Source organism: Roseateles sp. GW821-FHT02E12 (genome assembly GCF_059421665.1).
The window spans coordinates 335,965-790,730 of sequence record NZ_JBWKVK010000004.1 but is presented as its reverse complement, the minus strand read 5'-3'; the positions used below and the strand labels follow the sequence as shown (position 1 = coordinate 790,730).

At 66.6% G+C, this 454,766-nt stretch carries 409 protein-coding genes, 1 tRNA gene, 3 pseudogenes and 4 riboswitches (2 of these 417 only partly in view); of the genes and pseudogenes, 208 read left to right on the top strand and 205 right to left on the bottom strand.

Annotation, left to right across the window (positions count from 1 at the left end):
* Positions 1-36: the end of an adenosylcobinamide-GDP ribazoletransferase gene (gene cobS / locus AC07V5_RS26395; protein ID WP_495118599.1), read on the top strand. The gene continues 726 nt to the left of window position 1, outside the view; only the last 36 of its 762 coding nucleotides appear in the window; the start codon falls outside the window, past its left edge; it ends in the stop codon at positions 34-36.
* Positions 36-557: a histidine phosphatase family protein gene (locus AC07V5_RS26390; RefSeq protein ID WP_495118598.1), complete on the top strand. Its 522-nt coding sequence runs from the start codon at positions 36-38 to the stop codon at positions 555-557. Before cobS ends, AC07V5_RS26390 begins: the two co-directional genes overlap by 1 nt.
* On the opposite strand, the gene AC07V5_RS26385 is transcribed toward AC07V5_RS26390, so the two are convergent.
* From AC07V5_RS26385 to AC07V5_RS26360, 6 genes are all read right to left on the bottom strand, one after another.
* On the bottom strand, positions 527-1,726 hold the full coding sequence (locus tag AC07V5_RS26385) for an acyltransferase family protein (protein ID WP_495118597.1): 1,200 nt from the start codon (positions 1,724-1,726) through the stop codon (positions 527-529). The genes AC07V5_RS26390 and AC07V5_RS26385 overlap by 31 nt on opposite strands.
* Before the next feature lie 7 nt (positions 1,727-1,733).
* The gene (locus tag AC07V5_RS26380) at positions 1,734-3,734 is read right to left on the bottom strand and encodes a S9 family peptidase (protein WP_495118596.1); all 2,001 of its coding nucleotides are present in this window, start codon (positions 3,732-3,734) and stop codon (positions 1,734-1,736) included.
* 82 nt (positions 3,735-3,816) lie between these two features.
* Positions 3,817-4,671, bottom strand: coding sequence for a Tim44 domain-containing protein (locus AC07V5_RS26375; protein ID WP_495118595.1), 855 nt, complete (start codon positions 4,669-4,671; stop codon positions 3,817-3,819).
* 57 nt (positions 4,672-4,728) lie between these two features.
* Positions 4,729-5,433 carry an SDR family NAD(P)-dependent oxidoreductase gene (locus AC07V5_RS26370; protein WP_495118594.1) on the bottom strand — a complete coding sequence of 235 codons (705 nt, stop codon included), beginning with the start codon at positions 5,431-5,433 and terminating at the stop codon, positions 4,729-4,731.
* A complete protein-coding gene (locus AC07V5_RS26365; protein WP_495118593.1) occupies positions 5,434-6,024 on the bottom strand; it encodes an RluA family pseudouridine synthase in 591 nt (196 codons plus the stop codon). It lies immediately after the preceding gene.
* Positions 6,024-6,926, bottom strand: a complete 903-nt coding sequence (locus AC07V5_RS26360) for a DMT family transporter (RefSeq protein ID WP_495118592.1) — start codon at positions 6,924-6,926, stop codon at positions 6,024-6,026. Before AC07V5_RS26360 ends, AC07V5_RS26365 begins: the two co-directional genes overlap by 1 nt.
* 63 nt (positions 6,927-6,989) lie before the next feature.
* Between AC07V5_RS26360 and AC07V5_RS26355 the strand changes: the two genes are divergently transcribed.
* A complete protein-coding gene (locus AC07V5_RS26355) occupies positions 6,990-7,976 on the top strand; it encodes a quinone oxidoreductase family protein (RefSeq protein WP_495118591.1) in 987 nt (328 codons plus the stop codon).
* Positions 7,977-7,995: 19 nt separating this feature from the next.
* Here AC07V5_RS26355 and AC07V5_RS26350 read toward each other — a convergent pair whose 3' ends face one another.
* The 3 genes from AC07V5_RS26350 to lspA form a co-directional block, all read right to left on the bottom strand.
* A complete protein-coding gene (locus AC07V5_RS26350) occupies positions 7,996-9,462 on the bottom strand; it encodes a sensor histidine kinase (RefSeq protein ID WP_495118590.1) in 1,467 nt (488 codons plus the stop codon).
* A 64-nt stretch (positions 9,463-9,526) separates the two neighbouring features.
* Positions 9,527-10,351, bottom strand: coding sequence for a DUF2189 domain-containing protein (locus AC07V5_RS26345; protein ID WP_495118589.1), 825 nt, complete (start codon positions 10,349-10,351; stop codon positions 9,527-9,529).
* Positions 10,323-10,814, bottom strand: a complete 492-nt coding sequence (gene lspA, locus AC07V5_RS26340) for a signal peptidase II (RefSeq protein ID WP_495118588.1) — start codon at positions 10,812-10,814, stop codon at positions 10,323-10,325. The genes AC07V5_RS26345 and lspA overlap by 29 nt, the downstream gene beginning before the upstream one ends.
* A 113-nt stretch (positions 10,815-10,927) precedes the next feature.
* Between lspA and AC07V5_RS26335 the strand changes: the two genes are divergently transcribed.
* Positions 10,928-11,434 (top strand): DUF1269 domain-containing protein, encoded by a 507-nt coding sequence (locus tag AC07V5_RS26335; RefSeq protein WP_495118587.1) that lies wholly within the window; start codon positions 10,928-10,930, stop codon positions 11,432-11,434.
* Positions 11,435-11,580: 146 nt separating this feature from the next.
* Here AC07V5_RS26335 and ileS read toward each other — a convergent pair whose 3' ends face one another.
* The 10 genes from ileS to AC07V5_RS26285 all read right to left on the bottom strand — a co-directional run bounded on the left by ileS (position 11,581) and on the right by AC07V5_RS26285 (position 24,380).
* Entirely contained in the window at positions 11,581-14,403 is a 2,823-nt protein-coding gene (ileS, locus tag AC07V5_RS26330) for an isoleucine--tRNA ligase (RefSeq protein ID WP_495118586.1), read from the bottom strand.
* Between the two features lie 72 nt (positions 14,404-14,475).
* Positions 14,476-15,492 (bottom strand): bifunctional riboflavin kinase/FAD synthetase, encoded by a 1,017-nt coding sequence (locus AC07V5_RS26325; RefSeq protein WP_495118585.1) that lies wholly within the window; start codon positions 15,490-15,492, stop codon positions 14,476-14,478.
* 5 nt (positions 15,493-15,497) lie between these two features.
* Positions 15,498-16,235, bottom strand: a complete 738-nt coding sequence (locus AC07V5_RS26320; protein WP_495118584.1) for an RNA pseudouridine synthase — start codon at positions 16,233-16,235, stop codon at positions 15,498-15,500.
* Complete coding sequence (locus AC07V5_RS26315; RefSeq protein ID WP_495118583.1) at positions 16,232-16,780, bottom strand: DUF3617 domain-containing protein; 549 nt, start codon at positions 16,778-16,780, stop codon at positions 16,232-16,234. The genes AC07V5_RS26320 and AC07V5_RS26315 overlap by 4 nt, the downstream gene beginning before the upstream one ends.
* 16 nt (positions 16,781-16,796) lie before the next feature.
* Positions 16,797-17,924 carry an acyl-CoA dehydrogenase family protein gene (locus AC07V5_RS26310; RefSeq protein ID WP_495118582.1) on the bottom strand — a complete coding sequence of 376 codons (1,128 nt, stop codon included), beginning with the start codon at positions 17,922-17,924 and terminating at the stop codon, positions 16,797-16,799.
* Between the two features lie 15 nt (positions 17,925-17,939).
* Positions 17,940-19,139 (bottom strand): acyl-CoA dehydrogenase family protein, encoded by a 1,200-nt coding sequence (locus AC07V5_RS26305; protein WP_495118581.1) that lies wholly within the window; start codon positions 19,137-19,139, stop codon positions 17,940-17,942.
* A 149-nt stretch (positions 19,140-19,288) separates the two neighbouring features.
* The gene (locus tag AC07V5_RS26300) at positions 19,289-20,194 is read right to left on the bottom strand and encodes a PEP-CTERM sorting domain-containing protein (protein ID WP_495118580.1); all 906 of its coding nucleotides are present in this window, start codon (positions 20,192-20,194) and stop codon (positions 19,289-19,291) included.
* A 171-nt stretch (positions 20,195-20,365) separates the two neighbouring features.
* Positions 20,366-23,155: an XrtA/PEP-CTERM system TPR-repeat protein PrsT gene (gene prsT, locus AC07V5_RS26295; protein WP_495118579.1), complete on the bottom strand. Its 2,790-nt coding sequence runs from the start codon at positions 23,153-23,155 to the stop codon at positions 20,366-20,368.
* Between the two features lie 86 nt (positions 23,156-23,241).
* Positions 23,242-23,889 (bottom strand): retropepsin-like aspartic protease family protein, encoded by a 648-nt coding sequence (locus tag AC07V5_RS26290; RefSeq protein WP_495118578.1) that lies wholly within the window; start codon positions 23,887-23,889, stop codon positions 23,242-23,244.
* Positions 23,890-23,891: 2 nt separating this feature from the next.
* Positions 23,892-24,380 (bottom strand): YajQ family cyclic di-GMP-binding protein, encoded by a 489-nt coding sequence (locus AC07V5_RS26285; RefSeq protein ID WP_495118577.1) that lies wholly within the window; start codon positions 24,378-24,380, stop codon positions 23,892-23,894.
* A 37-nt stretch (positions 24,381-24,417) separates the two neighbouring features.
* Between AC07V5_RS26285 and murB the strand changes: the two genes are divergently transcribed.
* Both murB and AC07V5_RS26275 read left to right on the top strand, forming a co-directional pair.
* Positions 24,418-25,497: a UDP-N-acetylmuramate dehydrogenase gene (gene murB, locus AC07V5_RS26280; RefSeq protein ID WP_495118576.1), complete on the top strand. Its 1,080-nt coding sequence runs from the start codon at positions 24,418-24,420 to the stop codon at positions 25,495-25,497.
* A complete protein-coding gene (locus AC07V5_RS26275) occupies positions 25,497-26,312 on the top strand; it encodes a DNA ligase (protein ID WP_495118575.1) in 816 nt (271 codons plus the stop codon). The genes murB and AC07V5_RS26275 overlap by 1 nt, the downstream gene beginning before the upstream one ends.
* Before the next feature lie 189 nt (positions 26,313-26,501).
* Here the strand turns inward: AC07V5_RS26275 and argG are convergent, their stop codons facing one another.
* Genes argG through AC07V5_RS26260 form a run of 3 tightly spaced genes read right to left on the bottom strand, consistent with a single transcriptional unit; the run spans position 26,502 to position 28,653 of the window.
* Positions 26,502-27,815 carry an argininosuccinate synthase gene (gene argG, locus AC07V5_RS26270; RefSeq protein WP_495118574.1) on the bottom strand — a complete coding sequence of 438 codons (1,314 nt, stop codon included), beginning with the start codon at positions 27,813-27,815 and terminating at the stop codon, positions 26,502-26,504.
* A 14-nt stretch (positions 27,816-27,829) separates the two neighbouring features.
* Positions 27,830-28,096, bottom strand: coding sequence for a GNAT family N-acetyltransferase (locus AC07V5_RS26265; RefSeq protein WP_495118573.1), 267 nt, complete (start codon positions 28,094-28,096; stop codon positions 27,830-27,832).
* Positions 28,093-28,653, bottom strand: a complete 561-nt coding sequence (locus AC07V5_RS26260) for a YaeQ family protein (RefSeq protein WP_495118572.1) — start codon at positions 28,651-28,653, stop codon at positions 28,093-28,095. The genes AC07V5_RS26265 and AC07V5_RS26260 overlap by 4 nt, the downstream gene beginning before the upstream one ends.
* 103 nt (positions 28,654-28,756) lie before the next feature.
* On the opposite strand from AC07V5_RS26260, the gene AC07V5_RS26255 reads away from it, so the two are divergent.
* A complete protein-coding gene (locus tag AC07V5_RS26255; RefSeq protein WP_495118571.1) occupies positions 28,757-29,419 on the top strand; it encodes a hypothetical protein in 663 nt (220 codons plus the stop codon).
* Between the two features lie 82 nt (positions 29,420-29,501).
* The gene (locus tag AC07V5_RS26250) at positions 29,502-31,541 is read left to right on the top strand and encodes a M3 family metallopeptidase (protein WP_495118570.1); all 2,040 of its coding nucleotides are present in this window, start codon (positions 29,502-29,504) and stop codon (positions 31,539-31,541) included.
* On the opposite strand, the gene AC07V5_RS26245 is transcribed toward AC07V5_RS26250, so the two are convergent.
* The 5 genes from AC07V5_RS26245 to AC07V5_RS26225 are packed head-to-tail and all read right to left on the bottom strand — an operon-like array spanning position 31,513 to position 36,290.
* The gene (locus tag AC07V5_RS26245; RefSeq protein WP_495118569.1) at positions 31,513-32,451 is read right to left on the bottom strand and encodes a YeeE/YedE thiosulfate transporter family protein; all 939 of its coding nucleotides are present in this window, start codon (positions 32,449-32,451) and stop codon (positions 31,513-31,515) included. The genes AC07V5_RS26250 and AC07V5_RS26245 overlap by 29 nt on opposite strands.
* The gene (locus AC07V5_RS26240) at positions 32,448-33,575 is read right to left on the bottom strand and encodes a patatin-like phospholipase family protein (RefSeq protein ID WP_495118568.1); all 1,128 of its coding nucleotides are present in this window, start codon (positions 33,573-33,575) and stop codon (positions 32,448-32,450) included. The genes AC07V5_RS26245 and AC07V5_RS26240 overlap by 4 nt, the downstream gene beginning before the upstream one ends.
* Positions 33,576-33,627: 52 nt before the next feature.
* Positions 33,628-34,134 (bottom strand): cupin domain-containing protein, encoded by a 507-nt coding sequence (locus tag AC07V5_RS26235; protein ID WP_495118567.1) that lies wholly within the window; start codon positions 34,132-34,134, stop codon positions 33,628-33,630.
* 43 nt (positions 34,135-34,177) lie between these two features.
* Complete coding sequence (locus AC07V5_RS26230; protein WP_495118566.1) at positions 34,178-34,960, bottom strand: 3-hydroxybutyrate dehydrogenase; 783 nt, start codon at positions 34,958-34,960, stop codon at positions 34,178-34,180.
* Between the two features lie 10 nt (positions 34,961-34,970).
* On the bottom strand, positions 34,971-36,290 hold the full coding sequence (locus tag AC07V5_RS26225; protein ID WP_495118565.1) for an NAD(P)/FAD-dependent oxidoreductase: 1,320 nt from the start codon (positions 36,288-36,290) through the stop codon (positions 34,971-34,973).
* 86 nt (positions 36,291-36,376) lie between these two features.
* Between AC07V5_RS26225 and AC07V5_RS26220 the strand changes: the two genes are divergently transcribed.
* Positions 36,377-37,321: a LysR family transcriptional regulator gene (locus AC07V5_RS26220; protein ID WP_495118564.1), complete on the top strand. Its 945-nt coding sequence runs from the start codon at positions 36,377-36,379 to the stop codon at positions 37,319-37,321.
* A gap of 10 nt (positions 37,322-37,331) precedes the next feature.
* Here the strand turns inward: AC07V5_RS26220 and AC07V5_RS26215 are convergent, their stop codons facing one another.
* The 12 genes from AC07V5_RS26215 to AC07V5_RS26160 are packed head-to-tail and all read right to left on the bottom strand — an operon-like array spanning position 37,332 to position 49,778.
* Entirely contained in the window at positions 37,332-37,700 is a 369-nt protein-coding gene (locus tag AC07V5_RS26215) for a YbaN family protein (protein WP_495118563.1), read from the bottom strand.
* 8 nt (positions 37,701-37,708) lie between these two features.
* A complete protein-coding gene (locus AC07V5_RS26210; RefSeq protein WP_495118562.1) occupies positions 37,709-38,479 on the bottom strand; it encodes an ABC transporter ATP-binding protein in 771 nt (256 codons plus the stop codon).
* Between the two features lie 5 nt (positions 38,480-38,484).
* Positions 38,485-39,609 (bottom strand): succinylglutamate desuccinylase/aspartoacylase family protein, encoded by a 1,125-nt coding sequence (locus AC07V5_RS26205; protein ID WP_495118561.1) that lies wholly within the window; start codon positions 39,607-39,609, stop codon positions 38,485-38,487.
* Positions 39,610-39,611: 2 nt separating this feature from the next.
* Positions 39,612-40,298: an ABC transporter permease gene (locus AC07V5_RS26200; RefSeq protein ID WP_495118560.1), complete on the bottom strand. Its 687-nt coding sequence runs from the start codon at positions 40,296-40,298 to the stop codon at positions 39,612-39,614.
* On the bottom strand, positions 40,295-40,987 hold the full coding sequence (locus tag AC07V5_RS26195) for an ABC transporter permease (protein ID WP_495118559.1): 693 nt from the start codon (positions 40,985-40,987) through the stop codon (positions 40,295-40,297). The genes AC07V5_RS26200 and AC07V5_RS26195 overlap by 4 nt, the downstream gene beginning before the upstream one ends.
* 12 nt (positions 40,988-40,999) lie before the next feature.
* Positions 41,000-41,788 (bottom strand): transporter substrate-binding domain-containing protein, encoded by a 789-nt coding sequence (locus tag AC07V5_RS26190; protein ID WP_495118558.1) that lies wholly within the window; start codon positions 41,786-41,788, stop codon positions 41,000-41,002.
* Positions 41,788-42,573 (bottom strand): ABC transporter substrate-binding protein, encoded by a 786-nt coding sequence (locus tag AC07V5_RS26185; protein ID WP_495118557.1) that lies wholly within the window; start codon positions 42,571-42,573, stop codon positions 41,788-41,790. Before AC07V5_RS26185 ends, AC07V5_RS26190 begins: the two co-directional genes overlap by 1 nt.
* Before the next feature lie 19 nt (positions 42,574-42,592).
* Complete coding sequence (locus AC07V5_RS26180) at positions 42,593-43,549, bottom strand: alpha/beta fold hydrolase (protein WP_495118556.1); 957 nt, start codon at positions 43,547-43,549, stop codon at positions 42,593-42,595.
* Entirely contained in the window at positions 43,546-44,283 is a 738-nt protein-coding gene (locus AC07V5_RS26175) for a sulfurtransferase (RefSeq protein ID WP_495118555.1), read from the bottom strand. The genes AC07V5_RS26180 and AC07V5_RS26175 overlap by 4 nt, the downstream gene beginning before the upstream one ends.
* Before the next feature lie 25 nt (positions 44,284-44,308).
* Positions 44,309-45,430: an HD-GYP domain-containing protein gene (locus AC07V5_RS26170; protein ID WP_495118554.1), complete on the bottom strand. Its 1,122-nt coding sequence runs from the start codon at positions 45,428-45,430 to the stop codon at positions 44,309-44,311.
* The gene (locus tag AC07V5_RS26165) at positions 45,427-47,451 is read right to left on the bottom strand and encodes an ATP-binding response regulator (RefSeq protein ID WP_495118553.1); all 2,025 of its coding nucleotides are present in this window, start codon (positions 47,449-47,451) and stop codon (positions 45,427-45,429) included. Before AC07V5_RS26165 ends, AC07V5_RS26170 begins: the two co-directional genes overlap by 4 nt.
* The gene (locus AC07V5_RS26160) at positions 47,448-49,778 is read right to left on the bottom strand and encodes a response regulator (protein WP_495118552.1); all 2,331 of its coding nucleotides are present in this window, start codon (positions 49,776-49,778) and stop codon (positions 47,448-47,450) included. Before AC07V5_RS26160 ends, AC07V5_RS26165 begins: the two co-directional genes overlap by 4 nt.
* Positions 49,779-49,917: 139 nt before the next feature.
* Here AC07V5_RS26160 and AC07V5_RS26155 point away from each other — a divergent pair, with 139 nt between their 5' ends.
* The 5 genes from AC07V5_RS26155 to feoB all read left to right on the top strand — a co-directional run bounded on the left by AC07V5_RS26155 (position 49,918) and on the right by feoB (position 58,474).
* Positions 49,918-51,084: a response regulator gene (locus AC07V5_RS26155; RefSeq protein ID WP_495118551.1), complete on the top strand. Its 1,167-nt coding sequence runs from the start codon at positions 49,918-49,920 to the stop codon at positions 51,082-51,084.
* A gap of 8 nt (positions 51,085-51,092) precedes the next feature.
* Entirely contained in the window at positions 51,093-52,358 is a 1,266-nt protein-coding gene (locus AC07V5_RS26150; protein WP_495118550.1) for an urea ABC transporter substrate-binding protein, read from the top strand.
* Between the two features lie 71 nt (positions 52,359-52,429).
* Positions 52,430-56,224 carry a hybrid sensor histidine kinase/response regulator gene (locus tag AC07V5_RS26145; RefSeq protein ID WP_495118549.1) on the top strand — a complete coding sequence of 1,265 codons (3,795 nt, stop codon included), beginning with the start codon at positions 52,430-52,432 and terminating at the stop codon, positions 56,222-56,224.
* Positions 56,225-56,349: 125 nt separating this feature from the next.
* Positions 56,350-56,610, top strand: coding sequence for a FeoA family protein (locus AC07V5_RS26140; protein ID WP_495118548.1), 261 nt, complete (start codon positions 56,350-56,352; stop codon positions 56,608-56,610).
* On the top strand, positions 56,603-58,474 hold the full coding sequence (feoB, locus tag AC07V5_RS26135; protein ID WP_495118547.1) for a ferrous iron transporter B: 1,872 nt from the start codon (positions 56,603-56,605) through the stop codon (positions 58,472-58,474). The genes AC07V5_RS26140 and feoB overlap by 8 nt, the downstream gene beginning before the upstream one ends.
* On the opposite strand, the gene AC07V5_RS26130 is transcribed toward feoB, so the two are convergent.
* The 9 genes from AC07V5_RS26130 to AC07V5_RS26090 all read right to left on the bottom strand — a co-directional run bounded on the left by AC07V5_RS26130 (position 58,471) and on the right by AC07V5_RS26090 (position 65,452).
* The gene (locus tag AC07V5_RS26130; protein WP_495118546.1) at positions 58,471-59,430 is read right to left on the bottom strand and encodes a peptidylprolyl isomerase; all 960 of its coding nucleotides are present in this window, start codon (positions 59,428-59,430) and stop codon (positions 58,471-58,473) included. The genes feoB and AC07V5_RS26130 overlap by 4 nt on opposite strands.
* Positions 59,431-59,468: 38 nt before the next feature.
* Entirely contained in the window at positions 59,469-60,281 is an 813-nt protein-coding gene (locus tag AC07V5_RS26125) for a sulfite exporter TauE/SafE family protein (RefSeq protein ID WP_495118545.1), read from the bottom strand.
* Positions 60,278-60,736 (bottom strand): EVE domain-containing protein, encoded by a 459-nt coding sequence (locus AC07V5_RS26120; protein ID WP_495118544.1) that lies wholly within the window; start codon positions 60,734-60,736, stop codon positions 60,278-60,280. The genes AC07V5_RS26125 and AC07V5_RS26120 overlap by 4 nt, the downstream gene beginning before the upstream one ends.
* Positions 60,737-60,969: 233 nt before the next feature.
* On the bottom strand, positions 60,970-61,269 hold the full coding sequence (locus AC07V5_RS26115) for a cell division protein ZapA (RefSeq protein ID WP_495118543.1): 300 nt from the start codon (positions 61,267-61,269) through the stop codon (positions 60,970-60,972).
* Complete coding sequence (locus tag AC07V5_RS26110) at positions 61,266-61,478, bottom strand: DUF904 domain-containing protein (protein ID WP_495118542.1); 213 nt, start codon at positions 61,476-61,478, stop codon at positions 61,266-61,268. The genes AC07V5_RS26115 and AC07V5_RS26110 overlap by 4 nt, the downstream gene beginning before the upstream one ends.
* 15 nt (positions 61,479-61,493) lie before the next feature.
* Positions 61,494-62,138 carry an endonuclease III gene (nth, locus tag AC07V5_RS26105; RefSeq protein ID WP_495118541.1) on the bottom strand — a complete coding sequence of 215 codons (645 nt, stop codon included), beginning with the start codon at positions 62,136-62,138 and terminating at the stop codon, positions 61,494-61,496.
* Positions 62,139-62,160: 22 nt separating this feature from the next.
* Entirely contained in the window at positions 62,161-62,805 is a 645-nt protein-coding gene (rsxB, locus tag AC07V5_RS26100; protein WP_495118540.1) for an electron transport complex subunit RsxB, read from the bottom strand.
* Positions 62,806-62,813: 8 nt separating this feature from the next.
* Positions 62,814-64,133, bottom strand: coding sequence for a polyhydroxyalkanoate depolymerase (locus tag AC07V5_RS26095; protein WP_495118539.1), 1,320 nt, complete (start codon positions 64,131-64,133; stop codon positions 62,814-62,816).
* Positions 64,134-64,264: 131 nt separating this feature from the next.
* A complete protein-coding gene (locus AC07V5_RS26090; RefSeq protein ID WP_495118538.1) occupies positions 64,265-65,452 on the bottom strand; it encodes an amino acid aminotransferase in 1,188 nt (395 codons plus the stop codon).
* 115 nt (positions 65,453-65,567) lie between these two features.
* Between AC07V5_RS26090 and uvrB the strand changes: the two genes are divergently transcribed.
* The 9 genes from uvrB to tsaD all read left to right on the top strand — a co-directional run bounded on the left by uvrB (position 65,568) and on the right by tsaD (position 74,230).
* Positions 65,568-67,697 (top strand): excinuclease ABC subunit UvrB, encoded by a 2,130-nt coding sequence (gene uvrB / locus AC07V5_RS26085; protein ID WP_495118537.1) that lies wholly within the window; start codon positions 65,568-65,570, stop codon positions 67,695-67,697.
* Between the two features lie 185 nt (positions 67,698-67,882).
* Positions 67,883-68,416 (top strand): Fe-S cluster assembly transcriptional regulator IscR, encoded by a 534-nt coding sequence (gene iscR, locus AC07V5_RS26080; RefSeq protein WP_025563988.1) that lies wholly within the window; start codon positions 67,883-67,885, stop codon positions 68,414-68,416.
* 24 nt (positions 68,417-68,440) lie between these two features.
* Positions 68,441-69,661 carry an IscS subfamily cysteine desulfurase gene (locus AC07V5_RS26075; RefSeq protein WP_495118536.1) on the top strand — a complete coding sequence of 407 codons (1,221 nt, stop codon included), beginning with the start codon at positions 68,441-68,443 and terminating at the stop codon, positions 69,659-69,661.
* Positions 69,662-69,693: 32 nt separating this feature from the next.
* A complete protein-coding gene (gene iscU / locus AC07V5_RS26070; RefSeq protein ID WP_495118535.1) occupies positions 69,694-70,089 on the top strand; it encodes a Fe-S cluster assembly scaffold IscU in 396 nt (131 codons plus the stop codon).
* A gap of 1 nt (position 70,090) precedes the next feature.
* On the top strand, positions 70,091-70,414 hold the full coding sequence (gene iscA, locus AC07V5_RS26065) for an iron-sulfur cluster assembly protein IscA (RefSeq protein WP_422015086.1): 324 nt from the start codon (positions 70,091-70,093) through the stop codon (positions 70,412-70,414).
* Positions 70,415-70,474: 60 nt separating this feature from the next.
* Entirely contained in the window at positions 70,475-70,993 is a 519-nt protein-coding gene (gene hscB, locus AC07V5_RS26060; RefSeq protein ID WP_495118534.1) for a Fe-S protein assembly co-chaperone HscB, read from the top strand.
* A 3-nt stretch (positions 70,994-70,996) separates the two neighbouring features.
* Positions 70,997-72,841: a Fe-S protein assembly chaperone HscA gene (gene hscA, locus AC07V5_RS26055; RefSeq protein ID WP_495118533.1), complete on the top strand. Its 1,845-nt coding sequence runs from the start codon at positions 70,997-70,999 to the stop codon at positions 72,839-72,841.
* Between the two features lie 10 nt (positions 72,842-72,851).
* Positions 72,852-73,190: an ISC system 2Fe-2S type ferredoxin gene (gene fdx / locus AC07V5_RS26050; protein WP_495118532.1), complete on the top strand. Its 339-nt coding sequence runs from the start codon at positions 72,852-72,854 to the stop codon at positions 73,188-73,190.
* Positions 73,187-74,230 carry a tRNA (adenosine(37)-N6)-threonylcarbamoyltransferase complex transferase subunit TsaD gene (gene tsaD, locus AC07V5_RS26045; protein WP_495118531.1) on the top strand — a complete coding sequence of 348 codons (1,044 nt, stop codon included), beginning with the start codon at positions 73,187-73,189 and terminating at the stop codon, positions 74,228-74,230. Before fdx ends, tsaD begins: the two co-directional genes overlap by 4 nt.
* On the opposite strand, the gene AC07V5_RS26040 is transcribed toward tsaD, so the two are convergent.
* Positions 74,227-74,622, bottom strand: coding sequence for an Hsp20/alpha crystallin family protein (locus tag AC07V5_RS26040; RefSeq protein ID WP_495118530.1), 396 nt, complete (start codon positions 74,620-74,622; stop codon positions 74,227-74,229). The two genes, tsaD and AC07V5_RS26040, sit on opposite strands and share 4 nt — an antisense overlap.
* Positions 74,623-75,013: 391 nt before the next feature.
* On the opposite strand from AC07V5_RS26040, the gene rpsO reads away from it, so the two are divergent.
* From rpsO to AC07V5_RS25920, 24 genes are all read left to right on the top strand, one after another.
* The gene (gene rpsO, locus AC07V5_RS26035) at positions 75,014-75,283 is read left to right on the top strand and encodes a 30S ribosomal protein S15 (RefSeq protein ID WP_056271446.1); all 270 of its coding nucleotides are present in this window, start codon (positions 75,014-75,016) and stop codon (positions 75,281-75,283) included.
* 222 nt (positions 75,284-75,505) lie between these two features.
* Positions 75,506-77,662 carry a polyribonucleotide nucleotidyltransferase gene (gene pnp, locus AC07V5_RS26030; RefSeq protein ID WP_495118529.1) on the top strand — a complete coding sequence of 719 codons (2,157 nt, stop codon included), beginning with the start codon at positions 75,506-75,508 and terminating at the stop codon, positions 77,660-77,662.
* Positions 77,663-77,686: 24 nt separating this feature from the next.
* The gene (locus AC07V5_RS26025; RefSeq protein WP_495118528.1) at positions 77,687-78,673 is read left to right on the top strand and encodes an NAD(P)H-quinone oxidoreductase; all 987 of its coding nucleotides are present in this window, start codon (positions 77,687-77,689) and stop codon (positions 78,671-78,673) included.
* Positions 78,674-78,683: 10 nt separating this feature from the next.
* Complete coding sequence (gene tpiA / locus AC07V5_RS26020) at positions 78,684-79,427, top strand: triose-phosphate isomerase (RefSeq protein ID WP_495118527.1); 744 nt, start codon at positions 78,684-78,686, stop codon at positions 79,425-79,427.
* A 59-nt stretch (positions 79,428-79,486) separates the two neighbouring features.
* Positions 79,487-79,873, top strand: coding sequence for a preprotein translocase subunit SecG (gene secG, locus AC07V5_RS26015; protein ID WP_495118526.1), 387 nt, complete (start codon positions 79,487-79,489; stop codon positions 79,871-79,873).
* 112 nt (positions 79,874-79,985) lie between these two features.
* Positions 79,986-80,070 (top strand) — tRNA-Leu (locus AC07V5_RS26010).
* Positions 80,071-80,291: 221 nt separating this feature from the next.
* Positions 80,292-80,651 carry an NADH-quinone oxidoreductase subunit A gene (locus tag AC07V5_RS26005; RefSeq protein WP_495118525.1) on the top strand — a complete coding sequence of 120 codons (360 nt, stop codon included), beginning with the start codon at positions 80,292-80,294 and terminating at the stop codon, positions 80,649-80,651.
* A gap of 30 nt (positions 80,652-80,681) precedes the next feature.
* Positions 80,682-81,158, top strand: coding sequence for a NuoB/complex I 20 kDa subunit family protein (locus AC07V5_RS26000; RefSeq protein WP_046113908.1), 477 nt, complete (start codon positions 80,682-80,684; stop codon positions 81,156-81,158).
* Positions 81,159-81,168: 10 nt separating this feature from the next.
* On the top strand, positions 81,169-81,765 hold the full coding sequence (locus AC07V5_RS25995; protein WP_495118524.1) for an NADH-quinone oxidoreductase subunit C: 597 nt from the start codon (positions 81,169-81,171) through the stop codon (positions 81,763-81,765).
* Positions 81,766-81,768: 3 nt separating this feature from the next.
* The gene (locus tag AC07V5_RS25990; protein ID WP_495118523.1) at positions 81,769-83,025 is read left to right on the top strand and encodes an NADH-quinone oxidoreductase subunit D; all 1,257 of its coding nucleotides are present in this window, start codon (positions 81,769-81,771) and stop codon (positions 83,023-83,025) included.
* Entirely contained in the window at positions 83,022-83,531 is a 510-nt protein-coding gene (locus AC07V5_RS25985; protein WP_495118522.1) for an NADH-quinone oxidoreductase subunit NuoE family protein, read from the top strand. Before AC07V5_RS25990 ends, AC07V5_RS25985 begins: the two co-directional genes overlap by 4 nt.
* Positions 83,532-83,538: 7 nt before the next feature.
* A complete protein-coding gene (nuoF, locus tag AC07V5_RS25980) occupies positions 83,539-84,870 on the top strand; it encodes an NADH-quinone oxidoreductase subunit NuoF (RefSeq protein WP_495118521.1) in 1,332 nt (443 codons plus the stop codon).
* Between the two features lie 17 nt (positions 84,871-84,887).
* Positions 84,888-87,194 (top strand): NADH-quinone oxidoreductase subunit NuoG, encoded by a 2,307-nt coding sequence (gene nuoG / locus AC07V5_RS25975; protein ID WP_495118520.1) that lies wholly within the window; start codon positions 84,888-84,890, stop codon positions 87,192-87,194.
* 14 nt (positions 87,195-87,208) lie between these two features.
* Positions 87,209-88,306, top strand: coding sequence for an NADH-quinone oxidoreductase subunit NuoH (nuoH, locus tag AC07V5_RS25970; RefSeq protein WP_495118519.1), 1,098 nt, complete (start codon positions 87,209-87,211; stop codon positions 88,304-88,306).
* 10 nt (positions 88,307-88,316) lie between these two features.
* Complete coding sequence (gene nuoI, locus AC07V5_RS25965) at positions 88,317-88,805, top strand: NADH-quinone oxidoreductase subunit NuoI (protein ID WP_477895074.1); 489 nt, start codon at positions 88,317-88,319, stop codon at positions 88,803-88,805.
* 54 nt (positions 88,806-88,859) lie between these two features.
* The gene (locus tag AC07V5_RS25960; RefSeq protein ID WP_495118518.1) at positions 88,860-89,498 is read left to right on the top strand and encodes an NADH-quinone oxidoreductase subunit J; all 639 of its coding nucleotides are present in this window, start codon (positions 88,860-88,862) and stop codon (positions 89,496-89,498) included.
* Positions 89,495-89,815, top strand: a complete 321-nt coding sequence (gene nuoK, locus AC07V5_RS25955; RefSeq protein WP_088481271.1) for an NADH-quinone oxidoreductase subunit NuoK — start codon at positions 89,495-89,497, stop codon at positions 89,813-89,815. Before AC07V5_RS25960 ends, nuoK begins: the two co-directional genes overlap by 4 nt.
* A 7-nt stretch (positions 89,816-89,822) precedes the next feature.
* The gene (gene nuoL, locus AC07V5_RS25950) at positions 89,823-91,877 is read left to right on the top strand and encodes an NADH-quinone oxidoreductase subunit L (protein ID WP_495118517.1); all 2,055 of its coding nucleotides are present in this window, start codon (positions 89,823-89,825) and stop codon (positions 91,875-91,877) included.
* A 21-nt stretch (positions 91,878-91,898) separates the two neighbouring features.
* A complete protein-coding gene (locus tag AC07V5_RS25945) occupies positions 91,899-93,374 on the top strand; it encodes an NADH-quinone oxidoreductase subunit M (protein ID WP_495118516.1) in 1,476 nt (491 codons plus the stop codon).
* A gap of 20 nt (positions 93,375-93,394) precedes the next feature.
* Entirely contained in the window at positions 93,395-94,876 is a 1,482-nt protein-coding gene (gene nuoN, locus AC07V5_RS25940; RefSeq protein ID WP_495118515.1) for an NADH-quinone oxidoreductase subunit NuoN, read from the top strand.
* A gap of 7 nt (positions 94,877-94,883) precedes the next feature.
* The gene (locus AC07V5_RS25935) at positions 94,884-95,198 is read left to right on the top strand and encodes a DUF2818 family protein (RefSeq protein ID WP_495118514.1); all 315 of its coding nucleotides are present in this window, start codon (positions 94,884-94,886) and stop codon (positions 95,196-95,198) included.
* Complete coding sequence (locus AC07V5_RS25930) at positions 95,185-95,766, top strand: NUDIX domain-containing protein (RefSeq protein WP_495118513.1); 582 nt, start codon at positions 95,185-95,187, stop codon at positions 95,764-95,766. Before AC07V5_RS25935 ends, AC07V5_RS25930 begins: the two co-directional genes overlap by 14 nt.
* Positions 95,767-95,862: 96 nt before the next feature.
* A complete protein-coding gene (locus tag AC07V5_RS25925; RefSeq protein ID WP_495118512.1) occupies positions 95,863-97,053 on the top strand; it encodes an efflux RND transporter periplasmic adaptor subunit in 1,191 nt (396 codons plus the stop codon).
* 14 nt (positions 97,054-97,067) lie between these two features.
* Positions 97,068-100,301 carry an efflux RND transporter permease subunit gene (locus AC07V5_RS25920; protein WP_495118511.1) on the top strand — a complete coding sequence of 1,078 codons (3,234 nt, stop codon included), beginning with the start codon at positions 97,068-97,070 and terminating at the stop codon, positions 100,299-100,301.
* On the opposite strand, the gene AC07V5_RS25915 is transcribed toward AC07V5_RS25920, so the two are convergent.
* Together AC07V5_RS25915 and AC07V5_RS25910 are read right to left on the bottom strand one after the other, a co-directional pair.
* Positions 100,279-101,682, bottom strand: a complete 1,404-nt coding sequence (locus AC07V5_RS25915) for an FAD-binding oxidoreductase (protein WP_495118510.1) — start codon at positions 101,680-101,682, stop codon at positions 100,279-100,281. The two genes, AC07V5_RS25920 and AC07V5_RS25915, sit on opposite strands and share 23 nt — an antisense overlap.
* The gene (locus tag AC07V5_RS25910; RefSeq protein ID WP_495118509.1) at positions 101,679-102,080 is read right to left on the bottom strand and encodes a DUF2069 domain-containing protein; all 402 of its coding nucleotides are present in this window, start codon (positions 102,078-102,080) and stop codon (positions 101,679-101,681) included. Before AC07V5_RS25910 ends, AC07V5_RS25915 begins: the two co-directional genes overlap by 4 nt.
* A 21-nt stretch (positions 102,081-102,101) precedes the next feature.
* On the opposite strand from AC07V5_RS25910, the gene AC07V5_RS25905 reads away from it, so the two are divergent.
* Positions 102,102-103,400: a YihY family inner membrane protein gene (locus AC07V5_RS25905; RefSeq protein ID WP_495118508.1), complete on the top strand. Its 1,299-nt coding sequence runs from the start codon at positions 102,102-102,104 to the stop codon at positions 103,398-103,400.
* On the opposite strand, the gene AC07V5_RS25900 is transcribed toward AC07V5_RS25905, so the two are convergent.
* Positions 103,372-104,325 (bottom strand): Bug family tripartite tricarboxylate transporter substrate binding protein, encoded by a 954-nt coding sequence (locus tag AC07V5_RS25900; protein WP_495118507.1) that lies wholly within the window; start codon positions 104,323-104,325, stop codon positions 103,372-103,374. The genes AC07V5_RS25905 and AC07V5_RS25900 overlap by 29 nt on opposite strands.
* A 31-nt stretch (positions 104,326-104,356) precedes the next feature.
* A complete protein-coding gene (locus AC07V5_RS25895) occupies positions 104,357-104,917 on the bottom strand; it encodes a helix-turn-helix domain-containing protein (protein WP_495118506.1) in 561 nt (186 codons plus the stop codon).
* Positions 104,918-105,016: 99 nt separating this feature from the next.
* Between AC07V5_RS25895 and kbl the strand changes: the two genes are divergently transcribed.
* Complete coding sequence (gene kbl, locus AC07V5_RS25890) at positions 105,017-106,213, top strand: glycine C-acetyltransferase (RefSeq protein ID WP_495118505.1); 1,197 nt, start codon at positions 105,017-105,019, stop codon at positions 106,211-106,213.
* Positions 106,210-107,151, top strand: coding sequence for an NAD-dependent epimerase/dehydratase family protein (locus AC07V5_RS25885; protein ID WP_495118504.1), 942 nt, complete (start codon positions 106,210-106,212; stop codon positions 107,149-107,151). The genes kbl and AC07V5_RS25885 overlap by 4 nt, the downstream gene beginning before the upstream one ends.
* On the opposite strand, the gene AC07V5_RS25880 is transcribed toward AC07V5_RS25885, so the two are convergent.
* Genes AC07V5_RS25880 through AC07V5_RS25840 form a run of 9 tightly spaced genes read right to left on the bottom strand, consistent with a single transcriptional unit; the run spans position 107,141 to position 116,888 of the window.
* Positions 107,141-108,157, bottom strand: coding sequence for a DUF4438 domain-containing protein (locus AC07V5_RS25880; protein ID WP_495118503.1), 1,017 nt, complete (start codon positions 108,155-108,157; stop codon positions 107,141-107,143). The genes AC07V5_RS25885 and AC07V5_RS25880 overlap by 11 nt on opposite strands.
* 18 nt (positions 108,158-108,175) lie before the next feature.
* On the bottom strand, positions 108,176-108,946 hold the full coding sequence (locus tag AC07V5_RS25875; protein WP_495118502.1) for a hypothetical protein: 771 nt from the start codon (positions 108,944-108,946) through the stop codon (positions 108,176-108,178).
* A 2-nt stretch (positions 108,947-108,948) separates the two neighbouring features.
* Entirely contained in the window at positions 108,949-109,449 is a 501-nt protein-coding gene (locus AC07V5_RS25870; RefSeq protein WP_495118501.1) for a hypothetical protein, read from the bottom strand.
* Positions 109,450-109,461: 12 nt separating this feature from the next.
* Complete coding sequence (locus AC07V5_RS25865) at positions 109,462-110,547, bottom strand: hypothetical protein (RefSeq protein ID WP_310270269.1); 1,086 nt, start codon at positions 110,545-110,547, stop codon at positions 109,462-109,464.
* Between the two features lie 40 nt (positions 110,548-110,587).
* The gene (locus AC07V5_RS25860; RefSeq protein WP_495118500.1) at positions 110,588-111,271 is read right to left on the bottom strand and encodes a hypothetical protein; all 684 of its coding nucleotides are present in this window, start codon (positions 111,269-111,271) and stop codon (positions 110,588-110,590) included.
* Positions 111,272-111,301: 30 nt separating this feature from the next.
* Complete coding sequence (locus AC07V5_RS25855; protein WP_495118499.1) at positions 111,302-113,269, bottom strand: hypothetical protein; 1,968 nt, start codon at positions 113,267-113,269, stop codon at positions 111,302-111,304.
* 28 nt (positions 113,270-113,297) lie between these two features.
* On the bottom strand, positions 113,298-114,560 hold the full coding sequence (locus tag AC07V5_RS25850) for a hypothetical protein (RefSeq protein ID WP_495118498.1): 1,263 nt from the start codon (positions 114,558-114,560) through the stop codon (positions 113,298-113,300).
* A 41-nt stretch (positions 114,561-114,601) separates the two neighbouring features.
* Positions 114,602-115,663 carry a hypothetical protein gene (locus tag AC07V5_RS25845; RefSeq protein WP_495118497.1) on the bottom strand — a complete coding sequence of 354 codons (1,062 nt, stop codon included), beginning with the start codon at positions 115,661-115,663 and terminating at the stop codon, positions 114,602-114,604.
* Positions 115,664-115,691: 28 nt separating this feature from the next.
* A complete protein-coding gene (locus tag AC07V5_RS25840; protein WP_495118496.1) occupies positions 115,692-116,888 on the bottom strand; it encodes a hypothetical protein in 1,197 nt (398 codons plus the stop codon).
* A gap of 408 nt (positions 116,889-117,296) precedes the next feature.
* On the opposite strand from AC07V5_RS25840, the gene AC07V5_RS25835 reads away from it, so the two are divergent.
* Together AC07V5_RS25835 and AC07V5_RS25830 are read left to right on the top strand one after the other, a co-directional pair.
* A complete protein-coding gene (locus AC07V5_RS25835) occupies positions 117,297-117,791 on the top strand; it encodes a helix-turn-helix transcriptional regulator (protein WP_495118495.1) in 495 nt (164 codons plus the stop codon).
* Between the two features lie 70 nt (positions 117,792-117,861).
* Positions 117,862-118,674: a MipA/OmpV family protein gene (locus AC07V5_RS25830; protein WP_495118494.1), complete on the top strand. Its 813-nt coding sequence runs from the start codon at positions 117,862-117,864 to the stop codon at positions 118,672-118,674.
* On the opposite strand, the gene AC07V5_RS25825 is transcribed toward AC07V5_RS25830, so the two are convergent.
* Positions 118,671-118,979 (bottom strand): Mpo1-like protein, encoded by a 309-nt coding sequence (locus AC07V5_RS25825; RefSeq protein WP_495118493.1) that lies wholly within the window; start codon positions 118,977-118,979, stop codon positions 118,671-118,673. The genes AC07V5_RS25830 and AC07V5_RS25825 overlap by 4 nt on opposite strands.
* 328 nt (positions 118,980-119,307) lie before the next feature.
* Between AC07V5_RS25825 and AC07V5_RS25820 the strand changes: the two genes are divergently transcribed.
* Positions 119,308-120,768, top strand: a complete 1,461-nt coding sequence (locus AC07V5_RS25820; protein ID WP_495118492.1) for a flavin-containing monooxygenase — start codon at positions 119,308-119,310, stop codon at positions 120,766-120,768.
* Here AC07V5_RS25820 and AC07V5_RS25815 read toward each other — a convergent pair.
* Positions 120,753-121,550, bottom strand: coding sequence for an alpha/beta fold hydrolase (locus AC07V5_RS25815; RefSeq protein WP_495118491.1), 798 nt, complete (start codon positions 121,548-121,550; stop codon positions 120,753-120,755). The two genes, AC07V5_RS25820 and AC07V5_RS25815, sit on opposite strands and share 16 nt — an antisense overlap.
* Positions 121,547-122,836 (bottom strand): O-acetylhomoserine aminocarboxypropyltransferase, encoded by a 1,290-nt coding sequence (locus AC07V5_RS25810; RefSeq protein ID WP_495118490.1) that lies wholly within the window; start codon positions 122,834-122,836, stop codon positions 121,547-121,549. Before AC07V5_RS25810 ends, AC07V5_RS25815 begins: the two co-directional genes overlap by 4 nt.
* Positions 122,837-123,076: 240 nt before the next feature.
* On the opposite strand from AC07V5_RS25810, the gene AC07V5_RS25805 reads away from it, so the two are divergent.
* Positions 123,077-123,541, top strand: a complete 465-nt coding sequence (locus AC07V5_RS25805; RefSeq protein WP_495118489.1) for a CBS domain-containing protein — start codon at positions 123,077-123,079, stop codon at positions 123,539-123,541.
* 72 nt (positions 123,542-123,613) lie between these two features.
* Positions 123,614-124,711, top strand: a complete 1,098-nt coding sequence (gene aroC / locus AC07V5_RS25800; RefSeq protein WP_495118488.1) for a chorismate synthase — start codon at positions 123,614-123,616, stop codon at positions 124,709-124,711.
* 98 nt (positions 124,712-124,809) lie between these two features.
* Here aroC and AC07V5_RS25795 read toward each other — a convergent pair whose 3' ends face one another.
* Positions 124,810-125,415, bottom strand: a complete 606-nt coding sequence (locus tag AC07V5_RS25795) for a hypothetical protein (RefSeq protein ID WP_495118487.1) — start codon at positions 125,413-125,415, stop codon at positions 124,810-124,812.
* Positions 125,416-125,739: 324 nt separating this feature from the next.
* Between AC07V5_RS25795 and AC07V5_RS25790 the strand changes: the two genes are divergently transcribed.
* Together AC07V5_RS25790 and AC07V5_RS25785 are read left to right on the top strand one after the other, a co-directional pair.
* A complete protein-coding gene (locus AC07V5_RS25790; protein ID WP_495118486.1) occupies positions 125,740-126,912 on the top strand; it encodes an efflux RND transporter periplasmic adaptor subunit in 1,173 nt (390 codons plus the stop codon).
* Positions 126,913-126,922: 10 nt separating this feature from the next.
* A complete protein-coding gene (locus AC07V5_RS25785) occupies positions 126,923-130,162 on the top strand; it encodes an efflux RND transporter permease subunit (protein ID WP_495118485.1) in 3,240 nt (1,079 codons plus the stop codon).
* Positions 130,163-130,327: 165 nt separating this feature from the next.
* On the opposite strand, the gene AC07V5_RS25780 is transcribed toward AC07V5_RS25785, so the two are convergent.
* The 3 genes from AC07V5_RS25780 to AC07V5_RS25770 form a co-directional block, all read right to left on the bottom strand.
* A complete protein-coding gene (locus tag AC07V5_RS25780; protein ID WP_495118484.1) occupies positions 130,328-130,885 on the bottom strand; it encodes a dihydrofolate reductase family protein in 558 nt (185 codons plus the stop codon).
* 150 nt (positions 130,886-131,035) lie between these two features.
* Positions 131,036-131,560, bottom strand: coding sequence for a hypothetical protein (locus tag AC07V5_RS25775; protein WP_495118483.1), 525 nt, complete (start codon positions 131,558-131,560; stop codon positions 131,036-131,038).
* Positions 131,561-131,676: 116 nt separating this feature from the next.
* Entirely contained in the window at positions 131,677-132,567 is an 891-nt protein-coding gene (locus AC07V5_RS25770) for a LysR family transcriptional regulator (RefSeq protein ID WP_495118482.1), read from the bottom strand.
* Positions 132,568-132,639: 72 nt separating this feature from the next.
* Here AC07V5_RS25770 and AC07V5_RS25765 point away from each other — a divergent pair, with 72 nt between their 5' ends.
* From AC07V5_RS25765 to AC07V5_RS25735, 7 genes are all read left to right on the top strand, one after another.
* Entirely contained in the window at positions 132,640-133,956 is a 1,317-nt protein-coding gene (locus AC07V5_RS25765) for an MFS transporter (protein ID WP_495118481.1), read from the top strand.
* A gap of 11 nt (positions 133,957-133,967) precedes the next feature.
* A riboswitch (TPP riboswitch) is annotated at positions 133,968-134,091 on the top strand.
* Positions 134,092-134,177: 86 nt separating this feature from the next.
* The gene (gene thiC, locus AC07V5_RS25760) at positions 134,178-136,058 is read left to right on the top strand and encodes a phosphomethylpyrimidine synthase ThiC (protein WP_495118480.1); all 1,881 of its coding nucleotides are present in this window, start codon (positions 134,178-134,180) and stop codon (positions 136,056-136,058) included.
* A complete protein-coding gene (locus AC07V5_RS25755) occupies positions 136,058-137,059 on the top strand; it encodes an FAD-dependent oxidoreductase (RefSeq protein WP_495118479.1) in 1,002 nt (333 codons plus the stop codon). The genes thiC and AC07V5_RS25755 overlap by 1 nt, the downstream gene beginning before the upstream one ends.
* Entirely contained in the window at positions 137,052-137,255 is a 204-nt protein-coding gene (gene thiS / locus AC07V5_RS25750; protein ID WP_495118478.1) for a sulfur carrier protein ThiS, read from the top strand. Before AC07V5_RS25755 ends, thiS begins: the two co-directional genes overlap by 8 nt.
* A gap of 5 nt (positions 137,256-137,260) precedes the next feature.
* Positions 137,261-138,049: a thiazole synthase gene (locus AC07V5_RS25745; RefSeq protein WP_495118477.1), complete on the top strand. Its 789-nt coding sequence runs from the start codon at positions 137,261-137,263 to the stop codon at positions 138,047-138,049.
* Positions 138,046-139,608 (top strand): PfkB family carbohydrate kinase, encoded by a 1,563-nt coding sequence (locus AC07V5_RS25740; RefSeq protein WP_495118476.1) that lies wholly within the window; start codon positions 138,046-138,048, stop codon positions 139,606-139,608. The genes AC07V5_RS25745 and AC07V5_RS25740 overlap by 4 nt, the downstream gene beginning before the upstream one ends.
* Positions 139,601-140,239, top strand: a complete 639-nt coding sequence (locus tag AC07V5_RS25735; RefSeq protein ID WP_495118475.1) for a PEP-CTERM sorting domain-containing protein — start codon at positions 139,601-139,603, stop codon at positions 140,237-140,239. Before AC07V5_RS25740 ends, AC07V5_RS25735 begins: the two co-directional genes overlap by 8 nt.
* Before the next feature lie 11 nt (positions 140,240-140,250).
* Here the strand turns inward: AC07V5_RS25735 and AC07V5_RS25730 are convergent, their stop codons facing one another.
* On the bottom strand, positions 140,251-141,183 hold the full coding sequence (locus AC07V5_RS25730) for a LysR family transcriptional regulator (protein WP_495118474.1): 933 nt from the start codon (positions 141,181-141,183) through the stop codon (positions 140,251-140,253).
* A gap of 106 nt (positions 141,184-141,289) precedes the next feature.
* Between AC07V5_RS25730 and AC07V5_RS25725 the strand changes: the two genes are divergently transcribed.
* On the top strand, positions 141,290-142,303 hold the full coding sequence (locus tag AC07V5_RS25725; RefSeq protein WP_495118473.1) for a zinc-binding alcohol dehydrogenase family protein: 1,014 nt from the start codon (positions 141,290-141,292) through the stop codon (positions 142,301-142,303).
* Positions 142,304-142,307: 4 nt separating this feature from the next.
* The gene (locus tag AC07V5_RS25720) at positions 142,308-142,754 is read left to right on the top strand and encodes a DUF6196 family protein (RefSeq protein WP_495118472.1); all 447 of its coding nucleotides are present in this window, start codon (positions 142,308-142,310) and stop codon (positions 142,752-142,754) included.
* 6 nt (positions 142,755-142,760) lie between these two features.
* On the opposite strand, the gene AC07V5_RS25715 is transcribed toward AC07V5_RS25720, so the two are convergent.
* From AC07V5_RS25715 to AC07V5_RS25705, 3 genes are all read right to left on the bottom strand, one after another.
* A complete protein-coding gene (locus AC07V5_RS25715) occupies positions 142,761-144,302 on the bottom strand; it encodes a hypothetical protein (protein WP_495118471.1) in 1,542 nt (513 codons plus the stop codon).
* A 57-nt stretch (positions 144,303-144,359) separates the two neighbouring features.
* Positions 144,360-145,598, bottom strand: a complete 1,239-nt coding sequence (locus AC07V5_RS25710; protein ID WP_495118470.1) for an HD-GYP domain-containing protein — start codon at positions 145,596-145,598, stop codon at positions 144,360-144,362.
* A 90-nt stretch (positions 145,599-145,688) separates the two neighbouring features.
* Positions 145,689-146,504 carry an NRDE family protein gene (locus AC07V5_RS25705; protein ID WP_495118469.1) on the bottom strand — a complete coding sequence of 272 codons (816 nt, stop codon included), beginning with the start codon at positions 146,502-146,504 and terminating at the stop codon, positions 145,689-145,691.
* 84 nt (positions 146,505-146,588) lie between these two features.
* On the opposite strand from AC07V5_RS25705, the gene AC07V5_RS25700 reads away from it, so the two are divergent.
* Complete coding sequence (locus tag AC07V5_RS25700) at positions 146,589-147,368, top strand: substrate-binding periplasmic protein (RefSeq protein ID WP_495118468.1); 780 nt, start codon at positions 146,589-146,591, stop codon at positions 147,366-147,368.
* 16 nt (positions 147,369-147,384) lie between these two features.
* On the opposite strand, the gene AC07V5_RS25695 is transcribed toward AC07V5_RS25700, so the two are convergent.
* From AC07V5_RS25695 to gcvT, 5 genes are read right to left on the bottom strand one after another with little or no spacing between them, the layout of a single operon-like run.
* A complete protein-coding gene (locus AC07V5_RS25695) occupies positions 147,385-148,773 on the bottom strand; it encodes an L-serine ammonia-lyase (RefSeq protein ID WP_495118467.1) in 1,389 nt (462 codons plus the stop codon).
* A 20-nt stretch (positions 148,774-148,793) separates the two neighbouring features.
* Positions 148,794-149,018 carry a hypothetical protein gene (locus AC07V5_RS25690; protein ID WP_495118466.1) on the bottom strand — a complete coding sequence of 75 codons (225 nt, stop codon included), beginning with the start codon at positions 149,016-149,018 and terminating at the stop codon, positions 148,794-148,796.
* Between the two features lie 10 nt (positions 149,019-149,028).
* Positions 149,029-151,917 carry an aminomethyl-transferring glycine dehydrogenase gene (gene gcvP / locus AC07V5_RS25685; RefSeq protein ID WP_495118465.1) on the bottom strand — a complete coding sequence of 963 codons (2,889 nt, stop codon included), beginning with the start codon at positions 151,915-151,917 and terminating at the stop codon, positions 149,029-149,031.
* 19 nt (positions 151,918-151,936) lie between these two features.
* Positions 151,937-152,311 (bottom strand): glycine cleavage system protein GcvH, encoded by a 375-nt coding sequence (gene gcvH, locus AC07V5_RS25680; protein ID WP_495118464.1) that lies wholly within the window; start codon positions 152,309-152,311, stop codon positions 151,937-151,939.
* Positions 152,312-152,329: 18 nt separating this feature from the next.
* Positions 152,330-153,442, bottom strand: coding sequence for a glycine cleavage system aminomethyltransferase GcvT (gene gcvT, locus AC07V5_RS25675; RefSeq protein ID WP_495118463.1), 1,113 nt, complete (start codon positions 153,440-153,442; stop codon positions 152,330-152,332).
* Positions 153,443-153,469: 27 nt separating this feature from the next.
* Positions 153,470-153,584: riboswitch (glycine riboswitch) on the bottom strand.
* A gap of 19 nt (positions 153,585-153,603) precedes the next feature.
* A riboswitch (glycine riboswitch) is annotated at positions 153,604-153,700 on the bottom strand.
* Between the two features lie 78 nt (positions 153,701-153,778).
* On the opposite strand from gcvT, the gene AC07V5_RS25670 reads away from it, so the two are divergent.
* Positions 153,779-154,615: a hypothetical protein gene (locus tag AC07V5_RS25670; RefSeq protein ID WP_495118462.1), complete on the top strand. Its 837-nt coding sequence runs from the start codon at positions 153,779-153,781 to the stop codon at positions 154,613-154,615.
* Here AC07V5_RS25670 and AC07V5_RS25665 read toward each other — a convergent pair whose 3' ends face one another.
* From AC07V5_RS25665 to AC07V5_RS25650, 4 genes are all read right to left on the bottom strand, one after another.
* On the bottom strand, positions 154,616-157,876 hold the full coding sequence (locus AC07V5_RS25665; RefSeq protein ID WP_495118461.1) for an amidohydrolase family protein: 3,261 nt from the start codon (positions 157,874-157,876) through the stop codon (positions 154,616-154,618).
* Positions 157,877-157,941: 65 nt separating this feature from the next.
* Positions 157,942-160,512, bottom strand: a complete 2,571-nt coding sequence (locus tag AC07V5_RS25660) for an ATP-binding protein (RefSeq protein ID WP_495118460.1) — start codon at positions 160,510-160,512, stop codon at positions 157,942-157,944.
* Between the two features lie 83 nt (positions 160,513-160,595).
* Positions 160,596-161,495 carry an aspartyl/asparaginyl beta-hydroxylase domain-containing protein gene (locus tag AC07V5_RS25655; protein WP_495118796.1) on the bottom strand — a complete coding sequence of 300 codons (900 nt, stop codon included), beginning with the start codon at positions 161,493-161,495 and terminating at the stop codon, positions 160,596-160,598.
* Positions 161,496-161,512: 17 nt separating this feature from the next.
* Positions 161,513-162,382: a lysophospholipid acyltransferase family protein gene (locus AC07V5_RS25650; protein WP_495118459.1), complete on the bottom strand. Its 870-nt coding sequence runs from the start codon at positions 162,380-162,382 to the stop codon at positions 161,513-161,515.
* Positions 162,383-162,530: 148 nt separating this feature from the next.
* Between AC07V5_RS25650 and AC07V5_RS25645 the strand changes: the two genes are divergently transcribed.
* Together AC07V5_RS25645 and AC07V5_RS25640 are read left to right on the top strand one after the other, a co-directional pair.
* Positions 162,531-163,127, top strand: coding sequence for an NAD(P)H-dependent oxidoreductase (locus AC07V5_RS25645; RefSeq protein WP_495118458.1), 597 nt, complete (start codon positions 162,531-162,533; stop codon positions 163,125-163,127).
* A 90-nt stretch (positions 163,128-163,217) separates the two neighbouring features.
* Complete coding sequence (locus AC07V5_RS25640) at positions 163,218-163,664, top strand: universal stress protein (RefSeq protein ID WP_495118457.1); 447 nt, start codon at positions 163,218-163,220, stop codon at positions 163,662-163,664.
* Positions 163,665-163,689: 25 nt separating this feature from the next.
* Here AC07V5_RS25640 and AC07V5_RS25635 read toward each other — a convergent pair whose 3' ends face one another.
* The 7 genes from AC07V5_RS25635 to AC07V5_RS25605 all read right to left on the bottom strand — a co-directional run bounded on the left by AC07V5_RS25635 (position 163,690) and on the right by AC07V5_RS25605 (position 171,241).
* On the bottom strand, positions 163,690-166,359 hold the full coding sequence (locus AC07V5_RS25635; protein ID WP_495118456.1) for a bifunctional acetate--CoA ligase family protein/GNAT family N-acetyltransferase: 2,670 nt from the start codon (positions 166,357-166,359) through the stop codon (positions 163,690-163,692).
* A 67-nt stretch (positions 166,360-166,426) separates the two neighbouring features.
* Entirely contained in the window at positions 166,427-167,425 is a 999-nt protein-coding gene (locus tag AC07V5_RS25630; RefSeq protein ID WP_495118455.1) for a S1C family serine protease, read from the bottom strand.
* A gap of 83 nt (positions 167,426-167,508) precedes the next feature.
* Positions 167,509-168,342, bottom strand: a complete 834-nt coding sequence (locus tag AC07V5_RS25625; RefSeq protein ID WP_495118454.1) for a universal stress protein — start codon at positions 168,340-168,342, stop codon at positions 167,509-167,511.
* 35 nt (positions 168,343-168,377) lie between these two features.
* Positions 168,378-169,400 carry an alcohol dehydrogenase AdhP gene (adhP, locus tag AC07V5_RS25620; protein WP_495118453.1) on the bottom strand — a complete coding sequence of 341 codons (1,023 nt, stop codon included), beginning with the start codon at positions 169,398-169,400 and terminating at the stop codon, positions 168,378-168,380.
* A gap of 121 nt (positions 169,401-169,521) precedes the next feature.
* Positions 169,522-169,698, bottom strand: a complete 177-nt coding sequence (locus AC07V5_RS25615; RefSeq protein ID WP_495118452.1) for a YgaP family membrane protein — start codon at positions 169,696-169,698, stop codon at positions 169,522-169,524.
* A 374-nt stretch (positions 169,699-170,072) separates the two neighbouring features.
* Positions 170,073-170,789, bottom strand: coding sequence for a hypothetical protein (locus AC07V5_RS25610; protein ID WP_268154676.1), 717 nt, complete (start codon positions 170,787-170,789; stop codon positions 170,073-170,075).
* Positions 170,786-171,241: a helix-turn-helix domain-containing protein gene (locus AC07V5_RS25605; RefSeq protein ID WP_088481204.1), complete on the bottom strand. Its 456-nt coding sequence runs from the start codon at positions 171,239-171,241 to the stop codon at positions 170,786-170,788. Before AC07V5_RS25605 ends, AC07V5_RS25610 begins: the two co-directional genes overlap by 4 nt.
* A 107-nt stretch (positions 171,242-171,348) precedes the next feature.
* Between AC07V5_RS25605 and AC07V5_RS25600 the strand changes: the two genes are divergently transcribed.
* The 30 genes from AC07V5_RS25600 (at position 171,349) to AC07V5_RS25455 (ending at position 203,848) form a co-directional block, all read left to right on the top strand.
* On the top strand, positions 171,349-171,627 hold the full coding sequence (locus tag AC07V5_RS25600; protein WP_088481203.1) for a DNA-binding protein: 279 nt from the start codon (positions 171,349-171,351) through the stop codon (positions 171,625-171,627).
* A gap of 339 nt (positions 171,628-171,966) precedes the next feature.
* Positions 171,967-172,623 carry a hypothetical protein gene (locus AC07V5_RS25595; RefSeq protein ID WP_373716400.1) on the top strand — a complete coding sequence of 219 codons (657 nt, stop codon included), beginning with the start codon at positions 171,967-171,969 and terminating at the stop codon, positions 172,621-172,623.
* Between the two features lie 568 nt (positions 172,624-173,191).
* Positions 173,192-175,255, top strand: coding sequence for a hypothetical protein (locus AC07V5_RS25590; protein ID WP_268149265.1), 2,064 nt, complete (start codon positions 173,192-173,194; stop codon positions 175,253-175,255).
* On the top strand, positions 175,252-176,241 hold the full coding sequence (locus AC07V5_RS25585) for an AAA family ATPase (protein WP_268149263.1): 990 nt from the start codon (positions 175,252-175,254) through the stop codon (positions 176,239-176,241). Before AC07V5_RS25590 ends, AC07V5_RS25585 begins: the two co-directional genes overlap by 4 nt.
* The gene (locus AC07V5_RS25580; protein ID WP_268149261.1) at positions 176,238-177,638 is read left to right on the top strand and encodes a hypothetical protein; all 1,401 of its coding nucleotides are present in this window, start codon (positions 176,238-176,240) and stop codon (positions 177,636-177,638) included. The genes AC07V5_RS25585 and AC07V5_RS25580 overlap by 4 nt, the downstream gene beginning before the upstream one ends.
* A gap of 180 nt (positions 177,639-177,818) precedes the next feature.
* Positions 177,819-178,418, top strand: a complete 600-nt coding sequence (locus AC07V5_RS25575; protein WP_144397099.1) for a hypothetical protein — start codon at positions 177,819-177,821, stop codon at positions 178,416-178,418.
* Between the two features lie 116 nt (positions 178,419-178,534).
* Positions 178,535-179,080, top strand: coding sequence for a Wadjet anti-phage system protein JetD domain-containing protein (locus tag AC07V5_RS25570; RefSeq protein ID WP_495118451.1), 546 nt, complete (start codon positions 178,535-178,537; stop codon positions 179,078-179,080).
* 162 nt (positions 179,081-179,242) lie between these two features.
* Entirely contained in the window at positions 179,243-179,602 is a 360-nt protein-coding gene (locus tag AC07V5_RS25565) for a hypothetical protein (RefSeq protein WP_268149257.1), read from the top strand.
* A gap of 85 nt (positions 179,603-179,687) precedes the next feature.
* On the top strand, positions 179,688-181,004 hold the full coding sequence (locus AC07V5_RS25560) for a TolC family protein (RefSeq protein WP_088481198.1): 1,317 nt from the start codon (positions 179,688-179,690) through the stop codon (positions 181,002-181,004).
* A complete protein-coding gene (locus tag AC07V5_RS25555) occupies positions 181,001-182,182 on the top strand; it encodes an efflux RND transporter periplasmic adaptor subunit (RefSeq protein WP_088481197.1) in 1,182 nt (393 codons plus the stop codon). The genes AC07V5_RS25560 and AC07V5_RS25555 overlap by 4 nt, the downstream gene beginning before the upstream one ends.
* 13 nt (positions 182,183-182,195) lie before the next feature.
* On the top strand, positions 182,196-185,363 hold the full coding sequence (locus tag AC07V5_RS25550) for an efflux RND transporter permease subunit (RefSeq protein WP_088481196.1): 3,168 nt from the start codon (positions 182,196-182,198) through the stop codon (positions 185,361-185,363).
* Positions 185,360-185,701 (top strand): P-II family nitrogen regulator, encoded by a 342-nt coding sequence (locus AC07V5_RS25545; RefSeq protein WP_268149253.1) that lies wholly within the window; start codon positions 185,360-185,362, stop codon positions 185,699-185,701. The genes AC07V5_RS25550 and AC07V5_RS25545 overlap by 4 nt, the downstream gene beginning before the upstream one ends.
* Before the next feature lie 39 nt (positions 185,702-185,740).
* Complete coding sequence (locus AC07V5_RS25540) at positions 185,741-186,082, top strand: zinc ribbon domain-containing protein (RefSeq protein ID WP_378990667.1); 342 nt, start codon at positions 185,741-185,743, stop codon at positions 186,080-186,082.
* A 113-nt stretch (positions 186,083-186,195) separates the two neighbouring features.
* The gene (locus AC07V5_RS25535) at positions 186,196-186,630 is read left to right on the top strand and encodes a hypothetical protein (protein ID WP_268149251.1); all 435 of its coding nucleotides are present in this window, start codon (positions 186,196-186,198) and stop codon (positions 186,628-186,630) included.
* The gene (locus tag AC07V5_RS25530; RefSeq protein ID WP_378990665.1) at positions 186,627-187,025 is read left to right on the top strand and encodes a hypothetical protein; all 399 of its coding nucleotides are present in this window, start codon (positions 186,627-186,629) and stop codon (positions 187,023-187,025) included. The genes AC07V5_RS25535 and AC07V5_RS25530 overlap by 4 nt, the downstream gene beginning before the upstream one ends.
* 32 nt (positions 187,026-187,057) lie before the next feature.
* Positions 187,058-187,789: a hypothetical protein gene (locus tag AC07V5_RS25525; RefSeq protein WP_268149247.1), complete on the top strand. Its 732-nt coding sequence runs from the start codon at positions 187,058-187,060 to the stop codon at positions 187,787-187,789.
* On the top strand, positions 187,779-189,074 hold the full coding sequence (locus AC07V5_RS25520) for a hypothetical protein (RefSeq protein ID WP_158218120.1): 1,296 nt from the start codon (positions 187,779-187,781) through the stop codon (positions 189,072-189,074). Before AC07V5_RS25525 ends, AC07V5_RS25520 begins: the two co-directional genes overlap by 11 nt.
* Before the next feature lie 301 nt (positions 189,075-189,375).
* On the top strand, positions 189,376-189,693 hold the full coding sequence (locus AC07V5_RS25515) for a hypothetical protein (protein ID WP_144397096.1): 318 nt from the start codon (positions 189,376-189,378) through the stop codon (positions 189,691-189,693).
* A gap of 144 nt (positions 189,694-189,837) precedes the next feature.
* Entirely contained in the window at positions 189,838-190,188 is a 351-nt protein-coding gene (locus AC07V5_RS25510) for a CzcE family metal-binding protein (RefSeq protein WP_144397095.1), read from the top strand.
* Positions 190,189-190,343: 155 nt separating this feature from the next.
* Positions 190,344-190,724 (top strand): DUF2946 family protein, encoded by a 381-nt coding sequence (locus AC07V5_RS25505; RefSeq protein ID WP_088481193.1) that lies wholly within the window; start codon positions 190,344-190,346, stop codon positions 190,722-190,724.
* A gap of 107 nt (positions 190,725-190,831) precedes the next feature.
* Positions 190,832-192,133 carry a TolC family protein gene (locus tag AC07V5_RS25500; RefSeq protein ID WP_088481192.1) on the top strand — a complete coding sequence of 434 codons (1,302 nt, stop codon included), beginning with the start codon at positions 190,832-190,834 and terminating at the stop codon, positions 192,131-192,133.
* Between the two features lie 12 nt (positions 192,134-192,145).
* Positions 192,146-193,771, top strand: a complete 1,626-nt coding sequence (locus AC07V5_RS25495) for an efflux RND transporter periplasmic adaptor subunit (protein ID WP_268149242.1) — start codon at positions 192,146-192,148, stop codon at positions 193,769-193,771.
* Positions 193,772-193,784: 13 nt separating this feature from the next.
* Positions 193,785-196,964 carry a CusA/CzcA family heavy metal efflux RND transporter gene (locus AC07V5_RS25490; RefSeq protein ID WP_088481190.1) on the top strand — a complete coding sequence of 1,060 codons (3,180 nt, stop codon included), beginning with the start codon at positions 193,785-193,787 and terminating at the stop codon, positions 196,962-196,964.
* A gap of 97 nt (positions 196,965-197,061) precedes the next feature.
* Positions 197,062-197,745 (top strand): heavy metal response regulator transcription factor, encoded by a 684-nt coding sequence (locus tag AC07V5_RS25485; protein WP_088481189.1) that lies wholly within the window; start codon positions 197,062-197,064, stop codon positions 197,743-197,745.
* The gene (locus AC07V5_RS25480; protein ID WP_088481188.1) at positions 197,742-199,133 is read left to right on the top strand and encodes a heavy metal sensor histidine kinase; all 1,392 of its coding nucleotides are present in this window, start codon (positions 197,742-197,744) and stop codon (positions 199,131-199,133) included. The genes AC07V5_RS25485 and AC07V5_RS25480 overlap by 4 nt, the downstream gene beginning before the upstream one ends.
* 30 nt (positions 199,134-199,163) lie before the next feature.
* A complete protein-coding gene (locus tag AC07V5_RS25475) occupies positions 199,164-199,355 on the top strand; it encodes a hypothetical protein (RefSeq protein WP_088481187.1) in 192 nt (63 codons plus the stop codon).
* 32 nt (positions 199,356-199,387) lie between these two features.
* Positions 199,388-199,750 carry a cation efflux protein, CzcI family gene (gene czcI, locus AC07V5_RS25470; protein WP_088481186.1) on the top strand — a complete coding sequence of 121 codons (363 nt, stop codon included), beginning with the start codon at positions 199,388-199,390 and terminating at the stop codon, positions 199,748-199,750.
* A 162-nt stretch (positions 199,751-199,912) separates the two neighbouring features.
* Positions 199,913-202,618, top strand: coding sequence for a heavy metal translocating P-type ATPase (locus AC07V5_RS25465; protein ID WP_268149236.1), 2,706 nt, complete (start codon positions 199,913-199,915; stop codon positions 202,616-202,618).
* Between the two features lie 55 nt (positions 202,619-202,673).
* On the top strand, positions 202,674-203,114 hold the full coding sequence (locus AC07V5_RS25460) for a DUF6328 family protein (RefSeq protein WP_241516792.1): 441 nt from the start codon (positions 202,674-202,676) through the stop codon (positions 203,112-203,114).
* A complete protein-coding gene (locus AC07V5_RS25455; protein WP_088481183.1) occupies positions 203,111-203,848 on the top strand; it encodes a ZIP family metal transporter in 738 nt (245 codons plus the stop codon). The genes AC07V5_RS25460 and AC07V5_RS25455 overlap by 4 nt, the downstream gene beginning before the upstream one ends.
* A gap of 86 nt (positions 203,849-203,934) precedes the next feature.
* Here the strand turns inward: AC07V5_RS25455 and AC07V5_RS25450 are convergent, their stop codons facing one another.
* The 5 genes from AC07V5_RS25450 to AC07V5_RS25430 all read right to left on the bottom strand — a co-directional run bounded on the left by AC07V5_RS25450 (position 203,935) and on the right by AC07V5_RS25430 (position 208,990).
* Positions 203,935-205,797, bottom strand: a complete 1,863-nt coding sequence (locus tag AC07V5_RS25450) for a hypothetical protein (RefSeq protein WP_158218119.1) — start codon at positions 205,795-205,797, stop codon at positions 203,935-203,937.
* The gene (locus tag AC07V5_RS25445; RefSeq protein ID WP_088481181.1) at positions 205,788-206,282 is read right to left on the bottom strand and encodes an ABC-three component system middle component 2; all 495 of its coding nucleotides are present in this window, start codon (positions 206,280-206,282) and stop codon (positions 205,788-205,790) included. Before AC07V5_RS25445 ends, AC07V5_RS25450 begins: the two co-directional genes overlap by 10 nt.
* On the bottom strand, positions 206,279-207,355 hold the full coding sequence (locus tag AC07V5_RS25440) for an ABC-three component system protein (protein WP_088481180.1): 1,077 nt from the start codon (positions 207,353-207,355) through the stop codon (positions 206,279-206,281). The genes AC07V5_RS25445 and AC07V5_RS25440 overlap by 4 nt, the downstream gene beginning before the upstream one ends.
* A gap of 78 nt (positions 207,356-207,433) precedes the next feature.
* On the bottom strand, positions 207,434-207,880 hold the full coding sequence (gene flgB, locus AC07V5_RS25435; RefSeq protein ID WP_088481179.1) for a flagellar basal body rod protein FlgB: 447 nt from the start codon (positions 207,878-207,880) through the stop codon (positions 207,434-207,436).
* Between the two features lie 63 nt (positions 207,881-207,943).
* Positions 207,944-208,990 (bottom strand): porin, encoded by a 1,047-nt coding sequence (locus tag AC07V5_RS25430; protein ID WP_088481178.1) that lies wholly within the window; start codon positions 208,988-208,990, stop codon positions 207,944-207,946.
* Positions 208,991-209,362: 372 nt separating this feature from the next.
* On the opposite strand from AC07V5_RS25430, the gene AC07V5_RS25425 reads away from it, so the two are divergent.
* The 4 genes from AC07V5_RS25425 (at position 209,363) to AC07V5_RS25410 (ending at position 212,981) form a co-directional block, all read left to right on the top strand.
* Positions 209,363-210,955: a tetratricopeptide repeat protein gene (locus AC07V5_RS25425; protein WP_158218118.1), complete on the top strand. Its 1,593-nt coding sequence runs from the start codon at positions 209,363-209,365 to the stop codon at positions 210,953-210,955.
* A gap of 94 nt (positions 210,956-211,049) precedes the next feature.
* Positions 211,050-211,658 (top strand): mechanosensitive ion channel family protein, encoded by a 609-nt coding sequence (locus AC07V5_RS25420; protein ID WP_193466476.1) that lies wholly within the window; start codon positions 211,050-211,052, stop codon positions 211,656-211,658.
* Between the two features lie 22 nt (positions 211,659-211,680).
* Complete coding sequence (locus AC07V5_RS25415; RefSeq protein WP_088481176.1) at positions 211,681-212,451, top strand: hypothetical protein; 771 nt, start codon at positions 211,681-211,683, stop codon at positions 212,449-212,451.
* A 62-nt stretch (positions 212,452-212,513) separates the two neighbouring features.
* Positions 212,514-212,981 (top strand): hypothetical protein, encoded by a 468-nt coding sequence (locus AC07V5_RS25410; RefSeq protein WP_088481175.1) that lies wholly within the window; start codon positions 212,514-212,516, stop codon positions 212,979-212,981.
* A gap of 19 nt (positions 212,982-213,000) precedes the next feature.
* On the opposite strand, the gene AC07V5_RS25405 is transcribed toward AC07V5_RS25410, so the two are convergent.
* The 11 genes from AC07V5_RS25405 to AC07V5_RS25355 all read right to left on the bottom strand — a co-directional run bounded on the left by AC07V5_RS25405 (position 213,001) and on the right by AC07V5_RS25355 (position 224,133).
* Entirely contained in the window at positions 213,001-213,243 is a 243-nt protein-coding gene (locus AC07V5_RS25405; RefSeq protein ID WP_144397093.1) for a hypothetical protein, read from the bottom strand.
* A gap of 94 nt (positions 213,244-213,337) precedes the next feature.
* Entirely contained in the window at positions 213,338-213,475 is a 138-nt protein-coding gene (locus AC07V5_RS25400) for a hypothetical protein (RefSeq protein ID WP_163334438.1), read from the bottom strand.
* Positions 213,476-214,808: 1,333 nt separating this feature from the next.
* Complete coding sequence (locus AC07V5_RS25395; RefSeq protein ID WP_088481172.1) at positions 214,809-216,128, bottom strand: MFS transporter; 1,320 nt, start codon at positions 216,126-216,128, stop codon at positions 214,809-214,811.
* A gap of 61 nt (positions 216,129-216,189) precedes the next feature.
* Entirely contained in the window at positions 216,190-216,540 is a 351-nt protein-coding gene (locus AC07V5_RS25390) for a DUF6488 family protein (protein WP_268149226.1), read from the bottom strand.
* Positions 216,541-216,573: 33 nt separating this feature from the next.
* Positions 216,574-217,359 (bottom strand): HupE/UreJ family protein, encoded by a 786-nt coding sequence (locus AC07V5_RS25385; RefSeq protein WP_088481170.1) that lies wholly within the window; start codon positions 217,357-217,359, stop codon positions 216,574-216,576.
* 24 nt (positions 217,360-217,383) lie between these two features.
* Positions 217,384-218,634, bottom strand: coding sequence for a TolC family protein (locus AC07V5_RS25380; protein ID WP_088481169.1), 1,251 nt, complete (start codon positions 218,632-218,634; stop codon positions 217,384-217,386).
* The gene (locus AC07V5_RS25375; protein ID WP_088481168.1) at positions 218,631-218,948 is read right to left on the bottom strand and encodes a DUF3240 family protein; all 318 of its coding nucleotides are present in this window, start codon (positions 218,946-218,948) and stop codon (positions 218,631-218,633) included. The genes AC07V5_RS25380 and AC07V5_RS25375 overlap by 4 nt, the downstream gene beginning before the upstream one ends.
* A complete protein-coding gene (locus AC07V5_RS25370) occupies positions 218,941-222,042 on the bottom strand; it encodes an efflux RND transporter permease subunit (protein WP_495118450.1) in 3,102 nt (1,033 codons plus the stop codon). The genes AC07V5_RS25375 and AC07V5_RS25370 overlap by 8 nt, the downstream gene beginning before the upstream one ends.
* The gene (locus AC07V5_RS25365) at positions 222,042-223,163 is read right to left on the bottom strand and encodes an efflux RND transporter periplasmic adaptor subunit (protein ID WP_268149219.1); all 1,122 of its coding nucleotides are present in this window, start codon (positions 223,161-223,163) and stop codon (positions 222,042-222,044) included. The genes AC07V5_RS25370 and AC07V5_RS25365 overlap by 1 nt, the downstream gene beginning before the upstream one ends.
* Positions 223,164-223,235: 72 nt before the next feature.
* Entirely contained in the window at positions 223,236-223,703 is a 468-nt protein-coding gene (locus AC07V5_RS25360) for a hypothetical protein (RefSeq protein ID WP_268149217.1), read from the bottom strand.
* A 148-nt stretch (positions 223,704-223,851) separates the two neighbouring features.
* Complete coding sequence (locus AC07V5_RS25355; protein ID WP_493164230.1) at positions 223,852-224,133, bottom strand: metal/formaldehyde-sensitive transcriptional repressor; 282 nt, start codon at positions 224,131-224,133, stop codon at positions 223,852-223,854.
* Between the two features lie 84 nt (positions 224,134-224,217).
* Between AC07V5_RS25355 and AC07V5_RS25350 the strand changes: the two genes are divergently transcribed.
* Positions 224,218-225,312: a nickel/cobalt efflux protein RcnA gene (locus AC07V5_RS25350; protein WP_268149214.1), complete on the top strand. Its 1,095-nt coding sequence runs from the start codon at positions 224,218-224,220 to the stop codon at positions 225,310-225,312.
* A 180-nt stretch (positions 225,313-225,492) separates the two neighbouring features.
* On the opposite strand, the gene AC07V5_RS25345 is transcribed toward AC07V5_RS25350, so the two are convergent.
* The 4 genes from AC07V5_RS25345 to AC07V5_RS25330 form a co-directional block, all read right to left on the bottom strand.
* On the bottom strand, positions 225,493-225,897 hold the full coding sequence (locus AC07V5_RS25345; protein WP_088481166.1) for a YkvA family protein: 405 nt from the start codon (positions 225,895-225,897) through the stop codon (positions 225,493-225,495).
* A 79-nt stretch (positions 225,898-225,976) separates the two neighbouring features.
* Positions 225,977-226,438: a MipA/OmpV family protein gene (locus AC07V5_RS25340; protein WP_088481165.1), complete on the bottom strand. Its 462-nt coding sequence runs from the start codon at positions 226,436-226,438 to the stop codon at positions 225,977-225,979.
* Positions 226,401-228,341 (bottom strand): FTR1 family protein, encoded by a 1,941-nt coding sequence (locus AC07V5_RS25335; protein ID WP_495118449.1) that lies wholly within the window; start codon positions 228,339-228,341, stop codon positions 226,401-226,403. Before AC07V5_RS25335 ends, AC07V5_RS25340 begins: the two co-directional genes overlap by 38 nt.
* A gap of 57 nt (positions 228,342-228,398) precedes the next feature.
* Complete coding sequence (locus tag AC07V5_RS25330; RefSeq protein WP_378990653.1) at positions 228,399-230,702, bottom strand: heavy metal translocating P-type ATPase; 2,304 nt, start codon at positions 230,700-230,702, stop codon at positions 228,399-228,401.
* 96 nt (positions 230,703-230,798) lie between these two features.
* Between AC07V5_RS25330 and cadR the strand changes: the two genes are divergently transcribed.
* Entirely contained in the window at positions 230,799-231,251 is a 453-nt protein-coding gene (gene cadR, locus AC07V5_RS25325) for a Cd(II)/Pb(II)-responsive transcriptional regulator (RefSeq protein ID WP_088481162.1), read from the top strand.
* A 284-nt stretch (positions 231,252-231,535) separates the two neighbouring features.
* On the opposite strand, the gene AC07V5_RS25320 is transcribed toward cadR, so the two are convergent.
* The 18 genes and pseudogenes from AC07V5_RS25320 to AC07V5_RS25235 all read right to left on the bottom strand — a co-directional run bounded on the left by AC07V5_RS25320 (position 231,536) and on the right by AC07V5_RS25235 (position 251,501).
* Positions 231,536-234,700 carry an efflux RND transporter permease subunit gene (locus AC07V5_RS25320; RefSeq protein WP_268149209.1) on the bottom strand — a complete coding sequence of 1,055 codons (3,165 nt, stop codon included), beginning with the start codon at positions 234,698-234,700 and terminating at the stop codon, positions 231,536-231,538.
* Complete coding sequence (locus tag AC07V5_RS25315) at positions 234,697-236,232, bottom strand: efflux RND transporter periplasmic adaptor subunit (RefSeq protein ID WP_088481160.1); 1,536 nt, start codon at positions 236,230-236,232, stop codon at positions 234,697-234,699. The genes AC07V5_RS25320 and AC07V5_RS25315 overlap by 4 nt, the downstream gene beginning before the upstream one ends.
* 4 nt (positions 236,233-236,236) lie before the next feature.
* Positions 236,237-237,523 (bottom strand): TolC family protein, encoded by a 1,287-nt coding sequence (locus tag AC07V5_RS25310; protein ID WP_088481159.1) that lies wholly within the window; start codon positions 237,521-237,523, stop codon positions 236,237-236,239.
* 91 nt (positions 237,524-237,614) lie between these two features.
* The gene (locus AC07V5_RS25305; protein ID WP_088481158.1) at positions 237,615-238,022 is read right to left on the bottom strand and encodes a hypothetical protein; all 408 of its coding nucleotides are present in this window, start codon (positions 238,020-238,022) and stop codon (positions 237,615-237,617) included.
* Between the two features lie 166 nt (positions 238,023-238,188).
* Entirely contained in the window at positions 238,189-238,476 is a 288-nt protein-coding gene (fliE, locus tag AC07V5_RS25300; RefSeq protein WP_088482370.1) for a flagellar hook-basal body complex protein FliE, read from the bottom strand.
* A 132-nt stretch (positions 238,477-238,608) separates the two neighbouring features.
* On the bottom strand, positions 238,609-239,112 hold the full coding sequence (locus tag AC07V5_RS25295) for a DUF2231 domain-containing protein (protein WP_144397091.1): 504 nt from the start codon (positions 239,110-239,112) through the stop codon (positions 238,609-238,611).
* Entirely contained in the window at positions 239,109-239,939 is an 831-nt protein-coding gene (locus tag AC07V5_RS25290) for an FAD:protein FMN transferase (RefSeq protein WP_088481156.1), read from the bottom strand. The genes AC07V5_RS25295 and AC07V5_RS25290 overlap by 4 nt, the downstream gene beginning before the upstream one ends.
* Positions 239,940-239,943: 4 nt before the next feature.
* Positions 239,944-240,480 (bottom strand): FMN-binding protein, encoded by a 537-nt coding sequence (locus AC07V5_RS25285; protein WP_088481155.1) that lies wholly within the window; start codon positions 240,478-240,480, stop codon positions 239,944-239,946.
* Positions 240,480-241,373, bottom strand: a complete 894-nt coding sequence (locus AC07V5_RS25280) for a DUF6662 family protein (RefSeq protein WP_268149199.1) — start codon at positions 241,371-241,373, stop codon at positions 240,480-240,482. The genes AC07V5_RS25285 and AC07V5_RS25280 overlap by 1 nt, the downstream gene beginning before the upstream one ends.
* A gap of 106 nt (positions 241,374-241,479) precedes the next feature.
* Positions 241,480-241,884, bottom strand: a complete 405-nt coding sequence (gene cueR / locus AC07V5_RS25275; RefSeq protein WP_268149197.1) for a Cu(I)-responsive transcriptional regulator — start codon at positions 241,882-241,884, stop codon at positions 241,480-241,482.
* 5 nt (positions 241,885-241,889) lie between these two features.
* Complete coding sequence (locus AC07V5_RS25270; protein ID WP_268149195.1) at positions 241,890-244,340, bottom strand: heavy metal translocating P-type ATPase; 2,451 nt, start codon at positions 244,338-244,340, stop codon at positions 241,890-241,892.
* 120 nt (positions 244,341-244,460) lie between these two features.
* A complete protein-coding gene (locus tag AC07V5_RS25265; protein WP_268149193.1) occupies positions 244,461-245,330 on the bottom strand; it encodes a TIR domain-containing protein in 870 nt (289 codons plus the stop codon).
* Positions 245,331-245,360: 30 nt separating this feature from the next.
* Positions 245,361-247,730: pseudogene (locus tag AC07V5_RS25260) on the bottom strand (copper-transporting P-type ATPase); the annotation flags it as partial.
* A 113-nt stretch (positions 247,731-247,843) separates the two neighbouring features.
* The gene (locus tag AC07V5_RS25255) at positions 247,844-248,080 is read right to left on the bottom strand and encodes a DUF2933 domain-containing protein (protein ID WP_268149191.1); all 237 of its coding nucleotides are present in this window, start codon (positions 248,078-248,080) and stop codon (positions 247,844-247,846) included.
* 57 nt (positions 248,081-248,137) lie between these two features.
* Positions 248,138-248,395, bottom strand: coding sequence for a heavy-metal-associated domain-containing protein (locus tag AC07V5_RS25250; protein WP_268149189.1), 258 nt, complete (start codon positions 248,393-248,395; stop codon positions 248,138-248,140).
* Between the two features lie 102 nt (positions 248,396-248,497).
* Positions 248,498-249,220, bottom strand: a complete 723-nt coding sequence (locus tag AC07V5_RS25245) for a DUF305 domain-containing protein (RefSeq protein ID WP_268149187.1) — start codon at positions 249,218-249,220, stop codon at positions 248,498-248,500.
* A gap of 129 nt (positions 249,221-249,349) precedes the next feature.
* Positions 249,350-249,724 (bottom strand): four-helix bundle copper-binding protein, encoded by a 375-nt coding sequence (locus AC07V5_RS25240; protein WP_268149185.1) that lies wholly within the window; start codon positions 249,722-249,724, stop codon positions 249,350-249,352.
* Between the two features lie 511 nt (positions 249,725-250,235).
* Positions 250,236-251,501 carry a type II restriction enzyme NmeDI-related protein gene (locus AC07V5_RS25235; RefSeq protein WP_268149183.1) on the bottom strand — a complete coding sequence of 422 codons (1,266 nt, stop codon included), beginning with the start codon at positions 251,499-251,501 and terminating at the stop codon, positions 250,236-250,238.
* A 164-nt stretch (positions 251,502-251,665) separates the two neighbouring features.
* Here AC07V5_RS25235 and AC07V5_RS25230 point away from each other — a divergent pair, with 164 nt between their 5' ends.
* The 3 genes from AC07V5_RS25230 to AC07V5_RS25220 all read left to right on the top strand — a co-directional run bounded on the left by AC07V5_RS25230 (position 251,666) and on the right by AC07V5_RS25220 (position 255,203).
* Positions 251,666-253,705, top strand: coding sequence for a multicopper oxidase domain-containing protein (locus AC07V5_RS25230; RefSeq protein WP_268149181.1), 2,040 nt, complete (start codon positions 251,666-251,668; stop codon positions 253,703-253,705).
* Positions 253,692-254,678, top strand: coding sequence for an NAD(P)/FAD-dependent oxidoreductase (locus AC07V5_RS25225; protein WP_493164241.1), 987 nt, complete (start codon positions 253,692-253,694; stop codon positions 254,676-254,678). The genes AC07V5_RS25230 and AC07V5_RS25225 overlap by 14 nt, the downstream gene beginning before the upstream one ends.
* 96 nt (positions 254,679-254,774) lie before the next feature.
* Positions 254,775-255,203: a hypothetical protein gene (locus AC07V5_RS25220; protein ID WP_268149177.1), complete on the top strand. Its 429-nt coding sequence runs from the start codon at positions 254,775-254,777 to the stop codon at positions 255,201-255,203.
* 35 nt (positions 255,204-255,238) lie between these two features.
* On the opposite strand, the gene AC07V5_RS25215 is transcribed toward AC07V5_RS25220, so the two are convergent.
* The 9 genes from AC07V5_RS25215 to AC07V5_RS25175 form a co-directional block, all read right to left on the bottom strand.
* Positions 255,239-255,934, bottom strand: a complete 696-nt coding sequence (locus tag AC07V5_RS25215; RefSeq protein ID WP_268149175.1) for an undecaprenyl diphosphate synthase family protein — start codon at positions 255,932-255,934, stop codon at positions 255,239-255,241.
* Positions 255,931-256,548: a hypothetical protein gene (locus tag AC07V5_RS25210; RefSeq protein ID WP_492688344.1), complete on the bottom strand. Its 618-nt coding sequence runs from the start codon at positions 256,546-256,548 to the stop codon at positions 255,931-255,933. Before AC07V5_RS25210 ends, AC07V5_RS25215 begins: the two co-directional genes overlap by 4 nt.
* Before the next feature lie 266 nt (positions 256,549-256,814).
* Positions 256,815-257,207 carry a hypothetical protein gene (locus AC07V5_RS25205; RefSeq protein ID WP_492688346.1) on the bottom strand — a complete coding sequence of 131 codons (393 nt, stop codon included), beginning with the start codon at positions 257,205-257,207 and terminating at the stop codon, positions 256,815-256,817.
* 323 nt (positions 257,208-257,530) lie between these two features.
* Positions 257,531-257,971 (bottom strand): DUF411 domain-containing protein, encoded by a 441-nt coding sequence (locus AC07V5_RS25200; RefSeq protein WP_492688348.1) that lies wholly within the window; start codon positions 257,969-257,971, stop codon positions 257,531-257,533.
* Positions 257,972-258,038: 67 nt separating this feature from the next.
* Entirely contained in the window at positions 258,039-258,629 is a 591-nt protein-coding gene (locus tag AC07V5_RS25195) for a cupredoxin domain-containing protein (RefSeq protein ID WP_492688350.1), read from the bottom strand.
* 71 nt (positions 258,630-258,700) lie between these two features.
* Complete coding sequence (locus AC07V5_RS25190) at positions 258,701-260,125, bottom strand: multicopper oxidase family protein (RefSeq protein ID WP_492688351.1); 1,425 nt, start codon at positions 260,123-260,125, stop codon at positions 258,701-258,703.
* Positions 260,126-260,151: 26 nt separating this feature from the next.
* On the bottom strand, positions 260,152-261,627 hold the full coding sequence (locus tag AC07V5_RS25185) for a TolC family protein (protein WP_495118448.1): 1,476 nt from the start codon (positions 261,625-261,627) through the stop codon (positions 260,152-260,154).
* A 778-nt stretch (positions 261,628-262,405) separates the two neighbouring features.
* Positions 262,406-262,879, bottom strand: a complete 474-nt coding sequence (locus AC07V5_RS25180) for a hypothetical protein (RefSeq protein WP_493183878.1) — start codon at positions 262,877-262,879, stop codon at positions 262,406-262,408.
* A 118-nt stretch (positions 262,880-262,997) separates the two neighbouring features.
* The gene (locus AC07V5_RS25175; protein WP_268149155.1) at positions 262,998-263,342 is read right to left on the bottom strand and encodes a copper-binding protein; all 345 of its coding nucleotides are present in this window, start codon (positions 263,340-263,342) and stop codon (positions 262,998-263,000) included.
* Positions 263,343-263,493: 151 nt separating this feature from the next.
* Between AC07V5_RS25175 and AC07V5_RS25170 the strand changes: the two genes are divergently transcribed.
* From AC07V5_RS25170 to AC07V5_RS25155, 4 genes are all read left to right on the top strand, one after another.
* Positions 263,494-264,171: a heavy metal response regulator transcription factor gene (locus tag AC07V5_RS25170; RefSeq protein WP_492688355.1), complete on the top strand. Its 678-nt coding sequence runs from the start codon at positions 263,494-263,496 to the stop codon at positions 264,169-264,171.
* Positions 264,172-264,236: 65 nt separating this feature from the next.
* A complete protein-coding gene (locus tag AC07V5_RS25165; RefSeq protein WP_495118447.1) occupies positions 264,237-265,667 on the top strand; it encodes a heavy metal sensor histidine kinase in 1,431 nt (476 codons plus the stop codon).
* Between the two features lie 92 nt (positions 265,668-265,759).
* Positions 265,760-266,053, top strand: coding sequence for a CopK family periplasmic copper-binding protein (locus AC07V5_RS25160; RefSeq protein WP_492688357.1), 294 nt, complete (start codon positions 265,760-265,762; stop codon positions 266,051-266,053).
* 74 nt (positions 266,054-266,127) lie between these two features.
* The gene (locus tag AC07V5_RS25155; protein WP_492688359.1) at positions 266,128-266,484 is read left to right on the top strand and encodes a DUF305 domain-containing protein; all 357 of its coding nucleotides are present in this window, start codon (positions 266,128-266,130) and stop codon (positions 266,482-266,484) included.
* A gap of 102 nt (positions 266,485-266,586) precedes the next feature.
* On the opposite strand, the gene merR is transcribed toward AC07V5_RS25155, so the two are convergent.
* A complete protein-coding gene (gene merR, locus AC07V5_RS25150; protein WP_492688360.1) occupies positions 266,587-266,985 on the bottom strand; it encodes a mercury resistance transcriptional regulator MerR in 399 nt (132 codons plus the stop codon).
* A gap of 77 nt (positions 266,986-267,062) precedes the next feature.
* On the opposite strand from merR, the gene AC07V5_RS25145 reads away from it, so the two are divergent.
* The 3 genes from AC07V5_RS25145 to AC07V5_RS25135 are packed head-to-tail and all read left to right on the top strand — an operon-like array spanning position 267,063 to position 267,918.
* Positions 267,063-267,404, top strand: a complete 342-nt coding sequence (locus tag AC07V5_RS25145) for a mercuric transporter MerT family protein (RefSeq protein WP_492688362.1) — start codon at positions 267,063-267,065, stop codon at positions 267,402-267,404.
* A gap of 11 nt (positions 267,405-267,415) precedes the next feature.
* Positions 267,416-267,694: a mercury resistance system periplasmic binding protein MerP gene (merP, locus tag AC07V5_RS25140; protein WP_492688364.1), complete on the top strand. Its 279-nt coding sequence runs from the start codon at positions 267,416-267,418 to the stop codon at positions 267,692-267,694.
* 26 nt (positions 267,695-267,720) lie between these two features.
* Positions 267,721-267,918 (top strand): GDCCVxC domain-containing (seleno)protein, encoded by a 198-nt coding sequence (locus tag AC07V5_RS25135; protein WP_268149454.1) that lies wholly within the window; start codon positions 267,721-267,723, stop codon positions 267,916-267,918.
* Between the two features lie 279 nt (positions 267,919-268,197).
* Here AC07V5_RS25135 and AC07V5_RS25130 read toward each other — a convergent pair whose 3' ends face one another.
* The 6 genes from AC07V5_RS25130 to AC07V5_RS25105 all read right to left on the bottom strand — a co-directional run bounded on the left by AC07V5_RS25130 (position 268,198) and on the right by AC07V5_RS25105 (position 275,241).
* Positions 268,198-270,018 carry a 2Fe-2S iron-sulfur cluster-binding protein gene (locus tag AC07V5_RS25130; RefSeq protein WP_492688365.1) on the bottom strand — a complete coding sequence of 607 codons (1,821 nt, stop codon included), beginning with the start codon at positions 270,016-270,018 and terminating at the stop codon, positions 268,198-268,200.
* Positions 270,015-270,707, bottom strand: a complete 693-nt coding sequence (locus AC07V5_RS25125; RefSeq protein ID WP_492688366.1) for a PepSY domain-containing protein — start codon at positions 270,705-270,707, stop codon at positions 270,015-270,017. Before AC07V5_RS25125 ends, AC07V5_RS25130 begins: the two co-directional genes overlap by 4 nt.
* 68 nt (positions 270,708-270,775) lie before the next feature.
* On the bottom strand, positions 270,776-273,484 hold the full coding sequence (locus tag AC07V5_RS25120; RefSeq protein WP_495118446.1) for a TonB-dependent receptor: 2,709 nt from the start codon (positions 273,482-273,484) through the stop codon (positions 270,776-270,778).
* A 242-nt stretch (positions 273,485-273,726) separates the two neighbouring features.
* The gene (locus AC07V5_RS25115) at positions 273,727-274,152 is read right to left on the bottom strand and encodes a hypothetical protein (RefSeq protein ID WP_492688368.1); all 426 of its coding nucleotides are present in this window, start codon (positions 274,150-274,152) and stop codon (positions 273,727-273,729) included.
* A 149-nt stretch (positions 274,153-274,301) separates the two neighbouring features.
* The gene (locus AC07V5_RS25110; protein WP_492688370.1) at positions 274,302-274,601 is read right to left on the bottom strand and encodes a hypothetical protein; all 300 of its coding nucleotides are present in this window, start codon (positions 274,599-274,601) and stop codon (positions 274,302-274,304) included.
* Between the two features lie 235 nt (positions 274,602-274,836).
* Positions 274,837-275,241, bottom strand: a complete 405-nt coding sequence (locus AC07V5_RS25105) for a hypothetical protein (protein WP_492688372.1) — start codon at positions 275,239-275,241, stop codon at positions 274,837-274,839.
* A gap of 446 nt (positions 275,242-275,687) precedes the next feature.
* Between AC07V5_RS25105 and AC07V5_RS25100 the strand changes: the two genes are divergently transcribed.
* Entirely contained in the window at positions 275,688-276,530 is an 843-nt protein-coding gene (locus AC07V5_RS25100; protein WP_492688374.1) for a class I SAM-dependent methyltransferase, read from the top strand.
* 12 nt (positions 276,531-276,542) lie between these two features.
* On the opposite strand, the gene AC07V5_RS25095 is transcribed toward AC07V5_RS25100, so the two are convergent.
* The gene (locus AC07V5_RS25095) at positions 276,543-277,841 is read right to left on the bottom strand and encodes a hypothetical protein (RefSeq protein WP_492688375.1); all 1,299 of its coding nucleotides are present in this window, start codon (positions 277,839-277,841) and stop codon (positions 276,543-276,545) included.
* Complete coding sequence (locus AC07V5_RS25090; RefSeq protein ID WP_492688377.1) at positions 277,825-278,139, bottom strand: helix-turn-helix domain-containing protein; 315 nt, start codon at positions 278,137-278,139, stop codon at positions 277,825-277,827. The genes AC07V5_RS25095 and AC07V5_RS25090 overlap by 17 nt, the downstream gene beginning before the upstream one ends.
* Before the next feature lie 99 nt (positions 278,140-278,238).
* Here AC07V5_RS25090 and AC07V5_RS25085 point away from each other — a divergent pair, with 99 nt between their 5' ends.
* Entirely contained in the window at positions 278,239-278,898 is a 660-nt protein-coding gene (locus AC07V5_RS25085; RefSeq protein WP_495118445.1) for a hypothetical protein, read from the top strand.
* 81 nt (positions 278,899-278,979) lie between these two features.
* Complete coding sequence (locus tag AC07V5_RS25080) at positions 278,980-279,384, top strand: hypothetical protein (protein ID WP_492688380.1); 405 nt, start codon at positions 278,980-278,982, stop codon at positions 279,382-279,384.
* A 150-nt stretch (positions 279,385-279,534) separates the two neighbouring features.
* Here AC07V5_RS25080 and tnpC read toward each other — a convergent pair.
* The 11 genes and pseudogenes from tnpC to AC07V5_RS25025 all read right to left on the bottom strand — a co-directional run.
* Positions 279,535-280,506, bottom strand: a pseudogene (gene tnpC, locus AC07V5_RS25075) (IS66 family transposase); the annotation flags it as partial.
* A 64-nt stretch (positions 280,507-280,570) separates the two neighbouring features.
* Positions 280,571-281,863: a group II intron reverse transcriptase/maturase gene (gene ltrA, locus AC07V5_RS25070; RefSeq protein ID WP_495118444.1), complete on the bottom strand. Its 1,293-nt coding sequence runs from the start codon at positions 281,861-281,863 to the stop codon at positions 280,571-280,573.
* Positions 281,864-282,369: 506 nt separating this feature from the next.
* Positions 282,370-282,996: pseudogene (locus tag AC07V5_RS25065) on the bottom strand (transposase domain-containing protein); the annotation flags it as partial.
* Between the two features lie 76 nt (positions 282,997-283,072).
* Positions 283,073-283,402: an IS66 family insertion sequence element accessory protein TnpB gene (gene tnpB, locus AC07V5_RS25060; protein WP_495118443.1), complete on the bottom strand. Its 330-nt coding sequence runs from the start codon at positions 283,400-283,402 to the stop codon at positions 283,073-283,075.
* The gene (tnpA, locus tag AC07V5_RS25055) at positions 283,399-283,749 is read right to left on the bottom strand and encodes an IS66-like element accessory protein TnpA (RefSeq protein ID WP_495118442.1); all 351 of its coding nucleotides are present in this window, start codon (positions 283,747-283,749) and stop codon (positions 283,399-283,401) included. Before tnpA ends, tnpB begins: the two co-directional genes overlap by 4 nt.
* A gap of 339 nt (positions 283,750-284,088) precedes the next feature.
* Positions 284,089-285,411: a hypothetical protein gene (locus AC07V5_RS25050; protein ID WP_492688381.1), complete on the bottom strand. Its 1,323-nt coding sequence runs from the start codon at positions 285,409-285,411 to the stop codon at positions 284,089-284,091.
* 104 nt (positions 285,412-285,515) lie between these two features.
* Positions 285,516-289,508, bottom strand: a complete 3,993-nt coding sequence (gene eruA / locus AC07V5_RS25045; RefSeq protein WP_495118441.1) for an NACHT domain-containing antiphage protein EruA — start codon at positions 289,506-289,508, stop codon at positions 285,516-285,518.
* A gap of 41 nt (positions 289,509-289,549) precedes the next feature.
* The gene (locus AC07V5_RS25040; protein ID WP_495118440.1) at positions 289,550-290,521 is read right to left on the bottom strand and encodes a tyrosine-type recombinase/integrase; all 972 of its coding nucleotides are present in this window, start codon (positions 290,519-290,521) and stop codon (positions 289,550-289,552) included.
* Between the two features lie 405 nt (positions 290,522-290,926).
* Positions 290,927-291,262, bottom strand: a complete 336-nt coding sequence (locus AC07V5_RS25035) for a helix-turn-helix domain-containing protein (protein ID WP_492688386.1) — start codon at positions 291,260-291,262, stop codon at positions 290,927-290,929.
* A 486-nt stretch (positions 291,263-291,748) separates the two neighbouring features.
* A complete protein-coding gene (locus tag AC07V5_RS25030; protein WP_492688388.1) occupies positions 291,749-292,126 on the bottom strand; it encodes a hypothetical protein in 378 nt (125 codons plus the stop codon).
* Positions 292,123-292,647, bottom strand: coding sequence for a hypothetical protein (locus AC07V5_RS25025; RefSeq protein WP_495118439.1), 525 nt, complete (start codon positions 292,645-292,647; stop codon positions 292,123-292,125). The genes AC07V5_RS25030 and AC07V5_RS25025 overlap by 4 nt, the downstream gene beginning before the upstream one ends.
* 223 nt (positions 292,648-292,870) lie before the next feature.
* Between AC07V5_RS25025 and AC07V5_RS25020 the strand changes: the two genes are divergently transcribed.
* The 9 genes from AC07V5_RS25020 to AC07V5_RS24980 all read left to right on the top strand — a co-directional run bounded on the left by AC07V5_RS25020 (position 292,871) and on the right by AC07V5_RS24980 (position 306,412).
* Positions 292,871-293,356, top strand: coding sequence for a BPSL0761 family protein (locus tag AC07V5_RS25020; protein ID WP_495118438.1), 486 nt, complete (start codon positions 292,871-292,873; stop codon positions 293,354-293,356).
* A 655-nt stretch (positions 293,357-294,011) separates the two neighbouring features.
* On the top strand, positions 294,012-296,129 hold the full coding sequence (locus AC07V5_RS25015) for a TonB-dependent receptor (protein WP_493164255.1): 2,118 nt from the start codon (positions 294,012-294,014) through the stop codon (positions 296,127-296,129).
* Entirely contained in the window at positions 296,129-297,187 is a 1,059-nt protein-coding gene (locus tag AC07V5_RS25010) for a PepSY-associated TM helix domain-containing protein (protein WP_492688393.1), read from the top strand. Before AC07V5_RS25015 ends, AC07V5_RS25010 begins: the two co-directional genes overlap by 1 nt.
* A gap of 374 nt (positions 297,188-297,561) precedes the next feature.
* A complete protein-coding gene (locus tag AC07V5_RS25005; protein ID WP_495118437.1) occupies positions 297,562-298,605 on the top strand; it encodes a DNA-binding protein in 1,044 nt (347 codons plus the stop codon).
* Between the two features lie 179 nt (positions 298,606-298,784).
* Positions 298,785-299,528, top strand: coding sequence for a hypothetical protein (locus AC07V5_RS25000; protein WP_495118436.1), 744 nt, complete (start codon positions 298,785-298,787; stop codon positions 299,526-299,528).
* Between the two features lie 408 nt (positions 299,529-299,936).
* On the top strand, positions 299,937-301,226 hold the full coding sequence (iteA, locus tag AC07V5_RS24995) for an anti-phage ATPase IteA (protein WP_495118435.1): 1,290 nt from the start codon (positions 299,937-299,939) through the stop codon (positions 301,224-301,226).
* Positions 301,192-303,495, top strand: coding sequence for a S8 family anti-phage peptidase IteS (iteS, locus tag AC07V5_RS24990; RefSeq protein WP_495118434.1), 2,304 nt, complete (start codon positions 301,192-301,194; stop codon positions 303,493-303,495). The genes iteA and iteS overlap by 35 nt, the downstream gene beginning before the upstream one ends.
* A 263-nt stretch (positions 303,496-303,758) precedes the next feature.
* On the top strand, positions 303,759-304,556 hold the full coding sequence (locus AC07V5_RS24985) for a S1 family serine peptidase (protein ID WP_495118433.1): 798 nt from the start codon (positions 303,759-303,761) through the stop codon (positions 304,554-304,556).
* A gap of 278 nt (positions 304,557-304,834) precedes the next feature.
* The gene (locus AC07V5_RS24980) at positions 304,835-306,412 is read left to right on the top strand and encodes a hypothetical protein (protein ID WP_495118432.1); all 1,578 of its coding nucleotides are present in this window, start codon (positions 304,835-304,837) and stop codon (positions 306,410-306,412) included.
* A 149-nt stretch (positions 306,413-306,561) separates the two neighbouring features.
* On the opposite strand, the gene AC07V5_RS24975 is transcribed toward AC07V5_RS24980, so the two are convergent.
* Positions 306,562-307,413, bottom strand: coding sequence for a BrxR family transcriptional regulator (locus AC07V5_RS24975; protein ID WP_495118431.1), 852 nt, complete (start codon positions 307,411-307,413; stop codon positions 306,562-306,564).
* A gap of 168 nt (positions 307,414-307,581) precedes the next feature.
* Between AC07V5_RS24975 and AC07V5_RS24970 the strand changes: the two genes are divergently transcribed.
* The 5 genes from AC07V5_RS24970 to AC07V5_RS24950 all read left to right on the top strand — a co-directional run bounded on the left by AC07V5_RS24970 (position 307,582) and on the right by AC07V5_RS24950 (position 317,057).
* Positions 307,582-308,922, top strand: a complete 1,341-nt coding sequence (locus AC07V5_RS24970; protein ID WP_495118430.1) for a hypothetical protein — start codon at positions 307,582-307,584, stop codon at positions 308,920-308,922.
* On the top strand, positions 308,919-309,686 hold the full coding sequence (locus AC07V5_RS24965) for a hypothetical protein (RefSeq protein ID WP_495118429.1): 768 nt from the start codon (positions 308,919-308,921) through the stop codon (positions 309,684-309,686). The genes AC07V5_RS24970 and AC07V5_RS24965 overlap by 4 nt, the downstream gene beginning before the upstream one ends.
* 7 nt (positions 309,687-309,693) lie before the next feature.
* Complete coding sequence (locus AC07V5_RS24960) at positions 309,694-314,589, top strand: coiled-coil domain-containing protein (RefSeq protein WP_495118428.1); 4,896 nt, start codon at positions 309,694-309,696, stop codon at positions 314,587-314,589.
* Positions 314,582-315,691 (top strand): Wadjet anti-phage system protein JetD domain-containing protein, encoded by a 1,110-nt coding sequence (locus AC07V5_RS24955; RefSeq protein ID WP_495118427.1) that lies wholly within the window; start codon positions 314,582-314,584, stop codon positions 315,689-315,691. The genes AC07V5_RS24960 and AC07V5_RS24955 overlap by 8 nt, the downstream gene beginning before the upstream one ends.
* Positions 315,692-315,929: 238 nt before the next feature.
* Entirely contained in the window at positions 315,930-317,057 is a 1,128-nt protein-coding gene (locus AC07V5_RS24950; protein WP_495118426.1) for a HEPN-associated N-terminal domain-containing protein, read from the top strand.
* A gap of 47 nt (positions 317,058-317,104) precedes the next feature.
* Here the strand turns inward: AC07V5_RS24950 and AC07V5_RS24945 are convergent, their stop codons facing one another.
* A complete protein-coding gene (locus AC07V5_RS24945; protein ID WP_268153650.1) occupies positions 317,105-317,971 on the bottom strand; it encodes a lysophospholipid acyltransferase family protein in 867 nt (288 codons plus the stop codon).
* A gap of 760 nt (positions 317,972-318,731) precedes the next feature.
* Between AC07V5_RS24945 and AC07V5_RS24940 the strand changes: the two genes are divergently transcribed.
* The 12 genes from AC07V5_RS24940 to AC07V5_RS24885 all read left to right on the top strand — a co-directional run bounded on the left by AC07V5_RS24940 (position 318,732) and on the right by AC07V5_RS24885 (position 332,796).
* Positions 318,732-319,667, top strand: coding sequence for a hypothetical protein (locus AC07V5_RS24940; RefSeq protein ID WP_495118425.1), 936 nt, complete (start codon positions 318,732-318,734; stop codon positions 319,665-319,667).
* 750 nt (positions 319,668-320,417) lie between these two features.
* The gene (gene dgoD / locus AC07V5_RS24935) at positions 320,418-321,566 is read left to right on the top strand and encodes a galactonate dehydratase (protein ID WP_495118424.1); all 1,149 of its coding nucleotides are present in this window, start codon (positions 320,418-320,420) and stop codon (positions 321,564-321,566) included.
* Entirely contained in the window at positions 321,566-322,462 is an 897-nt protein-coding gene (locus tag AC07V5_RS24930; RefSeq protein WP_495118423.1) for a 2-dehydro-3-deoxygalactonokinase, read from the top strand. The genes dgoD and AC07V5_RS24930 overlap by 1 nt, the downstream gene beginning before the upstream one ends.
* Before the next feature lies 1 nt (position 322,463).
* Positions 322,464-323,081: a 2-dehydro-3-deoxy-6-phosphogalactonate aldolase gene (locus tag AC07V5_RS24925; RefSeq protein WP_495118422.1), complete on the top strand. Its 618-nt coding sequence runs from the start codon at positions 322,464-322,466 to the stop codon at positions 323,079-323,081.
* 47 nt (positions 323,082-323,128) lie between these two features.
* Complete coding sequence (locus AC07V5_RS24920) at positions 323,129-325,525, top strand: beta-galactosidase (RefSeq protein WP_495118421.1); 2,397 nt, start codon at positions 323,129-323,131, stop codon at positions 325,523-325,525.
* A gap of 5 nt (positions 325,526-325,530) precedes the next feature.
* Positions 325,531-326,436 (top strand): SMP-30/gluconolactonase/LRE family protein, encoded by a 906-nt coding sequence (locus AC07V5_RS24915; protein ID WP_495118420.1) that lies wholly within the window; start codon positions 325,531-325,533, stop codon positions 326,434-326,436.
* Between the two features lie 19 nt (positions 326,437-326,455).
* Entirely contained in the window at positions 326,456-327,430 is a 975-nt protein-coding gene (locus AC07V5_RS24910; protein WP_495118795.1) for an arabinose ABC transporter substrate-binding protein, read from the top strand.
* 1 nt (position 327,431) lies between these two features.
* Positions 327,432-328,943, top strand: coding sequence for an L-arabinose ABC transporter ATP-binding protein AraG (gene araG / locus AC07V5_RS24905; protein WP_495118419.1), 1,512 nt, complete (start codon positions 327,432-327,434; stop codon positions 328,941-328,943).
* Between the two features lie 2 nt (positions 328,944-328,945).
* Positions 328,946-329,926, top strand: a complete 981-nt coding sequence (gene araH / locus AC07V5_RS24900) for an L-arabinose ABC transporter permease AraH (protein WP_495118418.1) — start codon at positions 328,946-328,948, stop codon at positions 329,924-329,926.
* Positions 329,919-331,079 carry a glycoside hydrolase family 53 protein gene (locus tag AC07V5_RS24895; RefSeq protein WP_495118417.1) on the top strand — a complete coding sequence of 387 codons (1,161 nt, stop codon included), beginning with the start codon at positions 329,919-329,921 and terminating at the stop codon, positions 331,077-331,079. Before araH ends, AC07V5_RS24895 begins: the two co-directional genes overlap by 8 nt.
* On the top strand, positions 331,076-331,846 hold the full coding sequence (locus AC07V5_RS24890) for an SDR family oxidoreductase (RefSeq protein ID WP_495118416.1): 771 nt from the start codon (positions 331,076-331,078) through the stop codon (positions 331,844-331,846). Before AC07V5_RS24895 ends, AC07V5_RS24890 begins: the two co-directional genes overlap by 4 nt.
* Positions 331,843-332,796, top strand: coding sequence for a LysR family transcriptional regulator (locus AC07V5_RS24885; RefSeq protein WP_495118415.1), 954 nt, complete (start codon positions 331,843-331,845; stop codon positions 332,794-332,796). The genes AC07V5_RS24890 and AC07V5_RS24885 overlap by 4 nt, the downstream gene beginning before the upstream one ends.
* Before the next feature lie 42 nt (positions 332,797-332,838).
* Here AC07V5_RS24885 and AC07V5_RS24880 read toward each other — a convergent pair whose 3' ends face one another.
* Entirely contained in the window at positions 332,839-335,799 is a 2,961-nt protein-coding gene (locus AC07V5_RS24880; RefSeq protein ID WP_495118414.1) for a P-loop NTPase fold protein, read from the bottom strand.
* Between the two features lie 471 nt (positions 335,800-336,270).
* Complete coding sequence (locus AC07V5_RS24875; RefSeq protein WP_495118413.1) at positions 336,271-336,906, bottom strand: hypothetical protein; 636 nt, start codon at positions 336,904-336,906, stop codon at positions 336,271-336,273.
* A 111-nt stretch (positions 336,907-337,017) separates the two neighbouring features.
* Between AC07V5_RS24875 and AC07V5_RS24870 the strand changes: the two genes are divergently transcribed.
* The 3 genes from AC07V5_RS24870 (at position 337,018) to AC07V5_RS24860 (ending at position 340,177) form a co-directional block, all read left to right on the top strand.
* Complete coding sequence (locus tag AC07V5_RS24870; RefSeq protein WP_495118412.1) at positions 337,018-337,914, top strand: AraC family transcriptional regulator; 897 nt, start codon at positions 337,018-337,020, stop codon at positions 337,912-337,914.
* Positions 337,911-339,332 carry a dihydrolipoyl dehydrogenase gene (locus AC07V5_RS24865; protein ID WP_495118411.1) on the top strand — a complete coding sequence of 474 codons (1,422 nt, stop codon included), beginning with the start codon at positions 337,911-337,913 and terminating at the stop codon, positions 339,330-339,332. The genes AC07V5_RS24870 and AC07V5_RS24865 overlap by 4 nt, the downstream gene beginning before the upstream one ends.
* 77 nt (positions 339,333-339,409) lie before the next feature.
* On the top strand, positions 339,410-340,177 hold the full coding sequence (locus tag AC07V5_RS24860; RefSeq protein ID WP_495118410.1) for an SDR family NAD(P)-dependent oxidoreductase: 768 nt from the start codon (positions 339,410-339,412) through the stop codon (positions 340,175-340,177).
* Positions 340,178-340,180: 3 nt separating this feature from the next.
* Here the strand turns inward: AC07V5_RS24860 and AC07V5_RS24855 are convergent, their stop codons facing one another.
* Positions 340,181-341,191 (bottom strand): zinc-dependent alcohol dehydrogenase family protein, encoded by a 1,011-nt coding sequence (locus AC07V5_RS24855; RefSeq protein ID WP_495118409.1) that lies wholly within the window; start codon positions 341,189-341,191, stop codon positions 340,181-340,183.
* Positions 341,192-341,270: 79 nt separating this feature from the next.
* Here AC07V5_RS24855 and AC07V5_RS24850 point away from each other — a divergent pair, with 79 nt between their 5' ends.
* Complete coding sequence (locus AC07V5_RS24850; RefSeq protein ID WP_495118408.1) at positions 341,271-342,173, top strand: LysR family transcriptional regulator; 903 nt, start codon at positions 341,271-341,273, stop codon at positions 342,171-342,173.
* Between the two features lie 10 nt (positions 342,174-342,183).
* Entirely contained in the window at positions 342,184-342,954 is a 771-nt protein-coding gene (xth, locus tag AC07V5_RS24845; protein WP_495118407.1) for an exodeoxyribonuclease III, read from the top strand.
* Positions 342,955-342,969: 15 nt separating this feature from the next.
* Here the strand turns inward: xth and AC07V5_RS24840 are convergent, their stop codons facing one another.
* The 4 genes from AC07V5_RS24840 to AC07V5_RS24825 all read right to left on the bottom strand — a co-directional run bounded on the left by AC07V5_RS24840 (position 342,970) and on the right by AC07V5_RS24825 (position 345,263).
* Positions 342,970-343,179, bottom strand: coding sequence for a DUF4287 domain-containing protein (locus tag AC07V5_RS24840; protein WP_495118406.1), 210 nt, complete (start codon positions 343,177-343,179; stop codon positions 342,970-342,972).
* Positions 343,180-343,237: 58 nt separating this feature from the next.
* On the bottom strand, positions 343,238-343,879 hold the full coding sequence (locus tag AC07V5_RS24835; protein WP_495118405.1) for a CatA-like O-acetyltransferase: 642 nt from the start codon (positions 343,877-343,879) through the stop codon (positions 343,238-343,240).
* A 90-nt stretch (positions 343,880-343,969) separates the two neighbouring features.
* Positions 343,970-344,212, bottom strand: a complete 243-nt coding sequence (locus AC07V5_RS24830) for a hypothetical protein (RefSeq protein ID WP_495118404.1) — start codon at positions 344,210-344,212, stop codon at positions 343,970-343,972.
* Positions 344,213-344,534: 322 nt separating this feature from the next.
* The gene (locus AC07V5_RS24825) at positions 344,535-345,263 is read right to left on the bottom strand and encodes a helix-turn-helix transcriptional regulator (protein WP_495118403.1); all 729 of its coding nucleotides are present in this window, start codon (positions 345,261-345,263) and stop codon (positions 344,535-344,537) included.
* Between the two features lie 87 nt (positions 345,264-345,350).
* Between AC07V5_RS24825 and AC07V5_RS24820 the strand changes: the two genes are divergently transcribed.
* Both AC07V5_RS24820 and AC07V5_RS24815 read left to right on the top strand, forming a co-directional pair.
* Complete coding sequence (locus AC07V5_RS24820) at positions 345,351-345,767, top strand: DUF4902 domain-containing protein (protein ID WP_495118402.1); 417 nt, start codon at positions 345,351-345,353, stop codon at positions 345,765-345,767.
* Positions 345,768-345,835: 68 nt separating this feature from the next.
* The gene (locus AC07V5_RS24815; RefSeq protein ID WP_495118401.1) at positions 345,836-346,387 is read left to right on the top strand and encodes a PaaI family thioesterase; all 552 of its coding nucleotides are present in this window, start codon (positions 345,836-345,838) and stop codon (positions 346,385-346,387) included.
* Here AC07V5_RS24815 and AC07V5_RS24810 read toward each other — a convergent pair.
* Genes AC07V5_RS24810 through edd form a run of 3 tightly spaced genes read right to left on the bottom strand, consistent with a single transcriptional unit; the run spans position 346,384 to position 349,395 of the window.
* The gene (locus AC07V5_RS24810) at positions 346,384-346,929 is read right to left on the bottom strand and encodes an MOSC domain-containing protein (RefSeq protein WP_495118400.1); all 546 of its coding nucleotides are present in this window, start codon (positions 346,927-346,929) and stop codon (positions 346,384-346,386) included. The two genes, AC07V5_RS24815 and AC07V5_RS24810, sit on opposite strands and share 4 nt — an antisense overlap.
* A complete protein-coding gene (eda, locus tag AC07V5_RS24805) occupies positions 346,926-347,549 on the bottom strand; it encodes a bifunctional 4-hydroxy-2-oxoglutarate aldolase/2-dehydro-3-deoxy-phosphogluconate aldolase (RefSeq protein ID WP_495118399.1) in 624 nt (207 codons plus the stop codon). The genes AC07V5_RS24810 and eda overlap by 4 nt, the downstream gene beginning before the upstream one ends.
* A 16-nt stretch (positions 347,550-347,565) precedes the next feature.
* Positions 347,566-349,395 carry a phosphogluconate dehydratase gene (edd, locus tag AC07V5_RS24800; protein WP_495118398.1) on the bottom strand — a complete coding sequence of 610 codons (1,830 nt, stop codon included), beginning with the start codon at positions 349,393-349,395 and terminating at the stop codon, positions 347,566-347,568.
* 197 nt (positions 349,396-349,592) lie between these two features.
* Between edd and AC07V5_RS24795 the strand changes: the two genes are divergently transcribed.
* Positions 349,593-350,216, top strand: coding sequence for a gamma-glutamylcyclotransferase (locus AC07V5_RS24795; RefSeq protein ID WP_495118397.1), 624 nt, complete (start codon positions 349,593-349,595; stop codon positions 350,214-350,216).
* Between the two features lie 15 nt (positions 350,217-350,231).
* Here the strand turns inward: AC07V5_RS24795 and AC07V5_RS24790 are convergent, their stop codons facing one another.
* On the bottom strand, positions 350,232-350,840 hold the full coding sequence (locus AC07V5_RS24790) for a nucleotidyltransferase family protein (RefSeq protein ID WP_495118396.1): 609 nt from the start codon (positions 350,838-350,840) through the stop codon (positions 350,232-350,234).
* A 418-nt stretch (positions 350,841-351,258) separates the two neighbouring features.
* On the opposite strand from AC07V5_RS24790, the gene pdxH reads away from it, so the two are divergent.
* Both pdxH and AC07V5_RS24780 read left to right on the top strand, forming a co-directional pair.
* Positions 351,259-351,894 carry a pyridoxamine 5'-phosphate oxidase gene (gene pdxH / locus AC07V5_RS24785; protein ID WP_495118395.1) on the top strand — a complete coding sequence of 212 codons (636 nt, stop codon included), beginning with the start codon at positions 351,259-351,261 and terminating at the stop codon, positions 351,892-351,894.
* A gap of 152 nt (positions 351,895-352,046) precedes the next feature.
* Positions 352,047-354,389 carry an autotransporter-associated beta strand repeat-containing protein gene (locus AC07V5_RS24780; protein ID WP_495118394.1) on the top strand — a complete coding sequence of 781 codons (2,343 nt, stop codon included), beginning with the start codon at positions 352,047-352,049 and terminating at the stop codon, positions 354,387-354,389.
* A 60-nt stretch (positions 354,390-354,449) separates the two neighbouring features.
* Here the strand turns inward: AC07V5_RS24780 and AC07V5_RS24775 are convergent, their stop codons facing one another.
* From AC07V5_RS24775 to AC07V5_RS24765, 3 genes are read right to left on the bottom strand one after another with little or no spacing between them, the layout of a single operon-like run.
* Positions 354,450-356,177 carry an ATP-binding response regulator gene (locus AC07V5_RS24775; protein WP_495118393.1) on the bottom strand — a complete coding sequence of 576 codons (1,728 nt, stop codon included), beginning with the start codon at positions 356,175-356,177 and terminating at the stop codon, positions 354,450-354,452.
* 41 nt (positions 356,178-356,218) lie between these two features.
* Positions 356,219-356,701: a DUF3299 domain-containing protein gene (locus AC07V5_RS24770; protein WP_495118392.1), complete on the bottom strand. Its 483-nt coding sequence runs from the start codon at positions 356,699-356,701 to the stop codon at positions 356,219-356,221.
* Positions 356,702-356,755: 54 nt separating this feature from the next.
* A complete protein-coding gene (locus AC07V5_RS24765; protein WP_495118391.1) occupies positions 356,756-357,460 on the bottom strand; it encodes a helix-turn-helix transcriptional regulator in 705 nt (234 codons plus the stop codon).
* Positions 357,461-357,587: 127 nt separating this feature from the next.
* Between AC07V5_RS24765 and AC07V5_RS24760 the strand changes: the two genes are divergently transcribed.
* Entirely contained in the window at positions 357,588-358,016 is a 429-nt protein-coding gene (locus tag AC07V5_RS24760) for a VOC family protein (RefSeq protein WP_495118390.1), read from the top strand.
* Here the strand turns inward: AC07V5_RS24760 and AC07V5_RS24755 are convergent.
* The 4 genes from AC07V5_RS24755 to AC07V5_RS24740 are packed head-to-tail and all read right to left on the bottom strand — an operon-like array spanning position 357,988 to position 363,839.
* Positions 357,988-359,199 (bottom strand): ABC transporter permease, encoded by a 1,212-nt coding sequence (locus AC07V5_RS24755; protein WP_495118389.1) that lies wholly within the window; start codon positions 359,197-359,199, stop codon positions 357,988-357,990. The genes AC07V5_RS24760 and AC07V5_RS24755 overlap by 29 nt on opposite strands.
* Complete coding sequence (locus AC07V5_RS24750; RefSeq protein WP_495118388.1) at positions 359,196-359,837, bottom strand: ABC transporter ATP-binding protein; 642 nt, start codon at positions 359,835-359,837, stop codon at positions 359,196-359,198. Before AC07V5_RS24750 ends, AC07V5_RS24755 begins: the two co-directional genes overlap by 4 nt.
* Positions 359,837-360,373 (bottom strand): peptide-methionine (S)-S-oxide reductase MsrA, encoded by a 537-nt coding sequence (msrA, locus tag AC07V5_RS24745; protein ID WP_495118387.1) that lies wholly within the window; start codon positions 360,371-360,373, stop codon positions 359,837-359,839. The genes AC07V5_RS24750 and msrA overlap by 1 nt, the downstream gene beginning before the upstream one ends.
* Positions 360,374-360,383: 10 nt before the next feature.
* Positions 360,384-363,839, bottom strand: a complete 3,456-nt coding sequence (locus AC07V5_RS24740; RefSeq protein WP_495118386.1) for a DUF748 domain-containing protein — start codon at positions 363,837-363,839, stop codon at positions 360,384-360,386.
* A gap of 37 nt (positions 363,840-363,876) precedes the next feature.
* Here AC07V5_RS24740 and AC07V5_RS24735 point away from each other — a divergent pair, with 37 nt between their 5' ends.
* Entirely contained in the window at positions 363,877-364,668 is a 792-nt protein-coding gene (locus AC07V5_RS24735) for a YdcF family protein (protein WP_495118385.1), read from the top strand.
* Between the two features lie 161 nt (positions 364,669-364,829).
* Here the strand turns inward: AC07V5_RS24735 and ubiD are convergent, their stop codons facing one another.
* A complete protein-coding gene (ubiD, locus tag AC07V5_RS24730) occupies positions 364,830-366,368 on the bottom strand; it encodes a 4-hydroxy-3-polyprenylbenzoate decarboxylase (protein WP_495118384.1) in 1,539 nt (512 codons plus the stop codon).
* A 220-nt stretch (positions 366,369-366,588) separates the two neighbouring features.
* Here ubiD and AC07V5_RS24725 point away from each other — a divergent pair, with 220 nt between their 5' ends.
* The 18 genes from AC07V5_RS24725 to tolA all read left to right on the top strand — a co-directional run bounded on the left by AC07V5_RS24725 (position 366,589) and on the right by tolA (position 381,261).
* Positions 366,589-367,434: a lytic transglycosylase domain-containing protein gene (locus tag AC07V5_RS24725; RefSeq protein ID WP_495118383.1), complete on the top strand. Its 846-nt coding sequence runs from the start codon at positions 366,589-366,591 to the stop codon at positions 367,432-367,434.
* 8 nt (positions 367,435-367,442) lie between these two features.
* Positions 367,443-367,555, top strand: a riboswitch (ZMP/ZTP riboswitch).
* A 59-nt stretch (positions 367,556-367,614) separates the two neighbouring features.
* Positions 367,615-368,868 carry a serine hydroxymethyltransferase gene (gene glyA, locus AC07V5_RS24720; protein ID WP_495118382.1) on the top strand — a complete coding sequence of 418 codons (1,254 nt, stop codon included), beginning with the start codon at positions 367,615-367,617 and terminating at the stop codon, positions 368,866-368,868.
* Positions 368,869-368,891: 23 nt separating this feature from the next.
* Entirely contained in the window at positions 368,892-369,335 is a 444-nt protein-coding gene (gene nrdR / locus AC07V5_RS24715) for a transcriptional regulator NrdR (RefSeq protein WP_495118381.1), read from the top strand.
* Between the two features lie 146 nt (positions 369,336-369,481).
* Positions 369,482-370,030: a GspH/FimT family pseudopilin gene (locus AC07V5_RS24710; protein WP_495118380.1), complete on the top strand. Its 549-nt coding sequence runs from the start codon at positions 369,482-369,484 to the stop codon at positions 370,028-370,030.
* 98 nt (positions 370,031-370,128) lie between these two features.
* Positions 370,129-370,605: a type IV pilin protein gene (locus tag AC07V5_RS24705; protein ID WP_495118379.1), complete on the top strand. Its 477-nt coding sequence runs from the start codon at positions 370,129-370,131 to the stop codon at positions 370,603-370,605.
* Between the two features lie 2 nt (positions 370,606-370,607).
* Positions 370,608-371,195: a pilus assembly FimT family protein gene (locus AC07V5_RS24700; RefSeq protein WP_495118378.1), complete on the top strand. Its 588-nt coding sequence runs from the start codon at positions 370,608-370,610 to the stop codon at positions 371,193-371,195.
* Positions 371,186-371,923, top strand: a complete 738-nt coding sequence (locus AC07V5_RS24695) for a PilW family protein (protein ID WP_495118377.1) — start codon at positions 371,186-371,188, stop codon at positions 371,921-371,923. The genes AC07V5_RS24700 and AC07V5_RS24695 overlap by 10 nt, the downstream gene beginning before the upstream one ends.
* Positions 371,923-373,233: a PilX N-terminal domain-containing pilus assembly protein gene (locus tag AC07V5_RS24690; protein WP_495118376.1), complete on the top strand. Its 1,311-nt coding sequence runs from the start codon at positions 371,923-371,925 to the stop codon at positions 373,231-373,233. The genes AC07V5_RS24695 and AC07V5_RS24690 overlap by 1 nt, the downstream gene beginning before the upstream one ends.
* A gap of 13 nt (positions 373,234-373,246) precedes the next feature.
* A complete protein-coding gene (locus tag AC07V5_RS24685; RefSeq protein WP_495118375.1) occupies positions 373,247-374,560 on the top strand; it encodes a type IV pilus modification PilV family protein in 1,314 nt (437 codons plus the stop codon).
* 20 nt (positions 374,561-374,580) lie between these two features.
* Positions 374,581-375,612 carry a bifunctional diaminohydroxyphosphoribosylaminopyrimidine deaminase/5-amino-6-(5-phosphoribosylamino)uracil reductase RibD gene (gene ribD / locus AC07V5_RS24680; RefSeq protein WP_495118374.1) on the top strand — a complete coding sequence of 344 codons (1,032 nt, stop codon included), beginning with the start codon at positions 374,581-374,583 and terminating at the stop codon, positions 375,610-375,612.
* Between the two features lie 24 nt (positions 375,613-375,636).
* A complete protein-coding gene (gene ribBA / locus AC07V5_RS24675) occupies positions 375,637-376,734 on the top strand; it encodes a bifunctional 3,4-dihydroxy-2-butanone-4-phosphate synthase/GTP cyclohydrolase II (protein ID WP_495118373.1) in 1,098 nt (365 codons plus the stop codon).
* Positions 376,735-376,752: 18 nt separating this feature from the next.
* The gene (gene ribH / locus AC07V5_RS24670) at positions 376,753-377,226 is read left to right on the top strand and encodes a 6,7-dimethyl-8-ribityllumazine synthase (protein WP_495118372.1); all 474 of its coding nucleotides are present in this window, start codon (positions 376,753-376,755) and stop codon (positions 377,224-377,226) included.
* On the top strand, positions 377,223-377,711 hold the full coding sequence (gene nusB / locus AC07V5_RS24665) for a transcription antitermination factor NusB (protein ID WP_495118371.1): 489 nt from the start codon (positions 377,223-377,225) through the stop codon (positions 377,709-377,711). Before ribH ends, nusB begins: the two co-directional genes overlap by 4 nt.
* A 7-nt stretch (positions 377,712-377,718) precedes the next feature.
* Positions 377,719-378,897, top strand: a complete 1,179-nt coding sequence (locus tag AC07V5_RS24660) for a pyridoxal phosphate-dependent aminotransferase (protein ID WP_495118370.1) — start codon at positions 377,719-377,721, stop codon at positions 378,895-378,897.
* The gene (gene ybgC, locus AC07V5_RS24655; protein WP_495118369.1) at positions 378,894-379,292 is read left to right on the top strand and encodes a tol-pal system-associated acyl-CoA thioesterase; all 399 of its coding nucleotides are present in this window, start codon (positions 378,894-378,896) and stop codon (positions 379,290-379,292) included. The genes AC07V5_RS24660 and ybgC overlap by 4 nt, the downstream gene beginning before the upstream one ends.
* The gene (tolQ, locus tag AC07V5_RS24650) at positions 379,289-379,963 is read left to right on the top strand and encodes a protein TolQ (protein ID WP_495118368.1); all 675 of its coding nucleotides are present in this window, start codon (positions 379,289-379,291) and stop codon (positions 379,961-379,963) included. Before ybgC ends, tolQ begins: the two co-directional genes overlap by 4 nt.
* The gene (gene tolR / locus AC07V5_RS24645) at positions 379,964-380,398 is read left to right on the top strand and encodes a protein TolR (RefSeq protein WP_495118367.1); all 435 of its coding nucleotides are present in this window, start codon (positions 379,964-379,966) and stop codon (positions 380,396-380,398) included. It begins immediately after the preceding gene.
* Positions 380,398-381,261, top strand: coding sequence for a cell envelope integrity protein TolA (gene tolA / locus AC07V5_RS24640; RefSeq protein ID WP_495118366.1), 864 nt, complete (start codon positions 380,398-380,400; stop codon positions 381,259-381,261). The genes tolR and tolA overlap by 1 nt, the downstream gene beginning before the upstream one ends.
* 18 nt (positions 381,262-381,279) lie before the next feature.
* Here tolA and AC07V5_RS24635 read toward each other — a convergent pair whose 3' ends face one another.
* The 5 genes from AC07V5_RS24635 to AC07V5_RS24615 form a co-directional block, all read right to left on the bottom strand.
* Positions 381,280-382,563 (bottom strand): response regulator, encoded by a 1,284-nt coding sequence (locus tag AC07V5_RS24635; RefSeq protein ID WP_495118365.1) that lies wholly within the window; start codon positions 382,561-382,563, stop codon positions 381,280-381,282.
* A gap of 93 nt (positions 382,564-382,656) precedes the next feature.
* On the bottom strand, positions 382,657-383,169 hold the full coding sequence (locus tag AC07V5_RS24630; protein WP_495118364.1) for a DoxX family protein: 513 nt from the start codon (positions 383,167-383,169) through the stop codon (positions 382,657-382,659).
* Positions 383,166-383,882, bottom strand: a complete 717-nt coding sequence (locus tag AC07V5_RS24625; RefSeq protein WP_495118363.1) for an HvfC/BufC family peptide modification chaperone — start codon at positions 383,880-383,882, stop codon at positions 383,166-383,168. The genes AC07V5_RS24630 and AC07V5_RS24625 overlap by 4 nt, the downstream gene beginning before the upstream one ends.
* Complete coding sequence (gene bufB / locus AC07V5_RS24620; RefSeq protein WP_495118362.1) at positions 383,879-384,724, bottom strand: MNIO family bufferin maturase; 846 nt, start codon at positions 384,722-384,724, stop codon at positions 383,879-383,881. Before bufB ends, AC07V5_RS24625 begins: the two co-directional genes overlap by 4 nt.
* Before the next feature lie 27 nt (positions 384,725-384,751).
* The gene (locus AC07V5_RS24615; RefSeq protein ID WP_495118361.1) at positions 384,752-385,012 is read right to left on the bottom strand and encodes a BufA1 family periplasmic bufferin-type metallophore; all 261 of its coding nucleotides are present in this window, start codon (positions 385,010-385,012) and stop codon (positions 384,752-384,754) included.
* Between the two features lie 100 nt (positions 385,013-385,112).
* Here AC07V5_RS24615 and AC07V5_RS24610 point away from each other — a divergent pair, with 100 nt between their 5' ends.
* Both AC07V5_RS24610 and AC07V5_RS24605 read left to right on the top strand, forming a co-directional pair.
* Entirely contained in the window at positions 385,113-385,703 is a 591-nt protein-coding gene (locus tag AC07V5_RS24610) for a sigma-70 family RNA polymerase sigma factor (protein ID WP_495118360.1), read from the top strand.
* Positions 385,700-385,894 carry an anti-sigma factor family protein gene (locus AC07V5_RS24605; RefSeq protein ID WP_495118359.1) on the top strand — a complete coding sequence of 65 codons (195 nt, stop codon included), beginning with the start codon at positions 385,700-385,702 and terminating at the stop codon, positions 385,892-385,894. Before AC07V5_RS24610 ends, AC07V5_RS24605 begins: the two co-directional genes overlap by 4 nt.
* Here the strand turns inward: AC07V5_RS24605 and pcp are convergent, their stop codons facing one another.
* A complete protein-coding gene (pcp, locus tag AC07V5_RS24600; protein ID WP_495118358.1) occupies positions 385,895-386,557 on the bottom strand; it encodes a pyroglutamyl-peptidase I in 663 nt (220 codons plus the stop codon).
* Positions 386,558-386,692: 135 nt separating this feature from the next.
* Between pcp and AC07V5_RS24595 the strand changes: the two genes are divergently transcribed.
* The 14 genes from AC07V5_RS24595 to AC07V5_RS24530 all read left to right on the top strand — a co-directional run bounded on the left by AC07V5_RS24595 (position 386,693) and on the right by AC07V5_RS24530 (position 403,260).
* A complete protein-coding gene (locus AC07V5_RS24595) occupies positions 386,693-389,227 on the top strand; it encodes a GspE/PulE family protein (protein ID WP_495118357.1) in 2,535 nt (844 codons plus the stop codon).
* On the top strand, positions 389,224-390,954 hold the full coding sequence (locus AC07V5_RS24590) for a GspE/PulE family protein (protein WP_495118356.1): 1,731 nt from the start codon (positions 389,224-389,226) through the stop codon (positions 390,952-390,954). Before AC07V5_RS24595 ends, AC07V5_RS24590 begins: the two co-directional genes overlap by 4 nt.
* A 16-nt stretch (positions 390,955-390,970) precedes the next feature.
* A complete protein-coding gene (locus AC07V5_RS24585) occupies positions 390,971-392,203 on the top strand; it encodes a type II secretion system F family protein (protein ID WP_495118355.1) in 1,233 nt (410 codons plus the stop codon).
* Positions 392,204-392,351: 148 nt separating this feature from the next.
* A complete protein-coding gene (locus AC07V5_RS24580) occupies positions 392,352-392,726 on the top strand; it encodes a type II secretion system protein (RefSeq protein WP_495118354.1) in 375 nt (124 codons plus the stop codon).
* The gene (locus AC07V5_RS24575; protein ID WP_495118353.1) at positions 392,726-393,175 is read left to right on the top strand and encodes a prepilin-type N-terminal cleavage/methylation domain-containing protein; all 450 of its coding nucleotides are present in this window, start codon (positions 392,726-392,728) and stop codon (positions 393,173-393,175) included. Before AC07V5_RS24580 ends, AC07V5_RS24575 begins: the two co-directional genes overlap by 1 nt.
* 37 nt (positions 393,176-393,212) lie before the next feature.
* A complete protein-coding gene (locus AC07V5_RS24570) occupies positions 393,213-393,797 on the top strand; it encodes a prepilin-type N-terminal cleavage/methylation domain-containing protein (protein WP_495118352.1) in 585 nt (194 codons plus the stop codon).
* Positions 393,798-393,799: 2 nt separating this feature from the next.
* Entirely contained in the window at positions 393,800-394,594 is a 795-nt protein-coding gene (locus AC07V5_RS24565; protein ID WP_495118351.1) for a type II secretion system protein, read from the top strand.
* Between the two features lie 41 nt (positions 394,595-394,635).
* Positions 394,636-395,043, top strand: coding sequence for an agglutinin biogenesis protein MshP (locus AC07V5_RS24560; RefSeq protein WP_495118350.1), 408 nt, complete (start codon positions 394,636-394,638; stop codon positions 395,041-395,043).
* A complete protein-coding gene (locus AC07V5_RS24555; protein ID WP_495118349.1) occupies positions 395,040-398,693 on the top strand; it encodes a DUF6701 domain-containing protein in 3,654 nt (1,217 codons plus the stop codon). Before AC07V5_RS24560 ends, AC07V5_RS24555 begins: the two co-directional genes overlap by 4 nt.
* Complete coding sequence (locus tag AC07V5_RS24550) at positions 398,693-399,676, top strand: hypothetical protein (protein ID WP_495118348.1); 984 nt, start codon at positions 398,693-398,695, stop codon at positions 399,674-399,676. Before AC07V5_RS24555 ends, AC07V5_RS24550 begins: the two co-directional genes overlap by 1 nt.
* Positions 399,676-400,362 (top strand): PilN domain-containing protein, encoded by a 687-nt coding sequence (locus tag AC07V5_RS24545; RefSeq protein WP_495118347.1) that lies wholly within the window; start codon positions 399,676-399,678, stop codon positions 400,360-400,362. The genes AC07V5_RS24550 and AC07V5_RS24545 overlap by 1 nt, the downstream gene beginning before the upstream one ends.
* Complete coding sequence (locus tag AC07V5_RS24540; RefSeq protein WP_495118346.1) at positions 400,359-401,078, top strand: hypothetical protein; 720 nt, start codon at positions 400,359-400,361, stop codon at positions 401,076-401,078. The genes AC07V5_RS24545 and AC07V5_RS24540 overlap by 4 nt, the downstream gene beginning before the upstream one ends.
* The gene (locus AC07V5_RS24535; RefSeq protein WP_495118345.1) at positions 401,075-401,467 is read left to right on the top strand and encodes a hypothetical protein; all 393 of its coding nucleotides are present in this window, start codon (positions 401,075-401,077) and stop codon (positions 401,465-401,467) included. Before AC07V5_RS24540 ends, AC07V5_RS24535 begins: the two co-directional genes overlap by 4 nt.
* Positions 401,464-403,260, top strand: a complete 1,797-nt coding sequence (locus AC07V5_RS24530) for a secretin GspD/PilQ domain-containing protein (RefSeq protein WP_495118344.1) — start codon at positions 401,464-401,466, stop codon at positions 403,258-403,260. The genes AC07V5_RS24535 and AC07V5_RS24530 overlap by 4 nt, the downstream gene beginning before the upstream one ends.
* Here the strand turns inward: AC07V5_RS24530 and selD are convergent, their stop codons facing one another.
* Entirely contained in the window at positions 403,261-404,334 is a 1,074-nt protein-coding gene (gene selD / locus AC07V5_RS24525; RefSeq protein ID WP_495118343.1) for a selenide, water dikinase SelD, read from the bottom strand.
* 29 nt (positions 404,335-404,363) lie between these two features.
* Between selD and AC07V5_RS24520 the strand changes: the two genes are divergently transcribed.
* From AC07V5_RS24520 to phnE, 3 genes are read left to right on the top strand one after another with little or no spacing between them, the layout of a single operon-like run.
* Positions 404,364-405,191, top strand: a complete 828-nt coding sequence (locus AC07V5_RS24520) for a phosphonate ABC transporter ATP-binding protein (RefSeq protein ID WP_495118342.1) — start codon at positions 404,364-404,366, stop codon at positions 405,189-405,191.
* Positions 405,182-406,009: a PhnE/PtxC family ABC transporter permease gene (locus AC07V5_RS24515; RefSeq protein WP_495118341.1), complete on the top strand. Its 828-nt coding sequence runs from the start codon at positions 405,182-405,184 to the stop codon at positions 406,007-406,009. The genes AC07V5_RS24520 and AC07V5_RS24515 overlap by 10 nt, the downstream gene beginning before the upstream one ends.
* Before the next feature lie 2 nt (positions 406,010-406,011).
* The gene (phnE, locus tag AC07V5_RS24510; RefSeq protein WP_495118340.1) at positions 406,012-406,824 is read left to right on the top strand and encodes a phosphonate ABC transporter, permease protein PhnE; all 813 of its coding nucleotides are present in this window, start codon (positions 406,012-406,014) and stop codon (positions 406,822-406,824) included.
* Here phnE and AC07V5_RS24505 read toward each other — a convergent pair.
* The 7 genes from AC07V5_RS24505 to AC07V5_RS24475 all read right to left on the bottom strand — a co-directional run bounded on the left by AC07V5_RS24505 (position 406,821) and on the right by AC07V5_RS24475 (position 414,342).
* Entirely contained in the window at positions 406,821-408,653 is a 1,833-nt protein-coding gene (locus tag AC07V5_RS24505) for a right-handed parallel beta-helix repeat-containing protein (RefSeq protein WP_495118339.1), read from the bottom strand. The genes phnE and AC07V5_RS24505 overlap by 4 nt on opposite strands.
* Positions 408,654-408,765: 112 nt before the next feature.
* Entirely contained in the window at positions 408,766-409,647 is an 882-nt protein-coding gene (locus AC07V5_RS24500) for a DMT family transporter (RefSeq protein WP_495118338.1), read from the bottom strand.
* The gene (locus tag AC07V5_RS24495; RefSeq protein WP_495118337.1) at positions 409,644-410,132 is read right to left on the bottom strand and encodes a methylated-DNA--[protein]-cysteine S-methyltransferase; all 489 of its coding nucleotides are present in this window, start codon (positions 410,130-410,132) and stop codon (positions 409,644-409,646) included. The genes AC07V5_RS24500 and AC07V5_RS24495 overlap by 4 nt, the downstream gene beginning before the upstream one ends.
* Entirely contained in the window at positions 410,129-411,580 is a 1,452-nt protein-coding gene (locus AC07V5_RS24490) for an Ada metal-binding domain-containing protein (protein ID WP_495118336.1), read from the bottom strand. Before AC07V5_RS24490 ends, AC07V5_RS24495 begins: the two co-directional genes overlap by 4 nt.
* A gap of 63 nt (positions 411,581-411,643) precedes the next feature.
* A complete protein-coding gene (locus AC07V5_RS24485) occupies positions 411,644-412,393 on the bottom strand; it encodes a substrate-binding periplasmic protein (RefSeq protein ID WP_495118335.1) in 750 nt (249 codons plus the stop codon).
* 48 nt (positions 412,394-412,441) lie between these two features.
* Positions 412,442-413,215, bottom strand: coding sequence for a LytR/AlgR family response regulator transcription factor (locus AC07V5_RS24480; RefSeq protein WP_495118334.1), 774 nt, complete (start codon positions 413,213-413,215; stop codon positions 412,442-412,444).
* Positions 413,212-414,342 (bottom strand): sensor histidine kinase, encoded by a 1,131-nt coding sequence (locus tag AC07V5_RS24475; protein WP_495118333.1) that lies wholly within the window; start codon positions 414,340-414,342, stop codon positions 413,212-413,214. The genes AC07V5_RS24480 and AC07V5_RS24475 overlap by 4 nt, the downstream gene beginning before the upstream one ends.
* A 137-nt stretch (positions 414,343-414,479) precedes the next feature.
* Between AC07V5_RS24475 and AC07V5_RS24470 the strand changes: the two genes are divergently transcribed.
* Genes AC07V5_RS24470 through AC07V5_RS24460 form a run of 3 tightly spaced genes read left to right on the top strand, consistent with a single transcriptional unit; the run spans position 414,480 to position 420,164 of the window.
* Complete coding sequence (locus AC07V5_RS24470; protein WP_495118332.1) at positions 414,480-415,877, top strand: phosphomannomutase/phosphoglucomutase; 1,398 nt, start codon at positions 414,480-414,482, stop codon at positions 415,875-415,877.
* Positions 415,861-417,165 carry a 3-deoxy-D-manno-octulosonic acid transferase gene (locus tag AC07V5_RS24465; RefSeq protein WP_495118331.1) on the top strand — a complete coding sequence of 435 codons (1,305 nt, stop codon included), beginning with the start codon at positions 415,861-415,863 and terminating at the stop codon, positions 417,163-417,165. The genes AC07V5_RS24470 and AC07V5_RS24465 overlap by 17 nt, the downstream gene beginning before the upstream one ends.
* Positions 417,162-420,164 carry a fused MFS/spermidine synthase gene (locus AC07V5_RS24460; protein WP_495118330.1) on the top strand — a complete coding sequence of 1,001 codons (3,003 nt, stop codon included), beginning with the start codon at positions 417,162-417,164 and terminating at the stop codon, positions 420,162-420,164. Before AC07V5_RS24465 ends, AC07V5_RS24460 begins: the two co-directional genes overlap by 4 nt.
* On the opposite strand, the gene AC07V5_RS24455 is transcribed toward AC07V5_RS24460, so the two are convergent.
* The 5 genes from AC07V5_RS24455 to AC07V5_RS24435 are packed head-to-tail and all read right to left on the bottom strand — an operon-like array spanning position 420,154 to position 426,490.
* Complete coding sequence (locus AC07V5_RS24455) at positions 420,154-421,491, bottom strand: serine hydrolase (protein ID WP_495118794.1); 1,338 nt, start codon at positions 421,489-421,491, stop codon at positions 420,154-420,156. The genes AC07V5_RS24460 and AC07V5_RS24455 overlap by 11 nt on opposite strands.
* Before the next feature lie 25 nt (positions 421,492-421,516).
* Entirely contained in the window at positions 421,517-422,929 is a 1,413-nt protein-coding gene (locus AC07V5_RS24450) for an efflux transporter outer membrane subunit (RefSeq protein WP_495118329.1), read from the bottom strand.
* 19 nt (positions 422,930-422,948) lie between these two features.
* Entirely contained in the window at positions 422,949-424,532 is a 1,584-nt protein-coding gene (locus AC07V5_RS24445) for a DHA2 family efflux MFS transporter permease subunit (RefSeq protein ID WP_495118328.1), read from the bottom strand.
* A 15-nt stretch (positions 424,533-424,547) separates the two neighbouring features.
* Positions 424,548-425,639 (bottom strand): HlyD family secretion protein, encoded by a 1,092-nt coding sequence (locus AC07V5_RS24440; RefSeq protein WP_495118327.1) that lies wholly within the window; start codon positions 425,637-425,639, stop codon positions 424,548-424,550.
* Entirely contained in the window at positions 425,636-426,490 is an 855-nt protein-coding gene (locus tag AC07V5_RS24435) for a pirin family protein (RefSeq protein WP_495118326.1), read from the bottom strand. Before AC07V5_RS24435 ends, AC07V5_RS24440 begins: the two co-directional genes overlap by 4 nt.
* Before the next feature lie 100 nt (positions 426,491-426,590).
* Between AC07V5_RS24435 and AC07V5_RS24430 the strand changes: the two genes are divergently transcribed.
* Positions 426,591-427,535: a LysR family transcriptional regulator gene (locus AC07V5_RS24430; RefSeq protein WP_495118325.1), complete on the top strand. Its 945-nt coding sequence runs from the start codon at positions 426,591-426,593 to the stop codon at positions 427,533-427,535.
* Between the two features lie 238 nt (positions 427,536-427,773).
* Positions 427,774-428,397 (top strand): PEP-CTERM sorting domain-containing protein, encoded by a 624-nt coding sequence (locus AC07V5_RS24425; RefSeq protein ID WP_495118324.1) that lies wholly within the window; start codon positions 427,774-427,776, stop codon positions 428,395-428,397.
* Here AC07V5_RS24425 and ligA read toward each other — a convergent pair.
* Positions 428,394-430,427, bottom strand: a complete 2,034-nt coding sequence (ligA, locus tag AC07V5_RS24420; protein WP_495118323.1) for an NAD-dependent DNA ligase LigA — start codon at positions 430,425-430,427, stop codon at positions 428,394-428,396. The genes AC07V5_RS24425 and ligA overlap by 4 nt on opposite strands.
* A 115-nt stretch (positions 430,428-430,542) precedes the next feature.
* Here ligA and AC07V5_RS24415 point away from each other — a divergent pair, with 115 nt between their 5' ends.
* Positions 430,543-432,087 (top strand): methyl-accepting chemotaxis protein, encoded by a 1,545-nt coding sequence (locus tag AC07V5_RS24415; protein WP_495118322.1) that lies wholly within the window; start codon positions 430,543-430,545, stop codon positions 432,085-432,087.
* A 30-nt stretch (positions 432,088-432,117) separates the two neighbouring features.
* Positions 432,118-432,636, top strand: a complete 519-nt coding sequence (locus AC07V5_RS24410; RefSeq protein WP_495118321.1) for a hemerythrin domain-containing protein — start codon at positions 432,118-432,120, stop codon at positions 432,634-432,636.
* Between the two features lie 54 nt (positions 432,637-432,690).
* Here AC07V5_RS24410 and AC07V5_RS24405 read toward each other — a convergent pair whose 3' ends face one another.
* Positions 432,691-433,389 carry a Crp/Fnr family transcriptional regulator gene (locus AC07V5_RS24405; RefSeq protein ID WP_495118320.1) on the bottom strand — a complete coding sequence of 233 codons (699 nt, stop codon included), beginning with the start codon at positions 433,387-433,389 and terminating at the stop codon, positions 432,691-432,693.
* A 345-nt stretch (positions 433,390-433,734) separates the two neighbouring features.
* Between AC07V5_RS24405 and AC07V5_RS24400 the strand changes: the two genes are divergently transcribed.
* Positions 433,735-435,597, top strand: a complete 1,863-nt coding sequence (locus AC07V5_RS24400) for a carbohydrate-binding module family 20 domain-containing protein (protein WP_495118319.1) — start codon at positions 433,735-433,737, stop codon at positions 435,595-435,597.
* Here AC07V5_RS24400 and paeA read toward each other — a convergent pair.
* The 4 genes from paeA to smc all read right to left on the bottom strand — a co-directional run bounded on the left by paeA (position 435,587) and on the right by smc (position 444,400).
* Positions 435,587-436,888 carry a polyamine export protein PaeA gene (gene paeA / locus AC07V5_RS24395; protein ID WP_495118318.1) on the bottom strand — a complete coding sequence of 434 codons (1,302 nt, stop codon included), beginning with the start codon at positions 436,886-436,888 and terminating at the stop codon, positions 435,587-435,589. The two genes, AC07V5_RS24400 and paeA, sit on opposite strands and share 11 nt — an antisense overlap.
* A gap of 33 nt (positions 436,889-436,921) precedes the next feature.
* The gene (locus tag AC07V5_RS24390; protein WP_495118317.1) at positions 436,922-439,648 is read right to left on the bottom strand and encodes a putative bifunctional diguanylate cyclase/phosphodiesterase; all 2,727 of its coding nucleotides are present in this window, start codon (positions 439,646-439,648) and stop codon (positions 436,922-436,924) included.
* A gap of 178 nt (positions 439,649-439,826) precedes the next feature.
* Positions 439,827-440,888, bottom strand: a complete 1,062-nt coding sequence (locus tag AC07V5_RS24385) for a cell division protein FtsZ (protein WP_495118316.1) — start codon at positions 440,886-440,888, stop codon at positions 439,827-439,829.
* Positions 440,885-444,400 (bottom strand): chromosome segregation protein SMC, encoded by a 3,516-nt coding sequence (gene smc / locus AC07V5_RS24380; RefSeq protein ID WP_495118315.1) that lies wholly within the window; start codon positions 444,398-444,400, stop codon positions 440,885-440,887. Before smc ends, AC07V5_RS24385 begins: the two co-directional genes overlap by 4 nt.
* 162 nt (positions 444,401-444,562) lie before the next feature.
* Between smc and queF the strand changes: the two genes are divergently transcribed.
* The gene (gene queF, locus AC07V5_RS24375; RefSeq protein ID WP_495118793.1) at positions 444,563-445,003 is read left to right on the top strand and encodes a preQ(1) synthase; all 441 of its coding nucleotides are present in this window, start codon (positions 444,563-444,565) and stop codon (positions 445,001-445,003) included.
* A gap of 83 nt (positions 445,004-445,086) precedes the next feature.
* Positions 445,087-445,326, top strand: coding sequence for a F0F1 ATP synthase subunit C (atpE, locus tag AC07V5_RS24370; protein WP_495118314.1), 240 nt, complete (start codon positions 445,087-445,089; stop codon positions 445,324-445,326).
* Between the two features lie 8 nt (positions 445,327-445,334).
* Here atpE and AC07V5_RS24365 read toward each other — a convergent pair whose 3' ends face one another.
* The gene (locus tag AC07V5_RS24365; RefSeq protein ID WP_495118313.1) at positions 445,335-446,006 is read right to left on the bottom strand and encodes a cupredoxin domain-containing protein; all 672 of its coding nucleotides are present in this window, start codon (positions 446,004-446,006) and stop codon (positions 445,335-445,337) included.
* Between the two features lie 62 nt (positions 446,007-446,068).
* Between AC07V5_RS24365 and AC07V5_RS24360 the strand changes: the two genes are divergently transcribed.
* A complete protein-coding gene (locus tag AC07V5_RS24360; RefSeq protein ID WP_495118312.1) occupies positions 446,069-446,395 on the top strand; it encodes a YkgJ family cysteine cluster protein in 327 nt (108 codons plus the stop codon).
* Positions 446,396-446,401: 6 nt separating this feature from the next.
* Here the strand turns inward: AC07V5_RS24360 and AC07V5_RS24355 are convergent, their stop codons facing one another.
* Complete coding sequence (locus tag AC07V5_RS24355) at positions 446,402-447,616, bottom strand: tetratricopeptide repeat protein (protein ID WP_495118311.1); 1,215 nt, start codon at positions 447,614-447,616, stop codon at positions 446,402-446,404.
* Between the two features lie 271 nt (positions 447,617-447,887).
* Here AC07V5_RS24355 and pulA (AC07V5_RS24350) point away from each other — a divergent pair, with 271 nt between their 5' ends.
* The 3 genes from pulA (AC07V5_RS24350) (at position 447,888) to AC07V5_RS24340 (ending at position 452,945) form a co-directional block, all read left to right on the top strand.
* Entirely contained in the window at positions 447,888-451,481 is a 3,594-nt protein-coding gene (gene pulA, locus AC07V5_RS24350; protein WP_495118310.1) for a pullulanase-type alpha-1,6-glucosidase, read from the top strand.
* A gap of 11 nt (positions 451,482-451,492) precedes the next feature.
* Positions 451,493-452,041: a PEP-CTERM sorting domain-containing protein gene (locus tag AC07V5_RS24345; RefSeq protein WP_495118309.1), complete on the top strand. Its 549-nt coding sequence runs from the start codon at positions 451,493-451,495 to the stop codon at positions 452,039-452,041.
* 130 nt (positions 452,042-452,171) lie between these two features.
* On the top strand, positions 452,172-452,945 hold the full coding sequence (locus AC07V5_RS24340) for a substrate-binding periplasmic protein (protein ID WP_495118308.1): 774 nt from the start codon (positions 452,172-452,174) through the stop codon (positions 452,943-452,945).
* Here the strand turns inward: AC07V5_RS24340 and pulA (AC07V5_RS24335) are convergent.
* Positions 452,942-454,766 carry the 3' portion of a pullulanase-type alpha-1,6-glucosidase gene (pulA, locus tag AC07V5_RS24335; protein WP_495118307.1) on the bottom strand. It continues 881 nt past the right edge of the window, so the window shows 1,825 of its 2,706 coding nt (coding positions 882-2,706); its start codon lies beyond the right edge, outside the window; the stop codon is at positions 452,942-452,944. The genes AC07V5_RS24340 and pulA (AC07V5_RS24335) overlap by 4 nt on opposite strands.

The window sequence follows — 454,766 nt, the reverse complement described above, 5'->3', positions numbered from 1 at the left end:
ATCGCCGTGCTGCTCGTCTTCACGGCGTCGGTTTGATGGCGGCGTTCACGATCTGGCGCCACCCCAGGCCGCGGGGTGCCGAGGGCCGCTGCATCGGTGCCCGCACCGACCTGCCGGTGGACCGGCGCAAGGCCAAGCGCCTGGCACACCGCATTCGCACGCACGCGCGGCGCCATGGGCTGCCTCGCGAGGTTGTCACGTCGCCGCTTGCCCGTGCTGCGGCAGTAGGCCGTTGGCTGAAGCGCTGGGGGTTTCGCTGGACGGTCGACTCGGCGCTCGCCGAGATGGACTTCGGCCGCTGGGACGGTAGGCCTTGGAGCGACATCCCGCCGGCCGAGTTCGAGCGCTGGATGGCTGATTTCTGCGGCTTTGACTTCGATGGCGGTGAGTCGCTGAATGCGCTGCTGGCGCGCGCGGCCGCCTGGCAGCCAGGTTGTGCGCTGGCCGTCGGGCATGGCGGCTGGATCAACGCCCGGCGGTGGCGCGGCGGCCCACCTGAGCCTGCCACGTGGCCAAAGCCGCTGGCCTACGCCACCTGCCTGTCCGCCGACCGCTGAAGCCGACGGCGCAGCGCTGCCGTCACGGTCGTCGTGGCCCGCATCGCCGGGGCCTCGATGAAGTGATAGCTCGCGTGGCTGGCCAGCACGACCACCGGCGCCAGCGCCAGCACCCAGCCCCAGTGCACCGCCACGGGCAAGGCCGCGCCCGGTTTGTCCACCCCGAGCACAAAGTGGAAGAGGTAGAACAGCAGGATGCCGTGCAGCAGATAGATGCTGTAGGCCGCCTCGCCCAGCAGGCGCGAGACCGGATGCAGCAGCAGGCCGAAGAGGCTGTTGCCGCAGGCGATCAGCACGAAGGCGACGGCGAGCAGCGCGAGTGCGCCGTAGTCGGTGGCCTGGGGAAACAGCGTCACCGCGGTAGCCAGGCAGCCGAGGATCAACACGCTGGCCACGCGGCTTGCAGCCCAGCGGCACAGCAGCTTTGAGCGGCAGCCCACGGCGGCCGCCATGCCGCCGGCAAAGGCCCAGAGATGCACTGGCAGCGCATGCCAGTTCAGCAGCGCCGCGGTCGACACCAGGGCCAGCAGCAGATAGGGCCAGCGTGGCAGCACGCCCACCGTCAACGCCAGCAGGGGCAGGGCGCCGTAGAAGAACCATTCGTAGGGCAGGGACCAGGTCACGCCCGCGACGACGATCTTGGTCAGCTCGACCTGGTTGATCGGCGGGTTGCCATACATCGTGAAGCCCAGCCAGCGCAGCGCCTGCCTGGCGACGGTGCGGGCAGGGTCATGCAACTCGCCGCCAGACAGCACGGCCACCGTCGTGAACAGCAGCAGCATGACGAAGAGATACAGCGGCACGAGGCGCAGCACGCGCGACACGAAGAGCTTGAGCCAGTCCAGCGGGCGCTGACGTGCGTCGATGAGCTTCGAGAAGAACAGGAAGCCCGTGATCATGAAGAACAGGGCGACGCTGCTGTGACCCAGGTGGGTGTAGAGCTGCGAGGGCGGTTGCTTCCATTCGCCGCTGTGGGAATAGAAATACCAGATGCAACCGTGGTGCAGGAAGACACCCAGGGCCAGGTAGCCGCGCAGCCCGTCGATGCTCGCGAAGCGGCCGGCGACGGGCGGCGCGCTGGAGCGCCAATTCAGCAGCGCCGCCGTGGCGAACGCCAGCAGCAGCGCCGCGACCGCCGGCAGCGGGCTGACCGGGCCGAGCAGGTTCAAGCCGGGCCTACTTCAGCACCGTCTGCTGCATGAACAGCACGGTGGCGTAGAACTGGTAGTCCTGGTTGTCCTTCTTCTGGAAACCATGGCCCTCGTTGTCGGCGCGCAGGTACCAGACGGGCGTGCCGCCCTGGCGCACGGTCGCGACGATCTGCTCGGCCTCGGTGTAGGGCACGCGCGGGTCGTTCTTGCCCTGGATGACGAACAACGGCTTCTTGATCTTGGCCGCATTGGTCAGCGGCGAGATCTTGTCCAGGTGGGCCTTCATCGCCGGGTCGCGCTCGTCGCCGTACTCGACGCGACGCAGGTCGCGGCGGTAGCTCTCGGTGTTGTTCAGGAAGGTCACGAAGTGCGAGATGCCGACGACGTCGATGGAGCCGGCGATGCGGTCCGCGTAGTTCGTCGACACGGCCAGCGTCATGTAGCCGCCGTAGCTGCCGCCGGTGACCAGCACGCGCGAAGCGTCGAGGTCGGGCTGGGTGGCGATCCAGTCGAGCAGGGCGCCGATGTCCTTGACCGAGTCCTCGCGCTTGAAGCCGTTGTCCATGGCCAGGAAGCTCTTGCCGTAGCCGCTGGAGCCGCGCACATTGGGCTGGATCAGCGCCATGCCCAGTTCCTGCACGTAGTAGGCGCTGCGGCCGAGGAAGCCGAAGCTGGCCTGTGACTCCGGGCCGCCGTGGATGGAGATCAGCACGGGGCGCTTGCCGGTGAACTTCTTGGGCGGTGCGGTCAGCAGGCCCGAGATGGCCGTGCCGTCGAAGCTCTTCCAGCGCACGATCTTCTGCTCGCTGAAAGCCGAGGTGTCGAGGCCGGGTGCCGCTGCCGCACGGGTCCATTGCTGGACCTTGCCGTCCGAGCCCAGCGAATAGATCTGGCTGGGGCCTTGGGCGTTGCTGATCGAGAAGGCCAGGTCGCCGCTGCCGTGGTGGTAAGCCGCCGCACCGACGTTCCCGTTGGGCAGGGCAGCCGGGGCGGGCACTTCCTTGGCCGTCGTGGCATCGAAGAAATGCAGCTCGTCACGGCCGTCGACGTTGAACTGCGCCGCCAGTTTGCTGCCGTCTTCGGTCTGCGTGACGCCGCTGACGTCCCAGGCGATGTGGCTGCTGACGCGGTCGATGCGGCCGCTGGCGAGGTCCAGCTTCATCAGCTCGCGGAACTCGCCGGCGCGGTCGCTGGCGATCCACAGCGTGCGGCCATCGGGTGCCCAGCCGGTCGGCGAGTAGCTGGCCTTGGCCTCCTGGCTGCCGGCGCTGGGCGCGACCTGCTTGGGCACGCCGCTGGCGAGATCCAGCATCCAGATCTGTGACTCGTTGGCGGATAGATAGCGCGTCAGCGAGATCAAGCGCTCGTCGGGCGAGGGGCGGCCTGCGAACCAGCCGCCGCCGTCCAGTTCCGCCAACTTGCGGCGGCCTTCCGGCTTGGTCGGGTCCATCAGCCACAGCGTCGTCGTGATCTTGGTGCGCGTGCCGCCCTGGGCGGTGCGGTCGATGGGCACGGACGAGTAGATGAGCTGGCCGCTCTTGCGCAGCCAGCTGTTGATCGAGTGGCGCTCGTCGGGGCTGGTCAGCAGCACGGGCTGTGCGCCGGCCTGGTTCAGCGGCAGACGGTAGATCTGCGCCACCTCGTTGCCGCCCGTGGCGCGCTCGAAGACGATGTACTGGCCGTTGCGCGGCTCGTAGGTGGCGCGCGTGACCGGGTCGACGCCGTCGGTCAGTTGCTCGCCGTCGGTCAGCGGCGTGGTCACGCGGAAGATCTGCGCGGTGTTCGCGCCGGCCTTGCGGTGGCTGACGAGCATCTCGCGCTGGGTGGGGTGCCAGTCGGAGAAGGCGTGGCCGCGGAAGTCGTTGTAGCGGCCGATGGCATCGGCCAGGCTCTGTGGCACCGGCGGGATGCCCTGGGCCAGCAGGTTGGCATTGGGCGCGACGATGGGCGTCGGTGCGGGCGAGGACGCGCACGCAGCCAGCAGGGCCGTGCCGAGGGCGCAGAGGGAAAGACGCAAGCGAATCATGTGGGGCCTCAAAAGGGAATGGGCGCTCGAAGCGCCCATTCTCGACGGGGTTGGACTCGGGTCTAACCCGCTGTGACTTGCGTCATGCGGTCTGCTGGATGCCGGCGATCAGCCAGCCGTCGCCGGACTTGGCCAGATGCCAGATCTCGTCGAAGTTCTCGGCCGCCTGCTCGCTCTTCTCGCGCACCAGGCCCCAGAAGCGCACGGAGACGATCTGTTGGCCGTCCTCCGTGGCAACGTCGACGACGCGGGCGTCGAGCTGCAGCACCTCGGTGCGTTGGGCCAGGCCGCCGCGCTCCAGCAGATCGTGCTGGATGCTGGCGTACATCTGCGGCGTCGTGAAGCGGCGCAGATCGGCCTGGTCACCGGCGTCGTTGGCGGCCTGCAGGCGGATGAAGACCTGCTTGGCCAGCGGCTCGAAGCCAGCGGTGTCGAAATCTGCCGGTACGGCGGCTGCAGCAGCAGCCGTGCCGGCGGTGGCGGCCGGTGCATTCCACGCCGGCTCGGCCTCGCGGAAGTTGACGCCGTTGGCACCTGCCAATTGCGGCTTGGGAGCGGCAAAGCGGCGCACCAGGAAGCGAATGACAAACACCGCCACCAGGCCCAGCAGCACCATCGTCATGATGCTGGCCAGTTCGCCGCCAAAGCCGAAGTGGCTGGCCAGCGCGGCCAGGCCCAGGCCGGCGGCCAAGCCGGCGATGGGGCCGAGCCAGGAACGCTTGGGCGCGGGGGCAGCCGCCGCGGGTGTCGCGGCGGCCTGTTTGCCCGGAGCGGCCTGCTGGGGCGCGGGTTGCTGGGCCGGAGGTGTCTGCGGCGCAGTCTGCGTGGGCACGCTGCGCTTCATGCCGCCGCCGGAGAGGCGTTTGGCCTCGGCGTCCTGCATGGGGAGAGCCAGGGTCAACGCGACGGCAAGGGTTGCGGCGAGGATGCGGTTCAAGCGAGTCTCCAATGAGTTGGAATGCGAGTCCGAAAGCTGGGGCTCGACTCAGTATTTTCAAGCATCTCGGATATCGGAAACTACGGTTTTTCCGAAGTCTGGCCGCAAGACAAACCGAACAATGGCCGCCGCCGTGTCCTCGGCGGTCTGCAATTGGCCGCCGTCCTTCAGCCCCTGGAAGCGGGTCTGCTCGGGAAAGAGGGCTGGGTCCGCACCGCGCAGCTGAACCTGCATGTCGGTATCGATGACGCCAGGCGCCAGCGACACGACGCCCACGCCCGGCTCCTCGAGCGCGAGCGCCCGGCTGAGGTGGTCCAGCCCCGCCTTCACGGCGCAGTAGGACGCGCTGCCCGCCATCGCGCGGCGGCCCAGCCCGGAAGAGATGTTGAGGATGCGCCGCGTGGGCACGCCCGCCGTCTCGGCCAGGAAGACACGGCTCAGCAGCGTCGGCGCCTCCAGCCCCACGCGCAGCGCCGCGGACAGGCCGGCCAGGTCGGAGGCCGCCAGCGGGCCGGGTTCGCTGAGCAGCGCGGCGTTGTTGACCAGCGTGGCGCTCTGCCAGCCCGTGTTGGCGCGCAACCAGGTCTGCAGGCGCTCGGCGGCGGGCAAGGGGTCGGCCAGGTCCAGCGCCCACTGCTCGGCGTTGAGCGCCGCGTTCTGGCGGCGGGCGATGCCGATGACCGTATTGCCGGCGACGGCCAGTTGTTGAACGAGGGCGGCGCCGAGGCCGCGCGAGCTGCCGGTGACGATGTAGAGATGCATTCAGAACTCCGCAGGGCTGATGAAATGCTGGCCGCCGATCAGCAACTCGCTGGCATGCAGCAGCAGGCGAGGGCTGGCGGCGGCGATGTCGGGTGCAGCGTAAAGCGTGTCGCCCAGGATGGCATGGCCGACGGCGGCGAGGTGCACGCGCAACTGGTGGGTGCGGCCGGTCAGGGGTTCAAGGGCAACTCGCGTGTGAGCGCCTTCCAGGCCCAGCACACGCCAGCGGGTCAGCGAGGGCTTGCCGCGGTCCCGATCGATCTGCTGACGCGGGCGATTGGGCCAGTCCGCGCCGATCGGCAGGTCGATAAGGCCTTCGCCGTCGAGATGGCCCGCAACGATCGCGACGTAGACCTTGCCGACGCGGCGCTCGGCGAACTCGGCGCTGAGCTCGCGCTGGGCGTCGGCACCGCGCGCGAACAGCAGCAGGCCGGAGGTGGGTTGGTCCAGCCGGTGGACGATCAGCGCATCCGGGTAGATCGCCCGCACGCGCGCACTCGCGCAGTCCGGCTCCGTGCGCCCGGGCACGCTGAGCATGCCGGCCGGCTTGTCGATGACGACCAGGCGGTCATCCACGTGCAGCAGCCGCATCAGCGTGACGACACGAGGATGCCGGCCGCGATCAGCACGAAGGCCAACCCGTGGTACCAGGCCGGGGCGACACCCAGCAGTGCCGTGGAGATGACGGCCGCGAACACGGGCGTCAGGTTGACGAAGAAGCCAGCAAGCGCCGGGCCGGCCTCGGCCACGCCCAGGCCCCAGCAGCGGTAGGCGATCAGCGACGGGCCGATGGCGACATAGACCAGCACGGCGACGAGCATCGGGCTCCAGTGGATGCTTGCTGGCGCGACGGCCTGTTCCACACCGGCCGCCACGCCCGAGAAGACGACGCCGAACATCAGCTGCGCCATCAGCGCCTCGGCCCAGTTCCAGTCCGGCTTCTCGCCCGGCCGCAGCCCCGGCGCCGGCCGCGCCAGCATCCACGAGTAGACGGCCCAGGTGAAGATGGCCACCAGCATCAGCAGGTCGCCCGGCACGAAGTGCACGGCCAACAGCGCCGCCGGGTCACCGCGCGCGATGACGACCGCCACGCCGGCCAGCGACAGTGCGGCGCCGGCCAACTGGCTGCGCTTGGGCTTCACGCCGTAGAACACGGCGCCCACGCCGATCATCCAGACCGGCATGCTGGCGGTGATGAGCGTGACATTCAGCGGCGACGAGGTGTGCAGTGCCAGGTACTGCAGCGAGTTGTAGCAACCCATGCCCAGGAAACCCAGCCAGGCGAGGCCTCGCCAGCGGGCCAGTGCCTCGCGCGGGTTGGCCAGCAGCCGGCGCGCCAGCGGCGCCAGCAGCAGGAAGGCGAGCCCCCAGCGCAGCGCGTTCAGCGCCATCGGCGGGATGTCGTCCCGCACCATGCGGCCGATGACGGCATTGCCGGCCCACAGCAGGGGCGGCAGCGTCAGCAGCAGGGCAAGGCGTGGGGTCAGTTTCATCAGGCGGCAGCGCGCTCGGCAAAGGGCTGGCACGATACCGGACCTTGCAACAGGAGACGCCGCATGAGTGAAAAGGCCGTGGTCATCGAAGCCCCTGGTGGGGCCGAGCAACTCAAGCTGGTGGACGTCGAGGTGGGCGCGCCCGGCGCCGGCGAGATCCGCATCCGCCACGAGGCCTGCGGGCTGAACTACATCGACGTCTATCACCGCAACGGCACCTACCCGCTGGCCCTGCCGGCCCGCCTGGGCATGGAGGGCGCGGGCGTCGTCGAGGCGGTGGGCGAGGGCGTTTCCCACCTGAAGGTTGGTGATCGCGCGGCCTACGCCAGCAACCCGCCTGGCGCCTACGCCACGGCCCGCGTGATGCCGGCCAAGTGCGTGCTGAAGCTGCCCGACACGATCAGCTTCGAGACCGGCGCGGCCATGATGCTCAAGGGCCTGACGGTGCAGTACCTGCTGCGCAAGACCTTGCCGCAAGGCGGGCTGCAGGCCGGCGACTTCGTGCTCTTCCATGCTGCTGCGGGTGGTGTGGGTCTGATCGCTTGCCAGTGGGCACGGGCCCTGGGGCTGCAGCTGATCGCCACGGCGGGCAGTGACGAGAAGTGCCAGCTCGCGCTGGAGAACGGCGCGTCGCACGCGATCAACTACCGCAGCGAGGACTTCGCCGCACGCGTGCGCGACATCACCGGCGGCCGTGGCGTGAAGGTGGTCTACGACTCGGTGGGCGCCGACACCTGGGAGGGCTCGCTGAACAGCCTGGCGCCCTTCGGCTTGCTGGCCAGCTTCGGTGCGGCATCAGGCCCGGTGCCGCCGTTCAGCATCGGTACGCTGGCGGCCAAGGGCTCGGTCTATGTGACTCGGCCGACGCTGTTCACGCACATCGCCACCCACGAGGCCACGCAGGCCATGGGCGACGACCTCTTCAGCATGGTGGACAGCGGCCAGGTCAAGATCCGCATCGACAAGCGCTACACGCTGTCCGACGTGGCCGAGGCCCACCGCGATCTTGAAGCGCGCCGCCTGATCGGCAGCGCCGTGCTGCTGCCCTGAGACAGCCGGTTGCGGCGCCTCAGAGGATGCGCCGCAGCGCGATCTCGAAGCTGAAGCAGGAACCCAGGCCGGGCGCGCTCTCGACGCTGACGGCGCCGCCCATCAAGGCCACCAGGCGCTGCACGATGGTCAGGCCCAGGCCCGTGCCGCCGTAGCGCCTCGTGATGCTGCCGTCGGCCTGGATGAAGGGGTCGAAGATCTGGCCGATCTGCTCCCGCGTCATGCCGATGCCGGTGTCGGTCACGGACCCGCGCAGACGCAGGCACGAGGGCGGGTCGTCTTCTTGCACTTCGGCCAGGGCGATCTCGATGCGCACCTCGCCGTGCTCGGTGAACTTCAGCGCGTTGCCCACGAGGTTGATCAGCACCTGGCGCAGGCGCAGCGCGTCGCCCACCAGCCAGGACGGCACGCCGGGCTGCACGCGGGTGTGCAGCTGGATACGCTTTTCGTGGGCCTGCAGCAGCAGCGGTTGCAGCGCTTCGCCCAGGCAGTCGTGCAGGCTGAAGGGGGTTTCTTCGATGACGATGCGGCCGGCCTCGATCTTGGCCACGTCCAGCAGGTCGTTGATGATGGTCATCAGCCCCTTGGCGGACTGGTGGGCCATGCCGATGAAGCGGCGCTGGCGCTCGTCGAGTTCGGTCTGCAGCACGAGTTCGGTCAGGCCCAGCACGCCGTTCATGGGCGTGCGGATCTCGTGGCTCATGTTGGCCAGGAAGGAACTCTTGGCCTGGCTGGCGGCCTCGGCGGCCTCGCGCGCGGCGACGAGGGCGGCCTGGCTGGCCTTGAGGTCGGCGATGTCGCGTGCGTTGAAGAGCATCACCGTGGCACCGGTAACGGGGTCGCGCATCGGCCGCGCGTCCAGCGCATGCCAGCGCAGGCCGGCCAGGGTCTGCAGCTCGACGTCCTGGCGGCAGGCCTCGCCGCGCAGCACGCGGCCGAGGATGTTGTCGGCGTCTTGGGCGTGGGCGAAGAGGCGGGTGAACTCGGTGCGGTCGGCGGCCGGTGGCGTGTCGCCGAAAGTGAGCGCTGCGGCCGGATTGCGCATCAGCAGCTCGCCCTGGGCCAGGCCGAAGACGGCGATGCGCACGGAGGTGTGCTGCAGCGCCTCGACGCCGCGCAGCAGGCCGAAGTCGGCGCCGCCGCCCAGTGATTCGGCTGCGAACAACATGACCTGGCGGCGGTCCGGTGTGCGCATGCCGCGTGAGACCAGCATCACCGTCGTCGGCTCGCCCTTGGGGTAAAGCGTCCACTGCTCGCGGACGATCTTCCCCTGGGCATGGTCGGCCGCCGTGACGGCCAGGCGCTCACGCACCGCGTCGCCATGCTCGGAGAAATCGCGCGACAGGAATTCTTCCGCGCTGTCTGCATGCCAGAAGCGCAGGGCAGCAGCGTTGGCCCAGAGGTTGCGCTGCTGTTCGGGGTCGAAGACCCACAGAGGGACGTCGAGCCAGTCGTAGTGGCTCAGGCTGGCGAAGTCGAGGAGCATGGGGGGTCGGAAGCGGAGCGCGATTGTCACCGTTTGTCACAGGTGCTCCGTGTGAACTACTGCGCTATCCGGTGGCGGGCAGACCCAGGGCCGCTCGGTAGGCATGCCAACTGGCGTGGCCCAGCCAGGGCCCGACGACGAGGAGGCCGGCGAAATACGGCAGCATCGCGAGCACAACCAGCGTCGTCACGACGACGCCCCAGAACAGCATGACCAGCGGCTGGGTCAGGCAGAGCTTGAGGCTGGCCAGGCCGGCGGTGACCGCGTCGGTGTCGCGGTCCAGCAGCAGCGGCATGGCGATGACGCTGACCGCGAAGATCAGGCCGGCGAAGACGGCGCCGACGGCGAGGTAGGCGGCGATGAAGCCGAGGTTGTCGGGGTTCAGCAGTTGGTGCAGCGAGCCAGCGAAGTCCGGCATGCCGCTGAAGCTGACGGCAAAGACGACCAGCGCCGCCCGGCCCCACAGCATCTCCAGGATGAGCAGCACGAAGCCGAAGATCGCGATCTGGCGCACGTTGGCCAGCCAGGCGCCGAGCGCGTCCTCGATGCTGGGCGGCTCACCGCGCTCCAGGCGCAGGCTGACCTGGTAGAGCCCGAGGCACAGCAGCGGCCCGAGCAGCAGGAAGCCGGCACACAAGGCCAGCGTGTAGATGGGTGCATGGCGGAACACCATCAGCACGGCCAGGCCCATCAGCGCGAAGCAGGCGCCGAAGAAGCCGCCGATGGCGGGTGCGCGCCGCAGGTCGGCCCAGCCCAGTTCGAGCCATGTCAGCGGCGCCAGGAAGGGCAGGTGCCGCAGCGGCGGGCCGAGCTCGACGGCGGGTTCGGGAACGTAGGGCGTGTAGCCGGGCGGCGTTTGCTCAGGTGCGTCGGACACGACGGAGTTCATCCAGGATCAACAGGATGGCTCCGATGGTGATCGCACTGTCGGCGACGTTGAAGGCGGGGAAGTACCAGCCGCCGGCGTGGACCTGGATGAAGTCGACGACGTAGCCGTGGATGGCGCGGTCGATGACGTTGCCCAAAGCGCCGCCGAGGATCAGCGTCAGCGCCCAGGCGAACGTCTTCTGGTGGCCGTGGCGGCGCAGCATCCAGATGATGAAGCCGGCCGCACCCAGGCCCAGGGCCAGGAAGAACCAGCGCTGCCAGCCCGAGGCGCCGTGCAGGAAGCTGAAGGCAGCGCCATAGTTGTGCGCGCGCACCAGGTTGAAAAAGCTGGTCACCGGGTGGGTATCACCGAGCTGGAAGCTGCCGATGACGAGGATCTTGGTGAGCTGATCGGCCACGATGATGACGGCGGCGATCAGCAGCCATTGGGTCAGGCCGGCGGAGGCAGAGGAGCGGGAGGCCATGGGCAGCAGTGGAATGCGAGGGGCGTCAATGTAACTTGCCGGCCGCACGGGGCTTGTAGGCGCACGAGAAGCGGCGTAGAAGTGGAGTCCTCCCGTTGATCCTGGAGGAGACCATGCGCAAACGCATCTACTGGTTGCTGCCCGACCTGGGCAGCGCACGGCGCACGATGGACGAGCTGTTGCTGGCCCGCATCACCGAGCACCACATCCACTTCGCGGCCAACGAGGGCGCTTCCATGGACGGCCTGCACGCCGCCAATGTGCTGCAGACCTCCGACTTGGTGGAGGCCGCGCAGACCGGCGCGCTGATCGGCTCGGGCCTGGGCGCCGCGGGCGGCGTGGCGGCCGCCTTCGCCGTCAGCGCGGCGTCGCCGGCGGCCGTGGTCATCGGCCTGGCCATGGTGGGCGCCATGCTGGGCACCTGGTCGGCCAGCATGATCGGCAGCTCCACACCAAGCCGGCGCCTGAAACGCTTCGAGAAAGCGATTGCCGACGGCCAGTACCTGCTCATCGTCGACGTGCCACGCACACGTGTCACCGAGATCGAGCAGTTGCTGGAGCGCACCCACCCCGAAGCGCACTTCGAGGGCATGGAGCCGAACGTTCCGGCGTTTCCGTGAGCCTCTCGCTCAGCCTTGCGCGCTGAACGCGGGCAAGGCTGATCGGTCCCGCGGGGGGGGGGGGACGGCGATGCTCGCGGGGAATGCCCCGCTCGCACATCGCCAGACGGGCCTGCTTGGGAGCGGCCCGGCGCTCGGCCCGTGGGTCAGGCGATGGTGCGGGTCTCGCCCGCGCCGTGCAGGTTGCTGTCGCAACGCCCGCACAGCGTCGGGTGGGCCGCGATGCTGCCGACGTCGGCGCGGTAGTGCCAGCAGCGCTCGCACTTGGCGTGCGCGCTGGGCGTCACGACCACACCGAGCTGAGCCGCCGACACCAACTTGACCGCGGACGTGATGAACACGAAGCGCAGGTCCTGGCCCAGGCTGCGCAGCAGCGCCTCGTCCTGCTCGTTGACCTGCAGCACCAGCTCGGCCTGCAGCGAAGCGCCGACGGCGCCGGTCACACGCACCGCTTCGATGGCCTTGTTGACCTCGTCGCGGATCTCGTGGATGCGGGTCCACTTGGCCAGCAGGCCGGCGTCAGTCGTACCGAAGTTCCAGTACGTCTCGGTGAAGATGCTCTCGCCCTTGGCGAACACCGCCCAAGCTTCTTCGGCCGTGAAGCTGAGGAAGGGCGCCATCCAGCGAAGCATGGCGTGCGTGATCTGCCACAGCGCCGTCTGCGCCGAGCGGCGAGCCAAGCTCTTGGGCGCCGTCGTGTAGAGACGGTCCTTCAGCACATCGAGGTAGAAGGCGCCGAGGTCTTCGGAGCAGTAGACCTGCAGTTTCGAGACGACCGGGTGGAACTCGTAGCGCTCGAAGTGGCTGAGGATGTCGGCCTGCAGCTCGGCGGCACGGGTCAGTGCGTAGCGGTCGACTTCCAGCAGCTGTTCGGGCGAAACGGCATCCGTCGCCGGGTCGAAGTCGCTGACGTTGGCGAGCAGGAAGCGCAGCGTGTTGCGCACGCGGCGGTAGCTGTCCACCACGCGGGCCAGGATCTTGTCGTCCAGGCCCAGATCGCCCGAGTAATCGGTCGCAGCCGTCCACAGGCGCAGGATCTCGGCGCCGTACTTGTCCGACACGGCCTGCGGCGCGACGACGTTGCCGTCTGACTTGCTCATCTTGCGGCCCTTGCCGTCGACGACGAAGCCGTGGGTCAGCAGGCCCTTGTAGGGCGCGCGGCCGTAGAGCGCGCAGGCGATCAGCAGTGACGAGTGGAACCAGCCGCGGTGCTGGTCGTGGCCTTCGAGGTACAGGTCGGCCTCGGGGCCGGTCTCGTGGCCGGCACCCTTGTGGCTGCCCTTGAGCACGTGCTCGAACGTGGAGCCGGAGTCGAACCAGACGTCCAGGATGTCCTGGCCCTTGGTGTAGTGCTCGGCCTCGGCGCCCAGCCACTCGGCCGCGTCCAGCTTGGACCAGGCCTCGATGCCGTTCTGTTCCACCAGTTGGGCGGCACGCTCGATGAATTCCAGCGTGTTGGGGTGCGCCTCGCCCGTGTCCTTGTGCAGGAAGATGGGCAGCGGCACGCCCCAGCTGCGCTGGCGCGAGATGCACCAGTCGGGCCGGCCGGCGATCATGTCGTGCAGGCGGGCGCGGCCGTTCTCGGGGTAGAAGCTGGTGGCTTCGATGGCGGCGAGTGCCGTCTCGCGCAGCGACTGCGGGGCCTTGCTCGTCGTGAACAGGCCGTCGCCGTCATCCATGCGCACGAACCACTGCGCCGCAGCGCGGTAGATGACGGGCGACTTGTGGCGCCAGCAGTGCGGGTAGCTGTGGGTCAGCTTGCTCTGGGCCATCAGGCGGCCGGCGTCCAGCAGCGTTTGCGCAACGACGGGATTGGCCTTCCAGATGTGCTGCCCACCGAACAGCGGCAGGTCGGCCGCGTAGGCGCCGTTGCCCTGCACCGGGTTCAGGATGTCGTCGAAGGCCAGGCCGTGGGCCACGCAGGAGTTGAAGTCGTCCAGGCCATAGGCGGGCGACGAGTGGACGACGCCGGTGCCGTCGTCGGCCGTTGCGTAGTCGGCCAGGTAGACCGGGCTTTCGCGGTCATAGCCGGGGTGCACGTGGGCCAGCGGGTGCTTGAACTTCAGCAGCTCCAGCGAGCGGCCGGGCGTGGTCGCGACGACGTTGCCTTCCAGCTGCCAGCGCGCCAGGCACTTCTCCACCAGCGCTTCGGCGACGACGAAGTAGCCCTTGGGCGTGTCGACCAGCGCGTAGGGCAGCTCGGGGTTCAGGTTCAGCGCCTGGTTGGCGGGGATGGTCCAGGGCGTCGTCGTCCAGATGACGGTGAACGCTTCCTTGGCCAGCGGTGCGACGCCGAAGGCTGCTGCCAGCTTCTCGGGCTCGGCCGACAGGAAGGCGACGTCGACGGCGGGCGACTGCTTGTCGGCGTACTCGATCTCGAACTCGGCCAGCGACGAGCCGCAGTCGAAGCACCAGTAGACGGGCTTCAGGCCGCGGTAGACGAAGCCGCGCTCGAACAACCGCTTCAGGACGCGGATCTCACCGGCCTCGTTGGCGAAGTCCATCGTCTTGTACGGGTTGTCCCACTCGCCCAGCACGCCCAGGCGCTTGAAGTCCGCGCGCTGGCCGTCGATCTGCTCGGTGGCGTAAGCGCGGCTCTTGGCCTGCACCTCGTCGCGCGGCAGGCCGCGGCCGAAGGTCTTCTCGATCTGGTTTTCGATGGGCAGGCCGTGGCAGTCCCAGCCCGGGATGTAGGCCGCGTCAAAGCCCGCCAGCTGGCGCGCCTTGACGATCATGTCCTTCAGGATCTTGTTCGCGGCGTGGCCGATGTGGATCTGGCCGTTGGCGTAGGGCGGGCCGTCGTGCAGCACGAACTTCGGGCGGCCACAGCTGGCGTCGCGCAGGCGCTTGTAGAGGCCTTGCTCGTCCCAGGCCTTGACCCAGCCCGGCTCGCGCTTGGGCAGGTCGCCGCGCATCGGGAAGGGCGTGTCGGGCAGGTTGAGCGTGGAACGGTAGTCCGGGGTGGTCATGGCATGCGGCCAGGCTGCGGGCCTGGCGGTCGAGAAGCGGGAAGGGCGGAATGAGAGCGGCGGGGAGCCGCTTCAAATTCGGTCGCGCGTGGTCTGGCGACGCTGGGCCGCGTGGGTGGCCAGGAAGGCGCGAGCTGCCTCGGTGTCGGCGGCAATCGCGGCCGTGAGCGCGTCCAGCCCGTCGTACTTGGCTTCGTCGCGAAGTTTGTGCAGCAGTTCCACGCGGGCGAGTTTACCGTAGCCCCCCTCCGCGCTGAGGGGCCAATCCAGGCAGTGGACTTCCAGCAGCACGCGGCCGGCGTCTTCGACGGTGGGCCGGCGCCCCAGGCTGGCGACGCCCGGCAGCGGCTCGGGCGCGAGGCCGTGCACGTGGACGGCGAAGATGCCGTGCGCGGCCGGTTTGTCGTGCGGGAAGCGCAGGTTCAGCGTGCGGAAACCGTCGGCGGCGCCAGGCGCGGTTTCGCCCAGCTGGCGGCCCAGCTTGCGGCCGTGCGTGACATGACCCGAGATGGCATAGGGCCGGCCCAGCAGTGATGTGGCTGTGGCCATATCGCCCGCAGCCAGCGCGTCGCGCACGGCCGAGCTGCTGACACGCAGGCCGTGCACCTCGTAGCTCATCATGCGGGCGACGTCGAAGCCACGTGCCTGGCCGGCGGCGTCCAGCGTCGCGTAGTCGCCCTGGCGCTTGGCGCCGAAGCGGAAGTCGTCGCCGACGAGCACGTAGCGCGCGCCCAGGCCCTCGACGAGCACCTGGCGGATGAAGTCCTGCGCCGGCAGGGAGGCCAGCGCTTCGTCGAAACGCAGGATGACGACCTGGTCCACGCCGCAGCGTTCCAGCTCACCGAGCTTGTCGCGCAGCGCGGCGATGCGGGCGGGCGCCAGCTCGGGCCTGCCGGCCTTGGCGGCGAAGAAGTCGCGCGGATGCGGCTCGAAGCTCAGCACGCAAGTCGGCAGCCCGCGGTGGCGGGCCTCGGACTGCAACAGCGCCAGCATGGCCTGGTGGCCACGGTGCACGCCGTCGAAGTTGCCGATGGTCAGTGCGCAGGCGGGGGCGATGCCGGGGTGGTGAAAACCTCTGAAAACTCGCATGGAGCCTATTGTCCCCAGACCTCGGCGGGGCTGGCGATCCAGCGCCATTCACCGGGCTTGAGGTCTGCGGGAATCGTCAAGGCACCGAACTGCGGCCGGTGCAGAGACTCAACCCGATTACCTACGGCAGCCACCATGCGCTTGACCTGGTGGTACTTGCCCTCCACCAGCGTCAGGCGCAGTAGCGTCTCGTCGACGATCTCGGCGCCTTCGGCCTTGCTGATCTCGGGCGGGCGCTGGAACTTGCTTGGCACCTTGCTTTCGGGCTCCTTCAGTTCGACGCCCGCCAGCAGCTGCTCCACCATCGCCGCCGTCAGCGCATGCTTGCAGCGCGCCTCATACACCTTGGGCACATGGTGTTTGGGCGAGGTCAGCTTGTGGATCAGCGTGCCGTCATCGGTCAGCAGCAGCAGGCCGGTGGTGTCCTCGTCCAGCCGGCCGATGGGCTGCACACCGCGCTCGCGCAACGGCGGCGGCAGCAGGCTCAGCACGCTGGGGTGGTGCTTGGGTTTTTGCGAACACTCGTAGCCGGCGGGCTTGTTCAGCAGCACCAGCGCCTTGTCGAAGACCGGCCATTCCAGGCCATTGATCGTGAAGCGCAGCCCCTCGGTCTCGAACTCGGTGTCGGGTTCTTCGACCACCTCGCCATTGACCATGACCTCGCCGTTCCACACCAACCCGGCGCACAGGCGCCGCGTCCCGAAACCCTGACTGAACAGGATGTGAGAGAGCCGCTGCTTCACTTGGTCCGGGACTTCGTCGGCTGCACATCGCCACAGTCGGCGCCCAGCCAGCGGCCTTCGCCGCTGACCTTGGTCGTTTCCGTCTTGCCCTGGCGCTCCCGGCGGATGGTCACGTCGTTCGTGAAGCCGTCGCTGCCGCGCAGCGTGATGATGGCATCGCCTTCGGAGGCCGGGTCGGTGCAGACGAAGTGCGTCTGGATGACGCTGCCGCTGCGCTTGACGTCCTGGGTGCAGCTGCCCTGGTGATTCACCGGCGCCATGTTGCGCTCGGCCTGCTCCTTGGTGACGCAGGTCTTGAGGCTGATGACGCCACCCGCCATGTTCACGCTGACGCCGCGCTGGGCCATCATCTGCTCGACCATTTTTCGCTGCTCGGCCGGCATGTTCTCCATGGCCTTCTGCGCCTGCGCCATCTGGGCCTGGCGCGCCGGATCGAGCTGGGGCGTCTGTTTGAACTCCCACAGCCCGGGTTTCATGGTCTGGGCTTGGCTGGAGATGGGGGAGATGCCGGCCAGGGCGGCCAGCAGGAGCAGGGTGTACTTCATCGGGTGACCTCCGCGGTCAGGCAAACACCCCCGCAGTGTCCTGCATCCGGGCGCTGACTTCACCGAGGTGATGCATGGTGTCGCCCCACTGCATCTCCATGACGGTCAGGCGCTTGAAGTAGTGGCTGCCGGCGTATTCGTCCGTGACGCCGATGCCGCCGTGGAGTTGCGTGCACTGCTGGCCGACGAAGCGCATCGAATTGCCGAGCTGTACCTTGGCCTGCGAAAGCGCGCGGCGGCGCACGGCCGGCGCGTCGCCCAGGCGCAGCGTGGCGTAGTAGCTCATCGAGCGGGCCAGTTCGAGCTGCATCTTCACGTCGGCGATGCGGTGCTTCAGCGCCTGGAAGCTGGCGATGACGACGCCGAACTGCTTGCGCGTGTTCATGTACTCGACGGTCAGCGCCAGGTATTTCTCCATGACGCCGATCGCTTCAGCGGCTTGGGCGGCGATGCCGATGTCAGCGGCCAGCTCCAGCAGTGCGAGGCCCTGCTCGGGGCCGGCGATGAGCTGGGCGGGCGTGTTGTCGAAATGAACTTCAGCGGCGCGGGAGCCGTCGTAGATCGAATAGGGCCGCGTCTGCACGCCTGCCGCCGAGCGCTCGACGAGGTAGAGGGCGATGCCCTGTGGCGCGTCGTCAGAACCAGCAACGCGGGCCGGCACGATGAAGGCGTCGGCCACGTCGCCTGCGGGCACCAGGCTCTTCACGCCGGTCAGTTTGCCGTCGACGGCGCGCGTGGTGACCCGGTTCAACCGGTAGCGCGACTTGGACTCCTGGTGGGCCAGCACGACCAGCGCTTCGCCACCGGCAATGCGCGGCAACCAAGCGGCTTGCAGCTCGTCAGGCGCGTGGCTCAGCACGGCCGGGGCGATCAGCGCGCCTTGGGCTACCGGCTCCATGACGAGGCCGCGGCCGAGTTCTTCCATGACCACCATCGCCTCGACGGCACCGAAGCCGAGGCCGCCATGGGCCTCGGGCACGGCCAGCGCGGTCAGGCCCAGGCCGGCGAGGCCGTCCCATGCGGCGCGGTCGAAACCACCGGCGCGCTCGACTTGCGTGCGGCGCTCGAAGGTGTAGTCCTTGTCGACGAAGCGGCGCACGGCGTCGCGCAGGGCTTCCTGGTCTTCAGAGAAATCGAAATCCATGTCTTGTCCCTCAGCTCAGCCAAGCACCGTCTGCGCGACGATGTTGCGTTGCACTTCGTTGGAGCCGCCGTAGATCGTGGTCTTGCGGACGTTCAGGTAGTTGCCGGTCAGCGGGATGGCGTGATCAGCCCCACCCAGCCAGGTGCCGCCCAGCCACTGGTCGCCCTGCCAGCCGGCCTCCATGGCCTCGTGGATGTAGGGCAGGGCGAGCGGGCCGCCGGCCAGCATCATCAGTTCGGTGTAGCGCTGCTGTAGTTCGCTGCCGCGGATCTTCAGCAGGCCTGCGACGTCCAGCGGCTGCTTGCCGGTGCGCTCGCCGGACAGCACGCGCAGCACCATCATTTCCAGCGCGACGACGTCGACCTCGCACAGGGCGATCTGGTCGCGGAAGCGGGCGTCGTCCATCAGGCCCTCGGCCTTGGCGATGCGCTTGAGCCGCTCCAGCTCACGCTTGGCGCGGTTCACATCGGCGATGTTCGTGCGCTCGTGCGAGAGCAGGTGCTTGGCGTAGGTCCAGCCCTTGTTCTCTTCGCCGATCAGGTTCTCGGCCGGCACTTCGACGTTGTCGAACCAGACCTCGTTCACCTCGTGCTCGCCGTCGAGCATGATGATGGGCTTGACGCTGACGCCGGGCGTCTTCATGTCAATCAAGAGGAACGAAATGCCGGTCTGCGGCTTGCCCTCGGTCGAGGTTCGCACCAGGCAGAAAATCCAGTCGCCGTACTGGCCCAGCGTCGTCCAGGTCTTCTGGCCGTTGACGATGAACTTGTCGCCCTGGCGTTCAGCGCGGCATTTCAGCGAGGCCAGATCCGAGCCTGAGCCGGGCTCGCTGTAGCCCTGGCTCCACCACACCTCGCCGCTCATGATGCCGGGCAGGAAGCGCTGCTGCTGCTCCGGCGTGCCGAAGGCCATGATGACCGGCGCCACCATCACGGGCCCGAACGGCACGATGCGCGGCGCGCAGGCCAAGGCGCATTCCTCTTCGAACAGATGGCGCTGCACGGCGTTCCAGCCGGGGCCGCCAAACTGCTTGGGCCAGGCCCAGCCATGCCAGCCCTTGGCACCAAGGATCTTGGCCCAGCGCTGCAAGTCGTCCTTGTTCAGGCGCAGCGCATGGCGCACTTTGTGGGCGATGTCGGCCGGCAGGTTGGCGCGCACCCATTCGCGCACCTCGGCGCGGAAGGCCAGCTCCGCTTCGGTGAAGTTGAGGTCCATGTCTCGCTTCATTGTCATGATGGGAATGACGAGCTTTTAGCACGGTCGTTCGCATCCTGGCTGTCCGGGCAGGGACAGTGAAGCGAGGGTTGGCCAGAAAAGCAAAAAGGCACTCCGAAGAGTGCCTTTCAAAGCCGAGCTGAACCTGCTCAGGCGGTCTTTGCCTTGCGACGGCGCAGGCCGGCAACACCCACCAGCGCGACGCTGGTCAGGGCCAACGTGGCAGGTTCGGGCAACTTGCCGATGTTGGTGCCACCGCAGACGCCGGCAGTGTTGGTGCCGGACGTGCACTTGGTGCCCGCAACCGAGTAGAGCTTGAAATAGTCGTCGCCCTGGTTCAGGTTGCTCGTCGTGCCCTTGACGGTGTCGGAGGCGCCGGTGAAGGCGTTGTTGTAGGCGGTGATCAACCACCAGCTGGAGGCCTTGCCCTGCCCGTTCACCACGTTGGTGGGGTTCGAGATGTCGTAGCCCGCGTTGTAGTTGCCGACCAGTTCCCAGCCGGCCATCGTGCCACCGGAGACGCCGCCGAGAGCCGGTGCGGCCGAGGGGACGGTGGTGCCCGTCCAGCGGAACAGCGACATGTCGACCTTGATGCCGGAGGTGTTGCCGCTATCAATCAGGCTGCCCGCACTGCAAGCACCTGTAGTTTGGTTGTAGGTGCCGCCGCTCGTGCACAGCGCATTGGAGGTGTAGCCCAAGCCGATGTTGGTCAGCGTGACGGAAGCGTTGAAGCCGAGCAGCACGCCTTCGGTCTTGCCGTAGTTGTCGATGGCGTGACCCGGCGTATTGCCGGTGTCCGAGCTGATCCCGAAGCCACCACCGTAAGAGGTGAGCGTCGTGGCAGCCCACGTCGCGCCGCTGGCCACGCCGGACGTGGCAGTGTTGTTGGCAATGGTCACACCGGACAGGCCGACAGTCACGCCAGCGACGCTGGCGTCCGTGACTCCGCTTGTGGCGCTGGTGTTGAAGGTGAAGTCTGCGCGGGCGGACGTCGACAGCCCAAGCACGGCCGTCAGGGCGAGCAGGGCAAAGAGACGGGTGGTTTGAGTTTTCATGAAGACTCCGTTCGGGTGTCAGCGGGTGTCGAGCGTTTCTGTAACTTGTTAAGCAAACCGTGTGCCATTGCCGAAAAACCTTTGAAATTCAACAACTTCGCGGCTTATGTCCAAGTTCTATGGGACGGAGTGTAAGCAGGTTCGACACTGCTGACACCTCGCTGCGGCCCCTCAATTGAGGGTGCTGAGCAGCTTCTTGGCCCCATCCAGCATGACAAATGGCGCATTGCTGCGCAGTGCCTCGTTCAGTTCCTGCTTCGCCTCGCCGTTGCGCCCCGCCTGCGCGAGCGCGACTGCGAGGTGGTACCGGATGTCCGGCTTGTCGGGAGCTCGCAGCCTGGCGTCGCGCAACAGTTGCAACGCGCGGTCGGACTTGCCGGCGCGATGGTTGGCCCAGCCGGCCGTGTCGAGGTAGACCGGATTCTTCGGCGAGGTCTTGAGGGCCGCCTCCGCAACGTCCAGGGCCGTTGGGTCCTTGAGCTCAATCAGCACGTTGGCCAGGTTGTTCAGGGTGTTGCCATCGTTCGGCGCGGCCTTCAGTACCGCTTCGTAGTGCTTACGGGCCATCCCGTAATCCTGGCTGCGGACCTGCAACTCGGCGATGGCGCTATGGACGCGTGTGTCAGACGGGTTCTTCTTCAGCCAGGCTTCACCGAGTTCCACCGCAGCCTTCAGTCCGCCCTGTACGGCCTGTGCCCGCAGGAGGCGACTGATCGAGTTGGACGATTTCTCGATGTCGTGCGCTTTGCGCAGCGCCTCCAGGGCGGGGCCGTTCTGGCCGCGGCGCTGAGCCAGATCGGCCATCAAGTTGTAGCCGATGGCGGCCTTGGGCGCAGCATCCAGGACCTGCCGGGCCCGCTGCTCTGCCTGCGCGAAGTTTCCTTGCGCCAGTTCGACGCTGGACAGCATGGCCAGCGCCGCGACGTCATTGGGAGCCCCGCTGAGTGCCTTGTCCAGCGTGTAGGCGGCGCCCTTGAGGTCTTCCGAGGCGACTTGCTGGCGGGCGATTTCCACCAGGCGCGGCGTATCGAAGGCGGCCCGGCGGGATGCGTTGACCAGAGTGGCTCGCGCGCCAGCGGCGTCACCGTTGGCCAGTTGCGCAGCGGCATACGCTTGCAGGGCTTCGACGTCCTCGGGGAGCTTGGCCAGCAGGGACTTCGCAGCCTCGAGCGCCCGCGCCGACGCCCCTTTGCGCAGATGCCAGGCCACAAGGGCGTAGTTGGCCCGCGTTTCGCGCTGGCTGCTGGCCGAGGCAGCGCTTTCCAGCCACTTCAGGGCTTCATCGTCCTTGCGCCAGAGTTCGTGAAGCAAAGCCAGCTCAAACAGGATGCTGGGGTTGCGTTCGTCTTCCTTGAGTGCCGCACGCAGTCGTTTGTCGGCAGCCGGGAAATTCCCCGTGACAGCGTCGACCCGTGCAAGCCCCAGCTTGGCGTCCAGCTGACTTGCATCGAGCTTGAGCGCCTTCTCGTAGCCGGCGCGGGCGCCTGCATAGTCCTGGGCCTGCCCCTTGGCGTAGGCCTGGATCATCACGAAGGTGGCATTGTTGGGATTGCCCCGGGCCAAGGTGTCGGCCACTGCGAGGGCCTTCTGGATCTTGTTGTCGCGCAAGTAGACGGCCACCAGTGCCAGCCCGGCTGACGTCTGTTTGGAGTCGGCCTTGAAGGACTTCTCGAGTTGCTCCTCGGCCATCGACGACTGGCCGGACTGCAACAGCGAAACGCCGAGTGCCGTGCGGAACTCGGTGGAGTCCTTGGTCTTCAGGGCGTCCTGCATCAATTGCACGGCACGGGCGTGGCCGCCCTGTCTCATGTGCGCCGAAGCAAGCATCAGCAGGGCCTGGCCATCGGTCGGCCGCACCTTGACGTAGGCGTCCAGCAGCTCGATAGCGCGGTTGACGTTGGGCTCAGCAATCGCGATCTGCGCCAGCAGCTTGTTGAGCGGGCTGCCAGGTTGCTGCTTGGCGGCGAGCTCCAGGTAGGGGCGTGATTTCTCCAGCTCGTTCAAGCTGTAATGGGCCAGTCCATTGAGCATCAGCAACTGCGTGCGATAGCGGATGGCATCGATGGGCACCGGGTCCAGCAGGTCGGTGATCCGCTTGAGCGCGGCCTTTGCTCCTGCCGAATCCCGCGCTCGTTCCGCCAGCAAGGCGCGGAGGTAGGCGGCCCGAGGATCATTGGGCTTGGTCTTCTGGAGCTCGTCGACGTCAGCCAGCGCCTCGGCGTCGCGGTTCAGGTCGATCAAGAGGCCGGCACGCGCGAGGCGTGATTCCAGGTGCGCGGGCTGGATCTTCAAGGCTTGGTCGTAGCCAGCCAGTGCCTGCTTGGAATCGCTGTTCGCATGGAAGATCGAGGCCCGCTGGTACAGAACCTCAGGATCCTCCGGCGTCAGCTTGAGGGCCTGGTCGGCGGCCGCCAGCGCTTCCGTGAACTGCCGGTTGCGAATGCGCAAGGGGACTTCGGCGGTCCAGCTGTTGGCATCGGCCGTGTTGAGTGCCCGCGCAGCCTGAACCGAGGCGAGGGCCGCCTTGCCGTCTCCCATGTCGGATTGGGCGGCTGCCCGCTGCAGGAGCAACTGCTGCTGGATGCCCGGCGGCAATCCCGAGGGCTGCAGCCTTGGCTCATCGAGCACCTGAGGCTGCTTGCCTTGGGCAATCATGGCCGCTGCCAGGGGTACCGCGACTTCTGCCCGGTTCACGCCCATCCGAATCGCTTCGCCGAACTCGAACTCCGCGGCCGCCGGCTCGCTATTGGCCAGCAAAGCCTTGCCCAGCAGCACGTGCACCGACAACTGGCTCTTGTCGGCCTGCAACGCGTTCTTGAGCTGCACGATGGCGCCCGGGATGTCGCGTTTCTCGTAGCGCTGCAGCGCGTCTTCATAGAAGCGCGAGGCCTTGGCGGCATCCTGCGCCTGTACCGCGGGCGCGGCGGCAAGCAGCAGGGTGGCCAGCAGGCCAGAAAGCAAGGCAGGGCGTGAGGCTGAGCGAGGGGTCATCTAGGCGGGCCGGCTAGGGTGGGCGCCGGATTCTTGCAGAAGCCCGCCTCGCTGGCTCAGTACCGCAGCTCCAGAGTCATGACGTCGTTCTCGCGCCGCATCTGAAATCGGTTCAGGAAGCTGTTGCCCAGCAGCACATAGCTCATCGTTCCGGGGATGACGATGGCTTCGACGTCGCGCACTTCGACGTCGCCGATGCGGACGCTGGTGAGCTGGAACTGGTAGGCGGGCACCACGCCGTTGGCCGTCTGCGTGACGATGCGCTTGCCGTACATGTAGCGCAGGCCGAGCTTCTCCGCCTCGATCTGGCTGATGGAGATGCTGGTCGCGCCGGTGTCGACGAGGAAGCTCGTGACCTGGCCGTTGATCATGCCAATCGTCGTGAAGTGGCCGCCCGAGCCCATGGGCAGGATGATCTGGCGCGGCGGCGGCGTCAAAGCGACGACGCGGCCGGGTGCCGCGCCGAGGGTCAGGGTGTGGCGCCGGCCGCCGTACTCGACGACGGCGCGGCCATCCTCGAGTGCGATGAGCTTGACGCCCTTGGCCGTGGCGCCCACTTCGAGGGTGCGGGGATCGCCATCGATGATCAGCAAGGCCGAGCGTGCGCCCAGCATGCCGTTGAGCTGCACCTGCGCAGGCGGCTGAGCCTGGGCCATGCTCAGGCCACAGGTCAGCAGCAGCGACAGGAGCGTGAAGCGATGCATGCTCAGTCGCGGAAGTTGTTGTACGTCAACGGCGTGTCGCTGAAGCTCTTCTTCAGATGGGCGATGGCCGTCTGCAGGTCGTCGCGATTCTTGCCGGTCACGCGTACCGCGTCGCCCTGGATGCTGGCCTGGATCTTGAGCTTGCTTTCCTTGAGCGAGGACACGATCTTCTTGGCGAGGGTGGCCTCGATACCTTCCTTGATCTTGTAGACCTGGCGCACTTTGTCGCCGCCGAGCTTCTCGACCTTCTCGGCCTTGTCGAGGAAGCTGATGACAACGTCCTGCTTGGTCAGCTTGCCGTAGAGCACGGCCTCGATCTGCTCGAGTTGGAAGTCGCTGTCACCGGTCGAGTGGATTTCCTTGTCCTTGAGCTCCACCTTGGCGCCCGTGCCCTTGAAGTCGAAACGGGTGCCGATTTCCTTGATGGCGTTGTCCACGCCATTGCGGATCTTGACGTGGTCGGGTTCGAGAACGGTGTCGAAACTGGGCATTAGCAGGGCCGGTAGATGAATCGGCGAAAATTTTCCCATGTCCGCCGCCTCTGCACGCTCCGTCCCCCCCTCGAATGAACCCCCCGGTCTCCTGATCGAGACCGACGTCAACCTCAAGCCCTACAACACCTTTGCCCTGCCGGCCATCGCGCGCCGCCTCGTGCGGATCCGGGAGGCGGCCGATGTGCGTCGCGTCGTCGATCACCCGGAACTCGGCCGCGCGCCCAAGTTCGTGCTGGGTGGCGGCAGCAATCTGGTGCTGACACGGGATGTGGAAGCCGTTGTCCTGAAGGTGGAAATTACCGGCATCCGGTTGCTGGAGGAGCGCGACGACGCCTGGATCGTCGAAGCCGGTGCCGGCGTCGTCTGGCACGAGCTGGTCAGCTGGACGCTGGACCACGGCTATCCGGGGCTGGAGAACATGGCGCTGATCCCAGGCACCTGCGGCGCGGCACCCGTGCAGAACATCGGCGCCTATGGCATCGAGGTCAAGGACAGGCTGGAGGCCGTCGAGGTGATGGACCTGATCACCGGCCGGCCGGCGCTGCTGCCGTCCGAGGTGTGCCGCTTCGGCTACCGCGACAGTGTCTTCAAGCACAGCGACTTTGGCGGCCTGGCCGGCAAGAGCGTCATCACGCACGTGCGGTTCCGGCTGCCCAAGCCTTGGCAACCGGTGCTGGGCTATCTGGAGCTGGAGCGCAAGATGGCCGAGACCGGCATCGCTGCGCCCAGCGCGCGGCAAATCTTCGATTGGGTGGTGGCGGTGCGCCGCGCCAAGCTGCCCGACCCGGCGGTCATCGGCAATGCGGGCAGCTTCTTCAAGAACCCGGTCGTGACCGCCGAGCAGTGCCGGGACATCATCGGCCGCGACCCCGGTATCGTTCACTATCCCATGCCTGACGGAAGCGTGAAGCTGGCCGCCGGGTGGATGATCGACGCCTGCGGTTGGAAGGGGAAGACAGTGGGCGGAGCGGCGGTCTACGAGAAGCAGGCCCTGGTGCTGGTCAACAAGGCCGACGCGCGTGGCGCCGAGGTCGTGACCTTGGCGCGTGCCATCCAGGAAAGCGTCTATGGGCGCTTTGGCATCCGGCTGGAGCCGGAACCGGTGGTGCTCTGATGCTGACGCGGCGCGCCCTGCTGGCCCTGCTCGGCTCGGTCGGGTTGCCGGTATCGGCGTTGGAGCCGCTGCTGGCGCGCAATGCACCGGCAAATGTCGACCCAAGGCTGTATCTCGTCAGCGAGAAGCTGGACGGCGTGCGTGCGCTGTGGGACGGACAGAGGCTGAAGTTCCGCAGTGGGCGGACCGTGGCGGCGCCGGCCTGGTTTCTGGCTGCCTTACCCAAGCAGCCGCTGGACGGCGAGCTGTGGATTGCTCGGCGCAGCTTCGACACGCTGTCCGCGGCGGTGAGGCGAGCCGAGCCCGTGAATGCGGAGTGGCGCCGCGTGAGCTACCGCGTGTTCGAGCTGCCGGCGGGCGAGGGCAGCTTCGAACAGCGCGCCGAAAAGCTCAAGTCCATGGTGGGCGGTGTCGTCGTGCCGGTCGACCAGATGCGGCTGTCGACCCATGCGGCACTGCGCGACAAGCTCAGGGAGGTCGTCGCCGGCGGCGGCGAGGGTCTGATGCTGCACCGTGCCGACGCGCCACTGGCCTCGGGCCGCAGTGACCTGCTGCTCAAGCTCAAACCACAGGCGGATGCGGAAGCCCTCGTCGTCGGCCACGAGCCTGGCAAGGGGCGCTTCGCCGGCCTGCTCGGTGCGCTGGAACTGCAGACGCCCGAAGGCATCCGCTTCAAGCTGGGCACGGGCTTCAGCGAAGCCCAGCGCCGCAATCCGCCCCCGATCGGCGCAACGGTGACTTATCGCTATCGCGACCTGACGCCGAGCGGCAAGCCTCGCTTTGCGAGCTTCATCCGGGTGGCCGACGAGTTCTGAAGCGCCCGCTCACGCCAAGCCGCAGGGCTTGTCCTCGGGCCGGGCTCACAGCCAGCGCAGCAGGGTTTCAAGCCAGCGGGGCAGCGGGCGGCTCGGGATGTAGTTCTGGCGGTATTGGCTGTGCATGGTCAGGCTCCAACGAAAGTGCTGTAAGTTTATACAGCGCTACTGGATGCCTGACCAGTGTTTTCACTCCAGCCGGGGCAGGCCGCCGCCGGCCAGCAGGCCCACGCCGGTGTAGACGCCCAGCTTGCCGCGCGTGTCGCTGATGTCCAGGTTGCGCATCGTCAGTTGGCCGATGCGGTCGGCCGGGCTGAAGGCGCCTTCGACCTTTTCCATGCTCAGGCGCTCGGGCGCGTAGGTCAGGTTCGGGCTCTTGGTGTCCAGCAGCGAGTAGTCGTTGCCGCGGCGCAGTTCGATGGCGACTTCGCCGGTGATGGCGCGGGCAATCCAGCGCTGGGCGGCTTCGCGCAGCATGATGGCCTGCGGGTCGAACCAGCGGCCCTGGTAGAGCAGGCGGCCGAGCTTGCGGCCGTTGTCACGGTACAGCTCGATGGTGTCTTCGTTGTGGATGCCGGTGACGAGGCGCTCGTAGGCGATGTGCAGCAGCGCCAGACCGGGGGCCTCGTAAATGCCACGGCTCTTGGCTTCGATGATGCGGTTCTCGATCTGGTCGCTCATGCCCAGGCCGTGGCGGCCGCCGATGACGTTGGCTTCGGCCAGCAGGGCCACCGGGTCGCTGTACTCGACGCCGTTCAGCGCGACGGGCATGCCTTCCTCGAAGCGCACCGTCACGGCTTCGGCCTTGACGACCACGTCGTCACGCCAGAACGCCACGCCCATGATGGGGTTGACGATCTTGATGCCGCTGTTCAGGTGCTCCAGGTCCTTGGCCTCGTGCGTGGCGCCCAGCATGTTGGAGTCGGTCGAGTAGGCCTTCTCTGCGCTCATCTTGTAGGCGAAGCCCTTCTCCGTCATGAAGGCCGACATCTCGGCGCGGCCGCCCAACTCGTCGATGAAGGTCTGGTCCAGCCAGGGCTTGTAGATGCGCAGGGCCGGGTTGGTCAGCAGGCCGTAGCGATAGAAGCGCTCGATGTCGTTGCCCTTGTAGGTGCTGCCGTCACCCCAGATGTGCACGTCGTCGGCCTTCATCGCGGCCACCAGCATGGTGCCGGTCACGGCGCGGCCGATGGGCGTCGTGTTGAAGTAGGTCACGCCCGCGGTGCTGATGTGGAAGGCGCTTGCTTGCAGCGCGGCAATGCCTTCGGCCACCAGTTGCGCGCGGCAGTCCACCAGCACGGCCTTCTCGGCGCCGTAGAGCATGGCCTTGCGCGGGATCTCGTCGTAGTCCGGCTCGTCGGGCTGGCCCAGATTGGCCGTGTAGGCGTAGGGCAGGGCGCCCTTGAGCTTCATCCAGTGCAGGGCAGCCGACGTGTCGAGGCCGCCGGAGAAGGCGATGCCGACCTTTTGGCCGGCGGGGACGGATTGCAGGATCGTGGACATGGTGCGTTCTTCTCTCAAGCGACGAGGTTCTGCCACTCGGGGTGGCGCTGGATGTAGACGTGGACGTAGCTGCAGGCCGGCACGACCTTCAGCCCTTGGCTGGAAGCCCATTGCAAGCCGGCCTCGACGAGCTGGGCCGCCAGGCCCTGGCCGCGGTACTGGCTGGGCACGCCGGTGTGCGTGAAGACGACGCGGCCGCCGCTGTGCTCGTAGTCGAGCACGCTGACGGGCGTGGTCGGCAGCGTGAAACGCTGATGCTCCGGCTCATGTTGCGGCGTCATTCGGTGGGCGCCTTCAGCACAACGGGATGAATCTCGACCGACGCGTCCGCGGTCGACACGTAGATGCTGCCGTCCTGGATGCTGATCTGCAGCTGCATGCTGCGCTCAGCCAGGGGAATGAGGGCTTGCGACTGCTCTGCCGGGATCTGCCAGACCGTCAGGCGGGGCGCACGCGTCAGCTTGTTTTCAATGCCTGCCCACCACACCGGCGTGCTGGACGCGAAGCTGTAGACGCTGACGCGGCGGGCGCGGCCGTGGGCCTTCATCAGGCGGCGCTCGTCGGGCTGGCCGAGGTCGATCCAGTGCTGCAGCTCGCCGGTCAGGTCCAACTGCCAGAGGTCGGGTTCGTCCACGTCGGACAGCCCCTTGGTGAACTCGAGCCGGCCGTTGAGGTCGTCGGCTGTGACGTTCAGCGCGTAGGCCAGTACGCGGATCATCATGCGCTCGTCGGTCTCGCTCGGGTGGCGGGCAATCGTGAGTGCATGGTCGCCGTAGACATGGCGGTCCATGTCGGCGATCTGGAGCTGGGCTTTATGGATGGTGGCTTTGAGCGCCATGCGTAAGTCGTTACAGAGAGCAGCCAACGATTATCGCGGCGAAGCCTCGTGGCATCATTCCGTCTCCTGCTTTGAACCTTCGCAACCCAGTTGCGCCCTCTTCATGAAACGCATCCTTCTTCCGCTGGCCCTGGTCGTCGCCTTCTCCGCCCAGGCACAGATCACGAACAACACCAAGGCCAAGGTCGACCCGAAGAACAACAAGGTCGCCAACCCGGTTGTCGAGAAACCCAAGGCCAAGCTGATGAGCCGCGACGAGTTGCGCGCCTGCATTGACCAGCAGGAAGCCAACGGCAAGGAAGCCGAGGCCATCAAGGTCGAGCAGGCCTCCTACAAGGCCAATGCCGACAAGCTCAAGGGCGAGAAGGCCGCGATCGAAACCGGCGAGGCCGCGCTGGCCAAGCAGGTCGCCGAAGTCAAGGCCGAGCGCGACGGCATCCTCAAGGCCCACGAGACGCTGACCGCCGAAGCCCCCAAGCTCGAGAAGGCCGAACTCAAGGCCCGCAACGAGGCCTACCAGGCACGCACGACGGCCTTCGGCCCGATGGTCGACGCCGTGAAGGCCGCCGACGCCGAGCAGGCTGTCAAGCGCAAGGCTTTCTCCGACAAGGTCGACGCGCTGGACGCCCAGTTCAAGGCCATCGAAGAGCGCACCGAGAAGCACTTCGACGGCAACGACAAGTGGAAGGCTGAGTGCCAGAACAAGGCCTACGACGAGAACGACGAGAAGGCCATCCGCAAGGAAAAGGCGGCCGCGGCCAAGTGATCTGCGCCGTTCACTGACGACTGAAAGCGGGCCGCCTCCGGCAGGAAGCGGCCCTTTTTGTTTCTTGCCAGGACGCACCCGCATGAGCAACCCGCTGCTGCAGGACTGGGCAGGCCCACACGGCCTTCCCCCCTTCGCCGACATCACCCCGGCGCATTTCCAACCTGCCTTTGACACCGCGCTGGCCGAGCACCGCGCCGAGATCGACGCGATTGCCGCCCAGGCCGAGCCGCCGAGCTTCGCCAACACCGTTGCCACCTTCGACGCCAGCGGCCGCCGGCTCACGAGGCTGGAGCATCTGTTCTACACGCTGGCCGCGTCGGCCACGTCGCCCGAGCTGCAGGCCGTGCAGCGCGCGCTGGCTGCACCCTTGGCCGAGCACAACAGCGCGGTCTACATGCACCAGGGCCTGTTCACGCGCATCGATGCGCTGTTCGAACAGCGCGAGCGCCTCGGCCTTTCGGCTGAACAGCGCCGGTTGCTGGAGCGGGTGCACCTCGATTTCCTGCGCGCCGGCGCCCGCCTTGCACCCGCGGCACGCGAGCGCTATGCCGCCGTCATGGCGCGCCTGGCCGAGCTCAACACCCGCTTTGCGCAGAACGTGCTGGCGGCCGAGAGCGGCTACCAGCTGCGCCTCACCACCGAGGCCGAACTCGCCGGCCTGCCCGGTTTCGTGCGCGCCGCCGCGCGCCAGGCAGCCATCGACCGCAAGCTGTACGACGGCGTCCACGTCATCACGCTGTCGCGTTCGCTGATCGTGCCCTTCCTCGCCTTCAGTGCACGGCGCGACCTGCGCGAGCAGGCCTGGCGCGCCTGGGTCGGGCGTGGTGACGACACGGGTGACACGGACAACCGCGCCATCTGCCGCGAGATCCTCGAGTTGCGCGCCGAGCAGGCCCGGCTGCACGGCCATGCCTGCTACGCCGACTACGCGCTGGAAGACACGATGGCGCGCAGCCAGGCCGCCGTCATGGGCCTGCTGGAACGCGTCTGGCACCCGGCCCTGACCGCACAGGCTCGCGAGCGTGAAGCGGTGCTGGGCGCGATGGCCGCCGCCAGCGCGACGCACGAACTCGAAGCCTGGGACTGGCGCTTCTACGCCGAGCAGGCCAAGCGCGCCCGCTTCGAGCTGGACGAGGCCGAGGTCAAGCCCTACTTCTCGCTGGACCGCATGGTGAGTGCGATGTTTGACTGCGCGAGCCGCCTGTTCGGCCTGCAGTTCAAGCCGCGGCCCGACATCGCCGGCTACCACGCCGACGTGCGCGCCTACGAGGTGTTCAACGCCGATGGGTCCGTGCGCGGCCTGTTCCTGCAGGACAACTTCGCACGGCCCACCAAGCGCAGCGGCGCGTGGATGAACGCCATGCGCAACCAGAGCCGCGCTCTCGGCAGCACGCCCGTCATTCTGAACAACAACAACTTCGCCCGCGGTGCGGCGGGCGAGCCCACGCTGCTCAGCTTCGACGACGTGCGCACGCTCTTCCACGAGTTCGGCCACGGCCTGCACGGCTTGCTGAGCAGCGTGGAGCACGAGCGCCTGGCCGGCACCCAGGTGCTGCGCGATTTCGTCGAGCTGCCGTCCCAGCTCTACGAGCACTGGATGGCCGAGCCCGAGGTGCTGAAGAAATTCGCCCGCCACTGGCAGACCGACGAGCCGCTGCCCGATGCCTTGCTGGCCAAGCTGCAGGCCGCCCGCCAGTTCGGCCAGGGCTACGAGACGCTGCGCTACACGGCCAGCGCCATCGTCGACATGGCCGCGCATGCGCTGCCGGTGGCACCTGGCGATGTGGTCCGCTTCGAGCGTGACACGCTGGCCGAGTGGAAGCTGCCTCACGAGGTCGGCATCAACCATCGGCTGACGCACTTCCAGCACCTGTTCAGCAGCGCAGGCTACGCGGCGGGCTACTACGTCTACCTGTGGGCCGAGGTGCTGGACTGCGACGCTTTCGACGCCTTCGTCGAGGCTGGCAATGTGTTCGACACGGCTGTGGCTGCGCGGCTGCGCGAGTGCATCTACTCGGCCGGCAACAGCGTCGAGCCGGGGGCGGCCTTCCGCGCCTTCCGCGGCCGCGACCCGGTCGTAGAGCCCATGCTCAAGGACCGGGGCTTGCTGCCGGCCTGAGGGCTGGCCGTGTCGCCAATCTGGCCAACGCGATGACGGCGCACATCGTCGCGAAGGCCACCCAGGCATAGGGCCACAGCAGCGGCAGGCCGAGCAGGATCAGGCCGTCGTTGCCGCCGGGGATCAGCAGGCTGCCCCAGCCCATCAGCAGGCCGCCGGCCAGGCAGCGCGCAACGCCGGTGGCCGTCCAGCGGTGGCCCTTCCACAGGCCGGCGCGCCAGCCGCCAAACATCGCGCCGGCCAGCAGGCAGGCGAAAAGACCGGTGCGCGTCGCGGCTTGCATCGTCATGCCGTGGGCCAGTTCGGCCAGTGCGTCGGTGTAGGCCCAGGGGCCTTCGAGCAGCAGCAGCGCGAGAAAAGCCAGCCCGATGGACACGGTGGCGACATGCGGGGTCCACCAAGGCTGGCGCCAGCGGGCCACGGCGCGCCACAGCGCAAAGCCCGCGAATGCCAGCCCCAGCGCGGCGGGGGCCAGCCACAGGGGCGAGCCCGCCGGCTGAGCCTGCGGCCGGGCCGCGGCGAACAGCCCGTCGACGCTGGCGCAGCCGACGTAGAAGCCCAGCGGCGTGGCCAGGTAGGCCCATTCGCCATTGCCCAGCCGCGCGATGGCGCCGAACACGCAGGCCTGGTTGACGAAGGCGCCCAGGCCCAGCAGCGCCGAACCGAGCACGGTCCATCCGGTCAGCGCAAACGGTGTGGGCAAGGCGGGCTGGGGCAGTTGCAACAGCCGGAGCAGCAGCAGGCCGCCGGCCACCCACAGCGAGGCTTCGAGCAGGCTGCGCAGGCGGCTGGCCTTGCGCTGGTCCACCAGCTCGCTGACGGCCGCCACGGTGCAGGTGGCGCCGCGCTGGATGGCCGCACCCATCAGCAGCGCGCAGGCCGCGGCGCCGATGAACGCGAACGGGTTCATGCCGTCTCAACCTCGCCCAGCACATGCTCGATGACGCCTTCGATCGGGTCCACCGGCGCATGCCATGGCGCGCGCTCGATCATGCGGCGCGCGTCCACCAGGCCGGCCAGGCGGCGAGCCTTGACGCCGGCGGGTGTGAAGTCGATGTCCTTGGTGTGGTCTTCGCCCTCGATGCGCGGCGCCAGCAGATGGGCCACGTGCATCGTCGTGCCGCAGCCCCAGGCGGTGAGCTCCTTGGCGGCCTTCTGCTGCGCGGGCGACAGCAGTCCATTGAGCTCTCGGATGATGTGGCGCAGCCGGTGGATCTGCTTCTGGCGCGTGATATGGCTGTCGGCTCGGCTGGCGTACTGAATGTCCTTCTGCCGCCCCATCACCTGCCAGATCGACTCGGGCTGCGGCGCCGTCTGGTGCCACACGTTGACGGCAAAGATCAGCGCGTCGCGGCGCGGGTTGTCGTCCAGCACGGCCTCGATGGGCGTGTTGGAGTACAGGCCGCCGTCCCAGTAGGCCTCGCCGTCGATGCAGACGGCCGGGAAGGCCGGTGGCAACGCGCCCGAGGCCATGATGTGCTCCAGGCCGACCGGCTCCTCGCGAGAGTCGAAGTAGCGCATCTGTCCGCTGCGCACATTCACCGCGCCCACGGTGAGGCGCATGCCGCCGTGTTGCAGTTGCTCGAAGTCCACCAGCTCACGCAGCGTTTCGCGCAGCGGGTCGGTGCTGTAGTACGAGGCCTTGTCCACGCCCAACTTGGCCTGGCTGCCGCGCAGTGCGGCCAGGTTGGGTTCGAAGAAGGCGGGGATGCCGCGCATCACCGTCGTCATGTTGGCCAGCAGGTTGCCCATGCCCAGCCAGTCCAGCGGGCCGGCCAGGGTGCTCTGGTGCTCGACGTGGCGCCAGAAGTCGTTCAGCCTTTGCATGCGCCGCTCGGGCGGGTTGCCGGCAATCAGCGCGGCGTTGATCGCGCCGATGGAAGTACCGATGACCCAGTCCGGCTCGATGCCGGCCTCGTGCAAGGCCTCATAGACACCGACCTGGTAGGCGCCCAGCGCGCCGCCGCCTTGAAGCACCAGCACGACCTGGGGGCGTGCGGCGGAGGGGGGAGAGGAGGATTTCTTGGCGGGCATGGCTTGTCTCGGCTGGGTTGGCGTGGTTCGGTCGGCGGGCGGGGCCGCGGGCTTACATGTGTTCCTTCATCGTGGTGGGCTTGCCGTCGTTGACGATGTCGGCGATGGTCAGCTCGACCGGCGCGTTGGTGCTGTTCTTCCACCAGTGCTTGGTGCCCAGGAACTCGCGCGAGATGTCGCCGGCCTTGTGCAGGATGGGCACGCCGCACTTGCTGGAGTGCTCGTGGATCTCGCCGCTGTTGACCATGATCAGCGCAGGCCGGTCCTCGTGGCTGTGGAACGGCACGACGCCGCCGGGCGCGATCGTCATGTGGCGCAGGCGCAGACGGCGCTGGTTCAGGTGCACGTTCTCCTTGGCCAGGTCGATGGACGACAGCTCGGTGTCGGTGACGCCGACGGGCGCGGTGGCGGCGTCGGCCAGCGCGTTGGCCATGACCTTGTCGGCCGGGCATTCGCCGGCGTGGGCAGTGCCGCCCGCCAGGCTGGTGACGAGGGCGGCGATAGCAGCCACGAGGTGGCTGAGGCGTGAAGTGCGGGTGCGGATGATCGAGGTCTTCATGGTGGGCTCCTTGGGGGTGGGGGTGTGGGAACTGCGGGAGAAATCACTGCGCCGTCCAGCCGCCTTCGATGGGCAGCACGGCGCCGGTGATGGAGGCGGCATCGTCGGAACACAGGAACGACGTCAAAGCGGCGACCTGTTCGACGGTGACGAACTGCTTGGTGGGTTGGGCGGCCAGCAGCACGTCGCGGATGACGGCCTGCTCGCTGATGCCGCGGGCGCGGGCGGTGTCGGGGATCTGCTGCTCGACCAGCGGCGTCAGCACATAGCCTGGGCAAACGGCGTTCACCGTGATGCCGGCCTCGGCCAGCTCCAGCGCCACCGCCTTCGTGAAGCCGGCAACGCCGTGCTTGGCGGCGACGTAGGCCGACTTGTATTTGCTGGCCACCAGCGCGTGCGCCGAGGCCACGTTGACGATGCGGCCCCAGCCCTTCTTCTTCATCGCCGGCACGGCCAGGCGCGTGGTGTGGAAGCCTGCGCTGAGGTTGATGGCCAGGATGGCGTACCACTTCTCCACCGGGAACTCGTCGACCGGCGCCACGTGCTGGATGCCGGCGTTGTTGACGAGCAAGTCGATGGCGCCGAACTCGGCGATGGCCTTGCCCATCATGCGTTCGATCTGGTCGGGCTGGCTCATGTCGGTCGGGTCGTGCCGCACCTGCACGTCGTGCTGCTCGATCAGGTCCAGGCGCAGCTTTTCAATCTCGTGCACGTCGCCAAAGCCGTTCAGCACGACGTTGGCGCCCTGGGCCGCGAGCGAGCGGGCGATGCCCAGGCCGATGCCGGACGTGGAGCCGGTGACGAGGGCGGTCTTGCCGATGAACATGATGGGTCTCCTAGCGGGGTGTGGTGGGGGAGGGGGCGCCGCCGCGGTCGACATCGGTCGTGCGGGTGAAGCGCAGATGCGTGATGTCGAGCGGGAAGAACAGGCCCCAGGTCCACTCGACCCAGATGCGCGTCTTGCGGCCCAGCGTGGGCATGCGCAGCAGGTAGTAGCCTCGCCACAGCAGCCAGGCGGGCAGGCCCGACAGGCGCAGGCCGAAGAGCAGCGCCACGCCCTTGAGGTGACCGGTCGTGGCCATCATTCCGCGTGCGGCGTAGGCAAAAGGCTGTGTGGGCTGGCCGTTCAGGTGGCGCAGCAGGTTGCCGGCCAGTGCGTGGGCCTGGGCGACGGCGAACTGCGCCGTCGGCGGGCTGATCTGGCCGTCGCGGGCATTGGGTTGCGCGGCGCAGTCGCCCAGCGCCCACAGGGCCGGCTCGCCCTGCACGCGGCCATCGGCCTCGGTAGCGATGCGGCCACGCTGCATCGGCAAGGCCAGCGCCTCCACCAGCGGATTGGGGCGGGTGCCGACCGTGCAGATCACCGTGGCGCTGGGCAGCGTCTGGCCGTCCGCCAGCTCCACCGCATCGGCATGGATGCGGGCGGCCCGGGTGCCGCAGCGCACCTGTACGCCGCGGCGCACCAGCGAGCGCTCGGCCGCATCGCCCAGCGCTGCCGGCAGCTCGGGCAGCAGGCGCGTGCCATCGTGCAGCAGGCTCACGCTGAAGCCGTCGGCGCGCGTTCTCGGGTAGTGGCGGCTGGCGCTCTTGACGAAGTCGGCCAGCGCACCGGCCACCTCGACGCCGGAGAAACCACCGCCGATGATGACGAAATGGCTAAGCGCCCGGCGCACAAGCGCGTCGTCGCACAGCTCAACGCGGGCCAGCGCCTGCAGCACGCGGTTGCGGATGTGCATCGCGTCGCCCACCAGCTTCAGCGGCAGCGCGTGCTCGGCCATGCCGGGCAGCAGGTCCAGGCGTGCCCGCTGGCCCAGCGCCAGCACGAGATGGTCGTAGCCGACCTCGAGCGGGCCGTGCAGCGTGTCGCACGTGAGGCGCTGTGCGGCCTTGTCGATGCGGCTCACGGCGCCCATCACGAAACGCACGCCGGGCAGCATCTCGCGGATGGGCGCCACCACATGCTCGGGGAACACGCCGGCGCCCACCACCTCGGGCAGCATGGGGTTGAAGGTGGTGTAGCTCTCCTCGCTGATCAGCAGCAGCTGCCAACCGGCGGGCAGGCGGCCATGCAGGGACTTGGCCAGCGTGGTGCCGGCAAAACCGCCGCCGATGATGGCGAGCGTGCGGACTGGCGGGTTAGGTTTTGCGGTGAGCATGGCGGCCTGCGGCGGCTTGGATTGGCGAAGGCCGCCAGTGTCTGGATCGCCACCCATGCCGGGAAATCTCATCAATTCATGGGCTGATGCGCCGTGGTTATCGCGGCCGGTGTAAGGAAGCGGCCGGCCTGTGCGACGCGCACGCCATGGAGCTCTACCAGATCCGCTACTTCCTGGCCGTGGCCGAGACGCTGAACTTCACGCGTGCGTCGGAGCGGTCTTTCGTGTCGCAGCCGGCGCTCACCAAGGCCATCCAGCGCCTGGAGGAGACGATCGGCGGGCGGCTGTTCGACCGCACCAAGAACTCCGTTCAGCTCAGCGAGCTGGGGCAAGCCATGCTGCCCAACTTCCGCCAGATCTTCGACACCGCCCAGGCGGCCCGCGAGCAGGCGCGCCGCTTCAAACGCGAGAAGCGCGAGGTGGTGCGCGTCGGGGTCATGTGCACCATCGACTTCCACCAGGTGCTGCCGGGCTTCGTCGACAGCCAGGACCGGCACGCCATCGAGCTGCATTTCCGCGAGGGCAACCTGGAGGCGCTGACCGACGAGCTGGACCGCGGCGACGTTGACATCGGCATCATGTGCTCGCCCTACGAGACGCCGCGGCGCTTCGACGCCCGGCTGCTGTTCCGCGAGGACTACGTGGTGGCCATCGGCGAAGACCACCGCTTCTACGGCCGCGAGGCCATCACCATGGCCGAGCTGGACCGCGAGCGCTACTGCGAGCGCATCTACTGCGAGTTCTCGAGCTACATCGAGCGCCTGCTGGACGAGCGTGGCGTGCGGCTGGAGGTGGTGCAGCAGTCGCACCGCGAGGACTGGATCCAGGCCTTCGTGCGGTCCAACTTCGGTGTGGCCTTCATGCCCCAGTCCATCGCCGATGCCGCCGGGCTGATGCATGTGCGCACGGCCGACTGCCCCATCGTGCGCGAGGTCAAGCTGCTGGTGCAGTCGGAGCGGCCGATCAGCGTGGCCCAGCAGGCTGTCATCGACTCACTGGTCGCGCACGACTGGCAGCCTGCCGCCGCCTGAAAGTGGTGGGTCAGACGTCGGGGCGGCGCCACAGCCAGATCGCCACCGCAGCCATCACGGCGGGCACGGCGATCTTGACAGCCAGCGGCAGCGACGTCAGTGCAAGCACGACGGCGCTGACCGTCATCATCACGCTGGCCAGCCATTTGGCGCGCCGCGGCACGGCGCCGTGGTCGCGCCAGCGCCGGATGGCGGGGCCGAACTGCGGGTGGTTCAGCAGCCGGGCCTCCAGCGCCGGCCAGCCCTTGCCGGCCGCCCAGGCCGCCAGCAGCACGAAGGGCACGGTGGGCAGCACGGGCAGCACAACGCCGATCAGTGCCAGCGCGATGCTCAAAAGGGCCAGCGCACGCCACAGCAGTCGCGCCAGTGCGGGCGGCATCGCGCGGCCTACTTCAGCCCACCGCTGAGGAACTGTTGCAGGCGCTCGCACTGCGGGCGCAGCAGCATCTCCTTGGGGTTGCCTTCCTCTTCGACCTTGCCCTGGTGCAGGAACAGGCAGTGGTTGGAAACCTCGCGCGCAAAGCCCATCTCGTGGGTCACGACGATCATCGTGCGGCCTTCCGCGGCCAGGTCGCGCATCACCTTCAGCACCTCGCCCACCAGCTCCGGGTCCAGCGCCGACGTGGGCTCGTCGAACAGCATGACCTCGGGGTCCACGGCCAGCGCGCGGGCGATGGCCACGCGCTGCTGCTCGCCGCCCGACAGCTGGGCCGGGTAGACGGTTGCACGGTGCGAGACGCCGACGCGTGCGAGCAGTGCCTGGGCGCGCTCGATGGCCTCGGCCCGGGGCTTGCCCAGCACGTGGATGGGCGCCTCGATGACGTTCTCCAGCACCGTCATGTGGGCCCAGAGGTTGAAGTTCTGGAACACCATGGCCAGCTTGGCGCGCCAGAGCTGCAGCTGCTTGGAGTCTGCCGCCTTCAGGCTGCCGTCGCGGTCGCGGATCAGCTTGAGCGCGTCGCCGCACAGGCTCAGCTCGCCTTCGTGGGGCTGCTCCAGCAGGTTGAGGCAGCGCAGCAGCGTGCTCTTGCCGGAGCCGCTGGAGCCAATCAGCGTGACGACGTCGCCGGCCTTGGCGGCGAAGGAGATGCCCTTGAGCACCTCGCGCTCGCCGAAGCGCTTGTGGATGTTGGTGGCTTGGAGTTGGATGTCGCTCATCTTGTTCACGCCCCCAGCAGCTTGCCGGTGCGCAGCGCCTCGCGGCCCGCGACCTTGGCAACACGCATGCCGGCGTTCGCGAAGCGCAGGAAGTCGCGCGCGAAGAACAGGCCGTCTACAGGGCTCTTCAATTCGGTGACCTCGGCCGTGATGGGGTCGATGACATGGGCCAGCACTTCACCCTCGCGAACCTCGGCGCCGACCTCCTTCAGGAAGGTCAGCACGCCGGGCACGGGCGACTTGATCGGCATGCTGCCGGCCAGTGGGCGGGCGTCGCCGACGGCGTCTGGCAGGGCCGGTTTGTCGCCCGCGATCAGGCCGCGCCAGCGCAGGAAATCGATGATGTTCTTCGCGTCTGCCGCAGCCAGTTCGTGGGTCACATCGGTCGCGCCGCGCAGCTCGACGGTGACGGACAGGCACGCCTGCGGAATGGGGAAGCGAGCGCCCTGGCCGTTGAAGTGTTTGTCCCACTTCCACCAGACCTGGGAGCAGGCCTCGTCGAACGGGTTGTCGCCCGAGTCCTGGGCCAGCAGCGTCACGCGCGAACGCAGGAAGCGCGCCAGCGGCTCGCAGTCGGGCCAGCAGGGCGTCTCGGTGTAGAGGTGCATCAGGGCCTGCGCGTCGCAGTGCAGGTCCAGCACGATGTCGGCGTCGCAGGACAGGCCGAGCAGTGCGCGGCGCAGCGACTGCAGCTCGGTGTCGACCGGACCAGCCAGCACGGCGCGTTTGAGCGCGCGGCGCAGGATGGAAACATTGGTGGCCGCGTCGGCGCCGAGCTGCGACTCGACCTCGGTGGCCACGGCGGCGATCTGGTCGGGGTAATGGCGGTTGAAGTTCTCACCCGACATCAGCTCGAAACGGCCCAGGTGCGCGTGCAGCAGGAACTGGCTGACGCCGATGGGGTTGGCCATGGGCACGACGACGATCTCGCCGCTGATCTGGCCGGCGGCTTCCAGCGCGTCCAGCTGCAGGCGCAGGTGGTGGGCGACGAGCATGCCGGGCAGTTCATCGCCGTGCAGGGAGGCCTGGATGTAGGCCTTCTGGCCGCCTGGTTGGCCGTAGTGCAGCGAGACCAGTTCGCGCTGGGTGCCTGGGGCGGGGGAGATTAGCGGATGACGAAAGATTTGCATGATCAACGGCTCATCATGGGCTTCAGCCAGCGACTTTCAGCCCAGCGGAACAGGCCGACGAGGCCCAACGTGAGCACGAAATAGAAGGCGCCGGCGGTGATGAAGGCCTCGAAGGGAAGGTAGTACTTGGCGTTGACCGCGCGAGCGGCGCCGGTCACGTCCAGCAGCGTGACGACGCTGGCCAGCGACGTGCCGTGCAGCATGAAGATGGCCTCGTTGCCATAGGCCGGCAAAGCGCGGCGCAGCGCGGCGGGCAGCACGATGCGGCGCAGCATCAGGCCGCGGCTCATGCCCAGAGCCTTGGCGGCCTCGATCTCGCCGGCGGGCAGCGCGCGGATGCTGCCGGCGATGATTTCGGTCGTGTAGGCCGCCGTGTTCAGCGAGAAGGTCAGCCAGGCGCAGAAGCTGGCCGACGACAGCCAGGGCCAGGCGACGCTCTCGCGCACCGCATCGAACTGCGCCAGGCCGTAGTAGCAAAGGAAAAGCTGCACCAGCATGGGCGTGCCGCGGAAGACGTAGGTGTAGGCCCACACCAGCCGCGACGGCCAGCCCTTGGAGACGGTGCGCACCAGCGCCAGCGGCACGGCCAGCAGCAGACCGCAGCTCAGGGACAGCGCGAGCAGCTTCAGCGTGACGCCCAGTCCCGTCAGATACAGCGGGAAGTTCTCGCCGATGGATTCGAAGTTCACAGGCGCCCCTCCTTCACGCCGATCGCCAGGTGGCGCTGCGCCCAGCTGAAGCCGAGTTCGGACAAGCTGGTGAAGACGAGGTAGATCAAGGCCACGGCGAGGTAGAAGCTGAAGGGCTCGCGCGTGTTGCCGGCGGCCTGCTGGCCCCGCGTCATCAGGTCGGACAGGCCGATGACCGACACGATGGCCGTGCTCTTGATCAGCACCAGCCAGTTGTTGGAAATGCCCGGCAGCGCGTGGCGCAGCATCTGAGGCAGCGTGATGCGCCACAGCACCTGGCCCGGGCTCATGCCGTAGGCCATGCCCGCCTCGCGCTGGCCCGGCGGCACGGCCAGGAAGGCGCCGCGGAAGGCCTCGGTGAGGTAGGCGCCGAAGATGAAGCCGATGGTCAGCACGCCGGCGACGAAGGGGTCGATGTCGATGTAGTCCTCGTGGCCGAGCATGGGCGCGACCGTGTTGATGGCGAGCTGACCGCCATAGAAGACGAGCAGCATCAACACCAGGTCAGGCACACCGCGGATCAGCGTCGTGTAGGTGCCAGCGATGGCCCTGGCAACGCGCGAGCGCGACAGCTTGGCCAGCGCGCCGCTCAGGCCGAGCAGCACCGCGATGGCAAGCGACGACAGCGCCACGGCCAGCGTGACGGCAGCGCCTTCGAACAGGCTGGGAAGGAATCCGTGCAACAACATGGGAACAGGCCTTCAGCGCGGAGGGCTGACGAGGTCGAAGCTGAAGTAGCGGTCGTTCAGGGTCTTGAGCGCGCCGGTGCTGCGCAGGGCGGCCAGGGCGTCGTCGAGGCGCTTGCCCAGCGTGGCGGCGTCGGCCTTGCGCAGCCCGACACCGATGCCCTTGCCGTAGTAACGCTCTTCCTTGGCGAAGTCGGGCCCGACGAAGCCGAAACCGCGGCCATCGGCATGGTTGAGGAAGCCGAACTGCGCGATGACGGCGTCGACCAGCGTGCCGTCCAGGCGGCCGGATTTCAGGTCCAGGAACACTTGGTCCTGCGTCGCATAGCGCAGCACCTGGCTGTCTTTGAACTGCTCGGCCAGGAAGCGCTCATGGATGGTGCCGCGCTCCACGCCGATGCGCTTGCCCTTCAGGCCGGCCGCGGTGACCTCCAGCTTCGTGTCGCCGCGCATGACCATGCGCGCCGGCGAGAAGTAGTAGGGCGACGAGAACGCGATGACCTGCTGGCGCTCGGGCGTGATGGACATCGAGGCCATGATGGCGTCGATCTTGCGCGACTGCAGCGCCGGAACCAGCCCGTCGAACTCCAGGATGACGGGCGTGCATTGCACGGCCAACTTGGCGCACAAGGCTTGTGCAATGTCGACCTCGAAGCCCTTGAGCTGGCCGTCGGTGCCGATCTCGCTGAAGGGCGCGTAGCCGACGGCGAAGCCGATGCGCAGGCGCTGGACGTTCTGAGCACGGGCCGCCGTCGCGGCCAGCGCAGTCGCGGCGACAGCGGCCAGGGCTGAGCGGCGTCGCATCACTGCTTGGCGCGCGGCGCGATGTCGTAGTCGAAGTATTTGTCGGCCAGCTTCTTGAAGGTGCCGTTGGCCTGCAGCGCGTCGATGGCGGCACTGAACTTCTTGCCCAGCGTCGCCTCGTCGGCCTTGCGCATGCCCACGCCGGTGCCGACGCCGAAGATCTTGTCGTCCAGGATGGCCGGCCCGGCGAAGGCGAAGCCCTTGCCCTCGGGCTTCTTCAGGAAGCCGAAGTCGGCGGCGGGCGCGTCCATCAGCGTCGCGTCGATGCGGCCGGACTTCAGGTCCAGGAAGACCTGGTCCTGGCTGCCGTAGCGCACGATCTCGCTTTGCTTGAAGGTGGCGGCCGCGTAGGTTTCGTGCGTCGTGCCGCGCTGCACGCCGATCTTCTTGCCCTTCAGGCCTGCGGCCGTGGGGTCGAGCTTCACGCCGGTCTTGGCCACGAGGCGGGCCGGGGTGTTGTAGTAGGGCTTGGAGAAGGCGATGACCTTCTGGCGCTCTTCGGTGATGGAGACGCTGGCGAAGATGGCGTCCACCTTGCGCGACTGCAGTGCGGGGATGAGGCCGTCGAAGTCTTGCTGCACCAGCGTGCACTGGGCCTTCATCTCAGCGCAGTAGGCCTGCACGAGCTCGATCTCGAAGCCCTTCAACTTGCCGTCCGGGCCGATCTCGGAAAAGGGCGGGTAGGCGCCTTCGACGCCGATACGCAGCTTCTTCCACTCGGGGGCCTGGGCCTGGGCCAGCGAGGCGGCGGCCAGGAGGGTCAGGGCAAGGAGGCGGGTCTTCATGAGGGGTCCTTCGTGGGGATCAAGGTTGGACTTGAGGTAGCCAGTCGCGCAAGGCCGCAAGGGTAGCAGCCGGGTCCTCCTCCTGAGGCACATGGCCAAGCTTCGGGAAAACCACCAATCGGCTGTTCGGAATGCCTTTTTCGAACTCGCGGCCCCAGCGCAGCGGGATCAGTCGGTCGCGTTCGCCCCACAGGATGAGGGTGGGCACCTTGATCTCGGGCAGGCGCGCGTAGGGGCCGGGTGCGAGCTGGTCCATGCGCCGCATCAAGGCGACACGGTTGCCTTCGCGCAACGTCAGCTCGTAATAACGGTCCACCAGCGCGGCGGTGACATGGCTGGGGTCGCCATAGACGTCGAGCACGCTTTCCTCGATGGCGCGGCGCGGCAGCAGCCAGCGCATGGGCTCGCGCACCACTGGGATGCGGGCGATGCGAAAGCCCAGCGGCATGGAATCGGGCTGAAAATCGAAGCCGGCGGCGTCGACGAGCACGAGGCCGGCGACACGGGCCGGTTCGGCCAGGGCGACCTGCCAGGCGATCTCGCCGCCCAGCGAGTTGCCGCCCAAGATGGCCCGGCCCACGCCGAGGCGGGCCAGCAGGTTGCGCACGAAGGCCACGTAGCGCTCGTCGCTGTAGTTGCTGTCGGCATTCGGCCCCGTCAGGCCGAAGCCGGGCAGGTCGAAACTGATGACACGGCGGGTGGCCTTCAGCTCGGCGACCCAACCTTCCCAGGTGTGCAGGCTGGCGCCGGTGCCATGGATGAGGACGATGGGCAGCGGATCGCTGCTGGGGCCTTCATCGCGGTAGTGCACGAGCAGGCCGTCCAGCTCGACGAAATCCGACGGCGGCGGCGCCCAGCGCGGCACCAGGCTTTCCAGCGAGCGGTCCGGCGCCTTGCTGACGGCAAAGCCCAGGGCCGCCAGCATCAGCAGGATGCCGACGATCTTCAGCGACCAGTCTCCGAATCGGTTGCTCATGTCGGGCTCAGGTCGGCGTTGACGCCCCTGCGATCGTCGAAGACGAAGCAGTTGCCGTGATAGTGCTTGCCCCCGGTGTCCTCGAAGTATTTCAGGATGCCGCCGTCCAGTTGCCAGGCCGTCAGGCCCTGCTCCTCCAGCACCATGGCCGCCTTCTCGCAGCGGATACCGCCGGTGCAGTAGCTCACCACGGTCTTGCCAACGAGTTCGTCGCGATGGGCAGCCAGTGCCTCGGGAAAGTCGCTGAACTTGTGCAGCCGCCAGTCGACGGCGCCGTCAAACGCGCCCTCGTCCACCTCGAAGCCATTGCGCGTGTCCAGCAGCACGATCTCCCGGCCGTCGTCGTCATGGCCCTGGTCCAGCCAGCGCACCAGCGTCGCCGGGGCCAGCGCGGGTGCGCGCGGGGCCTGGTCGGGGCGCACGGTGGGCCGGTTCATGCGGATGATCTCGGGCTTGACCTTGACCTTGAGCCGCTGGAAAGGCTGCACCTCACTCCAGCTTTCCTTCGGTCTAAGCGAGGCAAAACGGGCGTCGCTGCGGAGCTCGTTGACCCACGTGTTCACGGCGTCGGCCGGCCCGGCGAGGAAGAGATTGATGCCTTCCTCGGCGAGCAGCACGGTGCCCTTGAGGTTCAAGCTCTCGGCTCGCGCGTGCAGACGGTCGCGCAGCGAAGGCGTGTCCGTCAGCGAGACGAAGAGGTAGCAGGAGATGTTGAGGATGGGGCCGGACTGCATGAGGCGGCGGATTATCGCGGCGGGCTCAGTCCGCCCATCTTGATGCGATGGCCTGGACTTCTTCGAGGCAGGCGTTGAGGGCATCGACGACACGCGGGTCGAAATGGCTGCCGGCGCCATCGCGGATGAAGTCCATGGCCTCGTTGTGCGTCATGGCCTGCTTGTACGGCCGCACGCTGATGAGCGCGTCGTAGACGTCGGCCACGGCCATCAGCCGCGCCGCCAGCGGGATGTCCTTGCCGGCCAGGCCGTCCGGGTAGCCGCTGCCGTCCCATTTCTCGTGGTGGTGGCGGGCAATCTGCTTGCCGAAGTGCAGCATCAACCCGGCATCGTCGCCCAGGCGGTCAACGGCGCGCTGCAGCAGGTCGGCGCCGTGCTCGGCGTGGGTCTTCATGATCCGCCATTCGTCGGGCGACAGCTTGCCGGGCTTGAGCAGGATGCCGTCGGGGATGGCCACCTTGCCGATGTCGTGCAGCGGCGCGGCCTTGGCCAGCTCGTCGATGGCAAATGCGGTCAGGTCGGCCGGGCCATCGGGCTGGGCAGCGATCCACTGTGCCAGCGTGCGCACGTATTCCTGGGTGCGTTGGATGTGGTTGCCGGTGTCGGCGTCGCGGAACTCGGCCAGGCCGACCATGACGAACAGCGTCGTGTCGCGCAGCCGCTCCACCTCGCGCCGGCGTGCGTCCAGCTCGCCGCTCAACTGGGCGTTGTGGCGCAGCAGGCGGTCCTCGGCCAGCTTGAGCTGCAGATGGGTGCGCACCCGGGCCAGCACGGTGGCGGGGTTGAAGGGCTTGTGGATGAAGTCGGCGCCGCCGGCCTCGAAGCCGGCGCTTTCGTCCTCGGGCCGCGTCAGCGCCGTCAGGAAGATGACGGGCACCCGGCGCGTGGCAGGGTCGGCCTTGAGTTGGCGGCAGACCTCGTAGCCATCCAGCTCCGGCATCATCACGTCCAGCACGACAAGATCGGGCGCCTGGCGGCGGCAGATCTCCAGCGCCTTGGCACCGCTGACAGCGAGTTGCACGCGGTAGTCGGGCTTGAGCACTTGGGCCAGCAGCGTCAGGTTGGCGGGCGTGTCGTCGACGACGAGCACCGTGGCCTGGGACGAGACCGGGGGCGGGGCGGCGATCGCAGGCAGCATCAGTGTCATGACTGTTTAGCGTCCTTGGTGTCGCCGCGCAGTGCGGCCTGGGCCTCGTCGAAATCAAAGCGCTGCATGGCGCCGGCCAGGGCCTTGGCCTGGCGGGCGGGCAGGGCCTCGATGAAGGCAGACTCATGTTGCTCCCACAGCGTCAGCGCATTGCTGTCCGCTTCGCCGAGCAGGGTGTCGAGTTCGCTGATCAGCGTGGCCGGGTCGGTGCCTGGGACGGTCGGATTGGCCACCTCGGGCAAGGGCAGGTCAACGGGCAGCGGGCGGTCCACGTCCAGCAGGCGGCGCAGCGTGTGCGGCAGCAGCGGCTTGGCGCACAGCGTTTCGGCGCCCTGGCGCTGGGCGCGTTCGCGCAGCACCGGCGTGTCGAACGCGCTCAGCAGCACGGTGCGGCGAGCTCGCGGCGGGCCACTCTGGGCCAGGCGGGCCAGCAGTTCGCTGCCTTCCATGTCGGGCAGCACCCAGTCGATGACGAGCAGGTCATAGGGTTGGCTGGCCGGTACGGCCACCAGCCGCGCCAGTGCCTGGCGGCCCTGGGTGAGCAGGTCGACGCGGGTGGCCGGTGCCAGGGCCTGCAGCAGCGCGACCAGCGTCTCGTGGCCGCCGCTGTGTGCGGCCTGCACGAGCAGCACGCGGCGTGCCTGCGGCGCAGGCGGCAGCGTGAACTCGGGGCAGGGCGCTGGCGGCAGCGTCAGCTCGAACTCGCTGCCACGGCCCGAAGCGCTGCGCGCCGACAGCGTGCCGCCCATGCGCTCGGCCAGTGCCCGGCAGATGGCCAGCCCCAGGCCCGTGCCGCCAAAGCGCCGCGTGGCGCCGGCCTCGGCCTGGGCGAAGGGCGTGAACAGCCGGGCAAGCTGCTCGGGCGCCAGCCCCACGCCGCTGTCGCGCACGCGCACCACCCAGCCACCGGCGGCGTCCAGGCTGGCGCTGAGCTTGACCTGGCCAGCCGGCGTGAACTTGACGGCGTTGACCAGCAGCTCGGTGAGGAGCTGGGTCAGGCGCACCGCGTCGCCGCGCCGCGCGCCGGCTGCGCCCAGCAGCTCGGGCGAGGCGATGTCGCAGAGCAGCTCCAGGTGCTTGGACTGGGCGGCCGGGCGCACGGCGTCAAAGGCGTGGGCCAGCAGCTGTTCGAGGTGCAAGGGGTCGGCGGCCAGCTGCATGCGGCCCGCGTCGAGGTCGGCGTAGTCCAGCAGGCCGTCGATGAGCCTGACCAGGGACTCGCCGGCCTTGGCCACTTCCTGCAGATGCCCGCGCTGGTCGGCTTGCAGGCGGCCCTGCAGCAGCAGCCTCGTGAGGCCCAGCACGGTGTTCATCGGCGTGCGGATCTCGTGGCCGATGTTGGCGAGGAAGTCGGACTTGGCGCGCGACGCTGCCTCGGCCGCGGCGCGTGAGCGCTCCAGCTCGGCCAGCCGGGCCGTGACCAGATCGTCGGTCGTGGCGAGGGCGCCAGCGGCCGGCGCGAGCTGGGTCAGCCGCGAAAGCTGGCGCGACAGGCCCCACAGCGCCACGCAGAACATGGTCTGGCACAACGCCAGGTTGGCGATCAGCGGCCAACCCTCGATGAGCCAAGGTGGCGGCGAGCCAAAGAAGCGCAGCAGCGTGGGCGGCGCCAGCATGACGACGAGCAGGCTCAGCGAGATCAGCAGCGCCTCGCGGGCGCGCCAGGTCGTGAACAGCAGCAGGCTGCCACCCATGGCCCAGGGCGCAAAGCTGCCCAGCGTGTACAGGCCGGGCCCCGGGTCGGGGCGCAGCGTGAAGACCAACATGGTCAGGCTGAAGTACAGCGCCAGCAGCGTGACGCCGGCGCGCTGCCATAGCCGCAGCTTTTCAGGCAGGCGCCAGACGAGCAGGGCCAGGACCGTGAAGGTGGTGGCGATCAGCGGGTAGGCGATGCGGTCGCTGGGCTCGATGACGCCCATGGCGGTCTCGCTGGCCCAGGCGAACAGTGCTGACGCGACGATGACGGTGAACAGCCAGCGCGTGCCGAACGGGCCCAGGACGACGATGGCCGGTGCCCTCATGCACCACCCTGCTGCTGGCGGTTCAGCGCAACGGCGGCGGCGTCGAAGTCCAGCGCGGCCAGCGCCTGGTCTACGCGCTGCTGCTGCGCGGGCGCCAGGCCGCTGTAGGCCCCGTGGGCCTGCCACCAGTCCAGCGCCCGGCTGTCGCTCTGGGCAATCAGGCGGCGCAACTCGTCCACGTTGCCGGGCCCCTGGGGTCGTGGTGCCGCGCCATCCCAGGTGTGGGCCAGGGCGGCCTCGATCTCGGCCTGCAGCAGCGCCAGCCCGGCCTTGACCGCGTTCAGCTGTGGTTCGGCATTGACCGCGTCGGCATCGGCGGCGCTGCGTTCCAGCGCCAGGGCCGCTTGGTGCAGCGGCTGCGCGCCCAGCGTTGCGGCCAGGCCCTGCAGCGTGTGGGCAGCGCGGCGCAGTTCGATCCAGTCGCCGCCGTGCAGCCAGCCGGGCCAGGCCGCCAGGCCATCGGCGTATTGGTCGGCAAAGCCTTTCAGCGTGCGGCGGTAGAGGGCCGACTGGCCGTCGAACTGGCGCAGGCCGAGCTGCAGGTCCAGCGTTGGGCGCAATGCCGAAAGTGGCGTCGAAGGCCTGGTGAGCGGGCGATAGATCTGCAGCTCCCGCACGAGGCGGGCCACGTCCAGCGGCTTGGCGATGTGGCCCTGCATGCCGGCGGCCAGGCACTGGGCCTTCTCCTCGGCCAACGCATGGGCCGTCATCGCGAGCACGGGCAGGTTCTCGAAGCCGGGCAGCTCGCGCAGCCGGCGCGTGGCGCTCAGGCCGTCGAGCACGGGCATCTGCAGGTCCATCAGCACGAGGTCGTAGGCCTCGGGGCCGCCGGCCTGCAGCCGGTCCAGGCCTTCCTGGCCGTTGCCTGCAACGTCCACCTGGGCACCGCGGCTGCTGAGCAGGCGCAACGCGATCTCCTGGTTGATGGGGTGATCCTCGACGAGCAGCACCCGAAGGCCGGCCAGGGAATGCGCATCGACGCTGGCGGGCCGGTTGCCCGGCACGTCGCTGAGCAGGCGGCGCAGCTCCCCGGCCAGCAGGGGTTTCTGGCACAAGGCGCGGGCACCGAAGGCGCGGGCCTGCGACGGCTCGTCATCCCAGCCAGGCGGGCTCAGCACCGCAATGCGCAGCGCCGGGTACTCGCGGCGCAGCTGGGCCAGCAGCTCGGCACCGGTGGCGCCGGGGCCGGGCAGCAGCCAGTCCAGCAACAGCCAGTCGAAGGGCCGGCCGGCCTGGCGGGCTTCGGCCAACGCGGTCAGCGTGCCGGCAACATGGGTGCTGGCGGCCAGGCCGGGGCCGAGGCCCAGGTGGCGCAGCAGGGTCAGCGTTGCCTCGCGGCCGTCGGCATGGGCCTTGGCGAGCAGCAGGCGCTGGGCTGGCAGCGGCGCTGGCGGCGTGCCCAGCGGGTCCAGCGGCAGCGCGAGGCGGATCTCGAAGCTGCTGCCCTGCCCAGGCTGGCTCTGCACATCCAGCGTGCCGCCCATCAGCTCGACGAGGCGGCGGGTGATGGTCAGCCCGAGGCCCGTGCCACCGTAGCGCCGCGGAATGGAGGCGTCGCCCGGCCTGAACTCGTGGAACAGGCCGGCCAGTTGCTCGGCGCTCATGCCGATGCCGCTGTCCTGCACCGTGATGAAAAGCGGCACGCGGCCCGGCTCTTCGCCGGGGTGGGCGGACAGGCGCAGCAGGACCTGGCCCGAGGGCGTGAACTTGAGCGCGTTGGACAGCAGGTTGATGAGCACCTGCTGCAGGCGCAGCGCGTCGCCCCGCAACTGGCCGCGCGCACCGAGCAGGCTGGCGTCGGCCCAGTCGCAGACGAGTGCCACGGCCGGATTGCCGTGCACCGGCCGCACCAGCTCGATGGCCTGGGCGACGACATCCTCCAGCCGCAGCGGCAGGGATTCGATTTGCATCTGGCCGGCCTCGATCTTGGAGACGTCGAGCACGTCGTTGACGAGGCTGAGCAACATGCGCGAGGCGGCGTCGGCCTTGGTCAGCAGGTCGCGCTGCTCGGCGGTGAGCTGGGTCTGCAGGGCGAGCTGGTTCATGCCCATGATGGCATTCATGGGGGTGCGGAGTTCATGGCTGAGCTGGGCGAGGAAGCGGCTCTTCGCCTCGGTGGCCGCCTTGTGCGCCTCGGCCGCATCGACGCCACGGCGCAATGCGGACAGGCACAAGGGCGGCAGCGGGATCAGAAGGGCATTAATCACCAGCGCGGCGTAGACCGCCGTGCCGCCGGCTCCACGCAGGCTCCAAAGCAGCGGGAAAAGCACCAGCAGCGCCGCCATGGCAAGCCAGAGAAGACCGAGCGTGAGCGGGCGCTGGGGCATTGGGCGATGGTGTGGGATAGGCCGATTATGGGAGTGGGCAATGCGCCAAATGTGCGATGGATTTGCAACGTTGCCCCTGGGGAAAGCCCAGGGCGCACCCGTGGCGTGGGGCTTGAGGCTGCGGTTATCCTGACTCGCCATGCCGCTCATCCTTGTAGTCGACGACCAGCCGAGCAACATCCACGCGCTCTACCAACTGCTGGTGGACGAATGCGAGGTGTCCATGGCTACCAGCGGCGCCGAGGCTCTGGCCTACTGCGCACAGCAGCTGCCCGACCTGATCCTGCTCGACGTGCTGATGCCCGAGATGAGTGGCTACGAGGTCTGCGACCGCCTGAAGGCCGACCCGCGCACGCGTGGCATTCCCGTCATCTTCGTGACCGTGCAGGGCAGCGCCGACGACGAGGCCGAGGGCTTTGCCCACGGCGCGGTCGACTACATCCCCAAGCCCTTCGTTGACGTCGTCGTGAAGGCGCGGGTGCGGACGCAACTGGCCCTCAAGCTGGCGTCGGAGAGCTTCGCGCGCTCGCAGATCGAGCTCTTCCAGCGTGACAAGCTGGCCTCGGTCGGCCGCACCATCTCCGGCATTGCCCAGGAGCTGAGCTCGCCGCTGGGCAACGCGCTGATCTCGGCCTGCACGCTGCAGGACGACCTGACCCATCTGCGCGGCCTGTCCAACACCAGCACCATCAAGCGTAGCGACCTGGACAAGCATCTGCGCGTCAGCGAGGAAAGCGTCGGCCTGGTGCTGTCCAACCTGCAGCGCACGCTGTCCATCGTCGACTCCTTCCTGCAGTCCACGGCCGACAACTTCGGCGACCAGCGCCGCAGCTTCTCGCTGCTGGAGCTGGTGCATGAGGTCGTGGCCGGCCTGGCGCCGGCGCTGGAGGCCCACCAGGTGCGCTGCGAGCTCGACGCGGGCGACGATTCGCACCTGTTGAGCTTCCGCGGCGCGTTGGCCAAGGTGCTGACGACGCTGATCCAGAACGCCATCAAGCACGCCTACCGCGAGGCCGGTGGCGAGGTGCATCTGCGCGTGCGGCCACTGGGCACCGACCAACTCGTCATCACCGTGCAAGACCATGGCATCGGCATCCCGCCCGGCATGCTGGGCCGCGTCTTCGACCCCTTCTTCTCGACGCGCTTCGGGCTCAACCGCACCGAGCCGGGGCTGTACATCGTGCGCAACCTCGTGACGTTCGCCTTGGGTGGCCAGATCCAGGTCGAGTCCACGCCCGGCGTGGGCACGACGGTCAGGCTGACGCTGCCGATGATTTCGCCCGAGGCGCGGCGCACCGCGGGCTAGGTCCCGCCGTGCCCACAGGCCCTGACATGCAGCCTTTGCGGGCCCGATTGGCACTGCTGGGCGGCCTGCCACTGCTGGTGATCCTGCTGTTGGTGCTGGCAGGTTATTTCATGCAACGGCCCTCGGCCGAAGCCGGGCGCAGCCCCATCGTCATCGGCCTGCTGCAGGCGCTCAGCGGCCCCGCGGCCAGGAGCGAGGCGCCGCTGGTGGCGGCCGTCAAGCTGGCGGTGGAGGAGATCAACGCCGGCGGCGGGCTGCTGGGCCGACGCGTCGAGCTCAAGATCGAGGATTCGCGCTCCGACGCGCGTGTGGCCGCGGCTGCGGCCGAGCGGCTCATCAGCGTGGAGCACGCGGTGGCCTTGTTCGGCTGCGGGTCGTCGAGCTGCCGCCAGGCCGTCAGGCCGGTGGTCGAGACTCACCAGCACCTGCTTTTCTACCCGCTGGCCCACGAGGGCATGGAGCAGTCGGCGCACATCATCTACACCGGCCCGACCCCCAACCAGCAGGCGCTGCCGGCAGCCGACTGGGCCATGCACGGCTTCGGCCGTCGCATCTACCTGGTCGGCACCGACAGCCACTACCCGCGCCGCCTGGGTGCCGTGCTGCGCGACTTCATCGCGCTGGGCGGCGGCCAGGTGCTGGGTGAGCGCTATGTGCCCCTGGGCGGCAGTGACATGGGCGCCGTCATGGCCGACCTGCAAAAGCTCCAGCCCGATGTCGTTCTCAGCACCATCAGCGGCGACAGCAACCAGGCCTTCTTCGATGCCCTCGTGGCAGCCGCGCTCACCGACCTGCCGCTGATGTCCTTCAGCGCCGCCGAGCCCGAGATGAAGGCTTTCGACGGTGGCCGGCTCGACCGGCACTTCGCGGCCTGGAGCTATCTGCAGTCCCAGCCCGGGCCGGTCAACCAGGCCTTTCTCGCGCGGCTGCGGCGCAGCCAGGGCGAGGCGGCCCAGGCCGGCGACCCGGCGGTGTCAGCCTACGTCGGCGTGCAACTGTGGGCCGCCGCGGTGCGCGAGGTCGGCAGCCCGCAGACCGACGTCGTCAATGCCAACGTGCTGCATCAGACGGTGTTTGCGCCCCAGGGCTTCGCGGCGGTCGACAGCCAGAGCCGCCATCTTTGGCGCCAGTTGCGCATCGCCCAGGTCAAGCCGGGCGGTGAGCTCGGCGAGGTCTTCCTGCTGCCGCGCCATATCCGGCCCAAGCCCTGGCCGAACTTCCGTTCGACCGAGCACTGGACGACCGTGATGTCGCGCGCCGAGGTGGGGCGGTGAGCGCCGCGTTGCCGCCCGAAGAGGCTCAGCTCCCGCTGGGCGGGCCAGCACGCGCCGCGAAGGGTGCGGCATTGAGCACCGCGGCACCGGTTCCCATCGAATCGACGCGCCGGGCCTGGCGCGTCGGGCCGGTGCTGCTGCTGGGCCTGATGCTGCTGTCCATGCTGCCCCTGGGGCTGGTGGGGCTTTGGCAGCTTTCCAGCTTCGAGCAGCGCCTGCGCGAGACGGTGACCGAGGGGCTGGTCGTCATCTCGCGCAAGAAGGTCCACGAGATCAATGAGTACCTGAACGAGGTCGAGGTCGACGCCCGTCTGGTTGCGCAGGCTGGCGATACCGGTGCGCTGCTGGTGCAGCGGGGTGACGCCGTCGCGACGCGGGTGCCCGCGGCCAGCCGGGCTTTCTTCGAGCGTCTCTACGACACCGGCAAGTACCTCAACCTGCTGTTGGTTCAGCCCGATGGCCGCATCAGCTTCGCGATGAAGGCCCCGGCCGGCTCCACGCCGGAACTGGCGCGCCTGGACGGCGGCGCCTTCGAGGGCAGCGAGCTGTTCACCGCCCATCGCCGTGCCATGGGCCAGCTCGATCCGCAGCTGACATCGGTGCATCGCCTGCGCGGCGAGGAGGCGGCAACGCTCTTTCTCGTTCATCCGGTCGTCGTCGAGGACCGCGTGCTGGGCAGCGTCGTGGTGCAGCTGGACCTCGAACGGCTGCTGCGCGTCGCGACCGAGCGCTCGGGCCTGGCGCTGGCCGGCGAAACGGTGCTGGCGCGGCGCGATGGCAACAAGGCGGTCTTCATCAACGACCTGAAGCGCGCGCCGAGCCAGACCTTGACCGGCGTGATGGACCTGACCGCGCCAGACGCACCGCCGGCTCTGCGCGGCCTGCGCGGCGAGAGCGGCAGCGGGCTGATGCGCGACTACGCGGGCGTCGAGGTTGTGGCCTCCTGGCGCTACCTGCCGGCGCTGGACTGGGGCATCACCGTCAACCTCGACGCGGCCGAGGCCTTCGCACCGGCACGCGCGCTGCGCGACCGTCTGCTGGTGGCACTCGGCCTGGCCTTGCTGCTGGCGCCGTGTCTGAGCCTGCTGCTGCGCCGGCGCATCGTCGAGCCGGTGGAGATGCTCAGCGGCGCCGTCGCCCGCATCGCGGGCGGCAAGCTGGACGAGCGTGCGCCGGTGTGTGGCTTCAGCGAGTTCCGCGAGCTGGCGCGCGGCTTCAACCGCATGACCGATCAGCTGGTTGTCGAGAAGCAGCTGCTGGAGGCCCGGGTCGAGCAGCGCACGCGGGCGCTGAACGACAGTGAGCAGCGGTTCCGAGGTGTCTTCGAGCGGGCCCAGGTCGGCATCGCGCTGTGCGATGCCCAGGGCATCATCCTCGACGTGAACCAGGCCTTGACGGCCATGCTCTGCCGTGAGGCTGGCGAGTTGCGTGGTTCGAAGCTGGCCGACCTGCCGGACTTCCGCCCCGGCCGCGTGCTGGGTGGCGAGCTGACCCGGTTGGCCAACGCGCGGTTGGACCATGCCCGTTTTGAGCGCGGCTTTGCGTTGCCCGGTGGCGGCGAACTCTTCGCCGACGGCAGCGCCAGCGCCATCCGCGACCGGCGCGGCCGCCTCGTCAACGTCGTGCAGATGCTCATCGACGTGACCGAGCGCCACCGCGCCGAGGTGGAATTGGTGCGGGCCCGCGTGGCGGCCGAGGCGGCCAGCCAGGCCAAGAGCGATTTCCTGGCCAACATGAGCCACGAGATCCGCACGCCGATGAACGGTGCGCTCGGCATGCTCAACCTGCTGCTGCGCACCGAGCTGTCGCCCCGCCAGCTCGACTACGCGAGCAAGGCCCGCACGGCCGCGCAGGCCTTGCTCGCGGTCATCAACGACGTGCTGGACTTCTCCAAGGTCGAGGCCGGCAAGATGGAGCTGGACCCGCACCGCTTCGAGCTCAGCGACTTCATGCGCGAGCTGGCCGTCATCCTGTCGGCCAACGTCGGCACCAAGGACGTCGAGGTGCTGTTCCGCCTTGACCCGCGCCTGCCCAGCGCCCTCGTCGGCGATTCCACCCGGTTGCGCCAGGTGCTGCTCAACCTGGCCGGCAATGCGCTCAAGTTCACTGAACGTGGGGAGGTGGTGCTGGGCCTCACGCTGCTGGGCGACGAGGGCGGGCAGGCTCAACTGCGCTTCGAGGTCAGCGACACCGGCATCGGCATCCCGGCAGACAAGCTCGATCACATCTTTGCCGGCTTCAGCCAAGCCGAGCAGAGCACGTCGCGGCGCTACGGTGGCACCGGCCTGGGCCTGGCCATCAGCCGGCGGCTGGTGGCGCTGATGGGCGGCGAGCTGCGGGTGGACAGCTGCGTTGGCGAAGGCAGCCGCTTCCATTTCGAGCTGGCGATGGAGGCCGCGTCCGCCGGCAGCGGCGAGGCGGATGTGGCCCAGCGCGGCCTCAAGGTCTTGATCGTCGACGACAACCCGATGGCCCGCGAGGTACTGCAGGGCATTGGCGAGAGCCTGGGTTGGGACTGCGACCTGGCGGCCAGCGGCGAACAGGCGCTGGCGTTGGTGCACGAGGCCGCCGAGCGCGGCGATCCGCACTACGAGCTCATCCTGATGGACTGGCGCATGCCGGGGCTGGACGGCTGGGAGACGTCGCGCCGGATCCGCGACAGCCACGAGTCCGATGCGCCCGTCATCATCATGGTCACGGCCCACGGCCGCGAGCTGCTGGCCGAGCGCAGCGAGCATGACATCCAGAGCCTGGGTGGCTATCTCGTCAAGCCCGTGACGGCCTCGATGCTGCACGACGCGGTTGCCGAGGCCACGCGCGGCCTGCCTGCGCAGTTGCAGGGTGCGGGGCCCGCGGAGCAGCGTCTGGTGGGCATGCGCCTGCTCGTGGTGGAGGACAACGGCTTCAACCAGCAGGTTGCCCAGGAGTTGCTGGAAGGCGAGGGCGCCGTCGTCACGCTGGCCGGCGGCGGCGTGGAGGGCACCCATCTGGCCCTCGTCGCCGAGCCCGACTACGACGCCATCCTGATGGACCTGCAGATGCCCGACATCGACGGCTTCGAGGCGACGCAGCGCATCCTCGCGCGCCGCCCCGGCAGCCTCATCATCGCGATGACGGCCAACGCGATGGAGGGCGACCGCCAGGCCTGCCTGGCCGCGGGCATGCGCGACCACGTGTCCAAGCCCGTGGACCTGGAACAGCTGGTCGCCTGCCTGCGCCGGCTTGTCGGGCCCGTTGCTCCGCAGCCTACCGCCCCGGCGCCAGCGCCTGCCGAGACGCCGCTGCTGGAGACCGAAGCCGCGCTGCAGCGCCTGGGGGGGCGCCGGGCGTTGTATGAGCGGCTGGTGCAGTCGTTTGCCCAGGACGTGCCCGCAGAGATGAATGCGCTCCTGCACCATCTGGCGCAGGGCAGCCGGGCCGACGCCTTGCGCGTGCTGCACACCTTGCGCGGCCTGGCCGGTTCCGTTGGCGCCAGTGCGCTGGCCGAGGCCACAGGGCGGGAAGAACTGGCGCTGCGCGATGGCGGCGAGGTCGAGACGGTTGATCTGGCCTCGGTGCAAGCCCTGCTCGGCGAAAGCCTGGCCGCGCTTGCGAAAGTGGTGGTGCCGGCGCCGCCCGCTCCGGTTGCTACGGCTGCTCCGGCCGAGTCTGCCGGCGGCGACCCGCTGGAGTCTCTGCGCCGGCTGCGCTTGCTGCTGGTGGAGCGCAACATGCGCTCGGTGGCTGCCAGCGAGCAGCTCTGCGCCGCCCACGCCGACGCGCTGGGCCCTGAGATGACTCAGCTTTCAACGGCCGTGGCACGGCTGGATTTCGCCAAGGCATTGAAGGCCTGCGACCTGCTGCTGGACCGGTTGAATCCGCGCTGAGCCCCTGAACGGGTAGCCGCGCGTGAAAACTCTGCTGGGCAAAGCCCGTTCCCGCGGTATGGAGGGGGTTGGCCTGCGTACAATGAGAATCATTCTCATCGAAGCGACCGCCTGTCGACCCGCCCATGTCCGAGCCGCTGCCTTCCAGCCTCGCCGCCGCCCCAGCCGGGCAGGCGCTGACCGTCGAGCAGGTCAGTGCTCCCCAGCATTCGCCCGAATGGGCCGCCTGGCTGGCCGACCTGGGCTTCCTGCCGGGCGAGGCCGTGCGCGTGCTGCGCCGTGGCGCCCAGCGCACGGGCAACCTGGTGGTGCGCGTCGGGCAGTCGACGTTTGCGCTGCGCCACGCCGAAGCCGAATGCATCGCCGTGACGTTGCGTCATGGTTGATGCAGTCATCCATGTCCACCGTGGCGGCAAGCTGGTTGCGCTGGTTGGCAACCCGAACTGCGGCAAGACGGCCCTCTTCAACGGCTTGACCGGCAGCCACCAGAAGGTGGCCAACTACGCCGGCGTCACCGTCGAGCGCAAGGAAGGCCGGCTCGTCTCGGCCGCCGGCAAGGCGCTGCGCCTGCTGGACCTCCCCGGCACCTACAGCCTGCACCCCCGCTCGCCGGACGAGCGCGTGACCTGCGACGTGCTGGCAGGCCGCGCCAAGGGCGAGAAGCGGCCCGACCTCGTCATTTGCGTGCTGGATGCGACCAACCTGCGCCGCAACCTGCGCCTGCTGCTGGCCGTGCGTCGCATGGGCCTGCCGGTGGTCGTCGCGCTGAACATGGCTGATCTGGCCGCGCGCCGCGGGCTCAAGATCGACGCCGCCGCCCTGAGCGCCCAGCTCGGCCTGCCCGTCGTGCGAACCGTCGCCATCCACAAGGAAGGCCTGGACGAACTGCGGGCGCTGCTCGACAAGCCCGAGGTCTGGGAAGGCGCGCCCATCGCGGTGGCGGCCGAGCAGCACGTGGACGACCACGTCACCGTCAAGACCATGCTGCGCGCGCTGCACCTGGACCAGGACCTGCCCACGCTGCCCAGCGACCGCGTCGATCGCGTGCTGCTGCACCCGGTGGCCGGCTCCGTCATCCTGGCCGTGCTGCTCTTCCTGCTCTTCCAGGCCGTGTTCTCCTGGGCCGAGCCGCCCAAGGACCTCATCGAGGCCGGCATGGCTTGGATAGGCGCGCAGGTGGGCCACTGGCTGCCCGACGGGTGGCTGCACAGCCTCATCGTCGACGGCGTCATCGCCGGTGCCGGCGGCGTGCTGGCCTTCCTGCCGCAGATCCTGATCCTGTTCTTCTTCATCCTGCTGCTGGAGGAGTCGGGCTACCTGCCGCGCGCCGCGCTGCTGCTGGACCGGCTGATGGGCAGCGTCGGCCTGTCGGGGCGCAGCTTCATCCCGCTGCTGTCGAGCTTTGCCTGCGCCATCCCCGGCATCATGGCCACACGCTCGATCTCCAACCCGCGCGACCGGCTCGTCACCATCATGATTGCGCCGCTGATGACCTGCTCGGCACGGCTGCCGGTGTACGCGTTGCTGATTGGCGCCTTCATCCCGCACCGCGAGGTGGCGGGCGTCGAGCTGCAGGGCCTGGTGCTGTTCGGGCTTTACCTCGCCGGCATCCTGGGCGCGCTGGCCGTGGCCTGGCTGCTGAAGCGCTTCACGAACACGGGCCGCCTCGTGCGGCCGTTGATGATGGAGCTGCCCAGCTACCACTGGCCGCACCCGCGCTCCATCGCCATCGGGCTGTGGCAGCGCGCGATGATTTTCATCAAGCGCGTCGGCGGCATCATCCTCGTGCTGACGATTGCGCTGTGGCTGCTGTCCAGCTTCCCCTCGCCGCCGGAAGGCGCCACGGGTGCTCCCATCCAGTACAGCGTGGCCGGCTACCTGGGCGCGGGCCTGGCCAAGATCTTTGAACCCATCGGCTTCAACTGGCAGATCAGCCTGGCCCTGGTGCCGGGGCTGGCAGCCCGCGAGGTGGCCATCAGCGCGCTGGGCACGGTCTACGCGCTGTCTGCCACCGGCGACGACGCCGCCCAGGCGCTGGCACCGCTGATCGCGCAGAGCTGGAGCCTGGCGACCGCGCTGTCGCTGCTGGCCTGGTATGTGTTCGCGCCGCAATGCATTGCCACGCTGGCTGCCGTGAAGCGCGAGACCGGGGGCTACAAGCTGCCCCTGATCATGACGGCCTATCTGTTCGGCCTGGCCTACCTGGCCTCGTTCATCACCTACCGCACCGCACTCTGGCTGGGCGGTTAAGGCGCGGGCCGCGTCGGTACGCTGGCGCTGCAGATGTCGATGTGGCCCGGGCTGTGGACGAACCAGCCGCCGCGGTAACGCCGGGCGTCCAGCAGTTGGGTCCAGGTGGCGGACTCGGTCTTCAGTACCTGCAGGGCCGGCCGCTCGGCCGCCGGCACGTCGGCCAACAGGCGCACGCGGTCGATGCCGGTGCGCTGCTCGGGTTTGTCGTAGAAGCCCATGGCCGCGGTGCCGCGGGGCAGGGCGGACAGGAATTCCATGCCCTTGAGCACGCGACCCACGAGGGTGATGTTCAGGTCCAGGCCGCGCGGCGCCTGGCCGATGACGACGTAGAGCTCGGTGCCGTTGCTGGAGTCGACCGCATCGCTGCGGCCGGCGCCGACCATGCCGTAGCAATGGGCCAGCCAGGCCTTGCCCGCCTTGGGGTCGGCGGCCACGGGCATGCCTTGCGCAAAGCCGGTGCGCGGTGCCCAGCCGTCCACATCGGCCAGCTTGGCAAAGCCGGCGGCCTTGCCAACGCGGTCCAGCGGCACCGAGAACTCGGCCGGTAGCTTGGGCGACACGCCGGCCGGCAGCGGCTTGGCCTTGGTGGCGTCTTCGCCGTTGGGGTCGCCCCATTGGGTGACGAAGTTGTCCTGCACGCGCAGGATGGCCAGGCCGTCCCAGTAGCCACCGTGGGCCAGGGCACGGATGTTGGCCGCATGAGCCGGCGCGAAGCGCGGCGCGAGTTCGATGATGACCTGCCCCGCGGGGAGCTGCATCAGCAGCGTGTTGTCCGGGTCCAGCGCGCGCCAGTCGCCAGCGGGCGAGGCGGCCAGGATCTCCTGGGCGGTCTTCTTCGCGGCAGGGGCTGGGGCCGAGGCCTTGGACGGCTTCTTGGGCGCCGCGACGGCAGTGGCCGACACCAGGCCGGCAAGGATCAGCGGGAAGGCCAGTTTGAAGGCGGTGTATTTCATGGGCGCGGAGCTTAACGGCGGCCGCCAGCCATGGCCGCCTACAACTGGGCCAAACCCTTCCAGAGCATGTAGGCCGCCAGCGCGAAAAGCAGGGTCGAGAAGACCTTCTTCAGCTGGGCCACATCCATCGCATGGGCCGCACGGGCACCCAGCGGCGCCATCGTCACGCTGGCCGCGGCAATCACCGCCAGCGCCGGCAGGTAGAGATAGCCGAACGTGCCCGGCAGGGCGGGCGTCAGCCCCCAACCACCAATGACATAACCCGCCGTGTTGGCGACAGCGATCGGGAAGCCCAGGGCCGCACTCGTCGCCACGGCCAGGTGCACCGGCACGTTGCACCAGACCATGAAGGGCACGCTGACAAAGCCGCCACCGGCACCCACCAGGCCAGACAGCAGGCCGATGCCGGCGCCAGCGCCGAGCTGGCCGGCCGCACCCGGCATCTGGCGGCTGGGCGCGGGGCGCTTGTTGCGCAGCATCTGCCAGCCCGAGAAGCTGACGAAGGCCGCGAACACCAGGGCCAGCCAGGCACCCTTGAGCAGGGCGAACAGGCCGGCGCCGGCGAGCAGGCCGCCGATCAGGATGCCGGGGGCCAGGCCCTTGACGAGATCCCAGCGCACCGCGCCGCGCTTGTGGTGGGCGCGCACGCTGGACAGCGACGTGAACATGATGGTCGCCATCGAGGTTGCGATGGCCATCTTGACGGCCAGGCCGGCTTCGACGCCGCGCTGGCTGAGGATGAAGGTCAGGATGGGCACCATCAGCATGCCGCCGCCGATGCCGAGCAGGCCCGCGAGGAAGCCCGCTGCCAGGCCCAGGGCCAGCAGCTCCACGATGAGGCCGGCGGTCATGCCTGATGCAGCCGCTTGAGCACGGCCTGCCACTCGGCCGGCGAGACCGGCGTGATCGACAGCCGGCTGCCGCGCTCCAGCACGCGCATGGACGCCAGCTCGGGCGCCTCGCGCAGCTCCTTCAGGCTCAGCAGTCGCGTCGTCTCGCGCCAGCGCACGTCGACATGTACCCAGCGCGGCGCCTCGGGCTTGGACTTGGCATCGAAGTAGTGGCTGGCCGCATCGAACTGCGTCGCGTCCGGGTAGGCGGCGCTGCTGACTTCGGCGAGGCCGGCGATGCCGGGCTCGGGGCAGGACGAGTGATAGAACAGCACGCCGTCGCCGAGCCGCATGTCGTCGCGCATGAAGTTGCGCGCCTGGTAGTTGCGGACACCGGTCCAGGGCAGGGTGCCGGCGCGCTGCAGATCGAGGATGGAGGCCTCGTCGGGCTCGGACTTCATCAGCCAGTAGTTCATCGGCCGATGCTACCCAACGGGCGAGAGAGGAGAGGGGGTGTCCACCGCAATCCTGGGGGCCGAGATCCTGAACACCCAGGGGTAATCAGGTGGGCGAGGTCAGCCGGACTTCGGGTTCATCTGACGCGAGACGATCACGCCCGTCCGAAATTTTCCAAGCCCTTGCTCATAGAGCATCGGATGAAGGAAATAAAGCCCCGGGGAAAGCGATGGACGAGGTGGATTCTAAGTCTTCAGAGCAACTGCCCGTCGTGTTCCAGCGCTTCATCCAGGCGCTTGACGAGGGCATCCAGCTCCGGCGTTGACACGGGCGCTGCGCGGGGCGTCTCGCGCGGCGCCTCGGCAAGCTGGTAGGCCAGGTTCAGCGCGGCCAGCACGGCGATGCGTTCACGTGCCTTGACCTTGCCGGCGTCGCGGATGGCGCTCATCTCGCGGTCCACCTGGGCCACGGCGGCGGTCAGCGCGGCCTCGCCGCCTTCGGGGCAGCCGAGCAGGTAGCTCTGGCCCATGATGGTCACTTCCATCTGCTTCATGGCCGCTCCTCCTTGGGCGTCTCGGCCGGCAGTCGCTCCAGCAGGGCGTCGACGCGGGCACGCGCCGCGTTCAGCCGCGAGCGCAGGCTGTCGCGCTCCTGGGTGATGGAGGTGAGCTGCACCTGCAGCAGCAGATTGGTACGCAGGATTTCGTCGTGTCGCACGAGCAGGCGCTCAACGCGGTCGGTCAGGTCGGTCAGGCTGGCCATTGCAGGGGCTCGGGATCAGGCGGAGGCCGATTTTAAGAGACGTCCGGTGTCGCACTCCTGGATGACGGCGCAAACGTTGCACAAGGGCTTGCGCGCCTGGCAGACGTAGCGGCCGTGCAGGATGAGCCAGTGGTGGGCGTCGACGAGGTAATCCGTCGGCACGCGGTCCAGCAGGCCCAGCTCCACCGCCAGCGGCGTCTTGCCGGGCGCCAGGCCGGTGCGGTTGCTGACGCGGAAGATGTGTGTGTCAACGGCCATGGTCGGCTCGCCGAAGGCAACGTTGAGGACGACGTTGGCCGTCTTGCGCCCCACGCCCGGCAGGGCTTCGAGCGCCTCGCGCGAGCGCGGCACCTCGCCGCCGTGCTGGCTGATGAGGATCTGGCAGGTCTGCAGCAGGTGTTTGGCCTTGCTGCGGTACAGGCCGATGGTCTTGATGTGGTTCTCCAGCCCCTCGGTGCCCAGCGCCAGGATCTGTGCCGGCGTGTTGGCGACAGCGAAGAGCCGCTTGGTGGCCTTGTTGACGCCGACATCGGTGGCCTGGGCCGACAACAACACGGCCGTCAGCAGCTCGAAGACGCTGGCGAATTCCAGCTCGGTCTGCGGCGCCGGATTGGCGGCCTTCAGCGTGGCGAAAAAGCGTTCGACTTGGGCACCGTTCATGCCGGCATTGTCAGGGCGCCAGTCAACCCCGCTTGGCGCGTGCCCGGGCGAGCGCGGCTTCGATGACGGCGCGTTTGCGGTCGAGCTGGGCAGGGTCGGTGATCAACGACGCGGCGGGCAGGTCAGCCAGCTTCGCTTCGGCCTTGGCGATCAGACGGGCCTCGTTCTCCTCGGCCTCGCGGTGGCGACGGAACTGGCGGAAGGCGTAGCGCTCGCGGGCCTCGTCGGCCTGGGGCTGGCTCCAAGCGGCCCAGCCGGTGGTGGCCGTCACCTCGGGCATGGAGATGCAGTCCACCGGGCAGGCCGGCACGCAGAGTTCGCAGCCGGTGCACTGCGCCGCAACGACGATGTGCATGGCCTTGGGTGCCCCGACGATGCAGTCCGCAGGGCAGGCCTTGATGCACAGCGTGCAGCCGATGCACCAGGCCTCGTCGATGACGGCAACGCCGCGCGTGGCCTCGACGCCGTTGACGGGGTTCAGCGGCTGAGCGGCGCGGCCGGTGATCGCCGCGAGCCTGGCTACGCCTTCGGCACCGCCGGGCGGGCACTGGTTGACGTCGGCCTCAGCGGCGGCGATGGCCTCGGCGTAGCTGCGGCAATCCGGATAGCCGCAGCGGGTGCACTGGGTCTGGGGCAGTGCAGCGTCAATCAGCTCGGCGAGGGTCACGCTGACGTTCAAGCCTTTCGGCGTGAGCGAGGCGCGGGCGCTGCAGCCTTGGCCGGCGTGGCTTTGGTGGTCTTCTTCAACGGCGCAGCCTCGTACTTGGCGATGAAGTTGCACACCTCGGGGTAGACGTTGTCGCGCCAGCGGCGGCCCGAGAAAATGCCGTAGTGGCCGGCGCCAATGGCGTCGTAGTGGAACTGGTGGGCCTTGGGCACGCCCGAGCAGATGTCGTGGGCGGCCTTGGTCTGGCCGGCGCCGGAGATGTCGTCCAGCTCGCCTTCGACGGTCAGCAGCGCCGTCGTCGTGATGTCCTGCGGGCGCACCAGCTGGCCGTCGACTTCCCAGGTGCCGTTGACGAGGGCGAAGTCCTGGAAGACCGTCTTGATGGTGTCGAGGTAGTACTCGGCCGGCATGTCGAGCACGGCGTTGTATTCGTCGTAGAACTTGCGGTGGAATTCAGCGCTGTCATCGTCGCCGCGCACCAGGTCCAGGAAGTAGTCGTAATGCGAGGACAGGTGGCGGTCCGGGTTCATCGCGACGAAGCCGGTGTGCTGCAGGAAGCCGGGGTAGACCGCGCGGCCGGCGCCGGGGAAATTGGTCGGCACGCGGTAGATGACGTTGTTCTCGAACCAGCTGTAGCTGCGGTTCATGGCCAGGTTGTTGACGGCCGTCGGGCTCTTGCGGGCGTCGATGGGGCCGCCCATCATGGTCATGCTGCGCGGCGTGGGCTCGCCGGCGCTGGCCATCAGCGAGATGGCGGCCAGCACGGGCACGGTGGGCTGGCAGACCGAGATGACATGGCTGTCCGCGCCGCCGACGTGGCGGATGAACTCCTGCACGTACTTGATGTAGTCGTCCAGGTGGAACGCGCCAACTTCGAGCGGCACCATGCGGGCGTCGGTCCAGTCGGTGATGTAGACCTTGTGCGTCTTCAGCAACTGCTTGACGGTTTCGCGCAGCAGCGTGCTGTGGTGGCCGGACAAGGGCGCCACGACCAGAACGGTCGGCTGGTCCTTCATTTGGCCCAGCACCTTGAGGTCATCCGTGTAGCGCTTGAAGCGCAGCAGGCGGCAGAAGGGCTTTTCGAGCGCCACCAACTCCTGCACGGCGACATCGACGCCATCGACCTCGACCGACTTGATGTCGAACTCGGGCTTCTCGTAGTCCTTGGCCAGGCGGTGCATCAAGTCCAGGCCGGCGGACACGCGCTGGGCCATGGGGCCGTGCGCGAACGGCGACAGCGGGTGGCTGTAGAGCTTGGCCGATGCCGCGGCGAATTCCGAGAAGGGACTCAGCAGCGCGCGCTGGGTTTCGAAGAGCTGATACAGCATGGCAAAACCTTGAACTAGGGGCCGGGAATGCCGCGATGGTGCCAGAAAACGCTTTCGCGGTTGTGCGCTGCAACATGGGATTGGCGGTCAAACCGCCAATCCGTCGCACTTGGCTGGTGCCTAACGCCCCATCAAGCGCGCATCACGGCGGCCATTGCACCGGCAACGACCGGCAGATTGCCCTCGTTCAGTGCGGCCACGCAAATGCGGCCCGAATCCACGCCGTAGACGCCAAACTCGCTGCGCAGGCGCTGCATCTGGGCGGCGTTCAGGCCGGAGTAGCTGAACATGCCGAGCTGCTCGGTGACGAAGGAGAGATCCTGGGTCACGCCGGCGGTCTTCAACGCGGCCACGAGGGCGCCGCGCATGGCCTTGATGCGCACGCGCATGCCGGCCAGTTCCTCCTCCCACAGCGCACGCAGGGTGTCGTCAGCCAGCACCTGGGCCACCACCTGGGCGCCGTGCGTCGGCGGGTTGGAGTAGTTGGTGCGGATCATGATCTTCAGCTGCGACAGCACACGAACGGCCTCCTCGTCGCTGCTGCACACCACGCTCAGCGCGCCGCAGCGCTCGCCGTACAGCGAGAAGCTCTTGGAGAAGCTGGTGGACACGAAGAAGCCGACGCCGGCCGCCATGAACTGGCGCACCGCTTCGCCGTCTTCCTTCAGGCCGAAGCCGAAGCCCTGGTAGGCCATGTCGAGGAAGGGCGTCAGGCCCTTGGCCTTGACGGCGGCGACGACCTGCGTCCACTGCGCGGCGGTGATGTCATAGCCGGTCGGGTTGTGGCAGCAGGCGTGCAGCACGACGACGGTGCCGGCCGGGGCGGCGTTCAGCGCGGCCAGCATGCCGTCGAAGTTGATGCCTTTGCGCTCGGCGTCGTAGTAGGGGTAGGTCTCGACGGTGAAGCCGGCCTGCGTGAACAGCGCGCGGTGGTTCTCCCAGCTTGGGTCGGAAATCAGCACCTTGGAGGCGGGGTTGAGCTGCTTGAGGAAGTCGGCGCCGATCTTGAGTGCGCCGGTGCCGCCCAGGGCCTGCACGGTGGCGACGTTCTTCAATTCGCTGCCGAAGACGAGCTTCTGCACGGCCTTGTCATAGGCGGCGATGCCGTCAATGGGCAGATAGCCGCGCGGCTTGGGGGCGGCGGCCATGGCGGCCTCAGCCTCGCGAACGCACTTCAGCAGCGGCAGTTTGCCGGCTTCGTCGTAATAGACGCCGACGCCGAGGTTGACCTTGCCGGGGCGGGTATCGGCATTGAACTGCTCGTTCAGGCCGAGGATGGGGTCGCGAGGGGCAAGGGTGACGTCGGCGAAGAGAGACATGAGGAGATTCCTGAAAGGACGTTGGCAGTAGGGGAGGCTTGAAGAATCAGGGTCTGCGCTAACCTGCCTGGTTTCGCAGCGCAGCAATTTTGCCCGTGAACCCAGGGAATTCCCCATGCAAGAAGCCTTGAACGTCATGCCCGGTCCAGAAAGTGACTCGGAGGAACGCAAGGGCGAATTCGTCAGCTTCGAAGGCTCGCCGTTCGAGCTGTTCCAGCCTTTCCCGCCGGCGGGGGACCAACCGGTGGCCATTGCCCAACTGATCGAAGGCATCAACGACGGCCTCAGCTACCAGACGCTGCTGGGCGTGACGGGCTCGGGCAAGACCTTCACGATGGCCAATGTCATCGCCCGGCTGGGCCGCCCGGCCATCATCTTTGCGCCCAACAAGACGCTGGCCGCGCAGCTGTACAGCGAGTTCCGGGACTTCTTTCCGAACAACGCGGTCGAGTACTTCGTCAGCTACTACGACTACTACCAGCCCGAGGCCTATGTGCCCCAGCGCGACCTGTTCATCGAGAAGGACAGCGCGATCAACGAGCACATCGAGCAGCTGCGCCTGTCCTGCACCAAAAGCCTGCTGGAGCGGCGCGACGTCATCATCGTGGCGTCGGTGTCGGCCATCTACGGCATCGGCAACCCGAGCGACTACCACCAGATGGTGATGACGCTGCGCGTGGGCGACAAGATGGGCCAGCGTGACGTCATCGCCCACCTGATCCGCATGCAGTACACGCGCAACGAGATGGAGTTCACGCGCGGCCACTTCCGCGTGCGGGGCGACACCATCGACGTGTTCCCGGCCGAACACTCGGAGCTGGCCATCCGCATCGAGCTGTTCGACGACGAGATCGAAGGGCTGTCGCTGTTCGACCCGCTCACGGGGCAGATCCGCCAGAAGATCCCGCGCTTCACCGTCTACCCGAGCAGCCATTACGTGACGCCGCGTGACCGCGTGCTGGCGGCGACGGATGCCATCAAGCAGGAGCTGCGCGACCGCGTCGCCTTCTTCATCAAGGAGGGCAAGCTTGTCGAGGCGCAGCGCGTTGAGCAGCGCACCCGCTTTGACCTGGAGATGCTGCAGGAGGTGGGCCACTGCAAGGGCATCGAGAACTACACGCGCCATCTTTCCGGCGCCGAGCCGGGCGACCCGCCGCCGACGCTGGTGGACTACCTGCCCAAGGACGCTCTCATGTTCCTGGACGAGAGCCACGTGCTGATCGGCCAGTTTGGCGGCATGTACAACGGTGACCGGGCGCGCAAGACGACGCTGGTGGAGTACGGCTTCCGGCTGCCGTCGGCGCTGGACAACCGGCCGCTTAAGTTCGCCGAGTTCGAACGCAAGATGCGCCAGGCGATCTTTGTGTCGGCCACGCCGGCCCAGTACGAGAAGGACAACTCCGGCCAGGTGGTCGAGCAGGTCGTGCGGCCGACGGGGCTGGTGGACCCGCTCGTCGAGGTGCGGCCCGCGACGCACCAGGTGGACGACGTGCTGCAGGAGATCCGCCTGCGCGTCGAGGTGCAGGAGCGCGTGCTGATCACGACGCTGACCAAGCGCATGGCCGAGCAGTTGACCGACTACTTGAGCGACAACGGCGTCAAGGTGCGCTACCTGCACTCCGACGTGGACACCGTGGAGCGCGTCGAGATCCTGCGCGACCTGCGCCTGGGTGCGTTCGACGTGCTGGTGGGCATCAACCTGCTGCGTGAAGGCCTGGACATCCCCGAGGTGTCGCTCGTGGCCATCCTGGACGCCGACAAGGAAGGCTTCCTGCGTGCCGAGCGCAGCCTGATCCAGACCATCGGCCGGGCGGCGCGCAACCTGAACGGCAAGGCCATCCTCTACGGAGACCGCATCACCGAGTCGATGAAGAAGGCCATCGGCGAGACCGAGCGCCGCCGCGCCAAGCAGATTGCCTTCAACGAGGAAAACGGCATCACGCCGCGCAGCGTGCAAAAGCGCATCAAGGACTTGATCGACGGCGTTTACTCCGCAGCGTCGGGCCGTGACGACGCCAAATTGCTGGCGGCGGCCAAGGTTGAGGACTTGTCAGAGAAGGATCTGGCCAAACGTATTGCCCAGCTGGAAAAGCAGATGCTGGAGCACGCGCGCAACCTGGAGTTCGAACAGGCCGCTCGCATGCGCGACCAACTGGCGCAATTGCGCGAGCAAGCCTTCGGCGCCCGCGTACACGACAACATCATTCCCTTGGACAGCGCTCGCAAACCGGGTTCGCCACGCTGAAGCTGCTGCGGCGCAGCAAAACCCCGCCGAAACCTAGGGATACCTGGCCGACATGGGAAGTGGCCGAGTAGTCGAGTAAAATCATCGGAAATGATTCGCTCGGCTATTGTCCGGGCGTCCCGGGTTAACCCCGAATCATTTGTCCAGGACAAATCCTGGTCGTTGCATCTCGCAAAGGAGTTTTTATGCGTCTCACTACCAAAGGCCGGTTTGCAGTCACCGCGATGTTGGACTTGGCGCTGCGCGAGAATACGGGCCCCGTCGCCCTGGCGGCGATCAGCCAACGGCAGCAGATTTCGCTCTCCTACCTGGAGCAGCTCTTCGGCAAGCTGCGCCGCCATGAACTGGTGGAAAGCACCCGCGGCCCGGGCGGCGGTTACTCGCTGGGCCGCAAGGCCGAGGACATCACTGTCGCCGACATCATCGTCGCCGTGGACGAGGCGCTGGACGCCACCGGCTGTGGCGGCAAGGAAAACTGCATGGGTGAGGACAGCGGTCGCTGCATCACCCATGAACTCTGGACCAATCTGAACGCCAAGATGATCGAGTACCTCGACTCCGTATCCCTGCGCAAGCTTGCCGATGAGCAGCTGGCCAAGGGCTTCGAGGTCGAGGCGGCGCCGGTCAAGCGCGCCATCTCCAGCCAGCCCGTGCTCAAGCCCATCCGCGTGACGGCGCCGAACTCGGTCTTCGCCCTGGGTGGCGCGTTCAGCAAGTAAGAAGAACTCAAAAGAAGTCGTTCCATGGACATGACCCCGCACTTCCCGATCTACCTCGACTACGGCGCGACGACGCCGTGCGACCCCCGCGTGGTGGACGCGATGATTCCCTGGTTGCGCGAGCATTTCGGCAACCCGGCATCGCGCAGCCACGCCTGGGGCTGGGAAGCGGAAGAGGCGGTCGAGAAAGCGCGCGTGCAAGTCGCCGAGTTGATCGGCGCCGATCCGCGCGAGATCGTCTGGACCTCCGGCGCCACCGAGTCCAACAACCTCGCGCTGAAGGGCGCCGCGCAGTTCTACAAGACCCGCGGCAAGCACCTGATCACCGTGAAGACCGAGCACAAGGCTGTGCTCGACACGATGCGTGAGCTGGAGCGCCAAGGCTTCGACGTGACCTACCTCGACGTGCTGGAGAACGGCCTCGTCGACCTGGAAGCCTTCAAGGCCGCGCTGCGCCCGGACACCATCCTGGCCTCGGTCATGTTCGTGAATAACGAGATCGGCGTCATCCAAGACGTCGTCGCGCTGGGCAACCTGTGCCGCGAGCGTGGCGTCATCTTCCACGTCGACGGCGCCCAGGCCACCGGCAAGGTCGAGATCGACCTCGCCAAGCTGCCCATCGACCTGCTGAGCCTGGCCTCGCACAAGAGCTACGGCCCCAAGGGCATCGGCGCGCTCTACGTGCGCCGCAAGCCGCGCATCCGCCTTGAGGCGCAGATGCATGGCGGTGGCCACGAGCGCGGCATGCGTTCGGGCACGCTGCCCGTGCACCAGATCGTCGGCATGGGCGAGGCCTTCCGCATCGCCCGCGAAGAGATGGGCGCCGAGAACGAGCGCATCCGCGCGCTGCACCACAAGCTGATCCAGGGTCTCTCGGGCATCGAGCAGACCTTCATCAACGGCGACCTCACGGCCCGCGTGCCGCACAACCTGAACATCTCGTTCAACTACGTTGAGGGCGAGTCGCTGATCATGGGCGTGAAGGGTCTGGCGGTGTCGTCGGGCTCGGCTTGCACGTCGGCCAGCCTGGAGCCCAGCTATGTGCTGCGCGCGCTGGGTCGCAGCGACGAGCTGGCGCACAGCTCGCTGCGCATGACCATTGGCCGCTTCACGACCGAAGAAGAAATCGACTACGCGATCAGCGTGCTGACCGACCGCGTGGCCAAGCTGCGCGAACTGTCCCCGCTTTGGGACATGTACAAGGACGGCATCGACATTTCGACCATCCAGTGGGCCGCCCACTGATCGCCCATTGATCGTCGACTCAGGAGAACAACATGGCATACAGCGAAAAGGTCGTTGACCACTACGAGAACCCCCGCAACGTCGGCAAGTTCGACAACGGGGATGACGACGTCGGCACCGGCATGGTCGGCGCGCCGGCCTGCGGCGACGTGATGAAGTTGCAGATCAAGGTGAACCCCGCGACCGGCCTCATCGAGGACGCCAAGTTCAAGACCTACGGCTGCGGCTCCGCCATTGCTTCCAGCTCCCTCGTGACCGAATGGGTCAAGGGCAAGAGCCTGGACGAGGCGCTGACGATCAAGAACACGCAGATCGCCGAAGAGCTGGCCCTGCCGCCGGTCAAGATTCACTGCTCCATCCTGGCCGAAGACGCCATCAAGGCTGCGGTGGACGACTACCGCGCCAAGCACGCCGCTGTGCCGAACTGACATGTCCGTCACGCTGACCGAAGCCGCGGCTCGCCACGTGAAGCGCTACATCGCCAAGCGCGGCAAGGGTGTGGGCGTGCGCCTGGGCGTGAAGACGACCGGCTGCTCGGGCCTGGCCTACAAGCTCGAGTACGCCGACGACGTGGCGCCCGAGGACGTGATCTTCGAAGGCCATGAGGTCAAGATCCTCATCGACCCCAAGAGCCTGCCCTACCTCGACGGCACCGAACTCGACTTCGTCCGCGAAGGCCTCAACGAAGGCTTCAAGTTCCGCAACCCGCGCGAGAAGGACAAGTGCGGTTGCGGCGAGTCGTTCCGTGTCTGACCGACCCGAAGTTCTTGCTGAGCGCGGCACTGGCCGCGCTTTTTGCTTTTTCACCTTGCCATGCGCCTGACCGACAACGACTTCCAGCTCTTTGGTCTGCCTGAACAGCAGGCTCAAGCGCGCGTCGACATCGATGCGCGCTGGAAGGCGCTGCAGGCCGAAGTCCACCCCGACCGCTTCGCCGCGGAAGGCGCCGCCGCCCAGCGCGTGGCCATGCAGTGGGCCATGCGTGTGAACGAGGCCTACCAGCGCTTGAAGGATCCGCTCAAGCGCGCCGCCTACCTCTGCGAGCTGCGCGGTGCGCCCGTGCAGGCCGAGAACAACACGCAGATGCCCGCTGCCTTCCTGATGCAGCAGATGGAATGGCGGGAGGCCCTCGACGACGCTGACGGTGAGGCCGCGCTCCAATCGCTCGACGACGACGCGACCCAAGCCGAGACCGCCGCGCTGGCCCAGGTGCAGCGCCTGCTCGACGACACCCGCGACGCCCCCGCCGCCGCATCCCAGGTGCGCGCGCTGATGTTCATCCAGCGCTTCCGTGCCGATATCGACCAGCGCCTTGCCGCGCTCGACGCCTGACCCATGGCTCTCCTCCAGATTTCCGAACCCGGCGCCTCGCCGGACCCGCACCAGCGCCGCATCGCCGTCGGCATCGACCTTGGCACGACGCACTCCCTCGTTGCCGCCGTGCGTCACGGTGTGGCCGAGTGCCTGCCCGACGAGCAAGGCCGCGTGATCCTGCCGTCCGCCGTGCGCTACCTGCCCGAGGGCCGTCGCCAGATCGGCGCCGACGCGCTCGCGGCTCAGGCTGAAGATCCGGAGAACACGGTCGTCTCGGTCAAACGCTTCATGGGCCGCAGCCTGGCCGACGTGGCCAACCGTGAGCATCTGCCGTATCAGTTCGAAGACCGCCCCGGCATGCTGGCCATCGCCACGCGCGACGGCGTGAAGAGCCCCGTCGAGGTGTCCGCAGAGATCCTCGCGACGCTGCGCTTCCGCGCCGAAGACAGCTTTGTCGATGACCTGTTCGGTGCCGTCATCACGGTGCCCGCCTACTTCGACGACGCCCAGCGCCAGGCCACCAAGGACGCCGCCGAGCTGGCCGGCCTGAAGGTGCTCCGCCTCATCAATGAGCCCACCGCCGCAGCCATCGCCTACGGCCTGGACAACGCCAGCGAGGGCCTTTACGCCGTCTACGATCTGGGCGGCGGCACTTTCGACATCTCGCTGCTGCGCCTGACGCGTGGCGTCTTCGAGGTCGTTGCGACGGGCGGCGACGCGGCCCTGGGCGGTGACGACTTCGACCGTGTGCTGGCGGACTGGGCGCTCGCGGGTCGCGCCATCGAATCGGCCCACGACAAGCGTGCCGTCCTCGTCGCCGCGCGTGCGGCCAAGGAAGCGCTGTCTGACACCCCGTCGACGGAGCTGGTCGCTGCACTGGACGCCGGCGAGCTGCGCGTGACCGTTAGCCGCGCCCAATTCGAAGAACTCGCCCAGCCGCTGATCGCCAAGACGCTGTCGTCCGTGAAGCGCGTGCTGCGCGACGCCAAGGTCAAGGCGGTCGACGTGGCCGGCACCGTCATGGTCGGCGGCTCCACGCGCATGCCCATCGTGCGCCGTGCAGTGAGCGAACTGTTCGGCCGCGAGGTGCTGACCAACCTGAACCCCGACGAAGTCGTCGCGCTGGGTGCCGCCATCCAGGCCAACCAGCTCGCTGGTAATGCGGCTGACGGCGAGATCCTGCTGCTCGACGTGATCCCGCTATCCCTCGGTCTGGAGACCATGGGTGGCCTGACCGAGCGCGTCATCGAGCGCAACTCGACCATCCCCGTCGCCAAGGCGCAGGACTTCACGACCTTCAAGGACGGCCAGACCGCGCTGGCAATCCACGTCGTGCAAGGCGAGCGCGAACTCGTCAGCGAATGCCGCTCGCTCGCGCGCTTCGAGCTGCGCGGCATCCCGCCGATGGTGGCCGGTGCGGCGCGCATCCGCGTCAGCTTCCAGGTCGATGCCGACGGTCTGCTGAACGTCTCTGCCGAGGAGCTGACCTCGGGCGTGCAGACGGCCATCACGGTCAAACCGAGCTACGGCCTGGGCGACGACGAGGTTGCCAACATGCTGAAGGACGGCTTCAACAGCGCCGAGGGCGACATGGCCGCGCGCAAGCTGCGCGAGGCCAAGGTCGAGGCCGAGCGCATGATCCTGGCAACGCGCAGTGCGTTGGCCGCCGACGGCGACTTGCTGCCCGAGTCCGAGCGCGACGCGCTGGAAGCCCGGTTGAAAGCCCTGGCCACGATGGACGGTGATGCCGACGCCATCGACGACGCCGTCAAGGCACTCGCCGAGGCGACCGAAGGCTTTGCCGCCGAGCGCATGAACCGCTCTATCGCCCGCGCGCTGACCGGCCGCAACGTCTCGGCCCTCTGAGTCTCACCACATGCCCATCATCACCATCCTCCCGCACGCCGAGTACTGCCCGCAGGGCACGACGGTGACTGCGCAGCCCGGCACGTCGATCTGCGAAGCGCTGCTGGCCAACGACATCCACATCGAGCACGCCTGCGACCAGGTCTGCGCCTGCACGACCTGCCACGTCATCGTGCGCCAGGGCGGCCGTTCGCTGAGCGAGATGGAAGAGGACGAAGAAGACATGCTGGACCGCGCCTGGGGGTTGGAGCCCGACTCGCGCCTGTCCTGCCAGGCGCTGCTGCGCCAACAGGACGTGACGGTCGAGATCCCCAAGTACTCGATCAACCACGCCAAGGAAGGCAAATGAGTTCGGTCCAGCGCATCCTCGGGTTCGAGTCGTCCTGCGACGAGACCGGGGTGGCGCTGGTCGAGGTTGATGGCGATGCGCCGCCGCGGCTCGTGGCGCAGGCGCTGCACAGCCAGATCACGATGCACCAGGCCTACGGCGGCGTGGTGCCCGAGCTGGCGTCGCGTGACCACGTGCGCCGTGTGCTGCCGCTGACGCGCGAGGTGTTGTCGCAAGCCGGCCTGGCGCTGCAGGACGTCGACCTGATTGCGTACACGCAGGGCCCTGGCCTTGCGGGTGCGTTGCTCGTGGGTGCCGGCGTGGCTGTATCGCTGGCCGCCGCGCTGGATGTGCCGGCGCTGCCCATCCATCACCTTGAGGGGCACTTGCTGTCGCCCTTCCTGTCGGTCGATCCGCCGGAGTTCCCGTTCGTTGCGCTGCTCGTCAGCGGCGGCCATACGCAATTGATGCGTGTGGACGACGTGGGCAGCTACGAGATGCTGGGCGAAACCATCGACGATGCCGCCGGCGAAGCTTTCGACAAGAGCGCCAAGCTGCTGGGTCTGCCTTACCCCGGTGGCCCGCACCTGGCGCGCATGGCCGAGTTCGGCAACCCCGAGGCCTTCACGCTGCCGCGCCCGCTGCTGCACAGCGGCAAGCCGGATTTCAGCTTTGCCGGCCTGAAGACGGCGGTGCTGACGCAGGTGAAGAAGATCGGTGATTCGCCTTGCGAGCAGACGAAGGCCGACCTCGCTGCGGCGACGCAGGCCGCCATCGTCGAGGTGCTGGTGAAGAAGTCGCTGCTGGCGCTGAAGGAGACGGGGCTGAAGCGCCTCGTCGTTGCCGGTGGCGTGGGAGCCAACGCCAAGCTGCGTGAGCAATTGAACGCTGTTTGCGCCAAGCGGGGCGTGCGTGTGCACTACCCCGAGCTGTCACTGTGCACCGACAACGGCGCCATGATCGCCATGGCCGCCGCGCTGCGGGTGCAGCGCGGCTCAGCCGAACCCCGGCGCGATGGCGGCTTTGAAGTCCGCCCGCGCTGGGAGCTTGGCGCCGCTTAGTTGACCGTCAGCTCGCCGCCGTTCTCGGCAACGCGCTTGACCAGGCTCAGCGTCAGCACGCCGTTCTCGAAGCGGGCTTGCGATTGGCCCTGGTCGATCTCCACCGGCAGCGAGAAGCTGCGGGCGTAGCGGGCGGCGCGGCGCTCACGGTAGAGCACGCGGGAGCCGTCGGTCGGTGCGGCAGCCTCTTCGGTGACGGTCTCGACCTGCACGCGGCGGCCTTCAACGCGCACCTTGACGGCTTCCTTGGCGACGCCGGGCATGTCCACGGTGACGTGGTAGCCCTTGTCGTCCTCGCTGACGTCGAGCGCAGGGGTGCGGGCAGCGTCGATATCGGCGTCGAACTGGCGCAGGACGCGGGCAACATGGCGGGGGTGGGTCAGATAGAACATGGTGAAACTCCGTGGCGGTTGACGCTGCTTCGAAGGGTCGGGAGCAGCACCCGATGACCGAGAGATAGGGCGGCGCGAGAGCGCTTCAAGAGCCTTCTTCGCGCCGATGCAGAGATGTCACGCATTTGCAGGGCAGGGCGCTTTCAGCCCTTGAAACCCCTGCGTGCAGGCCGCATTTCCGCCCGCTAGGCCTGCAGTGGATTGGGACTCCATCCGCTTTGGGCTAGAATCCGTAGGTTTTGCGCAAGCAGAACAAACGTTCAACGAAAGTTGGGCGTCACTAGCACGGCTCGGGGCGGTTTCCCCCGTGTCCGCAAGTCAACCCATGGAAACCGTCTGCGGCAGCGCTGAGCGCCCGCCCGGCCGGACTTCCGAAACACCAGGAACGAATATGTCCGTCGCCGATCTGAACAAGGCCGAAATCGTCAAGGCCAACGGCCGCAGCGCCAATGACACCGGTTCGCCCGAAGTCCAAGTGGCTCTGCTGACCGCTCGCATCAACGAGCTGACCCCCCACTTCAAGCTGCACGCCAAGGATCACCACGGTCGCCGCGGCCTGCTGAAGATGGTCAACACCCGCAAGAGCCTGCTGTCCTACCTGAAGCGCATCGATTCCAGCCGTTACACCGCGCTGATCGCCAAGCTCGGCCTGCGCAAGTAAGCCACCCGAATCCGCAAGGAGCCTGTCTGGTCCATCAAGTCCAGGTCAGGCTCTTTGTCTTTTGCCGTGGAACCAAGCTGCCGTGGCGCCGATGTGTCATTCCAAGGCTGCTCGCTCGTCGAGCCGCGCTGGAATGGCATCACGCCAAACCCAGCATCGTTCCCGGTTCCCCTGGTGCTTTCTTCGTGTGAAGACGGCGCCTGACACAACCAGGAGATGAGCATGAGTTTGTTCAACAAGGTCACCAAGAGCTTCCAGTGGGGCAACCACCAAGTGGTGCTCGAGACCGGCGAAATCGCCCGTCAGTCCACCGGTGCCGTAGTGGTGAGCATCGAAGGCACCGTGGTGCTGGCCACCGTCGTCGCCAAGACCGAAGCCAAGGCCGGCCAGGACTTCTTCCCGCTGACTGTCGACTACCTCGAGAAGACGTATGCCGCCGGCAAGATCCCCGGCAGCTTCTTCAAGCGTGAAGGCCGCCCGAGCGAGCTGGAAACGCTGACCAGCCGCCTGATCGACCGCCCGATCCGCCCGCTGTTCCCGGAAGGCTTCTTCAACGAAGTCCAGGTCGTCATCCACGTGCTGAGCCTGAACCCTGAAGTCCAGGCCGACATCGCCGCCATGATCGGCACGTCCGCCGCGCTGGCCATCTCCGGCATCCCGTTCAACGGCCCGATCGGCGCTGCGCGCGTGGGCTATGTCAACGGCGAATACATCCTGAACCCGGGCAAGACCGAGCTGCTGAACAGCCAGATGGACCTGATCGTCGCCGGCACGCAAGCCGCCGTGCTGATGGTCGAGTCCGAAGCTTCGGGCCTGTCGGAAGAAATCATGCTGGGCGCCGTGGTCTACGGCCACGAGCAGGGCAATGTGGCCATCACCGCCATCAACGACCTGGTGCGTGACGCTGCCAAGCCGGCCTGGGACTGGACCGCTCCGGCCAAGAACGAGCCCTTCATCGCCAAGGTCAAGGCCCTGGCCGAAGAAGGCCTCAAGGCCGCCTACCAGATCCGCTCCAAGCAAGCCCGCACGCAAGCCTGCCGCACCGTCACGTCCAACGTGTTCGCTGCGCTGAAGAGCGAAGGCGTCGAGTTCGACAAGGTCGAAGTCGAAGGCCTGCTGTTCGAGATCGAAGCCGGCATCGTGCGCGGCCAGATCCTGGCCGGCGAGCCGCGCATCGACGGTCGCGACACCCGCACCGTGCGCCCCATCGAGATCCGCAACGGCGTGCTGCCGCGCACTCACGGCTCGGCGCTGTTCACCCGTGGCGAGACGCAGGCCCTGGTCATCGCCACGCTGGGCACGGACCGCGACGCACAGCGCATCGACGCGCTGGCTGGTGAGTTCACCGACAGCTTCATGATGCACTACAACATGCCCCCCTTCGCCACCGGCGAGACGGGTCGTGTCGGCAGCCCCAAGCGCCGCGAAATCGGCCACGGCCGCCTCGCCAAGCGTGCACTGATCGCTGCGCTGCCGAGCAAGGAAGACTTCCCCTACTCGGTGCGCCTGGTCTCGGAAATCACCGAGTCCAACGGCTCTTCGTCGATGGCTTCGGTCTGCGGCGGCTGCCTGGCACTGATGGACGCCGGCGTGCCGATGAAGGCCCACGTGGCCGGCATCGCCATGGGCCTGATCAAGGACGGCAACCGCTTCGCCGTGCTGACCGACATCCTGGGTGACGAGGATCACCTCGGCGACATGGACTTCAAGGTGGCGGGCACGACGACCGGCATCACCGCGCTGCAGATGGACATCAAGATCCAGGGCATCACCAAGGAAATCATGCAGGTCGCGCTGGCGCAAGCCAAGGAAGCCCGCCTGCACATCCTGGGCGTGATGGTCGGCGCGATGGCCACGGCGAACACCGAAGTCAGCGACTTCGCGCCGCGTCTGTACACGATGAAGATCAATCCCGAAAAGATCCGTGACGTGATCGGCAAGGGCGGCGCCACCATCCGTGCGCTGACCGAAGAGACCGGCACCACCATCGACATCGGCGAAGACGGCACCATCACCATCGCCTCGACCGACGGCGCCAAGGCCGAGCTGGCCAAGAAGCGCATCGCCGAGATCACCGCCGAAGTCGAAATCGGCAAGGTCTACGAAGGCCCGATCGTCAAGATCCTGGACTTCGGCGCCCTCGTGAACCTGCTGCCTGGCAAGGACGGCCTGCTGCACATCAGCCAGATCGCCCACCAGCGTGTCGAGAAGGTTACCGACTTCCTGAGCGAAGGCCAGGTCGTCAAGGTCAAGGTGCTGGAGACGGACGAGAAGGGTCGTATCAAGCTGTCGATGAAGGCGCTGATCGATCGCGACCAGCAGCCCGCGCCGGCACCTGTTGTCGCGCCGACCGCCGCTCCTGACGCGCCGGCAGAGTAAGACTCAAGCCGCAGCGAAGCCACGATGCAGGCGATTGCGATCACCCGCCCCGGCGGGCCCGAGGTGCTGGAACTGGTCACGCGACCAGATCCGGTCGCCGGGCCCGGCGAGTGCGTGATCCGCGTTGCTGCATCCGGCATCAACCGGCCGGACGTGCTGCAGCGCAAGGGCGCCTACCCGCCGCCTCCCGGCGCCAGCGATCTGCCTGGCCTGGAAGTAGCGGGCGAGATCGTCTCGGGCGACGCTGCGGCGCTGGCCGAGGCTGGCTTCGCGGTCGGCGACAAGGTCTGCGCGCTGGTCAACGGCGGCGGCTATGCCGAGCTGTGCACGGCGCCGGTTGGCCAATGCCTGCCGGTACCTGCGGGCTGGACGTTGGCGCAAGCCGCGAGCCTGCCCGAGACCTGCTTCACCGTCTGGGCCAATGTGTTCGACCGCGTCGGCCTGCAAGCTGGCGAGACGCTGTTGATCCATGGTGGCAGCAGCGGCATCGGCGTCACGGCCATCCAGATGGCCAAGGCGTTCGGCGCCCGCGTGCTGGTGACGGTGGGTTCCGCCGACAAGGCCGAAGCCTGCAAGGCCTTGGGCGCCGATGTCGCGATCAATTACCGTGAACAGGATTTCGTTACCGAAGCAAAGGTCGCCACGGATGACCGCGGTGTCGACGTGATTCTGGACATGGTGGCTGGCGACTACATCGGCCGGGGCGTGCAAGCGCTGGCAGAGGATGGTCGTCTGGCGCTGATCGCGGTGCAGGGTGGCGTGAAGTCGGAGATCGATGCCGGCCTCGTGCTGCGCAAGCGCCTGACGATTACGGGCTCGACGCTGCGCCCGCGGACGGCGGCATTCAAGGCGGGCCTTGCGCGCTCGCTGCGCGACAAGGTCTGGCCGCTGATCGAAGCCGGTCGCATCAAGCCGGTCGTTTACCGCGAGCTGCCTGCTGCCCAGGCGGCCGAGGCGCATGCGTTGATGGAATCGAACCAGCACATCGGCAAGATCGTGCTGAACTGGTGATGGAGCTGAGATGAGAAGAAAACTCGTCGTGGGCAATTGGAAGATGCATGGCAGCCGCGCTGCCAATGCTCAACTGCTCGCCGGCCTCAAGGAAGCCGGACCCTGGAACGCCGACGTCGCCGTCTGCGTGCCATCCGTCTACATCGCCGAGACAGCGCTTGCGCTGACCGGCAACGCCATTGCCTATGGCGCGCAGGATTGCTCCTCGCACGAGCAGGGCGCCTACACCGGTGAGGTGTCGAGCGCGATGCTGGCCGATGTCGGCTGCCGCTACGCCATCGTGGGTCATTCGGAGCGCCGGGCCTATCACGCGGAGAGCGATCAGCTCGTCGCCGACAAGGCCAAGGCCGCGCTGGCTCACGGCGTGACGCCCATCGTCTGCGTCGGCGAAACGCGCGCCGAGCGCGAGGCCGGCCAGACCGAGGCCGTCGTCAAGCGCCAGCTCGCCGCGGTCATCCACACGCTGGGCCACTGCTGCGGCGAGATGGTGGTCGCCTACGAGCCCGTCTGGGCCATTGGCACCGGCCTGACTGCATCGCCCGCCGAGGCGCAAGCCGTGCACGCCGTGCTGCGTGCCCAGCTGCATGCGGCGACGGACCGTTCCGGCGTCATGCGCATCCTCTACGGCGGCAGCGTCAAGGCCGACAACGCGGCCGAGTTGTTCTCTCAAGCAGACATCGACGGCGGCCTGATTGGTGGCGCGTCGTTGAAGGTGGCAGATTTCGCCGCCATCTGCCGGGCCGCGGCCCACTGAGTTATCCCGGCGCGTGCCAATAGCGGCGCGCGCCATCGAGTTTTGATGGAGTGTTTGGAATGCAGTTCTTTGCAAATCTGGTGTTGATCGTTCAGCTGCTCTCGGCTCTGGCGATCATCGGTTTGGTGCTGGTGCAGCATGGCAAGGGCGCCGACATGGGCGCGTCCTTCGGCAGCGGTGCGTCGGGCAGCCTGTTTGGCGCCACCGGCAGCGCCAACTTCCTGTCGCGCACCACGGCCGTTGCCGCGACGCTGTTCTTCGGTTGCACGCTGGGCCTGGCTTTCCTGTCGAACGGCCGCACGGCCACGTCGGGCAACGACAGCGCACTGGACCGCGCGCCGATCACCGCGCCGGCACCGGCAGCTTCCGGTGCTGCAGCCATCCCTGGCGCCATCGTCGCTCCGGCCGTGCCGGCCTCGGTTGCAGCCTCCGGCGCAGCGAACTGAATCCCGACTAAAACCCTCGTCTCTTTGCCTGGAAGGCTGTCACTTTCGGTATAGAATGCGAGGCTGTCTGGCAAGCAAACCCTCGCTAGCTGCCAGGCATATTTGAATACCTGCCGTCGTGGTGAAATTGGTAGACACGCTATCTTGAGGGGGTAGTGGCGAAAGCTGTGCGAGTTCGAGTCTCGCCGACGGCACCAGAACATCGGCTAGGATTCCCGCGGCACTGATGCGGGAGTCAGCCATAGCGGCCTGTCGCCAAGGTCACCCAGTCTCAAGCTGGGTTGATTGAAGCTAGGTTCAAGGCGGGCGCGATCCGCGAGCGAGACTTTTGTTTTGCTGGTGACGCGCCCGTTTGCTTTTGTGGCTCGCGTATGCGGACCACGTTGACGAAGACGTTAGTCGACCCGAGAAAGCCCAGATGAATCTCGATCAATACCTGCCCGTCATCCTCTTCATTTTGGTCGGCGCAGTGGTCGGGATTGCACCCCAGTTGCTCGGCGCGCTGCTCGGCCCCAATCGGCCCGATGCGGCCAAGAACTCCCCCTACGAATGCGGCTTTGAGGCCTTTGAAGACGCGCGCATGAAATTCGATGTGCGCTACTACCTCGTCGCCATTCTGTTCATTCTTTTCGACCTGGAAATTGCCTTCCTGTTCCCTTGGGCCGTAGCGCTCAGGGAGATCGGTGCGACGGGCTTCTGGGCGATGATGATCTTCCTCGGCATTCTGGTCGTCGGCTTCGCCTACGAGTGGAAAAAAGGCGCCCTCGACTGGGAATAAACGTCCGCCGACACAAGCTGGGAATTCCAAATGGGTATTGAAGGCGTCTTGAAAGAGGGCTTTGTCACCACGTCGGTCGACAAGCTCATCAACTGGTCCAAGACCGGCTCGCTCTGGCCGATGACATTCGGCTTGGCCTGCTGCGCAGTCGAGATGATGCACGCGGGTGCCGCGCGCTACGACATTGACCGCTTCGGCATGCTGTTCCGCCCGAGTCCGCGTCAGTCCGACCTGATGATCGTGGCCGGCACGCTGTGCAACAAGATGGCGCCGGCCTTGCGCAAGGTCTACGACCAGATGGCCGAGCCGCGCTGGGTGCTCTCGATGGGCTCCTGTGCCAACGGCGGCGGCTACTACCACTACAGCTACTCCGTCGTGCGCGGCTGCGACCGCATCGTGCCGGTGGATGTCTATGTGCCCGGCTGCCCGCCGACGGCCGAGGCGCTGCTGTACGGCATCCTGCAGTTGCAGGCCAAGATCCGCCGCGAAAACACCATTGCCCGCTGAGCGCCAAGGTATGAGCCTGAATCTCGAAACCCTGGCCCAGCAAGTTGGTGCCGTCCTCGGCGAGCGCGTCGTCGAGCTGAAGAACGCCCTGGGCGAACTGACACTGACCGTGCGCGCGGCCGACTACCTCGAAGTCGCGACAACGCTGCGCGATCACCCCGAGCTGAAGCTCGAGCAGTTGATCGACCTCTGCGGTGTCGACTACAGCGACTTCGGCAACGGCGGCTACGAAGGCCAGCGCTATGCCATCGTCAGCCACCTGCTGTCGGTGTCAAAGAACTGGCGCCTGCGCCTGAAGGTGTTCGCCACGGACGACGACTTCCCCTGCGTGGCCTCGGTCACCGACGTGTGGAGCTCGGCGAACTGGTTTGAGCGCGAAGCCTTCGACATGTACGGCGTCATCTTTGACGGCCACAACGACCTGCGCCGCATCCTGACGGACTACGGCTTCATCGGCCATCCGATGCGCAAGGACTTCCCGGTGTCGGGACACGTCGAGATGCGTTACGACGCCGAGCAGAAACGCGTCATCTACCAGCCGGTCAGCATCGAGCCGCGCGAGATCACGCCGCGGATCATTCGCGAAGACAAGTACGGCGGTCTTTAAGCCATGGCAGAAATCAAGAACTACACGCTGAACTTCGGTCCCCAGCATCCGGCCGCTCACGGCGTGCTGCGCCTGGTGCTGGAGCTGGACGGTGAAGTCATCCAGCGCGCCGACCCGCACATCGGCCTGCTGCACCGCGCGACCGAGAAGCTTGCCGAGAGCAAGACCTACATCCAGTCGCTGCCCTACATGGACCGTCTCGACTACGTGTCGATGATGGCCAACGAGCATGCGTACTGCCTGGCCATCGAGAAGATGCTGGGCATTGAGGTGCCGATCCGCGCGCAATACATCCGCGTGATGTTTGCCGAGATCACGCGCCTGCTGAACCACCTGCTCTGGCTGGGTTGCCACGGCCTGGACTGCGGTGCGATGAATATCCTCATCTACTGCTTCCGAGAGCGCGAGGACCTGTTCGACCTGTACGAAGCCGTGTCGGGCGCGCGCATGCACGCCGCCTACTTCCGTCCGGGTGGCGTCTATCGCGACCTGCCGGACGTGATGCCGCAGTACAAGGTCAGCAAGATCCGCAATGCCAAGGCCATCGCCCAGCTCAACGAGAACCGCCAGGGCTCGATGCTGGACTTCATCGACGACTTCTGCGCGCGCTTCCCGAAGAACGTCGACGACTACGAAACGCTGCTGACCGACAACCGCATCTGGAAGCAGCGCACCGTCGGCATCGGCGTCGTGACGCCGGAGCGTGCTTTGAACCTCGGCTTCACCGGCGCCATGCTGCGCGGCTCCGGCATCGCCTGGGACCTGCGCAAGACGCAACCGTACGACGTGTACGACAAGATGGACTTCGACATCCCGGTCGGCACGAACGGCGACACGTACGACCGCTACGTCGTGCGCGTGGAAGAGATGCGTCAGTCCAACCGCATCATCCAGCAGTGCTCGGCCTGGCTGCGCGCCAACCCCGGCCTGCCGGTCATCACCGACAACCACAAGGTGGCGCCGCCTTCGCGCGTGGACATGAAGTCCAACATGGAAGAGCTGATTCACCACTTCAAGCTCTTCACCGAGGGCTTCCACGTGCCTGAGGGCGAGGCCTATGCGGCCGTCGAACACCCCAAGGGCGAGTTCGGCATCTACATGGTCAGCGACGGCGCCAACAAGCCTTACCGTCTGAAGATCCGCGCGCCGGGCTTTGCCCACTTGGCAGCGCTGGACGAGATGGGACGCGGCCACATGATTGCGGACGCCGTCGCCATCATCGGCACCATGGACATCGTGTTCGGCGAGATTGATCGATGAGCTACCAACTCTCTGACGCCACCCGCGCGCGCTTCGACCGCGAAGTCGCCAAGTACCCCTACGAGCTGCGCCAGTCCGCCGTCATGGCCTGCCTGGCCATCGTGCAGCAAGAAGAAGGCTTCGTGTCCCGCGCCGCGGAAGACGTGATCGCCGCTCATCTCGGTATGGCGCCCATCGCCGTGTACGAGGTGACGACCTTCTACAACATGTTCAACCAGCGCAAGCTGGGTCAGTTCAAGCTGAACGTCTGCACCAACCTGCCTTGCCAGTTGCGCGACGGCCAGACGGCGCTGGAGCACCTGTGCCACAAGCTGGGTGTGGAAGAGGGCGGCACGACGGCTGACGGCCTGTTCACTGTGCAGAAGAGCGAGTGCCTGGGCGCCTGCGCCGATTCGCCGGTGATGCTGGTCAACGACCGCCAGATGTGCAGCTTCATGACGGCCGACCGCCTCGACGAACTCGTCGATGTGTTGCGCGCGAATGCAGCTACGGCAGTGAAGGCCTGAGGACGACATGCTGGACCTCACTAAATTCCAATCGACGGGCGCCGAGACCTGTTTCCATGACCGCCACATCACGCCGCAGATCTACGACGGCCTGAATGGCAAGAACTGGTCGATCAAGGACTACGAAGCCCGTGGCGGCTACGAGGCGCTGAAGAAGATCCTTGCCGCTGACGGCGGCATGACGGCTGATCAGGTCATCGCCGAAGTGAAGACCTCGGCCCTGCGCGGTCGCGGCGGCGCAGGTTTCCCGACCGGCCTGAAGTGGAGCTTCATGCCGCGCCAGTTCCCCGGTGCGAAGTACCTCGTCTGCAATTCCGACGAAGGCGAGCCGGGCACTTGCAAGGACCGCGACCTGCTGATGTTCAACCCGCACCAGGTCATCGAGGGCATGGCCATCGCTGCCTACGCGATGGGCATCAAGGTGGGCTACAACTACATCCACGGCGAGATCTTCGAGGTCTACGAGCGCTTCGAGGCGGCCCTGGAAGAGGCGCGCGCCGCTGGCTACCTCGGCGACAACATCCTCGGGTCCACGTTCAGCTTCCAGCTGCACGGCCATCATGGTTTCGGCGCCTACATCTGCGGTGAGGAAACCGCGCTGCTGGAATCGCTCGAAGGCAAGAAGGGCCAGCCGCGCTTCAAGCCGCCGTTCCCGGCCAGCTTCGGCCTGTACGGCAAGCCGACCACCATCAACAACACCGAGACCTTCGCGGCGGTGCCCTGGATCATCCGCAACGGCGGCCAGGCCTACCTCGAGATCGGCAAGCCCAACAACGGCGGCACCAAGCTGTTCTCGGTGTCCGGCGACGTGGAGCGCCCGGGCAACTACGAGATCCCGCTGGGCACGCCGTTCAGCAAGCTGCTGGAACTGGCCGGTGGCGTCCGCAAGGGCCGTCAGCTGAAGGCCGTCATCCCCGGCGGCTCGTCCGCCCCGGTGCTGCCGGCCGAAGTGATGATGCAGTGCACGATGGACTACGACTCCATCGCCAAGGCCGGCTCCATGCTGGGTTCGGGCGCCGTCATCGTCATGGACGACTCGCGCTGCATGGTCAAGAGCCTGATGCGCCTGTCCTACTTCTACACCCATGAGTCCTGCGGCCAGTGCACACCTTGCCGTGAAGGCACGGGCTGGATGCACCGCGTCATCGAGCGCATCTATGCCGGTCAGGGCAGGGCGGACGATCTCGACCTGCTGAACTCGGTGGCCGACAACATCCAGGGCCGCACCATCTGCGCTTTGGGCGATGCCGCGGCGATGCCGGTGCGGGCCATGATCAAACACTTCAAGCACGAGTTCGTTCATCTGATCGAACACAAAAAGCCCCTGGTGGCGGCGTAAGGACCCCAGGTACAGCCATGGTTGAAATCGAACTCGACGGCAACAAGGTCTCGGTGCAGGAAGGCAGCATGGTCATGCATGCCGCCGAGAAGGCCGGCACCTACATCCCGCACTTCTGCTATCACAAGAAGCTGAGCATCGCGGCCAACTGCCGCATGTGCCTGGTGGACGTAGAGAAGGCGCCCAAGCCCATGCCCGCCTGCGCGACGCCGGTCACGCAAGGCATGATCGTCCGCACCAAGAGCGACAAGGCGATCAAGGCGCAGCAGGGCGTCATGGAATTCCTGCTGATCAACCACCCGCTGGATTGCCCGATCTGCGACCAGGGTGGCGAGTGCCAGCTGCAGGACTTGGCCGTGGGCTACGGCGCCGGGAAGAGCCGCTACACCGAAGAGAAGCGCGTCGTCTTCCACAAGAACGTCGGCCCGCTGATCTCGATGGAAGAGATGAGCCGGTGCATCCATTGCACCCGCTGCGTGCGCTTCGGCCAGGAGATCGCCGGCCAGATGGAACTGGGCATGGCCCACCGCGGCGAGCACAGCGAGATCCAGACCTTCGTCGGCCGAACGGTGGACTCCGAGCTGTCGGGCAACATGATCGACATCTGCCCGGTCGGTGCCCTCACCAGCAAGCCCTTCCGCTACAGCGCCCGCACGTGGGAGCTGTCGCGCCGCAAGAGCGTCAGCCCGCACGATTCGACCGGCGCCAATCTGGTCGTCCAGGTTAAGAACCATCAGGTCCTGCGTGTCGTTCCGCTGGAGAACGAAGACGTCAACGAATGCTGGATCGCCGACCGCGACCGCTTCAGCTACGAAGCGCTCAACAGCGACGCGCGCCTGACCGCGCCGATGATCAAGCAGGGCGGCGCCTGGAAGCAGGTCGACTGGACGACGGCGCTGGAGTACGTCGCCAACGGCCTGAAATCCATCAAGAGCGACCACGGTGCGGCTTCGATTGGCGCGCTGGGCTCGGCCCACAGCACCGTCGAGGAACTGCACCTGCTGGCGCAGATCGTGCGCGGCCTGGGCAGCGACAACATCGACCACCGCCTGCGTCACAGCGACTTCGGTAATGCCGCAGCGGCTGGCCAAGCTCGCTGGCTGGGTACTTCGATTGCAAGCCTGTCCGAGTTGGACCGTGCGCTGGTCGTCGGCTCAAACCTGCGCAAGGACCACCCGCTGTTCGCCGCCCGCCTGCGCCACGCGGCGCGCCGGGGTGCTGCCGTCCATCGTGTCGGCATTAACAACGACGACTGGCTGCTGCCGCTCGCCGCTTCACAAGCTGTCGCGCCGTCGGGCTGGGTGCAAGCCCTGGCTGACGTGGCCGCCGCGATTGGCGACGGCGCACCGCTGGCTGGTACGGCCACGGATGAGGCCAAGGCCATCGCCGCCAGCCTGTCGTCGGGCCAGCGCAAGGCCATCCTGCTCGGCAACGCCGCTGCAGAACACCCGCAGGCCGCCAGCCTGTTGGCTCTCGCCCAGTGGATCGGCCAGCAGACCGGCGCCAGCGTCGGTTACCTGACGGCCGCCGCCAACACCGTTGGCGCGCAACTGGTGAAGGCGCAACCGCAGATCGACGGCTTGAACGCCAGCCAGATGCTGACCGGCGCGCCGCTGAAGGCCGCGCTGCTGTTGAACACCGACCCGGTGCTCGACTCCGCCAACGCCGCCGCTGCCGCCAAGGCGCTGGACGCGGCCGAGATGGTCGTCGTGCTGAGCCCGTTCAAGAGCGGCCTCGAATACGCCGACGTGCTGCTGCCGATCGCCCCGTTCACCGAGACCTCGGGCTCGTTCGTCAACGCCGAGGGTCGCCTGCAAAGCTTCGTCGGCGTCGTCAAGCCGCTGGCCGAAACGCGCCCGGGCTGGAAGGTGCTGCGCGTGCTGGGCAATCTGCTGGGCTTGGCCGGCTTCGACCAGGACAGCTCCGAGCAGGTGCGCGAGCAAGCACTGGGCGGCGACATCGCCGCTCGCCTGAGCAACACGACCACCGCAGCACCGCAAGTTGCAGCGCGAGGTGAGGGCGTCGAACGCTTTGCCAACCTGCCGATCTACGCGACCGACGCGCTGGTACGCAACTCGACGTCGCTGCAACTTACCGCTGACGGCCGCGAAGCCGCCACGGTCGGCCTGCCTACGGCGCTCTGGCAACAACTCGGCCTGCAAGCTGGTGACCTGGTTCGCGTCGTGCAAGACGGTGGCGCGGCTCAGTTGCCCGCCCGCCTCGAAGCTGGTCTGCCCGATGGCGTGGCCTGCGTGCCTGCCGGCCTCGCACAAACCGCCGCGCTGGGTGCCGCCTTCGGCACGCTGACGCTGAGCAAGGTCTGAGGGAGCCTGAACAAATGATCGACTCTCTCTACCAAAACGGCGCTGCTCTGCTGGGGGCCTTGTGGCCCCTGGTCTGGAGCCTGCTGAAGATCGTCGCCGTCATCCTGCCGCTGCTGGGCTGCGTGGCCTACCTGACGCTGTGGGAGCGCAAGGCCATCGGCTGGTCGCAGATCCGCCCGGGCCCGAACCGCGTGGGTCCCTACGGTCTGCTGACGCCTATCGCCGACGCGGTCAAGCTGATCTTCAAGGAGATCATCAAGCCGGCCGCTGCACACAAGGGCCTGTTCTTCCTCGGCCCCGTCATGACCATCATGCCGGCGCTGGCCGCCTGGGCCGTCGTGCCTTTCGGGCCGGATGCCGCCGTGGCCAACGTCAACGCCGGCCTGTTGTTCCTGATGGCGATCACGTCCCTCGAGGTCTACGGCGTCATCATTGCCGGCTGGGCGTCCAACTCGAAATACGCCTTCCTCGGCGCGCTGCGTGCGTCGGCACAGATGGTCTCCTACGAGATCTCGATGGGCTTCGCACTCGTCGTCGTGCTGATGGTGACCGGCAGCCTGAACATGACGGAAGTCGTGCAGGTGCAGGAGCGCGGCTGGTTCGCGTCGCACGGCGTGCCACTGCTGTCGTGGAACTGGCTGCCGTTGTTCCCGATCTTCATCGTCTACTTCATCTCGGGCCTGGCCGAAACCAACCGCCACCCGTTCGACGTCGTCGAAGGCGAGTCGGAAATCGTCGCCGGCCACATGATCGAGTACTCGGGCATGTCGTTCGCGATGTTCTTCCTGGCTGAGTACGCCAACATGATCCTGGTGTCGGCCCTGGCCGTCGTCATGTTCCTGGGCGGCTGGAGCGCACCGATCTCCTGGAGCCTGTTCGGCATGGAAACGCCGGGCTTCATCCAGCACACGATGGCGTTCTGGAACTGGGCCTGGCTGTTCGGCAAGACCTTCTTCGTCGTCACGATGTTCCTGTGGGTGCGTGCCACGTTCCCACGCTTCCGCTACGACCAGATCATGCGTCTGGGCTGGAAGATCTTCATTCCCATCACGCTGATCTGGCTGGTCGTTGTCGGTGCCTGGATGCAGACACCGTTCAACATCTGGAAGTGAGGCGGCGCCCATGACTGCAATCACGAATTTCGCGAAGACCTTCTTCCTCTGGGAACTGCTCAAGGGGATGAAGCTCACCGGGAGGCATTTCCTCTCGCGCAACATCACCGTCCAGTTCCCCGAGGAAAAGACGCCGCTGAGCCCGCGCTTCCGCGGCCTGCATGCGCTGCGCCGCTACGAGAACGGTGAAGAGCGCTGCATCGCCTGCAAGCTCTGCGAAGCCGTCTGCCCCGCGATGGCCATCACTATCGAGAGCGATGTGCGCGCCGACGGCAGCCGCCGCACGACGCGCTACGACATCGACCTGACCAAGTGCATCTTCTGCGGCTTCTGCGAAGAGAGCTGCCCGGTGGACTCCATCGTCGAGACGAGCATCTTCGAATACCACGGCGAAAAGCGCGGCGACCTGTACTTCACCAAGGACATGCTGCTGGCCGTTGGCGACAAGTACGAGGCCGAAATCGCAGCCCAGAAGGAGGCCGACGCCAAGTACCGCTGATCGCTGGCGCGCCGCGAGGCGCACCGCGGTCCAGCTCAGCTGGCCTGGATACGTATGGACATCACGACCATCCTTTTCTACGTCTTCTCCGGCATCCTGCTGGTGTCGTCGTTCCGCGTCATCACGGCGCGCAGCACCGTGCATGCGGCGCTGTTCCTGATCCTGTCGTTCTTCACGGCGTCCTGCATCTGGATGCTGCTGAAGGCCGAGTTCCTGGCGATTGCGCTGGTGCTCGTCTACATCGGCGCCGTCATGGTGCTGTTCCTGTTCGTCGTCATGATGCTGGACCTGAACACGGACAGCATGCGTGAGGGTTTCTGGAAGCACCTGCCCGTCGCAGCCGTCATCGGCGCGCTGATCGCCTTCGAGATGGGCATCGTGCTGATGGGCGGTTTCCAACTGGCCGATGCGCCGGTGGCCACTGCCGAACAGCTCAAGCTGGGCAACACCAAGCTGCTCGGCATCGAGATCTACACGGCCTATCTGTACCCGCTGCAGATCGCCGCCGTGCTGCTGTTGGTTGCCATCGTCGCGGCCATCGCGCTGACGCTGCGTCGCCGCAAGGATTCGCGCGCCATGGACCCGTCCGAGCAGGTGAAGGTCACCAAGGCCCAGCGCCTGAAGATCGTGAAGATGGCGCCGACCGTCGCCGCTCCTCAAAGCCCCGCACCCACCGAAGGAGGCCAGGCATGATCGGCGCCGCTGGACTGACCCTGGGCCACTTCCTGACGCTGGGCGCGATGCTGTTCGCGCTGTCGGTGATCGGCATCTTCCTGAACCGCAAGAACCTGATCGTGCTGCTGATGGCCATCGAGCTGATGCTGCTGGCGGTCAACCTGAACTTCGTTGCCTTCTCGCACTACCTGGGCGACATGGGCGGCCAGGTTTTCGTGTTCTTCATCCTGACCGTTGCGGCGGCCGAGTCGGCCATTGGCCTGGCCATCCTGGTTGTGCTGTTCCGCAACCGCGCCAGCATCAACGTCGAGGAACTCGACGCGCTGAAGGGTTGAGAAAAAGATGTCTGCACAACTCTCCCAGAACCTGCTGCTGATGGTGCCGATGGCGCCGCTGGTGGGGGCCATCGTCGCCGGCTTCTTCGGCAAGACGGTGGGCCGCCGCGGCTCGCACGTCGTCACCATCCTCGGCGTGCTGATCGCCTTCATCATCTCGGCCCAGACGCTGTACAGCGTGGCCGTCGATGGTGCGCGCTTCAACGCGACCCTCTACGAGTGGATGACGCTCGGCGACCTGAAGATGGAAGTCGGCTTCCTCATCGACGGCCTGACCGCCATGATGATGGTCGTCGTGACCTTCGTGTCGTTGATGGTGCACATCTACACCATCGGCTACATGGAAGAGGACGACGGCTACCAGCGCTTCTTCTCGTACATCTCGTTGTTCACGTTCAGCATGCTGATGCTCGTCATGAGCAACAACATGCTCCAGCTGTTCTTCGGCTGGGAAGCGGTGGGCCTGGTGTCGTACCTGCTCATCGGCTTCTGGTACAAGAAACCGACGGCCATTTTCGCCAACATGAAGGCCTTCCTGGTGAACCGGGTCGGTGACTTCGGCTTCATCCTGGGCATCGGCCTGCTGGTGGCTTTCGGCGGTTCGCTGAACTACGCAGAGACCTTCGCCAAGGCGGACATCCTGTCCAAGATGATCTTCCCGGGCACCGACTGGGCGCTGCTGACCGTCACCTGCATCTGCCTCTTCATCGGCGCGATGGGCAAGAGCGCGCAGTTCCCGCTGCACGTCTGGCTGCCCGACTCGATGGAAGGCCCGACGCCCATTTCCGCGCTGATCCACGCCGCCACGATGGTGACGGCCGGCATCTTCATGGTGGCGCGCATGTCGCCGCTGTTTGAGCTGAGCGACACGGCGCTTAGCTTCGTCATGGTGATCGGCGCGATCACGGCGTTGTTCATGGGTTTCCTGGGCATCATCCAGAACGACATCAAGCGCGTCGTTGCGTACTCGACGCTGTCCCAGCTCGGCTACATGACCGTGGCCCTGGGCGCTTCGGCCTACTCGGTCGCCGTGTTCCACCTGATGACGCACGCCTTCTTCAAGGCGCTGCTGTTCCTCGGTGCCGGCTCCGTCATCATCGGCATGCACCATGACCAGGACATCCGCAACATGGGCGGCCTGCGCAAGTACATGCCCATCACGTGGATCACGTCGCTGCTGGGTTCGCTGGCGCTGATCGGCACGCCGCTGTTCTCGGGCTTCTACTCCAAGGACTCGATCATCGAGGCCGTGCACGCCAGCCATCTGCCCGGCGCGCAGTTCGCGTATTTCGCCGTCATCGTCGGTGTGTTCGTGACGGCCTTCTATTCGTTCCGGATGTACTTCCTCGTCTTCCACGGCAAGGAGCACTTCCACCACAAGCCCTTCCCCGGCGAGCACGATCATCACGACGATGACCATGGGCACCATGGTGACGGTGGGCATGCGCACGTCCCGCACGAGTCGCCCTGGGTTGTCACCGCGCCGCTGGTGCTGCTGGCCATCCCGTCGGTCGTCATCGGCTTCATGACGATCCAGCCGATGCTGTTTGGCGACTTCTTCAAGGACGCCATCATCGTCAACCTGCACGCCCACCCGGCGATGGAGGAACTGGCGCACGAGTTCCATGGTGCTGCCGCGATGGCCCTGCACGGCCTGACCTCGCTGCCGTTCTGGCTCGCGCTGTCCGGTGTCGTCACCGCCTACGTGTTCTACATGGTTGCGCCCAGCATTCCGGCCATGCTGGCCAAGGTGCTGCGCCCCGTCATCGTCATCCTCGAGAACAAGTACTTCATGGACTGGTTCAACGAGAACGTGCTGGCCCGCGCTGCGCGCCTTCTCGGGACGGGGCTGTGGAAGGGCGGCGATGCCGGCTTGATCGACGGCCTGATCATCAACGGCTCGGCCCGCGCGGTCGGTGGCATCGCCGGCCTGGTGCGCCGCTTCCAGACGGGCTATCTGTACTGGTACGCCCTTGTCATGATCCTTGGCGTCACGGGACTGATGACCTGGCAGCTCTGGCCCTATATCAAGCCCCAGTTCAGCGCCCTGTTCGGGTTCTGAGCGACGAGGCGGAGAACAAGAATGTTGCTGAGTCTTGCGATTTTTCTGCCCATTGCCTGCGGCGCCTTGCTGCTGGCACTCGGGCGCGACGAACAGGCCAAGGCCGCGCGCTGGCTGGCCCTGGTCGCAGCCGTGGCGAGCTTCCTCGTCACCCTGCCGCTGGTCACCGGCTTCGACACGACGACCGCTGCGATGCAGTTTGTCGAGAACCAGCCCTGGATCGACCGCTTCAACATCCGCTACCACCTCGGCGTGGACGGCATCTCGATGTGGTTCGTGCCGCTGACGGCCTTCATCACGGTCATCGTCGTCATCTCGGCCTGGGAGGTCATCGAGACCCGCGTCAACCAGTACATGGGCGCGTTCCTGATCCTGTCGGGTCTGATGGTGGGCGTGTTCTGCGCGCTGGACGGCATGCTGTTCTACGTGTTCTTCGAGGCCACGCTGATCCCGATGTACATCATCATCGGCGTGTGGGGCGGCCCGAACCGCGTCTACGCGGCCTTCAAGTTCTTCCTGTACACGCTGGCCGGCTCGCTGTTGATGCTGGTTGCTCTGCTGTACCTGTACTACCAGTCGGCAGGCAGCTTCGACATCCAGACCTGGCACAAGCTGCCGCTGGCGGGTGGCGCGCAAACGTGGCTGTTCTTCGCCTTCCTGGCCGCCTTCTCGGTCAAGGTGCCGATGTGGCCGGTGCACACCTGGCTGCCCGACGCCCACGTCGAGGCGCCCACTGGCGGTTCCGTCGTGCTGGCGGCCATCATGCTGAAGCTGGGCTGCTACGGTTTCCTGCGCTTCTCGCTGCCGATCGCCCCGGATGCCGCGCGCCAATGGGCCTGGCTCATCATCGCGCTGTCGCTGATCGCCGTCGTCTACATCGGCCTGGTGGCGCTGGTGCAGAAGGACATGAAGAAGCTGGTGGCTTACTCGTCCATCGCGCACATGGGCTTCGTGACGTTGGGCTTCTTTGTCTTCAACGAGCTGGGCGTCTCTGGCGGCCTCGTGCAGATGATCTCGCACGGCTTCGTGTCGGGCGCCATGTTCCTGTGCATCGGCGTGCTCTACGACCGCGTGCATTCGCGTGAGATCGCTTCCTACGGCGGTGTCGTCAACACGATGCCGACCTTCGCTGCCTTCGCCGTGTTCTTCGGCATGGCCAACTGCGGCCTGCCCGCCACGGCTGGTTTCGTCGGTGAGTGGATGGTCATCCTGGGTACCGTCAAGGCCAACTTCTGGCTCGGCGGCATTGCGGCCACGGCCCTGGTTTTCGGCGCGGCCTACACGCTGTGGATGATCAAGCGCGTCTATTTCGGCGACATCGCCAATGACGATGTCCGCGCGCTGACCGACATCAACAGCCGCGAGTTCCTGATGCTCGCCTTGCTGGCAGTCGCCACGCTCTACATGGGCCTCTATCCCAAGCCCTTCACCGACGTCATGCACAACTCGGTCACCGAGCTGCTCAAGCACGTTGCGCTTACCAAGATCCCGGCCTGATCCGAGCAGAGGCAAGAACAATGAACGACATGAACTGGCTCGCGATCTATCCCGAAATCCTGCTACTGGCGATGGGCTGCGTGGTGGCCTTGGTGGACCTCTGGGTTACCGATGAGCAGCGCCGCCCGACCTACTGGCTGACCCAACTGACGCTGGTCGTCGTGGCCGGCCTGCACTTCAGCTATTTCGATGCCGGCCTGACCACCTATGCCATGCAAGGCATGGTCGTCGCCGATCCCATGGGCCATCTGCTGGCCGGCTTCGCCTGCGTCGCGACGCTGATCACCCTCGTCTATGCACGCCCCTACGCCGGCGTGCGCGAGATGCTCAAGGGCGAGCTTTTCATCCTCAGCCTGTTCTCGCTGCTCGGCATCAACGTGATGCTGTCGGCGAACAACTTCCTCGTCGTCTATCTCGGCCTGGAGCTGATGAGCCTGTCGCTCTACGCCCTCGTTGCACTGCGCCGCGACCATGCCGTGTCGACCGAGGCCGCGATGAAGTACTTCGTCCTCGGCGCTCTGGCCAGCGGCTTCCTGCTGTACGGCCTGTCGATGATGTACGGCGCGACTGGCTCGCTCAGCATCCCCGAGGTCTTCGACGTCATCTCCAAGGGCGCGCCCAACCGGGCCGTTCTGGTGTTTGGTGTCGTGTTCGTTGTCGCCGGCCTGGCCTTCAAGCTCGGCGCTGCACCCTTCCACATGTGGGTGCCTGACGTCTACCAGGGCGCTCCTACAGCCGTCACGCTGCTGATCGCCGGTGCACCCAAGCTGGCCGCCTTTGCCATCACCGTGCGCCTGCTCGTCGAGGGCATGATCGGCCTGGCCGTGGATTGGCAGCAAATGCTCGTCGTGCTGTCCGTCATGTCGCTGCTCATCGGCAACCTGGCGGCCATTGCGCAGTCCAACCTCAAGCGCATGCTGGCCTACTCGACCATCGCCAACATGGGCTTCATGTTGCTGGGCATGGCCTCGGGCGTCGTCAACAACAACACGCTGTCGGCCGCCAATGCCTACAGCTCGGCCATGTTCTATGCCGTCACCTATGTGCTGACGACGCTGGGCACCTTCGGCATGGTCATCCTGCTGTCGCGCCAGGGCCATGAAGCCGAGGAGATCAAGGATCTGGCGGGCCTTGCCAAGCGCAGCCCCTGGTTCGCGCTGGTCATGACCCTGTTCATGTTCTCGCTGGCCGGCGTGCCGCCGACGGTGGGCTTCTACGCCAAGCTCGCAGTGCTGCAGGCGCTGGTGTCCACGAACGTGGACGCCTACCTCTACCTCGCGATCTTCGCCGTCGTCGTGTCGTTGGTCGGTGCGTTCTACTACCTGCGCATCGTCAAGGTCATGTTCTTCGACGAACCCACCGACACGGCCCCCATCACCGCCCCTGCCGACGTGCGCTTCGTCATGTCGCTCAACGGTGCGGCCGTGCTGGTCTTCGGTCTGCTGCCGGGTGGACTGATGGCGATGTGCGCCCAGGCCATCGTGAAGGCCCTGGCGACCTGACCCGCCAATGGACCAGTCCGCAGCTGTTTGGCTGGTCCTCGGCGTGGCCGTCATCGCGGCCAATCTGCCTTACTTCAACGAACGCCTGCTGCTCGTTGGCCCGCGGCGCACGCCCAAGGCCGCCTGGTGGCGGTTGCTGGAGCTGGTGCTCATGGCCGTGCTGACCTTTGCGCTCGGCGCCGTGCTGGAGGCCCGCATCGGCCAACGCCATGTCCAGGGCTGGGAGTTTTACGCCGCGGCCTCCTGCCTCTTCATCACGCTGGGCTTTCCTGGCTTCGTCTGGCGCTATCTGCGCCGCAGCAAGCGTCATGGCGAAGACTGACGACGCTCATCTCGTCGAGCGCCAGCTCGACAGCGTCGAGGTCTACCAGGGCCATTTCCTGCGTGTGCTCAAAGACAGCATCGCCCTGCCAGACGGCAACACGGCCAGCCGCGAGTTCATCCGCCACCCGGGTGCCGTCATGGTCGTGCCGCTGCTGGAAGATGGCAGGCTGCTGATGGAGCGCCAGTACCGCTACCCGCTGGGGCGCGTGATGCTGGAGTTCCCGGCCGGCAAGCTTGACGCTGGCGAGGACCCGCTCGTCTGCGGCCAGCGCGAGCTGCACGAAGAAACCGGCTACAGCGCCGCCGAGTGGGCCTATGCGGGCGTGCTGCACAACGCCATCGCCTACTCGGACGAAGGCATCCACATCTACTTCGCGCGTGGCCTCACAAAGGGCGCGCAGAAGCTGGACGCGGGCGAGTTTCTCGAACTCGTCACGCACACGGCGCAGGAGCTGGACCAGCTCGCGGCCCGCGGCGAACTCACCGACGCGAAGACCCTGATCGGCCTTCTGTGGCTGCAGCGCTGGCAGCAGGGCGGCTGGCCGCTCAGCTGGCAGCGCAGCTGACCGTCGAACGCCCCGCCGCTGCCGTATCCCCCGGTGCATGACCTCTGGCGAAGTATTGCCAGACCGTTAAGCTCGGCCGTTTGATCCGCCCGAACCTTGTCCTCTGAAGAAAGCTTCTCCATGACGCGTGCAACGCCGATCCTCGCCACCCTGACGCTGGCCCTGATCCTCACCGCCTGCAGCAAGGGCGGCAAGCCCGACGAGGCCAAGGCTGCGGCAACCAAGACCGCAGCACCGCTGTTGCTGGCCCCGGAGGATCTGCGACCTGTCGGCCAAAGCGGCCTGATCGGTGCGCCCGTCATCACCGGTGCGATCCAGCCGGCCCGCCGTGCCGACCTGCGCGCTGAAGTGGCCGCCGTCGTGCTGCAGGTGGCCAAGGACAACGGCGAGCGCGTGCGCACGGGTGATCTCATCATCCGCCTCGACCCGACTTCCATCCGCGACGGCCTGACCTCCGCCGAGGAGGCGCTGCGCGCCGCCCAGCAGAGCTTCGAGCAGACCGAGCGCGTGCTGGCCCGCCAGCGCACGCTGAACCAGCAGGGCATGATTTCCATGCAAGGCCTGGAAGATGCCGAAGTGCGCCGCAACTCCGCCCAGAGCGAGCTGGCCGCGGCCAAGGCGCGCGCCGTCACGGCCCGCCAGCAGGTCTCACGCACCGAGGTGAGGGCGCCGTTTGACGGCGTCGTCAGCGAGCGCAAGATCTCCGTCGGCGACACCGTGCAGATCGGCCGCGAACTCATCAAGGTCATCGACCCGGCATCCATGCGCTTCGAAGGCCAGGTCTCTGCCGACCGCCTCGGCGAACTCAAGCTGGGCCAGCCGGTGGCCTTCCGCATCAACGGTTTTGGCGACGCGGAGTTCCGCGGCAAGCTGGCCCGCATCGACGCAGCTGCGAACGCAACGACCCGCCAGGTTGAGTTGATTGCCGAGTTCAACGACCGCAGCAAGGCGCCTCAGGTCTCCGGCCTTTATGCCGAAGGCCGTGTCGAGAGCGCCGAGCGCAAGGCGCTGGTGCTGGTCGAGGGCTCGGTGCAGCGCCAGGGCGATACCGCCTTCGTCTGGAAGGTCGACGGCAACCAGTTGAAGAAGGTCAACGTGACCCTGGGCGAGCGTGATGACCGTCGCGGCGAGGTCGTCATCGCCTCCGGCCTGGCCCTGGGTGACCAGGTGCTGCGCGCACCCACTGGCAACCTGGTCGACGGCGCATCCGTGCAACGTGTCGCGGCCGGTTCCGGTGCGGCCTCGGCCGTCGCGGCGGCGGCTCCTACGCCCACCGCCAGCAAGTAAGCAGGAGGTCTTCGATGTTCCTCTCCAACTTCAGCATCAACAGGCCCGTCGCGACCGTCGTCATGGTCATCGGGCTGATGCTGGTGGGCCTGCTGGCGCTGTCAAAGCTCAAGGTCAACCAGTTCCCCGAGGTCGAGCCGCCGGTGCTCGTCATCAATATCCCGTATCCGGGGGCCTCACCCGAGACGGTGGAGCGCGAGGTCGTCAACCGCATCGAGAAGGCGCTGCAAAGCATCTCGGGCGTGGACCGTTCCAACTCCACGTCGCGCGAAGGCAGTGCCACCCTCGTGCTGGTCTTCGACTTCTCGAAGAACATGATCGAGGCCGCCGACGAGGTGCGCAATGCCATCGCGTCGGTGCGCTACAAGCTGCCGACCGAAATCCGCGAGCCCATCATCACGCGGGCCGACCCGGGCGCCCAGCCCATCCTGCAGCTGTCGTTGTCCAGCACCACGCTGACCCACGCCCAGCTCAGCCGCCTGGCCGAGGACAAGCTCGCCGAGCGCTTCCGCGGCATTTCGGGTGTGTCGACGGTAGGCGTCAACGGCGCGCTCAAGCGCGAGCTGTCCATCCTGCTGCACGCCGAGAAGCTGCGCGAGTTCGGTGTCTCCGTCACCGAGGTGCTGAACGCCGTGCGCGCGCAGAACACCACGGCGCCGGTTGGCAAGATCCGTGGCGCGCTGGAAGACCAGAGCATCCGCCTGCTCGGCCGCCTGGAGTCGCCGGCCGAGTTCGAGCAGATGATCATCAAGCGCACGGCCGGCACCGTCATACGTCTGGGCCAGGTCGCTGAAGTGCGGGACGGCTTCGCCGAGATGACGGGTTACTCGCTGCGCAATGGCCGCCCCAACGTCGGCATTTCGATCACGCGCTCGCGTGACGCCTCCACCGTCAGCGTCGCCAACGGCGCGCGCGCGCTGCTGAAAGAGGTCGAGAAGGACCTGCCCAAGGGCACGACGCTCGAGATCACGCAAGACGGCGGCAAGGATGCCGAGAACAGCCTGCACAACGTGACCGACGCCCTGGTCTTCGGCGCCGCGCTGACCATCTTCGTCGTCTACGCCTTCCTGAACAGCTGGCGCTCCACGCTCATCACCGCGCTGTCGCTGCCCACGTCCGTGCTGGCGGCCTTCATCGCCGTCTGGCTGATGGGCTTCTCGCTGAACTTCATGAGCCTGCTGGGCCTTTCCCTGGCCATCGGCGTGCTCATCGATGACGCCATCGTCGTGCGGGAAAACATCGTGCGCCACATGGAACGTGGCAGCGACCGCGTGACAGCGGCGCGCGAGGGCACCGCCGAAATCGGCCTGGCCGTGGCCGCCACGACGTTCGCGATCATTGCCGTGTTCGTGCCCGTCGCCTTCATGGGCAATGGCCCCGGTCAGTGGTTCAAGCCTTTCGCGCTGACCGTCGTCGCCTCCGTCATCGTGTCGCTGCTGATCAGCTTCACGCTCGACCCCATGCTGTCGGCCTACTGGGGTGACCCCCCGGGCTACCACGAGCAACCCAAGAGGGGCTTCGGCAAGCTGCTGGAGCGCTTCAACCATTGGTTCGATGGCGTGGCCAACGGCTACGGCCACGTCATCGCCTGGGCGCTGCACCACCGCCGCTGGATGTCCGCCTTCGCGGTGGCCAGCTTCGTCGGCGCCATCGCGCTGCAGGCCACGGTGGGCGGCTCCAGCTTCCTGCCGCAGGCCGACGCCGGCTTCCTGGCCATCGAGGTGCGCAGCCCGGCCTCCAGCAGCCTGGAATATTCCAAGCTCAAGCTCGACGCCGCCGCGGCCCTGGCCTCGACGATGAAGGAAACCAAGGCGACCACGTCCTACCCCAACGCCAGCGGCGGCCGCATCTATGTGGACATCGGCAAGAGCACCGAGCGCCAGCGCTCGGCCGCCGACGTCGCCAAGGACCTGCGCGAGAAGGTGGCCCGTCTCGTCGGCGCCGAGTACGTCGTGCTCGACGACCTGAACAACGGCGCGCAAAAGCCCGTGCAGATCCGCTTCTTCGGCACCGACACGCGCCGCCTGCAGCAGATCACGCAGGACTTCCAGAAGACCATGCAGGGCATCAAGGGCGCGGTCGACATCGGCTACTCCGAGCAGGACCCGCAGAACGAACTGCAGATCGAACTCGATCGCAGCCTGGCCAACCAGATGGGCATCTCGGTCAACGACGCCGCCCAGGCGCTGCGCGTGGCCTTTGCAGGCGTCGAGGCCGGCGACTGGATCGACCCGACCGGCGAGGCGCGTGACGTGTCCATCCGCCTGCACCCGAGCGACCGTGTCGACGCTGCCAATATCGAGCGCCTGCCCATCGCCGTAACCGGCACCAACCGCATGGTGCCGCTGGACCAGATCGCCACCGTCACCATGGGCAAGGGCCCGGGCCAGATCCAGCACGGCGACGGCAAGCGCACCATCACGGTCAGCGCCAACGCGCAGGGCCGCTCGTCCGGTGAGATCACGGCCGAGGCCAAGAAGCTGGCGGAGAAGATCGACTTCCCGCCCGGTTTCGGCATCGAGCTGGCCGGCGCGGCACGTGACCAGCAGGTCGTCTTCACGGCCATGATCACCGCGCTGCTGTCTGGCATCGCGCTGATGTACTTCGTGCTCGTCATCCAGTTCAACAGCTTCACGGCACCGCTGGCCGTCATGCTGTCGCTGCCGCTGAGCCTGATCGGCGTCGTGCTGGCGCTGATCCTGACGCGCGGCACCCTGAACCTGATGAGCCTCATCGGCGTCATCATGCTGATGGGCCTGGTGGCCAAGAACGCCATCCTGCTGCTGGACGCGACGCGCCAGGAGGAGAAGGCCGGCGTCGACCGCGAAGAGGCCTTGATGCACGCGGGCCGCAAGCGCTTCCGGCCCATCCTGATGACGACGCTGGCGCTGATCGCCGGCATGATGCCGGTGGCCATTGGCATCGGTGAGGGCGGCGAGTTCTACCGTCCGATGGCGGTGGCCATCATCGGCGGCACCATCACGTCGACGCTGCTGACCCTGCTGATCGTGCCGACCTTCTACGACAGCATCGAGCTTGCCCGCGACCATGCCTTGGCCAAGTTCCACCGCCGCGCGCCGCGGTTCACGGTGGTAGGTGCCTTTGTGCTGACGCTGCTCGAAGCAGTGCTGGCCCTGGTGATGGTGCGCTTCGTGTTCCGGATGCTGATGCGTGTGGTGCGCCGCCCGGCCACGCTGCTTCAGTGGCTGACGCTGGGCTTCGCCTTCAGAGAACCCGTCCGGGGTTGAGCAGGTCGAGCGGGTCCAGCGCCCGCTTGATCGCCCGCATCAGCGCGAGGGCCGTCGGGTCCTTGCGTGCGCTGAGTTCCTCGCGCTTGAGCCGGCCGATGCCATGCTCGGCCGAGATCGAGCCACCGCGCTTGCCCACGGCGTCATAGACGAGTTCATTGATCACCGCCTCGTGCGCGGCCAGGAACTCGGCAGGCGCCACGCCGGCCGGCGCCTGCACGTTGTAGTGCAAGTTGCCGTCGCCCAGGTGGCCGAAGTCGATGACCTCGATGCCAGGCAGATAGGCCGCCAGCGCGGCATCCATCTCGACGACGAAACCGGGAATGGCCGACACCGGCAGCGAGATGTCGTGCTTGATGTTCAGCCCCGCCTGGGCTTGCGCCAGCGGGATGGACTCGCGCAGATGCCAAAAGGACTTGGCCTGCTGGATGTTCTGCGCGATGGCCGCGTCCTGCACGCAGCCCTGCTCGATGCCGGCCTCCAGCAGCCCCTCGAACACCGCGCGGGCATGCTCGGCGCTCTCGGCGTCGGACAACTCCAGCAGCACGGTCCATTCGGCGCCCGGCAGCGGCTGAGCCAGCTGCGGCAACTCACGCGCGACGAGTGCCAGCGAGGGCCGGTTCATTACCTCGAAGCCGGTCAGCGCATCGCCCGCACGCGCTCGCGCCAGCCCCAGCAGCGCAACCGCATCGTCCAGCGACGAACAAGCGGCCAGCGCGGTCAACCGATCCTTGGGCTGCGGATACAGCTTCATCGTCGCAGCCGTGATGACGCCCAGCGTTCCCTCGCTGCCGATGAACAGGTCGCGCAGGTCGTAGCCGGTGTTGTCCTTGCGCAGGCCCGACAGGCCTTGCCAGACCTCGCCGGTCGCCGTCACCACCTCCAGCCCCAGGCACAGCTCGCGCGCGTTGCCGTAGCGCAGCACCTGCGTGCCGCCGGCGTTCGTCGCCAGGTTGCCGCCCAGCGTGCAGGAGCCCTCGGCCGCGAGGCTGAGCGGGAAGAGCAGGCCGGCCTCGCTGGCTGCCGCCTGCACCTCGGCCAGCACACAGCCGGCCTCGGCCGTCAGGCTCAGGTTCGCCGCATCGATGCCGCGGACGCGCTTCATGCGCGCCAGGCTCAGCACGAGCTGGCGGCCGCTGTCGTCCGGTGTCGATCCCCCCACCAGCCCAGTGTTGCCGCCCTGCGGCACGACGGCCACGCGGTGCTCGTGGCACAGCCGCATCACCGCCGCAACCTCCTCGGTCGACGCAGGCCGCGCCACGGCCAGTGCCTTGCCGGCATAGCGCTTGCGCCAGTCGTTCTCGTAGGTGGCCAGATCGCCACCCACCAGCAGCCCCGCCTCGCCGAGCCGCTCACGCAGCGCGTCGAGCAGGGCGTTCATGCCGATTCCAGCGCTTTGGCAGCGGCCAGGCGCAGGCGGATCTGCGCCGTGCAGGCCGTGAAGATGACGGCGCCCAGCAACACTTCCGCCAGGGCCAGCCATTGGCCCAGCCCACCTTCGCTGGTCGAACGCACCAGGCCTTCCATCACGTAGAGCCAGATGAGCAGGGCCAGCCAGCGGTAGGTATACATGCGGTAGCGCCACAGGCCGATGGGCGCGGCCAGCAGCGGCAGCGCCTTCACGGCCAGCGTGCCGCGGCCCGTTGGCGCAAGCCACAGCTCCCAGGCCAGGCACAGCACGAGCAGCGCGACGGTGGCGCCAAACGCGACGTTGCGCGACAGGCGCTCGGTGGCCGTGGGTTCGGTTCTTTGGTGGATCGTTTCGGGGGCAGAGGACATAGCTGCGGCATCATAGAAGCCATGTCCCTTACCCCAGTTCCACCCGTTGCGCCGGCCGCGCCGGAAGAGCTCGATGCGCCGCTGGCCCGCAACCCCATCGCCTTCGCGAGCGACTTCATCGCCGACCTGCTGGCCTGGCCCTGGCTGCAGACGCTGCACACGTTCCGCCAGCGCTTCCGCGAGGAAAAACTCGGCCTCACCGCCGGCAGCCTCACGTTCACGACACTGATCTCCCTGGTGCCGCTGCTGACCGTGATGCTGGCCATCTTCACGGCCTTCCCGATGTTCTCCAGCTTCCAGTCCGCGCTGGAGCAGTACTTCCTGAAGAGCCTGATCCCGCCCAACATCGCCAAGCCCGTGCTGGCCTCGCTGACGCAGTTCGCCGCCAAGGCGAACAAGCTGGGCGTCGTGGGTCTCGTCGCACTGGGCATCACGGCACTGGCGCTGATGCTCACCATCGACCGCACGCTCAACGCCATCTGGCGCGTGCAGCGCCCGCGGCCCATGGCCCAGCGCGTGCTCGTCTACTGGGCCGCGCTGACGCTCGGGCCGCTGCTGCTGGGCGGCAGCCTGACGCTGACGAGCTATGCCATCAGCGTTGGCCAGGGTTATCTGACGGCAATGCCGGCGAGCATGTCGACGGCTCTCGGCAGCGCCGACGTCCTGCTGCTCGGCCTGGCAATCTCAGGCCTCTTCCACTACGTGCCCAACACCCATGTGCGCTGGCGCCACGCGCTGCTGGGTGGGGCCTTCGTGTCCATCGGCTTCTCGCTGGCCAAGTCACTGCTGGCCTGGTACGTCAAGCAGGTGCCGACCTACTCCACGCTCTACGGCGCTTTCGCCACCGTGCCCGTCTTCCTGATCTGGGTCTACCTGGGCTGGGTCATCGTGCTGCTGGGTGCCATCCTGGCAGCCAACACGCCCAGCCTCACGGGCCGGCTGCACCTGCGCCCCGACGTCCCGGGCCAGCCCATGGGCCTGGCGCTGGAGGTGCTGCGCGAGCTGTGGCGGGTGCGCGAGGCCGGCCAGCGCGGCCTCACGCACCTGGGCCTGGCCGGCGCGCTGCGGGTAGACCCGCTGCAGCTCAGCCCCATCGTCGACAAGCTGCTGGTGATGGACTGGGTTGGCCGGCTGGAGGAGGAGGGCGCCCAGCGCTTTGTGTTGCTGTGCGCGCCCGAGCGCACGCCGGCCGAGCCCTTGCTGACGGCCTTTCTGGCGGAGCGCCAGGGCTTGCTGGCCAACCTGTGGGCGCAGGGCGAATGGTCCAGGCTCATGCTGGACCGCTTGCTCGCTACTGAGGCTGGAAGCCCCCGGCCTTGATGATCTTGGCCCAGGCCGCCGAGTAGGCGCGCTCGCGGGTGCCGAGCTGGGCCGAGCTCATCATGCCGACCGACAAGCCAAGTTCGGCCAACCGCGCCTTCACACCCGGCTGGCTGATGACGCCGGCCAGCGCGTTCGAGAAGCGCTCGACGATGGCCGGCGGCGTGCCGGCGGGCGCAAACAGCCCGTAGTAGGGCAGGTCCTCGAAACCGGCGATGCCCAACTCTGCAAAGGTCGGCACCTCCGGCAGCACGCCCTGGCGCTGCTGGCCCATGACGGCAACGATCTTCAGCTTCTTCTGCTGGTGGTTGGCGATCAGGTCGGGCACCGAGCCCACACCGGCGCTGATCTGGTTGCCCAGCATGTCGGCAATCATGGGCGCGCTGCCGCGGTAGGGCACGGCCAGCAGGTTCAGGCCGTTCTTCTCGCCCAGCAGCTTGACGAGGAACTCCGGCACCGACGCCGGCGCCGGCACGCCGACATTGCCCTGGCCGCCTTGCTTCTTCACCCAGGCGAGGTACTCCGGCAGGCTGGCCGCGGGCGTGCCGCCCGACAGCGCCAGCGCATTCGCGAAGGTCGCAAAGCCAGCCACCGGCACGAAGTCGTGGGCCGGGTCGAAGCCCGGGTTCTTCATCACCAGCGGCAGGATGGAGATGGTGTGGTCGTGGCTGACGAAGAAGGTCGTGCCGTCCGGCGCCGCGGCCTTCAGCGCCTGGGCTGCGATCTGGCCGCCGGCGCCGGGCTTGTTCTCGACGAGGACAGTCGTGCCAAGCGAGGCCTGCAGGGCTTCACCCAGCAGCCGCGCAATCGCGTCGGTCCCACCGCCGGCGGGGAAACCGACGAGAAGCCGGATCGGCTTGTCTTGCGCTTGGGTGGCGAAGGGCAGGGCCGCCAGTGCGGCGAGGGCGGAACGACGTTGGATCATCGGCAGGCTCCCGAGTTGGACCCGCAGAAGTCTACGGGTGGAGCACCACCAGCAGTGCGGTCGCCGCGGACTTCGCGCTGTTGCGAATCGCATGCGGCCCATCCACCGCATAACGCGCCGTCTCGCCGGCCTTGAGCTTGCTCGTCACGCCCTGGGCCGTGACCTCCAGGCTGCCGCTCAGCACGCTCAGATGCTCGCGCGAACCAGGCTCGTGCGCCTGCGAATCGAGCACGCCGCCGGGTTGCACAGTCAGCTCGTACCACTCGAACTGCCCCGCCAGCTCGATGGGGCCGAGGATGCGCAGCTTGCACAGGCCGTCCGGGCTGGTCAGCCCCGGCGTGGCGTGAGCCGGCACCGTCTCGATGGCCGGCGTTGGCGTTCGCTCAGCGCCCAGCAGCTCGCCCATGTCCACGCCCAGCGCATTGGCCAGCCGCCACACCACAGCCACTGTGGGATTGGCCTGGTTGCGCTCGATCTGCGACAACATGGACTTGCTCACGCCGGCCCGCTTGGAGAGATCATCCAGCGACAGGCCACGGCTGCTGCGCAGCGCCTGCAATGCAGCGCCAACGCGAGGTGGTTCGGTGTCCATGTTCATGCTTGACGCGAGTAGACGTTTTTCAGATACTGCACGAAAGTTCGATATATCGAACAAGTTCAATTTACCGAATTGTGCACCAGGAGCGGCGCCATGAGCCAAGCGTTCTATCAACATCTGCAGACCGAGCTGGACGGCATCCGCGCCGCTGGCCTGTTCAAGTCCGAGCGCATCATCACGACGCCCCAGGGCGCCGTCGTGAAGACGACCGATGGCCGCGAGGTCATCAACCTGTGCGCCAACAATTACCTGGGCTTGTCGTCCCACCCCCAGGTCATCGAGGCCGCGCATGAGGCCCTGCGCACGCACGGCTTCGGCCTGTCGTCGGTGCGCTTCATCTGCGGCACCCAGGACGTGCACAAGGAGCTGGAAGGCCGCATCGCGCGCTTCGTCGGCTGCGAGGACGCCATCCTCTACGCCGCTGCGTTTGATGCCAACGGTGGCCTGTTCGAGCCGCTGCTGGGCGAGCAGGACGCCATCATCAGCGACGCCCTCAACCACGCCTCCATCATCGACGGCATCCGCCTGTGCAAGGCCCAGCGCTACCGCTACGAGCACAACAACCTCGACGACCTCGAGCGTTGTCTGAAGGAAGCCAAGGAGAAGGGCGCCCGCTTCACGCTGGTCTTCACCGACGGCGTGTTCTCCATGGACGGCACCATCGCCCAGCTCGACAAGATCCGTGCGCTCTGCGACCAGTACGACGCGCTGCTCGGCATCGACGAATGCCATGCCAGCGGCTTCATGGGCAAGACCGGCCGTGGCACGGCCGAGCATCGCGGCGTGTTCGGCAAGATCGATATCATCACCGGCACCTTCGGCAAGGCGCTGGGCGGCGCTTCGGGCGGCTTCACGGCCGCACGCAAGGAAGTCGTCGAGCTGCTGCGCCAGCGCTCGCGCCCCTATCTGTTCAGCAATACGCTGGCCCCGAGCATCGCCGGCGCTTCTCTGGCCGTGCTGGACCTGCTGGAAGGCTCGACCGCCCTGCGCGACAAGCTCGAAGCCAACACCGCCTACTTCCGCGAGGCCATCCAGGCTGCGGGCTTCGAGATCAAGCCCGGCACCCACCCCATCGTGCCCATCATGGTCTACGACGCGGTGATGGCTCAGAAACTCAGTGCGCGAATCCTGGAGCTGGGCATCTACGCCGTCGGCTTCTTCTTCCCCGTCGTGCCCAAGGGCCAGGCGCGCATTCGCGTGCAGGTCTCGGCTGTGCACGAGCGCGAGCATCTGGAAAAGGCCGTTGCCGCGTTCACGCAGGCTGGCCGTGAGTTGGGGCTCCTCAAATGAAGATCCTCATCATTGGAGCGAATGGCCAGATCGGCACCGAGCTGGCCACCGAGCTGGCCCGACTGCATGGCAATGAGGCCGTCGTCACCAGCGACCTCAGCCCGAAGGGCCGCGTGCCCAGCCTGCAGCACGAAGCCCTGGACGTGACCGATGCCGGCGCCCTGGCCACCGTCGTCAAGCGCCACCACATCACCCAGATCTACCACCTCGCCGCAGCCCTGTCGGCCAATGGTGAAAAGCATCCGATGTGGGCCTGGGACCTGAACATGAAGGGCCTGCTCAACGTGCTGGAGCTGGCCCGTCACGAGAAGCTGGACAAGATCTTCTGGCCCAGCTCGATTGCCGCCTTCGGCCCCAACACACCGGCCGTCGACACGCCGCAGACGACGGTGATGGACCCGACCACGGTCTATGGCATCTCCAAGCTCGCCGGCGAGCGCTGGTGCGACTGGTACCACGCCAAGCACGGCGTGGACGTTCGCAGCCTGCGCTATCCCGGCCTCATCAGCTGGAAGACGCCACCCGGCGGCGGCACGACGGACTACGCCGTGGAGATCTTCCACTCCGCCATCAAGGAAGGCCGCTACACCTGCTTCCTGAAGGAGGACCAGGCCCTGCCGATGATGTACATGCCCGATGCGCTGCGCGCCACCATCGAGCTGATGAACGCGCCGGCCGATCAGGTCAAGCAGCGCGGCAGCTACAACCTCGCCGGCGTCAGCTTCACGCCGGAAGGCATCGCCGCATCCATCCGCCGCCGCATCCCGGACTTCTCGATGGACTGCGTGCCCGACTTCCGCCAGGCCATCGCCGCCAGCTGGCCGCAGCGCATCGACGACTCCGCGGCCCAGGCCGACTGGGGCTGGAAGCTGCAGTACGACCTCGACGCCATGGTCGACGACATGCTGGCGAACCTGCAGGCACAGCTCAAGTCCTGAAGGCCAGCCGCGGCGGTACCTCGCGCTGCTTGCAGCGCACGCGCCGGTCCCGCTCGGCCAGCGTCAGCCGCTCGCGTGGTGGCACGGGCTGACGCACCCCCAGGGCGGCAGCCAGGTTGGCATCGGCCACGCGTCGCGGCCGCAGCAGCTCGGCCGGTCCCGTCAGCAGTGGTGTGACGCCCGGCCCATGGCCGCTGACGGTGCTGTCGCCATGCACGATGACGCCTATGGTCACGCGGCCCTCGCGCCAGCTCGGGCCGCGGCGCGTGTCGGCATCGGTGATGGCGACGAAATCGCCGAAGCGCAGGCTGCCCAGGCGGTAGCGCTCGCGGGCGGCGCGGTCGGCCAGCTGGATGTCGTAGTCGCCGCGCCAGGCGGTGTTCTTGCCCAGGCCCGAGCCCATCAGCCGTGCGGGGATCAGATGCGTCACCGGCACATGCAATTGCCCGTCGCGCTCGGTGATGCCCCAGCGCCCCAGCAGCAGCGGCGCACAGTTCATCAGCTCGATGCGCGGATGCTGCGGCAGGCGCAGGCCCTGGCCGATGGACGTGATGGCGATGCGGTCACCAATCGCCAGGCGGCGCAGCACCTCGGGCGGGAAGTCCACCATCACGTGGTTGACGCCGCCATGCTTACCCGTCACCCAGCCCTGCTGGCCGCGCGCCGCACCGTTCAGCACGCGGGCACGGTTGCCGACGCAGGCATAGGTGATCAGCGCATTGTTGGGCCCGTCGCGCGGGCCGATGACCTCGCGGCTGTTGTTGTGCAGCGAGACGCCGGGCTCGATGTGGTCGCCCGCCAGGCCCACGCAGAGGTCGCCGATGCGCCGGTTCAGCACGATGCCGCCGGTGCCGGGCAGCACGCGCGGCACGCCGTCGTAGCCCACGCGATAGGGCATGGCGCGCGCCACCGGGTGGGCGATCTGGCCCTGCACCGTCACGGCGACCAGTTCGTCGCGGTTGAAGCTCGGGCCGCTTTGCGGCGTGCTGCTGGGCTCGGCATACATGGGCGGGCTCCGGAAGGGTCAAAGCCGGTACCACCAGGCCTGGCTGCGTTGCCAGGGGTCCTGGGTGTCGTCGTTGGAGGCGTCGGCGTCGGGCGGCAGCGTCAGCGCGTGCACGACGCAGGCGTGCTGGACCGACTGCAGCAGCGCCGCCAGCCCGGCCGCGGCAATGGCCTGGCGCACAAACGTGCGCTCGGCCGCCAGCAGGCTGGTCGCGTCACCCTCGGCGAGCAGTCGGGGTGGCGGGTCCAGCCCGGTCAGCGCCTGCACGGGCCCGGGCACGGCCTCGGCGTCCGGCGCGCGGCACAGGATCAGCGCACCGTCCAGCGCCGCCGACAGCGCCAGCGCATCATGGGCGCCGGCCACGGGGTCGAAGCCGTGGCACCAGCCACGCGCGGCGGGTCGGGCCTGGTGGGCCAGCAAGGCCTCGGCATGCCATTCGAAGCGCTCCACCAGCGTGTCGTCGCTGCTGGCGCTGCCGCGCAATTGCGACTCGGCCAGGTTGTCGCCCACCCAGCGCAGCGTCCACGAGCCGGCATCGGTGCCGTCGCGCAGCGCCGTCCACTCGCTCAGCGCCAGCGGGTGCAGGCCCGGCTGGGGCTGGTCGCTGGCGCTGAGCAGTTCGCTCGCGTCCAGCACCTGCCAGAAGGAGCGCGGCAGCCAGGTTTCGAAGACGCGCGTCAGGCCCAGGGCCAGCTTGAGGCCGCAGGCATGGCCCAGCACCAGGGCCGGGTCCAGCACGCAGCGCAGCTTGACGCCGTCGACGGTGACGCGCAGGTCGCTGGCCCCCATGGTCAGCCTCCCTCGAATTCATCGAACACATCGCTGGGGCGCAGGCGCACGGGCGCGGCCTGGGTGCCGCTGCGGTCCAGCGTGGGTGCGGTGGCGCCGGCGGCGTAGACGAGCTTGCGCAGCACCGCGCCGCTGGCCGGGTCCAGTTGCAGGAAGACGTTGCGGATGGCGGTGTTGCGGGCGTCGATATGGCGCTGCATCTGGTTAGGGTTGGTGTCCACCTCGATGTGCGTGGGCGCATTGCCGCGCCTGGGGTTGTTGAAGTTGGCGTCAGGGCGCAGGCGCCGGTTCGGCTGGCCCGCGCCACGCTGCTTGTCCACCCGCACCCGCGTGCCGGGGAACCAGCGGCGCAGGTCGTTCACCACGCTGCCGATCACATGCCAGTGCGTGAGGTTGGGCGACAGGCCGCGCTGGTGGCGCGGCAACTGCGTCAAGGCATCGATGCCCGCATCCACGCCGGCCAGTGCCTCGTCGATGACGGCGGCGTCCCAGCTGGCGTCCATGCGCGGCTCCGGTCAAGCGGCCTGGCGCACGCCCAGCACGCTTTGTAGCGCGGGAGTCACGCCCGGGAAGCCACGGCCCTCCGGTGTCATGCGATAGGCCGCCACCCAGGCCTCGGCATGGGCGCCCATCGGCCGCACGACGCTTTGGAACAGGATGGGGTCGATGGCCGTCTTGAAGTCGTTGTCGGCGATGAACTGCAGGATGCGCCGGCCGCTCTCGGCCATCTTGGCGCGCTGGCTGGGCTCGGCCACGCCGCCGAGGTAGCGGTTGGAGACGATCTCCACCACGTCCCACTTGGTGTTGGCGTCGAAGGCCTTCTTGATGTCGGGCGCATCCAGCAACTGCAGCACCGTCTTCAGGTGGTGGCCGGTTTCCATCGCCAGCGAGAAGATGTTGCCGTAGGTCGAGCGATCCAGCGCATAGCGCAGGTCCAGGCCGATGCGCTGCACGGTGGCCACGCTGCCGAAGGGCCGCTGCTCGATGAGCTGGCCGCCGCGGATGACCTCGCCGATCAGCAGGTCGCGGAAGTACTGGCCCAGGGCCACCATGAAGCCCACCATCTGGCGGTGGAAGTTGCGGTTGGTGACCGCCCCCGCCGGCGCCTGGGCCGTGCCGTAGTTGAAGGCGCGGCGGTAGGCCACCATGCGGTCGGCGCGCTTGTAGCGCAGCGGCTGCCACTTCTCGAGCAGATAGAGGCCACGGGCGCCGGGGCCGCGCTGGATGCGCATCTTGCCCAGGCGGAACAGGCGCAGCAGCGTATCCACCACCTCGAAGATCTTCATGCGCTCGTGCTGGTAGATGTAGTACAGCTCGGCCGCGGCATGCAGCTGGCTGGGCACGACGGCGTCGTCGAAGTCCGGCGTGATGAAGGGGTAGGAGATCTTGTCGAAGTCCGGCGCGCCCTGGTCGCCGAAGCCAACCAGGTCGAGGAACCCGTCGCGGCCCTCGCCGTTGGCGGCGCCCTTGAGCAGTTCGCTGAAGCGCTGCTCGAAAGGCTGCTCGAACTTCTGCCGTTCAGCGGCAGGCATGGCCGCCAGCTGGTCGCGCAGGAAGGTCTCCCACAGCCGCTGGATGGTCTCGGTGGTCTGGAAGCTCATGGTGTGGCTCCGGCGTGGCGTTGCACTCGAGGGTTGGGGCCTAGGCCAGGAAGGTGGCGACGTCGGCGATCAGCGCATGCACTTCCGCAAAGCGCCGGCCGCGCGAGCCGATGTCGGTGGCCGTGAACTCGGCGAAGGCGTCAATGAAGTGCGCCTGCAAGGACGGTGGCGCCTGCGTCAGCACCACGGCCTCCTTGCGGGCGGCTTCGCGCAGCCCGTGGATGGCCACGTTCTCGCCGAGCCACCCCTTGAACTCGGGCTCCTTGCCCTTGTAGGGCTCGCCCGGCTTGGCATCCAGGGCCAGCGTCTGCACCTGGGTCAACAGGCTGAGCAGCGGGGCGGCCCGCGCGCTGACGGTGGGCACCGTCGGGGCCGGTACCGGTGTGGGTGCCGGCGCTGGAATCTTGCTGATGAACTCCAGCACCTTGGCAACGCCGGCGTCGGTGTGCTGCTTCAGCTCGTCGCGCGCGGCGTTGATGGCGAGCACCTGGGCATCCTTCAGCGCCGTCACCGCGCCCGCCACCTTCGTGCTCATGTCGCTGCCCAGCGCCACGATGTTTTGATTGGTGGTCAGCAGCGCTGATCCCAGCACCTGGGGCAACTCCTCCACGCCCTTGCGCGTGGCGGTGACATCCAGCGCCGTGCTGCCCAGGTCCAGCCGGACCGGTGTGCCGAGGCTGCGGTAGAGCTCGGGCGTGTAGACATTGATCTCTTCGAACGGCATGGTCGTTCTCCTTGGTTTGAGATGCCGGGCTCAGCGCCGCTGTTGCAGCGCCAGCACGCGATTGGGGCGGCCCAGGCCGCTGCGCTCGACGCGGTCGACGATGCTGTCCAGCGAGGTCTCCAGCGTCGGCGGCAGGTTGATGCCGCGGCGGTCGAGGCAGGCATGCCCGACGACGGCCAGCACCGCGTTGCCCACCACCCGCTGCAGCTCGGCCAGCGACTGGTCGATCAGCGAGCAGTTGGCCACCATGGAGTGCACGAGGCTGGCCCAGCGCTCCTCCATCTCCAACTGCAGGCACAACTCCTGTTCCATCACGCCGATGTAGGCATCGAGGTCGAGGTCGGCGAAGCCCAGCGCGCCGCGGCCTTGCAGGGCCTGGTTGGCGCTGGAGATGGCGCGGTAGGGCTTGCACAGGTCCTGGATGCCGGCTTCCACGGGCAATTCAGCCGGCGGCAGCAGGTCCGTCAGGTCCTGCGGGACGGGCAGGCTGTTGGTGGCGAGCGCACCCCTGACCTGGGCGCCGAGGCCGCGCGCCCGCTGCCAGGCGTTGCGGAAGGCCTCGTCGGTGGCGAGCTTCAGCCGCGGGCGCAGCGTGGTGGCGATGCTCGTCAGCTGGTCGAGCAGCTTGGCGTCGAGGGCGTCGACGCCCACCACCACGCAGGCCGACGCACCCGTCGAGATCTGGTCGATCAGGAAGGCATAGGCCGCTGCGCGCCGCTCGGTGGTGCCGAAGTTGTCGAAGCCCAGGCCATAGAGGTCGATGGCGCGGTCCAGGTCGTAGAGGAGCTTGTCCAGCAGCACGAGGCAGGTCTTGTTGCTGGTGCAGCAGGCGCCGGCCAGGCAGTCGATGGCATCGGCCACCAGGCCGCGGCGGGTGGCCAGGTCGACGATGCGGCGGTCGGCATCGTCCAGGCCGGTGCTGCCGTACAGGCCGTAGAACAGCAGGGGCGGCCGGGCGATCTTCATCAGGCGGAAGCCGCCCGCCGAGTCGAAGGCCGAGGCAAACAGCTGCAGCGCTTCGAGGAAGGCGTAGAGCGCCGGCGACTCGGGGCTGATGCCGCGCCGGCCCACCGCCACCAGGCGGCGGAAGCGCTCCAGCGCCAGCAGCGCGGTGGAGCCCACCGAACGCAGGCCTTCGGCGGTGTTGTCGCCACTGCGCTGCACCAGTTCGTCCATGGTGCGGGCGAGCTCGGTCTCCACCAGCAGCGAGCGCAGATCGTTCTGGCCCTGCGCTTCGAGCAACTCGTTGAGCTGGCGGTAGGCGTCCAGCCCGCGCGGCCAGTCGTCCGGGCCGTAGGCCGTCTGCGTGCTGCCCACCAGGTTGCGCAGCGCGTAGATGGCGGCGTCGCGGCGGGTCTGCAGGTCGCTGTAGGCCACCTGCGGCACGTAGCGGCCGCCGCCGAAGCCGACATTGGCCAGGGCCTCGCCCATGATGACCAGCAGCAGGTTGGCGGCTTCGTCCAGGCTCTGCGCGAACTTGCGGAAGTCGGTCAGCATGGCCGGCGTGTGGGCGCCGACGAGGCGGGCCAGGCGCGCGAAGTCGTTGAGCTGGCGGCGCATCGCGAAGCCTTTGTCGCGGTTGCGCGGGTCGAGCGCGAAGCGGGCCGCGTTGTACCCCTCGGCCAGCGCCGCACGGATGGCCTGGCCCCAGCCGCGCAGCTCGGGCGCCACGTCCTTGAGGATGGCGCTGTGCGTGAGGTGGTGCAGGTCGGCGTTGATGTCGGCCTGCGCCTGCTGCCACTCCGCGCCGCCCGCGGCGGTCAGCATCTGCACGACGGGCGTGGCGGCGCTGGCCGTTTGCAGGAAGGGCAGGCCGCGCGACTCCTGGCCGATGGCCTGGGCGCGGGGGTCGGCGCTGTAGCGGGTCAGCAGGGCCTGGGCGACCTGGTTGGGGTCGTTCGGGTCGCCCACCTTGAGCTCCCGGCGGATCAGGTTGTCCAGCACCAGACGGTCTTGCCCGCTTTGCGGGGCGATGGACAGGGCGTTGGAGGAGGCCATGGGAAATCCTTGGATGGTGAAGGTGGGTTCAGGCGGCAAGGCGCAGCGGCGGGCGGGTTCGGCTGCCACTGAGCTGGTCGGTCACGATGTGGGCCAGTCGTTGCGGCGGGATGCGGCCGCTTTCCAACGCGTAGTGCGCGGCGCTCACGACATGGCGGGGCGGCAGCTCGGTTGCGCGGCCAGCCTGCAGGCAGCGCGCGCCCTCGAGGATGGCGTCCTGGTCGGCGCGCTGGAAGCGGATCACGTCGGCCAGTGCCTGCTGAGCAAGGTTGCGCCGGGTCTGGAAGGCGATCTCGTCCACCACCTCGGGAATGAGGCGCGGCGCGCTGCTCATCAGGCCGGCCGGGATGCGGTGGCCACTCTCGGCGCGGTACAGGGCCTGCCAGACGCGCAGCAGCTTGGTGGCGTCGCTCGCGAAACCCATGCGGCGCAGCATCTCGGCCAAGAGGTAGACCCGCAGGTAGGCCGTCGGGTGGGCGCCACCGGGGCGGAAGGTCATCGTGCGCGGCTGCGGGTGGGCCAGGAAATCGGCCATGCCCCAGGCCGCGGCTGGCCCGCCCAACAGGATGGCGGCGAGGTCGGCAAAGATCTCCTTGTGCCAGCGCCCGTAGACGGAGGCCAGCATGGGGCTGCCCGCGCGGCCCATCACGCGGCGCAGCACCGCCTGGCGGTTCTCCTGCCAGATGCCGGCGTCCGCCTGGACGTTGTGGGCGACCTCATGCAAAAAAACGGACTGCCAGGGCTGGTCGCGGTCCCAGGGGATGCGGATCAGCGGGAATGGGTTGGCCTCGCCGAGCAGGCGCGACAGTGCCACGCCGCGCCGCATCGTGGCTGGCGAATAGCCGTGCTCCATGTACGACACCGGCTTGAGCAGCGGCCCCTCGAAGAGGCGCGGCGCCGACTGGCGGATGGCGGCATAGCAGTCCGCGGCGATGTTGTCGTGCGCGGCGAGAGACGGCCCGAAGGCCGTGCCGCGCTGGGCGAACACTTCGTAGAACATGCCGAAGAGGCGGCGCGCCCGGTCCAGCTCGCGCTCGACCAGCGCGATGTCGACGAGCACACGCTGCGGCGCACGCTGGCCGGCATCGGTTCGCAGGTCTTCAAAGCGCTGATGGATGCGCTGCTCCACCGCCGCCAGCCGCGCGTTGGCCACGCGGAAATGCTCGGCCGACGGGGCATAAGGCATGTCCTGGGGACGCAGGCCGACGAAGGCGTTGTCCACCCGTGCGAGCCGGGAGAGCCGGGCCGACAGCCCGGTGATCTTGGCCTGCAGGAAACGGCGCACATTCATGGCCCAGCCCTCGGTTGCGTGTTGTCGTGGCCTGCCGCCGCTCAGCGGCAGCGCAGGTTGATGACGACCGGGCCGCGTGCAATCACGCGGCGACCGCGGCCGCAGTGCGGGCAGCCGCCGATGCGGGCGACGCGGCCCGTCGTGGCCACCACCTGGCGGGCGATGGGCGCCACCTGGCGTGCCACCACCTGGGCGGCCTGGCCACGCGGCGTGGCGCGGCGCGCCGGCGCCACCAGCGGGCGCGACAGGCGCTGCACGGCCTGCGGCCGGGCCGCCACCTGGCGTGTGACGCGTTGCACCGCACGCACCGCCTGACGGGCCGGCAGACGGCGGCGCTGCACGACGCGGCGCGTGGCCGTGACGGCGCGTGCCACGGCGCGGGCGGCCTGCGGCCCTTGGCGGCGCACTGCACTGCGCACGGCCTGGCTGACGGCGCGCACGGCTGCTCGCCGGACCGGCGCCGCGGCGCGCGCGACACCCGGCAGGGCACGGCGGATGACCATGCCGGCCAGCACCGGGGCGGCGGCGTCGATGCCGTCCTCGTCCAGGCCGTCCACCAGTTCGTCGAAGGCCTCGAACTCGTCGGCGCCATCGGCCAGCAGGCGGCCGGCCACGTTGGCCAGGCGGCCGATCATCTGGGCCTGCGGAATGGGGATCATGCTGGCGAGGGGCCCGACGACGCGGGCAGCCCGGCCGATGCCGCGGCCCACGCCACGGGCGATGCGGCCCAGGCGGCGGAAGAACTCGTCGCCGTCGCCGGCATCCATCGCGTCGGCGACGGCGGCCTCGAAGGCATCGTCGCCACTGTCGCCTTCATCGAACTCGTCGAACTCATCGCCTTCGTCGAATTCGTCGTACTCATCGGCTTCGTCAAAGCCCTCGCCGCCACCGCCACCTCCACCGCCGCCCAGCAGGCCGCCGGCAACGCGGCCGATGCCGCCGAGCAGGCGGCCGATGAATTCGTCATCGCCTTCGTCGGCGCCATCGAACTCGTCGAACTCATCGCCTTCGTCGAATTCATCGTAGGCATTGCTGGCGCGTGCGGGGCCCTCTGCGGCGTCGGACATCAGGTCGTCCATCACGTCGGCTTCGAATCGGTCCATGGTGATCTCCTTGCGGTTGGATTCGTGGTTAGCGCGGCGTGACCGTCAGCTTGACGGGGCCGTCGATGTTGAAGGTGCGGGGGCCGGTGATGCGGCGTGTGCGTTGGCCGCGGCCCACTCGGGTGTCGCGCGCCAGCGGGGCCGTGCCCGGGCCGGCGCTGGAGCTGCCGGCACCTGCGCCGCCCGCGCTGGGCTGGGCCAGGCGGCGCAGGGTCTGCGGCTGCTGGGCCACGCGCCGGGCGGTGGCGGGCAGACCGCGCCGCACGGCCTGCGCGGCGCGTTGGGGTGTGGGTGCCGTGCGGGTGGCCACGCGGGCCGCCGATGCGGCAAGCCGGGGCAGGGCGCGGATGGCGCCGCGGCCGCGCTGGCGCACCAGCTCGCGGGCGGCCGAGGCCGTGCCGCGCACGATGGCGCGCCGCCCGGCCTGAGCCAGATGGCCCATGTTGCGGAAGCCCATGCCGCGGGCGGCGGCGCGTGCGGCCAAAGCCACCACGGCTGGCAGGGCTTCGTCCACGCCGTCCTCGAAGGCGTCGGCCAGGGCGTCGAAATCGTCCATTTCGTCACCGCCGCTGCCGATCAGCTGGCTGAGCTGCCCCAACACGCCTTGGGCGCCGCCCGCGGTGTTGGCCACGCCACCAGCCAGGCGGCCGGCCGTGCCGGCCCAGCCCTGCACGCGGCGCGCGCCACCAGCCACATTGCGCAGGCCGCCAGCGATGCCGGGGGCGCCGAGCATCTGCGCCAGGCGCGAAGCTGCCATCGCGGCCGGCGAGACCTGGCCCGCCACGCGGCGCACGCCGCCGGCCACGCGCTGGGCCTGGCGGGCAATGCCGCGCACGCGGCCCGCAATGCCAGCGGCGCCGCCGAGACCGCGCCTGAGCACGCCGCCAGCACGGCCCAGGCCACCGAGGATGCGGCCGAGGAATTCGTCCTCGTCGGCGGCATCCAGGCCGTCGGCGACTTCGTCCTCGAAGGCATCCCAGAGAGCCATGGCGTCGCCGCCGTCGACCTGGTCGTCGGCGAAATCCGCGCCATCCAGCGCGTCGCCATCGAAGCCGTCGGCGCTGTCGCCGAGGTCGCCAGCATCGTTGTCGAAGCTTTCCATCAGGTCCATGCCGTCGCTGCCGTCGGCTTCGTCGAAACCCTCGTCCGCGCCGTCGCTTTCGTCGGCACCATCCAGGGCGTCAGCCTCGTCCATCAGCTCGTTGTCAAAAGGGTTCTGATCCATGTCGTGGCCTCCAAGCCAGGGCGGCATCGCTACCGTGAAGTCACTCTAGGCAGCAGCGAACACGTCGACAAAACGTGTTTTGTGCCGACCGCATCGGCGCTCGCGAGGACGTACCAGTCCTGACGTATCAACCCATCGGAGGGCCCTCGTTTGAGGGCATCGATCAGGGGGACTCCCTTCCGGCCAACTCGGACGCATGATGCGCAGCCTTGGGGCGCCGCAAGGCGGCGTCGACATCCAGCGCTTATTCACGTCAGCAGCCCCCCAGCTTCCCAGGTGCCAAGGACGGGAGACTGCGCAAACAATGCCGGCCCGGGCGATCCAACGAGGGACCACGTCAACTGCCGGGAGATACGTTATGACCAGCAGCATGCAAACGCGGCGACAGAGGCCGCCCCGAGGCGGGGCATGAGCATCCGTCGCGACGACCCCATCGACGACGCGCCTTGCGCCGAAGCCGGGGCGGCGCCGGCCTGTGTGGAGCTGGACGGCCGCAGCCTGCGCATCGTCCGTGTCGACGACCGACTGCCCGACCACAGCGCCCGGCCCGGCAGTTCGCGGCTTTGCCAGCGCTATCTGCCCGGGGAGATCGCGCATTTCGAGTGGGCCGGCCATCGCTATGCCCTCGTGCCGGACAGCGAGTCATGTGACCCCGGCAGCTCGCCGCCGGAGCTTCACACCCTGCTGACGAATCGCGAGCTGCAGATCGTGCAGTTGATCTGCTCCGGGCTGCTGACCAAGCAGGTAAGCGCCAGGCTGCACATCAGCGAATTCACCGTGCGCTCCTACCTCAAGACGATCTACTGCAAGCTGGGTGTCCGCTCACGTGGCGCCATGGTCTATGCCTATGCGCAGTCGCTGCGACTGCACAAGGACGAACTGGCTGACGCCACTGACGCATAGCGGCACTTCCACACGGGAAATGAAGGTTGGCCGACAGCCCGCCCTTGGCGCCGGCTGCTAGTCTGGCTGCATGAAATCCGTGTTGATCGCCACCCTGGCGCTGGCAGGCACCGCGAGTGCCCAGGCCCAGACCCAGCAGCCCGAAGTTGAAAGCCCGTCGGCCCGCTATCTGCTCGGCATCGCGGTGGTGTCCCAGCCCGAATACGACGGCGCAAGCCGACGCGAAACCAAGCTCAAGCCGCTGTGGGCCTTCAAGCTGGGCCGTGTGCGCTTCAGCACCTCGGGCGCCGGTGGCCTGCTGGGTTTCGGCCACGAGGAATCCGCCGGTGGCGCCAGCACGCAGTTCATCGACACCGACAAGCTGCGTGTCGGCGTCGCGCTGCGCGTGGACAGCGGCCGCACCAGCGGCGACGCCAGCACCACGCGAGGCCTGCCCAACGTCAAGCGCACGCTGCGTGCCCGGTTCTACACGAACTACAGCATCACCAAGGACCTGAACGTCGGCGTCACGCTGTCGCAGGACCTGCTCGGCCGGCATGGCGGCATGACGCTGGGCACCGACCTGGGCTGGCGCTTCTACCGCAGCCCGACGCTGGAATGGACCAGCGGCATCGGCGTCTCGGCGGGCAGTGCGCAGAACCTGCGCAGCTATTTCGGCGTGCCCGAATCGTCGGTGGCGGCCAGCGGCAAGCCGGCCTACGACCCAGGCTCCGGCCTGCGGGACGTGCACATGGGCATCGGCTTCATCCGGCCCATCACCAAGCATTGGATGGCCTACGGCAATGCCGGTACCAGCCGCCTGCTCGGCCCGGTCGCGGACAGCCCGCTGGTCGAGAAACGCACCGGCGCATCCGCCGGTATTGGCATTGCCTGGCGGAACTAGAGCTTGACCTTGCCGCGCCAGATGTCGGCGTACATGACCCAGTCGCCCATGAAGCTGTAGAGCGGGTATTTGAAAGTCGCCGGGCGGTTCTTTTCGAAGAAGAAATGCCCGACCCAGGCGAAACCGTAACCGCACAGCAGGCCGTAGAGCAGCCAGACCAGCGCGCCGGTCCTGAACAGCTGCCACAGGCAGACCAGCACCAGCGTCGAGCCCACGAAGTGCAGGCGGCGGCAGACGGCGTTGCTGTGCTCGCCGAGGTAGAAAGGGTAGAAGTCGGCGAAGCGGGAGAAGCGTTCGGTGCTCATGGAGGGCCTGTTAACACTGCGGCAGTAGGTCGCGAAGGCCATCCGCCAGGGGCCAATCAAGGCGCAGCGCGACACCCGCACTCACGTGCGGACAAGCGGTGCAACGCCGAGTGGCTCCTGGCGGATGGCCTTCCCTTCGGGTTGTTGCCAGAAAGCCCGCGCGCGGCGTTGCCAATCCTCGCCGGGCACCCAGCCCGGCTCCGGTTGGCGCCTTGCTCGCGGGCTTTCTGGCAACAACGCGGCCTGCTGCCGCAGTGTTAGCAGGCCCCAATTCAAACGCGGGTTGTGCCCGAGCGGCAAGCGGACTTGCCCTGGCAACAATGAATCGATGAACGCAGCATCCGACAACGAGTTCGAGGTCGCCATCCTCGGCGCCGGCATGTCCGGGCTGTGCATGGCCATCCAGCTTCAGCGTGCCGGCATCACTGACTTCGTCATCGTCGAGAAGTCCGCCGGCATCGGCGGCACCTGGTGGGACAACCGCTACCCCGGTGCCCAGGTCGACGTGCCGGCGCCGGCCTACAGCTTCAGCTTCGCGCCCAACCCGCACTGGACACACCGCTTCGCCGACGCGCCGGAGATCCAGCGCTACCAGCAGCGGCTGGCCGAGGCCCATGGGCTGCCTGCGCGAATGCGGCTGGGCCGGGCCATCACGGAGGCCCAGTTCGACGCCGAGGCTGGCCGCTGGCGGCTGCTGCTGGATAACGGCGAGCGCCTGAGCGCGCGCTTCTTCGTCTGCAGCACCGGCGCGTTGAACCGCGCGCGCTGGCCGGACATTCCCGGGCTGGCCGATTTCCAGGGCCGGCTGCTGCACACCGCGCGCTGGCCGGCGGATGCCGACCTGGCCGGCAAGCGTGTCGGTGTCATCGGCACCGGCTCCACGGCCGCCCAGGTCGTGCCGGCGCTGGTGCCCCTGGCGGCGCGGCTGAGCGTGTTCCAGCGCACCGCCAACTGGGTGATGCCGCGGCTGGACCGGCGCTATGGCCGTTTGGACCGCTGGCTGACGGGCTGGACACCCTATGCCCGCTTCACGCGCTGGGCCTTCGCGCACGTGCTGGAGTGGGGGCGGCGCGGTTTCGACGAAGGCACGCTGGCAAGGCGCGGCATGCTGGCCACGGCGGCGGCTCATCTCCGGCGCCAGGTGGCCGACCCCGTGCTGCGCGAGGCGCTGACGCCGCCTTATCCGCTGGGCTGCAAGCGCATCATCTACTCCAACGATTACTACCCGGCGCTCGCGTTGCCGCAGACGGAGCTCGTAACGGCCGGTATCAGCCGCATCACCGTGCGTGGCCTGCTGACCGATGACGGCCGCGAGCATGAGCTGGACGCGTTGGTCTGCGCGACCGGCTTCGACACCGTCCACCCGCTGGCGGATACGCGCATCGCGGGCCTGGGCGGGCGACTGCTGTCCGAGGCCTGGCGCGACGGGCCGAGGGCCTATCTGGGCATCACCGTGCCGGCCTTTCCCAACTTCTTCCTGATGCTGGGCCCGAACACGGCCACCGGGCACACCTCGACGCTGCTCTACATCGAGCCTCAGGTGCAGTACGCCATCGCCTGCATGCAGCGCGTGCGCCGCGAGGGCCGGCGCTGGATTGCCGTGAAGGCCGATGTGGCAGCGGCGCAGGACGAGGCGCAGCAGCGCCGGCTGGCCACCTCCGTCTGGAGCCAGTGCCGCTCCTGGTACCGGGCCGAGAGCGGCCGCATCGTCGCGATCTGGCCGGGCTTCACGGCCGAGTACGTGAAGGCCGTGCGCCGGCCCGACGACGCAGCCTACGAGTTGGGCTGAAGTGCCGCGCGCAGGGCGGCCAGCACGGCGTCCGGCGCCTCGGCGATCAGCGCGTGGCCGGCCGGCACCGTGTGAACGCGCGGCTTCAGCAGCCCGCCGAGCACGGTGTTCTGCTTGGGCGAGGTCATCTGGTCCAGCGTACCGAGGATGAAATGCACGGGGCAGTTCACGCGCGCCGCCGCGGCCTCGCCGCCGGTGTAGCGGTCGCAGACCTTGAAGTCGTTCTCGAACAGGTTCACGGCCGTCTGCCGCGACTGCAGCCGACGCATCAGCGCCATGCTGCCGCCGCGCAGCCAGGCGCCAGGGCCGGGGTAGCCGGGCTTGGCGCTGGCCAGCGAATGCGAGAAGCCGGTGACCATGGCCATCGCGATCTCGGGCCGGTCGCGCGCCGTCGCAAGCAGGGCCTCCGACACCTTCATCGGGTAGGCCGTGCCGACCATGACGAGGGTGGATGCGCGCTCCGCCGCTTCGAGTGCGATCAGCGAGCCCATGCTGTGGCCCACCAGCGCCGCCTTGCGCACGCCGGCCGCATCGAGCAGCCGGTGCAGCCAGGCGGCAATGTCCTCGACGCGCGTCAACGGCGCGCCATCGCTGCGGCCGTGGCCGGGCAGGTCGACGGCCAGCACGCCGTAGCCGTGGTGGGCGTACCAGCGGGCCAGCAGCGTCCAGACGCTGCTGTCGTTCAGCGCACCGTGGATGAAGACGACGCAGGGGAGGGCGGCATCGAACGCCTTGCCGCCGGTGTAGGCATAGGCCTCGTGCCCATCGACGATGAGCTTCATGCCTTGCCAGCCGCCTTGAGTGCCCGTTTCAGGTCATCGATGAGGTCGGCCGGGTCTTCCAGGCCGATGGACAGACGGATGGTGCCGGGGCCGATGCCGGCGCTTCGCAGCGCGTCGTCGGCCATGCGGAAGTGCGTGGTGCTGGCCGGATGGATGACGAGGGACTTCGCATCGCCGACGTTGGCGAGGTGCGAGAAGAGCCTGAGCGATTCGATGAAGGCCCGGCCCTGTTCGCGCGTGCCCTTGAGGTCGAACGAAAACACGGCACCGGCGCCGCGCGGCAGCAGCCGCTGCGCCAGCGCGTGGTCGGGGTGCGAGGCCAGGCCGGGGTAGGCCACCTTCTCCACCAGCGGCTGGCTGGCCAGGAACTCGGCGACGGCCTGGGCATTGGCCACATGCCTTTGCATGCGCAGCGGCAGCGTCTCCAGCCCCTGCAGCATCAGCCAGGCCGTGTGCGGGCTCATGCAGGCGCCGAAGTCGCGCAGGCCTTCACGGCGAGCGCGCAGCAGGAAGGCGCCGACGGTGCTCTCCTCGCTGAAGACCATGCCGTGGAAGCCGTCATAGGGTTCGCACAGCGTCGCAAAACGGCCGCTCTGATCGTGGGCAGCCTGCCAGTCGAACGAGCCTGCGTCCACCAGAACACCACCCACCACGGTGCCATGGCCACAGAGGAATTTGGTGGCCGAGTGGTAGACCAGATCGGCACCCAGCTCGGCCGGGCGCTGCAGATAGGGCGTTGCGAAGGTCGCGTCCACCAGCAGCGGCAGGCCGGCCTCGTGCGCTATTGAACTCACGGCCGGAATGTCCAGCACGTCCAGCCCCGGGTTGCCCAGCGACTCGCCGAACAGCAGCCGCGTCTCGGGCCGGATGGCGGCGCGCCAGGCGTCCAGGTCGCGCGGGTTCACGAAGGTCGTCTCGATACCGAAACGACGCAGCGTGTAGTGCAACAGGTTGTGGCTGCCGCCATACAGCGCCGTGCTCGCGACGACGTGGCTGCCGGCGCCCATCAGCGTGCAGATGGCCAGGTGCAAGGCCGCCTGGCCACTGGCCGTGGCTACAGAGCCCACCCCGCCTTCCAACGCCGCCATGCGCTCCTCGAACACCGCCGTCGTCGGGTTGGACAGACGGCTGTAGACGTGGCCCGAGCGCTCCATGTTGAACAGCGACGCGGCATGCTCGCTGTTCTCGAAGACGAAGGAGGTGCTGAGGTGCAGCGGTGTCGCTCGCGCGCCGGTGCCCGGATCGGGCGTGGCGCCGGCATGCAAAGCTAGGGTGTCAAGGCGCATGTCTGGCTCAGGGGCGGGCCCGTGTCGGGCCTCCAAGGCGGCGCAGTCTAGGTGCAAAGCGCGGCGATGCCGGGTGTGCCGCAAGCTGTTGCAACGACGAATCAGCCGCCTTGGCGACCTGCCCCGGAAGACCCACCCCTGAGCCAGACAAGCGCCCGGCCCGGCATGGTGTTTTTCATGGGGTGGAGGCGCGGGGATTGTGTGCTATGTTGCCCAGGCAAATTCGTTCCGGAGGCAACCATGAAAGTCGTCGATATCCTGCGTGTCAAAGGCGGCACCTTGTTCACCGTCACGCCCGACGAGCCCCTCAAGGAATCACTGGAGGTCATGGCCGAGCGCGACATCGGGTCGCTGGTCGTCATGGAGCACGGCGATCTGGTCGGCATGCTGACCTTCCGCGAGGTCATCCAGGCTGTCGTGAAGAACAGTGGTGCGGTGGGCACGACCATCGTGCGCACGGTGATGGACGATGCTCCGCTGACCTGCACGCCCGAGACCGAGATCGACGAGGTGCGCCGCATGATGCTGGGCCGCCACGCGCGCTACATGCCCGTGATGAATGGCAAGACGCTGATGGGCGTGATCTCGCTGTACGACGTGGCCAAGGCCGTGGTGGACAGCCAGGACTTCGAGAACCGCATGCTCAAGGCCTACATCCGCGACTGGCCGGTGGAAGAGAACGCCGAGCCCGAATCCAAGCTCTGAGAAGTTCGCATCCCGAGAAGGCGGCCTTGCGAGGCCGCTTTTGCTTGTGTGGGCCGCCTAAACTTGCGGCATATGTCAGGCAGCACCTTCGGCGAACTCTTTCGCGTCACCAATTTCGGCGAAAGCCACGGCCCGGCCATCGGCTGCATCATCGACGGCTGCCCGCCCGGCATGCCGCTCAGCGAGGCCGATATCCAGCCCGAGCTGGACCGCCGCCGCCCTGGCACCAGCCGCCACGTCACCCAGCGCAACGAGCCTGATGCGGTGGAGATCCTGTCCGGCGTCTACGAGGGCGTCACGACCGGCACGCCGATCTGCCTGCTGATCAAGAACACCGACCAGCGCAGCAAGGACTACGGCAACATCCTCGACACCTTCCGCCCCGGCCACGCCGACTACACCTACTGGCGCAAATACGGCGTGCGCGACCCGCGCGGCGGCGGTCGCGCCTCGGCGCGGCTGACGGCGCCCATGGTGGGCGCCGGCGCCGTGGCCCGCAAATGGCTGAAGCAGGCCTACGGCACCGAGTTCCGTGGCTGCATGACGCAGCTGGGCGAGATCGAGATCCCGTTCGAGGGCTGGGAACACGTTGGCCAGAACCCGTTCTTCGCCGCCAACGCCAGCAAGATCGCCGAGCTGGAGGCCTACATGGACGCGCTGCGCAAGGCCGGCGACTCGGTCGGCGCGCGCATCCGCGTCGAGGCCACCGGCGTGCCCGTCGGCCTGGGCGAGCCGCTGTTCGACAAGCTCGACGCTGACATCGCCTACGCGCTGATGGGCATCAACGCCGTCAAGGGCGTGGAGATCGGTGCCGGCTTTGCCGTCGTTGCACAGAAGGGCACCGAGCATGGCGACGAGCTGACCCCGCTGGGCTTTGCCAGCAACAACTCGGGCGGCATGCTGGGCGGCATCTCCACCGGCCAGGACATCGTGGCCAGCATCGCGATCAAGCCCACCAGCTCCATCCGCAGCCCCAAGGCCAGCATCGACCGTGAGCTGAACCCCACGACGGTGGAAACCTTTGGCCGCCACGACCCCTGCGTGGGCATCCGCGCCACGCCCATCGCCGAGGCCATGCTGGCCCTGGTACTGATGGACCATGCCCTTCGTCATAGGGCGCAGTGCGGCGACGTGGTGCTGCCGGTCGACGCGATTCCGGCCCAGAAGTAGGTCAGGGTCAACGTAGCGCGCGAGGCCGAAATTCCTGATGCGCTAGCGCCGCGCTGACACCGCTGGTGGTGAGTCTTCGAGGCCAGCGGCCTCGGCGCTCATCTGATGTAGCCCAGCGAGACATGAAACCAGGCTGACTCGCCCGGCACATAGAAGAACGTGTTGCCTTGATGGAAGTCGCCGAACTGGCGCACTTGCACCCTCGCCAAAGACGACCCGCCATTTGCAGGGACCAATACGGCGTCCCCCTTGCTGAGTCGATCAAAAAAACGCCCGGCATGAGCGTCACCGAGTTCGTCTTCCGTCGCCAACCGGCATCCGAATTTGTCGAGCCGATGCGGAAACATCGATTTGAAGGCAAGTGCGATCTGTGCTGCTCTATCGGCCTCTCGCTCCGCGCTTGTTCCGGGCGAATCCATCAGATGTTTGGCTTCCGCGTCGATCGGACCGGCCGTGATGGAGATGTTGAGGTTTTGCAGCGCGAGCGTGTAGCAGGGCTGCAGAATCTCAAGCTTCAGCGACACAAAGGCTGATTTGTCGAGCATCGACCCCTGTGGCGGCGGCTCAGGGCTAGGTTGCGCGGCGGCCTGATGTGCTGCGGACGATAACGCCAGGATCAAGACCAGCCTTCGCAGGAAGCAAGAAGGGTAATGACAGCCCTTGGCGAACGGCGTCGAGGCGCCAACATGGGGTACGCGAGTCATCAATTTGCAGCAAAGCAAGGGGCAAGTCCGCGAACGAGGTTACCCGAGGCGAGATTGATCTGGGCAAGTGCATCATCGGACTCGCGCTGTGGAGACCATGCCCTTCGTCATAGGGCGCAGTGCGGCGACGTGGTGCTGCCGACCGACCCCATCCCTGCAGCTCGTCCGCTGTAAGCCGCAACTCGTCCGCCGGGATTTCAGCCTGATCGCTGGCCGGTGCAGCTCAGCCCCCGCAAACCGCGTTTCGTCACAAGTCCGCTGCGCCGCCTCGCGCCGGTTTCTAGACTGTAAAGGTCGTGAAATCAGAGAGTGATCGGGGGATCCATGCGCAAGTCTTGGAAGATCGGTAGCGTCGTTGCAGCCGTTTTGTTGGTGGGTGGTGCCGGCGTGGCCGTCATGGCCAGCAAGGGCGACGGCCCGAAGAAGCCGGGTGACGAGAAGGCCAAGCCGGCCCTGGAGTTCGTTGCCAGCGAAGTCGTCAAGCCGACGCTGACCGCCATGCCGGCCCAGATTGAATTCAGCGGCCCGCTGGTGGCGCCGGGCACGGTCGTCGTGCGGGCCAAGTCCAACGGCACGCTGCTCAACCTCGCCGTGGGCGAAGGCAGCCGCGTGAAGGCGGGCCAGGCTCTCGGCCAGGTCGACCTGGAAGAGCTGCGGTATCGCATCGCCGAGCGCGGCGCGAGTGTGGAGGCCATGCGAGCCCAGATGGAGCAGGCCGAACGCAGTTTCAAGGCCAACGAAGGCTTGGCCGCCAAGAACTTCATCGCCCAGACGGCGCTGGACAACTCCCGCGCCGCCTACGAGTCGGCCCGCGCCAACTGGAACGCCGCCAAGGCCCAGCTCGACACCAGCCAGGTGACGATGCGCCAGGCAGCCCTGGTCGCGCCCATCAACGGCATCATCTCCAAGCGCCACGCGCTGCCCGGCGAAAAGCTGGCTGCAGAGCAGCAGATCCTGACCATCGTCGACTTGGCCAAGCTGGAACTGGCCGGCCTCGTCGGCACCCATGAGGTCAGCCGCCTGCAGCCGGGCATGACGGTTCAGGTCAAGGTCGAAGGCGTGGAGCAGCCGGTCGAGGCCAAGATTGCGCGCATCGCGCCCAGCGCCGAGCCGGGCACGCGCTCCATCGGCGTGACGCTGGTGCTGGACAACCCCAAGGAGCTGTACCGCGCCGGCCAGTACGCCGTCGCCAAGGTGGTGCTCGCCGACGACACCCAGCGCCTGACCGTGCCCATCGCGGCCATCAGCCGCAACTCCGGCCAGGAGCAGGTTTGGATGATCGAGAGCGGTGCCCTGGTGCGCCGCATCGTGACGACCGGCCGCAGCGATGCCCGCGAAGGCCGCGTCGAGATCCTGAACGGCCTCAAGCCCGAGGCGCAGGTGCTGGCCGCGCGTTTCGACAACCTGCGCGAAGGCGACAAGGCGAGCATCGTGGCCGCCAAGTCGGCCAAGGTTGCCAGCGCTGCTCCGGTCGCGTCCGCGCCGGCACAACAGTGAGGGCCGCATCATGTGGATGACCCGCGTTTCCATCCAGAACCCGGTCTTCGCGACCATGGTGATGGTGGCCCTGTGCGTGCTGGGCCTGTTCTCCTACTCCAAGCTGGGCGTCGAGCAGATGCCCGACATCTCGCTGCCTGGCGCATGGATCGATATCCGCTACCCCGGCGCCTCGCCCGAGGCCGTCGAGCGTGAAGTGGCCAAGCCGCTGGAAGAAGCCATCAACAGCATTGCTGGCGTGGACCGTATCCAGTCGCGCAGCTTTGAAGGCCGCGTGCAGGCCAGCGTCGAGTTCAGCCTGAGCACGGACATGAGCCGCGCCATGCAGGACCTGCGCGACCGCGTGGCCGCAGCGCAAGCTGCTTTCCCCAAGGACGTGAAGCCGCCGACCGTGTCGCGCTTCCAGGCCGACAACGCCCAGCCGGTCGTCGTCATGGCGCTGCTGAGCGAAACCCGCGGTGCGCGCGAGCTGTCCATGATGGCGGACCTCGTCGTCTCCAAGCGCCTGGGCCGGGTCGAAGGCGTGGCCAAGGTCGACGTCGGCGGCATCGTCAGCCGCGAGGTGCGTGTCGACCTCGACCCGATGCGGCTGCGCGCCTACGGTGTGACGCCTGCCGAGATCGCCAAGGCCCTGGCCGATGCCAACAGCGACCAACCCGTGGGCCTGCTGTCCGACTCCACTTCCGACGCCATCCTGCGCGTGGAAGGCCGCGTGAAGGACCCCAAGGCCTTCGGCCAGATGGTGGTGGCCCGCCGCGGCAACCTGGCGCTGACGCTGAACGACCTGGGCACCCTCGTCGAGCGTGAGCGAGAGCGCGACAGCATCGCCCGCATCAACGGCCAGCCGGCCGTGAACTTCAACATCTTCAAGCAGCAGGACGCCAACATCGTCGCCACAGGCGACGCCATCAAGGACGCGATGGAGGAGCTGCGCAAGGTGCTGCCCAAGGACGTCGAGCTGCGCCTGATCTACGCCAACTCCGACTTCGTCAAGGGCTCGCTGACCGGCCTCAAGCACACGTTGATCGAAGGCGCGCTGCTGACCGTCGCCATCGTGTTCCTGTTCCTGCACAGCTGGCGCTCCACCATCATCACGGGCCTGACGCTGCCCATCGCCGTCATTTCCAGCTTCATCGCCGTGCATGCCTTCGGCTTCACGCTGAACTTCATGACGATGATGGCGCTCTCGCTGTGCATCGGCCTGCTGATCGACGACGCCATCGTCGTGCGAGAGAACATCGTGCGCCACGTGGCCATGGGCAAGGACCACCACACGGCGGCCGCCGACGGCACCAACGAGATCGGTCTGGCCGTCATGGCCACCACCTTCGCCATCTGCGCGGTGTTCGTGCCCGTCGCCTTCATGGGCGGCATCATCGGCAAGTTCTTCTACCCGTTCGGCATCACGGTCGCCGTGGCGGTGATGGTCAGCCTCTTCGTCAGCTTCACGCTCGACCCGATGCTGTCGTCGGTCTGGCATGACCCGCCGAGCACGCGCATCAAGCACTGGCCCGTCATCGGCCATGCCATCCGCGCGACCGACTGGGGCATGGACCGCCTGCACACCGCCTACGAGCGCCTCATCAAGTGGGCCTTCTCCGGCCGCCGTTACCGCGTCTTCGTGCCGCCCACTCCCGCCTACGGCCATCCCTTCGATGCCAACGGCAAGCGCGACAAGGCCGCCAAGCGCGTGTTCCGTTTCGCAACGCTGACACCGCGTGGCCTGGTGATGTGGGGCGCCGTCGCCAGCTTTGTCGTCGCGCTGATGCTGGCCCCGCTGGTGGGCAGCGAGTTCGTGCCCGAGACCGACAACGGCTTCACGCAAGTCAACCTGCGCATGCCGGTGGCCTCCAGCGTCGAACGCGGCAGCGCCAAGGTTGCGCAGATCGAGGAGATCCTCAAGAACTACCCCGAGATCAAGACCGTCTCGACGGTGGTGGGCAGCACCGGTGAAGGCCTGTCTACGGGCCGCAACCAGGCTGCGCTGAATATCTCGCTGACCGACCGTGGCGAACGCAAGCGCACGCAGAAGGAGATCGAGGACGCCATCCGCGCCGACATCGCCAAGATCCCTGGCATCGAGGTCAGCGTCGGCTTCAACCGCCCGATCTGGGTGACCATCCTCGGCAGCGACCCCGAAGTGCTCACGCAAGTGGCTCTGGACTTCGCCGAGAAGCTGAAGAAGATCCCTGGTGCGGTGGACGTGGACCTGACCGTCAAGCCCGGCCTGCCTGCCTTTGCCGTGCGCCTGAAGGACTCAGCCATCCGCGAGCTCGGACTGACCGCGCCGCAGATCGCCTCCAGCTTGCGTGCTTACGTCAACGGCGAGGTCGCCACCTACTGGACGACGCCCGACGGCAACCAGGTCGAGGTGCTGCTGCGCCTGCCGCGCGAACAGCGCGAGCGCATCGAGCAGATGAGCAAGCTGCCCATCGCCTTCTCCAAGGACGGCGCGCCCATCACGCTGGACCAGGTCGCCACTATCGAGCCCGTGTTCAACCCTGAAGTGATCCGCCGCGAGAACCTGCAGCGCCGCGAGGCCGTGTTCGCCGGCGTGCAAGGCCGCCCGGGTGGTGATGTGAACGCCGACGTGCAGAAGCTCATCAAGGAGACCAAGCTGCCGCCGGGCATCAGCTTCAAGGTGGACGGCGCCGGCAAGCAGCAAGCCGAAGCCTTCAACGGCCTGCTCGCGGCCATGGGCCTGGCGGTGATCTTCATCTACATCGTGCTGGCCAGCCAGTTCGGCAGCTTCCTGCAACCCATCGCCATCATGGCCTCGCTGCCCCTCGCGCTGATCGGCGTCATGCTGGCCCTGTTGCTGTGGAGGTCTACGCTGAACGTCTTCTCGATGATCGGCCTGGTCATGCTGATGGGCCTGGTGACCAAGAACGCCATCCTGTTGGTGGACTTCGCCAACCATGCCCGCAAGGCGGGGGCGACGATTGCCGAGGCGCTTCTTGAGGCCGGCTTGATCCGCATGCGCCCCATCATCATGACGACGGCCGCCATGGTCTTCGGCATGCTGCCGATGGCCATCGCGTTGAACGACGGCGGCGAAATCCAGGCGCCCATGGGCCGCGCCATCATCGGCGGCGTCATCACCTCGACGCTGCTGACTTTGGTGGTGGTGCCGGTGCTCTACAGCTATCTGGTGCGGGAGAAGAAGCCCGCCAAGAAGAAGGCAGAGCAGGGCGCTTCATCGCTGCCGCTGCACGGCATGCCCGGCGCGATGCCGGCAGACAAGGAATAAACGGTTCCCCTCGAGCGCTTCAGCGCCCTGGGCCGGCTACGCAAGTAGTCGGCCCTTTTTGTTGGTGCGCGGCCTCGTCAGCCTGGGACCAATATGCAGGCTTCATCTGGCATCAGGGGTTCGATGCGACCGGCAAAGAGCCAGAAAGTCTGCTCGTCAATGTGGTCAGCGCGCGCGCCGGTAGTGCATGGCGACCGCGCCACTGCTGAGCGGCTTCGCCGAGACCAACTCGAGCCGTCGCGTGCTGGGCAACCCGCTCTCGTACAGGGTCGGGCCGTGGCCGGCGATCCTGGGGTGGACGAGGAACTTGTACTCGTCGATCAGATCCAGCCGGTCCAGCTCGGTCGCGAGCTTGCCGCTACCGAGGAGCACGCCGTCTGGGGTCGCGTCTTTCAGCTCCTGCACGGCCGTGCGCAGGTCGCCGGCGATGTGGTGGCTGTTGGTCCACGAGAAGTCTTTTCGCGTCGACGACACCACGTACTTCGGCTTGGCCTCCAGCTTGACCGCCCACTCTCGGATGGCCGGCGGGGCGTCCACGTCGCCGCGGGCGACCGCCGGCCAGTAGCTCTCCATCATTTCGTAGGTGACGCGGCCCCACAGCATCGCCCCGCTCTCGTCCATGAGGCGGGTGAAGAAGGCATGTGTCTCGTCGTCGGCGATTCCTTCCTGGTGGTCGACGCAGCCGTCCAGAGTGACGTTGATGCTGAAGGTCAAGAGTCCCATGGTGTCCTCTGTTCGAGATGAGCGACGAAACGCCCGTTGTCTGGTTCCAAGGGCACAAGCCCAATTCGCAAGGAGCTCACCTTGTGTGGCCTACGTTTGCGATGAGAGGCGAGCCGCGGCTTGTCGGGGCACGCCCTTTCGATTGAAGGGTTAGTCGCCAACATTGAACTTGACCTGGAAACCTACTTCGCCGCTCAACTTGAGAGGTGGCAGCTTAGAAAGTGCTTCGTGCAGCGACTGCAATGTGGCGTCTGCTGCTTCGCCTTGGCTTGCCAGTTTGAGATCGCATTTGCCCGGTTGGCAGTTGAACTGAACCAAGGCAGCCATGGCCTTCTTGTTCTTCGCCAGTTCGACGTACGCCCGGGTCTCTGCCGATTTGATGAAGTCTGCGAGGTCTTGCACTTTGACCCGCAACTTTAGATCCGGCTCTCCGGTGAGAAGAATTACTCCCTCTGTCGTGACGCGCTGGCCCTGTGTATCGCGGAGCGTGTTCGGTTGATAGGTCTTGAACTGCCCAGACGTGACGTAGGTCTTCTTGTCGACTGGATTTTCATAGTGGGATTGCGCAGCTGAGTACATCGGCTGCAGCGTTGCCAGTGCGATAACTGATATATGAAGTGGTAGGCGCATCTTGTTGGCGTCTAACGTGCTGTGAGGCGACAGCGACTGCTGCATGACACCGGCATGGCTGCTGCAAGTGATTGATGAGCAACGACTATGCCCATAAAACATCGGCAAAGCGGAGCCCAGTTGCAAACGTGAAGATGCACTCGAGAGCGACGTGCCGTAGATCAGGCAAGGCAGACCTCCCGCACGCAGCCACGCAACCACCGATGCGCCGCATCCCCGTCCATCCGCGGATGCCACAGCAGCGAGACGGTGAACGGCTCCATCGCCAGTGGTAGGTCGACACTCAGCAGGCCATCACGCAGATGCCCGGTGTGCCGCTCGGGCACCGTCGCAATCAGGTCAGTACCGCGCGCCAGCGCCAAGGCCTCCGAGAAGCCCGCCACCGTGACGACGATGTCGCGGCCAAGGCCCAGCGCCGACAACGCCTCGTCGACAGACCCAGCCGCCGTGCCACGCCGAGAGATGGCGACGTGTTGGCCAGCCGCGTAGCGCTTTGCCGTCAGCTTGACGCTTGCCAGCGCATGGCCCTGGCGGAAGACGGCCACGAAGCGGTCGCGGAACAGCGCTTGGGCGCGCAGTTCCGGCCCCGTCGTGCTGCCGACAACGCCGGTCTCCAGATCCACGCTGCCATCGCGCAGCGGCGCGCTGTCCCGATCCGGCTTGTGGACAAAGCGCAGCCGCACGCCGGGCGCTTCGGCCGCAACCCGTGCCAGCAGCGCCGCGCCGAAGTTCTCGACAAATCCCTCCCGCGTGCGAAAGGTGAACTCGCGCTCCAACGTGTCCAGCCGCAACGCCGCTGCTGGCCTCAGCGCGGCCTGGGCCTCGTGCACCAGCGGCGCTATGCGCTCGCGCAGTTCCAGCGCTCGAGGGGATGGCACCAGCCCACGGCCGGCGCGTACGAGCAGCGGGTCGCCCGTGGCCTCCCGCAGCCGGGCCAGGGACCGGCTCATCGCCGACGGGCTCAGCCTCAGGCGCCGCGCAGCGCCCGCGACGCTGCCCTCGGCCAGCAGGGCGTCCAGCGTCAGCAGCAGGTTCAGGTCAGGGTCTGACATGGCGTCTTGTGCATTGATGAAGTGCAAATGATGCGTCTTCCGCCATGCCTCGCCAATGCCTAAGGTTGAGGCATGACCACCACGACCCTTGCCTCGCCCTCCGCCGCGCCCGTTGCCGGCGTGCTCGCCAGCCTGGCCTTGTGCACGCTGCTGCCGTCCCTGGCCATCAGCAGCGCCAACATCGCGTTGCCGACACTGGCCGCCGCCTTCAATGCCAGCTTCGCCGAGGTGCAGTGGGTCGTGCTGGCCTATCTGCTGGCGATCACGACGCTCATCGTTGGCGCCGGCCGGCTGGGCGACCTGATCGGCAAGCGCCGCCTGCTGCTGGCCGGCATCGCGCTGTTCACGGCGGCGTCGGCGCTCGGTGCGCTGGCGCCCACGCTGCCGCTGCTGATCGCCGCCCGTGCGCTGCAGGGCGTTGGCGCGGCGGCCATGATGGCGCTGACGATGGCCATGGTGGGCGCGGCCTTGCCAAAGGCACGCACCGGCAGCGCGATGGGGCTGCTGGGCACGATGTCGGCGGTAGGCACGGCGTTGGGGCCGTCGTTGGGCGGCGTGCTGATCGGTACGCTGGGGTGGCAGGCCGTGTTTGCCGTCAATCTGCCGCTGGGCCTGATGGCCTTCGCACTGGCCTGGTGGCGGTTGCCGGCAGACCAGGAGCAGGGAAGCACGGCCGCCTTTGACCTGCCCGGTACGCTGTGGCTCGCCGTGACCTTGGCGGCCTATGCCCTTGCGATGACGCGCCACCTGGGTCTGCTCGCCATTGCCGCCATCGGCCTGATGCTCTTCCTGCGCGCCGAAGCCCGCGCCGCGTCGCCACTCGTGCGGCTGGATCGCCTGCGCGATCCGATCCTTGGCGCGGCGTTGGCGATGAACTGCCTGGTGTCGGCCGTCATGATGGCCACACTGGTGGTCGGTCCCTTCCACCTGAGCGGCGCACTTGGCCTGGGTGCGGCAGCGGTCGGCGCGCTGATGTCCATCGGCCCCATCGCGTCGGCGCTGAGCGGCGTGCCGGCCGGGCGGCTGGTGGACCGTTTCGGCACGCGGCGCATGACGCAGCTGGGCCTTGCCGCCATGGCCGTCGGCTGCGGGCTGATCGCGCTGTTGCCCGCGTCGCTCGGGGCCATCGCCTACGTCGGGCCACTCGTCATCGTCACGCCGGGCTACGCGCTCTTCCAGGCCGCCAACAACACGGCCGTCATGGCCGATGTCGCGGCCGATCAGCGCGGCGTGATCTCCGGCCTGCTGACACTGTCGCGCAACCTCGGCCTCATCACCGGTGCCTCGGCCATGGCCGCCGTTTTCGCCGCGGGCGGCCTGCACTTGAGCTTCGTCATCGCGACAGGCTTGCTTGCCTTCGCCATCTGGCTTGCCAAGCGTTCGCGTTGACCCGCACAATCGCGACCGCTCCGGGGTGCTCGGGTCTGGCTGATGCCAGACCTAGACGCTGAGACGGTCAATGTCGACCGAACCCGTGAACTTGAACCGGCTAGTACCGGCGTAAGGAGAGCGCATGCCTCGCGGCGTGCAGGCGATGCCACCCCACGGTGGCTCGCACGCACCTCACAGGCGGCCACGGAGCAACCGACCCCTCGCTCCAGGAGACCGCCGTGAATGCCCCCGAACCCATCCTCTCGCTCGATGAACGCCTGTCGCTGACGCGCGAACCCTTTCCCGCGTCGACCAAGGCCTACGTCACCGGCAGCCGGCCCGACCTCCGCGTGCCCATGCGAGAGATCGCGCTGACGAACGGCGAGACCGTCGTCGTGCACGACACCTCCGGCCCCTACACCGACCCCACCGCCCACATCGACGTGCGCCAGGGCCTCCCTGCCGTGCGTGCGTCCTGGGTGGCCGACCGCGGCGACACCGAGGCCTACACGGGCCGCCAACGCGTGGCGCTGGACGACGGCGGCAAAGAGGACAACGAACGCATCGCCCAACTGCGCGCCGAAGCCGCCGCGCTGCAGCGCCCGCCGCGCCGCGCCTTGCCCGGCGGCAACGTGAGCCAGCTGCACTACGCCCGCCGCGGCATCGTCACGCCGGAGATGGAGTTCGTGGCCCTGCGCGAGAACGGCAAGCGCGAGTGGATGCGCGAGTACCTGGGCGACGCTGAGCGCGAACAGCGCCTGCGCGGCGACTCGCTCGGGGCAGCCATTCCCGACATCATCACGCCCGAGTTCGTCCGCCAGGAGGTGGCTCGCGGCCGCGCGGTCATTCCCGCCAACATCAACCACACGGAGCTGGAGCCGACCATCATCGGCCGCAACTTCCTGGTGAAGGTCAACGCCAACATCGGCAACTCGGCCGTCACGTCCAGCATCGAGGAAGAAGTCGAGAAACTCGTCTGGTCCATCCGCTGGGGCGCAGACACGGTGATGGACCTCTCCACCGGCCGCAACATCCACACCACGCGTGACTGGATCGTTCGCAATTCGCCCGTGCCCATCGGCACCGTGCCCATCTACCAGGCACTCGAAAAGGTCGGCGGCATCGCCGAGGACCTGAGTTGGGCCGTGTTCCGCGACACGCTGATCGAGCAGGCGGAGCAGGGCGTCGACTACTTCACCATCCACGCCGGCCTACGCTTGCCGTTCATCCACCTGACGACCAAGCGCCGCACGGGCATCGTGTCGCGCGGCGGCTCCATCCTGGCCAAGTGGTGCATCACGCATCACCGCGAGAACTTCCTGTACACGCACTTCGAAGAGATCTGCGAAATCATGAAGGCCTACGACGTGACCTTCTCGCTGGGCGACGGCCTGCGCCCCGGCAGCGGCGCCGACGCCAACGACGAGGCCCAGTTCGCCGAGCTGCGCACGCTGGGCGAACTGACGCAGGTGGCCTGGAAGCACGACGTGCAGACCATGATCGAAGGCCCGGGCCACGTGCCCATGCATCTCATCCAGGCCAACATGGCCGAGCAGTTGAAGCATTGCCACGAGGCGCCGTTCTACACGCTGGGCCCGCTGACCATCGACATCGCACCGGGCTACGACCACATCGCCAGCGCCATCGGCGCGGCCATGATCGGCTGGATGGGAACGGCCATGCTCTGCTACGTGACACCCAAGGAGCACCTGGGCCTGCCCGACCGCGATGACGTGAAGCAAGGGCTCATCGCCTACAAGATTGCGGCCCACGCGGCCGACATTGCCAAGGGCCACCCGGGCGCCCGCGCCCGCGACGACGCGATGAGCAAGGCCCGCTTCGAGTTCCGCTGGAACGACCAGTTCGCGCTCGGCCTGGACCCCGACACGGCCCGCGACTATCACGACGAGACGCTGCCCAAGGACTCGTCCAAGGAGGCGCACTTCTGCTCCATGTGCGGGCCGAAGTTCTGCTCGATGAAGATCACGCAGGACGTGCGCGAGTACGCGGCGGCGAAGGGCCTCGAAGCATCGGAGGTGGTGGCCGACGGCATGGCGAAGAAGTCGGCCGAGTTCCGTGCCCAAGGCGGTGAGCTCTACATCCCCATCGCCAAAGCCTGATGTTGCACGTCGCCATTGCAGGCGCCGGCGTCATGGGCCGGCTGCTGGCCTGGCAGCTGGCGCGGGCCGGGCATCGCGTCGCCGTGGTCGACCCCGCGCAGGGGGCTGGCGAGCCCGGCGCTGCCGGCTTCTCGGCGGCCGGCATGCTGAGCCCGCTCGCCGAGCAGGAGCATGCCGAACCCGACGTCGTGGCGCTGGGCTGGCGGTCGCTGCAACTGTGGCCCGCGATTGCCGATGCCTTGGATCAGCCCAGCCTCGTGAAGACGCAGGGCAGCCTGCTGCTGGCGCACGGCAGCGACGTGGGTGCCGCACAGCGCGTGCTGGCCCGGCTGGACGATGGCCCCGAGCCACTGAACCGCGCAGTGCTGCAGGCGCTGGAGCCCGCGCTCGCGCCCGACCTCAAGGCCTGGTGGCTGCCCGGCGAAGGCCAGTTGCTGCCGCGCGAATTGCTGTTGGCATTTGCCCAGCAGGCGCCCGGCGTCGAATGGCTCTGGGGCCGCCGCGCCATCGCTGTTCGACCCAAGGTGCTCGAACTCGACGACGGCCACCGCCTGGATGCCGACCTCGTCATCGACACACGCGGCCTCGGCGCCAAGCCCGACATGCCCACCCTGCGTGGTGTGCGTGGCGAGATCCTGTGGCTGCACGCGCCCGGCGTCGTGCTGCATCGGCCGGTGCGGCTGCTGCACCCACGCCACCGCGTCTACCTCGTGCCTCGGCCGGGCGATGTCATCGTCGTTGGCGCGTCGGAGGTCGAGAGCGAGGACCGCTCGCCTGTCAGCCTGCGCAGCGCCGTCGAGCTGATGGCGGGTGCCCACAGCGTGCTGCCGGCATTGGCCGAAGCGCGCATCGTGCACATGGACACCAACCTGCGCCCGGCCCTGCCGGATCACCGCCCGCGCATCGATCACGAGCCGGGCTTGCTGCGCATCAACGGCCTGTTCCGCCACGGCTGGCTGCTGGCGCCGGCGCTGGCCGAAAAAGCCCTTCAGCATGTCTGAGTTCACCCTCAATCACCAACGCCAGCCCTGGCGCGAAGACCTCAACGTCACTGTGCTGCTGGCCGAGCAGGGCAGGGCGCCCGACTCCGTTGCCACGGCACTCAACGGTGCTTTCGTGCCGCGCTCCCGGCGTGAAGCCACGCTGATCCAACCCGGCGACGAGCTGACCTTGATCCAACCCATCACAGGGGGATGACACCCATGAACTTCACTTTTTACGGGCGCCAACTGACGAGCCGATTCCTGCTTGGCACCGCCGGCTATCCGTCTCCCGAAGTGCTGCGCCAAGCTGTGCTCGCCAGTGGCGCCCAGGTGCTGACCGTGGGCCTCAAGCGCACGCTGGCCGCTGCGGGCGACAACGGCTTCGTCGCCGCCATCCGCGAGACGCTGCGCGAAACCAGTGGCCATCTGCTCCCCAACACTGCTGGCTGCCGCACCGCGCAGGAGGCCATCACGCTGGCCCACATGGCCCGCGAGCTCTACGACACCGCCTGGATCAAGCTTGAAGTCGTCGGCGACGAGTACACGCTGCAGCCCGACCCGTGGGAGCTGGTCACGGCCGCGGCGCAGCTCGTCAAAGACGGCTTCCAGGTCTTCCCGTACTGCACCGACGACCTCATCACCTGCCGCCGCCTGCTGGACGCCGGCTGCGAAGTGCTGATGCCCTGGGGCGCGCCCATCGGCTCCGGCCAGGGCCTGCTCAACCCATTTGCGCTGCGTACGCTGCGCGAGCGGTTGCCCGATGTGCCGCTGATCGTGGACGCCGGCATCGGCGCGCCGTCGCACGCGGCGCAGGCCATGGAGCTGGGCTATGACGGTGTGTTGCTGAACTCCGCCGTCGCCCAGGCCGGCGACCCCATTCGCATGGCTACCGCGTTCGGCCAGGCCATCGCGGCCGGGCGGCTGGGCTTCGAAGCAGGCGTGATGGCCAAGCAGGACATGGCCGTGGCCAGCACGCCCGTGGCCGGCCGGCCCTTCCTGATTCCATGAGCAAGCCCCCCATCGTCTGGAGCATCGCCGGGCTGGACAGCGGCGGCGGTGCGGGTCTCTCGGCGGACCAGCGCGCCGCTGATGCGGCCGGTGTGCATCTCTGCCCGGTCGCAGCCGCGCTAACGGCACAGAACAGCATCGCCGTCGAGGCCATCTACCCGGTGCCGCCCGAGCAGCTCGATGCCCAGCTCGCTGCCCTTGCCGACGACCTGCCACCCGCAGCGATCAAGACGGGCCTGCTCGGCGGCGTCGAGCAGTTGCGCGTCGTCGTGCGCTGGGTCGACCGCCTGCGCGAGCGTGCGCCCGTCGCACTCGTCGTCGATCCCGTGTTGCGCGCCTCCACGGGTGCCAGCTTTGCCGACGAGGCTTTGCTGCGCGCCTATCGCGAGGAACTGCTGCCGCGCGCCAGCGTCGTTACGCCCAACCAACGCGAGGCTGCGCGCCTGGTGGGCGAGGCTAGCGTGCCATCACAGGCTCGCGCGCTGCTAGCGTTGGGTGCCCGCGCCGTCTGCATCACGGGCGGCGATGCAGACGGCCCACTCGCACTGGATTGGCTGGCAGCCGAGCATGCAAGCGGCTGGCTGGCGCTGCCGCGCCGCGCCGCCGGCAACAACCATGGCACCGGCTGCACTTTCGCGACCGCCATGGCCGCGGCGCTGGTCCGCGGCTTTGTCGCAGCCGATGCGGCCGTCATCGCAAAGATGCTGACGACCTCGGGCCTGCGCGCCGACGTGCAGCCGCCCGGTGCCGGCGCGGGGCCCGTGCGGCCTCAGCCCGGATTCATCGGCGATGCCAGCCTGCTGCCGGCGCTGTTCGACGACGAGGCGCCGTCAGCCATCTGGCCGACACCCCATCGTGGATCACCCGCCGTGGAGGGTGTCTACGCCATCACCGACAGCGGCGCCCACGCTGCCCGCCTTTTCGACGCCGGCCTGCAAACCGTCCAACTGCGTGTCAAGCGCGGGGTGGATGAGGGCGAAGCGGCCTGGCAGATGCGCCTGCGCGTCGAGATCTACGCTGCACGCCGGCCGGGCGCCACCCTGATCGTCAACGACCACTGGCGCGAGGCGCTGGCCTCGGGTGTCGATTTCGTCCATCTCGGCCAGGAGGACCTGCTGGCTCTTTCCGCCCCCGATCGCCTCGACCTCGCCGCGGCCCGTGCGCGCGGGCTGCGGCTGGGCCTGAGCTCGCACAGCTTGTGGGAACTGGCCCGTGCCGTGGCCTGGTCGCCTGACTACATCGCCTGCGGCCCCGTCTGGCCGACGCTGACCAAGGCCATGCCTTGGCGGGCGCAAGGTCTGCACAACCTCGCCTGGTGGGCGGCGATGTCACCGGCGCCCGTGGTAGGCATCGGTGGCGTGCTGGAGCCCCCTCAGCTTGCCGAGATCGGGGCTTGCGGGGCGAGCGCAGGTTGTGTGGTGCGTGGCCTTGCACCAGGGGCTGCCCACCCACCGCAGGCCTGGCAGGAGGCTTGGCGCAACGAGCACGGCGTACGACCGTTCGACGCGTTCGCCTGGCCATTCCCGTGCTTGCCCGTCAAATCTGATCAAGGTGATTAATCCCGATTTCAGTGTCGGGCCGCTTTACAGCGCTTGTTACAAAGAGGACGCGCTTCATAGGAGAAACCATCACTGGCCCGAAGCTTGCTTGAAGCTGTTGAATAGCCTGGAGAACAAGATGAACTTCCGTACCGCCTTTGCCACCGTCGCTCTCGCCGCCTCTGCTTGGGCTGCCCAAGCAGCTCCCGTCCTTGTCATGCAAGGCGTTGGTGGCGTCGACCTGAACAACCTGATCATTGGCCAGACCTTCCAGGTCGAAGTGATCGTCCAGGGCGGTGCAGCCGGCGAGGTGGATGCTGGTGGTTCCGGCGGCGGCGGTTTCACTGCCGACGGATCGCCTGCGCTGAGCCTGACGAACATCGTCATCGGCACGCTGGGCGCTGGTGTGGCATGGGACATGAACCCGTCCCTGTTCATCATCGACTACACGGCAGTTGCCGCGGGTTCGGGCTTCATCGCCACCAACTCGCAGTGCTTGAATTCCACCGTTCAAAACTACGGCTGCGGCTTCTCCAGCGGTCCGTTGAACTTCACCGTGCTTTCCCCCAATCGCCTGCCCGAGCCGGCCAGCCTGGCCCTGACCGGCCTTGCCCTGCTGGGCCTCGGCGCTATCCATCGCCGCCGCGCTTGAGCTTCGCGGCCTCAGCGCCGCTCTTCGCTTGCATCCAGGGCCCCACAGTGGGCCCTGATGCTTTCTGCGAGGCGCCGTAGCGGGGGTGTGAGGCGATGCCTCCCCAGCGCCATCCAGTGCAGGGGCGCCGGCTCGCCGAGCGAGCCCGGCAGCAGCGCCACCAGTCGCCCTGCGGCCAGGTCGGCGGCCACGTCCAGCCGGCTCTTGTAGGCGATGCCCAGACCGGCCAGCGCCCATTCCCGCACCAGGCCGCCGTCGTCGGCGATGCGGCTGCCGCTGACCTCTACTGCACTCGTCTCGCCCTGGGCTGACGTGAAACGCCAGCGGCCGTGCAGGCTGTCGCCGAGCACGAAGCGCAGGCAATCGTGGCCACGCAAATCGGCTGGTGTCTGCGGCTGCCCACGGCGGGCGATGTAGGCCGGGCTGGCGCACAGCACGCGGCGGTTGGCCGGCGCCAGCGGTAGCGCGACGAGGCTGGAGTCCGGCGGCTCGCCGTAGCGCACGGCAAAGTCCACCGGTTCCTGCACGAGGTCGGCCAGACGGTCGCTGAGGCGCAGTTCCAGTTGCAGGCCGGGGCTGCTCTCGCCGGCGCAGAAGTCCTCGATCCAGCGCCACAGATGCTGGCGGCCCAGGTCGCTGGGCAGGCTGACGCGCAGTCGGCCGCTCAGCGGCTGGTCTGCGCCGGCCACATCGCGCAGCGCGGCCTGGCCGTCTTCCCAGGTGGCCACCAGCTGGCGCGCATGAGGCAACCATTGTTCGCCGGCCTCGGTCAGGCGCAGCCGGCGCGTGGAGCGCTCGAACAGGCGCACACCCAGCTCACGCTCCAGCCGCGCGATGGTGGCGCTGGCCTGCACGGGGCCAAGGTCCAGGCGCCGTGCCGCGGCCGAGAAGCTGCCGGCCTCGGCGGCGGCGATGAAGAGTTGCAGCGGGGAAAAGCGATCCATCTTCACACTGTTGATGAAACTGATTCGCCGATCCTAGGCTTTCTGCATTCAATGCCGGGCGGCACCATGACGGTCATCGTTGTTTTGCCTCTTCAAAGGACGCCCCATGAAAGCCGTCGGTTATCTGCAATCCCTGCCCATCAGCCACCCCGAATCCCTTGTTGACCTGACGCTGCCCGCGCCTGTGCCGCAGCCGCGCGACCTGCTCGTGCGTGTGGCCGCCGTGTCCGTGAACCCGGTGGACACCAAGGTGCGCAGCAACCGCGCGCCTCAGCCCGGCCAGCCCGAGGTGCTGGGCTGGGATGCCGTCGGCACCGTCGAAGCCCTGGGGGCGGAAGTGGCCGGCTTCGCCGTCGGCGACCGCGTTTACTACGCCGGCGCGATCAACCGGCCCGGCTCCAACGCCGAGCTGCAACTCGTCGATCACCGCATTGCTGCACGCGCACCGCAAAGCCTCTCGGACGCTGAAGCCGCCGCCCTGCCGTTGACGGCGATCACGGCCTGGGAGCTGCTGTTCGACCGCCTGGGTGTGGCCGAGGGCGGCGGCGCGGGCCAGAGCCTGCTCGTCACCGGCGCGGCCGGCGGTGTGGGCTCCATCCTCGTGCAACTGGCCCGCCAGCTGACCCAGCTGCGCGTCATCGGCACGGCCAGCCGGCCCGAGACCCAAGCCTGGGTGAAGGATCTCGGCGCCCATGCCGTCATCGACCACAGCCAGCCGCTGCGGCCTCAGCTCGTCGCGGCAGGTGTAGCGGAGGTCGAGTTCATCGCCAGCCTGACCCACACCGAGCAGCACTGGGCCGACCTGATCGACGCCGCGGCACCCCAGGGCCGCCTCGGCCTCATCGACGACCTGTCCGCCCCCATCGACGTGATGACGCTCAAGCGCAAGGCGCTGTCACTGCACTGGGAAATGATGTTCACGCGGCCGATGTTCGGCACCGCGGACATCGCCGAGCAAGGCCGGCTGCTGGCGCGCGTTGCGGCCTTGGTGGACGAGGGCCGGCTGCGCAGCACGGTCAGCGAGCAGCTGAGCCCCATCAACGCGGCCAACCTGCGCCGGGCGCATGAGCTGGTCGAGAGCGGCCGCATGCGCGGCAAGCTGGTGCTCAGCGGGTTCTGAGGGCGTGGTCGACATTTCCCACGAAACGGTCGACCAGGCCGAGCGCCGCCTGCGCCGCGTCATCACTCAGGCCCGTTTGCGCATCCAGCCCGGCACCTGGGCCTTCCAGGAGTTCCCGCTGGATCGCTTCCCCGCAGCCGTGCGCGGTGACGCGCTGGCCTTGGTGCGCGACGACGCGGTCTGGAGCCAGCTGGTGCCGAGCGAAGACGCCGGCGAGGAGCTTTTCGGCGTCTTCCGCTTTCACTTCCCGGCCGGTGCCGACAACAGTGGCTTCGTCGGCTGGCTCGCCACGCGCCTCAAGCAGCGCTTTGGCACCGGGGTCTTTGTGACTTGCGGCCAGAACCAGGCCGATGGCGGCATCTTTGACTGCTGGGGTGTGCCAGCTGCACTGGCTGAGGAAATCTTCGCGGAGGTGCAGGCCTTGGTTGAAGGGCTCATCGAACCGACCTGAGCCGACTCACCACTTGCAGCCCTTGCCACGCGCCGCGTCGATGGCCAGCGGCAGGGCGGCCAGGATGCCGGCGTTGGCGTAGGCCTTGCGGCAGTCCTTGTTGGCCGCGTCGTCGATGGACTGCTCGAGCTTGGATTTGCGCTCGGGCGGCTGGGGCAGCATGTCCACCAGGCCGGGGCTGCGGCGGGCGGCGATGTCGCCGCGCGGCAGCGACAGATTCAGCGGTGCTCGCGGCGCGCTGGCGGCGGCGGAGGGCGGCATGGCCAGGTCGGGGCCCAGGCGTGAACCGGCGTCGGGAGAGCCGGCAGAGGCCTTGGGCGCGGCGAACGGGTCGGCGGTGGGGTCGCCCTTTGCAGGGCTAACTGGGCCAGCGGGGCCGGCCGCGGCCGTCGGTGCGCTCACCTGGCCGGGCAGCGCGTTGGACAGCTCGGGCAAAGCCGACGCACCTGGCGTGGCCAGCGCCGCACGCGGGTTGGCCGCCTGCTGCAAAGGCGCTACGCCACCGGCGCTGTCCGCTGACTCCAACCGGCGCACGGGGGCGGGCAGGTCCTGGCCACTCGGCAACGGGCTTGCTGCGGTGGTGGCGGGCGTGCGCAGTTCGCTGGCACGGCTCAGCGGCGTGACGGCGGCGCTGGTGGCCGTGGCGGCTTCCAGTCGCTGCACGGCAGACGGCAGCGGCGTGCTGGTGGGCGCGGGCTGGCTGACGGCGCTGGGTGCCGCGCGCAAATCGGCCGGGCGTGGCAGGGCCTGGGAAACGCCCGTCTCGGCGGGTGCTTCGAGGCGCCGCACCGGGGCGGGCAGCTCGGCGCTGGGCGCGGGCACGGCCGCCGGCGCAGGGGCAGCACGCAGCTCGGCAGGGCGGGGCAGGGTGGCGGCGCGGGCCGGCGTTGGAGCCGCGTCCAGGCGGCTGACGGCGGACGGGAGCTCGGTGGGCAGCACTGGTAGTTCGGTAGGGCGGGTCGGCGTGCGCAGGCTGGTGGGCGACGGCAGGGCCGAGACGGCAGCGTCGGGTCGAGCCTCCAGGCGGCCCACCGGGGCCGGGAGCTCGACGGCCGGCGTCGGTGCAGGCGTGCTGCGCGGCGGCGTCCGGAGGTTCTCGCGTTCGATGGGTTTGAAACCTTCGGGCAGGTCGAGCGTCGCCGTGCTGGGTGGGGCCGCAGAGACGTCTTCGGTGCGCGCCGCCTCGGGTGGCACCTCGCGCGGGTTCCAGCGGCCCAGTTCGGCGGAGCCGGGATCGGCGGCGGGCGGCGCCGAATCAGCCGGGCGAACCTGGCCGCCCTGGCGCGGTTGGGCGCCGCTGCCGGGCGCGCCGTTGTCGCGCCATTCCTTGGCCGGCTCGCCGGGTGGCGCAGCGGGGTTGCCGCCGCTGCGGCCCAGCAGCTTCACGGTCAGGCTGCCCCACACGCCTTGCCCAGGCGCGGCCGTGCCGGTGGCGTTGCCGAACATCAGCACCAGCCAGAGGTGGAGCAACACCGCCAGCAGCAGGCAGCGCTGCAGCTGGCGTGGGTCAGGCGGTGAGCGGCGGGGGAGGGCGATGGCGGCGGACACGTCGAGCGGATTGTGTCCCGGCGCCGCCAGGCACTTGAAACGAAAACGAGCGCGGATTCAGCCCTTGGCCAGCGGGTTCCACAGCTCGTCGAGATGGGTGAAGCCCCAGTTCTCGGGCGGCTCGCGGCCCACGATGGCGTCCTTCTCGGACGGGTTGGCCAAGTCCAGCATCTGCACGGGGATGGGCATGCCCGATTTGGTCGAATAGAAGACCTTGACGCGCGGCTTCACGAGCGACGCTGCGCTTTGCTCGACGACGACGGCCAGGCGGCCGGACTGCAGGCGCACCAGCGTGCCCGTGGGGTAGATGCCGATGCTCTTCAAGAAGGCCTGGAAGACGGTCGGGTCGAAATGCCCCTTCCACTGCGCCATGCGCTGCAGCGAGCCGGCTGGGTCCCAGGCGCTGCGGTAGGGGCGGGCGGAGGTGATCGCGTCGTAGACATCGCAGACGGCGCCCATGCGGGCCATGAGGCTGATCTGCTCGCCGGCGAGCCGATGGGGGTAGCCGGAACCGTCGAACTTCTCGTGGTGGTGCAGTGCCACGTCCAGCGCATGCGGCGGCACCTTGTCGCTTTCCTTGAGCAGGTCGAAGCCGTGTTCGGGGTGGGTCTTCATGACCAGGAATTCGTCGTCGGTCAGCGAGCCGGGCTTGTTCAGCACGTCCAGCGGCATCTGCATCTTGCCGATGTCGTGCAGCAACCCGGCCAGGCCCGCGCCACGTGTCTCGTCCTCGGACAGGCCGAGCTGGCGCGAGAGACCGATCATCAGCGCGCAGACGGCCACCGAATGCATGTAGGTGTAGTCGTCGCGGCTCTTGAGGCGGGCCAGGCTCACGAAGGCCGAGGGGTTGCGCGCCAGCGAGCAGGCGACTTCTTCCACGACCGGATAGCAGCGGTCGGTGTTGACCGACTTGCCCAGGCGCGCCTCGCCGAACAAGGCCATGACGGCCTGCTTGGAACGGTTCAGTGCCTGCGTGGCGCGTTCGATCTCGGATTCAAGACTTTCGCGCGGTTGGGCTGGCGGGAGCACCCGCTTGGGCAGTGCCGGCACCTCGGCCAGCGCCACGACGGGCGCGGCTAGATCGGGGGCCGAGGCCGGCACCAGCGCGCCCACGTCGCAGCCCTTGCTGACGTCGATCCAGACCGAGGGCACGCTGCTGCCCTTGAGCATCGCGAGGTCGGCCGTGTCGTTCAAGACGAACTTGGACTTCCAGAACGGATGGGAGAGCCAGGGGCCGTCCAACGTCTGCAGATACATCCCAAGCGTCACATCGGAGGTCGATATCTTCTTCAGCATGGTCAGAAGTGAGGCGGCCGCTGAAGTATCTGCGCCGCCCCCCCAAACGCGCTGTGATGCATTTGGCATCCGGCCTGCCTGAGCCGAGTTCTAGAACCAGCCGGGCAGGACGTACGTCACGGGCTCGGCCCAGCGGCCGCGGGCGTCCACGCTGCGCTCCTGGACGGTGGTTTGATGCCGGCCGTCCGACAGGATCTCGGTGACCAAGACCGTCGAGCAACGGGTGCCATACAGGGCCTCGCCGTTGCCCGCCGGGTCGGGCAGGCAAACGAACCGGGGCGACAGCAGCCGCTCGCGCGCCAGGCCCACACCGGTGTCGGGCAGGGCATCGTCAGGTGCCGGTGCGGCATCCACGAGCGCCTCGAACAGTCGCGCCGCGAGCGTCGTCGCGGACGTGGCGCCATCCAGTGCGAGGGCAAGTTCTCCCTTGAGCCCGACCGTCTTGGGCCAGGGCGTGTCCAGCGCCGCGTTGGACACCGCGTGCACGCCCGGCGCCAGCTGCTGCGGGCCGGGCGCACGGTTGCTGAACCAGTGCCAGTCGCCGCGCGCCGCATCGGCCACGACGAGGTTGAAGCCGTTGTAGGCCGGGCCATCCAGCTGCTGCAAGAAGCCGGTGGCGTCGCCTGCGCTGCTCAGCCAGTCGACGACCAGGGCGCCGCGCGAGGGCGCGGCAGCGACCTGGCGGCCGGGCTCGCGCACGTTGGTCAGCAGCGCGAGGCGGCCCGTACGCGTGATGCCAAACCAGGTGCCGCCGGCGCTGAGGTCGCGGCCAGCAAGCACCTCGACCTCGCCTGTGCGCCACCAGGACATGGGCGCGGCCTCACGGGCGAAGAATTCATCGCGGTTGGCGGCGATGACGAGAGGGAAGCGTGGATGAGCGTTGAGGGCGAAGGCGGCGAGGCACATGGGCAGTACGGATCTTCCGGGAGGCCCTCGCCCTGACGGCGGTGAAGGGGCCACCTATCATCGGGCCTCACACTGGAGAACACAGTGCAAAGACGCCGGCTGGGGCTGTTGGGGCTCGCATGGACGGTGGACTCCCTGGCGGCCGCGCGCGCGCCGGCGTCCGCCGCGTCGGCGGGGGACGCAGCGGTGCTGCGGCTGCTGAGCGAGGAGTTCCCGCCCATCAACTTCACCGAGGCGGGCCGCCCGAGCGGCCTGGCTGTGGAGGTGGTGCAGGCGGTTCTGAAGCGGCTGGGGCAGACGCTGGACATCGAGTTCCAGCCCTGGGCACGTGCCTATCGCGACGCGCAGGGCCGCCAGCCCGTGGCGCTGTTCTCGGCGGCGCGCATTCCCGAGCGCGAGAAGCTGTTTCAATGGGTGGGGCCCATCGTGACCTTCTACAGCAGCTTCTACGCTCGCGCGGGTGCCGAGCGGCTCAAGCGCTTGGAGGATGCGCGCCAGTCCGCCGACGTGCTGGTCGTGCGGGACTGGTACACGGCCCAACAGCTCACGTCAGAGGGTTTCCACAACCTGCGCTACGTCTCTGACCCGACGCAAGGCCTGCGCATGCTGCTGGCCGGACGCGCGTCGCTGTTCGCGTCCGAGCGCATCAGCATGGGCGGTGCGCTGGCGGCGGCCGGCGTCGACCCGGCCTTGCTGGAGGAGGTTTACACCTTTGCCGCCAGCGACGGCTACATCGCGTTCTCGCCGGGTACGCCCAAACGTGTCGTGAAGGCCTGGCAGCGCGAGGTCGATGCGATGAAGCGCGACGGCAGCTTCCGGGCGATCTACAAGCGCTGGCTGCCTCAGGATCTGCCGCCGCGCTGAAGGCTTCGGCCCGTCTTCAGCACTCGACGATGTTCACCGCCAGCCCGCCGCGGGCCGTTTCCTTGTACTTGGTCATCATGTCGGCGCCGGTGTCGCGCATGGTCTTGATGACCTTGTCGAGGCTGACGAAGTGGGTGCCGTCGCCGCGCAGCGCCATGCGCGCCGCGTTGATGGCCTTGACCGACGCGATGGCGTTGCGCTCGATGCAGGGGATCTGCACCAGGCCGCCCACGGGGTCGCAGGTCAGGCCCAGGTGGTGCTCCATGCCGATCTCGGCCGCGTTCTCGACCTGCTCCGGTGTGCCGCCCATGACGGCGCAAAGGGCTCCGGCCGCCATCGAACAGGCCACGCCGACCTCGCCCTGGCAGCCCACTTCGGCACCGCTGATAGAGGCGTTTTCCTTGTAGAGGATGCCGATGGCCGCGGCGGTCAGCAGGAAGTCGACGACACCATCGTCGCTCGCGTTGTGATGGAAGCGCGTGTAGTAGTGCAGCACCGCGGGGATGATGCCCGCGGCGCCGTTGGTGGGCGCCGTGACGACGCGGCCACCGGCCGCGTTCTCTTCGTTGACGGCCAGGGCATACAGGTTGACCCAGTCCATCACGATGAGCGGGTCGCGCAGGGCTTGCTCGGGGTTGGCGGTCAGGTCGGCATGCAGCTGCGCCGCGCGCCGCTTGACCTTGAAGCCACCGGGCAGGATGCCCTCGGTCTTGCAGCCGCGCTTGACGCAGTCCTGCATGACCTGCCAGATGCGCAAGAGGCCGGCACGCGTGGCGTCGTCCTCGCGCCAGTGCCGCTCGTTGCGGCGCATCAGCTCGGCGATGCTGATGCGGTGCAGCTTGGTCATGCTCAGCAGGTCGTCGCCGCTCTTGAACGGGAAGGGCAGCACCGTCGCGTCGGGCGCGATGACCTTCTGCTTGCTGCCGTCGTGCGCCACCTCGTCGCTGACGACGAAGCCGCCGCCAACCGAGTAATAGACGCGGTTGGCGATCTCCGTGTCGTCCGCGTCGAAGGCGATGCAGCGCATGCCGTTGGCGTGGAAGGGCAGGGTCTCGCGGCGCTTGAAGACGAGGTCCGTAGCCTCGTTGAACGCGATGGCATGCTGGCCAATCACTCGCAGGTCGCCGGCGCGGATGGTCTCCAGCAGGCCAGGGATGGCTTCAATGTCGACCGAGTCGGGCTCGTGCCCGGCCAGGCCCAGCAACACCGCCTTGTCGCTGCCGTGGCCTTTGCCTGTGGCACCCAGCGAGCCGTACAGGATGACCTGCACGCGGGCCACCTTGTCGAGCAGGCCATCGTGCTGCAGCCGCAGGCCGAACAGGCGTGCTGCACGCATCGGCCCGACCGTGTGCGAACTGCTCGGGCCGATGCCGATCTTGAAGAGGTCGAAGACAGAAACAGCCATGGCTCAGTGACCTCGCAGACTCAAACGCATTTGCACTCTTCGGGACTGCGGCCACCTGTGCCCGCAGTCTGAGTGACGGTGTACTTGGGCACGAGCTGCCCCTTCATGCCTTGTGCTTCACAACCGGTTGCGCAACGCTCAGCAAGCGTTGGCACCCAGCGAGCCCATGCGAGAACCACCAGCATCAGGATCACGAAGCCCGCGGTGATTTGCGGGCCTGCTTTCCGATACCAGCGGATGCGCATGGCTTGAGCTTCAGGCTTCTTCGTATTCCGAAAGCGGCACGCAACTGCAGAACAGGTTGCGGTCGCCCCAGACGTTGTCCACACGGCCCACCGGCGACCAGTACTTCTGGCGGCGCAGCGAGGGCAGCGGGAAGGCGGCGGCTTCGCGGCTGTAGGCGTGGGTCCAGTCCGTCGCGCTGACGACCATGGACGTGTGCGGCGCGTTGACCAGCGGGTTGTCCTCGCGGCTCAGCTTGCCGGACTCGACGTCGGCGATCTCCTGGCGGATCTGGATCATCGCGTCGATGAAGCGGTCCAGCTCGGCGCGGCTTTCGCTCTCGGTCGGCTCGACCATCAGCGTGCCGGCGACCGGGAAGCTCAGGGTCGGCGCGTGGAAGCCGTAGTCGATGAGGCGCTTGGCGACGTCCTCGGCGCTGACGCCGGACGAGTCCTTCAACGGGCGCAGGTCCAGGATGCACTCGTGGGCCACGCCGCCGCCCTTGACGCCGTCGATACCGCCGGAGAAGTGGATGTCGTAGTGGTCCGACAGGCGGGCCGCGACGTAGTTGGCGGACAGGATGGCGACCTCGGTGGCCTTCTTCAGGCCCTCGGCGCCCATCATGCGGATGTACATCCACGAGATGGGCAGCACGGCGGCGTTGCCGAGCGGTGCAGCAGACACAGCGCCAATGTTGGTCTCCTTGCCCAGGCCGGCCGTGCGGTGCGCCGGCAGGAAGGGCACGAGGTCTTCCACCACGCAGACCGGGCCGACACCAGGGCCGCCGCCGCCGTGCGGGATGCAGAAGGTCTTGTGCAGGTTCAGGTGGCTCACGTCACCGCCGAACTGGCCGGGTGCCGCGATGCCCACCAGCGCGTTCATGTTGGCGCCGTCCACGTAGACGCGGCCGCCGTGGGCCTTCACCACCTGGCAGATTTCCTTCACGTGCGTGTCGAACACGCCGTACGTGGAGGGGTAGGTGATCATGATCGCGGCCAGCTTGTCGGCGTGCTGCTCGCACTTGGCCTGCAGGTCGGCCAGGTCGATGTTGCCTTCCTTGTCGCACTTGGTGACGACGACCTGCATGCCCACCATCTGCGCGGACGCCGGGTTGGTGCCGTGGGCGCTTTCAGGAATCAGGCAGACGGTACGCTTGGCATCGCCGCGCGACTCGTGCCAAGCCTTGATGGCCAGCAGGCCGGCGTACTCGCCCTGCGAACCGGCGTTGGGCTGCAGGCTGATGCCGGCGTAGCCGGTGCACTCGCTGAGCCAGTTCTGCAGCAGTTGATCCAGCTCGGTGTAGCCGGCCAGCTGCTCCTGCGGCGCGAAGGGGTGAATGTTCGCGAACTCTGGCCAGGTGATGGGGATCATCTCGGCCGTGGCGTTGAGCTTCATCGTGCAGGAGCCCAGCGGGATCATGCTGCGGTCCAGCGCCAGGTCCTTGTCGGACAGGCTGCGGATGTAGCGCAGCATCTCGGTTTCGCTGTGGTGGGTGTTGAAGACCGGGTGTGTCAGGTAGGCGCTGCTGCGGCGCAGGTGCGTCGGGATCAGGCTCTCGACGCCGGCGGCGAATTCAGCGACCGTCGGCAGCGTTGCACCCGCGGGGGCCAGCCAGCTCCAGATCGCTTCGACGTCGGCACGCGACGTCGTCTCGTCCAGCGCGATGCTGACGTGCTTGTCGCTGTGCTTGCGCAGGTTGGCTTGATTGGCAACAGCCTTGGCCGTGACGGCAGCGGCATCGCACTCCACCAGCAGCGTGTCGAACACATGCGGCGTGATGACCTTGACGCCCATGCGCGTCAGGCCGGCATGCAGGATGGCCGTGTAGCTGGCCACGCGCTCGGCGATGCGCTTCAGGCCTTGCGGGCCGTGATAGACGGCGTACATGCTGGCCACGACGGCCGGCAGCACCTGCGCCGTGCAGATGTTGGAGGTGGCCTTCTCGCGGCGGATGTGCTGCTCGCGGGTCTGCAGCGCCAGGCGCATAGCGGGGTGGCCTTGCGCGTCCTTGGACACGCCGACCAAGCGGCCAGGCATGGAGCGCTTGAACTCGTCCTTGCAGGCCAGGAAGGCGGCGTGCGGGCCGCCGGCGCCCATGGGCATGCCGAAGCGCTGGCTGTTGCCAGCCACGATGTCAGCACCGAACTCGCCAGGCGAGACCAGCAACGTCAGCGCGAGCAGGTCCGTGCAGACGATGAAGGCAGCCTGCTTGGCGTGCGCCTGGTCGGCAAAGGCCTTCAAGTCGTGGATGAGGCCGGCCGTGCTGGGGTATTGGCAGACGACCGCGAAGTAGTCGTTCTCGGCCATCAGCGTGGGCGCCATGCCGACCTTGACCTCGATGCCCAGCGGCGCGCAGCGCGTCTGGATCACTTCGATGGTCTGGGGGTGCACGTCGCCGGCGACGATGAGCGTGTTGCTCTTGCTCTTCACACCGCGCTTGGCCAGCGTGACAGCCTCGGCAGCCGAAGTCGCTTCGTCCAGCATCGAGCCATTGGCGATGTCCATGCCGGTCAGGTCGGTCACCATCGTCTGGAAGTTGATGATGGCTTCCATGCGGCCTTGCGAGATCTCGGCCTGGTAGGGCGTGTAGGCCGTGTACCAGGCGGGGTTCTCGAGGATGTTGCGCAGGATGACGCCCGGCGTGTGCACGCCGTAGTAGCCCTGGCCGATGAAGCTCTTGTAGACCTTGTTCTTGCCAGCAATCGCCTTCAACTCGGCCAGCGCGCCGGCTTCGGTGATGGGGGCGGGCAGCTTCATGCCCTCGGCACGGCGGATGGACGCGGGCACGACCGCGTCGATCAGCGCGGTGCGGCTGGCCACGCCGATCGCCGCGCACATCAGGGATTCATCGACGGCATCCGGCCCGATGTGGCGGGCGTGGAATTCGGAGGCGTCTTCGAGATGGGAAAGCGGCGTCGGCATGGCAGGTCTTACTTCGGATTTACAGAGTCTTGAGCAGGGCGTCGTAGGCGGTGGAGTCCATCAGCGCGTCGAGCTGGGCAGGGTTGCTCAGCTTGACCTTGAAGAACCAGCCAGCCTTGAGCGGGTCGGTGTTGGCGAGCGCCGGGTCGTCGCGCAGCGCTTCATTGACCTCGGTGATCTCGCCGTCCACGGGCATGTAGACGTCGGCCGCGGCCTTGACGGATTCGACGACGCCGGCGATGTCTTTCTCGGCGAAGGTCTTGCCCACTTCGGGCAGGTCCACGAAGACGACGTCGCCCAGCGCGTCCTGCGCGTGCACGGTGATGCCGACCGTGGCCGTGCCGTCGCCGTGGACTTCAAGCCATTCGTGATCGGGGGTGTACTTGATGCTCATCGTCAAAGGCTCCGTGGATTAGCCGCGGTAGTAGCGGTTGGGGGTGAAAGGGGTGGAAGAAACAACCATGGGCGTGCGCTTGTCGCGCACGACGGCGAAGACTTCGGTGCCGACGGCGGTGTGTGCCTTGTCGAGGTAGGCCAGCGCCACCGGCTGGTTGACCGTGGGGCCCAGCGTGCCGCTGGTGACGACGCCGATCTCCGTGCCATCGGCAGCCACGATCTTGGCGCCCTCGCGCACGGGCATGCGCTCCTTGCCGACCAGGCCGACACGCTTGCGGGCCGCGCCGTTGGCGAGCTGGTCATCGATGACGGTCGCGCCGGGATAGCCACCGGCACGCGCGCCACCGGCGCGGCGAACCTTCTGGATGGCCCAGGTGATGGAGGCTGCGACGGGCGTCGTCGTCTCGTCGATGTCGTGGCCGTACAGGCACAGGCCCGCTTCCAGGCGCAGCGAGTCGCGCGCGCCCAGGCCGATGGGCTTGACCTCGGCATGCGCCAGCAGCTTGCGGGCGAGCGCCACGGCGTCGTCCTGGTGGACGGAGATCTCGTAGCCATCCTCGCCGGTGTAGCCTGAGCGGGTCAGGAAGGTGTCGATGCCGTCGAGGCTGAAGAAGCCGCCCGTCATGAAGGTCAGCTTGGCGACCTCGGGGTTCAGGCGAGACAGCACGTCCACCGCCTGCGGGCCTTGCAGGGCCAGCAGCGCGCGCTCGGGCACGGGGATGACTTCGCAGCGTGCACCGATGTGCTTTTGCATGTGCGCGATGTCCTGCTCCTTGCAGCCGGCGTTCACTACTACGAACAGGTCGTCGGGCCGCTTGCAGACCATCAGGTCGTCCAGCAGACCGCCTTGCTCGTTCGTGAACAGGGCGTAGCGTTGCTTGAACACGCCCAGGTCGACGATATCGACCGGCACCAGCGTTTCCAAAGCCGCAGCGGCGTCAGCGCCGACGAGGCGCACCTGGCCCATGTGCGACACGTCAAACAGGCCGGCGGCCGCACGCGTGTGCTTGTGCTCGGCCATCACGCCGGCGGGGTACTGCACCGGCATGTCGTAGCCGGCGAAAGGAACCATCTTGGCGCCGAGTTCGACGTGAAGGGCGTGAAGAGGCGTTTGCAGCAAAGAGGACATCAAGAGCTCCGACGGAATTCGGGTTTGGATGTCCTCGCTGTCCGGGGTACCTGAGAGATTGACAAGGCGGTTGGCAGTCCCGCGCAAGCTTGCCCCTTCGGTGGACCAGCTCAAGGGCTGGCCTCTCTCCAGTGAGGAACGCCCCAGTGTCTGCCACCGGTGGCGTTTTGTCAGTCCTTTTGCCTGAGCGTTCGAGCGATGGGCCCTGCGCCTTCGGCGGCCCCCAAAATCAACGGGGCGCTCTCCTGACGAGTGATGATTCTATTCACATCTAGGGGGCTGTCCGAGCAAGCAGCTAGGGGCAGACTCGCGGCCATCATTTATGAGGAGACCGCCATGCAACCCATCCGCGCCGCGCTTGCCATAGCGATCGCGTCCCTGGCGGTGCCCGCCGGTGCTGTCACCAATGTCCAGGTGCAGTTGGGTGTGAATCCGAATTTCTCCGGTGGCACTGGCCCTGTGAACACGGTCCTGACCCAGTCCAGCACGGCTGAGTTGAGCAGCGGCCCGGTGACCGGGGGCTTCAGTTCCAGCGGCGCGGCCCATGCCTTTGCGCAGATCGGCACGCTGAAGGTGGACGGCAACTCCGAGGGCAGCCTGAACAGCGTGGCCCGGGCCAGCTTTCGCGACGACTTCATGGTCAACCTCGCGAACACGCCAGCCAACACGCAGATCACGGTGGTCTTCCAACTGCTGTTCGACGGCACCTTGACCGTAGGCTCGTCCAATGACGCCGCGGCGTCCTGGCAGGTCAGGGCCGACATGGGTGGCGGCGCCTACGACCTGGCTGGTGATGGAATCCTGTACAACAACTCGCCGGTGCTGGCCAAGCATGGCTACTTCGGCGACCCGCTGGGCACGCTGACGGGCACCGCCACGTTCATGACGGGCCAGAACCTGCCCCTCATCGTTGAGCTGACGGGCGTGGCCCAGACGGCCTATGACGGCCACGGTGGCGCCTTGGCCATGTCTTCTTTCGACCTGTCGCACACCCTGCGCTGGGGCGGCATGACCGTGTCGCTCAACGGCGTGCCGCAGAGCCAGGTGATGCTGACTTCGGGCTCAGGCTTCAACTACCTGCAGGCAGCGCCCGTGCCCGAGCCGAGCACCTGGGTGATGGCGCTTTGCGGCGCCGCCGTCCTGCTGGCCCGGCGGCGCCTTTCGCGAGGCTAGTCAGTCTCCGACGTGGCCCGACTCCAGGGCCTCTGCGTCGATGGGCATGGTCTGGCCGTCGGCGCCTTCGAAGAACAGCGGCTTGCGGGCCTTGGCCACCGGGGCCAGCTGGTTCATCGTCTTGGCATCGAAGAGGCGGCCGTTCTGCATCACCTGCGCGATGCGGTCGCTCCGCCGGATGTCGGCCAGCGGGTTTCCGTCGATGATGACCAGGTCGGCCAGCTTGCCCGGCTCCAGCGAACCGAGGTCCTTCTCGAAGCCGAAGTTGCGCGCCGGGTTGATGGTGGCGGTGCGCAGTGCCTCGTGCGGCGTCATGCCGCCCAGCACGAACATCCACATCTCCCAGTGCGAGCCCAGGCCTTCACGCTGGCCGTGGGCGCCGATGGAGGTGTTGACGCCGGCGCGTGACAACGCGGTTGCGGTGCGGGCCACGCGGATGACGTTGAAGTCCTCCTCGGGTGCGGTTTCGCGGCGCACCGAGCGCGGTTCCAGCACGGTGCGCGGCACGTAGCGGCTCAGCAGCGGGTGCTTCCAGACGTCCGTGCGGGCGTACCAGTAGTGCTCGCCGTCCAGGCCGCCGTAGCCGACGTTCAGCGTGGGCGTGTAGCCGACGGCGTTCTGGCTCCACAGCTGCTTCACGTCGTCCCAGACCTCGGCCAGCGGCAGCGCATGCTCCACCGTGGTGTGGCCGTCGACGACCATGCTCATGTTCAGCTGGAACAGCGAGCCGCCCTCGGGCACCACCATCATGCCGGTCTGGCGCGCGGCCTCCAGCACCTGCTGGCGCTGGTCGCGGCGCGGCTGCTGGTAGCTCTTCACGCTGATGGCCCCCTCGGCCTTCTGGCGGTTCAGGTGGGTCAGCGCGTCGTCCAGGCTGTTGACGTTGGAATAGAAGGGCGTGCGGGCGCCGTAGAGGATGGTGCCGGTTGAATAGATGCGCGGGCCCAGCACGACGCCGGCACGCTGCATCTCGCTCTGCGTGAAGATGGCCGAGCTGAGGTTGGACGGGTCGTGCAGCGTCGTCACGCCCAAGGCCAGCGACGCGAGGTTGACCCAGCTCTGCTGCGGGATCAGGCCCGAGTCGTTCATCGCGCCGTGCCAGTGGGCGTCGATGAAACCGGGCACGATGGTCTTGCCGCTGGCGTCGATGCGCTTGGCATCGGCCGGAATGGCGATGTCCTTGCCGACGGCCAGGATGCGGTTGCCGTCGACGACGATGGTGCCGCCTTCGATGACCTCATCGCCCTTCATCGTCACGATGCGGGCGCCGGTGAGTGCGAGCTTGCCCGCGGGCTTGTCGCTGGCCTGCTCGAAGCCGATCTTCTGGCTCGTCGCTTTGTCCTTGCCCTCGGCGTTGGCCGTGAACAGGTCGTCGCCCAGCGTGAAGTGCAGCTTCTTGCTGTCACCGCTCCAGTGCAGCGCCGAGCCGGCGTTCACGTCGAGCTGGCGCACCGGCAGCGCGTCCATCTTGGCGCCCACCGTGATGCTCTTGCCCGACTGGCCCTGCACGCTCGGCAGCGGCGTCACGTAGGCGTGGAAGCGTTCGACGAAGCCCAGCCACTGGCCGTCGGGCGACACGCTGTACTCAGCGGCCGCCTCGCTGCGCGCGATCTCGGTTTCGCTGTGGTCGCGCAGGTTCAGGCGGGTCAGCGCAAAGCGCTGCTCGACCTCGCTGGGGCTGCTGGTCTTGGTGAAGAAGAGCTCATCGCTCTTGGCGCCGAACTGCGCGCCGCTGCCTTCTTTGCTGATGCGCTCGGTCTTGCCCGAGCCATCGGCCGCGGCCAGGTAGAGGCCGGTGTCCAGGCTGTACCAGGGGCTGGTGAGGCCACCGCCCTTGACCTTGCGGTAGACGACCTGCTTGCCGTCCGGCGACAGGCGCGGCTCCAGATATTTGCCGGGTTCCTTGACGAGCACCGTCTCCTTGCCGGAGGCGATGTCCAGGCGGCGCACGGTGCCCTGCGTGTCGTCACGCCAGGTTGCGTAGACGACGGACTTGCCATCACGCGCCCAGCTGGGTGCGAACTCGAACGACTCGTCCTGCTTCGTCAGCCGGCGCGGGGCGCCATCGGGCAAGTCCTTCACGTACAGCGAGCCCAGCGCCGAGTAGACGACGCGCTTGCCGTCCGGCGACACCTGGGCGCCGCGCAGCTGGTGCACGGCGAACTTGGCCGGCGCCACGTCCTGCGCAAAGCGCATCGGCTCGCGCAGCTCGCGGGTGTCCTTCACGTGGAAGGGGATGTCGGCGGCGGTGCCCTTGAAGGGGTCGACGCGCCAGATCTTGCCCTCGGCCCAGACGACGAGCTCCTTGGAGCCGGGCATCCACGCGAAGCTGGGGTAGACGCCCCACATCGCCCAGATCTCCTGCAGGTCGCGCGACAGGCCGCTCCATGCCGGGACCTCGCGGCCGGTCTGCAGATCCTTCAGGAACAGCGTGCTCTGGTTGCGCACGCGGCGCACGAAGGCGAGGTACTTGCCGTCCGGCGAAGGCGTGGGCCGCACGGCGCCGCCCGGGCCTTGCACGAAGGCCTCGACCGAGCCGTCGTTCAGGTCCTGGCGGAAGATCTTGTAGATCTCGCCGTTGCTGTCTTTGTTGTATTCGAAGCTGCGGCCGGGCGTGGTGTCTTGCGAGTAGTACAGGTACTTGCCGTCCGGCGACACCGCGGGCTCGCCGAGGTCCTTCTGCCAGTTGGGCTTCTCGTTGAGCTGCACGCCTTTGTTCTTGGCTGCATCGCCGTCGACGTGAAAGAGCCAGATCTCGCCTGAGCCCGCGCTGCGCGTGCCGGTGTAGTGCTTGCGCGCCAGCAGGTACTTGCCGTTCGGGTGCCAGACGGGGTTGTTCAGCAGGCGGAAGTCTTCCTTGGTCACGGCGCGCACACCGCTGCCGTCGGCGTTCATGAGCCAGATGTTGTCGCCGCCGCCAGCGTCGCTCAGGAAGGCGATCTGCTTGCCGTCCGGCGAGAAGCGGGCCTGGTGTTCCCAGGCGATGGAGTGCGTCAGGGCCTTGGCCTCGCCGCCGCCGATGGGCAGGGTGTAGAGGTCACCGAGCAGGTCGAAGACGAGGGTCTTGCCGTCGGGGCTGACGTCCACGCTCATCCAGGTGCCGGTCTTCACGTCGATGTTGGCCGTCTTGGCCACGCCGGGCGGCGCGTTGACGTTCCAGGCTGCAGATGCGGCGGGCGCTGCAGGCTTGGGCGCTTCTTGTGCGTTCGCGGCCAGGGCGGCGGCCAGCAGCAGGGCGGGAGCGGCGTTCAGACGATGCATGGAGGCAGGTGTTGGGAAGACCAAAACCTTCGATGCTAGCGAAGGACGGCTTGCCTACCTGTTCGTCACGCCCCGGCCAAGGTCAGGGCTTCTGCCAAGCCAAGGGTTTGTCCTGAGGACCAGGCCGCCTTGGCGCCGTCCCGGCTGAGCTGGGCACCTGCCAGGCGGCGCACACGGGCCAGCGCCCGGGCCTCGCGCGTGCCCAGATTGCCGAGGTGGCGCAGCCAGTACTGCTCGGCAAAGGCGGCCAGTTGCAGCGCCTGCTCGGGCTGCCGCAGCCGCGCGAGCGGCCGGGGAAAGAGCTGCAGCGTGAGCGCCCGGGCATGCAGATGCTGGCGAGCATGGGCGATGCGCAGGGCCTGCCGCGCGGCCGCCAGCGCGGCAGACCAGTCGCGGCGGGATTCGTGCGCCATCGCGAGCGTGTAGGCCGCGTCGAGCTGGCCGACGCCGTCGCCATCGGCCTCTGCCAGCCGTTGGCAGGCCGTGATCCAGCCCACGGCGGTGGCGATGTCGCCCAGCTCGATGAGGCACTGGGCACGGTTGCGCAGCCGCGCGGCGGCCTGGCGCGAGTGGCCAACCGCCTCCCACAGCTCCTGGGCGCGGGCGTACAGCGCCTCGGCCTGCGCCGGCTGGCCGCGCGACACGGCGATGGCCGCGAGCTGCTGCCAGGCGCGCGCCTCGGTGGCCACGTCGTCCACGCGGCGGGCCAGCGCTACGGCTTCTTCGAGCGGGCGGGTCTGGCCCTGCTCGCGGTTGTCGCCGGCCAGCAGCACCCAGGCGCGGCGCACCAGGGCCGGCGCGCGGGCGGCGGGGTCGCTGCCGGCAAGCTGCAGCGCCCGCTCGGCCTCGGCCAGCGCGAGAGCGCGGTCGCCATGCGTGAAGGCCAGTTGGGCGCGCAGCTCGTGGCCGGCGGACGAGGCCGGTGCCAGTTGCAGCAGCTGGCCGAGTTGCTCCACCAGCGTGCGGTCCACGCCGTCGCTCTCCCAGCAGGGGCGCATCGCCAGGGCCAGCCGCAGGCCCGTGGCCGCGTCGCCGTCATCAGCCGCACAGGCGATGAGGGCGCGGGCTTGCTCGCGCCGTGGCGCCCAGGCCGTGATCGGCGCCTGCAGGCCAAGGGACGATGCCCAGTCGCACAGCGCGGCCCGCAGCGTGCCGCGAGCCTTGCGCTGCTCGGCCACGTCAACACGCGCAAGAACGCCGCGGCGCAGCAGCTCCAGCATGCGGTAGCGCGGCTCGGCGTCGCCACCGGCCTGAATCAGGGAATGGCCGGTCAGCTCGTTGAGCAAGGCCGGCGTGCCGTCGAGGGCGGCCACGTCGGGCCAGGCGAAGGCGCCGGGCAGGGCGGCCAGGCATTGCAGCAGCGCGCGCGGCTCGGGCCCCAGCAGGGCCAGGCTCCAGTCCAGCAGGCCGGCCACGGAGGCGTGGCGGGGTGCGCGCGTGGGGCTGGCCAGCCAGGCGGGCAGCGTGTCGGCTGCAGCGTTGACGCCGCGCCACTGCTCCAGCATCTGCGCCGGCGAGAAGCTACGCACACGGGCCGCGGCCAGCTCCAGCGCGAGCGGAAGGCCTTCGAGCTCTCGGATCAGTTCGGTCAGCGCGGCCTGGTTGTCGCGGCTGGCATGGAAGTCGGCCCGCACGGCGCGGGCGCGGTCGATGAACAGGGCCTGGGCGGTGTCCTGCGCGTCGGCCAAAGGCATGACGTCGACGAGGGTTTCGCCGTCCACCTCCAGCGCGTGCCGGGACGTGACCAGCAGGCACAGCGCGGGCGCCAGCGCCAGCAGCCGCTGCACGGCCTGGGCGACGACGCCGATGGCCTGCTCGGCGTTGTCCAGCACCAGGAGGCGCAGGCCGCCGGGGTCCTGAAGCGCGGCCTCGATGGCAGGCCAGCCGCCACCGCGCGTGACCATCAACGCACGCTCCAGGGCTGCAACAAGGCCTGCCTCGTCGCGCACCTCGGCCAGGGCCGCCATGCCGCAGCTCCAGTCGGCCTGCTTGAACTGCAGCCAGGCCAGCTCCACTGCCAGCCGCGTCTTGCCAACGCCGCCCGGGCCGATGAGGGTCAGCAGGCGCAGCTGGGGCAGGCGCGCCGCCAGCGCTTCGAGCCGCCCTGGCGGCGCGAAATAGCGCGTCAGGTAGCGCGGCAGGCTGGTGGCGAAGGAGGGCAGGGCGGGGGCCGGAGCCGGCGCGAACTGCAGCACCGGCGGCACCGGAGCGGGCAGGGCTTCGGCCAGCGCGGCCAGGCGGTGGCGCTCGGTGACGACCCAGTCGTCGAAATGGCCGGGCAGCAGTTCGCCGCCGTAGTGGCGTGCAGCACGCGTGGCCTCGAAGTCCTGCACGTCTGACGCCAATGCGCCGGGCAACAGCGAGATCTGCTGGCGATCGGCGTTGAAGAGGGGCGCGTCTTCCCTTTCCAGCAGCGCGCGCAGCGTGGACAACGTCTGGCGCAGCCGATTGCGGCCCACGTCCAACTCCACGCCGGGCCACAGCAACTCGACCAACTCCTCACGCGGATGCTGGCGCTTGGGTTGCAGCGCCAGGCGGGCCAACAGCAGCGCACTGGCGCGGCTGGGCAGGCGTGTCAGCTCGACGCGGCCGGCCCGCTCGATCTCGAAACCACCGAGCAGGCGCAGCTTGAGCATGTCAACGGCGCCCGGCCGCCCGTAGGCGTTGACGCGCCCCCCCGGGGGGCAGCGGCCGAAGGTCGCGTGGGGGCACCATCACCTCAGGGCCAGAGCCACCAGACGATGAGACCGCCAAAGATCAACCACTGCAAGCCGTAGTAAGCGAAGCGGCTCTTGGCCTTGATGCGCTTGCCGAACAGGCGCACCTGCTGCACGTAGGCAAACAGGCGGTTGATGCCGCCGGTCTTGTCGGTGTCGGAGTTGGGGGCCGCGGCGGCGCGGATCAGCGTGTTGCTGATGAAGTGGTTGAACCAGCGCGCCACCGGGTTGTTCAGCGGCCGCTCGACGTCGCAGAACAGGATGATGCGCATCACGTCCGACTGGTTCTCAGCGTAGTGCAGATAGGTCTCGTCGAAGATGACGCCCTGGCCGTCGCGCCAGCTGTAGCGCTCGCCGTCGACCGAGATGTAGCAGTTGTCGGTATTGGGCGTGACGAGGCCCAGGTGGTAGCGCACCGAGCCGGCGAAGGGGTCGCGGTGGGTGACCAGCCGCCCGCCCGGCGGCAGGGCCGCGAACATCGCGGCCTTCACCGTCGGGATGCGTTGCAGCAGCCCGGTCGTTACCGGGCAGAGCTCGCGCGCCGACGGGTGGGCGTCGCCGTACCACTTCAGGTGAAAGCGCGTCCAGCCGGTCTTGAAGAAGCTGTTGAAGCCAGCGTCGTTGTACTTGTCGCTCTTCTTGATCTCGCCCGCGTCGGCCAGCTTGAAGGCTTCGGCGCGGATGTCCTGCCAGTGGTCTTCCAGCAGCTTGAGCTCCGGGAAGCCGGCCACCGGCAGATAGGGCTTGGCCGGCAGCTTGGAGAACAGGTACATCAGGCAGTTGATCGGCGCCATGAAGGTGGAGTGATCCATCAACTGGCGGAAGAACCGTAACCGAACCCGGCCGCGGAAGTGAACGTAGACCGTGCTCGCGATGAAGATCGCGACGATGGCGAGCTTGATGTAGGGAATGTCGTGGGTCATTTGGCGTAGAAGTCGACCTCGCCGGGCGGGCGGGACTTGAAGCGCTTGTGGAGCCAGAAATATTGGTGCAATTGTCGACGCGCCTGAGCTTCGATGACGGCGTTCATGCGGGTGGCGTCAGCCACGATATCGTCAGACGGGAAATTCTCAAGCGCCGGCTCGATGAGCAACGTGTAGCCGTTGGCCTCGCGCCGCGGGTAGCACGGCAGCACCACCGCCTTGGTGACGGCCGCCATGCGCGACAGCCCGCCAATGGTGGCCGCCGGCACGCCGAAGAAGGGCACGAAGACCGAGTCGCGGTGGCCGAAGTCCTGGTCGGGCAGGTAGTAGAGGCGGTAGCCGTCCTTCAGCGCGCGCAGCGTCGGCCGGGTGCCCTGCTGGCGCGCAAAGATGATGCCGGTGCCGAAGCGCAGCCGCTTGGCGCGGAAGAAGGCGTCTAGCCAGGGGTCTTTCTGCACCGAGTAGATGCTCACCAGCGGCGTCTCCAGCGACACCCGCAGGCCGGCCAGGTCCAGCCCGGTGAAGTGCGGCATCATCAAGATGACGTTGCGGCCGTCCAGCGCGCGCAGGTGCTCCAGGCCTTCGATGCGCATCAGGCGTTTCAGCCGCTCGCGCGAGGCGAACCAGCCGTAGCCGTACTCCAGCAGCATCTGCACCATGGCCACGAAGTGGCGGCGCAGCAGGCGCTGTCGTTCGGCATCGCTGAGCTCCGGCAGGCACAGGCGCAGATTGACCTCGCCGATGTGGCGGCGCGAGGTTGGCAGCGCCGCGATCAGGCTGCCCAGCGCCCAGCCCAGGCCCGAGATGACTCGAAACGGCAGCCAGCTCAGCAGCCAGACCAGGCCGACGAGCAGCCTCACGCCCACGCGCGCACCTCAGCGAAATCCATCCACGGCATCTGCGGCCCTCAACTTGTCCAGGGGCGGCATCGTAGTGGCTGAGTGCCGGCCCGTCAGCGCACACGGCTTGACGCAGCGCAAGGGCGTCATCGGCCGGCGTCGCTAGGGTAGGGGCATGAACACGACAGCCCATCGCATCCTGCTCATCCTGGGCCACCCCGATGGCTCGGCCCCCCACCTGTGCCACGCGCTGGCCGACGCGTACGCCGACGGCGCCCACCACGGCGGGCATGAAATCCGCGTCGCCGACGTCGCCAAGCTCGACTTCCCGCTGCTGCGCACCAAGGATGAGTGGGAGCAAGGCACGGTGCCTGCCGCGCTGGCGCCGGTGCAGCAGGATCTGGCCTGGGCCGACCACGTCGTGCTGTTCTTCCCGCTGTGGCTGGGCGACATGCCGGCGCTGCTCAAGGCCTTCCTGGAGCAGGTGGCGCGGCCGGGCTTTGCCGTCGGCAAGGCGGGCAGCAACCCGCTGACGGCCAAGCTGCTGAAAGGCCGCTCGGCGCGCGTGGTCGTCACCATGGGCATGCCGGCGCTGGTCTACCGCTGGTACTTCCGGGCGCACAGCGTGAAGTCCCTGGAGCGAAACATCCTGGGCTTCGTCGGCTTTGCGCCGGTGCGCGAGACGCTGATCGGCATGGTGGATGGGCTGGGCAAGGCCGGCGTTGCGAAATGGCTCACCCGCATGCGCAAGGCCGGCGAGAAGGCGGAATGAACCCGGGTTGACGCCGATCAACCACCCCAAGGCGGCTGCGCCCTAAGGTGATGCCAGCGCCGCTCGCGGCATTCACGGCAAGGCAAGACCATGTATCAGCGCATCCTCGTTCCCACCGACGGCAGCGCCACGTCCGAGAAGGCTCTGGGCGAGGCCATCGCCCTGGCCAAGCTCAGCGGCGGCCGGATCCACCTCTTGCACATCGTCGATGCGCTGCCGCTGGCGGCCGTGGCCGATGGCTTCGCCAACTACGCCGCCGAGGTCCTGCCGCTGCTGCGCGAGGGCGGCCAGCAGATCCTGGAGCGCGCACGCCAGCGCGTCGCGGCGGCCGGCGTCATCGTGGACGCCATGCTGCGCGAGGTGATCGCCGGCCGCGTCTGCGACCTGGTTCAGGAAGAGGCCGCCAACTGGCAGGCCGACCTCATCGCCATCGGCACGCACGGCCGGCGCGGCGTGCAGCGACTGCTGCTGGGCAGCGATGCCGAGCAGGTGCTGCGCACGGCCTCCGTGCCCGTGCTGCTCGTTCGCGGGGGCTGACGCGTGATGGGCGGCGCTTGCTCGGTCAGGCGCCGAGCAAAACGGCTCGGCTCACGCGGACGATTTCCGAGGGTTCATGGTCGTCGGGGCGCACCTCGAAACCCAGCGGCTTGAGCAGCGCCAGCATGGCGCGGTTCTCGCGCAGCACATAGCCGACGATGCGCTGTGTGCCGCGTGAGGCGGCATAGCCCAGCAAGGCCTGCATCAGCAGCTGCCCCAGCCCCTGGCGCTTGAGGTCGCTGCGCACCATGACGGCGAACTCGGCCTCGATGTTGTCCGGGTCGCGCACCAGGCGGGCCACGCCCAGCGTGCGCGGGCCGCCTGGCGCTTGCTCGTCCACGGCGATGAAGGCCATCTCGCGTTCGTAGTCGATCTGCGTAAGCCGGGCCAGTTCGTCGTGCGACATGCGGTGCGGCGCCTGGAAGAAGCGCATGCGCATGTCGTCGGGGTGGGTGGCTTCGAGGAAGGCCCGGTGCTGGGCTTCGTCCTCCGGCCGGATGGGGCGCAGCAGCAGGTTGCGGCCCTGCCATTGCAGCTTGCGCGCCAGCTCCTCGGGGTAGGGGCGCACGGCGAAATGGGCCATGCCCGAGGGCGCCTGGGCCGACAGGCGCACGCGGGCGTCCAGCGCCATCACGCCGTTTTCGTCGGCCCACAGCGGGTTGATGTCGAGCTCGGCCATCTCGGGCAGGTCGGCCAGCATCTGAGCGACGGCGATCAGCACGTCGCAGATCGCATCGATGTGCGCCGGCGGGCGGCCGCGAAAACCCGCCAGCAGCCGGGAAACGCGGGTGCGGTCGATCAGGTCGCGGGCCAGTGCGCGGTTCAGCGGCGGCAGCGCCACGGCGCGGTCGCCCAGCACTTCCACGGCGATGCCACCCTGGCCGAACAGCAGCACGGGGCCGAAGATGGGGTCGACATGGGCGCCGACGATCAGCTCCTGGGCGTGCGGCCGCTGCACCTGCGCCTGCACGCTGAAACCCTCGACCGTGGCGTCCGGGCGCGCCTCGGCCAGGTGGGCCAGCATGCCCTGCGCAGCGGTACGCACGGCGCTCTCACCGAGCAGGTCCAGGCGCACGCCGCCGGCATCGGACTTGTGCAGGATGGCGGGCGACACGACCTTCAGCACCACCGGCCCGTCGATGCGGCGCGCAGCCTCGGCGGCGGCCTCGGGCGTGGGCGCCACGCGATAGCTGGCCACCACCGGGATGCCGTAGGCGGCGAGCAGATCCTTGGCGGCAATCTCGTCCAACCACTCGCGGCCTGAGGCCAACCCGGCGTCGACGAGGCGGCGGGCTTGGGCCCGGTCGGGCTCGCCGTTGGCGCTGGCGGCCGGCGTCTCGCGCAGCGCCACCTGGTTGCGGCGGTAGGTCTGCATCAGCGAGAAGGCGCGCACGGCTTCTTCGGGCGTGTCGTAGCCGGCAATGCCTGCTGCCTCGAAGGCGCGCCGCGCGGGTGCCACCGTCTCGCCCCCCAGCCAGCAGCTCAGCACGCGCCCGCGGTTGGCGGCGATCAGGGGTGCGCAGGCCTGCGCAATGGCCTGGCTGGGCGCGATGGCCGTGGGTGCGTGGGCGAAGAGCAGGGCGCCGGCCTCGGGCGCGTCGAACAAGGCTTTCAGCGTGTCGACATAGCGCTGCGGCGGCGCATCTCCAATGATGTCGATGGGGTTGCCGTGCGACCAGTTGGCCGGCAGCACGGCGTCCAGGCGCTGCATCAGGCGCTCGCCCGGCTGCGCCAGCGTGACACCCAGCGCCGAGGCCGCGTCGGCCACCATGACGCCCGCGCCACCGCCGTTGGTCATCACCATCAGCTCGCGGCTGTGGTTGTCGCGAAAGCGCGCCAGGGTCTGCGCGGCGATGAAGAGCTCCTTCAGCGTGTCCACCCGCAGCATGCCGGCGCGGCGGATGGCGGCGTCGAAGACGATGTCCTCGCCGGCCAGCGCGCCGGTGTGCGAGGCCGCTGCCTTCATGCCGGCCGCCGCCCGGCCGGCCTTGACGACGATGACGGGCTTGACGCGAGCCGCGGCGCGGGCGGCGGACATGAACTTGCGCGGCGAACTGATGGACTCGATGTAGAGCAGGATGGCGCGCGTGTGGCGGTCCATGACGAGGTGGTCAAGCAGGTCACCGAAGTCCACGTCCATGTGCTCGCCCAACGAGATCATGTGAGAGAAGCCGATGCGCTCGCCGTTGGCCCAGTCCAGCAGCGCCGTCAGCAGCGCGCCGGACTGCGACACCAGCGCCAGCTCGCCGGGCAGGGCGTTGGCCTGCGTGAAGCTGGCGTTCAGCCCGAGGTGGGGGCTGAGCAGGCCGATGCAGTTGGGGCCCAGCAGGCGCAGCGTGTGGGGTCGCGCAGCATCCAGGGCCGCCTGCTTCTGCTCGGGCGTGAGGCCGGCCGTCACGACGACGACGGCGCGCGTGCCGCGGGTGCCCAACTGCGCCACCAGGGGCGCGATCGTGTCGGGCGGCGTGCACAGCACGGCCAGGTCGGGGGCGAAGGGCAGGGCATCGACGTCGGCGAAGCAGCGCCGGCCGTCCAGTTCGTCCAGCCGCGGGTTCACCGGCGCCAGCGGCCCCTTGAAGCCACCGGCCAGAAGGTTGCGCCAGACGGTGGAGCCGACGCTGGCGGGCTTGTCCGAGGCGCCGAACACGGCCACGGACTGAGGGGTGAGCAGGCGGTCGAGGTGGCGCTGGGTCATGCGCGGCATCCTCCCCCGCCACCACCGTGCCGGCCTTGCGCGATGTCAAGCCACCGGCTGCGTCGGGTCACTCCGGCGCCAGCACCAGTTCCTTGCCCCCACGCAGCACGACGAATCGCGTGCCCGGCACCGCACGCCAGGCCAGCAACGCGGCGACGAGGTCGGCACTGCCGCCGATGGGCCGGCCGTTCATCGCCGTGACGATGTCGCCAGCGCGCAGTTGCAGCTGCTCGGCCAGGCTGCCGCGCGGAACGGACAAGACGAGGGCGCCCGTGGTCTCGCGGCGGCCGGCGGCCCAGGCGGTCAGCGGCGGCACGTCGTCGAACAGCGCGCCCAGGCGGGGCCGGGTGGCTGCGCGGTTGTCCTGACGCAGCTCCCCGACGATCTGCAGGACGATGTCGATGGGGATGGCCAGGCTCGCGCCGGGCGTGCCCAAGGGGCCGACGATGGTGCGGGCGTTCATGCCCACGATGGCACCGCTGGCGTCCAGCAGCGGGCCGCCGGAGTTGCCCGGGTTCAGTGCCACGTCGCTCTGGATGAACATCAGTTCTCCGTCGTCGCCGAAATGCCTGTCCTTGCCGCTGACGATGCCGGCCGACACCGAATGCTCCAGGCCGAAGGGTTCGCCAACGGCCATCACCCAGTCGCCAACACGCAGGCTGCCGGCCGGCGCGAACACCGGCCGCGTACGTGGCGCCGCACTGATGCGCAGCAGCGCGATGTCGGCGGTTTCGTCCCGGCCTTCCACCTCGGCGGCGAGCAGGCGCTTGTCGGGCAGCGCCACGAGGATCTGCTGCGCCTCGCCCAGCAGATGGGCGGCGGTGGCGATGGCTCCCTTGTCGTCAACGAAGAAGCCCGCGCCAACGCGCGGATCGTCCTCGCCCGGCACGAATATGTAGACGCCCACGCTCCACGTTGAGCCGCGCTGGAAGGCTTCGGCGAAGCTGGTGGGCTGGGACTTGCCTGGCGCGTGCACGGCAGCCGACGTCAACGCAACCGGCCCCAGCGAAAGCAACAGGCTGGCGAGAACCAGGGCAGGGGCACTGAAGGCACGGCGTTTGGACATGCCCGTGACCCTAGTGCCTCGCCGCGCGAGGCCCCTTGATGGTGGTCAATCCGGTGCGCTGTGCCCGCCCTGCGGGCCGGGTTTCAGTGCGACATGAGCACCGGCACCGTCATGGACTGCAGCAGCGTCCTCGACACGCCGCCGAACAGCCGCTCGGCCCAGCGCGCATGGCCGTAGGCGCCCATGACGATCAGGTCCGCGCCCAGGTCGGAGGCCGCGTTCAGCAGCGCATCGCCGATGGCCAGCGTCGTCACCTCGTCGCGCGCCTCCGCCTCGACGCCCTGCAAGGCCAGCCATTGCCGCAGGCTGGCCAGGCGCTCCTGCGGGTGCGTGTCGTCGGCTTCGCTGCGCCAGTGCGTCAGCGAGACGCTTTCGGCGCGGCGCAGCAGCGGCAGTGCGTCCGTCATCGCCCGCACCGACTCGCGGCTGCCGTCCCAGGCCACCAGCACGCGGCGCACGCGCACGGGCTCCAGATGGGTGTACGGGATCAGCAGCACCGGCCTGGCGGAGCCGAGCAGCACCTCTTCCAACTCGGCGAGTTGCTGGCGGTAATTGGGCACCGAGGGGTCAGGCTGGCTCATGACGAGCAGGTCAGCGCACTGCGCGTGCCGGTCCACCGATGCCGGCACGGTGGCCTTGTCGACCACGGCTTCGAAGGACGGGAGTCCTGCTGCCTCGCAGCGCTGGTGGAAATGCTGGGCGACGTCCCGAGCCTGGCTCAGCACGGCGGCACTTGCGCGGGCAAGGTAGTCCTCCATCACGACCGCTGGCGGAAGCGCCTGCATGTCGATGCCGGCGGTCGGCGCGAGACCGACCAGATGGGCTTCGAAGTCCTTGGCCAGCCCGACGGCGATGTTGACGCGCGCGGGGTTGCCCGGTGTCGCGTCGAGGGCGACCAGCATGCTGCGATAGGTCATGGGATGAACTTTCCTGGGGATGGGTGGGGGGTTGTTCATTCGAAGCTCAACACGGCGCGGCCGTCGATGCGGCCGTTGCGCAGGCTGTCGAAGATGCGGTTGATGTCGTCCAGCCGATGCGTGGTGGTGCTGGCATGCACGACACCCTCGGCCGCGAACTGCAGCGCCTCGTTCAAGTCCTGTCGTGAGCCGACGATGGACCCCCGCACGGTCTTGGCGTTGAGCACGACGTCGAAGATGGGTAGCGCGAAGTCGCCGGGCGGCAGGCCCACCATGGACATGGTGCCGCGCTTGTGCAGCATGCCCAGCGCCTGGCCGAACGACTCACGCGACACGGCCGTCACGAGGGCGCCGTGCACGCCGCGCAGTTCCTTGTGCAGCACCTCCACCGGGTCCTGCTCGGCGGAGTTCACGCACAGCTCGGCGCCCAGCCGCTGGGCCATCTGCAGCCGGGTACTGTCGATGTCCACCGCAGCCACGTGATAGCCCATGGCCCGCGCGTACTGCACGGCCAGGTGGCCCAGCCCGCCCACGCCGACGATGGCCACCCACTGGCCGGGCCGGGCATCCAGCACTTTCAGCCCCTTGTAGACCGTCACGCCCGCGCACAGGATGGGCGCCAGCGATTCGAACGACAGGTTTGGCGGCAGATGCCCCACGTAGGCGGGGTCGGCCAGCACGTATTCCGCGAACCCGCCGTTGACGGTGTAGCCCGTCATCTGCTGGTGGTCGCACAGCGTCTCCCAGCCCGTCAGGCAATGCTCGCAATGGCCGCAGGCCGTGTGCAGCCAGGGCACGCCCACGCGGTCGCCCTCGCGAATGCCCTTAACGCCTGCCCCCACGGCCGCCACATGGCCCACGCCCTCGTGGCCGGGGATGAAGGGCAGGGGAGGCTTCACCGGCCAGTCGCCATCGGCAGCGTGCAGGTCCGTGTGGCAGACACCGCAGGCCATCACCTTGACGAGGATCTGGCCTGGCGGAACTTCGGGAATGGGCACTTCCTCCAGCCTGAGCGGCTCGCGGTAGGCGCGGACGACGGCGGCTTTCATGCTGGGCATGGCTGCTCCTTGGCGCTTGTGCTGGCGCTGGTGTCGGGAGGATTGAGGACGGACGCTGGCTGGTTGGCGCCCGTTGGCGGTACGGCGCGCGGCAAACGCCGCTGCCATCGGAGGCGGGCGCTCATGTGCGGCGCCCGAAGAGCCGGTAGACCGGGCAGTAGCCAACGAGGCCTGTCGCCAGAGGAATCAACCCGACGTAACCCAGCGGGCTGATAAAGCCGAGCGCTGCCGCACCCACCAGCGCAACACCGACCAGCAGCCTAAGCACGCGATCCAATGAACCAACGTTTATCGCCACGAGCATCTCCAGACGCTGACGGAGTCGTCAGGCAGATGCAGCGTAGGTAGCCAGTGCCAGTCGTGCTTTGCGCCCGATCAAGAAAGGCTCGGCGGAGAGGTGTGGTCGCTTGTTGCGCAGCTAGGGCCAGGGCCGAGCCGGTCGGCCGGATGACTGGGGGTGATCCCGGCGTTCGTGGCCGTACGACGTGAACGCTGGGCAGGGCGTTTGCAAGTAAGTTCTTGATCTTGAACGACTTCCAGATTCGAACGCCCAGCGTTTCCCTCTCGGTAGCTGGACGCCAACGTTGGGCGACCTAGCCACTGTAGGCGATCGTTGGGCAATGCAGCCAGTTGGTCGCCATCGCTGGGTAATACAGCCAGAGGATGTTTCGATCACTTGGCCGTTGGTTTGCCGTCGACCGGCCGCGGCCGCAGACGCTCATTTAAGTCTCGGACAGTGCGCTCATCGGAGGTCAGTTCGGTAAACAAGCCGCGGGTCAAGACAGCGGACATTACGACGCTTCCGACCAAGTAGCCCATCAACTGGGTCAAGTTCAGCTTGCCATCGATGGCCATCCACACAAATACCAGTGCCAGCCAAGCCACGAACATGGCGAAGAGTGAATAGCCGGTGATTCTTCGGCGCTTCGCTCTTGTCAGCGTCAGGCCTTCAGCGGTGCTCGAGATCTCGCCGTTTCGCACCAGGTGGGCGTATCGGGCTCGGACTTCAGGGATCTCGCAGACCTCGAGACCCAAAAGTTGCTTCGGAGTCGCGCTCGGCCCCAGCTCGTAATCGACCTGAGACCTGGAAAGCGCGATCAGTGCATCTAGGAGTGCCTCGTCGCTAGAGCTATCGTCCGCAGCCAGTTCCAGCATGGCCCTCTGCTCCGCAATTAGCGCAAAGCACTTGGTCAACCGGCGGCTGAGCAGCGCCTGGTACCAGCGCAGGGCTATCCGAAGAGATCGGCATGAAAGGCGGTGCCAGTTGATTGCCTGGGCGATCTGCTGCCACTGAACGTCGGCACCGCCAACCGTCCTTTGCGAAAAGACCATCGCCAGCTCCAGAGAGCGCTGGGTGATGCTCTCGGCAGTCAGCCGCGGCCTGCTCATGCAGCCTTCCGTCCTGATAGCTGGCTCAACCGTTCTTCGACTTCTGCCTCGTTGCGCGGACCGTCCCTGAGCCATCGATAGAAGAGCGTGATGCGCTGGTATCGGGCGTATTCATTCAGCGGCTTGCCGTCGACGTCGTTGGGATTGGTGGCATCCCAAGCTTTTACCCGTTCCCAGAGGGCTGCATCGAGGGGTTCAAGTGCTTCGCGATCCTTCCCATAGACGACGAAATTGACGTCGATCTTCGCCTCGCGCATCGCATGAAGAACAGGCGTCTTAATGGAGTTGCGGCCCTGCTCCCATTTTTGGACAGCCGAGTGAGCAACGTCCAAGATGCCTGCCAGTTCCTCCTGCGTAAGTCCCAGGCGGCGACGTTCGGCAGCCAACCGCTCGCCCGCGGTTTCGGGTGGAGGGAGAGGGAACTCAGGGTTTTTTCTAGGTCTTCCGGCCATTTTCAGCGATTGACACACCCGGCGCGCCGCGCGCAGACTCGCGCTTCAAACAAAACAAGTACAAAAGTATTTATTTAGTTTGAAATGCTTCGCAGCAAGTGGAACACATGCAGCCTATTGCGCCCGCTGAGGAAAGTCAGCTTGACGGCCCCGCTTCTACCGGACGAGGCAGGGCCGTCAAGCTGAAGACGAAGGAAGAAGCCGCGCAGTGGTTCGCCGACCGCGGCATCACGATCACTGAGTGGGCACTTGAGCGGCGGTTCAGCCCAGCTTTGGTCTACCAGGTGCTCGCCGGGACCCGCAAGGCTGTCCGAGGAAGCAGTTTTCAGATTGCCGTCGCGCTGGGCATGAAATCAGTGCCGGTCGACGATTTCGAATCCGCCTAGGACCTAGGCAAAAAACAGGAGGTGGTGCCAGACGCAAGGACCAAGTCGTCCGAAATCTGGGACCCAAAAACGCCAAACGCGTCAGGGATGGGGATCCACTGACGCGTCGGGACTTTTTCCTAACACCTACATAGGAAGTGTCCGGCGGATTTGGGCAGGCGTCAAGCGCCTGCTGAGCTTTTCGGTCACCGCGCCCAGCGGCGAAAAGACGACGGGCCAGGACAGCCCGTCCCAGCGCAGCCATGGGCGGCCTTCGAGCCGCACTTGGACCCATCCCATCGAGCCTTGGCGGTCGGGCTGTGCCCCGACCGGATGGTGGCTCATGCCTGGACACTTCTCATGAAAGAACAAGACCACCACTCGGTCGTGACCCATTGGGGCGGCCGTCAGGAACGCTATCGCGAGTTCAAGCGGACCCAGAACCGGGCTCACGACCCTTTCGGCGTCCAACCCCTGCAATTCGGCTCCGACCTCCATTACGAGGCCTGGGTGCTGGAGCGCTTCTCGCCGACGACCAAGTCGTTGACGCGCAAACCAACGGACGTGAAGGCCGTCATCGCGGGCACTGATCGCAGCGCCAAAGCTACCTTTGTCGTGACGCGGCGAGATGACTCGGTTGACTATGTCTTCGTGGCCAAGACCGATGCGTCCACCCCAGCGATGCGGGCCCTTGGCAAGATCGCGGCCGCCAACGGCGCGCAAGTCATTGTCCGTACACGCGCCGAAATCCGCACTCGCGCTGACGAGTTCTGGTGGTGGGAAAAGCTCCGCCAAGTGGCCGTGCTGTGGGTACGAAAGGGCAGCGAATACGACGACGCGCTGGTGGCGTTGGTGGCCACGGGCAACAGGACGCTGGCCGAGCTCTGCTCGCAGATCGACGCGCCACGTGACCTGATCAGGGCACGCCTGGCCCGGCTTCATGTGGCCGGTCACCTAGTTGTCCATCGTCAAGACGGCGAGTTGCACACTTCCGCGGTTGCAGGAGGCATGCAATGACTTCAATCCTTGCACCATCTCGTCAGGGCGTATCGCTTCTCCATCTGACGGCGATTGCGAAGTCAGGCCACACCCGTCGGGTGCTAGCGCAGCTATGTGATTTGCCGCGCGCGACGTCCTCCTCCTCGGAGGTCGGGAGCGTCGTAGCCCGGCCGCTGAGCATGCCGTTCGCGCGTTGCTCCAACGAGTCGAATCAGAACCTGAGCAATTTCAGCGCCGATGAGGAGGGCCATTGAATGGACACCTCTTCAAAAAACGGCCGGCGGAGCGTTCCGGCCGGTGACGGCTCGCGCGCGGATCGCGTGCCCCGGGGAGCCTTTCGGCGACTGCTTTCCCAGCACCCGCGTATCTCACAGGCCCTCACAGCCTATCTGAACAAAAAGCCGCGGCCGGTTTCGCTAACGCTGCGCGAGCTGCGCCAAGTGCTCGTTCAGGCGTGCAAGCGCGAAGGCCTGGGAGACGACGACTATCCGCTCAACACCAGGAGCCTTGGCCGTCAGGCGCTCTCGCGGTGGGTTGAAGGGTTGTCGCAACCTTCGGTTCGGCTTCAACCCAAGAGGTGGCCCCGATGAGCGCCCGGAAATCGGAGATGCGTCGAAAGGCGCTGCTGCTCAAGTTGCCAAAGGACTTTCAGGAGTTCGCGTCGTGGCCGCGGGAGGCAAGGTCGACGATACCGGTAGATGAGCTGGATCGCTACGACGGCCTGTGCAAGGCGGCGGACCTGTTCACCAAGAAGCAGTCTGTTGCCGACCTTGCCAAGGCCGCCGGCATGCGGCCCTTCAGGGTCTTGGACTACATCGAGACGGCAATCGAGCCTTGGAAGGAAGGCAACGGCATCACGGGGACGCGAGCCTTTGTCCGCTTCAAAGTGCAGAGCAACCGGGTGCGCACTGCCGATCTCCAGCCGTCGGATCCGCAGGACGCTCCAACCGCCGGTTTCAGTGGCCTGTTTGGCAAGCTCTTTACCGACCGCCCCGCCATAGAAACCAAGCTCGTCGAGTTCCTGAACGGTAAACAAAGGCCGAACAAGATCGGCGACAAGACGCTGCACACCAAGTTTCAAGCGATCTGCAAGGAAGAGGGGCTGACTGACGAAGACTATCCCCTTCGGTGCGCGACCAAGGGGTTCAGACCGCTGCTGCGTTGGTTCAAGACGAAATACATCCCTCAATACCTGCTTGCACACATCAAGAAGAACAGCGGCAAGGCCGCAGCCGTGACGGCCGCGTCGTTGTCGGGTGATGGCGAAGCCAGGACGCCGTTCTGTGACTACCTGGCTTGGGTGATCGACGAGTGCGATTCCAACCTGGAAGCGAAGGTGATCATCCCAAGCGTGCGCTGGGGTGGGGACATCGTCCGCGTGCGCCGGTTTCCTGTCCTTCGCCTGCGTAGCCTCGGCGACTACGCGATGAACATCGCCTTCCAAGTCTGCTTCACGCGCCAGGCCAAGGGCGCGGACGTCATCAAGCTCCTCAAGAATGCAGTGCTCGGCCAGCCGGTTCCACCGATGGTGGATCCGAATATGAAGCCGGTTGAAGGGGCAGGCTTCCCGCAGGACATCTTCGAGAAGCTCAAGTTCGTTGTGCCGGTGGTGATCTATCTGGACAACGCCCTAGCCCACTTGTTCAACGACCTGCAAGAGGTGGTCATGCGGCTGTTCGGGGGGCGCGTGGTGTTGGGCCCTCCAGGCACGCCCTTAGGCCGACCCGAAGTCGAGTCCAACATCCATCGCACCCGAAAGTGTTTTGACCTTCAACTGCCCGGGGCACTAGGCAGCGGTCCGAAGGATCCGCTTCGCCAGATCGCCGATTGTCCGACCGAGAAGCTCGTGCACTTCAACCACTATGAGCAGGGTCTCTACTGTCAGCTGGCCAACGAGAACGTATCGGACTCGGCGTCAGCAGGCTACCTTGACTCCTTCACGCGGATGAAGGAACTGTTGGCCCGCGGAACTTTCGAGCCCAACTACTTGCCCGAGCACCAGCGAGAGGGCTACCACTTCTGTGCGCCCAAGCGGCTTCCGGTGAAGTGCGAGATCACCACCAGCGGGCGGCTTCCGTTCATTCTGATCAGCCCCGTGGATCGCCGCTATTCGAGCAAATGGCTGAAGGCCAATCCGCCCGATGGCGTCCGAGAGTACTGGATCTTGCAGGATTACGACGACTTGCGCACAGCCATCATCTGCAACGACGACATGGCCTACGTCGATACCTTGAGGTGCGAAGGGGACTGGGGCCGCGTGCCCTTCGACCATCGCATCCAGCAGATCATCAGCAGACGAAAGCAGGCTGCTCGCTTCAAGACCCAAGCCAAGGAGATATCGGTCTATCAGATGCTGCAGTTCCTGGCCGACGATGCCAAGACCGACTGGTCCATCGGGCAGGATTTCTGCTATTTCATGAGCTACCTGAAGCGCATGGTGACGCCGGAGGAGTTGGCTGCAGCACAGATCGAATACGGCAGCGAAGAGGCGCCCCTGGTCTACAACGATGGCTACGTGCCGCCGACCCCGATGAGGGCGCCCGCCACTCGTGACCCATCGACAGGGCCAGCGATGCCCGCGCCGGCGCGCTCGAGCGTGGCGCCCCGACTGCCTGGTCGCCGCTTCAATGTGCCGAGGGGGATGCGATGAGCGATAGCGTCAATGAACCGCCGGAAGATGCAGGACCTCTGCCGAGCAATGTCGAATCGCTCTATTTCTTCGAAGGCATCAGCTGGACGCCACAGATCGAAGATGCCGCACAGGCCGCGGCGCTGTGGATCAACTGCGACCAATGCGGCGCCGCTTTCTGGGGACTGCCACGGGTTGGGAAATCCGAGTTTGCCAAGTACTTCGAGAAAGTGGCCCTGGAGATGTTCGGTGGCACGGTCGTCGTCGTCCGGTTGCAGTTCGGCGGAGAACAGTTCAAGAAGCCCGAGCAACTGCTCAAGCGGGCCCTGACCAACTTGGGAGTTCGCTCAACAGCCCGCGAGCGTGAATCGTTGCGCATTCGGTTGATGGACGAAATCTGGTTGAAATGCACACCACAGACGCGGCGTGTCGTTGTGATCGGCGACGAACTGCAGAACGTTGCACCGGACCTGTACGGTGAATTCGCTTTGATGGAGGCGGCGATCTCAGAAAAGAAGTACATCCCTTGCCTCATATGCATTGGCCAGCCTGAACTTCAGTCCACGATTGCCAACGTCGACAAGAACCTGCACATCATGGGCCGGCAGTTCCAGGAACTGCGCGAGTTTCGTGGCTTGTCGTTCGACCAGATCGCCGAGTTCCTGCAGGCGCTGGATGGCGCGGATCACCACTTCACTTGGAAGCATTTTCCAAAGCGCGCTCAGGGCGGTTGGTCGATCGTCAGGTTGGTGCCAGCGATTGAGCAAGCAATCCGGTCCGTTCACGACGTCGACAAGATGAACATGGAGCTGTTCTTCCCGATGGCCTACCTCAGGCAGACCTTGAACTATCTGTTCTTCTTCCTGATCGACCCGGACAACGATCAGAAGGAGGTCACTCACCACACGGTGCTCGATGCGTTCGACCGAAACGGCTTCAAGAAGGTCATGCTGTCCTATTGCAAGGGCAAGGCGCCAGCGGTCGACCATCAGGAGGCGACGCAATGACAGACAGCTCACGCATCTGGAACCGTCACGGCAAGCAGTACCTTGACCTCAAACTGGAGAAGTCGGCCTTCATCGCCTTCGTCGAATTTTCGTCGGACATGGTGCTGGACGTCAGTGAGGCCGCCACGCTGTCCAAGCAGAAGTGGCAGATGAAGCCGTCCATCTTTCATCTGGGAGAGGAAGTCGCCCTGGACCTGGCAGAGGCGATGGCGATCGATCCGGCGATGTGGGCCCAGGCGCGCGGAGCGGACTTGCTGGCGGGGCGCCCGCCCAGGCGCGTCTTGCTCGGTGACTTGCGTTACTGCCGGTCGTGCTTGCAGGTGGGCAACCATTCCCCGCTGTTCCAGTTGCCTCAACTGGTTCTGTGCCCGATCCACCTGGAGCCGCTTCGGATGGGCTGCCCGCATTGCGGCCGCGCCATACCGACCAACGCGCTGGCGCTGGCGCGCAACCATTTCTACTGCGGCGCCTGCGATCACAACATGGCAAGCGAGCGTCGCCGGGCATCGGTCGGTTGCGCGGTTGGCCATCCATCCGTTGAGCGTTTCGCCGCCCTACGGCGGTTGGTGACCGATCCGCCGGCGCCGGGCGAATCGCGCAGCGAGCTTCGGTGCGACAGGCTGGCGGAGGTTGCCGCGAGTCCAGTGCTGGTGCGACTGCACCACGCACACGCCCTGTGGGGAGATCCGTCGATGGGTCTCGGGCTCCTCAAAATCCGGACGGAGTCATTCATGCTCGCTGCAGAAGATGGCCCTCTGAACCGCCCCAAGTTCTTCGCGTTGGTCCGTGGTGCCGTGATCGGGGCCTTTGAGGAGTTGGCCACGCGGCTCGCCAAGCACGTGAGATTGAAAGAGATGCCGCCAGGCGTGGAGAACGCGATGCATAGCGCGGCACGCGTGGACTTGCGTGTGTCGACGGTGGCTGCAGCGTTTTGGCAAACGGCAGCAGCCTTCGAAGTGCAGCGTTTCGTTCTGGGTGAATTGCCGCCACCCGCAGCTAAGGCTCAACCCTTTTGGTCTTGGCTGCCATCGCACACGGGCGCGATGCGTCTCCTGGTTGCCCGTCAGGTGCAAGCATTGTTCGTTCGCAGCCTCATCCGGATGAGCAAGCTGCGGTACGGCGTTCAGGTGGCGTGGTCCGAGTTGCCCGATCAGGCGCTTTTCCTGCTGCCCTGGCGCTTGCGCCCGACAGCCGAGCCGGGCGGACTCGAGTTCGAAGTTCGGACCCATGTGGACTTGAACACGGTGGATCGCCTGGCTTCGCGCTACCGGAGGCACTGGCTGATCGAAGCACCAGAGGACGCCTCGACGCTGGGTCTGGTGACCTCGACGACCGCGGGAAAGCCATCCCTGTCTTTGCCTGGCGACCCGCCGCTCGGTGCGGTGTCACAGCCATAAGCAACCGTGGCCTGGGCCGGATTCCGGCCTGTAGATCCCAGCGCCGTGTCTAGAGGTTGCCCCTGCGTCGCCCATCTTCGTCCAGGGGTGGCATCTGGCGTTGACGGCCGCCGGCAGCCGACCACGCCAAAACCAAAGTAACTAATTATGACCATTGATATCTCTGCAATTGCGAGGGCCGTGAGCAAGCAAGCCGCTGCAGACGACATTTCAATCAAGCTCGGCCATGCTCTGGAACTGGTCGCGGCTTGCCTGGGCTACACCTCGCTGTCTGCTTTGCAGACAGCCCAAGCAGTGGGGTCTGAGCTCAGGAACTTCCATAAGGCGCGGCACGTGGTCATCGATCTGGATTTGGCGCGGTGCCGAGCGCTGGCACTTGGGCACAGCGCGCTGGCCGGCTCTCTGCAGGAACTGCTTTCGGTGGCTTTCTCTACTCGAAGCAAATGGGCTGAAGTGCACACCGACTTCAAGATCTTCGAAGAGGCGTTGAAGCGCATGGTCGGACAACAGATGCTTGCAGACCCTGACGTCCTTGCGTCGATCGGCGGGGCGTACATGGAGGACCGTTTCAACATCTGCATCGATGACTCACTGGTGGCCGAGGAGGTACCGGTGTGCGAGCGCGTCAACATGACCTGGACCGGCCGCGTCACTCCAAAGGAGGGAGCGCATATTCCTGGGAATACGCTGCTGGTTGTTGCTGCCGTAAGCGCGTGGCGGATAGGAGAACGGTGCTTCGAAGGTCCGTTTGTCGAAGTCGTCAGACTGGCAGTGGCATAGAGGTGCGACGGATGTGATCCGGGTCTATGGCTGGCGGCGATTTGAGGCGTGGCGGGCTTGGAGCGGCTGGAGGGATCCCGAGAACAGCTTCACCATTGAGTGTGAGCGTCCGAGTGATGTATAACGGGCACGCCCTGGATGTCTGTCGGCCGTATCTAGGCCTGTCGCCCACGCATATCGACGGGGTTGAGCCGATGGGCGAGGTCGACACATTGCTGACCGTCGAGAACCTATCCACCTTCCATGAGTTGGCACGCCTTCCTTTGGCGGACCGGGGTTGCGCGTTGATCTACACAGCGGGCATGCCCAGCCCCTCATGGCTGCGGATCTACCGTCTGATGCTGAAGGCGCTACCTGATGCAGCTGAAGTCAGGCACTGGTGTGACATCGACGCCGGCGGGTTCCGAATTGCGAACCGGCTCGCCGCCGCCTGCCAAGATGAGGGGCGGGCACTCAGGCTGTACGGCATGGGTGGGGAGCTGAATAGAGAGACCCAAGAAGCAAGCGAGGGCGCCCGCAAGGCCCTCGACGATGGCGAGCTCCGGACGATTCGCCGGATCTGCGCGTCGCGCGACTGGAACCGGGAATGGGCCTTTGTCGACGAGCGAAAGCTTGCGTATGAACAGGAAGGCATGCGGGTCATCGTGCCGACGCCACGATAGTCAGGCGCCTCAGCTGTGCCTGGCGCTCGAGTCAAAGCTGCAGCGGGACGTACTTGGTCGTCTAGACAGATAGATTGAAGCGCTTCTCGAAGCGCTCTCGGATGACGAATTTGGGGGCGTGCTCGTCAGTCCTTCACGTCGACGCTGGCAATTCTCTTGGCCGTGGATACACTGCACCGCGTGAGACGCCTTTTCGTCATCCTGTTGATGATCGTCCTGCCGGTGCAGTTCACCTGGGCAGCGGCATCCGGGTTTTGCGGCCACGAAAGCGGCATTGCCGCGAAGCACTTCGGCCATCACGAGCACAAGCATTCCGGCCAGGCGCAGACCAAGGAAACCAAGGCGGCCAGCCTGTCGCATGCTGATTGCGAGATGTGCCATTTCGGCTTCAGCGTTCCGAGCGTGGATGTGCTGATCACCGCCGACTCACCCCCCAACCAGGATGTCTTTGCGGAGCCGCTAGAGCACGCGTCCCATATCCCTGGGCTGCCAGAACGACCTGACAGATTGCGCATCGCCTGATCCGGCGAGACGCGCGCTATCCCCTCTCTGACCTCGACGACGTCTCGTCGGATTCCCCGTTGGTTCATGCCACTAGGAGAATTCGATGCGAAAACGTTCGCTGGTACTTGCCAGCGCTGTGCTCATGTCCGCCGCCATGTGTTGGGTGGAGGTTTCAGCACAGCCGGCGTCTGCGCCGGCCGGTAAAGAGCCGGACCTGACCCTGGCTTTGGCTCTGCAGATCGCGGAGTCCAACAACGCCACCTTGCGGGCCACGCAGGCTCAGCTTGACGCCGCTCACGGCGCGCGCCGGGAGGCTCGTTCGCCGCTCTACAACAACCCGCAGGTGTCGATCGACCGCACGCGGCGGGATGTGCCGCAGGCAGGCTTGCCCACTGACCGCCGGTGGGAGTGGGGTGCGGGCATCACGCAGGCTTTGGAAATCGCCGGACAGCAGGGCCTGCGCCGTGACATCGCCGGCGCGTCACTCACGGCCGTACAAGAAGACATCGAGGCCACCCGGCGGGATGTTCGCGCCGAGGTGGCGCAGAAGTTCTTCCGCGTGCTCGGGCTGCAGCAGCGAATCACCGTCGAAGAACAGGCGGTGCGCCTGTTTGAAGGGACTGCCAACGCCGTTCAAAAGCGCAGGGCTGCCGGCGAGGACACCAAGCTCGACGCCAACTTAGCCGCCGTCGAGTCGGAGCGAGCGCATAACCAACTTGCCATGCTGCAAGAGCAGCGCGATGACGCCGCGGCTGAGCTAGGTGTCGCGATGCAGGCTGCCAGCCGCATCCTGCCTAAGGTTACCGGGGACCTGGAGCGAGGTCTGGATGCAGGTCTGCCGAACGTGGACGACCTGCTCGCGACAGCGTCCTCGCAGCCGCGACTGCGGTCGCTGACGGCGCGCGTCGACAGCGCGCGTTCCAAGCTTGGACTCGAGCGGGCAGGGCGGTACCCGGACGTCACAGTTGGCGTCAACGTCGGTCGGGAAGGCAGCATGGACGCGCGTGAGCGCCTCACCACGCTGTCGGTGTCCCTGCCCCTGCCGGTCTTCCGTCGCAACGACGCGGCCATCGGCCAAGCGTCCACGGACCTGACGCAGGCACAGATCGAACGCGAGGCGGCCCGGCGGGATCTCGACAGCCAGGTCCGGGTGCTCTGGTATCGCCTACAGAGCCTCAAGCAGAGGGTGCAGCGCCTTAAAGGCTCCGTGCTGCCCACGCTGGCGGACAACGAGCAGTTGTCTTTGAAGTCGCAGCGCGCGGGAGAGATTGGTCTCCTGGAACTCATCGTCGTGAACCGGCAGACGCTGGACGCGCGACGTGACCTCATCGACGCACTGGTCGATTTCCAGACCACCCGCATTGCCTTGGAACACGCCGCAGGGCGGGTTCCCGCCGAGGATCAAGGAACCCAACCATGAAGAACCGCCCAGTCGCCATCTTGGCATCGGTCGCAGCGATGGCCGTTGTCTTGGCTTTCAGTGGATGCGGCAAGTCCGACAAGCCTGATCCCGCCAAGTCTGCCGAGGCTCCCTCGGGAAAGGCCAGTGGTCCTGAAGGACTCAAGTTAGCGCCCGACGAGGCACAGCGTGCCGGCATCCAGTACGAGACCGTGCAAAACAAGCCGGTACCGGACGTCATCAGCGTCACGGCCACCATCCGCGTGAACCAGGACCGTATCGCGCGCGTCGCGCCGCGGGTCGAAGGACGCATCGTCGGGGTGTCGGCCAATCTGGGAGACCAGGTGAAGGCGGGGCAACCATTGGCCACACTGGACAGCCTTGCCATCGGTGAAGCTTCGGTGGCCTTGCTTCAGGCGCAGTCCACCGATCGTGCGGCTGAGGCGGACTTCAAGCGCGCATCCGCGCTGAACGCTGAGGAGATCATTGCGCAGAAGGACTTCCTCAGGCTCAAGGCCGAGCGCGAGCGCGCCGCTGTCGCCCTGCGTGCCGCCGAGGACCGGCTGAAGTTGCTGGGCGTGGATCCCAAGCGGCTGAGCCGCGTCGAATCCACGTTCCCGTTGACGGCGCCGCTGACTGGCACCGTGGTGCAGAAGAAGGCCACCGTTGGCGAATTGGGAACGCCCAGTGACCCGCTTTTCACCGTTGCTGACTTGTCGACCGTCTGGGTGGAAGCCAATCTCACCGAAAACCAGCTGGGCAAGGTGAGGCCCGGCGTCGCGGCGGGTGTGGTGGTGGCGGCCTATCCAGACCAGACCTTTCAGGGGAAGGTCACCTACGTGGCGAGTTTGCTGGACAAGGAGACCCGCACCATTCCCGCACGAATCGAGGTGGCCAACAGGGACGGCAGACTCAAGCCTGAGATGTTCGCCAAAGCGATCATCGATACGGGCGGCGACGCACCGACGTCTACGGCCATCAGCGTGCCAGATGCTGCCATCGTCCTCATGCAGGGGCAGCCGACCGTCTTCTTGTTCGCCAAGGGCGGGTACGAGCAGCGCGCCGTTGAGCTCGGCGACAAGCTCTCCGGACGTACTGTTGTCAAGTCGGGGTTGGTGGTCGGCGAGCAGGTCGTGATCGCAGGCACCTATGCGCTCAAGGCGCGCGTGCTGAAGTCGCAAATCGGCGACGAACACTGAGCAGGAGTCAACCATGCTCAATGCCATCGTCGACGCCTCCCTGCGCTACAAGGTCCTTGTCATCGTCGCCTTCACCGTGCTGGTGGGGCTGGGGGTACAGGCTTTCCGGGAAGTGCCTGTAGACGCGTTTCCGGACGTGACGCCCATACAGGTGAACATCTATACCGAATCCCCTGGCCTCGCTGCGGAGGATGTGGAGAAGCTGCTGACCACACCCATCGAAGGCGCCATGGCTGGCCTGCCGGGCGTGGAGGAGGTGCGTTCGGTCTCCCTCTTTGGCCTGTCCTATGTTGGCGTCTACTTCAAGGACAACGTCGACATCTACTTCGCGCGCCGCCTGGTTGGCGAGAAGCTGCAGGAGGCCAAGGAGCGCCTGCCGCAAGGCTACGGGGAGCCAGTGCTCGGACCGAACAGCTCCGGCCTTGGGCAGGTGTTCTGGTACACGATCGAGTCGGCGGACAGCAAGCTGACCGCGATGGATCTGCGCACGCTGCATGACTGGACAGTTCGGCTCATCCTGCGCACGGCACCGGGTGTGGACGATGTCATCTCTTGGGGCGGTCACGAGAAACAGTTCCAGGTCCAGATCGATCCGCGCAAGCTCATTAAGTACGGCCTGAGCTTTAAACAGGTGATGGAGCGCCTGGCAGCCAACAACAAGCAGGTCGGCGGCCAGTACATCAACCTCGGCGCGGAGCAGTACCTCGTGCGAGGCCTTGGGCTCGTCACAGGCACAGCTGACATCGGAACCATCGTCGTCGAGGAGCGCAATGGAGCGCCCATCTACGTTCGCGACATAGCCGAGGTGAAAGAAGCGCCGGCGTTGCGCTTCGGTGCCGTGACCCGCAACGGCAAGGAGACCGTGCTGGGCATGGCCCTGGCGCGCGTCAACGAGAACGCCAAAAGCGTCGTCGACGCGGTGAAGGCCAAGATCTCGACCGCCCAGGCGGCGTTGCCTAAGGGTGTAGAACTCAAGGCGATCTACGACCGCACGGAGATCGTCGCCAAGGCGTTGAAGACGGCCGAGAGCGCCCTGGTCGAAGGCTCGGTGCTGGTCGCGATCGTCCTGTTCCTGTTCCTGGGCGAGGTGCGCTCGGCCGTGGTGGTCATCGTGACCCTCCCGCTGGCCATGCTCATCGCCTTCCTGCTGATGAACCAGTTTGGTCTTTCCGCCAACCTGATGTCACTGGCCGGGTTGGCGATCGGGACCGGAATGATGGTCGACGGGGCTGTCGTCATGGTTGAGAACGCCTTCCGGCTTCTGGCCCACGCGAAGGAGTCGGGCGGGCCGATCGACAAGACGCACTTGATCCTCGAGGCTGCGCGCGAGGTGGCCAACCCGATCGCGTTTGCCATCCTCATCATCATCGTGGTCTTCATGCCGCTGTTTTCGCTCAGCGGTTTGGAGGGGAAGCTGTTCAAGCCGATGGCCCTGACCATCACCTTCGCGATGGCCGGCTCACTGCTCCTATCGCTGACCTTGGTACCGGTGCTTGCCGCTTTGATTCTCAAGCCTAAAGAGGAGAAGGACACCTTCATCGTGGCGCGCGCCAAGCGCGTGTACCTGCCGCTGCTGGACTGGGCGCTGGACAGAAAGCGCCTGGTCGTAGGCATCGCGGTCGTGCTGCTGATCGGCTCTTTGGCCCTGTTCCCCTTCCTGGGCAAGGAGTTCATGCCCCAACTGCAGGAAGGTTCCATCATGTTCCGGATCACCGGGATCCCGTCCACATCGCTGGATGAATCGATTCGGGTTTCGAACGAGGTGGACGCCAACCTGCGAAAGAACTTTCCGCAGGTGAAGACCGTGCTGGCAACCATCGGGCGCGCCGAACGGGGCGAGACGGCGGACGTGAACTACATGGAGGTGCTGCTGGAGCTCAAGCCGCAGTCCGAGTGGCCGGACAAGATCTCCTACGGTGGCCTGGCGTCCCAGATGCAAGAGTCGCTGGAGAAGCAGGTGCCGACGGCCGTCTTCGGCGCGACGCAGCCGATTCAGATGCGGGTGGAGGAACTGATCTCTGGCGTGCGCGCCACGTTGGCTCTGAAGTTGTATGGCGAGGATCTGAACACGCTGGACCGACTCACTGGTGAGATCAAAAACGTGCTGAACAAGGTGCCGGGCGTGGCCGACCTATCTGCCGAAGCCAACAAGGGCAAGCCGCAATTGGTCATCAAGGTCGATCGGGAGTCCGCAGCACGGTATGGGATCAATGCCGACGAGATCCTGGAGGTGGTTCAGGCCGGTATCGGCGGGGCCACGGTCAGCACGCTGATCGACGGAACCAAACGTTTCGATATCGCGGTACGCCTCGCTGACGAGTTCCGCGCCGACCCAGCTTCGATCGCGGCCATTCCGATCCGCACAGGGGAGGGTGCGCTCGTGCCGTTCTCGCAGGTGGCCAAGATCGAGATGGCCGAGGGCTACTCGTTTGTGCGCCGGGAATCGTTGCAGCGCTACTCCGTCCTGCAGATGGACGTCAAAGGCCGGGACGTGGACAGTTTCGTCAAGGAGGCCGGCACTCGCCTGACAGCTAACGTGAAGTTGCCGCCCGGCTACTGGGTCGAGTGGGGCGGGGCGTTCGAGAACCAACAGCGCGCCATGGCGCGCCTGGCGGTGATCGTGCCGCTGACCATCGGCTTGATCTTCATCCTGCTGTACACGGCATTCAACTCGGTCCGGCACGCGACGCTCATCATCGCCAACGTGCCCTTCGCCATCATCGGCGGCATCGTCGGGCTCTTCATCAGTGGCCAGTACCTGTCCGTGCCGTCAGCCATCGGCTTCATCGCGGTATTCGGCGTGGCCATGCTGAACGGCATCGTGATGGTCTCGTTCCTGAACGACCTGAGGCGCCAAGGCTTGCCGATTCGCGAGGCGGTGCGCCACGGGGCAGCGCTGCGCCTGCGACCGGTGCTGATGACGGCTTCGGTGGCCATCCTGGGTCTCATCCCGATGCTGATCTCGACTGGAGTCGGAGCGGAAACGCAGAGGCCCCTTGCCACGGTGGTGGTCGGCGGCCTTTTCACGTCGACGGCGCTCACCCTGCTGCTGCTGCCGCTCATCTACGAATGGTCCGAGTCCCGCGCGGCAGCACGTCAGGCCGCTAGGGAGCCGGCCGCGTCGCACGCCGCCAACGAGATTGGCGTGCACCACCCAGAACCACCCGAGGAGTCGACATGAAGCAGATCAAGGCCTACATCCATAGCCATCGCGCAGCAGACGTCATCGAGGCCATCAAGTCCACGAAGGCCTGGGAGATCCTGGACGGCGACCCGCATCACTACCACCTGAGCGCCACGCCTTCGCAGGGAACCCTTCCGCCGATCGACGACGCCGAACAGCACTTCTCCGTCAACCTCGGCCTCGCGGTGGTCAACGAAGTGCGGCTCGAGCTGCATTGCGACGACGACTGCGTCGATGAGATCGTCAAGGCGATCCGACGATCGGCGCGCACGGGCCAGCGCACGGCTGGCTGGGTCTACGTCACGACGATCGACGCCGCGCACGAAATTCATTGAACCGGCGCGGGAACTCCGCGCCCTACGAAGGAGCAACACATGGGATTTTTGGATCGACTGCTGAAGAGCGGACTGGGCGGTCACGGGGGCGGCGGGTACCACGGAGGGGGACGCTCGCGCGAGGGCGGACATGGAGGTCACGGCAGCCATGGCGGTCACGGGGACGGCTACTACCCGCCTGCGCAGAACGTACCGCCCCAACCAGCTACGGCCGCGTCCAGCGGCTTGATCTGTGCCAAGTGCGGCACTCCAGGAGCGTCCGGTGCACGGTTTTGCAGCGGCTGCGGCGGCCAACTGGTGGCTGCCGCCTGCCAGGGCTGTGGGACGCCGTTCGCCCCGGGCGCACGGTTCTGCAACCAGTGTGGCAGGCCGGCGCCGTAGTAGCTATGAATCGACGTACTGTGATTGCGTGCCTTGCGACTATCGCGGGACCGCTTTTGTCTGGCTGCGCGGAGCGGCCTCTGAAACCACCCGACGACAGATACTGTTTCCGGGTGAAGACCAAGACAGGATCGAAGCCGACGTGCACGCCTGCAGCAGTGCCAGATCTGGCGGCAGACGCACAGGCGAAGAAGTTCGAGCCCGTTCCAGGCAGCCTCGTCGTCTACCTCGTGCGCCGGCGGTGGGGTGATGTGGTGAACGTGGTTAACGTCGGGGTCGATGGCGGGGCTCTGGTGGCAACCACGCCGGCGTCATTCGTCAGGTTGATCCTGACGCCGGGTTCTCATCGGCTGGGCTATGAGTGGAAGAAGGGCAAGGGCGACCTTGAACTTCGTGGAGACGCCGGCCAAGTGCTCTTCGTGGAGCTGATCGGCAGCCTTTGGTTCTGGAACGAGTGGTACCGCCTGGAAATGGCTGATGCCTCTATCCGGGATAGGGCGATCAAGAGTCGCCTGGTGGCCGACGTGAAGGTGGCTGGAAGTGAATGATGGACAAGAGGCGACAGGACATTGAGAAAGAGGAAATGGCTCCCGACCTTCCTCCTGAATCAGCGGCGGCGCACTTCGAGGCAATCGGCAAAGCCATCGGCGACATTGACGTGATCGTGCGAGGGCTCCTCGAGCGGACGCCACCGACCAAGCCCTGGCAGCGCCAGCTGAGAATGCATCTCCAGGACGCGGATCGTCACGTTGAGATCCTGCGCCTGGCGATTTCTCTCGAGCATGACCTGACCGAAATTCATGACTCAGCGCGCAAGCTCAAGCAGGTGATCGAGACTGCCAACGTGCAGGTCGTGGGCGGACGCGCTGACGGAATTACTCGCAATGCCTTGATGGTCGCGTACCGGAACGCCTCCCTGCTGAGCTGCTTGCTTGCACCCTGAAGCTGAACCGATCGCGTTGGAGGAGAACTGCGATGACCGACGGCCGAGCAAAAGCCCACGAGCGTTACCACGTTGCTATGGTGGAAGTGAAACGCCGCCTGCGCGCCGTCAACCGCATCCTGGGCGCCAAGAAGTCCCGCACGCTCACTCTGGACACGGACAACGAGTTCTCCTGGCTCCAGGTGCGCAAGGTCATTGAACTGGTGGCCTTCGCGGGAATTTCATCGGACGAGGCGCGCTATGCCGCATTGCGCATGGAGGCCAAGGACAACCCGGACTACACCCGTGACTGGAAGGTCGGAGACATCCTGAAGCGACTCTCGAAGATCACGCCGCACTTCCTGCCGATCCCTATTGGCAGCGTCCAGGTGATGGGCGACGGCCTGTGGCACTTCAATGAGGGGAAGGAAAAGCAGACCCTTGAGCGCTTCGTCGAGATTTATGAGCGCGCCGGCGAGCACCTTCACGTGCCCAACCCCTTCGGCGAGGTCTCTCTGGAACAACACCAGCAACTGGTGACCTCGTCGAGGAAACAGCTTTACAAGGACGTTCTGTACCTGACCAGCGTGCTATGGACGCATGCCAAGGTTGGTCTGGAGTTCGATCCTAAGGATGACGAGCCGCGTGGGGCGGCCAATCCGATTTCTGCGTGGCTGGTTCAGCTCGGGAAGCCGGAAACGGACGAGGTTCGCGTCGTGCTGGCAGAAGGGATTGATCGACCCGAAGGACGTGCCGACAAGGAGGACGTGCCAAGTGACGAATGAATCAGCGCTGCCTTTGACGGCGCTTTGGCAGAACGAGTTCAACGCCGACAACCTGATCGACTACGCACGCGCGTCGAAGGATTTGTCGGAGTACATCCGCGTGCTGGTCAAGGAGGGCTACCGGCACTTGGTCGTGCCTAGCCGAGGCGCAGTACCGTTCATCAGCGCTGCCGCGGCTGCCTGGCGTCTCGATATCCGATCGCTGCCGACCTATGACGAGCGCTTGAAGGAAATGAGTGAGCTGACCTACTCCCCGTTCCATCAGAAGCTCATCCTGCCGTTCTCCGCCGACCCGCAGGACGCAACGCAGACTACGGCGGCGATCAGGCGCTACTGGAGCCGCGTTCTTGCTGGGATCGTGCGACGTGACGGGACTGATCCCTACCTCACGTTCTACAAGGTACTGGTCGAAAACCTGGCCAAGAGGAACTGGCTGGCAGCGCTGCCCAGCAAGCTCCCAACCGAGAACTTCATCTTCGTGGACACGGTCGTATCAGGGCGTGCTATCTGCGAAATCTTCAGGGCCTTCGAAGAGGTTGGACTCGACAAGTGCCACTTCATTCTGATCGTCGACGCCCGGGGCGCGGAGGTGGCGCAGCGGTACCAGCGGGAGATCAAGGCGATGGCGGATCAGGGGCGGTGCACGGTTCTCCCCGTCAACAGGCTTTTCACGGAAGACCGCGGGCCTGCCGTCAGTGGGGTCTGGAGCACGGTCTATCCACAGATACTGGATGCCGTCCGACAGCGGTTTGAATGGGCAAGGGATGCCTATGGCGCAGGTACGTTCTATCACCAGGTGTCGAGCTCACAAGTGAAGCCTCGTCAGGGCATTGGGACCCCTGACTACAACATGCCAGTCACGCAGATGTATGCATCCCTGTATGTAGGCATCTCGACGGCAGTGAGGGCGCTGCGAGACGCCGAAGCGGCGGAGAAGAAGCTGGCCGATCAGGTCGGTCGCGAGTCGAGCGCCTTCGCGGAGATGCTTGCTGAGCGCCAGGCCGACATCGATCTCGACCTTCGCCGCCAACTCGAATACCAGCTCATGAAATTCCGGGAGGCTGTGGAGGAAATGAAGCCGTACAGCCCTTTGGACAAGGAGACAACCCGGATCCTGGCCGAACCCCGCGTTCATGAGGCGCATCCGGACGCCGTTGTGACGGTCTCAAGTTCCCACCTTGTGCGTGTCACGCTGCCTGACTCAGAGATCTCCCGGGTGATGCTCGAGGCTGAGCGGGAAATTGCGTTGGGCAAGGACGTGCTGGATGACGACTGGTTCCGGTAGGCCTACCGAGAACTGGAACGCGGTGGCGAGACCCGGCTGGCGTGTTCGAGCCACCGCGGCCGCCGCATCAGTGTTGATCTGTGGTCTGTTTATCCACGTGCTCAGCGCCAGCCACTTGCGTTGGATTCCTCAAGTTGGAGCTGCCCCTGGCCCATCGATCAGCGTCAGACTTGTACCCCTGCGCCGCGCGGCACCTGAGGTCGTCGCGGCCGTCCCTGCTAGAAGGCCTCAAGCGGCAAGCTCACGGACGGGATGGAATAGGGGCGCCGCGAGCAACGCGCAGCCGTCGGGCACGGCTCCAATGGCTGGTCAGGATGTAAATGCCGACAAGCAGCCAGGTGAGCCAGAACAGCTTGAACCCGGCACCGTGCCACCGCCGATCCGTCTTGATCTTGGCGTGGCCATGGCCGGCGCGCGCCCGGAGTTCCGCAGGATGGCCGATAGCGCTGGCGTCGCACTCCAGCTCGGCGGGCTGTCGAAGGACGAACGCATCGCGCTTGCAATCACTCGGACCGAGAAGCGCGATTGCCTGGGGCCGCGCAAGGACCTGAAGGCAGACCTGGTCCAGCTCGCGATCTACCTGCACACGGTGGCCAGCGGCAAATGCAAAGGACAGTAGCCGCGGGTCACGCTGGCGCCAACATGACGGATTTGTAATGCGAAGGCCACGCTTCCCGTTGGGGACGGATTTCTAAAGTTCCTTCCATGGTGAACGCCTCAGGTGGCTCTCCCGAGTCACCCGTCCGCCGAAGTAGGAACTCTCATGAACCGCACCATTTCCGCCTCCGCCCTGATCGCCAGCCTTGTGTTCGCCGTGGGCGCTGCCCAGGCAGGTACTGCCGCTGGGAACGACCGCATGTTCAACGGCAAGTCGGTCCACGGCGAGGCCGTCACCGCCACCCAAGGCGCGCGTGTGGTCAAGGTCGATGCTGGCAAGGCCATCAACGTGAACTGCGGCGACGTGGTGACGTTCCAGAGCGCGGGCAAGAGCTTCACGTGGAAATTCAGTTCCGCCAGCCATCGCGCACTCGACGTCCGCGACATCGCGCCCCAAGGCTTCACCGACAAGAAGTTGATGGTCTACGTGTCCCGCGCCGATAGCGAAGGCGCATGACCCTCCGAGCCCTGCGATCCGCGGTCGGAAACGAACCGCGGGTCTGGGCGAACAGCTTCCAGTAAGGCGAAGCACCGCTGCTTTGCGAACGATTTCACTGGAACAGCCAAGGCCAATTCACCCTCGTTTAACCGTTTCAAGACACAATCCGGTCCATGCGTCGCTGGCTGACCATCCTTTTGCTGTTCATCCTGCCCGTCCAGTTCGCCTGGTCGGCAGCGGCAGCCTATTGCCAGCACGAGCAGATCCCTGCCAAGGCGCACATCGGTCACCATGCCCATGAGCATGGGGTACCCGGTGATGCCGGATCCAAGGTGTCCGGCAAGCATCTCGACGACAAGTCGCCTTCCAAGGGCGGCAAGCTGCTCGGGGACAACGACTGTGGCTATTGCCAATTGAGCTTCGCGAAGCCGCTGGTGCCCGTCGCGCTGCAATTCGACAACAACGTCGCATTCACTCTGGACCCTGCGTCCAACCAGGCCTTCCGTTCGCGCGGGCCTGACCTCCTCGAACGCCCCAACTGGCGCGTCGCCTGATTCGGCGAGCGCAGTTTCGTTCCAACCCCTCTCGTTTGATGCGGCCCTAGCCGCAGCACTGCACTCGCCGAAACCCTCGCGTTGTCCCTACAACCCTGGAGTTTTCGATGCGCAGAACCTTCGTGCCGCTTGCATGCGCGGCACTCATTTCCTCCCTTGCCCAGGCGCAGTCGTCTGGGATCCCTCCCGCTTCCGCTGACGTTCAGATCGCTCAGGCGACAGTACCAGCCACCCCGACGGTCGCCCCGCAAACCACGCCGTTGTCCTTGAGGACGGCGGTCGACACGGCGCTGGCACAGAACCCCCAGCTTCGTGCCGCCGCAGCCGAGCTCGATGCCAATGACGGCACTGTCCGCCAGGCCGGCCTCATCCCGAATCCGGTGCTTGGCGTGGACCAAGAGGACCTCAAGTCCGGCACCCGCGTCACGACGATGCAACTCAGCCAGACGCTGGAGACCGGCGGCAAGCGAGCGGCGCGGGTTGAGCTGGCACAGCGCGGCAAGGACATTGCAGCGCTGGATCTGATCGCTCGCCGCGCTGACATCCGTGCCACGGCCGTCCAGGCCTTCTTTGACGCACTGACGGCCCAAGAGCGCGTCAAGGTCGCTGAAGAATCGCTGCGGATCGCCGGCAGTGGCGTTGATGCCGCCGCACGTCGGGTGACCGCCGGGAAGGTGTCGCCCACGGAGGAGACGCGCGCTCGAGTCGCTGCTTCAACCGCTCGAATCGATCTGCGCCAAGCGCAAGCCGAGAGTTCGGCCGCGCTGCGTGCGCTGACCGCCGTTATGGGCGTGCCTGAGGGCACCATCCAGCGCCTGGACGGCAGCGTCGACGTGTTGCCGGTAGCCCCGTCAGCGCCCGACATCATGGCGCGGCTGCCCGATGCGCCGGCCGTGCGCCGCGCTTTGCTTGAGGTCCAGCGCGCCGATGCGGGCTACACCCTTGCTCGTGCCAAAGGCGTGCCGGACGTGACTGTGGGCGTTGGTGCCCGCCGCGCCCAGGAACTGGGTCGGACGCAGGCTGTGTTCAGCGTGTCGGTGCCGCTTCCGTTCTTTGACCGGAACCAAGGCGCCCAGTTGGAGGCTCTGCGTCGCCGGGACGCCGCGCAAGCCAACGCCCAGGCCGAGGAGCTGCGCCTGCGCTCTGAAGTGCTGCAGATGGCAGACCTCCTGCAGGCGCGCAAGGACGAGGTCGAAGCGCTGCGCCGCGAGGTGCTGCCTGGTGCGCAGAGTGCTTACGAGGCGGCCAAGACCGGCTTCGAGCTCGGCAAGTTCAGCTTCCTGGACGCCCTCGATGCCCAGCGCACCTGGCTTCAGGTCCGCAGCCAGTACTACACCGCGGTGGCCCAAGTTCACCGCACTGCTGCAGAGATCGACCGCCAGCTCGGCACCACGACTGATCGCCCCTGAGGCACACCCAACATGAAATTCACGATGAACGACAAGCAAAGCACGCTCGACCGCCTGCGTGGCAGCCTGGGCAAGAAGCAACTGATCGCCATTGCCGCCGTGCTGGCGCTGGGCGCCGTCGGTACGGTGTCCATCCTTCGCATGGGCGGCAGTGCACCTGCCGCCGAGGAAGAGCATGGTCACGGCCACGATGAAGCAAAGGGGCACGCCGACGGTGAGCACCATGGCGAGGCCAAGGGCGAAAAGGGTCACAAGGACGCCGAAGGTCACGGTGACGGCGAGCACCACGAAGAAGCCAAGAAGGGCGCCAACGGTGGTGACGTCATCGGCACGCAGAAGGAAGTCAGCGTTGAGCTTCTCCTGGCCGACCAGGGCGGATCTCCTCGCATCAAGCTGTGGCTGACCAAGGGCGGCAAGCCGCTGCAGCTCAGCCAGCAGCAAGTGGCTGTGACGCTGGAGCGTCCCGGGCAGAACCCCGAAAAGATCGCGTTCGCACTCGAAGGCGGTGCCCTGGTCAGCGCCCAGATCATCAGCGAGCCGCACCTGTTCAAGGGCACCGTTGAGGTTCAGACCGGCGGTGGCGTCGCCCAGTTCCCCTTTGTCAAGGATGAGGGTGCCGTCACCATGACCGCAGACCAGATCAAGGCAGCGGGCATCTCGCTGGATACCTCCGCGCCTTCAACCATCCGTTCGGCGCTCCAATTGCCCGGCGAGATCGCCTTCAACGAAGACCGGACCGCTCACGTCGTGCCGCGTGTTGGTGGCGTTGTGGAATCGGTCGCCGTGTCCCTGGGTCAACAGGTCGTGAAGGGCCAGGTCCTGGCTGTCATCAGCAGCTCCAGCGTCTCCGACCAGCGAGCCGAGTTTCAGAACTCCCAGAAGCGCCTCCAACTGGCTCGCACGACCTACGAACGTGAGAAGCAGCTCTTCGAACAGCGAATCTCGCCCCAGCAGGACGTTCAGCAGGCTGAGCAGGCCATGCGCGAAGCCGAGATCGCCGTCGCCAACGCACGCCAGAAGTTGCAGGCAATTGGCGCGTCGGCGGACTCGTCGGCCCTGAACCGGTTCGAGCTGCGCGCGCCCTTCAACGGGATCATCGTTGAGAAGCACATCGCGCTGGGTGAACAGGTGCGTGAGGACACCAACGTCTTCACCATCTCTGATCTGAAGTCCGTCTGGGCTCAGATCAATGTGCCCGCGCGCGACCTGCCGCAGGTGCGCATCGGCGAGAACGTGGTCATCAAGTCCACCGCCTTCGAGCAGAAGGCCGTCGGCAAGGTGGCCTATGTCGGCGCCTTGATTGGCGAGCAAACCCGCACGGCCCAGGCGCGCGTCGTTGTCGACAACCCCAACACCGCATGGCGTCCCGGCCTGTTCGTGAACGTCGAGGTCTCGGCTGGCGAATCCAGCGTCCCGGTCTCGGTGACTGCTGACGCCATCCAGACCATGGAGGGCAAGTCCATCGTGTTCGTCCGTACGCCGAGCGGCTTTGCGCCGGTACCGGTCGAGCTGGGTCGAAGCGACGGCAAGCGCACCGAGGTGACGTCCGGCCTGAAGGCAGGCGCGCAGTACGCGACGTCGGGTAGCTTCGTCATCAAGTCTGAAGCCGGCAAGGCCTCGGCCAGCCACGAGCACTGAAAGAGGCGTCCACATGTTTGAACGCATCATTCGTTTTGCCATCGAGCATCGATGGCTCGTCATGTTGGCTGTGCTCGGCATGGCCGCGCTGGGCGTCTTCAGCTACCAGAAGCTGCCCATCGACGCGGTCCCCGACATCACCAACGTCCAGGTCCAGATCAATACCAAGGCGCCCGGCTACTCGCCGCTCGAAACCGAGCAGCGCGTGACCTACCCGATCGAAACGGTCATGGCGGGCTTGCCCGGCCTTGAACAGACCCGCTCGCTGTCGCGCTACGGCCTGTCCCAGGTCACGGTGATCTTCAAGGAAGGCACCGACATCTACTTCGCCCGCCAGCTGGTCAATGAGCGCATCCAAAGCGCTCGCGGTCAGATGCCGGCCGGTGTGGAGCCGAACATCGGTCCCATCTCCACCGGCCTCGGTGAGATCTACCTGTGGACGGTCGAGTCGCAGCCGGGGGCAAAGAAGCCCAACGGCGAGCCTTACACGGCCACCGACCTGCGCGAGATCCAGGACTGGGTCATCAAGCCCCAGTTGCGCAACGTGACCGGTGTCACCGAGATCAACACCATCGGTGGCTATGCCAAGGAGTACCACGTTGCTCCCGATCCGAGCCGTCTGGCTTCCTATGGCATCACGCTGGCGGACGTCGTCAACGCGCTGGAACGCAACAACGCCAACGTGGGCGCCGGCTACATCGAGCGCCGCGGCGAGCAGTACCTGATCCGCGCCCCGGGCCAGGTCCGCTCCATCGCCGACATCGGCAACGTGGTCCTGCGCAACGAGGGCAGCGTGCCGGTCCGCATCAAGGATGTGGCCAGCGTCGAGCTCGGCCGCGAACTGCGCACGGGTGCGGCGACCGACAACGGCAAAGAAGTGGTGCTGGGCACCGTCTTCATGCTGATCGGCGAGAACAGCCGCACCGTTTCCCAGGCCGTCGACAAGAAGATGGCTGAGATCAACAAGAACCTCCCGGCCGGCATCCACGCCGTCACGGTCTACGACCGCACGACCCTGGTCGACAAAGCCATCGGCACGGTCAAGAAGAACCTGATGGAGGGCGCGATCCTGGTGATCGTCATCCTCTTCCTGTTCCTCGGCAACATCCGTGCGGCGCTGCTGACCGCGATGGTGATCCCGCTGTCCATGCTCTTCACGTTCACGGGCATGGTGAACCAAAAGGTCAGTGCGAACCTGATGAGCCTCGGAGCCTTGGACTTCGGGATCATCATCGACGGCGCGGTCGTGATCGTCGAGAACTGCGTACGCCGCCTGGCGCATGCACAGGAGCACAAGGGGAGGTCGCTGACGCGCTCAGAACGCTTCCACGAGGTGTTCCTGGCGTCGCAGGAGGCCCGGCGTCCGCTGCTGTTCGGGCAGCTGATCATCATGATCGTCTACCTGCCGATCTTTGCGCTGGCTGGCGTCGAAGGGAAGATGTTCCACCCGATGGCGTTCACGGTCGTGATCGCGCTGGTGGGCGCCATGATCCTGTCGATGACCTTCGTGCCGGCAGCCGTCGCGCTGTTCATCGGCGAGAAGGTCGCCGAGAAGGAAAACTTCCTGATGGGCTGGGCGCGCCGCGCCTATGAGCCGGCGCTGAAGCGTGTCATGAACGCCAAGCCGCTGGTCATCACCTTCGCGCTGGTCACGGTGTTCCTGTCCGGCCTGCTTGCAACCCGCATGGGCAGCGAGTTCGTGCCGAGCTTGAATGAAGGCGACTTCTCCATTCAGACTTTGCGGATCCCGGGCACCAGCCTGTCGCAGTCGGTTGCGATGCAGCAGCAACTGGAATCGACGCTGAAGACCAAGTTCCCGGAAATCGAGCGTGTGTTCGCCCGTACCGGTACCGCGGAAATCGCGTCCGACCCCATGCCGCCCAACATCTCGGATGCCTACGTGATGCTGAAGCCCGTGTCCGAATGGCCGGAGCCGCGCAAGACGCGTGACGAACTGGCCGCTCTGGTCAAGGCCGAGGTAGAGAAGATGCCGGGCCAGAACTACGAGTTCTCGCAGCCCATCCAGCTGCGGTTCAACGAGCTGATCTCCGGCGTGCGCTCCGACGTGGCCGTCAAGGTGTTCGGTGACGACATGGACGTCATGAACAACGCCGCTGGCCGTATCGCTGCGGTGCTGAAGGGCATTTCCGGCGCGACCGAGGTCAACATCGAGCAGACCACTGGCCTGCCGATGCTGAGCGTGCAGATCGACCGGGAGAAGACGGCGCGCTATGGCCTGAACGTCCAGGACGTGCAGGACACGCTGGCCACCGCCGTCGGCGGCAAGGAAGGCGGCACGATGTTCGAGGGTGACCGTCGCTTCGACATCATCGTTCGCGTGCCCGAGAACGTGCGCTCGGACCTGGAGGCCATCAAGCGCCTGCCGGTGCCTCTGCCTGCGAGCGGCACCAGCAGCGCCCGGAAGTTCATCCCGCTGAGCGAGGTGGCCGATCTGTCGCTGTCACCTGGTCCCAACCAGGTGAGCCGCGAGAACGGCAAGCGCCGCGTGGTGGTCAGCGCCAACGTGCGCGGCCGCGACATCGGCACCTTCGTCGCTGAGGCCGAGCAGGCCATCCAGCAACAGGTCAAGCTGCCCACGGGCTACTGGATGACCTGGGGCGGCCAGTTCGAGAACCTGCAGTCGGCGACGAATCGCCTGAAGATCGTCGTGCCGGTGTCCCTGCTGCTGGTCTTCACGCTGCTGTTCGTGATGTTCGGCAATGCCAAGGACGGCTTGCTGGTGTTCACCGGCATCCCGTTCGCGCTGACGGGCGGCATCGTGGCTCTGTGGTTGCGGGACATTCCGATGTCCATCTCCGCGGCAGTCGGCTTCATCGCGCTATCCGGCGTGGCGGTGCTGAACGGCCTGGTGATGATCTCCTTCATCCGCAACCTGCGGGAGTCGGGTCGTAGCCTGGACGAGGCCATCTTCGAAGGCGCCATCACCCGGTTGCGACCGGTCTTGATGACCGCGCTGGTCGCATCGCTGGGCTTCGTGCCCATGGCGATCGCTACCGGCACGGGCGCCGAGGTGCAGCGTCCGTTGGCCACGGTCGTGATCGGCGGCATCTTGTCTTCGACGGCACTGACCTTGTTGGTGCTGCCGGTGCTGTATCGCATCGCCCACCGCAAGGATGACGAGGAAGACGCGCCTGCGCCGCGCGCCAAGCCGGATCAGGAGGTGCTTGCATGAACGCACTGCCGCATTGCGCGGCGCACCGGCCGCAAGGCCGGTGTTTCGCGGACCTGAGCCTCTGGCATGGAGGGCGGCCGCAAGGCCGCAGGGCCTCATGAAAATCCTGGTCGTCGAAGACGAAGTCAAGGCGGCCGCTTACCTGCGCAAAGGACTGACCGAGGAGGGCTACCAAGTCGAGGTAGCTCACACCGGCGTCGACGGACTCCACATGGCGTCCGTGAACGAGTACGACCTTGTCATCCTGGATTGGATGCTTCCGGGCATCGATGGGCTGGCGGTCCTCTCGGCTTTGCGTCATACGCGGTCGGTTCCGGTCCTCATGCTGACCGCGCGCGGCCAGATCGAGGATCGGGTGCGCGGCCTGCAGAGTGGGGCGGACGACTACCTGATCAAGCCATTTGCCTTCTCGGAGCTGGTCGCGCGCGTCCAGGTGCTCCTGCGTCGGGGAAGCGTGCACCGGAATGACACGGAAACGCTGGTCATGAAGGTGGCCGATCTCGAGGTCGACACGGTGCGCCGCAAGGCGACCCGGGCAGGTCAGCGCCTGGAGCTCACACCCAAGGAGTTCAGCCTGCTGATCTTGCTGCTGCGGCGCAAGACCCATGTGCTCTCGCGTACGGAAATTGCGGCCCAGGTCTGGGACATGAACTTCGACAGCGAGACCAACGTCGTCGAGGTGGCAATCCGTCGCTTGCGGGCGAAGTTGGACCAGCCCTTCGAGAAACCGCTGCTCCACACCGTGCGCGGCGTGGGGTACGTGCTGGAGGAACGGCCATGAATGTGTCGAGCATCCAAGCACCGAGCCTTCGAGCGCGGTTGTCGCGCCAGTTTGCCCTGCAAACCATGGTCGGCCTGAGCCTGGTCTGCGGCGCGGTCTACCTGGTGATCTCGCTCACGCTGTCCGCTCGCCAGGACGACACCCTGGTCAAGAAGCGGATCGCGGTCCAGCGACTTCTCAAGGAGGGGCAGGAAGTCCATGACATCCCGGGCATCAAGCACCTGATGAGTGATTTCCTGGCCGGTCATGACGATCTGTCACTGGTGGTTCGGCAGGAGAACCGTGCCGCTGTCTTCGAGAAGGACGATCCCAAGCGCCCTGATTCGATGAGCAAGCGGCTGAGCTTCCCGGTTCAGCTACCGACGGAGCTGGGCGGGGCAGGGCAGGCGGAACTCATCTACGACGTCAGTAAGGATGAATCACTGCTGAGCCGCCTGTGGTGGACGCTGCTGACCGCCTCCATCCTGGGGACTTTTGCGGTCTCGGCGACAGGCTTCGTACTGGTGAAGAGAGGGCTGGCGCCACTGAATGCGTTGGCGCGTCGGACCTCCGAGCTCGATGCGAGCCGCCTTGATCAGCGGCTGGATGCGGCGGGCCAGCCTGAGGAAGTCCAGTCGCTGCTCCTGCAGTTCAATGCGCTGTTGGACCGACTACAAGTCGCGTACCAGCAGATGGGGGCATTCAATGCCGACGTCGCGCACGAACTGAACAATCCGCTTTCAATCCTGATCGGCAGCTGCGAAGTGGCCCTCAGGCGGCCTCGATCTGCGGCTGAACTGCATGACACGCTCTCCTCCAACCTTGAGGAGCTGCGACGGATCGCGACCATCGTGGCGGACATGCTCTTTCTATCGAGCGCTGAACGCGGAACACCTGCGCGCCGATCCTTTCCAATGAGCATTGCCGACCTCGCAGCGGAAGTCGCGGACTTTCACGAGTTCGTCCTGGAAGAGGCCGAACTGCGCGTGGAGGTGCGTGGAGATGCACGCGCAGCGGTAGACGCCGGCCTGGTTCGGCGGGCGATGTCCAACCTGCTGAGCAATGCGTCGCGCTATGCCACCCGTGGCTCCCTGATCGAGGTGCGCATTGCGCGAGTCGATCCTCGGCACGTTTCGATCGGGGTGCACAACCAGGGGCCGGTCATCCCGGCCGAGCATCTGCCGCGTCTGTTCGACCGGTTCTACCGCGTCGATCCGTCACGAACAAATGCCGACCGAAACCACGGTTTGGGACTGTCCATCGTCGCAGCCATTGCACGCATGCACGGTGGGACCGCCATCGCGGAGTCAACGGATCAAGGTACGTACATCCGCTTCACGCTGGAGGACCCTGGTGCGTCTGACGCGAAGGCGGTGGCGGCCCCTGCCGCGTCGGGGAGGCCGTCATGACCTTAAACACACCTTGGAAAGGAGGCCGCCATGTTGAACTTGTTTGAGCACTTGCGTGAGCGGCATCCGGGGTTGGCGACCTACATCTTCGGCACCTCCGTTGCGGTCATCGTCATTTCCTTGCTGCTGCTGATCTACTTCCTTCGCCAGGACCGCGCCAAGAAGGAACAGCGGCGCGAGGAGCGTCGTGACAAGCGCCGTCGGGCACGCCAAAAGCGGTGACCTCCTACACAGGCCACTGCTAGGATCATTCGGTGCGCAAAGCTCTCCTGACCTTCTTGCTCGCAGTGCTGCCTTTCCAGTTCGTCTGGGGGGCGGCCGCTGGATACTGTCAGCACGAGCAGGGCACGGAGGTGAGCCATTTTGGACACCACGCGCACAAGCACGCAGGCAAGTTTGCCAAGACCTCCGACGCCTCGGCCGACAAGAGCCAGCAGGGCGGCGCCGATGACGCCGACTGCATTGCTTGCCACATGAGTGGCGGCACTGTGATGTCGGACGCTCAGACTCTTCCCAGGGTCGACCAGATCGCTCAGCCGGTCACGACCGTTCGGGGAGCGCACTCCAGGTTGCTGGTACCCACCATTGACCGGCCCAAATGGGCATCGCTGACTTGATCTGAGCCCGGCGCGCAAGCGACGGGTAGGCCGCCGGAAACGTTCAGCCGGCGATACCGATGGACTCCATGGCCGCTGGCCAAAGCGAGTCCGATCAGCAGGCAGCCAGCACAACCTCACCCCAACTGCTGGCCGCCGCCTTCCAAGAAAGCGACGCCGTTCATGAGCAAGAACCAGAAGCTGCGGCTGGATCTCCCGTTGGTGCTGCCGGACATCCACGGCACCGACGATCCCTGCGTGAAGCGCCTGCAGGACAAGCTGGCCGGTCGACCTGGCATCGATGCCGCCCACGTCACTGGCGTTGCCGAGGGCAAGCCCCAGTTATGCGTGCACTACGACCCCAACGTGATCTCGCTAGGCCGCGTTCGCGAGCTGGTCGAGTCTGAAGGGCTCGAACTCACGGATCGGTTCGCGCATATTCTGGGACGGGTCAACCTGCCCATGCACGCGCGATTTGCCCAGCGGCTCGCTGAACAGCTCCGGGCTTTGGAGGGTGTCATCGAGGCGGACGTTTCGCCCGGCGGCGTGGTGCGCATTGAGTTTGATCGGACGCGCATCGACGAGGCCAAACTGAACCAGCGTCTGACTTCGCTTGACATCACGATCGACGGCGACAAAGGCGCATCGAAAGCCCCGGTTCGCAAAACGACCAGCCAACCCGTCGCTGCCGCGCCAGAACCGGGCGAATCTGCGGACAAGGCTGCCAACGATGAGCACGCGGGACACGACCACAGCGACCATGACCACGACCCGAAGGCCAGCCATGACCATGCCGGCGAGGAAAAGGGCAAGGTTGCGCACAAGCACGATGAGAAAGGGCATGCCGGCCATTCCCACGACAAGGAGGGGGAGGGCGGCGAGCACAGCCATGAACACGGCGGGCTGTTCGGTGAAAAGACAGAGCTGATCTTTGCCAGTTTGTCGGGCATGGCCCTCTTGGCCGGCTGGCTGATCGGCCGCGCAGGCACGGGACCCGATTGGCTACCGACGGCGTGCTACGTACTCGCGTATTTCTTCGGCGGGTATTACACGGTCAAGGAAGCGATCGAGAACCTGCGCGCCAAGCGATTCGAGATCGACACCCTCATGCTTGTCGCCGCGGCCGGCGCCGCCGCCCTGGGTTCGTGGGCTGAAGGCGCTCTGCTGCTGTTCCTGTTCAGCATGGGTCACTCGTTGGAGCATTACGCCATGGGACGGGCGCGGCGCGCGATCGAGGCGTTGGCCAAGCTCGCGCCGGAAACGGCCACAGTCCGACGCGACTCCGGAACCGAAGTGGTAGCTCTGGACAAGCTGCAGGTGGGTGATGTCGTCGTCGTGAAGCCTAACGAGCGCCTCCCCGCGGACGGCGTGGTCGTGGTGGGAACTTCGAGCGTCAACCAGGCGCCGGTCACCGGTGAAAGCGTGCCGGTCGACAAGCGACCTGTGGAAGACGGCAAGACGGCCATCGGCAACTTCGAGCGAGTCGCCGCGGAGAACCGAGTCTTCGCCGGCACGATCAATGGCGCTGGCGCAATGGACGTGATGGTGGCGCGCAAGTCCGACCAATCGACGATGGCGCGCGTCATCAAGATGGTGACAGAGGCGGAGGCACAGCGGTCACCGACTCAGCAGTTCACCGAGAAGTTCGAGCGGATCTTTGTGCCATCAGTGCTGTTGCTGGTTGGCCTGTTGCTCTGCGCAGGCTTCGTCATCGACGAGCCGTTCTCGCAGACGTTCTATCGGGCAATGGCCGTGCTGGTGGCTGCAAGCCCCTGCGCTTTGGCGATCTCCGTGCCCAGCGCCGTTTTGAGCGGCGTGGCGCGCGCGGCACGCGGCGGTGTGCTGGTCAAGGGTGGCGGCCCGCTGGAGAACCTGGGCACGCTGACGTCCATCGCCTTCGACAAGACCGGCACCCTGACCGAGGGCAAGCCGAAGCTGACCGACGTCGTGCCTGCGCAGGGGGTGCCTGAGGAGGAATTGCTGGCAGTGGCGCTTGCGGTGGAAGAGCACAGCGACCACCCGCTCGCGGCCGCCATCGTGACGGGTGCCAAGGAGCGTCTGGGAGACAAGGCCAACTTGCTGCAGGCGTCTGAGGTCAAGAGCATCACGGGACGGGGTGTGCAGGCGCAGCTCAGCGGCGAGACCGTGCACATCGGTAAGCCGGTGTTGTTCACCGAGCTGCCCGACTCCAACGTACCCACGGATGTCGACGAGGCGAACAAGAAGCTCGTGGCCGACGGGCGGACCACCATGATCGTTCGCAAGGGCAGCCAGTTCCTGGGCGTGATCGGAGTGATGGACACGCCGCGGCCCGTGGCGGGAGAGGTCATGGCCGAGCTGCGCAAGCTGGGCATCGAGCGCTTGATCATGATCTCTGGTGACAACCAGAAGGTGGCCGAAGCAGTAGCCCAGACGGTCGGTCTGACCGAGGCTCGGGGCGACCTGATGCCAGAGCAGAAGGTTGAGGAGATCAAGAAGCTCCGGACCGAGCACGGGAAGGTCGCGATGGTGGGAGACGGCGTCAACGATGCACCGGCCATGGCCAACGCGACCGTGGGCATCGCCATGGGTGCAGCCGGCTCCGACGTTGCGCTGGAAACGGCCGACGTTGCGCTGATGGCAGACGACCTGGCGCAGCTTCCATTCGCGGTAGGCCTGTCTCGCAGCACGAGTCGCGTGATCAAGCAGAACCTGTGGGTGAGCCTGGGCGTCGTTGCGGTGCTGATTCCTTCGACCATCCTCGGCCTGAGCATCGGAACCGCCGTGATCTTCCACGAGGGGTCGACGCTGCTCGTGGTGTTCAACGCATTGCGGTTGCTGGCCTACAAGCCCTTCGACAAGAGCGCGAAGGCGGCTGACGCTGGGAAGCCCGCCGAGGCGAAGGGCTGAGGCTGCCATGAGACCCGAGGATCAACAGAATCGTCCGACACCGACGGTTCAGGCCATGGACGATGACGACGGCGACCTGACAGACATGTTGGGAGAGCTGCGGGTACTGCTACCCACCGCCCAGCTGCTGTCCGCCTTCCTGATCGCCGTTCCGTTCGCACCGGGATTCAAGAGCATCGTCCAGGCTGAGAAGAACGTCTTCCTGGCCACGTTCATGCTCTCGGTGGCGGCCCTGGTGCTGTTCACGGCGCCGGCTGTCCAGCACCGGCTGATGCGGCCCTTGCGAAGGCGGGCGGATTTCAAGGCGAGGGCGAGCAGGCAGATGCTGGTCGGCGCAGCACTTTTAGCGATCGCGTTGGTCCTGGCGACGCAGTTCGTGCTGTCTGAGGTGCTGGGGCACACCGTTGGCAACGTCGCAGCGGCCGTCATCGGAACGCTCATCGGCCTGATGTGGTTGCTGGTGCCGCTGACCTGGAACCGAAAGCAGTCCGCATGAGCGCCCAGCCGATATCGCTTGCCGGCGTGATGATGTTTGCCGCAGTGCCTGCGGCGGCAGTGATCGTGGGCGGTGTCGTGGCGGCAGTGCGCACGCCAGGCCCGAAGGTGCAGAGCGCCGTTCAGCACGTTGCCGCCGGCGTGCTTTTCGCAGCGTTGGCAACTGAGCTTCTTCCCGACGTCGTTCACCGTCGGTTGCCGTGGGTGACTCTGGGTGGCTTCGCGCTGGGTGTGATTGCCATGCTCCTCCTCAAGGCGCTGGCGCGCCGGCTCGAGGAGCGCGAGGAGAAGACCGCGCCTTCCGCGCTACCCACGAGCCTGTTGCTGGCCTCAGCGCTCGATATCGCCCTGGATGGGCTGTTGATTGGCGTGAGCTTTGCTGCCGGGGAGCGGCAGGGCTTGCTGATCACGATCGCGATGACGCTCGAGGTGCTATTCCTCGGCGTGGCAACCGCAGCTGCAGTTCGAGGGCTAAACGCGCGTCGGTTGGTGTTGGCCACGACCATCACCTTTGCTGTGCTGCTCATGGCCGGCGCAGGCATTGGGGCTTACTTCCTGGCCAGCGCCAGTCCTATCGTGCTGGACGGCGTGCTGTCTTTTGGTGTGGCTGCGCTGCTCTATCTAGTCACGGAGGAGTTGTTGACGGAGGCTCATGAGGTCGACGAAACACCCGTTCTGACGTCCATGTTCTTCGTCGGGTTCCTGGCGCTCCTGATGATCGAGATGATGGTCTGATCTGACGACCGTAGCCTGCGCCGAATGAAGGAGCGTCGGGGCAGTTCGAGGTAGCCACTTCCGCATGCACGGCGGGCTGCCAGAAGCTAAGCGAGATCGTCGAGCGGCGCAGGAGGGGGCGGGGCTGCCGCGATCGTGGGCCGGGGAGGGTAGAACCCCTGGCGCCCTTGCGCGTAATCGTCGGTGAACTCGATGGCATTCAAGGCGGCGGCCATGGCGGCATCCACTTCCTCGTTTTCCAGGACGATCACTTGGCCAGGGCCCTCGAAACGCGACAACCAGCTATAGAAGCGGTCGTTCACCGTCGCAATCGCGACGTCGCGGTCAGTGTCCGTCGACTGCTTCTGTGCATAAGCCTTCAGCGGCGAATCCAGCACTACGGTGCCCAAGTGGGGGTGACCTTCCTTCAATGCGTGCTGCATCAGCGCGATGAACATCGCAGACAGGAAGATGCCCCGCTTGCCGGCGCCATAGCTCAGGCGACGGCGCCCATCGATCATCAGATCGCACGCCGCAGCGTCAACGTAGACCGACTTGATGCCGGTGAAGCCCCAATCGTTGAGCATCTGGCGAGCAACCTCACCGACCTCGGCGCCGTGTTGCCCGATGTTGCGCACGAGCGCGGTCCTCTTCTGCTTCGTTTCCTGCTCGAGGCGCGCGATGTCACCCTGCAATCGGCTAGCCTCGTCGAAGGCATCGATCAGGGACGAAAAGCGGGTATGGGACGCAGCCAGTTCGCGAGGGTCGGTATCGAACTCCTCGCCGGCGGTTCGCAGGAGGAGAGCTTCCTGCTCCTCAAGAGTCTTCAACGACACCGTCAGACGGCTCACATCCGCGGCAGCCGTCGCCAGGCGTGCCTGCTGGTGGGCAAGGGACGGCTGCAATCCACGGCGCAGGTCGCGAATCTTCTCCGCCTCGGCGGCAATGGCGCGGCGATATTTCGAAGGCGCACGGGGCTTCAGGCTGTCGGGATCGGCGTGCTGTTCCACCGGCGTGCCGCAGAGCGGGCAGGGCGTCTCGGGCAAGGCCTGGAAGAAGGCAATGCCCTCGTCCGTCGCTCCCAGCCGGGCAAGATCGCTGGAATATTTCAGGTCGAGCAACGCGAATCGCTCGCGCATCGATGTGGCGCCGGCGAGTTCAGTTGACGCCTCGGCAAGAGCCGCTCCTTCCGCAGCGATCTGCTGGCGGACATCTTTGAGCACGGAGGATCGCGCCTGAAGTTGCGAGGAGAACATGTCCAGTCGCTCGTCGACTCGGGCGAGAGCCTTGACGGCAGCTGCACGGTCCGTATCGGCCGGAATCAGCTTCTGCACGCGCGCCAGCTCAGCTTGGGCTACCGCCAGCTTGCCTTTGGCCTGGTCCTTCACCGCGCTACTTTTGTACAGCTCGACCGCGGAGTCGTCGAGGCCGCTCAGGAACAGCGCATAGGAAGAGACGCGCTTGTCCGACCCATGGCCCTTGCCTTTGGTCGGATCCTTGGCAATCATGCTGGGCTGCGCCAGCAACGCCCAATGCCGCAGGTCGTCGCCGGTGACGGCGCCCTTCTTGCTGCGTGCATGGAGCACTTTTTTCCCCTCAGCACCGGACAGCTTGACGAGCAGATCGCCGAGTTCCTGTGCAACCTCTTCGAGCGGGTTCGGCGCGCCGTCCTCGACCCACAGGTCATCCATTCGCACGAAGACGCGTGCGCCTCCGCCCGACACGGCTTTGCGCACCAGGTACTCGTGCTCGCCATGGAGAAAGGCGAGCTCGAGGGAGTCATAGCCCGCCGACTTTGGGAATTGCTCAGGTTGCGCCGTGCCGCCGAGCAGGAACCACATGCAGTCCCAGATGTGCGACTTGCCGGTGTCGCTGGGGCCGCGGATGAGGGTGCGACGGTCGTCGAACGCGACCACGGCCGGCAGCAAGCCAGGGCCGTGGACGGACAGGCGCTTCAGCGTTATTGCCATTGATGCCCCCGCGCGTTGGCGCCTTCGAACTCGGCGCCCCACAGCCGCCCTTCCTGAGCGAATCTATCGGTCAAGTCGCGCGAGCTGAGCGCTGCGAAGGTGGCGGCTGCCCACCGGCACCGGTTTTCCAGCTCACGCAGGTAGGGCGACGTCAGCGCGCCAACCATGCTCCGTGCGCTGTCGCCAGCGAAGTAGGTGATACCGCATTCGTCCATGGAAACGGCGACCAGGCCGCGGGTGCTCATGAGGTACAGGCCTTGGGCAATGAGATCGCGGCGGCTGAGGTATTCGCTGCCACGGTACGGCACCGGCGTGTGAAGGCTGGGAGGCCCCCCCAGATCGTCCGAGTAGACGACGGCGTAGTCGAGCAGGACGAGCTTCTGGAGGTCGGCACCGGCCGGCTGCAGGGAATTCAGCAGATACACCATCCGCACGCCCAGCTCGAACGGCGAATTGAAGGCGGCGATGGGCTTGGGTTTCGTCATTTGACCCACTTGAGCCTACCGCCATTGGCGAGGTGATGGCAGGTGCCGGGCAGGTCACCCGGCCGGAGCTGGGGTGACAGGCAGCTTTCCGAAACCTGCAGGGTGGATGCCTTCTCCACGGCCGCGTCGACGCGCGCCATGCCCGTTTTGTGCCGGATCTGGGCCACCGTCGGCCGGACGCCTGCATGAACCATGTCGAGCAGCCGCTCGAACTCATGCTCAGTGGGGTAGATGTCGCGGCTGAACCGCTGCAGGCCCTCAGCACAGTAGAAGAGCTGGCGATGCGAATCGAAGTGCTCTTCGTACTCGCTGCCGGCCAGATCGGCGAGGGTGACAGGAGACGTCTTGTCTTCGGAATACACGCGAAGCAGCTGGTCGACGTAGACGGTCTCGTGCTTGGCCGGTTGGGCGGGCATCGGCGCATCATCGCCGCGCTTCGGCACGATGCCGAACATCTCGTGGTGGGCCGTCCGGTCGAGCGCGTGCCAGGCCAGCAGGTCATGCACCGGACATTCGATGAAATCGTCGAAATCGAAGTCGTCGATCGCGGCCTGGACGTCTTGGGTCAGCTCGGCGGCCATGCCTTGCATGCCCGTGTTTTCGCCCTTCCAGGCGGCCAGGAAGTTGGCCTTGAAGGTAGCCGCACCGGCGGCCATCATGTTGTGCAGCAGGTTGCCGACCGCGTGCGGGCAGCAGAAGTAGTAGTGCTTCGGGCGGGGGTAGGTCTTCAAGGCCAGTTGCTTGAAGAACTTGGCCATCTCGGGGAAGGCCTCGCTGGGCTTCAGTCCGGAGGCGTAGTGCTTGCCCTGGTACAGATCCCAACCGTCGCGCACGAGGGCCTGGCCATACCGGGCTTCGATGTCGCGGCCCCCGTCGCCTGCGCCGCCGAGGCGCTTGACGTTCGCGTAGGGTGAACCACTGGGCAGCAGCCGCTGGCGCGTGGCGGCCAGGATGAACTCTTCCCACTGATCGGGATTCAGCAGGATGACTTGTGCCGACGGCTGGATAACGCCGCCCTTGGCGACCAGTTGGTTCGTTCGCGGTGTACGGGTTTTGCCTGAGTTCTGCGGCATGGATGGAGAGCATCGCTGGCAGACGATTCTCGTGGACGCCGGCGCGCTCGCGCCTGGGGGCTAGCCCGGACGCCGGGGTCAGCGGCGCGGATCGGAGACCGCCATCTTGAACTCCTTCAGCTCGTCATCCAGCGAGGCCACGGCGAGTTGGTGGAGGATGGAGTTCTGCAGGAAGGACGCTCGTTCCCTGTCCATGTCCACCGTGTTGCCGTCGAGGTTGGTCTGGGACGGCAGGGCGTGCTCCGCGAACTGCAGGGTGCTGCGGGGCGCCACCAGGTCGGGCGCGATGTGGCCGGGCGATGAGGTTGCCATCGGCGCCGCAGGTTTGGGTCGACTGGCTTCTTCAAGCGCCGCCGAGAAGCTGATGTCGCGTGCCTGGTAGTGCGGCGTATCCGCGTTGGCGATGTTGCTGGCGATCAGCGCCTGACGCTGACCCCTGAAGACCAGAGCCGTGGCCTTCCAGTCGTCATCCGGCGCCGCCGAAGGCGTGCCTGTGCTGGGCGTGGGACGGAGTGCGTTAGACATGGACACCTCCACCGGAGAAAAAGGGGAGCGCCGAAGCGCATCCCCTCGCAGTTGCCTTGGTGATCAGAAGCTGTGGCGCATGCCGACTTCCAAGCCGGACGAGCTCTCGCCACCGCGCATGCCGGTCGGCGTCGTGTACAGAACCGAGCTGCGCGCCGCACCCTTGTTGCTGATGTTGGCGTAGGTGCCGTAGAGCGCCGTCCGCTTGGACATCTCGTGCACGTAGCCCAGCGCCACGCGGGTGCTGTCGTCGGCGTCGGCATAGCCAGAGCCGACCGGGCCACCGGAGCGATTGACGGTGGTGTAGCCGACCCGGAACGAACCTGCTTGGGTCACCGGGACGGTGGCGCCAATCGACAGTTCCTGAGCCTTGCGCGGGCCCCACTTCTTCACGTCGACGAGGGTGTGCAACGTGCCCCAGGGCGACTTGTAGTTGAAGAGCAGGTTGTAGTTCTTGAACTTCGGCTGGGTGCTGCCAACGTCGGTCTGGCCAATGGCACCGCCGACCAGGAACGTGTTGTTCTCGAAGCCGAGACGGCCGCCTGTGTACTTGTTGCCCACGACGCCTTCGCCGGCGGCGACATGCACCTGACCAAACCAGCCGCCCAGGTTCTTGGGCAGGAAGTAGCTGACGCCGTTGTCGGTTCGTTGGGCGGTGGTCGCACCGCTGCCCAGCACTGCGCTGGAGCCGTAGACGAAAACACCGCGCGAACCCACGCCGACGATGCCGAACTCGTCGTTGAGCGCGTTGTTGTACGTCGGGGTGGTATCGCGGCCGAGGCGGATCTCACCAAACTCGCCCATCAGGCTGACGGTGGAGCGGCGGTTCCAGAACTTGCTGGCGTTGGCCGCGCCGGTGTCGAGCTCGACACCCGATTCCAGATGGAAGCCGGCAGACAGGCCGCCGCCAAGTTGTTCAACGCCACGAACGCCCAGGCGGCTGGTCGTGTTGGCGCCCGAAGTGACGCCCTTGACCGTGCCTGCGCTGCCGTTCTTCACCTGGCGGACGGCCGCATCGGCGACACCGAACAGCGTGACCGACGAGGTTTGCGCGAAAGCGGTGCTCGCCATCGCGCTGCATGCCAAGGCCAAGAGGACTGGCTTCTTCATGTACTTCTCCTATTCAGTAGGTACCGGGGGATCTGGATCGCCCCCAGCGCTACGCAGGCTAGGGAAGCTGCCTAGGGAAATCCATGATCTCGACCGTTTGGGTGGGCGCGTGCTGGTGCGCGGTGCCGCAAAGGCAGGGTTGCTGTGCCTTCGAATCGACAGGGGGCACTTGCGCGAAATGAGCGATTTCGATTCACACCCTTGTCATAGCTGGACAAACCCGTGAATCGGCGCGCCAACCTGACAAAACCGTAATCCGCCGGACGGGCAGCGGTCATGGCCGCCTTCTTACGCTTGCCCGTTGGCACTGGCGTCCACGACGCCGTTACGGACGCAGGCGGCTTGGCAAGGGCCACTGCAAAGAAGGCGCGGATGAGAAGACCCGATGCTCAACTGATATCGAGGGCGCGACGAGGAGACATCGCGGCCTGCCTGGAGGCCGGCCGCAAATACCTGCAAGGCACGAGCGGATTCCCGCGCCACGTGACGCTCGGGCTCGAGTACTTGCAGCAGGCTGAGCGCGCCCGAGCCGACGACACGCTGCAGCTCATCGTCGAGTCGCTGGACCTCTACGAGATCGCTGCGCATGGGCGAGTCGCCACGCTGCAGCGAGCAGCGCAGGCCGGCAGAGCGGCCGCGCAGATGAAGCTGGCAATCTGGCTTTCATTGACGGCCGTCGATCCCGAAGAGGCGATGCGCTGGTTCCGAAGCGCTGCGGCGGGTGGTGAGACAGCTGCCAGGAAGGTGCTGACCGCCTATACCCCGGACGATTTGTCCGAAGAACGCGTCGTGGCGCGGCTTCGCTCCCTCAAGGCTGTGCCGGGCATCGGCTGGGCCGCTTTGCTGACGTTTGCGATGGACAGGGCGTTGATGCGTCAAGAGCCGCAGATCCTGTTCCGGGCGCTGGCGGTGAGCTTGGAGTTGGATGGATCACCTGAGGCTGGCTTGGCGGACAAGGTGTTCGAAGCCCTCAGCTATGCCAGCAAGGTGCAGCCCGTGGATACCGCTGTTGATCGTCGGGCGATTGAGGCCCTTCTCGACGACTGCGTTGCACGAGGCAACACCGGCGCGGCGTTGATGTTGGGACTGGCCTTGAGCGGCCAGGATGTCGGTGCCCTGGCGTGGGAATCGCTGGTGACGAGCCAAAACTTCCGAAAGGCCTCAGCGCTCCTGATGCGCGCCGCTGACGGTGGCCACGGCGAGGCATGGAGCCGGCTGTACGAGATTCACTCGAACCACAACGGATCGGTTGCCAACCCGCCTATGGCGCGGTTCTGCCTGGAGAAGGCGGCGGCCAGCGGCGCAGTGATTGCCCAGCGGCGGCTGGGTGCAACCATCCTGCGGGCATCAGGCTCGCTGCGCGATGTCGAGCAAGGCATGCACTGGCTGTACCAAGCGGCACAAGCGGGCGATGAGGCCGCCCACCGGTTGCTGTGCACCTTCGTTCTTCCCGTGGACAGCCGTGACGTCGATGCAGCCCGCGCGCTGGAGGAGATTGAGCAGTCCAGTCCTGGGCTCGCACTTCGGCTTCAGGTGGCCAGGGATTTCGGGCTGACCAAGCTCGAGGCGATGACCGTGGACCTCGTGGGCAGCCAGCGCCCGTGGGGGCTCGTCGTGGGGCGCAATCCGTTCATCCGCCATGCCAAGCTTTCCGCGCCGCGCGCGGTGCCGGCCATCTCGGAGTCAGTCCAGCACAACCTGCGACGCGTCGTGGCGCAAGTCGCTGGCGGCGGCGTACGGGGTGCAGAGTTCCAGGACTTCGATCTTCGTCATCGCATGGTGAGGTTGAAGCAGGTCCTACAGGCTCATGGTCTGGCCGAATCGATGTTCTTTGCCAGGGCGTGCTCTAACGAACTGGATGTCCTTCGTGGAGGGGGACGCTGGGCGCGCATGGCGAAGGCCGAACTGGACGAGGCGATGGCGCTTCCGGGCGGGGCGGCGGAGGGTTCGCAGACAGCTTGTTGAGCGCAAGCTCGACACTGCCGGCGCGAAGCGGCGGCGCAGGTAAAACTCCTGCCTGCGAACATCCGTTCAAACTTCTGACGACGACATTCCCTCCATGAGAAAGCTCATCCAAGCGCTACACGACCAGTTGCCCGTCTGGGCAGCGGACTGGCTCGACATCCTCATTCCTGCGGTGGAGGTTGTGATGATCGTCTTGGGCGCCTGGCTGCTGATGCGGCTGGCCCACAAGCTGATCGACCGAGTCACGACCAAGTACGGCCTGCCGGTCAACATGGCATCGTTGTTTCTTCGCGTGGTCGGCGCCCTGGTCTACCTCGGCGCGCTGCTCTGGGCGTTGGAGCGCATGGGTGTCTCGGGCGCAGTGCTCTGGACGGCGTTCACGGGGTTTGCAACCGTCGGCGCGGTCGCGTTCTTCGCAGCATGGAGCGTGCTGTCGAACTTGTTCTGCACGCTGCTCATCTACATCACCAAGTCCTTTCGGATTGGCGACACGGTCGAACTGCTAGAAGCGGGTGACAAGCCGGGGATGAAGGGACGCGTGGTCGAAATCAATCCGGTCTACACCACGCTTCTCGAAAGCGGCGATCAGCAGAACGGCACAACGCTGCAACTGCCCAACAGCCTGTTCTTCCAGCGCGTCGTGCGGCGATGGCACGGTACGGCCGTGACCGCGGTAGCCCCGGATCAACAAGGAGGCCCGTAGCCAGAGGGCAGGGGAGGAACGAATGCTTTCGCCTTACGAGAACGTCATCATCGGGAACTTCATCTACGGGCTTGGGCTCGTGATGGGCAAGAACCCGAGGCAGATCGATTCATGCGTGAATCTGCTGCAGCAGACGCCACTGGACAAGGTCCTGGGTGACGTCATGCTGCAGTTCCCTGGAGCTTGGCGGCTGATCGAGTTCAAGCGCGTTGGCGCCAACCTGAAGAAGGAGCGCGTCAAGCTGGCGACGTACCGAGGCGCCACGCGCCGAGACGTTGATCTTCGCAAAGCGTCTTTGCGAGCTCACTGGTTTGTCGAGACCGGGCAGCACATCATTGACGAGTTTGACAACTCGACGTTTCAAATGAACGTGCGGCCCTACCTGGAGCTCGAGGAGCACGGAGGGATCTCACTTGAGGCCTTTGCCGAGCAGGTTGCCGAGGATGCGCACAAAGACCCACCGAATAAGGCAGAGCTGGACCTGTACCTCCGCTTGATCAAGCTTTTCGGCTGCCTCGACGGTTACGAAACTTCTGGGCTACTCGTGGGCGTCGGCAGCAATGGCGGTTTGTCATACCTGCCGCTTGAGAACATCACAGACCTGAAGGCGACTTCTCGTGTGCTTCGTGCCCGGCTGCGCGCCAGGGAGGAAGAGTTCACGCGAAGTCAGGCCGCGCGCGGCGCGTTTTCATCTGCTGTGCGACAGGAACTGCAGCGCCGAGAGGTGTCTGGCGAGCTGGCACACGGAGTCGAGCCGAAGCAGCAAACGCTTGATCATGGTCCATCCCTCTGACCTCATTTCAACCGCAGGGCGGAGATTTGCAAGCATCCGCAGGCCCTCATCACCTACCTCACATGTCATCCAATCCCGATAAGAAGCGACCAGAGACGCTCGAAGAGCTGGTCCCCATCGTTGCCGACGTCATCGAACACGCTCAGACGCTGCAAGGAGCAGCAGGCGACGCCGTGCAGCGCGTTAACACGGCCGCAGCGCTCGTCGCTGGCACCGTGAAGACGTTGGTCGCCAATCAACAGCAGATGGCTGCCGACATCGAAAAAGTCGTGGCAGGCAAGTTCAACACCACTGTTGATGATGCAGCTGATCGCATCGGGCAGCAGTTGACCAAGGCGGAAGGCAAGGCCAAGACGGCACTGACCAACTTGACGACTGAAACCAACTCAGCTGTGTCTGCTGTCAATCTCGAGGCGGACCGCCTCAAGCAAAACTGGTGGCTACCTGTGATCATCGGAGCCGTTGTGGGCGCGCTTCTGGGCGCCGCGATCAGCGGCACGACCGTCTACATGGTGCTCCGCGGCGGATGAAAGCCTGAGATCGGTGTACTCAAGGTCCTGAGCCTCGGGGCGATTCGGTCTCGCTCGACCGATCGCTCCCGTCGGCATGGGCGTCCTCAATGCTTTGCGCGACCCGATCGGGCTGAGCCTTGGCATTGGCGTGTCCAGGGCTGTCTTCCGGCTGCGGCGTGATGGGCGCGTCGACCGGCTTGTCCGGCTCGGTCGGCAACTGGACGGGGGATTTCTGATGGTCACCAGGCGCGGGCGCTGGGCCGGCAGAGGAGTTGGTCATCGCGGTCTCCATTGGGACGAGTGGATGTCCAAGGTAGCAGCGGAACTCGCCGCGCACTTGCCGCTGGGCCGCTTTCCCATGTAGGCGAGCTCCCTCAATGACGGATAAGGTAGATCGCGGCAACGATCAGTAGGCCGGTAGCGAGCATGAAGCATGCTCCTACCCGGTGCTGGTCAGCGCTCTCGAGCAACCCTCTGAATGCATTGATGATCTTGGTGAACTGAGCAAGCATGGGATCTCCTCTTTGACTTGAGTTGTGAATACGGTTCGCCGGATGGCCGAAGTTGAGGCAAGGATCGTCGATGGACCTGGCATGTGGGCCTTGGTTGGTTTCAGCCTAAACAGCCCCCTCAACCTGGCCTGACAGCAAGTTTCAGGGGGCGAACTTCATTCGGATGGCGAAACCTCCCCCTCCCGAAAGCACCAAACGAGTTTTTTGGGTTGGATTTGCGTTCGGGGGGGCTGAATCGGCCGGTCTCGGCGTACTTCAGCCCCCCCCGCCAAGTTGCAGTCGGCGGGCACGGCGAGACAGAGCGTCGAGCTCCAGGGAGAAAAGAATGGCAGTTGTGAACTCCGGTACGTCGTCGACTGCGTGGCTATGTCGCCGTACGAAGCAGCGCACGGCGAGGGACATATCAAGAGGGAGGACGGCAGAGGTGCCGACAGCGATTGCCTTGTCGACATTCATGCGCACACAACCCCCTGAGTGAAGTCAAGAGACTTCCGGACGCAGACGAACGCACCCGTGCTCGCGCTCAGCCTCTCCGTAGCTCAGACGCTGGCTCGGGCTACCGAAGCTGAAAACCCAGCTGACATCGCTCTCCCCGCCGAGGCCGAGGCCGTCGCGGGCCGGCAGCCCGGCCACAGCTTTGACGCTCGGGCCTTCACGGCCAGCAACGAGTGGCCCAAGACCGAGACGCTGACCTTTGCACCCGGCAAGGGCGCTGAAGTGAAGGCTGCGTTGACCGAGGGCCGTCCACAGTCTTCCGGTGGACGGCCAGTGCGGAAGTACTCGTTGACATGAACGGCGAGTGGCCCGACGCCGACGAGGAGGACACGAGCTACTGCGTGGACGGTGCCCAGCGCTAAGAAACAGGGTCGTTCACGGCGCCCTTCGATGGCAGCCACGGCTGGTACTGGCAGAACCGTGGCAAGCAAACGGTAACAGTCGAGGAGACGGTGACCGGCTTTCAGACCAAGCTGTTCAGGCCAAGCAAAGCCTCGCGATATCGCCTCAGGAGGCGGACAGGTATGTCGGCACTCAGCTTCGACTGGATCGCGCGTCGCTTCGCGCCGCCAACTTCGCCGGCCGGCCAGCAGTAGCACGTGGCGCGGATCATTGGCGAGCCGTTGATCTCCAGAAACCGCTGTTCGCCGGCCCCAAGAGCAGCGTCCTGCGTCACTACGGCCCTGCCAGTCCAACGGCAGCCCGTGCGATCCGGGTCGCAACCAGATTCAGACAACCGAATCAGGAATTGCGTCCAAGCCGCGCCGACCGTCGACGCGAACCGCCACGCGGTTGCCACGACGTACGGAGTCTTAGCAGCGTGTCTTGACACTCATGGTCAGTCTCTCGGCCAGCGCTGGTGCTCGTCATCGATGACGTAGGCGTGGCTATGCCGCCCCTGGTCATCGACCGCCGGGGCGTGGAGATGGGCATGTTCTGCCGGCATGTCAGGGTGGGTGTGTGGCACTTCGGCCGGGTCGTCGCTGGGCCACAGCCACATGCCCATGATCGTCGTCAGCGCGGCCAGCGTGCCGAGGGCGAGGAAGCTGGCATTGAGCCCTACCCGCGCGCCCATCCAGCCGGCCATTGGGTAAGTGATGAGCCAGCAGGCATGCGACAAGGCGAACTGCGCGGCGAAGAGGGCAGGTCGGTCTTCTTCGTTGGCGGAGCGCCGCAGCAGCCGGCCCGACGGTGTCTGTGCCAGCGAATAGCCGATGCCGAGCAACAGCCACAGCGCCACCAGCATCTCGAATCGCCCGACCGCCAGTGGCCCGAGGAAGAGACCGGTTGCCAGCAACCCGGCACCGAACAGCATGACCCTTCGATCCGGCAGCCGCTCCAGCAGCTTGGGCAGCCCCAGGGCCACCAGCATGGACCCTGCGCCAAAAGCTGCCAGCGCGCCGGCCGTGAAGCGCTGGCTGAGCTGCAGCTGGCTTTGCACGAGCACGACGGTGTTGACGATGACCATGGCGCTCGCCGACGCGATGGCCAGGTTCAACGCCAGCAGCCCGCGCAGCCGCGGCGTGGCCAGATAGATGCGGCTGCCGCGCGTCGTACGCTCGTAGACGCTGCGGCGCGACGGCTTTTTGGCCTTGGGCAGCACGGCCGACACGACGAACAACGCCGACGCGATGAAACCCACGACGGTGCCGAGGAAGAGGCTGTGGAAGCTGACGACCGTCAGCAGCACTGCGGCAAGCGCCGGACTGCCCAGGCTCTCCAGGTCGTAGGCCAAGCGGGACAGCGACAATGCTTTGGTGTAGTCCGCCTCCTTGGGAAGCACGTCGGGGATGGTGGCCTGGAAGGTGGGCGTGAATGCGGCCGAGGCGGACTGCAGCACGAAGATCAGCACATAGACCTGCCAGATCTCAGTGACGAAAGGCAGCAGCAGGGCGACCGCTGCGCGCACCAAGTCCAGAGTGACGAGCAGAGTGCGGCGGGGCAGTTGTTCGGCGAAGGCGGAGGCCACCGGCGCAACGCCGATGTAGGCCAGCATCTTGATGGCCAGCGCCGTGCCAAGGACCGCCCCGGCGTCTGCCCCTGCCAGGTCGTAGGCCAGCAGGCCCAGGGCGACCGTGGCCAGGCCTGTGCCGACCAGAGCGATGACCTGAGCGAAGAAGAGATGCCGATAGGTGCGGTTGGCGAGGACGTCGAGCATGGTGCTTCTCCGCTGATATTGAATGACCTCGGCAGGCGATGTGCCCACCGAGGTGGGCGCATCAGTTACCGGTGAAGTTGGCAGCGATGAAATTGCCCTGCGGGGTGAAGAACATGTAGAGGGTCTCCTTGGATTTGTCCGTCGCAGCAGCGTCCTTGAAAGTGACCTTCCATTCCTTGCCCTTCTGGCCGTCGACTTGCTCGGGTGCGGCGGGTTTCACGGCCTGCCAAGACTTGTCGAGCTTGCCGCTGGCGATGAGCTGCTGCTGGCGTTTGACGGCGCAGCCAGACACGGTCTCGGCCTTGGCCGGGGTGGAACCGTGGAAATGGCAGTCGCCCTCGCCGCCGGCAAAGGCTGGCGCCGAGAGGGACAGGGCGGCCAGGGCCGCAAAGGTGCTGACGAATTGCTTCATGGTGAGTCCTTGGTGGGGGGAGGGGAATATTGTTTAGAGGCTGTCGCGCCCGGTCTTGGTGCTGTTCTCGACTTCCAGGTCCTCGTGGGCGTGCCGATGCGCCTTGACGGGGAAACGCAGGTTCTCTGCATCAATGTCGTGGTGGTAGCCGTGCAGCTGCATCAGCAGCAGCAGGCTACCCACCGCCATCAGCGCGTTGTTAGCCAGCACGCTGAAGCGTGCAAACGACTCGCGCCGACGCCAGACCGACAGCAGGCCGACCATGACGACGAGGGCCGCGATCTGGCCCAGCTCTACGCCGACGTTGAAGCTGAGGATGCGCATCAGCATGCCTACCTGGTCGTCTCCCAGCGGCAGTTGCTGCAGCCGCGTCGACAAGCCGAAGCCGTGCAGCAGGCCGAAGCCGAAGACGACGGCCAGCAGGTTGGGCGAGGCGCGGCCGAAGTGCTTCTGGAAACCGCCGTTGTTGTCGAAACCCTTGTAGATCACGCTGATGGCGATCAGCGCATCGACCAGCCAAAAGTTCCACGTGATCTTCAGGAAGGTCGCCAAGATCAGCGTGATGCAGTGGCCGAGCGTGAAGGCGGTGACGAACTTGGCGACATCCACAAACCGCGTGAGGAAGAACACCACGCCGAACAGGAAGAGCAGGTGGTCATAGCCGGTCAGCATGTGGCTGGCTCCCAGGCTGACGTACTGCAGGTATCCGCCATCCAGCATGCGCTGCTTGTCGGCTTCCGAGATGCCATGGGCCCAGGCGGCCAGCGAGGTGAGGAACAAGCCCACCGCAAGCAGCGGCCGGGCAAAGAGTCGGAGCATGAGTGACCTTCTTGATTACGTGGATCAGTCTTGGGCCAGGTCCCAGATCAGGTGGGCGTCAATCAGCAGACGCATCTCCCAGCGCACCGCCTCGCCCTGGGCCTGCACGGCAGCGCGTGCCGCATCGGTAGCTTGGCGGCGTGCCAGCAGCAAGGCCTGCAGGTCCGCCGCGCCCAGGCCGTAGGCGCGCTGCATCAAGCGTGCGCTCTCAGCGCTGAGACGGGCTGTCTCGCTTGCGATGCGCCAGCGCTCCAGGCTGCCGGTGGCCTCGGCGTAGGTCTGTGCCGCTTCGAGCTCGATCTCGCGGCGCGTTTGGTCCAGCGCCGCCTGCAGTGCGTCGGTCTCTTTGCCGGCCTGCAACGCCCGCGCGCTGCGGTAGCTGCCACCGAAAGGGATGCTGATCGACAGGCCCACGACCCGTTCGTTGCGCATCGCCTCGTTGGCCGCGAAGACGCCCACCGTGGGGTCAGCGATGCGGTCGGCCCGCGCCCGCGCGGCCGTCACGCCGGCGCGCCGCCACTCCGTCTCCGCAGTCTTGATGGGGTCGGCTTCCTCCAGCACGCGCTCGCGCCACTGGGCCTCGGGCCAGACCGGCGTCTGGGGAGGTGGCAGCACGATGCCGTCCGGCACCACGGCCGCAAAGCGCACGCGCAGCGTGGCTTCAGCCTTGACGACTTCGGTGGCGGCCTGGCTGACATCACGCGCAATGCTGCCGATGTCGCCCTGCGCGACATTGGAGTCCAGCGCCGACGCATCACCGGCCCGCTGGCGCTTGGTCACCACGTCGAGATTGCTCATGGCGATGGCAAGCTGGTCGCGCAGCAGTGCGTGCTGGCGTTTGGCAACGATGACGCCCGTCCAGGCATCGGCCAGCGTCCGGGCCGCCTCGTGGCGCGCCTCGCCGAGGCGGGCTCGGCCCAACTCCACCTCCAGGTCCCTTAGCTGGCGGTCCAATCCGGCTTTGCCGTTGACGCGGATGGCGCGCTCGAGCGCCGCCGTCCATTCGTTGGAGCGTGCGCCGCTGTCCTGGTAGCTGCGCCGCTGGCCCTGAACGCGGGCAGTCCACTCATGCGGGCCAGCCGCAATGGCCGCACCACCGTGGTTGGCGGCCTCCGCGGCGAGACGGGCGCGCGCTACGGCCGGATCGGCCTCGATCCAGGCACTCGCCTGTGCGGTGGAGGGCAGGAAGCCGGGGGTCGGCACGTCTTCAGCACGCGCGGACAGCGTCACGCAGAGCCAGGCGCATGCGATGAATCTCGCTGCCAGCCGCTTCATTTGAATTCTCCTTGTCGAACGACGGGCGTGGCCCAATAGCGCGCGCCGGTACGGACCAGCTCGGGTTGCAACCGGGTCAACAGGGCGTCCAGTTGGTCGTGCGCGACCAGCACCTGAACCACGGCTGCATCGCTGCGGCCACTGACCTGATCCTGGGTGCTCAGAGCGCCATGCCCGTAGCCGTGGCCCGAGGCTGGCGAGCTGGTGAAAACGCCTGCCTCGCCGACGGCCAGCAGAGCGTCGAGCACCCGCTCTTCGGTCAGCGCCGGGCACAGCAGGTGCAGACAGACCAGGTTTGATGGGAAATCAGCCATGGGCCACCTCCGGCGTTGCAAGTGCAGCCGCCCGCGGCTGGCCGAAGCGCAGGTAAAGCAGCGGCAGCAGCACCAAGGTCAGCGCCGTGGCGGTGATGAGCCCGCCGATGACGACGATGGCCAGAGGACGCTGGATCTCCGAGCCTGGCCCGGTCGCGAACAGCAGGGGGATCAGGCCGAAGGCCGTGATGGACGCGGTCATGAGCACCGGTCGCAATCGCCGTCTGGCCCCCAGCGTCACGCTGTCGAGCAGCGTCATGCCTTCGGCGTGCAGCTGGTTGAAGTAGCTGACCAGCACGACGCCGTTGAGCACTGCGATGCCCAGCAGTGCGATGAAGCCGACCGACGCCGGCACGGACAGGTATTCGCCGGTCACCCACAACCCGACGATGCCGCCGACCAGCGCGAATGGCACGTTGCTGAGGACCAGCAGCGCCTGGCGCACGGAGCCAAAGGTGGAGAACAGGATCATGAAGATGATGCCGAGCGCCAGCGGCACGACGAGTCCAAGACGCGCCGCGGCTCGCTGCTGGTTCTCGAATTGGCCGCCCCAGCTGATGCGGTAGCCCGTGGGGAGCTGGACCGCGGAGCCGACCTTCTGCTTGGCCTCCTCCACGAATCCGACCAGGTCGCGACCGGACACCTTGGCGATGACCACGCTGTAGCGGCTGCCCAGCTCACGATTGATCTGCACGGGCCCGGTGTCACGCTGCAGGGTGGCGATGGTTTCCAGAGGGACGGAGCGGCCGTCTGATGTCGAGATGCGCAGCGCAGCGAACTCCGCTGGTGACATCCGCATGCGTTCTGGGCCGCGCAACACGATGGGAACGCGTCGCGCGCCTTCGATGACGGTTCCAGCTCGCTGTCCTTCGATCTGCGCCCGCAGCGCGTCTTGAACATCCTCGACAGACAAGCCGTAGTTGCCGGCGGCCAGGCGGTCAATCACCACGCGCAGGTACTGCACGCCGTCGTTTTGCACCGTGTAGACGTCCTGGTTGCCAGGCACCGTCTTCATGACGCCTTCGATCTTGGCGGCGATCTGGTTCAGCGTCGGCAGGTCGGGTCCGAATACCTTGATCGCCAGATCTCCGCGCACGCCGATGATCATTTCGGACACGCGCATGTCGATGGGCTGGGTAAAGCTGTACTTGATGCCAGGCATCTGGTCGAGCACCGTTCGCACCTTCGCAATCAGCGCGTCCTTGTTCGCCAGTTGCCATTCCTCGCGCGGCTTGAGTACGAGGAAGGTGTCCGTCTGGTTCAGACCCATGGGGTCCAGTCCGATCTCGTCTGAACCGGCCCGTGCCACCACCCCGGTGATTTCAGGGATGTTTTTCATCAGCGCCTGTTGGATCTTCAGATCCAGCGCTGCGGTCTCCTCCAGGCTGACCGAGGGCAGCTTCTCGATGCCAACGATGAGATCTCCCTCGTCCATCGTCGGCAAAAAGGTCTTGCCGACCTGTGTATAGACGAGGCCCGCCACGACCAACATTGCAACGGCCACGACGTACACGACCTTCTCGCGCCGCAGAGCGCCGTTGAGCAGCGGTACATAGCCCTTGAGCAGCTTTCGCACCACCCAGGGGTCCTCATGCGAAACCTGCTTGATCAGAAATGACGCGACCACTGGAATGACCGTGAGCGACAGCACCAGCGAGCCGAAGAGCGCGAAGACGATGGTCATCGCGACAGGCACAAAGAACTTGCCTTCCAGATCCTGCAAGGTCAGCAGCGGCAAGAACACGACCACGATGATGAGGACGCCGGCCACCACGGGTGTCGCGACTTCCCTGACGGCGCGCAGGACCACGTGCAACCGTGGCAACTTGCCCGCGGTCTTGTCGTGTCCGAGGTGCTGCACAACGTTCTCGACGACCACGACGGCTGCGTCCACGAGCATGCCCAACGCGATCGCCAGGCCGCCGAGGCTCATGAGGTTGGCGGACATGCCGCTCAGGCGCATGGCGATGAAGGTGGCCAGTGCCGCGAGTGGCAGCACCAGGGCGACGGTGACTGCCGCGCGCAGGTTGCCCAGAAACGCCCCGAGAAGGATCAGCACCAGCACGGTGGCTTCCAACAAGGCCTTCGACACCGTGCCGACGGCCTTCTCCACGAGCTGGGCCCGGTCGTAGAACGCCTTGACGTGGACACCCTTGGGCAGGGTTGGCTCAAGCTCGGCGAGCTTGCGCTTGACGCCTTCGACTACCTTTTGAGCGTTGGCGCCTGCAAGCCCCAGCACAAGCCCTTCGACGGCTTCGGCCTGGCCGTCCTTGGTGACAACGCCATAGCGTGTCACGCTGCCAAGGCGAACATCAGCCACGTCGCCGAGCCGGACGGGTACATTGCCTTTGACGGTGACAACGATCGCCTTGATGTCGTCTGCGTTCTTCAGGCTGCCTTCGGCGCGAACCAGCAGGACTTCGTCCCCCTGGCCCAGTCGGCCAGCGCCATCGTTCCGGTTGTTCTTCTCAATCGCAGTCTTGAGCGCCTCGGTGGAGAGGCCCATCATGCCCAGGCGGGCCATGTCGGGGACCACCTCAAAGCTGCGAACCTTGCCACCCAGCGAGTTCACGTCCGCCACGCCTGGGACCGTGCGCAGGGCAGGGCGTATGACCCAGTCCAACACCTCGCGACGCTGTTCGAGCGTCATCTCGGGCGCCTCGACGGTGAACTGGTACATCTCGCCCAACGGCGTCGTGATTGGCGCCATGCCACCGGAGAGGCCCTGGGGCAGGTCGCCCTGGATGTTCGCCAGGCGCTCAGCCACTTGCTGGCGCGCCCAGTAAAGATCGGTTCCGTCTTCGAAATCGATGGTGACGTCGAAGATGCCGTACTTCGACACCGAGCGCAGCATCTTCTGGCGCGGGATGCCAAGCATCTCCACTTCGATGGGCGCGACGATGCGGCTCTCAACCTCTTCAGGCGTCATGCCGGGCGCCTTCAGGATCACCTTGACCTGGGTGCTGGAGACGTCGGGGAAGGCGTCGATGGGGAGGTTGCGGAAGGCGTACCAGCCGAAGCCCGCCAGCAAGGCAGCCCCCAGCAGGATGAAGATGCGCTGTGAGAGCGCAAATTGAACGAGGCGGGTCAGCATCACTCGCCTCCGCCCATGCCCAACCAAGCTGACTTGAGCGCGATGACAGAGGTCACTGCCACTTCCTGGCCGCTTTTCAGGTTGCCATGCACTTGCAGGGCTTGGCCGGCGCTGCTGACGACGGTCACCGGCACGGCGACAAAGCCCTTTGTGCTGCGCACGAAGACATAGGCCTTGTCGTCTTGGTACGTGACTGATGCCAGCGGAAGGCCCCAGCCGCCGCCGGCAGCAGCAAACGGCACGCGTGCCTGCACGACCTCTCCCGGGCGCAGCTTGTCTACGCCTTTCGTGACCCGGGCCCTGAGGGTCTGGGTTTGGCCTTCTCCCACCAGCGAGCCGACTGACATGGCAGAGGCGCTGACGTCGCGACCAGGAACTGTGATCTCGGCATTTCGTGGGACCGCCGTACCGGCGGCCACCTGCACCTCCAGCCACAACTCGCGGAGGTTGGCGATTCGCAGCAGGGGATCTGCTTCTTTCACACGCTGGCCAAGCTTGGCGTCCAGCGACGCCACCAGGCCATCACTGCGTGCACGGACGGTGATTGCGTCATCCAGGCTGCCGTTTGCCGCTGCCTTGCGCGCCGATGCAGCGTCAGCGCCGGCAAGGCGCAGGGCGGCTTCGGCCTGCCTCACCGCGGCATCCGCGCCGGCTTGCGCGGCCTGCGCTTCCTGCACTCGCCGCCCGGGGATGATGCCCTCAGCGAGGAGTTGCTTTTCGCGCTCCATGGTCTGCCTTGCCAGCTTCGCGCGGCTGTCGGCTTCCATGAGCTTGAGCTGAAGATCACCGTAGGCCGGGCTGGCGATCCGCAGTAGCGGCTGGCCTGTCTTGACTACATCCTGAGGATTGATGAGCAGCCGGTCGATGACGCCATCGACCGGCGCGCTGACCATGATGTCTTGGTTCGGCGGCAGAACGACCCGCGCTGGCGAGGCCAGGCCGGCGATCGCCGCGGGCTGGTCCAACTTGCGCACCGTGACGCCCAGAGACTGCATCTGGGCTGGCGAAACGGCGAACTCGGCGGCGGGCTCAGCTGCAATGGCGGACAGAGGCAGGCCGGCGCAGAGGAGCGCGCCAGGAATTGCGGACGCGAGAGCGCGCGCCCGGGGCATTTGAAACATGGGAGAACTCCACAGTGACCGCCATGACAGGGGCGGCCGAGATCCGGCGCCGCAGTGCGGCGCGACGTGCGATCAGCTGTGGAGCAGGGGAGGTGCGCGCCCCTCGGGGCGCAACGTACAACGACTGGGTATCGGGATGTGGTCGGCCGCCGGCGTTCCCGGCAGCACCGCCAAGGGATCGTCGCAGGGGCGAACCACGATTTCCCACACGCGGGAGACGATGAGGTCCAGGGAGGGACTTACGTCAACCCTACCGTCCGAGGCGCGCAGCGCGGCGTTCGAGTGCCCTAGCGTGTCGTGGACAGCTTCTTCGGCGTGAGACCACTCGCTGTTCACATCCGGATCTACATGATCGGCATGAACTTCACGGTGTGCCTCCTGGTGCGTGTGAGGCAGCAGCATGTCGGGGCCCATGTCATGGGCGTGGGCATGCAACGGGGCGCTCAGGAGATCGAACGCCACGAGCAGAACGACAAACCAGCGCATGAGCAAAGCCGTCTTGACGACGGGCTGCCGAGCGATGGTAGGGGTCTGACTCATGGGAGGTTTGATTTGGCGAGTTCAGTGAAGCGGTGGGGCTCCACCGACGATTTCATGCGAACGGCAGTATGCGGCATCGACCGTCCGCTGGCAAGGTACTGGGTGGGGGTACCTTTAAGATTGTGAAGGATGACCGCTGGAGACGCAGCTACTTCAAGTAGGTTCGCAAGATCGCAACGACTTCATCGACCTCGACCTGACGCTGGGCCGGCGTGATGTCGACTGCCGCGACGTGATCGCGAAGATGTCCTTCCAGAACTTCGGCCATCAGGCCTGCGACGGCACCGCGGATAGCTGCAATCTGCTGAAGGACCTTGCCGCAGTCCATGTCCTCACCAGTCTCGATGAGGCGCTCGAGCCCATCGGCTTGGCCCTTGATGCGGCGCACCCGCGCCAGCAAGCTCTTTTGTCCTTTGACGGTGTGCGTCATTCTGTTCGCCTAGGTAGGGTACTGGGGTAGAGTACCTTCATTCAAATTCCGTGCGCGCCAAATGGCATCCGGTGCGCCCGCATCATGACCGACTTTGCAACCCTGCTGCAGCAAGGCAACGCTTGGCTGTTCGTTCCCAGCGCCATCCTGTTGGGCGCGCTTCACGGGCTGGAGCCCGGGCATTCCAAGACCATGATGGCCGCCTTCATCGTCGCGATCCGCGGCACGATGACGCAGGCCATCCTGCTTGGGCTGTCTGCCACGCTGTCACATACGGCGGTCGTCTGGCTCGTAGCTTTGGCTGGCCTGTACTTTGGGCGGAACTGGCAGGCGGAAGCGACCGAGCCCTACTTCCAGGTCGCTTCTGCGGTCCTCATCATCGCTGTCGCGGTCTGGATGCTGTGGCGTACCTGGCGCGACCAGCACGAGCACGATCATCACCATGACCACGGGCACGACGAGCCGCAACGCATCGTCACCGGTCACGGCGTGCTGCGTGTCGAGATCTTCGAGACCAACGCGCCGCCGCGCTTTCGCCTGATCGCGGAGAGCGGACAGGGCTGGGACGCTGCGGAAGCGGAGGTCACGACGATTCGTGAGGATGGCGGCCGGCAGCTCTTCAAGTTCGTTCGCAAGGACGGATTCCTAGAGTCCCTTGACGAGATTCCCGAGCCGCACGCGTTCAAAGCCCAAGTCAGTCTGGGCCTCGGTGGAGAGCACCACGACTATTCACTGACGTTTGAAGAACACCAGCACACCCATGACGAGCTTGAAGCAGGCGACTTGGAGTTTCAAGACGCACACGAGCGCGCTCATGCGAACGATATCAAGCGCCGCTTTGCCAACCGCAATGTCACCACAGGCCAGATCATCATCTTCGGCCTGACCGGTGGGCTGATCCCTTGTCCCGCATCCATCACCGTGTTGCTGCTGTGCCTGCAGCTGAAGAAGTTCACGCTGGGCGCAGCGTTGGTCTTGTGCTTCAGCATCGGCCTGGCGTTGACGATGGTGACGTCGGGCGCGCTCGCCGCGTTGAGCGTCAAGCACGTATCCAAGCGCTGGAGCGGCTTCGGAGCGTTCGCACGCAAGGCGCCGTACTTCTCAAGCGCCTTGATATTGCTCGTCGGGCTCTATGTCGGCTATGAAGGCTTGCACGCGCTCAAGTTGTTGGGGGCGTGAATCCAGGGTCAACAGCGCCAAGCTCGAGAAAAGCGTTGCGGCTGCAGCAGAAAAACAAAAGCCCCGGGCTGGCCGGGGCTCAACGCATCTTCGCTGTCATAACGTTAACGCGCCTGCTCAGGGAGGAAAAGCAGGGAAACTGGCCGCAGCCAAGCTTCGATCTCGAATCTACCACTCGACTCAAACGCCGAACTGGAAATGTCGAGCTGCCCACAGTGAAATCGCAACAGCAACGATCAACCATATCGAGATGATCACGGCCGCTCCGACCACGCTGCGCGGCTTGTCGCGCCGGCCGGTGATCCAGGTCTCGGCTTCAAGGCGTGCCGCGTCCAACACAGACGCGGGCAGCAGACGGATAGCCAGCCATATCAAGCCAGGCAGCAGCAGCACATCGTCGACGTAGCCGAGCACCGGGATGAAGTCCGGGATGAGGTCGATCGGACTCAGCGCGTAGGCCACGACGAACGCGGCGAGCAGTTTTGAGATCAATGGCGCATCGGGATGGCGACGTGCGAACCAGAGAGTCAACGCGTCGCGCTTGATGCTTCGTGCCCATGCGCGTACTTTGTGGATCAGATGCATGGCGTCAGTGTGGCGTGCTACGACGTGCCCCGCGCGCGGACCGCCGACCAGTCACACCCTCCATCAGGATTTGCGGCGCCTACCAACGGCAGCAGCGATACGCCAGGCCCAGGCCAGCCGAGTAGGAACTGCGGTTCAGGGTCAGCGGACTGGCGGCCGCATCACCGATCAATCTCGATGTCCCCGCGTTGCCGAAGAGGATCCAACGCGGCGTGAGAGCGGTGATGAATCCCACCCCAGCGTATGCGTTGCGCAGCCCGGCACTGGGCGTGTGTGCCGGGAGCGTGGTGGAAGCCGCCTGCTCCGGAGTGATGCCGGCGTCAAAATACGGTCTCAGGCGCAACGTCGCGTTGCTGGCGGGATGCTGCTTCTCGATGCCATTGCCCCCCAATCCGACCGCCGGATAACTGGTGATGCTACCGCGAGCCTTTAGCGCTCCGGCCGTGCCGTCGCTAGGCAGACTGCGATCCGGACTGCGCCAAGGCGAGGCGGTCCTCCAGGCGTCATGCGTGCTGCTCCGGCTTGGATTGCGCACGTCCATTCCACAGGAAGAACCCCGACACGAACGCCAGAACGACCGCTTGGGCGGCGAGCCCGATGGTGGAAGGGTATACGCCTAGCAGCTCAACGCGCGGCGATGGCAGGGCGCTAGGGGCAATCCAACCGGCTTCCTGCAGTGCGGCTACACCCTTGCCGGTCAGGACAACGGCGAGCACGGCGACGAGCCAGGAGCTGGCGGAGAAGAACTTGCCGATGGGTAGCTTTGCGCTGAAGCGCAGCAGCAAGACGGTGATTGCTGCCAGGCACAGGACGCCGGCCGCCAGGCCAACCAAGATCGCGCGGTCATTGCCCTGGCCCCAGAGCGCCGCGTAGAACAGGATGGTCTCGAAGACCTCGCGATACACCGCAACGAAGGCCAGACCGAACATGAAAAACGCTGACTTCCGGTTCAAGGCTGCAGACATGCGTTCGCGCAGATAGACCTGCCACTGACCAGCAACGCTCTTCTGGTGCATCCAGATGCCCACACTGACCAACACCGCGGCGGCGAACAGACTCGACAGCCCTTCTGTCACCTCACGGTTGGCGCCGCTGATGGTGACGAGGTACGTCGCGGCCCCCCACGTTGCCGCACCTGCGGCGAGGGCCGTCAGCCAGCCGGCGTGAACGTAGCCGAGCACGTCCGGGCGTTCCGCCTTTCGCAGGAACGCAATCATGCCCACCACGACCAGCAGAGCTTCAAGACCTTCTCGTAGCAGGATGGTGAGGCTCCCCAAGAAGGCAGCCGTCGAGTCTGCCTTCGAGTCAGAGAGCACCTGGTCCCCCTGGGTGAAGAGACGCTCCACATCAGAAGCAGATGCGGCTACTCGGTCAATCGGAGCCTTGTCTGAAAGCTGTGACCGGTAGCGGCTCATCGCCACTTCAATCTGGCTTTTCAGCGAGCCATCCTTTGCAGCCAATGCATGCTCATAGGGCTCAACACCGTCCAAGTAGGAAGATAGAGCAAGGTCTTGAGCCTTCTTGATGTCACCGGCCTTGTAGGCCGCCAAGCTGAGCTGCAGCTGCTTTCGCGCGAGCGTCAGGTCACCAGCAGGAGCCTGGTTGAGCGCATCCGGATTTGCATGCAGGTACGCCATGACCACGCTCGCTTCCTTTCCGCTCAGCGTCTCAGCCAAGTCGTTCTGCGTGAGGCCGACGAAGCGGTCGACATTGGGGACAGCGGCCTTCGCCCTTTCTCCTTCGCTCCACACCTTCTTGCCTTGCTCGATTTCGCTGCTGTCGTGCGCAAAGGTGCCCAGGTAAGTCGCCACAGCCCATCGGTCTTCTTCAGACAGCTGACCGAACGCGGGCATCGCCGTGCCGGCGAGACCTTGCGACACAGCTTGGTAGAGCGCAAAGAGGCTGCGTTGACTTGCACGCTCTTTGTCAGTGAACGCGATGGGCTTAGGGTTCAGTGACTTCCCCACGGGGCCGTCGCCGTTGCCAGTCGCGCCGTGGCAGCTGGCGCAGTTCTGGGCGTAGATCTTCGCCCCGAGCCCAACGTCCGGAATTCTCGAGGGCGCCAGCGGGACGGGATAGACGGCGACAAGGTACTTGGCCAACGCCTTGGACAGCGCGCCAACCTTGCTTGCGTCAGCTCGATCGCCGATGGCTGCTTCAAGCTCCGTAGCCTGTGCAATCAACGCGGGCTGCTCGCTCTTGGTTTCGAGCGTCGCGATTTTGGTTCGCGCCGTCAGTGCGAACTCCTTCATCTCGTCGTACTCGGACTGAGAGACGACCTTGCCATCCTTGACGGCGCCGGCGTAGTCGACAGCCAAGTAGTCGAGGATTTGCCAAACGCGCTTCACGTCGGCTTCCGACGCCTGCGACACGCTTGAGAAGAGGAACGTGACCAGGATGGCCAGCCCCCTGGCGCTGCGATGGACTGTCTTAGTGAGACTCATTTCGGTTCTCGAGCAAAAAGATGGCCCGCACGATGCGAGCCGATGTGGCCGATGGATTTAGCGAGTGCTTTTCAACAGGCGCAGACCGTTGAAGACAACCAGCAGGCTCGCGCCCATGTCGGCGAAGACGGCCATCCACATGGTGGCGCTGCCGAAGACTGCGAGGACGAAGAACACGGCCTTGATGCCAAGCGCGAGGACGATGTTTTGCCAGAGGATGGCGTGCGTCCGTTTCGAAAGCCGGATGGTCTCGGGCACTTTGCGCAGGTCGTCGTTCATGATGAGCACGTCGGCCGCTTCCTTCGCGGTATCGGTGCCAGCACCGCCCATGGAGAAGCCCACCGACGCCGCAGCCAGGCTCGGCGAATCGTTGACGCCATCGCCGACCATGCCCGTCTGCTGGGTTTGACCCAGCTCGGAAATCACCTTGAGCTTGTCCTCGGGGAGCAGGTTGGCCTGAACGTCGTCGATGCCGACCTGGCCGGCGATTGCCTTGGCGGTCGACGGGTTGTCGCCGGTCAGCATGATTGACCGGATGCCCAGAGTCTTCAGATCGGCGACGGCTTGCCTGCTGGTCTCCTTGACGGTGTCGGCGACCGCGAACAGTCCCAGGACTCGCTCGCTGTCTGCCAGCAATGACAGCGTGTGCCCTTGCGCCTCGTGCTCTTCCAGCCGCGCCTCCAGCTCTGCGGAGCACAGGCCTCGCTCGTGCACCCAGCGGTGATTGCCGAGGATGTACTTACGTCCGTGGATGGTGCCGTGAACGCCTCGGCCCATGTCGGCGCCGAAGTCTTCGACGGCCAGCTCTTCCCCGTCCAAGCCGTTGGACACAGCCTTGGACACCGGGTGGTCAGAGCGCGAGGCCAGGCTCTTGGCAATGCGCAACACCTCGGCTTCAGGAAGGCTCTGCGACAGCGCCGCCTGTGCGACGAGGCGCGGCTTTCCCTCGGTCAGCGTACCGGTCTTGTCGAGCGCGACTACCTTGAGCTTGCGAGCCTCTTCGAGGTAAACGCCACCCTTGATGAGGATGCCGCGTCGCGCCGCGGCAGCCAAGCCGCTGACGACGGTAACCGGCGTCGAGATGACGAGTGCGCAAGGGCAGGCGATGACGAGCAGCACCAGCGCCTTGTAGACCGCCGTCAGCCACGGCCAGCCCATGATGAAGGGCGTTCCGACGGCGACCGCCAGCGCCAGCACGAAGACGGCCGGGGTGTAGATGGCAGCGAACTTGTCGACGAAGCGCTGGGTAGGCGCCCGCTGCCCCTGGGCAGCTTCGACGGCATGGATGATGCGGGCCAGCACTGTGTCGCTGGCGGGCTTGGTCACTTCGAACTCGAGGGCACCGCTCTGGTTGATGGTCCCTGCGAAGACGTCATCGCCCGGTGCCTTGTCGATGGGAATGCTCTCGCCGGTAACGGGGGACTGATCCACAGCGCCCTGGCCCGCGGTCACGCGACCATCAAGGGCGAAGCGTTCGCCAGGCTTCACGCGCGCCGTCGCCCCAACTGCCACCGTCTTGGCGTCCGCGCTGGTCCATGTGCCGTCGGCTTGGCGCACCTCCACCTGTGGCGGTGACAGCGCGAGAAGGCCAGTGATGGCGTTGCGCGCACGCTCAACCGAGCGTGCCTCGATGAGCTCCGCCAGGGAATACAGCGCCATCACCATCGCCGCTTCAGGCCATTGCCCAATGACGAACGCGCCTGCGACCGCCACCGACATCAGGGCGTTGATGTTGAGGTCACGCCGCACGATGGCAGAAAGGCCTTTGCGGAACACGGCAAGACCAGAAAGCCAAATTGCCCCGGCTGCAACAGCCATACCGACGACCTTCCAGGCCAGCATGTCCGGCGCGAAGAAGTCAACCAGCTCCGCAGCAATGGCAACCAGCAGCGCCGCAACCAGGCGCGTCAACTCGGTGCGCTGAGCCTTTGCAGTGTCCTCCGCAGGAGGCGGCGCCGACAGCGTCTCCGTCTTGAAGCCGATGCCATTGATGGCGGCAATGACGGGCTCCCAGGCTGCCGGCGGGGCGTCGATGTCCAGCGCGCGTGCCGGCAGATCGAACCGCAATCCTCGTACTTCGGGGAAACCCTCCAACGCGCGGCGTATCTGTCCTTCCTCGGTCGGGCAGTCCATGGAGGGAATGCGCAGCAGCAGGCCGCCAGACGCAGTGGATGTCTGGGCCTTCGCCGCTGCGACGGATGCAGTGCCACAGCACGACGGCTCACGCCCGTGCTCATGTGCATCGCCATGCCCGTGCTCATGTGCATCGCCATGCCCGTGCCCGTGCCCGGACCCATGAGCATGGCCGTCCTCATGATGGTGCTCCGCGTGGTCACTGTGGTCGTGCTTGTGGGTGCTCATGCTTGATCGTTCTTCAGCTATTGAGGGTATTTGACAACCTGTAGCTGCTACAGAGTCAAGTCCCTACACTTCTGTCCTGTAAGCCCCGGGGGACCCATGAAGATTGGTGACTTGTCCGCTGCGTCAACAACGCCCATCGAGACCATCCGCTTCTACGAGCGGGAGGGGTTGCTGCCTGCGCCTGGCCGTACGCAGGGCAACTTTCGTGTGTACGAGGCGCCGCACCTGGAGCGGCTTCAGTTCATTCGCTACTGCCGAGGCCTCGACATGTCGCTGGACGAGGTTCGTGTTCTGCTGCGCTTCAGGGACGCACCTGGTGAGGACTGCGGGGACGTCAACTCGCTGCTCGACGAGCACATCGGACACGTGTCCAAGCGCATCAAGGAGCTGCGAGCGCTGGAACAGCAGCTCAAGGAACTTCGCCAGCGTTGTGGGGACGCCAGGCGCACGGACCAGTGCGGCATCCTTTCCGGTCTCGCCGAAGCTTCGCAAGAGAAAACGCCGGCGGATCAGAGTGCAAGCCATCTGCGCTCGGTGCACAAGCACTGAGAGTCGGTATACCCGCCGCGCAAACAAAGGGGCGTTGGCTGCTAAAGTTGCTCTCGAGACTGGCGGTGCTGGTCTCCCTGCTTTACCTCCCTGAGCAGGAGCGTCGGCGTGATGACAGCGTCGAAGCTTTATGGCCCCGGCTCTTGCCGGGGCCGCGTTTTTTCTGCCTCGCCTGGACGCCCGCCGCCGGGATTCCAACCGCAAATGGAAACTTGACGGATGCCATGGCAGCGAAAGTTTCATCGTCAAGCCTGCTGCGGCCAAGTCATACCGATAAGCGCAGCTCAAGTGACTTGGCCTGTCGGCTCGTGATGATGGGGATAGTTATTGACGCGTCGCACGCGCATCAAGGCAAACGCGGCTGGGACCACGAAAAGCGACAGCAGCGGTGCCGTCACCATCCCGCCCAGCATCGGCGCAGCAATGCGGCTCATGACCTCGGAGCCCGTGCCAGATCCCCAGACGATGGGCAGCAGGCCGGCGAGGATCACGGCCACCGTCATCGCCTTCGGACGCACGCGCAGCACTGCACCCTCACGGATGGCGTCGAGCACGACCTCGCGTGTGATGGGCATACCGGCGCGCATCCGGTCTTCCAGGGCGTGCTTGAGATACAGCAGCATGACGACGCCGAACTCGGCCGATACGCCCGCCAGCGCGATGAAGCCAACGCCGGTGGCCACGGACAGGTTGTAGCCCAACAGGTAGAGGAACCAGATTCCTCCGGTCAGCGCCAGCGGCAACGTGGCCATGATGAGGGCAGCCTCCTCGGCGCGCCGGAACGTCAGGTACAGCAGCACGAAGATGATCAAGAGCGTGGCAGGCACCACCACCTTGAGCCGTTCGTTGGCCCGCTCCATGTATTCGAACTGGCCAGAGTAGGCCAGGCTCATGCCTGGCTCGAGCCGCACCTGTTGGGCGACCTCCCGCCGCAAATCGCCAACCACCGAGGCGATGTCCCGTCCTCGCACGTCGATGTAGACCCAGCCCGATGGGCGGGCGTTCTCGCTCTTGAGCATGGGTGGTCCGTCAACGAGGGTCACGGCTGCCAGAGTGCCGAGCGTCACCTGCTGGCCAGCGGGCGTGAGCACCGGCAGATTGCGCAGCTTCTCCGGCGTATCGCGCAGCTCGCGCGGATAGCGCAGGTTGATGGGGAAGCGCGCCAGGCCTTCTACCGTCTCGCCGACGTTCTCGCCGCCTATCGCCCCTGAGATCACGGACTGAATGTCGCTCACGTTCATGCCGTAGCGCGCGGCGGCCACGCGGTCGATCTGCACGTCGACATAGCGTCCGCCGGTCAGCCGCTCGGCCAGCGCCGAGCTGACGCCCGGCACGTTCTTGGCGGCCGCCTCGACCTGGGCGGCGATCCGGTCAATCGCGGAGAGATCGGTGCCGGACACCTTCACGCCGATGGGGCTCTTGATGCCGGTGGCCAGCATGTCGATGCGATTGCGGATCGGCGGGATCCAGATGTTGGTCAGGCCCGGCACTTTCACCGTGCGATCAAGCTCCTCGACGAGTTTTTCCGGGGTCATGCCAGGGCGCCACTGATCGCGTGGCTTGAGCTGCACGGTGGTTTCGAACATCTCCAGCGGCGCGGGGTCGGTAGCGGTCTCCGCCCGGCCGGCCTTGCCAAACACCCGTTGCACCTCTGGCACCGTCTTGATCATGCGATCGGTGATCTGCAGCAGCTCGGCGGCCTTCTGGGCGGACAAACCTGGCAGTGCGGAAGGCATGTACAGCAGGTCACCCTCATCCAGCGGCGGCAGGAACTCGCCACCCAGGCGCATCACGGGCCAGGCGGTGGTGGCGAAGACCGCGACGGCCACGACGAGCGTGGCCTTGGGCCAGCGCAGGACCGCGTCCAGCGCGGGGCGGTATAGCGCGATCAGTGCGCGCGTGATGGGGTTGCGCTGTTCGTCGGGAATGCGCCCGCGGATCCAGTAACCCATCAGCACGGGAATGAGGGTGATGGACAGGCCGGCGGCCGCTGCCATGGCATAGGTTTTGGTATAGGCCAGTGGCCCGAACAGCCGTCCTTCCTGCGCCTGCAACGTAAAGACCGGCACGAAGGACAGCGTGATGATCAGCAGCGAGAAGAACAGCGCCGGGCCGACCTCGACTGCGGCGTCGGTGATGACTGCCCAGCGCGCTTCGCCCTTCAGTTCCTCGCCGGGGTGGGCGTGCTGCCAAGCCTCCAGCTTCTTATGCGCGTTCTCGATCATGACGACTGCGGCATCGACCATGGCGCCGATGGCGATGGCGATACCCCCGAGCGACATGATGTTGGCGTTCAACCCCTGCTGCTGCATCACCAGGAAGGCCGCCATCACGCCCAGCGGCAGCGAGATGATTGCCACCAACGCCGAGCGCAGGTGCCACAGGAAAACCACGCAGACCAGGGCGACCACCGCAAACTCTTCGAGCAGCTTCATCGACAGGTTGTCGATGGCGCGCTGGATCAAGGAGCTGCGGTCATAGGTCGTGACGATCTCGACACCCTGAGGCAGGCTGGACTGCAGCTGCTTGAGCTTGTCCTTGATCGCGGCAATCGTCGCCTGGGCGTTCTTGCCGTTGCGCAGGATCACCACGCCGCCGACCGCCTCGCCTTCGCCGTCCAGTTCGGTGATGCCACGGCGCATCTCCGGTCCGACCTGCACGGTCGCGACCTGGCTCAGCAACACCGGCACGCCGTTGCGGCTGGCCAGCACGATGCTGCGGAATTCATCCAGCGACTTCAGGAAGCCGCTGGCGCGCACCATGTACTCGGCCTCGGCCAGCTCCAGCACGGCGCCGCCAGCCTCCTGGTTGCCGTTCATCAGCGCCTCGCGTACCTGGTTATGCGTGATCCCGTAGGCGATGAGCTTGGCCGGGTCGACCACCACCTGGTACTGCTTGACCATGCCGCCCACCGTGGCCACCTCGGCCACGTTGGCGACGGCCTTCAGCTCGAACTTGAGGAACCAATCCTGCAGCGCCCGCAGCTGTGACAGGTCATGGCGACCTGTGCGGTCCACGAGGGCGTACTGGAAGACCCAGCCCACGCCGGTCGCGTCGGGGCCGAGCGAGGGCTTGGCCGTCGCTGGCAGCCGGCCCTGCACCTGGCTGAGGTACTCCAGCACGCGGGAACGAGCCCAGTACAGGTCCGTGCCGTCATCGAACAGCACATAGACGAAGGAGTCGCCGAAGAAGGAGAACGCCCGCACGGCCTTGGCGCCGGGCACCGACAGCATGGTGGTCGCCAGTGGATAGGTGACCTGGTTCTCGACGATCTGTGGCGCCTGGCCGGGGTAGCTGGTGCGGATGATGACCTGTACGTCGGACAGGTCGGGCAGGGCGTCGATCGGTGTCGAGCGCAGCGACAGCACGCCGGCGACGGCGAGGAAGAGCGTGGACAGCAGCACCAGGAAGCGATTGCCGACCGACCAGCGGATCAGCGCGCCGATCATCGTGCGCCTCCCGGTGTCTCGCGCTGCATGGCGACGACTTCATAGCCGTCCTGGCTTTCCCGGAAGGTGAAGCGGACGGTGTCGCCCACCTTCACGCCCTTGGCCAGCTCCGGCCGCGCGAGCCGGAAGCCCATCTGCATGGCTGGCCATTTGAGGGCCGGCACGGCGCTGTGATCCAGCGTGACGCTCTGCCCCGAAAGCTCCACGATCCTGCCGACCGCCTGAAGTGCCGAAACGGCAGAAGCTGTCGATGAGGCCGCCGGCACGGCAGCCGCGCTGGCAGCAGGCGCTGCCGGAGTGGCCTGGCGCTGCAGCACACCCTGCATGCTCGCTTCCGAGTCGATCAGGAATTGGCCGGACGCCACAACCTGTTGGCCGGGCTGCAATCCCTCCAGCACCTCCAGCTTGTCACCCAGCTCGCGACCCAGACGCACCTGGACCGGCGTAAAGCGCCCAAGCTGCTCAGCCACATAGACGACAGCACGCTGGCCTGTGCGGATCACGGCCTCGGCAGGCACGACGAGCACCTCTTCGGCCGTCCCGCCCAGGCGCATCTGAGCAAACATCCCCGCCCGCAGCCGGCCTTGCGGATTTGGGAGCTCGGCCCGGACGCGCAGGGTGCGTGTCTCAGCATTCGCCTCAGGCAGGATCGCTGTGATCTTGCCGCGCAGTGTCTCGCCGGGAAACGCCGCCAACAACACCTCGACGGGCTGTCCGACGCGGGCGACGCTGGCCTGGGTTTCGGGGAGGGCGGCTTCTAGCCAGACGGTCGACAAACCGGTGATGCGGGCGAGGCTCATGCCTTGGGACACTGTCATGCCGGGTCGCACCATCAACTCCTGTACCAGCCCGCCGGTGGGGGCGTGCACGTTGGAGAGCGCCTGTACCTGTCCGCTGTGTTCCACCTGCTGGATCAGGGACGTCGGCATGCCGAGCAGCACCAAGCGCTGGCGGGCCGCGGCGGTCAGGGCCGCATCGCCCGTTTGGCGCACCGCCAGGAATTCCTGCTGGGCGCCTGCCCACTCGGGAACCAGCAGTTCGGCGATGAAGGCACCGTTAGCGACGACATCGCCCGGTGCCAGGCGGGCCACCCGTTGGACGAAGCCAGCGGTGCGCGCCTGCAGGATGGCCACGTCGCGTTCGTTGAGCTGCACGACGGCCGGCACCTGGAACGAGGCGCCGAGCCGCTGCTTCTCCACGGTTGCGGTGCGTACCCCCAGGGTCTGGGCGACGCGCGGGTCGACGGCAACGCCACCTGAGGGCGCCTCATCGGCGTACTTGGGCACCAGCTGCATGTCCATGAACGGCGACTTACCTGGCTTGTCGAACTTCTGCTGCGGCACCATGGGGTCGTACCAATACAGGGCCTTGCGCTCACCGGCCGGACTCTTGGTCGTCTCTTTGGTTCCGGACACCGTGGCGGATGGGTCCGACATCGAGGCCGTACGCCAATGGGCGACGCCGTAGCCCAGGCCTGCGCCCGCAGCGACGAGCAGCATGGCGACGGCGGACAGTTTCTTGTTGGAGGTCATGGGGTCACTCCGCAATGAGATAGGCCAGGCGGGCCTGCTGGGCCAGCACCTGGGCTTGAAGATCGAGACCGCGCAACTGCGCTTCGGCAGCGCTCTTGCGGGCGGTGAGCACGGCACCGAGGTCGGCGCGGCCGGACTGGTAGCTGGCCAGGGTCACCTGGGCGCGCTCCCGGGCAAGCGGTTGCGTGGCGGTTAGCTGGCGCTGCAGCACACGCTCCAGTCGCTGCAACTCCGCAACCTGGGTATCCACCTCGGCGCGGATGCGGCGCAGCGCATCCTCCCGCTCGGCCTCAAGCCGCTCGACGTCCTTACGGCGGGAAGCGACAACGGGTTCCTGGCGCGTGGCCCGTGAGACGGGCAGCTCGAAGGTGAGCTGGAACGAGACCATGTCACCGAAGGACCGTGCGCGGTTGCCGTAGGCGACCTCCCAGCCCCAATCACCCTGGCGCATCGCTTCTGCCTCGCTGAGGTCGGCGCGAGCCATTGCGAGCATCGGGTTGAAGGCCAGCAGTTCGGCATGCCGATCAAGCCCGCCCAGCAATCGCGCCAGGTCCGGCCGCAGCGGGGGCGGTTCAGCCTCAGCGGACAGTTCCGGCTGGTCGCCGGTCCAGCGCCGCAGTTGGACCCGTGCCTGCTCGACGCCGGCCTGCAGTTCGTCCCTTCGGTCGGCCAGCTCCAAGGCCTCCTGGCGCACCATCAGCGCATCGCCGGGCGTGGCGGCTCCGGATGCGACGCGGGCAGACAACGTGTCCTGCAAGAGGCGGTTCTCTTGCTCGAGCGTTGCGAAGACGTTCAGCTTTTGCTCGGCGAAGTGCAGGGCGAGCCAGGCCAGCGCCGCCTCGCGGCGTACCGCCAGGCGTTCGGCTTCCAGCATCGCGTGCTCGCGCTCGGCCTTGGCGTCGGCAGCGTCGCGCTGGGCGGCCCGCTTGGCAGCGTTGGGCACGTCCTGCATGACGCCGACACGTCGCATGGTCATGGACTCGCGGTTCCAGCTGAAACGCTCGCGACCTGAGATCGGGAAGTTCTCGATGCCGACAGCCAGCTTGGGGTCGGGCAGGCGCCCTGCGGCCGTGCGCGCCTGTTGCGCGCCTTCTGCCGCGGCCTGGCGCGCCGTCAGTGCGGCGGAGCGCTGTTCAGCGAGCAACAAGGCCTGTTCGAAGGTGACGGGGGCCGCATGCACGGCGGCGCCTGCAAGTAAGCCTGCCGCGATGACAGCCTTGCGGATGCGGCGGCAGGTAGCTCCTGTGCCGCCGGAGCGGGACCAAGATCCCGCCCAAAAGAAGATGGCCATGATGGCGCTCCACAAAAAGCCTGGAAGCAGTCGGCAAGCGACGCGAGACGTGGGCACGCCGCCGCGCGTGCGGCAGCGCGGACGTCAGGGCTTAATTGCGGAGGACCTGGAGGGTGAGATACACCGGCAGCGTGCCGTCTGGCGGGCCGGTGTGGGCGGTAATGACCGCAGGGAGTGCCTCTGCGGTCTCGGGCGGGAGCCAGAGGGCCAGGCGGGTGAAGAGCTGATCGAGGAGAACCGCGGGCGCAAGGTCAGGCGCCGGCGCGTTGTTGACCGTCTGCTTGTCGCGGTCGCAATGCGCCTTGCACAGCTGCGGCTGTTCGGTGTCCATCCCGGACATCTGGTCGCAGTCGGCCATGCCGGCCATGCTGACCATCGGCATCGACTCCGAGCCGGTCGGGACGGGGCAGGCGTAGGCTGCCGTAGAGAGCTGCAGACACACCAGCACCGCCGCGAGCAAGCTCGCGATCCAGCGCCGGTAGGTCTTGTTCAACATCATGGGCAAAGTCTATCCGCGTGTGGCCGGGGGCGTTAGATCCAGATCAAAGTCTGCGCGTTTCCGTCCAGAGCCAACGCGTAAGCGGTATGCGTCGGCGACGGGTTCCGTCGCCTTACACCACGGCAGGTTTGACACGGAGGGGCCCTTGATCGACCTGGTTATCGCCTCAGATCTGCATGTTCATGACTTCGCTGTAGGCCTGAACCAGCCGGTTGCGCACCTGCAAAGTCGCCTGAAAAGCGATGTTCGACTTTTGTCCGGCGATCATCGTTTCCTCGAGACTGACCGTGGGGTTGTCCAGCGAGAACTCCTTGCTCAACCTGCCCGACTCCTTTTGCAGGTCGCTGGTGGTTTGAAGCGCACTTGCCAAGGCATCCTGAAACCCTCGCCCTTGTACCGAAGCCGGCTTGGTCAGTGCCTCGGCCGAGCGAGCGATCGACTGGATCGAGTCCATCGGCGTCAATCTCATTTGCACAATGCACCTCCCACGGTTCGGTGATCGGAATCGACAGCTGTGATACCGCCAGCCTCGCGGCTGCAACAGGATGCGCTCGTCATAGATGGGAAAACGCCGGAACTGGGTCCGCTAAGGGGCACAGTTCGTGGCCAACGATTCCTTGCCTACCTGCGTAGGCAGCGCTTGAGGGGCTTGCTGCTTTGCCGAGCGACGCCTGCCCATCCAGACATGGAACGGGACCACGGCGCAACTGAGCAGGCCAACTGCAATATGCAGCCAACGGGTAATTTCCCGCCACTCCTCGTCACCGTAGTAGAGGAACCAACCGCTCAAGCCGAGCAGTCCCATGATGATGAGGGTGAACGCACCGGACCAAAGGTTGCGGCGGATGCGCCAGGCCAGCCGGATATGCAGCGGCAGCAAACCTCCGACAACGGTAAGTGCAAGGGCGGCGGCAACGCCGTGTGTCACGAGCAGCCTGTGCTCAGCGGCAAACCAGTTCAACCGCAGCCAGTCATGAACGACGAGCCAGGCAGTTCCGCTTGCTGCGACCACTGCCAACGTGCCATAGGTCGCCCACCGCTGAAAAGCTGGCAGGCGAATGCTGAACGGTTGAGGTCTTGTCGTCGTCATAGTCGGATGACCGTTGCTCGCGCTCGCCTCTGGATGCTGGCGGGAAGGGAGCCTCGCAACGCAACTATTTTCGTGAGCGCATCGGCCTGCAGGCAGCTTTTCGCGACCACAGAAACGCTCCCTGGCAGGCCAACACGCCTCTGGTGCCTCGGATTCACGATGGCACTTGCCGCCTTGCCGTCGTTGCCCAGGTTGGAGGCGAAATAGCTGGCGGACGTCGCGACGGCACCGTTTTGCAGCCGTCCGATCAACTTCATGTCAGTCGGCGACTTCGGGCATCGAACCCAGATTTCTTGTGGCGCCGAGCCGAAGGCGTAGAGGTCGCCCCCGGCGTTGACAAGCCCACTTTGCATGCCCCGACTGCGCAGGACACGCACCGCCTGGTCGACAGCAAATCCTTTTGCGATGCCTCCGAGATCAAGCGAAACCCGTTGGGCGACGTTGACGCGGCCACCCTCTGCCAACCTGATGGCACGGGACATGGACGTTTTGGATCGGCCGACAACGGCGGGGCGTGAGCGAGGTAGCAAGCCGCCTCGCACGAGAACCCGACCGACGTTGCAATCGAAAGCACCGGCGCTCGCCATGTGCAGCTGCAACGCCTCGCTGAGCACAGCGCTCGTCCAGCGATGCACGCGCAGGTGACAGCCAGGGCGAGCCCGGTTGAGCCGGCCCACGTCGCTGTCATGGCGATGAAAGCTCATCAGCCGCTGCACCCGGGCTATGGCCGAGAACGCAGCGCTGACCGCGCCCGTCACCTCGGATTCAGGCACGCCTTCCTGGCCTTGTGCCCGTATGGTGACAAACGTGCCCAGCAATGGCTGCATGCGTTCAACGCTTGCCACTGTGAAGCCCCTTCAACGCCAAGTCATAGACAGCCAGAACCCGCCGCACCCCGTCTGTGATGTGCTTGGAGGACAGCGTGGCGCCCGTGATGTTGGCGATGTCCTTGTTGAGCCTGACTGGCGACGCGGCAGTCTTGCCGACAAACTGCTGCCGCCACGCGGCCCCTCGCACCTCTGAGCCGTAGGTCTCGCGGTATTCGAGGATCTCAATCTGCTTCACGCTGCCATCGAGGTTGAGCCCCACGGCATAGGTGATCAGCTCGTGCTTGCCGACGACTTGATCGACGATGAAGAACCCTTGGCCTTCCACCGACCAGACGCCGTCTTCCCGAAACGGCTCGTGGACGCCCGATCGGGCGAACAGTCCATCACGCTGCTCTGGCGTCATGGCCAGCGCGACCTTGGTGAACTTCCCCGCGGGGAACATGACCTGCTGAGCCTGTTCGGTCGAGAAGAAGACGCTGGCCGAAGCGGCGGTCGAGGCGACAGCCAGGGGAACGGCGAAGAAGGGTTCCCAGCGCATCAGAACGGCACTCCCAGCTTCAGCACGAACTGGTTGCGTGTGTGCTCGTCGCCGTAGATACGGCCGCCGCTGATCACCTCCTTCTGATCATCCTGGAAGCCACTCGCCCAGGGCATCTGGCTGCGCCAGGCCGCCGTCAGCCACCAGCCCTTGGTGGCGTAGTGGACGTTCGGCCCAAGGAACCACGCCGAGTGGTTGGCCACCCCGTACCCGTAGCCCGTGAACTCGCGATGGTTGCGGACTTCGATACCTGCAGACCAGTTGTTCATGAAGCGGTAGGAGACCCCTGTCAGCAGATCGAGCTCCGTCGCCTTTTCGACGTCGCTGCCCCGCTTGTTGTTCTCCAGGGCGGTGCTCAGATTGGTGGCCCAGATGACGCGGTCGTCCAAGAAGTTCTTCTGCAGGATGAGCTTGAATTCCAGCTCCTTGTTGCGACGCCCCCAGGAGGGCTCGACATAGACGGCCAGCCCGACAGGGTCCACCAATGGGTTGGATAGCTGATAGATGTTTTCCCATGACACCGACTCCACGCGACTCATCTTGTAGCGGGATGTGGGATCGAAGGTGTCGGGGATGTCGGTGTTGGGGCCAGCGGTCGTGCCGTCCATCTGGTTGCGATAGGCGCGGATGAAGCGGGAGTTCAGGTAGATGGCCGTTTGATATTTAGACGTGATGCCGAACTCCAGCTCGGAGCGCAAGCGGACGTTGGTGTAGTCGCCCCGTGTCTGCTTGGTCTGAACGTCGACCCATTGCTCGAATTCCCTAGTCCCTGGAGGCGCGACTTCAGCGGTGTAGATCCAGCCCATAGGGGATTCGCCAGCGACGGCGGAGCGAGAAAGAAGGGCCAGGCCAATGACCGTGGCGGTCGCCACGCGCTGAGAAGACAGGAGCATGCTTATCCAATGCAAATGAGAATCGTTATTATTCTCATTGTGTGCGCATGGTGTCAACGTGCAGCTGTCAGCCAGCTTTCTGCAGAAGGAGCGAGAGCGCGGAGCGTCAGTCGGCCAGCTCGTCCAGGATCGGGCAGTCCGGCCGATGGTCCCCGTGGCAGCACTCGGCCAGGCGCTCCAGGGTTCGCTTCATGGCGTCCATCTCCTTCATCCGGACTTCCAGGTCGGCGACGTGCGCCAGCGCGATGCGCTTGACGTTGGCGCTGGCCCGGCGCCGGTCCTGCCAAAGCTTCAGGAGTTCGGCGATCTCCGCCATGCTGAAGCCCAGGTCCCGAGCTCGCCGGATGAAACGCAGGGTGTGCACTTCCTTGTCGGTGTACTGGCGATAGCCGGAGTCGGTCCGCCCGATCTTGGGCAGCAGCCCCAGCGATTCGTAGTGCCGGACCATCTTGGCGGACACCCCCGACTGGCTGGCCGCCTCACCGATGTTGAAGGGGCCGGTCATGCTCATGCTGCTCATTGAATACTTCCTTTCCAGCGGCGCAGCATCAGCGCGTTGGTGACGACGCTCACGCTGCTGAAGGCCATGGCCGCTCCTGCGACCACCGGGCTGAGCAGCCCGAAGGTGGCCAGCGGTATGCCGACGACGTTGTAGGCAAAAGCCCAGAACAAGTTCTGGCGGATCTTGGCGTAGGTGCGCCGCGAGATGTCGATGGCGTCAGCGACCAGCGCCGGGTTGCCCCGCATCAGAGTGATCCCAGCGGCGTGCATGGCCACGTCAGTACCTGTCGACATCGCGATGCCCACGTCGGCAGCCGCCAGGGCAGGGGCGTCGTTGATGCCGTCGCCGACCATCGCCACGCGCCTGTTTCCGCTCTTGAGCTCGGCAACGATATCGGCCTTGTCCTGGGGGAGGAGCTCGGCCCGGAATTCGTCGATCCCGAGCTGGCGGCTGATGGCGGTGGCGCTGCCGCGGTTGTCGCCGGTGAGCATCACCGTGCTGACGTCCATCTCATGCAGGCGCCGAATGGCGTCCACCGCAGACGCCTTGGCCGCGTCACCGAACGCCAGCAGTCCAAGCAGGTGAGGGCGCTCACCAGCTTCGGCGAGCCAGGACACCGTGCGTCCCTGAGCTTCCAGCGCGGCGGCGATCTTGGCCATCGCCGACAGGTCGACGTTGAGTTCCTGCATGAACCGCGTGCTGCCCAGCCTGAGGTTTCGGCCGCGCACGACGGCCGCCATCCCACGTCCGGCAATTGCTCGGACCTCGCTGGCCGGCGGCACACCGACCCGCTCCCGCTTGGCAGCCTCGATGACAGCACGCGCCAGCGGATGCTCGCTGTTGTTCTGGATGGCTGCAGCCGCTCCGAGCATGCTGCTGGTGTTGCCATCGACCGCCTCAAACGCCACGAGTTCCGGCTTGCCCTCGGTCAGCGTCCCGGTCTTGTCGAAGGCGACGACCTTGACGCTGTGCGCGACCTCGAGTGCTTCGGCGTCCTTGATCAGAATCCCGTGACGTGCGGCAACGCCGGTGCCGGCCATGATGGCGGTGGGCGTGGCCAGGCCAAGGGCGCACGGGCAGGCAATGACCAGCACTGCAACGGCATTGAGGATCGCAGCCTCCCAGTTGCCCGTGCCCAGCCCCCAGCCCAGCAGTGTCAGGGCAGCGATGCCGATGACCACCGGGACGAACACGGCGCTCACCTGGTCGACAAGTCGCTGGATAGGCGCCTTTTTCGCCTGCGCCGACTCGACAAGCCGAACGATGCGTGCGAGGGTGGATTCGGCACCGACCGCCGTGGTCCGGATGAGCAGCAGACCCTCAGCGTTGACGGAGCCGCCGGTCACGCGGTCACCGACATGCTTGGCCACGGGCAGGCTTTCACCGGTGATCAGCGATTCGTCGATCTCGCTGGCACCCTCAACCACCTCGCCGTCGACAGGAATCCGCTCGCCCGGGCGCACGACAACCTGGTCGTCAACACGAACCTCGGCGATCGCCACATCCAGATCGGCACCGTTGCGGCGAACCCGGGCTCGTTCGGGGCGGAGGGCGTTGAGCGCGCGAATCGCCTCCGTGGTCTGCCGCTTGGCACGCGTCTCCAGCCACTTGCCGAGCAGGACCAGCGTGATAACGACCGCCGAGGCTTCGAAGTACAAGTGGTTCATGCCCCGGTCGCCATGGACCCACAGCTGATAGGCGCTCAAGCCGTAGCCCGCACTTGTGCCCAGGGCGACGAGCAAGTCCATATTCCCGGCGCCGGCGCGCAACGCTTTCCATCCAGCCCGGTAGAAGCGCGCGCCAAGCCAGAACTGGACCGGCGTGGCCAACGCGAGTTGCAGCCAGCCCGGGAGCATCCAGTGGGCACCGAACAGCGTGGCGAACATCGGAAGCACGAGCGGGGCGGAGAGCGCCATGGCCACCGCGATGGGCCACCATTCGGGCAAAGCCGGTTTTGCCGACGGAGCATCCCGGCCGCTTAAATCATTGGCACTGGCTGCAGCTGAACCAGGGGCGGGTACGACGCGCGAGGCGTAGCCGGCCTTGTCGACGGCCGACAGTAACGCGGCGAGGTCGGCTTCCCGTGTTGTGACCTTGACGTGGGCTTGCTCGGTGGCGAGGTTGACCTCTGCCGCGGTCACCCCGGGCACCTTTTTCAAGGCCTTCTCGACGCGCGCGACGCAGGATGCGCAGGTCATGCCCTCGACCTGGAGCGTCACGGCCTGCTCGGGAACGTCGTAGCCGGCTTTCTGGACCGCGGCGCGCAGGCTGTCGAGGCTGACCTCGGGCCCGGCGTCGACCGTGGCGGCCTCGGTGGCGAGGTTGACGGTGGCCTCACGCACGCCAGGCAGCTTGGACAGCGCCTTCTCGACACGGCTCACGCAAGATGCGCAGGTCATGCCCGCCACGGGAAGCTGCCACTGCCGGGTGGCGGCGCTGGGTGTGATGGAGGCCGTCGTGTTCATGGTTTTCCTTTTCCGGCGCGTCGTGTGTCGGCCATGAACGGAAGTCTCAAGCTTGCCATGATGGGAAGGTCAAGCGGTTTTTGCGTAGAACTTTCGGCGACCCGCCGCGACCGGCGTGTCTCAGCCCAGCAGCCGGACCCGCTCCTCGATGAAGCCGGCAATCTGGGCCGGCGTGAAGCGCCGGGCGTCGACGTAGCCGTCGGTCTTGAAGACCCCTTCCACGGGCCCGTCGTCGGTGCGGACGAACATGATCCGGCCGTGATCGCGCTCCATGAGGATCTCCTTGATCGCCCGGAACTCGATGCCGCACCATTCCTTGCGCTGGTAGTCGCCGCCGATGAAGACGACGATCAGCTTGGAGCGATTGCGGTAGAGGTCCTGCAGCAGGTTGTCCAGCGAAGGACGGGCCAGCTGCGACACGTAGTTGTTGTCGTAGAAGTAGGAGTTGGGCCCGAGGCGCCGTTCCAGCTCGGCGGCCACCGCTTCCACCGTCGCTCGGGCTTCCCCGGGGAAAGACAGGCCGACGTCGAACACATGGGTGGTGATGTCGACTGCTCGCGAGATGTCGCGGACCCAGGGCGGCAGCGCGATGCCGGTGGCCCGCAGCTCCTTGGCCAGGTTGACCTCCTTGACCGCCCAATGGGTGCGGTTCAATTCCCACTTGCCGATGTCCAGCTCGAAGGAGTACGTGACGAGGTCCTTGGCCGACAGGAAGGGCTGCACAGCCTGCAGCTCGTATTCCAGGCGCACCTGGCCCTGGCGCTTGGTGATGTCGGTCAGCACGCCAAACTGGGGCGGCGTGCTGCTCGGGGTCTCATACGCGAAGATGCAGGGGAGCTTCTTCAGCTCGTTGATCGCCCCAGCGTCCAACGCTTCGAACTTGCGGCTGATTTCCTTGTCGGTGTACTCGCACACGCAGCGCGACGCCTCGATGGTCCAGGGGCTGCCGTCCCAGGTCCCGTCTCTGCCAGATACCAGCAGGTTGTACATGCGCTTCCCATGTCGTTGACTTGATGGCGGCTATTTTCCCGCGCGAAGGCGAAGCGAGTTGAAGACGACGCTGACCGACGACAGGCTCATGGCCAGGGCGGCGATCATGGGCGACAAGACCCAGCCCGTGAACGGGTAGAGCACGCCGGCGGCCAGCGGCACACCCAGCGAGTTGTAGATAAAGGCGAACATCAGGTTCTGCCGCATGTTGGCGACCGTCGCCTCGGAGATGGCCCGGGCCCGGGCGATGCCGCGCAAGTCACCCTTGACCAAGGTGACCTGGGCGCTGTTCATCGCCACGTCGGTGCCGGTGCCCATGGCGACGCCCACATCGGCCTTGGCCAGTGCAGGGGCGTCGTTGATGCCGTCTCCGGCCATGCCGACCACGCGACCCTCCTTTTGCAGGCGGTCGACGAGGGCCAGCTTGTCGGCTGGCTTCACTTCGCCGTGGAACTCGTCGATGCCCAGTTGGCGGGCGACGGATTCGGCGGTGGTCAAGCCGTCGCCGGTGGCCATGACCACCCGCATCCCAGCGCTCCGAAGACTCTGCACCGCCTCTGGTGTGCTCTGCTTGATCGGGTCCGATACGGCCAGGATCCCGAGCAGCCAGCCGTCCTCCGCGAGGAACATGACGCTGCTGCCCTTTTGCCGCAGTTCCTCTGCCGGGGCGCGAAGCGGTGACACATCGACCCCGTCCTGTCCCATCAACGCGGTGTTGCCCAGCGCCAACCGGCGACCGGAAACCTGGCCGCGGACGCCGATACCGGTGGACGACTCGAAATCAACGGCCTGTTCCAGCGGCAGCTTACGGGCGCGGCCGGCGTCCACGATGGCATGGGCCAGCGGATGCTCACTGCCTTGGTCCAGGCTGGCCGCCAGAAGGAGGATTTCGTCGTCAGACCGTCCTGGGACGGCGATGGCTCGCTCGAACGTCGGTTTGCCCTCCGTCAGCGTGCCGGTCTTGTCCACGATCATGGTGTCGACGCGGCGGAAGTTCTCGATCGCCGAGGCGTCACGGAACAAGATGCCCTGCGTTGCCGCCTTGCCCGTCGCAACCATGATGGACATCGGGGTCGCCAAGCCAAGAGCGCAAGGGCAGGCGATGATCAGCACCGAGACGGCGTTGATAAGCCCGTATTGCCAGCCCTGGGGACCACCGAGCAGACCCCACGCGAAGAAGGCGGTCAGCGCGATGCCGATCACGACGAGCACGAACCAGCCGGCGACCTGGTCGGCCATGCGTTGCATCGGCGCCTTCGAACGCTGAGCCTGCGCGACCATCTGCACGATCTGGGACAGCATGGTCTGGGAGCCCACCCGCTCGGACTGCATCACCAGCGACCCGGTGGTGTTGATCGTCGCGCCGATGACCTTGTCGCCGGGACGTTTCATCACGGGAACCGGCTCGCCCGTCAGCATGGCCTCGTCGATCGCGCTGGAACCTTCGAGGACCACGCCGTCGACTGGGACTTTTTCACCAGGCCGCACGCGCAGCCGATCGCCGACGTGCACATGGGTGAGCGGCACGTCGGCCTCGGAGCCGTCCGGCTCGATGCGGCGGGCGGTCTTGGGCGCCAGCCCGAGCAACGACTTGATGGCCGCAGAGGTCTGCGAACGAGCCCGCAGTTCCAGCATCTGACCCAACAGTGTGAGCGAGATGATGACGGCCGCAGCTTCAAAGTAGACACCGATGCGGCCATGAGCCGCGAAGCTCTGCGGGAAGAGTTGCGGCGCCGCGGTCGCCACGACGCTGTAGAGGAACGCGGCGCCGGTGCCGATGCCAATCAACGTCCACATGTTGGGACTGCGGTGCAGCAGAGACTGCCAGCAGCGCTCGAAGAAGGGCCAGCCCGCCCAGAAAACGATGGGCAGCGAAAGCACCAGTTCGAGCCAGCTTTGCGCAGCGGGCGCCATCAGGCCCAGGCGGTGTCCGCCCATTGCCAGGACCGTGACCACGACCGTCAGCGGCAACGTCCACCAGAAGCGGCGGGAGAAGTCGCGCAGCTCCGGGTTGTCGTCGTCTGCCGTCGCCTCCGGGATCAGCGGCTCCAGCGTCATCCCGCACTTGGGGCAGTTGCCCGGCCGATCCTGTCGAATCTCCGGGTGCATGGGACAGGTGTAGATCGTCGCGCTCGCCGCAGCCGCTTCTCCCACGTTGGAGATCGCGGCCGCGGCAGGCCGCAACGCGGCGGCGGGGCCCGCCGACGCCGGCGGCTCGTCGGGCACCGCCCCGTGGTCATGGTGTTTGTGTGCGGCCGACATGCCGTGGACGGCATGATGTCCATGGTGGTCGCTGCCCTTGGCTTTGGCCGAGGCGCCTTGCAGGACGAGGTTCATGCCGCATTTCGGACAACGCCCGGGTGCCGGCTGCTGGACCTCAGGGTGCATCGGGCAGCTGTACTATGGCGTCACGTCTGGCGCGGACGGGTGCTGGCCGTGGTCGTCATGGGAATGGTGATCCAACTTGTTCTCCACATTGAACCTGCAGCGGTCGCCGGGCCGGCCGCCAGAACTCAATCGTCGTCTTTTGGACGCTCAATGTGCTCTTTCTGATGTGCGCCGTGACCGTGGCGGTGTCCGAAGAGATGCATCAGTGGGCATGCCAGCAGAAGCAGGAAGGGCACCGCCTGCAGGACGTGGTCGAAATGGCGTGTCAACAGGAAGTAGGCGCCAATGGCACCAAGCACCCAGGCGACGACGGCAACGAAGCGGCGAGCCGGGCGATTCGAGGAGGAGGTGGGCGTGTTCATGAGCCCATGCTCGGTGAACTGGCGGCCCCACCCCTTGACCTCGATCAAGCGCCCGCCTCAGTGGCACCCACCGCAACAGCTTGCACCGGCCTGGGAGGACGGCGTTGCTGCTGCCGAGGCCGGGATCGGTGTGTAGCCGGCTTCTTGGATCGCTTCCTTGAAGTCGGCCTCATCGCCTGATTTGGATTCGATCTGGACGCGCTTGGTGGCAAGGTCGACGGAGACGTCGGCGTCCTTGTCCGCTTGTTTCACCGCCTTGGTGATCATGCTCACGCAGTGGCCGCAGGTCATGTCGTTGACTTCAAAAGTGATCATCTACAACTCCAGGTTGGTTACTCGGTGCATGCACTTTGAAGCTTCCCACCGTGGCAAGGTCAAGCGGTTTTGCGCAAATTGTTTTTATGTGCCGCGGACCGTTCAATCACCGTGATTGCCACCGCTGTGCTGGCCCTTCGGCCCTCCACGGCTGCCCGCAAGCGGCTCACGCCCCTTGAAGGGCTGGTAGTCAGCGACGCCAAAGTGCCGCTTGAGCTCGTTTCGCATCATCTCGATGTCAGCCGTTTGGCTCATCCACATGGTCCGGCATTCCCTGCGCAATTCTTCGTGGCTCAGGTCGCTGCCGGTGACGCACGCGTTGACGGGTTCCATCAGGGTGTAGTGGTGGCGGCTGAAGACTTCATAGAACAGGTGATTGAAGTCGGCACCTGGCCGTGCCTGGTCCAGCACGGCGATCATGCGGCGGCTTTCGTCGCGAAGCTTGGGCTGGTAGTCGATGCCGTACCAGTCGCGCAGGAAGCCTTTGAGCGTAAGAATCTCTTCGCGCTGCATGCGGTTGTTGCGCCGTGCCATCGACTTCAGGTCGTCCAGCGTGGCCTTGGCTGGCGTCACGGCGAAGCCGGGCGTCGGTGAGGTGCCCTCGGACGGTGAAATCTCACCGTTGCGCTGTACGTCCGTTCCGGCAGCCAGCTCGGTGATCCGCAGCGCTGCGTAGTGGTGATCGATGCTCATCTGCAGGAACTCGATCTCGAATGCGGCAGTCAGTCCAACGCCCGGGGCGTCGGCCTTGGCCGTGAAGGGCACCACGAGGGATGTGCAGGTCACCGCAATGGCAGCCCAGCGGGTAAGAAGTCGTGTAGTCATGTCATGTCTCGGCAAGGGGAGGGGGACGCCGCGCCGTTTGATGGCCTCGCAGAGGCTCCACAGCCAGAGCGTCGGCTGCATCGCTCGCGCCTCAGGGGCGGATTGCGGCAGCGCTTGGAACGGCGCTGATCAATGCGAGTGATCGGTGCCGGACTGACCTGTTGTGGAAGTCGATGCCTGAGCCATGCGACGGCACTCGTCGGCGCAACGACGGCACGCCTCGGCGCACGCTTGGCAGTGGTCCATCTGGTGCTTGGCGCACTCCTCGGCACATGCCTCGCAGATGTCAGAGCAAAGCGTGCAAATCGCCGGTGCGTTCTCGCTGCCCCGAGCCATGGCGGCCGAGGCAAGTTGGCAGATGGCTGCGCAATCCATGTCCAGCGCGATGCAGCGCGCCATCATCTTCACGTCCTGCTCTTGCAGGCATGCCGTCGAGCAGTGATTGCACGCGGCGGCGCATTGATCGCAGGCCTCGATGCACGAGGCGTGTTGTTGGTGGGCCATGTTCTTGCTCCTTCGATGAAACCGGAAATTCGGCTCCCTCAAAAGGCAAGACGCGCGCCCACTGCTACCCCAGCCAAAGACCCAAACACAAGCGCACCGACCCCTGCCTGCGCTGTCCGCGAGACGTCGGTCGATGCTTCAGGAAGATGTTGCAGTCGTTCAGGTCAAAACTACATCTGGCTGGGGTCGGAGGCAAAGAGGCTGGGTACACGCTTGCGATGAAAGCCACGACGGGCGGTGGCTCTTGCAGCGCGCATAGGCCACCTTAGAAGCTCCTACCGAACGCCAAACGCACACGGAGATGACATTTCCGTAATGTTCGGCGCCCTCGATGGGCGAGCGGATTTAATGCCGCCGGCAGGCCGCCGTGACAGCGGATGACGGCGCAGCCGGCTTCACTTCAAACGCGGGGGTAGCGAGCGTTCGTGCTTGACCTTCCCATCGGGGCAACCTTCATGATCTGCGGCTCGCGTCCTGCGCAGGGCGCCGACGAGCGACATACCTCATGACCTCACCGCAAGAGCTGGGACATTTCGAGCATCGGTTTGAGGCCAGATCCGAAGCGCGCCGCCGCCTCCCGATGCTGTTGCAGCTGGCTGTACGGAAGGTAGCGGATGCCGAGCTCCGACACGCGGGAGAACGCCGGTCGCCTCAGCTGCAGTTGAACATCGTCGCGCCGGCTGTCGGGCGCCACAAGGAACAGCGTGCTGCCCGCGCCGACTGTGGTCCCCAGCGCCAGGTCCAGCATGCGCACGATGCCCGAATAGATCGATGTCGAGTGCTCGACCTCGAACGCGGCGCACACCTTGCCGCTTCCTGCCTCGAGCCAGACCACGTCGATGAGCCGGACCGACTCTGCGCCGGCCGTGCTGGCGCGGGTGAGCTCAGCGGTGCAACCGTCTCCGAGTTGGCCGTCGCCATAGGCCCGGCCTCGATCATTGGTGGCGATCCACACCTCGAACCCCAGCGCCTTGCCGAGGTCCCTCAGCCAGCCTTGAATCTGCGTGTGCGTGGTGTCGCTCTCCCGTTCAGCCGCCCACTGCTTCTGCAGGGCCGCAGACTCGGCGCGCACCTGCGCCAGGTCGGCTTCCCAGGCCTGAAGGCGTGCACTGTCAGTGGCCAACGGAGGCGCCTGGTAGCGACCCGAGCCGATTTCGAACAGCAAACCAGCCAGCGCGCCAAGGTCGTTGGACAGGCGCGTGCGGTGTTGAGTATTCAGCCGGATCGCCCCCTCGCGCATGGACAGGTAGTGGTCCCAGCGACCAAGCTTCACATTGCTGCCCGTCACCGCGTTGTAGCCCTTGACGATGGCGGTGTTGAACGGCAGGACCAGCGTGGGGTGGATGAAGTACAGCAGGTTTGCGACCGCTGGGCCCAGCCCCTTGATCTGCTGCGCGTCGATGCGCTGGATCGCGTCGATGACCGCCTCCGCGGTATCGCAGCAGTCACACGCGTGCAGCAGCCGCGCAAACGCCCGTTGGTTGTCGGCGTTTTCGTAGATGTCGGGGATGCGGAGCTTGGGCTTCCACAAGAAGGCGTGGTCCGCACCCTTGAAGATCTGCCGCTGCTCGGCAACCGAGCCCACCACCGTCTCCAACGTCGAACCACGGTACGCGTTGCCGAAGGTTCCGGCCTCGATGTCCTTCACCACCTCGCCGATGCCTCGGCGGATCGACCGGAAATTCTTCAGCCGCTCTTCCCACAGGAACCAGCTGTTGTAGGTGCTGTGCGGATCGGCCTTCCAGTGGTCAATCAGCAAGGCAAGGCTGTCGTGCATTCAATCCTCCCAGATCAAGGTGGATTGTGGCGGTGGCCATGCCCAGTGGACATGCAGAGGAACGCGTATTGCCACCGCGCGACCTTCAGCGTGCCGGCGGCCAGCCCCCTGTCGCCGTGTTCCGCTGCGCCCGCACCGCCTATGTCTCAGCTCTCGGAGAACCCATGATCGTCCAGCCCATCGACTATTTCCTGATCGTCTGGTTCGCGCTCGCCGGCCTGAGTGCGGCCTACGTGGCATGGGACCAGTTTCGCCACAACCCCGAGCCCGTGGTGATGAAGTGGGGGTTCGTGCTGGTGACCCTCTACATGGGGCCGATCGGGCTGCTGCTGTACGTGATGGCGGACAAGGAGCCTGCGCCGGGCGAGCACGAGGTCTTCATCAAGCCGCTTTGGAAGCAGGGCGTGGGCTCGACGATCCACTGTGTCGCAGGCGACGCGACCGGGATCATCCTGGCCGCGGTCGTGACGGCATCGCTCGGGCTGCCGATGTGGGTCGACTTGATCGTGGAGTACGTGGCGGGCTTCGCTTTCGGCCTGTTCATCTTCCAGTCGCTGTTCATGAAAAACATGATGGGCGGCAGCTACTGGGAGAACGTGCGCAAGTCGTTCATGCCCGAGTTCATCAGCATGAACGCCATGATGGCTGGGATGGCGCCGGTGATGACCTTGCTGATGATGGGTCGGGACATGCGCGCCATGGAGCCGACCGAGATGCTCTTTTGGGGTGTGATGTCGGTGGGCGTCATCGCCGGCTTTGCGATCGCCTACCCCGTCAACGTCTGGATGGTGTCCCGGCAGATGAAGCACGGCCTGATGACGCAGCGCGACAAGGCTCATGACGAAAAGGCGCCGAACGCGCCCACGAAGCAAAGCGCCGAGAACACGCCGGCCTCGATGGCACACCAGGACCACGCGGGCCACGGGAAGCATGTGGCCGAAAGCGCTGGACACGAGAAGGCCATGGCCCCGGCCAGTCGTTCTTCTAACCATGGAGAACACGCGAAGTCGGAGGGTTCCGAAACCGGTCAAAGCGGTGCATCACAAGGCGCCTCGCATGGCGGACAACATGGCGCTCATGCCATGCAGCCTCAGGTGACGCGGCCGCAACTGGTGACGGTCAGTCTGTTCACTACGTTGATGCTGGCCGGCGGCATGACCTTCCCGGCGATCTTCGTGAACATGCGACTCTCAGCGCGTGACGTCCAGGCGTCGATCATGCCGCCGGGGATGAAGTCCTTCTGGGACACGCCAGGCGAGGCCATGCGCGACATGGCGGCAGTCCATCCGCGTCTGGTCCAGCACGAGCCGCCTGCCGACGCGCGTGGAGACCGCCCCCTGTTCGAACGCAATGAAGACGGCGTCAAAGTGTTTGAGCTCGAGACCGGGGTCGTGCGCTGGAACGTGCTGCCCGACGTCAAGGTCGAGGGCTACGCCTTCAACCAGCAAATCCCCGGCCCACGCATCCGCGTCACCGAGGGCGACCGGGTGCGCATCAAGGTGACCAACCGGCTGCCCGAGTCGACAACGGTGCACTGGCATGGGCTCATCTTGCCCAACGGCATGGATGGACCCGCCAACATCACTCAGCAACCGATCCCCCCAGGTGGCAGCTTCACCTACGAGTTCACGACGGAGCAGGCGGGCACATTTTTCTATCACACGCACGATCACGCAGACCGTCAACAGGCGCTGGGACTCTATGGCGCGCTGATCATCGATCCCAAGCCGGGATCACCGGCTGCAACCGAGCTGCGCGCCGACAAGGAATACGTCATCCAGCTGCAGGAGTGGCTGCAGCGGGAAGGCCTGACGTACCCGGCCATGCTGATGGAGGGCGGGTTGCCGAACTACTTCACCATCAACGGCAAGGCCTTCCCGTCGACGGATACCGTCACGATGAAGGTAGGGCAGACGATCAAGTTGCGCTTCATCGGCACCAACAACAATTTCGTTCACCCCATGCACGTGCACGGCGGGCCGTTCACCGTCGTCGCCCGCGATGGCTACGACCTCAAACCAAGCGCGCGATTCGAGGCGGACACTGTCAATGTGGGCCCTGGCCAGCGCTACGACGTGCTCTGGACGGCGCGCCGCCCCGGGGCGTGGCTGGTGCATTGCCACATCCCCCATCACACGACCAACAACAACGTCGAGCACCACGGAGGCGGCGGGCTGATGATGGTGTTGAATGTCCGAGACTGATCGGAGACAGCAGGTGCAGGACATCCCCACCCAGGCTTTGCCCAACGCTCAAGCCAGACCTCGCGTCACCGATATCGTCGACTGCGTCGTCATCGGGGCTGGGCCGGCGGGACTCACCGCCGCCATCTACCTCCGACGATTTCACCGGGACGTTCGGGTGATCGATGCGGGCGAGCCGCGCGCCGGGAAGATTTCCCGGTCTCACAACGTTCCAGGGTTTCCCGATGGGATCGCGGGCCACGAACTGCTGCTCCGGATGGCGGTTCACCTCGAACGCATGGGCGGCGTCGTCACCCGAGGCGAGGTGCAATCCGTGATTCGGGTCGAAGAGGGTTTGTTCGAAGTGGGGCTGGAAGAGTCGACTCTGCGATGTCGCTTTGTGCTTCTCTGCACCGGCGTCGTCGACCGGCCGGCTTCCATACCGGGCGCTGACTTGGTTGAGCATGCCGACCTGATGCGCTACTGCCCCGTTTGTGACGGCTATGAGCACACGGGCAAGCGCATCGGCGTGCTGGCCAACTCTGCCCACAGCCTGGCCGAGGCCAAGTTCCTGAAGAACTTCAGTGATTCGGTGAAGGTCATCCCAGTGGAGGGTTGTGTGGAATCCATCGGGGCCCAGGCAGCCGAGTTGGGGCTGGAATGTCTTGCCGGCCTTGCCACTGAACTGTCTGTGGATCCGTCAGGCAGCGTGATCGTCCAGGTGCGGCGAAGCCATCAGCAAAGCGTCGACGTCCTGTACTCGGCGCTTGGAGTAGATCCCCGCGCGTCACTGGCCTTGTCGCTGGGCGTCAAGCTCGATGATCGGCAATGCATCGTCGTCGACCACCATTGCCGAACGAACGTGCCCAATGTGTATGCCGCGGGAGACGTGGTGAGCGCGCTGGACCAGATCAGCGTTGCCGTGGGCCATGCCGCCATCGCCGCCGCGTCGATCCACAACGCCTTGGGCTCAGCGGACGCATCTGGGAAGTAGGGCAGGGCGCGCGTGCAGCGTCAGGCTGCGCATGGGCAGGTAGGTCTCTGTGGGTGGTGCCACGGCGGTGTCACCGTCCGGCGTCACCATCCGGCCATGCTTGACAACCTCGCCTCGCGCTTTTTCGCATGTGCGGCACCGGTGCTGCTCACCGCTCTGATGGCTCCGGTTGCCGGCGCGGCGGAGTCTCGTGCCGCGTCTGAGTGTCGGAGCACCGTTTTGAACGACGAGGAAGCGGAGGCGGTATGCGCGCTGCCGACGTTTCAGACCGACAGGGCAGTCCGCTTTCAGGCGCGTTTCCTTGGCAGCCACGACGACAGCGTGGTGTCGCTTCGTGTGGTCACGCTCAGTGGCGCCCCTGTCACCTGCAAGGAGGGGAGCAAGACAGAGTCGCGCTTTGAGGATGGCGAAGTGACGCTGGAATGCGCCGTCACCTCACCGGTGCCGCGATCCGGCGGCGAGCTGAAGGTCAAGATTTCCATGCATCACCTGCAGCTTGACAGGACGGAGCTGCTGATCGACTGAAGACCGCGATTCACGGCGGTAAGACTCCACAGCGTTCAGCCGCCCAGGGTGCGGTCCTGCTTCTGGAACCAGGCGAGAGCGCTGTCGAGATGCGATGGGTCAAAGTCTGGCCAGAGTTCGTCCACGACATAGATGTCGGCATAGACCGATTGCACGGGCAAAAAACCGCTGAGGCGACGACCGCCGCCCCAACGCACGATCAACTCCATGCGCGACACCTGCTCGGAATGCAGCTGACCGGTGCGCAGGCCATCCAGGTCCCACTCCCAGCCGTAGTTAACGAGGAAATTGACCTTGATGCCGCCTGCGCACCGCTGCCGGTAGCCGGCCAGTTCGGCGGGGAACTGGGATGACCGCTCATCGCCGACAACGAGAAGGGCAGCACCACGGCGGACGATCTCTTGCGCAAAGGCCACGCAGGCCGACCGAAAGTGTTCCGTCTGTGCGGTGGGCCGGCGGGTGTTGTCCTGGGTAAATCCGTAGACCGACACCTCTTCGATGCCGAGGCGTTGGCATTGCTCGAAAAGCGATAGACCGGGCTCGATGCCATGCGCGTAGCCAGCCTCCTTCGGCAGTTCGTTTCCAACGGCCCAGCGGCGGTTGCCGTCGGGGATGAAGCCAATGTGGCGGGGAAGAACCATGCGGGTCAGCGTCGAGAGGTGAAAGGAGGAATGCGGAGCGTCGTCGCGCCGTGTGTGGCGCTGGATCGCGTCCGCGCTGGCGCAGGTCAAGAGTGGCGCATTGCCGGCTCCGTGTAGGTCAGCATCAGCAAGCCGAAGATCAACAACGGTAGCAGCCAGGCGTCCCTCAGCCTGGCCGGAGAGTCCTGAGAAGCTGTTGCGCCGGGGGCTTGGCGAGACGCGGCGGATCTCGTCATGAGGACCTCCGCACCGCGTGCCGCCGCGGCCGTGAACAGGGCGATAGCAAAACCGCGGTGTTGGACTTGCATTAGCGCCATCGCGGCAGCATCAGCTGATCCACCGTGTTGCGCATGGGCAGCAAAGACAGTTGCCGTCACCGCGAGGGCCATCGGAACTGCGAGCCGCCAGATGGGGGTCGACAGCCGGCCACTCAGCACCAACGCCTCCACTACGCCGGCGACGAACAGGCTGCCGCCCTGCAGAAGGTGTTGCCGCGTCTCTGCTGCGTAGTTCACGGGTACGGCATCGCCATGGATCCAAACATCGGCCACGGATTCCAGGCCGTAGCCGACGAACAGTGCTGGTAGCAGCCACGGGATCCACTGCCAGCGCCAAAGGCCGCTCGCTCGGACAAGCATCAGCAGCGAGACCACTACGAAGGCAGCACCTCCGATCCAGTGAACTTGTTCCGAAGTGAGATCCATGCTGGCTCCTGGGCTTGAGGTTCAGGCCTGCGTCCAGACCTGATGCGCAGCATCTGCAATTCGCACGCCAGCGCGAGCCAGCGTCTCGTGGCTGGTTGTGGCCGAAAAGCGCCGATCCAGCGGCGCGTGTTCTCCTGTCATCGGTCAGGACCGAGACACGTATGGCGTGCGGGATCTGGTGCAGCAAGTTTTCCCGGCTCTTGGAAGTTCTCCGCTGAGTTCATCAGCGCCGGGACATCGTCACGACGCTGACTTGTTTGCTCGTCTCAGGGCTGCTTGACGAGCTCGAGCTTCAACCGCACGTCTGCTTGGCCCTTGTTGCTCCACGTCCAGCAGTACACCTGCTCACTCGTCACGTTCAAGGTGCCTTTGGACGAGGTGCTTCCATCCTCTTTTGCAGGAAAGCGCACGGCCTTGTCCTCGTGGTAATGGATGTTGAAGTTCGTCGGTGCGCTTCCCTCAAAGGTCCATTGCACCTGCGCGCCCGGTTTGAGCCCGTCGCACACCTCAGCGAACTTGGCAGGCGCTACGGTCAACTGGTGCTCGTAGCGCCCATTCGCGTCCCAGGTGACCTGGATGAGTTCGGCTTTCGCCCGCGGTGCGGCAACGATCAAGGCTGCAGCGGCGAGGAAGTAGAACGGACGGCGCTTGGAGTTCATGGGGGTGGCCTTGGAGTGGGTGGAGGTGAGGGCGGCGTGGTTGGGTGCGCTTCGTCATGCGTGTGGTGGCCGTGGCGGTGCCGCCATTCGAGCCAGCCGGCGAAAGAGCACACGGCTACCGCGCCGACTAAAGCCAGAAGCAGCACGACGGCTTCCAGTTCGTAGGTCATGTCGTCTACCGGATGCACGGCTGCGACTGATGGGTTTGCTATTGACCAGGGTCGATGGCGGGAGCCCGTGCACGATCTCCCTTGCGCATCGCGGTATCGCTGCCTGGGGCGTTGATGCTGGATTTCATCGAGGTTCCTTTCTGGCTCAAAAGGTCATCGATAGGAGTTGAAGACACGGGTGCCGCCGTCCTTCGCCACGAGCAGCACGTCGTAGGCTGCCTTGACTCCACCGCTTTCCATGCCGGGTGAACCCAGAGGCATCTCAGGGACGCTCAGACCCAGCGCGGCAGGGCGCTCGCGAGTGAGGCGCAGGATGTCCGCGGCAGGCACGTGTCCTTCGACGACATAGCCGTCGATCCTTGCGGTGTGGCAGGAGCTCAGCGATTCCGGCATGCCGAAGGTCTTCCGGAAGAGCGCGACGTCCGCCACGATGCGTGCCTGCACAGCGAAGCCGTGATCCTGCAGATGCTTGATCCACTTGCCGCAGCAGGAGCAATCGCGGGTGCGCCAAACCTCGATGCTGGGTTGGGGAGCGACTGCAAAGGATCGAGACGACACGCCGCCAAAGATCGCCACGCCCAGGGCGGCCTTCATGCTCAGTCGCAGGAGCTCGCGGCGTGATGCCCCGGCCCCCTGATGCATCTGCGAGGACATGCCGGCCTCAGTGCTTGTGGTCGGCGTGGCCATCGGCCTTGGCGGCGGTGGGCTTGCTCGAACCCTTTGCGGCGGCGACGGTGACTGCACCCTTCATGCCGGCGTCGTAGTGGCCGGGCTGCAGGCAGGCGAAGTCGACCTTGCCGGCCTTGGTGAATTGCCAGATGACCTCACCGGTCTTTCCCGGCGCGACGGTGACCTGGTTGGGGTCCGAGTGCTCCATCTCCGGGAACTTCTTCATCAGCTCGTAGTGCTCCTTCAGCTCGGCTTGAGTGCCCAGCACGAACTCGTGCTTGACCCCACCGGAGTTCTTGACCACGAAGCGGACCGTTTCGCCCTGCTTGACGTCCAGGCTGGACGGCGTGAAGCGCATGTTGTCGGTCATGTCGACATTGACGGTGCGCGTGACCTTGGCGGCTTTGCCGGCCTCACCGATGGCGTCGCTGTCGCCGTGGCTGTGAGCGTGGCCGTCGGCAGCCTTGGCGCCAGCTTTGGCGGCCGGCGCGGAAGCGGCATGGTCTACGCCGTCATGGGCCTGGCTGGCGAGGGGGGAGAGCGCGACAAGCGCGGCTGCGATGGCGATGAACGACTTTTTCATGGGAACTCTCTTCTGAACTGATGAACGGAAAGGGAAGTGGTGCGGCCGGGCCTCTACGACCCAGGCTGTTTTCAGTGGTTGTGACCGGAGCCGCCTGTGGGCTTGCGGATCTGGACCTCGATCTCTCGCGGCTTGTTGCGCTTGGACGGCGGCATGGATTGGCCGCCTTCGCTCGCAAAGCGGGCGGGCTCCGGCATGGAGCCGGTCCATTCGAAGGCGTTGGTGCCCTTGGGGTGCTTGAACCAGCCCGGATCTTTGTAGTCCCCCGCCTTCTGGTCGGCGCGCACCTTCACCACGCTGAACATGCCGCCCATCTCGACGGAGCCGAAGGGGCCTTCGCCGCCCATCATCCGGGCGGTGTTGTCGGGGATGGGCATCTCCATCTCGGACATGTCTCCCATGCCGCGCTCACCCATCACCATGTAGTCGGGGATCAGCTTGTTGATCTCCTTGACCACGCCGCGGTGCTCCACGCCGATCATGGTGGGCACGTCGTGGCCCATCGCGTTCATCGTGTGGTGGCTCTTGTGGCAGTGGAATGCCCAGTCACCTTCCTCGTCGGCCAGGAACTCGATCTGGCGCATCTGGCCCACCGCAACGTCCGTGGTGACCTCGTACCAGCGCGTGGACTTGGGAGTCGGGCCGCCGTCGGTGCCGGTGACCAGGAACTCGTGGCCATGCAGGTGGATGGGGTGGTTGGTCATCGTCAGGTTGCCCATGCGGATGCGCACCTTGTCGCCCTTGCGCACGTTCAGCGAGTCGATGCCCGGGAAGATGCGGCTGTTCCACGACCACAGGTTGAAGTCGAGCATCGTCATGATCTTGGGCGTGTAGGCACCCGGCTCGATGTCGTAGGCGTTGAGCAGGAAGACGAAGTCGCGGTCGACTTCTTCGATCAACGGGTGCTTGGCCTTGGGGTGCGTCACCCAGAAGCCCATCATTCCCATCGCCATCTGCGTCATCTCGTCGGCGTGCGGGTGGTACATGAAGGTACCCGGCCGCCTCGCTACGAACTCATAGACAAAGGTCTTGCCGGGCTCGATGGGCATCTGATTGAGGCCGACAACGCCGTCCATACCATTGGGCAGGCGCTGGCCATGCCAGTGGATGGAGGTGCGCTCGGGAAGCTTGTTGGTCACGAAGACGCGGACGCGATCACCCTCGACGACTTCGATCGTCGGGCCGGGCGATTGGCCGTTGTAGCCCCAGAGGTGCGCCTTGAAGCCCGGCGCCATTTCGCGCACCACGGGCTCAGCGACCAGGTGGAACTCCTTGACGCCGTTGTTCATGCGCCAGGGCAGGGTCCAGCCGTTGAGCGTGACCACCGGGTTGTAGGGACGGCCGGTGTTGGGCACCAGCGGCGCCATGGTGTCGGGTTTGTCCTGCAGCACCGGCTCAGGAAGCGCGGCCATCGCCACGCGGCTCACGCTGGCCGCAGTCACAGCCACGCCGGCGCTGGCGCTACCGATCAGGAAATTGCGTCGATTGGATGTCATGGTGGGGTGTTGGGTTCAGTGACTGATCAGTGCGCAGCGGCGCCTGAGCGGCCGGGCGCAGCCTCGGTCATGCGGCTCATGTCGGCACCGGGCGTTCCGAGGAGTTCGGCCTGCAGACCTGCGTCGGCCAGCCAGAAGTCGCGCTGGGCATCGATGGCCTGAGACACGCTGGTGATCTGCTCGCGCGCATCGGCCAGCAGCTCGAACACGCCAATGAGCATGCCGTTGTAGCGAAGCACGTTCTCCTCGGCGATGGTCTTGCGCAGCGGCACGATTTCGTCGCGGTAGTGGCGCGCCAGGTCGTACGCGGTTCGGTAGGCGCTGTATTGCTCGCGCACGCGGGAGTTCGCCTGCACGGCGATCTGGGCCGTCCGGTTCACGGCAGCCATGTAGGCGGCCTGCGCGCCGGCTCGGCGGACATCACCGAAGTCGAAGATCGGCAGCGGCAGGCTGACGTCATAGCCCTTCTGCGGCGCGGCTCCGGTCGCGCTGTTTCTCGACACCCCGATCTCCAGCGCGTTGACGACGCTGGTGACCCGGGTGAGGCCTTGTTCCCGAGCGAGGAAGTTCAGGCGCGAACGTGCGAGCTGCACATCCAGCCGTTGGTCTAGGGCGGTACGGGCCACACTGGCCTCGTCGCGCGGCGTCTTCGGCAGTTCTGGCAGCCGATCAGGCAGCTTCAGCTGCGCCGCCTGCGCGTCGTTCAGGCCGAGCACGCGGATGAGGGTTTCGCGGGCACTACGCTCGGCATGCTGGGCGCGGGCCAGCTGCGCTACGGCGTCTGCCGCGAAGGCCTGCTCGCGGGCGCGCTGCAGCTTGCTGTAGTTGCCCACGGCCTGCATGCGGCGGGCCAGTTCGGCGCTGGCATCCGCAGTCGCCTTGATCTGCTGTGCATACAGGAGGGATTGCTGGGCTGCGACAGCGTTGACCCAGGCGCCCCGCGCCTCATTGGCGGCCTGTACGACGCTGCCGGCCAGCGACAGGCGAGTCATCTCCTGCTGGTAGCTGGCCATGCGCAGGTGGGCTGGCAGCAGGAGCAGGTCGAGCACCGAGAAGCTCAGGACGCGATTGATTTCGAGGTCCCGAGTGCCGCCCTCATTGCGCACCAGCCGCTCGAACGCGAACACCGGATTCGGCAGCCGGGCGCTTTGCGTGGCCGCGGCGGAGTCGGCAGCCGCTTCGTACAGCATCGCTTGAAGTGACGGGCTGTAGGCCAGCGCGATCTGCACGGCGTCGTCTGCTCCCAGCGGCCGGGCCAGGCGAGCATCGAGGTCGGACTGAGCCTGCTGACGTGCTTCGTCCGTCGTGAGCCAGCGGGCCACGGCACCAGATTGCTGGCGTCCCAAGTCGCGGGCCGCCTCGAAATTCTGGTTGATCGAGGTGCTTGCGCAGCCACTGAGGACCAGGATGGCGGCCAGGGCTGCGACCGCGAGCTTGGGGCTGCGACGCAGTCGTGACGTGCGCTGTTCAGCGCCCGAATATGGCGTGGTTGATGTGGTCATGCTCAGTGGTGGCCGGAGTGAGAGCCCGATGCGGGGACGGACGCGGGCTGAGCCGCGGGCATGGCAGGGGATTTCGCAGCCCCGGCAGGCGGGGGCTTGGGTGTAGGCGACACGGGTTGACCTTGCATGGGCATCGCGTGACCTTGATGCGGTGATGCCTTACCTGGCGCCGACGCGCTGCTCGGCGTGCTCGCAGCCGGGGCAAGGGGTACGACTTGCCCAGCAGCGGAGGGGCCACCTTCTGCCGGCATCTTCATCCCACCATGGCTCGCGGGCATCGCGTCGTTGGCTGATGCCGGCGCAGGATTACCCCCCTGGGCTTCCTGCGCATACGCCTGCCAGCCGCCAATCTGGCGAACCAGGTCGTTGGACTGTCGCCAATTGGTGACCGGCTGCTCGGTGAATGCGCGGTAGCCCTCGAAGGCCGACCGATAGGTGGCCGAGGCGCCGGACGCAGCCTTGGCAGGCGCGGTGCTGTTGGTCTGGGCAGCGGTTGCGCTCTGCTTGACCGCCGGCGATGTAGTGCTCTGCGCGCTGGCAGGGCCGGCCAGTGCCGAACTGGCCAACGCTGCAGCGATCAGCACGGTGTGGTGAGGTGACATGAAATTCCTGCTTGTGCGAGCAAGGCGCGCCGAGGATGGACACACGCTTGCCAGGGAAGGGGAGATCGTTTCGGCGCGCCGGATCTGGCGGCGCAACGACTGGGTCGGTCGGGGCTCATCCAGCTCGCGCACGGCGTGTGCAGGCATGGCGGCGCCGCGCCGGCCCGACCGGCGCTTCAGGAGCGCGACGTTCGTGGCGGCCGCTCGGGCCCGCTCGTCAAGAAGGCAATGGGCGCCTGCGAAGTCCAAGCCATAACGCCCTGGATGGGCACCGCCTCATCGATGATCAGGGTGCGCGATGGCAGCGCGGCGATCGTGCAGCAGCTTGCGCAGACGCTGCACTTCATCTTTCCTGGCTTGCTCAGGTCATGATGCCCGCCACCGTGCTCATCGTTCGGCTGGCTGCTTGAACCGCCGTTAGCGGCGTGATCATCGGCGGGATGGTCGTGGCCGGCATGGTGGTGGCCACGCGCTTCGTGGCCTTCGCCGCCCGCAGGGGACAGGCTGTCGGGTAGCGAGCCAGAGGGTGCCGCGGTCGACTGCACGACTGAGGCAGCGCCGATCGACACGTGGTGATGGTCTGGGCCGCAGCACAGCATCGATGCAGACGCCCATCCCTGCATGGGAAGTGCGAGGGCAAGGAGCCACATCAGCGCTGATCTGAGCCAGGACCGCATTCGCAAAGTCTAGTAGAGCGTCTCGGAAGAGGCATCTGTCCGGGCTGCCTGACTTGCACAAGGCAGCCCACGGTCATAAGCCCAGGCTGATTCAGCGTGCCACCAGCTCCGTCACCTTGATGGCGCCGTCGACGCGGTCGGCCTTGAACTTCACGGCGTCACCCACCTTGAAACCGGAAAGCGTGGCAGCGTCGGCGCGGAACACCATGGTCATGCCCGGCATGCCGAGGTTGTCGATCGGGCCATGCTTGATGGTGACCTTGCTCTGCTCGACATCGATTTTCTTGATCTCGCCCTCGGCGAAGCTGGCGCCCTTGGCTGCGGGCGCGGTCGCCTGCATCGGTGCCGATGCGGCGTCGCCTGCGGCCAGCGCCCACGGGGCGATCGCACCGAGGGAGGCAATCGTCAGGACGGAGAAGATCATTCGGATGGACATGGATAACTCCTGGGAAGCTTGGCTGTTGCTAGGAACCCGCGGGTGCTTGTTCCTCTGGGCGCCACTTTATGCACTTGGCTGGCACTTGAGGGTGACTGCAACATTACGAATTCGTAATGAAAGCCAGGCGAGCCACAGCGACACTTCGACGATGCGCATCCTCGTCACCGAAGACGAGCCTCGGCTCGCGGACTACCTCAAGAAGGGCCTGACCGAAGCCGGCTACGTCGTGGACGTGGCGAACAACGGCGTCGACGGCAGCCATTTGGCAACGGAGGGCGACTACGACCTCATCGTGCTGGACGTGATGCTGCCCGGCATCGACGGCTTCGGGGTCCTCCGGAAGTTGCGTGAAACGCGCAACACGCCGGTGCTGATGCTGACAGCGCGGGACAAGGTCGAGGATCGCGTCCAGGGACTCAAGGGCGGCGCGGACGACTATCTCGTCAAGCCATTCGCGTTCAGCGAGCTTCTGGCGCGCGTGGAGGCGCTGCTGCGACGTGGCGGTGCGGTGACGTCCCAGCCGCTGACGTCGATGCGGCTGGGCGACCTTGAGCTGGATTTGGCGCGGCGCAAGGCGACGCGTGGGGGCCAACGCTTGGACCTGACGCCCAAGGAATTCAACTTGCTCACGCTGATGCTGCGCCGGCAGGGAGAGGTGCTGTCCAGGACGGTCCTCGCCGAGCAGGTCTGGGACATGAATTTCGACAGCGAAACGAATGTCGTGGACGTGGCTGTGCGGCGTTTGCGATCAAAGCTGGATGACCCGTTCGACCAGCCGCTGTTGCACACCGTCCGCGGCATGGGCTACGTTCTGGAAGAGCGCTGATGGGCGGGTGCTGCGATTCTTCGCCGGAGCCGTCCCTCTCCTTGCGCGAGACCATATCGCTGTCCATGCGTTCCATCTCGGGCCGATTGACGTTGGCGGTCGCCATCGTGGGGTTGGCGGTCTTCGTGGTGGTGGGATCGATGCTCCAGTGGGCTCTGCGGCGTGAGCTGGAGCGCATGCGCGACCGCGATCTCGATGGCCGGGCCGACGTCGTTGCCCATTTTCTGGACGAGGTCGAGGCAGGGGACGATCTTTCCGAACTGCGGCATCACCTGGACGACGTGCTGATCGGCGATGGCCAACTGCGCATCTGGTTGATCGCGGACTCAGGCGCCGTGGTCTATGGCGGCAAGACCCGACCTGCAACTCAGCCTGCAGATCCCAACGCCCCGGTGGGAAAGCTGACGATCTGGCGCGAGGACGGCGTGGCGTTGACGGGGCGGTCATTTCGCGTCAAAGCGCATGGCCCTGTGCCCGACGGCATCGCGCTGATTGGTGTCGACACTCGCAGCGACCAGCGCTTGCTCAGTGCGTATCTGGGCGCTCTGGTCTTTGTCTGCGGGCTGGGTGTGGCAGCGCTCTCTGCGCTGGGCGCATGGGTGGCGAGGCGCGAACTGCGGCCTGTGCGCGAACTGTCCACGGAAGCAGCCGCGATTTCGCCACGAGCGCTGTCGTTGCGACTGTCGTCCCAGGGCGTGAGCGTCGAGCTCGAAGACCTGGTCGACAGCTTCAACCGTGCGCTGGACCGGGTGCAATCGGCCTACGAGCACCTGGAAGCGTTCAGTGCCGACGTCGCGCATGAGCTGCGAACGCCGCTCACCACCATGATCAGCGCCACGGAGGTCGAGCTCGCCCGAGAGCGCACGGTCGCAGAGCTGCGCGACACGCTGTCTGGAAACCTCGAGTCCCTTCACCAGTTGACGACGATGGTCAACGACATGCTGTTCCTTGCGCGCGCCGACCAGGGTGGCACGGCGCAGACCTTGGTAGTCACGGATCTGCGACTGGTCGCGGGGCAGGTCGTCGAGTACTTCGACGCGGTGCTCGACGAGCGGCTTCAGCGGGTCGATATCGTCGGCGAGGCTCAAGCGCCTGTGAATGCTGCTCTCGTCCGACGCGCGCTGGCCAACCTGTTGAGCAATGCGAGCCGATACACGCCGGCCGGCCGAACCATCTCGATCCAGCTGAGCACGGTGGCAGCGACCTCCAGCGACGAACGAGTCGCCATCACCGTGGTCAATCCTGGTGAGGGCATCGACCCGGTGGTGCTGCCGCGGTTGTTCGAGAGGTTCTTCCGTGCGGACACATCGCGCCAAGGATCTGCCGAGCATCACGGGCTGGGACTGGCCATCGTCCGCGCGATCGCGCGCATGCATGGCGGGGATGCCTTTGCCGCGAGCGCAGGCTGCATCACAAAAGTTGGCTTCACGCTCCGCACCGCAGAGGCGAGCCCGTTGCCTGGCGATGGGGCCATCGAGCCGCATGGAGACCCATGACGAAATCGTAATCCGCGCGTTGGCCTGGCGTCGGTGCCCGGTTCCTAGAGTTCAAGCGTGCTTCGGGCACTCAACCAACGAAAGGAACACACATGAAGACGCTCATCATCACCACCACGCTGGTCGCCGCACTCGCAGGCATCGCCGCGCCGGTGCAGGCGCGTGACGCGCTGGAAAACGCCGTCAAGACGACGATCGAGCTGCAGGACGGCTCGACGCTGTACGTGTTCAAGGACGGCAAGATGGCCAGGGAAGACTCCTTCGGCCGCGCCGTCTTCCTCAAGGCCGGCGAGACGCTGAAGGCCAAGGACGGCCGAGAGATCAAGGCCGTTGGCAACGAAGTTGCACGCCTGGATTCCCTGTTGCGCGAAGGTCACGGCGGCTGACGTCAAGTTCAGGTCGCGTCAGCTGAGACGGGCACGCAGATTGCCGAGGTTAGGCTCAACTTTCAGGAGCACACATGCGCACCCGTTTCGCCCTACCTATCGTGGTTTCCTTCATCATCGCTGTGCCGGCAGTGAGCTTCGCCCAGACTGACTCGATGGGTATGAAGGGGCAAGCTGATCAAGGCTCACAGCAGCTGCATCAAAAGATGAGAGGCGGCATGGAAAGCATGCAGGCGTTGAAGCCCACAGGCAACGTCGACAAGGACTTCGCGATGATGATGAAGATGCACCACCAACAAGCGCTGGACATGGCCGAGATCGAACTGCGCAATGGCAAGTCGCAAGAGATGCGCGACATGGCGCAGATGATCATCAGCGCGCAGAAGAAAGAGATCGCGCAGTTCGACAAGTGGCTGGCCGCCAACAAGTGACTTCGGTTCTACAGCGCTTGCACGCCGGTCCGGTTTGTTTACCTCGGAGAAAGAAGCCCGGAGGGGCTTCGCAAGCGTCCGACGATCCCGTCTTGTGGCGGATCAGTCAGCGGCCAGTGCGTGGATGATTGGGCAGCCGCCCTTGGTTACCCCCGTGTCGCATTGATGCAGCAGCGCCGTCAGCGCTTTGCGCATCGCTTTCAGGTCGGCTAGCTTCTCTTCGATGACCTGCAGCTTGTGCGCGGCCAGCTCGCGTGTTTCGGCACAGGCGCAGGCCTCGTCGAGTTCGAGCAAGCTGCCCACTTCGTCCAAGGTGAAGCCCAGCACCTGTGCTCGCTTGATGAAGCGCACACGCTTGATTGCATCCGAGGCATAGCGGCGATGCCCGCTCGTCGGCTTGTCGGGTTCGGCCATCAAGCCGCGGCGTTGGTAGAAGCGGATCGTCTCGACGTTCACGCCGGCCTCGTTGGCCAGTCGCCCTATCGTCAGCTCGGTTGTCATCTGAATCCCCTTGACTCCGTACCATGGTACGGACTCTAGACTGTGCGCCATCGAATAAGTTCACCCCGGTGATGGCAATGTTGAGGATCAAGGGTTCGCTGATTGCTAGCGTGCTGGCGGCGGTCGGCGCGTCGGTATGTTGCGTCGGGCCGCTGGTACTGCTGACGCTGGGCATAGGTGGCGCATGGGTCTCCAGCCTGACTGCGCTGGAGCCGCTGAGGCCCTGGCTCCTGGCCACGACGTTGCTTTTCCTGGGCCTGGCGTTCCGGCACCTGTACCTGCGGCCGCAGGCCTGCGAACCAGGTGCTATGTGCGTTGAGCCAATCGTCCTCAAGCGCCAGCGGCTGATCTTCTGGGTTGTTGCACTGGCACTCCTCTCGTTGTTGTCTGTGCCTTGGTTGGCACCGCTTTTCCTCTGAAGGGACTACCCATGCGTAACTTGTTTGCCGCTGTACTTGTCGCAGTGATGCCGTTGGCCGCGCTTGCCGCCACGCCGCAGACCGCCGTTCTCGACGTCCAGAACATGACCTGCGGGCTGTGCCCGGTGACAGTGAAAAAGTCGCTGGAGCAAGTGGCCGGCGTGACTCAGGTGCGGATCGACTTCGCGAAAAAGACGGCCACCGTGACGTTCGACACTGACAAGACCAATGCGACGGCATTGACCAAGGCCACGACCGACGCGGGCTACCCCTCGACGGTTCACAAGTGATAACGACCGCACCTCAATTGGAGTCGATGCTGACATGCCCGGAGTGCAGCCACGCCAAGCGCGAGGTCATGCCGACTGACGCCTGCCAGTTCTTCTACGAGTGCGAGCACTGCAAGACCGTGTTGCGGCCAAAGGCCGGTGACTGCTGCGTGTTCTGTTCGTACGGCTCGGTCAAGTGCCCGCCGGTGCAAACGCAGCGGGGCTGCTCGAGTTGCGGCGCCTGATGGGCGCCAACGGTGCGGCAGCAGCTGCAGCGGCTCATCACCGCGGCAGCGCGCTTGCCCGTATGCAGTGAGCCTGCGAACAGCCAGTCCCAACGGCCCAGCGCGATCGGTCGCGTCTGATTTTTGACGCCGTTCTTAGCTTCCATCTTGTCCAGCCAATTGCCGGTTGGACAAGATCGATAGCACTCCCAAAGCGCTTCTCAAGACGGGTTCGCTGGACGCTTGAGGGGCTTTCTACATTTCTGGGGGCAAGTTCGCGGCGCGATAGCCGAGAAACGATCAGATCTTGAAGTCGTCGAAGGCCACCCGGTCGTCCTCCACACCGAGTTTCTTTAGCAGCGCAAGCATCGCGGCCAGCATCGCCGGCGGACCACACAAGTAGAAATCGCAGGCCTGCAGGTCAGGGTGTGACTGCAGCACTCGTTCCCTCACCACCTCGTGAACCATGCCGAAGGGATGCTCCGTACCTCGCTCGTCCGACAGGACCAACTGCCAACTGAAATTGGGATAGCGCGCCGCCAGCGCCTGCATCTCGTCGACGTAGGGAGCATCGGCAACCGTGCGAGCGCCGTACCAGAAGTGGATGGGCTCTTCGGCACCGGACTCCAGCAGATCCCTCACCATGGCGCGCAATGGCGCCATCCCTGCGCCGCCGCCGATGAAGATCTTCTCCCGCTCGCCGTGGCGAATAGCGAAGTCCCCGAAGGGCCCGCTGTACTTCAGCTTGTCACCCGCCTTGAGGCCAAAGACATAGGACGATCCTTTGCCTGGCGGATGGTTCTTGCCACCCTGTTTGCCGTGGCAGAAGCGCACGAGCAAAGACAGCCGCCCGTTCGTCTGGTGGACCGGTGCCGACAACGAGTAGGACCTGCGCAACAAGCTGCCGCTGGTCCATTGAGTCGGCAGATGCAGACCGGCCCATGCTGGGCGGTGTTCGTCGGGCGATTCGATCTGGTGCTTGCCCATCTTGTAGGCCGGCACATGGATCTGGATGAACGAACCGGGCCGGTAGTCAGGGCCGAGCTTGTCCTTGGGCAGCAGCACGACCTCCCGCAAGAAAGGCGACAGCGCGCGGACGCTTTCGACTTCGGCATCGTGCACGGCCCCAAGTTCGGCACCACCGCGGACTTCGATGTCCAGGTTGCGGTCGAGCTTGAGATTGCAGGCCAGACGGCAGCCGGCTTCTATCCTCGACGGCGAAAGCAGCGCGCGATCCGCGCTGGTTGCGTCGGGAGCTGCTCCGCGCACGCGCACCTCGCACAGACCGCAGGTCTGGCCACCACCGCAGTTGGACGGCAGCTGCAGCCCTTGCTGGGCCAGCGCGGAGAACACGGTGTCGCCGGCGTGGGCACGCACGCTGCGCAGGCGACTGCCATCCGGCGCATGGATCATCAGCGCCCGGGTGCCGCGCCATCGCTTCGGTATGAACTCGGCCAGGCTGAAGCTCGTGAACAGCAACCAGATGCCGCTCAACGCCAGCCAGAATCCTCCGACGGCAGCGCTGACCACGAGCGGATTGTTGAAGTCCTGGCGTCCGCTGTAGTCCATGATGTGGAGCATCCAGAAGAAGTCGAACAGCCGCCAGGTCTTGTTACGGTGCTCCAGCACATCGCCCTGCAAGGTCAGGTAGACGGTGGTGTCTTCTGCGTCCGCGAAGACGACGCGCCACACCTTGCCGTCGTGAGCACGAGTCTCCAGCGACTTGTCGACGAGCTCCGCAGACTTCACCGTGCCCGGGCCGCGGTACGAGGCCTGCGCGAGGCGCTGAGCCAGGGCGGCATCGAGCTCGACCCGCTGGCCGCTGCGGGCGTCGATCAACTGGGTCGACTTCTCGCTGACCAGCCGGTAGACGGGGCGATCCATCAACCAGCCGGTGGAAGCCACCTGGGTCAGGGTACGTTCCTGCGCCAGCAGGCTGCCGACCGGTTGAACATCCTGAGGCCAGGGCCTTTTGGCGGCCGCAGGCGCTCGGAACTCCCGCCCTCGAACCTTCTCAGCATCCAGAAGACTCATCACCAGGCCGCTGCACATCCACAGCACGAGCTGCAAGCCGATCAGCAAACCGATCCACTTGTGAATCTTGCGCATCCAGGGGGTCATGGCTGTGCCCTCCGACGGAAGCTGTAGAACACGAGCCAGGCGCCACTCAGCGCGAACACCAGCCCGGTGCCGGCCGCGACGCGCAGCAGGTTGTTGTTGACGTCGTCGCGCGTGTCGTAGTCCATGATGTGGAACATCCACAGGAAGTCGAACCAGCGCCAGAGATCGTGACGGCGGGCCAGAAGGTCGCCGGTGTCCGGCGAGAAGTACAGCGTCGTGTTGGATCGGTCGTCGAAACGGACGGCCCACATCGGCACCGGCCGCTTTGCCACCTCCTGGGGTGCCTGCGTGATCCAGGTCACCTCGCGGATTTCAGCCTCACCCTGGTAGATGTCCTTGGCGCGCGCAACGATTTGCTCCCTTGCCAACGGGCTCAGCACATTGCCTTTTCGCGCGTCGACGAGGGTTGCCTTGCCGCCGGCACGCAGCTCGTAGACCTCCTTCCCGAGGAACTTCTTGAGCTTCATCGACTCGAAGCCGGGGCGGATCTTGGCGAGTTGCTCGATGTCCAGCCGCTCGCTGACCTGGTCGAGAGGGCCATCGAAGACATGGGCGAGGTGGTCGCCATGGATCACTTCGAGCGATATCGCGGTCATGTACAGGCCACTGACCATCCAGAGCAAGGCCTGGACGCCAATGACAAGGCCGATCCATTTGTGGGCTCGGCGCACCCAGAAGGGTAGGTTCATAGGAGATGTCTCACTGCATTTGATGCGTCACGGGGCACCGCGGGGTGAACCGCGGCGCCCCGCTGGACTTACCAGCGATAGCCGGCGCGAACGTGCCAGCGACGACCTTGGAGGTCATAGGTCATCGTGTCGGTGTTCGCATCGGTATAGGACTTGACGAACGGCGCCTTCTTGTCGAGCAGGTTGTCGACACCGACAGCGAAGTCCAACTGCTTGCTGTAGGCGAACTTCAGCTGCGCCGAGTGGTAGGTGATCGCCGGTGCCTTGGCCCCGATGTCCGTCGGTGCGGCATTGATGTCGTCGGCCGAGCCGATGTACTGCAGCGTGTAGGCCCCCGACCATGCCCCCTTGGCCACCGTCAACGAAGTCAGCGAACGCCATTGCGTATAGCTGCCTCGACCGCCGGTGGTCTTGTTGGTGTAGTCGATGGCAGCGGCGCCTGGGAACGGACGAACCTGGTAGTTCTTCAGGTGCGACACCTCGGCATTGATCGTGCTCGTGAAACCGCCGAAGCTGAACTCGTACAGGCCGCCCAGGTCGAAGCCAGAGATTTTCTCATCGGCCGCGTTGACCGGTTGCGACGACAGGAAGTCGATCTCGCCCGTGGTCTTGTTGCGCGTGAAGCTGGAAGGGCTGCAGAAGATGTGCGTGAGGCCCGGCGTGTTGTAGCAAGTCGCCAGCTTCGTCGATCCGGCCACGCTCTGGATCGCGTTGGTCACCTTGATGTTGTAGTAGTCCAGCGTCAGGGTGAGGGTCTTCATTGGAGACCAGACCACGCCTGCGGTCATGGTCTTGGCGTCTTCAGGCTCGAGCTTGGGATTGCCGCCCACCGTGGTGAGGATGGTGTTGCCCAGCTGCTTGAAGCCTGCGGGAACGCCGGCCGCCTTGCAGTTCTGCGACACGACGGACGAGGTCGGTAGCGTGCTCCAATTGCTGCAGGGGTCGGTCGTCGTCAGGTTGCCTTCCGACACGCCGCCGTAGAGCTCGGGGATGTTCGGGACACGGAACGCCGAGGACACGTTGCTCCGGAACTTCAGGCTCGGCACGACTTGCCAGTCCAGGCCAGCCTTGTAGGTGCTCTTGGAACCGAACAGGCTGTAGTCAGAGAAGCGCGCCGCGGTGTTGAACTGCAGCGACTCGACGAAGGGGATGCGCTTGAGCAGCGGCACGGCGAGTTCCGCATAAACCTCGCGTGCCGTGTAGGTGCCGGAGATGGGATCTTGCCGGTTGGTGTTGGCCACGCCGATGACCGTCAGGTTGTCCGGGTTGCGCCAGCCGCTTTCCTTGCGAACTTCTGCACCTGCCGCAAATCCCACCGGACCGGCAGGCAGCGTGAACAGCTCGCCGCTGATGTTGGCGCTGATGCTCTTCTGGTCGTTGCCGCCAGTGTCGCGCGTCGTCGCAAGGATGTAGCGCAACACCTCGGGTGTCAGGTTGCCGTAGCCGAGGTAGTTGCCGCACGGAATCGCGGCGCCAGGTGCCGTACTGCACTTGGTGCGGTCCAGCGTCTGATCGACCCGGTCAAGGTTGGCCACGTTGGTCGTGCCGTCTACACCGGTGTTGCGTCCCCAGTTGACTGCCGCGGACCAGTCCCAGTTGTCGCCAATGCTGCCCTTCACGCCGGCCACGACGCGGAAGATGTTCGATTCCTGCGAGAAGGTCCGGGTGCCAGCCTCTTCAAGTCGCCGGCGCTCGAGCACGAGGCTCTGGCCGGTGGGGTTGGTGGGATGGTTGGCCGCGATGTTGATGGTGCGGTAGACGCCGAGCGAACCGGGGGTGGCCAACTGGTTCGACTCGCGGTGCGAGAACAGCATCTCGGTGAACAGCTGGGTGTCTTCGGTCAGCTTCACCGTGCCGAAGGCGCTCAGGCCCAGGCGCTTGATCGGATTGACCGCGTTCAGCGCCGGGTTGCTGTTGTAGTTGTGCTTCGCCGCCGAGTACGGCTCATACGCGCTCGGATTGCCGCCGGGCGTCTGGTTGAAGTTGACACGCGTCCCGTCGGCGAGGCGGGCCCGCCCACCGATGGTGGCGGAGCTGCCCACGCATTCGAGCTTGCCGTTGACTTCACCCAGGCCGCAGGGTGCGCGGGTGGCCATGTTGATGGCGCCACTCTCTGAATAGTTGATGCCGGTCACGAGCGAGCCGCCAGCGGCCTGCAGTCCCCACGTCAGGTCGATTGCTTTTTCATCACCGTCGCCGCGGGTGGTCTCTCCGTAGCGCACGGAGGCTTCCACGCCCTTCAGACCGGTCTTGGTGATGATGTTGACGACGCCGGCGACCGCATCCGCGCCATAGATCGCCGACGCGCCGTCCTTGAGCACCTCGATGCGCTCGATCATGGCGACCGGGATCATGTTCAGGTCGACGGAGCTGTTGGCACCGGTGCCGCCGTTGACCACGCGGCGGCCGTTGAGCAGCACCAGGGTGCGGTTGATGCCCAGGCCGCGCAAGTTGACTTGGGTCGTGCCGTAGCCGTTGCCGGTCCAGTAGGCGCTGGTCTGGTTGCCGGCGGTGCCGGCCGAGGCGGGCAGCCGCTGCAAGAGGGTTTCGGCGGAGATGGCGCCCGTGCGCTGGATGGTTTCGGCATCGATCATGGTGACCGGGCCAACACCGGAGATCTGGGCCTGCTTCAGGTTGATGCGGCTGCCGGTGATTTGCACCTTGTCCAGTGACGTAGGTGCAGCGCCGGCGTCAGCGGCGGGAGCTTGGGCCGACGCGCTGTTGACGAGAAAGAGGACGGCGGCAGCGACTGCCGTTTGGGTAAGTCTGATGGGCATCATGTACATCCAGTTGGGTGCCTGGCGTCGCCGATTCAGTGGCCGGACGCGATTCAAGGCACCTGCGAACAGTTGTTCGTTGGCGAGTACATGGCGAAGGACGAGCCGGAAGGAATTGGGCTCGAAACGGGGGCGCGATGAGAGAGCCGGCCGTCTATCGACGCATGCGACTCAGCCAAACCTTGTGCCAGCAGTAAGTGCGTGCGCCATCGCGCTCGCAGCCTGCCGGCGGCGGTGCTGAGTCAGCTGGCTCTGGGTGGGCGTTCCTGCCCTGACAGCAGAAATTCCGCTCTCGGTCCCAGGGACTCGGGGAGGAGGGTGAGCGGAAGCGGGAGCGCATCGGTCCCGACATCCGCGTTCATAGCCATGACCGGGCAGGTACCGCAGCCAGAGCATTGGCTGCAGGGCGTCAGATCGCAGCAGTGGTCGCCTTGCTGATCGGCAGAAGCAGCCTTCGCAATCTGGACCTTCGCCTTTGCCTTGGGCTTGGCTTTGGCCATCTTGGCATGAACACCCGACGCGGCCGCGTGCTTGGAGACGCTCGCGCTCTGGGTTGCCTCCCGACGCAGTTCAGCGGACGTCGGAGCGGTCGTTGCCGAAGCAATGACCGCTGTCGCCGGTATCAAAACGGCGAACAAGACGAGGAGCCAAAAGGCGAGGAGCTTCATGCGGCGGCAAGTGAATGTGCTGCATTGCACCAAGCCGTCGGTTGCCTGTCTAGCTAGGGAGTTCCCCGCCGCCTTGGCGTGACTTTTGGCCGCAAGGCCGCAGCCGCCTTCTCCTAGGAGCCGGGGCTATGCCTGAGGTCACCGCCGGTTCACTTGGTCTTTGACGCGCACGCCTTCAACTGTGCTTCGTGGCGCTCTCTGCGCAATTGATTGATGTAGGGACTCGTATCCGCCCGTGGTCCGTGGTCGAGTTGCAGCACCAGTGGGTCCACACGACATTCGCCTTGTGCACCTGATGGGGGCAAGGAACTGGCATGTTGGGCAGGTTGGACAGCGGCCTGCTTGTCCTTCCGAGCCTTCTCGATGATCTGCCAATCAGGGCCTGCCAGCGCTGGTGCAGCGGCTGAAAGAGTGAATGAGCCGATGAGGGTGATGAGTAACTTCTTCATGATGAACTCCTTCGTGGACTGGCGGGGTACTGCCAGCACGCGCATTGATGAACCGGTGTCGCTCAGCGACCGGCGTAGAACTGATGAAACGGTGAGTTCGCGCGGCCCAGCTCGCCTCGGTACGGACGTGCTCAGACGCTCGCCGTGTGTTGGCGTAGTGGGGATGACGTGACCCAGCGCGCGTGTCTGCGCGGCTGGCCAAGGGAGTCAACTCAGCGCGCGCTGCGGCAAGGGATCAAAGTCGGAAGCAGCAGTGTCGAATCGCAATGGGCGGCGCCGTCGTGCGCTGCAGGAACGACGCCTGCTCGGCTGCCGGGAGTGGCAAGGCGACAAGGGGTTGCAGCGGGAGAAGGATGGTCGAGACGATTGCGACAGCCGGTGTGACCGTCGGCACTTCTGGCTTGTCCAGCGACGACTTGCCGTCAAGGCAATGCGCGTGGCAAAGACCGAGGCTGGCAGCGTCCGGCTGATCGCAGCCAGGCATCTTCGATGCTGGTGCCTGGTCAGCAACCCAACTATCGGGGGCGCCCTCGCTTTGAAGGTCCGGACAGGAATATGACGCCACGGCCGCCTGCATGAACAGCATGCTGAACAGCGCGATGAGCGCGGTCAGGATGCGGTGATTGCGGGACGTTTTCATGTTCATAGATTAGGTCGTGGCTACCGGCTTTTCCTTACGTTTTCAGCCTGCCAGGCCAAGGCTGAGGAGCCAGTTCTTCCACTGTAGACCTTCCCATAGTAGGAAGGTCAAGCCCCATTGCAGGGCGCCCGATCGACCACGTCACCCTGTGTGAGGCATCGGCGCGCGATATGCCGACAATTTGCTGCGGCCGGCCGCGTCCGAGACCCTCCCTGCAGCAGCTCCAGGAGATTGGCCCCGAACACGAACCGTCCGGGATACGCCGATCCTCAATCCGCTCAGCTTCAAAATGACCGGCGTGCGCCACGGCTCGATGCCGGCCAGGCGCCGAGTTGCCGCTAACCTTGTTGCCACCCATTCAAAGGGAGAGTGCAGGTGTGTGAGACGGTCATCGAGAAAGAACATGCTTCGCGTATCGCGAGGCGGGCGTTGGACCACGCGCCGGAATGAACGCCGCGACCGCCGCTCCCGGGCTTCTCGGCGACACCTCGGCGCGGGACTACGCGCGCAAGTTGACGCTCTTCAACGCGTTCGCCGCGCCGGAGATCCGCCTGGCGATTGCGAGTCTTGCTCTTGAACCCGGCATGCACGTCCTCGATGCGGGGTGCGGCACGGGCGAGGCACTCGGCTGGTTGTCTGCGGCGGTGCAACCTGGAGGCACGGTTGTCGGCATGGACCTGTCGACAGCACACGTGACTGCGGCGCATTCCCGGGCGCCCGAAGGCTCCCTGGTCATCCAGGGTGACCTGCAGCGTGCACCACTGGCCGCCGCGAGCTTCGACGTCATCTGGTCCTCCAACACCTTCAACCATTTGCGTGACCGTCTGGAAGCCGTGAAGGCGGTGTCGGGCCTACTTCGACCAGGTGGGCGGATCGCGCTGGCACAGAGCGCGCTGCTGCCGGACATGGTCTTCGCCTGGGATTCGCGGCTGGAGCGGCTGACGAACGAAGCGGTGCGGCGCTACTACCGGGATCGCTATAGCCTCGAAGAACGCGACTTGGCCGATATCCGGGCCATCGTGGGCCTTCTTCGATCGGCCGGTCTTCGGCGCGTCAACGCGCGCACCTTTGTCATCGAGCGCGTGACGCCGTTGCGTCCGGAGGACGAAGGCTACCTCCTCGAGGCCATCTTCCAGAAGACGTGGGGAGCACGGCTGAAGCCCTATCTCGCGCAAGACGACTACGAAGAACTGTCCCGACTTTGCGATCCTCAGCATCCGGAGTTCGCGCTGCGGCGTCCGGACTTCCACTTCCTGCAGACCTTCACTTTGGTGGTGGGCGACGTTTGACGGGCCGTCACGTCAATCTAGACCGAGGAGATCTCTCAGGCGAGCCTTGATGCCGGCCGGGTGGGCAGGTTTAGCAGTCAGTTGGCAGGAAGCATCGTCACGCAGGCTGTCGGTCCAGACCAGCAGGCCTTTGAGGTCGTCAGGTAGGGACGACCGCCTTGCAAGATTGACCCAGCAGGTGGTGTAGTGGACGCGATCGTTTTGCGCATTGGCATCTCGATGAGCCACCAGCGCATCGATCAACGCGGGCGCTTGGTCAGGCGCGCTCAGTCGCCAGTAGCCAACGAGAAAAATGTCGGAGAACACCTCGCGCCATTGCTGTGTTGCCGGCTCTTCAGTGGCGGCCAAGTAGCCGTTGATGTCGGACACCTTGGTCGCTTGGACCGGCGCTATCGAATGCGTGGCGACTTTGCGGCTGGACGCGAGAGCCAGATCGCGCCACGTGTCGACGCAATGGCCCAGCTCATGGATAGCAACGCCCCGGACCCACAACGCTGGATCCACACCGGAGCCGCCCCCGAAGCCGGCATGAATTCGGTTTGGTGAAAAGTTGAGGGTACAAAAGCCTGACCCCAGACCCATCGACGCGACCGAAGCCTCTGGCACGCGCACACTGGTCAGAGACCAGCTCTGATCGACGCCACCGAGGACCACGTTGACGCCAAAGGTGTCACTTGCAAGCTGCCGGATCGCTTCGAAACCCCCTGGATCGGCGGCATAGGCTTCGCGTTCGAGCTGGAACGAGCGCTTGGAAGCGGACTGGATGATCAGCATGGCCGAATCGGGCACCAGCATGGAAACAGCGACGGCAAACGCACCTGCTGTTGAGCAGAGCATCCGCCGCTGCCAGCGCGTGGCCGTTGAGACCTCGTGATCAAAGATGCTCAAGGTCGCCGCGGTCGCGTAGCCGAGCAAACCAGTCAGTCCCAGGGTCACGAGATAGAGCACTGGCTGCGGGGCGAGAAGCCAGCTCAGGTTGCATAGGGTCGCCAGCACCAAGGACCAAGCCGCCAACAGCAAGCCCCCTCGCAACAGGTTGGGAGACTCCTCGCACATGCGCAGGCATCGCAGGAGATGGCTCTTCTGGTCCGGATTCAACCTGTGCAGCTGCTCATATTCGTCGAGACGCGCCTTGAACTGCCACTTCCACCCCGGTCCGCGGTCGATTGCCTGTTGTTCAAGGCCGGCACCAATTTCATGCGGCTGGATGTCCGCCACCACCCTCAGGACGGCAAAGAGGTAGCGGACGCGGTCTTCGTTCGGTACCCGGGCCGCTCGGGTTGATGACTGACGCTTAGCGAACGCGGCCACGGGAGGGGCGGGGCTTGCGCGGCGCCGGCACCGCTTCTTCCGGCGGATCGCCCGCTGGATCAAAAAGGGAGCCCGGTGTCACGGCAAGGCTGGTTGCCAGCGCGTGAATCATCGTCAGCGTCGGATTGGCCTGGCCCGTCTCGATGCGGCTCATGTAGGTCCTGAACAGCCCACAGCGCTCGGCCAGGTCTTCCTGGGTCATGCCGGCAAGCAGCCGCAGCTCCTTGATGCGGGAGCCGAAAGCCTTCTGGGGAGCAATTGCACGTGTGGACACGCGCGCACTTTCCAGAAAGTACACTCATTCATACACACACTAATTCGTACATTTCGGCGCACGCTGTTCTGGCCGATGTTCCCGTTCGGATGTTTTCGTCAGCTCATACATCAAGGAGGATCCATGACCGTTTCACATCTCGCTTCCACGTCATCGGTGTCTGCTCGGTTCTTGCAAGCGCTCGCCAGCGCTGCAGGGCTGTTTCTGGTGGCCTCAGGCCTGGCGGGATGCGCAAGCACCACGCCCACGCGGGAGACGAGCCAAGCCTATGCGATCTATGACGTGAAGGCCCCCGACGTGGCGCCTGCACGCCTTGTGGAAGCGGTCAAAGTCGGCCTGCAAAAGAACATGAGCGCGGTCCAGATCAACAACGGCATCCCGCCCTCGCCGCTGCCTCAACGAGCGCCAAGGTTTCAGCTGGCGTCGCCGCTCAAGGGCACCGGTCTCGCCGCGCTTGCCGCAGTTTCCGGCCAGTCCCTGCAGGTGCCCACCTGTGAAGGCGCGATCATGACCGCCAACGGCCGCGACACGTCGATGTCCAAGTACGGCGAGGGGACGACGTTTTTCGCCTGCGTGATGCCCTACGAGGGCGGGTACTCGGTGAACATCTATTCGACCTTCACGAAAGCGTCCGGCGCGTTCAGCGCGGCGACCTTGGGCGCCACGCTGGCGCGGACTGTCACTGGTGATTCGAGCCAGTTCATTCCGCGCACGATCAACGACATCGTCAACGGAATCAAGGCGACCGGAGCGACCGTCACGCTGACGGAGGCCTATCCCTAACAACGAGGGCGCTAGGTCGATTCGGACGTCTGGGCCGTCACGCTTGATCACAATGCATGCTTTGGCATTTAGAGCATGCCCATGGCCGCTTGGCAGTTCGATGTTTTGGCAGTCTTTGACGGCAGCACCTCACTGCCGCCACCGCTCCGCCGTCGGGCGGAGAAGCTGCTGGCCGAACATTACGGCCAACCGTCGGAGATGTTCAAGGACTTTCGGGTCTACGGAGGGGCTGGGGGAAACCGGATCGACCTGATCACCAGCGACGACGGTTGTGGCGAGCTGTGGATGCGGGTGGACGCCCGAGCGGAAATCGACACGTTCATGCGTCAGGTCGTGATCCTGATGATCGAGATGGAGTGCTCTCTCAAGGTGGCCGAGACCGGGCACCACATGCCAGCCGAGATCGACTTGTTCAACCAGGCGCTGCAACGGTCTGACGCATGGAAGTTTGTGCTCGGCGCTGCCCCGTCGTCAGATGCGGTTTGATGCCGTCCAGACGAAAGGGCAGGGGAGTGTTAGCGCGTGCGTCTCAGGCAGGCAGCGATCTTCGTTTCGCGAGTTGCACATAGCGCTCAGTATCCGTCCGACCAAGTCACCCATTGACATTGACGAACGGCGCGCGGTTCGCGCCGACCTTCAGATCTGCGGCGACCAGCGGTGCGGCAGCAGCTCGTCGATCCGACTGGCCGGGTGGGTCGGCAGTCGCTCGAGCACGTCCTTGAAGTACGCGTAGGGGTCGTGTCCGTTGATGCGCGCCGAGTGCAATAGGCTCATCACCGCCGCGGCCCGCTTGCCCGCGCGCAGGCTGCCGGCGAACAACCAATTCCCCCGTCCGAGTGCAATCGGCCGGATCTGGTTCTCGACCCAATTGTTCGAGATCGGCACGTCGCCGTCCTCGACGAAGCGCGTGAGTTCCTTCCAGCGCTTGAGGCTGTAATCGATCGCCTTGATCGTGGCCGAGCCCGGCGGCACCAACTGCCGCTGCGCGAACAGCCAACGATGGAAGACGGCCAGCACCCGGCGCGACTTGCGCTGCCGGATCCGCTGGCGCTCGTCGGCGGGCAGCTGTTCGATCTCACGTTCGATCCTGAACAGGCACTGGTGGTAGCGCAGCGCCTTGCGGCCGACCTCGCTGCCATGGTTGGCCCACAGGTCGTTGAACTTCCTGCGGGCATGTGCCATGCATTGCGCCGAAGTCACGCCTTTCTCGGCGCAGGCCGAGTAGCCGCTGAACCCGTCCGTCACCAGTGTGCCCTGCCAGGCCTGCTCGGTGTCGAGCTTGAGGAACTCGCGCACGTTCTCGCCGCTGCGGGTCTCGCAGAACTCGTACACCACCGCCTTGGTCGGGTTCGCGCTCGTGGTGCAGTACGACCAGATGTAGGCCCGATGCGTCTTGCCGTCGCGCAGCTTCGCCGGCTTGAGCATCGCCACCGGCGTCTCGTCGGCGTGCAGCACCAGGTGGCGTCGCAGCTCATCCGCCAGGGCCTGTACCAGTGGCTGCAGCTGCGCGCCGCACTCGCCCACCCATTGCGCCAGCGTCGAGCGGGCAATCAGGTGGCCGGCACGCTCGAAGATGGCTTCCTGCCGGTACAGCGGCAGTTGAGTGGCGCGGGGGAATCGCACCCCCACGCTCTCCCAGAACCGGACATGAACCTCTCGACTCATCCGGCTCCTATCGTTCAGTCGCAGCAATCGCCGCGCCCCAGTGCGGGAACAACGTCGGGGCGCGCTGGCGCAACTCGCGCAGCCAATCCCACGCGCGGCTGAGGTGCCCTCGCAGCTTCTTGTACTTGCGTTGCGCCCACTGCACCAGATGGAGGTCCAGCGTCTTGAGAGCGGTCTGCAAGGTCGACGGATGGAAGAGCCCGTAGTAACGAACCCATCCCACGAGCACCGGGCGATACCGCTCAAGCAGTTCACCCAGGTCGTAGCGACTGAGTCGCTGTAGACCCCAGCTACGGATCTCATGGCGCATGGCTTTGCCCGCTTTGTCGCCAACGGCCGGCGAGAAGCTGGTGAACAGCTTTCGCGATCGATTCATCGCCGTCCTGGGCTTGAAGGTGTAGCCCAGGAAGTCGAATCGACGTACATCATGGTCCTCACGCCGATTGGCATCGGCGCAGTAGACTACACGGGTCTTGTCGGGATGCAGTTCCAGCCGGCATGCCGCCAGTCGTGCTTCGAGCTGCGCCCGTAGGGCATCAGCCTCGGCCTGGCTGTCGCAGTGGCAGATGATGTCATCCGCGTAGCGCTCGAACGGCACCTGGGGGTGGTGCCGCACCATCCATTGATCGAAGGCGTAGTGCAGGAATAAGTTGGCCAGCAAGGGGCTGATGACACCCCCTTGCGGCGTGCCCTTGTCCCTTTTCAACAGCGTCCCATCGGGCATCTGCACGTTCGCCTTAAGCCAGCGCTCGATATAGAGCACGGCCCACTGGCAGTCCGTGTGCTTGCGCACGGCCTTCATCAAGAGGGTCCAGTCGATGTTGTCGAAGAACCCCTTGATGTCAAGATCAAGCACCCAGTCGTGACGCCAGCACTGGGTTCTCGCGGCGCGCAAGGCATCGTGTGCCGAGCGTCCTGGCCGGTAGCCATACGAGTTCGCATGGAACACCGGCTCCAGCAGCGGCTCTAGCCGTCGCTGGACAACCATCTGTGCAATTCGGTCCGCCACCGTGGGGATGCCCAACGGCCGTGTCTTGCCATCACCTTTCGGGATATCTACGCGCTTAACCGGCGGCGGGAAGTAGCTACCCGAGGACATGCGATTCCAGATCCGATACAGGTTCTTGCTCAGATCCTGCTCGAACATGGCGATCGTGACCCCGTCGCTACCTGCCGCACCGCGATTGGCCTTGACGCGCTTGTACGCCTCCCACACTTCGCGCTTGGCGATTTCAAACGACTTTGCTTCAACCACGCGCGTCATCCCCTCGCAGGTTGTGCACGCGGCGAAGCTGAACAACGACGCCCCTTCGGTCCAGTCCCGTTACAGAACCTTCAGCCCTACTACGAGCGTCTCCGTCCCTGTGCCCCGCATCGGTACTCTCGCCCTTGCGGAGGCTGTCCGCTTGAGCTTCTCCCTTGGCATCGGGACGACAGGTTCCCACGTTCCTCACTGAAGCCTGAACCAGAGTCACGCCGCCTTCATGCCGGGCGCCGGTCGAGCAGTCGGCAGGCTTCCCTCGACCTTCATCCCGGGCTAACCACTCTGGCCCGGTTTCGACGCCATCTGAATTCATTTCGACACCACAACGACGGTTCACTTGCGTTCGTCTCTTTGGTTCTCACCTGACGCGGTCAACGCCGCGCCTTTTGCCTCAACGCTCACCACCACGGCTCTTTACCGCAGCAGCTTGAGGTGGTTTGGAGCCTGCTCCTGCAAGCCGACTCCGAGGGGCCCGCCCTCATCTTCAATGAAGCACCACGAGCACCTCCCAACTACGGAGGTGAGCGTGTTCGTGGCACACGATGGTCCAGAAATTTGGCCACAAGCACGTGCGCCAGCAACCCCGCCGTCGGGATGCCCTTGTCGATGACGTGCGCGGGCACGGCGGCTTGCACCAGCTTCTGGCAGCAGCGGCACACCCACTTGCCGCGCACATGGCGCTCGACCGTGAACGTGCCCGGCTGGTAGTCCAGCTTCTGGGCCACGTCCTCGCCGATGCGCTGCATCGGCTGCCCGCAGCCGCAGTTCGTGTCCGCCGGCTCGTGCGGCACGTCGCGGCGTGGCAGGTGCGGCGGCAGCGGGGCGCGTTTGGGCTGCTTCTTGTCGGCCTTGCCCTTGTCGTCTGCGTTGCCGCGCTGGCGATCAAGCTCCCGGCCGAGTTCGGCCAGGTCGGTGTCCAGCGTCTCTTCCAGCAGGCTCTTCTGCTCCGGCGACAGCGTGCTGGCGAAGCGCTCGCTCGTGGCGGCGAACTTCAGCCGCTTGAGCACCGCCATCTCGTGCGTGAGCTTGTCGATCAGCGCCTGCTTGAAGGCAATCTCGTGATCACGCTGCTGGATCTGCGCGTCGCGCGCGGTCAGCTCGGCCATCAGCGACAGCATCGCCTGCCGCGTCTGCGGCTCCAAGGCGTCCAGTTGCTGCGCACTGATCATGGACGGCCATCGTGCCGCAGCGAGGCGCCCCGCGCATCGGCACATCCGGCAATTGCCAGCGGCCGCGAGGGTCGCCTCAGATCACACGGATGATGCCGGCCTCGCCCAATCGCTGCCAGGGCAGGCCCAAGACCAGCGCGTCCAGCTGCGCGCGGGTCAGCGTCAGCGTGCTGCCGTCCTGGGGCCAGACGAAGCGGCCGGCGTTCAACCGCCTGGCAGCCAGCCAAACACCGATGCCGTCATGCACCAGGGCCTTCATCCGGTTCGCGCGCTTGTTGGCGAACAGGTAGGCGTGGTGCGGTCGAGCTTCGCCGAAGACCTTCACCACGCGGGCCAGCGCGGACTCGGTGCCGCCGCGCATGTCCAGCGGCTCGCAGGCCAGCCACACGGCGTCCACGCGGATCACCGCAGCAACTCACGCGTCCAAGCGGCGAAGTCCGCCGCGGCGCTGAGCGGCCAGCTGACGCTCATCGAGACCGCACCGCGGTGCAGCTCGACGCGGATGTCCGCTGACGTCGCGACAGGCGCTGCTGGCACGGCAAGCGGCAATGCGATGAACTCGCTTGTCCCAGCGGGCGCCACCGCCTTGCCCTCACGGGCCAGTTGCCGCCAGCGGTGCACGACGTTGGCGTTGATGCCGTGCACCATCGCCACCTTCGCGACCGATGCCCCAGCCTCGCTGCACTCGGCCATCACTTGGGCCTTCATCGCCGCGCTGTACCGCCGCCTCGTGCCCGCCTTCTCGCTTGTCATCATGTCCACCTAAGTTACGTGGACGCGATCCTTGCCGCCACTCGCGGCGACTTCAAGATGACTTGGCCGGACGGATACAGCGCTCATGCGCCAGGCCCAGGACAAACGAGGCCTTGCTGAGGCGTGACATCGAGGCGGCGTCACCCGGCCGGACTCGTGCCAGAGCCGCGCTGTAGATACGCTGTGCGGACAAGACGCGCCGATTCGCTTGTAGCAACGGACTGGGTGTCATGAAGCCTCCCGAGCCAGAACCCAGCATAGGCGGCCTCGTGAGGAAGGTGAAGCGGCTGTTACATCGGTGCCGTCGCTGCAGCGCTCAGGTGTGACCTAACTATCACTTCACCGGCTCTGGTCGACGATCATCCGCAAGTCGTAGTACCGGCCGCTCCACCGCAACGAGTACAAGAAATATGGGTCCAGGATGGTCACGCCGCGGTGAGGCTTGAAGTCCAGCGTGGGAATCTTGAAGGACTTGTTCTGGGCGACCTCGGTCATCAGGCTGAATGTCTCTGCCAGTAGCTCACGATCTGGACCCTTGTCATCGGCAACGAGCCGCGCGGCACGTTCTTCCAATGAGTCGCGCTGTGCCACGAAGGGAATGTTGATCCTCGGCGGGCTCAAACAGAGTGTGGCAACGGCCAGCTCGTTCATCGTCAGGGTTCCCTCGCCCTTGGCGCGGAAGACCCTGGGCGCCGCAGGCTTGGGCGTGTTCTCGAGCAAGTAGATGCTGGCGCTGTAGTCCACGGACCGGATCGTTGTGCCGAACACCGCATTGAGCTGGTCCAGCCGAACCTGGAAGCGTTCCGGGGCGGGTCGAGCCTCGCTGATCTCCAGCTCCTTGCACAGATCCAGGCACAGACGCTGCATGAGCTGCGGACTGCCGGCTGACTCGTCTGCAATCGCGAGCAGCGCGGATTCGTTGATGATCACGTTCAGCTTCTCGAAGCCCTTCATAGCAATCGATACCAGGTCCTCGGCGGACCAGTAACTGAACTCGATACGCTCGATGCGGCCGGACAGGTCGGGCAGATTGGCGATCGGATCGTCGGCCATGTGCGGCACCTCGGCCAGCACGATCTTGACGTTCTTTTCCGCCGCGGCCTTGAGCTGAGCCGCCACATACCTCTTCATGGTCGAAGGGATGGTGTGGAAGTCGTCGATGAACAAGAACCGCCCCTTGCGCAGCAACTCGTCGGTCGCCGCACCGAAGAGGTCGTCTTCGATGGCGTGCTCAAACGATCGCTCTTGGGAGGTCTTTCCGGAGCCGCCGATCTTGCCGCCCAGGCTCACGACGCCCAGTTCGAGACCGACTTCGCCTTCGACCTCGGCGCCTTTTTCCATCGTCGTTTGGGTGGTGGCCTTGCGGTCTACCCGAACTTCCAGCTTTGCGGACACGATCCGCCACAGCGACTCCTCGCTGTATAGCGAGGATCCAGGCACTTTCACGAACTGGGCCTCGGGGATCATGCGGTGCAAGGCAACGGTCTTGCCCGACTTGGAGGGGCCCGATACCTGGACGATCATGCCGGGCCTGTTGAAGGCCTCGGTGATCTCGTTCTCCGGGTCCCGCAAACGCTTTGACACCGGGTCGGTGAACCGACGATGGACGTAGGTATGCGTGGGGAATCCCCCAGCGATGAACACGTCGAAGCGTGACGGCATGATGGCTCCCCTGGATGGTCTTGTCGTCGATAGGTTAGCGACAAAGCTTGCTACGCATAAGTGGGGGCTGCAACCCTCAAACTGCTGAGGCTCGAGACCAGGGATCAGGGCTGCGCCGTCGCGGCATGAGCATGCGGCAGCAAGCGGGTGATCGATGTGCGCTCGAGGTCCAGCACGACGACGACCACCCGTCCCTCCTGTGCAGATCGACTGGACGCAATGAGCTTGGTGCGGAACTCTTCGGGGCTGGTGGGGGCTCTTTTGCCGCGTCCCGATGATCTCGGCAGCTTGGATTTCAGGACCTGACGGCCGAACCAGAGGACCAGGTAAATGCCGCGGCGCTCGGCCGCGTAGTCAGCGGTGTAGAGCCTGTCGAGCTGGGAGTCGGCGGCGGTCCAGACGTCGGCATGCCACTGCCCCTTGATCTCGACGGGAAGCCGCATACCGGCCAGGATCCCGATGATGTCGGCACGCTTGTCGTTCGCCAGGTGCCCCTCCGGCAACATTTGAATTGACTCGGGCCTGGGGCCCAGCATGACCAGCAAGTAGTCACGACAGATTTCTTCGTTGTGTGGACCCGTCGGACCGTAGAAACCCCGCCATGAATCGGCCGGGTCCGAGCGAACCCGCGCTTGCACCTCTTCGAGAAGGCAGAGCACGGTCGATTGCAGGTCTGCCACCGTGGACGGCGGCTGGGCACGCACGATGGCTCCTACGCTGGCGAGCGTGGGTGGGCGGTATCGCTCTTCCGTGGCTTTTCTTCGCTGCTCGGCCGCCAGCACCTTGAGGTATTCCGTGTGGCTGTCCTCGGGCGCATTGCGAAGTGCGGTCAATCCGGATATCGCTTCGTCAGATGTCATCTCTGCCAACCGGTCCGCCACGTCGGACAGGAACTCGGACGCCGGCGCGCGGGTGTCGTCGCCGGTGTCGCTCCCCCTACGCCCATGGGGGAAGACACCCCGGAAAGTAGCGAGCAGCCACGTGAGCTGAGCCGGCGAAAGCGCAACGCTGAACCGGCGGTTTCGGCTGCTGGCAGATCGGCTGCGAACCGCCATGATCAGTTCGGCGTCGGCTCTGGCCCAGCCTGACAGTTGGGACTGGTACGAGTCGAAGTTGGCGACGAACTGCACGGCCTGCCAGTTTCGTCGACGCTCATCGCTCAGCTGCTGTTTCAGCCGCGCTTGGGCCAGCGAGATCAGCGCTGTGAACCTACGGGATGCGATGAGACGGTCGATGAGCGTGGCCTCGGGCTCCCCGGCCATGTCAGGTATCTCTTGGAGCCACTGAAGGGACTGATCAGCCGCCTGCTGATCCGACAGGTCGTCCCAGACCATGGAGTGGAGTTCAGACACGTAGCTGCGCCGTGCCTCCAGCTGGGGGCGGATCCATATCGCCAACGTCGGCGCGACGAGACCTCGTGACTTCGCCTCGGCTTCGACGGCGTCTTGCAGCGTCGGCAGCTTGGCGTGGTCGTCGATCCGCGTGTCCCGCAATTCCAGGAAGCAAGCGGCAATCCTCTCGTCGCTGATCCCATCGAACCCGCGTCCGGTGCGCAGCCGCTCGGCGATGGCCGCGACGATGATGGCGCCCGTTTGCCACCGCTTGGACTCGGCATGGCTGGCGGCCATGGTGGCCGGGCTCAGGGCGGTACCGTTGTGGAGGAAGGCCTCAAATCCTTCCAAAGCGGCCGCGGTGATTTGGGGGCCCAGCCACTGGGTGAGGCGCTCGACCGGCGTCGCGTCATGGTTCAGATCGTGAAACTTGTCGAGGTAGGCGCTCGACAGGTCGATCATGGGTTGAAGTTGCCCGCTTGCGATGGCGGTCAGCTTCTTGCCGAAAGTCGCACGATGCTGCTGCCATTGAACGGCCTGTTTTGCGGCGCGCCTGCGTTTCTCCTGCTCTTGCTTGATCTCCCATTCAGGCGTCCGGGGTTCAGCCAACCGGTCGATCCAAGCCTGCATGTCGGGCCGGTTCTGCACGAAGCGTTTGGCTGCGTCACGCGGGCCCTTGCCCGCGCTGTCGGAGTGGCGCACCAGCGTCAGCAGATCGCGCCAGCGCTTGTCAGACCGGTTTGTCGGGTCCAAGCTCTCAAGAAGAGCCACGATGTCGTCGTCGGTGTAGCCGTAGCCGCTGGAGCGGCTTTCGAGGCGCCACCCTCGCTGATAGATCGTCTTCGGACCTGGCTCTTCAAGCAGCACCAGGCGCTGAATGGGGCGGCGGAGGTCAGGGCGGTTCTTGATGAATTCATGCACCCTTACCCGTTCTGAGCCACCGTAATACGTGTCGGTGTGAAAAGGCTTGAGCCACCTCCACAAATCCAAAGCCTCAACCGGTTGCCATGCAAGCCGCCTGGCGATAAGCCTATACGCAAGGTCGGTCAGCTCGTGATTGCCAGCCCGCTCGAACCGGCTGCTCGGAGGCGCCAACAGCTTGGCCAGCTCATCCAGGATGCCGCTGACGCGTGCGTCGGGAGCGATCCGGACCATCTTCGAAAACAAGCCGATGGTCCTGTCGTTGCGCTGTGCGTGGCTGACGACCAACTGCGCGATGTCCGCATCACTGAACGGCCCGAAGCCCTTTTCCTCGACGACGTCCAGAGCAAGCCGCACGCCGTCATCTCCGGCACTTCGCAGCGCTTGAACAAGTTCAGGGAGGTTCGTGCGCGAGGAATCGATCAGCACGTCGCAGACGCGAGATCGGACGGCGAAGGCCTCCTGTGGGTCGATTGCGATGTGCATGCAGGCATCGAACAGCGGATCGGCAATACCGGAGCCCCGGACGGCGCCGAGCAGCAGCATGCGCAACCGCAGCGGGGTGCTCCTCTGGCTGACCAGGCCAAGCACCCGATCTAGATGGAACGGCTGCGCCACGCTGGATATCGTGAACCGTTGCCAAGGCCCTTTGAGGAAGTTGGGGTCTTCCCGTGCAGCCTGTTCCAACGCATCCAGCAGCAGACCGGCCTGGGCTCGATCCAGGGAATCAGCGTCGCCGTATTCGATGACGCCCATGGGATCTTTGCCGATGACCTCAGCGGCCAGGTCACCGTGATGGGTGGCCAGCCAGGCGTGAAGGCCTCGAAGCGACGACGGCACGACGTCATGCGAGTGGAAAAGGGCCAGCAAGCGCTTGCGCTTCATCACCGTGGAGCATTGCTTCGCCAGCCACCGCGCGCCGAGATATTCCCCGATGCGCCGGTGGCAGTAGCTGAAACGACTCGCCGCGCCAACTGTGGCGAAAAGCCGGGTGCCCAAGACCGGCCGCAACTCCGAGGCCATGGGCAGCGCCGCCGCCTCCGCAAACGCTATTTCTCCATCTTCCGAGTTGGCCGTGGCCACCGTCACAGCGTCGCTGCCGGTCAGGATCAAGGCCGCGAATGCAGCGCCGGCGGCATCCAACGCTGCCTCCATGCTCGGCTGGCGTTCGATCTTTTCATCGCGGTGTTCAAAGCGCAGCACATCTGCGGCGCGCCGGAAGAGGGCCTCCTTGGTGTTGGGAAGCGGACCCGCCTTGGCGACACTGGCGATCATCTCCAGCGTTTGAGGGTTGGCCAGGAGCCCGCCCAGTCCGACGCCTTCGAAGTGCTCGACGACAGCGACCGCGGCGGCTTCGGTGCCGAGCTTGCCGGTCAAGATGGCAAGGACCTCGTCATCGTCGAAGGCGCACATGTGCATCACCGACACTTCGGGCTCTGCGTAGACCTCATGGATCGCGGCAACGGCGGTTGCGTTGCGCCAGTCCGCTACGCGGCACGACAGCACGAACCGTGGGTATCCCAAGTCACCGAGCCGCTGAAGAACGAGGTCAACGGCGTCCCCGTCTCCCTGGACGCTGAGCTCGTCGAGGGCATCAATGACCACCGTCGTGGCGTCGCCAAGCAATCGAGCCGCATCCAGCCGGGTGTTGTTCAACTTGCGCGCGGTGCAGTAGACATGGCCCGGCTGCTGTCCCAACCAGCTGAGCAGCTCGGTCTTGCCCATGCCTGCCTCACCCAGAACGACGAACGAGTCTGTTCGGGACGGCAAAGCGGCTTGTTCAACGGTCACCGCTCCATCCGTGGACTCATGCCAGAGCTTTCGAGGGAGGGTCAATTGCGGCATCTGATGCAGGGGCTCGTTGGGGGGTAATCGTCAGGGGGCCATCACCCCTGCGTGCCGGCAGCCCCTGGGCTGCTGTTGGAAAGGCCACGCTCGAACTTAGCCTTCACGGCATCACGAGGCACGTCGATGTAGCGCAGCGCCGAGCTGGCGTCGCGCCACCCAACGTGCTCCATCAGCTCCTTCAACTCCCATCCATTGGCGCTGGCCCAGCCCGCGAAACCTCGCCGCAGGGAATGACTCGAATAGGTGGCGGCCTCGGCAGTCCCGGCCTCAGCGAGGATGCGACGAAGCAACGGAAGGATGGCTTGGCTCGCCATGTGAGCGGCGGAGATGTTGCCCCAGCGGTCGATGCCGGGGAACACCGGCCCGGACGTGCGGCCACTGAGCTCGATCCAATCGATGTAGGCGTCGACCGGGCACAGCCTCGAAAGGGCAGGGCAGTAGAAGCTCCGGTCTTCGTCCTCGTCGGTCGTCTTGGTCCGGCCTGGCCGGCAAGTCAGTCCTTGACCCCGCACGGCTTGCACTTCCGAAATCCGCATGCTGGCAAGCTCGTCTGACCGAAAGGCTCGCCAGAAGCCGAGCAGCACCAGCGCGCGGTCCCGGCTTAGGCGCAGCTCCTTGGTGCGGTTCCCCTGCTGGCGCGCAGCTGCCTGGGCAGCCAGCAGCCAGTTGGAGACGTCCGCAAGAACATCCAGCAGCAGCGGTCTGGCGCGTCGTTGAGCCGTCGCATGCTTGGAGCGGATGCCGCGGAGCACCTTGTGGACGAGTGGCGCCCGCGTTGGGTCGGGGAACCCGTTGTCCGCATGCCACCGGGACAGCGCGGCGATGTGCAGCCGTAACGTGCTGAGTCGGTAGGTGGTCGCGTGCTCGGCCAGGTAGCGGGCTACGGTGTCGCTCGTGCTGGGCAGCAGGCCCTTCCAGACTTCCTCGAAGTTTTTGAGGGCACTGGCATAGCTCCGAACCGTGTTCTCACGGTCAGCGGCAAGCACATAGTCTTCGACCTTCGCGGGCATAGATCGGAATTCTGTCTGATGGTGCTCCTGCGATCGACACACGGCCTCCGATGCTGCCTCGGCAGTGCCAGAGTTGCTCAGCCCGCTGGTCTGCGCGGATGGGCATCTCGCCACTGGTGCGCGCAAGTCGCACTCGCGCTGTACAAAAGCACAGTATATGCACTGCCGCTGCATTTGCGCGGAGGTCAACCGCTCGCGTTCAGGCGATCCCCCGCATGTTGTCTACGCCGGCTTTCTAGTCTCGCCGAGGAAGTCGGCGCGATGCGCGTCAATTTGGTGGCGCACGTGACCATCCCAAGCGACCCTTTTTGGCCTTTGCGCGCAGCCAGCGCCGCGCCGGTCTCAATCCTCTGTGTGACCACCGAGAGGTTGACCGCGTCCGCGCAGACTCCTCAATTGGAGGGACTACTCATCGCTCCGGGGGCGCCGTCGCGTTGTGCCGGCTCGAAGTTGGCGTCGACGCGTTCTTTGGCGCATGCGCGGATCGGTGATCCCGTGGGAGCGCAGCTCTGCGTCCAGCGTTCGAACAAATCTCAAGAAGCTGATGTCCAGCGCAGCTATCCAGTCTCTCAACTGAATGACGTCGAGGCGCCGCTCGCCTCGCTCGACCTTGCTGACCGTTGCCTGACTCTTGCCCAGCAGGACGGCAAGGTCGGTCTGCCGCAGCCGCTTCCGCTCGCGCAGGCCCCTGAGCATGTCCAGGAAGATGGTGTTGTGTCGGCTGTGGAGAGTCTTGCCCATGAGAACCTTTCGGGCGACACGCTACGCGACCGTCCGGAATATTCGGAAAGGGAATTCATCTCCCAACGCCGTGCTCGGCGATCTGCGCCGCTGGTTGGGAAGTGCTTCGGCCGTCTGAGGCATGGGTCCGTCCATCCGCTACACTGTATGAATTAGTGTGAGTGCGATTGAGTGTACGTTTGTGCAGAGACCGCCTGCGCTCGAGCGGCATCAGCCGTCCGTTGTCGACGATGGCGCGACCCCCGTGCGCCTGAACGCCGAAAGGCATCGTCTCAGCGGCGAGAGGCCGCAGGCTCACTGGCCATCTCGATCGGCCGTTCGTCGTCGAAACCGAATGCTCGCTCGATCAATCAGCCCGCGAACCGAGCTTCGATTTCGCGCCAACCGCGCAGGCAAGAACTGCTACTGCGCGGTGTAGCCCTCGCGAGGACGGTTCTTGCCGTGCGTCCTGCATGGTGTTGAAGTAGCTACTACACACGAAAGTAGCTACTGAAGCCCGGCGCTGCTGCGGAAAAGCGAACGGGCGACGACATGGCCGAGAAACTCTGTCCAGGCGTCGTCGCTCACGTCAATGGCTCCCAGGAGTCCTACTCGGATGGCGTTGGCGCGCAGCAGCGCGACGGCCATACGGTCCTCTTCGGGCGAAGCAAGGAGCTTGTAAAGGCGGCCCGACGATGTAGCTAGGGTGCGTCGCTTCAGGTCCACGGCGCTGACGGGCGACGTGACCCGAACAGTTTGTCCATCGCGGTACGTCATCAAGTGAAGAGCGCCGGCGGGCGCCTGAAAGAGGCGCCACGACAGAACCTCCACTGTCGCCTGTTCTTCGACAGGCGGGGGATCAGGCTCATTCACGAAGAAGATCATGCTGACTGATCAGCTGTCCATGCATGCTTTGCGCCTGCTCGCGCGGAGTTCCTGAGTCGGCGGGCGGCGGCCTGCCGCCGGCGGCGCGGCTTGAACTTCAGCAGCAACTGACGATCAGCGACAGCGGTATCTGGTTCAGTCGGCAGGCCTACATCTAGCGCTTGACCATCCGCGTCGATCAGTTGCAGGAACTGGTGTCCATCATCAGCGCTAGCGAGCCAGACCTCGCGAACTTCTCGGGAGGTCCATTGACCACATGGCGCCTTCCAGCCGGGAACCATGCACACCAACCCTTTGATCTCCCCAGCGTCCACGGTGGGTATGAAGCTGATGAGGTCGCTCTCCCAGCCAAAGATCATGGTGCGCACGAAGCTCATCCCGGCTTCGCCATCAGGCACCTCAACCGACAGAAGGAACCACGGGGCGTGCAGAGATAGTTCCACTACGCGCCAACAGCGCGCGTCAGGATGGGCCAGGCCTGGTGGGATGGGGAACTCATAGGGTGGATAGGTGGTGAACATGAAAGCTCGTGCGCCGAGGTAGTGAGTAGTCGGCGCTGCGAGGTTGGAAGCGATGTCCAAATGTTCTGACACCGCCTTTGAAACACCAAGCACTGGTGTGCAGTGCCAGCATGATGCGATCAGGTAAACATTCAGATTCGGAATACCGCCTGATCTGGGCTAGTTTGCTGGGAGAAGCTCCACGCTGATGTGCGTCGCCACGAGGTAGCACTGTTCCGTTGGCATGCCAAATCGGAATTCAAACTTCCGAGTGCAATATTGGGAAAAGCGGTGTCCGAAAGCGGCGAGCACGCGACTCTCGAAAAATGGAGGCATGTCGACACAAGAAGAATATTTGCGATCGTTACGCGAAACGCGCGAGCTACTCGAGACCGTGACGCAAGAGCAGCGTCTGTCTATGGATCTCAGGTGCGGCGCGCAGGCTGCGCTCAAGGGCTTCCCGCACGAGACGGACATCACCGTCTGGTTGGAAGGCGCGACTCATATTCCCACGGCGGCGTGGGGCGTGGCGTTTGCAGCTGGGCGGCTCATGTTGGTGGTCCTGCAGAGCACACTTCCGGTCGACGACCCACTGCGGAGGTGGGCGCATTTTGCGGAGCGACATTTCCCTGAAGCGAGATGGCTTCCTGAGGGGAGTGCAGGGTCCGAAAGATGGGCGCCCTCGTTCTTGGACCCCTTGCGTGCCTTTCGACAAGAGTTGAAGGACTGACAGTTGTTGCTTGCCGGCGGAATCCGTGCAGTTGGCATGCGCGACGCGAGCACCGCAGCGCAGGTTCGAGTTCCGCTGGCTTGCCAGATATCCAACTGCTCTTGACCAATGCCGGGCCTCGCTCCAGCGGCATCCGCGCACTGGAGCTTGGTGGCGGGCACGAAGACGGGCTCGGCTAGGAAGCAGGCGGACGAATGCGGTCCAGGCTGGGCAGCTTGCACGCGGAGGCAGCGGCGTGCGCCAGGGTCTGCGGCAGATCGGCGGCAGGCCTGTCAGGCTAGCAGCGCATGAGGAGCGTGCAGACCAAGCAGCTCCCCACTCTGCAGGCAGGACCAAGTGCGGATTGCGCCGGCAGGGCGGCTCAGCGGCGGCGCACGGCCGACCAGGTCATCAGGCGACGGGCAAACGTAGCGGCTCCCCAGGCCCAGGCATCACCCCAAGCCGTTGAACCCCAGGATCCTGCACGGAACGCTGCCGGCCAACGGTCACCGTGTCCCGGGCCGCGGCCATTCCACACGTAAATGGCCGGAGTACATCGCGGCAATCGGGGGACGCGAAACATGCAAATGAGATTGATTCGCATTATGAATTAACATTGCTTTGTATCGAGCCGAGCGCTCCTCCGGCAGTGCCCCCCACTTTCGAAATCCAAACCGTGACCTCCCTGCGCTTCAGCCCGCTCGCCCTTGCTCTGTTCTCTGTGCTTCCCGCCGTCGCCCAGCAGCCCGCCGACCCGCAACTGCAGCGCGTCGTCGTTACCGCCACCCGCGGCACCAAGGCCATCGACAAGATTCCCGGCGCGGTATCGGTCATCACCGCCCAGGAGATCGAGACGCAAACCCTGGTCGCCGAGGACCTGAGCGCGGTGTTGTCCGTGCTGGCGCCCTCCTATGCACCGTCGCGCCAGAAGATGACCAGCTTCGGTGAATCCATGCGCGGACGCACGGCGCTGCTGCTGTTCGACGGCGTGCCGCAGAGCAACCCGCTGCGCAACGGCGCCCGCGAGGGGTATTTCGCTGACCCTTCGCTGATCGAGCGCATCGAAGTCATTTCCGGCGCCTCCGCCGCCCAGGGCCTCGGCGCCACCGGCGGCATCATCAACTTCATCTCCAAGACACCGCGCGAAACCGGCACCCGCCAGCGCGTCGAGCTGAAGTACGGCACCCAGGGCCACAGCGACGACGCGCTGTGGAAGGCCGCCTACACGCTGGAGCACAAGGGCAACTTCGACGCGCTGCTGCACGTCGGCGCGACGCTGCGCGGCGTGGGCGTGGACGGCGACGGCCGCCGCCTCGGCCTGGAGGCCGTGCAGGGCGACACGCAGGACTCGCGCGCCGACGACATCTTCCTGAAGCTGGGCCACGACTTCGGCGCCCAGCGCCTGCAGTTCTCGTTCAACAAGTTCCGCCTCGAAGGCGATGGCGACTGGAAGCCGGTGCCCGGCAACCGCGCCACCGGCCAGCTCACCGGCGCCACGCCTGGCACGCCGCCGGGCAGCCCGCCGCGCAACGACGTGCGCACGGTCTCGCTGGACTGGAGCCACGCCGATCTGGCCGGCGGCCAGGCGCGCGCCCAGGTCTACAAGCAGGACTTCGCCGCCCTCTACGGCGCGACAGCTGCGACCACCTTCCAGGACACCCGCATCGCGCCGCAGGGCCAGCTCATCGACCAGTCCGAGGTGGTCGCCGACAAGGCCGGCGTCAAGCTGAGTTGGGTGCGGCCCGACCTCTTCGTCGAAGGCCTGGAGCTCACCGCCGGCCTGGACTGGCTGAAGGACACGTCCCAGCAGCGCCTGGCACTGACCAACCGCACGTGGGTGCCGCCGCTGAAGTTCACCAGCACCGCACCGTTCGCGCAGCTGGAATACGAACTGGGCCCGGTGACCATCCGCGGCGGTGCGCGCCGCGAGAGCGCCAACCTCAAGGTCGACAGCTACCAGACGCTGGCCTTTTACAAGAACACCGCCGTGCAGGGCGGCGAGCGCAGCTTCAGCCAGTGGGTCAAGAGCCTGGGCGCGGTCTGGCGCCTGGGTGGCGGCTGGTCCACCTTCGTGGCCTACAACGAGGGCTTCGGCGTGCCCGACGTCGGCCTGGTGCTGCGTGCGGTCAATACGGCCAACCAGTCGGTGGACAAGCTGATCTCGCTGGAGCCGGTCGTCACCGACAACCGCGAGGTGGGCCTGGCCTGGCGCGGCCGCTTGGGCAGCTTCTCGGCCTCGGTCTACGACTCGCGCTCCAAGCTGGGCTCGCAGATCCGTGTCGACGCGGCCACCGGTGTTGGCGGCGTGCTGCGCGTGCCGGTGCAGGTGAAGGGCTTGGAGTTCAACGGCGAGGTCAAGCCGCTGGCGGACTGGACGCTGAGCGCCAGCTACGCCCGCACCCGCGGCAAGACGGCCACACAACCCGATGCACCGTTGGACGTGAGCCTGGGCGCTCGTTCGCAGGGGCCTGACAAGCTGGTGATGGCCGCTGCTTGGCAGTTCGCGCCTAAGGGCAACGTGCGCCTGCAGGCCACGCGGCTGGCCTCGCGCCATATCAACACCGGCCGCATGGTCGGCACGTCGCGGCTGGAGGAGAACTTCGATGGCTACACGTTGGCTGACCTGGCGGCCACCCATGGCACGGCCTGGGGCGATTTCGGCGTCGGCATCGAGAACCTCTTCGACCGCCAGTACGTCGGCTACTACTCGCAGGCCAACCCGGCCGGCACCAACGACGACTACTTCGCCGGCCGTGGCCGCACGCTGACCGTCAGCTGGCGGCGCAGCTTCTGATGCGCCGCTTCTGGCTGAAGCTGCACCGCTGGCTCGCGCTTGCACTGGCCTTGCCGCTGATCGTCGTTGCGCTGCTGGGCAGCATCCTGGTCGTGCTCAAGCCGCTGGACCGTTGGCTCAACGCCGAGCTATTCAGCGTATCGGCCGGCCCGGCCGCGCTGGACCTGCTGGAGCGCACCCGCCGGCATTTGCAGGCCGAGTTCGGGCCTGAAGCGTCCTTCGTGTTGCGCCCGCCGCGCGAGGCTGGTGAGAGTCTGCGCGCGACGGTGCGCGGAAAGGCGTGGGAAGGCTTCATCTACCTCGACCCGCGCGACGCCCGCGAACTGGGCCGCCGCGGCGAACGTGAGGGGCTATTCAACTTCGTCTTCGAGCTGCACAGCTCGTTGCTGCTGAACGAGACCGGCAAGCCGCTGTTGGCCGTGCTGGCCTTGGCCTATTTGGTGCTGTTGATCGGCGGCTTGGTGCTGTGGTGGCCCAAACGCTGGAAGCAGGCCTTTGCGCTGACACTGGATCGCGGCGTATTGCGCGGGCTGTTCGACCTGCACCGCACCGCCGGCGCTCTGCTCGGCCTGCTGATCGCTGTGCCGGTTGCCAGCGGGGCCTACATGGCCTGGAAGCCGCTGTCCCAAGCGGTGACCTCGATGGCAGGGCAGACGCCGCGGACCCCGCCCAAGATCAAAGTCGGCGACACGGCCCTGCAGCCCGCCCCGCTGGATGCCCTGGTCGCGACGGCGATGGCCCGCTTCGGCGGCGCGCCCGTCGGCTACATCGCGCTGCCCGCAGGTGCGGCCAAGCCGGTGCGCGTGCGGCTGATGCTGGCCGACGACCCGCATCCCAACGGCCTGACCTCGGTCTGGATGCATCCGCTGACCGGCGCAGTGTTGCGGGCCGACCGTTGGAACGAGCTGGACCCCGGGGCGAGCGCCAACAGCGTCATCTACCCGCTGCACACAGGCGAACTCGGCGGCTTCGCGCTTGAGGCGGTGAACGCCGTGCTTGGTATCGCCTTGGCTGCGACGGGCATGACCGGGCTGTTGCTGTGGTGGCTGAGACGCTGATCCGCCATCAACTGATCCGCATAAGCCGTGTATTGGCTGTCGGTGATTGCCCCACGATCCTGCATAGCCGCGATGCAAGCGAGCCAGCAAGCCGATCTGCGAAAGCCGAAAAGCCGCGCTCTTCTGAGTCCCATCGAGGCAGTTCAGCCTCAGTTCGGGACGCTTCAAGGCCTGTTTGGCTTTGGGCTCCCAATTCCGATCGGATGTGGCCGTTTTTTTGCCCGGCCGAGGCGTCGCATTTACGCTTTGGGTCGCTCAGATGCAATAACAGCCTATTAAGACTTCTCAGGAATTGGCTGCTCTTGCAGCCTTGACGCATCTATCGTGGTACGTAATACTGACAATACGTAATACATACGAAATTGGCGGCTGACATGGCACGAGCAGGCGTGACGAAGGGCGAGGTCCAACGGGCCAGGCTTGCGCTGATCAAGGCGGGCAGGCACCCGTCGATCGACGCCATCCGCATCGAACTGGGAAACACCGGGTCGAAGGCGACGATCTTTCGCCATCTGAAGGAAATCGAGGCCGACGAAGGTGGCGCCGGCGTGCCCCAGGGATCGGTCAGCGACGAGCTGATGGCCTTCGTCACCAACTTGGCCGGACGCCTGGAATTCGAGGCGCAGGAGCGCTTCGACACGCTGAAGGCCGGCCACGCCGAAGAGGTCCGCGGCCTGAAGGAACAGCTGGAAAAGGCCCGGGGCGAAGCTCGCTCGGGCCGATCCGAGGCTGAGCGCAGCCAGATCGAGCTGTCGACCGAGCGGACCGCTCGGCAACGCGTGGAGGCTGAACTGGCCGCGCTACGCCTGGAACATGGCCAGGTGACCACCCAGCTCACCGCGCAGTTGGAAGGCGTCCAAGAGCAGCTCAAGGCCACCCAAGCCCAGGTGGCGTCGTTGGAGGAGAAGCACATCCATGCCCGGGAGGCTCTGGAGCACTTCCGCAATGCATCCCGCGAGCAGCGCGACCGCGAAGCCCGCCAGCACGAACAGCAACTGCAGTACCTGCAGCGCGAGGTTGCCAACGCGGCCGAAGCCCTGACCGCCAAGCAGACCGAACTGCGCTCAGCGCTGCAAGAGAAGGCGGATGCCTTGGCGCATCTTTCCGCGGCCCGGGCTGAACGGCGTCAGGTTGACGATCAGTTGCGTGAGCTCAAGTCGGCGGCAGAGCGACTGGCCGTCCAGAACCAGCTCGTCGAGAACCTGCGTGATCAGGCCCAGCAGGCGGCCCAGCAATACGAAACCCTGCGTGCTCGGGCCAGCGACCTGGAGCAGCGCAACGCAGAACTCGAGCGGTTGCTGGCCGGAGCCACCGCGACGGCGCAGTCCCAGGGCGACATGGTCAAGGAGCTCCTGGCGCGAATCAGTCAGCCTGCGCCGGCTGGCAAAGCCAAAGGCAAGGCTGCCGCGGCCGGCTGACCACCTCTATTGCATCGTCGAGCCGATCCTTGGCAAGGACACCGATGGCGCAGCCAAGGAGCCGCGAAGGTTGGGGCGAGCAAACCCTGATCTCAAGGTTCACCACTGTTTGCCGAAGAGACCGGAAAACGTAGTTGCGTTCGGCTGACCACCTAAACGCACCATCAGGCGGAGGTGATGTGATCAGCTCGATTTCCCAAGCGCCACTAGCGCGAACTGCAAGCCAGCAAGGCCCGACCATCGATTCACCGGAGGTGATAGCGGCACGTCTCGCTAAAGCCGTCGCGAACGGCGGCACCTACGAAGACCCGGCGCTTGGCAGCGTCACGATCACCGAAATCCCCGAGCCGCTGATTACCCAGCGCGCATTCGTGGAAAGGCAGATCGGCTACAACAAAGATGCCGGGCGAAGCATGAACATCATGGAGAAAGAGCTGGGCAAGATCAGCGCCATGATCGCCAAGCGCCGCCCCGACATTGCCGGCTCTCAATGGGACTTCAAGCTCATCGACGGCAAGTTCAAGGTCTCTGGCCTTGATGAAGACGATGCCAAGTGGCTGGAGGGCAAGCTGAACGCGAACGACAAGCTCGTCGATGCCGCAAAGTCCTTCATCACCACAGCCGTCGCAGCGCTGGAAACGACGGAGCAAACCCCGTCGCACGTCGACTACAACTACCTGACGCGCCGCATGGAGACCTACGACTTTTCGAAGGTTGCCGACCAGCTCTCGGAGAAGCTCTATTTCCGCGAGATGTTCCGAGACGCTGATTTGATCTTCGATTCGAAGCGGATTGCCTTAGCGGACGGCAGTCGCGGCACGGCCGGCCTCAACGTTGCAGCGAACCGGTTGACGGTCAACAGCGCGCCAATCGAGCGCATGGGTGCGTTTTATTCCACCCGGTATATGACAAGCCAGACTTGATCGAGGGCCCATTTTCAACCGTTGGGTGACGCATCTGTTACGGCTTTCTGCCGGCGGCACTCGGGCGGCGGCTTGCGCGGTTTAGCTCGCGCCGTGTCAACCTTGACTGGGTGAGCTCACCCGTGCTGGCGCGCATCGGCAATGAGGCGGGTAGGGCGGCGTAAAGCCAAGGGCCCACGACGGCCCGCGCAAACGTTTCTGCCGGGAGGTGAGCGGTGGTGTTTCTCGCACGGCGACAACGACTGGAAACGCAGTCGTAGATAGCAAAAACTGCCTTCAATGGCTGGAAATGCAGTCATTGAGCAGTGCGGATGTCGGAAATCGCGCAATCATTAATTGAGCACGATCAGCATATATGCCGAGGGGTGAGAGCTGCTCCCCGCTTCCACGGTGGCTGGTGCATCGCAGATGGTTCTGGAAGGCCGGCATCGGCGCGCCGACCGATACGCCTCCCTAAAAAATCGGCACAAACACTGTGAAAAACGGATCGATGGGCGCCTAAACTGTGACGCCAGCCCAGAAAACCGGATCGCAGTGGACCACCTGTCTGAAGTTCTCAAGATACTCGACGGCGCATTGCGTGCCAACGCGAGTATGGCTGCGAACTACGCCGGCCTCTTAGCGGACAAGCTTGAAGAGACTGGCAATCGGCAGCAGGCGCGTCAGATTCGCGAGCGTCTGTCGCGGGCGCCAACCGCCCTCGCAACAGCTCAGAGTGCCGAAAACGGCATCACGTTGAACAACCTCCCGGTCGACGGCGAAAGCCGGCTGCACACGGTCGACGTGAGTCAGCCCGAAGTGCGGGACGTGGGGTTGGTCCTGCCTAGTGCCATCGAGTCGCGAGTCCAGGAGTTTCTGTCCAGCGTGCGCCACCATGACGCGTTGGTGCGCGCCAATGCGGCATTGCCGAATCGACTGCTGATGCATGGTCCGCCAGGGACCGGCAAGACCCAGCTGGCACGCTGGGTCGCCGCGCAGCTGGGCCTGCAACTGCTGACCGTACGCTGCGACACGCTGGTCAGCAGTCTGCTCGGGCAGACCAGCCGGAATCTGAGGCGTGTTTTCGAGTATGCGGAGCAGCGGCCTTGTGTCCTGTTTCTCGACGAGTTCGATGCGCTGGCTGGCGCGCGTGGCAACGAGCGCGACGTGGGCGAGTTGCAGCGAGTGGTCATCGCGCTGCTGCAGAACATGGACGCTTTGCCGGACAGCACCATCCTGCTGGCAGCGACCAATCATGACCAACTCCTGGATCTCGCGGTTTGGCGCCGGTTCAGCTTCAGGCTGCCGATGCCCCTTCCCGACGAACTGGTGCGGGAGACGCTTTGGCAGCGGTTCCTGGACTCCTACGCGCCTGCGAACATCAATTTCAAGACCTTGGTCGCACGCTCCGAGGGGCTGACTGGCGCGGTCATCCAACAGGTCTGTCTGGATTCCAAGCGCAGCGCCGTGCTGGCTGGTCACGCCCAGGTCGATGAAGACGAAGTGTTTCGGCGCCTTGGGCTGACGCTGGCGCTGATAGAACGCGTGCCGCTGAGCACGCAGGATGCCGAGATGGCTTGGCTGCGGCGCTGGGATCGCAAGATCTTCTCGTTGCGCGTGCTGGCCAAGCTCTACGGTGTGTCGACGCGTCACGTCACCAACATCACTCAGGAGGGAGGTACAGATGGCCACGAGGAGGACGACAAACAGTCCGGCTGAACCGCAACGACCGGTGCCGCAACCGAGCCCGGGCAATCCATTCCAGCAGATCATGTTTGATCGACAGGATTTGCAAGGAATGCAGCCCGGCGGTGGGCCCAAGAAAGAGTTCGTGCCGGTTGACACCGCCTATCGTCAAGCGCTCGCCGCGACGCTGGACGGCGCGACGGAGGGCTTGGCGACACAAATGCAGGCACACCCGCATTCGCTCGCCCCGTTGATCTTTCGCTTGCGGCATGAAGCCATTGCGAAGTCCCACCGCCCGCTCAAGGTGGTTGAAGAAGCAGGGCTGATGCCCGCTGGGCATGAGCGTGTCGAAGAGATGCTGGTCGGCGCGCACAGCGGCAGCATCACCGCGCTGCGTAGCGTGATTCTTGATCGCGACATCAAGGAGATTCGCGCCAACCTGAGTGCTATCCAGCGCATCGAATCCTGGGGGCGGGCCCAGCGCAATCCTGAGGGGACGTTGGCCGTTCAGCAACGCGGCCGCGCACTGCTGCGCTTCTTCCGCTACGGCAACGACGCCGCCAACGCTCAGTTGTTCCAGGCGATTCGCCACCTGCTGAGTCATCTCGGATTGAAGTACCGCTTCTTCAGGCAGTCACGTCATGGCTGGTTTTACGCCAGCCTCATGGACGTCAGCAATCTCAGCGAGGACAAGTTCGATGCGCTGCTGAGTTTCCCTGGCCTACGGCGCCTGATGCCGGAACCGCAGTTGCAGCCGGCAGCTACCGGCGGCAGCGCAATTGCAGTCGCGGCTGGGCCTCACTTGGATCCACCGCTCGCGGGGCTACCGACTGTCGGCGTGTTCGACACGGGGACCGGGCCTGCTGCAGTTGACCTGGCGCCTTGGCTCGTGGGCAGGACAACCTTCGTCCTCCCGCCGGACACTGATCACGAGCACGGCACCCACGTGGCATCGCTGGTCGCCGGTGCTCATCGCATGAACGGCGGTCACCTGGACCTGCCACCCGTCGGCGCCTTGGTGTACGACGCGTGCGGCCTGGAGTCCGGCCCGAACGGCAGCTTCGTTAGCGACCTGATCACACGCCTCGAAGAGGCGGTGCGAGGCAAGCCAGACGTGCGGGTATGGAATCTGTCTCTAGGTTCGCCGCATGGGTGCGACGAACAGACCTTCAGCGAGTTCGCACAGGCGCTTGATCAGCTGAGCGACCAGTTCAACGTGCTCTTCGTCGTGGCCGCCGGAAACTATGTCGTAGAGCCGCGCCGCACGTGGCCCAGCCTGGCGACGCTCCAAGACCAGGTGTCTTGTCCCGGGGAGTCGGTGCGCGCGCTCACGGTGGGATCGGTCTGTCACGCGGGAGCCATCGACGCGTTGAATGAGCCCGGTGAACCGGCGGCCTACAGCCGGCGAGGGCCAGGGCCGGTTTTCACGCCCAAGCCCGACATCGTTCACGTCGGTGGCGGGGTGCATGCTCCCTGGGCAACGGGGGCTTCAAGCGTCGCTGTGCTGACCGCAGGCAACACGCAGACCCGTAACTTCGGAACCAGCTTTGCAGCGCCGATCGCAGCGAGCATGGCTGCACATGCCTGGCAAGCCATCGACGGCGGCACGGGCTTGACCGCAAGTCCGGCGCTGGTCAAAGCTCTCATGATCCACGCTGCGCAGCTGTCGTCACCTGCGTACACGCCCTGGGAGCGGCGCTACTACGGCACGGGCCTTCCGCGGGACGTGACCTCCGCCCTGTACGACCGGGCGGACAGCTTCACGCTGATCTTCGAGTCGCGCGTGGTTCCGTCAATACGCTGGCGCAAGGCACCGTATCCCATCCCATCTGGCCTGCTGCGCGACGGAAAGTTCCGGGGCGAGGTCATCATCACGGCGGTGTACGCGCCTCCCCTGGACGGCAACACGGGCGCCGAATATGTCCGCGCCAACGTGGAGCTGAGCTTTGGCACCTTGGACAGCGACAGCATCCACAGCAAGGTGCCGCTCAAGGGCGAGGATGGCACCGATGGCTACGAAGCTGCGCAGGTCGAGCATGGCGGCAAGTGGGCACCTGTGAAGGTCCACCGAAAGTCGTTCCCCAATGGGGTATCCGGCGACACGTGGGCGTTGCAGGCACGGATGTTCTTGCGGGAGTTCGAGCCCGCAATGGCAGAGGGCTTGACGGTCTACATCCTCTGTACGCTGCGATCGCTCGACGGCGATACGGAGATCCACGCCCAGGGCATGCGGGCCCTGGCGGCCACCAATTGGGTACGCCATGACCTGCCGGTGAGGGTCCCGATCCAGGCACTCGCGTAGCGAAGGATTTCCGATTGCGGGGTCAGCGAGCCGCCGCCGTTGCATCGATGACCACCCTGAGTCTCAGCGGCTCGCGCACCCACCGTTAGCCGTCGTGCAAGGACTGGCGCGACAGGCCGATGCGCAAGGCGCAGTACGGCGCGCGGCATAGTTCACAGACCCGGTAGGGATGGGTGCTTGGTGAGTTTTCACCATGAGTGGGCGATTCGGCCGCCAATACATTCGTGGCGGCCATCCAATGACGCACGCCTCCGCAAGCACGCATGAAAACGCTGTTAGATCTTCATCCAACTGCTCTGGACCAAAACTTGGCTCGCAGCTTGTCGGAGCTTCACAAGGACTGCCTGGCGTCTTTTCTGCTTCCCAAAGAACATCGTGAAGGAAGAGAGCGACTTCTCGGCACTGGCTTCTTCGTGGCTACACCCGACGCCACCCTGGCAAGGCTCTACACAGCCAGGCACGTGCTTGAAGAATTCGATCACACCCACGGTCGCATCACGGTCGACACCACCGGCGTGAAACTGGGTGACATCGGACTGCGCAGTTTGCATCCGACGTTGGACTTGGCGCGCTGGGACATCCCTTCAAACGCCCTGATCGAGCAAGGCCTCACGCACGTTCCGGGTCTGCCGATCTTCCCGCGTGAGATGGCGCGCGATGCATTCGAGCCAACCGACTCTTTCATGCTGCTCGGCTATCCAGGATCCAAAAACGCCTCCTTGGATTTCAGAGAAGGCCAGCGACCCGACCGGGCTATCTTGGCGTTGGCACTGCACGGGTCAGTCCTTGACGCGCAAACGGGTGTCCGCACCTTCGAGTACAGAGGCAAGGCGACGCCCGAAAAATGGAACCCGGCGGTGACAAACCCGCCGGCACTGGCTGGGATGAGCGGCTCACCGTGCCTACGTTTCGTGCACGAACGGAAAAGCGGTCGGCTGGCTGTCGTTCTGGCAGGGGTGTTTTACGCGTGGTCGAGCCGCAGGCACGAGCTCAGCGTGGCAGCCCTTGGTGATCCATGGATGGACTTGCCCAACGACGACCCTGAAGCTCTGAACCTCTGATAGAGCCGGACATGGAATTCGAGCACGCCAAGTTCCTTGGCCTCGGACGTTGCTTGATCAGGTAGAGCCCGTCATCCAGGTCCTTAAACGGCCTATTTGCCCTCCCTGCATTCGATTGTTGAAGGGGTCTCTGCCGGCCAAACTAGGCGGTATCCCCTGCACGGCGCGCCGTCGCAGGTGCCAGGGGAGGGTAGCCACCCAATGCGCTTTCACGGTCTCGGCCCAGATACTCACCACACGGCGAAATTAGGTCGATCTGCAGGCGAGGGGAGGGGCCCATGAGAACGGTTTACGCGACGGTGCTGTCTATGCACGACGCCAACGACGTCCACGCGGCGCTGGATTTGGTGGGCCGGTGGATCACCGACTGGTACGCGCGGTTTCGCGTCAATGTCGATGACGTCGTCGCAGCGATCGGCGAAGGTGACATCGACGCAACGCCTATGACCGGTCACCGGCTCGTCATTCGCAGCCTGCAAACGACCGAGCGGCCGAACGAACGCGTCATCGACCTGCGCTGGAGCTATCCGGACCAGTACGACAAGAGCTTGGGCTGGCACACCAACCTGACGCTGTACCGAACAGCGGACCGGCTGGACTTGGCGTTGGAGGTGTGCGTGACAGGCCTGAGCTTCAAGGTTGCACCAGCCAACATCAAGCTGGGTTCGCCGCGGTTGGTGAGAGACATCAGCCGGCTGCGGTCTGTCTACCTCGCCGGCCGCGCGTACAACAAGACGCCCGAAGTGATCCAGGCGCCGGAAGTTGACGATTTGGTCACCGAGCTCATGCTCCCGCAGCGGGCGCACCCAGTGGTTGTGGTCTCGCGGAGGACGCGCCAGGACGCTCCGCTGATCGACAGCAGCGCGTTGGCAGAGAGCCTCGCCGGCGTCGCCAAGGTCTATGAACTGGCCGACAAGTGGGCGGCCTACAAGCTGGACGAGCTCGTGGGCCGCGAACTGGCCTGCTTTGACGGGGCGATTCGGATCTACTGGCCAGGGTTCACGCTGACCGCGAAGCCCTACGCGCATCCGCTTTGGCTTGCCAAGTCGCTTTCGACGGACGAGATGGCCGCGCGGTCCCAGCGGCAGCTGTGCACCGCGGTCTTCAACGCGGCGTCGTTCCGCTTTTCTGAACCGCAGGAAATCACGGATTTCAGGCGCCTCGCTGACCGCGAAGAACGCCAATCGGCGCGTCAGCCCGCCGCCGACGCAGCTGACGTCGACAAGCTGCTTCACGACCTCTATGACATGGAGGAGCGGCTCAAGACAGCGCAGGCGGACAACGACGCGTTGCGCGAGCAGGTGAAGCGGCACGAGGAGAACATCGCGGCACTCACGTCGCCTGGTATGTGGGATCCAGCGCCGGCGGTGGATGAGCCGGCTGCAGGGCCAGAAGCGGCTGAAGAGGGCGAGCCGGTCGTCACGGTCGCAGCCGCGGTCCGCCGCGCCGCAGAAGAAAACGACCACCTGACGTTCCTACAAAGCGCCTTCAGTTCTGCCGACGACTCGCCCTTCCGTCATCCGGAGCGTGCATTGCAGGCGCTGCAGGCGATCAATGAAGTGGCAGGCGTCTGGCAGAACAGCCTGAAGTCCAAGAAGTCGGTTGGATCTCTGAAGGACCACTTCAAGAAGCTGGGCTTCACCTATGCCGACGACGTCTCGCAGACCTCGGGCAACCGCTATAGCGACGAGTATGAGGCCAAGGACGGCGGCCGGACCTACGACATTTCCCCGCACATCACCATCGGGGCAAAGCAGGCTGACTCCTGTCTGTCGATCCACTGGGCCTGGGACGAATCGACCGGCAAGGCGGTGATCGCCCATGTCGGCCGGCACAAGACCAACACCAGCTCTTGAACGCAGACGGGGACGGCTATTTCAGTGCGGCGCAGTGGGCCTCTTGCGAGACAACAGTCTTCTTCCCAAGCGCAGTCTCGTCGTTCATATTTTCGGCTCGCATAGCCCGCAAGGGGGCGAGATTCGGCGTTCGCAGCTCGGTCGGGACCTCACGAGGGGACGCTGCCCACGCTGAACAGGTCTCCCAGACTCTCGGCGTTCTCGAGATAGAGCTGGAACTGGGGAGGCCGGTCTCGCTTCAGGTCGGTCGCAAGCCGCAGATCCTGCACGACATAGCTCGCAAGGGCCTTGCGCACTCGCAGGTTCATGGACGACCTGCCGGCGAAGTACTCTCGGCGCAACAGGCGTTGATGATCCTCACCGAAGTCAGGATGCGCCACGACCTTCAAGTTCACGAACTTGTTCCAGTCAACATCTTGACGACGTAGCTTTGGTGCTGGCTGATCCAGCGTCGTGTACGAGAGCACCCGTCCGAGGGCGAAATCGCGAAACTCTTTTCGCAGGTCGCACCACGCACGCATGTGCCAACGCCGTGGCGCGCGAACCAGGCTGTGAGGAAAGATGGATCTTTCGATCCCGCCAGGGTTCTGCATCGATCCGTAGGCAATCCAGAGGCCGGTACCGGCGCGGCACGCGGTCAACAGATCCGCGAACAGCCGCGGGTTCTCGCTCAACAGGGAAGGGCGCGCATCGACGAGGAGGTCGGAGCCGGGCAGACTGATCGATGCCCCGGACAGCAGTCTCACGTAGTCGTCGGCGGAGGTCGGAGGGACCATGTCGTCGAACCGTGGAGATGGCTTGACGGGTGCGCGTGGGGTCGCTCGGGACAGTGCCTCGCCACGCTCCGCCATGTAAGTGGCCAGCAGCCGGCTGGATTGCACTGCCTGGACGCCGAACACTTCCCGGATGCGCGCGTTTGAAAGCTCGCCCTCCCAGCGCACCAGGACGTCCATGTCCCTGATGCGCCCGGGCCCATCTTCCTGACCGCTTCCGGTGTTCATGACGTTGGAGGGTGGCACGCGAGTGATTATTCACAAGTGATAACTGTTGAAGTATACAGCGCGGGAATTGCCTAGAGTCAAGCCGGCAACAGTTATCGCGAGAGATATGTTATCGTTTGTGCTAACTAGGAATGAGAAGAGACTAACCCTCCAATGAATTGCCTCCCCTTGCTCCGACTCAGCGCACGTCTGCTGGATCTGCACGACGCGCAGCGGGAGCCTGGCAATTCGCCTGTGTACACACAGGAGGAGCGCGCTGGATGGCGGGATGGGCGCTACCTGGACCTGGCGTGCATCGTGCTCGACGTGCTGAGGCGGCTCGCGCACGAGTCCGGCAATGAATTCATTGGATTCGACGCGCTTCTGATCTCCGTCCGTGAGGTGGACTCGCAAGTCGATCCCGAGGAGCTTCGGTACGTCCTCAATGTGCTCGCACGACCGACGGAGCTGTGGGCGATCGACCGCTCCGATGGGAGGGCCGACCTGGTCAGCGACAAGCAGACGCACTTGGTGGAGCGGACGCACTACGCCGAGGACTATCGGCTGACCTCCACCGGCCGGGACGCGATCAGCGTCTCTTCCAACATCAGCGATTTCGCCTATGCGGAAGGTGATGCCCTCAAGCTGCTGCGCGCCATCGAGTCCGGTGATTTTGATGTGGTGCCGTCCTTCTCCGACGGCCTGTTGGACACGATTCGGTTCGCCAGCGTGGAGCTGCGCCAGGAGATCGAGCGCGGCCAGGTGGACCAGGACTCGGAGGTGTTCAAGGTCAAGATGCCGAGATTCCGAGACGTCATCGAGAAGACCTCGGAACTCCTGCGCCAGGCCGAGGCCCGGCTGAAGTCCTTGCGGGCAACGGACAGCGACGAGCTCGATGACACGCTGGCCGTCGATGTGTACGACATTGAGCACCAGGTCTTGCGGGTCTACCAAGCGCTGGAATCGTTCGGGCGCGATTTGGCGGAGCTGACGAAGATCGCCGCCAAGCGCCGCACGTCGGCGGTCAGCGCCACCGATTTCCTTGAAGTGGCGTTGAACTTGGTCAAGCGTCCGCCCTCCGACCGACAGCTCGAGTCGCTGTTTCGCCGGTTTGGCCCGCTTCGTCTCGATGGGATCTTTCCCTCGCCGGCGGATGTCCGGGGCAGGGTGCGGATCTCGCTGACCAAGGAAGAGATGGCACCGCGCTTCGAAACCGCCGTCGGCGCCGCCCAGGTTGTCGACACCCGCTTGAGGTTTCTTGGCGAGTACGGCGATGTCATCCGGTCTCGCCTGGCGTCCGGGCCGCTGCCGCTGTCCGAGGCGCTGGAACGTGGGTGGTGTGTCCTGGATGGCACGCTCGAGTTGGCGGAGCTGCTGGGCGTCTATGTCGCCCCTTGGGCGCTGAGCGAGGACGATCCCATTGAACTTCGCATCCCGTGCGAGGTGGCGACCCGGTCCGATGACGTAGTTGGCGAGTTGATCTGTTCCGACCTGGAGTTGGCGAGAGTCGAGAGGAGCGCATCAGCATGAACCGAATCGAGATGGGCCGCGTCCAGGCCTTCCTGCTACAGCATCGCCGCATGGAGACCATCCCGCGAGGGAAGGGGCGCGCGGACGAGCGTGAGCTGGCCCGGCTGCTGAACGACGCCGACCTGGAGGCGCGCACCGAACTCGAAGGTCTCCTGCAGGGGTTCGGGTTCGATCTCGTGGCACTGGACGACTTCCAGACGCAGGGACTGGCCCACGGGGGCAAGGTCTTCTTGTTGCCGCGACGCCTGGATCAGGTGAGCGCGCTGTTCAGCGAGCGATGGATCGACGAACGCATGCAGCTCAAAAACGAGACCATCACAACGCGCCGCATCTGGTTCACCCAGCTCTGGTTCGTGCTGCTCGCGCTTTTCTACACCCATCGGCACCGCGTCGCCACGGAGGTGACGCGCTATGTGGAGACGACCTTCACGCGTGCCGACCTCGTCCAGGCCATGCACGAGTACATCAACGACATGGTCCGCAAGCTCGGCCAGGATGCGCTGCAAAGTGACGCGGTCTACAACTGCCTGATCTCGGAGAGCGGCACCCAGGTGGACAAGTACGCGGGTCGGTTCATCGAGCTGATGGTGGACGGCGCGCAAGTCGACGGCCTCGGGGCGGACCGCTACCGCCAGTCACTGCTCGGCGCGCTGGAGATGAAGAACAACCATCTACAAGGTCTCGAGCCCTGGATCCAGGCCACAGGCCCCCTTGAAGCGGGTCGTGAGCTGCTGGTACGCCCCACCGATTCTTCCGAAAGCTGAGAACCCCATGGCGCTCATCAACCGCATCGAGATTGTCAATTACCTCTGTGAGGGGTGGGTGCCCAGCATGGGTGTCTCGAACTGGCGTCCGCTCTGGCCAGCCAACATCATCAACCTCTGTGGCGCGTCCACTGCAGTGCAGGTCCCCAATGGCGGAGGGAAAACGTCGCTGACCAACGCGGTTCTCTACCTGCTGAGCCAGGATCGCGTGCTCAAGCCTCGCTTCCTCGAAAGGTGCTCTCCGGCCGGCATGGTGGCCACCCACATCCGCATCGAGTTCGCGATCCTCCACGATCAAGACCTGACCCAGCGCGACCTGATGACGCCTGACCCGGAGAACTCGCCGGCGGAAACCTTCGTGATCGGCGTCTGCGCCAACCGCGATGACGACAGCCCGCGCTTCTACCGCTACTCGGGCGCTCTGGAGGACGTGCCGGCCTGCCGAATGGATGGCACCGCCATCGAGTTCACCACCGCGTCCGCTCTGCAAGCCGCAGTCAAGAACATCCGCGGCCAGTGGAACATCTGGAATACCGCCGCAGAGTGGGGCAAGGTCGTCGGGACGTTCATGAGCCCCGATGTGGTCAGACAGAACGTCATGTTCCATCGCGAAGGCGCCGGCGACGCGTCGGCGGCCTTCTCCAAGGTCACGTCCGGCCCCGGCGAGCGGTTCGACGAAGCCTACTTCCGCCAGATCGTCGCGCCCCAGCTCCTGATGAATGTCATGGGAGAGTCGGCCGAGGAGGACGAGCGCAACGTCGAAGACACCATCATGAGGTCGATGAGCAGCTTCATCGACGCCAAGCTGCAGGTGGAAAGCAAGGAGGCCTACCTCGAGGGCCGCGAGGCGCTGGAGGCCGAGCTTCGGCCGGTACTGGACGCTGCCGGCAAGATCGAACACGCCTGGAATGCCTACCAGACCCAGTTGCAGACCCTGGCCGTCGATGCTGCCTTCCTGGCACGCTTCGTCGACGACAGAGATTCCAGGGTGCCAGGCGTCCCCAACGCCCTGGGAGAGTTCTCGCTGAGCGCCAAGATCCGGGAGTGCCTGAAGACCATGGTCTTGGACAAGGACGGCAGCGTGCTGATCGAAAGCTCCGGCCTGGCCGCGCTCCTCGGGCAACCGACCGGTCACCTGAACCAGCTCGCCGGTCGGGTCACAGCCACCAAGGGCGCCGTTGCAACCCACTCGGTCAGCTCGCAAGTTGTTGATTTGTATTGTGATATCAAAGATTCCGAGGGCCGTGGCGGCCAGCGCAAGGCGCTTCGGTACTACGACCTGACGTCGGCGCGTGAACTCGCATCGCGCCGTCAGGAAGCCGCATCCGACCTGCTCGCGGTGTTGGACGAGGCGTTCGAGTTCGCCAGGTCCATGCTGGACACGAATGTCTTCCGCCATGAGGTGCGGCGCCTGGCGCGCAGGAAAGGCACGCTGAAGGAGGACATCGCCGAAGCGGAGCGCACCGGACGGGCCGCAGACGCCGAGAAGGAAGGCCTGGAGCGGCAGGTCACCGAGTGGCGCGAGAACCAGGGGGCGTACCAGGAGTTCTGCGAAAAACTTCATCTGCTGCCCCAGGACTTCCACGATGCCCCGGCACTTGTCCCGGCCTGGCTGGAAACGCAGACGAAGGTGCGCACTGATGCCGTCAGTCAGCACATCAAGCGTGTCGGAGAACTGTCGGGCGGGTGGGTGGAGCTCAAAGAAGTTCGCAATGACCTGGGCCTGATCGGCATCGAAGATCGCATCGCCGAACTGCAAACCGAACGCACCACAGTCGAAACCGTCAAGGCGAACCGGTCGGCCGACGTGCAGACCGCGCAGGCAGCGTGTGACGACGGGGCAAAGGCAGCATCCGAATTGCGCCGCGACATCGCCAGCGCGGTGGCGCAGCTCGGCACGCTGTCGGAACACCGCGAGGCGTTTGAAACGTTTGTCGGCATATTCGGCAAGGTGGACCCGCAGAAGGTTGCTCCCCCAGTGGATGAACAACGGCAGCTGGGCCAGAAGCGCCAGCAGTGGGACGGGCAGCGCCGCACCAAGGTGCAGACCCAGGAGACGCTGCAGCGCCTTGCAAGCGCCACGCGCGACTTCAAGCGGTTCTTCGGCGATGTCGACCCGCTGACCGCATCGCCGCAGCGACACCATGAAACCCTGTTGGAGGCGCTGAGCGCCGCCCAGGCGGAGTACGCCCAGCACCAGCCGTTGGCGGAGAGTCTGGAGGAGCACCTGGAGCGAACGGGACAGGATCCCGGCGTTTGGCTGCGGGACACGGACACCGCTCACGCCGCTGCACTGGAGCGGGCGCGGCAGGCGCGCGCGCTAGTCGCAGGGCTGGACCTCGAGCTGGCGGCGCTCGACAACCTCGAACAGGTCGGCAACGCGGAATACGCCTCAGCCCATGGCGCCCTTGAGGCGGCGGACGTTCGCGTCGGCCGTGTCCTGGATGTGATCCTGGGTCTCAATCTGCCGAAGGATGACGCGCTGCCCCTGCTGGCCGCGCTGGGGCCGTTGCTGGATGCTCCCGTGGCTGCGGACATGCACCAGGCGGAAGCGGCGCTGTCCGTCCTGCAACGCGGCGATCATGACGTGCCTGTGCTGCTGCTTGATCCGCTGGTTGAGCGGCTCAAGCAGGGGCCGGGTCACCACACAGCGACGTCGGCATCCCTGGGATTCTTTGCGGGCGCCAAGTCCCGGCGGATGCGCGCCATCGTTGATCCGCAGGCGTTGGCGGAGGAGCGCGAGGCGCTTGCCCGGAAGCGGCAGGAGCAGGAGGGGCACCGGCAAGCCGCCATGGTGGCAGCCGAGTCGCTCACCCCGCACACCGACGCCTACCGCCAGGCCGTGCGCGCCCAGGACGCCCAGAAGCGTGGCTCGGTCGCCAAGGCCGGTGCTGCCAAGGCCGAGCTCGGGGCTTTGGAGAAGGCGCTCGAAGCATCCAAGCGCCTCGTGTCCACCGAAGCCCTGGCACTTCTCCAGGACGCCCGGAAGTTCGTGCAGGCCGGCGGCGATGAAGCCCTGGCCGCGGTGACCCTGGACATCGAAGAACTCGCCGGGCAGCTCGTCAAGCTGGAGGAGCGGGTGGCGGAGATCACTCCCTTGATCACGAGGGAGGCGATCGTCGCGCACGATGGCGCGCGCAGGTTCGTGCTGGCGGGCGGGCACGAGACGTTCCAGGCGCTGAGCGACAAGCGGTTGTTGCTTGAACAGCAGGTCGGGGCGATTGACGCCGAGATGCCGGCGCGCGCGATAAGGTTGGCGAAGTGCCAGTCCGATTTCATCGTGGCCAGCGCTCGTGAGCTCGCCTTCATGTCTACGTTCCAGACCACGCTGGATCGGCTGGTGCGGGCACAGAAGTTCGAAGCGGACGGTCATGGGGCCTTCATGGAAACCCAGGCCCGTGTCCTGGTCGGACTCGAGGAACTCCGCGATGCGCTCGATCCGCTGAAGAAGCTCAACTATCAGCGCGCGCACGACTTCAAGCAGCATCAGGGGCAGGACGAGGCGGCTCTGCAGCGTCTGATCGGTGAGGCGAAGGCGCGCCGCACGGAGGCGGTCAACAAAGCGATCCGTCTGGGCGGCGAGGTAGAAGCCTTGGAGGGTGACATCGCAGAAACGCAGCTGGCCTCGGACGCGCTGCACGAGCTCGCCTTCTTCCTGCGCAACCGCAGGAATGCCGCGGCGCCGTTCGAAGAGGATCTGAGAAGCCGCGACGTCGGCAGCTCGCCTGCGGAGGCCCATGAGGCCTACCAGGCTATGGAATATCTGCGGTGGCAGTTGCGGGACTGGCGTCCCGGCCAGGGGCGGTTCGACCGCACTGCCATCAGTGTGGTTCGCGCAGAGGTCGAAGCCATGGACATCGCTCGCACCGGCAAGGAGGTCGGCGACGCCCGCAAGCACGCCACGCGCGCCAGGTCAGACTTCGAGCGGGTCCGCGGCGAGTTTTGCACCAAGGCGCGCGCATCGACCAGCGGTGGCTTCTCAGAAGGCGAGATCGAGGCCATCCAGACCGCCAACACGACTGCGGAGCTCTCGGAGCTGGCCAAGATCAGTGAACGCCTGCACGATCAGCTGAAGGCAGAGAAGGCGGACCTCGAGCAGCTGCAGCAGTCGACCCAAGTGATCGAGTCGGCGAGCATCGATACGCTGACGAGGTTGGTCGAGAGCTGCAAGGGCAACCTGGTGACCATGAATGCCGTGATGGCGCGCAACCCGAAAGCCCGTTTCACGATCAAGGCCGAGGTCATTGCGACGGAAAGCATCAAGAAGCTGATGGAAGACCTGCGCGATCACATAGAGGGCCGCAAGCGCGAGGCCAAGGACCGGCAGAAGCTGACCCGTAGCGTCGGCGAGCACAACGTCCGCACCGACATCCGCCGCGCGCTGATCGAGCGGATCTTCGTCGATCCTTCTGTCGAGTTCATCCATGTCGGCATGTGGGAAGGCAAGGAGCGGCCGGTTCAGCCTGGCATGTCCGAAGGACAGAAGTCGGCCCTACAGATGCTGTGGCTCATCCGCGAGTCCGAGTACCACCTGGAATGCGCGGTGCGCCGGCACTTGGGTGGCGGCTCCAAGAAGCGGCTGCGCAGCCGATCGCAACGCGTCCTGTTCTTCGACGGTCTCTTCAGCAACCTGACCGATCGTCGTCTCATCGACGAGGCGTTCAAGGGGCTGGGTGAGGCCGACAGCAGCCTGCAGCTGATCGGGCTCATCCACAACCCCGAGTACCGCAACAACTCGAATATCTTCCCGACCTATGTCGTTGGCCGGCGCGTCGGCAACCGCGATACGGAAGGCGGGCGCAGCTACATCCGGTTCGAAGACGGGCGGCCGGAGGGCTCGATGGGTCTGGCCACCTTCATGCACAAGCGCCAACCGAACGGCAACGGGGCGCTCGATGGATGATGTCGTCGGCCCTTTGCTCGTGTGGTTGCGTCGGACCTCGGGTCCCAAGGGGCGCAAGCTTCTTGCGGCCGACGTGGCCTCTCGCGCGGCGCAGGCGATTCGGACGGACCTGGTCTCTGTCTACGACGCGTTGCGACAGCTGCGGGCGAGCGAGTTGGTCTCGTACAAGCCCGACACGATGGGGATTCCGTATGCGGGCTACCTGACCGTCGTCCCCGCCGCGGTCGATGTATCGTCGACGGAGACGGCCTGGCGCGAGGCCCTCGCGGCAGTCACGGACGACGCTCAACTCGCCGACGCCCTGGCGGTGTCGCATGCGCTCTTCGATGGCCTGGAGGCCCTTGATATGCACCATGTCATCCAGGGACTGATTCGAATCCGGGGCGCTGCGGCCTCGTTGGAGGACGAGTTCGGATTCAGCGTGAGCGCGCAGCACATCCTCGGCTCCTCCAAGGTGTTGAGCCGCCTGCCGCTGGCCACGCTGAGGCTGCTGGGGGTGGATCGACTGCCGTCGACGCCTCGATACCTGGTGGTCGCTGGCCCACCGCAGCCCGTGGCTGTTCTCTTCATCGAAAACACGACCAGCTTCGAGGTGGCGGTGAAGGCCGGGCTCGACGCGCAAGTGGCCCTGATCGCGGCGTACGGCTACGGCCTGAACATGATGTCGGACAGCAGTGCTGGCCTGGCGTTGTTGGAAAGCGTGAGGAGCAGGGGATGTGAGGTGCTGAGCCGCACTGGAAGCGGGCACAGCCTGGATCAGCTGTTTGGCCACCCACGGATGTTTTTTTGGGGCGACCTCGACCGGGAGGGGCTGCGAATCGCGATGGCCCTGAGGCAGCATTTGCCACAGCTGGAACTCAGCGGTTTATATGCGCCGATGCGGGCATTGGGCGCTCGGCGCGAGTCCTCGCATCCCTACGTTGGGCTCAGCGGCAAGGCGCTGCAAGCGGCCTGGATACCCGCGGGCGACAGCTTGCTGGACGGCCTCGCAGCTGCCTGCAACGACCGCGCGGTCGATCAGGAGACCCTTGACGTCAGGCAGTACAAGCCGCTGGCCCATGTGGGCTTGGCCGAAGCGTCGAGTCTGGCGCTCGGTGCTTGAGGCCATCCACGAATCGCAACAATTGAGAAGATCGCGGCCTCTGGCGGCCATGCAAGTCGGGCAGTCGTGACCAGCCGACGCAAGAACTCGCTGGGGCAGGGCGCCCAGGCGCCGGGGGAGGGCGGCGAGGCTTGGAAGTAGGGCGGTTCGGTGCCCAGTCAGCCGGAGTAGGGCGGTAGCACAGCGCCGCCAGAACCGAGCCGTTGGTGAAAACCAATGGGAATTGAGGGGAGAAGCAATGCCAGATTACGTCTGCTCAGCGTGTTTTGAGGACGAGGACCTGAGCGCGTGGATAAGCCGGAACGGCGAGCACCAGCGTTGTGATTTCTGCGGCAGGATCGATGCGCCGGCCGTCGAGTTCAAGGGGGTCAGCGACTTCATTACAGCGTGCATTGAAAAGTACTGGGGCCGAGCGGTCGACCAGATGCCCTATGAGACCGCCGAAGGCGGCTATATCGGGGGCAACACGTGGGACACCTACGACCTGCTCAGAGACGAGATCGCGCTTTCCCTTCCGCGGGACCACAAGGGAAAGCTTTTCTACGCCTTGCTGCACGCGCTTCCGGATGAGACATGGTGCGACCACGATTGGACCTGCCTGGATCTTGATCAGGCGCTGCTGACGAGCTGGGAGAGCTTCTGCGAGACGGTGAAGCACAGGCGCCGCTTCTTTTTCCACAGCACCGGATCAGACGATGTCGATTCATACACGCCGGCTTCGCTGCTCGCCACGATCGCAAGCGCAAGCCGGGAGATGGGCCTTGTCAGGGAAATAGAGGAGGGCACGTCCCTCTGGCGTGCGCGAACGAATCTGCCGTCTGACCGACGGGAGCTGGCCAGTGAATACGGCACGCCGCCTCTCGAGTTTGCGACCCAGAGCAACCGCATGAACCCGCCTGGCATCCCCATGCTCTACGTGGCTTCGTCCCGCAGAACGGCGGTCATGGAAACGCGGGTAACGCGCGCCGACGTTGGCAGATGGCTGGCGTTGAAGCCTCTTCGGGTGCTGGATCTGCGCGAGCTCCCGGCGGTCCCGGGCTTGTTTTCAGAAGTCGGGCGCCAGCGGCGCCTGGTGCTTCAATTCCTGCACGCTTTTGCCGCCGACGTCATGAAGCCGGTCGAGCGTGATGAGCGCGTGCACATCGACTATCTGCCGTCCCAGGTGGTGACCGAGTTCCTGCGCGACTTTGCTTTCCCTGGCGGCCGACTGGACGGTATCGCCTATGGCAGCACGGTTCATAGGCAGGGCTGGAACGTCGTCCTCTTTGCAGAGCCTGTGCATCTCGGCTTGCAGGAATCCAACTGGCGAAAGGTGGACCCTTGGTTGAGATTTGACGGCGCATCAGCGTTCAGTACGGAAAGCTGAAGCGGCTTTTGCGGCGAGCGAGCTGCCGGACCTAGTAGCTTGACGCACTAACCATAAAAGTCTGCTTCCCCCGGAGGTCTCGACTTGAAGCGCTTGTGCAGCCAGAAGTATTGATAAGGCTGGCGCCGGATCTGGGCTTCGATGACGGCATTCATGCGCGCCGCATCCGCAGCTGCGTCATTGGTCGGGAAGTTGTCCAGCGCAGGCTCGATAACCAAGGTGTAGCCGGTAGCCTCGCGCCTTGGGTAGCAAGGCAGTACTGCCGCGCCAGCGACCATGGCCATGCGCGAGAGGCCGGTGATGGTCGCGGCGTTCACACCGAAGAAGGGCACGAAAACTGAGTCTCGGTGTCCGAAGTCCTGGTCAGGCAGGTAGTACAGCCGGTAGCCGTCCCTCAGCGCACGAATGACGGCGCGTGTGCCTTGCTGTCGCGAAAAGATGATGCCGGTACCCAGCCGCAGCCGGCGGGTCCGGAAGAACTCGTCCAGCCAGGGGTCCTTTTGGCGCGAGTAGATGCTGACGAGTTCCGTCTCCAGCGACACGCGCAGGCCGGCCAGGTCCAAGCCGGTGAAGTGCGGCATCATCAAAATCACCGGTCTGCCTTCGTGCTGTTTCAGATGCTCCAGGCCTTCGATGCGCATCAGGCGCCGCAGGCGTTCGGGCGACGCAAACCAGCAGTACCCGTACTCCAACAGCATCTGAACCATGGCGACGAAATGACGCCGAAGCAGCCGGGTGCGATCGGCCTCAGTCCAGTCAGGCAGGCAACGTCTGAGGTTTACTCGACCGATGTGGCGCCGGGAGGACGGGATCGAAGCGATGAGGTGGCCAACGAGCCAGCCCAGGGCCGAAATCGCCTTGAACGGTAGCCAGCTCAACAGCCAAACACAGGCAACGGTCGCTTTGAAGAACACTGAAGGACTCTTGTAGCTATGCAGATGCGGATCAGCGCTGAGCCGGCACAAAACCGGAGGTCAACGCTGTGTGAGGCGGCCGTCCGCGTGGAAATGGGTGGTCAACGTTGTTCTCAGTGCGCCAGCGGGGGTCAACGCTGTGCGGACTGCCGACGGCGTGCAGGTCTGCACGACGGGGCCGGCGCTGAGGACAGGTCTGTGCCACAGTGCCAACCAGCTCACCGGGCCGTACGCTAACGTTGGGCGAAACGGCCACAAGTAGGTGAAGGTTGGACAGGACGACCACGCCCAACGTTGCTGTCATATCGGCGGCCACCGCCGGTAAACGTTGGGCGACGGATCCAAGGCCCCCACGGCGCATCATCAGGCGGCTCCGCCGGAGGACATCGGTACAGGGATCACGTTGTCCAGCCAGTTCGGGGTGCTTGGCATCCAGCCCATCCAAACAACAATTGTCATTTTACATAATGCACATTGTCGATATTCTGTGTCAGGGGGTGAGCGTTCGCGGGCTGGGAGTTCATAGCCAAGTGGCTGCTGCATGGGAATCCGGCCACGTAGTGGGAAGCGCGTCTAGCCACATGCTCTTGACCTGAGCCAACTGGCTACACAGTGGCTATTGCCCACCTGAAAAGCCAACACGCAGCCCAATCGCAACTCGGAACGTCCCACACTTTGCGGACGCGCCACGACGCCAAGACTTGCCCCGGCACGGCTCTGGATCTATGACACGGCCTAGACAAATGTTTCGGAGCAAAGGATGCCCAAGTCCACTTCAATTGTCGAAGGCACCGACTCTGCAGAAGGTCAAGGCAGCCCTGCAGTACGTGGCCCTGGATCGAAAGCTGGTAGACCCAGTCAGCAAGAGGTGCCAGACCCCTTTTGGCTGTGTGTCCTGATCGCAGGCATCGGTGGAACGCTGCCCACGCTGACCCGTTTGGCGACCTCTCTGATTGGAAGCACGACCGCAGATCTACCTACGACCGGTTTTTGGGCAGGCGTTGCCATCTACTTCATCGTTGGCGCTGTTATGTGTTGCGCCACCAAGGAACGAGCTTTGCGAAACGCATTGTTTGCCGGCATCGCCGCGCCTGCACTTCTGCTGAGCGGAACCTACGGTACGGATAGAGACGCTAAAAGAACGCCGCGCGACTCAAACGCGCCTGCAGCCGTCCCTCTTCCCCAGAAGGAAAAGATAGAGAAAACCTCAGTCGACCTGTTGGACTTGCTCGTGAAGAGAGCCGTTGCCGCAGAGAAAAGAGTTTTTGCAGAGGATGCGCCGCCGCGGGCATCGAGAGAGTGCTTGATCCATGATGACGACCTCAAAGAGCAGGGCACCATCTACGCCTACCAAGTCGAGTTCATTCGGACTGGGGCCCCTAACTGGTCCATTGAGGATTCCCCAAACCCCTGGACACTTGATATGACGTGCCAGAGAGGCTCAATAGCCTGGGGCATCATGCACCTAGACAACAGCCTTGTGTTCCGCTCCAGGTCTCCCGTCACAAAGATCCAACTGGAAAACCGCAAGGATTTCATTCCCTCCACCAACTTGCCCGCCAACACCGGCGGAACAATTCAGATCAGCTTGGTGATGGAAACAAAGAAGGGCTTTTTCTGGGCGCTCGGCGGCCAAGGCCATACTCGTATTGCTTCCTACGAGGCGAAGTTCATTCCGTCCAAAGCAGCGAACTGACACTTGTGCCAGGCACGGCTCGGTCGTCGAAGTTTGCCGAGCACGCTGGCGTCTCGCCGGTTCATGAGGCAGCCCCAATTCCGATGGCCACAGGCATGGAGACCATCCACGGGATGTCGTTCGGCCCGCGCTTGACAAAGCCGAAGTGGAAGGACGACTAGCCCACCGACATCTCGTCATCGGTCTGGTCGGGGCTGATGACGACTGGTCGATGGTGCTAGTGACCTCATCTAAAGCGTAAAGGCGGCTCTGCTGCGCATCCTCTTGCCGCAGACCTCGCCGCCACCGGTAGCAATCTGGTTCATCCAGCTAGGAGTGGTGCGGCTTGCGGGATTCCGCGACGGAGGCAGGCCAAGGGCCTGCGGTCATCTTTCACGCAAAGCACCGTTGCCGGCGTTGCCGCACCGGTACCGCATCGTTCCATGCCGGCAATGCATAGGGTTAACCCTGTTTATCCAGGTAAAAACCCTAAGATGGCGCTGCATCAACAAAGAAAGGGAAACAAATGGAACTGCTGATCGTTGCTCTGACGCTCTCGACCGTGGCTGTCATCGCTCAACTGGCTGACATCACCACCAAGCGCGACTGAACTCGCTACTCAACCGACCTAAGGGCTGCATCTGCAGCCCTTTTGTTTTGCCTGATCCCGCGTGCGACATATGAAATTGACATAGCTAACGCCGAAATTTCGATATTTCAGAACTAGCAGCCCCTCCTAAGCTTCGGCCGTTCCTGCACCAGTTACGGCCCATGCGAATCACCAAGCTGACGACGTACCGCCTCGCCCCGAGGTGGATGTTCCTGAAGATCGATACCGACGCCGGCATCAGCGGCTGGGGCGAGCCCGTCATCGAAGGCAAGGCGCGCAGCGTCGAGGCCGCGGTGCATGAGTTCGAGCCCTATCTGATCGGCCAGGACGCCTCCCGCATCAACGACCTCTGGCAGGTCATGTACCGCGGCGGTTTCTACCGCGGTGGCGCCATCCTGATGAGCGCCATTGCCGGCATCGACCAGGCACTCTGGGACATCAAGGGCAAAGCCCTGGGCGCGCCCGTCCACGAACTGCTGGGCGGCCTGGTGCGCGACAGGATGAAGGTGTACTCCTGGGTCGGTGGCGACCGCCCGGCCGACGTCATCCGCGACATCAAGCGGCTGCGCGAAGGCGGTTTCGACACCTTCAAGATGAACGGCTCCGAGGAGATGGGCCTTATCGACAGCGCCCGCAAGGTGGACGAGGCCGTCGCCCGCATCGCCGAGATCCGCGAAGCCTTCGGCCACGACATCGAGTTCGGCATCGACTTCCATGGCCGCATCGGCGCGCCGATGGCCAAGGTCATGCTGAAGGCGCTGGAGCCCTACCGGCCGCTGTTCGTTGAAGAGCCCGTGCTGGCCGAGCAGGACGAAACCTACGCGCGCCTGGCCCAGCACACGGCCATCCCGCTGGCGGCCGGCGAGCGCATGTACTCGCGCTTCGAGTTCAAGCGCGTCTTCCAGGCCGGTGGCCTCGCCATCGTGCAGCCCGACCTGTCGCACGCCGGCGGCATCACCGAGTGCATGAAGATCGCCTCTATGGCCGAGGCCTACGACGTGGCCCTGGCGCCGCACTGCCCGCTGGGCCCCATCGCACTGGCGGCCTGCCTGCACGTGGACTTCGTCTCGCACAACGCCGTGCTGCAGGAGCAGAGCATGGGCATCCACTACAACCAGGGTGGCGAGCTGCTCGACTACGTGCTGAACAAGGAAGACTTCCACGTCGAGAACGGCTACATGAAGCCGCTGACCAAGCCGGGCCTGGGCGTGGTGGTGGACGAGGAAAAGGTCATCGAGGCCAGCAAGAACGCGCCGGACTGGCGCAACCCGCTGTGGCGCCACGCGGACGGGAGCGTCGCCGAATGGTGATGAACGAAGACGCACGCCTGATCGCGCTGGACTGGGGCAGCACGCGGCTGCGTGCCTTCCTGCTCGGCGTGGACGGCGCCGTGCTCGCCTCGCGCCAGTCCGAGCAGGGCGCCTCGACGCTCTCCGGCACCGTCGCTTTCGCCCAGGCGCTGGCCGCCGTGACGGCTGACTGGCCCCAACTCTCGCAGCTCGCCTGCGGCATGGTGGGCAGCCAGCACGGCTGGAAAGAGGCGCCCTACGCGCCCTGCCCGGCCGACGCTGCCGCGCTGGCCCGCCAGGCGCTGCAGGTTGACTCGCGCTTCTGGATCCTGCCCGGCCTGATGCACGACGGCGCCCAACCCGACGTCATGCGCGGCGAGGAGACGCAGATCGTCGGCGCCCTCGCCTTGCACCCCGAACTGGCCGAACAAGCCTGCCTAGTGCTGCCCGGCACGCACTCGAAATGGGCCCGCGTCGAAGCCGGCCGAGTGACGGGGTTTGCCACCCACATGACCGGCGAGCTGTACGCGCTGCTGCGCCAGCACTCGGTGCTGGCCCGCCTGATGCCGGTGGACGGCGGTGCGGCGCCCTCCCCTGATGCCTTCCTGGCCGGCGTCAACGCCGCACGCCAGGACGGCGCCTTAGGCCACCAGCTCTTCGCCGTGCGCACGCTGGGCCTCTTCAAGCGCCTGCCCGCCGAGCAACTGCCCGACTACCTCTCCGGCCTGCTCATCGGCCACGAGATCGCCCATGAGCTGAAGGCCTCAGCGCCCGAGCGCCTGGCGCTTATCGGCGAGCCGGCGCTGTGCGAGCGCTATGCGCTTGCACTTGGCCAGTTCGGCCTCGCGGCACCGCTGCAACTCGACAACACCGCGCCCGCCGGCCTGTGGCGGCTGGCGCAAACCATGGGGCTTTGACATGCTCGACCAGGCACTGCAACAACTCCCCCTCGTCGCCATCCTGCGCGGCGTGAAGCCCGACGAAGTCGAGGCCGTCGCCGACGCCCTTTACGTCGAAGGCTTTCGCGTCATCGAGGTGCCGCTGAACTCGCCTCAGGCGCTGGACTCCATCGGCCGCCTTGCGCGCCGCATGCCCGACGACGCACTGATCGGCGCCGGCACCGTGCTCAGCGCCGACGCCGTGCGCGACGTGCAGATCGCCGGCGGCCGCCTCATCGTCATGCCGCATGCCGACGTCGCCGTCATCCGCGTGGCCAAGGCCCGCGGCCTGGCCTGCGTGCCGGGTGCTGCCACGCCGACCGAAGCCTTCGCCGCGCTGCAGGCCGGTGCCGATGCGCTCAAGCTCTTCCCGGCCGAACTCGTCACGCCCGCTGTGCTCAAGGCCATGCGCGCCGTGCTGCCCAAGGAGCTGCGCCTGCTGCCCGTGGGCGGCATCACGCCCGACACGATGACCGTTTACCGCAAGGCGGGCGCTTCTGGCTTCGGCCTCGGCTCGGCGCTGTACAGCCCCGGCCTGGCCGCCGCCGAGGTGGCCCAGCGCGCCAAGGCCTTCGTGCAGGCCTGGCAAACGTACTGAATGCGCCGCTGAACGGCGCACACAACAAGAACATCCGGAGACACCCCATGAACCGCATCCTCTCGCTGTGCGCGGGGCTGGTGCTGAGCACACTCGGCCCGGCCGCTGGTGCCGACACGCAGCTCAGGCTGGACGCCCGTGCCGATGCCCCCGCGCCGCAGACCGGCCACCTCAAGCTCGGCACGGCCCGCTCGCCCCAGGGCCACACGCTGGCTGTGAACAGCCAGTACCTGATGCGCGACGGCAAGCCCTGGCTGCCGGTCATGGGCGAGTACCACTTCACCCGCGCGCCGGCCTCGCAATGGGACGCCCAGCTGCGCCTGATGAAGGCCGCCGGTATCGACATAGTTGCCAGCTACGTGTTCTGGAACCACCACGAGGAGAGCCAGGGACGCTTCGACTGGAAGGGCAACCACGACCTGCGCCGCTTCGTGCAGCTGGCCCAGGCCGCGGGCCTGCAGGTCGTTGTGCGGCTGGGCCCGTGGGCGCATGGTGAAGCCCGCTACGGCGGCATCCCGGACTGGGTGGTCGACAAGATGCCCGTGCGCAGCAACGACGCGGAGTACATGGGCCACGTCGAGCGCCTGTACGCCGAGATCGGTGCGCAGATCAAGGGCCTGCTGTGGAAGGACGGCGGCCCCGTCGTCGGCGTGCAGATCGAGAACGAATACAACATCCGCGGCCCCGGCCGTGGCGAGGAACACATCAGCGCGCTCAAGGCACTGGCGCTGAAGGCCGGCATGGACGTGCCGCTGTACACCGTGACCGGCTGGGACGGCACCGTCTACCCGTCCGGCGAGGTCACGCCCGTGTTCGGCGGCTACCCGGACGAGCCTTGGGCGACGAGCACGCAGGAGCTGCCGCCCAAGGAGACGCACGCCTTCCGCTTCAACACCCGCGTCAGCGGCGACCTGGGCGCGCAGACCCAGTCCCATGCGCCCGGCACGGCCGAAACCGACAAGGACAAAGTGCCCTTCCTCGGTGCCGAGTACGGCCCCGGCCTGCCGGCCATGTACCGCCGCCGCACGCTGGTGTCGCCCGACGACATCGCGGCCATGCTGCCGGTGCAGATCGGTTCGGGCGTGAACCTGTTCGGCTACTACATGTTCCATGGCGGCCGCAACCCGGTCAGCGCTGCCGGCACGGGTCTGGAGGAAAGCTCCCTGAGCGGCGGCTACAACGACACGCCGCGCATCAGCTACGACTTTCAGGCGCCGCTCGGCCCCGACGGCCAGCAGCGCCCGGTGCTGGCCAAGCTGCGCCCCTTCCACTACTTCCTGCGCGAACACGGCGCGGCGCTGGCCACGATGACGGTGCGCCAGCCCGAGCGCTCGCCCGCCACGCCGGCCGACCTGCAGACGCCGCGCTGGTCCGTGCGCAGCAACGGCGACCGCGGCTTCCTGTTCTTCAACAACCACGTGCGCCAGTACGCCATGCCGGCTCAGGTCGGCGTGCGCTTCGAGATCCAGCTGCCGGGCGGCACGGTCACGCTGCCCAGCACGCCGGTCGACATCCCCAACGGCGCCTACTTCATCTGGCCCGTCAACCTCGACCTCGACGGCGTGAAGCTGCGCCACGCGACGGCTCAGCCGGTCACGCGGGTCGACGCAGGCGCGCAGGGCGTCGTCCACGTGTTTGCGACGACGGCCGGCATCCCCGCCGAGTTCGCTTTGCCGGACGGCATCAAGACGCTGAAGGCTGACGCCAACCAACTGCAACGCATCGGTACCAGCAATGGCCGGGCGGTGAGCGTGCTGCTGCTGGCCCCCGAGCAGGTTGAACAGCTGAACGTGCTGGAGATTGCCGGCCAACGCCGCCTCGTCTTCAGCGAGCAGCAGGCCTGGGTGGCCGACAGCAAGCTGCAACTGCGCGGCGTGGGCCCGCAGGCGCTGCGCGCTGCCATCTTCCCTGCCCTGCCCAAGCCGCGTGCGGCGGGCCTGCAGGTGACCCAGGACGGCCTGCTGCAGCGCCTGGAGCTGGCGGGCGACAACGCCCAGTCGACGCTGCAGATCAGCTCCACTCGCAAGGCCGGCAATGCGCCGCGCGTGCTCAAGGGCGGCCTGGCCAATGCCGCCGTGCAGCCCATCCCCGAGGCCTTTGCCACCGCCGCGACCTGGTCGCTGAAGCTGCCCGCAAAGCTGGCACCCAAGGCCGAGGACGTGCTGCTGGAGCTGGACTTCGTCGGCGACATCGGCCGCGTCTTTGCCGGTACCCGGATGCTGGACGACTGGTACTACAACGGCCAGCACTGGCAGATCGGCCTGCGCCAGTTCGCGCTGAAGCCGGGCGCCGAACTGCAGCTCAGCGTGCTGCCCCTGCGCGCCGATGCGCCCGTCTACATCGACGCCGCCCACCGCCCCGCCTTCGCCGCTGGACAGACCCAGGTGGCGGAGCTGCGCGGCGCCCGGCTGCTCACCGTCCGCCGTGTCGCGATCGCGCCCTGAACTCCATGTTTGAGACCGACAGCCTCGACCTCGTGCTGCCGCACAGCGCCACCCTTGGCGAGGGCCTGCTGTGGCAGGGCGGCCGCTGGTGGTGGACGGACATCGAGGCCGCCACCCTCTTCGCCTGGCAACCCGGCACGGCCGGGCCGCAGTTCTGCCGCCTGCCGGACCGGCTGGGCAGCTTCGCCCACTGCCGCTCCGGCCGCGTGCTGCTCGGGCTGGCGAAGCGCCTGGCGCTGGCGTCGCTCGGTGAGAACCTGGAACTGGGCCAGTTGCTGACGCTGGCCCCGGTGGACGCCGCCGAGCCGCGCACGCGCATCAATGACGGCCGCACCGACCGCAGCGGCCGCTTCGTGTTCGGCACGATGAACGAGGCCAAGGAGCGTCGGCCGAAATCGACGATTGCCAGCTTCTACCAATACTCGATGGCGCACGGCCTGCGCCGCCTGGCCCTGCCGGCGGTGGCCATTGCCAACAGCACCTGCTTCAGCCTCGACGGCCGCACGATGTACTTCTGCGACACGCTGACCCAGCGCATCCAGCAGTGCGACTACGACTCCGAGACGGCCCAGGTGGACAACATCCGCCCGTTCACGCAGATGGACCGCGACGACGCCTGGCCCGACGGCTCGGTCATCGACGCCGAAGGCTGCCTGTGGAACGCCCAATGGGGCGCCGGCCGTGTGGCACGCTACGACCTCGAGGGCCGGCTGATGGGCACGTTCAGCGCCCCGGCCGCCCACACCACCTGCCCCGCCATCGGCGGCGAGGGCATGGATCAACTGATGCTCACCAGCGCCCGCGCCGAGCTGGGCCGCGATGCGCTCGCCGCGCAGCCGCTGTCCGGCAGCCTGTTCGGGCTGCGCCTGCCCAAGTCGTTAGGTGTGGCTGACGCCCTGTTTGAAGACTAAGAAGGAGACAACCATGAAGATTCAAAGACGCGCTGCTCTCGCCCTGGCCCTGCTGGCCACGCCCTTTGCGCTGCAGGCGGCCGAACCGGTCAAGGTCGGCTTCCTCGTCAAGCAGGCCGAGGAACCCTGGTTCCAGGACGAATGGCGCTTTGCCGAACAAGCCGCCAAGGAGAAGGGCTTCACGCTCGTGAAGATCGGCATCCCCAACGGCGAGAAGACGCTGGCTGCCATCGACAACCTGGCCGCTCAGAAGGCCGTGGGCTTCGTCGTCTGCGCGCCGGACGTGAAGCTGGGTGTGGCCATCAACCGCGCCGCCAAGCGCCACAACCTCAAGGTCATGTCCGTGGACGACCAACTCGTCGACGGCGCCGGCAAGCCCATCACCGACATCCCGCACATGGGCATCTCGGGTTACGAGATCGGCAAGCAGGTCGGCCAGGGTCTGCTGGCTGAAATCAAGGCGCGTGGCTGGAAGCTCGACGAAGTTGGCGTGCTGCGCGTGGCTTTCGACCAACTGCCCACCGGCCGCGACCGCACCATGGGCGCCGCAGACGCGCTGAAGGCCGCCGGCATCCCGGCCGCCAACGTCGTCGATGCGCCGCAGGCCAAGACCGACACCGAGAGCGCCTTCAACGCCGCCAACATCGCCTTCACGAAGAACGCCAAGTTCAAGAAATGGGTCGCCTTCGGCTTGAACGATGAAGCGGCTCTCGGCGCCGTGCGCGCGGCGGAAGGCCGCGGCATCAAGCAGGACGCGATGCTGGCCATCGGCATCGGCGGCAGCCAGACGGCACTCAACGAGTTCACCAAGCCCACGCCCACCGGCTTCTTCGGCACGGTGCTGATCAGCCCGAAGCGCCATGGCTACGAGACCGCCGTGTTCGTCTACGAATGGGCCACCGCTGGCAAGGCACCCCCGCCCGTCACGCTGACCGCCGGCACGCTGATGACGCGCCAGAACCAGGCTGAGTTGCGGAAGCAAATGGGCCTCTGACATGTCTTCCCTGCAGTTCGACAACATCAGCAAGCACTTCCCCGGCGTCAAGGCGCTGAACGGGGTGAGCTTCGAGGCGCGTGCCGGCCAGGTGCATGGTCTGCTCGGGGAAAACGGCGCGGGCAAGAGCACGCTGCTGAAGATCCTCGGCGGCCAGTACAAGCCCGACGGCGGCCGCCTGCTGCTCGAAGGCCAGGAGCGGCACTTCACGTCGGCGGGTGACGCCATCGCCGCCGGCGTGGCCATCATTCACCAGGAGCTGCAGTACGTGGCCGAGCTGACGGTGGCCGAGAACGTGCTGCTGGGCCGCCTGCCCACGCGCTTCGGCCTCGTCGACCACAAGGCCGCACGCCGGCTGGTGGCGGAGCAACTGGCCGCGATTGGGGTCGACCTGGACCCGGCCGCGCGCCTGTCCGAGCTGTCCATCGCCCAGCGCCAGATGGTGGAGATCTGCAAGGCCGTCATGCAGGACGCCAAGGTCATCGCTTTCGACGAGCCCACCAGCAGCCTGTCGCACCGCGAGACGGAAATCCTGTTCCGGCTGGTGAAGCGCCTGCGCGCCGAAGGCCGCACGCTGATCTACATCTCGCACCGGCTGGAGGAGCTGTACGAGCTGTGCGACGCCTGCACCATCTTCCGCGACGGCCGCAAGATCGTCACGCACGAGGTGATGGCCGAGGTGCCGCGCGAACGCCTCATCTCCGACATGGTCGGCCGCGAGCTGCAGGACATCTACGACTACCGCAGCCGCCAGCACGGCCCCATGCGCCTGGAAGCGCGCGGCCTTCACAGCGCCCGCCTGCCCGAGCCGCTGAGCTTTGCAATGCGCGGCGGCGAGGTGCTGGGCTTCTTCGGCCTGGTGGGTGCCGGCCGCAGCGAGCTGATGCGCCTGCTTTACGGCGCCGATGCGCGCCGTGGCGGTGAGGTGCTGCTCGATGGCCAGAAGGTGTCCACGGCCGGCCCGTCGGCGGCCATCGCCGCAGGCATCGTGCTGTGCCCCGAGGACCGCAAGGAGCAAGGCATCCTGGCTCACTCGTCGGTGGCCGAGAACATCAACATCAGCTGCCGCCGGCATGGCCTGGCGGGGGGCATCTTCCTGCGCCACGGCCAGGAGGCCCAGCGCGCCGACGACTTCATCAAGAAGCTGCGCATCAAGACGCCCAACCGCGAGCAGGAGATCCGCCTGCTGTCGGGTGGCAACCAGCAGAAGGTCATCCTTGCGCGCTGGCTGGCCGAGCCGGGGCTGAAGGTGCTGATCCTCGACGAGCCGACGCGTGGCATCGACGTGGGTGCCAAGAACGAGATCTACAAGATCATCCACGACGTGGCCGCCACGGGCTGCTGCGTCATCGTCATCTCCAGCGAGCTGCCCGAGGTGCTGGGCATCACCGACCGCCTCATCGTCATGCGCGACGGCCGTATCAGCGGCGAGCTGGACCGCGCCAACGCCAGCGAGACCGCCGCGCTCGCCCTGGCCCTACCGGACGGAGCGCCTGCCGCGCCCCTGCATTGATCATGAACACGACCACTCTTACGCAACGCCCCTCCATGTCCACCACGTCCCGCGCCCTGCTCAAGGAACACAGCATGACGCTGGGCTACGGCCTGCTGTTCGTCGTGCTGGCCTTCACCGTCGAGAACTTCTTCTCCACGGCCAACGTCATCGGCCTGCTGCTGTCGGTCGCCCAGATCGGCATGGTGGCCTGCACCATGATGCTGTGCCTGGCCTCGCGGGACTTCGACCTCAGCGTCGGCTCCACCATCGCCTTCGCTGGTGTGCTGGGCGCCATGGTGCTGGAGCGCACCGGCAGCGTGGGCCTGGCCATCGGCGGCGGGCTGCTGGCCGGCGCGCTGATCGGTGCGGGCAACGGCGTGCTGATCGCCTACCTTCGCGTCAACGCGCTGATCGCCACGCTGGCCACCATGCTGATGGTGCGCGGCCTGGCCTTCATCGTGTCCAAGGGCCAGGCGGTGGGCATTGCCGACGAGGGCTTCATCTCCTTCGGCGACACCACCTTCCTGAACCTGCCGCTGCCGATCTGGATGACGGCGCTGTGCTTCCTCGTCTTCGGTGTGCTGCTCAACCACACGGTGTTCGGCCGCAACACGCTGGCCATCGGCGGCAACCCCGAGGCCGCACGGCTGGCGGGTGTGAAGGTCGAGCAGCTGCGTGTGTGGATCTTCCTGCTGCAAGGCGTGGTTACGGCCCTGGCCGGGCTCATCCTGTCGGCCCGCATCACCAGCGGTCAGCCCAACGCGGCCACCGGCTTCGAGCTGGACGTCATCTCGGCCTGCGTGCTGGGCGGCGTGTCGCTGCAGGGCGGCAAGGCGCGCATCTTCGGCGTCGTCATCGGCGTGCTCATCATGGGCACGGTCGAGAACGTCATGAATCTGTTGAACGTCGACGCGTTCTACCAGTACCTGGTGCGCGGCCTGATCCTGCTGGCTGCCGTGCTGCTGGACCAACTCAAGACCCGAGGCGAACGCCGTGCTTGATCGGCGAACCCTGCTGGCTTCATCGCTGGCGGTTGCCCTGCCAGCGCAGGCCGCCACGCCTTTCCTGGCCGGCGGCGACATCTCCGCGCTGACCTGGATGGAACGCGCCGGCACCGTCTACAAGGACCGCGACGGCCAGCCGGGCGACTGCCTGGCCCTCCTGAAGCGCTACGGCCACAGCATCGCGCGCATCCGCCTTTACGACAAGACCGGGCCGGGTACCGGCAACGACGGCTGGTACTGGCCCGAGGGCTCCATGGACCTGCCCGACGTGCTGGCGCTGTCGCGCCGCGCCAAGGCGCAGGGCATGCAGATCCAGTTCAGCTTCCACTACAGCGACTTCTGGACCAATTCCAAGACGCAGGAGCCGCCCACCGCCTGGCGCGCGGAGCTGAGGCAGCTGCCCGACAACACGGCCCGCTTCAAGCGCCTGCTCGTGCTGGTCGAACAGCGCACCCGCGAGGTCATGCAGGCGCTGGTGGACCAGGGCACGCCACCCGAGTTCGTGTCGCTGGGCAACGAGATCGAGCACGGCATGCTCTACCCCTACGGCAGTACCAAGGTCTGGCCGTTGCTGGGCGCTCTGCTGAAGGTGGGCTACGCGGCGGTGAAGGCCGTGAGCCCGACATCGCGCGTCGTGCTGCACCTGGACGACGGCGGCAACGAGGCCAAGTACTTCGACTGGTTCGACAACGCCAGGAAGCAAGGCGTGAAGTGGGACGTCATCGGCTCGTCCTACTACCCGTTCTGGACCAAGAAGAACGTCAGCCAGCTCGCCACGTTCTGCGAGACCGTCGCCAAGCGCTACGACAGCGACATCCTGATCATGGAGGCCGGCTTCAATTTCTCGCCCACGCGCCATGACGGCTGGCCCGGCCAGCTGGAGCACAACGGCCCCTACCCGGCCAGCATGAGCAGCCCCGAGGGCCAGCGCGACTTCATGGCCGAACTGTTGGGCGCGATGAAGTCCACGCCGCGCGTTCTCGGCGTCCTCTACTGGGACCCCATCATGATCGCCAACCCCAAGGTTGGCTGGGCGCTGAAGGAGGGCACGGGCCAGCCCGGCCCCAACGTCGTCTCCAACACCACCCTCTTCGACTTCCAGGGCAAGGCCCTGCCCGTGCTCGATATCTGGAAGCAGTACACGCAATGAGTTCTCTCCGTCTACAAGGCAAGGTCGCGCTGGTGACCGGCTCCACCCAGGGCATCGGCAAGGCCATCGCCCGCCTCTTCGTCGCCGAGGGCGCCAAGGTCATCCTCAACGGACTGGCGGCCGACGAGGCGCTGGGCGCGGCCCTGGTGCAGGAACTGGGCGAAGACAACGCGCTCTTCATCGCCGCCGACATCGCCGACGAAGGCGCCGTGCGTGCCATGGCTGCCCGCGGTGCCGAGCGCTTCGGCACCATCAACGTGCTGATCAACAACGCCGGCATGGACGTCTTCACCGAGCCGCTGGCGATGACGACAGCCCAGTGGCAACGTTGTTTCGCCGTCGACCTGGACGGCGCCATGCACTGCAGCCGCGCCGTGCTGCCCGGCATGCTGGAGCAAGGCGGCGGCAGCATCGTCAACGTGGCGTCCGTGCACGGCCACCGCATCATCCCCAACGCCTTCCCCTACCCGGTCGCCAAGCATGCGCTGATCGGCATGACCAAGGCACTGGGCATCCAGTACGCGGCGCACGGTGTTCGCGTGAATTCGATTTCGCCGGGACTGATCCTGTCCGAGCGCGTCGTTGAATGGCTGGCCAACTCGCCCGAGGACGCCAAACGCCAGGTCGAGTTGCTGCCCCCGAAGCGCATCGGCGAGCCCATCGAGGTTGCCTACACTGCCCTTTTCCTCGCCAGCGATGAAGCCCGCTTCATCAACGCCACCGACATCCTCATCGACGGCGGCCGCTCGCAGCTCTATCACGAATGACTGACCCGCGCTCGGATCGCTTCGTCCGCTCCCACCTGAAAACCCGCCAGCTCGTGCTGCTGGTGGAGCTGGGGCGCAACGGCTCGATCCTGCATGCCGCCCAAGCCGCCAACCTGACGCAGCCCGCCGCCTCCAAGCTGCTGGCCGACCTGGAGCACGCGTTGGGCGTGAAGCTCTTCGAGCGCCTGCCGCGCGGCGTGGCGCCCACCTGGTATGGCGAGGTGATGATCCGCCGCGCCGGTGCGGCGCTGGCCGAGCTGGATGCCGGCCACCAGGAGGTCATGGAGCTGCTGTCGGGCCTCTCGGGCCGCGTCGCCGTCGGCGCCGTGCTGACGCCATCCACCACGCTGCTGCCCGCCGCCATCACGCTGCTGAAGGCGCGCCAGCCGCGCGTGCACATCGCCATCACGGTGGACACCAGCAAGCCGATGATCCAGCACCTGCAAAGCGGCGAACTGGATCTCGTCATCGGCCGCGTGCTGGACAGCGAGTCCGCCGCGCACCTGAGCTTCGAGCCACTGACCGACGAACCCCACAGCCTCGTCGTGCGCGCCGGCCACCCGCTCGCGGGCCGCAGTGACCTGAGCCTGCAGGAACTGGCCCGCCAGAGCTGGATCCTGCCGCCTGGCGGCAGCATCCTGCGCGACCGCCTGACCGCCCTCTTCCTCTCCGCCGGCCTGGACCAACCCCAGCAGACCGTCGAGACCTTGTCCCTGCCCGTCGTGACCAGCCTGCTGAGCCAGTCCGACATGGTGTCGGCCTTGCCCGAGGAGCTGGTGAAGCCTTACCTCGAGGCCGGCCTGCTGACGGTGCTGAACTTCGACCTCGGCCTGCGCATGGACGCCTATGGCATCGTCACCCGCCGCGGCCACCAGCTATCGCCGGGTGCCGAGCTGATGCTGAACTGCTTGCGTGAAGAAGCCGCAAGGCGCGGCCTGTCGGCCAAGTGATGCCGTAGCAGTTGCCGGTGGCTGCCCAGGCTCCGCTAATCCTCAGAGTGCAAGTGTTTGGGCGCCAGCCTTGTCGGCACGCTGGGCACTGTGCGGTGTCGGAGGATCGCTGGCAACCAATTGGTCGAGGGCGGTGAACACTAGGGGCAGGCGCTCTGAATAGGTCGCCTTGTAGTGGTAGCTGATTACCGTGCGGTTATCGGCGTTCAGCAGCGCCTTGATTTGGTCACTCGATGTGGACCAAAACGCCCTCATGTCATCTCGACCTAGTAGCTTGGTCAGAACAGTCTGTGTCGCGAGCACATCGAGTCTGCCCAGGTTCTCAATCATCTCGTCGCGAAATGCTCGGAGGCAGTAGTCGCCGAAGGTGCGCGCATGGGCGAGGCCGAGCGCGGGGTTGAAGCAAAAACCGAACAGGTACTCGCTCATTGCCTTGTGGATGCCACCATCGTCATGCACGCCTGTCTCGTCGTAAACGCCGCATCCAATCCCGCTGCCGTCGTTGCGTCGCTGGTTCGCTAGTTGGTAAATCACAAAGCTCTTGATAGCCGAGCGGGCAGCCTTCAGATTGGTGTCATCGGAGTCACTTGTAGTGGCCGAAGTGAACTCCCCCAGGATCGCGTCATCGCTAACGCCGTCGACGTCGATAAAGAAGTTGACCTTTGCATCGATGTATCGCCTCCTAAACTCCCGAAAGACCTGCTGAGTGAATCTGCGCATGGAGTTCTGCGCGATCACGCCCACATCGCCCTCAGCCCGAGCACTTGGTTCCTCGTGCCGCACCAGGGCTGAGTAGATGTTGTGGACCTGGCCCAGCCGGTCCGCGCAGCACGTGAGCCTGAAGAGCATTAGGTCTTCCCAGCCAAGCGGCCCGCGCGCCGGTGCCGCCAGTTGCTGGATGAGATTTGGCGACGACTGAAGCTGCTTACTGCCCAGGATTCGATCAGCAATTTCGACGACGGCGGTCGAAGACCTGGTCCCGCCGTCGCGCGGCTCGCCAAAACCGGCCCGGTCGAGGAGTAGAACGAGCGAGTAGATCGACCGCTGCCTCAGGCTGCGGTCCCCGTAGTCGAGCATTGAGTACCGGGGCAGCCACTCGACCAGCGTATTGATAGCGTCATCCGCCGCTCTCCGGCCCAGGAGGTGCGCATTGTTGACGAGGATCCGCCAGAACTGATCATGGACGCCCTCGCTCGTTCGAGCAGAAAACTCGGGCTTGCTCAGTACCTTCGCGACCGACGCCTTGTCCTCCATGACCTCTTCCAGCAGGTCCTTGTACATCTTGAAGGTCGTCGTCAGCTCGGGAACCTTGAAGCGGACGATCAGTTGCAGATAGTTCTCAAGGTTGCGCGACTCGAGGTTGAAACAAGCTCGCGTCCGCCACACACCTTCGTCGCTGGCGAAATACGACGGGAAATTAATCGTCGCCACATCAAACAGCTGTTTGAGCAGGAACTGTGCGGGTGCTTCGGCTTTATTGACGATTTCGTCGAGCCCTGGCGCGTTTTCTAAGCCAGAGGCAGCCGAGCTCTTGCCGCGGCGGACCGAGAACGAGCCTGTGCGCCCCTCGGTCTCCTCGGCATGGATCCGGCGGAACAGACCTGGGTAGCAGAGGTGCAGCAGCACCAGATGCACTAGGTCCGCGCGATGGAAGTCGCTCCGTCCGAGGTCTGTTTTCTCCAGATTCATCAGGAGCATGGCGTTAACGAAGCGTTTGACCTTGCGCAGATCCCCCAACAAGGGGACGTATTGGTGGGCTTGCGGTCCGGAGATCAGCGAACCAACCTCACTGGTGATTTGCCGCAGCTTGAGCATGACGTCCTGCGGGACCGTCTGGAAGCTAGCAGCATTGGCGTGCCAGTCCGTATCCAGAAAGGCCTTGATGGCCTGGAGATCCACGAACAGACTGAGCTTGGCGGTGATGAACTTTTCAAGGAAGTCACGAGCCCTGCTGCCTTCGTCTTTGCCAGCTACCAGCAGTTCGGTGTCGTAACAAAGGATATAGGTGGCTTGCCTGAGGTTGAACGTCCTTCTCACCGTAAAGAGAACGTTGTTGACCAGCTTCGGTTCCAGTCGATCAAGGTCGTCGATGATGATGATCAGTCGTCGGTCAATCTCTTCAAGTAGGTCGCCGATGTCTCTGAGCAGTTCATCGATGGTCTCGTTGGATGGTTCCAATGTGAGCTTGATTCCGAGGATAGAGACATCGGTCTTGCCCTTAAGCATCCTCGAGTAGCGTGTGGCCGCAGGCAGGAATTCAGGTGCGAAGACCTCCTGCCGAATCTTGGCGCACAGGTCTTTAATGAATCGCTCCGACAGGTCCGGTTCTGACGCGTACCGCAGCGGTTCGAACTTGAAGACGATGGCGCTGTCGGGGGCGACCTCTGCCCAGCGCCTAGCAGCAATGTTGAGAAAACTGGTCTTGCCAACACCCCACGGACCGTCAACGCCAAACACCATCCCGGAGCGAGCGCCACTGGTCAGAACTGTGTCAGCGAAATCGGTGGCCTGCTTAGTTACGCCTAAGGCATCCTGGCCAGGCTCGTTGATCTCGGCGTCCGAGATGAAATAGAGCTGAGTCAGATCAGGTTTGCTTCGCCGGAAGACCTGTCGCAGGACCGGAGAAAGCAGGATCGTAAGCAATACCAGCAACGTGGCTTGGGACCACCCCGCGTCGAGACCGGAAACGGCCGCATGGAAGGTGGCCAGCTCGGGCGCGAGCAGCTGATCAATCCAAATGCCGGCCAGCACCAGCGTGGCTAGGTCATAGCGGCGACTGGAGATGACGCGCCGAGCGTGTTGATGGACTTCGCGCTGGTAAGCGTAGGCAAAAAGGCCGGCACAGATTACGGTAACGCCCACGATGACAGGTCCGATAAGGCCTTTCTCTGCAAGCTGTCGCCCGAGCGATGCACTGGCTAGAAAGCCAATCCGCCAGATCTCCGCCAGGACCGCCCCGAGCAAGACGGCGCGCAGGAACACCAACCACTCAGGCATCTTCATCGACGATGAACTTGACATTGATGAGCCTCCCTCTCCAACGGCGCGCTAATCGACTTGTTCTTGGCGCGTCTGGAAAGCGCATCCTCGGCGGATAGCGCGCAGAACACTATTCGCGAAAGTGCTGGGGAGGCAGCCGAAGCTCGTACGCTCAATCAAGTCAACACGAAGACAGCAGGGCAGCACGTACCTAACGGTGCCCTACGCTCTACCGATCAGACAAAGATCGGGAATTCCTGAGCCGGCGATGGCGTGCCTGGGCGGCGTGTCAGCTTCTCCGTTCGAGCCATTTCGGCCTTGCCGCCATCAATAGTCGATCGAAGACGCGCTGACGTGGAACTGGTTGGGGCGGACTGAATCCGGTGCAAGTCCGGTGTCGGTGGCTAGCTGAGTTCGAAGGACGCGCGCACAAGAATCCGAAACAACGACTTGAGCTTGGAATCAGCGCGAACTTACATGAAGCTGATGCCCTCGTCAGAGCCTGCGAGCCAGCGGAATCTGCAGATTCGTCGGCCGGTTCTCCTCGCTGTCGAAGCCGCGGCCGTCGATGTGGCGAGCGCCCCAGAACAGCAGGCCGTTGCTCAGATGAACGAGGTCGTACTCCATGAAGTTGCGGCCCTCCACCAGGCCAAAGGGCGCGAAGGTCTTGCCGAAGACGCTTTGCGCCGCGCCCACCTCCCACTTCGCATAGCCCTTGGCGGCCACCTGGTTCAGCAGGTCGGCAAAGCCCTGGATCAGCGGCGTGACCTCGTAGGCCTCGTCGGCGATGAAGTCCACCTTCTGCGCGCCGGCTGCAACCGGATGCTCGCCGCGCCACAGCATGTGGCCACGGATGAGGATGCGCGCCAGCGGCACGCGGCCGAACGGGTCGGCGTACTGGCTGATCACCAACTCGAAGCGGTCGCCGGCCGAGTAGCGGAACTCGCGCTTCAAGTGGAAGGGCTTGATGCTGCCGTCGGGGTTCTTCAGGCTGCTGGGGCGCAGCTCCGGGGCAAGGCTGCGCCAGTCGCCCAGCAGTTGGGTTTTCAGGTCGTCGAGAGTCATGGCATCGGCTTTCAGGGCTGAAGCCGCCAGGCACAGGGCCAGCGCGGCGCGTCGGGTCCACATCATTGGGGGCCTCCTTCGTGGCGCAGTTTGGGCGGCGACCCAGCCCGCGCGTTAGCCCAAATCGGCAAAACGTGGGGGCCGCAGGGCGAAGGCCTGCGGGCTATCCTTGCCCGCATGGCGATTCGCCTCGACGTGTTCGACGACTTCCACCTGCACGGCGCTTCGGCGCCCGAGTGGGAGCAGCGCTACGTCCAGCTTTCGCCCGGCATCATGCGCAGCGCCCTCATCGAAACGACGGCGCCGGGCCTGCATGTGTTCCGCAAGTGGATGAGCGAGCGCGTCGTGCAGCAGGGCTGCCTGCCCACGGGCCAGATCTGCTTTGCGATGCTGCATGGCGGCGGCGCGGGCCAGCCCTGGATGCAGGGGCGCGAACTGGGCGAGGACCTGATCTTCGTGCTGCGCGCCGGCCAGGAGTTCATGCTGCAGCGCCCACCGGGCATGGCATTGCTGGCCTGCACTTTCGATGCCGAAACCTTCCGTCGGCTGCTGGATGCGCGGCCCTGGTCGGTGTCGGCGAGTGCGCTGCTGTCGCGGTCCAGCGTGCAGGCGCCTGCAGCCGAGTTGCAGGCTCTGCGCAGCGTGCTGTTGCAGGCATCCACGGCCGCAGCCGTTTTTGCTGCGCTGACCGAGCTCTTCGAGGCCGCCGCCGGCCCTGCCCAACGCGCGGGCAGCGCATCGGCCGCCTACATCGTGGCAGCCTGCCACCGCCTCGTCGCGGTAAGCGGCGATGAACCGCCCGATATCGAAACACTCTGCCAGCGCCTGCGCACCAGCCGGCGCAGCCTGCAGAACGGCTTCCGCCAAGTGGCGGACACAACGGCCGCGCACTATCTACGCAGCCTCAGGCTCAACGCCGTGCGCCGCCGGTTGCTGGCGACACCGACCGCCGAACTCAGCGTGTCCCAGGCCGCGGGCGACGCCGGCTTCGAGCAGTTGAGTCATTTCGGCGCCCGTTACCGCGAACTCTTCGGCGAGCTGCCCTCGCAGACCTTCAGAAAGCCCCTGCCATGACCCTCAAATGCGACGTCGCCATCATTGGCGCCGGCACCGCCGGTATGGCGGCCTACCGCGCCGCCCGAGTGCACACGGACAAGGTGCTGCTCATCGAGGCGGCCCGCTACGGCACCACCTGCGCCCGCGTCGGCTGCATGCCCAGCAAGCTGCTGATCGCCGCGGCCGAGGCGGCTGAAGGCGTGCGCGAGGCGCATCGCTTCGGCGTGCAGGCCGAGGCGCCGCGCATCGATGGCCGCGCCGTCATGCAGCGGGTGCGGGATGAGCGGGATCGCTTTGTCGGCTTCGTGGTGGAGACCGTGCACGGCTGGCCCGAATCCACGCGGCTGTTCGGCCGCGCGCGCTTCCTGGCGCAGGGCGTGCTGGATGTCGATGGCGAGCGCGTCGAAGCTCGGACCGTGGTCATCGCGACCGGCTCGCGGCCCTTCGTGCCGGCCGGCTGGCGCGAGCGGCTGGGCGCCAAGCTCATCGTCAACGACGACGTCTTCGACTGGGTCGACCTGCCGAAGTCCATCGCCGTCGTTGGCGCCGGCGTCATTGGCCTGGAGCTGGCCCTGGCCCTGCACAAGCTGGGTGTGCGCGTGCGCCTGTTCGCGCGCGGCAACCGCGTCGGGCCTCTGACCGACCCCGAGCTGCAGCCGCTGGCCCAGAAGCTGTTTGCCGAGGATGTGCCGCTGACCTTGAACGCCGCCACGCTGGACCCGGTGCTGGACGGCGATCAGGTCCTCGTCGGCGGCGAGCGCTTCGATGCCCTGCTCTGCACCGCCGGCCGCCAGGCCAATCTCGACGGCCTGGGGCTGGAGACCTTGAACCTGCCGCACGACGCCGAGGGCCATCCGCTCGTCGACCGCCACACCAGCCAGTGGGGCGGCATGCCGGTCTTCATCGCCGGCGACGTCACCAACGACCGCCCGCTGCTGCACGAGGCCTCCGACGCCGGCCGCATCGCCGGCGACAACGCGGCGCGCTGGCCCGATGTGCACCACCGCCCGCGCCGCGCGCCGCTGGCCATCGTCTTCAGCGAGCCTCAGATCGCCATTGCCGGCGCCAGCCACGCCGAGCTGGTGGCCGCCGGCCGCAGCTTCGACACCGGCCGCGTCAGCTTTGCCGACCAGGGCCGCAGCCGCGTCATGCTCGTCAACCGCGGGGGGCTGCATGTCTATGCCGAACGCGGCACGGGCCGGTTGCTGGGCGCCGAGATGATCGGCCCGGCGGCGGAACACATCGGCCATCTGCTGGCCTGGAGCGTGCAGCGCGGCGACACGGTTCAGCAGATGCTGGACAGCCCCTTCTATCACCCGGTCGTCGAGGAAGGCTTGCGCACCGCGCTGCGCCAACTCAGCAGCGACCTGCACCTGCCGTCACCCCCCATCGAGAACTGCCTGGACTGCGACACCTCGGCCGAAGTGGGCGCCTGATGCGCAAGCCTTGATCGATCTCAAGTCGCGCGGCAGGAAGCGGCGCGACATTGAAGGCCATCCTTCAGGAGATCGACATGGACAGGCTCAAGGGCAAGGTGGTGGTGGTCACCGGCGGTGCGATGGGCATTGGCGAGGCGATCTGCCGGCTGATGGCCGCCGAGGGCGCCAGGGTGGCGGTCACCGATCTCGATGACGAACGCGGCGAGGCAGTCGCGGTGGCCATCCTGGCCCGCGGCGGGCAGGCGGCCTACTGGCATCTGGACGTCAGCGACGAGGCCCAGGTCAGGCGCGTCTTCACCGCGGTGGGGCAACGCTTCGGGCCGATCACGGTGCTGGTCAACAACGCCGGCATCGCCGGGCCCAACAAGCCCACGCACGAGCTCAGCGTGGCGGAGTTCGAGCAGGTGCTGGCAGTCAACGTGCGCGGCGTCTTCCTCGGCACCAAGCATGTCATCGCGCAGATGCGCGAGGCGGGCGGCGGCAGCGTCATCAACCTGTCCAGCATCTACGGCCTCGTCAGCGCGCCGGACGTGCCGCCGTACCACGCCAGCAAGGGCGCCGTGCGCATGATGACCAAGACCGACGCCCTGCTCTACGCCGCCGACCGCATCCGCGTGAACAGCGTCCACCCCGGCTTCATCTGGACGCCCATGGTCGACGGCTTCCTGAAGGCCCAGGCCGACCCGTCCGCGGCCAGGGCCGCCACAGCGGCCCTGCACCCGCTGGGCCACCTCGGCGAGGCCGACGACATCGGCTGGGCCTGCGTCTACCTGGCCAGCGAGGAAAGCAAGTTCGTCACCGGCAGTGAACTGGTGGTGGACGGCGGCTACACCTGCCGCTGAGGCTCAGGCTGCCTGGGTGTCGATGACGACCTTGCCCTGGCCCTGCCCCGTCGCAACGAGCTCGTGGGCGGCACCCGCCGTGGACAGCGTGAAGTGGCGTGCATCCACGCGCGGTGTCAGCAGGCTGGCATCCACGAGTGCCGCGGCCTCGGCCAGGATGCGGCCATGCTGCTCGCGGCCCTCGCCGCTCAGCAGCGGCAGCAGCGTGAACACGCCCGAGTAGGTCGCGGCCCGGAAGGACAGCGGCGCCAGGCTGTGCGTGCCCCAGCCCAGGATGCTGACGACATGGCCGCCGTAGCGGCGCGCCGCGGTGAAAGACGCATCCAGCACGGCGCCGCCGACGGCATCGAAGACGACGTCGAAGCCCTGTCCGCCGGTGTGCCGGCCGACATAGTCCGCGACCGTTTCGCCGCGGAAGTCGATGGGCGTGGCGCCCCAGGAACGAACGAGCTCGAAGTCCTCGGCCGCAACGGTCGCGAACACCTCCGCGCCTCGGGCACGCGCCAATTGCACGGCCACATGGCCGACGCCACCGGCGCCGCCCTGCACCAGCACCTTCTGGCCGGCCCGCACCTGGGCGCGGTCCACCAGCCCCTCCCAGGCCGTGATGACGGCCAGCGGCAGCGCCGCGGCCTCGCGCATCGTCAGCTGCGCCGGCTTGCGCGCCAGCAGGCCGGCGTCGACGGCGATGTACTCCGCCAGCGTGCCCTGCAGCCCGCCGATGCCGGCGGCCATGGCGTAGACCTCGTCGCCCGCCTTCCAGCCCGTCACGCCAGGGCCTACCTGCTCGACGACGCCGGCCATGTCAATGCCGAGCACCGCCGGCAACGGCTGGCGGGCGTGGGCGGCCTGGCCGGCGCGGATCTTGGTGTCCAGCGGGTTCACGCCGCTGGCATGGATGCGCACCAGCACCTGGCCCGCGTCGGGCTGGGGCTTGGGCAGGTCGACGGCAACGAAATCGCCGCCGGGTTGGTCCACGCGCAGGGCGCGCATCGTGGGGGCAAGTCGGTTCATGAGGAACTCCTGGGTTGGTGATGACAGGAGTTTTGGCCATGCGCCAGCGAATGAAAACCAACGAGTTCGCAAGCCAGTCATGCAATTTCGTATGCTTGCCGGCATGGACTGGGACGACATCAAGGTGTTTCTTGCCGTCGCTCGCGCCGGCTCGCTGGGCGGTGCGGCGCGCGCGCTCGGCCAGTCCCAGCCCACCATGGGCCGGCGGCTCAAGGCCTTCGAGGAGAGGCTGGGCACGCCGCTGTTCCAGCGCGGCCCCGCGGGCTTCGTGACGACCGACGTCGGTGCCGAGGTGCTGGCCCATGCCGAGCGCATGGAAGAGGAGGCCCTGGGCTTCGAGCGCCGGTTGGCGGGGCAGGAAGCGGAGCTGGAGGGATTGATCCGCGTGTCCTCGTCCGACTGGTTCGGCGTGCACGTGCTGGCGCCGGTGCTCGCCGGCTTCCAGGCACGTCATCCACGGGTCGTCATCGAGCTGATCACCGACTCCCGCCTCTTCAACCTCTCCCGCCGCGAGGCTGATCTCGTGTTCCGCATCCGGCCCTTCGAGGGCGCCGAGGTCGTGCAGCGCCGGCTGATGACGCTGGACTACGCCCTCTACGGCGCCGCCGGCCTGGCACCGCCGACCTGGGGCGACGGCAGCGGCACCGAGCTGATCACGATGGACACGGCTTTTGCCGAGATGCCCGATGTGCAATGGCTGCAGCGCGTGCTGCCGCAGGCGCGCGTGGCCATGCGCAGCAACAACCGCGAGGTGCAGGCCGCGCTGTGCGCCGCCGGCCGAGGCTGGACGGTGCTGCCCTGCCCCCTCGGCGACGCCCATCCGGGCCTGATGCGCGCTGCCTTGCCCGAGGCCCCGCCGAGCCGCGAGGTCTATCTCGGCTACCACCGCGACCTGCGCCGGCTCGGACGGCTGCAGCAGTTGATTGCCCATGTTGTGGCCCAGCTCGCGCCGGTCACAATGCCCGCCACCCCCAAGCCCTGAGACCCTCGCGATGAAGAAGTTCGCCACCTGGAACGTCAACTCCCTCGCCGTCCGCCTGCCGCAGGTGCTGGACTGGCTGGCCGCCCATCCCGTCGACGCGCTGGTGCTGCAGGAGACCAAGCTCACCGACGACAAGTTCCCCACCATGGAAATCGGCGAGGCCGGCTGGCAGGTGCAGTGGTTCGGCCAGAAGACCTACAACGGTGTGGCCCTCATCAGCCGTGAGCCGGCGACCGACATCGTCAAGAACATCACCGGCTTTGCCGACGAGCAGGCCCGCGTCATCGCCGGCACGGTGGGCGGCGTGCGCGTCATCGGCGGCTACTTCCCCAACGGCCAGGCGCCGGACAGCGACAAGTTCGTCTACAAGATGAACTGGCTCAACGGCCTGCGCGGCTGGCTGGCCGAAGAGATGAAGCAGCACCCCGAGCTGGTGCTGATGGGCGACTTCAACATCGCCCCCGAGGACCGCGACGTCTACGACCCGGTCGCCTGGGCCGGCCAGATCCACTGCACGCCCGAGGAGCGCGAACACTTCCAGCAGCTGATCGGCCTGGGGCTGACGGACGCCTTCCGCCTCTTCGAACAGCCGCCCAAGAGCTGGAGCTGGTGGGACTATCGCAACCTGGCTTTCCGCAAGAACCAGGGCCTGCGCATCGACCACATCCTCGTCAGCGAAGCGCTGAAGGGCCGCGTCACCGCCTGTGAGATCGACAAGCTGCCGCGCAAGAACGAGCGGCCCAGCGACCACGCGCCGGTCATCGTGACGATCGACGGCTGAGCCGGCGCGCTACTGCTACTTCCTGGCCAGGAAGTAGGCCACCAACGCGTTGGCGTGGCCATGGCCCATCTCGTGCTCGGCCTTGAGCTTGTTGACCAGCTCCATGTGCTTGAGCGGCCCCGCCTTGGCGATGACCTGTTCCCAGTGGGCGATGGGTTGGCCGTACTTCTTTTCGATGGACGGGAAGTAGGAGGCTGGGCCTTTGACTTTCTCTTCGGCGGGCATGGGGTTCCTTTCGTTGCCTCTCAGACGACGATTGAAGGGCCGCGGATTCGACAACCCGTCAGACCGCGTCCAGGTTCGCCTGCAGCCGCTCGAAGAACCGCCCCACGTGCACGCCGTCGCACAGCGAGTGGTGCACGTCCACAGCCACCGGCATCAGCAGCCTCCCGGCCGTTTGCGTGAAGCGGCCGAAGGCCACCTTGGGCCGGTCGTCGCCCACGCCGCGGGCGTGCGTGAAGGCCGTGAAGGCCAGCCAGGGCAAGGCGGTCATGTGGACCAGCGTTTCCTCGCGGACATCGCCAGGCTCGTCGGCGGCGAAGAGATCGCCGCTGGCCCGGCGGACGCGCTCCAGATTCGGCTTGGCGCGCGCCGCGAAGGCCGCCAGCGAGGGATCACGCGGCAGCGTCAGGAAGCCGAAGCTACCGTCGTCGCGCAACACCGTCGTGCTGGCGTGGATGACGGCGAACTCGCGCACGCCATCGGTCGTCAGGGTCTGGTGCATCGCATCGATGCTGTTGGCCGCCTCCAGAGCGGCGTGGTGGTAGGCCAGCCAGGGTGTCGCGCCGTGCAGTGCGGCCCGCTCGCGCAGGCCGGTCACGTCGACGGGCACGGTGACGCTGAAGGCCGGCTGGGCCATGCGGCGGAAATGTTCCAGAGCCGCACGGCGCGGCCAGGCTTCGAGAGGGATGTCGCGGTCTAGCATGGTTCACATGCTCGCACGGGCGCCGCAAGAAAAAGAGCCCGGTCGCGTCTGCGACCGGGCTGCAAGAAATGAACGGGAGGATTCAGTCCGTCAGTCGCCGCCGCCTGGCTGGCGCATGCCGAAGTCGTAGAGCGCGCGCTTGAGTTCTTCCGCGCGGTCCGCGCCCAGGTCAGCCAGCAGCCGGTTCGTCGGCGTGCTGCGGATCTGGCCGATCTGGTTGTAGCCCATCGTCTTGGCGCTGGCCAACGTGCGCGACGTCAGCGGCAGGCACTCGAGCGGTGCCTGGTCTGCCAGGCTCATCAGCCGGGCGTAGGTTTCAGCGGAAATGGACACGGTGACTGCGCTGGCTGGTGCCACGGGTGGAACTGGGCGTAGCGGCTTGGACGGCTGGGCCAGCGGTGCGGAGCTCGTTGTCTGGAGCTGGTCACCTGGGCAATCCGTCGTCGCGTGCATCTCGACCAATTCGCCGGGCGGGCCGGTCAGCCGCCGAAGCGGGGGATACCGAGGATTTCGCAGATCAGGTCGATGATTTCCATGGGGTGCTCCTGGTGGGACGAGGCTGAAATTCGCTAGCCCGGACTGTCCCTGTTTTCACCCCCCTAGAAACCTAGCAAGTCTGCTAGGTTGCGCCCCCTCAAACCGCCCCCAAACCGGCTCAAAGGATGCCTGCGGCCACGCACTTGAGCACCGCCTGGTGCTTGGATGTGACCTCCAGCTTGCGCATGGCATTGCCGAGATGGAAGTTCACCGTCTTCTCGCTCATGCCCAGGATGACGCTGACTTCCCAGGCCGTTTTGCCCTGGGCCGTCCAGCTCAGCGCGTCCAGTTCCCGCTTGGTCAGCTTGGGCAGATCGCCCTTGTTGAGCTTGGGGCTCAGCAGCCGATCCGCCGCGGTCAGCGCATGCGCGCCCAGCAGCTGCAGCCCTGCAACCATTTGCATCAATTGCATGCCCGACTGGGGCAGCGCCTCATCGCGGTCCACGCCGAGGAGGAAGTGCTTGTCGCCAGGGAGGTGCAGCTTGACCGCGATGCCCGTCTTGTAGCCGTACGGCGCCTGCATCTCCCACAGCTCGCCAACGCCGGCGCTGACGTAGGTCTTCTGGTCGTAAACCACGGGTGCCGACTGCGTCATGAGGCTGTCGATCACCGGGTCGCGCAGGGCGTCGTCCCGGTCTTTCGCGGCTTCGACGTGGCCTGCCGGGGTGTTGCCGAAGGTCGTCAGCTGCATGCTGCTGTCCTTCAGCACACCGCGCATCAACATGCCGGAAATGATCGAGAACCCCATGGCATCCGCCGTGGCGACGAGCCGGCGCTCGAAGCTCGCGAAGTCTTCGCTCAAGCCGACGTCAATCAGCTGCTGGTAGTTCATTTCGGGCCGAGCCATACCTGACAAGTCTGCCAGCTTGTTCCACTTGGACCCTGACCAGAGACTGCGCTCCCGTTCGAATCACACGACAGAGAGGAGCCGTCCATGTCCACCCTGATCCAGTTGCCCGAAGGCAGTGTCTGCTGGCCCGTTGCCGCCCTTTCCAGCGCCGCACAGGACGTCAGGCACGCCCAGACCCACACGCACCGCTCGCGAGGCGGCGAGCGCCGTGTCGGCGGCACCACACGCTGGGAGCGTTGCTATGCCGATGCCTGCGCCTGGGTGGAGTGGGACTGGGTCGAGATCAGCGAAGGCACCGTGGTGCAAGCCGATCCGCTCAACGTGCGCTCCAACGTGCTGCTGCTGGATGAGCGCGGCCGGCCGCTGCTGTCGTCGCGTCGCCGCGCGACGCTGGCCACGCTGGTTTACCTGCTGCCCTGGCAAGGGCCGGTGCTGGACAAGCTCCGCAGCGCCGAGCCTGTGCGCCGTGCGACCGTGGCGGAGCAACGCCTGGCCGCCTGAACCCTTGTGACAGCGCAGGTCGCTGTCATTGCGCAGAATCTGCGGCTTCAATGTTTGAAGCCGCCGCCATGAGTTCTTCCTCACCCGACGACACCCTTGCCGTCCTCGAAAGATGGCAAGCCGACGAGGCCGCCGCGCGGGCGCGCCAGCAGCAGGAGCCCGGCCTGGCGTCGCGCGCGATGCTGGCTGGCAAGACCGGCCTGCAGCAGATGCAGGCCTTGCTGGACGGCGAAGGCCCGCCCGCGCCCATCAGCCGCACGCTGGACTTCCTGTTGATCTCGGTTGCCGATGGCGAGGCCATCTTCCAGGGCCGGCCGCTGTTCAAGCACTACAACCCGCTCGGCGGCGTGCATGGCGGCTGGTTCGCAACGCTGCTCGATTCGGCGCTGGGCTGCGCGGTGCACACCATCCTGCCGGTCGGCCGGGGCTACACGACGCTGGAGTTCAAGGTCAACCTCGTGCGTGGCCTGAACGAAAAGGTGCCTCTGGTGCGCGCCATCGGCAAAGTGGTGCATCGCGGCCGCCAGGTGACGACGGCCGAGGCCGAGCTCGTCGGCCATGATGGCAAGCTCTACGCCCACGCCAGCACCACCTGCCTGCTGTTCGATATCCCGGGCTAGACGCGCTCGAGCTTCACGTGCGGCGGCGCCGGCAGCCGCACGGTGATGGCATCGCCGGGCTTCACGAGGCCGCCGGCCAGCACGATGCTCATGACGCCGGCCTTGCGCACGACTTCGCCGCTCGCATCACGGTCGACAACGGCCTTCAGCAGGCCGGCCTCGAAGTTCTCGATCTGCGGGCAGGGGTTGCGCAGGCCGGTCACGCGCAGCACGACGTCCGCGCCGATGCGCAGCTCGGTGTCGCGTGGCAGCGCCAGCAGGTCGATGCCGCGCGTCGTGAGGTTCTCGCCCAACTGGCCGGGCCGAACGCTGAAGCCCTGGGTGCCGAGCTCGTCGAAGAGCTCGCCCTGGATCAGGTGGACCTGGCGCAGATTGGGCTGGGTCGGGTCCTGGGCGACGCGCGAGCGGTGCTTGACCGTCACGCCGCAGTGGGCGTCACCCGCGATGCCCTGCCCTTCAACGACGCGCAGTTCGCTTTGAGCGAACTTGGAGAAGCTGTGCGTCGCACTGGCCCACACGGCCGCGACGACAGCCTCCGTCATGCGCGCAGCGCCGCGGCCTCGGAGGCCAGCTTGGTGATGCGCGCCCAGTCCTCGGCGTCGACGGCGTCCTGCGGCGTCAACCACGAACCGCCGCAGACCTTGACGTTGGGCAGCTTCAGGAACTGCGGCGCCGTCTCCAGCGAGATGCCGCCGGTGGGGCAGAAGGCCACATCCGGGAACGGGCCGGCCAGCGACTTCAGCAGGTTCACGCCACCCACCGCAACGGCCGGAAAGAGCTTCAGGAAGCCGAAGCCGGCCGCATTGGCCTGCATGACTTCGGACGCCGTCGACACACCGGGCAGCAGCGGCAGGCCCTCGGCCTTGCAGGCGGCGGCCAGCGCATCGGTGTAGCCCGGGCTGACGCCGAACTGGCAACCGGCGTTCTTCGCGTTGATCACGTCCTGCGGCGAGCGCAGCGTGCCGGCGCCGACGATGGCGCCCGGCACCTTGGCCATGGCTTCCATGGCCTGCAGCGCGACGGGGGTGCGCAGCGTCACTTCGAGCACGCGCACGCCGCCGGCCACGAGGGCTTCGGCGAGCGGCACGGCGTCTTCCAGGCGCTGGATGACGATGACGGGGATGACGGGGCCGTAGCTGGCCAGGCTCAGGGTGTCGAGCATGTGGATCTCTTTTGTTTTACAACCAGGTAACAGCGCCTTCCTCGGCGCTCAACACATTGCGGCGCATGCCGGCAAAGAGTTCGCGGCCCAGGCCATGGGCATTGACGTCGGCCTCGGCCGGGTCGAGGGTCGCGACTTCGCGAGACGCCCAATCGTCATCGCTGACCAAAGCGGCCAGCGTGCCGGTCAGCGCGCAGACGCGTACGACGTCGCCGTCCTTCAACCTTGCCAGCGGGCCACCAGCCAGCGCTTCAGGGCTGACATGGATGGCGGCGGGCACTTTGCCCGAGGCGCCGCTCATGCGGCCGTCGGTAACGAGAGCGACCTTGAAGCCCTTGCCCTGCAGCACGGCCAGCGGCGGTGTCAGCTTGTGCAGCTCGGGCATGCCATTGGCGTGCGGGCCCTGGAAGCGCACGACGACGATGACGTCCTTCTCCAGCTCACCGTTCTTGAACGCCGCCAGCATGGATTCCTGCGTCGAGAAGATGCGGCAAGGCGCTTCGACGGTGTGGCGGTCTTCCGGCACGGCCGAGACCTTGATGACGGCACGGCCCAGGTTGCCGTCCAGCAGCTTGAGGCCCCCGGTGGCGCTGAAAGGCGCGGCGGCCGTGCGCACAACGCCGTCGTCGCCGCTGGCCACGGGCAGGGCCTCGCGCACAACCTCGCCGCCCTGCCCCACCGCGCGCGGCACGAAGGCATAGGGGCGCAGGCTGCTGCCTGCGACGCTGAGCACGTCCTCGTGCATCAGGCCGGCGTCCATCAGCTCGCGGATGACGAAGCCCGGGCCGCCCGCGGCCTGGAACTGGTTCACGTCGGCGCTGCCGTTGGGATACACGCGCGCCAGCAGGGGCACGACGGCGGACAGGTCGGAGAAGTCCGTCCAGTCGATCAGGATGCCGGCCGAGCGCGCCACGGCGACCCAGTGGATGAGGTGATTGGTGGACCCGCCGGTGGCCAGCAGGGCCGCCATCGCGTTGACGATGCAGCGCTCGTCGACGACGTGGCCGATGGGCTTGGCAGCCTGGCCCTGGACGCGGCCGCTGATGTTCAGCGCCGTGCCGACGGCCTCGCGCGTCAGTGCGGTGCGCAGGTCGTCGTGCGGGTGCACGAAGGCGCTGCCGGGCACATGCAGGCCCATGGCTTCCAGCAGCATCTGGTTGCTGTTGGCGGTGCCGTAGAAGGTGCAGGTGCCGGCGCCGTGGTAGGCGGCGGACTCGCTCTTCAGCAGCTCGTCGCGGCCGACCTTGCCCTGGGCATACAGCTCGCGCACCTTGGCTTTGTCGCTGTTGGAGATGCCCGAGCTCATCGGGCCCGCCGGCACGAAGACGCAGGGCAGATGGCCGAAGTGCAGCGCGCCGATCAGCAGGCCCGGCACGATCTTGTCGCAGATGCCCAGCAGCAGGGCGGCGTCGAAGACGTCGTGTGTGAGCGCGATGGCCGTGCTCATCGCGATGGTGTCGCGCGAGAACAGGCTCAGCTCCATGCCGGGCAGGCCTTGCGTGACGCCGTCGCACATCGCCGGCACGCCGCCGGCCACCTGCACGGTGGCACCCAGGCGGTGTGCCTCGGCGCGGATCTGGGCCGGGTAGTCCTCGTAGGGCTGGTGGGCCGACAGCATGTCGTTGTAGGCCGTGACGACGCCGAGGTGGGGCGCCTTCTCGGCTACGATGCGCAGCTTGTCGTTGGCCGGCAGGGCCGCAACCGCATGGGCGACGTTGGCGCAACCCATGCGCTCGAAGCCGCGCTGGCGGTTGTTCAGCTGGGTGATGCGGGCGAGGTAGGCGCCGCGCAGCTTGGCGCTGCGTTCGCGGATGCGGTCGGTGACTTGGATCAGTGTGGAATTCATGCTGTGTCTCCTGGGGTCTTGTTCACGTAACCGACCCTTGGGAATTTAGGTAACCATATTACTTGCCCAGCGGGACTTGCGGGTTACGGCCTGGGTACCAGCGCAACGCCGTGCAAGTCTCGCGCGACATGAGCATCCTGGCTGTGGGCATGCTCAAACAGGCAAATTCGGTGTTTCTCCGTGACAAGATGGAGGTGATGGCGTCACAGGCAATCAACATTCCCCACGGCCCGGCGCGCAGCGCGCATCTGCTGCAGCGCACGACGGCCGAGTGGCGGGCCAGCGGCGACGACCTGCTGCTGTTCGCCTACGGCTCGCTGATCTGGCGGCCGGAATTCGAGTATGCCCAGGCACTGCCGGCGCGGGTGCTGGGCTTTCACCGCGTGCTGCGCATGCGCTCGCGCGTGAACCGCGGCTCGCCGCAGGAACCGGGGCTGGTGCTGGCCCTGATCTCGGGCGGCAGTTGCCGCGGCCTGGTGTATCGCATCCCACGCGCCGTGGGCGAGGAAGTGCTCCCGAGGCTGTGGGCACGTGAGATGCCCAACGGCGTCTACGAACCACGCTGGTTGAACTGCGACACGGCAGCAGGCCGCCAGCGCGCGCTGGCCTTCACGCTGTCGCGCCAGAGCCCGAACTGGACCGGGCCGCTGCATGAGCCCGAGCTGCTGCACATCTTCCAGCACGCAAATGGCCGTTACGGCACGACGCTGGACTACCTGCTGCGCACCGTTCAGGGTTTGCGCGAGCATGGCATCCGCGACATGGAACTGGAGCGCCAGGCTCATCTGGCCGCGCAGCACGGCCTGTGCGCGCCGCTCTAGGCACGCAGCTGATGGTCAACCGCGCAGCCGCGCGAGGTCTTCCTCGGTGTCCACGTCGACATGCACGCCGGGGTCGTCAACCGCAATGGGCTGTGCCGCGTAGCGCGCCACGATGCGCCGCGCACCCTCATCGCCCTGCAGGGCCATCAGCTCGGAGTAGAGCTCGGTGCCGAAGCCGACCGGATGCCCCTGGATGCCGCGGTACTGGGCGTAACAAACGGGATACCGCTCCAGCCCTTCGGCGACGGCCATGATGGTGGCGGGCCGCACCAGGGGCATGTCGGCCGGCAGGATGAGCCAGCCATCGGCGTCGCCCGTGGCGCTGACGCCGGCGACGATGGAATGGCCCATGCCGATAGGCTGGGGCCGGCCCTGGGCGTCGTGATCGGGCAGGGTCACGATGTCGCGCGCCGCAATCAGCCGGTGCACGGCGGGTGCGAGGGCGGTCGTTGTGACGACGACAACAGGAAGCCGCGTGGCAATGGCGTGGCGCAGGCTGCGCGCCAGCAAGGTGTCTTCGCCGGGCGTGCTGCCCAGGTGCTGCTCGAGCTTGTGGCCCGAGCCGCGAAAGCGTGAGCCGCGTCCTGCGGCCAGCACGACGACGGCGGGGCGTCGCTTTGTCATTTGCAATTTGTCCCTTCAAACCCTCTTGCCGAGCAACGGTCTGTGCCGTTTGCTGCAGTGCCACAAGCATGCCGAGTGACACTGCCCTTGAAACTGGTACGTTCACCTAAGGGAAGGCCTTTAGGGGAAGGTCTGCATACCGGGGAGGCCGTCGGGCTTGGCGTTGGGCCCGCGCCGGGGCGAGTTGCGGGGTGGGGCAAGGCGCCTGCGAGGCGTGTGGCCATCCACACAACGAGCTGGCAACGCCGAACCACCCCGCAAATCGCCCCGGCCCTTCGGGTTGGTTCTGCAAGGGGGGGCCGATCCGTTGTTGCAAATGCTCGCGATGCCACCGGCATCGCTGCGCCTTGCGCCTAGACTCAGCCCCCTTGCAGAACCAACGCGGGCCCAACGCCAAGCCCGACGGCCTCCCTTATCCATGAGCAAGCTAAGCGATTTCAGGAAGAGCTACGAACTAGGGGAGCTGGACGAGGCTCAAGCCACGGATGGGCCGTTGGCCCTGTTCCAACGGTGGATGGATGAAGCCATCGCGCACGACATCTCCGAGCCGACGGCGATGACGGTGGCCACCGTTGGCGCGAACGGCCGCCCCTCGACGCGCGTCGTGCTGCTCAAGGGCTGTGATGCCCACGGCATGGTCTGGTTCACCAACTACGAAAGCCGCAAGGGTGAGGAGTTAGCACTCCACCCGTTCGCGGCCCTGCAGTTCCACTGGGTGGAGATGGAGCGCGTCGTTCGCATCGAGGGCCGGGTCGAGAAGACCTCGGCTGAGGAGTCGGACGACTACTTCAAGAGCCGGCCGCTGGACTCGCGCCTGGGCGCCTGGGCTTCGCCACAGAGCCGCGTCATCAGCGGTCGTGCGGTGCTCGTGGCCAACGCGGCCAAGGCCGCCCTTCAGCATGGGTTGAACCCCGACCGGCCGCCGCATTGGGGCGGCTATCGCCTTGTGCCGGACCGCTTCGAGTTCTGGCAGGGCCGGCGCTCACGCCTGCATGACCGGCTGGTCTACCGCACAGAGAACGACGCCTGGATTCGCGAGCGCCTGGCGCCCTGAGCAAGGCAGGCCGAACGACCGGCCAGCCCATCCGTTCGGATGGGGGCGCCCCATCCTTGCGTCGAATAGGCAGGCATAGCGAGGCTCCCTAGAGTGCCCGGCAATCCACAGCGTTTGCCGGAGGACTCATGTCGCGCAGTCATCGACTTTCTTTGCTGATTCTTGCGTCGGCTCTGACCCCAGCGCTGGCCGCAGCACAGACCTGGACCGGTGAGAGCCCGGCGTCGGGCGCCTGGAGCCAGGGCAAGAACTGGTTCGGCACCATCGCGCCGGTAGGTGGCCCGACCGCACACCTGACTTTTGCCGGCACCCAGCGCCTGGACACCGTGCAGGACCGGCCCGACTCGTTCCTGCTGCAGCGCCTGAGCTTCGCGGCCGGCGCCGGGGCCTTCAGCATCAACGGCGGTGCGCTGCACTTTGCCGCCAATGCGCAGATCGACCTGAACGGTGGCGCGCCGGTGCTCATGGGCAGTGCGCTGCAAGTTGACCAACGCTTGCTGCTCGAGGGCGCAGGCGACCTGAACCTCAAGGGCCCCATCTCACGCAGCGGCGCGAGCACGGCCAACAACACGCTGCTCTTCAAGCAAGGCGCCGGGCGGTTGACCCTGGCGGATCTCAACCCCTTCGACGGCCTGGTGGTGGTCAACGGCGGGCGCATCGTGCTCAAGGAGGCACAGGCGCTCGCCAAGGCCGGCGTGGCGCTGAACATCGACAACGGCCTGGATCTGCAGGGCGCTGCCGCGGTGACGCTGGGCAGCCTGCAGGGCGCCGGTGCGCTGAACCTGGGCAAGACGGCGCTCAGTGTCGGCGGCGACCTGCGCGGCGTGGTCTACAGCGGCGTCCTCAGCGCCGATGCCACAGCGTCGGACAGCTTGGCCAAGACCGGCAACAACACCCTGACCCTGGCCGGCAACGGTAGCCGCATCGGCGCTTTGACGGTCAACGATGGCACCCTCATCCTCGCCAACGGCGCCACGCTGCAGGCCACCGACATGCTGGTGCGCAAGGCCGCGAGCCTGCAGGACACGCGGCTCGTCTCGGCCAGCGTCCTGGGCGGCGCCACGCTCATCACGCAGAACCTGGCGGTCAGTGAAGAAGACCCGCGCTCGCCGGGCAGCACGGCCGCACTCGGCGAGATCAGCACCGCGATGCTGGTTGAAGGAGGCAGCATGTCGGTGGCGGGCACCACCGCCATCGGCGCCGGGCCCGACCGGGCGCGGGGCTGGCTGCAAATCAACAATGGCGGGCACTTTGACGGTGGGCTGCTGCAAGTGGGTGCGGCCCGGGGTTCAGAGGGCCTGGTCGAAGTGGTCCTGGGAGGGCAGCTGCTGACCGGCACGGCGGTGGTTGGCTTCGGCTCCGATAGCAAGGGCACTGTGATCATTGATGGCGCCGGCTCGCGCTGGGTCAACAGCGGCATCATCTACGTCGGCGAAGCACCCAACCCATCCGGCCCGAAGGCTCTGGGCCGCATCGTCGTGCGCAAAGGCGGCGAGCTGCAGGCGCAGGTTCTCGGCCTCGCTGCCGACGGCGCTACGTTGACGGTCGATGGCGGCACGGTGCGCACCGACTACCTGAGCAGTGCCAACGCGCAGCTCACAACCGTCACTGTCGAGCTGACCGACCCGGCGGGCGGCACGGCGCTCACGCTCAGCCCACCGGCATCGGTGGGTTACTTCGCAGGCAATATCCGCGGTAGCGGCAGCCTGCTCAAGACCGGTGCCGGCACCTACAGCCTGATCGGCAACAACCAGTTCACCGGCCGCGTCACTGTTGAAGGCGGCCTGCTGAAGATGAGCAGCGGCGCCGCCTCGGCCTACCGCGTGGGCACTGGCGCGACGCTGGGCCTGAGCTTCGCCTTCCTGGGCGCGCCGGTGCAGGTGGACGCGGGCGGCACCTTGCAGCTCGCCAGCCTCACGCTCGATGGTGCGGCGCTGGCCAACCAGGGCCGCGTGCTGGGCGACTTGTCGTTGCAACGCGGCGCCTCGGCCAGCGGCGCCGGCCGCTACGACAGCTTGCAACTGCTCAAGGGCAGCAGCTTCTCGCCGGGTGACGGCGTGGGTCTGGCGCACAGCGCCAGCGCGACCTGGGCGTCAGGCGCCCAAGTGAGCTTCGACATGGCGGCAGCGAGCGGTGTGGCCGGCAGCGCCTGGGACTTGTGGGTCATCGATGGCGGGCTGACGCTGGACACCGGTAACAGCGCGCGCTTCCCGCTTAGCCTCGCCCTGCGCGCCGCCGCCCTGCCCGGCTTCGACACTCAGCATGCCGGGCAATGGCTGCTCATCGACACCACCCAGGGCATCCAGGGTTTTGCGCCAGGCGCGTTGACGCTCGACCTCGGCGGGTTCGCGCCTGATCTGCACGGTGGGCAGTTCTCGCTCGGCGTGAGTGGCGGCGACCTTTATCTCCAGTTCGCGCCAGTACCCGAACCGCCGGCCTGGCTGCTGCTAGGCGCCGGCCTTCTGCTCACCACGCGGCGGCGTCAACGCGGCTGAACCGTCACTTTGACGGCATCACGGAGGGCATGCCGGGCCGGGCAGACATGGCCAGCGCCGTCACGCCGGTTCTGACGGTCGGCTCAGCCAGGCCCGCAGCGCCGCCGCCGGCAACGGCTTGCGGGCTGCAGTGATGCCCTGGGCAGCCAGGGCGTCAGCGCCCAGAGGCAGTGTTTCACCGCTGATGAGCAGGGCCGGCGTGGTGGCGCCGCACCAGGCTCGCAGGTCGGCCAGGGCCTGCAGTCCGTCCCCTTGAACCAGGCGCCAATCGCTGATGAGCCGCTCCGGCCTCACGCCCTCCTGCCGCAACCGGGCAAGCAGCGGGTCGGCGGCGGCGGCGGCCCACACGGCACAGCCCCAGGTGCGCAGCAAATCCACCGTGGCCTGGCGCACCGCCTCGTCGTCTTCCACCAAGGCCACACAGCGGCCCTGCAGCGGCTCGTTGACACCAGGCAGGGCCGGGCTCGCGTCGAGCGCCTGCGGCGCAGCGAGCGGCAGCGTGACGCTGAAGCAACTGCCCCGCCCCAACTGGCTGCGCAGGCTCACCGGGTGCTGCAGCAGCCGCGAGAGCCGGGCCACGATGGCCAGGCCCAGGCCATGCCCGCGCCGCCGGTCGCGCCCCGGGTTGTCCAGCTGCACGAACTCCTGAAAGATGCGCTCGTGCTGCTCGGGCGCGATGCCCGGGCCGGTGTCCCAGACCGACAGCCGCACCTCGTTGCCGCGCTGCCGCGCCGCCAGCAGCACGCCACCCTGCACGCTGTGGTTGAGCGCGTTGGACAACAGGTTGCGCAGCATGCGCTCCAGTTGCTTGGCGTCACTGCACACCCACAGCGAGGTGGGGCGTAGCCGCCATTGCAGGCCACGCGCCTGGGCCAGCACGGCGAACTCGGGCGCGAGCTGGTCGAACAGGGCTTGCAGCGGCAGCGGCACGGGCTGTGGCACCACGGCGCCGCTGTCCAGGCGCGAGACGTCGAGTAGGGTCTCGACGAGGCCATCGAGCGCCTGTGCCATCGCCTGCAGTTGCGCGGCAGTCTGGCCGGCACGCCGCCCGTGCATCTCCGCCTGGGCCTGCGCGGCCAGCAGGCCCAAGGCATGCACGGGCTGGCGCAGGTCGTGGCTGGCTGCGGCCAGGAAGCGCGCCAGGGCGTCGCGCGCCGCCTGCGTTTCAGCGAGCAGGGCTTCGCGCTCGAAGCGCATGGCATGACTCTCGTGCAGCAGGCGCGTGTGGCGCAGCAGCAGCGAGGTCGCCAACAGCGTGGCCGCCACCACCAGCAGGGCCGGGTAGCCCCCGCGCCAGCCCGCATGCACGAGGAAGAGCCCGATCAGCGTACTCACCACGGGCAGCAGCAGCGCCAGGAAGGCCCGCGGCAGCGGCGCCATGACGTTGATGCTGGCCACGCACGTCACGCAGGCCAGCATGGCGGCGTACATCTGGCTGGCGCGCTCCTGCGGCTCGAAGGCCATGGCGAGCGCGATGGCCCAGAGCAGCCCCGTGAGTCCGCCGCCCACCTCGGCGCGGCGCTCCCAGCGCGGCAGCTGCAACGAGAGGGCTTCGTCGGCCAGGCCCCCAAGCTGCCAGCGCCAGCGCGCGCGCCAGACGATCAATGCGGCAAAGGACAGCGCCCACAGTGCCAGTGGCGCGGTTGGCGACTTGCCCGCCACGAACCCGATCTGCAACAGCACGAGCAAGCTGGCGGCTACCAGGCTCACCCCGCTCTGCGCAAAGAACAGCCGCACCATCGCCAGCCGCGTGCGGGCATCCTGGGGCTGGGGCAATGCGAGAGCCATGGCGGCCATGATGCCGCGCAAAGCCCCGCAGGGGGAACAGGTTAGTTCAGCGACACACCGTCTTCAACGCGGTAGTACAGCCCGTAAGGATCGTCCATCAGCACGGCCAGCACGCCTTCGACGACGACGGGCTCCAGCGTGTAGCGCACCGGCTTCTTGGTGCGCACCTCAACCAGGCCTTCGGGGCCGGCCGGCACGCAGAAGGAGCAGGTCGTGGGCACCGACGACAGCAGGAAGTGCTGCTGCTTGTCGCCCGCCTCCAGCGGCATCATGAAGCCCTGCACCTTGACGGTCTTGCGATTCAGCGCCTGCACGGCGGCCGGGAAGGTCGGGATGATCTTCTTCTTCTCGGCCTTGGCCGTGACCTGGGACAACAGCGACCAGGACACGATGTCGGCACGCTCTTCCAGCGGCTTGAAGGGGCTGCGCGGGTCGTGATAACCCGGGCCTTGGCCAATGCCAGGTGGCGTTTGCGCGAACGCGGCGGTGGCGGCCAACAAGGCGACGGCGACGAGGGACTTCATGGCAATGGCGGACCGCTTGGATGCAGAGACGCCTATTTTGCCGCCGCCGGCATGTCAACTCTCCCCGGAGGGCTGTGGCGCCGCCTTCAGCTCTTCGAGGTACTGACGCAGCAGCGCCGCGCGCCGCGGCCGAAAACTCTCGCCGAGGTTCTCGACGCGCTCGATCCGCTCGGGCCTGAACATCCGAAAACCCTGCCGCAGGCAACACCAGGCCAGCAGCACCAGCAACCGGTCGATGTAGACGAGGCCCAGGGGCCAGATCTTGCGGTCAGTGCCCGCGCCGTCGCGATCAACGTAGCGCAGGCGCAGCGCCTCTTCTCGCCAGCAGGCTTCGCGGATCAGCGGCAGGTCGGCCGCCGGCTGCGGGCGTTCGCTGAAGCGATGCGCTTGCGAAACCGCGTGCTGGATGTGCTGCTGGCCCACCGACGGCAGTGTGGCCACCACCTTGGCCAGTACCGACGCGGCGGCCTTGGCCAGCGCCGGGTCGCCGATGTGCCGGACCTCGGCCAGGCCCAGCACCAGGGCCTCGATCTCCAGACGCGTGAAGGTCTGGGGCGGCAGTGTGCCGTCCTCGATGAGGCAATAGCCCAGGCCGCGCTCGCCACCGATCTCGGCGCCGGACATGCGCAGGCTTTCGATGTCGCGGTAGATGGAGCGCACTGACACACCGGTCTCCCTGGCGAGCCGCTCTGCCGTGACGGGCGACGGCAGCGTGCGCAGGGCTTGCAGCAGGCGAAACAGGCGTTCGGAGCGTGACATCGGCGTTGACTCTGCAACTGCCGAAAACTGGCAGGAGGGCTGCCTAGAGTAGCAGTCGTCTGTTCATCGCCGGGCGCCCTCCTCTGGGGTGATGACGACGCTCCCATTCCTTCCAAGAAAGCCACTCATGACCGTTTCCGTCGTCCCCCACATCAACCTGCGCGGCCAGGCGCGCGAAGCCCTGCAGTTCTACCAATCCGTCTTTGGCGGAGAAATCATGGCGATGACCTACCGCGACGCACACGCCGTGCGCGACCCACAGGACGCCGACCGCGTCATGTGGGGCCAGGTGCGCGCGGCCGATGGCTTCCAAGTGATGGCTTACGACGTGCCCACCGACACCGCGTGGCAGCCGGGCGAGAACGCGTACTTCATCTGCGTGGGCTGCAGCACCCCGCAAGAAGCCACCGAGCGCTGGGCCCGGCTGGCTGATGGCGCGACCGTCATGCAGCCGTTGGCACCCGCCCAGTGGGCGCCGCTCTATGGCATGTTGAAAGACAGGTTCGGCGTGACGTGGGTGGTCAACGTCAGCGCGGCGCCTGCAGCAGGGTCGTGACGTCGAGCCGGTAGGCCCGCCACGCGGGCCAGGCCGCGGCCAGCAGCGCGAGCATGCCGGCCAGCAGCGGCACCAGCCATTCGGCCTCGCTCCAGCCCAGGGCGCCGAGGCGCAGCGACTGGCGCTCGGCGAGCAGGTGCTCCAGCGCTGCGACGAGGCCGTGCCCCGCCGCCAGGCCCAGCACAGCGGCCAAGCCGGCCAGCAGCAAGGCTTCCAGCGCGATCAGCGAGGCGACGCGTGAGGCCGGGGCGCCCAGCATGCGCAGCATGGCCAGGTCGCCCTGCCGCGCGCGCACCGCGTGCAGCAACGCCACCCAGACCGACAGGCCTGCCGCAGCCAGCAGCACGATGCCGAAGCCGCGCAGCACCTCGGTGCCCGCCCCGACCAGCCGCATCAGCCGCGCCGTCTCAAGCGCCGGGGCGGCGGACTGCAGGCCGTCCTGGGCATTGACCCAGCGCGGCAGCATGACGGCCGCCAGCGGGCTGCGGTATCGCACCAGGGCCAGCGTGATCTCGCGCTTCTCGTCGGCCGCATCGGCCACGTCGGTCTCCGCATGCGCCTCGCCGGCATGGTGGGCTTCGTGCACCTCCCACACCGAGGCCAGGTCGGTCAGCACGAGGCGGTCCAGCACGCTGCCCGATTCGGCGAGCACGCCGACGACTTCGAACTGGTGCTCGCCATGGGCGCCGCCCCCTTCGGCCAGCCCGTGGCTGCCGGCGAAATGGTCACCCAGCTTGAGCCCGCTGGTGCGTGCAACTTCGACACCGAGCACGGCCTGCATGGGCTTGGCCCACAGGGCGCCCTGACCCAGCTTGGCGCCGTAGAGGTCGAGGTAGTCCGGCGTCGTGCCGGCAATGCGATAGCCGCGGAAGGAATCGCCCAACGAAAGCGGCACGACTTGGGCAACCAGCGGTTGTGCCTTGAGCAACGCCAGCGTTGCCAGCGGGATGTTGCCGGTGGGGGCATCGAGGTGGAACACCCCGGCCAGCATGATCTGCATCGGGCTGCCCTTGGCGCCGACGACGAGGTCGATGTTGGCCAGGTCGCGCTTCAGCCCGGCCTCGACCTGGGCGCTGGCACGCAGCACAAAGGTCACCGCCGCGAGGCCCAGCGTAAGCAGCAGCAGGTTGAGCGCCGTCGTCAACGGGCTGGACCAGAGGTATCGCCAGGCGAGCCGGATCACAACACCACCTCGCTGACGTCGTCCCGCTCCCCGAGCGCCTCGACGACGCGTGCGTCATGGCTGGCGATGACCAGCGTGCAGCCCTCGCGCTCGGCCGCGTCGAGCAGCAGCGCCAGCATGTGCAGGGTGTGCTCGTCGTCGAGGTTGGCGCTGGGTTCGTCGGCCAGCAGCAGGCGTGGCCGGCGCATCAGCGCACGTGCCAACGCCACGCGCTGGGCCTGGCCGACGCTGAGCTGGTGAGGCCGGCGCTTGGCCAGCTCGGCAATGTCCAGCGCCTCCATCAGCTCGGCCGCGCGTGCCGGGTCGGCGCCCTGCCCTGCGGCCAGGGCCGGCAGCGCGAGGTTCTCCGCCACCGTCAGCGCCTCGCTCAAGTGCAGGCGCTGCGGTACGACACCCAAGGTGGCACCGCGCCACGCATCCAACGCGCGCGGGCTCAGCGTCTGCAGCTCGGTTTCCGCGACGCTGAGCTCGCCCTGCTGCACGCGCAACAAGCCCGCCAGCAGCGCCAGCAAGGTCGACTTGCCCGAGCCCGAGGCGCCGCGCAGCAGCAGGTGCCGCCCCGAAGCCAGCGCGAAATCGGCATAGGCGATCTCGGCGCCGCCGGCATAGCGATGGCGCAGACCGCCCCAGCTCAACATCACTTGACCAGGCGCTTGAAGCTGGCCAGGAACTTGTCCACCTTGCCCGCGACGACGAAGGCGCAGTAGCCCTGCTCCGGGTTGCGGGCGTAGTAATGCTGGTGGTACGCCTCGGCCGGGTGGTAGCTGGCTTCAGGCAGCAGTTCGGTGACGACGCGGCCGCCGTGGTGGTCGCTGGCCTCCTTCAGCACTTCGGCGGCGAGTTCGCGCTGCGCCTCGGTGTGCCAGTAGATGGCCGAGCGGTATTGCGTACCGACGTCGGCGCCCTGGCGGTTCAGCGTCGTCGGGTCGTGGATGGTGAAGAAGACCTCCAGCAGCTCGCGCAGCGAGACCTCGGCAGGGTCGAAGTCGATGCGCACGACCTCGGCATAGCCGGTGTTGCCCCCGCAGACGGCCTCGTAGGTGGGCTTGGGGCCCTGGCCGTTGCTGTAGCCGTTCTCCACGCGGTGCACGCCGCGCACGCGCTCGTAGACGGCTTCCAGGCACCAGAAGCAGCCGCCGGCCAGGGTGAGGCGTTCGAGGTTCGTAGCAGGCATGAGATGACTTTCAATGAGCGCCGAGGGACAACTCGACATGGGGGCGCCAGACCTCGTCGCAAGCCTTGTCGCAAAGCTTGGGGGCGGCGAGGAAGACGCGGGCATTCGGTGCGCCGCGGGCCAGCAGCGCGTCGCGCACGGCCGTGGCACGAGAGACGGCAAGCTGGCGCAGCGCTTCGTCGTCGACGGCGTAGCTGCCCAGCAGCAGGCCGCGCATCTGCTCGGGCGGCAGGTCTTTAGTCAGGCCCAGGACGTTCTTGGGCTTGTTGGGCAGCTTGCTGGCCTGGTAAAGGCGCCTGAGCGCGGCATCCGGTGTCGCGGCGTTTTCGGCCTTCAACGCGCTGGCCAGGCGCTGCTCGCGGATGGACTGGCCTTCGGCGGCGATGCCGGCCCAGCCGGTCAGCGTCAGCTGCACGCCGGGTTTGTCGACCAGCAGCTTGGTGATGCGATCGAGCTGGTCAACGGCGGCCAGCTCCGCGCTGCCAGGCAGGAAGGCGATCTGCGCTTCCTCGGGGCTGTCGCTGCCGCTGAACAGCGCGAAGGGCGATGTCAGCGCCTTGCCGATGAGGTTGAGCACGAGCTTCCAGACCAGCCCGCCGACGCTGAACTCGGGGTCGTTCAGCGAGCCGCTGACGGGCAGGTTGACGTCGATGACGCCGTTGCCGTCCTTCAGCAGCGCGACGGCGAAGCGCACCGGCAGCGAGGTCGCATCGGGGCTGTCGACACGGTCGCCGAAGGTCAGCTGGTTCAGGATGATCTGGTTGCTGGCGACGAGCTGGCCGCCGGGCTCGACCTTGTAGCGCAGCTTGGTGGAGAGCTTGCCGCGCTCGATGGCGTAGCCGGCGTACTTGGCGGCGTAGGGCGACAGCGGCGCCAGCTCGATGTCGGTCGCATTGGCGGCAATGTCCATGGCCACGGGCGCGCCGGGCTTGAGCTGGCCGTCGATCTCCAGCAGGCCGGTGCCGGCGACCTTGCCCTTCAAGGTCAGCGGCGCCATGGCCGGGTTGGTGGACGAGAAGGCGCCCAGTGAACCCTGCAGCTCGGTCAGGCGGGCGCTGTAGTTGGGGCGTACGAAGCGGTCGCTGAAGTCGACGATGCCGCGGTTGACGCGGATCCGCTCGGCGGCGAACTCGGGCTGGGGCGCGGAGGCAGCCGCTGCCGGGGCGGAGGCCGCTTCGGCCGGCCCGATGTCGCGCAGGTTGAAGCGGCCCTGCTCGTTGACGATGAGGCGGGCGTAGGCGTCGTCGAGCAGCGCCTCCTTCACCGCAAGGCGCGGCGGAGCACCGGGCGCCAACGCGAGCTTGAGGCCATCGAGCTGAAGCACCTGCCAGCTCAGCAGGTCCTCGCCAACGACGCGCTGGCCATCCGCCACGCGCGCCTGAAGCAGCGCGAGCGGCCCGACGCGCACATCGCCGCCGAGGTTGGCCGCCCAGGCGCCGCCGGCTTGCTGGCTGGCCGTCACGTCAGCCTTCAGCCCCAACTCGGCGCGCTGCAGGTGCAGGCCCCACGCCGGGTCGAGATAGGCGTTGAGCAGCTGCAGCGGCAAGGCTTTGGCCTGCAGGCTGCCAGTGGCCGACAGCGGCGCCAGGCCGACGCGGCCGGCCCATTGCAGGCTGCCGGCGCTGGCGGCAATGGGCTGGTCGTTGGCGCCAATGGCGGCGAGCTGGGTCGACAGCTGGGCCTGCACCGGCGCAGCGGCGGGCCAGCTCACGGCACCGAGCTGCAGGTGCAGCGGCTCGACGGCCAGGGCCACGGGCGCCACGCCCGCGGGCACGGCGGCGTCACGCCAGCGCAGCACGCCGCGTTCGACGGCAAGGGCGGCGAGTTGCAGCTTCCAGGCTGGCGCGGAGGCCGGTGCGGAGGCGGCGCTGTCGGGTGGCAGCAGTGGTGCGAGGTTCAGGCGGCCATCGGCCTCGCGGGCAAGCAATGCGCGCGGGGCATCGAGGGTCAGCTTGCCGAGCGAGATGCTGTGGCTGGCGGGGTCGATGCTGGCCTTGTCGAGCTGGGCCGAGGCCAGCGTCAGCAGCTTGGGCGCGCCGGGCAGGCCGAGACGCGCGTCGCTGATGCGCAGCTCGGCGAGGCTCAGTTGGGCGCGGTCAGCGGCGCCGGCGGCCAGCGGGTCTTTGACGGTCAGGCCGAACTGGGTCGACAACCCGGCACTCAGCCGCGCACTGCCGGGCAGAGGCAGCCAGGCGGCCAGGCGTTCGACGGCGAGGCCGGCCAGCGTGGCATCGGCCTGAAGCAGCTCGGGCGAGAGCTTGGCCTGGGCGCTCAGCGTGGCTTGGTCCAGGCGCAGGCTGGCGTCGAGCTGCGTGGGCGCCTTCAGCGGCCAGGCCGTGGGAGCCAGCTTGAGCTGGATGGCGTCGAGCACCAGGTCCTTGGCGGTGAAGCGGCCGTCCTTGACCTCGACGCCCGCGACGCTGAACTGCCAGGGCGGCGCTGGCTGGGCGGCCGTGTCCTGGGGCTGGGCCGGCAGCGGGCGCAGCCAGGCGCTGGGCGATTCGAGCAGGATCTGGCCAAAGCCGAGCTGGCGGCGCAGCGGCTGCACGTCGGCCAGCGGCAGGCTCAGGCGCTTGCAGCCGAGCAGGGCCTGGCCGTCGGGCTGGGTCAGCGCCAGGTCGTGCAGTTGGATGAGGCCGCTGAGCTTGACGCCGGGCGTCTGTTTCGGGCGCTCGGAAAAATCCAGCGCCAGGTCGACATCGAGCCGGCCGCCGCCCAGGCGAATGGGTGCGCTCGTGGGTACGTAGGCGGCCAGCGGCGCGAGGTCCAGCCCGGCGAACTTGAAGGACAGGCGGGCGCTGACGTCGTCGGCAAAGGGCAGCGCCTCGGCGCGGCTGTCGAAACCGACGCCGTCGAGCTTGCCACTGAGCTGCGGCAGCACCTTGACCTTGACGTCAGCCGGCAGCGTCGACAGGAATGGCAGGGCCAGGTGCAGGCCGGCAAGCTCGTGCTTGCGCTGCACCGGGCGGTCGTCGAAGAGGATGCGGCCGCCCGTGAGCTCGATGTTGTAGACGGCGAACTCGGGCTCGGCTTCTTCCGGCGCACCCGGTTTTGCGGCGAAGCGCTGGATCAGGTCGTCGATGTCATAACGCCCCTCGGCCGTGCGCGCGACACGCAGCTCGGGCTGGGTCAGGGCCAGCGATTCGACGACGGCACGGCCACGCAGCAGGGAGCGCAGGGACAAGGCCGCGTCCAGCTTGGCCAAGGTGAACAGCGGCGGCTGATTGGCGCCGGGGCCGGCGATGCTGAGGCCCTCGACGACGAGGGCCAGGCGCCAAGGCTGGAAATGCGCCTCCTCGATGCGCACCTGCCGGCCCAGGGCCTCGGTTGCCAGGGCGGCGCCGCGGCCAGTGACCCAGCCCGGCAGGGCCAGCGTCACGATGAGCAGCAGCAGCGTGCCCAGGGCCGACAGGGCGGCCAGGGTCCAGAGAATGGTGCGGGCGGGGGAGCGGGAAGTGGTCGTCACGGCGGATGCATTATTGATGTCGGCGATGATGCCGGCAGTGAGCCTCGCCCTCGACTACTCCGACTTCAAGACCCTGCTGCTGGCGGCTGCGCTGCCGCCGGCGCCGCTGCTGCTGCTGGCGGCTTGGGGAGCCTGGCGGCTCAAGCGTGGCCGGCGCTTTGGTGCCGCCCTGCTGGGGCTGTCGCTGATAGGCGTCTGGCTGTCGGGCACGGAGGCGGTGGGTGAGCTGCTGAGCCGGGCCGCGGGTCAGCCCACGGTCCTCGGGCCGGCCCAGGTCGATGCGCTGCGCGGCCGCTCCGACGGCGCGGTGCTGGTGCTGGGTGGCGGTGTGAAGCGCCATGTGCCGGAGCTTGATGCCGGCTCACCATCTCGCATCACCGCTGAACGGCTGGCCTACGGTGTCTGGGTTGCCCGGCGCAGCGGCTGGCCGTTGGCCTTTTCCGGCGGCATCGGCTGGACGGCGACCGAGCTGCGCCAGCCCGAGGCCGAAATCATTGCCCGCGTGGCCGCCGATGACTATGGCCTGCCGTTGCGCTGGGCCGAGGCCAGTTCGCGCGATACGCGGGAGAACGCGGCCCACACGCTGCCGCTGTTGGCGAAGGCGGGCGTCAAGCAGGTCATTCTCGTTACGCATGACACGCACATGCGCCGCGCCATGCGCGCCTTCGAGGCCGAGGCGGCTCCGCTGGGCCTCAGCATCGTGCCGGCACCCGTCGGCCTGCGCGACGATGCCTTGACGAGCTTTGGCGATTGGTGCCCGTCGACCGATGGCTTCGAGCGCGTGCGCTACGTCGTCTACGAGACGCTGGCCTGGTGGTCAGGCCGCTAGACGGCGCCACAAATAGAAACCCCGCCGGGCTTTAAGGCCGGGCGGGGTGGGTGGCTATGCCACCTTGGGGCTCTAAGGCGATCTGCCAAAGGGCTCCTGGCGCGCAATGATTGCGCCAGAGGGTTTGCCTCAAAAGGCAATACAACAGTAGGCGAGCGTGTTCAGCCCTTCAAGAAGAGTTGCCCGAATAGCGCCTCGGCACGCGCCGTGATCTCAGGCGGCAGGCTGATGCCGCGGCCCCATTCGCGGCTGGTCTCGCCGGGCCACTTGTTGGTGGCGTCCAGCCCCATCTTGCCGCCCAGGCCGCTGACGGGCGAGGCGAAGTCGAGGTAGTCGATGGGGGTGTTGTCCACCAGCGTGGTGTCGCGCACCGGGTCCATGCGGGTGGTGATGGCCCAGATCACCTCCTGCCAGTTGCGCGTGTCGATGTCGTCGTCGACCACGACGATGAACTTGGTGTACATGAACTGGCGCAGGAAGCTCCAGATGCCGAACATCAGCCGCTTGGCGTGGCCGGGGTAGGCCTTCTTGATCGACACGACAGCCATCCGGTAGCTGCAACCCTCGGGCGGCAGGTAGAAGTCGACGATCTCCGGAAACTGCTTTTGCAGGATGGGCACGAAGACTTCGTTGAGCGCGACGCCCAGGATGGCGGGCTCGTCGGGCGGCTTGCCGGTGTAGGTGGAGTGATAGATGGGGTTCTTGCGCTGGGTCTGGCGGCTGATCTCGAAGACGGGGAACCAGTCCTGCTCGTTGTAATAGCCGGTGTGGTCGCCGAACGGGCCTTCGAGCGCGTGCAGGTAGCCGCCCTTCTCTTTCAGCGGCACGCCGCGTTCGCTGAACCCCGTGTAGCCGGCAGCAGCGGGCGGGATGTGGCCTTCCAGCACGATTTCGGCGGATGCCGGCGCCTGCAGCGGCTGGCCGGTGCCCACGCCGGTGTTGACCAGCTCAGTGCGGGAGCCGCGCAGCAGGCCGGCGAACTGGTATTCCGACAGCGAATCCGGCACGGGCGTGACGGCACCGAGGATGGTGGCGGGGTCGGCACCCAGCGCGACGGCGATCGGGAAAGGCTCACCCGGGTGGGCCAGTGCGTGGTCGCGGAAGTCCAGTGCACCACCGCGGTGCGCCAGCCAGCGCATGATGACCTGGCGCGGGCCGATCAGCTGCTGGCGGTAGATGCCGAGGTTCTGGCGGGTGCGTGCCGGCCCCCGGGTGATAACCAGACCCCACGTGATCAGGGGGGCTGCGTCGTCGGGCCAGCAGGTCTGGATGGGCAGACGGCCGAGGTCGACGTCGCTGCCCTCGAACACCTCTTCCTGGCAGGGCGCCTTGCGCTGCACGCTGGGCTTCATGTCCCACAGCGCCTTGGCCATCTGCAGCAGCTTGCCGGCGTCCTTCAGGCCCTTGGGCGGGTCGGGCTCCTTGAGGCTGGCGAGCACCCGGCCGACATCGCGCAAATCGGCCAGAGACTCAGCGCCCATGCCGAGTGCGACGCGACGCGTTGTCCCGAAAAGATTGGTCAAGGCGGGGGTGGAATGCCCGGTCGGCGCCTCGAACAAAAGGGCGGGTCCGCCGGCGCGCAGCACACGGTCGCTGAGGGCCGTCATCTCCAGCACGGGCGAGACTTTTTCACGCACGCGCTTGAGCTCCCCGAGCCCTTCCAGGCCGGCGATGAAGTCCCTCAGGTCGCTGTATTTCATAACCAAAAGTAGTATTGAAGAGGCCAAACAGCCTTGACGGGTTATCTTCGACCCGTAAAATTCGTCGCTTCGGGTTTTTACTGAACCCAACCGGCCGGGTCCACCGGGCACACAGATGCCACAGGCCAGAGCAATCGACCGGGAAATTATCACCGTCGCCCCACCCAGACAGCCTCTCTACCTGAGGCAGCCTGAGGCGGACCGCGACACAAGGAGTCGCATGACGACACGTCAAGACCTGTTCAGCCTGGCTCGCCACACGCGGGATTCGGCGTCGCTGTTCGTCAAGGACATCGGCAACGGCCTGCTCGTGGTCAGCCACAACACGCTGGCCCTCGTCGGGCTGGCCGTGGTGTCGGTGCTGCTGGTGTTCACGAGCCAGGCAGGCCTGCGCGAGAAGCTGGAGTCGGCCACGCTGGGCTGGCTGAATGCACGCCACGAGGCGCGTGCCGAGGCCGAGGGCAACACGCTGCTGACGTCTGCCGAGCCGGATGCCATCGCCCGGGCCACCGCCACCGACCCGCGCGAACTGAGCCGCCAGCAAGCTGCCGTGGCCCACTGGCTGGCACGCCGCTACAGCGTGGCGCCCGAGCCCATTAGCCGCCTCGTGCAAGAGGCCTGGGCAGTTGGGCAGCGGGCCAAGGTCGAGCCGACGCTCATCCTGGCCATCATGGCCATTGAATCCCGCTTCAACCCCTTCGCGCAGAGTTCCGTGGGCGCCCAGGGCCTGATGCAGGTCATGACTCGCGTGCACGACGACAAATACGAGGCCTTCGGTGGCACGTTGGCGGCCTTCGACCCGGTGACGAACCTGCGGGTCGGTGTGCAAGTGCTGAAGGAATGCATCCAGCGTGCCGGCAGCCTCGAGGACGGCCTGCGCTTCTACGTCGGCGGCGCCAACCTGGCCGAGGACACCGGCTACACGGCGCGCGTGCTGGCCGAGCACGACCTGCTGAAGTCTGTCGCGGCCGGCCGCTCGGTGCCCGCGAATGTCACCGTGCGCCCCCTGCGCGAAGCAGCGTCGGCGCCCACGGGCGAATCTGCTCAAGTGGCCCTGCTGCGCTGAACTACACTGGCCGTTCACGCGACTGGCGATCAGGGTCACAAGCTGACCTGAGGTGGGCCACCACCGGGGAGCGTGAGGCGGTTGTCACAGCCGCTATCAGCCGTTCGCCTGGGCAGCCTTGGACATCACGCCAGCCGTGAGCGCCTTGGATTTACCGCCTGAACTTCGGAAACATCTGCCATGTTTGACCGCAATACCTCCACCCTCGCCCTGGTCGACCCCGAGCTCTGGACCGCTGTCCAGAACGAGACGCGCCGCCAGGAAGACCACATCGAGCTGATCGCCAGCGAGAACTACACGTCGCCTGCCGTCATGGAAGCCCAGGGCAGCCAGCTGACGAACAAGTACGCCGAGGGTTACCCCGGCAAGCGCTACTACGGTGGCTGCGAATACGTCGACGTGGCCGAGCAACTCGCCATCGACCGTGTGAAGCAGCTCTTCGGCGCCGAGTTCGCCAACGTGCAGCCCAACTCCGGCTCGCAAGCCAACCAGGGCGTGTTCTTCGCGCTGCTGCAGCCCGGCGACACCATCATGGGCATGAGCCTGGCCGAAGGCGGTCACCTGACCCACGGCATGGCGCTGAACATGAGCGGCAAGTGGTTCAACGTCATCAGCTACGGCCTGGACGAGAACGAAGCCATCGACTACGACGCGATGGAAGCCCTGGCCCGCGAGAAGAAGCCCAAGCTCATCATTGCCGGCGCGTCGGCCTACTCGCTGCGCATCGACTTCGAGCGCTTCGGCAAGATCGCCAAGGAGATCGGCGCCTACTTCATGGTCGACATGGCCCACTACGCCGGCCTGATCGCCGCGGGCGTCTACCCGAACCCGCTGCCGCATGCCGACGTCGTCACGTCCACCACGCACAAGAGCCTGCGCGGCCCGCGCGGCGGCATCATCCTGACGAACGACGAGGCGATCGCCAAGAAGATCAACTCGGCCATCTTCCCCGGCATCCAGGGCGGCCCGCTGATGCACGTCATCGCCGGCAAGGCCGTGGCCTTCAAGGAAGCGCTGACGCCCGAGTTCAAGGCCTACCAGGAACAGGTTGTTAAGAACGCCAAGGTGCTGGCCGACACGCTGATCGAGCGCGGCCTGCGCATCGTCTCCGGCGGCACGGAAAGCCACGTCATGCTGGTGGACCTGCGCCCCAAGAACCTGACGGGCAAGGAAGCCGAGGCCATCCTGGGCGCGGCCCACATGACCTGCAACAAGAACGGCATCCCCAACGACCCGCAGAAGCCCATGGTCACCAGCGGCGTCCGCCTCGGCACGCCGGCCATGACGACGCGTGGTTTCAAGGAGGAGCAGGTGCGCGCCACGGCTCACCTGATCGCCGACGTGCTGGACAAGCCGCACGACGAGGCCAACCTGGCCGCCGTGCGCGAGAAGGTTGCTGCGCTGACTGCAGCCTTCCCGGTGTATCGCGGTTGATCGGCGGCTGAGCCCCGGACGCCGTGCGCTGCCCGTTCTGCTCTCACACCGAAACCCAGGTCTCCGAGACCCGGGAGTCGGACGAGGGCGACGTCGTCCGCCGGCGGCGCCGCTGCCTGTCCTGCGACAAGCGCTTCACGACCTATGAGCGGGCTGACATCGCCATGCCCTCGGTCGTCAAGAAGGATGGGCGGCGCGCCGACTTCGACGCCTCCAAGCTGCGCGCATCCATGCAGTTGGCATTGCGCAAGCGGCCGGTCAGCGTTGAGCAGATCGACGCGGCCATCAACCGCATCGAGGAAAAGCTGCTTGCCAGCGGCGCCCGCGAGATCGCGTCCACGCGCCTGGGCGAGCTGGTCATGCGCGAACTCAAGCGCATCGACAAGGTGGCCTACGTCCGCTTCGCGTCGGTCTATCGCAGCTTTGAGGACGTTGACGAGTTCCGCCAGCTGATCCGCGAGATCTGACCGTGGTTTCCCTATCCCCCTTAAGAGGGAGTCGCGGGGGATGCGCCCCCACCCTCTCCCCCTTCGTTCCGCCTTACGGGGGAAAGACGCGTTGAGCCCCGCTTCCTAAAGTTCGTTACATCAAATAACGAATCGAGGGAAGCCGCATGAACCGCACCGTCAACACCCGCCGCACCAGCCGCGGTTTCACCCTCGTGGAGCTCTGCGCCAGCGTCGGCATCTGTGCTGCTCTGATCAGCCAAGCCGTGCCCGCCATGGGCAAGCTGCACCAGGAGCAAAAGCTGCGTGTCAGATCGGATGCCCTGGCCACCGACCTGCGCTTCGCCCGCAGCGAGGCCGCCCGCCTCGGCGACTCGGTCTACTTCCGCGTCAGCGGCAAGGGTGCTGGCGCCTGCTACGTCCTGCACACCGGTGCCAAGAACGACTGCGACTGCGCGGATGGCAAGGCCGTCTGCACAAAGCAGGGGAGCCACGTCATCAAGGCCGAATGGCTGCCATCCAGCCAGCCGGTGCAGATCAGCAGCAATGCCGAGACGATGGCGTTCCAGCATCGCCAAGGTCTGGTGACACAGACAGGCAGCATCGAGCTGCGTCTGAGTAGCGGCTCTGCGATCCGGCAGGTTGTCGCCATCACGGGTCGGGTACGCAGTTGCTACGTTGGCACCAAAGTGGCCAACATGCCCAAGTGCGCATAAGCCCCTCATTCGTGGTGGTTGCCGACCGGCGGCGCAACTTGGCGGACGAGCGGTACTGCCGTTACAGGCCGCCAACGGCGACTACCGAAAATCGCGCCATGCGTACGCTTCCCTGCCCCAGAAGCAATGGCTTCAGTCTGATCGAGTTGATGGTTGCGCTCGCTATTGCCGGCATTCTTGCCTCGATCGCTTATCCGGCCTACACGTCGCAAATGCAGCGCGGTCGGCGAGCCGACGCCATCGCTGCGCTGACGACAGTGATGCAGGCCCAGGAGCGCTATCGCAGCAACGCCAGCAACTACGCATCCTCGTTGGTTGATCTGAACAACCTTGACATTTCCAATATCACGCCGCACTACCAGGTGACTCTGACAGGGGTTGGCACGACCCCGAGCTTTGATATCGGCTATAACGCCACGGCGACGCCGGTGTCTGGCGGCAAGCAGGCCGGCGATATTGCCTGCAAGAGCTTGACCGTGAAATTGGAGGGCGCCGTAGTCACCTATTCGGCCATCGGTGACCCAGACAATTCGGGTACGGATCGCGACACCAAGGACATTTGCTGGCCAAAATAACCATGAAAAAGAGTTTTCATGCATTCGCCGCTCGCATGCCCGGGCTCACCCTGGTTGAGATTCTGATCGGGGTGGCCGTACTTTCCATCCTGATGGCGATTGCCGCGCCTTCGATGGCTGATCTGTTGGAAAAGCGGCGGGTGATTGCCGCAACGGATGAAGTCGCGGGTATTTTGGCTTATGCCAAGGCTGAGACGAATTCGATCAATTCCAGGCTCATTGTGCAATTTGACACCGAACCCAATCCGACTATGAGCTGCGCGGCCGTAGTCACGGAAAGCGCTTGGAATCAATGCAAATGCTTCAATGCGCCAAGTAATATATGCCCTGCTGGACCCTCCAAATTGTTGCGCTTGTTCCAATTGCCTTTGCAGCATGTCAGATTCGCTTCGTCAGGGACGTTTGTTGCTCCCTATGACAATCAAATCAAGTTTTCCCGCGAGCAGTCGACCATTGACGTTGTGGGATTTCGTGTCGACGTGGTCGGTCAGCGGCGAGGGTATGCCTTGCGTGTGGAGGTCAACACTGCAGGCCGGGTCAAGATATGTTCGCCAAACGGTGACATGAGCGGGTACGTCACATGCGTATGAAACTCAAACCAAGCCGTGCACCCTCGCGCCACGCCGAGCGTGGCCTGGGTTTGATCGAGTTGATGGTAGGCATCACCGTGGGGTTGATCGTCACAGCCGGGGCAGCCCTGGTCGCAACCCGGCAAATCACGGAACACCGCCGGCTGATGCTCGAAGTGCAAATGCAGCAGGATCTGCGTGTCGCGGCCGATTTGCTTCAGCAGGATCTGCGCCGTGCGGGTTACCGAGGGCTGCCGGCCAACGGCGTTTGGGAACCAGAGCACAATGCGGGCTCAGTCTCGGCGAAGGCTGCAATTGTCAGTCCGTATACCGCAGTGACGCAGTCGCAAGGCGGGCATGACTTGTTTTATCGGTATGCAAAACCGGCCGCCGGCTCGAGTACGGTGAATGACACCAACGTATTGGCCAACAATGAACAGTTCGGCATCAAGCTGAGCAACAAGACGCTATCTCTTCAACTCGGCTCGGTGAACGGCCAACCCAACTGGCAGCCAATCACGGATCCGGACGCGGTAGAGATTGACGCCTTTATTCCTGTCATCTATAGCCAGCAGATTCCGCTTGATGATCTGTGCTCTTGCCCAGTCGGTGTTGCTTGCCCAACGATGACAGTGCGGTGGGTGGACTTCACCATCACGGCGCATGCCAAGTCTGATAGCAGCGTCAAGCGCACCTTGCAAGTCAAGGAAAAAATCCGTGCCGACGATATCAGCGGGGTTTGCCCGTGATGCGCTCATTCAATACAGCCGGTCGGCAGACGCAGGCAGGGGCGGCCACGCTCGTGGTGGTCATGGTCCTTTTCCTGGTCATGGCTTTGTTGGCAGCGTATGCCAACCGCAGCCTGATGTTTGAACAGCGGATATCCAGCAGCTATTACCGTGCCAGCATGGCTCAGGAGATGGCCGAAGGCGGCATTGAATGGACTGTGGCCATGCTCAATGGCTCGGGTATCAACGCCAATTGCGCACCGGTGAGTAGCGGCGGAACGCGCTTCGTTGATAAATATCTTTCAGTTTCGCCGGCAGACCGCGACACCCAAAGCAAAAGTTCAGTACCGACTGCTGTCGCAGTCGACTGCGTCCGCACGAGCACAGCCTTGGTTTGCCGTTGCCCCGCACCGGGCGGCCGGTCCAGTCAACCAACGACAACCGTGGCTGGAAATCTCGTGCCCAGCGTAGGAATCGCCTTGGGCAGCGAGAGTCCGAACACGCACTACGGCAGTTTCATGGTGACATCTCAGGGCTGCACGGACAGCAGTGTCGATAACTGTGCCAACGGCTCGGAGGCGCGCAGCCAAAGGGCCGTCGCAACCTCTTCGCAAAACGCGGCTATCGCCTTTATTGCCGCCGTGCCTTCGTCGCCGTCCAGCCCGCTGATCGTCAAGGGCAGCCTGACGACCTTGGGAAGTGGTGGCCTGGGTTTGCACAACACCGACCCTGCGTCCAACGGACTCTTGATCGTGTCTGGCCGTCCTGCGCCAGTGGGCCTCATTGACAGCCGCATGGACAGCGTGCCTGGCACGCCGCCGAGTCAGGCGCGAGTCTTTAGCGACAACGACCTGAACGGCATGACGACCCGAGAGTTCTTCCGGGTGTTCATGGGCATGGCACCCAGTCGATACAAGAATCATCCGTCGCTGCAAGTGGTCACTTGCACGGCAGGCGATTGCGGAACGGATCTGCAGAATGCCTATGACGCAGGCAAGCGAATCCTTTGGGTTGACGGGGCCATGGCCATCAATTCCAACGTGGTCATCGGCGCCGTCAACGATCCGCCGCTGATCATCGTGGATGGCGCGGTCGCCCTGACCGGGCCGATGCAGATCAACGGCATGCTCGTAGCTCTTGGCGATCTGGACTGGACCAATACGGGCGGGCTGACCTCGCTGATCACCGGCATGGTGCTGGTTCAGGGCGACATGCGGGTGAACGGAAGCATGGACGTGTACTACCTGCGATCCATCGCGAACCAGCTCCGTAATCGTCAGGGCAGCTACGCGCGGGTTTCCGGCGGCTGGCGCGACACCGATAACGATTGACCGAGGCGGGCTGATGTCCAAGCTGTTTCATACCCGCTCCCCGCGCCCAGTAGCGGCCCGCCAGCGCGGCGTCACTTTGATCGAGGCCCTGGTCGCCTTGCTGGTGATGTCCTTCGGCATGCTGGCCCTCGTGGGCTTGATGAGCAATCTGCGTTTCGGTGCAGACCTGGCCAAGCAGCGCAGCGAAGCCATGCGCATGGCCCGCGCCGAAATCGCCGAGGCGCGGGCTTTCTCCGAGCTCACGCGCGGGTCCAGCACTTCGACCGCTGTCAAGTTCTACGACGACATCACGAGCGTGACGCGCGCGCCGACGACACCTGCTGATTCCAACACGGCCTATACCGTGCAGCGTGTCGTCACCCCGCTGGCGACCGGCGGGCAGGGCAAGGTGGTTCGCGTGCAAGTGACCTGGACCGACCGTGCCAACATTCAGCAGACCGTCAGCCTGGACACGGTCATCGCCTCGGTGGACCCTGTCTTCAGTGCGGTCGTCGGCATGACACCTCAGGCCAGCCCGATAGCTCAACCGTCTGGCCGCAATCCGGTCATCCCGGAAGGTGCGGCAAAGGTGGACAAGAACAACAGCGCCTTCCGCCCGAGCGCCCTGGGCAGCACGGTTTGGATCTTCAACAACCTGACGGGTGTCATCGTCGGCAAGTGCTCGATTCCCGCCGGCACGCCGGTGTCCACATTGACGACGGCCGATGTCGCGAGCTGCAGCAACCCCACGATCGGCTTCCTGCTGAGCGGCACGGTGCGCTTCTCGAACACCAATCCGGCCAATCCCAGCGTGCCTGAGGCAACCGCCATTCCGCTCGGGCTGGACTTCGTCAGCGGCAGCTACTCTCTGCCGCGGCTCGACGCCGATGGCAACCCGATCAGGGACTCCCACGGCAACATCCTGACGCGCAGCTTTACGGTCGCCACGGCAGATTTGCCAGTGCGCAACTGCTTCGAAGATTCACCCGGTACTGCGCCGAGCACCCAGCCCTTCGTCAACTACTACTGCATCGTCGAGCCCACGGGCACGCCGTTGAGCTGGTCCGGGAAAGTCGTGTTGACGCGATTCAGCACCGGTACGACCGCTGCCGAGTACCGCGTCTGCCGCTACAGCGCAGATTACGACGGCAGTACAGACGCCTACACGCCGGACAAGAAGTCGCTGGACAACTCCGAGCATCCAGCGGTGTACGGCAAGGTCACGGGCTCCCTGGCACGCCAGAACTTCCTGGTCGTGCAGGGAGACCGCAGTTGCCCCACGGCCCCTGCGGTGAACGCAGCCGGCGGCATCTTCGCGGACTATTCGACTCTCCAGTTGCAGCCTTGACCGCTGGCTAGACTGGCGGCATGAATCCGTCGGACATCACCGCCGCACTGCAGCGCGCACTTTCTCTGGCCGAGCAGGCCATCGGACTCAGCGACCCTAATCCTCGAGTCGGCTGCGTCATCCTGTCGCCCGACGGCCGTGAGCTGGGGGCGGGCCACACCCAGGCGGCGGGTCAAGCTCACGCCGAGGTCATGGCGCTGCGAGACGCTGCCGCGCGTGGCCACGATGTCCGCGGCGCGACGGCCATCGTCACGCTGGAGCCCTGCTCACACCACGGCCGCACGCCGCCTTGCTGTGATGCACTGATCGCCGCGGGTATTGCACGCGTCGTCTCTGCGGTCGAAGACCCCAATCCGCAGGTCGCCGGTCAGGGTCTGGCGCGACTGAAAGCTGCGGGCATCCAGGTCGAGCTCGCCGACGCGGTCATCGCCGAAGCGGCACGAGAACTCAACATCGGATTCTTCTCGCGCATGCAGCGCGGTCGGCCCTTCGTGAGGCTGAAGTCGGCCATCTCCCTCGATGGGCGGACGGCCTTGCCCGACGGCCGCAGCCAGTGGATCACCGGCGAGGCCGCGCGCACCGACGGCCATGCCTGGCGGCGTCGGGCCGGCGCCGTGCTGACCGGCATCGGCACAGTGCTGGCCGACGACCCGCGGCTGGACGTGCGCCTCGTGCCCACCGTCAGGCAACCGCAGCGCCTCGTGCTCGACCCGCAGGGGCGCATGCCAGCCAGTGCGCGCGTCCTGCACCCCCCCGGCGAGGCTCGCGTCATCGGCCCCGGCCGCGCGGATCTGCCCGCCTTGCTGGCTCAACTGGGCGCCCAGGGCATCAATGAACTGCACGTTGAAGCCGGCCCAACGCTGTCCGGCGCCTTCCTCGACGCCGGCCTCGTGGACGAGCTGTTGGTCTATCAGGCTCCGATGCTGATCGGCGAAGGCCGGCCGCTGGCTGCGCTCGCGCCGCTGGCGGCACTCGGCGACGCCCGCCGCTGGCGACTCGTGGAAGCCACCGTTGTCGGCGAGGATCTACGCCTTCGTCTGCGTCCGACCTAGGGTCGCCACCTACAATCGCCGGCTATGCCCATCTCTCCCATTCCCGAGTTGGTCGCCGAGCTGGCGGCAGGCCGCATGGTCATCCTGGTCGACGAGGAAGACCGCGAAAACGAGGGCGATCTCGTCCTCGCCGCCGACCTTGTCACGCCCGAGGCCATCAACTTCATGGCCAAGCATGGCCGTGGCCTGATCTGCCTGACGCTGCCGCGCGAGCATTGCGAACGCCTGCAGTTGCCGCCGATGACGCGCCGCAACGGCACTCAACACGGCACTGCCTTCACGGTGTCCATCGAGGCCGCCACCGGCGTCACGACCGGCATCTCGGCTGCTGACCGCGCCCGCACGGTGCAGGCCGCCGTCGCGGCGGATGCCAAGGCGACCGACCTCGTCCAGCCGGGCCACATCTTCCCGCTGCAGGCCCAGGATGGCGGCGTGCTGATGCGCGCAGGCCATACCGAAGCCGGGTGCGACCTGGCCCGCATGGCCGGCCTGTCGGCCACGTCGGTCATCTGCGAGATCATGAAGGACGACGGCACCATGGCCCGGCTGCCGGACCTGGAAGTCTTCGCCAAGGAACACGGCCTCAAGATCGGCACCATCGCCGATCTCATCGAGTACCGCAGCCGTCACGAGAGCCTCATCACGCGCGTCACCGAGCGACGCCTGAACACGGCCCAGGGCGAGTTCGATTGCCAAGTCTTTACTGACCGCACCGGTGCCACCCACCTCGCGCTGAGCCACGGCCAGTGGCAGCCTGCCGACGAAGTCCTCGTGCGCGTGCATGAGCCGTTGTCGGTCATGGACCTGCTCGAAGCGGGCTCCTGCGGCCACTCCTGGGGGCTGCCCGCCGCGCTGGCGGCGCTGCAGGCCAGTACGGCGGGCGTCGCCGTGCTGCTGAACTGCGGCGAAGATGCCGCTGGCGTGCTGGCCCGCGTGCAGTCCAGCGAACAGGCGCCGGTTTCCAAGGGTGCCATGGACCTGCGCACCTACGGCGTCGGCGCCCAGATCCTCAAAGCCCTGGGCGTGCACCGCATGAAGCTGCTGGGCAGCCCACGCCGCATGCCCAGCATGACCGGCTATGGACTCGAAGTCACCGGCTTCGTGGCGCCCCCTTCCTGCTGAAACGACCAAAGGCACGCGATGCAAGATTCTGACCAAGGCCTGCCCAGCTCCGAGGGCGCACTCGACGGCAGCGAACTGAGCGTCGCCATCGTGCAGGCGCGCTTCAATGACTCCATCACGTCGGCGCTGGCCAGCGCCTGCCTGGCAGAGTTGTCGGTGCTGGGTGTGCCGGCCGAGGCCATCCGCCACGTCACCGTGCCCGGCGCACTCGAGGTGCCGCTGGCGCTGCAAGTGCTGGCCGAGAGCAATGACTTTGACGCGTTGATCGCGTTGGGCTGCATCATCCGCGGCGAGACCTACCACTTCGAGCTGGTCGCCAACGAGAGCGGCTCGGCCATCACCCGCGTCGGCCTGGACCACGGCATCCCGATCGCCAATGCCATCCTGACCGTCGAGAACGAGGCCCAGGCCTGGGCTCGCGCCGAGCCCAAGGGCCGTGACGCCGCGCGCGTTGCCGTTGAAATGGCCAATCTGCTGAAAGAGATCGAGTGAACGCTCCCAAGACCGCATCCAAGACGGCCACCAAGCCGGGCGCCAAGCGCGCTCCCGTCAAGTCCGCTCGCCGCCGCTCGCGCGAGGCTGCGGTGCAAGGCCTCTACCAATGGTTGCTGACCGGCGATGACGTTGGCGCCATCACCGCGCTGGGTCGCGAGCAAGACGGCTACGCCAAGCTCGACGTCAAGCATTACGACGCGCTGCTTGGTGGCTGCATCAGCGAAGCGGCCGACCTCGACGCCATCCTGTCTCGCCACGTCGACCGCAAGACCACGGAACTCTCGCCGATCGAGCACGCCATCCTGATGATCGGCGCCTACGAGCTCAAGCACTGCGTCGACATCCCCTACCGCGTTGCCATCAACGAGGCCGTGGAGCTGGCCAAGTCCTTCGGTGGCACCGATGGCCACAAGTACGTCAATGGCGTGCTGGACCGCGCGGCCGGCGATCTGCGCCCCACCGAGGTGGGCGCGAAGCGTTAAAGACGCCGTGAAGCTCGCCGCCAGGCTCGACCGCATCGAGCCCTTCTACGTGATGGAGCTGGCCAAGGCCGCGGCCCGGGTTGCCGCAGGCCCGCTGTGCGATCCCGCACAGGGCGGTCGGCGCATGATCCGCCTCAATGTGGGCGAGCCCGACTTTGGCGCTGCGCCGGCGGTGCGCGAAGCCGTGGCCCGCGTCGCCCAAGGCCCGACGCCCTACACCGATGCCCTCGGCCTGCCCGAGCTGCGCGAAGCCATCTCCCACTGGTACGCCCAGCGTTTCGGCCTGAACGTCTCGCCCGAGCGCATCGCCATCACTGCCGGCGCCTCGGCTGGCTTGCAGCTCGCTTGCCTCGCTCTGTTCGAGCGGGGCGATGAGGTGTTGATGCCCGACCCCTGCTACCCCTGCAACCGGCACTTCGTGACGGCGGCCGACGCGACGCCGCGTCTGCTGCCCACCGGCGCTGCCGAGCGCTTCCAGCTTGGCGCTGCGCAAGTGCGCGAGGCCTGGACGCCAGCAACACGCGGCGTGCTGCTGGCTTCACCCAGCAACCCCACCGGTACCTCCATCGCACCCGACGTGCTGGCCGACATCGCCGGCTTTGTGCGTGAGCACGGCGGCGTCACGGTTGTCGACGAGATCTACCTGCCGCTGAGCTACGACGAGCACTTCAGCCACAGTGCCTTGGCCCTGGGCGACGACATCGTCTCGGTCAACAGCTTCTCCAAGTACTTCGGCATGACGGGCTGGCGGCTGGGTTGGCTGGTGCTGCCCCCGGCCCTGGTGCCGGCCATCGAGCGGCTGGCGCAGAACCTCTACATCTGCCCCTCGACGCTGGCGCAGGTGGCCGCGCTGAGGGCCTTCGAGCCCGAGTCGATTGCTGAGTTCGAACGCCGCCGCAGCATGCTGCGTGAGCGCCGCGACTACGTGGTGTCGGCCCTCAACGACCTCGGCCTGACGGTGCCCGTCGCGCCCGACGGCGCCTTCTATGCCTGGATGGACATCAGCCGCCATCACGCCGACAGCTGGGCCTTCGCCCACGAGTTGCTGCAAAGCGCCCAGGTCGCCCTGACGCCCGGCCGCGACTTCGGCTTGGCCGACCCGCAACGCTGGATGCGCCTGTCCTTCGCATCGTCGATGGAAGACCTGCAGGAAGCCATGCGTCGCCTACGCGAGGTGTTGGCGTGAGCTTTGATTTCCCCATCCGCGTCTACTGGGAAGACACCGACGCCGGCGGCATCGTCTTCTACGCCAACTACCTGAAGTTCTTCGAGCGCGCCCGTACCGAGTGGCTGCGCGCGGCCGGCGTCGAGCAGCACCAGCTGCGCGAGGACACCGGCGTCATGTTCGTCGTGGCTGCCACCAGCCTGCGCTATGCCGCGCCGGCGCGGCTCGACGACCTGCTGACCATCACGGTCGAGCCTCAGCCCGCCGGTCGCGCCAGCCTCATCGTGCGCCAGCGCGCGCTGCGCGGCGACACGCTGCTGTGCGAAGGCGAAATCCGCATCGGCTGCGTACGCGCGAGCGACCTGAAACCCCAACGCCTGCCGGACTCTGTCGTCGCAGCGATCACCACCGCATGAACCAAGACCTCTCCATCGTCTCCCTGATCCTGCACGCCAGCTTTGCCGTGCAGCTCGTCATCGCAGGCCTGCTGCTCGTGTCGCTTGCGAGCTGGAGCGTCATCTTCGGCAAGCTCATCGGCCTGGGGCAGATCAAGCGCCGCAACGACGCCTTCGAGGCCGAGTTCTGGAGCGGCAAGAACCTCAACGACCTCTATCAGTCGGTTGGCAACCGCGCCGACGCCGCACCGCTGGAGCGCATCTTCGCGTCCGGCATGCGCGAGTTCCTGAAGCTGCGCGAGAAGCGCGTGACCGATGCCGGCGCCCTGCTCGACGCCGCCCGCCGCGCGATGCGCGCGAGCTTCCACCGCGAGCTGGACGCGATGGAAAGCAACCTGTCCTTCCTCGCCTCGGTCGGTTCGGTGTCGCCTTACGTGGGCCTGTTCGGCACCATCTGGGGAATCATGCATGCCTTCGTCGGCTTGTCGAACCTGACGCAGGTCACGCTGGCTACTGTTGCGCCCGGCATTGCCGAGGCGCTGGTCGCCACGGCCATCGGCCTGTTCGCCGCTATTCCCGCCGTGCTGGCCTACAACCGCTTCGCCCGCCAGATCGACCGCAGCGCGATCACGCTGGAGACCTTCATCGAAGAGTTCTCCAACATCCTGCAACGCAACGCCACGCAACACTAAATGGCTTCCGTTTCCGCCCGTGGCGGCCGCAGGCGCCGCACGATGAACGAGATCAACATGGTCCCGTTCATCGACGTGATGCTGGTGCTGCTCATCATCTTCATGGTCAGCGCACCGCTGATCACGACCGGCATGGTGGACCTGCCCAGCGTGGGCAAGAGCCGCCAGCAGCCCGAGCACGTCATCCAGGTCATCGTCGGCACCGACGAGAAGCTCAAGATCAAGATCGACCAGCTGGAGCCCGAGTCCATCCCGATGAACCGGCTGGCCGAGCGCGTGAAGAAGGGCCAGGGCAAGGACGCGAGCAGCCCCGTCGTCATCTCGGCCGACAAGAACGTCAAGTACGAGGCCGTCGTCCAGGTCATGGATGCACTGCAGCGCGCCGGCATCCAGCGCGTCGGCCTGGCCGTGAAGAGCGGCGCTGCATCCAACTGATGTCCGCCGCCACCCTGCGTCCGCCCGAAGCTGCCGGCATCGGCCGCGGGCTGACTCTCGCGCTGATCGCCCACGGCCTGCTGATCCTGGCGCTGAGTTACGGCCTGCACTGGCGCAGCGATTCGTCGCCGGCCTTCGAGGCCGAGCTGTGGTCCGCCGTGCCCCAGGTGGCCGCACCCCGCGCGGAAGCGCCGCCGGAGCCCGAGCCCGAAGCCCCCAAGCCCGACTTGAAGGCCGCCCAGCAGCGTGCTGCTGAAGCGGCTGCAGAGCAGCGCGAAGCGGAGATCGCGATCGCCAAAGCGAAAAAGGTCAAAGAAGAAAAGGCCCGTGACGAGGCTGCGCGCCTGGAGCGCGAGAAGGCGGCCAAAGAGAAGGACGCGAAGGACAAAGCAGTGAAGGAGAAAGCGGCCAAGGAAGAGCAGGACCGCCAGAAGGCCAAGGACGCCAAGGCTGCGAAAGACGCGAAAGAGGCCAAGGACACCAAGGAGGCCGACGCCCGCCGCGAGGCGCTGCGCCAGGAGAACCTGCGCCGCATCCAGGGCATGGCCGGTGGCACGCCAGGCTCGACGGGCACCGCGGCCCAGAACTCGGCGCCGTCAGCCGGTTATGCCGGCCGCATCAAGGGCAAGATCCGCCCGCTCATCATCTATTCGGACGACGGCGCCGCCAACCCGACGGCCGAGGTGCAGGTGACACTCGGGCCCGATGGCCGCATCCTCGGCACCAAGGTGCTCAAGGCCAGCGCCGACGGCGACTGGGACCGTGCCGTGCTGCGCGCCATCGAGAAGGCCGAGACGCTGCCGCGCGACGTCGACGGCCGCGTGCCGCCGGTGCTGATCCTGACCTTCCGCCCACGCGAATAGTCCTGGATCTGGCGGGCTTCAAGCCTCCACGGAGATGGGCCGCCCGGGCAGCACGCGGCCCAGTTCCTCGGCCAGCGCCTGAAGGTCCATGGGCTTCCTGAGGTAGCCATCCATGCCGGCTTTCAGACAGGCATTGCGCCGCAGATCCGTGTCGCCGGCAGTCGCTGCAACGATGGGGAACGGGGGCAAGTTGCCGACGCGCTGCAGAGACCTCAGATGCTCGCTGGCTTCCAGCCCGTCCATGACCGGCATGTCCACGTCCATCAGCACCATGTCTGGCGGCTCGTCGCAGCAGGAGTCGAGCGCCTCGATCCCGTCGCCAGCCACCACCACCTCGTAGCCCAGCGCCTCGAGCTGCCCCCGCGCGACGATCTGGTTCACGACGTTGTCGTCCACCACGAGCACACGCCGGTTCTCCTGAACGTACAGCGGCGTGGGCGATGTCAGCCGCGACAGGGCAGTCGAAGTCCGGGTATCGACATGCGCGGTGAAGCGCTCCAGCTCCAGCGGGCTGAGGGGGAGCACCCGGATGTCGACCGAGCACTGGCGCCGAAGCCGCAGGGCGTCGGAGCCGGAAACCACGGCAAGCACCGGCCAAAGGCTGGGCAAGGCCTGGGCGATCTGTTCGAGCAAAGGCAGCTCCTGGCCGTTGTGTTCCGCGGCGATCATCAGCATCGGTGCCGGTGTCGCGGATGTCGCCGCTGCTGCGGCGTCCTCGAGCCTCTCGAACGACACCACGTGCCAGCCCAACTGCCGCAACCGCGTCTCGACCGAGTCCAGCGCGCCGGGCAGCGGGCTGACCAGCCATGCCACCGAGCCGGCGGCGTTCGGCAAGTGTTCGAGCGCCACTTCCTCCGCGGCAACTTCGCCACTCAGTGAGATAACCAGCCCGTCAGGCCCGGCGTCGACAAACTGGACCGAGCCGGCGGTGGCCGGACAGGGCGCGTCCGCTCGCGCAACCAGCCCTTGGGCTACATCGGCATCCTCGGCAACCAGCTGCAGGCGCTGCAGCACGCCCATGACATCGGAGGGTCGACTCGCCCCAGTGCCGGCGGCGTGGATGACGATGCTGCTTCGGCCAAAGACCGGCGGCTCGATCTCCGCGCTGAACATGACGAAGCCCGACTCAAAGCAGTCGACGATGCCGAGCAAGATCCGGTGGATGCCGGCACGCAGGTACGGCCCGGGATCATCAAGCTCGAGGTGCGGTCCGTGATAGTCGAAGTAGGCGACAAGCCCCTTCCTTCTGGCGTGCGGCAGTACATCGCGCACGCTCTGGGTGAACAGCTCTGAAAACTCCATGGCGGACCGTTACTAACTGTCCGCCAGATTAGGACAAACCCAGTTGCCAGGTCGTTTCCAAATGTGGCTGCTGCTTACGACCTGTGCTCCGCGTCAATGCGAGTGGCCAGCCGCCGGGTTCAGCACGAAGCGATCGACGGACCAGCGGCCCGAACCCCACAGCGCGATGACCAAGGCCAGCACGCCCCACAGTGCGTGCTGCGCCACGCCGGCAGCCGAGAGGTCCTCTGCCGGCAGCGAAAGCGCCGCCATCAGGTTGACGACAAACAGCCCCACGCCGGCGAAGCGGCCCGCCAGGCCGAGCACCAGCAACACGGGTATCGCCAGTTCGCCCACCGTGCCCATGTAGGCCGCCAGTGCCGGTGGCAGCAGCGGTACCTGGTAGTAGTCGTTGAACAGCGCCAGCGTGGACGACCAGTCGCGCAGCTTGGTCAGGCCCGACATGAAGAAGATCTGGGCCACGTAGAGCCGCGCCGCCAGCAGCGCGAGCGACTGCAGGTGGCTGACCAGAGTGTCCAGCGGTGCCGGCAGGCGCGTGGGCCTGAGCGTCGAGATCTGCCCCGGGTCGGTGGCGGCGCGCAGCGCGGTGGAGAGCAGAGCTTTCATGATGGTGTGGAGGTTGCTTGCGTGGGTGGGGCCGACCTGACCCCTTGAAGCCAGGTGTTCTGCAGCGCGGCTTGCAGCCACGCGCCGAAGTCGAAGTCGGCCTGCGCGCCAGAACCTTTCACTTCGGAGTGCTCCAACGCGTCGGAAAGATTCACGCCGCCCAGCACGGCCCGGACAAAGGCGGCCTCGCCCGCCGGCAACGGCTGCGATTCACCTCGCCAGCCGCGGCGCCAGACGAGCACCGCCCCCTCGCGCTGGGCCAGCAGCGAGACGCCCGGGCGCAGTTGCAGCCACAGCTGATCAGGCGGCGTCGAGCCCAACAGGCTCAGCGATTCGACATTCAGTTCCACGTCCTCGGCGCGTTCGGCCTGGTGCAGCGCCCAGTCCAGCCGCGCCAGGTCGGGCAGGCCGGAGGCTTCGCCGGCTCGTTCAATCAGAAAGCCCTCCAGCGCCCCACCCCACTGGCCCAGGTCGCCGAGCACGGGCGGGTGGTGGCGCCAGAAGGTCCAGGCGAGCGAAGCGAATTCGTCATCGCCGAGTTCGCTGCGCAGCCTCGCGAACGGCACGGTCAGCGCCTGGGCAGACAGCGCCTGGAGGTTGTTGCGATAAGCCGCCAGGCCGCGCTCGGTGCCGTAATGGATCGGGCTCAGGCCGGCCGGCGCGTCGCCACGGCCCAGCAGCGCCTCCACCAGCGCCTGTTGTTCGGCCTTCATGGGTGCAGCGCCCTCGCCCGCTCAGCCTCAGCCAGCAGCACGCCCAATTCGGGCACGGCGGTGTCCCACTCGATGAGCGTGGGTGTCGGGCCGAAGCGGCGGATGGCATGCTCGTAGACGCGCCAGACCTCGTCGCGCACACGGCTGCCGTGATCGTCGATGACGAGGCCGTCGGCCAGCTCGCAGTGGCCCGCCAGATGGATCTCGCCAACGCTGCCGAGGCGGATCGCGTCGACCCAGCGCATGGCTTCGCCCGCGGCCGCATCCGGCGCGAGGCCGTCGTTGCGCGCATTGACGAAGAGGTTGTTCACGTCCAGCAGCAGGCCGCAGCCGCTGCGCCGGGTCAGCTCGTTGAAGAACTCCGGCTCGGCCAGGGTGTCGCCCGCCCAGCCGACGTAGGCGCTGATGTTTTCCACCAGCATGGGGCGATTGAGGCGCTGCTGCACCTGGCCGACGTGGCGCACCATCAGCGCCAGCGATTCTTCGTTGAAGGGGATGGGCAGCAGGTCGGCCGCGTGCAGGCCGCCGCTCGCACTCTCCACGCGGGCGAAGCAGGCGTGGTCGGACACCCACTGCGGCTGCACGCGCTGGGCGAGCCGCGCCAGGCGTTCCAGGTGCCAGTCATCCAGCCCGGCGGCCGAGCCCAGGCCCAGCCCGACGCCATGCAGGCTAAGCGGATAGGCCTCGCGGCCGGCGTCCAGCACGGCGAGCGTGATGCCGCCGTCGGCAAAGAAGTTCTCGGAATGAACTTCGATGAAGCCGAGCGCGGGGCGCTCGGCCAGCAAGGCCTCGTAGTGAGGCTGGCGCCAACCGATGCCCACGCAGGCAGCAGTTGGCGACATCACGGGGTCGATCAAGCGATCAAGCCATTACTTGGCGGGTGTCTTGGTGGCGCCGCCGGACTTCTCGCAGCTGCCCTTGGCAACGTACTTCCACTCGTTAGGATCGTTGTCCTTCTTGGACTGACCCGCGCAGGAGTGGCTGCCGTTGGCCGTGGCGCAGTCGTTCTGGCCGGCCTTGGCAATGCCGTAGCACTTCTCCTTGGCGGCATCGGCGGCCTGGACTTGGGCGACGACGCCAAGCGACAGGGCGGCGGCGAGAGCGGAGGAAATGAGGGCTTGGTTCTTCATGGACAGGTCTCCAAAAGGTTGGGGGGTGGAAGGCGGCCGATCATCCGGCGGCGAGAACGAAGTCGCAAGACAAACCCAAGTCCTTACACTGCCCGGCGCCATGAATGCTTCCACCGCCTCAGCTGACTACTGCCGCCAGATCGAAGCCCTGCGCCCAGCCTTGCTGAAGTACGCACGGTTGCAGTTGCGCAACCCGGCCTGGGCCGAGGACGCGGTGTCGGACACCCTGCTCGCGTGCCTCGAAAAGCCGCAGTCTTTTGCGGGCCAGAGCCAGCTCAAGACCTGGCTCATCGGCATCCTCAAGCACAAGCTGGTCGACCAGATCCGCAAGAACAGCCGCGAGCTGTCGACAACGTGCACGAGCGACGACGGCGAGGACCTGGACGACTTGTTGTTCGCCAGCGACGGCCACTGGCGCGAGACCCAGCACGACTGGGGCAACCCGGAGGATTCGCTGCGCCAGGTCGACTTCATGCGGGTGCTGGAGGCCTGCGTCGAAAAGCTGCCCGGCCAGCAGGGGCGGCTCTTCATGATGCGCGAGTGGCTGGAGCTGGAGTCGGACGAGATCTGTAAGGAACTGTCAATCACGCCGACCAACCTGTGGGTCATGCTGCACCGGGCCCGGCTGAGGCTGCGGGACTGCATCCAGGCCGGCTGGTTCAATGCGGCGCCTGCTGGAGAAGCGTCTTGATCAAGCTGAAGATCACTTGCCGGGAAGCCACGGAGATCACGCTGAAGGCGGAGGATCGAAGCATGCCCCTGGCCGAGCGCTTGTCGCTGCGGCTGCACCACCGCATTTGCACCAACTGCCGCCGCTTCTACCGCCAGGTGGAGCTGATGCGCCATGCCAGCGCGCGCTGGCGGCAGTACACCGAGGACTGATCAGGCCACCGGCGCGCCTTCGTCGGGCGCTGCCGAGGCGAGTTCCTCGCCCCCTTCCAGCGCAATCGCGAGTGCCAACCTGATCGCGTCGATCTGCGCCGCCAGACCCATGCTGGGCACCGTGGGCTGGGCGCGGGCCGCTTGCTCGGGCAGCGCCGGCACGTGGATGAAGCCACTGCGCAGGCCGCGGCCAGCCAGCCGGTGCTGCAGCTCGAAGAAGACCTGGTTGCAGACAAAGGCCCCCGCCGAGAGCGACAGCCCCGCCGGGTGGCCGGCCGCGCGCAGCCCGTTGCGGATGGCCTTGATGGGCAGCGTCGAGAAATACGCGGCAGGCGCATCGGCGCGCACCGGCACATCCTGCGGGCGTTCGCCGGCGTTGTCGGCGATGCGGGCATCGATCAGGTTGACGGCCACGCGCTCGATGGAGATTTCGGTGCGGCCGCTGGCCAGGCCGAGAGCGATGACGAGCTCGGGCCGGAAGACGGCCAGCGCCGTCTCCAGCGCCGCGGGCGCACCACCGAAGGTGGTGGGCAGGCAGCGGGCATGCACGGTCGCGCCGGCAATGACCTGGCCCTGCAGCGAGCGCGCGACTTCCCAGGACGGATTGATGGCCTCGCCACCAAAGGGTTCGAAACCGGTGAGCAGGATGTTCATGGCCGCCATTCTCGCGAACCTGGGCCCCGGTTGCAGCGTCGACCATCTACGGCGTCTGCACGGTGTTTCTCCAGGGCAGGCGCTCCCCGGCGCCCCTCCATAATCTGCTGCACCCCTCCAGCGGCATTCCCTCAACGCCAGCCCATGACCGACCCGTCCCAGCCCCTACCCTGGCCCCACGGCGATGCCGACTCCCCCGCCGCCGGCCCGGGTGCTGCGGCATCGGGCTTTCTCTGGCCCACCCCACCCTACGCGGCCTACCCGCAGCCGCAGGTGCAGCGCGAGCCCGAGGCCTGCGAGATCCTTGGCCTGAACAACAGCCGCAGCACGGGCCAGCTGCTACGCATGGACGCCGGCGAGCGCATCGTGCAGATCAACGTGCCGCCGGCGCGCAACAGCATGCCGCTGAAGTTCAGCCAGTTCCGCGCCGTCAAGCTGCAGCGGCCGGTGACGGTGCCGCCGCGCGACGCCAGCGACGTGAACTCGCCTCTCAGCGTGGACCAACGCCCGCGCACCGACTTCCGCATCGTCTTCAACGGTGGCGACGAGCTCAAGGGTGTGACCATCGGCCACCACCATGACAACCTCGGCCTCTTCCTGTTCCCGCCGCTGTCCGACAGCGACGACTCCGTGCGCCGCGTCTTCGTGCCGCGCGAGGTGCTGACGCATTTCGAGATCGGTGAGCGCATCGGCGAGATGCTGCTGAAGGATGCACTCGTCACGACCGAGCAGCTCAATGCCGCGGCCGTCGAGCAGACCGGCCTGCGCCAGCGCCGCGTGGGCGACATCCTGGTCGAGCAGCAGATCGTCTCCGCCGACCAACTGCTGCAGGCCATCGAGCAGCAGGCCAAGATGCCCATGGTGCGCATCGGCGAGGCGCTGCTGGCGCTGGACTTGGTCACGCCCGCGCAGCTGGAGCAGGCCCTCGTGCAGCAGCGCGACGACCGCTCCGTGCCCCTGGGCGAGCTGCTGGTGCGCAAGGGTGTCATCAGTCGCGCGCAGCTGCAGTCGGCCCTGGCGCGCAAGATGGGCTACCCGGTCGTCGACGTCGAGAACTTCGCCATCGAGCCCGACGCCGTACGCAAGCTGCCGCACGCGGTGGCCAAGCGCCTGGAAGTGCTGCCGCTGGTGCTGCGCGACGGCCGCATGGTCGTCGCCATGGAAGACCCGACGCGGCGCGACGCCATCGACGAGGTCGAGTTCATCACCCAGCTCAAGGTCGTGCCCACGCTCACCAAGCTCGGCACGCTGCAGTTCGCCATTCCCGCAGCCTTTGATCGCTATGGCGCCGAGGCGCTGACACGCACCAACGCCGACCCCCTGCCCGACTTCACGCCCGACTTCGCGCTCGACACCTCCAACAAGCTCATCGAAAGCCTGGAGCGCGACAGCAGCGAGCGCACGAACAAGGAAGAAGAGTCGCCCATCGAGCAGAGCGACAACTCCCTGGTGCGCCTCATCAACTCGATGATCATCGAGGCGTACACCCAGGGCGTGTCCGACATCCACATTGAGACCTACCCGGGCAAGGACAAGCTCAAGATCCGTTTCCGCCGCGACGGCGTGCTGCAGCCTTATCTGGAGCTGCCCCACACCTACCGCAACGCGATGATCGCGCGCATCAAGATCATGTGCGACCTCGACATCTCCGAGCGCCGCAAGCCGCAGGACGGCAAGATCAACTTCGCCAAGTACTCCCCCCAGCACAAGCTGGAGCTGCGCGTCGCGACCATCCCGACCAACAACAGCCTGGAAGACGTCGTCATGCGCCTGCTGGCCAGCAGCAAGCCCATGCCGCTGGACCGCATCGGCCTGGCGCCTCACAACCTGTCAGCCTTGCAGGCGGCGGTGGCCCGGCCCTACGGCATGGTGTTGTGCGTTGGCCCCACCGGCTCGGGCAAGACGACGACGCTGCACTCGGCGCTGAGCTACATCAACAAGCCCGAACGCAAGATCTGGACGGCCGAGGACCCGGTTGAAATCACCCAGGCCGGCCTGCGCCAGGTGCAGGTGAACCCCAAGATCGACTGGACCTTCGCCAAGGCGCTGCGTGCCTTCCTGCGCGCCGACCCCGACGTCATCATGGTGGGCGAAATCCGCGACCAGGAAACGGCCGAGATCGCCGTCGAGGCCTCCCTGACCGGCCACTTGGTGCTGTCCACGCTGCACACCAACAGCGCGCCCGAGACCATCACGCGGCTGCTGGACATGGGCATGGACCCGTTCAACTTCGCCGACTCGCTCCTGGCCGTGCTGGCCCAGCGCCTGGTGCGGCGCAGTTGCACCAGTTGCAAGGTCAGTGAGCCCATGACCGAAGCCGAACTTGGCGAGCTGCTGGATGACTATCTGCACGTTTTTCCCGCCGACGGCCGCCCCTCCAAGCTGGCCCTGATGGCCGACTGGATCAAGAATCACGGCCAGACCGGCCGGCTGATGAAGTACAGCAGCCCCGGCTGCACGGCCTGCGGAGGCAGCGGCTACAAGGGCCGCGCCGGCCTGCATGAGCTATTGACCGTCTCCAAGAACATCCGCCGCATGATCCAGACAGGTGCCCGCGCAGAGGAGCTGCAGCACGCCGCGCTGACCGAGGGCATGCGCTCGCTGCGCCAGGACGGCATCGTCAAGGTGCTGCAGGGTGTCACCACCATCGCCGAAGTCCACGCCACCAGCAACACATGACAGACGCCGCCGAGACCGCTGCCGCCGCCCCTCGCCCCAAGCTGCGCCTGGGCGACGTCCTCGTCGAGCAGCAACTGATCTCGGCCGAGCAACTCGGCCAGGCGTTGGAGCTGCAGCGCGCCACCGGCAAGAAGCTGGGCCGCATCCTCATCGAGGCCAACCTCATCACCGAGGAGGCCCTGGCCCACGTGCTGGCCCGCCAGCTGCGCGCGCCCTTCGTCAACCTCAAGACCTTCCCGCTCAAGACCGATCTCGTGCGCCTGCTGCCCGAGACGCCGGCGCGGCGCTTCCGCGCGCTGGTGCTGGAAGAGCGCGGCGACACCCTGCTGGTGGCCATGGCCGACCCGCTGGACCTGTTCGGCTTCGACGAGCTGGCCAAGATCCTGAAACGCCGGCTGGCCATGGCCGTTGTCGCCGACAGCCAGCTGCCCGCCGTCTTCGACAAGCACTACCGCCGCAGCGACGAGATCTCGGGCCTGGCCAAGGCGCTGGAAAAAGACATCGGTGACGCCGTCGACTTCGGCGCGCTGCAGGCCAGCGTCGGGCAGGAAGGCGCGCCCGTCGTGCGCCTGCTGCAGTCGGTGTTCGAGGATGCGACCCGCGCCGGCGCTTCCGACGTGCACATCGAGCCGCAGGAAGGCGAACTGCTGATCCGCAACCGCGTCGACGGCATCCTGCAGACGCTGACGCAGGCCGACAAACGCATCGCGCCTGCGCTGGCCCAGCGCCTGAAGCTGATGGCCGGCCTGGATATCTCCGAGAAGCGCCTGCCGCAGGACGGCCGCTTCACGCTGCGCCTGAGCGACCGCACGCTGGACGTGCGCCTGTCCACCATGCCCAGCCAGTACGGTGAATCCGTCGTCATGCGCCTGCTGGGCCAGGGCTCGGCACTGCGCCGCCTGGGCGACATCGGCATGCCCGACGACATGCTCAAGCGCTTCCGCGAGCTGCTGGGGCGCGACTCCGGGATGATCCTCGTCACCGGCCCGACCGGCTCCGGCAAGACCTCCACGCTCTACGCCGCGCTGGCCGAGATCGACGCCGAGCAGCAGAAGATCATCACCGTCGAAGACCCGGTCGAGTACCGCCTGCCGGGCCTGACCCAGGTGCAGGTCAACGACAAGATCGAGCTGGACTTCGCCCGGGTTCTACGGGCTGCGCTCCGCCAGGACCCCGACGTCATCCTCGTCGGCGAAATGCGTGACGCCGAGACGGCCGAGATCGGCCTGCGCGCGGCCATCACGGGCCACCTGTTGCTCAGCACGCTGCATACCAAGGACACCGTCTCCACGCCGTTCCGGCTGCTGGACATGGGCGCTCCACCCTTCATGGTGGCCACCTCGCTGCAGGCCGTGCTGGCCCAGCGCCTGCTGCGCGGCGTGTGCAAGCACTGCGCCGAACCCCACCTGGCTTCACCGCAGGAGCAGGCCTGGATCAACGAGGTGCAGGCCCAGAGTGGCGACACCGAGCCTGTGAAGAGCGTCAAGGGCCGCGGCTGCGCCGAGTGCAACGGCACGGGCTCGCAAGGCCGGCGCGGTGTCTACGAGATGCTGGAGCTGGACCCCGACATGGCGCTGGCCATCCAGAAGAGCGACGCGGGCGCCTTCCTGGCCGCGGCGCGCCGCTCGCTCAAGGGCAAGACCCTGGCCGACCGCAGCCTGGCCCTGGTGCGCGAGGGCAAGACCTCGCTGGCCGAGGCGGTGCGGATCAGCGTGGTTGCCGAATAGGCTGAGCAACCGCTGAATGAGCAACTTTTCCTTCAAGGGGCGCAACGGCCGCGGCGAGCTTGTCGAAGGCATCGTCGACGCGGTGAGCAGCGACGCCGTCGCCGCCCAACTGATGGCTGGCGGTGTGGTGCCGGTCAGCATCGAGGCGACGACCGAAGCCGTCAGCGTGGCCGGCGGCAGCAACTGGCTGGAAGCCCTGCTCGCCAAGCCGATCACGCAGGAAGACGCCCTCGTGCTGACGCGCCAGCTCTACACGCTGCAGAAAGCCGGCGTGCCCATCCTGCGCGCGCTCGCAGGCCTGGAGGCGTCCACCTCCCACCCCGGCATCATCAGCCTGCTGCAAGACGTGCGCGCCAGCCTCGACCAGGGCCGCGAGCTGGCCACGGCCTTCGGCCGCCACCCCAATGTCTTCAGCCCCTTCTACGTTGCCATGACGCGCGTGGGCGAGCTGACCGGCAAGCTCACCGAAGTCTTCCAGCGCCTGGCCGAGCACCTGGAGTTCGAGCTCGACATCCGCGCCCGCATCAAGCAGGCATTGCGCTATCCCATCATGGTCATCATCGCGATGGGCATCGCGTTGATCGTCATCAACCTCTTCGTGCTGCCCAAGTTCGCCGACGTCTTCTCCCACTTCAAGACCGAGCTGCCGCTGATGACGCGCATCCTGCTCGGCTTCTCGAACTGGACGGTGAAATGGTGGCCCATGGTGGTGGCCGGGGGCATCGGTGCAGCGCTGGCATGGCGCAACTGGGTTGCCACACCCGGCGGGCGCTACACCTGGGACCGCTTCAAGCTCAGGCTGCCCATCGCCGGCAACATCGTGCTCAAGGCCACGCTGGCCCGCTTCGCGCGCAGCTTCTCACTGGCCAGCAGTTCGGGCGTGCCCATCAGCCAGGCCATGACAGTGGTGGCCCAGACGGTGGACAACGCCTACATCGGTGCCCGCATCGAGCAGATGCGCGACGGCGTCGAGCGGGGCGAGAGCATCTCGCGCTGCGCCACGGCCACCGGCGTCTTCACACCCATCGTCTTGCAAATGATTGCGGTGGGCGAGGAGACCGGCGAGCTGGACACGCTGATGACCGAGATCGCGCAGATGTACGAGCGCGAGACCGACTACGCCATCAAAGGCCTGTCCGCCGCCATCGAGCCCATCCTGCTGGCCATCATCGGGGCGCTCGTCCTCGTGCTGGCCCTGGGCGTCTTCCTGCCTTTGTGGAACCTCGGCCAGGCCGCGACGGGTCGTTGACCCGCTTTCGCGTGAAGCTTGCAACGGATTGCAGGCCTGCGTCCAGCCATCAGAAAACCTGTGCCTTTTTCACTTCTCATCGCTGGCACCGTGGTCGATAGTCCTGCCACTCCCCGGACCACAGCGCCCTGAGCGCAGGAAGGCACCCATGAACAAGTCCCAACAAGCCGGCTTCACCCTGATCGAGTTGGTGATGGTCATCGTCATCCTCGGCGTGCTGGCTGCAGTGGCCTTGCCCAAGTTCGTTGCCGTCGATGACGACGCCAAGCAGGCGGCCGTCAACGGCGTGGCCGGTGCCCTGAGCTCCGCCTCTGCCATCAACTATGCGGCCAAGAAGGCCAACAGCAACAACGGCGTGGCGGTGGCCAAGTGCTCCGACGTCGTGGCCGCGCTGCAAAGCGCCCTGCCCACCGGCTTCTCTGTCACGACTGACAGTACGGTCACGGCCAACGTCACTGTCAGCACCTGCGTGCTGACTGGCCACACCAGCCATACGGCCAACTTCACGGTCACCGGTACCTGATGACTTGCAACCCGCGCACCGTCGCGGGCTTCACGCTGATCGAGCTCATCCTCGTCATCGTGATCACAGCCGCCCTGGCGGTGTTCGCCCTTCCCAAGGTGGTGGACACAACGCTTTGGCGGCTGCGTACTTTTGGCGATGAGCTTCAGGCGCGCCACCAGGCCATGCTGAGGCTGGCCTTGCAGCAGCGCCGGCCCATCGTGGCCACCATCACCGGCACCGGCATCAGCTGGGCCTACGGCAGCGGCGCCGCCATCGATGCCCTGCCCTGCCCGGCCACGGAGAGCCCCTGCATGTCCGGAGGCGGCACGGTGACCTTTAACAGCGGCAACGGCGGCGCGACCGCCACCAGCACCGGGGGCGCCATGACCGTCACCGTGGCCTACGGCAGCTACAGCCAGGTCTACCGCATCGAGGCGGATACCGGGCTGATTTACCCGACTCCTTGAGGCTTGACCCATGAGTCGCTCGGCTAGCATCCCCCGCATGCCGGCCATGCACCGCAGGCGGCGCGCGCGCGGCCTGACCCTGATCGAACTGCTGCTCTTCGTCGTCGTCGTCGGCATCGCGCTGAGCGCGATGCTCAAGGTCTTCGTCACCGCCACGATAGCGAGCACCGATCCCATGGTGCGCCGCCAGCAGCTCGCCATCGCCGAGTCGCTGCTGCGCGAGGTGGAGCTGATGCCCTTCACCTGGTGCGACCCGACCGACGCGAATGTCGAGACGGCGAGCGCCGCCGTCGTTTCACCGACCGGATGCGCGACGCTCGTGGAAAGCAGCGGACCCGAATCGCCCCCAGGCGGCGCGCAGACCCGTTACGGTCCGACGAACTTCTTCAACAACGTCAACGACTACGCCGGCTTCTCGATGAGCGGCATCCGCGACGTGACGAACGCGGCCGTCGCCGGCCTGACCGGCTACACCGCCTCGGTGGCCGTCACCGCCGCCGCGCTGGACAACGTTGCTGCCAGCGAAGCGCTGAAGATCACCGTCAGCGTCACCGCACCGGACAACAGCACGATCGTCCTGCAGGGCTGGCGGACTCGTTATGCGCCGAACTCCCCGGATTGAGCATGCAAGCTGAGCGCGGCTTCACGTTGATCGAGTCGGTGATGGTGATCGCCATCACCGGCATCGTCATCGCCGTCGTGTCCGTGTTCATCGTGCCGGCGACGACGGCCTATTTCGCCAGCGCGACACGCGCCCAGTTGGGCGATCAGGCAGACACCGCCCTGCGCCGCATGGCCCGCGACCTGAGCCTGGCACTGCCCAACAGCGCCCGCGTGTCAGGCAGCGGCATGAGCGTGGAGCTCATCCCGGTCAGCGGCGCGGCGAGGTATGCAACCGAGCCCCCCGGTGCACTGCAGTTCGGCGTCTCGCCCATCCCCACTTTCTCGATCATCGGCCCGCCCCTCACGCTCAGCCACGCCAGCCAGCAACTGGCTTGGCTCAACCTCGGCGCCGGCATCTCAGACGCCGACGCCTACACGCTCAACAACGTGCGCACGTCCAGCAACGCTGCCGGCAGCGCAGGCAACGTCAACGTCACCGGCGCTGCCCTGCCCAACTCGCTGCAGGCGCCGCCCTTCCGCGTCTACGCCATCGAGCCCCCCGTCAGCTACCGCTGCGACACGACAGCCAAGACGCTGACGCGTTACAGCGGCTATGGCTTCAACGCCACCCAGCCGGACCCGCCATCCGGCGGCACGAGCGCGGTGCTGGCACGCAATGTCTCGGCCTGCACCTTCAGCTTCAATGCCGGTGCCGTTGCGGCCCGCTATGCCCTCGTCACGCTGCAGATCTCGCTGCAGGCCCAGGGTGAGACGGTGACCCTCTACCACGCAGTCCATGTGGACAATCTGCCATGACGCACGGGGCCCCCACACACCGCGGCTTCACAGTGGTCTCGATGCTCTTCATCCTGGTGGCGCTGGCGGCCATGGGTGTGGCGCTGGCCTCGCTGACCCAGCGCCAGCAGCTCGGCTCGGCCGGTGAGCTGGCCGCATCCAAGGCCTACCAGGCGGCGCTCGCCGGCCTGGAATGGGGCAGCTACCAGGTCTTGCCCGGCTCCGCGCAGCCGGCCTGCTTTGCCACCAAGAGCTTCCAGCTGCCCGACCAGCTCTCCGATTTCACCGTGACCGTCAGCTGCGTACGCACACCCGGCGCCGGCACTGTCAGCGACGGCGCAAAGACGCTGGCCTTCTATGTGCTCGTCGCCACGGCCTGCAACATCCCCGGCGGTGGCATCTGTCCCAATGCCGCCACCACCGAGCCGGCCTATGCCGAGCGCCAGCTCAGCCGGAGCCTCGCCAAATGAAGACGTTGCGCCTTGTCCTCGCCTTCTTGCTGCTGGCGCTGCTGGGCAGCCTCGCCCAGGCCGCGTCCAGCTACACCTTCCGCAGCGACAGCTTTGCCTGGGAATCCGCCGCCAACGCCATCAGCACGTGGGACAAGACCTGCACCGGCTACCCCGGCGACGACGACAAGGCGACGATTACCTTCACGGGCGGCTTCAAGTTCAGCTTCGCCGGCACCAACTACACGTCGGTGCGCGTGCTGACCAATGGTGGCCTGCAGTTCGGCACCGACACGGGCTTCTTTCGCAGCTTCACCAACACGACCCTGCCGGCCGCGAGTGCAGGCGCACAGAGCGGCTGCACGGCGGCTGCCACCACCAACGTCATCCTCGCCTACTGGACCGACCTGAACCCCAGCCAGAACGGCAGCGGCGGCGTGACCTGGGAGCAAAAGGGCTCGGCGCCCAACCGCTACCTCGTCGTCTCCTGGAACGGCGTCTACCAATACAGCACGACGACGCCCTACACCTTCCAGATCATCCTGTACGAGAACGGCGAGTTCAAATTCCAGTACGGCAACGCCAATGCCACCGGCTCCAAGGCCACCATCGGTGTACAGGTCGACAGCAACGACTACACGCAGTACTCCTACAACAGCGGCTACAACGCCAACGGCAGCGCCATCCGCTGGTTCGTGCCCAGCGGCACGCCGACGCGCAAGGCCGAATACCGCTTCGACGAATACAGCTACAGCGGCCGCGTCGGTGAGGTGGCCGACAGCAGCGGCAACAGCAACAACGGGGTTCGCGTCGGCGCGCCGACCACCTCGCCCACTGCCAAAGTCTGCCGCTCGCTCAACGTCCCTGCCAATACGACCAACACCAGCGATGCCGTCGACACACTGCTCGACGTCAATTCAGCCATTGGCGACAAGGGCGCCGTCACCCTCTGGTACTCAGCCAACACGGCCTGGAGCAACTCAGCCGCAGTCTTGCTGGACGCGACAACGTCGGCCAGCAAGCCCTTCTTCCTCGTGCGGCAGAGCGACGGCTCGCTGCGGGCCACCATCACCGACAGCGGCGGCACCGTGGTGTCGACGGTCACTCCGGTGCAGGTGGTCACCGCGAGCACCTGGAAGCACGTTGCCGTCACGTGGAAACTGGCCACGGGCAACAACCAAAGCGTGCTGCGCATCTACATCAACGGCACACAGGTCGGAGCCACGACGACGACGACGACCGGCACCCTCGACAACAGCATCGGCACCCTCTTCGTCGGCGACAACCGCAGCAGCACTGCGCCTGCCAACGCCACGCTGAACTCGGCCAACGGCCTCATCGACGAGATGCGGGTCTACAACTACGAGATCAGCGCGCTCGAGTTGACGGCCGACATGGCGGCGACGCCACGTGTCTGCCTGCCGCCGCTGGATCACTATGAGCTGTCACTGCCGACGAACAGCCTCACGTGCCTGCCGACCACGGTAACCGTCAAGGCCTGCTCCACCAATGCGAGCTCATGCAGCGTCGAGACGTCGATCAACGGCACCGCGGTACTGACCGCGCCTACCGGCACGCTGACCCCCAGCATCGTCAGTTTCGTCAACGGCGTCGCGACCGCGACGCTGAGTTTGCCGGGCGGCGCCGACAACACCAACGTCACCGTCTCGCTCGGCGCGGAATCGACATCAGCCTCCAACCCCCGGCAATGCTGCCCCGACGGCGTCAATTGCGCGGCGGCCGGCAGTTGCACGACCAATTTCAAGCGCGCCGGCTTCATCGTCTCCGCCGCGGCCGGCGGCACGGAGGCCGCGCTGCCGGTGCACACGGCCGGCACCCAAAGCGGCAGTTACTACTACCTGCGCGCCGTCAAGAGCGGCACGAGCACGCAGGCCTGCGAGGCTGCGCTGACCGGCAGCAACAACATCAACTGGGCCTACCAGTGCAGTGACCCGGCCACCTGCAGCGGCAGCAATCTGATGACCATCGCCAGTTTCACGCCGGGCACGCCGCCCGCCGCCAAGGCGAGCACCGTCATCCAGCGCAACGACAACAACGCCACGCTGAGCTACACGCCGGTGGCCATGGCCTTCGACAGCAACGGCAACGCGCCCTTCAAGCTGACCTTCGCCGACGTCGGCAAGACCCTGCTCCATTTCAATTTCACGGCCAGCGTGGGTGGCAGCAGCGACCTGATCAACGGCAGCAGCCTCGCCTTCGTCACCAAGCCTGGCGGTTTCACCGTCACCAACATCGCCGATGCGGCCAGCCCTTTCACTGCCAACCCCAAGGCAGCGGCGGCCGGCGATGCGGCCTTTGTCAAAGCCGGCGCGCCGTTTTCAGCGCGCATCACTGCCACCACGTCCACCGGTGCCACAACGCCCAATTTCGGCAAGGAATCCAGCCTGGAAAAGGTGTTGCTGACGCCGACGCTGGTGCTGCCTGCCGGCACCTCCGGCACCTTGGCCAACGCGACGGTGAGTGGCTTCAACAGCGGCTTTGCCACCGTTGCCAATCTCGCCTACAGCGAAGTCGGCATCGTGACCATGCTGCCCACCTTGGCCTCCGGCAGCTACCTCGGCGTCGGCGCGGCCACCGGTGCGGTGACGGGCACGGCCAGCGAACAGATCGGTCGCTTCATCCCCGCGGGCTTCAAGGTCTCCGCCGTGCCCTTGCTGAACCCGGTGTCGCCCAGGCATCGCAGCGCGATGGCCTGCGCCTCCCCCGCCGCCTTCACCTATCTCGACGAAGACTTCCAGCTTGTGTTCCGCCTCACGGCGGTCAACTTGAGCGGCATCACGACTGCAAACTACACCGGCGCCTTCGCCAAGTTGCCGATCGCCACGCCGGCGGCCACCGCGGCCACCTACAACCTCGCCGGCGTCGACACGGCCAATGGCACTCGGTTCGTGGGTGCGCGGCTGGCCTTCCGATCCAGTGCAGGCGCCTGGTCGGACGGCACGGTGCCTACCGCGCCCCTCGGTACCGCCGACGTGACGCTCACCGCCGCCGCCCTGCGCGGTGGCGCGCCTGACGGCCCCTTCGACGCCGCCTTCGGCATCGCCGCCGTCGACTCCGATCAGGTTCGCATGGCCGCTTTCGATATCGATACCGACCCCACCGTCGTCGGCAACGATCGCACCGGGCTCGGGCAAATCCCCCTGCGTTATGGTCGGCTGCGCCTACAAAATGGCATGAGCGCCGCCAACCGGGCGCTGAACCTGCCGCTCGTGGCCCAGTACTGGGACAGCAACACCAACGTCTTCAAGGCCAATACTCTGGATTCCTGCACCCGCGTGACCGCCGCCAACCTGAGCTTCGGCAACTTCCGCAGGGGGCTCCAGGCCGCCGACGCGGTCATGAATCCCGCTTCCGTCACGGTCAGCCCGGCGATCAACACCTTCATCACACTGTCCGCCCCTGGCGGCAACCGGGTGGGCAGCGTTGACGTCGCCATCGCACTCGGCGTTGGCGCCAGCCCGGCCGACCAGTCCTGCCTGAAGACTTCTGGCGGCTGGACGGCCACGACGGCCGCCACGACCGGCGCCAACCTGACCTCGCTGCGCGGTGCCTGGTGTGGCAACACCAACATCAGCGACCCCAGCGCCCGCGCCGTGTGGGGCCTTTACCGCGGCAGCAACGGCGTGCTCTACCAGCGGGAGAACTACTGATGCGCTGGCCCTGGACTCCCCGCCGTGGTGGCCAGCGCCTGCTGCTGCGCCGCGTCGGCAACCAGCACGCCTTCGTGCTGACTGACGGCGCACCTGGTGATGCCCCCGCCCGACTGCTGCGCTGGGGTTTGCTGCCGGAGGCAAGACCCGTCCCTGCGGGCGACGCCATTGCCCTGCTCGACCCGGCGGACTACCAGATCCTCAAGGTCGACACGCCCAACGTGCCCCAGGAGGAACTCAAGGCCGCGGCACGCTGGCAGGTCAAGGAGATGGTGGACATGGAAGTCGCCGAGCTGACGCTGGACGTCATGCACGTCGGCGGCGATGTGGAACGCGCACAACGCCAGCTCTTCGTCGTTGCGGCGCGCAACAGTGCCATCAAGGCGCTGACCGACGGCGCCGCCCCGCTGACCGATCAGATTTCCATCGTCGACGTCTGGGAGACGGCGTTGCGCAACCTGCTCACACAGCAGGCCCGTGCCGACGAACTCGCCACCCGGGCCTGCGCCGCTGTCTTCGTCGACGAGGGCTTGTGCATCCTCATCGTCTGTGCGGGCGACGAGCTTTTCTACACCCGCCGCATCGAGGCGGACCCGAGCCTGCTGGCGCGTGCCCGTGGCGAGCAGCAGGACGCCGGCGCGGCTGAACTGCCGCTGGGTTTCGAGTACCAGCCGGGTGGGACTTTCGACGTCAACGCGCCCCAGGAATCGCCCCTGGTCGTCGAGCTGCAGCGCTCCATCGACGTCTGGGAGCGCAGCTGGCCCGAGCTGCCGCTGGCGCGCCTGTACGTCATCACCGCAGAGCACGGCCCCGAGGTCGCCACGCTGATCCAGCGCGAACTCGGCCAGCGCACCGTGGCCCTGGACCCCTTCGCCGCCTTCGCCGCCGAGCGCCCGGCACCCGAGGGCGACGCCGCCCAGGCCCTGGCCGCTTGCATCCCCCTGCTGGGCGCCGCCCTGCGCACCGAGACCCGGCAGCTCTGATGGCTCAGCAGATCAATCTCCTCACGCCCATCCTGCTGGCGCCCAAGCGGTATTTCTCGGCCGTCACGTTGCTGCAGGCCACCGGGCTGCTGGCGATCGTGGGCGTCGCGGCGTCGCTGTGGATGCAGCAGCGCGACCGCCAAGCCGAGACGGACCATCAAGCCCTGCTCACTCAGTACGCCACGCAACGCCAGCAGCTCATCGTGGCGCGCGCCAACCTGCCCGCACCGCAGGACGCCAACGCCCTGCAACAGCAACTCCAGGCCATGCAGGCCGGCAACAACCAGCGCCAGGCGCTGCTGGCCAGCCTGGGCGCCAGCAGCAGCCGCAAGGCCGGCCAACGCCACTCCGACCTGCTCGCCCTCATCGCGCGCAGCCTGCCCGAATCCGCCTGGCTGAGCGAGCTGCGCTACGCACCGGGCCGCGTCGAACTCGTCGGCGGCACGCTCGACACCAGCTTGCTGCGGCCCTGGCTGAGCCAGCTCGCCGCGCACCCGCTGCTCGCCGGCCAGGAGCTGTCGGCCCTGCGCGTGGAGCGCCCCGGCGCACCGGGCACGGAGTCCACCAACAACCCGCTGCTGGAGCGCAACGGCCCGCTCGCTCAAAGCAGCCTGCCGGTCTGGGCCTTCCGCGTCGTGAGTGCGCCTGCGGGACAAGCCAGTGCCGCCTCGGGAGCCACACGATGAAGGCACAGACCACCATCGACAGCGCCCTGCTGCGCAAGCGCCTGGCGCCGCTGCTGGCGGCCTGGGAGCGCCAGGCCAAGCGCATCGACGCGCTGAGCCTGCGCGAGCGCGCCATCCTCTTCCTCAGCATCTTCGCCGTGCTGGCAGCCCTGTTCGACACGCTGGTGCTCTCGCCCCAGGCCGTGCGCGCCAAGCAGCGCAGTGACCAGCGGGCGCAGCAGGCCACCGAGCTGACCCAGCTGCGCGATCAGTTCGTTGCCGCCAGCGGCGATACCAACGACCCCAGCGGCCAGCTGCGCATCCAGCTCGACACCGCCCGCGCCGAACGCATCCGGCTGGACGACGAGCTGCGCAAGGCCGGCTCCGTCAGCGAGGGCGAGGGCCTCTCGGTCGTGCTGCAGCGGCTGCTGGCCCAACAACCAGGGCTGGTGCTGGAAAGGCTGCGGTTGCTGGAGGACGCGCCCGTCGCCCTGCCCGCGGCCTCCGCCCCGGCCGCGAGCCCACAACCACCGGCTTTGCCCGCCATGGCCGGCATGAGCTGGCAGGGCGTGGAGCTGCAGGTGCAAGGCAGCTACCGCGACACCCAGGGCTATCTGCAGGCGCTGGAACGCGAACTGCCTGGCCTGCGCTGGGGCGAAATGCGGCTGAGCGCCAGCGGCGGCAAGGAGCCGCCGCGGCTGCAGGCCCAGCTGTTCCTGTTGAAGGTGCAGCCATGAGAGCCCTCTTTCTGCTGCTCCTGCTGCCGGCGCTTGCGGCCCGCGCTGACGAGCCCGCCCGCGACCCCACTGCCTGGCCACCCGCGCTGCGCAGCGCCATGGCCGCATCAGCGGCGCCAGCTGCATCGAGTGCCGAGCCGGGCAGCAATGCCATCCGCCAGGTCGTCTTTGCCGACGGCCGCGCCTATGTCGTGCAGCGCGGCCGGCGCTTCGGCGTAGGCGACCAACTCGACGGCGCGCGCATCGAACGCATCACCGAACAGGCCGTCTGGCTGCGCGAGGCCGGTCAGGTCCGTCGCGAACCGCTTTATGGCGGCGTTGAAAAACGCCCGCCAGCGCCTGCGGCCCCGGCCGCATCCGGCGCCAAGAAATCCAAGGAGAAGCCATGAAGGCCGCCGTTCCCCGTCTTTCGCTGCTGAGCGCCGCCGTGCTGCTGGCAGCAGGACTGTCAGGTTGTGCCGACAAGCCACTGCGCGTCGCCCAGCCCAGCCAGTCGCTGCGCGAAGAGCTGCAAGCCCAACGCGCCGTGCCGCCGGCTCATGCAGCCTCAGCTGCAGTGGCCGCAGCGCCGGTCGCCCAGGCCCAACCCGTGCCGGCGCCGCCCCCCGCGCTGCCGCCGGAGCCGCGCTTCGACCTCATCGTCAACGGCGCGCCGGCGCGTGATGTCTTCCTGTCCCTCGTCAGCGACACGCGCTACAGCATGCTCGTGCACCCGGCCGTGTCGGGCCAGCTGTCGGTCACGCTCAAGGGCGTCACGCTGCGCGAATCGCTGGACGCCATCCGCGACGTCTACGGCTTCGACTACACCATCGACGGCCGCCGCATCACCGTCTTCCCGCCCACGCTGCAAACCCGCGTGTTCACCATCAACGCGCTGGCCCACCAGCGCAGCGGCCGCAGCGATGTGCGCGTCAGCTCCGGCGCCGCGCCGGCCAGCAGCCAGAGCGGTGCCACGGGCGCGACCGGCTCGGCCACTGGCGGCAGCGCGCCCACCGTGCAACAGCAGGACAGCACCCAGCTCAGCACCAAGGTGTCGAGCGACTTCTGGAGCGAAACGAACAACGCGCTGAAGGCGCTGGTCGGCAGTGGTGAAGGCCGCACCGTCATCACCAGCCCGCAAACCGGCACGGTGGCCGTGCGCGCCATGCCGGAGGAGCTGCGCCATGTCGAGGCCTGGCTGAAGGCGACGCGCATCGCCGTCGAGCGCCAGGTCATGCTGGAGGCCAAGATCGTCGAGGTCGAGCTGCGCGAGGGCTACCAGAGCGGCATCGACTGGTCGCGCATCGGTGACCGCAGCGCCATCGGCCAGACCAGCGTCAACCCCTCCATCCCGAGCGGCGTCAGCACCATCCTCAATCCGCTGGTCAGCAACACGCGCGGCCTGCCCGTGCTGTCCAGCGGCACGCAAAGCCCGGCCTGGCCCGACCTCATCCCGCTGCCCTCGGCCGGCGGCGGCACCTTCGGCCTGGCGCTGGCACGCGGCGGCTTCCAGGCGCTCCTGAGCTTCATCGAAACCCACGGTGACACGCAGATCCTGTCGAGCCCCCGCATCGCGACGCTGAACAACCAGAAGGCGGTGCTGAAGGTCGGCACCGACGACTACTTCATCACCGGCATCAGCGGCAGCAACAGTGGCAGCAACGCGAGCAACACCGGCACGAACGGCACCACCAACCAGATCCCGACGCTGACGCTGACGCCCTTCTTCAGCGGCATTGCGCTGGATGTGACGCCGCAAATCGACGCGGCCGACATGATCACGCTGCACGTCCACCCCTCGGTCTCCAACGTGACCGAGAAGGTCAAGCAGGTCGACCTTGGCTCGGTGGGCAACTTCCGCCTGCCGCTGGCCAGCGCCAGCGTCAACGAGAGCGACACCGTGGTGCGCATCCCCGACGGGCAGATCGTCGCCATCGGCGGCCTGATGCAGATGGAAGCGACGCGGCGCGGCTCCGGCCTGCCGGGCGCCGATAGCAACCCGCTCACGTCGATGCTGTTCGGCAACCGCGCCAACAACGGCCGCAAGCGCGAGCTCATCGTGCTCATCAAGCCCAGCATCATCCGCAGCGCCGAGGACTGGGAGCAGCACAACCGCCTCGTCAGCGAGTCGCTGAACGACACGGAAAGCCGCGCGCACCGCGTGATCCGCCTGGACGGGGCGGCGGAGGCCAAGCCGAAGTGATCAGCCCTGCACGCGCAGCGGCTGCGAGCCGGCCGCTGTAACCCGCCCCACGACCGCCGCGGCGGTGAAGCCGTGGCGCGTGAAGACCGCGAGCACCTCGTCGACCGCGCCGGGCTCGCAGGACACCAGCAGCCCGCCGCTGGTCTGCGGATCGGTCAGCAGCGCGCGGTCCTCGGCGGCGAAGTCGGCCGGGAGCTGGATGTCCTGCCCATAACCCGCCCAGTTGCGCCCGGACGCCCCGGTGACGAAGCCGCGCTGGGCCAACTCGCGCACACCCGCCAGCAGCGGCACGGCGCGCCAGTCGATCTCCACCGTGCAGCCCGAGCCGCGCGCCAGCTCCAGCGCATGGCCGGCCAGGCCGAAACCGGTCACGTCGGTCAACGCGTGCACGCCCGGCAGCGCGGCCAGGTCAGGCCCCGGCGTGTTCAGCTTCGTCGTCGTGTCGATCATGCGGGCATACCCCTCGGCGTCGAGCTGCTCCTTCTTCAACGCCGCGCTCATGACACCCACGCCCAGCGGCTTGCCGAGCACCAGCACGTCGCCCGGGCGCGCATCGGCATTGCGCTTGACGCGCTTGGGGTGCACGAGGCCCAGCGCCACCAGGCCGTAGATGGCCTCGACCGAATCGATGGTGTGGCCGCCCGCGATGGGAATGCCGGCCGCGCGGCAGACCGAGGCACCGCCTTCCAGCACGCGGCCAATCGTGTGCGTGGACAGCACGTTGATCGGCATGCCAACGAGGGCCAGCGCCAGGATGGGCCGGCCGCCCATCGCGTAGACGTCGCTGATCGCGTTGGTCGCCGCGATGCGACCGAAGTCAAAGGGGTCGTCGACGATGGGCATGAAGAAATCCGTCGTCGCGATCAGCGCCTGCTCGTCGTTGAGCTGGTAGACGGCGGCATCGTCGGCCGTCTCGATGCCGACGAGCAATTCCTTCGGGATGGGCATGGCCGGCATGCCCTTGAGGATCTCCGACAGCACGCCCGGCGCGATCTTGCAGCCGCAGCCGCCGCCGTGGGACAGCGAGGTCAGACGGGGTTCAGAGGACGTGGCCGGGCTGGTGGGTGCGTTCATGCCGTCACTCTACCGATAGAGTCGTGCCCGTGAAGATCTCCCTGCAAGACCTGTCCGCGCGCCATGCCACCGCTCGGCGCGGCGCGCCGGACGCGCTGGCCGGCCTGACCGTGGACATCGCCGTTGGCGAGCAAGTGGCCGTCATCGGCCCGTCCGGCGCGGGCAAGACGACGCTGCTGGAAGTGCTGGCCTGCGCCCGCCCGCCTTCGGCCGGCCAGCTGATGGTGGACAACGCTTTGCCGTGGACGCTGCCGCGGCGCGCGCTGCAGCGCCTGCGCGGCCAGTTGATCCTCGTGCCCCAGGTGCCACCCCTGCCGCCGCGCCAGCGCGTCGTCACCGCCGTACTGGCTGGCCGGCTGCCGAGCTGGAGCCTGTGGACGGCGCTGCGCTCGCTGTTCTACCCGGTGGACATCCCCGCCGCCGACGAAGCGCTGGAGGCCTTCGAGCTGAGCGACAAGCTCTTCGAGCGCGTGGACCGCCTCTCCGGCGGCGAGCGCCAGCGCGTGGGCCTGGCGCGTGCGCTGGTGTCGCCGGCCCGGTTGTGGTTGGTGGACGAGCCGCTGTCTGCGCTGGACCCGGCCCGCGCCCAGCGCGCCGTCGCGGCCCTGGTGCGCGAGGCCGCCGCGCGCGGCATCTCCCTCGTGGCCACGCTGCACCAGGTGGAGGTGGCGCTGGCCCATTTCCCGCGCATCCTGGGCCTGCGCGACGGCCGGATGGTGTTTGACCTGCCTTCGGCCGAGGTGACGCCCGAGCTGCTGGCGCGGCTGTACGCGTCGCATGAGCACGAGTTGCACGGCGCCGCGCCGACCGACGAGCCGCCGGCGCCGGCTGCGCCCGTGGTGATGCAATGCCGCTGAGCACGCCGGCCCGCCGCGATCCGGCCTGGCTGGGGCGCGTAGGCCTCTCGGCCGCGGCACTCGTGCTGCTGTGGCCGCTGCTGGTGGCCACCGAGTTCAAGCCCTGGCTGCTGCTGGAGGCCGACTCGCTGCGCGTGACGGGCCGCTTCGTGGCCAGCTTCCTGCCGCCGGCGTTGAGCAGCGACTTCCTGCTGATGCTGGCGCGCGAGACCTGGCGCACCGTGGCCATCGCCACGGCGGGCATCACGCTGGGCCTCGTCATCGCCGTGCCGCTGACACTGGCGGCCACGCGCACGCTGTCCATCTCGGCGCTGGCCGGCCGCATGGCCGCCCTGCCCTACGCCGTGCGCCACGCAGTGCGCCTGCTGCTCATCGTGCTGCGCAGCATGCCGGAGCTGGTGTGGGCCCTGGTGTTCGTGCGCGTCGTCGGCCTGGGGCCTGCGGCCGGCGTGCTGGCGATTGCGCTGACCTACGGCGGCATGCTGGGCAAGGTCTACGCCGAGATCCTGGAAAGCGGCGACGCCCAGGTCACGCAGACGCTGCTGCGCAATGGCGCGACGCGGCTGCAGGCCTTTGCCTACGGCCTTCTGCCGCAGAACGCCGCCGAGCTGACGAGCTACACCGTCTACCGCTGGGAGTGCGCCATCCGCAGCTCCGTCGTGCTCGGCTTCGTCGGCGCGGGCGGCCTGGGCCAGCAGATGGACAGCTCGATGAAGATGTTTGCCGGCGGCGAGGTGATGACGATGCTGCTCGTCTTCGTCGCGCTGGTGGCCTTGGCCGACCAATTGAGCGCCGCGCTGCGGCGAGCGCTGGGCTAGCCATGCGCAAGAGTGCCGCCAACCGTCCCTACCGCCTGCCGCCGCCGCTGTTCGACGCGCGCAGCCGCGCGGCCTGGCTGGTGTTGGGCGTGCTGGCCCTCGTCATCGCCAGCTTTGCTTCGCTGGACCTCAAGCTGAGCAGCTTCCTGTCGGCCGAATCGCTGGCCAGCATGGGGCGCTTCCTGGGCGAATTCGTGCCACCCGACCTGAGCCCGGCCTTCGTCGCCCGTGTGGCCCTGGGCGCGTGGGAGACGCTGGCCATGTCCGCCCTGGGCACGCTGCTGGCGGCGCTGGCGGGCATGCTGATGGCCTTGCCCGCCAGCCGGCTGCAAGGCCCCGCCCGTGGCGGTGTGCGACTGCTGCTGAACGCGCTGCGCTCGGTGCCCGAGTTGGTGTGGGCGTCCATGCTGCTTATCAGCGCGGGCTTGGGGCCGTTCGCCGGCACGCTGGCCCTGGCCATCCACACCAGCGGCGTGCTGGGGCGGCTGTTTGCGGAAGCGCTCGAGAACGCCCCGCCTGGCCCCGGCGCCGCCTTGCGAGCCCAAGGTGCCGGCACGGTGCGCGTGTTCCTGTACGCCACGCTGCCCCAGGTGCTGCCGCAGCTGATGAGCTACACGCTGTACCGCTGGGAGAACAACATCCGCGCCGCGGCCGTGCTGGGCGTCGTCGGCGCCGGCGGCCTGGGGCAGTTGCTGATGTTCCACATGGGCCTGTTCCAGATGAACAAGACGGCCACGGTGCTCATGGCCATGCTCGTCCTCGTGGCTCTGGTGGACGGTGCGAGCTTTGCGCTGCGCCGCTGGCTGACGCGCTAGCGCAGCGCGCCGGGCAGATGGCTGGGCTCCGTCCAGCCCAGCAGCTTGCGCAGCGGCTCGGCCACCGGCAGCGGCTGCACGCCCTCGGGCACGCGAGCGAGCTCGAAGCGGCGCAGCTCCAAGCTGCGGAAGACGGCACCCTCGTACGACGTCAGCGCCCTGCCCTTGGCTTCCACGCCAGGCACGGCTTGCCGGAAATCGTCGAGGCTGGCGAACTGCGCCTGGCAGGGCGTGCCCGGCACCGGCGCCCAGTTGACCAGGGGCTGGCCGCCGCCGGATCGCACGTAGACGTTGCCATCGACCCGCTCCACCATCGGTTGCGTGACCTTGCCGCAGGTAACGGGCGCCTGCTCGATGCGCAGCAGCGGCCCCTTCAGCGCGGCATCGGCCACCAGCAGGTTGCCCTCGAAGACATGGCCCACGCGCTCGTTCACGTCCGGCCCCGTCTGCGGGTGCCAGCCGAAGTGGTCGCCCTGGGCGCTGCGCTCGTTGCGGTCGACCAGTACCGGCGAATTGACGAAGGTGTTGTGCAGCACCTTGGCGCCCGCGCTGTTCAGCACGCGGATGCCCTGCTGGTTGTTCACGAACACATTGCCCGCAACCGTCACGCCCTTGGAGATCTCGAAGAAGAGGCCCGCCTGCGTGCCCTCGACGTAGTTGTTGATGAACACACCATCGACGTTGCCCACGTCGTACCAGACGCCGTTGGAATGCGGCTGCTCGATGATGAGGTTGTCGCGCACAACGACGCGGTAAGACTGGTTGAAGATCTTCACCGCAGACGGGTAGTAGCCGGTCAGACGCTCGACGTTGTTGCGGCGGACGATATTGCGCTCCAGCAGCACGTCGGACGAGCCGATGACATAAATGCCTTCGGTGCTGGTGTCGCTGACCAGCGAGTTGCGGATGACGAGCTTGTCGCCGCGGAAATAGCCGGCCACGCGCGAGCAGTGGCTGATGGTGACGTTCTCCAGCAGCGTGCCCACCACCTCCTTGCCATGGTTGCCCTCAGCCGAAGGGCCAACGGGGTCGTCGGTGGGCTCTTCGGACACCAGCGTCGAGGGCTTCTTGCCTTCGATGTCGATGGCGCGGTAGGCGTACTGCGTGAAGGTGATGCCGCGCAGCGTCGGTCCCCGGCGGTCCGAGGCCTTGCCGTGCACGGCGCGCGAGGGGCGATGCAGCGCGATGTCGTGCGCCGTGATCTCGACCAGCTTGCCGGCCGGGTTCACGCCGATGTAGACATGCCCCTTCGCGTAGTCGACGTAGTAGCCCTTGGCTCCCATCTCACCCGCCCAGCCGGCGGACTGAAGCGGCTCGCCGTCGATGAAGACCATGTCGTTGTTGAAGCGGTGCAGCGGCGTCAGAGCACCTTCGCGGTCGGGCTGCCACCAGTCCATGGGCTGGGCGGGGAACAGCGTCGCCCATTTCGTTCGCCAGACGTTGTTGCCCAGGCTCTGCCACTCGGTGGCCACGCGTGTGCCCTTGAGCACCGGGGTTTCATCCAGATAGGGCTGGATGGTGATGCCCTGGTTGAGCTGCAGCCCGCCGGTGCGATAGGTGCCGCCGCGCATGACGATGGCGTCGCCCGTGACGACGCGCGTGATCGCCGTCTCGATGGAGGTGGGCTCGGTGATCGAAGCACCGGAGGCTTCCGCCTTGCCGTCAGGCGCCACGAAGTAGACATGCGGCGCCTTGGGCACCGCGTAGCGCTGCGGCACCGGGCCGTAGGGGCCGCCCGAGGGCTGGGCGATGGCGGCCGGAGCCAGCAGTTGCGAGGCCAGCAGGCCGAGGGCGCCGGCCCAGCGGCGCAGAAGGAACGAGGTCGTCATGCAGTCTCCAGGCGCACAAAGGTAGCGCTACCAAATATTGTGGGCCGCACGCTACCACCATTTGCGCCGACCGCCGAGGCGGCCTGCAATTCCCTGCGATTCCGCCGCGACCTCAGCGCGCTTTCGGCCCCACCAACCCGAGCGCCAGCGCAATCCCCACCAGCACGACGGCACCGCCCGCCACCATCTGCGCCGTGACGGCCTCATGCAGGAACAGCGCGCCCCACAGGATGGCGAACAACGGGATCAGGAAGGTGACGGACACCGCGTTCGTCGGCCCCACGCGGCTCATCAGCCGGAAGTAGAGGATGTAGGCCAGGGCCGTGCACAGGGCCGCCAGCGCCAGCGCGCTGCCCCAGGCCACGCCGCCAGGCATGGCCGCGGGCCACAGCCACGCGGCCGGCAGCGCCAGCAGCAGCGCGGCGGCGAACTGGCTGCCGGTTGCCACGGTCAGCGCCGGCACGCCGGCGAGGTAGCGCTTGGTTGCGTTCGCGGCAACGCCGTAGCAGAAGGTGGCTGTTGCGCAGGCCAGCACGGCCCAGAACCCGCTGTGGTCGGCACCGGGCTTGAAGCTGGCCTTGTCCCAGGCCAGGAAGGCCACGCCGGCAAAGCCGATCACCAGGCCCAGCACGCGCAGCGGCGTCAGCCCCTGGCGCAGCCAGACGAAGGCGACGATGGCCGTCCACAGCGGCGTCGTCGCGTTGACGATGCTGGACAGACCCGCCGTGATGGACAGGGCCGCGAACGAGAACAGCGCGAAGGGGATGGCACTGTTCAGCGCGCCGACGAGCAGCAGCCCCTTCCAATGCGTTCGCAGGTCTGACAGCTGGCCGCGCGAAGCCAGCAGCGGAATCAGCATGACGCTGGCCAGGCCAACGCGTACCGCCGCAAGCGCGATCGGGCCGAACTCGTGGGCCCCGAGGCGCATGAACAAAAAGGACGCGCCCCAGAGCGCGGCGAGCAGCACCAGCTCGCCGATGTCGAAAGCCTTCATGCCGTCGCGCCTTCCAGGGTGAGCAAGGCCTGCTTGCGCTCCAGCCCGCCGGCGTAGCCGGTCAGCGAGCCGTCGGCGCCGACGACGCGATGGCAGGGGATGAGAATGGAGATCGGATTGCGGCCGACCGCAGCGCCCAGCGCCCGCGCGGCCTGGGCACGGCCGAGGCGCTCGGCCAGATGGCCATAGGTGTCGGGCGTTCCGGGTGCGATGGTCAGCAAGGCCTGCCAGACCTCGCGCTGGAAGGCCGTGCCGGCCGGGTCCAGCGGCGGCAACTTGAAGGGCTTGCCACTGAAGTAGGCGGCGAGCGCCGTGGCGGTGGCGGTTAGCACGGCGTCGCTGCCGTCATCCTCGGGAACGTCGAGCGCGCCGGGGTGGTGCTTCTGATCGTCGAACCACAGGCCCGACAGGCCCGTCGCACTGCGCGCCGCTGTCAGCGGGCCAAGGGGCGTCGCAATGCGGCGCTGCAGGATGTGATGACTCATGAATGTCTCCAGAGATGAAGTACGGCGTAGCTGCGATAGGGGCGATAGTGCTCCGCGGCTTCGAGATAGGCCTTGGGGGACAGCAACGGGCCGTCGCCACTCAGGGTCTTGCGCAGCACGACGTCGCCGGGTGGGAAGGCATCGGGCCAGCTCCAGCCGCGCATCAGCATGTAGCCGGCCGTCCAGGGGCCGATGCCGGGGATGGCCGTCAGCTCCTCGGCAGCGGCCTCCGGCGTGCCTTCGCGGCGCGCAAAGGCCAGCGTCGGCCAGGCCTGGCCCAGCGCGATGAGGCTGTCGGCGCGCCGGCCGATGATGCCCAGCGACGCGATGTCGTCGCGCGTTGCGGCGGCGATGCGCTCTGGCGTCGGGAACAGGCGCTGGCAGCCTTCGGGCGAGTCGGGAAGCTCTTCGCCGAAGCGCTCGACGAAGCGGCCAGCGATCGTGCGTGCCGCGGCGACGGTGACCTGCTGACCCAGCACGGCACGCACCGTCAGCTCGAAGCGGTCCACGCAGCCAGGCAGGCGCTGGCCGGCCACGGCGCCCTCGCCCAACGCGGCGGCAATCGCCTGCGGGTCGGCGTCCAGGTCCAGCCAGCGCCGCAGCAGCGGCAGCAGCGAACCGACGGCCGGCCACAGCGCCGCGGACAGCTCGACACCCACCTCGCCCGCCTTGTCGAAACTCACACGCATCCAGCCGGCATGGCGCTGGCCGGCGTGGGTCAGGGCCAGCGTGCGCGTGACGCAGTTGCCCTCCACTTTCTCGACCCCGGCGATGGCACGCGGTGCGAGGAAGGCCAGCACACCGGCTACGTCATACGGCTCGCGGTAGCTCAAACGCAGCCGCGACGCCGGCCCGGCCCCGCTGCCCTCGCGCCCAACACGACGCAGGGTCGTGGGCTGCAGCCGGTAGTGCTCGATGAAGGCCGCGTTGAAACGGCGCAGGCTGGCAAAGCCGGCTGCGTAGGCCACCTCCTGGACGGGCAGCGTGCTGTCGGTCAGCAGGGCCTTGGCCAGCAGCAGGCGGCGTGTCTGCAGGTATTGCAGCGGCGAGACGCCATGCTCGGTCTGGAAGATGCGGCGCAGGTGGCGGCTCGTGATGCCCAGGTGCGTTGCCAGGCCTTCGACGCTGGCCTCGGCGTCGTCGCAGGCATCCAGCCAGGCGGCGGCCTGCTGGGCCAGCGTGCGCGAGGCGTCCATCGTCGTCCAGGCCAGCGGCCGCGGCGCCAGCTCGGGCCGGCATTTCATGCACGGGCGAAAGCGCTCGGCCTCGGCCTGCGCGGCCGTCGAGAAGAAGCGGCAGTTCTCGCGCCGCGGCAGCCGCACGCGGCAGACGGGGCGGCAGTAGATGCCCGTCGACGTGACGCCGACGTAGAGCCGCCCGTCGAAGCGCGCGTCGTGCGACTGCAGCACGGCGTAGGCGGCGTCGGGGGGCAGGAGTTCGGATGACATGCAGCCAGTCTAGGCCGGGGCCCTGCCAGATCCTGGCAGTTTCCGGACATGCCAGCAGCGGCCCTAGTCGTCAAAGAAAGCGTCGGGGTGGCGTTTCTTCAACTGGGCGACGAAACCGTTGTCGACAAGCTGCTGGTAGGCCGCCATCAGGCGACGCCGGACGTCGTCGGGCATGGCCGGGCCGGCAACGGCGTAGAGGTCGAGGTGGATGTCCAGCACGGTGCTGCGCAACTGCATCGACGCCTGCTGCTGGGCCAGCAGGGTGCGCAGGACCGGTTCGGGGCCGATGACGACGTCGACCAAGCCACGCCGCAGCAGGGCGAGCAGCTCGGGATAGTCCTTGCCTTCGATGACGTTCGGCATGCCGATGGTCGTCAGCAGCTCACGGCTGGCCGAGGCCCGCATAGAGCCGATGCGCCGCGTTCGCAGCGCCTCGATGTGGGCGGGCATGGTGCCGTCCTCGGAGCGGCTGAAAATCGCGAAGCGGAAGTTCCCGACCGGGAACAGCCACTGGAAGCGGGCCTCGCGGTCTGGCGAGCGTGCCACGACGAGGCCGGCATGCGCCTGGCGGCTCAGCAGCATGCGCATCGCGCGTGCCCAGGGGTAGAAGTGCAGTTCGACCGTCAGTTCGGCCTGCTTGCAAACGCGCTGATAGAGCTCGAACGCATAGCCCTCGGGGCCCTTGGCGCCCCGCGACAAATAGGGCGGCACCTCACCGCTGACCCAGATCAACTGCCCATCGTCGCCTGCATGGGTTCGACCCGCGGCCAGCAGGCTGGCGAGAGTCAGGGTGACGCTGCGGCGCGAGAGCATGTCCGGGTGCCTTTCAAGCACCCTGACTCTAGCCGCACCGCGTGACGCCTACATCGCCTTGAATAGATGGACGTAGGCGCGGCTGACGGGCAGCTCGTTGCCCTTGCCGCGAATGCGCACGAAAAGCCGGCTCTGGTCATCGCGGCGCGTGCCGGCGAGGTGGTCGAGGTTGATGATGGTGGAGCGGTGAATCTGCCAGAAGCGCTCGGGGTCGAGCTGGCCGGCCAGCTCGAAGATGGGTGTGCGGATCAGGTGCTCGGCGGTCGCCGTCTGCACGATGGTGTACTTGTCGTCGGCGTGGAAGAACAGCACCTCGTCGACCGGCACCTGGTGCATCAGCTCGCCCTGGGCCGCGCGGATGTAGCGCAGGCGGGCAGGTGCCCCGCCGGCGGCCGCGGGCAGCAGGCGCTTGAGCGTCTCCGCCAGCGCCTCGTCACCACTGCTGTTGCTGCCGGCGGCGGGCTCGGCGCGCAGGCGCTCCACGCAGCGGGCCAGGCGGTCGGCCTTCAGCGGCTTGAGCAGATAGTCCACGGCGCGCGCCTCGAAGGCATCGATGGCGTACTGGTCGTAGGCCGTCACGAAGACGACGCGCGTCGTGCCCTCGATGCCCTGCGCCACCTCCAGGCCGGTCAGGCCGGGCATCTGGATGTCGAGGAAGGCGATGTCGGGTTCCAGCTCGGCGATGGCCTCGGCGGCCTCGATGCCGTGGGCGGCGACCTTGACGATCTGCAGCTCGGGCCAGGCCTGTGCCAGTTGGGCCTTGAGGTACTGGGCCAGGTGGGGTTCGTCGTCGGCGATCAGCGCAGTGGGGGCGGTGGTCATGGCGAGGTGTGTTGTGAAGGGATGTGGATGCGGGCCAGCGTGCCGCCGCCGTCACGCGGCAGCAGTTCCAGTGTGGCGGTGGGGCCCCAGCGGGCTTCCAGGCGGGCGCGGATGTTGGCGAGGGCGACGCCGTTGCCGCCGCGGCGCTTGGGAGCGTCCAGCCCCTGGCCGTCGTCCTCGACGTCAACGACGAGCCGGCCGGCTTCGCGACGGGCGCTGACGGCAATCTCGCCGCCGCTGATCTTGGGCTCCAGGCCGTGGTGGATGGCGTTCTCCACCAGCGGTTGCAAGAGCAGCGGCGGCAGCTCGAATCCGGCCAGCTCGGCCGGCAAGGCCAGGCGCACCCGCAGCCGCTCGCCCATGCGCAACTGCATCAGGCCGAGGTAGGCCTCCAGCATGGCGAACTCCTGGGTCAACGTCGTCGAATCGCCACGTAGCTGGCCCAGGCTGGCCCGCAGGTAGTCGGTGAAGCGCTCCAGCATCAGCTTGGCCCGTTCGGGGTCGAAGTCGATGAGGCTTTGCACGTTGGCCAGCGTGTTGAACAGGAAGTGCGGCTCGATTTGGCCCTGCAGCAGCCGCAGCTGCGCCTCGGTAACGCGAGCCTGCATGGCCTCCTGCTTCCAGCGGGCGCGGTAACGCAGGCCGATGAAGATGGAAATGATGGCCGAGATGACGAGGAACTCGGCCCAGAACGCCGGTTGCGTGAGCGCCTTGTTCCAGCTCTGCGTCAGCCAGATCCGGTCCACCGCCGCCAGGCCGATGACGACGCCGATGGCCGAGCAGGCGACCGAGACCGACGTGTAGAACAGGCCTGCGCGCCAGTCCCGCCAACCGACGATTGCGTCCAGCCAGCGCTGGGGCGCCAGCTTCTCGAAACCGCGAAAGATGAAGAAGAAGCACGCCGTCACGCAGGCGCTGACGAGCAGGTGGCCGGGCAGGTCTCCAGCCCACCAACGGGCCGCGCCCAATCGGCCGCTTTGCAGGCCGTGAAGCGTCGCGAAGAAGAAGCCGAAGAAGAGAAACCAGAGCAGGTAGATCAGCAGCCGCACGCGCAGCCGGTCCGGGCGGTGCTTCATCAGCACGCGCTGGTTGCGCAGGGCCTGGGTGAATTCCTCGGTGAAGCTCATGGGGCGCGAGTGTAGGAAGGCTCTGCGCCCTGCCCCATCAACGGGCGACGAATCGACAGCCAATGCGACAGATGGCTGGGCACACGCCGTGCCTACAATCCGCCGCGATTTCAAAACCCAGTATTCGAGGGCATTTCATGCAGGTTCACGCTTCCATCTTCAAGGCTTATGACATCCGTGGCGTCGTTGGCCAGACCTTGAACGAAGAGCTCGCAGAGCACCTGGGTCGCGCCTTCGGCACCGAGGCCAAGGCCCTCGGTGAAAAGGCTGTCGCGGTGGGCCGTGACGGCCGCCTGTCGGGCCCCGGCCTGGTTGCAGCGCTCGTGCGTGGCCTGCGCTCCACCGGCCTCGACGTCGTCGACATCGGCGCCGTGACGACGCCCATGCTCTATTACGTCGCCGCCACGCGCAGCGCGCACGGCTGCAACTCCGGCATCATGGTCACGGGCAGCCACAACCCCAAGGACTACAACGGCTTCAAGATGGTGCTCAAGGGCGCCGCCGTCTACGGTGAGCAGATCCAGGGTCTGAAGCGCCGCATCGAGGCCGAGGACTATGCCAAGGGCAAGGGCCGCGTGGGCAAGATCGACATCGTGCCGGAGTACACCCACCGCGTCGTCACCGATTGCAAGCTGGCCCGCCCGATGAAGATCGTTGTCGACAGCGGCAACGGCATTCCCGGCGCCTCGGCCCCGGCCATCCTGCGCGCGCTGGGCTGCGAGGTCATCGACATCTTCTCCAAGGTCGACGGCGACTTCCCCAACCACCATCCGGACCCGAGCCGCCCCGAGAACCTGGAAGACCTGAAGCGCGTCGTCCACGCCACCGGCGCCGAGCTGGGCCTGGCCTTCGACGGTGACGGCGACCGCCTCGGCATCGTCACCAAGGACGGCGAAATGATCATGCCGGACCGCCAGATCATGCTCATCGCGGCCGACATCCTGAAGCGCCAGAAGGGCGCGCAGATCATCTTCGACGTGAAGTGCACGCAGCGCCTGGCGCCGTGGATCAAGAAGCACGGCGGCAAGCCGCTGATGTGGATGACCGGCCACTCGCTGGCCAAGGCCAAGCTGAAGGAAACCGGCGCACCGCTGGCCGGCGAGCTGTCGGGCCACATCTTCTTCAGCGAGCGCTGGTACGGCTTCGACGACGCGATGTACACCGCCGGCCGCATGCTAGAGATCCTGTCGCGCGCCAAGGATCCGAGCGCCGTGCTCAAGGCCCTGCCCAACAGCTTCAACACGCCAGAAATCAACGTGCCCTGCGCCGAAGGCGAGCACCACGAGGTCGTGAAGAAGCTCAAGGAACTGGTCACGCTGGCCGACTTCCCTGGCGCCAGCGAGCTGGTCACTATCGACGGCCTGCGCATCGAGTTCCCGGACGGTTTCGGCCTGATCCGCCCGTCCAACACGACGCCGGTGCTGGTGCTGCGCTTCGAAGGCCATACGCCCGAAGCGCTGGAACGCATCCAGCACGACGTGCTGGAACAGCTCAAGCGCGTGAAGCCGGACGCGACGTTTGCCGCTGGCCATTGAACCCGCCCGGTGGCTGTACGCCACCGCGTTGCGGCTGCTGACGCCGCTGTACCTGCTGCGCCTGTGGCGCCGCGGGGCCAAGGAACCGCTCTACCGGCATGCGCTCGGTGAGCGGTTCGGTTTCTTCACGGGCTCGACGGAACCTGGCCGGCTCTGGATCCACGCGGTGTCGCTGGGCGAGACGCGTGCCGCCAGCGCGCTGATCGACGCCTTGCGCTCCCGCGATCCCGGGCTGAGATTCCTGCTCACGCACTCGACCGCCACCGGCCGTGAAGCCGGCCAGGCCTTGCTGCGCGAGGGCGATGCCCAGGCCTTGCTGCGCGAGGGCGATGCCCAGGCCTGGTTGCCTTACGACACACCCGGCGCCGTGCGGCGCTTCCTGCGCCATTGGCAGCCGAAGATCGGCGTGCTGATGGAGACCGAGGTGTGGCCGACGCTGCAACGCGAGGCTGAGCGCGCCGGTGTGCCCATGGTGCTGGCCAACGCGCGCCTGTCCGAGAAGAGCCTGCGCCAGGGGCAGCGCCTGAGCGCGCTGATGCGCCCGGCGGCTCGCCGCATGACGCTGGCGCTGGCGCAGACCGAGGCCGATGCCCAGCGCATCCGAGCGATGGGCATGGCCCGCGTCGAGGTGGCCGGCAACCTGAAGTACGACATCGCGATGGACCCGGCGCTGATCGCCCGCGGCAAGGCCTGGTCTGAAGGAGTCGGGCGGCCCGTGCTAATGCTGGCCGTCAGCCGCGAGGGCGAGGAGCAGGCCTTGTTGGCCGAGTGGGTCAAGCAGCCCTCCCCGCGCCCGCTGCTGGCCATCGTGCCGCGTCACCCGCAGCGCTTCGACGAGATCGCCTCACTCATCGAAGGCGCCGGGCTGAAGCTCGCCCGCCGCAGCGGGTGGGCCGATGAGCCCCCTTCGGACGCGCTCGCCACCGATGTCTGGCTCGGCGATTCGATGCGCGAGATGCCGCTGTACTACGGCCTCGCCAGCGTCGCCCTGCTGGGCGGCAGCTTCGAGCCATTGGGCGGCCAGAACCTCATTGAGGCGGCGGCCTGCGGATGCCCGGTGCTGGCCGGCCCGCACACCTTCAACTTCGCCGAGGCGACGGAGCTGGCGCTGGCAGCCGGTGCCGCCGAGCGCTGCGCGTCACTGGCCGAGGCGGTCACACGCGGCCTGGCGCTTTGTGCCGACGGCGCCGCACGTGACGCGATGAGCACCCACGCCCTCGCCTTCTCCAACGCACACCGTGGCGCCGCGGCCCGCATGGCGGCCGCCCTGCTGACCGAAAGACGATGAACCGAACCGCCACGGCCCGCTGGGCCTTGCAGCTGCTGTTCGTCCTGTCGGGTTGTGCGGCGCTGATCTACCAGTCGCTGTGGTCGCACTACCTGGGTCTGACGCTGGGCCACGCGGCCTACGCGCAGACGCTGGTGCTGATGATGTTCATGGGCGGCATGGCCCTCGGCGCCTGGGTCGTCAGCCGCGTCACGCAGTCGCTGCGCCGGCCGGTCGCGGTCTACGCGGGCGCCGAGGCGCTGATCGGCGTCATGGGCCTGGCCTTTCACGCCGTGTTCGTCGCCTACAGCGACTACAGCCAGACGACCGTGCTGCCCGCGCTGGCCAGCGCGGGCGCGGCCAAGGCCTGGCAGTGGCTGAGTGCCGCCGCGCTGATCGCTCCTCAGACGGTGCTGCTAGGCGCAACCTTCCCGTTGATCGCCGCCGGCGTGCTGCGCCTGGATGGCAGCCAGCACGGTCGGACGCTGGGCGGGCTGTACTTCACCAACGGCATCGGCGCGGCGCTGGGCGCGCTGGTTGCGACCTTCGGCCTGTTGCCCGCACTCGGCATGCCTGGTGCGCTGAAGGTGGCCGGCTGGCTCAACCTGGTCGTAGCGGCAGCCAGCGTGGCGCTGAGTCTGGCGCTGCGCGAAGGCCAGGGCACGTCGCCCAAAGCCGCCACGCCCGCAACTTCCGGTGGCGGCCCGGGGCGCTTGCTGCCGACCCTGCTCGCGGCGACCTTCCTCTCCAGCGCCGCATCCTTTGCCTACGAGCTGGGCTGGGTGCGCATGCTCAACCAGGCCTTGGGCAGCAGCCTGCACAGCTTCGAGCTGATGCTGGCGGCCTTCATTGCCGGCCTGGCCATGGGTGGGCTGTGGGTGAGGCGGGTTGGCGACCGCATCAAGGACCTGGTGCGCTACGCCGGCTTCGTGCAGGTCGCCATGGGCGTGTGCGCGATGCTGTCGGTCGCGTTGCTGGGCAACGCCTACCACTGGGTGCCCATCATCCTGCACGCCCTGGCCAAGACCAACGCCGGCTACGCCCTCTACAACGTGGCGACGGCGGGCATCGCCCTGCTCATCATGGCGCCGGCCGCCTTCTTTGCCGGCATGACGCTGCCGCTGTTCACGGCGGCGCTGCTCAGGCGCGGTGCTGGCGAGCGCGCCGTCGGACAGGTCTATGCGGCCAACACGCTGGGCGCCATCCTCGGCGTACTCGTCGCGGCCCACGCGTTGATGCCGGCCATCGGCGTCAGCAGGACGCTGTTGCTGGCGGGGGCCGTGGATCTGGCCATCGGCCTGGCCCTGCTGCGCGCGCTGAGTCCGGGTCGCTGGGCGCCGGCCGTGCTGGCGGCTGCGGGCGCGGGCGCCGTCGTGCTGGGCGGCATGCTGCAGTGGGGGCTGCCGGACCGGCTGCTGCAGTCCGCCGGCGTGTTCCGCTACGGCAGAACCGACGTGAGCGGCCGCGAGCTGCTCTATTACCGCGACGGCGCCACGGCCAGCATCTCGGTCGTCAAGCAGCCCGGCGCAACCATCATCGCGACGAACGGGAAACCCGACGCAGGCCTGGCGCCGCCGACCCAGGCGGCCAGCCCCGACGAGGCCACGATGCTGATGCTGGCGGCCCTGCCGCTGGCGGTGCACCCGCAGCCCGACGACATCGCCGTCATCGGCTGGGGCTCGGGCCTGAGCACGCACACGCTGCTTGGCTCGCCGGTGCCCCGGCGGGTGGACAGCATCGAGATAGAGCGCGCGGTGTGGGAAGGCGCGAGGATGTTCGCGCCGCGCAATGCGCGTGCCTACACGGACCCACGCTCGCAGGTGCACCTCGAGGATGCCCGCGAGTTCTTCGCGCGTGGCCAGCGCCGCTACGACGTCGTCGTCTCCGAGCCGTCCAACCCCTGGGTCAGCGGCGTGGCCAGCCTGTTCACGCAGGAGTTCTACCGCGGCGTGAAGCGCAGCCTCAAGCCCGGCGGGATGCTGGTGCAATGGGTGCACAGCTACGAGATCTCGGACGCGCTGCTGGCCGAGATGATCGCCGCGCTGATCCAGGAGTTTCCGGGCAGCGAGATCTACGCTGCGAACCATGTCGACCTCACCATCCTCGCGCCGCGGGATGGCCTGCAGGCGCCCGGCGGAGCGCCTTGGCACTCGCCAGAGTTGGCGTCCGAGCTGAGGCGCGTCGGCCTCGCCTCACCGACCGATATGGCCATGCGCCGCATCGGCGGGCCGGCCGTGCTGCGCACCTACGTGCGCCTGCAGAACGCCACGCCGCATTCGGATTTCTTCCCAACTGTCTCGCTGTTCGCGCCCCAGCAACGCTTCCGCGGCGTACATGCCGACCTGCTGCAGCGCCTGGCGGCCGACGGCTTGCCGCTGCTGCCCGTACTGGACTGCCGTGCAATCCCGCCCGTGGCGCAGCCGGTAAGCACCAGCGCCTTCGCGCCGATGCTGAACCGCCAGCAGGCGGTGTGGGCCGCCGAGCGCTTCAGCGGCCGCGGCCCGGGCCAGCCGCGCGGCGAGGGCCTGACCCGCCTGGTCGACGCGCTGCGTCTGCAGCGCCAGCCCGGCACGCCGCTGGACAGTGAGGCCTTGATGGTCTACGCCGCCAACCTCGCCCAGGCCGTGCTCGCCCACCTGCCGGCCGCCGAGCAGCACGCGCTGTGGGACCCCGCCGCCTGGCGCCAGGCCCAGCCCGCGCTGCCGCCCGGTGTCGTCGAGCAACTGACCTTGTACGACGCCGTCGCGCGCCAGGACTGGCCGGTGGCCGAAAAATCCGCCGAGCGCCTGCTGAGCGGTGAGGTCGACCCCGCGCCCGCAGGGATCAAGGAGCAGGTGCTGGTGCTCAGCATACTGGCGGGCCTGGCACAGCGCCAACCGGATGCGGTGCTGAGCCGCGAGGTGCGCTGGGGCAGCCAGGTGCCGCCCGGCCCTCTGGCCGATGCACGGCACTTCCTGAAAGCCTGGGAAGACGGCCGCGAGCCCGTGTGCGCCGCTGCGGTCCGGCCGGTTACTCCCTGACGAAGCGCAGCTTGGCGCTGCCCTGGAACAGCGTCAGCGCCTTGGCATCGGCATCGAACTCGATCTCCAGCGGCGTGATCTTGGCGAAGAAGCGCCGTGGCACCTTCGCAAACAGCTCGAACTCGCCCTGCCCCGTCGCTTGCGCGAACAACTGCTGGCCATCCGCACGCACCGTCAGCTTGAACTGCGGGTTCAGCGCGTAGACGCCCGCCAGCGGCTGCAACTGCTCGGCCGCCATCGTGACGCTGGCCTGGCGCGTGGCCGACAGGTCGCGCAGGGGCACGCTGCCGTCGAGCGCATGCAAGGCCAGGTCACCAATCGGCACCTGGGCGTTGGCCAGCACGACGGTGGCACTGTTGCGTTGAGGGTCAAGCCACAGCGAACTGCTGAAGCCGCCCGTACCGCCATCGTGACTGAACAGCGTGCGGCCGTTCAACGGCGCCAGCAGCCAGGCCAGGCCGATGGGGTTGATCGGTGCCGGGCCCGCCGCGCGGCGCTGCAGGCACAGCGCGAAGGCCTCGCGCAACGGGTGCGCGTAGCCGCCCAGCGCCGCCTCGGCGTAGCGCAGCAGGCCGCGTGCCGAACCTAGCAAAGCGCCGGCACCGGCGGTCGGGCTCTGGAAATGCCAGGCCGATACCGGCCTGCCCTGCGCGTCGTGCCCCTGCAGCAGCGCCGGCCGGCCGAAGCCGAGGTGGTTCTGCAGGCCCAGCGGCTCCAGCACGCGGCGGGTCAGCAGCGTGGCGTAGTCGGTGCCGTGGCGCAGCGCCAGCGCATGGCCCAGCAGGCCGAAGCCGAGGTTGGAGTAGGCGTAGGCGCTGTCCCGCGCAACGCTGGGCTGCCAGCCCTTGAGGAACAGGCGCAGCGACGCCCAGTCGTAGTCGGCATAGGGGTCGTCGGGCTTGGCCGGCATCATGTTGGTGGCCAGCCGCGGCAGGCCGGAGCGGTGCGTGGCCAGGTCCACCCAGCGCAGCGGCTGGCCCTGGCTGTCGCGCAGCTTGAGACCGTCCGGCAAGGTGGCCTCGACGGCATCGTCCAGCTTGAGCTCACCGCGCACGACCGCATCAGCCAGCAGCAGCGCGGTGAAGGTCTTGGTGATGGAACCGATCTCGAAGACGCTGTCGGCGTCGGGCCGTGGGCCGGTTCTCGAGGCACCGGCGAACTCGGTCTTGCCGCCGCTCAGGCGGCCTGCGGCAAGCGCAACGCCGTCGTCCTTGAGCCGGGCCTCCAGCAGCTTCTGCAGCGCGGAGGCCTCAACTTGGGCCAGGGCGGGGATGGTGGCGCTGCCGGCGGCGGCCAGCAGGCAGTGACGTCGTGTGATGCGGTCCATAGCGGACCGCAGCATAACGATGCGATCAGCTGCCGGTGGGTGTCCAGCCGCCGCCCAGCGCCTTGACGAGCTGCGCCGTAGCCGCCCACTGGGCACCGCGCAGCTGCGCCAGCGCGCGCTCGGTCGCCAGCGGCGTGCGCTCGGCTTCGGTCACATCGAGGTAGCTGACGGCGCCCTTGTCGTAGCGGCTCTTGGCCACCGTCAGCGCCTGGCTGGCGGAGCTCAGCGTGCGGTTCTGCGCGTCCACCGTGGCGGCGCGGCCTTGCAGTTCTGCCAGCGCATCGTCCACCTCGCGCAGCGCCTGCAGCATGCGGCCGCGGAAGGTGGCCAGCGACTCGTCGACCTGGGCCTTGGCGCCCGCCAGGTTGGCCTTGTTGCGGCCGCCCTCGAACAGCGGCAGCGAGATGCTGGGGCCGATGTTGTAGAGCCGTGCCGGCGCGGAGATCAGCGAGTCCAGTTCCTTGCTCTGGTAGCCGAAGCTGCCGGTCAGGCGGATGGACGGGTAGAAGGCCGCTTCGGCGATGCCGACCTGCGCCGTGGCTGCGTGCAGTTGCTCCAGGCTCTGCGCTAGGTCCGGGCGGCGTTGCAGCAGCTCTGACGGCACGCCGGCGCGGATCTGCGGCGGTGCTGCCAGCGGTGAGGCCTGCAGCTTCAGCTCGGCGGCAGCCTGGCCGGTCAGCGCGGCGATCTGGTTCAGCAGCAGGGCCTGGCGGCGCGGCAGATCAGTGACGTCGGCGTCCGCGGCGGCGAGTTCGGCACGCACACGCTCCAGGTCCTGCGTCGTCGAGGAGCCGGCATCAAAGCGGGTCTGCGCAACCTTGAAGGCGTTGGCGCGGCTGTCGCGCACACGTTGCAGCGCGGAGGCTTCGTCGGCCAGCGCGCGCCACTGCCAGTATGCGGCGGCGACGTCGGCCGTCAGCGCGACGCGGGCGGCAGCGGCATCCAGCGACGAGGCGTCGAGCTGGGCTTGAGCCGCCTCGCCCTGGCGCTTCACGCGGCCCCAGAGGTCCAGCTCCCAGCCGATGGAGGCTTGCAGGCCGGTCTGGGTGCCATCGAAGGTGATGGCCTGGCCGCCCAGCACCGGCGTGGTGACGGACTTGGCCGACGTGCGCAGGTTGGTGACGCTGCCGCCAACGTCTACGCGCGGCAGCTCGTCGGCCTTGGTGGCGCCATAAACAGCACGGGCGCGCTGCACGCGGGCGGCGGCGGCGGCCAGCGTCGGGCTGGCCTGCAGGGCCTGCGCTTCCAGCGCGTTGAGCTGGGCGTCGCCAAACATCAGCCACCAGTCGCGCTGCAGCTCGGCGCCGGCCACGGGGGCGGTGGCGCGATAAGCGGCAGGGGCGTTGGCGACGGGCGCCTGGTAGTTGGGGCCCAGCGTCGTGCAGGCGGCAAGCGCGGCGGTGGCGACGAGGGTGAGGATGGTCTTGAGTTGGATCATGGTGATCTCTCTTTCGAATTCAGTGAGCGGCTTCAGCGGCGCCGGCGCCACCCAAAACCTTCTTGCTCATCCAGACGATGGCGACACACGCGAACAGCGCGATGCCCAGGATCAGGAAGGCGTCGTTGTAGGCCATGACGAAGCTGTCACGGCGCACGACGTTGTCCAGCGCCTTGATGGCCATGTCCTGCGCGGTGGTGAGGTCGGCACCCTTGCTGGCGAAGTTCTGCGCCAGCGTGTCCAGCCGGGCCTGCGTGGCCGGGTCGTAAAGGCTGACGGACTCGCCGACGCGGGCGCTGTGGAGGTGCTCGCGGTTGGTCAGCAGCGTGGCCAGCGTGGCGATGCCGACCGAGCCGCCGAGGTTGCGCATCATGTTGAACATGCCCGACGCGCTCGGCAGCAGGTTGGGCGGCACGCCGTTCACCGCGAAGTTGGTCAGCGTGATCATGATGAGCGGCTGGCCCAGTGCGCGGACGATCTGCGCAGCCAGCAACTCGGGGCCGGCCGTGTCGGCGCTCATGTGCGTGTTCATGAAGCACGAGATGGCGAACAGCGCCAGGCCCACGCTCATCATCACGCGGTTGTCCAGCTTGGTGGACAGCTTGGCCGCGAACGGCATGATGAAGAGCTGCGGCAGGCCCATCCACATGATGACCAGGCCGATCTGCATGGGCGTGTAGTTCGCGATCTGGCCCAGGTACAGCGGCAGGATGAAGGCCGAACCGTAGAGGCCCATGCCGGTGGCGAACGCGATGACGCCGGCGATCAGGAAGCTCGGGCGGCCGAGGATGTGCAGGTCGATGAAGGTGTTCTTGCGCGTCAGGCCGCGCCAGGCCCAGCCGTAGATGCCGCCCACCGCCAGCACGGCGGCCGTGATGATGAAGGGGCTCTGGAACCAGTCTTTGGCATTGCCCTCTTCCAGCATCGCGGTCAGCGAGCCCAGGCCCACAGCCATGAAGACAACGCCCCACCAGTCCACTTCACGCAGCAGCTTGAGGTTCATCGGCTCCTTGTCCAGGCCGATGGTGACGCCCAGCATCAGCAGCACGCCGGGCACCCAGTTGATGTAGAAGATGCTGGGCCAGCCGTAGAGCTCGGTCAGGTAGCCACCGACCGTGGGGCCCAGCGTGGGGGCCAGCGTGGCCGTCATGCCGAACAGCGCCAGGCCGATGGGCCGCTTGTTCAGCGGCAGCTTGCGCGTGACCAGCGTCATCGCCATCGGAATCATCACGCCACCCGTGAAGCCCTGGGCCGCGCGGAAGGCAATCATGCTTTCCAGGCTCCAGGCCATGCCGCACAACGTGCTGAAGATCAGGAACAGCGCGACGTTGACGACCAGGTAGCGCCGCGTGGAGAACACCATCGACAGGAAGCCCGCGAGCGGGATGACGACGATCTCGGCGACGAGGTAGGCGCTGGAGATCCAGGAGCCCTCTTCCTGCGTGGCCGACAGCGCGCCGAGGATGTCCCGCAGCGAGGAGTTGGTGATGGCGATGTCCAGCACCGCCATGAAGGCACCCAGCAGGCTGGCCAGCACGGCCAGCCAGGTGCGGCCGCTGACCTTTTGGTCAGGCGGCGGCGGGAGGTAGTTTTCGTTGCCCACGTGAATGCCCCGGGCTTACTCGGCGATCTCGACTTCCACCTGCACGGACAAGCCCGGCACGATGCGCGACGCGGCCTCACCCAGGCTCTTCAGGCTCTCAGGCTCGAACACGACCTTGACCGGCACGCGCTGGACGATCTTGGTGAAGTTGCCGGTGGCGTTGTCCGGCGGCAGCAGCGCGAAGCTGGCACCCGAGGCGGGCGCAAAGCTGTCGACGTGGGCTTCCAGCTCCTTGCCCGGGAAGGCATCGACCTTCACATGCACCTTCTGGCCCGGCTTCATCTTGGCGAGCTGGGTTTCCTTGAAGTTGGCAACGATCCAGGTCTCGGGCTCGACGATGGCCGCGAGTTGCTGGCCGGCCTGCACGCGCTGGCCCACTTCGACCGTGCGCTTGCCGATGCGACCATCGCTGGCGGCCTTCAGCTCGACGTAGCCGAGCTGGTTCTGTGCGTCCTTCAGCTGGGCTTGCGTGGCGCTCTTCTGAGCGTTGGCGGACTGGCGGGCGCTCTCGGCAGCGGTGACGGCTTCCTTGGCGGCGGAGGCGCTGGCCTTGCGGGCGGCCACGTCGGCACGGGCCACGTCGCGGGCGGCGAGGGCTCCATCAAGCTCCTGCTTGGATGTGGCGCGCAGTTCGGCACCGAACAGCGCCTGGCTGCGCTTGGCATCCAGCTCGGTGCGGGCCAGCACGCTCTCGGCCTGGGCAACCTGCGAATTCGTCACCGCGGCCTGGGCCTTGGCCTGGGCGATCTGGGCGGCGCTGGTGGCAATGGCCGCGTCGGCCTGGGCGATCTGCGCCTTCAGGCGCTCGATCTGCACGGCCGCGTCGGACGGGTCCAGGCGCAGCAGCACGTCGCCGGCCTTCACGACCGCGTTGTCCTGCATGTGCATCTCGGTGACGACACCGGCCACGCGCGTGGCGACCGGGTGAAGGCGGCCGGCGACGAAGGCGTTCTCCGTCTCGACGAGATGCTGAGCGCGCCACCACATGCGGCCACCCAGGCCGATGCCGCCGATCAGCAGCAGCGCGCCGACGAGGATCAGCGGCACGGGCGGGCCACTCTTGGTGGGCTTGGGCGCGGCGGCGGCGTTGTCTTGCGGTGCGTTCATGACAGGGTTTCCTTGTTGTTGGTGCTTAGGTTTGTTCTGGGAATAGATCGCGGACTGAGGCGGCCCATGCCGCCCGACTGGAATCGCTGCAGCGCGCTGACGACCTGGCTTTCGTCGCTCATGACGAAGGGGCCGTGGCGCACGACGGATTCATGAAGCGGCCGGCCGCAGAAGCAGGCCAGGCGCAAGGGTTCATCGGCCACGATGCGGGCACTGCCGCCTAGGGACAAGCTGAGCGCGCGGCCGATGGAAAGCGGCAGCTCGCCGGTACGGCCACTGCCGTGGATGGGGATGGCGAAGCCTTGCTCCCCCTCGGGCAGCACGAAATCGAAGGCGGCGCCGGCGTCGATGTCGGCCAGCACCAGCGAGGTCGACCAGGGCAGATCGAGCGCGGTATCGGCACCAAAAACCTGCACCGCCCGCCAGCCCTCGCCCACGCGGCGCGGCATCTGCTCGGGGGCCAGGCGCATCACGGTGGGTGCGCGCAGCTTCTGGTCGGCCGGCAGGTTCACGAAGATCTGCAGGCCATGCGCCTCGCGACCGGGCTCGGCCGGGAATTCATCGTGCATGACGCCGCGGCCGGCCAGCGTCCAGTGCAGGCCGCCGGGTTGGATGGCGTGCTCGCCGCCAAGGGAGTCGCGGCTGACCATGCCGGTGGCCGAATCGTCGAAGAGATAGGTCACCGCCGAGAACCCGGCGTGCGGATGCGGTGCAAACGCCGGCTCGCTCATGCGGAAGTGATCGACCATGATGAAAGGGTCGAGCAGCGCCAACGGTTCACGCCAGCCCTCGGCCTGGAAGCCGGCGCCGATGCGGTGCCGTTGGGGCTGAAGAAGACGGGCGGTTGACATGATGGGCCGGACTGTAGAGAGTTCCATTTCCGGCGAATAGCCGCAAAACTCAAACGCACCGTTCCGGAAACGAAACGAAATAAAACGAGATATTCACACCATGAAGATCGATGACCTGCTCTTGCTGGCCCAGGTTCACAAGGCCGGATCGCTGTCCGAGGCGGCCCGCCAGCTGGACCTGCCCAAGGCCACGCTGAGCCGGCGCCTCACGGCGCTGGAGACCTCGGTGGGCGCCCGCCTCTTTGTGCCGGGCGCCAGCCGCATGACGCTGACCGAGCTGGGCGAGCAGCTCGCCGAGCGCGCTGCCAGGCATGACGAGGACATCGCCGAGACACGCGATTGGCTGGCTTCGCGCGACGCATCACCCCAGGGGCGCCTGCGCGTGTCGGTACCGGCGGAGTTCGCCATGCTGGTGCTGGCTGAGAGCTTTGCGCGCTTCGTGCGGCGCTATCCCAAGGTGGAGCTGGAGGTGGACACCACGCCGCGCCGCGTCGACCTCTTCAACGAGCCCTACGACGTGGCCATGCGCGTAGGCCCGGTGGACGAGCCTGACCTCATCGCCCGCGAGTTCATGATGCTGGAGCGCGGCCTTTACGCCAGCCCGGTGTACTTGCAAGCCCGCCCCGCGCCCCAGACGGCGACGGACCTGGCGGGACACGATTTCGTCGTCATGACCCAGGCGCGCGAGGCAGGCAAGCGCCGGCTGCTGAATGGCTCGCAGACCTTCGACATCGACCTGCGCGGCCCGTTGGAGGCCAACTCCATCGGCCTGGTGCTGGCGCTGACGCGCGCCGGCGGCGGCATCGGCAGCTTTCCTTACGGCATGGTGGCCGCCGACATCGAGGCAGGCACCCTGGTGCCTGTGCTGCCTGAGTGGAGCTACGAGCCCATGGCCGTGACGCTGCTCACCGCGAGCCGCCGACTGATGCCCGCCAAGACCCGCGCCTTCATCGACCATCTGTTCGAAACCAAGCCCGACTGGGCCAAGGGCCCGTTTCTCAACCCGCTAGCAAAGCCTTCAGCCCGGACCCGTCTGGCACCGTGACGCCCAGCGTATGGCTCTTCTTCACGCGGTCGGCGGGTGCGTCCCAACCGGCCGCTTGACAGCTCTGGTCCCGCGCCCCCATTTGCTCGCAAGCCGAACGGGTAAACGACGGCCATACCTGGGCTAAGACAAAGCTAGCGTAAACGCTGTGCTTCTGCCGACTAAACAACCAAAAGTGAGATGCAAAATTAGGTACGAGCCATTTCATGAATTCGATGGCCAAAACCAGGGAGGAAAAATGAAGATTTGTGCGTGGAAAGCGTTCAGCGTTGCGACCCTCAGCCTCACAGCAATCAATGCTGATGCAAGCAATCATGTGCTGACTTTCAGCGGCGCCGTCGGGAACGGATACGTCTACTCCTACGATGTGGGTGCCATTCACTATGACGCTTGGAGCTTACTGCTTGATGGGCTGAGCAGCTCAAATGGCTTTGAGGTCAGTCAAGGCGATACCGTGTCCGCTGTGATTCGGTTTGACCAGGCGCTGAACGTTCCGTCGGCGAAAATGATTAACTGGTATCAGCTGATCCTCGCCGGAGTCGACTTTCCGGCCACGTCCATAGCCACTGAAGGCACCGTCACCGTCAAGCTCGGCGGGACGACGATTTCATCGGAGTCCAACAACTGCGCCACGATTTACCAGATTGCGAATTGCTGGGTTCGGGTTGCGCCAAACAACGCAGCTGCAAGTTTTGACGAGATATCACTCGACTTTTCGATCAAAACCTTGTCGACTCCCGTAACGGTGAATCAGGGGACATTCACGTACCTCTTGATGAGTCCGGCGATGGTCCCGGAACCCATGACAGTCTCTTTGATGATCGCCGGCCTCGGCTTACTTGCTTTCCGTCGACGCACTTAAGCATCTTCACCAAGCAGGGCCCTCAGCCCTGCTTCGTCCAGCACCGTAACGCCCAGCGTGCGGGCCTTCTCCAGCTTGCTGCCGGCCTCTTCGCCGGCGATGACGTAATTCGTCTTCTTCGACACCGAGCCGCTGACCTTGCCGCCGGCATCCTCTATGAGGGCCTGGGCCTCGTCGCGGGAAAGAGTCGGCAGCGTGCCGGTCAGCACCAGCGTCTTGCCCAGCAGCGGGCGCGGCCGGTCGTCGGCTTCGCCGGCGCTTTCCTTGGGCGCCACGCCGGCCGCCAGCAGCTGCTCGACGACCTCGACGTTGTGCGGCTGCGCAAAGAAGGTGTGGATGCTGGCCGCCACGATGGGGCCAACGTCGGCCACCTCCAGCAGTTGCTCGACGCTGGCACTCATCAGCTTGTCCAGCGTGCCGAAGTGGCGCGCCAGCTCCTTGGCCGTCGTCTCGCCAACCTGCCGGATACCCAGCGAGAACAAGAAGCGCGCCAGCGTGGGCGTCTTGCTCTTCTCCAGCGCGTCGACGATGTTCTGCGCGCTCTTCTCGGCCATGCGGTCCAGCGCGGCGAGCTTGGCGACGCCGAGCTTGTAGAGGCCCGGCAGGCTCAGCACGATGCCGGCGTCCACCAACTGCTCGACGAGCTTGTCGCCCAGGCCCTCGATGTCCATCGCGCGGCGGCCGGCAAAGTGCAGCATGGCCTGCTTGCGCTGGGCCGGGCAGAACACGCCGCCCGAGCAGCGGTAGTCCATGCCGCCGCGCTCGCGCACCGCTTCGCTCTTGCACACCGGGCATTCGCGCGGCAGACGGAAGTTGGGCACGTAGCTGGCGCGCTCGCCAGGCACGCGGCCGACCACTTCGGGGATCACGTCGCCCGCGCGGCGCACGATGACCTTGTCGCCCACGCGCACGCCCTTGCGGCGCATCTCGAAGACGTTGTGCAGCGTCGCGTTGCTGACGGTCGTGCCACCAACAAACACCGGGTCCAGCCGCGCCACCGGCGTCAGCTTGCCGGTGCGGCCCACCTGCACGTCGATGGCCAGCAGCGTCGTCACCTGCTCCTGAGCCGGGTATTTGTGGGCCACGGCCCAGCGCGGCTCGCGGGTCTTGAAGCCCAGCCGCGCCTGCAGCTCGCGGGAGTTGACCTTGTAGACGATGCCGTCGATGTCGAAGGGCAGCGCGTCGCGCCGGGCGGCGATGGCCTGGTGGAACTGCACCAGGCCTTCATGCCCCAGGGCCACCACGCGGTCGGCGTTAACCGGCAGACCGAAGGCCGCCAGTGCGTCCAGCATGCCGGCGTGCGTGGCGGGGATCTCCCAGCCCTGCACCTCGCCCAGGCCGTAGGCGTAGAAGCACATCGGCCGCTGGCGCACCAGCGCCGGGTCGAGCTGGCGGATGGCGCCGGCTGCCGTGTTGCGCGGGTTCACGAAGGTCTTGTCGCCGCGCTCGCGCTGGCGCTCGTTGAGCTTCTCGAAGTCGTCGCGGCGCATGTAGACCTCGCCGCGCACCTCCAGCACCGCGGGGGCATCGCCCTTCAGTCGCAGCGGGATCTGCCCGATGGTGCGCACGTTCTGCGTGACATCTTCGCCCGTCTCGCCGTCGCCACGGGTGGCGGCTTGCACCAGCACGCCGTTCTCGTAGCGCAGGTTCATCGCCAGGCCGTCGAACTTCAGCTCGGCGGCGTACTCCACGGGCGTGTCGGCCTCGGTCAGCGCCAGCTCGCGGCGCACGCGCGCGTCGAAGGCGATGGCGCCGCCTTCGGTCGTGTCGGTCTCGGTCGTGATCGACAACATGGGCACGGCGTGGCGCACCGGCGTCAGCCCGGCCAGCACGGCGCCGATGACGCGCTGCGTCGGCGAATCCGCCGTCAGCAGCTCGGGGTGGGCGGCCTCGATGGCCTGCAGCTCGGCAAAGAGCTTGTCGTACTCGGCGTCCGGCAACTCGGGCGCGTCGAGCACGTAGTAGAGGTGGGCGTGGTGGTTCAGCTGGGCGCGCAGTTCGGCGGCGCGCTGGGCGGGAGCAACGGTCATGCCGCCATTGTCGCGGCGGCCGAAGCCGCGATAGCCGGCAGACATCGTTGTCTCGGCGCTGCAGCGATGCCATCATCAAACCACCGGCCCGCGTCGGGCCGCAAGGGAGAAACGAATGTTGTCGAATCTTCGTGTCGGTCCGCGCATGGCGCTGGCCTTTGGCTTGTTGCTGGCGCAGATGCTGGCCATGGGCGGTTTTGCCAGCAACCGCGTGGCGCGCGTGCAGGCCAATGTGCTGGACCTGGCGGACAACTGGCTGGTTAGCACCCAGCAGCTGGCCGGCATGAACGAGGCGCTGAACCAGATGCGCCGCGCCGAGCTGCAGCTGGCGCTGGGTGGGTCGCCCGAGGAGATGGCCGCCGAGCAGCAGCGCATCGCCAAGCAATGGGAGGCGCTCGGGCCGCTGCTCAAGGCCTATGGCGAACTGCTGAGCCCCGCGGAGAAAGAGCCTTTCCAGGCCTTCCAGACCACGCTGGACGCCTACAAGGCCGGCCAGGTGAAGATCAGCGCACTGGTCAGCGGCGGCAAGGCCGACGAAGCCGTGGCGCTGATACGCGGCGACTCGCGCAAGCAGTTCAGGGCCAGCACCGAGGCGGTGCGCAAGCTCATCGACATCAACGGCGCCGGCGCCCAGCAGGCGCGGGCCGAGGCCTTGAGCAGCTACAGCGCCGTGCTGTGGGGCATCTGGAGCATGGTGGCCGTGGCCATGGCTTTGGGGGCGCTGGTGGCCTGGCGCATGACACGCTCGGTCACCCAACCGCTTCAGCTGGCGGCCGCAGCGACGGAGCGTATCGCCGGCGGCGACCTGACGACCGACGTGGACAGCCGGCTCGGTGACGAACTGGGCGACCTGCTGCGGGGCCTGTCCCGCATGCAGCATGCGCTGCACGAGTCCATCAGCACTGTGCGCAGCAGCGCGGACGCGATCGCGACGGCCAGTGGCGAGGTGTCGGCCGGCAGCCTGGACCTGTCGTCACGCACCGAGCAGGCCGCCGCCAGCCTGGAAGAGACGGCCGCGGCCATGCATCAGATCACCGACACGGCCCAGTCCAACGCCAGCTCGGCCGGAGAAGCCAACCGCCTGGCCTCGGGCGCCTCAGGCGTGGCGGCGCGCGGCGGCGCAGCGGTGGGCGAGGTCATCCGCACGATGGACGCCATCCAGCAGTCCTCGCGCAAGATCGCCGACATCATCGGCGTCATCGACGGCATTGCCTTCCAGACCAACATCCTGGCCCTGAACGCTGCGGTGGAAGCCGCCCGCGCCGGCGAGCAAGGGCGCGGCTTCGCGGTGGTGGCGGCCGAGGTGCGCACCTTGGCCCAGCGCAGCGCCCAGGCGGCGCGCGAGATCAAGACGCTGATCTCAGGCTCGGTGGAGCATGTGGAGGTCGGTTCGCGCCAGGTGGCCGATGCCGGCTCGACCATGCAGGAGGTGGTGCAAGCGGTACAACGCGTGACCCAGGTCATCGGCGAGATCAGCACCGGCGTGCAGAACCAGACTCAAAGCCTGACGGAGGTGCATACGGCCGTCACTCAGCTCGACACCATGACGCAGCAGAACGCGGCACTGGTGGAAGAGTCGGCGGCGGCGTCGGAGGCGCTGAAGCTTCAGGCATCGACCCTCGCCGAAGTCGTGGCGCGCTTCAGGTTGCGGCGCGCCTGAGTGAGGGTGGCGGCGGTGAGAATCGACCGCATGGCCACCTCTCCCCTGCTCCACGCCGGCCCGGCGGTCGGCTTCGACCAGCCCTTCGAGATGCTGCTCGCCTGCCACGAGCGCGTGCAGCGCAGCCTGAGCCTGCTGCTGCGTCTGCAAGCCCACGTGGCGGCGCATGGCGCGGACGACCAGGCGCGCGACGCGGCCCGGGATGTGCTGCGCTACTTCGACCTGGCCGGCCCCAAGCACCACGAGGACGAGGAGCGCCACGTGCTGCCTCGGCTGCGCGCCGCGGGCCTGGGCCAGTTGGCCGACCAGCTGGCGGCGGAACATGCCGAGATGGCGCGCCAGTGGGCGGCACTTCATCCTGCCCTGGAGGCGGTGGCGGCCGGGTCGGGCAAGGCGTTGGATGCGAGGGCCTGCCGGGCGTACGCGGATCTCTACGCCGGCCACATGGCCGCCGAGGAAGGCCAGGCCTTCCCGACGGCAGCGCAGGGCGCAGGCGCGGCAGCCCTCGCTGCGATGGGCGCCGAGATGGCCGGCCGCCGGCGCGGCTGAATCACCTGCGGCCGTCCGGGCCAACGGCGGCGTCGATGTTGCGGAACTGCTGTCTCAGCGCGCAGCGGCGGCGTGCTGCGCCAATGCGGCAGGGTCCGGCAGGCGGATGTCGCGCCTGTCGATCTGCAGCAGGCCCAGGCCCTCCAGCTCGTGCAGCACGCGCGAGAAGTACTCCGGTGTCAGTGACAGCAGCGACGCCACCGTGGCCTTGGCCGCGGGCAGGCTGACGACGGCCGGGCCGGGCTGGCCGGGGTCCACATCGCGCAGCAGATAGCCGACGACCCGCTGCAGGCCCGACTGCAGCGAGCCGGCCTGCACGTCCTGCACCAGGCCATGCAGGCGACGCGACATGCCCGACAGCATCCTCAGCGCAAAGCCGGCGTCGAGCTGCAGTTCGGCCAGCAGCGCCTGGCGCGGCACCTGCAGCAGCACCGCGTCGCTGAGCACCTGGGCGTTGATCGGGCACGGCCGCTCCAGGAAGACCAGCGCCTCGGCAAAGCTCTGGCCGGCGCCGACGAGTTCGATCACCCTTTCGTTGCCGTTGGGCGCCGCCATGTACAGCCTCACCTGGCCACTCACGACGATGAAGAAGGCGTCGCAGGTTTGCCCGGCCCACAACACAGGCTGGCCACGCGCCGCCTGCAGCAGGCGGCAGGCCGAGGCCAGGCGTTGCAGCGCGGCCTCGTCGACATCGACGAACAGCGGCTGCGTGCGCAGGAAGTGGGGGATGCTGAACGGGGCGAGCATGGCCATGCGGTGAGGGCTGCATGCTGAAGGCCGCGGCCGCCAAGCCCTTTGACGCGCATCAAGCGCCTGCAACTCTTCGTTGAGGCTCCTTTCTTTGATCAAAGAAAGTTGCAAAGTTACAAACAAAAAATCAACCCAGCGGTTGCGAGTCATTCGACACCCTCAATGAACCAGCAGCGTTCTAGGGGTGCAATTGGATTGCTAAGTAGTTTTCCTACGCAATCACCGCAGCCAACTGTCTAGAGTCGCGCCACTTTCCAGATTCAGGAAAGGCGGCCAGGGCATGCAGTCGATTGGCCGAAACAGCCGCCCCGCGACGAGGGCGGCGTCGATCAAACCGGAGACACACCCATGCACAAGCTGCCACTGAGCCGCAGGCTCTTCCACGCCCTGACGCTGGCTTCCAGCGCCGCCGCCCTGGCCTCCTTCGCGCCCCCTGCCCTGGCGCTCAACCCGAACTCGACGTCCGTCCAGATGTTCGAGTGGAGCTGGCCCGACATCGCCACCGAATGCACGCAATGGCTGGGCCCCAAGGGCTTTGGCGGCGTGCAGATCTCGCCGCCCGGCGCGAGCAAGAACGCCAATGGCTGGTGGGGCGTCTATCAGCCCGTCAACTACGCGAACCTCACCAGCCGCATGGGCACGCCCTCGCAGCTGCAGGCCATGATCAACACCTGCCACACGGCCGGCGTGCGCGTCTACGCCGACATCGTCGTCAACCAGATGGCCGACGGCAGCGGCACCGCCACCGACGGCTCGACCTGGAATGCCGGCACGCTGGCCTACCCCTTCTTCAGCGCCAGCGACTTCCACGCCAACTGCAACATCAACGACAGCGACTACAACTCGCCGTCGGGCCGCAGCAATGTGCAGAACTGCCGTCTCGGCGGCCTGCCCGACCTGGCGACCGAGAGCAGCTATGTGCAGGGCCAGATCGCCAACTACCTGAAGGCCTTGCTGGCCATGGGCGTGGATGGCTTTCGCATCGATGCGTCCAAACACATGCCCGCCGGCAGCTGGACGACCATCATGAACGCCGTGAAGGCCGCCTACCCGACGAACCTGCAGGGTGAGCCCATCTGGGTCACGCAGGAAATCATCAACGACGGCGAGGTGGACCGGCCAAGCTACTTCCCCGTCGGTACGCTGAACGAGTTCCAGTTCACGTCGGCGATGCGCGACGTCTTTCGCAACAACAACGGCCTGAACCTCGCCAGCATCCCCAGCGTGATGGGCACCTGGGGCAACTGGGGCGGCAGCTGGGGCTTCATCCAGCCGCAGAACGCCACCATCTTCGTCACCAACTGGGACACCGAGCGCAACGGCGGCTCGCTGAACATCAACAACAACGGCGGCGCCGATGCCGGCGGCCAGCGCTACACGCTGGCCCATGTCTTCATGCTGGCCCAGGGCTATGGCGAGGCCCAGCTCTACTCGGGCTTCAAGTTCACAGACACCGGCGCCGACCGGCCCAGCACCAGCCCCTACAGCGGCGGCACGCCACAGATCAACGTCGTCTGGGACTTCGCCCACCGCTGGACGCCGCTGGCGAACATGGTGGCCTTCCGCAATGCGTCCATCGGTCAGGCGCAGCAGAACTGGATCGTCGGCAACAACGGCAACCAGGTCGCCTTCAGTCGCGGCAATGTCGGCTTCGTGGCGCTGAACAACAGCAACAGCGCCTGGACGCGCACGTTCGCCACGGGCCTGGCCGCGGGCACCTACTGCAACGTCATCAACGGCACGAAGAACGCCGCCGGCACCGGATGCACGGCGGACTCGGTCACCGTCGACGCCAGTGGCAACGCCAGCATCACGGTACCGGCCAACAGCGGCAGCCCGACGCCAGCGGTGGCCATCTACACGGGCCAGAAGACCAGCAGCGGTGGCAGTTCGTGCGCCGTGACCTTCACGATCGCGAATGCCAACACCGTATCCGGCCAGAACCTGCGCGTCGTGGGCAACGTGACCGGCCTGGGCGCCTGGGCGCCGGGCTCCGGCTTTGCGCTGACCATCCAGGGCTCGGGCGCCAACGTGCCGTGGACGGGCACGGTCAGCCTGCCGGCCGGCACGGCGATTCAGTACAAGTATGTGAAGTGGAATGGCTCTTCGGCCGTCTGGGAAAGCAACCAGGCCACCGGCAGCGGCAACCGCGAGTTCACGAGCTGCACGAGCGGCTCTCAAGCCCGCAGCGACGGCAACTTCAAGTTCTGACGGCGGGCGCTACCGCGGTGATCATCACCTGGTCCACGCGGTAGCTGTCCACGTCGACGACCTCGAAGCGCCAGCCTTCCCATTCGACGACATCGGTGCGCCGCGGAATGCGGCGCAGCATGACCATCAGGAAGCCCGCCAGCGTGTCGTAGGTGCCGGCATGCGGCCAGCCCTCGATGCCCAGCGAGCGCTCGACATCGGGGATGGGCGTGATGCCGTCGGCGAGGAAGGACCCGTCCTCCCGGCGCACGATCTGTTCCTCGTCGTGCGGTGCGACCAGGCTGCCCATCACCGTGTTCATCACGTCGTTCAGCGTGATGACGCCCACCACGCGGCTGTATTCGTTGACGACGACGGCGAAGTCTTCATGCGCCTCGCGGAACTGCGTCAGCATCTCCGAGAGCGTCAGCCGGTCCGGCACGATGAGCACCTTCTTGACCAGCACGCCGCCGTCCTCGCGCAGCGACAGCTGCTCGTCACGCAGCACGCGCTGGAACAGGTTGGTCGCATCCACATAACCCACGACCTGATCAACATCGCCGTCGCAGACGAGATAGGTCGAGTGCGGCGTGTCGGCGATGCGGTTGCGGATCAGCACGTCATCGTCGTCTCGCGAGAAGAAGACGATGCGCTCTCGCTCCGTCATCACCGTCTCGACGGTGCGCGTGTCCAGCTCGAAGACATTGGCGATGACCTGCTGCTCTTCGTCCGCCACGACGCCGGCCTGGTAGCCGGCCTCGGTCAGTGCCAGGATGTCGCGATAGCTGATGGTCTCGTCGCGCTTGGCCGGCAGGCCCAGCAGGCGGATCAGGCCTTCGGTGATGCTGCTGAAGAACCAGGCCAGCGGCTTGAGCACGCGGCACAGCGTCAGCATCGGCCCCACCAGGGTCATCGCAACGCGCTCGGGCTCGTTCATCGACAGGCGCTTGGGCACCAGGTCTGCCAGCACGATGAAGAGCGAAGTGATGCTGATGAAGGACGCCGCAAAGCCCAGCGTCGCGGCCAGCTCGGGTGAAACGACCAGCCGCAGAGCCGCTTCGAAATGAGGCGTGAACGCGCCCTCACCCACGATGCCGGCCAGGATGGCGACCGTGTTGACGCCGATCTGCACGACGGTGAAGTAGTCGCCCGGGTGCTCCTGCACGGCCAGCACCTTGGCTGCGCGGGCGTCGCCTGAATCGGCACGCTGCTGCAGGTTCAGTCGGCGCGACGCCGCCAGCGACAGCTCGGCCATCGAGAAGAAGGCGCTGGCGGCGATGAGGAGGGCAATCAGCAGCAGGCTGGTGGTCAAACGCCGGGTCCGGGAACTGAACGAAGGGTCAGTTTATGCCGCCACCCCGGTCTCGCGGCCGCACTTCTCCATGAAGGCCGTCGCGTCCGCCACCGGCACCGGGCGCGCGTAGCCAAAGCCCTGCATCACGTCGCAATGCCAGCCGCGCAAGCAGGCCTCCTGGCTGGTGTCCTCGACGCCTTCGGCCACCACCGTCAGCCCCAAGCTGTGCGACAGCTGGATCATGGCCTGCACGATGGCCGCGCCGCGCTCGTCATGGCCGAGGTCGCGCACGAAAGCCCGATCGATCTTCAAGCGATTGATAGGGAAGCGCTTCAGATAGGCCAGGCTCGAATAGCCGGTGCCGAAGTCGTCGATGGCCAGGTGCAGGCCCAGCGCACGCAGCTCGGCCATCTTGGCGATGGTGGACTCGGCGTCGTCCATCATGGCGCCCTCGGTGATCTCCAGCTCGATGAAGCGCGGGTTCATGCCCGACATGGACAGCGCCTCGCGCACCGTGGCCATGAACTCGGGATGCTGGAACTGCCGCGGCGAGATGTTGACGGCCACGATGGGCCGGCCCAGGCCGCTGTCATGCCAGGCCTTGGCCTGGCGGCAGGCCTGCTGCAGCACCCAACGGCCGATGGGCACGATAAGGCCGGATTCCTCGGCCAGCGGAATGAAGCGGTCGGGCGGAATCAGGCCGTCGGGGCTGCGCCAGCGCAGCAGGGCCTCGAAGCCCGACAGCCGGCGCGTGCGCAGATCGCACTGCGCCTGGTAGAAGAGTTCGAACTCACCGCGGTCCAGGGCCTGCGACAACCGGGCCTCCAGCAGCAGCCGGTCCTCCTGGTCTGCAGCCAAGCCTTCCGTGAAGACCACCGCGCTGTTGCCGGGCTGGCGCTGGGCCTGGCGCATCGCGAGCTGGATGGCCTTGGCGACATCGGCCGTCTGCGCGCCATGCCGCGGGTACTCGGCGGCGCCGATGCTCAGCGTCACGGCAAGCTGCTGGCGCTGCACCTCGAAGACCGGCTGCATGACCTGCAGCAGCCGATCCAGCAGGTCGCGCAGGGCGCTATCGTCGCCCAGGGCGGGCACGATGGCGCCGAAGGAAAGTCCGTCCATCCGGTAGAGCTGGCCGCCGGCGGTCTCGACGATGGACTTCAGCCGGCCCGCCACCTGGCACAGCAAATCGTCGCCGGCGGCATGGCCCAGGCTGCCCATGATGCGGCTGAAGCGGTTGATGGCGATGCCCAGGCCGATGAAGCTCTCGTTGTTGAGCTCCTTCGCTCGCTGCTCCAGCGCACGGCGGTTGGGCATGCCGGTCACGCGGTCGTGCAAGCCGACGTAGGCCAGCTCAGCGTTGTGCGCCTGCAGCGCACGGTTGGCCTTGCGGGCGCGGCGGTACAGGGCCACCGTCAGCAGCACGACGACGAGCATGGCCATGGCCAGGCCCAAGGTCAGCCGCCTTTCGCTGCTGTGGCGCTCCAGCTGGCTGGCCTGCAGCTCGTTGTCGTGCTTGAGGGTCTCCAAGGCGCGTTGGTTCTGCTCGAAGCTGGAGCGGCGTTGCAGCTCCAGCACGGTGCTGACGCGGTCACTGCGCACCAGCTCGGTCTCCAGTGCCATAGCCCTGCGCGACTGGCGCACGGCCCCGGCCACGTCGCCCAGGGTTTCCAGCAGGTCGGCATGGCGGTTCAGCTGCTCCATCAAGCGCACCTTGCGGCCCCGCTTCTCCAACGCTGCCAGTCCCTGGCTCACCAACTGCTCGCCGGCGGCCTTCTGGCGCAGGCCGAGTCGCGCCAGCCCCAAGCTGATGGTGGCCACGGTCACGGCTTCCTCATCACCGCCCTCCTGGCGGGTCAGCTTGAGCGCCCGCTCGGCATAGCTCTGGGCGGCCGCGAAGTTGCGCGCACTCAGGTGCAGGTCGGCCAGTTCCTGTACCCCCTCCGCCTGGCTGCTGAACCAGGTCGCACTGCCAGAGGCGGGATTCACGGCCGCAGCATTCGCCGCCACTGCAGGCTCGATGCTGGCGGCCAGACGGCGCGCCTGCTCCCGCGCGCGATCCCGTGCCATGGGGCGACCGGCCTCTTCCTCGGCCAGAGATTCGATCAGCTTGGCAGCGAGTTGCAGGGGCTTGCTGCCTGCGGCCTCTGCCAGGCGGAAGGTCTGCTGCGCGTCGGCCCGTGCACCGTCGATGTCGCGCAGGGCCAAGCGTATGGGTGCCAGTGCACTATGCGCCTGCGCGCCGCGCCGTGGGTTGGACTGGGCCTGCGCCGATCGGCTCGCCGCGGCATAGGCACGCAACCCCTCCTGCAGATGGCCCGTCGCCAGGCTGATGTTGCCGGCTGTCATGAAGACCCAATAGCGCAGCGGCTCGTCCTGCGTCTTCTCGAGCCAGGGCAGGGCTTCATTCATCCAGCCATAGGCGGCGGTCAAGCGCCCCGACAGCTGCAGCATGGTCGCCCGCAGCGCATAGGCCGAAGCCAGGGCCGCGGCATTGTTTTCGCGCTCGCCCAGGTCGATCAGCTCGGTCGTCGCCGCGTCGACCACGGTGAACTGATCCATCAGGCCATGGGCATAGCCCCAGGCTGCGAGGAAGACTCGCAGGTTGTCGCCGCCCAGGGCACGGGCCTGCGCTTCCAGCGGCCGCAGCCGGGCAACGACCTCGGGCGGCTGGCCGCCATGGCTGGCTTCGATGGCCTCGATCTGCTGGGCGAGCGTGGGGGCAGCCAGACAAGGCTGGGCAAGCAACGACAGCAACGCCAGCAGCAACAGCCACCCCACCAGCCAGGATCGGTTGGCTGGACGAAGGATTGAACTGAAATCTTGGGGGAAGCCGCCGCTGCGCATCAGGCTTGAAAGGCCGTGTAACGCGCGGACTTTAGAAGCTTTGCTTCCCGCTGTCCCCTGAGTCGTCAGTTAGGTCGCAGCGTTTGCGCGGCCAATGTCACGCCGGCTGCGATCAGCTGAACAGCCTGCGGGCTGCCGGCGAGCCTGCGGCCAGATCACGCTCGGCCAAGGCCTCGTAGAGCTTCTTCAGCTCGACGTCGATGGACGCGAAGGCATGCAGGCCCAGCACCTGGCCACGGTCGTCGCAGACATCAGCTTCCAGATCGCGGGCCAGCGCTCGGGCCGACTCCTGCCAGATCGCAAAGGGTTCCAGCTCGGCCGACGTCTGCGGCACGTCCAGCGCCAGCGTCAGCTCGCGCAGCGACAGCGCCTCGGGGTCCTCCGCGAGGGCCGCCTGGGCGTCGAACTGCAGCGTCAGCACCGGCGGCGCGCCCTCCTCGTCTGCGGGCAGCACCAGGCGGCCCGGCAGCGCACCGGCAACAAAGCCGTGGCGGCCGGCGGCCTGCTGCACGAAGCCCGGCGTCCATGCCGCGGCCTTGGCGCGCAGCAACAAGGCGAGCTGGGCATCGTGGCTGGCAGCGAACTGGTCCAGCTCGCGGGCGCGAGCGACGACGTCCAGCATGTCCGGGAACTGCACGAAGCCACCGACACCGTCGGCAAAGCCCTGGATCTTCTGCACGAACTCAGAGTACTCGATCTCGTTGAGCGCGCCGCTGCGGTTGGCCATCTTCACGCCGACCTGGAACTCGCCGTAGCGCTGGCCCGGTGCGGGCAGCTCCCACTCGCCGGTCTCGGCGTTCAGGCCTTCGATCTGGAACGGTTTGGTGCCGGCACGGCGGCTGCCAGGCTGGTGCTGCAGCGCCAGCTCGCCAGCCACGGGTGCCTCGATGGTGACGGTGGCGATGGCGTCGATCAGCGCATCGATGCGGGCGGACGGCCGGCGCAGCGGGCGAGCCACGGCGGGCAGCGTCGCGTCCAGCGGATCGACCGCGGCAGGCTGGCCTTCGACCGGGGCATCAGCCGCGCCAGGGGCGGCGCCGAAATGCGGCTCTTCCATCGGCGGCACGGCGCGCTTGGGGCCGGCCTTGCGGGCGGCCCAGGCGCCGTGAGCGACGACGCCGGCCAGCACAAGGCCACCGGCGATGGCGAGGAGTTCGGTGAGGCTGAGGGTCATGCCACCTCCGCCATGGCCAGCGCCTTGTCCATGTCCACCGCGACGATGCGTGACACGCCTTGCTCCTGCATGGTCACGCCAATCAGTTGTTCAGCCATTTCCATCGCAATCTTGTTGTGCGAGATGAAGAGGAATTGCGTGCCGGCGCTCATCTTGGTGACGAGCCGCGCATAACGCTCGGTGTTGGCGTCGTCCAGCGGCGCGTCCACTTCGTCGAGCAGGCAGAAGGGCGCCGGGTTGAGCTGGAAGATGGCAAACACGAGGGCGATGGCGGTCAGCGCCTTCTCGCCGCCCGACAGCAGGTGGATGGTGCTGTTCTTCTTGCCCGGCGGTTGGGCCAGAACCTGCACGCCGGCGTCCAGGATTTCGTCACCGGTCATGACGAGTCGGGCCTCGCCGCCACCGAAGAGCTCGGGGAACATGCGGCCGAAATGCTCATTGACCTGGTTGAAGGTCGAACCCAGCAGGTCACGGGTTTCGAGGTCGATCTTGTGGATCGCGTCTTCCAGCGTGCCGATGGCCGAGTTGAGGTCGGCGCACTGCGAGTCGAGGAAGGTCTTGCGCTCGCGAGCGGTGGTCAGCTCGTCCAACGCGGCGAGGTTGACGGCGCCGAGCGCGGCGATCTCGCGGTTGATGCGGTCGATCTCGCCCTGCAGGCCGTAGAGCTTCACGGCGCCGTCTTCGATGGACTTGGCCAGCACCTCCAGGTCAACGGCGGCAGCTTCGAGCTGCTCGCGGTACTGCGCGCCTCCGAGCTGGGCGGCCTGCTCTTCGAGCTGCAGCTTGGTGATGGCCTCGCGCAGCGGGTCCAGGCTGCGCTCGAAGGTCATACGCTGCTCGTCGGCCTTGCGCAGGCGCAGTGAAAGGTCGTCGTAGTTGGCGCGCACGGCGGCCAGCGCCTGTTCACGCTCGACCTTGATGGCCAGCGCATCCTGCAGGCCGGCCTGGGCGGCGGCGTCGTTCAGCGTGTCAAGCTCGCCCTGCAGGCTGGCGGCGGAGGTGGCAACCGTGGCGATCTGCGCCTCGGCCGTCTCGATGCCGCGCTGCAACTCGCCGCGGCGGGCAGCCAGCGTCTGCGTGGCGAAGCGGGCCTCCTGCGAGCGGCGCTCCAGCGCGCGCAGCTGCTCGCGGGCGTCGGCCAGCTTGCGCTCAGCGGCGATGGTGCCGTCTTCCAGTTCGGCATGGCGCTGCTGGGCGTCGCCGAGCTGGATGTCGAGTTCCTCGAAGCGTGCTTCGCCAACGGCGCGGCGCTCCTGCAGGCCCTCCTGCTGGGCAGCAATCTCGGCCAGCTCGGCGTCCAGCGCGCTGCGGCGTTGCTGGCTGGCTTCGGCTTGTTGGCTCAGGCGCAGCAGCTCGACGTGGATCTGGTGGGCGCGCGTCTGGGCCTCGCTGGCCTCGCGGCGCAGCGTGGAGAGCCGCCCGTTGGCGTCGTTGAACTGGTGCTCGATGCGGCTCAGCGACAGGCGGGCTTCGTCGGCAATCAGGTTCTGGGCGCGCTGCGCCGTCGTCAGCTGCTCGATCTCCTGGGCGCGGGCCAGCAGGCCGGCCTGCTCGGAATCGGGCGCGTAGAAGGTCACCGAGAACTGGCCGACGGCGTGGCCCGCCGGCGTGAGGATCAGCTCGCCATGCGTGAGCTTGCCGCGAGCGGCCAGCGCCTCGTCCAGCGTCGGCGCGGTGTAGACGCCTTCGAGCCAGTCGTTCAACAAAGCGGACAGGCCTGCGTCGTCCAGACGCAGCAACTCGCTCAGCTTGGGCAGCGTCTCGTGCGTGTTGGCGATGGCGCCAGGCGGCGTCGAATAGAAGGCCAGGCGCGCCGGCGGCGCGTCGGCTTCGAAGGCGCGCACGGTGTCCAGGCGGCCGACGCTCAAGGCGCCCATGCGCTCGCGCAGCGCGGCCTCCAGCGCGTTCTCCCAGCCGTGGGCGATGTGCAGCTTGGTCCACAGGCCTTGCAGGCCGTCGAGACCATGCTTGGCCAGCCAGGGCTTGAGCTTGCCTTCGGTCTGCACCTTTTCCTGCAGCGCCTTCAGCGCCTCCAGGCGGGCCGTCAGGTCGGACTGTTTGGCGAGCTGCGCGTTGGTGTCCTGCTGCAGCGTGCGGCGCTGCTCTTCGAGCTGCGGCACTTGCTCGGCCAGCTCCTGCAGGCGGGCATCGGACAGGTCACGCGCCTCGTCGGCCGCGGCGCTGCGTTCGCGCAGGGCTTCGAGCGCGTCGTGGTCGGGAGCGCCAAGGGCGCGGGACTCGGCCGTCAGCCTGTCCTCGCGCTGGCGCAGCGCCCTTGCCTGCTCGTCCACGCTTCGGCTCTCGGCGGCCAGCACCTGGATCTGCTGCTGCACCTGGGTGACCTGGGTGCGCTGCTCATTGGCGCGATTCTGCGCAGCGCGCAAGGCATCCTCGCTCTGCGGCAGCTGGGCCTGCTGCTCCTCGGCCTGGGCGGCCAGGATCTCGCTCTGCTCATCGGCGCCGGCGATCTGCTCGGCAATGCCTTCGAGTTCGGCCTTGGCCTGCTCAACGCGCTCGCGCCACTGGCCGTCCTGCGCGTGCAGCTCGGCCAGGCGTTGTTGAGCGCGGTTGCGGCTCTCGACGACGAAGCGGATGCGCTCTTCGAGCCGGCTCACTTCGAGCTGGGCCTCGGCATAGCGGCCCTGGGACGCATGCAGCTCGTCGCCCGCGGCGTAATGGCCCTGGCGCACTTCTTCCAGCATGGCCTCGACAGCGCGCAGCTCGGCGGTGCGTGATTCGAGTGCATTCTGTGCCTCGGCGTGCGCTGTCTTGACGCGCGCCGCTTCGTTGCCGGCGTCGCGCAGTTTCAGGAACCACAGCTGGTGCAGCTTCAGCGTGCCGCTGTCCTGCAGGCTGCGATAGCTCGCCGCGACCTCGGCCTGGCGCTCCAGTTTCTCGAGGTTGGCGTTCAGCTCGCGCAGGATGTCGTCGACGCGGGTCAGGTTCTCGCGTGTGTCCTTGAGCCGGTTCTCGGTCTCGCGGCGGCGTTCCTTGTACTTGGACACGCCGGCCGCTTCTTCCAGGAACAAACGCAGCTCTTCGGGCTTGCTCTCGATGATGCGCGAGATGGTGCCCTGGCCGATGATGGCGTAGGCGCGCGGCCCCAGGCCCGTGCCGAGGAACACGTCCTGCACGTCGCGGCGGCGCACCGGCTGGTTGTTGATGAAGTAGCTGCTGGTGCCGTCGCGCGTCAGCACGCGCTTGACGGCAATCTCGGTGAACTGGTTCCACGGCCCGCCGGCTCGGGCGGACTGGTTGTCGAACACCAGCTCCACGCTGGAACGCCCCGCCGGCTTGCGGTTGCCGCTGCCGTTGAAGATGACGTCCTGCATGGACTCGCCACGCAGCTCGCTGGCCTTGCTCTCGCCGAGCACCCAGCGCACCGCGTCCATGATGTTGGACTTGCCGCAGCCGTTGGGGCCGACGACGCCGACGAGTTGCCCAGGCAACTGGAAGGTCGTGGGTTCAGCGAAGGATTTGAAGCCGGCAAGCTTGATCGAATTCAACCGCATGAAGCTTGGACGTAAGCCCTTGATTTGGCTAAAGAAAAGCGCCTTTCAGGGGCGCTTCAACGGGGTCGGATGATAGCATTCGCACCCTCTCAAAAAGACCCGTGCACCATGGCTACCAAGAAGTCCGCCTCCGCCCCCGCCGCCGCCAAGAAGAAGCCCAAGATGCGCGAGGTGCCCAAGAACCCGCCCACCAAGCCGAGCAAGGACATCCTGGTCTTTCCGAACCCGAACCCGGAGCGGGACTACACGATCCAGTTCCAGGTGCCCGAGTTCACCTGCCACTGCCCGCTGACCGGCCAGCCCGACTTCGCCCACTTCACGATCGACATGATTGCGGACGAGCTCTGCGTGGAGCTCAAGAGCCTGAAGATGTACTTCTGGAGCTACCGCAACGAGGGCGCCTTCCACGAGAAGGTCACCAACACCATCCTCGACGACATCGTGAAGGTGACCGACCCGCGCTTCATCCGCATCACCGCCAAGTGGTACGTGCGCGGCGGCATCTACACCAACGTGGTGGCCGAGCACCGCAAGCCCGGCTGGACGCCCGCGCCCCGCGTGGACCTGCCGGCCCACGGCTTTGAATCGGGCATGCTGGGCTAGGCTGAAATCAACGACCTCCCAGGTCATCGACGCCACGCGGGCCGCCCCCGAGACTTCTTCGTGCCAACACAAGGAGTCACGACATGCCCGCTTTCGATTCGCTCCCCCTCGCCGTCGCGCTGCTGATCGGCATCCCCGCCTTCGGCTCCTGCCTGGGTATCGGGCTGGCCAGCATGAAGCTGCTGGAGGGCATCGCCCGCCAGCCCGAGATCGCGCCGGAACTTCAGACCAAGTACTTCCTGGCGGTCGGCGTGACGGATGGCGCCTTCATCATCGCCACCGGTATCGGGCTGTGGTTCGCGACGGCGAACCCTTTCAAGTAACGGGTGAACTAGCCGCCGAAGTACGGGTCGCCCGCAGGCCGCTTCCTGCGCGCCGGGGCGATCTGCGTGGTGATGGATACCGCGCTGCCGCCGGCGGCCACCTGAACGGTCGTCGGTGCGCCGTCGACCAACTGGTCCGGGTGCCAGATGCGCACGCGGGCCGGGCCCTCGGGCAGGCCCTGCAGCACCGCCTTGCCATCCTCGCCACCGAGCTTGGCCCAGGGCGTGTCGGCCACGTAGATGTGGCCGCGCATCGAGCCATGAATGTGGCAGCCCAGCAGATACGCACCGGGCTGGGTCAGCACCTTGCTGTCGCTGGAGGGTGGCTTGCTGCCGACGCGGCCGGCGAGCCGGAACTGGGTGTTCTGGCCCGGGTCGACGTAGACGCCGCCGGCCCCCATCACCCCGAGGATGACGTGATGGTCCCAGGTGTCGAGGTTGCTGAAGCCGACCTTGGCACCCAGGCCGACGACGGTGACGGTCGGCACGAAGCGCAGCTTTTCCTGCGTCACGTTCGCCTCGAGCACGGGCGCCGGCCGCGGCCCCTGCACGGTGCTGTCGACAAGCACGACAGCGTCAGCCAGCGGCTTGCCGTTGCGGTCGAGCACGGTGACGGTCAGGTCGGCAGCCTGTGCTGCGGCAGCGGCCAGCAGCAGAACGGAAATCAAGGTAGCGCGCATGGTGTGGGCGTGGCTTGGCGATGGGATCGGGCCAGTGTCTCACCGCTGCCTACACTGGTGAGATGAGTGCGAACCCCTGCCTGACCTGCGGCGCCTGCTGCGCGAGTTTCCGGGTCGATTTCGACTGCAGCGAACTTGAAAGCCAGGGCGGCCGCGTGCCCGACGGGCTGGCGGTGGAGCTGACCGGCCGCCTCGTGCGCATGCGCGGCACCGACCATGCCCAGCCGCGTTGCGCGGCGTTGACCGGCAAGGTGGGCGTCAAGGCCAGCTGCGGCATCCACGAGTGGCGACCTTCGCCCTGCCGAGAGTTCGGCGAGCGCGCGCCCATGGGCATCGGTGATGACGCCTGCGCAAGGGCCCGAGCCCGGCACGGGCTCCCGCCGATCTGAGGCGTTTTACGACCCGGCCGCGCCGCGAATCGGCACGCGCTGGCGCTGCTGCTCACGCATCTCGTTGAGCCAGGCCAGCTTGGCGCCGTAGAGCTCACGGTCCTTGACCGTCGAGCTGTTCTCCAGCGCCTTGGCAATCTCGCCGCGCGCACCGTTCACATCGCCCATGCCGTAGTTGGCCAGGCCCAGCCAGAAGTGGAACTCCGGCACGTAGGCCGCGCGCGCTATTTCCTTGCGGAAGAGCTGGCGGGCGGCCGCGAACTCGCCGGCACGCATCGCCGCCACGCCGTCGTCGAAGAACTTGTACGGCGCCACGGGCTGGATCTGGGCCAGTTGGGTGGCATAGACCTGCGCCTCCTCGCGGCGGCCGGTGTCGCTCAGCACCAGGATGAGGTTGGACATGGCCTGGGTGTTGAGCGGCTCGCGCTGCAGCACCAGCCGCAGCGTGGCCTCGGCGCGGTCGTACAGGCCCTTGCGGCGGTAGAGCACGGCGAGCGTGTTGTAGGCCGAGAGCCAGCGCGAGTCGGTCAGGATGGCCTCGCGTGCCCACCAGTAGGCTTCGTCCACCTGGCCCACGGTCAACGCCTCGGCAGCCTTGTTGTTGAGGAACATCGCGAGGATGGTGGACTCGTCGACGACGCGGCTGCGGTGGTTGCGCACCTGGTTCGGGGGCAGGAAGTCGATGGTCAGCAGTTCGGGGTCGCCGAAGACGACGCGGGTACCCGTGGACAGCGGCCGAGCGAGGCTGATGTTGACGTGGCCAGCGACGAAGAAGATGCCGTTGGCGCGCGTCCAGCTCTCTTCGAGATAGACGCTGTTGAAACGCACCGGCATGTTCATGTGGCGGGCGAAAGCGGCTGTCATCAGCACGAGAGACATGCAGTTGCCGCGCTTGGCATCGAAAGCCTCAGCGGCGGTGCGGGTGGTCTCGGCGTCGTAGTCCAGCTGCAGCCGGCCGCGGGTGTAGAGGGCGTCGATGAGGCCATCGCGCAGGCCCTTGAGGCGGATCTCGCTGGCCATCTCCGTTTCGGCAAAGCGCTTCATTGCCGGGCTCAGCGCCAGCGCCTCACGGGCGTCGATGCGAACGTCGGGCCGCCGGAAGGCGGAGTCCACGAAGACGTCGGTGCTGGGCGCCTCCTTGGGTTCGACGGCACAACCCGTCAGCCCGGCTCCAACACCGGCAAGCACAAGGATGGCGACCAGGGCGCGGATCTTTTTCATGTCAGTCTCCTGACACAAGCTTAGTCCTGCGCTGGGCTCCTGTCTTGAGTCATCCCGCACGCTTTCGCGGGGTCCGAGCCTCTCGATCACTCTGGCTTATCGCTGCCAAGCCAGAGAAGCAAAACTACATTCATGGCCTGAAAATTCAGCCAAAAGGCCAATTCAAGCCCAATACTTCACGACAACCGCCCTACAGGCCTCGGGATTTCACCAACTTCCGAATGTAGTTTTACTTCAATAGCATCCGCGAAATTCCAAGGAGTGCACGGACATGAAGGCATGGGCTGGCGGTTTCGCGCGGCAAGCGCGGCGGGTGATGGGAGCGTTGACGCTCGGCATTTGCGGGCTGCTGGCAGCCTGTGGAGGCGGCAGCGGCGCGGAAGGCGCGCAGCAGGCGCCGATGAGCAGCGCAGGCGCGGCCTCTGTTGACGAGAGCGGCGTCGAGTTGCTGGCCGGCGTGCCCGCAGCGGGCCAGACGCTGCGAGCCAAGATCGCCGCCGTGGCCACGCCCGGAGCGCCGGCCACGTCGCTGCGCGTGCATTACCGCCGCGCCGACGGCAACCATGCCGGCTGGCAGATCCACACCTGGAACGCCGCGCAAAGCCCGAACTGGAACGGCGGCTGGAACGCTGCCGGCAGCGACGGCTTCGGCGTGTACTACGACGTGCCGCTGGCCGCGGGCAGCGGCTCGGTCGGCTTCCTCTTCCACAACGACAACAACAAGGACAACGGCGGCGCCGACCAGAGCTACGTGCTGCAGGCGGGCGCCAACGAGATCTGGCGCCTGGAAGGCGACAGCACGAACTACGCGACCAACCCGCTGTTGCTGCCGGTGCCCGACATCAAGACCGTGCGGGTGCACTACAAGCGCTTCGACGGCGGCTACAGCGCCTGGGGCCTGCACCTGTGGAACGGCAGCGGCCTGAACGCCGCCGCGCTTCCCGCGGGCGTCAACATCGAAAACTGGGGCCAGCCCGTGCCGCTGAGCTCGATGCCCGGCTATGCCACCGACAACGGCGACGTCGTCTTCGACATCCCGGTGCTGAACCCGCAGGGCGACGTGAATCGCAAGGGCCTGGAATTCATCATCCACGGCATGCCGCCCAACGAGAACGACAAGGACGGCCGCGACAACAACATCCGCGTCGAGTACGCCGCGCTGACGGTGCAGAACCAGATCGGCCAGATCTGGCTGGTGGAGCGTGACGCGACCGTCTACACCGCGCCGCCAGACCTGCGCCAGGTCTCCAGCACCGACGCCCGCGCCGTGTGGCTGAACAAGAGCCTGGTGAAGTGGCCGCGCATCACCGCCTCGGGCACGGTTCGCCTGTACCACTCGGCCACCGGCCAGATCAGCGTCGGCCTGGACGCCCCCGTGCAGGGCGCCGACGGCTACATCACGCTCGACGCCTTCGGCGGCACCGTGCCGGCCGCCGATGCGCTGCGCTTCAAGTACGTCGCCAGCGGCGCTGTATTCAGCGTGCGCGCCGCCGACTTGGGCGCCCTGCCCGCCCTGCACCAGCAGCAGCTCGTCCTTGTGCAGGAAGACGCCAACGGCAAGGTGCAGAACGCCACCACCGCGCAGATCGCCGGCGCGCTGGACGACCTCTACGCCGCCGCCAACAACGTGCCCAACCTGGGCGCCGCCGCCAGCAATGGCAACACCAGCTTCAAGCTCTGGGCGCCCACCGCGCAGAACGTGTCCCTGGTGCTGACGACGTCCCTGGGCAACTCGGGCCTGACCCGCACGACGACCGAGCCGATGACGCGCGACGCCGCTACCGGCGTGTGGAGCCTCAGCAAGCAAGGCCATCTGCAAGGCGCCACCTACCGCTACCAGGTGCAGGTGTTCGTGAAGGGCGTAGGCCTGGTGAAGAACCTCGTCACCGACCCCTACTCGCTGGGCCTGACGCTGGGCAGCCAGCAAAGCGTCGTCATGGACCTGCAGGCCCAGGCGACCAAGCCCAATGGCTGGGACCAGAGCGCGCCGCCCGCCACCGTGGCCGCGCCGTCGGACCTCAGCATCTACGAGCTGCACGTTCGCGACTTCTCGATCAACGACGCCACCGTGCCCGCCGCCAAGCGCGGCAAATACCTGGCCTTCACTGAAAGCCAGTCCAACGGCATGAAGCACATGGCCGCGCTGGCCGCCGCCGGCCTGACCGACGTGCACCTGCTGCCCGTGTTCGACATCGCCAGCGTCAACGAGAAGAGCTGCGTCACCCCCTCGCCCAGCGGCGCTCCCGACAGCGAATCCCAGCAAGCCACCGTGGCCGCCACCGCCGGCACCGACTGCTTCAACTGGGGCTATGACCCGCTGCAGTTCAGCACGCCGGAGGGCAGCTATTCGAGCAACGCCAACGACCCGCTGGCCCGCGTCGTCGAGTTCCGCCGCATGGTGCAGGCGCTGAACGCCGCCGGCCTGCGCGTGGGCATGGACGTGGTGTTCAACCACACCACCTCGTCCGGCCAGAACACCAACTCGGTGCTCGACAAGGTCGTGCCCGGCTACTACTACCGCCTCAACGCCAGCGGCGGCATCGAGCGTTCGACCTGCTGCGAGAACACCGCGGCCGAGAACCTGATGATGGCCAAGCTGATGATCGACTCGGCCATCACCTGGACGCGCGACTACCGCATCAGCTCGCTGCGCTTCGACATCATGGGCCACCACCCGCGCTCGGTCATCGAGGCGCTGAAGGCCCGCGTCAAGGTCGCCACCGGCCGCGAGGTGCAGATCGTCGGCGAGGGCTGGAACTTCGGCGAAGTGGCCAACGGCGCGCGCTTCGTGCAGGCCGAGATGCTGTCGCTGAACGGCTCGGGCATCGGCAGCTTCAACCCGCTGATCCGCGACGCCGTGCGCGGTGGCGGCTGCTGCGACAGCGGCAACGCGCTGGTGGCCAACCAGGGCTACGTCAACGGCTTCTTCTACGACAGCAACGCCAGCGCCTCCGGCCAGAGCCGCGGCGAGCTGATGTGGCAGGCCGACCGCCTCAAGGCATCGCTCGCGGGCTCCATCCGCAGCTTCCAGATGCAGACGAGCTGGGACGCCAACCTGCGACTGGACCAGATCGACGTCGGCGGCATCCCGGCCGGCTGGGTGCTGGAGCCTGGCGAGGTCGTCAACTACGTGGAGAACCACGACAACCTGACCCTGTTCGACAACAACGTCTTCCGCCTGCCCACCGGCACCAGCAAGGAAGACCGCGCCCGCGTGCAGATCCTGGCCAGCGCCATCAATGCCTTCAGCCAGGGCGTGGCCTACTTCCACGCCGGCGTGGACACGCTGCGCAGCAAGTCGCTCGACAAGAACAGCTACGACAGCGGCGACTGGTTCAACCGGCTGGACTGGAGCTATGCCGACAACGGCTTTGCCGCCGGCCTGCCGCCCTCGCGCGACAACGCCGACAACTGGGGTCTTGCACGGCCGCTGCTCACCAACGCGCTGATCAAGCCCCACGCCAACGACATCGCCTGGACGCGCGACGCCTTCCGCGACCTGCTGCGCATCCGCAAGAGCTCCACGCTGCTGCGCCTGCGCACGGCGGACGACATCAAGGCGCGGTTGACGTTCCTGAACACCGGCTCCAACCAGGAAGCCACGGTGCTGGTCGGCCGCCTGAATGGCGTCGGCTACCCGGGCGCCAACTTCGACGAACTCGTCTACCTCATCAACGTCGACAAGACGGCCAAGCAACTGACCCTGCCCGCCCTGGCCGGCCGCGCGCTGGAACTGCACCCGGTGCACACGGCAGCCACCGCCGCCGACCAGCGCGCAAGCCAGGCCAGCTTCGACGGCACGACCGGCAGCTTCAACGTGCCGGCGCGCACCGCCGTCGTCTTCGTCGTTCGCTCATCCAACTGAAGGCCCACGCCATGAAGAAGTTCCACCACTTGGCCGCTGCCGCCTCTCTCGCCTTCGCAAGCGTCGCCGCGCAAGCCACACCCATCGTCGTCGACGTCAGCGGCGCGCAGAGCGTCAACCTGCAGGGCGAAGCCGGCAACACCGTCTGGCTTGTCAACGTCGGCGCCAACGCCGTGCTGAACTCGCTGGACTGGAGCGTGGCCCTCAACGCCTTTGCGCCGAGCAGCCTGTCGGAGATGCAGGTCAGTTTCGGCAGCTCCAGCGGCCTGGACCAGATCACCTTCTCGCCCGATGCCTTTGCCGGCTTCAGCAGCACCGGCAGCTACGCCGGCTCGCTGAGCCTGGCAGGGCTGGGCGTGGCGGCCGGTGCCGACGGCCTGCTGCGCATCGAGTTCAGCGAGGGCTTCAAGGACTTCGCCGTCGGCGTTGCCGAGGGGCAGTGGGTCAGCGGCAACCTCACCTTCGACGTGAGCGCCGTGCCGGAGCCGGATGCCGCCCTGCTGTTGCTGGCGGGTCTGGGCATCCTCGGCCTGCGAGCGCGCCGCGCACACGCCGGCTGAATACGCGCGCACCGAGAAGATCGGCCTGGTTCTCCAGGCCTTTCTTGTTTTTCCGCGGGGTTGGCCAATAACCCCACGCCAACCAAAGCCTGCACTTGCAGCGTTAGCACCAGCCTGAGACGATGCCGGCGTGCACCCAAACCGCCGCATCACCCTCGCCACCCTGCCCGCGCTGATCTGGCCCTGGAACTCACCGGCGGCGCAGCCCGCACCAGCCCCGCTGGCCTTGGTGACCAGCGAGCTGCCGCCGATGTCGATGCCGGGCGAACCGGGGCAGCGAGGCGTGCTGCTGGACCTGGTGGAGGCGGTACTCAAGCAGGCCGAGCTGACCGCCCAGCCCGAGTTCTTCCCCTGGGCCCGGGCCATGCTGATGGCCAGCGAGAAGCCGCGCACCCTGATCCTGCCGCTCAACCGCACGGCGGAGCGCGAGAGCCGCTTCCAGTGGCTGCTGAAGCTTTACGCGCAGCGCTTTGCCTTCGTCACATTGGCGCACAAGCCGCGCGTAGAAACCATCGAGCAGGCACGCCGCCTGCGCGTCGCCGGCCTGCGGGGCTCATCCAACTTGGCCGTGCTGCAGCAGCAAGGCCTTCAACCCAGGCGCATCTACGAGTCCACCAGCGTCAGCGACATGCAGCGCGCGCTGGAGCGCGGCCTGGTTGATGCCCTCTATGGCAGCGAACTCATCCACAACGACGCCTGGCGCCGCAGCGGCCGCAACCCGGCCCTGCTGCAGACCGGGCTGACGCTGGAGTCCGCCGACATCTGGCTGGCCGCGCAAGGCGGCATCAGCGACGCCGAGCGGGCGCGGCTGACCTCCGCGCACGAGGCGCTGCTGGCCGACGGCAGCGTCGAGCGGCTGTTCAAGCGCTACGGCTTGAAGCTCCGGCCGGAAGATTTGCGTTAGTTCAGTACGAACACCACCGCGCTGCGAGCCGGCACCTCGAAGCGCCCCGCCTTGAAGCGAGCTTCGTTGCGCACGCGAGCATCGGCCCCCGTGCGCTGCACCGCGTGCAGCAGCCAATGCGCACGCGCTTCATCGGGCAGCTCCAGCGTCTGCGCCGTCGGCGCCACGTTGATGAGGGTCAGCATCGCCGTATGGCCACGCAGGCCGCGCAGGCCACGGCCGTCGACGCGCGTCGCCACCAGCACCGGGTTCTGGCCCGCACCGCTGCCGGGGAAGCTGACGCGCTTGCGGATCTCGGCCGCACTCGACAACCGCAGCAGCGGTGTGCTGGCGCGGATCTTCAGCAGGTCGCGGAAGACATCGCGCGCCCAGGCGATCTCGGCCGGGCCGGGGGCTATTGCGCCATCGGCCAGCCGCTCGGCAGCCAGCGCCCAGTCGCGGCCGTTCTGGCCGAAGTTGTCCTGCTTCGGCGGCAGGCCGGTGCCGAAGTGGTTGCTCTGGTAACTCCAGTCCAGCCGGTTGAACCAGTCGCCGGAGTCGTAGCTGTTGCGGTCCATGCTCTTGCTGCGCAGGATGTCTTGGCCGGCATGGAAGTAAGGCACGCCCTGGCTGAAGGCAACGAGGGCCGCGCCCAGCATCTGCACGCGGGCGCGGTCCTCGCGCGAGGTGCCCAGCGGCAGCTTCAGCGCGTTGACATCGAACAGCGTCTGGTTGTCGTGGTTCTCCACGTAGTTGACGACCTCGCTGGGCTCGCTGACGAAGCCTGCCGGTTGGTCACCGTAGGGAATGGCATCGAGGCGCTTCTTGTCGCCGCGCCAGGTGGTCAACTCGAAGCCGCGCAGTGAGCCGGCCAGGCCGACGCGGATCATGTCGGCCGCGGTCAGCAGTTCCTCGGGCTTGGCGGGATTCAATGCGGCCAGCGCGTTGGGCGCGTAGACCAGGCCGTTGAGCCAGCCCTGGCGGCGCACGCTGTCGTCGCCGCCTTCGCCTGCCGAGCCACCGCGCGCGGCGTCGCGGCCGCGGTCGCTGAACGAGCCGATGCCGCTGCCGTTGAGCGACAGCTGCGAGGCCTGCACGAAGCGCGCGCCGTTGGCGACCTCGCCGAAGTTCCATCCCTCGCCCAGCAGTTGCACGGGCCGGCCGGCCTCGGCGTTGACGCGCGCCTGCAGCCGCTCCATCGCCTCGCGCGGCTGGTGGCCCATCAGGTCGAAGCGCATCGAATCGATCTTGTACTCGCGCACCCACAGCGCCGCCGAGTCGATCATCAGCTTGGCCATCATGCGGTGCTCGGTGGCCGTGTTGTCGCAGCAGGTGGAGCGCTCGATCTCGCCCTTGGCGCTGAGGCGGTGGTAGTAGCCCGGCACCAAGCGGTCCAGCACCGACTTCTGCGCCTGGCCAGCCGCGGCCATGTGGTTGTAGACCATGTCCATGCCCACGCGCAGCCCGGCCTTGTGCAGGGTCATGACCATCTCGCGGAACTCGAACACCCGCTCGAGTGGGTCGGTCGCGTAGCTGCCCTCGGGCGCGTTGAAGTGCCAGGGGTCGTAGCCCCAGTTGAAGCAGTCGTCGGCCGCAACGGCCATAACGGCCGCCTGCTGAGCCTCGCCGCTGGCCGGCGCGGCCGGGACCGTCGGCGTCTTGCAGCCGCGCTCGGGCACGCTGGCCAGGTCGAAGACCGGCAGCAGGTGCACGTCCGTCAGCCCTGCCTGGGCGAGGGCCTTCAGGTGCCTCATGCCGTTGGACGCGGACTCAGAGAAGGCCAGGTACTTGCCGCGCCAGGCCGAGCGCACGGTCGCATCGCTGATGGAGAAGTCGCGCACG

Bases quoted from the DNA above. Each gene is read 5' to 3' on its own strand.
- AC07V5_RS25730 (WP_495118474.1), bottom strand. From the start codon at position 141,183: ATGGATCGCTTTTCCCCGCTGCAACTCTTCATCGCCGCCGCCGAGGCC.
- AC07V5_RS24595 (WP_495118357.1), top strand. From the start codon at position 386,693: ATGACCGACCCGTCCCAGCCCCTACCCTGGCCCCACGGCGATGCCGAC.
- AC07V5_RS26360 (WP_495118592.1), bottom strand. From the start codon at position 6,926: ATGAAACTGACCCCACGCCTTGCCCTGCTGCTGACGCTGCCGCCCCTG.
- selD (WP_495118343.1), bottom strand. From the start codon at position 404,334: ATGAACGCACCCACCAGCCCGGCCACGTCCTCTGAACCCCGTCTGACC.
- AC07V5_RS24565 (WP_495118351.1), top strand. From the start codon at position 393,800: ATGCAAGCTGAGCGCGGCTTCACGTTGATCGAGTCGGTGATGGTGATC.
- AC07V5_RS26095 (WP_495118539.1), bottom strand. From the start codon at position 64,133: ATGCTGTATCAGCTCTTCGAAACCCAGCGCGCGCTGCTGAGTCCCTTC.
- AC07V5_RS24635 (WP_495118365.1), bottom strand. From the start codon at position 382,563: ATGGAGTTTTCAGAGCTGTTCACCCAGAGCGTGCGCGATGTACTGCCG.
- AC07V5_RS25705 (WP_495118469.1), bottom strand. From the start codon at position 146,504: ATGTGCCTCGCCGCCTTCGCCCTCAACGCTCATCCACGCTTCCCTCTC.
- AC07V5_RS24705 (WP_495118379.1), top strand. From the start codon at position 370,129: ATGCGTACGCTTCCCTGCCCCAGAAGCAATGGCTTCAGTCTGATCGAG.
- AC07V5_RS25200 (WP_492688348.1), bottom strand. From the start codon at position 257,971: ATGAAGGCCGCCCTGGGCGTGGCGATCTTTGGCGGCGTGTCGTCTCGA.
- iscR (WP_025563988.1), top strand. From the start codon at position 67,883: ATGCGTCTCACTACCAAAGGCCGGTTTGCAGTCACCGCGATGTTGGAC.
- AC07V5_RS25235 (WP_268149183.1), bottom strand. From the start codon at position 251,501: ATGCACGACAGCCTTGCCTTGCTGATTGACCACTGGAAGGCCGATCCG.
- AC07V5_RS24915 (WP_495118420.1), top strand. From the start codon at position 325,531: ATGTTTGAGACCGACAGCCTCGACCTCGTGCTGCCGCACAGCGCCACC.
- AC07V5_RS26120 (WP_495118544.1), bottom strand. From the start codon at position 60,736: ATGAACTACTGGCTGATGAAGTCCGAGCCCGACGAGGCCTCCATCCTC.
- AC07V5_RS24960 (WP_495118428.1), top strand. From the start codon at position 309,694: ATGGCGCTCATCAACCGCATCGAGATTGTCAATTACCTCTGTGAGGGG.
- AC07V5_RS25815 (WP_495118491.1), bottom strand. From the start codon at position 121,550: ATGAAGCTCATCGTCGATGGGCACGAGGCCTATGCCTACACCGGCGGC.
- tnpA (WP_495118442.1), bottom strand. From the start codon at position 283,749: ATGACAAGCGAGAAGGCGGGCACGAGGCGGCGGTACAGCGCGGCGATG.
- AC07V5_RS24435 (WP_495118326.1), bottom strand. From the start codon at position 426,490: ATGTCAACCGCCCGTCTTCTTCAGCCCCAACGGCACCGCATCGGCGCC.
- AC07V5_RS26300 (WP_495118580.1), bottom strand. From the start codon at position 20,194: ATGAAAACTCAAACCACCCGTCTCTTTGCCCTGCTCGCCCTGACGGCC.
- AC07V5_RS24530 (WP_495118344.1), top strand. From the start codon at position 401,464: ATGAAGGCCGCCGTTCCCCGTCTTTCGCTGCTGAGCGCCGCCGTGCTG.
- AC07V5_RS24570 (WP_495118352.1), top strand. From the start codon at position 393,213: ATGCCGGCCATGCACCGCAGGCGGCGCGCGCGCGGCCTGACCCTGATC.
- eruA (WP_495118441.1), bottom strand. From the start codon at position 289,508: ATGCCGCAATTGACCCTCCCTCGAAAGCTCTGGCATGAGTCCACGGAT.
- AC07V5_RS24855 (WP_495118409.1), bottom strand. From the start codon at position 341,191: ATGAACCGACTTGCCCCCACGATGCGCGCCCTGCGCGTGGACCAACCC.
- AC07V5_RS25285 (WP_088481155.1), bottom strand. From the start codon at position 240,480: ATGCGCTGGGAACCCTTCTTCGCCGTTCCCCTGGCTGTCGCCTCGACC.
- AC07V5_RS24820 (WP_495118402.1), top strand. From the start codon at position 345,351: ATGTCCACCCTGATCCAGTTGCCCGAAGGCAGTGTCTGCTGGCCCGTT.
- AC07V5_RS24810 (WP_495118400.1), bottom strand. From the start codon at position 346,929: ATGACGGAGGCTGTCGTCGCGGCCGTGTGGGCCAGTGCGACGCACAGC.
- nuoK (WP_088481271.1), top strand. From the start codon at position 89,495: ATGATCGGCGCCGCTGGACTGACCCTGGGCCACTTCCTGACGCTGGGC.
- AC07V5_RS24750 (WP_495118388.1), bottom strand. From the start codon at position 359,837: ATGTTGAGCTGGGGCGGTCTGCGCCATCGCTATGCCGGCGGCGCCGAG.
- AC07V5_RS25905 (WP_495118508.1), top strand. From the start codon at position 102,102: ATGTCCCTTACCCCAGTTCCACCCGTTGCGCCGGCCGCGCCGGAAGAG.
- AC07V5_RS25290 (WP_088481156.1), bottom strand. From the start codon at position 239,939: ATGCAGCCATTGCTGGGCACGTTTGTCACCATACGGGCACAAGGCCAG.
- AC07V5_RS24790 (WP_495118396.1), bottom strand. From the start codon at position 350,840: ATGACAAAGCGACGCCCCGCCGTCGTCGTGCTGGCCGCAGGACGCGGC.
- AC07V5_RS24505 (WP_495118339.1), bottom strand. From the start codon at position 408,653: ATGACGACCTCGTTCCTTCTGCGCCGCTGGGCCGGCGCCCTCGGCCTG.
- AC07V5_RS25120 (WP_495118446.1), bottom strand. From the start codon at position 273,484: ATGCCCATCAGACTTACCCAAACGGCAGTCGCTGCCGCCGTCCTCTTT.
- AC07V5_RS24450 (WP_495118329.1), bottom strand. From the start codon at position 422,929: ATGATCCAACTCAAGACCATCCTCACCCTCGTCGCCACCGCCGCGCTT.
- ribD (WP_495118374.1), top strand. From the start codon at position 374,581: ATGAATCCGTCGGACATCACCGCCGCACTGCAGCGCGCACTTTCTCTG.
- AC07V5_RS24490 (WP_495118336.1), bottom strand. From the start codon at position 411,580: ATGTCATCCGAACTCCTGCCCCCCGACGCCGCCTACGCCGTGCTGCAG.
- AC07V5_RS24770 (WP_495118392.1), bottom strand. From the start codon at position 356,701: ATGAAGTCCCTCGTCGCCGTCGCCTTGTTGGCCGCCACCGCCGCGTTC.
- AC07V5_RS25385 (WP_088481170.1), bottom strand. From the start codon at position 217,359: ATGCTCCGACTCTTTGCCCGGCCGCTGCTTGCGGTGGGCTTGTTCCTC.
- AC07V5_RS25780 (WP_495118484.1), bottom strand. From the start codon at position 130,885: ATGGGACTCTTGACCTTCAGCATCAACGTCACTCTGGACGGCTGCGTC.
- iscA (WP_422015086.1), top strand. From the start codon at position 70,091: ATGTCCGTCACGCTGACCGAAGCCGCGGCTCGCCACGTGAAGCGCTAC.
- AC07V5_RS25690 (WP_495118466.1), bottom strand. From the start codon at position 149,018: ATGCGCATCCGCTGGTATCGGAAAGCAGGCCCGCAAATCACCGCGGGC.
- AC07V5_RS25900 (WP_495118507.1), bottom strand. From the start codon at position 104,325: ATGATCCAACGTCGTTCCGCCCTCGCCGCACTGGCGGCCCTGCCCTTC.
- AC07V5_RS25035 (WP_492688386.1), bottom strand. From the start codon at position 291,262: ATGGGCAAGACTCTCCACAGCCGACACAACACCATCTTCCTGGACATG.
- iteS (WP_495118434.1), top strand. From the start codon at position 301,192: ATGGCCACGAGGAGGACGACAAACAGTCCGGCTGAACCGCAACGACCG.
- AC07V5_RS25265 (WP_268149193.1), bottom strand. From the start codon at position 245,330: ATGTACAACCTGCTGGTATCTGGCAGAGACGGGACCTGGGACGGCAGC.
- nuoI (WP_477895074.1), top strand. From the start codon at position 88,317: ATGACTGCAATCACGAATTTCGCGAAGACCTTCTTCCTCTGGGAACTG.
- AC07V5_RS24980 (WP_495118432.1), top strand. From the start codon at position 304,835: ATGAGAACGGTTTACGCGACGGTGCTGTCTATGCACGACGCCAACGAC.
- AC07V5_RS25115 (WP_492688368.1), bottom strand. From the start codon at position 274,152: ATGAAGCTCCTCGCCTTTTGGCTCCTCGTCTTGTTCGCCGTTTTGATA.
- AC07V5_RS25005 (WP_495118437.1), top strand. From the start codon at position 297,562: ATGGCACGAGCAGGCGTGACGAAGGGCGAGGTCCAACGGGCCAGGCTT.
- AC07V5_RS25370 (WP_495118450.1), bottom strand. From the start codon at position 222,042: ATGCTGACCCGCCTCGTTCAATTTGCGCTCTCACAGCGCATCTTCATC.
- AC07V5_RS24925 (WP_495118422.1), top strand. From the start codon at position 322,464: ATGCTCGACCAGGCACTGCAACAACTCCCCCTCGTCGCCATCCTGCGC.
- nuoH (WP_495118519.1), top strand. From the start codon at position 87,209: ATGATCGACTCTCTCTACCAAAACGGCGCTGCTCTGCTGGGGGCCTTG.
- AC07V5_RS26250 (WP_495118570.1), top strand. From the start codon at position 29,502: ATGAGCAACCCGCTGCTGCAGGACTGGGCAGGCCCACACGGCCTTCCC.
- AC07V5_RS24400 (WP_495118319.1), top strand. From the start codon at position 433,735: ATGCACAAGCTGCCACTGAGCCGCAGGCTCTTCCACGCCCTGACGCTG.
- AC07V5_RS26225 (WP_495118565.1), bottom strand. From the start codon at position 36,290: ATGCTCACCGCAAAACCTAACCCGCCAGTCCGCACGCTCGCCATCATC.
- AC07V5_RS25630 (WP_495118455.1), bottom strand. From the start codon at position 167,425: ATGTCCAAACGCCGTGCCTTCAGTGCCCCTGCCCTGGTTCTCGCCAGC.
- bufB (WP_495118362.1), bottom strand. From the start codon at position 384,724: ATGTCGCCAACTGCTGCCTGCGTGGGCATCGGTTGGCGCCAGCCTCAC.
- AC07V5_RS24860 (WP_495118410.1), top strand. From the start codon at position 339,410: ATGGACAGGCTCAAGGGCAAGGTGGTGGTGGTCACCGGCGGTGCGATG.
- AC07V5_RS25010 (WP_492688393.1), top strand. From the start codon at position 296,129: ATGCGCCGCTTCTGGCTGAAGCTGCACCGCTGGCTCGCGCTTGCACTG.
- AC07V5_RS26305 (WP_495118581.1), bottom strand. From the start codon at position 19,139: ATGGACCTCAACTTCACCGAAGCGGAGCTGGCCTTCCGCGCCGAGGTG.
- AC07V5_RS26230 (WP_495118566.1), bottom strand. From the start codon at position 34,960: ATGTTCATCGGCAAGACCGCCCTCGTCACCGGCTCCACGTCCGGCATC.
- AC07V5_RS25425 (WP_158218118.1), top strand. From the start codon at position 209,363: ATGAGAAGACCCGATGCTCAACTGATATCGAGGGCGCGACGAGGAGAC.
- AC07V5_RS26165 (WP_495118553.1), bottom strand. From the start codon at position 47,451: ATGAGGGCACCGGCCATCGTCGTCCTGGGCCCGTTCGGCACGCGCTGG.
- AC07V5_RS25570 (WP_495118451.1), top strand. From the start codon at position 178,535: ATGTATAACGGGCACGCCCTGGATGTCTGTCGGCCGTATCTAGGCCTG.
- AC07V5_RS24365 (WP_495118313.1), bottom strand. From the start codon at position 446,006: ATGCGCGCTACCTTGATTTCCGTTCTGCTGCTGGCCGCTGCCGCAGCA.
- AC07V5_RS26005 (WP_495118525.1), top strand. From the start codon at position 80,292: ATGAATCTCGATCAATACCTGCCCGTCATCCTCTTCATTTTGGTCGGC.
- smc (WP_495118315.1), bottom strand. From the start codon at position 444,400: ATGCGGTTGAATTCGATCAAGCTTGCCGGCTTCAAATCCTTCGCTGAA.
- AC07V5_RS26315 (WP_495118583.1), bottom strand. From the start codon at position 16,780: ATGAAGTACACCCTGCTCCTGCTGGCCGCCCTGGCCGGCATCTCCCCC.
- AC07V5_RS25020 (WP_495118438.1), top strand. From the start codon at position 292,871: ATGCCAAATCGGAATTCAAACTTCCGAGTGCAATATTGGGAAAAGCGG.
- cueR (WP_268149197.1), bottom strand. From the start codon at position 241,884: ATGAGCATGACCGGCCCCTTCAACATCGGTGAGGCGGCCAGCCAGTCG.
- gcvH (WP_495118464.1), bottom strand. From the start codon at position 152,311: ATGAGCATCAAGTACACCCCCGATCACGAATGGCTTGAAGTCCACGGC.
- AC07V5_RS25805 (WP_495118489.1), top strand. From the start codon at position 123,077: ATGAAAGTCGTCGATATCCTGCGTGTCAAAGGCGGCACCTTGTTCACC.
- AC07V5_RS25355 (WP_493164230.1), bottom strand. From the start codon at position 224,133: ATGACGCACACCGTCAAAGGACAAAAGAGCTTGCTGGCGCGGGTGCGC.
- AC07V5_RS26090 (WP_495118538.1), bottom strand. From the start codon at position 65,452: ATGTCTCTCTTCGCCGACGTCACCCTTGCCCCTCGCGACCCCATCCTC.
- tsaD (WP_495118531.1), top strand. From the start codon at position 73,187: ATGAGTTCGGTCCAGCGCATCCTCGGGTTCGAGTCGTCCTGCGACGAG.
- AC07V5_RS25785 (WP_495118485.1), top strand. From the start codon at position 126,923: ATGTGGATGACCCGCGTTTCCATCCAGAACCCGGTCTTCGCGACCATG.
- AC07V5_RS24940 (WP_495118425.1), top strand. From the start codon at position 318,732: ATGCCCAAGTCCACTTCAATTGTCGAAGGCACCGACTCTGCAGAAGGT.
- AC07V5_RS26310 (WP_495118582.1), bottom strand. From the start codon at position 17,924: ATGGATTTCGATTTCTCTGAAGACCAGGAAGCCCTGCGCGACGCCGTG.
- AC07V5_RS25795 (WP_495118487.1), bottom strand. From the start codon at position 125,415: ATGACTCGCGTACCCCATGTTGGCGCCTCGACGCCGTTCGCCAAGGGC.
- AC07V5_RS25895 (WP_495118506.1), bottom strand. From the start codon at position 104,917: ATGGACACCGAACCACCTCGCGTTGGCGCTGCATTGCAGGCGCTGCGC.
- AC07V5_RS25360 (WP_268149217.1), bottom strand. From the start codon at position 223,703: ATGAGTCAGACCCCTACCATCGCTCGGCAGCCCGTCGTCAAGACGGCT.
- AC07V5_RS25830 (WP_495118494.1), top strand. From the start codon at position 117,862: ATGAAATCCGTGTTGATCGCCACCCTGGCGCTGGCAGGCACCGCGAGT.
- AC07V5_RS24555 (WP_495118349.1), top strand. From the start codon at position 395,040: ATGAAGACGTTGCGCCTTGTCCTCGCCTTCTTGCTGCTGGCGCTGCTG.
- pdxH (WP_495118395.1), top strand. From the start codon at position 351,259: ATGAGCAAGCTAAGCGATTTCAGGAAGAGCTACGAACTAGGGGAGCTG.
- AC07V5_RS24700 (WP_495118378.1), top strand. From the start codon at position 370,608: ATGAAAAAGAGTTTTCATGCATTCGCCGCTCGCATGCCCGGGCTCACC.
- eda (WP_495118399.1), bottom strand. From the start codon at position 347,549: ATGCTCGACACCCTGAGCCTGGCCAGCTACGGCCCCGTCATCCCCGTC.
- AC07V5_RS25910 (WP_495118509.1), bottom strand. From the start codon at position 102,080: ATGTCCTCTGCCCCCGAAACGATCCACCAAAGAACCGAACCCACGGCC.
- AC07V5_RS26235 (WP_495118567.1), bottom strand. From the start codon at position 34,134: ATGAAGACCTCGATCATCCGCACCCGCACTTCACGCCTCAGCCACCTC.
- AC07V5_RS25665 (WP_495118461.1), bottom strand. From the start codon at position 157,876: ATGCATCGTCTGAACGCCGCTCCCGCCCTGCTGCTGGCCGCCGCCCTG.
- ligA (WP_495118323.1), bottom strand. From the start codon at position 430,427: ATGACCGTTGCTCCCGCCCAGCGCGCCGCCGAACTGCGCGCCCAGCTG.
- AC07V5_RS24875 (WP_495118413.1), bottom strand. From the start codon at position 336,906: ATGATGTGGACCCGACGCGCCGCGCTGGCCCTGTGCCTGGCGGCTTCA.
- AC07V5_RS25405 (WP_144397093.1), bottom strand. From the start codon at position 213,243: ATGACCAACTCCTCTGCCGGCCCAGCGCCCGCGCCTGGTGACCATCAG.
- AC07V5_RS24850 (WP_495118408.1), top strand. From the start codon at position 341,271: ATGCAATTTCGTATGCTTGCCGGCATGGACTGGGACGACATCAAGGTG.
- AC07V5_RS26370 (WP_495118594.1), bottom strand. From the start codon at position 5,433: ATGCATCTCTACATCGTCACCGGCAGCTCGCGCGGCCTCGGCGCCGCC.
- AC07V5_RS25180 (WP_493183878.1), bottom strand. From the start codon at position 262,879: ATGTGGCTCCTTGCCCTCGCACTTCCCATGCAGGGATGGGCGTCTGCA.
- AC07V5_RS25545 (WP_268149253.1), top strand. From the start codon at position 185,360: ATGAAGCAGATCAAGGCCTACATCCATAGCCATCGCGCAGCAGACGTC.
- AC07V5_RS26000 (WP_046113908.1), top strand. From the start codon at position 80,682: ATGGGTATTGAAGGCGTCTTGAAAGAGGGCTTTGTCACCACGTCGGTC.
- queF (WP_495118793.1), top strand. From the start codon at position 444,563: ATGCGCGAGGTGCCCAAGAACCCGCCCACCAAGCCGAGCAAGGACATC.
- ubiD (WP_495118384.1), bottom strand. From the start codon at position 366,368: ATGAAATACAGCGACCTGAGGGACTTCATCGCCGGCCTGGAAGGGCTC.
- aroC (WP_495118488.1), top strand. From the start codon at position 123,614: ATGTCAGGCAGCACCTTCGGCGAACTCTTTCGCGTCACCAATTTCGGC.
- ileS (WP_495118586.1), bottom strand. From the start codon at position 14,403: ATGACCACCCCGGACTACCGTTCCACGCTCAACCTGCCCGACACGCCC.
- AC07V5_RS25155 (WP_492688359.1), top strand. From the start codon at position 266,128: ATGCGCACCCGTTTCGCCCTACCTATCGTGGTTTCCTTCATCATCGCT.
- AC07V5_RS25670 (WP_495118462.1), top strand. From the start codon at position 153,779: ATGCAACCCATCCGCGCCGCGCTTGCCATAGCGATCGCGTCCCTGGCG.
- AC07V5_RS25315 (WP_088481160.1), bottom strand. From the start codon at position 236,232: ATGACCTCCAACAAGAAACTGTCCGCCGTCGCCATGCTGCTCGTCGCT.
- AC07V5_RS24430 (WP_495118325.1), top strand. From the start codon at position 426,591: ATGAAGATCGATGACCTGCTCTTGCTGGCCCAGGTTCACAAGGCCGGA.
- flgB (WP_088481179.1), bottom strand. From the start codon at position 207,880: ATGTCTAACGCACTCCGTCCCACGCCCAGCACAGGCACGCCTTCGGCG.
- AC07V5_RS25710 (WP_495118470.1), bottom strand. From the start codon at position 145,598: ATGCTGAAGAAGATATCGACCTCCGATGTGACGCTTGGGATGTATCTG.
- AC07V5_RS25515 (WP_144397096.1), top strand. From the start codon at position 189,376: ATGGCTGGTCAGGATGTAAATGCCGACAAGCAGCCAGGTGAGCCAGAA.
- AC07V5_RS25850 (WP_495118498.1), bottom strand. From the start codon at position 114,560: ATGAATGTGCGCCGTTTCCTGCAGGCCAAGATCACCGGGCTGTCGGCC.
- AC07V5_RS26285 (WP_495118577.1), bottom strand. From the start codon at position 24,380: ATGCCCAGTTTCGACACCGTTCTCGAACCCGACCACGTCAAGATCCGC.
- AC07V5_RS26180 (WP_495118556.1), bottom strand. From the start codon at position 43,549: ATGAGCAACCGATTCGGAGACTGGTCGCTGAAGATCGTCGGCATCCTG.
- AC07V5_RS25165 (WP_495118447.1), top strand. From the start codon at position 264,237: ATGCGTTCCATCTCGGGCCGATTGACGTTGGCGGTCGCCATCGTGGGG.
- AC07V5_RS25195 (WP_492688350.1), bottom strand. From the start codon at position 258,629: ATGAAAAAGTCGTTCATCGCCATCGCAGCCGCGCTTGTCGCGCTCTCC.
- AC07V5_RS24410 (WP_495118321.1), top strand. From the start codon at position 432,118: ATGGCCACCTCTCCCCTGCTCCACGCCGGCCCGGCGGTCGGCTTCGAC.
- AC07V5_RS25130 (WP_492688365.1), bottom strand. From the start codon at position 270,018: ATGACCCCCTGGATGCGCAAGATTCACAAGTGGATCGGTTTGCTGATC.
- AC07V5_RS25430 (WP_088481178.1), bottom strand. From the start codon at position 208,990: ATGAAGAAGCCAGTCCTCTTGGCCTTGGCATGCAGCGCGATGGCGAGC.
- AC07V5_RS25350 (WP_268149214.1), top strand. From the start codon at position 224,218: ATGACCGACTTTGCAACCCTGCTGCAGCAAGGCAACGCTTGGCTGTTC.
- AC07V5_RS26130 (WP_495118546.1), bottom strand. From the start codon at position 59,430: ATGAAATACACCGCCTTCAAACTGGCCTTCCCGCTGATCCTTGCCGGC.
- AC07V5_RS25985 (WP_495118522.1), top strand. From the start codon at position 83,022: ATGAGCTACCAACTCTCTGACGCCACCCGCGCGCGCTTCGACCGCGAA.
- AC07V5_RS26185 (WP_495118557.1), bottom strand. From the start codon at position 42,573: ATGAAGACCCGCCTCCTTGCCCTGACCCTCCTGGCCGCCGCCTCGCTG.
- AC07V5_RS25770 (WP_495118482.1), bottom strand. From the start codon at position 132,567: ATGTCAGACCCTGACCTGAACCTGCTGCTGACGCTGGACGCCCTGCTG.
- AC07V5_RS25240 (WP_268149185.1), bottom strand. From the start codon at position 249,724: ATGGCCCACCAACAACACGCCTCGTGCATCGAGGCCTGCGATCAATGC.
- AC07V5_RS24580 (WP_495118354.1), top strand. From the start codon at position 392,352: ATGAACAAGTCCCAACAAGCCGGCTTCACCCTGATCGAGTTGGTGATG.
- AC07V5_RS26140 (WP_495118548.1), top strand. From the start codon at position 56,350: ATGTCCGAGCCGCTGCCTTCCAGCCTCGCCGCCGCCCCAGCCGGGCAG.
- AC07V5_RS24625 (WP_495118363.1), bottom strand. From the start codon at position 383,882: ATGAAGGCCGAACAACAGGCGCTGGTGGAGGCGCTGCTGGGCCGTGGC.
- AC07V5_RS24575 (WP_495118353.1), top strand. From the start codon at position 392,726: ATGACTTGCAACCCGCGCACCGTCGCGGGCTTCACGCTGATCGAGCTC.
- AC07V5_RS24355 (WP_495118311.1), bottom strand. From the start codon at position 447,616: ATGAAAAAGATCCGCGCCCTGGTCGCCATCCTTGTGCTTGCCGGTGTT.
- AC07V5_RS24630 (WP_495118364.1), bottom strand. From the start codon at position 383,169: ATGAAAGCTCTGCTCTCCACCGCGCTGCGCGCCGCCACCGACCCGGGG.
- AC07V5_RS25920 (WP_495118511.1), top strand. From the start codon at position 97,068: ATGTTCCTCTCCAACTTCAGCATCAACAGGCCCGTCGCGACCGTCGTC.
- AC07V5_RS25145 (WP_492688362.1), top strand. From the start codon at position 267,063: ATGTTGAGGATCAAGGGTTCGCTGATTGCTAGCGTGCTGGCGGCGGTC.
- AC07V5_RS25495 (WP_268149242.1), top strand. From the start codon at position 192,146: ATGAAATTCACGATGAACGACAAGCAAAGCACGCTCGACCGCCTGCGT.
- ribBA (WP_495118373.1), top strand. From the start codon at position 375,637: ATGCCCATCTCTCCCATTCCCGAGTTGGTCGCCGAGCTGGCGGCAGGC.
- AC07V5_RS24920 (WP_495118421.1), top strand. From the start codon at position 323,129: ATGAACCGCATCCTCTCGCTGTGCGCGGGGCTGGTGCTGAGCACACTC.
- AC07V5_RS26110 (WP_495118542.1), bottom strand. From the start codon at position 61,478: ATGGCCAGCCTGACCGACCTGACCGACCGCGTTGAGCGCCTGCTCGTG.
- AC07V5_RS24975 (WP_495118431.1), bottom strand. From the start codon at position 307,413: ATGAACACCGGAAGCGGTCAGGAAGATGGGCCCGGGCGCATCAGGGAC.
- AC07V5_RS24710 (WP_495118380.1), top strand. From the start codon at position 369,482: ATGAACCGCACCGTCAACACCCGCCGCACCAGCCGCGGTTTCACCCTC.
- rpsO (WP_056271446.1), top strand. From the start codon at position 75,014: ATGTCCGTCGCCGATCTGAACAAGGCCGAAATCGTCAAGGCCAACGGC.
- dgoD (WP_495118424.1), top strand. From the start codon at position 320,418: ATGCGAATCACCAAGCTGACGACGTACCGCCTCGCCCCGAGGTGGATG.
- AC07V5_RS26205 (WP_495118561.1), bottom strand. From the start codon at position 39,609: ATGCAAATCTTTCGTCATCCGCTAATCTCCCCCGCCCCAGGCACCCAG.
- AC07V5_RS24475 (WP_495118333.1), bottom strand. From the start codon at position 414,342: ATGAGCTTCACCGAGGAATTCACCCAGGCCCTGCGCAACCAGCGCGTG.
- nuoG (WP_495118520.1), top strand. From the start codon at position 84,888: ATGGTTGAAATCGAACTCGACGGCAACAAGGTCTCGGTGCAGGAAGGC.
- AC07V5_RS25510 (WP_144397095.1), top strand. From the start codon at position 189,838: ATGAACCGCACCATTTCCGCCTCCGCCCTGATCGCCAGCCTTGTGTTC.
- AC07V5_RS24415 (WP_495118322.1), top strand. From the start codon at position 430,543: ATGTTGTCGAATCTTCGTGTCGGTCCGCGCATGGCGCTGGCCTTTGGC.
- AC07V5_RS26290 (WP_495118578.1), bottom strand. From the start codon at position 23,889: ATGCATCGCTTCACGCTCCTGTCGCTGCTGCTGACCTGTGGCCTGAGC.
- lspA (WP_495118588.1), bottom strand. From the start codon at position 10,814: ATGGCCTCCCGCTCCTCTGCCTCCGCCGGCCTGACCCAATGGCTGCTG.
- AC07V5_RS24765 (WP_495118391.1), bottom strand. From the start codon at position 357,460: ATGTCACGCTCCGAACGCCTGTTTCGCCTGCTGCAAGCCCTGCGCACG.
- AC07V5_RS24815 (WP_495118401.1), top strand. From the start codon at position 345,836: ATGAGTTCTTCCTCACCCGACGACACCCTTGCCGTCCTCGAAAGATGG.
- AC07V5_RS24385 (WP_495118316.1), bottom strand. From the start codon at position 440,888: ATGACCCTCAGCCTCACCGAACTCCTCGCCATCGCCGGTGGCCTTGTG.
- AC07V5_RS25745 (WP_495118477.1), top strand. From the start codon at position 137,261: ATGAACTTCACTTTTTACGGGCGCCAACTGACGAGCCGATTCCTGCTT.
- AC07V5_RS26115 (WP_495118543.1), bottom strand. From the start codon at position 61,269: ATGAAGCAGATGGAAGTGACCATCATGGGCCAGAGCTACCTGCTCGGC.
- fliE (WP_088482370.1), bottom strand. From the start codon at position 238,476: ATGGACTCGATCCAGTCGATCGCTCGCTCGGCCGAGGCACTGACCAAG.
- AC07V5_RS24795 (WP_495118397.1), top strand. From the start codon at position 349,593: ATGGCGTCACAGGCAATCAACATTCCCCACGGCCCGGCGCGCAGCGCG.
- AC07V5_RS25845 (WP_495118497.1), bottom strand. From the start codon at position 115,663: ATGGACCGATTCGAAGCCGACGTGATGGACGACCTGATGTCCGACGCC.
- AC07V5_RS24480 (WP_495118334.1), bottom strand. From the start codon at position 413,215: ATGACCACCGCCCCCACTGCGCTGATCGCCGACGACGAACCCCACCTG.
- AC07V5_RS26025 (WP_495118528.1), top strand. From the start codon at position 77,687: ATGCAGGCGATTGCGATCACCCGCCCCGGCGGGCCCGAGGTGCTGGAA.
- AC07V5_RS25935 (WP_495118514.1), top strand. From the start codon at position 94,884: ATGGACCAGTCCGCAGCTGTTTGGCTGGTCCTCGGCGTGGCCGTCATC.
- AC07V5_RS25875 (WP_495118502.1), bottom strand. From the start codon at position 108,946: ATGGGGGCCAGCGACCTGCGCGTCACCGTCGACGGCGTCAAGCTGCGC.
- AC07V5_RS25105 (WP_492688372.1), bottom strand. From the start codon at position 275,241: ATGAAAACGTCCCGCAATCACCGCATCCTGACCGCGCTCATCGCGCTG.
- AC07V5_RS25880 (WP_495118503.1), bottom strand. From the start codon at position 108,157: ATGTATGCCGAGCCCAGCAGCACGCCGCAAAGCGGCCCGAGCTTCAAC.
- AC07V5_RS26265 (WP_495118573.1), bottom strand. From the start codon at position 28,096: ATGACGCCGCAACATGAGCCGGAGCATCAGCGTTTCACGCTGCCGACC.
- AC07V5_RS26075 (WP_495118536.1), top strand. From the start codon at position 68,441: ATGGACATGACCCCGCACTTCCCGATCTACCTCGACTACGGCGCGACG.
- AC07V5_RS25410 (WP_088481175.1), top strand. From the start codon at position 212,514: ATGTCATCCAATCCCGATAAGAAGCGACCAGAGACGCTCGAAGAGCTG.
- tolR (WP_495118367.1), top strand. From the start codon at position 379,964: ATGGCTTCCGTTTCCGCCCGTGGCGGCCGCAGGCGCCGCACGATGAAC.
- nuoF (WP_495118521.1), top strand. From the start codon at position 83,539: ATGCTGGACCTCACTAAATTCCAATCGACGGGCGCCGAGACCTGTTTC.
- AC07V5_RS24835 (WP_495118405.1), bottom strand. From the start codon at position 343,879: ATGCTAGACCGCGACATCCCTCTCGAAGCCTGGCCGCGCCGTGCGGCT.
- AC07V5_RS25755 (WP_495118479.1), top strand. From the start codon at position 136,058: ATGTTGCACGTCGCCATTGCAGGCGCCGGCGTCATGGGCCGGCTGCTG.
- AC07V5_RS25135 (WP_268149454.1), top strand. From the start codon at position 267,721: ATGCTGACATGCCCGGAGTGCAGCCACGCCAAGCGCGAGGTCATGCCG.
- AC07V5_RS25960 (WP_495118518.1), top strand. From the start codon at position 88,860: ATGGACATCACGACCATCCTTTTCTACGTCTTCTCCGGCATCCTGCTG.
- AC07V5_RS25445 (WP_088481181.1), bottom strand. From the start codon at position 206,282: ATGACGAAACCCAAGCCCATCGCCGCCTTCAATTCGCCGTTCGAGCTG.
- AC07V5_RS25255 (WP_268149191.1), bottom strand. From the start codon at position 248,080: ATGAACACGCCCACCTCCTCCTCGAATCGCCCGGCTCGCCGCTTCGTT.
- thiS (WP_495118478.1), top strand. From the start codon at position 137,052: ATGTCTGAGTTCACCCTCAATCACCAACGCCAGCCCTGGCGCGAAGAC.
- merP (WP_492688364.1), top strand. From the start codon at position 267,416: ATGCGTAACTTGTTTGCCGCTGTACTTGTCGCAGTGATGCCGTTGGCC.
- AC07V5_RS24615 (WP_495118361.1), bottom strand. From the start codon at position 385,012: ATGAAGAACCAAGCCCTCATTTCCTCCGCTCTCGCCGCCGCCCTGTCG.
- AC07V5_RS25320 (WP_268149209.1), bottom strand. From the start codon at position 234,700: ATGATCGGCGCGCTGATCCGCTGGTCGGTCGGCAATCGCTTCCTGGTG.
- AC07V5_RS25840 (WP_495118496.1), bottom strand. From the start codon at position 116,888: ATGGATCAGAACCCTTTTGACAACGAGCTGATGGACGAGGCTGACGCC.
- AC07V5_RS24425 (WP_495118324.1), top strand. From the start codon at position 427,774: ATGAAGATTTGTGCGTGGAAAGCGTTCAGCGTTGCGACCCTCAGCCTC.
- AC07V5_RS24930 (WP_495118423.1), top strand. From the start codon at position 321,566: ATGAACGAAGACGCACGCCTGATCGCGCTGGACTGGGGCAGCACGCGG.
- AC07V5_RS25945 (WP_495118516.1), top strand. From the start codon at position 91,899: ATGTTGCTGAGTCTTGCGATTTTTCTGCCCATTGCCTGCGGCGCCTTG.
- AC07V5_RS26355 (WP_495118591.1), top strand. From the start codon at position 6,990: ATGAGTGAAAAGGCCGTGGTCATCGAAGCCCCTGGTGGGGCCGAGCAA.
- tpiA (WP_495118527.1), top strand. From the start codon at position 78,684: ATGAGAAGAAAACTCGTCGTGGGCAATTGGAAGATGCATGGCAGCCGC.
- AC07V5_RS25625 (WP_495118454.1), bottom strand. From the start codon at position 168,342: ATGACCTATCGCAGCATGCTGGTCGCCCTCGACGCGACACCGGGCAAC.
- AC07V5_RS25870 (WP_495118501.1), bottom strand. From the start codon at position 109,449: ATGGACGCCAGCTGGGACGCCGCCGTCATCGACGAGGCACTGGCCGGC.
- AC07V5_RS24485 (WP_495118335.1), bottom strand. From the start codon at position 412,393: ATGCTCTCGCGCCGCAGCGTCACCCTGACTCTCGCCAGCCTGCTGGCC.
- AC07V5_RS25640 (WP_495118457.1), top strand. From the start codon at position 163,218: ATGTATCAGCGCATCCTCGTTCCCACCGACGGCAGCGCCACGTCCGAG.
- AC07V5_RS26345 (WP_495118589.1), bottom strand. From the start codon at position 10,351: ATGAACTCCGTCGTGTCCGACGCACCTGAGCAAACGCCGCCCGGCTAC.
- AC07V5_RS25600 (WP_088481203.1), top strand. From the start codon at position 171,349: ATGCAGCCTATTGCGCCCGCTGAGGAAAGTCAGCTTGACGGCCCCGCT.
- AC07V5_RS25660 (WP_495118460.1), bottom strand. From the start codon at position 160,512: ATGCTCAAGCTGCGCCTGCTCGGTGGTTTCGAGATCGAGCGGGCCGGC.
- AC07V5_RS25225 (WP_493164241.1), top strand. From the start codon at position 253,692: ATGTCCGAGACTGATCGGAGACAGCAGGTGCAGGACATCCCCACCCAG.
- AC07V5_RS24515 (WP_495118341.1), top strand. From the start codon at position 405,182: ATGCCGCTGAGCACGCCGGCCCGCCGCGATCCGGCCTGGCTGGGGCGC.
- tolA (WP_495118366.1), top strand. From the start codon at position 380,398: ATGTCCGCCGCCACCCTGCGTCCGCCCGAAGCTGCCGGCATCGGCCGC.
- nuoN (WP_495118515.1), top strand. From the start codon at position 93,395: ATGAACGACATGAACTGGCTCGCGATCTATCCCGAAATCCTGCTACTG.
- adhP (WP_495118453.1), bottom strand. From the start codon at position 169,400: ATGCCCAGCATGAAAGCCGCCGTCGTCCGCGCCTACCGCGAGCCGCTC.
- AC07V5_RS25475 (WP_088481187.1), top strand. From the start codon at position 199,164: ATGTTGAACTTGTTTGAGCACTTGCGTGAGCGGCATCCGGGGTTGGCG.
- AC07V5_RS25205 (WP_492688346.1), bottom strand. From the start codon at position 257,207: ATGAACTCCAAGCGCCGTCCGTTCTACTTCCTCGCCGCTGCAGCCTTG.
- AC07V5_RS24585 (WP_495118355.1), top strand. From the start codon at position 390,971: ATGAGCAACTTTTCCTTCAAGGGGCGCAACGGCCGCGGCGAGCTTGTC.
- AC07V5_RS25380 (WP_088481169.1), bottom strand. From the start codon at position 218,634: ATGAAGCGGCTGGCAGCGAGATTCATCGCATGCGCCTGGCTCTGCGTG.
- AC07V5_RS24360 (WP_495118312.1), top strand. From the start codon at position 446,069: ATGAGTGCGAACCCCTGCCTGACCTGCGGCGCCTGCTGCGCGAGTTTC.
- ribH (WP_495118372.1), top strand. From the start codon at position 376,753: ATGCAAGATTCTGACCAAGGCCTGCCCAGCTCCGAGGGCGCACTCGAC.
- AC07V5_RS24865 (WP_495118411.1), top strand. From the start codon at position 337,911: ATGACCCTCAAATGCGACGTCGCCATCATTGGCGCCGGCACCGCCGGT.
- AC07V5_RS25725 (WP_495118473.1), top strand. From the start codon at position 141,290: ATGAAAGCCGTCGGTTATCTGCAATCCCTGCCCATCAGCCACCCCGAA.
- AC07V5_RS25635 (WP_495118456.1), bottom strand. From the start codon at position 166,359: ATGACCCAGCGCCACCTCGACCGCCTGCTCACCCCTCAGTCCGTGGCC.
- AC07V5_RS25365 (WP_268149219.1), bottom strand. From the start codon at position 223,163: ATGTTTCAAATGCCCCGGGCGCGCGCTCTCGCGTCCGCAATTCCTGGC.
- phnE (WP_495118340.1), top strand. From the start codon at position 406,012: ATGCGCAAGAGTGCCGCCAACCGTCCCTACCGCCTGCCGCCGCCGCTG.
- AC07V5_RS25170 (WP_492688355.1), top strand. From the start codon at position 263,494: ATGCGCATCCTCGTCACCGAAGACGAGCCTCGGCTCGCGGACTACCTC.
- AC07V5_RS25990 (WP_495118523.1), top strand. From the start codon at position 81,769: ATGGCAGAAATCAAGAACTACACGCTGAACTTCGGTCCCCAGCATCCG.
- AC07V5_RS26245 (WP_495118569.1), bottom strand. From the start codon at position 32,451: ATGAACCCGTTCGCGTTCATCGGCGCCGCGGCCTGCGCGCTGCTGATG.
- AC07V5_RS25160 (WP_492688357.1), top strand. From the start codon at position 265,760: ATGAAGACGCTCATCATCACCACCACGCTGGTCGCCGCACTCGCAGGC.
- AC07V5_RS25610 (WP_268154676.1), bottom strand. From the start codon at position 170,789: ATGAGCAGGCCGCGGCTGACTGCCGAGAGCATCACCCAGCGCTCTCTG.
- AC07V5_RS25885 (WP_495118504.1), top strand. From the start codon at position 106,210: ATGAAGATCCTCATCATTGGAGCGAATGGCCAGATCGGCACCGAGCTG.
- AC07V5_RS25595 (WP_373716400.1), top strand. From the start codon at position 171,967: ATGAAAGAACAAGACCACCACTCGGTCGTGACCCATTGGGGCGGCCGT.
- AC07V5_RS26275 (WP_495118575.1), top strand. From the start codon at position 25,497: ATGCTGACGCGGCGCGCCCTGCTGGCCCTGCTCGGCTCGGTCGGGTTG.
- AC07V5_RS25395 (WP_088481172.1), bottom strand. From the start codon at position 216,128: ATGCTCGACGTCCTCGCCAACCGCACCTATCGGCATCTCTTCTTCGCT.
- msrA (WP_495118387.1), bottom strand. From the start codon at position 360,373: ATGCCTGCTACGAACCTCGAACGCCTCACCCTGGCCGGCGGCTGCTTC.
- AC07V5_RS26170 (WP_495118554.1), bottom strand. From the start codon at position 45,430: ATGACACTGATGCTGCCTGCGATCGCCGCCCCGCCCCCGGTCTCGTCC.
- AC07V5_RS25390 (WP_268149226.1), bottom strand. From the start codon at position 216,540: ATGAAGCAATTCGTCAGCACCTTTGCGGCCCTGGCCGCCCTGTCCCTC.
- AC07V5_RS24545 (WP_495118347.1), top strand. From the start codon at position 399,676: ATGGCTCAGCAGATCAATCTCCTCACGCCCATCCTGCTGGCGCCCAAG.
- AC07V5_RS24685 (WP_495118375.1), top strand. From the start codon at position 373,247: ATGTCCAAGCTGTTTCATACCCGCTCCCCGCGCCCAGTAGCGGCCCGC.
- AC07V5_RS25050 (WP_492688381.1), bottom strand. From the start codon at position 285,411: ATGCCGTCACGCTTCGACGTGTTCATCGCTGGGGGATTCCCCACGCAT.
- AC07V5_RS25930 (WP_495118513.1), top strand. From the start codon at position 95,185: ATGGCGAAGACTGACGACGCTCATCTCGTCGAGCGCCAGCTCGACAGC.
- AC07V5_RS25030 (WP_492688388.1), bottom strand. From the start codon at position 292,126: ATGATCTTCTTCGTGAATGAGCCTGATCCCCCGCCTGTCGAAGAACAG.
- AC07V5_RS26255 (WP_495118571.1), top strand. From the start codon at position 28,757: ATGAAACGCATCCTTCTTCCGCTGGCCCTGGTCGTCGCCTTCTCCGCC.
- AC07V5_RS24775 (WP_495118393.1), bottom strand. From the start codon at position 356,177: ATGGCTCTCGCATTGCCCCAGCCCCAGGATGCCCGCACGCGGCTGGCG.
- AC07V5_RS25465 (WP_268149236.1), top strand. From the start codon at position 199,913: ATGAGCAAGAACCAGAAGCTGCGGCTGGATCTCCCGTTGGTGCTGCCG.
- AC07V5_RS26210 (WP_495118562.1), bottom strand. From the start codon at position 38,479: ATGAGCGACATCCAACTCCAAGCCACCAACATCCACAAGCGCTTCGGC.
- nth (WP_495118541.1), bottom strand. From the start codon at position 62,138: ATGAACGGTGCCCAAGTCGAACGCTTTTTCGCCACGCTGAAGGCCGCC.
- AC07V5_RS25175 (WP_268149155.1), bottom strand. From the start codon at position 263,342: ATGTCCATCCGAATGATCTTCTCCGTCCTGACGATTGCCTCCCTCGGT.
- araG (WP_495118419.1), top strand. From the start codon at position 327,432: ATGTCTTCCCTGCAGTTCGACAACATCAGCAAGCACTTCCCCGGCGTC.
- AC07V5_RS25220 (WP_268149177.1), top strand. From the start codon at position 254,775: ATGCTTGACAACCTCGCCTCGCGCTTTTTCGCATGTGCGGCACCGGTG.
- AC07V5_RS25250 (WP_268149189.1), bottom strand. From the start codon at position 248,395: ATGATCACTTTTGAAGTCAACGACATGACCTGCGGCCACTGCGTGAGC.
- AC07V5_RS26380 (WP_495118596.1), bottom strand. From the start codon at position 3,734: ATGATTCGCTTGCGTCTTTCCCTCTGCGCCCTCGGCACGGCCCTGCTG.
- AC07V5_RS25560 (WP_088481198.1), top strand. From the start codon at position 179,688: ATGCGAAAACGTTCGCTGGTACTTGCCAGCGCTGTGCTCATGTCCGCC.
- murB (WP_495118576.1), top strand. From the start codon at position 24,418: ATGTCCGCCGCCTCTGCACGCTCCGTCCCCCCCTCGAATGAACCCCCC.
- AC07V5_RS26125 (WP_495118545.1), bottom strand. From the start codon at position 60,281: ATGACCGCCGGCCTCATCGTGGAGCTGCTGGCCCTGGGCCTGGCAGCG.
- AC07V5_RS25440 (WP_088481180.1), bottom strand. From the start codon at position 207,355: ATGCCGCAGAACTCAGGCAAAACCCGTACACCGCGAACGAACCAACTG.
- AC07V5_RS25485 (WP_088481189.1), top strand. From the start codon at position 197,062: ATGAAAATCCTGGTCGTCGAAGACGAAGTCAAGGCGGCCGCTTACCTG.
- AC07V5_RS26220 (WP_495118564.1), top strand. From the start codon at position 36,377: ATGCGCCGTGGTTATCGCGGCCGGTGTAAGGAAGCGGCCGGCCTGTGC.
- AC07V5_RS25310 (WP_088481159.1), bottom strand. From the start codon at position 237,523: ATGGCCATCTTCTTTTGGGCGGGATCTTGGTCCCGCTCCGGCGGCACA.
- AC07V5_RS25330 (WP_378990653.1), bottom strand. From the start codon at position 230,702: ATGAGCACCCACAAGCACGACCACAGTGACCACGCGGAGCACCATCAT.
- AC07V5_RS25530 (WP_378990665.1), top strand. From the start codon at position 186,627: ATGATGGACAAGAGGCGACAGGACATTGAGAAAGAGGAAATGGCTCCC.
- AC07V5_RS25835 (WP_495118495.1), top strand. From the start codon at position 117,297: ATGAGCATCCGTCGCGACGACCCCATCGACGACGCGCCTTGCGCCGAA.
- AC07V5_RS25825 (WP_495118493.1), bottom strand. From the start codon at position 118,979: ATGAGCACCGAACGCTTCTCCCGCTTCGCCGACTTCTACCCTTTCTAC.
- AC07V5_RS25500 (WP_088481192.1), top strand. From the start codon at position 190,832: ATGCGCAGAACCTTCGTGCCGCTTGCATGCGCGGCACTCATTTCCTCC.
- AC07V5_RS25340 (WP_088481165.1), bottom strand. From the start codon at position 226,438: ATGGACGTGCGCAATCCAAGCCGGAGCAGCACGCATGACGCCTGGAGG.
- AC07V5_RS24955 (WP_495118427.1), top strand. From the start codon at position 314,582: ATGGATGATGTCGTCGGCCCTTTGCTCGTGTGGTTGCGTCGGACCTCG.
- AC07V5_RS25375 (WP_088481168.1), bottom strand. From the start codon at position 218,948: ATGGCTGATTTCCCATCAAACCTGGTCTGTCTGCACCTGCTGTGCCCG.
- AC07V5_RS24440 (WP_495118327.1), bottom strand. From the start codon at position 425,639: ATGAACGCACCGCAAGACAACGCCGCCGCCGCGCCCAAGCCCACCAAG.
- uvrB (WP_495118537.1), top strand. From the start codon at position 65,568: ATGCAAGAAGCCTTGAACGTCATGCCCGGTCCAGAAAGTGACTCGGAG.
- AC07V5_RS26390 (WP_495118598.1), top strand. From the start codon at position 36: ATGGCGGCGTTCACGATCTGGCGCCACCCCAGGCCGCGGGGTGCCGAG.
- AC07V5_RS25505 (WP_088481193.1), top strand. From the start codon at position 190,344: ATGCGTCGCTGGCTGACCATCCTTTTGCTGTTCATCCTGCCCGTCCAG.
- AC07V5_RS25550 (WP_088481196.1), top strand. From the start codon at position 182,196: ATGCTCAATGCCATCGTCGACGCCTCCCTGCGCTACAAGGTCCTTGTC.
- AC07V5_RS24405 (WP_495118320.1), bottom strand. From the start codon at position 433,389: ATGGCCATGCTCGCCCCGTTCAGCATCCCCCACTTCCTGCGCACGCAG.
- AC07V5_RS25295 (WP_144397091.1), bottom strand. From the start codon at position 239,112: ATGACGACGACAAGACCTCAACCGTTCAGCATTCGCCTGCCAGCTTTT.
- araH (WP_495118418.1), top strand. From the start codon at position 328,946: ATGAACACGACCACTCTTACGCAACGCCCCTCCATGTCCACCACGTCC.
- AC07V5_RS26175 (WP_495118555.1), bottom strand. From the start codon at position 44,283: ATGCAGTCCGGCCCCATCCTCAACATCTCCTGCTACCTCTTCGTCTCG.
- feoB (WP_495118547.1), top strand. From the start codon at position 56,603: ATGGTTGATGCAGTCATCCATGTCCACCGTGGCGGCAAGCTGGTTGCG.
- AC07V5_RS25025 (WP_495118439.1), bottom strand. From the start codon at position 292,647: ATGTTCACCACCTATCCACCCTATGAGTTCCCCATCCCACCAGGCCTG.
- AC07V5_RS25420 (WP_193466476.1), top strand. From the start codon at position 211,050: ATGAGAAAGCTCATCCAAGCGCTACACGACCAGTTGCCCGTCTGGGCA.
- AC07V5_RS25540 (WP_378990667.1), top strand. From the start codon at position 185,741: ATGGGATTTTTGGATCGACTGCTGAAGAGCGGACTGGGCGGTCACGGG.
- AC07V5_RS24455 (WP_495118794.1), bottom strand. From the start codon at position 421,491: ATGGACCGCATCACACGACGTCACTGCCTGCTGGCCGCCGCCGGCAGC.
- AC07V5_RS25860 (WP_495118500.1), bottom strand. From the start codon at position 111,271: ATGCCGTTCGAAGAGATCAATGTCTACACGCCCGAGCTCTACCGCAGC.
- AC07V5_RS24610 (WP_495118360.1), top strand. From the start codon at position 385,113: ATGAATGCTTCCACCGCCTCAGCTGACTACTGCCGCCAGATCGAAGCC.
- AC07V5_RS26325 (WP_495118585.1), bottom strand. From the start codon at position 15,492: ATGCGAGTTTTCAGAGGTTTTCACCACCCCGGCATCGCCCCCGCCTGC.
- AC07V5_RS25790 (WP_495118486.1), top strand. From the start codon at position 125,740: ATGCGCAAGTCTTGGAAGATCGGTAGCGTCGTTGCAGCCGTTTTGTTG.
- AC07V5_RS24345 (WP_495118309.1), top strand. From the start codon at position 451,493: ATGAAGAAGTTCCACCACTTGGCCGCTGCCGCCTCTCTCGCCTTCGCA.
- AC07V5_RS24690 (WP_495118376.1), top strand. From the start codon at position 371,923: ATGCGCTCATTCAATACAGCCGGTCGGCAGACGCAGGCAGGGGCGGCC.
- AC07V5_RS25855 (WP_495118499.1), bottom strand. From the start codon at position 113,269: ATGGCCTCCTCCAACGCCCTGTCCATCGCCCCGCAAAGCGGGCAAGAC.
- AC07V5_RS26040 (WP_495118530.1), bottom strand. From the start codon at position 74,622: ATGTTCTATCTGACCCACCCCCGCCATGTTGCCCGCGTCCTGCGCCAG.
- merR (WP_492688360.1), bottom strand. From the start codon at position 266,985: ATGACAACCGAGCTGACGATAGGGCGACTGGCCAACGAGGCCGGCGTG.
- hscB (WP_495118534.1), top strand. From the start codon at position 70,475: ATGCGCCTGACCGACAACGACTTCCAGCTCTTTGGTCTGCCTGAACAG.
- AC07V5_RS25245 (WP_268149187.1), bottom strand. From the start codon at position 249,220: ATGACTACACGACTTCTTACCCGCTGGGCTGCCATTGCGGTGACCTGC.
- AC07V5_RS25080 (WP_492688380.1), top strand. From the start codon at position 278,980: ATGGCCGCTTGGCAGTTCGATGTTTTGGCAGTCTTTGACGGCAGCACC.
- AC07V5_RS24950 (WP_495118426.1), top strand. From the start codon at position 315,930: ATGCCAGATTACGTCTGCTCAGCGTGTTTTGAGGACGAGGACCTGAGC.
- AC07V5_RS26240 (WP_495118568.1), bottom strand. From the start codon at position 33,575: ATGCCCGCCAAGAAATCCTCCTCTCCCCCCTCCGCCGCACGCCCCCAG.
- AC07V5_RS24725 (WP_495118383.1), top strand. From the start codon at position 366,589: ATGACGACACGTCAAGACCTGTTCAGCCTGGCTCGCCACACGCGGGAT.
- AC07V5_RS25765 (WP_495118481.1), top strand. From the start codon at position 132,640: ATGACCACCACGACCCTTGCCTCGCCCTCCGCCGCGCCCGTTGCCGGC.
- AC07V5_RS24540 (WP_495118346.1), top strand. From the start codon at position 400,359: ATGAAGGCACAGACCACCATCGACAGCGCCCTGCTGCGCAAGCGCCTG.
- AC07V5_RS24495 (WP_495118337.1), bottom strand. From the start codon at position 410,132: ATGAGTCATCACATCCTGCAGCGCCGCATTGCGACGCCCCTTGGCCCG.
- glyA (WP_495118382.1), top strand. From the start codon at position 367,615: ATGTTTGACCGCAATACCTCCACCCTCGCCCTGGTCGACCCCGAGCTC.
- AC07V5_RS25110 (WP_492688370.1), bottom strand. From the start codon at position 274,601: ATGAAGAAGTTACTCATCACCCTCATCGGCTCATTCACTCTTTCAGCC.
- AC07V5_RS25740 (WP_495118476.1), top strand. From the start codon at position 138,046: ATGAGCAAGCCCCCCATCGTCTGGAGCATCGCCGGGCTGGACAGCGGC.
- AC07V5_RS24825 (WP_495118403.1), bottom strand. From the start codon at position 345,263: ATGGCTCGGCCCGAAATGAACTACCAGCAGCTGATTGACGTCGGCTTG.
- AC07V5_RS25125 (WP_492688366.1), bottom strand. From the start codon at position 270,707: ATGAACCTACCCTTCTGGGTGCGCCGAGCCCACAAATGGATCGGCCTT.
- AC07V5_RS25490 (WP_088481190.1), top strand. From the start codon at position 193,785: ATGTTTGAACGCATCATTCGTTTTGCCATCGAGCATCGATGGCTCGTC.
- AC07V5_RS25305 (WP_088481158.1), bottom strand. From the start codon at position 238,022: ATGATGTTGAACAAGACCTACCGGCGCTGGATCGCGAGCTTGCTCGCG.
- AC07V5_RS24460 (WP_495118330.1), top strand. From the start codon at position 417,162: ATGAACCGAACCGCCACGGCCCGCTGGGCCTTGCAGCTGCTGTTCGTC.
- AC07V5_RS26335 (WP_495118587.1), top strand. From the start codon at position 10,928: ATGCGCAAACGCATCTACTGGTTGCTGCCCGACCTGGGCAGCGCACGG.
- iscU (WP_495118535.1), top strand. From the start codon at position 69,694: ATGGCATACAGCGAAAAGGTCGTTGACCACTACGAGAACCCCCGCAAC.
- AC07V5_RS25865 (WP_310270269.1), bottom strand. From the start codon at position 110,547: ATGAGCTTCCAGACCACCGAGACCATCCAGCGGCTGTGGGAGACCTTC.
- AC07V5_RS25230 (WP_268149181.1), top strand. From the start codon at position 251,666: ATGATCGTCCAGCCCATCGACTATTTCCTGATCGTCTGGTTCGCGCTC.
- AC07V5_RS24695 (WP_495118377.1), top strand. From the start codon at position 371,186: ATGCGTATGAAACTCAAACCAAGCCGTGCACCCTCGCGCCACGCCGAG.
- AC07V5_RS25210 (WP_492688344.1), bottom strand. From the start codon at position 256,548: ATGGATCTCACTTCGGAACAAGTTCACTGGATCGGAGGTGCTGCCTTC.
- AC07V5_RS25580 (WP_268149261.1), top strand. From the start codon at position 176,238: ATGACAGACAGCTCACGCATCTGGAACCGTCACGGCAAGCAGTACCTT.
- tolQ (WP_495118368.1), top strand. From the start codon at position 379,289: ATGAACCAAGACCTCTCCATCGTCTCCCTGATCCTGCACGCCAGCTTT.
- AC07V5_RS25415 (WP_088481176.1), top strand. From the start codon at position 211,681: ATGCTTTCGCCTTACGAGAACGTCATCATCGGGAACTTCATCTACGGG.
- gcvT (WP_495118463.1), bottom strand. From the start codon at position 153,442: ATGTCCTCTTTGCTGCAAACGCCTCTTCACGCCCTTCACGTCGAACTC.
- AC07V5_RS25280 (WP_268149199.1), bottom strand. From the start codon at position 241,373: ATGCTCCTGTCTTCTCAGCGCGTGGCGACCGCCACGGTCATTGGCCTG.
- AC07V5_RS25915 (WP_495118510.1), bottom strand. From the start codon at position 101,682: ATGAACGCCCTGCTCGACGCGCTGCGTGAGCGGCTCGGCGAGGCGGGG.
- AC07V5_RS26365 (WP_495118593.1), bottom strand. From the start codon at position 6,024: ATGCGGCTGCTGCACGTGGATGACCGCCTGGTCGTCATCGACAAGCCG.
- AC07V5_RS25085 (WP_495118445.1), top strand. From the start codon at position 278,239: ATGACCGTTTCACATCTCGCTTCCACGTCATCGGTGTCTGCTCGGTTC.
- AC07V5_RS25270 (WP_268149195.1), bottom strand. From the start codon at position 244,340: ATGAACACGACGGCCTCCATCACACCCAGCGCCGCCACCCGGCAGTGG.
- AC07V5_RS25820 (WP_495118492.1), top strand. From the start codon at position 119,308: ATGAACGCAGCATCCGACAACGAGTTCGAGGTCGCCATCCTCGGCGCC.
- AC07V5_RS25040 (WP_495118440.1), bottom strand. From the start codon at position 290,521: ATGCCCGCGAAGGTCGAAGACTATGTGCTTGCCGCTGACCGTGAGAAC.
- AC07V5_RS25460 (WP_241516792.1), top strand. From the start codon at position 202,674: ATGGACGATGACGACGGCGACCTGACAGACATGTTGGGAGAGCTGCGG.
- AC07V5_RS26215 (WP_495118563.1), bottom strand. From the start codon at position 37,700: ATGCCGCCCGCACTGGCGCGACTGCTGTGGCGTGCGCTGGCCCTTTTG.
- AC07V5_RS24985 (WP_495118433.1), top strand. From the start codon at position 303,759: ATGAAAACGCTGTTAGATCTTCATCCAACTGCTCTGGACCAAAACTTG.
- hscA (WP_495118533.1), top strand. From the start codon at position 70,997: ATGGCTCTCCTCCAGATTTCCGAACCCGGCGCCTCGCCGGACCCGCAC.
- AC07V5_RS24885 (WP_495118415.1), top strand. From the start codon at position 331,843: ATGACTGACCCGCGCTCGGATCGCTTCGTCCGCTCCCACCTGAAAACC.
- secG (WP_495118526.1), top strand. From the start codon at position 79,487: ATGCAGTTCTTTGCAAATCTGGTGTTGATCGTTCAGCTGCTCTCGGCT.
- AC07V5_RS24500 (WP_495118338.1), bottom strand. From the start codon at position 409,647: ATGAAGGCTTTCGACATCGGCGAGCTGGTGCTGCTCGCCGCGCTCTGG.
- AC07V5_RS25775 (WP_495118483.1), bottom strand. From the start codon at position 131,560: ATGCAGCAGTCGCTGTCGCCTCACAGCACGTTAGACGCCAACAAGATG.
- AC07V5_RS25335 (WP_495118449.1), bottom strand. From the start codon at position 228,341: ATGAGTCTCACTAAGACAGTCCATCGCAGCGCCAGGGGGCTGGCCATC.
- AC07V5_RS24590 (WP_495118356.1), top strand. From the start codon at position 389,224: ATGACAGACGCCGCCGAGACCGCTGCCGCCGCCCCTCGCCCCAAGCTG.
- AC07V5_RS25605 (WP_088481204.1), bottom strand. From the start codon at position 171,241: ATGGCCGGAAGACCTAGAAAAAACCCTGAGTTCCCTCTCCCTCCACCC.
- AC07V5_RS25185 (WP_495118448.1), bottom strand. From the start codon at position 261,627: ATGACCACATCAACCACGCCATATTCGGGCGCTGAACAGCGCACGTCA.
- AC07V5_RS25525 (WP_268149247.1), top strand. From the start codon at position 187,058: ATGACCGACGGCCGAGCAAAAGCCCACGAGCGTTACCACGTTGCTATG.
- AC07V5_RS25810 (WP_495118490.1), bottom strand. From the start codon at position 122,836: ATGCGCCTTGACACCCTAGCTTTGCATGCCGGCGCCACGCCCGATCCG.
- fdx (WP_495118532.1), top strand. From the start codon at position 72,852: ATGCCCATCATCACCATCCTCCCGCACGCCGAGTACTGCCCGCAGGGC.
- AC07V5_RS24535 (WP_495118345.1), top strand. From the start codon at position 401,075: ATGAGAGCCCTCTTTCTGCTGCTCCTGCTGCCGGCGCTTGCGGCCCGC.
- AC07V5_RS24870 (WP_495118412.1), top strand. From the start codon at position 337,018: ATGGCGATTCGCCTCGACGTGTTCGACGACTTCCACCTGCACGGCGCT.
- AC07V5_RS24550 (WP_495118348.1), top strand. From the start codon at position 398,693: ATGCGCTGGCCCTGGACTCCCCGCCGTGGTGGCCAGCGCCTGCTGCTG.
- edd (WP_495118398.1), bottom strand. From the start codon at position 349,395: ATGAATTCCACACTGATCCAAGTCACCGACCGCATCCGCGAACGCAGC.
- AC07V5_RS24760 (WP_495118390.1), top strand. From the start codon at position 357,588: ATGACCGTTTCCGTCGTCCCCCACATCAACCTGCGCGGCCAGGCGCGC.
- AC07V5_RS26350 (WP_495118590.1), bottom strand. From the start codon at position 9,462: ATGCTCCTCGACTTCGCCAGCCTGAGCCACTACGACTGGCTCGACGTC.
- pulA (WP_495118310.1), top strand. From the start codon at position 447,888: ATGAAGGCATGGGCTGGCGGTTTCGCGCGGCAAGCGCGGCGGGTGATG.
- AC07V5_RS26190 (WP_495118558.1), bottom strand. From the start codon at position 41,788: ATGCGACGCCGCTCAGCCCTGGCCGCTGTCGCCGCGACTGCGCTGGCC.
- AC07V5_RS24890 (WP_495118416.1), top strand. From the start codon at position 331,076: ATGAGTTCTCTCCGTCTACAAGGCAAGGTCGCGCTGGTGACCGGCTCC.
- kbl (WP_495118505.1), top strand. From the start codon at position 105,017: ATGAGCCAAGCGTTCTATCAACATCTGCAGACCGAGCTGGACGGCATC.
- AC07V5_RS24840 (WP_495118406.1), bottom strand. From the start codon at position 343,179: ATGCCCGCCGAAGAGAAAGTCAAAGGCCCAGCCTCCTACTTCCCGTCC.
- AC07V5_RS25345 (WP_088481166.1), bottom strand. From the start codon at position 225,897: ATGCATCTGATCCACAAAGTACGCGCATGGGCACGAAGCATCAAGCGC.
- AC07V5_RS24470 (WP_495118332.1), top strand. From the start codon at position 414,480: ATGCAGGTTCACGCTTCCATCTTCAAGGCTTATGACATCCGTGGCGTC.
- nuoL (WP_495118517.1), top strand. From the start codon at position 89,823: ATGTCTGCACAACTCTCCCAGAACCTGCTGCTGATGGTGCCGATGGCG.
- argG (WP_495118574.1), bottom strand. From the start codon at position 27,815: ATGTCCACGATCCTGCAATCCGTCCCCGCCGGCCAAAAGGTCGGCATC.
- AC07V5_RS25450 (WP_158218119.1), bottom strand. From the start codon at position 205,797: ATGGCAATAACGCTGAAGCGCCTGTCCGTCCACGGCCCTGGCTTGCTG.
- pnp (WP_495118529.1), top strand. From the start codon at position 75,506: ATGAGTTTGTTCAACAAGGTCACCAAGAGCTTCCAGTGGGGCAACCAC.
- AC07V5_RS26155 (WP_495118551.1), top strand. From the start codon at position 49,918: ATGCCGCTCATCCTTGTAGTCGACGACCAGCCGAGCAACATCCACGCG.
- AC07V5_RS24965 (WP_495118429.1), top strand. From the start codon at position 308,919: ATGAACCGAATCGAGATGGGCCGCGTCCAGGCCTTCCTGCTACAGCAT.
- AC07V5_RS24880 (WP_495118414.1), bottom strand. From the start codon at position 335,799: ATGAAGATGCCTGAGTGGTTGGTGTTCCTGCGCGCCGTCTTGCTCGGG.
- cadR (WP_088481162.1), top strand. From the start codon at position 230,799: ATGAAGATTGGTGACTTGTCCGCTGCGTCAACAACGCCCATCGAGACC.
- AC07V5_RS25590 (WP_268149265.1), top strand. From the start codon at position 173,192: ATGAGCGCCCGGAAATCGGAGATGCGTCGAAAGGCGCTGCTGCTCAAG.
- AC07V5_RS26260 (WP_495118572.1), bottom strand. From the start codon at position 28,653: ATGGCGCTCAAAGCCACCATCCATAAAGCCCAGCTCCAGATCGCCGAC.
- AC07V5_RS25190 (WP_492688351.1), bottom strand. From the start codon at position 260,125: ATGACATCCAATCGACGCAATTTCCTGATCGGTAGCGCCAGCGCCGGC.
- gcvP (WP_495118465.1), bottom strand. From the start codon at position 151,917: ATGCCGACGCCGCTTTCCCATCTCGAAGACGCCTCCGAATTCCACGCC.
- AC07V5_RS24560 (WP_495118350.1), top strand. From the start codon at position 394,636: ATGCTCTTCATCCTGGTGGCGCTGGCGGCCATGGGTGTGGCGCTGGCC.
- AC07V5_RS25645 (WP_495118458.1), top strand. From the start codon at position 162,531: ATGAACACGACAGCCCATCGCATCCTGCTCATCCTGGGCCACCCCGAT.
- xth (WP_495118407.1), top strand. From the start codon at position 342,184: ATGAAGAAGTTCGCCACCTGGAACGTCAACTCCCTCGCCGTCCGCCTG.
- AC07V5_RS25100 (WP_492688374.1), top strand. From the start codon at position 275,688: ATGAACGCCGCGACCGCCGCTCCCGGGCTTCTCGGCGACACCTCGGCG.
- atpE (WP_495118314.1), top strand. From the start codon at position 445,087: ATGCCCGCTTTCGATTCGCTCCCCCTCGCCGTCGCGCTGCTGATCGGC.
- AC07V5_RS26160 (WP_495118552.1), bottom strand. From the start codon at position 49,778: ATGCCCCAGCGCCCGCTCACGCTCGGTCTTCTCTGGCTTGCCATGGCG.
- pcp (WP_495118358.1), bottom strand. From the start codon at position 386,557: ATGGCGGCCATGAACATCCTGCTCACCGGTTTCGAACCCTTTGGTGGC.
- AC07V5_RS25455 (WP_088481183.1), top strand. From the start codon at position 203,111: ATGAGCGCCCAGCCGATATCGCTTGCCGGCGTGATGATGTTTGCCGCA.
- AC07V5_RS25555 (WP_088481197.1), top strand. From the start codon at position 181,001: ATGAAGAACCGCCCAGTCGCCATCTTGGCATCGGTCGCAGCGATGGCC.
- AC07V5_RS26195 (WP_495118559.1), bottom strand. From the start codon at position 40,987: ATGTTGTTGCACGGATTCCTTCCCAGCCTGTTCGAAGGCGCTGCCGTC.
- AC07V5_RS25585 (WP_268149263.1), top strand. From the start codon at position 175,252: ATGAGCGATAGCGTCAATGAACCGCCGGAAGATGCAGGACCTCTGCCG.
- AC07V5_RS25480 (WP_088481188.1), top strand. From the start codon at position 197,742: ATGAATGTGTCGAGCATCCAAGCACCGAGCCTTCGAGCGCGGTTGTCG.
- AC07V5_RS25400 (WP_163334438.1), bottom strand. From the start codon at position 213,475: ATGCTTGCTCAGTTCACCAAGATCATCAATGCATTCAGAGGGTTGCTC.
- AC07V5_RS25995 (WP_495118524.1), top strand. From the start codon at position 81,169: ATGAGCCTGAATCTCGAAACCCTGGCCCAGCAAGTTGGTGCCGTCCTC.
- AC07V5_RS25695 (WP_495118467.1), bottom strand. From the start codon at position 148,773: ATGGCTGTTTCTGTCTTCGACCTCTTCAAGATCGGCATCGGCCCGAGC.
- iteA (WP_495118435.1), top strand. From the start codon at position 299,937: ATGGTTCTGGAAGGCCGGCATCGGCGCGCCGACCGATACGCCTCCCTA.